The organism is Methylomonas sp. Uni0011, from assembly GCF_056850255.1.
Genome location: NZ_JBVVNO010000002.1, coordinates 1 through 461,373, shown reverse-complemented (window position 1 = coordinate 461,373; position 461,373 = coordinate 1). Strand labels below are relative to the sequence as shown.

Sequence of the window (461,373 nt, the reverse complement as noted above, 5' to 3'; positions counted from 1 at the left end):
TTGCCTGCGCGATCAGGTTGATTTTGGTGTCGATAATCTTCAGATATTCGAACATTTCCGGGTCGCGCCGTTCCAGGCGCGGCCCGAGCATCCGAGCTTCTTGAGCCAATACGTCCAGGGCTGAGGACAAAGTGCAATTGCTCAATACGTCGTTGGAAACATGGCTGGCGGCGTCGAAATTCTTTTTATCGATCACCTTGTGCAACAGGTTGATAGTATCGTTGACCCGGAAATAGCGCCGTTTTTCTTCAATTTCTTCCGCCATGGCGTGCTCTATCCTCGTAAAATAATTTGGAATGTTTAAACGGCAATTCTAGCCGATGCAGCGTCGGCCGGGTAAAGCCGGGGACATCAATCGGGAATGATCGTTGTGAAACCGCCGATCAAATCATGGACGTCGCCCCGGCCGACCAAACGTACCGGCAAGATCAATTCGTCCGCCGTGAGCCCTCTTGCCTGCAAGGATTCGCGCTCCAGATACAGTTCCGTCACTTCGTAAAGCTCCAAAGCCTTAAAAATAGCCGAGGTATCCTTCAGCGCCAAACTTTCCGGCTGTTGCCGCGCCAACAGCTGAAACACGCCATCGTCCAGCCACAACACCGCCACCCGCTGATCGAACGCTGCGGCTGTTAATAAGGCGTCTAAGGTTTCCGCCAGGCGAACCCCAGTGTACGGTGGCCGGCGCATTACGAACAAAAACGACTTCATGGCCGCCTCAAGCGAATATCAAGCTGCGGTCGGCCAACAACTCGGCCTCCAGCCACTGCCCCAAGCCGGCGATCCGAAACCCGGGCGCGACATCGTCGTCGAGCTTGCCTTGCCGGCGCGCTTCGTCGGCACACAATAAGCCGCGACGCTGGGCAGCGGAAATACAAACGGCTAGATCGACTCCTCGGTCGAGCGCCAATTCCGACCATTTTCGCCCCAGTTGCAGTTCGTCCTCCGGCGGACTGGCGTAGCGAAAAGCATGGTAAACCCCGTCCTTGTAAAAAAATACGCGAACCACCTCGTGACCGGCATCGAGCGCGGCCGAAATAAATCGGTAAGCACATAGTCCGGAGTTGCCGGAGCAAGGCCCGGCATTAACTTGAACGGCATATTTCATCGCACTGTAGAATATTGTCTTTGCAAAAACATCGTTGCATTTTAATACGCGCCCACCAATCTTGCCTGTTTTGCCGCCGAGCATTCGCGATGGAACCAAATTCGATACCTCAGGTCCGATCCGCCATGAGACTAATACCCGTTACGCTCGCCCTTGGTTTGAGCCTGTTTTGCCCCCCGCCGCATGCGCTAGAAATTGACAAAATCCAGTTGCCGGACATGGGCGACTCCGCCGGCGCGATCATCTCGCCGATTCAGGAAAAGGAATTCGGCGAAGCCTTCTTCCGCAATCTGCATCGGCAAGCCGAAATCAGTCAAGACGTCGAAATCCAGCAATACATCGAGAACATAGGCCGACAACTGGCATCTCACAGTGATACGCCGTCCAACCCGTTTCATTTCTTTGTCGTGATGGACCAGAACATCAACGCTTTCGCCGGCCCCGGCGGCTATATCGGCGTCAACTCGGGGCTGATTTTGCTGACGGAAGCCGAAAGCGAACTGGCTTCGGTCATGGCGCACGAGATCGCCCACGTCACCCAACGCCATCTGTATCGCTCGATCGAAAAAGCCAGCAAACTGTCGATTCCGACCGTTGCCGCGACGCTGGCGGCGATCCTGATCGGGACCCAGTCGCCGAACATGGGACAAGCGGCGCTGATGGCAATCCAGGCCGGCAACATTCAGTTTCAAATCGACTTTACCCGCGACCACGAGAAGGAAGCCGACCGGGTCGGTATGCAGACGCTGGCGGAATCTAACTTTGACCCGCGTGCGATGCCGGCGTTTTTTGAGAAACTTCAGCAGTCTAGCCGCTACTACGGGAAAGGCGTTCCGGAATTTTTGAGAACTCACCCGGTGTCGGAAAACCGGGTTGCCGACACCCGCGGCCGCGCCGAAATTTATCCTTACCGGCAGTATCCCGACTCGCTGGCCTACCAGCTTGTCAAAGCCAAGTTAGCGGTGGTTACCGCGAGGGATACCAAAGCGGCAATGCAGCATTTCACTACACTGGAAATGCAAGGCACTAGCGAGCAACGCGCGGTCGCCCGTTACGGCATGGGTCTGGTGCAATTGCAGAATCTGCAATTTGCGGCCGCCAACCAAATATTCCAGCAGTTGGCGGAACAATACCCCAATCAACCTCAATATATCGCTGCCTTGGCGCGCACCGCCAGCGAAAGCCACGATTACGATAAGGCCGGCAAACTCTACGAAGCCGCCCTCGCCCGCTTTCCGAACAACGTTGCAGTGAAGATCGAATATACCCGCAGCCTGTTGAAAGGCGGACGCGCCGAACGTGCCAAACAAATCCTACAAAGCCTGCCCGAAGACCAAAAAGACCAACCTTACTACTACGAACTGCTCGCGCAAATCTTCGCCGACCTGAAACAACCGGGCGAATCCCACCGCTATACGGCCGAATATTATTACGCCAGCGGCGATACCGAATCGGCCATCACTCAGATCCGGCTGGCCAAACAACAAAACGACCTCAGTTTTCAATTGCAAGCGATCCTTAACGAACGCTTAAATTTTTTCCTGAGCGAAGAAGAATCCCGCCGAATGGAGCGCTGAAGCAAACATTAGAAAACCCTAACACTCTCTAAGCTTCTGTTTAAAAAAATCAATTTCGAGGCGAAACCATTTCTTCGCAAAAAAGGCATTTTTTTGTTGGACACTCCGATTTTTTTAAAATACACTTCGGCCACCTTTTACGGAGTGCATTCAACCCGACAGGGTTGTATCTTTGAGGGGGAGGGAAGCGGCCTGTAACAAAGGCTGACAATAATAATAATAAATAGTAACTGCTTGACTAAACTGCCTTAAGGCAGGCGTCCAACACAATAACAATAATAATTACAACAAACAGGACGGGCCCGCGCTGAGCGGGCTTTTTATTGTCCGTCACCCTGCCTTGCCCCGCCGCCGTTCCGTATCTGGCTTAAGACTTGCTTTTGTCTTATAATTCAGCCCTCTCCGCTTGAAACCTTTGCGGTTTTACAAGCTTCCAATCCCATAAACTCAACCAAGGTTTAATCATGGCCCGCGTGACTGTCGAAGATTGCTTAGAAAATGTAGAAAACCGCTTCAAACTGGTACTGCTGGCCAGCAAAAGAGCGCGCCAGCTGGAAAAAGGTGCCGACGAATTCGTGCCGCGCGGCAAGGATAAAGACACTGTAGTGGCACTGCGCGAAATCGCCGCCGGTTTCGTCACCGAGGAAAATGTCGACCGCCTGCACCGCTCCAGTTACGTCTCCGAAACCCACCTGGAACTTTAAGCGGTATGCCCGAGATAGCAGCCAAGCCGACTCCAGCACTTCCGGCCATAGAACACCCGGAAGAAAAACTGTTGCACCAGCTGTGCGACGTTCTGCGCAGCTATCTCGACCAAGACCAAATCAACGATATTGTACGCGCCTACCATTTCGGCGCGGCAGCCCACTCCGGCCAATTCCGCCGTAGCGGCGAAGCCTATATCTGCCACCCGGTTGCGGTTGCGATCACGTTGGCCGGCATGCATATGGATGCCCACGGCATCATGGCGGCCATTCTGCACGATGTAATCGAAGACACCCCCATCACCAAGGAACAACTCGGCGAACAATTCGGCGCCGAGGTTGCCGATCTGGTCGACGGCGTCACCAAACTGTCCAAGATCGACAGCCGCTCCCGCGCCGAAGCGCAAGCGGAAAACGTCCGCAAAATGTTTTTAGCCATGGCGCAAGATCTACGCGTCATCGTCGTCAAGCTGGCGGACCGGCTACACAACATGCAAACCATGGGCAATATGCCCCTGGACAAAAAGCGCCGGATCGCCAAGGAAACGCTGGAAATCTACGCGCCGATCGCCAACCGCCTCGGCATGAACGATGTCCGCCACCAGCTAGAATCGCTGGGTTTCAAGGCCCTGTACCCGAACCGTTATGCGGCGATCAACAATGCGGTAAAAAAATCGCGCGGCAACCGCAAGGAAATCATCGACACCATCCAGAACGCGATTCAAAACCGGCTGAAAGAATCCGGGCTGGACGGCACGGTAGCTGGACGGGAAAAAAACATCGCCAGCATTTACCAAAAAATGCTGAACAAGCGGATTTCGTTCACTGACGTGTTCGACGTATACGCGTTCAGGATTTATTGCTCCCAAGTGGACGATTGCTACCGCGCGCTCGGTTGTGTGCACAATCTTTATAAACCGGTACCCGGCCGGTTCAAGGACTATATCGCCCTGCCCAAAGCCAACGGCTACCAGTCGCTGCACACGATTCTGATCGGCCCTTACGGGGTACCGATCGAGATCCAGATCCGCACCCACGAAATGCACCGCCTGTCAGAATCCGGCATCGCCGCACATTGGCTGTACAAGTCCGACAACGATAAAAGCGAGACGATACAGGCCCGTGCCAACGAATGGCTGCGCGACCTATTGGAAATTCAGAAATCGGCCGGCGACTCGCTCGAGTTCATCGATAATCTCAAAGTCGACCTGTTTCCGCAGGAAGTATTCGTGTTTACGCCGAAAGGCAAGATCATCAAGCTGCCGCGCGGCGCTACCGTGGTCGACTTTGCTTACATGGTGCATACCGACGTCGGCAACGCCTGCATCTCGGCCCGGATCGACAAAAAACTGGTGCCGTTGCAAACCAAGCTGGAAAACGGCATGACGGTCGAAGTAATCACCGCTACCTGGGCCCGACCCAATCCGCTGTGGCTAAACTACGTGATCACCGCCAAGGCGCGCAGTTGCATCCGCGCCTATTTGAAGAATTTCAACCAGCAGGAAGCCATCAACCTCGGCCGCCGCCTGTTGGAAAAAGAACTGCACAGCCTGGGCATCCAACTAGAAAGCGTCGACAACACCCGGATTCTGCAGGTGCTGCAAGTCTTGAAAAAGCACTCGTTGAACGAATTGCTGGAAGACATCGGCCTCGGCAACCGGATGCCGTTCCTGGTCGCCAAACGCATCAGCCAAACCGACGTCAACGCCGCAGTCAAACTGGACGATAACGAACCGCACCATAAAACACCTTTGATTATCAAGGGCACCGAGGGCATCGTCGTCAGTCTGGCCAAGTGCTGCCGGCCGATTCCGGGCGATCCTATCATCGGTTTTTTCAACCCGGGCAAAGGCATCGTGGTTCACCACCACGAATGCCGCAACAGCAACGAAGTCCGCAAAAAACAAACCACCTGGCTGGATGTGGAGTGGAGCCCGGAAGCCAGCGGCGAATTCCCGGCCGAAATCCGGATCGAGTTGCTGAACCAGCGCGGCTCGCTGGCCACGATTGCTTCGACCATCTCCAGCATGGACTCTAACATAGAGAACATCAACGTGGTCAGCCAGGACGACCGGGTCTCGGTGGACTTGCTGGTTCTAGCCGTGCGCGATCGGGTACACCTGGCCAACATCATCCGCAAATTGAAAAAGCTGTCCATCGTTTTAAAAATCACCCGCATCAAGGCATAACATGAGCAAGGAAACCATCTCCACGCCGCTGGCGCCGCAAGCCATCGGCACTTACTCGCAAGCCGTCAAAGTCGACAATACCGTATACCTGTCCGGGCAAATTCCTCTGGATCCGCAAACCATGCAAATGGTCGACGGCGACATCGACCTGCAAATCCGCCGGGTATTCGAGAATCTGAAGGCCGTGGCCGAAGCCGCCGGCGGCAGCTTGAACGACATCGTCAAACTGAACGTGTTTCTGACCGACCTGAGCCATTTTCCGATCGTCAACGAAATCATGGCCGAATATTTCCACCAACCCTACCCGGCCCGCGCCGCGATCGGCGTTGCCGCACTGCCCAAATCGGCCGGCGTCGAAATGGACGGCATTTTGGTTTTACCCAACGAATATTACTGAGCTCGGCGCCGTGGCGGCGGACACAGTCGCCTTAGCCCTGTCCCAACCGTAGCGACGATGCGCACCGAACCGCAACAGCATCCGGACCCGCGGCTGTTGCCGGTCACCGCCTTGAACGGCATCGGCGCCCAATCGGCCGCCCGCCTGGAAAAACTCGGTATCCGCCATGTGCAAGACCTGTTGTTCCACCTGCCGTTACGTTACCAGGACCGCAGCCGGATCACGCCCCTCAACCAATTGCTGCCCGGTATGACCGCCTTGGTCTGTGGCCGCGTCGAATTCACCGACCAGATTCAACGCGGCAGAAATAGCGTGATTTGTCGCATCGCCGACGGCAGCGGCGAATTGTCGCTCCGCTTTTTTCATTTCTCGGTGCAGCAAAGCCAACAATTGAAACCCGGCGTACAAATCGGCTGTTTCGGCGAAATCCGCTACGGCTTTGCCGGGCTGGAAATGGTTCATCCGGAATACCGGCTGGTCGACGATCCGGCGCAACTGATCGAGCAGACGCTGACACCGGTGTATCCGTTAACCGAAGGCGTCTCCCAATCCGCATTGCGCAAAGCCGCCCGCCAGGCTCTGAGCCTATGCCTGCACAGCCGCGATGCGATAAAGGACTGGTTACCTGCCGAACTGCTGCAAAGCCGAGACTACCCCAGCCTGCAAGACGCTTTGCGCACGCTGCATACCCCGCCGCCGCAGCTTTCCGCGCAGATATTGAGCGGAACGCCGTTACCGGCGTTGCGGCGTCTGGCGTTCGAGGAATTTCTGGCCCACCATCTGGCACTGTTGCAAGGCAAACTGGCCTACAAACAATGGCCGGCGCCGACTCTGAGCCTGGATGCGCAGACCAAACAGGCCTTTCTGGCCGCTTTGCCGTTTCGGCTGACCGCCGCCCAGCAGCGGGTGGCCGCCGAAATCGAGGCCGATTGCCGGCAAAACCGGCCGATGCTACGCCTGGTGCAAGGCGATGTCGGCTCCGGCAAGACCGTGGTCGCCGCGCTGGCCGCACTGGCTGCACTCGCTTCCGGCTACCAGACTGCGATCATGGCGCCGACCGAATTACTCGCCGAGCAGCATTTTCGCAATTTCAGCCATTGGTTCGCCGACCTGCCGACCCGAGTGCTGTTTCTGAGCGGCCAACTCAAGGGCAAAACCCGGCAGCAAACGTTACAATCGCTGGCCGACGGCAGCGCCGGGATTGTGATCGGCACCCATGCCTTGTTCCAGGACAGTGTGCATTTCCACAAACTGGGGTTGATCGTCATCGACGAGCAGCACCGTTTCGGCGTCCATCAGCGTTTGGCCTTGCGCGAAAAAGGCCAAACCGGCGGTTTGCGGCCGCACCAGCTGATCATGACCGCAACGCCGATTCCGCGAACCTTGGCGATGCTGCAATATTCCGATTTGGACATCTCGGTGATCGACGAACTGCCGCCGGGCCGCAAACCGGTCGCAACCAGCGCAATATCGTCGGAACGTCGAGCTGACGTGATCGGCAGGATCGAACATTGGGTCGCTCAACAACGCCAAGCCTATTGGGTTTGTACCTTGATCGAAGAGTCGGAAGCGCTGCAATGCGAGGCGGCGGAAAAGACCGCCGCCGCATTGCGTGAGGCCTTGCCCAAGGTACGCATCGGCTTGGTCCATGGCCGACTGAAAGCTGCCGAGAAGGACGCGGTGATGCAGGCGTTCAAAAACCGGGAGTGCGACCTATTGGTGGCAACTACGGTGATTGAAGTCGGCGTCGACGTTCCCAACGCCGGCCTGATGGTAATCGAAAATCCGGAACGGCTGGGACTATCGCAATTGCATCAGTTGCGCGGCCGGGTCGGGCGTGGCAATCAGGACAGTTATTGCCTGCTGCTCTACCAAGCGCCGTTGTCGCAAACCGGCAAACAACGCCTGGCAATTTTGAAACAAAGCAACGACGGCTTCGTCATCGCCGAAAAAGACCTGGAATTGCGCGGCCCCGGCGAAGTGATGGGCACCCGCCAGACCGGACAGATTCAATTTAAAATCGCCGACCTGGAACGCGACCGCGAACTGCTGGAATCGATTCCGGCCGCGGCGCAGACCATCGTTCAACATCATCCCGAAATCATCCAACCCCTCATCGACCGCTGGATCGGCCGCAGCCGCCATTACGCCGAGGTTTAGACATTGCCCGACAAGAGTTTCCTATTTAAACGCCCGCCGCTGTGGTCCGCCCACGAGACCGCAGCACAACGACAATTAACGCCGGAGTTGCAATCCTGGCTAAACGAGACTGGTTCGTTAACCAAGCGCTTGCGCGGGATTTACGGCAACCGCTTCGGCGTCGAGTTACTGTTCCACCGTTGGAAACCGGCATTCAACGACGAGTGCCGGCTGCTGGCATTGCCGCCGGCGCGTTACCAGTTGATCCGCGAGGTTTTGCTGCATGCCGATGGCCGGCCGCTGGTATTGGCCCGGACCGTGTTGCCGGACCCGACCATCAAAATTGCCCACCGCAATCTGTCTCACCTCGGCAATCGGCCGCTGGGGGAAGTCATTTTTGCTTATCCCGACCTGGAGCGCCGCCGGCGCCAGTTCAGCCGCGCCGAGCCGAACCAATGGTCGACTGCTGTGCAAACCAGGCTCTCGATGGCAGGGCCGACTTGGGGCCGGCGTACGGAATATGCGATTCACGGCCACCCGTTGTTGGTCGCCGAGTTTTTTCTGCCCGCGCTGCTGCAAAAGGTTTAGGCGAATCCATTACTCGAACAATTTGAACACGACCTCTGCAATCGTCTCTAGCACCTCGAACTCACCGCCGGCCTGGTTGGTAGGTGCCGCATAGTTGCTGCGAAATTCAGTTTTCGCGGTTTCGGTCCGGCCTCTGGCTTGGCGTTCCACTGCCTTTTTCCGATCGAGCAACTGGCCGCCGGCCTTTTTCCATTCCAACAAATGAGTGATCTGGCCGTTATCCAGCCACACCCCGTGGCCCTTGCAACGGTTGACGACCACACCGCTCTGGTAGCCGTAAAGCATCCGGTTCATTAACACCTGACAGACCGGACATTTCAAATATTTGACCGGACGATCGGCTTGGTAACGTTCGCGGTTGATGTTTTGCAGCAGAGGCAGATTGAAGTCGGCCACCGGCGCAACCGAGTCTTCCAGCAGCACCTCCAGTTCGCCCGGATCGAAAAACAAGCCGAAACACTCGGAGCAACGCTCGATATGCAGCGTACCTTCACGGCTCAACGCAACGGTTTGCAGTCCGATTTCGCAGTTAGGGCATTGGCGCTTAACACCGGCGTCGGCGACGCGAACAGCTTGTCGCCCGAGTAAGTCCATGTCGTTACGCACGCCGCAGTACCGGCATACCTGACTATTGGCCGGCAGCGGCGCGGCACAATTTGCGCAGCTCGCCATCAGCATCTACCCCTGCGGCGACCAACCGCATTGGAATCCCACGTCCGTTCAGCCCGCCAAGACCCCGAAAGGCCGGCATTTAACGGGCACCGGCGCCACACTTTTAACTGATCTGCCATCAATCCTCGCCACACTGGAGAACACTCCGATAATTGCGTAATATCGCCGCTCAATTATGGCAAAAATACGGAGTTGCAGTGGCAATCAGAACTTATAAAGGCAAATCCCCCCTGATCGGCGCGCGCGCGTTCGTCGACGATACCGCAGTCGTGATCGGCGATGTAGAACTGGGCGAAGACGTCTCGATCTGGCCTACCAGCGTCGTGCGCGGCGACGTCGAACGCATCAAGATCGGTAACGGTACCAACGTCCAGGACGGCGCGGTATTGCACGTCTCCCACGCCGGCGACTTTTCGCCGAAAGGCCATCCGCTCAATATCGGCCGGGGCGTCACGATTGGGCATAGGGCCGTGGTCCACGCCTGCACGATAGGCAATTACTGCCTGATCGGTATCGGCGCCATCGTCATGGACGACGCCGAATTGGGCGATTACGTGATGCTGGGCGCCGGCGCACTGGTGACGCCGGGCAAGAAATTGGAAAGCGGTTTTTTGTATGTCGGCGCCCCGGCCAAGCAAATCCGAGCCCTGACCGATGCCGAAAAAGAATTTTTGGAATATTCCGCCAAACATTACGTCCGTCTGAAGGACGATTATCTCGACTAATCGCGCCGTTGAGCAAAATCAGCCGACAAGCTAACTAAGAATACCCATTCTGTCGCATCCAAGCGTTGCTAAGATCGCCGGTCCGTTCGCCCAAGCACGAACGGACCGGCGACTCCGATTTGTAAAAGGCTTGCCGAAAACCGGCTCAAGCCATAATATTGATACGATATTTGTTTGACAAGCCCCTGCACTTGCTTTATTGTTTCGATTCGACACTAATTGACGAATCGAAACAGCCACAAGCCGTTTCGTTGCCAGACCACTCCCGATCCGGATAGCTCCAAGGCAACCGTCCGTTACAACCGACCCGTCGGTAAATCCAGGCCGCGATCATACACACCCAATGCGGCGAGTGTCAGACTGCAGAGGTCCGCGCCGGATGCGGGCCGGTTTTAACAATAAGTTTTCGGCGGTTTACCGGCCGAAGCGACAGCTAGCGAGGCGCAACACCATGTCACAAGTTACAGAAGAAAAACCGGAAAAAGATAATTTCGTCCTCTACGTCGTGTTGGTCACAGCCGTGGTCGTCGGCGCGATTTTGGCGGTCAAGATGAGCGAGAATGAAAAATTCGCCCCCATCAAAGACCAAATCGCCGAAGAGCACCGGCTGATGAACATCCGCGTCATCGCCAATCGCGAGGATTAAGTTATGATCAAAACGACTTTCATCGGCAGCTTATTCGCCACCTTACTATTGGCTTTTCCGGCCCACGCCACTGAGTATATTTATCGCGACATCATGGCGAATACGCTGGCGCCCGAGCACTGCCAAGCTGAATCCAAAGCCAAAGAAAACGCGACGAAAAACTACAATATCGACCGTTTCAGCAAGAAGTTTTGCCAATCGCAAGGTTACGGCTGGCACGTAGACGAAGTAAAAAGCGTCGGCAATACCGTCTGCGACAGTTGCGGCAACACTCAGGAAGCCAGATGCCACCAGGAGGATGTGGTTGTAGCCTGCAAACGCATCAAACCAGGCACGGTAGGTATGCTGCCGGGTAAAGGCTAACGCCCCCTGCGGGACACACTCTGCAACGTCCCGGTTTTTTCCAGCCTGAATGCCGCCGAAAACACCGTTTTCGGCGGCACGTTTTCAACCGGCTAAGGTTGCAACCAGTCGATGATATGGTCTTCCAGGTCCGTGACCTGAGATTCTTTGATAGCGTAACTGCTAATCGATACCCCGGCATCTCTGACCGAGTCGGCCGAACCGGAAACCAAGGGGTGCCAATCAGGCAAGGGTTTGCCGTCAGCCAGTAGCCGATAAGCACAAGTTTTCGGCATCCAACGGTACTCGGCAAAATCATGCTGCTTCAAGTCGAGGCAATCCGGCACCAGCGTGCAGCGTTCGCTGTAACGGGTACAGCTACAAGTATCCAGATCGATCAAGTCGCAGACGACATTGGTAAACGCAATTTCACCGGTGTCTTCGTCCTCGAGTTTATGCAAACAACACTGGCCGCAATGGTCGCATAAGGACTCCCACTCGGTAGTGGTCATTTGCGCTAGGGTTTTGGCTTCCCAAAATTTCATCGTTTACTGAGGTTTTAGTTGGCGTAGTTGATAGTGCAACACCGCCCAAGAACCCAGCACCGCCAGCGCGGCCGAAATCATCAGTAACAGCAGGAACTCGGAAAAACTCAAAAACAGCAATTCGAACGAACTGTTGTAGAGGGTAGACAATTTCTCCACCGGCGATTCCAGGATCAGCAGCATGACCGTGACGATCAGCCAACCCAAGAAGCCGGAGATGAAGCCGAGCCAGAATCCGGTGTATAGAAACGGACGCTGGATAAAAGCATGGGTGGCACCGACCAGCTTGGAAATGAACACCTCGTCCTGACGGTTTTGCAATTCCAGGCGAATCGTGTTGCCGGTGATGAACGTCACGGCAAACCCGAGCAGCAAGCTGACCAATAGCACGCCCCGGCTGGCGATCAGCATAATGGTTTGCAGCCGCGCTACCCATTGCATATCGACCTGGACGAATTCGACTTGCGGCAATTGTTTGAAATCGGCCATCAATTTCTCGATATCCTCGCTGTGTTCCAGCGCGTTCTTCGGCAACACCTGAATCACACTGGGCAAGGGATTGCGCTCCAGCGCGTTTAACGCATCGCTGAAACCGCTATTGGCTTTGAACTCCTCCAACGCCTGCTTTTTGCTGATGTACTTGACTTCGGCAACGCTAGCATTTTGCTGCAACTGCTCCATCAGCTTCTGCCCGGCCGCATCGGTAATGCCCTCGTGCAGAAACAGCGACATTTGGTTGCTCGACTCCAGATTACCGGTTAGCTGCTCGACGTTTGCGACGACGATATAGAAACTGCTGGCCAGCGAAACCGCAATCGCCAATACCAACACAGTCATCGCCGAGGTAAACGGTGTGCGGGTCAAGCGACCCAGGCTGGAAAACAGGCCGTGGGCATGGTTCAGCAGATAGGCCTGAAATAATTCCACGATGCGGTTGCCGGCATGTTTACGGCGGATTTGTTTCATCATCAGCTTGCTACCAAGTGGCCTTTGTCGAGCGTCAGTACCCGATGTTCCAGATGATTGATCAATTCTATGTCGTGAGTCGCGACCAATACCGTTACCCCGACTTGTTTGAATTGCTCGAACATATGCATGACTTCGGCCGACAAATCCGGGTCCAAGTTACCGGTGGGTTCATCGGCCAATATGAGTTTCGGTTTGTTGACAATGGCTCTGGCGATGCCAACCCGCTGTTGCTCGCCGCCGGATAAGGCCAGCGGATGTTTACGCTCCTTGCCCAGCAAGCCGACCTTATCCAACGAGGCCCGCACCCGGCGCGCGACTTCCTGATGGTTATAACCGGAAACCACCAGCGGCAATGCCACGTTATCGAACACGGTCCGGTCGTTCAGTAACTTGTAATCCTGAAAGATCAAACCCAGGTTACGCCGCATATAGGGTATTTTCCGGTCGCTGATGCGGCTGATATTCTGGCCGTCCAGAAAAATATTGCCGCGCGTGCACTGCTCCATCATGGCAATCAGCTTCAACAAAGTACTTTTGCCGGCGCCGGAACGCCCGGTCAAAAACGCCATCTCGCCACGTTGCAAATGAAAACTGACGTCGGTCAACGCCTCGCCGGCATCCGGATAGCGTTTGCTGACGTGTTCGAATTTCAGCATAGGTTTAGTCTTTCACAAACAGCGCATCGACGAAGTTTTTCGCGTCGAAGTCCTGCAAATCGTCAATTTGTTCGCCGACGCCGATAAAACGGATCGGCACCCTCAGTTGGTCGGCCAACGCGAAAATGATACCGCCTTTGGCGGTGCCATCCAATTTGGTCAAAGCAATACCGGTCAGCGCGACCGCTTCATTGAATAACTTGGCTTGCGACAGGGCATTCTGGCCGGTGCCGGCATCCAGAATTAGCAATACTTCGTGCGGCGCGGACTCGTCCAATTTGCCCATGATGCGTTTGATCTTCTTTAGCTCGTCCATCAAATTGGATTTGGTGTGCAAACGACCGGCGGTGTCGGCGATCAGGACATCGATGTTCTTGGCTTTGGCCGATTGCAAGGCATCGAAAATCACCGAGGCCGAGTCGGCGCCGGTATGCTGAGCCACAACCTGAACATTGTTGCGCTCGCCCCAGGTCTGTAATTGTTCGACCGCCGCCGCGCGGAAGGTATCGCCGGCCGCCAACATTACGCTGTGCCCTTGCTGTTGCAGGCGTTTGGCCAGTTTGCCGATGGATGTGGTCTTACCCACACCATTGACGCCGACCACCAGAATCACGAACGGCCCGTCCTGTTGCGGAATCCGCAACGGCTGGCTGCAAGGCTGCAGCATGTTTTGCAAGTTCTGCTTCAAGGTAGCGGTCAATACCTCCCCATCGCTGAGCTGGTCGCGTTCCAGGGTATCGGTCAGTTGTTTGATGATTTGCGTCGTGGTCTCGATACCCATGTCGGCCATCAATAAATTGGCCTCCAGTTCGTCGAGCAACTCCTTGGTGACGGCTTTCTGACCGAACGCCAGGCTACCCAATACGCCGCTGAGGCCGCTACGGGTTTTTCGCAATTGGCTGGACAGCCGCAGGTATAACGATTCCTGGCTGACCGGCGCTTCCGCAGGGACTTCGGCGGCCGGTGCCGCAGGCACAGCCAATTCGATTTCCGCTCCGGTTTCGTCGGCTTCTTCGCCCAGCCGGTAACGGCTGAACAGTAAAATCGCCAACAACGGCAACATCAACAAGGCCGCAAACGCATTGTGCGCAACCGCCAGCGGCAAGGGCAGCGTGTATTTGACGGCGAAGACACCGAGAGCGATTTGAATCAGTAACAATAGACTCAGAGCATTACTGGCCATGCGCACCGGTTTTGGGTAACGCTCGGACGTGGCGACCAGCATCAATCCGCTCAACACCAAGAAGGTAAACCCGGCAAATAGCCGGTGCACCGCCTGAATCGCCATTTTCGCATCGGCCGACAAGGCATCGGCATTGCCGAATAGATCGAATGCGTGTTGGTAATCGGTTTCCGGCAACCATTGGCCATTACAACGCGGAAAATCGGTGCAGGCCAGACCGGCGTAATTGCTGCTGACCCATCCACCCAAACCGATTTGGGCCAGTAATACCAAAATCGCAATCCAGGCAAACCAGGTCGGCCCGGACTTCACCGATCTCGGCGTCAACTGCGGATGCAAACGCAAATAGCTCCAGGCGATAGCCCAGAACGTGGCAAAACCCAGCAGTAGATGGCCGGTGACTACCAGCGGCATGGTGCCCGAGGCAACGGTCCACATGCCCAGCGCCGCCTGCGCGGCAATCAGTAACAGTACCAACCCGCTCCAAGCCAAAGCGGCAGCCCGCTCGCGCTGGCGCCAGGCGAATCCGAACCAGACCAGCGCCAAAACGGCCAAACCGCCCGCCAAATAACGATGCGCCATTTCTTTCCAGGCCTTGGCGGTATCAAGCGTGTGCTGCGGAAAATCGGCTGCGGCGTCGGCTTTGAATCGCGGGCTGTCGCTGACGAAGGCTTTACCGTAGCAACCCGGCCAATCCGGACAGCCAAGGCCGGCATGGGTCAGGCGGACATAGGCGCCGACGACGATGACAAGCAGCGCCAGCAGCGCGCAACACAGGGTTAGTTTTCTGAACATGTGATCAACCGATTTGTGAAATTCTGAGTAACTTGCCTAAGTCGTCTCTGACCTGATACGGATCGTAACCGGGCGCGTATTTCATCATTACGTTGCCCAACGGGTCCATGATCAGCAGGCTACCATCCGGTAGCGGACTTGGATTTATTGTTGTGATTTTTTGTTGCAAGCTTGGCGCAGGCGCAGCCTTCAGCAGACGCCCGTCTTCGCGCCACTCGGCCGGTAGCGGCAGTTTGTTATCGAATAGCAATGCCAGGCGCCGGATTCTGGCAATGTCCTTACCCATCATCAAGCCGATTTGGTTGGTTTTATGGAGTGCCACCCGGCAGGTTTCGCCACATTCGCCGGCCACCGGATTAACCAAGATCCAGTGTCCTTTCAACTCGCCGATATGCTCTGCGGAAAAAGGATCGGCCCCGGAAAACTCCCCCACGTCCGTGACCAACGGCGGACTGATCAACTCGCCGTGGTTGGTACCCAGACGCACGGCGTCAGGATGTTTCGCCAGATACCAGGCAATGCCGAACGGAATTACCGACATGGCGAAAATCACCAAAATAGTGATGCGGTTTTTACGATGTTGTTTATCCACGATGTGTATTACGGCTGCTGTGCCAAACCAATAGCACGGTTAAGGTCAACGCTAAACCGAACCATTGTACTGCATAGGCCCGGTGTTTTTCAGGCGGGATCGTCACCGCTGTCTTCCATTCGCGGCGATAACCGGCGGGTTGATCCGGACTTAATTCGATTTGGTAATCGGCCAGGGCGTACCCCATTTTCTCGGCCAATAGCCGGGTATCGATCACTTGTACCCTCACCGGCCAACTATCGCCGGGTACTTCGGCGCCCTGCAAGCGGATACCGGGCTCCGGAAAACGGTTGATCCTTCCCGTAACTGCCCCGATTTGGCCGACTACGCTCAGATCGGGCGCTGTGTCGCGCGAAACGCCCATTCCAATCCAACCCCGGTTGATCAAAACGGCGGCCTGACCGTTGCCGGGCAAAAACGGCGTTAACACCAGATAGCCCGCTTTACCGTCCAAGACCTGATTGTCGAGCAAAATCTGATGCGCGTGATCGTAATGTCCGTTCAGAGTCGCCGGACGGTAACGGTACTCCGCTACGTCGATTAACACGTCGCCGTTCAAATCCAAGGCCGGAGCAGACAACGCCGACTGCTGCGCATCCAACAGATTTTGCTTTTCAGCACCGCGCCGCAATTGCCAAAAGCCCAAATTGCACAACAACCCGACCAGCAGCAGATAGCCGGCCAACATCGGCCAGGCGAACTGAAACTCGACCCCGAAAAATTTGAATCTGACCATATTGTTTTCCAACCGTTATCCGCTATTGGCAAGCGCAGTTTATTCGCCGAAAATGTTTATTTTTATCCGGTTTCGCCGACATGCCCATCAAAATCCTCATCATTGCCGCATTCATCGCCATTGTCGTCAGCCTCGGCTCCGCCTTGTTCCACATTGTCAAACACAAGGACGACGAAGATTCGAAAAAAACGGCAAAGGCCTTAACCGTCAGGATCGGCGTATCGTTGGGCGTCTTCATTTTACTTTTTCTCGCCTTGGCCACCGGCCTGATCCAGCCTCACGGCATCGGCACACGCATACACAACGCTCCTCCAGCCTCGACCAACCCGTCCAACCCTTGATTTCGAACAAAAAAAAAGCGCGATCCGCAAAGACCGCGCTTTTTATTGGGTGGTGCTTGGATTTACAGCAGGTAAACGAACACGAACAAGCCTAACCAGACCACGTCGACGAAGTGCCAGTACCAGGCGGCGGCTTCGAAGGCAAAATGGTTTTCCGGCGTGAAGTGGCCTTTCCAACTTCTGAACAAGACTACCGACAAGATGATCGCGCCGACGCAGACGTGGAAACCGTGGAAACCGGTCAGCATGAAGAAGGTCGAACCGTAGATGCCGGAGCCCAAAGTCAACCCCATTTCGGCATACGCTTCATGGTACTCGCTGGCTTGGAAAACCACGAACAAAAAGCCCAAACCGACAGTTGCCGCCAAGCCTTTGATCAATTGGCTACGATTTTTCGCCAACAAGCCGTGGTGAGCCCAAGTGCAAGTAACGCCACTGGTCAACAGAATCAGGGTATTCAAGAACGGCAACCCGAAGGCGCCCATCGGTTCGAAATCGCCGCCGACTTTGCCCGGGCCATTGGTGGGCCATACCGCTTGGAAAGCAGGCCACAATATCTCGTGAGTGGAGCGACCCGGACCGCTGACGGGGCCGGTTTCGCCCAACCAGGGCACCGACAGGTTGCGGGTATACCACAACGCGCCGAAGAATACGGCAAAGAACATGACTTCCGAAAAAATGAACCACATCATGCCCATCCGATAGGAAATACCGACGCCGTGGTTGTACATGCCGGACTCGCTCTCGGTAGCTTGCAACGCAAACCAGGCTCCCAGCATTGCAATGAAAACCAGCAAGCCGGTAAGCATCATGCCAGAACCGGCCGAGTTACCGTTCAAATAGTTGGCAAAGCCCGCCAGCGTCAGCATCAAGCCGGCGGTCGCCATCACCGGCCACGTGGCTTTATGCGGGATGTAATAAGCTGTGTTTGTCGACATAACCTTCCCCTTCGTTAATTTTCAGAATTTTCAGTAATTTCAAAAAAAGTGTAAGACAGCGTAATGGTTTTATAGCGTTCCGGGAGCTTGGGATCCACCACCAGACGTACGGTCATATTCTTTTCTTCGTTCGGCTCGAAGATTTGCTCCAATTCGCAGAAACAAATCACTTTGGTCACGTAATCCTTGACCTGGCCCGGCGAATAAGTCGCTACCGCCCTCACCTTCAACCGGCGCTCGCTCAGATTCTTGGCATAAAAGCCCACCGAGTAATACTGCCCTGGATGCACTTTCAAGCTCGGCGTCTCGACCTTGAACGCCATCGGCACCGACCGGTTCAACGACGTCAGAAACTCCATCGTCACCTCGCGGTTTTGCTCAGGTTGGAACGCCGTTTCCTGTTTTGCCACGGTCTCGACTTTGGCATTCTGCCCTACCAAATCGCATAACACGTTGTAGAGCGGAACCAGGGCATAACCGAATCCGAACATCATTGCGGCGAACAAAACCAGCCTCACCGCCAAACGAGTATTTTTTTTATCTAAACCGTCGTCGCTCATTGCGACATGGCCTTGATGACCGCCAACACGTAGATGGTTATCGCAATTGCTGCCAACACCACCGCCGTCAAAATATTTTTCTTTTTAATGTCCATGTTGCTCCTCGAGACGCTCCATCGGGAACATCCCGATGGAGCGGTCAACCAGCATCGCTAAAACCGAATCAGAAATGCTCGGTCGGAATTTTTTCCGGTGGAGTAGTAAAGGTGTGGTAAGGCGCAGGCGAAGGCACGGTCCATTCCAGACTGTGTTTGCTGGCATCTTCCCAAACCTCGTCGCTGACTTTCTCGCCGGTACCGCCGCGAATCGTGTCGATCACGATATAGACGAACAACAACTGACTGAAACCGTAAATGAAGGCGCCGATACTGGACACCATGTTCCAATCAGCAAACTGGACCGCGTAATCCGGAATCCGACGCGGCATGCCGGCCAGGCCCAGGAAGTGTTGCGGGAAGAACAGGATGTTGACCGAAATCGCCGACAACCAGAAATGCAGTTTGCCGATTTTCTCGTTGTACATATTTCCGGTCCACTTAGGCAGCCAGAAATAGCCGGCGGCCATCAGGATGAAGACCGACGCCGGTACCAGCGTGTAGTGGAAGTGAGCAACGATAAAATAAGTATCGTGGTATTGGAAATCCACCGGCGCCACCGACATCATCAAGCCGGTGAAACCACCCATCGTGAACAGCACCACGAACGCAATCGAAAACAACATCGGTGTTTCGAAAGTCATCGAGCCTTTCCACATGGTTGCCGTCCAGTTGAAGACTTTTACCCCGGTCGGAATGGCGATCAGCATCGTCGCATACATGAAGTACAACTCACCGGCAATCGGCAGACCGACGGTAAACATGTGGTGAGACCAAACGATGAACGACAGGAATGCAATCGCACCGGTCGCATACACCATGGAGGCGTAACCGAATAGCGGTTTACGGGCGAATACCGGAATGATGGTAGACGCCACGCCGAAGGTCGGCAGAATCATCACGTACACTTCAGGATGGCCGAAGAACCAGAAAATGTGTTGGTACAACACCGGGTCGCCGCCGCCAGCCGCGTCGAAGAAGCTGGTTGCGAAAAATTTATCGGTCAACAACATGGTTACCGCGCCAGCGAATACCGGCATGATCGCGATCAGCAGGAATGCGGTGATCAGCCAGGTCCAGACGAACAACGGCATTTTCATCAGGGTCATGCCGGGAGCGCGCATGTTGAAGATGGTGGCGATTACATTGATCGCACCCATGATCGAAGAAATACCCAACATGTGTACCGAGAAAATCGCAAACGGAAACGCTTTTCCGGTTTGCAATACCAACGGCGGATACAAAGTCCAACCGGCGGCAGGCGCACCGCCTTCCATGAACAGTGTGCTCGCCAGCAATAAAACGCCGGCGACCAGCATCCAGAAGCTCATGTTGTTCATCCGCGGCAACGCCATATCCGGCGCGCCGATCATCATCGGAATCATCCAGTTCGCCAGACCGACGAATGCCGGCATGACCGCGCCGAACACCATCACCAGCGCGTGCATGGTGGTCATCGAGTTAAAGAAGTTCGGATCGACGAATTGCAATCCGGGCTCGAACAACTCCGAGCGAATGATCAGCGCCATGGTCCCGCCAACGAAGAACATCGCCAGTGCAAATACCAAGTACAGGGTACCAATGTCCTTATGGTTAGTGGTAATTATCCACCTTAGAATGCCCTTCTCCGGGCCGTGATCGTGGTGATCGTGATGATCATCATGTTCAGCTACGACAGCAGTCATGTTTTATACCTCAGCAAAAATTAGAAAATGAGTTCAATGCGTACATCAACGAATTACTCATCATCGTCCCATTTGGGTGTGATTTTGTTGGGCTGAATTTCATCACCCACGTTGTTACCCAGCGCCGGAGCGTTTCTGATATAGGTAATCAGCTCGGCCAACTCGTTGTCGGGCAGCTTGCGGAAGGCCGGCATTTTGCTGGTACCGGCTTGGATAAAGCCGATCAACTGATCCATGTTGCCGGTGACTTTGGCACTGCCGCTCAAAGCCGGAAACCAGCCCGGAATACCTTTGCCGTCGATCTGGTGGCAGGCCACGCAGTTTCTCAGGTAAACCGATTCGCCATGGGCCATCAGCGAATTGCGGGTTTGGTCGCTCAGATCGGGGGCTTGGTTTTGCTTTTCCAGAGTCGCCTTCACCCAGGCGTCATATTGGTCCTGCTCCATCGCAATCACCACCACTGGCATGAAGCCGTGGTCCCGGCCGCACAATTCGGTACATTGACCACGGTAGGTACCGGGCTTGTCGACGTAAGTCCAGGCCTCATTGACAAAACCGGGGTTGGCGTCTTTTTTCCAGCCCAGTTCAGGAACCCACCAGGAATGGATCACGTCGGCCGCGGTAAACAGGAAACGGATTTTCTTTTTAACCGGAACCACCAACGGTTTGTCGACATTCAGCAGATAGTTAGGTACCGAACGCGGGTCCATAGAGCTGACGCGGTGGACGCGTTCGCTGGCTTCGTCCAAGTGGCTTTCGAAATGAATGCCGTTGTCCAGATATTCGTAGTCCCAATACCACTGCTTGCCGGTCACCTTGATCGACATTTCCGATTCTTGAGTCCGGTCCAGATCGACCACGGCTTTGGTTGCCGGAATCGCCATACCGACCAGAATCAGCGTGGGGATGATAGTCCAGATGATCTCGACCGTGGTGTTTTCATGGAACTGCTCGGCTTTATGACCTTTCGATTTACGGTGATGGAAAATCGAATAGAACATCGTGCCAAATACCGCGATGCCGATAAACACGCAGATCCACATGATCAACATGTGCAGGTCGTACAACTCGTTACTGAGCTGGGTCACGCCTTTCGTCAGATTGAGTGTGTAGTCCGCATGCGCCGATCCGAGCCCTAAAGCCATCAGAACCGAACATGCGAGCAGTTGCTTAGTTTTCTTCACGGAGCAGCCCCCATTGGTAGTTATAAACTTGTATGCGTTATATCGTTGTAATCTTGCCGCCCGACACCAAACAGACAACAAACTCCCTTTACAGATAATTGTCATAAATAAACTGGGCAATTTTAACCCATGACTCCCCGGCAGACCAGAAGAGCTTTTCCCGTTTGTACACTATGCACATAAAAAAGGCTCACGGACATTGCTGCCCGCAAGCCTTCATGGCTGTTCTGCCGCAAACAGCGATTGACTTAGCTTAAAACTTCTGCGTAAGCCTTATCGTAAGTCGGAATGTGGCTATCCAGCCAGCCTTTCACCATTTGCCCCACCTCGTCGGTGACGTCGGCTTCACCGGCATGGAATTTCTTTTGCAAATCGGCGCAAATACCCACCAACGCATCGTGTTCGGCCTTATGCCGCTCGTAACCGCCGAAACCCTTGGCTTGCATTTCCTTTTCCTCGTGGGCGAAATGGTCGACCACATAGGCGATCAACGCATCCAACGAAGCGCCGACGCTTGCCCGCGCCGCGCCGCCGGTTGCTTCGTCGTACAACTTGTTCAACAACCCGAACAGAGTTTGGTGTTCTTGATCGGCAAAGCCAACGTTGGTGCCGTATTGTGCTGCGGTCCAAGTGATTAAAGCCATAAAACGTCTCCTGGTTATAGTTGTAATGGAGCCGTCATTCTCAACATCCGCTGCTTAATTTTCTTGATGCAGATCAATATTTTGCCAGGTTGGCAACTGCAGGCCGCTTGACAAAAACTCAAAATCGCCAGTCTCCGAATAGGGCAAGACACCCAGAAACGGCGCCGGCAGCGCCTCCTGCAAATACGCCACATTTTCTGCAAAGTACGGCATATTTTCGAGGATTTGCACGCCAATCCAGCCGGCACAGCGCAAGCCGGAATCAACGACGGCCTGCACCGTCAACCGCGCGTGATTCAGGCAACCGAGCCTGATACCGACCACAACCAGCACTGGCAGCCCCAATATCCCAGCCAAACCGGCATTATCCAAAGTTAGGCTCAGCGGTGAATACCAGCCCCCCGCACCCTCGACCAAAACGACTTGAGCGCGCTGCTGCAAAGCGCCGAAAGCGGTCAAGATCTGTGCCGGCTCAACGGTTTCGCCGCCGCAGGCCAAATGCGGCGACACCGGCTGTTCGAAGGCATACGGATTGACCAACTCGTATTCCGCGTCGACCGATGCATTTTGCATCAACAGCAACGCATCTTGGTTTTGCCACTTGCCGCCATGGCGTTCGCAACCGGCCGCTACCGGCTTCATCCCCGCAGCCGTATAACCCTCGCGTCGGAAACGGTGTAACAATGCGGCAGTGGCCCAGGTTTTACCGATATCAGTATCGGTACCGGTAACAAAGTATCCGATCTTCATCGCATCGCTCGTAGATAAATAATTTCATAACTGGCAACAATCTCGCCGCCGGCCATCGCCGATTCGTAATGGGCAATCATGCTTTGCAACGCCGCCCGACTGGTCGGCCGCGGATTACGGTAAGTACTGACGTTGTGCGCGCCGATTCCTTTCAGCTCGCGCATCAGCGCCATCACCGACGGATATGACTGGGTGATTAACTCGGTTTCCAGTTCGAACCGGCGCCAACCGGCCGCAGCCAGGAATTGGCCTATCTGGTCGGTACTGTAAAACTCGTTGACGTGAGCAAACTCGTCGACTTGGCTCCACGCCGCTTTCAATTCCGCCAAGGTCCGCGGACCGAAAGTCGACAATACCAAACGACCGTCGGCGCACAATACCCGCCGGCAATCGCCCAGCAGCGCGCTCAAATCCTCGCACCACTGCACCGCCAAGTTGGAATAGATTTGGCCGATACTGTCATTCCGGAACGGCAAGCGCTCGGCATCGGCACAGACGTAAGCAAGCGGCAAGCCGGCACAGTTTCGCTGCGCGGCTTGCAACATCGGCACAGCGATATCCAGCGCCACGGCGGCCGGCGCCCGGCTAGCCAAATGCCGGGTCAGAAAGCCGGTACCGCAACCGATATCCAACACTGGTTGAGCCAGACCGGCGCAGGGAAATTTTGCCAACAAGGTCTCGCCGACCCGGCGCTGCAAACCGGCCAACGCATCGTAACCATCGGCCGCAGCGGCAAACGACTGCCGGACTTTAGCCTTGTCCAACAGCGCCGTATCAGTCATCGCTCAGCACAGCATCAGCTAAAACTTGCGGATGGGTGAGAAACGGCACATGCCCGGCGCCTGGCAATATCTCTATCTGCAACGCCGGCTGCAAATCCTGTAACGCGGTCGCGGTCGCCACCGGCACCAACGTATCTTTATCGCCCTGAATCACCCGTATCGGCAGTTTCAACGCCGCCAAGCTATCGCGCGCGTCGTGCTGCTTCAAAATCTGCAACCCGCCTTGCAGCGTGCCGAAATCCGGAGCCTCGCATTCCGAGACAGTCAGTTTCAGTTGTTGCAACACGGTTTTGGCATGCGGCAATCCCTGCACTTGCAAGCCCAAAAAGCGTTGCAGCGTCTGTTTCGAGTCGCTAATTAGCAATTCGGCAAAACTGTCGAGCACCTCGGGCTTGACTCCCGGCCAGCCGGGTTCACGGACGAAACGCGGGTTGCCCGCCAACAATGTTAAAGACCGAACCCGACCGGGACATGAGCAAGCCAAATTGATCGCGACCGTCGCGCCCAAAGACCAGCCCAGCAAATCGAAACGCGGCACCGGAATCGCCGCCAACAAGGCCTCGACGATGGCCGGCATTTCAAAATTGATTAACGGCGCACTACGTCCATGCCCCGGCAAATCCAGACAAATTACCTGCCGCTGCTCCGCCAACTGCCGGGCGAACTGACGCCAAATACCGCTGTGCATGGCCCAACCGTGCAGCATCAGCAACGGCCGGCCGTGGCCGTATATTTCGCAATGGATGCTACTCACCGCAACACCTGACCCAACGCCGTCAGTAAGGCATCGACCTGCTGCAGACTGTGGTGCGCCGTAAACGTGACCCGCAAACGGGCGCTACCGGCCGGTACGGTCGGCGGCCGAATCGCACCGACCCAAAATCCCAACTCCGCCAATTCCCGGCTCGCTGCCAGCGCGCGCCCGCTGTCGCCGACCAGCAGCGGCTGGATCGCCGTAGCCGAGTCCATCAGCCGCAGACCCTGTTGTTCGGCGCCGCGGCGAAAATGGCCGATCAAGGCCTGCAACTGTTCCCGCCGCCAGGACTCGGTTTGCAGCAACCGCAAGCCGACGCGAGTGGCTTCGGCCACCGCTGGCGGCAAGGCCGTGGTGTAAACGTAAGTTCTGGCTTTTTGAATCAGATACTCGATCAATTCTGCGGAACCGGCAACGAAGGCGCCGAAAGTGCCGAACGCTTTACCGAGGGTGCCGACCAAGATCGGCACTTGCTCGGCGGAAAGGCCGAAATGTTCGACCACGCCGCCGCCGTTGCGGCCCAACACGCCGAAACCGTGGGCGTCGTCGACCAGCAATCCGGCTTGATAGGCGTCCGCCAGCCGCGCCAAGTCCGGCAAGGGCGCCAGATCGCCGTCCATACTGAATACGCCGTCGCTGACGATCATTGCCCTGCCCTGAGCCCGATCAAGCTTGGCCCGCAGCTCGTCGGTGTCTGCGTGGCGGTAGCGCTGAAATCGAGCGCCGGCCAGTAAGCCGCCGTCCAATAACGAAGCGTGGTTGAGCCGATCTTCAAACACAGAGTCGCCGCGTCCGACCAATGCCGAGATCGCTCCCAGATTGGCCATATAACCGGTCGAAAACAGCAAGGCCCGTTCCCGTCCGGTGAACGCGGCCAATTCCTCTTCCAAGGCGTGATGCGCCGAACTGTGGCCGCAAATCAAATGCGCCGCGCCGCTGCCGCAACCGTAGCGGTCGGCACCGGCCTTGAACGCCTCGACCACGTCCGGATGATTGGCCAACCCGAGATAATCGTTGCTGCAAAAATTCAGCAAGCGGCGACCCGCAACCTGTAATTCGACCGCCTGCGGCCCGTCGATGATGCGCCGGCGCCGATACAGATTTTGCTGGTCTAACTGCTGCAGGCTCGCGGAAAAATCGTAAAACCGATTCGGCATCAGGCGTAGCTGGAGCCGCCCATCCGCACGCCCAAGCGAGCGAATAATTGCTTATCCTGGTTGGTCATCGGATTGTCGGTGGTCAGCAGCTTCTCGCCGTAGAAAATCGAATTCGCACCGGCCAGAAAACATAAGGCCTGCATTTCGTCGCTCATTTGGGTGCGTCCGGCCGACAAGCGCACCCGCGAATGCGGCATCATGATCCGGGCCACTGCCACAGTGCGCACAAACACGATCGGGTCGAGCTTTTCGGTACCGTGCAAAGGTGTGCCCTGCACCTGTACCAACATGTTGATCGGCACGCTTTCCGGGTGCTTGGGTAAATTGGCCAACTGCAGCAGTAATTTGGCGCGGTCTGTTTCCGACTCGCCCATGCCGACGATACCGCCGCAGCAGACGTTAATGCCGGCATCGCGCACCCGCTCCAGCGTATCAAGCCGGTCCTGATAGGTCCGGGTGGTGATGATTTCCGAGTAATAATCTTCCGAGGTGTCCAGATTGTGGTTGTAGTAATCCAAACCGCCTTCTTTCAACGCCTGGGTTTGCTTGTCGGTCAACATGCCCAGCGTGACGCAGGTTTCCATGCCCAGCGCTTTGACGCCCTTGACCATTTCCACCACCCGTTCGATATCCCGATCTTTCGGACTGCGCCAGGCCGCGCCCATGCAGAAGCGCGAAGCGCCTTCCGCTTTTGCCCGCTCAGCAGCCTGCAATACCGCGTCGACCGGCATCAAGGCTTCCGGCGCCAAGTCCGAATCGTAGCGTGCACTTTGCGGACAATAACCGCAGTCCTCCGCGCAGGAGCCGGTTTTGATACTCAGCAAGCTGCTGACCTGGACTTCGTTCGGATCGAAACAGGAGCGGTGTACGGTTTGGGCCTGAAATATCAAATCGTTGAACGGCAGGCCGAATAAAGCTTCGACTTCGTGCAATTGCCAATCGTGGCGCACTGCGACCGGTTCCAAGGGTTTGTGACTGGCGGACATTCTGTTACTCTCCGAAAAATTGTCAGGCGGGGCCGCGATAGCCACTTATCAACCCAACAGCAAAAAAATGGTAAACAACTGGCTGAAGATTATACAACGAAAGCTGTTGCCGCCGCGTTGCGTATTGTGCGGCGATACCGGCTTGGCCGATTTCGACTTGTGCGCTGGCTGTTTGGACGATTTGCCGCGCAATCTAAGCTGCTGTTATCGCTGCGGCGAACCGTTCGAGAGCGAGATTGCGCTGCCCAGCTTGTGCGGGCGCTGCCTGAAACGCTCGCCGCAGTTCGACGAGACCTATGCGCCGTATCTGTACCGTTATCAAATGCCCTACCTGATCGGTCAGTTGAAATTCGGCCGCGATTATAAAAATGCCCGCCTGTTGGCCATGCTGCTCGCCGAGCATATCGCCGCCGGCGCCGAACTGCCGGAACTGCTGCTGCCGATGCCGCTGCATCCGCACCGATACCGGGAACGCGGTTTCAACCAGTCGATCGAGATTGCCCGCCATTTGGCCCGGCGCTTCGAGCTGCCGCTGGATTTGTATAGTGTGGCGCGCAGCCGGGATACCGTGCATCAAACCGGCTTGCCGGCCAAACAACGGCACAAGAACATGCGCGGCGCATTTCGCCTGATTAAATCGTTAAAAGCAGAGCATGTAGCGATCGTCGACGACGTGATGACCACCGGCGCCACCGCTTCGGCTCTGGCCGGTGTTTTAAAGCAGGCCGGTGTCGGCCGGGTGGACGTTTGGGTCTGCGCCCGGGCCTGAACCCAGACCCGAATAGCGGTCTGCTCAACAGCCTAGCCCAGGGTGCCGCCGCCGACGCCATGCACATCCACCCACAGGTGGGGCAAATTCAACTGCCGCAACCACTCCACACCGTCCGCCTCTTTTAACATCGCAATCGTCGATGCACTGCCCGCCACCACGCAAAAATCGGCGACTGCGGTAACGGCCGCAAGATGCCTGACCGGCCAGCCGGTTTTCGGGTTAAGAATATGGCCGTAACGCACGCCGTCGATCAGCAAGCAACGTTCGTAATCGCCGCTGCTAGCCACCGCACCTTCATAAACGGGCAACGTCTTTAGAATCTCGCCGCGTTGGCGCGGATCGCGAATGCCGACCCGCCAGGGCGTCCCGTCGCCGCGCGGCCCGATCACCCGAATATCGCCGCCCAAATTAACCACGCCGTGTTTGACGCCACGATTGCGGCAAACCGTCGCCGCGCAATCCGCGGCGTATTCTTTAACCACGCCGCCGAAGTCGATTTCCATGCCCGCGACGCCGAAACCCAATAAAGGCTTTTGCCAAACCACCTTATCCCAACCGACTTTGGCCAACAGCGCCGTCAGTGCAGCCGGCTCGGGCAAACGGCCGGAATCGAATTTCCAGGCCTGCCGCAACAGTCCTGAAGTAATGTCGAACAAGCCCTCGCTTTGCTGGTGGCAGGTCGTGGCGTAATCCAACAAACTTGCAGTTTCGGCGTCCACTTCGATGGCGGTTCCGGCCGCAGCGGCCCGGTTGATTTCCGACAGAAAACTGTCGGGGCGGTAGCGGGAATATCGCGCCTCCAAACGTTGGACTTCGGCCACGGCTGCATCCGCCGCCGCACTGGCGGCGGCGGTGCTGACGGCAAACAATTGAATTTCGCACGGGGTACCCATTGCGTTGAATTCGCGGCGGTAATAGGTTAACGGCCGATTCGTCGCGAGTTTGTTGGCGTTCATGGTCAGGAAATCGCTAAGGCAAGGCCGCGATTTAACCAAAATCCGCGGTTGCGATAAAGCCCGAGCCAAAAGCTCCCGCTGACCGGCCGCAGGGGTCGCTGTCAGCACCTGTTATCGTCTGGCGGAGAGCGGTCCGGATTTGCCTAGGAACTCGGATCTTTTGCGAATGGAGTAAAAGGGGGCAATAACGCCTGGCAGCTAGTGCAAGGTCCTGACCAGGCCACAGTAATCTGCCTTGAGCAATTCCCTGGGCTCGGCGACGGGATAAGCGCTGGTGCGATTCGGCTGCGACTGCCCTGCCGATGTTAAAACCGCTTGCCTTATCCCAAATTCAACGCGATCGGCCATCGCCTGCCATCGGCGGCGCCACGCCACCAAGCCCAGGATTTAACAAAGTTTTGATGGCGATCGAGAGTTTTTCGCGCCGAGACGCTAACAACTGGAATCCGTGCATCAACATCGCGATTTCGTCCTGCAGGTTTTGTTGGTCAACCGCCATCGTATCCAAAGCCTCCAGCGTCGAATTGAGCAATAATTCGGGTTGGCTTTGGTAAGGACGATTGAAGCGGGCGTGAAAGGCGTCGCGCAATTTTTGCAGCAATTCTTCAAACCGCTGTTCGGTGAATTCGTCGCTGCCGACGCTGGCCAATACCGCCTGTTCGGCATCGAACGCGTCGCGATGGTAAGCCTGCCGGAACGCGACGCGCAGTTGTTCGATCGCATCCTGGTGCTGTTCCGGCTGTCCCTGCACCTGGGCCACCAAGCGCGCCACTGCTTCAGACAGTTTGTACATTGGCGTTTGATGGCGCATCGCATACAACGCCTCCAGAGTCGACGCCAGTTCCAGCAGGCGCGGCGCAGCATAGTTTTCGGTTTCCAGCCAACGATAAAACAGTGCCTTGAACGCGGCCGGAAAGGTGCCGAACTGCTCGCAATACGCTTCGACGAAATCGCCGGTAAACCGCTCCAGTGCCGGCTGGTCCAAAACTTGGCGTCTTATGTCCGCAAGCAAGCGCTGCGGCGTATCACTGGCGACAGCCGGTGTTTGTGTCCGGACCGCACTGCGAATGTCCGGCCCCGGTTCCGCGTATCCCGCCGTTACTGCGGGCTCGGCCGGCGGCGCGGCATCGGCGGCGGTCAGCATCCGCAGCCAATAGTCGGTCAAACCGGGAGCATTCGGATCGCTGCCGATATGTTTGACGATGTTATCGGCTAACGAGAACAAACAGCGGCTGGCCGGCGAACCGGCCGCCAAATCGATCACCGTCATCTGCAAAGCCACCGCTTTGGAGACATTGTCGTCGCGAACCACGAAACCGCCGTATTCGACCTTCTGTTTCAGACACTTTTCGGCGACCGCGGCAAACCGGCGGTAAGTTTCGGTCGCCGCCGGATAGTCCAGCGCCTGATTGACCACCACGCGCAAACTGCCGCGGTAGTTTCTGGCATTCAAGGCTTTCAGCAGGGAAAAGCCGTCGGTTAACGCGGCCGGATCGGCACTGACTAACAAAAATGCGTATCTGGCCGCCTCGATTAATTGCAATACCTTGTCGGTCAGTGCCGCCGGGACGTCAATCAAAAAATAATCGTATTGGCCTTCCAGTTCCCGCACTACCCGTTCCAGCTGCGAGTGCTGCTCCGCTGCCAACGGCTTGCTCATCAGCGCTTGCGCGCCGGGTAACACCGCCACACCGTCGCTGGTTTTGATCACCGCCTCGGCCAGACTACGCTCGCCGCGGGCCAGTTGCTCCAGGTTGAACGCCGGTCGCAAGCCCAGCACGGAATTGATATTGGAAAGCCCGGTATCGGCGTCGATGATGCAGACACCGAGGCCGCGGGCGGCCATTGCCGCGGCCAGATTAGCCACCAAACTGGACTTGCCGACCCCGCTCGTGCCACTGGCGAATACCAGGACGTGCGGCGTTTTTCGAAGAACGTTTGTATCCTGCAATTGAGTAATCTGACTATCCATAATGAAACGGCAAACGAAACGATAGCGGCTGGGAGAAATATCCTGACAATTCGGCTCGGCATTGTACGCCTTATCCTACAAATCCCAAGCAACTAAAAGGCGCGGCGAAAATAGCGGCGGCGGCCGGTCGGAACCCACTCGGCCTCGGCGGCATTTGCCGCGAGTCTTCACGTATAATGCCGCGACCTGAAAACTAACCGAAACGCCATGACCACGCCACGCCTTGCCTGGGCTATCACCGGCTCCGGACATTACATCGAAGAATGTCTCGACTTCATGCTGACGTTGGATAACGTCGATCTTTACCTGAGCCAGGCCGGCGAGGAAGTACTGAAAATGTACGGCATCAAACTGGACGATATCCGCGCCAAGATGCCGATTTATCGGGACAAAGCGGCTTCGGCGCCGCCGGTAGGGCTGTTTTACAAAGGCTATTACCACACCTTCGTCATGGCGCCGACCACCTCAAACACCATCGCCAAATGCGTGCTGGGCATCGCCGATTCGCTGGTGACCAATTTGTACTCGCAAGCCGGAAAATGCCGGGTCCCCAGCATCGTCTACCCCTGCGATACCGCGCCGGAGATCGAGACCACCGCACCGGGCAAGAAAAAATTCATGGTCTATCCGCGCCCGGTCGACCTCGAGGCCACCGACAAAATTCGCAGCTTTCCCTACACCCAAGTCGTGGACGACGTCGAACAACTGATCCTGGCGGTAAACACCCGCCTGGCCGGACTATGAGCGAAAAAATCCTGTTCATCACCGGCCGCCTGGCCGAAAAACAGGTCCGCCAGGTGCTGGAAAAAATGCAGCCCGATTTTTATTACAAGGTGCATGTGATGGGCGTGACGGTGGCGGCACTGATCACCGCGGAAATGATCGCCCGCCGGCTGACCGACACCGGCGGCGCCGACCGCATCGTGATACCGGGCCGTTGCCGCGGCGATCTGGACATGCTGTCCCGGCATTACGGCATTCCGGTCGAACGCGGCCCGGAAGAGATCAAGGACTTGCCGCAACACTTCGGCATGGCCGCGCACCATTACGACCTGAGCCAATACCAAACCAAAATCTTCGCCGAGATCACCGATGCGCCGAATATCGGCGTCGACGCGGTGGTCGAACGCGCGCATTACTACAAAGCCAACGGTGCCGACGTGATCGATATTGGCTGTCTACCCGGCACGCCGTTTCCGCATCTGGCCGATTGCATCAAAACGTTGAAGCAGGAAGGCTTTAGCGTCAGCATCGACTCGCTGGAAGACGCCGACCTGCTGGCCGGCGGCAAGGCCGGTGCCGATTACCTGCTAAGCCTAACTAATAAGAGTCTGTGGATTGCCGACGAAGTGGCGGCAACGCCGATTCTGATTCCGGAAGTCCACGGCGACTTGGATACATTGGATCAAGCCATCGAGACCTTGAGCGCCAAAAACCGCGCCTTCATCGTCGACCCGATCCTGGACCCGATCCATTTCGGCTTTACCGAGTCCATCGTCCGCAATTACCGGTTCCGCCAACGTTACCCGGACATCGAAATGATGATGGGCGTCGGCAACCTGACCGAACTGACTCACGCCGATACCTCCGGTATTAATGCGGTGCTGCTGGGCATTTGCTCGGAACTGAACATCAACCACATCCTGGCAACGGAAGTCAGCAAACACGCACGGCGGGCGATCAAGGAGGCCGACGTGGCCCGGCGCATGATGTATGCCGCCAAACAGCACAACACGCTGCCCAAGCACATCAGCCCGGACTTGATGACGGTGCACGAGACTGCGCCGTTTCTGAACAGCCGCGAAGAAGTCGAAAGTCTGGCGGCGCAAATCAAAGACCCCAGCTACCGAATTCAGGTCAGCAGCGACGGCATCCACATTTTCAACCGCGACGGCCTGCACAGCGCCACCGACCCGTTCGATCTATATCCGAAACTGCAGGTCGAAACCGACGGCGGCCACGCTTTCTACCTGGGCGTCGAATTGGCCCGTGCCGAAATCGCCTGGCAACTGGGCAAGCGTTTCACCCAGGACCAAGCCTTAAGCTGGGGCTGCGCCGCGCAAGGCACCGAGCCGACCGTAGACTTGCACACCTTCAAACCGGCCGGCAACACGCTGAAAAAACATGATGACTAAAGAGGCTCTATGGCCAGCCAAACTGCGCTACTGATCCTGGTAGCCATACTCAGCGCGGTGCTGCTCTGGTTATGGCAGCACTGGCGCCGCGCTGCCCGCGCTGACTTCATCCGCCGCTACGCCTTCCCTGCCGGGCTATTCGAAAAATTGCAAAAGCGCCGGCCGCAATTGACACGCAAGGACTGTGAATTGACCGCACGCGCCTTGCGCCAGTTTTTTCTGGCCTATCTGCATGGCGGCGGTAACTTCGTGTCGATGCCGTCGCAACTGGCCGACGACTTGTGGCACGAGTTCATTTTGTATACCCTGCATTACCAGCAATTCTGCCGCCAAGCCTTCGGCGGCTTTCTGCACCATACGCCGGCCGTGGTATTGAGCCGAAACCGCCGCAGCAATGCCGGCCTGCGCCGGGTCTGGTGGCAATGCTGCCGCGAGGAAAACATCAACCCCAGAAAACCCAGCCGGCTACCGCTCCTGTTTGCCCTGGACAGCAAATTGCAGATCGCCGACGGTTTCAGTTACGTCGCCGATTGCCGCGGCCAGATCGCCCGCGTCGGCGACGACGGCCGTAGCGGCACGCCCTATTGCGGCGCCGACTTCGCCGACAGCAGTTTCGACGGCGACACCGACGGCTTCGGCGACCATAGCGGCAGCGGCGACATTGGCGGGGATGGCGATTCCGGCGGCTGCGGCGGCGGTTGCGGAGGCGGCGGCGACTAACTGCCGGCAGCATACCCATGTGCGCCAGTCGCAACGTAGCGCCGATTTGTCGGTTTAGACCTGTCGCAAACCCGACAACCCAATCTCCCGCTACAGCCGCAGCCCGCTGCCAACCGGGGTTGTACGTCTGGTATCGGACTTGCTAGTCAAGTCCTGACAGCCACCACTTTTGCCACGATGAAACCGAAATTCGCTGCTTTCCATTCGGCCATAGCCGGACGACCAATTCCGGAGTCAGGACTATGCTGGAACCGACCCTGAAACTCGCGGTTGCCAGCAAAGACGGCATCTCGATCAACGAACATTTCGGCCACGCCAAAAAATTCGGCATCTATAGCGTCGGCAAAGACGGCTGCCGGCTCCTGGAAACCCGCGACGTCGATAATTATTGCCTGGGCCAGCAGGCCGACCAATCGGCGATGGCCGGCATCCTGGCCACGATCAAGGATTGCCACGCCGTTTTCGTGGCTCGCATCGGCGACGGCCCGACCGCGAAAGTCAACGCGATCGGTGTCCGCGCCGTGTCCGCATACGCCTATGCGGCGGTCGAAGAATCCTTGCTGGATTACGCCCGGCGTACCGCAGCCGGCGAGGAAATCAGATGACGCCGAAGCATGTCGCCGCGTGGGCGGCAACGCATGCGCTATCGCCGCTTCAGATCGATTGCGCCGTGACGGTGATGCTGAAAATCCTGGACGGCAAATGCAAGATGCCGGCGCAGGAAAAAGTGGTGATGGAGTTGCTGTACGACCGGATCAAACATCTGCCCGGCCAATTGCTGGACCATAGCGTACACGAACTGATCGAATCTGCTCGCAATGCCGATGACGAAGCACTGAAAAATCTGATCTACGAAAAACGCCTGCTAGCCGAAACCGCGATCTCGCGGCCGGTGATGAAAAGTTTTAAAGCGATGATCCGCGCTGAAGGCTTGCTGCCGGCGAAAACCGCAACCGACAGCGAGGATTAAATGCCGCCCGCGCTGAGTGCCGGATAGCTGAACAGCAAAAAGTGCAGACAATTCAGGCCAAAATGGCTCAGGATCGCGGCTTCCACGCGGCCAGTGGCCTGATATGCTGTGCCGTAACCGATACCGGCCAGCGTCGCCAATCCGGCGTAAGTCCAGCCGCCCGGCAGATGCTTCATGCCGAACAGAGCAGCCGCCAATACAATCGCCCACTTTTCGCCATGGCGCCAACGCGTCAACCAGCGCATCAAGCCGCGCTGTAACAAACCCCGGAAAAAGGCTTCTTCGACCAGACAGGTCGACAATAAATTGCCCCAGGCCCACAGCCAAAACAGCTCGCTCCATTTCGGTTGCCAACGCACAAACGCAAGAGCCAGAGACGCGCCCAACACTACGACCGTCGTCAGCAACAGAATCGGCAACATCCGTTTCCCGAGTTGTCGCCATTCCCCGACCTTACGCAGGCGGTGCCGTGTGCAACCCAACACGCAAAGGCCGAGCAAAATACCATCGAAGTTCAAATACTTGCTATACGGCAACGAATCCGGACCGAAGCGCCAATCGGCGATGACTTTGGGATTGGCGAAGCCCGGCAACCAATGAAATATCAACCCGGTAGCAACGATGAGGGCGACCAGCCAGGCCAGAGTCCGCCAAAACTTAGCCAGCGCGGCACGTTCGGCCAGCAGCAATCCGGTCGCCAACAGTACAGGCCACAGCAAGGCCAGCGGCTGCAGGATACGGCCGTAGAGCCCGGCCGCAATCGCCGCGGCCAATGCCAATGGCGTCAGCCAGCACTTGCCGGGCAGCCATAAGCCCAGCACGGCCAGACTCAGCAACCCGTATGTCCACAGAATGATCGGCGTCAAATACACCACGCAGCCGGCTCAATCGAAAAAGTCGAAACTCATCTGCCCGCTCGGGTCGGGTTTGCGGAACACATCGCTACGCAATGCCGGCAAAGCGCGGTCCATGCCCAGTTTCTTGCGGATCAAGCCAAAGCGCTGGGCAATCAGATCGGCGTAAGAGCCGCTGCCGCGCAAGCGCTGATGGAACCCGGCATCGTAGGCTTTGCCACCGCGGCTGTCGCGGACCCGGTTCATGACATGCTCCGCTTTCAGCGGAAAGTGGTGTCGCAGCCATTCTTCAAACAGCTCAGCGGTCTCCAGCGGCAGGCGCAGCAGAATGTATTCGGCACTGCGCGCACCGGCCGCGTGCGCGGCGGAGACGATTCGCTCCAATTCGTAGTCGGTCAATACCGGAATCAACGGCGCCACCATCACCCCGACCGGCACGCCGGCCTCGCGTAAGCGCGCCACGGCGTCCAGCCGGCGTTGCGGTGCCGAGGCGCGCGGCTCCAGGGTTCTGGCCAGATTCCGGTCCAAGGTCGTGACCGACAGGCATACCGAGGCCAAGCCCTGTTGCGCCATCTCGGCCAAAATATCGATGTCGCGTTCGATCAAGGCCGACTTGGTGACGATGCTGACCGGATGCCGGGTCTCGGCCAGCACTTCCAATATGCCGCGCATGATGCGCTGCTGGCGTTCCAGCGGCTGGTAGGGATCGGTGTTGGTACCCAAGGCCAACGGCGCACACTGGTAATTGCGCTTGCCCAGCTCTGCCCGCAACAATGCGGCGGCATTGGGTTTTACCAGGATTTTGGTTTCGAAATCCAAGCCCGGCGAATAGCCCAGGTAAGCGTGGGTCGGCCGGGCGAAACAATAAATACAGCCGTGCTCGCAGCCGCGATAGGGATTGATGGAACGGTCGAACGGAATATCCGGCGAATCGTTATAGTTGATCAGCGATTTGCTGTTATCGACGACGATTTCGGTCGGCAGCGGCGGCAGATCGTCATCCAGGCCGCCCCAGCCGTCGTCCTCGGCATGGCCGCTTTGCTTCTCGAACCGGCCGGCGGCATTGCTGATGCTGGCGCGGCCTTTGTAAATCAGGGGTTTGGACATGGATTGCTCCGCAAAACCGCGTACGGCGCTAAGGTTATCGGTCGATACCGGCATTATACCCGGCGCGGTAGCCGCCGAAACCGGATGCGAGTTGGCGCGGCCCACCAGGCAAAAATTGCACCGGTGGCCGGTGAAATAATCGATAGTTCGGCGCCGGCCGTTTGCCTTAACGTCAGAACGGTGCCACAGCTTGGTCAAGACCAACACTCGCGACCGCCGCCGTCAACGCTCATTGTTAGCCTCCAATCCTGGCCGCATCGGCTGCCACACTCCGCCATAAAGCGCGATATTTCGTAAATCGCGCGACATCTCGTGCCCATCCTCTGTCGCCCGCGCTAGCCCGCTGCCACAAAACACCGCATAACCAATGACTTGAGCTGCTCAAACCGCCTTGGCACACGAATTGACTATCGATTATGGAAACCCGTTCGGGCCCGGCCCGAGACCCGATTCATAACTACTTCGCCAAAAATCAAGAGGAAAAACCGATGAAAACCGTCACCATGCCAAATCCGGCCAATCCCAACCCGACCGCCACGCCAGACCGACCGTTCCGCAATTTCAAAAGTTTGGCCTTGGCCATCGGATTGGCGTTAGGCCAACAAATCGGGGCGGCGCATGCCGCCAGCTTCGATCCGAACATCGTTATCAAAGGTTCCGCCGAATTCGACAGCACCGGCTCGCCTTCCGACCCGGTCAATGCCACACAAGCCGGGGAATTGACCAGAATTATGGCCGGTGTCACGACCACGACAACCTTGAACGGTGCGGCGATCAACGGCATCGATCCACTATCCGGGACGTTAACCAGCATCGGCGACGGCTTCGGCATCAAATTCAACGCCAATGGCAGATCAAACAGCGAACCGTCTATCGTCAATCCGTTGTTCGGCGACTATGCGCTGTCGTTGCAGAACAATTCGGCCACCGATGCCTTCCTGGTTAATTTAAGGTTCCAATTCAGCTACCAGATCAGCGCGACCGACTCAGTTCGCTCCATAACCGACAATGGCGAATTCGCCCACGCCCAGGTCACCCTGCATAAACAGGACGGTAGCGAATTGTTGTTCGCCAGCGGATTGTCCGACGCCAAGCAGGGCAACCAACAATTTCTGTTCACGGACAACTTGGTTAATGCCGCTAGCGGACTCGGCGGCACCTTAAGCGACAGCGGCTTTATGATCCTGTCTTTCCTATTGAATCCGGGCCAATTGCTGAATTTAGGCGACGGCAATGCCGAAGTACTGTTGCAAGGCGGGGCCGACTCAGGCTTATTCGGCGGCGACGTGAGCACGTTAATTACCATCGATTCGGTCGTCAATCAAAACGTCCAGACCGTACCGGAACCGGAAAGCTTGATGCTGACGGCAATCGGTTTGCTTTCATTGTTTGCCGCCAAACGCCGTAGCAACCCGCTCGCTGGTTAAGACCCGACAACTTAAATTTAAGAGGAAACCGACATGTCAAAACCCTTCAAAAAACCGCTAGTGAAATTGGCGCTGATCGCCGCTGCCGGTTTACCGATGTCCACCTCAGCCTGTGGCAACGAGCCTTTCATAGGTGAAGTGTGCACCTTTGCCTTCAACTTTTGCCCGCGCAACTACCTGCCGGCCGACGGCTCGCTGCTACCCATCGCCAGTAACACCGCCTTGTTCTCGTTACTCGGCACTACCTATGGCGGCGACGGCCGTAGCACCTTCGCTCTACCCGATCTGCGCGGGCGAAATCCGGTCGGCGCCGGTCAGGGTCCGGGACTGTTGAATGTATTCCTCGGCGAAGAAGCCGGTTCGGACCAAGTGGTTTTGAACATTACCCAGTTACCGCAGCACACCCATGCCGCCAGCACCAACGTCCAAGTCACCGGCACCATTAACGCCGTAAATGCGGCCGGCAATAGCAGCAGCCCGGCCGGTAAAGTGCTGGCAGCCTCATCCGCTCGGGACAACATTTATTCAGGCAACGTCGCGGGAGCCAGCTCGCCGCTGGCCCCGGAAGCCCTGACCGCATCGGCCACCGCGACTACATCGATCGGAATCACCGGCGGGAATCAGCCAGTACCTATACGCAATCCTTACGTCGGCATGACGTATTGCATCGCGACCGCAGGCATATTCCCTTCGCGAAATTAAGCTAAATGCGATCAACACCCGGCGATTGAAAGCCGTGACGGTTAAAGCTTGCTCTGCACGGTTTGATAAACGTGCAGCGCGGCTTGTTCTGCCGCCGCCAGCAATCCGTCAAGCTCGGCCAGTTGGGCATTGGCGAAATCGCGATCTTTCAAACCGGCGGCATTGATCTGCACATTCAAAGCTGCACTCTTCAAACCGGCGTAGGCGGCCATCACCGCTACGCCGGCATCGCTGATCACGCCCAAATTGCCTTTGTCGGCGGCGATTTTGCTCAACTCGATAGCCTTTGCACACGCCTTGGCACAGGCCAAGGGCACCAGCGTCGCTTCCTTCAACACGATTTGGATGCGCTCGCTCCGCTGGCTTTTTTCCTGATCGTTGGATTTCGGCAAGCCGTAACTGGCCATCAGTTTATCGAATACGTCGACGTCTGCCTTGATCATATCGATCAGCGTCTGGCGCAGAGCTTCGGCTTCGATCAACAAATTCTTCAACTCGGCTTCCACCTCGACGTATTTCGGCTTTCCTATCGTCAGATTGCAAACCATGCCGATCAACGCCGCAGCCTGCGCCCCCATTACCGCCGCCGCACTACCGCCACCCGGGGTGGCTTGTTTGCTGGCCAGTTCATCGAGAAATGTTGCGATCGATTTGTCTTTAATTTCGCTCATGTGTTTCCTTAAGCTTCCCGGCGCCAAGTGGTGTTGCCGCCGGCCACGTCTTCCAGCAAGATGCCCTGAGATTTCAATTGGTCGCGAATGGCATCCGCCTGCCCCCAATCTTTTTGCGCTTTTGCGGCTTTGCGCGCCTCTATCAGGCGTTCGATCTCCGCTTCGTCCAAACCGCCCTGCCCGGCCCCACCTTTCAGAAATTGTTCCGGATCGTCTTGCAACAGGCCCAAAATTGCCGCCAACTGTTTTAACGTGGCGGCCAATAGCGTTTTATCCGCGGCTTTGTTCAATTCCCGCGCCAATTCGAACAGCACTGCCAGTGCGACCGGCGTATTGAAATCGTCGTCCATCGCCTGCTCGAAGCGTTGTCTGAACTCGGCGTCTGCCGGGATATCGGCAATATCCACCCCTCTCAGCGCGGTATAAAGCCGGGTCAAGGCGATACCGGCCTCATCCAAATGTTCGTCGGAATAATTCAACGGACTGCGATAGTGACTGGACAGAATGAAAAAGCGGATGACTTCCGGACGGTACTGTTTCAGCACTTCCCTCACCGTGAAAAAATTGCCCAACGATTTGGACATTTTCTCTTCGTTAACCCGGACAAAGCCGTTGTGCATCCAGTAATTGACGAAGGGCTCGCCGGTAGCGCCCTCGGATTGGGCGATTTCGTTTTCGTGATGCGGAAACTGCAGATCCATGCCGCCGCCGTGAATGTCGAAATGGTTGCCCAGGCAGCAGGTTGACATCGCCGAGCATTCGATATGCCAGCCGGGTCGACCGGAGCCCCAGGGCGAATCCCACGCCGGCTCGCCGGGCTTGGCTGTCTTCCAGAGGACGAAATCCAACGGATCGCGTTTGGCGCCGTCGACATCGACCCGCTCGCCGGCATTCAAGTCTTCGATATTTTTACCGGACAATTTGCCGTACCCCGGAAACCGGTTGACGGCATAAAACACGTCGCCGTTACTCCCGAGGTAGGCAAATTGCTTGTCGATTAATGCCGATATCATGTTGATGATTTCGGAAATCGACTGGGTTGCTCTGGGTTCGCGGTCAGGCGGCAGCACGGCCAAAGCCCGTTCATCTTCGTGCATCGCATCGATAAAGCGGGCGGTCAGTGCCGTAAAATCCTCGCCGTTCTGGTTAGCGCGCTGAATAATCTTGTCGTCGATATCCGTAATATTGCGCACATAGATCAGTTCATAACCCGAATGCCGTAGGTAACGCGCCACCGTATCGAACACGACCATCACCCGGGCATGGCCGATGTGGCAGTAGTCGTAGACGGTCATGCCGCAGACGTACATACCGACTTTTCCGGGATGTTTCGGGACGAATTCTTGCTTGCTGCGGGTCAGAGTGTTGTAGATTTTTAACATGTATAGGAGGCTTGAAGACGGCAAAACATCCGGCAATCTACCAAGATTCGAACTTCTCTTTCAAGATAAAAACACATAGAATTCAAGGCTTGCAGCTATATTTGGGAGCGGTCATGCGCGCAACTCTGGTTTACTTGATGCTGTTTTCAATCTCAACTCTTTCATTTGCAACAGAAAATAAAATGTCCAATACACACACCAAAGTTAAATTAACCACCTCTCTTGGCACTATTGCCATCCAGTTGGAAGACGAAAAGGCTCCGGCCTCCGCGGCAAACTTCGCCGCTTACGTCAAACAAGGTTTCTACGACGGAACGATTTTTCACCGGGTCATTCCCGGCTTTATGGCGCAAGGCGGCGGTTTCGATACCTCGTTTAACCAAAAAACGACAAACGCACCCATCAAAAACGAAGCCGACAACGGCCTGAAAAATAAACGCGGCACCCTGGCAATGGCTCGCACCAGCGATCCGCATTCCGCCACCGCGCAATTTTTTATCAACTACAAAGATAATTCTTTTCTAGACCACACCAGCCCGACCCCCAGCGGCTGGGGCTATGCCGTGTTCGGCGAAGTCACCGAAGGCATGGACATAGTCGACGCGATGGCAAAACAACCGACCGGCAACCGCGGCATGCATCAGGACGTACCTAAGACCGACATCGTCATCGAGAAAGCTGAAATCGTGGAATAAGGACCCTGCCGTTACGGCATCGCCGTCACGGCCCCGCCTGTGAAAGACATCCTATTCATCTCCGACTTGCATTTGGCGCTGGAGAAACCCGAAATTCTCCGGCGCTTTTTCGCGTTCCTGCAACAACGCGCCACCCAGGCAGAAGCTCTTTATATACTTGGCGATCTATTCGACGCCTGGATCGGCGACGACGATAACACCCGGCCTGCCAGAGCGATCAAACAAGCGTTTAAGGAACTAGCCGCTTCCGGCGTAAAAGTATTCGTGCAACAAGGCAACCGGGATTTTCTGTTGGGCGACGCATTTTGTGCCGAAACCGGAGTCAGGCTAATCGGAGATTTCGAAGTTATCGTACTCGACGGCCACCGGATACTGCTTACCCACGGCGATTTACTTTGCAGCGACGATGTGGCATATCAAGCGTTCCGCATCAAATCGCGCAGTCGCGAATGGCAGGACTCAGTGTTAAACAAACCGCTTTGGCTAAGGCTGATCGCCGCCCGCTGGTACCGTTTGCGCAGTTACTTTCATAAGCGAGGAAAATCCGACGAAATCATGGATGTCAACCAAGCCACCGTGATGGAAACGATGCGCCAGCACGATTGCCGCATCTTGGTCCACGGCCATACTCATCGGCCGAACCGTCACGAGTTCATGTTGGACGGTGAACCGGCGCTACGTTACGTGCTCGCGGATTGGCGGCCGGAGTCGGCTGGGGTGTTGTGTTGGAAAAACGGCAGTTTTGCCGAAGAAGAAATCGGACTAAAAGATCCGGCGGTCCGTCGTTAATTGCTGTATCGAAACCGATTCCAGAATTTACCGTCTCGCCGCCGGAAACGGATTACTATCTCCGCTTGCATGGACCGTCCCAATAGCGACAAGTTCACTGCGCCAAACACCGATCTGTGCCGAACTAGTGCCAGCCAAATAGGTCTTCCTAATTACTGGCTACTATTCTGCTAACGTTTATCGAAGTCCGATATGGCGTGCGCTCCGAGCGGTTTTCGCCGAAATATAACCCGGAACCCGCCGGCGAAATCCATTCATCCACGAGCATCAAACCTAAACTGACACCATTACAGCGCGATGCCAATTCGACTAAGTTGCGCTACACTCTAAACCAAACAAAGCCTCAGGGCTCTCCGGCACTTATAGACCATGAAATTCGGCATACAGCGTCCCCTCGTCACTCTACTGGTATTGCTACTGCTCCCTCACGGCAGCCGCTCCAGCGAATTGAACCTACCTGACATACTAAACCGGGTCAAACCCGGAATTGTGGCAATCGGAACGTATATGCCAAGCCGCAATCCGCGCGGCGTCCTACTTGGAACTGGATTTGCCGTGGCAGACGGCAAAAAGGTGATCACAAATGCTCACGTTACCGCCAAGAAACTTGACGCAGGTCATTTGGAGCGGTTTGCCGTGTTTTACCGCGAAGAACAAAAAGAACAGATGCAAATAGCCGATCTCCGTGCGACCGACGAAGACCACGACCTAGCGCTATTGACGGTTGAAGGCCGCGCCCTGCCGGCACTGGAAATTGGCGACTCGCAACGCGTCCGCGAGGGCGAGCAATACGCCTTCACCGGTTATCCGATTGGCATGGTTTTGGGTCTGTATCCGGTGACGCACCGTAGCATTATTGCGGCTATATCGCCCAATGCCATTCCGGCTGTTGCCAGCAATCAATTGAACGTCAACATGCTGAAACGCCTGCAGACCCCCTTCGACATTTTCCAACTGGATGCAACTGCCTATCCGGGCAATAGCGGCAGCCCGCTCTACGATCTAAAGTCCGGTAAAGTCGTCGGCATAATCAATAAAGTGTTTGTCCAGGGCAGTAAGGAAAATGCGATTTCAAACCCCAGCGGCATCACGTATGCGATTCCGTCCGAACACATTAAAACATTGTTAGAACAGGGCCCTGCCCGATAACTGTCCGGACCCGGCGAAAGCTCAAACCATGATCAGAATATTTCGGCATTACATATCGACGGCTTACCTGTGGCTCCTGCTGGCCGAAGCCATAGTGTTCTACTCGGCCATGTATATCGGAGCTGCAGTCCGGTTTCTTTACACGGCCTCTTGGTACTCTCAACCGGAATTGGCGTCATCTGCGGCAGTATTTTCAATCATCATGACGACCAGTTGTTCCGCATTGGGGCTGTACCGTAAAACGCTGGATAAAGAGGAATACAACATCCTGCAACGGATCAGCGTCAGTTTCGCCGTCGCGGTATTTATTCTGGCCTTCACCTACTACATCATCCCCGAGCTCATGCTGGCGCGCAGCGTGTTGATTTCGGCGATCTTATTCTCTTTTTCCGGCCTGCTGCTTACCCGTTACCTGTTCTACCGCTTCGTAAACTTGGAAAATTTAAAACGCCGAGTGCTGGTAATCGGCTGCGGAGACAGAGCCGGAGAACTGAGCGTGGTGAATTCCAGCTACGTATACAAAGGCTTCGAAATCGTAGGCTACATAACGTTAGAGGACGAGCCGGTCGCGGTGCCCCATGCCATTGCATTGAACGACAAAATCAGGCTGACCGATATTGTTGACGCGGCAAATGTCGACGAAATCGTCATCGCCGTGGATGACAGGCGTAAAAAATTACCCGTCGAGGAATTGCTGGACATCAAAATGTCCGGCGTACAGGTCATGGACTTGCAGACTTTCTACGAACGGGAACAACGTCTGGTGTTTCTCGCCGCCCTCAGCCCAAGTTGGCTAATGTTCTCCGACGGCTTCGTCAACAGCGGCATGAGGCCGATCGTCAAACGCAGTTTCGACATTATCGCCAGCTTGTTGCTGCTGGCCGTGAGCTGGTGGTTGATGCTGTTGACGACAGTAGCCATCTATATGGAAAGCGGGCTTGGTGCCCCGGTATTTTATCGGCAAAAACGCGTCGGCTACCGAGACGTTCCGTTCGACGTCATCAAGTTTCGCAGCATGCGGGTGGACGCCGAAAAAAACGGGGCGCAATGGGCCAGCCAGAGCGACGACCGTGTAACCAAAGTGGGCAAGTTCATCCGAAAATACCGGATAGACGAATTACCGCAATTGTTGAACGTCCTTAAAGGGGATATGAGCTTTGTCGGCCCCCGACCGGAACGGCCTGAATTTGTCAAAGGCTTTGAGGAAACCATCCCTTATTACAAGGAACGACACCGAGTTAAGCCAGGCATCACCGGCTGGGCTCAACTTTGTTACCCCTACGGCGCCAGCGAATACGACACCCGGCAAAAACTGCAATATGATTTGTACTACGTCAAGAACTACAGTCTGTTTTTGGACTTAACCATCATGTTGAGTACGGTTGAAGTGATTTTGTGGGGTAAGGGAGCCAGATAACGCTAAAGACATCATCGATAGCCGTTCCAGCTCACATCTCTAATTGGCCATTTTCCCTTCGATCAAGTCAATAATTTTGTCGAGATGCAAATGACATTCCCCGGCCAGATTTTCCGGCATATTTGTCAGGGCTTGCTCGACGGCTCGTCTAATAGTTATAGGATCTGCCTGACCAGAACGGATTAAGTACCCTCTACCGCTTTGCCGCAGGGTTGACATCATCAGGTATTGATCAAGATTGCTCGGAAGGCCAAGCACAGGTTTGTTAGATGCCAAACTCTGATAAACCATCGGACTGCCGCCGTTGCAAACTACTAAATCACACCTACTCACAGCGTGTTCCGCTGGCAGATAATCGGCAATAAACACGTTCGGATAGCAGACTTCTATATTGCTTCTTTGCGCTGTCGCGCAAACCACGGTCAACGGCATTTTAGATAGCGTTTCAAGTATCATCGGCAGTAATGTGGCGTTGCCGGAGCTACCTAAAGTCACAAAAACGATCGGTTTGTCTTCCGGCAGATTCCACCACCAGTCAGGCAAATCAACATCCGCCGACCACAAAATCGGACCTATAAAAAAATGATTTTTCGGCAAATCCCGCATCGAAAACAAAGATTCGATGTCAGCATATAGGGTGAAATCGGCATGGGTATAGACTTCCCGCATATCGTATGCTAAGGGAGGCAAGCCGAATTTTTTACAAGCCCGATTAAAAGCTAGGGAATGCAATGCAAACACAGCCGGCCGGACAAGATCGAACATCTTTTGTGCGACCGCTTCACCGAAAATCTTTGTTATCGGTAACTCAGGAATCGGATAAGAAGTCTCAATGTAAGGACTCCAATAAGCGTTGGTTACCGTCGCATAAGGTATTTCTGCAAGCCTGCAGCTAATCGCTAGTGACAACCGGAAATCGCCGATAACGAAATCGGGGCTAAACTCGCTGAAAATTTTAAGCTCTTCCTGTACGTATTTTTCAAGAGTTTTAACGCTATACAGCGGAGAACCCTTATTTAGTTTTTTCAGGAATTCGTCGGTTGAAACGGATTCAATCCCTATATGCCGATATTTTGCATGCCTGGAAACCGCTTGAAAACGTTGGTCTACAGCCAAGATCACCTCATATTTACCTGACGCGGACAACTCTTCGGCAATGGTGGTGCAACGGGCCACATGCGCCAAGGTCACAGCTTCGGCAAAAATCAATACGCGTTTGGCATCAGATTTCATTGCTAGAAATATTGATCCGTTCCAGAAAACTCAAGGCATAAAAAAGCGGCGTCTCCCAGAGGAAGACACCGCCTCAATGTTAAATCAGCTAAGCTAAAACTTAAACAGCCAATTTAGCTTTTTTGCCGCGAGAGTAGCCAGCAGCCAGTAAACCGATACCCATCAAACCCAATACAGAAGGTTCTGGAACGGTAGTTACTTGATCCAAAGTCAAATCCAAAGAGGTTTTCAGACCCAATTGATCGATATCGACAACCAACGCGCCCAATTTAGTTAAATCACCACCTGCTCCGACTTGGTTAACTACAACAGTACCGCCCAGGTAGCTACCGGAACCCAACAGAAACGCAGAAAAAGGAATCGAAGTCGTAGCTGGAACATCATGCGCATTGGAAGTAATCGTCACTTCCGTATAGTTAGTTGCATCGGTATATGCTGTGATCTTGAAATTGAAGCCAGCATCAGAAAAAACCACGCCGATAGAAAATGCGTTTTGAGTACCGCCAAAGGTCAAGTCCAGACCACCCAAACCAGTATGATCGATCGCGTTGGTAGCTTCTGCGCCGTCCCATTGAATTTGAGCGCGGCCGGTAGTACCGGTAGAAGTACTAAAGTCAAACACGCCACCGGATACAGAAGCAGTAGCTGTACGGGTAGCTTGATCTCCGTTGTTATCTGAGATTTTACTAACGTACAAATCCCGGTTGCCGCCCAAGATGGTAGGATCAGCAGCACCAACAGAGCCGCCAGGACCGGAATTAATAATAGTGCCGGTATCGGTACCGTCTTTGGTGTTATCTACATATGCGCCTTGATTAGTCGAAAACAAATCAACAGGTGCCGCGTTAGCGCCAAAGCTTAGAGCCAACAAAGAGGCTCCGCCGATAACTTTCATTTTGTTAAACATGACATTGCTCCAAATTTTTAGGTTAAACAGGTATCACTCGGTGATGCCATAACAAAGCAATATGAATGCCAAAATAATTTATATAACATTTTCAAATAGTTGAAAAACACAGAACCGATAAAAACGAACAACTGTAAAATTTCGCGACACCCAACTACAACGATTTGATTTTTTTTACCGGAATACCGCCCCAGAGTTCGTTTGCAGGAATGCTGGTATCCGGCGGCACCACGGAACCAGCCGCTACAATCGCCCCCTCTCCCACATTTACGCCAGACATTAACACCGCGTGGACGCCAATCGTCGCTCTGGCACCGATAATCACAGGTTTGAGCACGATGGTGCCGCTGTTTATCGTGTGTGCCGTAATAACTGAATCGTGACCAATAACGGCTTCATCCCCAATCTGAATCAGCTGCGGATCGACCAGATGCCCGCCCAGGGCGATATCCCGCCCTATTGTTGCGCCGAATAACTTGGCCACAAGCGGTTTTGCGAACACCGTTGTGAAAGGCAACAAAGCCCCTTTGCCAAACTCGTAAATCACCGTAAATAATTTCCAGTAAGTGAACAAGCGATCATCCATAGCGTATTCTCCAGGCGAAAACGGCTTGAACACCATCATTAACCTGAGAATCGCTGCCGACCACAACCCATAAAGCAAAAGAAGCAATAGCGAATCGATCACGACATGATAATCACCAAAAGCTGGTACGGTAAGAATCCCACTCAAAACCGACACCGGAAACAAACTCAGGCTGAAAATCAAGACTGTAAAAAACCCTGACAAGATAAAATCGACGGGATGGGTCTTCATAACTGGTCACCTAGAATCAATTTGCCGCGAGCGTCTTCAATAACGCTTCAGCTTGCGGGCGTTCGTCAAAATCACCTTTTTGAGCCAGCAATTCGGTCAGGAGTTTTTTGGCTTGATCGCGCTTGTTCAACCGTAAGTAAGCTTCCGACAGATGCAAACGAACGCTATTGCTGTTCGGTAATGCTTCGTAAGCTTTAAGCAAAATCGGTTCTGCTTGGACAAATGCGCCTTTTTTTAACAATAGCTCAGCGTATGTGTCGGCAATGTTAGGATCTTTAGGTGCCTTTTCGTAGGCGAGCTTAGCGTGACGCAGGCCCGAATCGATATCACCTTTTTGACCTAACATCCACGCCATATTGTTATGCACGGCAATGTTATCGGGATTTTGTCTAATAATTTCCTCATATTGCAGCAAGGCCTCGTCAAAGGCTTTATTTCTGCGCAATTGTTCTGCGTAAAGAGCCCGCAAACTTATATTGGTCGGCTCGCTATTGATGCGGCTTCGAAACACCTCTAGCGCTGCATCAGTCTTACCAGCCCGCATCAGAGCAACAGCCAATTCAATTGCGAGTGGCGTATTGTCGTTTAGCTTTAATGCCTCTTGAAACAAAGCCACGGCTTCATCCGGCTTATTTTGCTCCAAAGCTATACGCGCGTCTAATTGACGGGAGTTCGCAGACTTGGGGTACTTAGCAGACAACGTGCTCAAAATGTCTCGCGCCGCATCAAACTGTCGGTCGGAAGCCAATAGTCGCGCTTTAGCAAACAGCGTATAGCCGTCATCCGGTTGAATTTTAAGCGCTTTGTCAAGCTCGCCAATCCCTTGCGGATAGTTTCGAAGAACTTCGTAAATTTGAGCGAACTGATTATGAGTTTGAAGATCATCGGCCGCCTTGCTCAGGGCATCGGCAACCAAAGCCTCGACCTCCTTGGTATCCCCGGAATTTTTATCCAACCCCGCGAGCAAAAATAAAGTTCGAATATGTCCGGGATTATATTTCAAAACATCCAAATACAGCGACCGAGCACGCTGCGAATCCTTCCCACGCAACGCATATTCAGCTAACGCCGCAGATGCTGACGGCTCACCCTTAGTTAAGCCCAGAGCTTTTTCAAAAGCGGCTATAGCCTTTTTATCGTCCCCCAAAGTTTGGTAAGAAAAACCCTCGATAATAAAACCGTGAGGAACGTCCGGCTGGGCTTGCTGAAGCTTTTTAGCAATATCGAGCGAACTTTCTACTTTTTTATCCTTAAGATAAATATTGGATAAAGCAACGGCCGTTGGTATTTGATTTGGCGCCAGTCTCCAGGCCTTTTCTAAATCCTTTACACCTTCCTCTTTGCGCCCTTCTTGCAAATGCTTTAAACCGCTATGGTAGAATTGCTTGACTAGTTCACTCTTATCTGGAAGGAAAACTCCGGGAGTATTACGGTAATAATCCTGCTCCGGCACTTGACCAAAGCCTAATCCATCCAACCCCAAGCCTTGCTCGATAACGGGGTCGTTCTTTTGCTCGGGATAAACAGACAAAGCCCACGCCTGAGAAATAGAAAAACCATATGTCAATAACGCTACTGCAAACCCATTAGAACAATAATCACTATTTTTTTTTCGTAACACGACACCCTCCTGGGCAGGATTTATAGATAGAAAGAGAATTCATATACTCCCATCGCGAGTGGGAACTAAGACAAGTCTGAGAATACCAAGTTTTGCACAGATACTATTGCAATCGACAACTTGAATTTTAACGATAAAACTCGATTAACCGGCTTGCGCCACCCGCCATAATGCCGATCTGATCAGTGACCAATCACTAGCAACTCAGCTCTGAAACATGGCTCACAATCCGAGTTCTAAGGCACGACCGGCCGACTCTCGAATTGGATTTGCCCCGAACAGCAACTCTTTATGCATTGTCGGGTTCACATAACCACGCACCAGATGCGACTGCTCAGGGTTCTTTCCCGAACACAGAGACGTCAATAAGTCAATTAAGATTGAATGGAAACGGACTTTCTCAGGGTTGCCCCCCCTGCCCGCAAAGTTTTACCGATTCTAAAACCGATTACTAATTCTTCAGAGGCACCTACGTTGAGCAATTCCCTTAGTCTTGCCTCAGCCTGAAAAAGCTGCTTCTGACGTTTTTCAGGAAAAGCTGACAGATCCGCAACCTTCCCACGATAAAAAAGCAAAGGCAAGCCGACAAGTGGCTGAAAATCCAATCCCTGTCTAGTGGCCTCCAGCCAAACTCGCTGCATGGCTCGGCCTGCTTGAATAAATCCAACTCTATCAGTTCTTTCCACGCACAACATACCAACGATGGGTACATTACGAAAGTTGTACCAACACTTAAGACCAACCACTCGTGACAATCCGAAATAATTGGCCAATTTCACAAACTGCCAAAAGCGCAACATTGGAAATAATAGTTTCTCGGGCCAACTCAAACCTAAAACATCCAATGTCATACCATCTCCGGAATTGATGCTTTGCTCTCGATTCCAGCGTATTTGTCTAAATAGAAAGCCATGTATAGCTTGACTCTCGAAAACCAAACTATCATTTATCATAAACGCTTTCGCCAATTTATTTATAATATTCGGCTCCGTTACAAAATGACTAACAACACCTGGAATTGCATTCACTGACTCTACCAATAACTTTAAGTCATAAATAGTCGATTTAGCCGATTGATATCTAAATCGGTTAGTCGACCGCTTGAAGATGGATTCATAAAGCGGCTCTAGAACGGGAAAATTTTCTTCATCCCTAAAATTAATAACTGCAACCTGATGAATGTTGCTCGAGTTTGGAAACAACTCGACGTTAATAGAAAAGCCTAAATGTCGCGCCGCTACACTAATGTTTTCTATTACTGCGCCATGCGCAATATAAGACGCGACCTGTTGATAATTATAATAAGAGTCATCCTTTTCAGGAAGATTATAAAGAAGTATGCTCGAGCAATCGTCCGTAACATCAAAACGCCACGGCTGCGAGTTGTCTCCCGATGGCGCCCGAATGGCGGCATCCAATATTTTTTCTATTGTTGTCTTTTCCATTTTAGTTTTGGCCAATCAATGACGAGGAAGAAATCCTATTCCTGAATCATCTTAATAAACTGCTGCTTTGCCAGCAGAATACCTAACTTCTGGATCGGATTGTTGTTTCCGCCCGGCCGCCAAGTCTTAACCAACTTGTTACGGTAAGCGTCGAAATGCAACCCTGTCGGCGCGGCAATAACCTTACCTCGATCTAATAAAATTTTCAGAGCTTGAGTCGCTACCACTCCGGCACACAACTCGCACGCCATTGGAGTGGAAGGCCCACGATTATTTAGTAAATCGACTGCACCTCTCTCTATCAAATATCCTCTCTGCAACATAGCGGGCGACAATCCCAATAAGAAATGCAAAATTTTCTCCGTTCGCGACTTACCTCTAAGTTGAAAATACTGTTCAAAAGTCATTTTGCTCGGCATAAAGTTCAGTAGCGCAACCCCCATTCCTAAAGGAGCCGCCGTGACTGCAGGAATACCATGCTCTGCACAGTAAGCAAACACCATCTCTCTGGCTTCGAAAGCGAAAAAGTCGAGCGAATCAACATATAAATCCACCCCACTAAAAAAATTGGCGAGATTGCTTGCAGTAACACCGTCCGAGTACTTTTCGATGGTCAACTCAGGATTGATATCGCGCGCCATGTCTGCCATCACGTCAACTTTGGGCTGATTTAGATGCGACATTGTCGCCCCTGCCTGACGATTAAAATTGGCCAGTTCAAATTTATCAAAGTCCGCTATGTGGAAGCTGCCGATACCTAAGCGGGTCAGTGTAAGCAAATGACTGCCTCCGACGCCGCCCAAACCCGCAATCGCTATTTTTTTGCCACGAAGTTTTGCCTGTTCATCTTGCGTGATCCAACCGATATTGCGGGAAAACGCCTGTTCGAAATTGAATGCGGTCATGGGGCTGCTCCAGATAGAGGTCGGTGGTTGTACTAAGTATTTTGCTATACTGTCAACAGGCTTTTTTGCCTGCTGTTTGCGCCAGCTACTATTATGAATGTATCTATAGTCATCCTCCCAACACCGATGCCCTGGACCTAAACCTCAAGCCGAAGACTGGCCACCCTAAACTACTAGCCTCTTCCTTTGCGATACCCAGCTAAAAGACGGCAGAAGTCCAATCTCACATCGGTAAAAATCATTCAATTCCACGATGAATTCGGTAGTTTTCCCAGTTTCCACCCAAATGTTACTTCACAAACGCCTACGCTTTGCGATGACGGTGGTCGGCATAGCACTGGCATTCTTCTTGGCGGCCGCTCAAATCGGCCTGCTGGTCGGTTGGGTAAATACTAACAGTGCCATAATAGAACATGCTGGGGCTGATGTATGGGTAATGGCAGAAAACACACGCACTTTCGACTTCGGCACTACCATACCTCGGCATCGAATCCAGCAAGTCAGTAGCGTTGATGGCGTTAAGTGGGCTGAAGGTATGCTAGTGATTTGGATAAACTGGCAACATCCGGATGGTAAACGTATCACAGTTGAAGTTATTGGCCTTGATTCCAGCAACGTCGGCGGCCCCTGGAATATCGCCTCTGGAGATATCGAATCCGTGCACTTGCCCGATACCGTTTTAATAGACGAGCTGTCAAAAAACGCGCTGGGTGTGAATAACATCGGAGACGAAGCGGAGATGGAAGGAAAGCGGGCAATCGTTGGCGGTTTCTCCAGAGGAGTGCGCACCTTTACTGCCGCTCCGTTTGTGTTTACATCAATCGATAACGCCCTCGGCTACGTCCCCGCCCATCAAGAAGACGATATTACATACGTCCTCGCGCGCATAGCACCAGGAGAAGACCCGTCCGTCATCCGCGACCGAATTGCGAGTGAACTATCTAACGTTGAGGTGTTGACCACAAAACAATTCGCGGCTCGCTCGGTTAAATATTGGATGTTGGAAACAGGAGTAGGGATCACCGTCATCATAACGGCAGCACTTGGGTTGTTGGTTGGCGTCATCATTATGAGCCAAACTTTGTTTTCAATCACGCAAGACCACATCGGCAATTACGCAACCCTACTTGCTCTAGGCTTCCACCAAAAAACATTAAGACAAATCATACTCGCGCAAAGCATAACCCTAGGCGGACTGGGCATAGTTTTAGGCTCGTTACTGTTCTTAGTCGCCTGCAAACTCACAGCGCTGAGCCCAATTCCATTGGAAACCACGCCGGCGGTCTCCGCGTGCCTGACCCTATTTTCACTACTATGTTGCATAGCCGGCTCCTGGTTCTCGATCCGTGCAGTCTTTAAATTGGACCCAGTATCGGTGTTTCACTGATGAAAAACGTTTTAGCTTGCCAGGGCATAACCAAAAGTTACGGCAGCGGAGATCTTGTCGAACAAGTATTGAAGCGTGTCGATCTCGAATTCACCCAAGGAGAAGCATCGGTACTGATAGGCCCGTCCGGCTCAGGCAAAACAACATTGCTATCGATACTGGGATGCCTGCTCGAACCGAGCGCCGGCCAATTGTTGGTCGATAATAACCCCGTCAATTTTTCCGACAAAAGTAGCCTGACCGAAGTTCGCCGACAAAAACTCGGGTTTATTTTTCAACAAGCTCAACTGTTACCGTTTTTAACGATCGGAGATAACCTCTCCGTCGTCGGCCGCAATGCCGGCATGGAACCCTCCGATATCGACCAGCGCGTGAACAAACTACTGGATAGGCTGCAACTTCAACCCCTTCGGCACAAATATCCGACGCAACTGAGCGGCGGACAACGCCAACGCGTAGCCATCGCGCGGGCGTTACTGCACCGACCATCCATTGTACTGGCTGACGAACCTACAGCCGCGCTTGACTGGAATACCGGTAAAACCGTAGTTGAACTATTGCTGGAACAAGCCCGAATCGAAAACGCAGTCCTAGTGGTTGTGACCCACGACACCAGAATGCTGCCTCTTTTCGATCGAATCCTGTCGATTGCAGACGGACTTCTAGTGGAACGAAAGCAAACTGCGGCAACGGAAAATACTTTCTATACTGAAACTAATTTGGACCATCCTCCCGGACTTTAAATATGCGACGCCCAGCCTCATTTTTTGTAGCTCTACTGGTGACTATTGGCAGTCCGCAACTTTTAGCCGAGCAATCCGGATCAGAACCGAGAAGGATACAAGGCATAGGCTACGTTGAACCTGCCAACGAAATTCGCCGAGTAGCATTCAAACACCCTGGAATCCTCGGCGAATATAAAGTCGAACTGGGTCAACGGGTCAAGGCCGGCGATACCCTCGCCGCTCAAAAAAACGCCGAAGAGCAGATCGCCGTGACCGTAGCGGAAGCCCAATTAGCCGCTGCCAAAGCCGATTTGGAAAAAGTGATGGCAGGCATCAATCCCTACGAAATAGAAGCCAAAAAAAGCGCGCAGAAGGTATCTGCCCTGGACGCTGAATATGCACGCCGTAAACTCGAGCGCATCGACCGGCTGCAAAATAGCAAATTCGCTTCGGAAGACGAACGCGATCTGGCGGAAACCAGTGCCAAGCTTAAGCAAGCAGATAGTCTTCGCCTAATATCGGAAACCCGCTATCTGACAAACTACGTCCGCGACGTCGACAAACAAGCCGCCCTGGCTCAAGTGGCAGTTGCCGAAGCCCGATTAAAAGCCGCTCAGCAAAGTCTCGCCGAAACCTTACTGATTGCCCCGATCGACGGCACCGTGCTGGAAAATATCTTACGCGTCGGCGAGTCGACATTTTCGACTAGCAGCCCGGAGCCGGTATTATTATTGGGCGACCTAAACAAGTTACGCGTGCGGGCTGAAGTGGACGAGAATTATGCATTAATGCTTCGCGCAGGCCAAAAGGCGACTTTGTTTGGCAGAGGATTAGGCGATAAAGAAATTCCCGCTCGCGTGTCCTTGGTGAAGCAAATTATGGGTAAAAAAACCGTGTTCGCAAAAACAGCAACCGAGCGCAAAGACATCGACGTTATTCAAGTTTTTATCGACCCAGAATCGCCACTTCAAGCACCAGTCGGACTTGAAGTCAATGTGAAAATCGAATTAAATTAATAGAACTTAAATTCCGGATTTGTTGAGGAAACAGATTGGGCGACTTCTATTATCGGTTTCCTACGATTTAACTTAAATCCTGCTTGATAAAAAACCTGACAACTCTTAAAAGCAAACCGCCTAGAAAAGTAGCCAACATCGCGTAAATCAGGTTTTTTACTGTGAGAAAGCGCAGAATCAACGCAAAATAACTATTTTCAAGAACATCGCTTTGCACATTTTCCAGGCTTTGCTCCGGAATATTCAACACCGCTTTACCTCCAGCACTTGAGGGAGTTTTATTAAACTCACCCTGGAACATAGAACTTTCATTCGGCGCCCCAAGCCTATTGCTGACCATGATGCTTGCGCCAAATTGCTGGTTCAGTCCGTTTATAGACCGAAATCCTTCCGAAAAAATACTATGACTAAAATCGTATTGAGCCATCTTTGTGTAAATTAAATTATCAATTTCTTTGATATCGTAGTAAGTCCATAGCAATTTACTATATGCAGAATCACCTATCGTGTCCCTGACTGAGTCGAGCATTCCACTGTATGAAATTTTGGGAGTGGATTCAAAATTAACGAAACCTTTCAAATCCCCAGTGTCCTCAATGCTTCGAGGATAAACAGAGGGCTTTCCAGCATTTCTAGCCAGCAGTTCCCCAAACGTTAAGTAAGGCTCTACTTGCGATGCGTCTTTTTTAGTTAATGCATTTAAATTCTGATTTTCCGCTCCACTTAAAGAATTTTGTTTTTCTTTATTAGAGCGTTGAGCATTATCCGTCTCAACCGCGATATTTAGCTGCTTATTGGTTTTGCTTTCTTCATGAGTCTGTTTTGAGGCTTGCGCAGAAGACTGAGTTGACGCTTCTAAGCTGCAAGAAATCCAAATAAAAAATAAAAAATAAAATTTTTTGTCGTCAAAAATCTTAGAAAAGTTTTTAAATAATCGACAAAAAAAACCTTCACTCCGTCTTACAGAGCGAATAAAAGAGAACACGTTACGCATTATTCGCTCTACTGAGAATCGAAAACCAACATATCAATAAAAACATAAAAGTTAGCCGCGGTTCGTCGAAAGGACTATCGACTACGCCAACCACCAAAAAACCGACTAAACCAGTCATTGCGGCTAAGGCAAACCTATCACCCAAAACTGTACCTTTGAAACTTTGAATCAAAACATACGTTACAAAACAACTGAAAACAATGAGTCCGAACCATCCTAGATCGAAGAACATCTGGACCCAGACGTTTTTGATGTGCCAAGGCAAGTGATTATCGGTAGAAAAAAACCAATAATCGAATCCGTGTGAAAAACCCCCATTTTTAACTAAATCGTTTCCTTCCGCATCGACCAGACTGACATTTCTTACATCCAATACTGTTTGACTTATGCCGTTATAAAGACCTAACTTCGTCGCGCGCTTCGACAAAGTTCCAGTTAATTTTCCTTTCGGAGCACCAATACTCGTAACCTTGATAATTTTTTCGAATTTTTGCCACTTGCCTGTACCCGCTAAGTTAAAAGAGTCCCAAATACAATCAAACGAGTATAAAAGCGCTTTCTCGCAAATCGGAATTGTTAGCATTGCATCAGAGGACTCACTTCGTGCCTCGAAACTGAGTTTGTATTCAGTATCGGGCGCAACCGGTACTCTTTGCTCTACATATAGCGAGTCACCACCCCCCAGCTTTAAATAATGCCCGTCACCCTCTGTGGCGAGAGAATACGTTGCCGGAATAGTATTCTCGGAATTTCGCCAAAAGTAGGTTCTAGGATAACTACCTAATCCCATTCCGAAAAGACTAGTCGCAATTCCAGAATCCATCATGTTTATCGCGTCCGACCAATGGGACGTCCTGATATAGTAATCTTGTTCGACTTGACTAAAACGTTTCTGGATGAAATCCCCCTTCAAAACCGGCACAGATAGCGCTAATAAGACCGCAAGCGTCACAGCAATAGCCAAAATAAAACCCAATCGATAGCGGACATTGCTTCTTACCGAAGTATAAAACAATACACACAGTAAAACGGCCTCAACTATAAAGGCAATATACGGCCCCCGGGAGAATGTAACCAATATAGTGTATGTACTTAACACCAATAATACCAAGGCGAAAACCGCTCGAAACGCTTTCTGCTTACCAAAAAACTGCGTTGCAATGAACGGAACCACTAGTACCAAATACTCATCAATATGCCCGCCGCCGGTATGCATACTGGCAAAACTCGCTGTAATCCTAAAGTCGGTATCGTAGTTAAATAAACCTGAATACAAAAATCTTTCCCAAATTGCCACCAAACAGACAACTAACAGACCCAACAGAATACCCGAACACAAATATTCTCGCGCTTTATTAATACGCTTTAAACTAAAAACCAAAATTGGAAAAAGAATCAATGCCCAAAAAAAACCTCTGAAAACACGTAGGGCGTTATAGCGGCTATAGTAGTTAATAAACGAATTATCATCGATCATATCAAACGGGTATAGTCCGACCAACAAGCTTATTGATAACGAAGATACTAGCAAAATCGTCAAAACCCACAGTCCTACAGGTACGTCACTATCCTGCAATACCCAACGATTTCTCAGCAGACTGACCGCAAAAGTCGTCAGCACTATTAAATCGACTTCCGCGAAGAAGAAACGGCCACTGAAAGGCGACAAATCGACCAAAGGCACAATCGTCGGTAATAAAATTAACCACGCTTGAGGCATAAGCCATACCGCTGTTGCGTAAGCCACTAAAAACGCAACAATCTGCAAGGTAAATGCCGGCAGACTTCCCGCTTTCCAAAACACCAAAAAAAGAACTGCCAAGGCGATCGACTTTCCTAAGGTATTAGGTTGCCCATAACTATAATCCGTATTCGAACGGGGAGCCGATAGAACGACTTGATTTTCTGCACCATCTGTAGCGTCTAAACTGCCAAAGCTTTGATACGCTATTTGAGCCTGAGTATTTCTCATATTCCCATTTTTTACCGATCCGGAAAAATTACCATATTCAGCATACTTAAAGACATTTACAATGTAGAATCCAAAATAGGCAGAAAATCCGGCAATTAGTAAATTTGAAGGATCGGGATGTTTAACTGAAAAAAACAACTTCCCAAATTCAACTAAAAAAGCCAAAAATACGGAAGCAACTACGATATAACTGACGTTTAAACGCTTCTCTATAAATGCGTATCCCACTCCTAGCGGCAGATAAGTTACCACAACGTACATAACGCTGGTTAAGGCAACCGCTTCGGTAACATAATAATGATAGTAAAACGGCAACCAGTTAATTTGAGCTATTTCAGCTAAGCCATTCTGATAGCCGGTAAAACTAGCGAGTGACCAGCCGTTCACCGATAACACAACAACCAAATAGATAAAAAAGACAATTGGCGAAAACCGTAAAAACTCAATTCGTAGCGATTTTAGATTCAAATTCAATTTGCCGTTTGCTGCGTATGCACCGAAGCAAACTCCCGCGCCTCTGGCTATTATCGATACCCCCTGAAAAGTGCCAGTAATCAGCAATAACTGCAATACTTCCAACAAAGCCGAAACCGAGAATGCCAATAAAAAAACATTTCCGAGCCTACGGCAAAAAAACTTACTGGCTATAAAGAAACCGAGCGGTACAGCGGCAAAAACCTCTAAACATGGCTTTAGAACAAAGACGATACCATCCCCATCCACAATTCCGGAAATAAATCCTAGGGATTTTGCCGAAATAATTTTATGAAGCTCATCCGCAGAGGTAACAAAGTCGAACGGAAAAAAACTCAAGAACAGGTAAAAAACCGTGTAGAGCGTAATAAATGCCGACTGCGATTGGCGGCTATTATTCACAATCGATTTAAACAACTCGTCGACTTTACCACCGACAATTCGCCATAAACCGGACCCGATAAACAAGCCCATGGTTTCGGCTAACAAGTCGTTTAGCGACACCGTCCGCGGCGGAAAAAATACCTGACAAAACTCGATAGCTAATGCAAGGACGAACCCAAGCAACACCGCAATCACAACAGCCAACAGTCGATAAGAAGCCGAACTGCTCTTACCAGCCAACGCATTTGCCAGCAAATAAGAGAACGGGATATAGAGCAAGATATTGGCTATCCAGTCAGCCCTGGAATACATCCCCAAGGCCAGCCAAGGTATATTGGCAAATACTCTGCAAGCTTGCTCAAAAGTGTAGCCATTAAAATCAAACGGTATCAGACTGCCGTAAACTATAAAAAAAGCATAATATAACAACAAAGTCATAGAAATTGATTTACCATCACGTCGACAAATCGTTTCAATTCATTTTCTGGCAAATGATCGATACCCGCAGCGGCTTTACGCCCTCCCCCGCCAAATTGAGCACACACTAGGTCTGCTCCCCATTTGTTTACCAAAGGGGCCCGCAAACTAACCTGGTACCCCCCCACACCATTGAGTGTCAACACAGCATGCGCCCTATCCGGATATTGATTAGCCAAAGCATTTGCCCACACGCCACTTACCCTACGAGCCCATTTTTCGCTAGGCAACACATAAACGGCAACTTTACTGGTTACATATTCCACATCGGCGCTATTGGCTAAGTTTAAATCGCTAAAATAACCATCGCATAGTTGCCGGTACAATTCGAATTTTTCAGAAATAAAAGTCAGCGGCGAGCAGTAGTTTTTCAGCTCTTGGTATAACAAATCTGGCGCCATGTGCAGATCGGAAATATCGTTGCCGTAGCCGTTGTAATTGACACAGACCCCCAACTGCTCCAGATCATGCAATTCCCGCGCCGATATGTTCAACTGCTTGGCCAATTCGCAAGCGGCGCCGCGCAAATTGTCGCCAAATGCCCCGGCAATCGCCCATGCTGTATAACGCGAGCCCAAATAGCGATCCATCAATAAACTGGTGCAAACGTTAGCGTCGGTATCGATCCAAGCTGTCAAATACGGATTGCCGGGTATTTCTCCGGAATAATGGTGATCCATGTAAAAAATCCTGACGCCCTCGGCCAGCAGTTCCAACAGCGGAGCGCGATTCCGGTCCAGGGATACATCCAACACAACCACGTCGTCGCCCCGGGTGGCCACAACTCGGTTTAAAAGTCCAATGTCGCGCTTGACACCGGCCACTAGCCTCGACTCGAGCGGATATGCCAAACGCAACTGAATCAGGCTACAGATACCATCCGCATCGCCGTTAAACACATCGATGTTCATAGCTCACCGCCTTCCGGCAACGGATGGATCACCCCCTTTGCCGCCAAAAAATCCATGACCTTGTCCACACATTCTTCTAAGGCATCTCTGCCGGTTTCCACGATTAAATCCGGATTTTGCGGAACTTCGTAAGGCGACGATATTCCGGTGAACCATTTAATCTCTCCCTGCCTGGCTTTTTGGTAAAAGCCCTTGGTGTCGCGCCGCTCGCAGACAGCCAGATCACATCGGCAATATATTTCGATAAAATCAGCCGCGGCGACCAAATTACGTGCCTGCAAGCGTTCCGCCCGAAACGGCGATATAAACGCCGTCAACGTTATGACTCCGGACTCCAGCATCAATTTGGCAACTTCGGCGATGCGCCGAATATTTTCCCTACGATCTTGATCGCTGAATCCAAGGTCCGCGCAGAGACCCTGTCGGACGTTGTCGCCATCCAAAACAAAAGTACGACACCCCATCAAGTACAAACGCTCCTCAACGGCGTGCGCCAGCGTCGACTTACCAGCTCCGGACAAGCCGGTAAACCACAAAATTGCCGACCGATGCCCATTCAGCGCCTCCCTGTTCTGCCGGCTAATCGCTGCCCGATGCCAGACCACTTGTTTGTTCTCATATTCCATATCTATTTGCGTCCTCCTGCGACGCGTAGACTAATCCGTTCCAGTCGATCTGAAGCTGCGAACGCCCGGGAGCATCCTAAGAAAATTCGAATTCCCCAGACTACCGTCCGGAGGCAGACTCGGGCAGCCCCACGCAATTAGCGCCCCGGCAATCCCGGCTTCTCCATCCTACCGATTTTAGGGTATCATTTTCTGCCTTTTCGGCTAGCCCGGCACTCCATGAAGATCGGCCCTTATCAACTCCCCAACAATGTCCTGTTAGCCCCGATGGCGGGCATAACCGATAAGCCTTTCCGGCAACTGTGCAGCGAGTTCGGTGCCGGTCTGGTCGTATCGGAGATGTTGATTTCGAACAACACCCTGCAAAATCATCCCCGGACCTTAAAAAAAGCCGACCGTGCTGGGGAAGCCGGCTTACGCTCTGTGCAGATTTTAGGCGCCGATCCTGCGCAGATGGCCACCGCCGCGAGGCTTAACCAGCAACGCGGTGCGCAAATCATCGATATCAACATGGGCTGCCCCGCCAAAAAAGTCTGCTCGACAGCCGCCGGTTCGGCGTTACTCAGAGACGAAGATCTGGTGGCCCGAATTCTGGACGCCGTGGTCGCGGCAGTTGAGATTCCGGTCACTTTGAAAATTCGAACCGGCTGGGATCCTCAGAATCGCAATGCATTGCGGATCGCCCGAATCGCCGAGCAAAGCGGCATTCAAGCTATAACCATACACGGCCGCAGCAGAGCCTGTAAATTCGAAGGCCATGCCGAATACGACACTATCAAAAGCGTAAAACAAGTAAGCAAAATTCCAATCATCGCCAACGGCGACATTGATAGCGCGGCGAAAGCCAAACAAGTCCTGGATTACACCGGAGCCGACGCCATCATGATCGGCCGCGCTGCCCAAGGCCGCCCCTGGATTTTCCATGAAATCACGGCAAGCCTACAGGGTACATCCGCGATACCGCCTAATTTGACCGAAATCAAAACCCTCATAGCCCGACACTTGGAGAATTTATACAGTTTCTACGGCGAAGACAGTGGTGTTAGAATCGCTCGCAAACACATTGGCTGGTATTTCGATCGTCTCGGCACTTTGCCGGCCGCTCAAAAAGCGGCGATCAACCAGGCTCAGGACACCAAGCTGCAACTTAAACTGGTCGACGCATCTTTTAATTTAATTTCATCAAGAGCGGCCTAGATGGTAACACCACCCCCTTCCAAAGATAACGGCTGCGACCGCACCCTTTCAGACCATGTCCGCGATTGCGTTGAAGAGTACTTCAAACACCTTAACGGTCACGACTCCTCCGGCCTCTACAATCTGGTTTTGGCGGAAGTCGAGAAACCGCTGTTGGAAACCACTCTAAAATACTGCGATTTCAACCAAAGCAAAGCCGCGGTCATCTTAGGCCTTAGCCGCAGCACCCTACGAAAAAAGCTGGAACATTACGGCATTAGTTAACATTTTCTTCCCCCCTTTTTGAGGTTTGCATGAACAAAAAAGTGACCCGTGCGTTGGTCAGCGTCTCCGACAAAACCGGCATCTTGGAATTTTGCCGCGGCCTGAACGGCCTGGGAGTCGAATTACTATCCACCGGCGGCACTGCGAAATTGTTGGCCGAGCACAACATTGCCGTCCGGGAAGTCTCGGACTACACAGGCTTTCCGGAGATGATGGACGGCCGTGTCAAAACGCTTCACCCCAAAGTACACGGTGGCATATTGGGCCGACGTGGAATTGACGACACCGTTATGACAGAAAGCGGCATCCAGCCGATCGACATGGTGATCGTGAATCTTTATCCGTTCGAACAAACCGTTGCCAAACCCGATTGCGATCTGAATACTGCAATTGAAAATATCGACATTGGCGGCCCGACCATGATCCGCGCCGCGGCCAAGAATCACGAGGATGTCGCAGTTGTGGTTGACCCGGCCGATTACTCGACCATTCTCGAAGAACTGCAAACCGGTAACGTCACCTTAAGTCACGAGCGCCGCTTCAAACTGGCACTGAAAAGCTTTGAACATACTGCACGCTACGACACGGCGATCTCGGTTTATTTAGGAAAAGTAATCGACAGCGGCTTTCCGGATACGCTCAACCTGCAATTTCAGCGCTTGCAAACCATGCGCTACGGTGAAAACCCGCATCAAAACGCCGCTTTTTACCGGGAAAAAACACCTTCTGCCGGCAGCATCGCCGCCGCCAGACAGTTACAAGGTAAGGAACTGTCCTACAACAACATTGCCGACGCCGATGCGGCGTTAGAATGCGTTAAAGCCTTTTCCGACCAGCCGGCCTGCGTGATTGTTAAACACGCCAATCCCTGTGGCGTTGCGATTGGTAAAGATATTTTCGAGGCTTATAACCTAGCCTATGCAACCGACCCCACCTCCGCGTTCGGCGGCATCATCGCCTTCAATCGCGAACTGGACCCATCCACCGCTTCGGAACTAATCGGCCGCCAGTTCGTGGAAGTGATTATCGCCCCGGCAATTGCTGCCGACGCCAGGGCGGCTCTGGCCAAGAAGCCCAATATCCGCGTTTTGGAGTGCGGATATTGGAGTGAAACTGATGATGGCCAATTCGATTTCAAACGGGTCGGCGGCGGCCTGCTGGTTCAAGACAGAGATACCGGCAACATCACTGCCGCGGACTTAAAAATCGTCAGTAAGCGCGCGCCGACCGAACAAGAGTTGGCCGACTTGTTGTTCGTCTGGAAAGTAGCCAAATTCGTCAAATCCAATGCCATCGTTTACGGCAAACACGGCCGAACCATCGGCGTAGGCGCCGGCCAAATGAGCCGGGTCTATTCCGCCAAGATCGCCGGCATCAAAGCCGCAGACGAAGGACTGGAAGTCGCCGGTTCGGTGATGGCTTCCGACGCGTTTTTTCCGTTCCGAGACGGGATTGACGCCGCGGCGGCGGCCGGGATTACAGCTGTGATACACCCCGGTGGCTCGATGCGCGACGCCGAAGTAATCGCCGCGGCGGACGAGCACAATATTGCGATGGTATTGACCGGCATGCGCCATTTTCGGCATTGATAAGCTGCAGCCTCTCTGATTCATACCAATTTGGGCCGGCGACTCCGGCCCTGTTTTCCCAACTCATTTCCGGTAAGTCCTATGAAAATCCTGATCGTCGGTAGCGGCGGGCGCGAACACGCCCTGGCCTGGAAAGCCAAACAATCTCCCAAAGCCCCCCATGTGTTCGTAGCTCCCGGCAATGCCGGCACCGCGCTGGAACCCGGTATCGACAACGTCGACATTCAAGCCGACGACATTCCGGGATTGCTGAATTTCGCCCAGGCTCGCGGCATAGACTTGACAATCGTCGGCCCAGAGGTCCCATTGGTACTCGGTATCGTCGACCGATTCCAGGCGGCGGGCCTTGCCTGTTTCGGCCCTTCCGCCCAAGCGGCGCAGCTGGAAGGGTCGAAATCGTTTTGCAAGGATTTTATGGCCCGCCACGGTATACCGACTGCAGCCTACCAAACCTTTACCGACACCGAACAGGCCATCGCCTACATCCGCAGCCAGGGCGCCCCTATCGTCGTCAAAGCCGACGGCTTGGCGGCCGGAAAAGGCGTCATCGTTGCTCAAACCGAGGAACAAGCTATCGAGGCCGTGCAGGACATGCTATCCGGTAACAGTTTCGGCGAAGCCGGGCATCGGGTAGTGATCGAGGAGTTCTTAGCAGGCGAGGAGGCCAGCTTCATTGTCATCGCGGACGGCGAGCACGCACTAGCAATGGCGACGTCGCAAGACCATAAAGCGCGCGACAATGGCGACCTCGGACCCAATACCGGCGGCATGGGCGCTTATTCCCCGGCTCCGGTGGTGACTCCCGAAATCCATCAGCGGGTCATGAATGACATCATCATGCCTACATTACGCGGCATGCGCGCAGACGGGAATGAATATACCGGCTTCTTGTACGCGGGCTTGATGATCGGCAAAAACGGCACGGTAAAAGTTCTGGAATACAACTGCCGGTTTGGCGATCCGGAAACACAACCGATCATGATGCGATTGAAAAGCGATCTTGTGGAGTTGTGCCAGGCAGCATTGCAGAAAACGCTGGACAGAATCGATACCGAGTGGGACCAACGAGCGGCTTTAGGCGTCGTATTGGCTGCCGGCGGGTATCCAGACACCTATACAAAAGGGGATCCGATCAACGGCTTACCGACCGATAGCACCGAAGATACAAAAGTGTTTCATGCTGGAACCAAGTTAATGGACGACAGACAGGTGGTTACGGCCGGGGGCAGAGTGTTATGTGCCTGCGCTTTGGGGGCCGACATTGCCGAGGCTCAACGCAAAGCTTATATCTTGACCCGCCAAATCGATTGGAAAAACGTATATTACCGGGACGATATCGGCTTTAAAGCCATTCCAACTTCAAATCCCTGATCGGTAACAAAAAATCGACCGACTATCCGGCACGACAACATAGGACGGATAGTCGGCGATTCAAGCCTTAGGCGTCGCCGAAACGTACCACCTCAAGCTTCACTTTGGCCAAGCCGGCCTCTACAAAACCGAGCTCTCTTGCCGCTTGCTTAGACACATCTAACAATCGCTTGTTACTGCGACTAGCGCGGCTGTTGATACGTAGCTGAACACTACGGTTATTGGATAAGTTTACAACTCGCACCACCGAGCCGAAAGGCAAGGAGGCATGAGCCGCAGTCATTGCATTTTTATCGTAAACCTCACCGTTCGCTGTCCGCTGACCATGCAATTTGTCGCTGTAGTACGACGCAATGCCACTTTGTTCAATGGAAAGCAAACCGTGTTTCTCTGTTTTCGCATAACTAACAGAGCTAACAGACGCCAGGCCAGTTGATAGCGTTAAAAAAGCTATCCATCTCGCTTTTCGCATCCTACCCTCCTTTCGTTAAGAATTGACAGGAGGTTCAGAGACTAACCCAAGAGCCCCAGCATGACAAGCCTTTTTCGTTAGTTAACAATATTTTTAGCTTGTCAAGCCATATTTTCTCCATCAAATAAAGACCATCAAGCCATTGATATCAAATAACTTTATAAAATGAAAAAGGCATCTTTACCGATCGCCACCCCGCCGATGTACAAGAACACCAGAATTGCACCGAAAAACGCCAACCACCGCTGCTGACCTTCCCGACGAATCGCAAGCATGCCCAAGCCGATAAAAATCGGCAATGCCAACAACTTGGCCACAATCCAACCAAAATTGCCGTGCAACCAGCCACCTTGAAACACCAAAACAATACCGCTAAGCAACAACAAGCTCGCTAATGCGTGCGGCGCGATCTTCAACACCGGGCGCTGCAATAACTCAGGCTTGAGTTGCGCTGCCAGCACCCTTGCGACAAAGCTGACCGCAACCAGAACTACGAACAGCAAATGTACGTGTTTAACCATTGTTGTATCCTCATGATAAAAAGTGAAGGCGAAGCCCGATGCGGTTTCGCTGTCTCATCTTACGAATGCTAACACGCGTTTCCGTTTAAGAGATACCGAAACAACCGTGTTGACGGCTCTGCGGCCAGTTCGACGTCCGAACTTCGAATCGACCAATCGCCGGCGCCTCCGCCAGCATCACGTGAACGCCCCCGATCAAAACCGTCGGAACAGTCCGCTATAGCACTGATACAGCAAAAAATTTCGCAACGAAAAAATATTGTTTTGACACAAAACAAATTTAAGTGTAAAAAATGCCCCGTCGACTAACAATAATACTAAATTCGACATACAACTCGAGTTGCCCCTGTATAGGGCTAATTATTACAACAACAAGATGAGGATTAGAAAATGGCTGAACAAGAAAAAGACAATACCTTTACCGTAGTTGCTGTTGTTACTGCGATTGCTATTGCTGGCGTCGTTATGTTGAAACAAGACGAAACCAAACACTTGAAATACAGCGGCGACACCAGTTCTGCTGCCGAAGCTCAAGTGCTGTCTAAGCACAAAGATTTCAACAATGACGTCCTGAGCCAAGCAAAATAATTAGTTTGCTTTAGTCTTCAAAACGCCAGTTGCTCTGCAGCTGGCGTTTTTTTGTGCCTGCTGTTTTTCCATCCTTCCCTGCTTTTTCATCCGCTACCGGTACGATAAAATCGGCGGTTTTACTTACTCCGAGCAAAACACTGATGGATGTCATCCAACAAATCGCGACAGAACTTTCCGTAAGACCCCAACAAGTTGCCGCCGCCGCTGCCTTATTGGACGAGGGAGCCACCGTACCCTTCATCGCCCGCTACCGTAAAGAATTGACCGGCGGCTTGGACGATACTCAATTGCGGAACTTGGAAGATCGCTTGGGATATCTGCGTGAACTCAACGATCGCCGCGACTCGATTCTCGACAGCATCCGATCCCAAGGCAAACTGACGCCGGAACTGGAACAGTCGATCCGCGATGCCGACACCAAAACGCTGCTGGAAGACTTGTACCTGCCTTACAAACCCAAACGCCGCACTAAAGCACAAATTGCCCGCGAGGCAGGCCTGGAACCATTGGCTGACGCCCTGCTGCAAAACCGCGATTTGATTCCGGAGCAAGCCGCCGCCGCCTACCTTGATCCGGAAAAAGGCGTCGCGGACGTTGCAGCGGCCTTGGACGGTGCACGGCAAATCATCATGGAACGCATCTCCGAAGATGCGGAATTGCTAACCGAACTACGCGAACGCATCTGGAATAAAGGCATCTTGCAGGCAAGCGTGGTATCGGGAAAAGAAACTGAGGCAGCCAAGTTTAAAGATTATTTCGACTACAGTGAAGCGATCAACAAAATCCCATCCCACAGAGCCTTGGCTTTGTTCCGCGGCAGAAACGAAGATCTATTGACGCTGACGCTGAAACCAGCCGAACAAGATCAAGACGAGCACCAGCTTTGCACCCAGTTCGTTTGCCGCCACCTACAAGTCAATGACACCCAAAAACCTGCCGATGCGTGGCTGGCCGAAACCGCCCGCTTCGCATGGAAAGTCAAACTATTTACCCGCATCGACATGGATTTGAAAATGCGCCTGCGGGAAGCGGCTGAGTTTGAGGCCATAAAAGTCTTTGCCGCCAACCTACGCGATTTGTTGCTGGCGGCGCCGGCCGGCCCAAAAACAACCATGGGGTTAGACCCGGGTATTCGCACCGGAGTAAAAGTTGCCGTCGTCGACCCGACAGGTAAATTGCTGACCACGGACACCGTTTACCCCCATCAACCCAAAAACCAGTGGGATCAATCAATAGCAACGCTAGCTAGGCACATAACGCAATATAAGGTACAACTGGTTAGCATCGGCAACGGGACCGCTTCGCGAGAAACCGATCAACTGGTCGCCGACTTAATGAAACGCCACCCGGAATTGCATTTCCAGAAAATTGTCGTCTCCGAAGCCGGCGCGTCGGTATATTCCGCATCGGAACTGGCAGCCAAGGAGTTTCCTGACCTCGACGTCTCGCTACGCGGCGCAGTATCAATTGCGCGCCGGTTACAAGATCCGTTGGCGGAACTGGTTAAAATCGACCCCAAATCCATCGGCGTCGGTCAATATCAGCACGATGTCAACCAATCGCAACTGGCCCGCATGCTTGATACCGTGGTTGAAGACTGCGTAAACGCCGTCGGCGTTGACGTAAATACTGCGTCCGCCGCACTGTTAAAACAAGTCTCCGGATTAAACAGCGGCATTAGCGAGAACATTGTTGCGTTTCGCGACGCTAACGGTCCGTTCGCGAATCGTGGCCAATTAAAAAAGGTGCCGCGCCTGGGTGACAAAGCTTTCGAGCAGGCGGCCGGTTTTTTACGCATCATGACCGGCGACAATCCATTAGACGCGTCGGCGGTGCATCCGGAAGCCTACCCTGTAGTCAATGCAATTTTAGACGACACGGGTAAATCGATCCGCGACTTGATCGGCCAGAGCCACTTTCTGCGCAGCCTGAATCCGGCAAACTACACTAGCGCCGAATTCGGCCTACCGACAGTCAGCGACATTTTGCAGGAGCTGGAAAAACCCGGCCGCGACCCGCGCCCGGAATTCAAAAGCGCCCAATTCAAAGACGGTGTGGAAAAAATCACCGACCTCTTACCCGGCATGAGCCTGGAGGGCGTGGTCACCAATGTCGCGGCTTTCGGCGCGTTTGTCGATATTGGCGTCCATCAGGACGGGCTGGTACACATTTCCCATTTGGCTGACGAGTTCGTCAAGGATCCGCGCAGTGTCGTCAAAGCCGGCGATACGGTAAAGGTACGGGTACTGGAGGTGGACGTCGCCCGCCAGCGTATCTCGTTGAGCATGAAAAAAGACGTCGACGGCAGCGACTTCGTGCGTAGCGAAAAGACAACCCCAAACAACCACAAGCCTAAGCCGCAACCCGCACTACAGAATTCAATGAGTTCGGCGTTTGCAAAAGCCTTGAAAAAGTAATCCAATCAAGCTCTGCTATACTTTCGGCCGAGACGCGGCAGGCCTATAAGCCGAAACGCCGGCCGCGGTGCAAAATGGGATTTTTACAGGACACGCTATGAATCAAGTAACCCGCAACGCAGCAGTATTGCTGTTATCAGCCACCGCGTGCTTTAGCTTAACGGTACAAGCCGACGAATCGGAAAGTTACGGCCAGACCGTCGGCCGCAAACTGAGTACCGGTCTCGCCAACATCGCGACTTCGTCCTTGGAAATCCCCAAAAACATCATCATTATCAATAATCAAAGCAACGTGATTTACGGCTTTGTCGGCGGCACATTAAAAGGTCTGCTGAATATGGGCGGTCGTATCGGAGTCGGCGTGCTGGATCTGGTCTCGGCGCCAGTACCAACCCAACCGATAGTCTATCCGCTTTACGTCTGGGACAATTTCGACGCCGAAACCACCTACGGCAAAGCCTTTCGTCCCAGCCGATAGTTCGATTCGGCATAGCGGCCTTTGGAACAAGCCCAAGGCCGCCGCTTCTGCTAGGCAACCATCTTCAATTCACTCAAGCCGTTGGCTTTTTTCACCAACTCTATTTGAGTCTTAATGCGTTTTTTAACGGCATCGACATGGGAAATCACGCCGACGGTCTTACCTTGATTCGTTAACCCTTCCAGCGCACTCATCGCCAGATACAGAGCCTCGGCATCCAGATTGCCGAAACCCTCGTCTAAAAATAACGAGTCGATCGCCCGACCATTATTGGCAATTTCCGCTAACGCCAAAGCCAAAGCCAAACTCACCACAAAACTTTCACCCCCGGATAAGGTTTTCGGCAATCGGCGCAGATTCCTCTGTTTGGTATCCTCGATCTCCAGGGCCAAACCGTGATCGTTTACGGCGCTGCGCACGTAATAACGACCACTGAGTTTCTCTAAAATTTGATTGGCCTTGGACATCAACTTATCGACCAACAGCTGCTGAATCCGCTTGCGCAGCCCCCCCTGTTCATCGGAGATCAGTTTCAGATCCGCTTCCGCTTGACTGTACAACGCCAATTGATCGCTTAGCCGCCCCTGCAACCCTTGAAGCTTCTCCCGGTAGCCCTGTTGTTTGTCTAGCTTGTTTTCCAAACTATGGACTTCCTGCTCGGCGATTTCGAGTTGCCGAGTCAACTGCTTCAACGAATACAATATGCTTTCTTCGTCAGTATTCGCCATCATCGTCAATACCGCAGCTTCCCGTTGCAACTCTTCGCCCGTTTTAGTCAAGGCTTCCACAATTGACACTCTTAGGCCGGCTTGATCCGCCAGCGCCGCTTCGATTTGCTGGCGGCTATCGATAAGCATCAATGCCGCCCGCAAATCGTCGATATCGGCGAAGTCACTACCCGCCAACTTACCAGCAACCAAACGGGACATGGCTTCGAATTCGATTTGCTGAGCCGACAATGCGCTTTCGCAGTCGACGATCAGCTTTTGCTTTTCGACTAAGGCCAAATGCAAGCCCACGGATTCCTCGTTTAGTAATCGGCTCGCATAATCCGAGAGTGTGTTTTGGTAGTCGATGATGTTCGCCTGAGTTCCCCGCAATTTTTCCTGTAGCGCGGACACCTCCTCTATCAAGCCTTTTTGCCGCATTTCTCTAATCTGGTAATCCTGGCGACGGGCATTTAACTTGTCGAACAACAGGTTTTCCTTACCTTTACCGGGCAATTTCTCGCCCAATTTTTCGAGTTGCTGTTCCAACTGCTCAGTTAACGCTTTCTCTTCGGCTTTAAGGCTGGCAAAACGCTGCTCCACCTCCACAAACTCGGACGGCCGATTATTCCAGGCTTCATCCAACTGACTGACAGATGCGGCAAGTTTTTCCAGGGCAGACTTTTTGTTATCGATTTCCGCCAACCATTTCGCCACATTCCGCTGCAATTGGGCATGTTCGTTAACCAAATTTTTGATTTTCTCCAGCTCTTCCGTCTCGTTGGCAAGCAAGCGCTTCTGCAAGGAAACATTATCGATCGTCAAATCCTGGCTAACCACATTCAATCGATTAACCAGCAGTTGCCAATCCGAACGCATTTGCTGCAACCGCTGGTCGCGGGCGGATATTTGCACGCCCCGCTTTTCCGCTGCTGCGAGTTGCGCCGCCAACGTGTCGATCGTGGTTTTTAGCGCTTGCATCTTTCCGCGCTGGTCGACCAAGGCCTTTTTGGCATTACTCTGTAGCGGTGGCTTCGTCAGGTAAGGATGATGCAACGAACCGCACAAATAACAAGGCTGCCCCTCTACCAGCTTGCTACGTTCCGCGGCAAATCGTTTCAATAAGGCTTCGTTGGCTACCGCCTGCTCTAAAGCCTTGCCGATATTGTCCTCCCGGCTTAGTTCATCCCGTAATTCTTCCAGCCGTGCCTGCAGCCCAGCGGCATCAGGTAAATCGGCAGGTTTGCTACCAGCCGAAAACCAATGAAAAAACCCCTTCTTGTTGAATTTGGCGTTGACTTCGGCAATAGATAGCAATTCTCGAAAATCATTAACTCTGCCCTGCTGCTCCACCGCTAGGTCTTTCAGCTCATCGAAACTTTTACCTTGCGCCAACTCCGCCATCACGTCACGGGCGTCGCTAATCTTGGCTTCTAATTCAGAGATATCGGCTTTAGTGGCGTTTAGCGCCGACTTGTTCTTTTGCAAAGCCGCTGTGGTCGTCTTGGTCCAGTTCGATTGGCTTTTCTGTTTACCGGACAATTCCGCCAGTTCCACCCGCAGGTTTCGTAACCGAGGAATGTCCGGAAAATCGCTCAGCAATGCTGCATCGCGGCTTTGCTCTTGCAGCCAGGTATCGACTTCGGCCAACGCAGCTCTCTTTTCAGCCAGTTGCAGCTCTATCGCCCGGACAAGCTCGGACTCGCTGGGCAACAGCAATTTCAGTTCGCTGATTTTCAATTTCAACGTGTCGATCGCTTGTTTTTGCGTCTCCAAGGATTTACCGGCTAACTCCTCAGGCGTGCTGCTTTCAGCCTCTGCCCCCAGCTGCCTCCGCAACATCTCAAGTTCCTGCCGATATGCTGCGAGACTGGCTTGACTTTGCTCAAGCTGAACTTGTTTTGCATCCAATGCAATAAGTTCTTCGCGATACTGGGCGGCATCCTGCAACCCACCAATTTCCTGCAGCGCAGTTTGCAATTGCTGTATTTGATCTTCGATCTGACGTAGTTGGCTTTCCAGTTGTATCTGCCGATTTTGCAGAACCCGAACGTTTTTCGCGTCGCGCATCTGTTGTTCAAGCAGCGCTTGTTGCGCTTTCAATTCATCTGCCTGCTGCTTGAAATCCTGCAAATCCTGCTCGGCGGCTTCCAAAGCCTCGGGGGCCAATAGCGGGATCAATTCGATATCCTGCTGCAGTTGAGCCAAACCGGCACGAGCGGCTTGGTAATTGGATTCGGCTTGCTCCCGGTAATCCCGGTAAATATCGGAGCCGCTGATTTTTTCCAAAATATCCATACGCTCGCTATCGAGCGCGTTCAAAAACGCGGCGAAATCGCCTTGCGGCAACACCATGGACTTGCTGAACTTATGAAAATCCATACCGGTTAACTCGGCAATCCGAGTTCGGACCGAGTTCGGCGTGTCGGCCAAGAGCTCTTGCTGTTCGCCGTCTAACCGGGCTAAGGCCATGTGAGGCTGTAACACGCTATCGCCTGTACGTTCCACGCGCCAGCTGGAACGAAATTTAACATCGCCGAGAGCAAATTCGACTTGCGCCACACTGTCGTTGGTCTGCTTGGTCATCACGTGCTCCGCCGGCTTATCCAAGCGAAAAGTCTCGCCGTACAAGCCAAGCGTGATCACGTCGAGAATACTGGTTTTGCCCGAGCCGTTCGGCCCGGTGATCGCAAACACGCCGCTGTCGGCGATAGGACCTTGGTCGAAATCGATACGACCCTCGCCTTCCAGGGAATTGATGTTTTTGAAGTTGATGTTGAGTATCCGCATAATCCCAGGCCACGGGGCAAATTGTGGTAATTCGCTAAAACCGATTTGTAACGCCACAAATCGGGAAAACACTAAAGGCTTATTTTAGTGAATTCGGCCGGGGACCGCAGAAGAATAATTCACGAGCACTAATTGTGTACCATCGCTTTTTTGTAAGCGATCGCCTCCCTCAGCTTTTGGAATTCTTTGGCGTCAAAACCGTTTGCCACTCCCAAAGATTCGGCGTGCCGAATCACCTGTTCGGCTGTATCGTATTGTTCCAAGGCAATGAACAGGTAGGCTTTTTCCGCATGTAAATACATCCGATTCGGCTCTAATTCGATCGCTTTATCCATTTCGGCATGAGTTTGTTCAAATAAGCCCTGCGTTAAAAACACCTTGGCTTTAATCAGATGCATCATGGCTTTGTCGGTGAAGTTAGGCTGTACTAAAGCCGCATCGGCCCACTCCAAGACATTGCCGGCAATGGTTTTGCATTCGGAATCGCCGTTGACCACACAGGTAGCCGCGGAGCGCACTGAATCCATGGTTCGTAACGGATGGGAACGGTAAGCCACTCGACGTAAAATCTCCCGGTGCACCAAGGCCTTGAGTGCTTCCATGTATCCGCGGTCGAGTATCAACGGATCGTCATAATGGACCGGCAACTCGACATCAGTATCTGCTTTATCGGCAGCATGAAGATAAACCAACCTATTCAACTCCCTGAACATCTCTATCAGAGTCGAAACCTCGAACTCGTTCAATTTCGAAGCATTCAAGTAATACTGGTAGGTTTCCGGATTTGGGCCACGCTTCAGCTCCAGATTGTTTGCGTAGGCGCTATTGGCCCTGACCGAGCCGGGATGGTTGCGTACTTCAAAATAACTGAAACTATCCAAACTCGACCAAATCGCAGCGCGGGTATAGGTCGCCAGCGCCAAACTGCCGATGATGCCGGCGTAGAGTAAATTCAATAGGCCTTTGCCGACACGGCTGGCTAAAAAATGATAGGAGAGAACGACCATCGAAATCACTACGCCAATGCTAGGCAAATAGTTTCGATGTTCGTAAATCAATTCCAGCGGGAATACGGTGGACTCCATACCATGTCCGACAAAAAACCACAGAATGGCAAAAGTCAAAAACCGAAAATTACCTCGCCAAGAATGATAAATTGCAAATCCGATTAGCCCGAAAACACCGAGAATGGCTGGCAGAGTTGCGATTGGCCGAAATAAGCCCTTACTTATCAGAAAATCATCATGCGCCAAACTGAGTTCGGTGTTGTCCGGATAAAACAGTAGCCCCAAGTAATAAAACAATACTCTGGCTTGAGTCATTAATCTTTCTGTCAGCGTAAAATTCCGGGCTAAATATCCGCCGAGCAGGTAGTCGGGATGAGTCAGCAAATACAACACCGCAAGCAGCATGGGCAAAATTGCAGTGGTGCAATAGAAAATACCAACTTTGAAACGGGAAGCGGCGGGAATGCTAGACAACAAAGTGACTTCGGTGACAAAAATCAACAGCGGCAACAACAATGCATTTTCCTTGGATAAACAGCCCAAGCCGGTACCTAGCGCGCAGCCAAGCACCATCAGGAAAATCCCGGACGGCTTTTCGACTTGCAATCTACCTTTCAAAAACACTAATAGCCCGGCCAACATAAACAGAGTCGCCATGCTATTCATACGCTGCACGATATACAGCACTGAAGTAAGTTGCAGTGGATGTAAGGCCCAGATTAAGGCAGAAATAAATGCCAGTTTCCGGACGGGATAAGATGGCGCTGCCGCGCCAAGCAGCCGGCAACTCAGTAAAAACACCAAAAAGCTATTGACTGCGTGGATAGCAATATTGGTTAATTTAAATGGGACAGGGTCAAACTTCTGTCCGGCAAAATAATAATTTAATGCAAAACTGACACTGGCTATTGGCCTTTTAAACGGTCCGCTGGTACTTCCACTCCAGGCCGCGGAAACTTCTGATATTTTTAGAGCATGAATAGCAACGCCTTGGTTGTCAAGAATATTAGGATAATCGTCCGCCAAAAATGGACCCGACTTTCCAGCAAGATATACAGCCAATATCAACAAAATCGAACATAGTAAAAGTACTACGGTGGCGACAACATTTGATCTAAATAGACCACTTAGCAAAACCATATCTCTATTATATTGACAGAAAAACAAAAGGGGCTTTACAGCCCCTTCCATATCGTTAAAGCTTGATTTGATTAGGTTTTAGGCTGGTACTTAGGAGTGACTGGATTCGTAGAACCACTGTTAATCGTCCACTTCATTCCTGCACCGCTGGTACATGCGCCATCGTATTCCAATATGTTGTTAGTCCCCGGAGTTACGGCTTGACCAATCGTTCTGTAGGTAATAGTCACTGTCGCGGAGCCGGTCGACGAAGAAGTCAACTCGACCGAACTAACATATTTTCCATTAATAGCAGACTTATCCGGCAAATTAAAATTACTACTTGTGTTCGTTCCTGATCCCAGGGTTTGTTCACTACAAGCCACACCAGCCGCTGTGAATGCGGGTGAAGCCAAGCTTGGACCTTCTGAGATTTTGGATTTAACCGTATAGTCTTGATACGCCGGAATCGCGATTGCAGCCAAAATACCGATGATCGCGACCACGATCATTAATTCGATCAAGGTAAAACCTTGTTGTGCTTTTTGTAATTGTTTATTCATAAGAACGTCCTTCAAAGTTAACGGGGTTAAAACTCGGATTAAACAATACAAGTTGCGTGCCAAGTGACTGATGGCGCAATCTGCAGCCGCGATTCAAGCTTTTGAACCACCCCGCCGCCTATCTCTAAATTTGTCAGCTTCCACGGACAAGCCGTTTTTGGCCGAAACTGACATTTTTTGTCAACCACTCCGGTTTAAACTGGATTAATAGCCTTTACCGACAAACCAAAGTTCCAACATCATCAGCACCCAAATCAATTCGCCGTAGTACGCGGCGTGAACACTTTGATGCATCTTGATCGCATGCTCCAGAAATTCCGGCCGAAAAAAATCCCTGCGCCCCAAATCGCGAACGGTTTGGTAAGCCATTTGTTTCAATGGCTCGTGGTCGTTCAACCAAATTCCGAACGGCAAGCCGAAGCCGTGTTTCGATTTATTGATGATGGCTTCCGGCAGAAAATCGGCCATCGCTTGTTTATAAAACCAACGCAGTTTTTGACCGCGCAACTTATCAGTCGACGGAATGCGGCAGGATAAATCGACGATGCGTGGATCGAGCAGCGGATAACAGACTTCGACACCGGCCATTTCGCACATCCGGTTGACCTTAACCAGATCGTTGTCGTGCAAAGTGGATTTCCAATCCATGTACAACATTCGATTCAGAGTGCTGGCATTTGCCGGCCGCCAATAGTTTTCGCGCAAGGATTGCATCGGCGCGGAGATATCAACCTCGGTTAGGAAATCCGCTTGAAAAATATCCGCCGCCGCATGGCGATGTAAAAAATTGTAATCCTGCAAACGATCAGGCATCGCGGCCTTGGCTTGTTCGATATATCTTTTGGCTTTAAATGGAATCTTTTGCCTGGCGATCGCGTCCGGCAAACCATCCAGCACATACTCCATTCCGCTGGTTAAGAATTGCGGCAGGCGATGATAGCCTTCGAACAACATCTGCTTGGCATAGCGTTCATTGCCGGCGAAGATTTCGTCGCCGCCATCGCCGGCCAATAGCCGGTTAACGCCGTTGTCTTTTGCCAGTTTTGCGCAGTAGTAGGCCGCAAGCGCCGACGAGTTACCGAACGGCTCGTCGTAGTAGGCAGCAATTGCCGGAACCGCAGCAACCGTATCTTCCGGCGTAACATAATAAGTATGGGAACGTGTTTTAAACGCAGCAACCGCAATATTGGCGTATTCGATTTCGTCATACCCGGCGACTTGAAATCCCATGGAAAAAGTCTTGGCCTTGCCGGGAAATACTCGCGCTAGTGCACCGGCGACGCTGGAGCTGTCCAGCCCGCCACTCAGGAATGCGCCGGTATTTTCGTCGTCTGCCACTCTATCGCGGACAGCTTCGACCAGATATTGTTGCAACTCACGGCCGGACTGGCGTAAATCGCAGTCGTTTTCGAAAAAGTCGGGCTGCCAATACCGATCAATGGCGACTTTACCGCCATGAAAACTGAGGCATTGCCCGCCTTCCAGTTTCATGACCTGTCGATAAATGGTGTTTGGGCTGGGACAATAGTTGAAATAGAGGTAGTCGAAAACCGACTGGGGCGAAATGGCATTGCTCACCTGCGGGTGACGCACCACAAAATCCGCGCTGGAACCAAACACCAATGCGTCGTTGGTCCTCGCGTAATAAATGTGGCTAATCCCAATCGGATCGGTCATTAAAAACGTCGTTTGTTGCCGCTCATCAATCAGCAATAAGTTGACGATGCCGGGCTGACGCCTTAGCGCCTCGATTCCGCGCTGTAGATATGCCTCCAATAAACTCGACAACGCATCGGTGGGATATGCCGATTGCAGCGCCACCAACAACACGCCGCCCACTTGCTTGTAATTGGCCGAGTCAGTCGCTACCGCATAACCGCGGCCGGCGCACTGAACAATCGGCAATTCACCCGCTGTTTGTGTCAGGGTTGCAACCGCCGATTCCGTGTCCGAAACCGGCCCCATCCATCCCGCAAATTTTGTCATAGCTGCCGTTGAAAATTATGGTTTTACATGACTGATCACATACCGAAATTTGCCGGAACGCTCTTTGGGAATGTAATCGGTGTATTTAATGTTGACGGTAACCGCTTGGCCGAGACGCTTTTTAAATTCCGCGACGATTTTTTGCTCGGCTGCATCCCGATAACTGGCGGATTTCACAATTTGTACCGTGGTTTTTTCCAAACTTTCTTGGGTAATCTTAAAAGCCTCGACACCTTCCAGATCACGAAGTACATAAATCAGGGCCAAACCGTGTAGCACAGTCCCGTCGAGCGCAACTACAAAGTCGGTGGTGCGTCCCTGGAGCTCTTCCAGCAACGGCAAACCGCGTCCACATCCGCACATCTTCTCGGACAATATGCCCATGTCGCCAGTGCGATAACGAATGAAAGGAAAGTCGCGGGTTGCCAGATGGGTAACGACAATTTCCCCCAATTCTCCATTGGGCAGTGGCTTTCCGTCTTTGTCCACGATCTCGACGATGATATCTTCCGCCGTAATGTGCATGCCGCCGTGCGGACATTGGTGGGCGATGAAGCCGGCATCGCGGCCGCCGTATCCGTTTGCCACCGGGCAGCCGAATACGCTTTCGATTTTTTCCCGCTGATGATCGTACAGGCGCTCCGAAGTAACAAAGGCCACTTTGACGCCCAAATTATCCAACCTCACCCCGGTTTGTTCGGCGCGACCGGCGATATGCGCCAACGCCGAGGGGTAACCGAATAGCATTTTGGGCCTGATCTGCTGCAACTGACGGATAAAACCATCGACTTTTTCCGCGGACATTTCGAATGCTGGGATTAAATGCGTCCGCAACAACTTGTCCCGTAACAGACGAATCTTATCTTGGGCGCCTAACTCGATTGGCGAACCCCAGATCACAGCCTCAGGATCGCCAATATCCACACCCCACCAGCGCGTTGCGCGCCATTTGGCGGCGACATCGTGGCTGACACGGCGCCTGCCGATATAGAAAATCAACGGCTCTCCACTGGAGCCGCCAGTATTAAATCGCGCCAATCCCACTGCGTCATCCGCGGACATTTCAGGCAAATGCTGCCGTATTTCCGCTTTAGTCAACAGCGGCAACCGGGATAACTCGGATAACTCTATCTGAGTGACATCGAGACCCAACTCGGCAAACAATTGTCGGTAATACGGGACATGGGCCTGCACATCGCTCAAGAATAAACGCAGCGTTTTCAGCTGAGCCTGCCTAATTTGCTGCGGAGACCACCATTGGCTGCGTTCCATATCGCGCCGAACCCTGACCGTCGAGTGTTTTTTCAGGACCTCGTGAAGCGGAAATATCAGCGAAGAGCACAACGAGGTATAAAAACTCATACGTTCACCAAATTATTGAATTCAGACAATAATATTTCGACGCGACCGTCCCAGCTATTTTGTCGCGCATATTCGATAATCGCCTCCCGATTCCAATTCGCAGCTAATGCCACATCGACCGCATCCTGCAACGCTTGCCGGTCTCCAAACCGGACAACGATTCCGAGGTCACTGCTGCAGACCACTTCCCTGTTACCGCCGACATCCGTCGTGACAACCGGCAGACCGCAAGCCATGGCCTCAAGAAAGACGTTGGCCCAGCCCTCGTTCGCGGTCGCCAACACAAATACATCGGCAGCGGACAATACCTGATACAAACGATCGGACGCCATGGCGCCCAGAAAACGCACATCGGCCGTCAAACCCAAGGCTTCGACTTGGGCGACCAAGCGGGCGCTGATATCGCCTTCCGGACTTGCTCCGCCAACAATGAGGTACAACAAACGGGAGTGATTGTTTTTTAAGTCGGGCAATATCTCCAGGACGCGATGAAAGCCTTTTCTATCCACCAAACCGCCGACCGAAATCAAGACCTGGGCGTCGGCGGCAATATTTAATGCTTTTCTGGCTTGGGCTTTATCGATCGGAAAAAATTTTGTGGTATCCACGCCGTTGCCGATCACCCGAATTTTGTTGGTATCGGCACCCAATCCGACCAAATGGGTTTTCAAAGACTCCGATACAGAAAACACTCTGGCCGCGCGAGCTAGGGCGCTTAACATACGCCTCCTCCGGGCAGGAATTTTAGACAACGGTAACTCGGTACCTCGCAAAGTAATAGTCACCGGCAATTTCAACCATAGTCCGAGCCAGGAGGCTGCATGGCCGTCTGGATAGGCGAAGTGGGCGTCAATCAAATTGACCGCCGACTTGTTTTTGAGCTTTAGAAGTACCGGCAAGCTGCAAATTGCCATGAAAAAACCGTCCAGAGCCCGCCCTATTCCCGGCAACGCCAGAAAACGCGGAAAATATACGGTGATGCCGTTTTGTTCTTCTACTAGATCGGGTTGGGGCCTGTATCCTGGATGGAGTTTCCGAATCAACCCTTGCAAAGGGAACCAAGGCACCGGCGAAACCACTACCAACGCGCAATGCCCGGCTACTTTGGACATGCGTTCCCGAATAAATACGCCGGCGTTCGGCCGCACTCGACTGGGATATAACGAACTAAAAACAACGATCCGAGGCTGTCGTTCACACATTGCGTTGGCTTAGCAATCCATTGTAAACGGCTTGGTAATGACTGACGCTTCGCTGCCAGTTACGTTCTCGTTCCACGTAAGCTCGGCCCGCTCTCCGAATTGCATCCCAGTGTCCCTGATCCTGCAACGCAGACAATATGGTATTAGCCAAGGCATCGGCATTGCCCGCCTCAAATAAGTAGCCGGTTTCGCGATCTTTGATCAACTCATGGTGTCCGCCGACATCCGATGCCACCAATATCCGACCTTGCGCCATAGCCTCCAATGGCTTTAGCGGCGTAACCAGATCGGTCAATCGCATCGACATTCTCGGGTAAACCAACAAGTCTACTAAGTTGTAATACTGTTGCACCTGATCGTGCGGTACCCGCCCCGGCATGACGACCCATTCCTGCAAGCCGAGATTTGCAATTTTTTCGACAATTTGCGGCTGTTGCGGCCCACCTCCGACCAACAGCAAGCGGACATTCGGTCGTTGCCGGGCGATTGCAGGCAAGGCGTCCAGCAATAACAACAGGCCCTCGTAGGCGTAAAACGAGCCGATAAAGCCCAAAATGGTTTTTCCGGTCAAACCCAATTGCTTTAATAACTCAGAGTCGGCTTGTTCGCCGTAATTAAACTTTTCTATATCGACCGCATTCGGGATGACGGTGATTTTATCTGCCGCTATCCCGCGTTGAACGATATCGCCACGCAGGCCTTCGCATATCGTGGTCACAGCATCCGCCCGTTTGAACACAAAGGTTTCCAAGTACTTGGTCAACCGATAACGCAAACTACCTTCCAGAGTCGTACCGTGGTCCACCGCTGCATCTTCCCAAAATGCTCTGCACTCATAGACTAACGGTAATCGGAACTTATGTGCGGCTCGGAGTGCGGCCAGACCGTTTAAGGCTGGCGAATGCGCATGCAGAACATCCGGTTTTATTTGCGGAATTATTTCGGTAAGACGCCGATACAGAGTTTCGACTATCGCCCACTGGTTTAAGACCGGCAACCCAGCCAGCCAGCCTGTTGGCTGATCCGAGCGATAAAATTGCAAACCGTCTATCTCTTCGAACGCTGCGGTGTTTCCCAGATGCTTGGCCGATGTGACGTGATAAGTGTCCCAGCCCAATTTACGTTGCTGCCCCAAAATGGCCCGGGTGCGGAAGGTATATCCGCTGTGCAATGGGATGGAATGGTCCAATATATGCAGAATTTTCATGTCAATTATTATTGTTTTGCAATTAGCTGCGACCCCCAGAGAGCATCACAAACTAATGTTTTTCTTTACCCATCAGCCTAAACCAAGCTTTTCTAGACAAATGCGGAAACAGCAAATACCAGGGCATTTTCAGCCAATGGGACCTTACATATAACAGCCATCGGGCTAACCCAGTCCATTGATCGCCGCAACTCGGGTGGGCCGGCATGAGCGCCCTGAGAAACAAGAAATCCATCATCTGTAATCCGAAGCGTCCCGGCGCCGCCTGTTGGCTTCGTTGCTGCACTTCCACAGAAATGGGTGTTTGCAGAATGATATTCAGATACCGGAAAGCATAAAAAATACTCCGCTGTAGCCCCAACTCAAAAGCCCGCTCGACCACAAGCATAGCAATATCCTCAGAACTGTTTCTAAGCAAACTGTCCAGGTCCACCAAATCGCGCAATCCGTGATCCAATTCGCCATCGTAAAACAAATGTACCGCGCTGTGGACTACCATGTCCGGCATTTGCAACACACGAATTTGCGGATTGTCGCCTACATTGACTGCTGCTTCGATAAGCAAACTGGCATTAGGACAGGCTTTGGATGTGAGCGGCAGAATATTATGATGCAAATCGATAACGCTGCCGCGAAATACATGCCGCAACGGCGGTATTTCGTGCATCCATTTCCGGTAGTAATACTGATCGTACGTATTATGCAAACTACTGACCCAGCCATGGGCCATTAACTTTTTCTCGGCATCGGCGATGACCGGTTTCGGTACCAACAAGTCGATATCCGAAAAAAAACGGCCTCTAGCAGCCGGACAGGCAGAAGCGGCATAGGCGGCACCCTTAAGCAAGATTAAAGGCAAGCCCAACTCAGCAGCCACTTTCTTTAGGTGATGAATTTCCCACAACAAATCGTTGACTTGCTTATCGGTATGAACCCGCGCCGATTGCAAATGACGAAACGCTCTACTCGGAATCGAGTCAGGATCGAACCGATAACATAAGACGCCCGCGAGCATTGACGCTTGAGCTTGGCGAATCAATAGCTCCCATTGTTTCAACGTCAGTTCTGGCGCCGACATCTCGCCGTTAAGAACTTTTACGATAAGAGGAAACTCGATCATTTTTTCGAGTAGGCCAAGTTCTCGAATGCCGCTATTGCATCGTCAAGCCGACTGTATCGAAAACGGTAACAATCGGCTCGGTCAACGATATCAGTAAGCACATTAAACCCGGTTGCGGCCAATATGCTGTAGTTGAACGAATTATCCGCCAGTTCCATAACGGTCTCGGCTTTACCAATGTTTAGAAGCTCGGCCTCAACTCCTTGCTGGTATTTAGGGAACACCACCCAACCAATGGGACTCGATTGGTGTTGCATTTCGACGCTGGCAGTAGGCGGTTGCACATGGCAAACGCTACCTTTGACCGTGTCAGAGCTTAATGGGCCGAATACCGCTTTGGGGTAGCGGCACCGGATTAGATCGATAGACGCATTCTTTAAACTAATGGGACGTGGGAAAGGAGTCGCGGAACCGGTCTGAAGATCCACCAAGGTTAATTCGTCGGACAGCAAGCGCCACCCTTCTTGTACCAAACTAGCCGTCAACGTACTTTTTCCCGAACCAGGCGGCGCCGGCATTACCACTGCGTAACCGTGTTTCTCGACCACAGCGGCGTGAATGATCAAAAATGTATTGATTTGGCTGGAAACACACCAGTTCATACCCCACTCTATTAAAGCGGGGGCATGCTGATATGGCAACGGGTCAAACGGTGCGAAGCCGTCCGATAGAAAAACAGCCTTCTTGCGAAAAAAAAGTCTGCTTAAATCGTTTACGACATTTAAGTCGACATGAAAGTCAATGAAGGAGTCATCCGCTAATTCGTAATCTCCATAGAGAGAAGATATAGCTTCCGCCAGACACTTAATTCTTGACTTAATTGAAAATACGAAACAACCGATTTGAAGTATCAATCCGCTCCCGGATATCGCCTCGCGAACAGCAGGTAAACTTAACTCACGTACTCGCAACGAATTGTTTCGATAAGGTTAATTTTGGAAATTTCTGCGAGAGTCGATAGCATCAAATCGCGCGACTGACACACGTCGGTTTTATCGCCATTTGTTTGACCAGCCCACTCCAGCAAATCGTCTAGACTAAATATAGCCCCCGAACAGCAATATTCAAGGAAAGATTTTGAAACACCTGCCATAAGGTGGGTTTCGCCAGAGGGCTCATGGAAAACAAGCAATGCGTCATCATACTCATGGCATATCACATTTCCAACACTACGCCACAGCACGGTAGCACCATTTAGCATAGGCGGGATTACTTCCCCCAAATACTAACAATTACCGATAAGGTGTTTGCAAAAACCGATAACCGTCGCCTCATCATAATCTGTGTAACATCTTCTGACATCGGCCGGGGTAGTGCCTATAAAGTTTTTGCCATGGCAGGCATTTACAAACAACCAAGCGAAACAGTTGTCCAGAGTGTAACTTCCGGCACTCAAATCTCGAATGCAATCGTGCAACGATCTGTCGTCAGGCACTCCATTGCTTCGCGCGTATTCCAAGGTGATATAAGTTGAAGCATTTTCTAAGGACTTAACATCAGCATGCTTGAACTGGCCTACAGTGTTGTACTGAGACACGGTGCTGTTTCCAACGGTTGAGTCCCAGGTGTCTCTCGCTCTCCACTTACCTTTCGTGGAGTCTGTGGAGGTAGATGGCGCACCGTCACTCAACAATCTATCACGCAAACAATAGCCGCCTTCCAAAGCTGCCCCACTTTCGTGAGTCTTGGAGAATGGCCTGCACTTGATGGTGGTGTTTGTCGGCCAATTTGTTGCCGTGCCTGCTCCACAGTAATAACTGGGCGGATTTGGAGTCGGCGGCACATAGGTTCCTGTGCCTGAGGGATCGACATTCCCAGCGCTGGCGTAAGATTGAAAACCGGAAATCGTGCCACAACTCCGTTTCCCTCCGCCCCATGCCGAACGGTTGGCTAAAGTCATGACGATCGGAACAGCGACACCGGCCTTTGCGAACGTCCGCCGCGTTTTGTCTACGGCCGCACCGCCGGTTGATTGTTCGCCATGTTCGGGCAACGTATTATTTGCATCGCTCATTTCTGCTCACCCTGGATTTAACTTTGAATTACGTCACACTTTAGCAAAACACTTTTCCGGTGTCTATTGCACAGTTGTACAAGGGGTATTTCTTAACTATCAGGTCAGATTATTCCGCGCAAAGGCCTCGAACATCAATAGAGACCAAATTGCGGCACTGTAGTCGCGCAAACCTGATTGGTGCTGACTAACGATATGCTGCAAATAACTATGATCGAACCAACCTGTGTTCGCCAGCGTACTACCCAACAAAGCGTCTTGCACCCGCTGTTTCAAAGGACCTCTAAACCAACTGCATAGCGGCACCGAAAAACCCATTTTAGGTCGATAGAGAATATCGTACGGCAAATATGACTCCAAAGCTTTCTTGAAAACATATTTACCTTCCCGACCTTTTAACTTTAATTCAGGCGGCAAAATTGCCATCCACTCCACCAGTTTATGATCTAGCAACGGCACACGTACTTCCAACGCGTGAGCCATACTGGCCCGATCGACTTTGGTCAAAATATCACCAGCCAAATAAGTCTTCAGATCTAAATACTGGACCATCGACAACGAATCCTGCGGAGCCCGATCCCGGTAACGATGGAACACCTCAACCGCCTGATAGCCTTGCAAATCACGCCGCAAACTTTCGCTGAACAATTCGGTACGCATAGCATTCGACAACACCGAAACGCTATGGAAATAACCGGCCATAGAATCTCGACCGATCGCCTCCAAAGTCGTTTTTGCGCGAAGTATTTTCGGCGCCCAATCCAACTTCGGATAGGCCCTACCGAGAGCGGAAAACAACGGCATGCGCAATGCGTCCGGCAATACGCATCGGACCCGTTCTTCATAGGTGTGCCAGCGGTAGCGGCGATATCCAGCCAGATTCTCGTCGCCGCCATCACCGGAAAGCGCCACGGTAACCTGCTTCTTGGCCAATTCGCACACCCGATACGTGGGCAACGCGGAACTGTCGGCGTAAGGTTCATCGTACAAGCCGGAAAGCTGATCGATCAGACTGAAATCATCTGGATCGACCTGCTCTACGCGGTGGGCGGTGTGGTAACGCTCGGCAACTCTAGCGGCAAATTCAGACTCGTTAAACTTAGGGTCACCGAAAGAAATCGAACAGGTGTTCACCGGATCAGCGGACAAACCTGCCATCAGCGCCACCACACCGCTGGAATCAACGCCGCCGGATAAAAATGCGCCTAAAGGCACATCGGCAACCATCCTAATTTTAACCGCTTCCCGCAAACGAGCAATTAGCTCCTCGCCGGCTTGGACGGGGTCAATCGAACCCACAGGCTGGAACGTTACATCCCAATATTGCTTCGGCCGAAAACCCGCATCGCCCCGCTTGATGGTCAAGCAATAACCGGGCTCCAACTTGTACACACCCCGGTAGATGGTCTTCGGATCGGGAATGTAACCAAATCCGAAGTAGTCCTCTATGGCCGTGACATCGACGTCCTTAGGCAACAACGGATGCTGCGTCAATGCCTTGAGTTCAGAACCAAAAATAAAATGTCCGTTTGGCAGCTCCGCATAGAACAAGGGCTTAACCCCAAGACGGTCACGAGCCAGGAATAAGGTTTGCTTCAGCCTATCCCAAATCGCAAATGCAAACATGCCGCGCAAGCGTTCGACACAAGCCTCGCCCCACGCCTGCCAAGCGTACAAAATCACCTCGGTGTCGCAGTGAGTTCTAAAGCCGTAGCCTAAAGCTTCGAGTTCCAAACGTAGTTCAGGAAAATTATAAACTTCGCCGTTGTACGTCAACACGACGTTTCCGTCCTGGCTGTGCATCGGTTGCTGCCCACTGGACAAATCAATAATCGATAAGCGGCGATGACCAAATCCTAATCCAGGTTCAGTATGTAACCCACCCTCATCCGGGCCGCGATGGAACTGGGACTCGTTCATGCGCGACAGCAGACTGCGGTCTATTTCGCTCAATCCCCGAATATCGAAAATACCCACTATCCCGCACATATAAAATCTCTCCGACGCAAATTATTGCCCGTCATACACTTGCTGGTAACGAGCCACCATACTATCGATTGAAAACTCAGCATGAATTCGCTTCAGGGAACCGTCTCCAAAGCGGCGGCGGCATTCGCCATCTAACGCCAATTCAGTCAAAGCCATCGACAGACTTATGACATCCTGAGCCGGAACCAATCGGCCTGTCTCCCCATCGATCACGAGCTCCGGATTGCCGCCGACACGGGTTGCGATAACCGGCAAACCGCTAGCCATTGCTTCCAAAATCGTATTTGAGATCCCTTCTGCAATCGAGGGCAACACAAAAATGTCCATTGCACGCAATATCACCGGAATATCGGCTCTCTCTCCAGGCAACCAGACGCAATCCGCTAAATTCGAGGCACTCAACAAATCGATAGCTTCTGCTTTCAACGGGCCATCGCCAATTAAAAATAATCGGCAACGTTCGGCAAATTCGGCCGATTGCTGACAGCTTAGGATAAAAGCGCGGACTAGGGTAATTTGGTCCTTAACCCCATGCATACGGCCGACGGTACCAATCACAACTTTATCGCGCAATGCCAAACCGCAACCATCCGGAACGATAGCGTCATTCTCGGCAGGATAAAACACCGTTGTGTCGACTCCGTTACAAATACGAGTAATCTTGCTTCCCGATATTGCCACCCTATCCCGCAGGTAGCTTTCCAGATGGCTGGACAATGGAATAAATCGATGAATAATCGACCCCAGCATTCTGCGTAACAACTGATACTTGACGTTGCTCCCGTCGGGATCGAACACATCCCAGCCATGCTCGCCATGTATGCGGTAACCCACACCCGCCAACAAAGCGCAAACTTGGTATTCGATGGCCGCTAAATTCCGCGTGTGGACGATTGCCGGCCGCAATTGCTTCAATAACCGATAAACGCTACGAAAGGAGCGCCAATCCTGACCGGGCCGTTTGTGCAATTCAAAAATTTCGACGTCGGGCCGGCAGATACGCTGACTGAAATCGGTGCTTTCAGTCAAACAAATGATCGCGTGACGATAACGAGTTGTCGGCAATTTATTGACAATATTAACCAGACCATTTTCGAGCCCACCAACTCCCAGTCGGTAAATGATATGTACAATCAACGGCGGCTTCGCTTCCGACACAGCCTCACTCCCCAGCTAGCATTTGGCGCAGCCGCCGGCCATTCTCAGCCCACCCGAAACGGTCTTGCACAAAACGGCGGTTTGAATCACCAGGCTCCGGCTGGTTTTCTAAAAACGCCAAAACCCGGTCGGCGTAATTTTCCGCGGTGTCGGCCACCGCCAACTGCAAATCCTGCGTGATCGGTATGCCTTCCATTCCGGCAGAAGAGACAACCACTGGCTTATTCATCGCCAAGGCTTCCAAAACCTTATTTTGAATACCGCGAGCAATCCGCAACGGCGCCACGATCAAATCGGCGTAGGCTATATATGGTCTGACATCGTCGACGCGACCGGTGACAATCACCGCAGCACTATTCTCGGCCAACTGCAGAACCTCTCGCGCCGGTTTGGAGCCGACGATGTAAAAGCGCAATGCTGGACTTCTTGCCAAAATCAACGGCAACACTTGTTCCGCAAACCATTTAACCGCATCAACGTTGGCCCAATAATCCATGGCTCCGGTAAAGACAATCGATTTCATATCGGCAGAGAACGGCCGTTGATAACTAAGCGCAGGATCAAAGCGCTCTATATCGACACCATTATTCACGTAAGTAATTTTGTCCGCGGCCTCGGGCGCCAACGATCTGAATAGACGGGCTTCTTGTTCCGACACGAACAAAGTGGCGGCGGTGCGCGCCGCCATGACGCGCTCGAACTCCAACAACTTTTGGGCCTCGCGCCGATAAACCCAGCGAGCAGGCCACGCCTTGCTCTGGGCGTATTGCCGCCATTTGTCGGAATCGACATCAACAAAATCGGCAACAACCGTTAACGCAGCATGCTTACGCACGAACTGAGCCATAGGCGAAGAAAATATCAACGCCCGATCGATAGAATGCTCACGGATAGTCTGGTCTACCCAAGCTTGCAATTCGGCATTGCGATAATACGGTAAACTTAAGGCTTCATTCGTCAACAAGCCGGACACGCTCTTGAGTTTTGCGAGTCGAGGATCGAGATCGACGCAACAGACTTGTTTACACACATCAGCCAAGGCACCGACGTACTGGCGATCATCAGGGTCGTCTACAAACGTACCTAGAAAAATGTCGTAGTCTGCCAACAACGCCTGTAAAAAGTGAAAGGAGCGGATCTTATCGCCCTTGTTCGGCGGATAAGGTATCCGATGAACCAGATAGAGCAAATTGGGCTTCATGCTCAACCCAAGTCTTTAGCTAACCAAGGACCGATCCACTGACTAACCGGGAGCGGCAGTTTTTTCCAAGCAGCTATAAACAGTTGGTATTTCGGATTCAGCGGATTGATTTCCGGAATTTGTTTTGCCGTTACTAAATCTACTTCATAAAACAAGGGCTCGGGCTCGAAACCCCAGTGTTTCTTGAAACGGAAGGATCCGGTACCGATTTTACTGCGGCCGTAATCGAAAATCTTGTACCCTCGCTCTACAGCACGACGCATCACTTCCCAATACATGAAATCGTTACCTTTCAGATCCCTAGCTGCTTCAACACCGCCGCCGTAGTAGGGTAAAACCTCATCCTTGAAATAGAAATTCATGACGCTGGCAATTAAGCGCCCTTCATGCTCTACAGTCAGCACTTCGCAACGGTTGCCGAAAACTTCCTTTAGGATGCGAAAATAGTTTTTCGAAAAAACAGGCGTGCCTAAATTTCTGACACTTTCCGAATAGGCGGCATAGAAGCGATCTACATTGTCGTCGATAATGCTAACCAAACCGGCCTTGATACCGGCACGTACCATCGCCCTTTGTTTTCTGGGTATCGCGTTTAGATTTTTTTCGACGTCCGGATCCAGTTCTTTTCTGAAGGTCACGTAAAGTTCTTTATGAGGCCACTCTGGATGTGCCTGCACCCGATTTCGCATTTCCAGACAATCGACCCTCAAATCCCTCGCTAATTGCTGCGCCTGCGTTTTTAAGGCCGTGAATGACTGATCGTCACTCGCCAGGATACCGCCGTATACGCAGAACGCATTCGAAACCAAAGTATTTCCGAACAACGGACTTTTAATGTGGGTTAAGGGCAATATCCCGGTGATTTGACCGTCTCGCTCGCAATAATAGTAATAAGTAGGATGCCCGAAAGCCTGTTTGATTACTTGCTGCCACCCCGCCAAATGAAAAAAACTGCCTCCGGAAGTTGCCAAAACAAACTTATCCCAACGCTCTGTTTGGGAGGGCTCAAGCAATTTAATCATGGTTGGTGGGGACGGTCTGATTGGGTTAGGAATACATTACGCATGGTGTCCCAGGCAAAATCGCTAAGCAGGTTATCCAGTCTATGGTGCATCTTGCCGAGATTTAGGTAATGCCTAAAGCGGGTTTTAAACGATAATCCCTCTCGCCGGGGCTGCTCCGGATCGATTTCCCACGGGTGAAAATAAAATATACCGGGCTGCTTCTCGTAATTATTAATATAGCGGTAAGCCCACTTAGAGAAAGAATAGGGATATAAGCGGAAAAATCCGCCGCCACCGCACGGAATATTACGCTGGAGCAGATTCAACGTGGTTATCGGAATTTCCAATAAGCCTGGGGCGTTGGCTGGCCGATAAGCGAAACGCGGCGCATTTGGCATGCCGTATAAATCGTGCTTTACTGGATAAATGCTGGAACTATAAACAAACCCTTCTTCTTGCAAAATTTCCAAAGCCCAAAGGTTTTTTGCGCCTATCGAATAGCTAGCAGCTCGGTAGCCGATAACCGCCTGCCCCGAAGTATCTTCCAAAATAGTTCTACTCAGGCGCAGGTCTTCTCGAAATTGGTCCGGCGTCTGTTCAGTAACGCGAGTATGCTGGTAGCCGTGGGACGCTAACTCGTGGCCATCGGCAACGATTCTCCGTATCAGTTCAGGATAACGCTCGGCGACCCAACCCAACGTGAAAAACGTCGCTTTAACCTGCCTCTGCTCAAACAAATCAAGAATTCGGCTGGTATTTTGCTCTACCCGGTGCGGAAGATTATCCCACTGGTCGCGCGCTATATGCCGCTCGAATGCCGACACCTGAAAGTAATCTTCGACATCCACTGTCATCGCGTTAACAGGCTTAATTGCTGCGTTCATCAGTTTGTTAGCCCGCTAATTGATAATGCCGCAAAATCTCCTCCACGATTCTAACGGCCGCCCGACCATCCCAATATTCAGGCACCCGACCTGATTTACCGCCGGTTGCCATAATATCGTCGACACACATCATGATTTTGCTAGGGTCACTACCCACAATAGTATTGGTACCTTCAGTTACGGTAATAGGCCGCTCGGTATTTTCGCGCAGGGTGATACAGGGCACACCCAATGCAGTGGTTTCTTCCTGTAGCCCGCCCGAATCAGTCAACACTAACTGGGCTGACTGCATCAATCCCAAAATCTCCAGATAGCCCACTGGTGGGAGCAATACGATATTCTGCTCCGCCAACTCCGATAACAAACCAGCCTCGCGCAGTTTTTGCTGGGTCCGAGGATGTACAGGGAAAACCACAGGCAATTTTTTACTGATATCCACAATTACCGAAACCAAGCGCGATAGTGTTTCAACATCATCGACGTTAGACGGCCTGTGCATAGTTAACAATGCATACTTTTTTTCGGAGACAAGGCAATCGACGCCATATTTTTGCAAAATCTGAGACAAGGAATCGGCCTGTCTGCAATTCGCCAGCAGGGTATCTATCATGACATTGCCGCTGAATTTGATCCGCTCGAGCGCAATTCCCTCTTTAACCAGATTGGTTTCCGCGGCTCGTTCGGTCGTAAATAGCAAGTCCGAAATCTGATCGGTAAGAATACGGTTTATCTCTTCCGGCATCTCCCGATCAAAACTCCGCAATCCTGCTTCCACATGAATCAGCGGAATATTTTTTTTAACCGCTACCAATCCGCATGCAATCGTAGAATTAACGTCACCAACAACCAGAACGGCAATGGGTTTGACCTCGTCCAGAACCGGCTCGAAACGCAACATGACATTTGCGGTTTGGACCGCATGCGTCCCCGATCCAACCCCCAAATCGCAATCCGGCTCCGGAATACCCAATTGTTGGAAAAACGTATCCTTCATCGTTTGATCGTAATGTTGGCCGGTATGCACAAGATAAGGGACGATCCGATCTTTTACCTGTTGCATTTGCCGAATAATAGGCGCCATTTTCATAAAATTCGGCCGTGCGCCGACGACACAGACTATAGTTTTAGGCATTATTAACCCTATTCGGAATCCGTTGTTTCACCGTAAACGCTATCCATATCCAACTGTAGCAAGATCGCCTTTCTCAGCAGGGCTTTCTCCTTATTGGCGCTAACCCTTAAGCCGTCCACGATACTTTCCAAGCGATCCAATCTTTGCTCCAAGCTCGCATCGAGACCACCAACACGACTGGAAACCAGGGGCGGCATATGAAAGTCTTCATCTCCCGATTCGAGCAACATCTCCTCTTTGACTTCGACAATCACCTTTTGCACAGCTTCTTCGTTCAATAGTGCCAGTTCCTCCAGATAACCGAACAACAATAAACGATCGCACAACGAGTTAATACGCCGAGGTATACCGCCGGTAAATTCGTGAATCACATCGAAAACACCCGGAGCAAATTCCGGCGTTCCGCGCCAACCGGCAGTTTGCAGGCGAAACAAAATATATTCCTTTGTTTCTTCCAAATCCAAAGGATCGAGTTGGAATGTGGAAACTATGCGTTGTTTTAACTGTTCCATGTCAGCCGCATAAATAGTGCGCTTCAATTCCGTCTGTCCAACCAAAAACACCTGGAATACTGGGTTGCCGTTCACATCCAGATTCGTCAACATTCGCAACTCTTCCAGCGACTGTTTAGGCAAATTTTGCGCTTCGTCCACAATCAGCAATAACCGCCTTCCTTCTCTGGCTTTTTCGACGATGAATTTTTCAAAGCCCGATAGCAAACTAGCCTTGTCAGTCAAGGAAAATGTGAAACCGAACGTTGATGCAGCCATTCTCAGAGTATCTTCCGGCCCGACCTGAGACGTCATCATTACGCCGATCAACAATTTGTCTTTATTCAAATTTTTGATCAAACTTTTTACCAACATGGTCTTGCCGGTACCGGGCGAACCGATGACCAACACAAAGCCTTCACCCTGGGTCAGGCCATAATGCATATAAGCCAACGCCCGTTTATGGACTGAGCTTTGGAAAAAGAAATCAGGATCCGCGCTGAGCTGAAAAGGCTTTTGGGTGAGATTATAAAAACCGTCGTACATTCTTAAGATAATTCAGAAACGAACATTGAAGTTGGCTGTTGCACGGTTTTCAGTATAGTCGAAACGTGAAGTGTCAGAACTTTGGTTGATGTGGCGAAACTCTAATCTGGTATTCATCAGTAACGGTCTTCCGAGATTTATAGGTATTGCTCGCGTAAGGCCCAATGCGACATCGTACCGGGTGTTATCCGTAATTTGGCCCTCGTTATGCTGCCAAGATGGCCTTAGGTAAAAGTCCAACCTTGGCTCGATTTGCCACTGCCACCCGCCGGAAATGCCATAAGACATGTCCTCGCCAGCTCGAAGTTCGTACGAACGCCTCTCGTTATAAACCGAAGCGTTATAACTGCTTTTGCCGGATTGATAACTGACCGACAATGCTCCGCGTTTGCGAATAATGACATCATTGACCAAATCGAATGGATTTGCCACGAGCCGAGAGTTATTAAAATTGGGGCCGGGAATTAACCGAGTTCCGGTTGGGTCTGACGGATCCACCATCAAAAAACCCTGAGTAATTAAATCTTGAGTGTTAATCACTTGACTCAGATTCCCAGATGCATCCCTGAGGAAATAGCCCTGCTCGGTCAATAACTGCTGAGTTGTGGTAGTCTCTTGACTATAGTTGAAGCCGATATTAGCTCGCTGAAGCTGATACCTCAGACTCGCATCCCAAGAGTCTCCAGTGTTCAGCCCTACATCCTTGTTACGATAGGTAATGGTAGAACTAAAATTGTTCGACGGATTAAATTGTAGCGTGGCATGCTTGTTATTACCCAAACCTACTTCTAACCAATACCAGCGGCTGGGGCTCCAGCGTCCGCCAAGAGTATAGAAGAAGCCGTTTCGTATACTATTTTGCGTAGTCTGATAATCATTATTTTCGAACCCTGCCTGACCGAAAACGCTGAACTTTCGATTAAAAAAATAACGCATATCTCCTTGATACTGTTCAAAACGGACGTCCTGACCTGTTCCTCTAGTTTGTTCCGTCGACGAATAATTTAGAGCCCAATTCACGCTGCTAAAAAAAGATCCGCTCGATAAACGGGCTTGGCGCGTAAAAGTATCGGAATCAGTTACAAAATTATCCGGGACCACACCTGTTGTCCCTTCCGAAGTAGCGTTGTCAAAAGTAGACCGGCTATATCCAACCTTGACCAAACCACTCCCAAACGAACCGAACCGTGGCGTCCAATAAGGAGAGATACTAAAGTTCTTATTCTCGGTTCGCCCACCGGAACCAGAAATATTATCGGTGGTAACAAAGGCATTACTAATATTTTGTTGACTAATTGAACTTGTAGTCTGTATGTATAAAGTATTCCTGATCGCCTGATACAAAGACGACATATTCAGTTGGTGGTTAAAATCCAGATCATCACGCCCACCGGCATTGTGCAAACTCTGCAGCCGATAATTCAGATTAAAATTACTCCAAGGGGATGCACCGTTTAATGATAGCCCTGGGGTAACTTCGGTCACGAAGCCGCTTTTTTTATCAACGTTAGCGAGATTTATATTGTCAGTGAACGTTTCGGAAGCAGATAAACTAGGAGTCACGCGCCAATCAAATCCGTAACAGACTTCTGAAAAACCAAAATAAGCAAAAAGCCCTGCGGCAAGCAGACGCCGGCTGGCTTTATCAAACGAAACCCCACGACAATCAAAAATGGCCATATTTCCCGTAACTGTAGTTATGACCGTATATATCTATTTCTTTTCTCGTTTTATTTAGCAACGTCATTACCACGTCACAATTGCTCAGTTTCGAAACCGATTCATTTACAACACTCTGCGGAGTAACTTCAGCAGCAATAACAAGTACGACCTGCCCAACAAGCTCGGCAAGAATCTGAGCCTGGGTAGCAACCAAGAGCGGCGGGGAGTCAAAGATAACGATACGATCCTTATAGCGGCGACTAACTTCCTCGGCAAACAAATACATTCGCTGACTAGACAACAATTCGGTTGAATACTTATGCCGCTTACCCGCAGTAATAATGCTCAAATTCGGCAAATCGGTTTTTAATAAAATATCTGAAAAAGTGACTCTGTCGTCCTCCAAGTATTCAATCAATCCGCGAGAGTTATCAATTCCAAGCTGTTTTGCTACGCCCGGTTTTTCTACATCGGCATCAATAAGCAGAACGCTTTTATCTCTTTCATTAGCGATGCTAAGTGCCAAATTAATCGAAACGAATGTTTTCCCTTCTCCAGGTAAACTGCTACATATTAAAATCAGGTTAGACCGGTTAATCCCGTTATTCTCAGCACCTTGGATATTGTTAACCAAAGGACGCTTTATCACCCGAAACTCTTCAGCAAGTTGAGACTTAGCATTGTTACTATCAATGAAACCATTTTCAGATAGTGCTTGCCAATCGATAACGACCTGCCTGTCCGCAACGACTTTGGTCCCAATACCTAAATTTGTGTTGTCGGACTCTACTAAATCGATATCCTGCAAACCCGGCTTTTTACCGACACCCAAACTGGCTGACTCGACAGCTTCGCTATTGGCAACCAAGCCTTGTTTAGCCGCTTTCTTTAGCGCATTTTCAATAATACTCATCATTAACGCCTTATTTAAGTATTTCTAGCGCCATAATTCCAAAATATCCAGCCACCAACAACAGCAACGTCGATACTAACACCCAGTCGACGTTACTAGATTTGGTTATGCCCTGGGAGGTTAAGGACACACTGCCCAAAGAAGGGAGCCCAGTTACGACGCGAACTTGGCGCGTAGACATAAAAACCGGACGAATAAAATAAATTAAAAAAGCGACGCAAAACCCTATTACAATACTTACGAGTAAAACCAACGAATAAAATAGCTTTCTGTTCGGAAAGCTCGGCTTATCAGGTTTACTCGGAGGATCAGCTATTTTAAACTTTAATCTTGAAGTTTGATCATCCACACGCTCGGTGATATGTGCCTGCTCTCTTCTTTCCAATAACTCAGAATATTTACGACTGATCGTTTCGTAATCGCGATTTAGATTTTTCATCTCCGTCTCGATAGTTAAACGCTCATTCAAACCCTCCTCCAGTTTGGCTATTCGTTTTCGAATCGAATCTACTAAAGCCTCATTGGAAGCCACCTCTGCTTGGGCATTATCAAAACCCATTTTCAGGGCTTGCACGTATGGGTTTGTCATTTTAGCGGGCGCGATCGAAGTCTGTTCATCGCTCTTAGCTTCTTTTTCCACTGAAACCTGTTTACCTGCCGCCTGCTGTTCTTCCTGAGTTTTCAGGGTATTTATCAACTTATCTATTTCGATTATAGACGGATGCTTTTCGGTGTATTTCAATAAAAGCTCAGTTCGCTTGTCTTTTAGCGACTCGATTCTGGCGTTATCGGCGGACGGCACATCTTGGGAGGTCGTAGGAATTCCCCAATCTTCATCTGAATCTCGGACTTCGGCTACCTGTTCCGCGAGAACGTCTCTTCTTGATATGGCTTGCTGAAGTGCAGTATTGGCGTCCTGGAACTGCTCCTTCATTTTCTGCAATGCTTGAAATTGATCGGTATCGTTCAATAAATCCAAATTGGTTCGTTTAAACTCTTCTTTGGCCTTCTCTGCATCCTGCAATCTAATTTCATAATCCCGTATCTGCTGCTCTATGAAACGCTGAGCATCACTGGCATCAGCCAGCGCTTTACCTTCGGTTTGTTCCGAAAACACTGTTAACACCGCTTGCACCACACTCCTTGCCACTTCGGGATCCTTAGAAGCAAAGGCGATGTCGAATATATCCCCCCTTCCGCCAGTGATGGTAATGTCTTTCTTGAGACGTTCGATTAAATCCGATTTGCCGCCGAAATCGTCCTGAACTCGGCTCAACTGAGACAATTCGATAATTTTTTCCAAATTAGGCCGGGTGAACATTAACTGCTGTATTATTCTTATCAAAGCAGATATATCTGGCTCAATAACCATCCCTCTCATGAGCGGTCTAATCACTGTGGCCGAATCTATATGCACCTTCGCCTTAGATTCAAACCTATCAGGCATTAAAAACACATAAGCCCAAGCACCAATACATACCACCAACGCGAATATAACGGCTACTCGTTTGTACTTAAGCGTACCTTTTAAATAAAAATACACTTCTGAAAGATCTTGCTGCATAATTAAAAGACCTTAAATTCATTCACCATTATTAAAAAAACACCCCGAAACAGTTTTAAAAATACGCATCAGGAATAATTAAAATATCCCCTGGCATCATTAAAACATTGGCCGTTAAATCCGCATTATCAATCAAATCATCGATTCGCACAGCATACGGCTTTAACTCTCCGTTAACGTTTCGTATAACGCTTGCCCTGTTTCCATCGGCAAATTGATCAAGCCCAATTTGGATAATAACATCCAGCAATGTCATGCCTCTCTCGTAAGGGATGGATTTCCCTTGATATCGACCGATCCCTCCGCCGCCGCCACTGGCACCTCCGCCACCGCCGGCCCCACCGCCACCAATTCTTCCGATAATTCGAATTTGCTGATCTCGCACACCTTTAAAGCCTCCAACCATAACCACGACCTGAGGGCTTTTAACGTAAGTAGACAGCACCTTCTCGATATCTCTCGCCAACTCGAAGGGTGTCTTACCGCTTGCCAAAAGCTCTTCAACCAACGGCACAGTTATTTTTCCATCCGGCCTTACAGCTGCTGACGTCGACAATTCCGGATTACCCCATACGAATATGTTTACGCTATCTCCGGGGCCGATACGATAAGTGTAATCGGATGCCTGCTCTACGTCTTCAAGTAAAGGCTGAGCGCATCCAGAAAAAAATACGTAAGAAAATACCGCAAACCAAGCTGCGCAGAATATTTTATTGTTTATCAACATAGCCTACTAGGAAAGTCTCATTTATTTGGTTACAGAATGTTCGATCTCGAACAGCATCTTCTTCGCTATATCCACGCCAGCAAACCCCTTCTTCTGCTTATCAGAGAGAGCAATTGCCTGCTTTAATTCCGATACTGCAGTAGCTTTGTTGCCACTGCGGTAGTGCGCCACACCCAAATGGTACCTAAATTCAGGCAGTTTTGGCTCCTTGATGACGATTTCCTCCAATAATTTCATCCCATCGGGGATCTTACCGGATCTCACAAGCCCCCAAGCGTACGTATCTTGAAAATAAGGGTTTTCCGAATTTTTAAACTTCTCCGCCAACAGCACGCCTTTAGCCACATCATCGTCGCTATCAGATTCCACAAGCAAGGAAGATAAATTATTGATTGCCACGTCAACATCAGGATCTTTGGCAAGCAATTCCTGATAAATTTTTCTTGCCATTTGTTTTTCGTTAGCCTGTTCATACAGCCCTGCCAACGCCAGACTCAATTGTATGTCTCCAGGATTGGCCTGTAGACCCTTCGAATAGACTTGCTTTACGGTGTCGACATTTCCGCCAGATAACGCTTCCACTTTGGCCAAAGCCAAATAGGCAGAAGGGACTTTAGGAAACTGTTCGACCTGCACGGCAAGCAACTTTTTAGCTTTGCTGTAATCTTTACTGGTCAAATAAACGTCCGACAAAACCCCAACAATCACCTCATCGGCAGGATGTCGCTCATGGTGTTTTTCGAGATATGCCAGTGCCTTTTCTTTCTGGCCTAAAGCATCATAGCTACGAACCAGATTTATCATCGAATTGAGATGACCGGGAAACTCCTGAAGAATCTTTTCATACAACGCTACCGCGTCGGCGTACTTGCCTCTACCTTGCAACACGTTAGCCTGCAGATAAATAGGAACCGCTTTTTCTTTGGAAAACAAAGCTATTTTATGCACAACATCTTGAGCTTGATCCCAACGTTTTTCTAAGATATCAAGTTCCGCCTCGCCAATAAGAAAATTAATTTGATTTGGTTTTAATTTAAGCGCCTTTTCCACAATCTGTCTGGCCGCATCTCTCTGACCAGTCTGAAGATAAGCTCCAAAGCTATTTGTAAAGGCCACCATGTTAACCGGATTCACTTCCAAAGCCTGTTTAAAATATCTATCTGCTGTTTTGCGATCTTTCTTGACTTGATGGGCCTGCCCTAATAAAGAGTATACTTCGTCTAAATTCGACTTATCCCAGACTAGTTTATTAAGCAGAGCCACAGCTTCGTCAGGATTGCTATTTATCAGAAAAAGCCTAGCCTTTAATAACTTAGCCTGAACAAAATCCGAATTTGACGAAAGCACTTTATCAACGATTTGTGCTGCAGAATCGTATTTCTTGGCACCAACAGCGATATCCGCAATAAGTACTTGTGCAGTTAAGCCCAACTCGCTACTTCCTTCCGAGGCAACGACTTTCTTCAAACCAGTTTCAGCATTGCTTGTAAAGCCATTTGCCATCATCCATTTCGATAGTTCCACAATCGAAGCCGCCTGTTGCTGATGGCGATTCACCATAGCTTCATATTCCGTAGGCACTCGATCTTTGGATCTAGCATTGAAAAATTCGAGCAATGTAATTTCCGAATCGGGTTTATAACCTTCTTTTTCTACAACATCCCGAAGCAGGGATTCAGCCGAATCCAGCTTATTTGTCATGGAATAAATCGAAGCCAAACTCAATTTAAAATTGTTATTCTCCGGATATAGCTCGACAAGCTGCTTGTAGTCTTCTATTACCTTATCGACCGCATTATTCGCTGCGTTGATTTTTACCCTGAATAAACGCAATGCAATATTCTTACCATCAATACTCAAGCCCTTGTCAATTAGATTCAAAGACTCTGCCGTTTGGTTAGCTTTATAAGCCAGAGCGGCCGCCAATGAAAGCACATCGGCATTACTCTGGTTGTCTTTCAATAATTGTTGTACGATAGTATTAGCTTGATCGTTCTTTTCTTGCTTCACATAGACAGAGGCTTCGATAATCTGAGCTTCTAAGTTGGCCGGATCTACATTCAATACGGCTTTAGCCTGCTCCGATGCTTTATCTAACTCACCAAATAACACATGCAACTTACCCAACTTTAATCTAGCCTGAAGTAAATTAGCATCTAGCTCTAACGCCCTGATCAAGTTTTGTTTCATCGATTTATAATTATTGGATTTTTCATCCAACAACGCCAAATAGTAGTAAACCTCTCCTCTTTTATCATCACTCTGATTGGCGCTTTTTAGCTCAAGGAAAGCCTTATCAAACTCTCCTTTCTCGATAAAGTCTTTTCCTTTTTGCAGATGGCTATCGGCAGTTTCAACCGGAGAGTTACACCCAATCAACAGAAGAAAACAAAGTAATGCCAGGCCGTTATCGACATTATCTTTAATTATTTTTATAGCCACTTACTAGCACTCCCAAAAATACAGCTACAATTTAGCAAATGTTATTCAGCAATAGTTTGTTTGATCCAAGCGTATAGTTCCCGCAATTCGGAATGCATATTTTCCAATACAGACTGTGTAGTAATAAAGTAGGGCGCTCGAATACCGTGATAGTCAATGTCCCTACCGACACGCTGAAAATCTATACCTGACCGATGCATCATCCTCGGCAAAAACGGCTCCATCATCGCGAAGACATTAGTTCGATTATCGAGCTCGGTTAAAACAGTTGCCGCAAAAAAGCAGGCAACCGCAATGGATGAAAAAGTCCTTTGCTCCTGCTGCGAGAAATGCAAACCGTTTATCTCGCCGAACCGGGTCAAAGTTTCCCCAGTTCTTCTGCGAAAAGCGCCGTCGACCGCCAATCTTGATATCTCGCATACCGTATGCCGCTCAAGCTGAAGACTACCGATCACATCTCGATCCAGACTATTGCTGCAGTATTTCTCCAAAGGCAGTGGCGATTCGGATTCTGGACCCAACGCCGGAACCATCCTGACGCAACCAGCGGGCAAACCAGTTTGAATGTGGGTGATCAAGCAATGCCGAGAATGCGGATCGTACTCGTCGATCTCAAGTTGATCTATGAAATGCTCTTGCGATTCGTACTTAAACTCTTCGCAATACACTCGATATCTTATTCGAAATACTTGCTGTTTTTGCGCAACGGTCTCCGCCAAGGACACCCTAAAATAGCGACTAAAGCTTTCGACTAATGACAGCTTTTGTGCGACTTCCATTTTATGCGCTCTCTAAAATATTGGTTATCGACTATAAATACTTATCGATATCATGAGCTTTGATACCCCATGCCAGTAAATGCTCGATACGATCATTTGCCAACCCCAATCGCCTCGACATTGTTTGAAACAACTCTTTCAGAAACAAATACCCCTGAACCGGATGGTCATCCATGTAAACGCTTAACATGTCACTACGAATCTCCAGTAACTGGACATCTGTCAACGATATGACTGAGGCCGTGCGCTCCCTAGCCTCGTACAAACATACGTCGCCAAAAACGGCTCCGGCTTCGAGATCACATAGACCTGGACTGACCCGCTTATTGCCATCCAGTTCAGCCCCTCCTAAAACCCTGACCGAGCCTGCTTCCAAGTAAAACAAACTTTTTCCTTGATCACCCTTTTTGACGATAGTGGCACCTGCGTTCAGCTTATACCTCCGCCACGCACTACCCTCTTTAAACAACGGGTTTTTCAGAACGTCACTAAGTATCTCAATCATCAGGCGAAACCATATCAATAACACTGACTCGCTGGTTATAATGCCGCGGGAAGCATGCAGCCCCAACACCCATACATGGAAAACTATATTTACTACAGCTACTTCACTGCCAGCGTCGCGTACGGGCTTTTATTGATTTTCGTTGTAACCATTAAAACCCGATATTACCCTTTCATAATAGCAGTTCTCTGCTCCGTCGTATGGTCGACGAGCGTGACGCTCGCAACAAAAAATAGCCACTATTTCTTCGCCGACACCCTCGCCCACGAAACGATACGCAACGGAGCATGGTTTTTCCTACTGGGATCGTTACTTTCGAAACAGCGTTACAATAGCTACAAGCAATTGTTTAAAGGGCACACGAGCATCGTTATTTCAGCGTTTGCATTGCTAATTTTTTGCCTGGAGGCGTTTCCGCAAGCGTTGAGATGGACAACCAGCGTTCTCGACACCGATCCCAGATTTGCCGGTCATGTTGTATTTGCAGTTCTCGGTCTGATTCTGGTCGAGCAACTTTATCGCAGCACCCCCTTGAAACAGCGCTGGAATTTAAAATTCCTCTGTGTCAGCCTGGGCGCCATTTTTGCCGTAGATTTACTGGTTTACAGCAAATCTCTGTTGTTCAACCATCTGGACTTCGCACTCTGGCAATCGCGCGGCATCACCAATGCGATGGTAACCCCATTTTTGGCAATCACTTCTACCCGACTCAAGCTTAACAGTGAAAACCAGGAACTGACAACACCCCGCAAGACTATTTTTTACACCACAATCTTATTTGGCTGCGGTGCATATCTCATTTTAATGTCTTTCGCCGGGTTCTATATCAAACGCGCAAACACCGAGTGGGGTGAAACCGCTCAAACAGTATTCATATTTCTGGCACTACTGCTACTGATCATACCTTTCACGTCGGGCAAGATTAGAGCCCTAGCCAAGGTTTACTTTAGCAAACATTTTTTTCACTACAGTTACGACTACCGCGAGGAGTGGCTCAAAATCAGTAAGGCTCTAGCCAAACTTGAATCCTTGGAAGAACTGAAAGGCTTTATTATCAACACCCTGACCGATTTGGTGGAAAGCACTGGCGGCGGTTTATGGCTAAAAAATGACCAAGGCAAATTTTTTCTGGCCGCGGAGCAAAATTTGCGACTAACACCTCAGGAAATTGATTACCTACATAACGTAGGCGACCTGCCCCTTTATTTGGCAAACAAACAGTGGGTTATAGACTTCTTTGAATTATCCCATGCTCCCGAAGTATACGACGACATCGATTTGTCCCCCTGGTGCTACGAAGACAGTCAAGTCTGGTTGATAGTCCCGCTATTTCACTTAAACAAACTGGAAGCTTTCGTCGTCTTAACTCAGGCCAGAGTGCCGAGAAAACTCAACTGGGAAGACCATGACCTACTGAAAACGGTCGGCATGCAACTAGCGAACGCGTTAGCGCTGAATCGAGCCAGCGAAGAGTTGGCTAACAATCGCCAATTCGAAACCTACCATAGGCTCTCCGCTTTTTTAGTGCACGATTTAAAAAACTTAGTCGCACAAATCTCATTGATTGTCAGAAACGCCGAAAAACACAAACATAACCCCGATTTTTTCGACGACACTATCGACACGTTGAATAATGTTGTCAAAAAAATGCACCATATTGTCGAACAGCTAAAACAAGGAGAACCTCAAGCCACCGCAAACAGCATCGTCAATCTAGCGACCATCGTCCGCTCAATAGCCCAACAACACCTCGGATCGCCGCCGATAGAGTTAAAAACCGACCTAGACGAGTGCCCGGTCTCCGCAGACAAAATAAAATTAACCAATATATTGACCAACTTGGTACAAAATGCCCAGGACGCCACGCGGGGCGACGGTGGCTGGGTTAAGCTTGAATTAACAAAAAACCAAGACTATGCTCAGGTCAAGATCGTGGATAACGGCACAGGCATGAATCAACAATTCATAGCCGAACGCTTATTCAAACCATTCGACACCACCAAAGGTAACGCCGGTATGGGAATAGGTGCTTACGAAGCCCGTGATTACATCACTAAGAACTCAGGCCAGATTCACGTCGACAGTGAACCTGGCTTCGGCACGACATTCACGATACAACTGCCGTTAGCAAAACGCCTTTCCGAAAACCCAAGAAATTAATGACCCAATCAAGACTACTGCTCGTTGTTGAAGACGACCCAGGTTTGCAAAAACAGTTGAAATGGAGCTTCGAACAATACGAAGTCGTTGTTGCCGGCAACCGGAGTGAAGCCATTGCCGCTTTTAGAAGACATACGCCCAGTGTTGTCACGTTGGATCTGGGCCTGCCTCCGGACCCGAGCAATGCCAGTGAAGGCTTAGCCACACTGCGAGAAATTCTGGCTCTTGCCCCCGCAACAAAAATCATCGTCGTCACCGGCAACGATGACCGTGCCAATGCAATTCACGCCGTAGCATTGGGAGCTTACGATTTTTACCAAAAGCCTGTCGACCCGGATATTCTCGGCCTGATTATCGAACGCGCCTTTCAGTTGGATACCTTAGAGCGCGACTATCAGAATCTGCAGCAGCAAAAGCCGCTGCACGGCGTAATAGCCACCAGTCCGCAGATGCAGTCGGTTATGCGCATGGTCGAGAAAATTGCGCCAACCCAGGCCACCGTTCTCTTACTCGGCGAAAGCGGCACCGGTAAAGAATTATTAGCCAAAGCCTTGCACAAGCTAAGTTCGCGCGCCGACCAGCCATTTGTCGCGGTGAACTGCGCAGCAATACCCGAAACGCTGCTGGAAAGCGAACTGTTTGGCTACGAAAAAGGCGCATTTACCGGGGCGGTCGCCCAAACCAAAGGCAAGATCGAATATGCCCAAGGCGGTACTTTTTTCTTGGACGAGATCGGCGATTTGCCGTTCGCGTTACAGGCCAAATTACTCCGTTTTATTCAGGAACGCGTGATAGAGCGCTTGGGGGGCCGCAAGGAGATAGCTGTCGATGTCAGAATCATCTGCGCCACCCACCGCAAATTACCGGACCTGATCGAGCAAGGCGCTTTCCGCGGTGACCTGTATTATCGGTTGAGTGAAATCGTGGTCGATATTCCGCCATTGCGTGAACGGGAGGGCGACATAATTACTATCGCTAACGCCCTGCTACAGCGCTACTGCCGGGAAAACCATATGAAGGAAAAACATTTCTCCCACGACGCCGCCCAGGCTATGGAGACCTACTACTGGCCAGGCAACATCCGGGAGATGGAGAATAAAATCAAACGGGCAACGATATTGTCGGACGGCAACGTCGTCACCGCAACCGATCTGGAGATCGGCCACTCGGCAGAGCATACGATGCCGCTCAATCTGAAATCGGTACGGGAGGCCGCAGAAACGGTAGCCATCAAACGCGCCTTGAATTATGCGGACAACAACGTTTCCGAAGCGGCTAAGTTACTGGGAGTAACTCGCCCTACACTTTACGGGCTGTTCGAAAAGTACGGCTTACAGGGCTTAATCAGAAACCATTCTGACGACCAGCCACCACCGTAGTCACCGTCACGCACGGTTTACGTAGGAAACTACCCCGATTTGATGCAAATCCCTACCGCCGTAACGGACCGCACGCGTCTCGGCTAATTCCGAATACAAACGGTAATCCTGTTGGTAGTCCTGTAACCACAGCGGATTTTGCAAGATGTGTTTAACGTTCAAACGATAAGGGGTTCTTTGCCCGCGATGATCGCACGCATCGCCGATTCGGCGCATCGAGAAGCCTTCCTTGCTAACAAAGTACGCTAGTGCCGGCGTAACCAAAATAAACCAGTCGTCGATACCGCTCCGGGCCGAATAAACCGTTGCCGCCCGATAAAGCCCCCACATGATGCTTCGATTCAGATTACGGTAATCGTGCAAAAAGCTGATATTCGTCGATTTAGCATCGAAATGGACATTGCTTTTGCGCAGCGCAAAACGCCTAGCCTCTTTGACCACGCAGAGCCTGGAAATCTCTACAGCACGGCTGTAACAAGCCTTTGGGAGGCTTCGATACGGGGTACAATGTTCTTCGAATGGAAAGCCTTGCTTGCCGGGCCTGACCAATCTGAGCGCACCCAGCCACTCGCCGCTAAATTTATGCCGGACCAGAAAATGCACAGCGCGACTATCCCACTCGTCGCTCTCGATCCCGTCCGGATACAACTGCTTGTCCTCGAAGCCCAACTCGTCACAATAAACACGGTAGCGAATACGGTAATGGATATCTTTTGCTTCAGGCGTATCGGCTAAAAACACCTCGAAACAACTATCGAATGAATGCGGACTTTGGATCACGCGGCACCACACTTAATAAATTTGTTTAATAAGTTCAACTAACTATGAAAACTTTTTCACGCGCCATTTCAAAATGGTATCTCAATTCTGTTAATTTTGAAACCGCGTGACAAAAAAGTACAACCTCCACCGAGGCAACAAGTTACCTAGTGGCATTCCAGCGTAAATCCAGAGTCAACGGATAATCCCTATTCAATTGCTCGACAGGCACTTCCGCCGATCCGGCACTCGGCGTGTAACCGTGCCGCAAAAACCGACTAACCCGCCGGCCTTCGGCTTCGTAGGCATTCACCGGCAAAGTGTCGTAATTCCGCCCGCCGGGATGACTGACATGGTAGGTGCAACCACCCACCGAACGGCCGTTCCAGGTATCGATCAAATCGAATACCAACGGCGCCTGTACGCCGATGGTGGGATGCAAGGCAGAAGGCGGATTCCAGGCCCGGTAGCGAATCCCGGCTACCATCTCGCCTTGCTTTGCCGTCGGCCGCAACGGCACCCGCCGGCCATTACAACTCAACAGGTAACGCTCGCCCATCGCACCGTTCAGCGATACTTGCAGCCGTTCGACTGAAGAATCCACATACCGTGCAGTACCGCCGCTGGTGATTTCCTCGCCCAGCACATGCCATGGTTCAATCGCCTGATGTAAATCCAACTGCAAATTACCCACGCGCATGCTACCGATGTGCGGAAACCGGAATTCCAAAAACGGCGCAAACCACTCGCTCTTGAAATCGTAGCCGGCGGTCTGCAGATCCAGCACCACATCCTGGATATCGCTGGCGATAAAGTGCGGCAGCATGTATTTATCGTGCAATTGCGTCCCCCAGCGCACCAGCGGCTTCCGGTAGGGCTCGCGCCAAAACCAAGCCACCAAGGTTCTGAGCAGCAACATTTGCATCAGACTCATCCGCGCATGCGGCGGCATCTCGAACGCGCGCAACTCCAGCAGCCCCAGTCGACCGGAGTCGCTACCCGGCGCGTAGAGCTTGTCGATGCAAAACTCAGCGCGGTGGGTATTGCCGGTCATATCGACCAACAAATTTCGCAACAACCGGTCCACCAGCCAGGGCGCCGGCACTTCGCCGTCCGGCATTTGCTGAAACGCAATTTCCAGTTCGTACAAACTATCGTTACGGGCCTCGTCGACCCGCGGCGCCTGGCTGGTTGGGCCGATAAACAAACCGGAAAACAAATAGGACAAGGCCGGATGGTGCTGCCAATAGGTGACCAAACTGCGCAGCAAGTCGGGACGGCGCAGAATCGGGCTGTCTACCGGTGTGATTCCGCCCAGAGTGACATGGTTGCCACCGCCGGTGCCGGTATGACGGCCGTCGAGCATGAACTTTTCGGTACTCAACCGGGTCAGCCGCGCATCTTCGTATAGCGTGGCCGTATTCTCGACCAGCTCGCGCCAACTGGCGGCGGGATGGATGTTGACCTCGATCACCCCCGGGTCCGGCGTCACCGGCAAGCGGTTCAGACGCAAATCGTGCGGCGGCTGGTAGCCTTCGATCACAACCGGAAGTTTCAATGCCGCAGCGGTGGCCTCCACCGAGGCGATCAGATCCAGATAGTGCTCCAGTTCATTAGTCGGCGGCAAAAACACATACAAGCGCCCCTCCCGGCTTTCTACCACCATTGCGGTATGCGGTATCCACAGCGGGTCTTTCGAGTCGCGCTCGTCCACGGCCTCCATTTCGGGGGGATGCCATTCCTGTTTCGCGGTTTGGCTATAGCGCCGGCTGACTTCCGAGTCGATATCGCCCAGCGGTTCAACCGTATCGTACAAACTACGCTCCACCGGCTGTTCCCGTTGTTCGAACGGCACCCACGGCAGGCTGTTCAACGGCAACCGCAAGCCCATCGCCGAATCGCCGGGCAACAAATACATCTCGCCGCGACGAAATGACCACACAGCGCTATTCCAGGAGCGAGCCCTATAACTCCAGTGTAACGGCAAGGCGTAGCCGGCCGCTTCACCCAAATTGCCGCTCAATATTCTGACCAGCCGCTGCCGTTCCAGATCGTCGGTTAAGTCGGCCTGCTGCGGATCGAAATTAGCTGGCAATAGGCTTTCCTGGTGTAAATAATGCACGGGATCTTCATAACCCGGCACGATGCAGGCCGCCTTCAAGCCCAGCCGCTTGGCCAGATCCCGCACAAATCCCTCTGCCTGCTCCCTACCGAATCCGTAATCCCGACTTTCGTCGGCCAGCAATCCCGGATTTTTCCAGACCGGCAAGCCGTCCTTGCGCCAGAAGCAAGCCAGCTGCCAGCGCGGTAAAGCCTCACCCGGATACCATTTGCCTTGGCCGAAGTACAACAAACCGCCCGGTGCAAAACTCTCGCGCAAGCGCCGAATCAATTTGCCGGCCAGCTTACGTTTTTCCAGGCCATCGGCCTCCGTGTTCCATTCCGGCGCATCCATGTTATCGATCGAAACAAACGTCGGCTCCCCGCCCATCGTCAGCCTGACGTCGCCGGCCACCAATTCGGCGTCGACTTTCTCGCCCAAGGCATCGATCTCGGCCCATTGCCGCTCGGTGTAAGGTTTGGTGACACGCGGATCTTCATGAATCCGGGTGACGCGGTTGGCAAATTCGAAACGGGTCTGAGCCTCTCCGGTAAAGCCGCCGCTGACCGGCGCCGCGCTGACGTAATCCGCGGTACAGGCCAACGGTATATGGCCCTCCCCGGCAAACAAACCCGAGGTCGGATCCATCCCGATCCAACCCGCGCCCGGAATGTAGACTTCGGCCCAGGCATGCAGGTCGGTGAAATCGTGATCGGTACCGGACGGCCCGTCCAACGCTTTGACGTCGGCCACCAGTTGCACCAAATAGCCGGAGACGAAGCGCGCCGCCAAGCCCATGTGTCGCAGCACTTGCACCAACAGCCAACCGGAGTCGCGGCAGGAACCCAGTTTCTTTTGCAAAGTCTCCTCGCAACTTTGCACACCCGGCTCCATCCGGATCGAGTAAGCCACCGCCTGATTAACCGCCCGGTTCGCCGCCACCAGAAAATCGACCACAGCTTGTTCGTTACGCGGCAGGGATTTCAGAAAATCGGTCAGCAACGGCCCTTTCTCGCGAATTTCCAGATACGGGATCAATTCCTTGGCCAGCTGCTCCGGATACTCGAACGGATATTTCTCGGCGTATTCCTCCAGGAAAAAATCGAACGGATTGATCACGGTCATTTCCGCGATCAAATCCACCTCAATCGACAGCTCCCGGGTTTTTTCCGGAAACACCAGCCGGGCCAAATAGTTGCCGAACGGGTCCTGCTGCCAATTAATAAAGTGCTTTTCCGGTTTGACCCGCAGCGAATAGGCCGAAATCGGCGTCCGCGAATGTACGGCCGGCCGCAAGCGCAACACGTGCGGCGCCAGTTGCACCGGCTTATCGTAGAAATAGCTGGTCTTGTGGTTTATCGCGACCCGGATACTCATGCATTCACCAATGGATTGGCGGCTTCGCTTTCAGCCTGTAATAGCCGCAAGTTTTCCTCCACGCCGGCGGCATGGGTCAACTCGGCAACGTTTTGCTTGGTAAAAAAGCCGTCGAAATCGCCAAAGCGCTGCACGTATTCGATAATCAACGACGAGTGCTCGGAGGCGCTGGAAAAAATCTGCTTCAAACCCTCTTCCCGCGAGCCGATCACATCCAGCAGGAAATCCTTACCCCTGGCCCGGATCGCATCGACCACATAATCGATATTGGCCTGGTTGCCGGTCTCGCCGTCCGCGACCGCCAGCGCCAAATGATGCAGACGCGGCCCGTAATTGCGGACAAAATTTTCGGTCGGCGACGGCAATCCGACCAAATGGTTGACGAAATACGGCTGGTTGGCCGCCGTGAATACTTTGGCCGGACTAATCCGTTCGTCGGCGTAATGGATGCTCTTGGTGACGTTGGTCGACGAATTCTGATTGGCGATATCGTAGGACCCCCAGTAGTAATAGCTGGACAGGGTCAAATACTCCAGAATCGCCACTTCCCGGTTCTGGCTGTAAACCCGCGTCGCCAAATGGTCGATCGGCCTGATCAGTTTATCCAGCCCCAGTTCTTCCTGAATCGCCTTGGCGGCATGGTAACCGCGATTGACTTCGTCCAGGATCACGCTATTGCCCAATGCGTACACCCGGATGTCTTCCGGCGGCCGTTCCCAATAAGCGACGATGTTGTGGGTGTAAGGCGACGGCTTGACGATGGCCATATTGCCGGGCAATTCCAGTTTTCGGATCTGGTCCTGGTTGAAAAAGCGGATTTCCCGGCTTTTTTGCTGCTCCACCACTTCGTGCAGATTGCTGACCCGGAAAATCTCGCCCATATAGCGCGAGTTGGGTTTATGCGCTCCGATCGGATAGACCTCGTTCAAACTGCGGAAGATATCGCCGCGCCCCGGATCGCGCACTTCCCGCACCAGCAAGTCCGGCGACTCCATATCGATGCGCAGGATATGGGTCCAATGCGACTCCGACTCCAATGTCACCAAGTAATGATAGGGCGTCATCAGGGCCAATTCGCTGACATAAGCCGCCGAGCAGCCCGGCTCTACCGTGATCATCAACGCATCGATCTCGCGAATCATTTCGGTCAATCCGGTACGGTCGCGGTTTTCCAGCAACCGGACCAGAAACTCGTCGAACCAGGCCGAATTGGCCTTATCGCCCTGTTTGGGGTGTATCAATGAATTAACCATCCTGCTTCCTTTAACACTTGTTGTCCGTTCCGCATCTGTAGCGGACATTGTCCGCGGCCAGCCGCAATTCCCCGGCGGTTCAATCCGGGCTATTCAAAAACGCGCGCTGAATCTCGATGCCGAGCGCATTGTTACGGGCGATAAAATCCTGCAAAAACTCGTGCAGTCCGCTATTAAAGATGTGGGTAATCCGGCCGAAATGCAGCCGGGCATGGTTCTCGCCGGCCAAACGCAAGCACTCGCAGCCGGGCTGGCGGCAAAGCTGTTCCAGAATCGGCGCCAACTCGTCGTAGCAGGCATGCAGCGACCGCGGCATATCGTCGCGCAACACCAACAGCTCGGCGACTTTGGTCGGTTCTATCGTATCGCGGTAAACTTTCTGATAGGCCTCGAACGCGGATACCGAACGCAACAACGAGCTCCATTCGTAATAATCCACTTCGGCGGCCGGATCTTCGTTAGGCAGCAGCAACTGAAACTTGGCATCCAGCAACCGCGCGGTATTGTCGGCGCGTTCGACGAAACTGCCCAGCCGCACGAATTTATAGCCGTCGTCGCGCAACATGGTACCGAAGGTCACGCCGCGGAACAGGTGCGAGCGCGACTTGACCCAATCGCAAAATTCGCCGATATCGGCCTCGCGCAGGCCCAGCCGGATCCGTTGCCGCAATTCCAGCCACAGCGCGTTGACCGTTTCCCACATCTCCGACGACATCGCCACTCGCACCGCCCTGGCATTCTCCCGTGCCGCCCCCAGCGCGCTGACGATGCTGGACGGATTGCGCTCGTCCAAGGCCATATAACGCATCACGTTCGCCGCCGTGTAACTGCCGTAATCGCGCTCGAACGCGGCAAGGTCGTCGGCGATCAATACCGGCGGCTTCCAGCGCGCCGCCTCGTCATAGGCGCTGTTGGCGACCAGCGACATGCGGTCGGTCACATCCAGCACCCGAGCCATGTTTTCGGCACGCTCGATATAGCGGGCCATCCAATATAAATGATCGGCGGTACGGCTCAGCATGGTTTATCTCCGTTCAACACCCAGGTGTCCTTGGTACCGCCCCCTTGCGAGGAATTGACCACCAACGACCCCTCCCGCATCGCCACCCGGCACAATCCGCCCGGCACCAGCGTTACGGTCTTGCCGGACAACACGAACGGTCGCAGATCGACGTGGCGCGGCGCCACGCCCTGCTCAACCAAAGTCGGACACGTCGACAGCGCCAAGGTGGGCTGGGCGATGTAATTGTCCGGTTCGGCCAGTATCCGGGCCCGGAAATCTTCGATTTGCTGCCTCGATGCAGTCGGTCCTACCAACATGCCGTAACCGCCGGAGCCCTGTACCTCTTTCACCACCAGTTCGGCCAGATGCTCTAGCACATATTTCAAGTCGTCCGGGTTTTCCAGCTTGTAAGTCGGCACATTGGACAATATCGGCTCCTCGCCCAGGTAGAAACGCACCATGTCCGGTACAAAGGTGTAAGTCGATTTATCGTCGGCGACGCCGGCACCGATTGCGTTGGCCAAAGTCACGCCGCCGTTGCGGTAGACCGAAACCAGCCCCGGCACGCCGAGCATGGAATCTTCGCGGAACGCCAAAGGATCGAGGAAGTCGTCGTCGATCCGGCGGTAAATCACGTCGATCCGTTTCGGCCCTTCGGTGGTGCGCATGAACACAGCATTCTCCCTACAGAACAGGTCCTGGCCTTCCACCAATTCGATACCCATTTGTTGCGCTAAAAATGCGTGCTCGAAATAAGCGCTGTTGTAGGCGCCCGGCGTCAGCAGCACCACCACCGGATCATACACGCCAGGCTGCGCTACGGCGCGCAAGTTGTTCAACAACACCTGCGGATAGTGCTCGACCGGCGCCACTGCATAACGGCGGAACAGTTCCGGAAACAGCCGCATCATCATTTTGCGGTTTTCCAGCATGTAGGACACGCCGGAAGGCGTGCGCAGATTGTCTTCCAACACGTAGAACTGGTTTTCCGCGGTGCGGACGATATCGATACCGGCGATGTGGGCGTAGATGCCGCCCGGCACGTCTACACCCTGCATTTCCGGCCGGTACATTTCGTTTTCCAGGATGGTCGCCGGCACAATACCGGCCTTGATAATTTCCTGGTCGTGGTACAAGTCGTTCAGGAAGGCGTTCAAGGCCGCGACGCGTTGGATCACGCCGGCCGAAAGCTGGCGCCACTCGTTGGCCGCCAGTATCCGCGGAATCACGTCGAACGGAATCAAGCGTTCGGCACCGGCTTCCTCGCCGTAAACGTTGAACGTGATGCCAACCCGGCGGAACAGCATTTCCGCTTCACGGGATTTCTGCATCAGTTGAGCATGATCGACACCTTTCAGCCACTCCGAAAACGGTTGATACAGGCGTCGCACCTGGCCGTCTCCGGCCCGCATTTCATCGAAAATATTTTGTGTATTCATGACTTAACCCAGAGCAAACCACATGCCAAACAAATTAATGCTGATTTATCAGCCGGTTAAATAGGCGTCGACAGACAACCCGAAACCAGCGCACCAATCCGGTGCATAAGACGTCAGCTGCCGCCCTTAAAACGACCGTCGGCCCGTTTGCCAACCGCAACGGATTGCCATTTTCCGGCCGATTGGCTAAGGTTGCCGCCCCACTCCCTTTTGCAAGAGGCTGACACCATGCCGGCAGATTCGATCACCATTTTCGGCGAAGCGCTGTTCGATTGTTTTGCGGACGGCAGCCGGATTCTCGGCGGCGCACCGTTCAACGTTGCCTGGCATTTGCAAGGCTTGGGCGCCGAACCCTTATTCGTCAGCCGCATCGGCCGGGATTCGGCCGGGGCGGAATTGTTGGCGGCCATGCAAACCCAAGGCATGCGCCAAAATGGGGTGGAGATAGACGCCGCCCGTCCGACCGGTAGCGTGACAGTCAGTATCGACAACGGCCAGCCGAGTTACCATATTCTGGCGGAGCAAGCTTACGACTACATTGCCACCCCGGAATTGCCCATCGGCCACGAGTCAGGTTTGCTCTACCACGGCAGTCTGGCGCTGCGGCATGACGTATCCCGCGCGACTTTCGAACAGATCAAACCCCAATGGCGCGGCCCGGTGTTTTTCGACGTCAATCTGCGCGCGCCCTGGTGGAATGCGGACGACATTCACACATGGATAGCCGATGCCGATTGGTTGAAGTTGAACGACGAAGAGCTGGCATTCTTGCTGCCGGAGAGCCAAGCCATCGACAGCAAACTGCTGCTATTGCAACAACGTTACGATTTGCGGGGCGTGGTGGTGACTCGCGGCGAGCATGGCGCACTAGCGCTGACCGCGGGCGGCGAATTTGTCGAAGTGAGACCGGCCGGCAGCGTGACGCTGGTCGACACGGTAGGCGCCGGCGACGCCTTTGCCGCAGTGTTGCTGTTGGGGATAGCCCGCGGCTGGCCGCTGGCGCCGACGCTGGAACGCGCCCAAGATTTCGCCTCGGCCATCGTCGGACAACGCGGGGCCACGGTCAGCGACCCCGAATTTTACCGGCGGTTCAGAGAAGCCTGGCATTGACCGGCTAAGACTCCTGCCGCGCCGGCATACCGTCGGCCGAATTAGCGGCCCTGCCGATGAAAATCTGTTTGAATTGCGGCATGAAACTGGCTGTGATCGGAATCGAGTAAAAGCAATACATCGCCGCCGCTTCGCCGGTCGAAACGCCAAACAGCCACTGCGGCACGAACAAGGTCATCAACGCCCCGAAGCAATGGTAAGTGCCGATCCGCCAATTGTTTTTCCAGACAAAGCCGCTCAAAGCCAGCGCAAACAACGAGCCGTGAGTGACCAGCAGGCCGAAGGCGCTGGAGATCGCATAGCCGATATGGTAAATCCCCATGAACAGGCAGGACTGCATGCGGCCGATGAAGTTGGGATCGATACCGAACAACTGCCAATCGTTGGGCAAGCGGGTCAGAATCAAGAACAAGCCACTCAGACTGGAACCGACGAAAAAGGCTTTGCGTAAGGCATTGGGGTCGGTCGAATACGTCGCCAAAGCCGGCATGATCGCAAAAGCCTGCAAGCTGATATGCACCGACGACAATTCGCTGAGCAATAAATTAGTGCCGTAGCCGCACTGGTCGGCGACCGGATAGGCGAAATACTGAATGAATTCCATCAGCGAAAAATGGAAAATCGCATAGGCCCGGGCCAGTCTGACCCAAAAGGTTTCGTCCTTATCCAGAAACGTGACGCTGGACGCGACCAAGCCGGCCACCCCCAATCCCAAAGACATATTGGCGCTAAAACACATGGTTGATCCGTGAGTTAAACAGTCGAGAAAGCCGCCCCTGTCGGGCTGGCGGTTAAACTTTTCGTTATGGTCATGTTAACCAATCCACAAAGATACACGGACAGGCCGTGAATTGCAGCAATTTTTACGGTTATTCCGACCGGCGCAACGGCTCGGTCAGGACCGGTTGGCGGCGATAATCTGGCCGATTTTGTCCTCGACCCCATCCAGTTCGTGGTCGTAAATATCGGTGCGGTAGGCGGCTCCGGCCAAAGTCACCTCCGATGCCAAAGCCGACGCACCACCACCGGCAATATGCACCCGGGTCAAAGTCGATAATCCCGGCTGTAACGGCGCGGCGCGCAATTCGTCCGGCGCCAGCGCAATCCGTACCTGCACCCGCTCGGCAATGTGAATGAAATTGCCGGTGGCGTTATCGGTCGGCAACAGCGCGAAACTGCTGCCGGAACCGGGATTCAAGCCCTGTACCCGGCCGTGGTACAACCGTTCGCCGCCGAAAGCATCGACCCGAATCTCGGCGGCCTGGCCCGGTCGAATATCGGCAATCTGGGTTTCCAGAAAATTGGCTTCGACCCAGAGCTCTTCCAGCGGCACCACCACCATCAACGCCGCGCCGGCATGCAAATTGTCGCCGACCTGCACCTTGCGCTTGGCGACATAGCCCGCCACCGGCGCCCGCACCTCGCGCCGCCGGTAATCCAGATAAGCCCGGCGCAAGCGGCTCTTGGCCTGTGCCACCGCCGGATAGTCCTCGACGCCGGAGTCGCGCAACTGGGCGGCCACGCCGTCCTGCTCGGCGCGGGTCTCGCGTATCGCCGCCGCCAATTCGCGCAATTTGTCTTCGGCATTCTGTACTTGCTGGTCGGACACCGCACCGTCGCCGGCCGCGGCTTTAAAGCGTTGCAAATCATGTTCGACTTGAGCCACGGCAGCTTGCTTGGCCGCCAGGCGCTGTCCCAAACTCGCCAACCGGGCTTTCAAGGCATAAAACTCGCGCACGGTTTTCGCCAACTCGGCTTCGGCCTGTTGCATCGCCACCCGCGCGTAGCTGCCGTCCAGCCGCACCAGCACATCGCCTTTGTTAACCGCTTGGGTATTCTCGGCCAGGATCTCGACCACCGTGCCGTCGACCTGAGCCTTGACCCCAATCAAATGCCCGGCGATGAAGGCGTCGTCGGTCTTTACCCAATCGCGTTGCGTGAGCCACCAATAGAGTCCGCAAGCAAGCGCGGCCAGCAACAACATCATGGTGACAAAGCGCAGCCGGCGGCGACGCTGCTGGAGAATCTCGCGCGGGCGAATCGTTTTCTGCATAGGGGTTCAGGGTTGGTTTGCGGATTCGGCGGCTGCTTGGTAACCGCCGCCCAAGGCTTTGATCAGGCTGACCGCGTTTTTATGTTGTTCGGCCGCCAAGCCGGCCAGCAGCAGGCGCTCGCGATTGGCTTCGAGCCGCGCCAGCACAGGCTTGCCGCGATCGTGCAAACCGTTGCGCATCAGGCTTTCGCTGAGCCGGCTTTGCGCTTCGGCGGCCGCCACGGCTTGCTGCTGTGCGGCGGCTTTGGTATCCAGTTCGCGCCAACGGCTCAAGGCGTCGGCGACATCCTGCACGGCATGCAGCAAGCCGGCGTTATAGCGCTGCACCGCCAGGTCGTAGGCCGCCTTCCGATAACCAAGCTGGGCGCGCAAGCGGCCGCCTTCGAATATCGGCAACTCGACGGACGGGCCGACGGCATAGGCCAGACTCGAGCCTTGCAAGGCAATATCGATCAGGCTGACGCTGTGAAAGCCGGTGAAAGCCAGCAAATTGACATCCGGATAAAACGCGGTTTTGGCGACATGAATATCCTCGGCGGCGGCCTCGGCCTGCAAGCGCGCGGCATGCAGATCCGGCCGCCGCGCCAGCAACCGCAACGGCAGATCGGCCGGCAAGGCCAGCGCTTGCGGAACGACCTTGGCGTCGATACCGATCCGCGTTCCCCAATCGGCACCCTGCCCGGCCAACGCGGCCAATTGGTTACGGCACAATTCCTGTTCGGCGCGCAAACCGGCCGCCGCCTGTTGGGCCGCGCGCAGATTGCGTTCGGCTTGCCACAGCGGCGTTTCGCCAATCAAACCGGCGGCGCGGCGGCTCTGTTCCAACCGGTAAAGCGTCTCCCGGTCGGCGACGATATGTTCGGCCACTTCTGACTCTTCGGCGGCCGCCAGTAAATCGAAATAGGCTCCTGCCACGGCCACGGCCAGCAACAGCCGGGCGTCGGCCAGTTCGGCACTGGCGGCCAGCGAGCGATCGACCGCGCTTTGCAGACTGGCCTGGTCGCGCCCCCAAAAATCCAGGTGGTAGCGCAACACCAGCGGGTTGACCAACAAGTGGCGGAAGTGCTGGCCGGCGAATTTAGCCTGCACGCTGTCGGCGGAAAAGCGTTGCGCGGCAAAGCTGACGTTGGCGTCTACGGTCGGATACAGGTCGGCAGCTTCAAAGTCGGCCAAGGTTTCGGCCTGCTGCAGACGCGCCTCGGCGACTTTCAGATTGGGATTGCCGGCCAGCGCGGTTTCGATCAAGCCGTTCAAGGTCGGGTTGCCGAACGCCGTCCACCAGCGCTGCTCCGGCCAAGAGCCTTGCACGGCCATCTCGGTGCTGGTACGCGCCAAGGTTTGCTCGATGGACGGCATCAGCGCCAGTTGGGCGCGAGGGCTGTCCTCGCCGAACAACGCGCAGCCGCCTGTAGCGATCGCCAACAATACCAAGCTGAACCGTTGCGCCACGGCCATCATGCATCCTCCTCCACTAATGCTTCTTCCAGCGCGCGCTGCATGGCCGGCGCGGCACGAACCGGGGCGCGGGTCGGCTCGGCCAACCAAACCAAGGCCGCCAGAACGACGAAAATACAGCCGGCCAACCAGAAGGCGTCGTTCAAGCCGCGAATGGCTTGGGCCTTGCCCGCCAGTTTGGCGAATTTGGCCAGCGCGGCATCGGCCTCGAAGCCGCCGGCCAGTAAATTTTGCAGCGCATCCGCGCCGGCATCCGACCAAGCGTCGCGGCTTTCGGCGAAACGGGTCATATGCAACGGCGTACGCCGGTAGAAAATCACGCCTTGCAAGGCAATACCGATCGCGCCGGCGGCGATACGCAACAGATTGGCCAATTCCAGCGCCCGCCAATGCCGCTCGGCCGGAATGCCGTGCAACATCAACGCGGTTAACGGTACGAAAAAACTGCCCAGACAGGCGCCCTCCAGCAGTTTCGGCCAGCACAACTGGGCAAAACTGTCCGGGTCGTCGAATCGGCTCAACCAAAAATAAGTGGCGGCAAAACCCAACAGATTGGCGCTGGCCAGCAGGCGGGCATCGACCCGCTTGACTACCTCATGAAAAATACCGGCTATCGGTTTGGCGAAAATCGCCATCGGCAAAAACACCAGGCCGGCCAGAAACGACGAGTAACCCAGCGCCAGTTGCAATTGCACGATCAGCAACGACAACAAACCCTGAAAACACAGAAAACCGACGCACAAGCCGATCACGCCGATCGTAAAATTGCGTCGGGCGAACAAGCGAATATCCAGAAACGGCCGGCGGCAACCCCATTCCCAAATCAGCCAATACAGCAGCAACACGACCACGCCGACACCCAGCGCCAGGAGGTAACCGGAATTGGCCCAATCCCAGTCATTGCCTTGGTTCAGCAGGGCTTGCACGCCAAATAAAATCGCTATCGCCATCAGGCAACCCGGAACATCCAAGCGTTGCCGCAAGCGCGGCCCGCCGCGGCCGTACAGCAAGGCGCCCAACAAGCCGGCAATCGCCAACGCCAGCGGGATATTGCCCCAAAACAGCCAGCGCCAACCCAGCGAATCGGCCACCCAGCCGCCCAGCGGCGGACCGAAGGTAAACGGCGTCAGGGTAAACAAACTCCAGACACCGATAGCGAGCGACTTGCGCTGGTCCGGATATTCCTTGAGCAACAAGGCCTGGCCCAACGGCAGGGTCAGGCCGCCGCAGAAGCCCAGCACCACTCGCGCCGCCAGATACAGATGAAAGTCTTCGGCGAGCGCGCACAGCCACGAGGCCAACGCAAAACCGGCGAACGCCCAGATCAGCGGCCGGTATTCGCCGAATCGGCGGCCCAGCCAGCCCCCGATCGGCAAGCCCAGGGCCAGCGCGATCATGTAGTCGGTCTGGGTCCAGGTGCCGAAGCTGGGCGGCACGCCCAAACCGGCCGCGACCCTGGGCAGCATCGCGATATAGGCGCCGGCGTTGAAAATCACCAAGGCATGACCGCCGCCGAGCAGCAGGTTGAATAAACTGAAGCGCCAACCGCGCAGCCGTTTCGGGTAATCGGCGCTCATCCTTCAATCTGCTTGCCCGTTCTCAGCTCTGATTGGCGTTCGACACATTGCGCAGCCCCAAATCGCCGAGACTTTGCCGCAACAGCGGTACCGCCATCTCGGCAATCAGTTGCCGAAATGCCTTACCATCGTGTTGAAGCGACGCCAGAGCGCCATCGTCGACCCGAAAGCTCTCGGAATGGGCGCGGGCCAACACGCGGCCCGAAGCTGGATCAATCAATTTCAGCATCAGTTGCAACGAGGTTTGGCCTTCGAAGATTCGGTAACGGCCCACGCCCAATTCGATTACGGCATCGTATTGACCACGGCTCGCATAGTTGGTCTGGCTGAGATCCTGCGCATACCAAGCTTGAATGGCTCGGCGCCATTGTGGCAGGCTGGCATCATCCGTCGCGGCCAATCGGTAGCCGTCGCGACTCAATTCGGCACCGCGGTTAGATTGGGCCAACAAGCCCTGCAAGGCTTCGGCCGCAGACTTTTCCGGCGTCCACGGGGTTTGAGCCGCGCGGCCACCGGCGGCGGTCGGCGGCAAAGCGTCGATCATTGCATCGACGTCGTCCGCCGCATTGCTCAGCATGCCGGCGACGACGATGCCGCCCGCAGTCTGATAATTTTGCCTATCCAGCGCCACGCCCATCGCCATATTCTGGGTGTGGCGATACGCTGCGTCGCGTTGCTCCAGCAGGTCGGGTATGACTTCCAGAGGCGGTGCCGCGACCGGCACAATCAACAAGGACTGGATTTGGCTGGTTTGAAAGGCGACCGGTTTTGTCGGCGACGCGGCACAAGCCGCCAATAGCAACGGCAGCGCCAAGCCCAGCAGCCATCTTGAATTGACACGAATGTATTTATCGGTGTGTGTTGTCGTTTTCATACTGTACTCCTAGATCGGATATACGATCGAATCGATATATTTATTCACTATAAAAACCCAGCACGGATAAGACAAACGATATTTATTGGAGTTTAATATCGAGGAGACCGATACTAAACCGCATGGACATCGACCAAATCAGAACCTTTTTGAGCGTCGCCGCCAACGGCAGTTTTCTGGAAGCCGCCAACCGCCTGTACGTGACCCAATCGACGGTCAGTACCCGGATTCAGCGTCTGGAAGCCTATTTGGGCGTTACCTTGTTCCTACGCAACCGGGCTGGCGCCAGCCTGACCCAGCCCGGCCAGCGCTTTCTGCGCCACGCCAAGGCCTTATTGCTGACCCTGGAACAGGCCCGCCACGACATCGGCTTGCCCAGCCGCTTCCGCGACAGCGTCAGCATCGGCGCCCGCATTGCCTTGTGCGAAGGCTTGTTGCCGGAATGGATCGGTGCGATTCGGCGGCAAATGCCGGATGTTTCGATCCGCACCGATATCGGCTTCGAGGAAGATTTGATGCGCAGCCTGATTTCCGGCGCGCTGGACATCGGCATGATGTATACGCCGCAACACAGCCCGGGCCTGCTGGTGGAGCACATCTTCGACGAAACCCTGCTACTACTCAGCACCGATCCGGACCGGCCCTGGCCCAACGACGACTACATCTACGTCAATTGGGCGCCGGGTTTTTATGCCCAGCACAACAATGCCTTTCCGAACCTGGAACGCTCCGCGCAAGTGGTTAACATCGGCTGGATGGCGCTGCAATTGATCCTGGCGCAAAACAGCGGTTCCTGTTTTCTGCCTATCCGCCTGGCGGCACCGCTTCTGCAATCCGGCCGCTTGCATCTGGTGGCGGATAGCCCGCGGTTCACACTGCCGGCTTACATGGTGTCCGGTCGCGACAACGACTCGCCGGTGCTGCAACAAGTGCTGGCCCAACTGCGCGACCTGGCCGCCGCCGAACGACAGCGGGATTATTTGGCGCTCGGCGCTTAGTCCAAGGTGACCGACGCCACATGAAACGCGTCGGCATAAATATCGTCGAATTTCGCGCCGTTCAGAAAAGCCTGGCGTTTGCTCTGCTGCACCATGTCCGGATGGCCGCACAAGTAGACCCGCCACCCTTTCAAATCCGGCAATTGCTTCATCGCCACATCATTAGCTCGTCCGCTGGCGACGCCATCCGGTGCATCGCCGCGCGATACGCAGGGCGTGTAATGGAAATTGGCGTGTTGCGCCGCCAGGCCGCGCATCTCCTCCACCCAATACAAACCGTCCATTTCCCGGCTACCGTGGTAGAGATGAATCTGGCCGGCGTGGTCGTGGTGCAAGGCCTCGCTGACGATACCCGCCAACGGCGCCAGGCCGCTGCCGGTGCCAATCAACAACAAATTGCCCGGCTGCCCGCTGGGCAAGTAGTAGCACAGGCCCTGCGGATCGGATACTTCCAGTAGATCGCCGAGTTTCAGTTCGTCGTGAGCCCATGCGCTGAAGCGGCCGCCGGCCAACCGGCGGATATGAAAGGTCAAGTCGCGGGCGTGGACCCGGTTGTTGGCGATCGAATAACTGCGCTGCAAACCGTCGCCGCGCTTCAAATTGACGAACTGGCCGGCGTAGTAGTCCAGAGATTGATCGGTATGCAGCGTCAGCAGTAAAGTCTCGGCGTTGAGCAACTGCTTGCCGGCCACGGTGGCGTGGCAGAAGCGTTGTTCCGGCGAACCGATGCCGATCGCCATATCGCGTTCCGGATAGCACAGGCAGGCCAGAAAGTGGTTCTGATGGCGCAGCACGTCCTTCAAGCCGGCCTGGGCCGCGGCCGGCGGCGCTCCGTCCAGGCTGCGGGCGATACAGCTCTGGCAAGCGCCCTGCCGGCAACCGTAAGCAATCTCGACCTGTTCCCGCAGCAAAGCGTCCAATACCGACTCGCCCGGCCGGCAACCCAATTCGCGCCGGCCGACGCTAATCTTACGTGTCTGCATGACCTGCATCTCCCCTTAGCGGCCCAGCACGTCGTTGCGTGTGGTTTCGGCAATCGCCGCGACTTGCTGAATCAAGGCCTGCGGCACATTCAATTCCTGCAAGGTCATCGCCAGATTTTCGACCACGGCGTCAAAATGGGAGTCGTCCAGACCCAGTTTTTTCACCAGATGAGCATGGGCCTGACGCATGTCGGCGCCGGAATAATTGTTGGGACCACCGAAGGCCATCGTCAAAAAGGCTTTTTGCTTGGCGGCCTGTTTGTCCATGTCGGTGTGGTCGAAGAAGCGGTTGATGCGATGGTCGCTCAGCACTTTGCGATAGAAGATATCGACCGCAGCATTGACTGCGGCTTCGCCGCCCAGTTGTTCGTACAGAGTTGCAGTGGTTTCGCTCATATTGTTCTGCCTATATGGAATGGATGAATCGGTACGGCTTGTGGAAGCCGGGAGCAGAATAAGCCAACCCGACGACTTTTACAATATTTATATTATAAAACTTATTTATATTAGCTATCGGCTTTTCCGATACTTTGCCGAGCACCGATTCCGGCATAGAATTGCGCCATCTCCAGCCTTTGACTTGCAGCATTGCCATGACCCAACCCAGCGGCTCCCGCCAAGAACAAATCCTGAATTTACTGCTCGCTGCATCGAACGGGCTAAGCATCGACGAACTGGCCGTCGAAATGCAGATTTCGCGCAATGCCGTGAAACAGCATTTAGTCGGATTGGAAAAAGAACAACTGGTCGCCGAAGCGGCCTTGAACAGCACCGGCGGCCGACCGGCGCGCAGTTACAAATTGACGGAGCTGGGACGTAACCGCTTGCCGAAGCAATACGGCTGGTTCTGCACCTTGTTATTGGCGGAACTGAAATCAGAACTCGGCGAAGCCGCCCTGCGGCAAATGCTGGCGCGGATGGGCGTCAATCTGGCGCAGTCGTTGGCACCGCAGTTCAATGGCAAAGATCCGGCAGCGAAACGCCAGACTTTGGTCGAATTGATGCAGACGCTGGGCTACCGCGCCGAATTGGAAACCGAAAACGGCCAACTCAGCCTGAAAGCCGTGAACTGCGTCTACCACGACTTGGCTCAGCAATTCCCGGAATTGTGTGAATTCGACCGGGCGCTGATCGGCACCTTATTGGAGAGCCCGATCGAACAAACGGCGTGTATGGCGCAGCAGGATTGCGCCTGCCGATTCAGGATTTGCGCCGGCGAACGCTAGCCGTCGAACGCCGACCGGAATTCACACCGCTTGCGTATTGCGGCCCCGGCGTTCGGGTTTTTCTAAGCGGGAGCCGGGGGTGATACAATAGCGGCTTCCCGAACGACATACGAATATCGCAATCATGAGACACCCTCTTCGCATGACATTCAGCCTGTTTGGCGGGCTGCTGTTACTGTTCACCAGCCTGTCTTTGTCAGCCGCCGGCCCGATTTTCACCCCGGCCGCCCCCAGCGTCGCCGCCTCCAGTTACTTTTTGTTGGATTTCGACAGCAGTCGGATTCTGGCCGAGAAAGATGCCGACAAGCGCGTAGCACCGGCCAGCTTGACCAAAATCATGACAGCCTACGTCGTGTTCCGCGAATTGAAAGCCGGACATTTAACCTTGGACGAGAAAGTCACGATCAGCCAGAACGCTTGGGAAACCGGCGGCTCGAAAATGTTTGTCGAAGTCAATAAACAAGTCCGGGTCGAAGACTTGCTGCAAGGCATGATCATTCAATCCGGTAACGACGCCAGCGTGGCCTTGGCCGAACACGTCGCCGGCAGCGAGCAAACGTTCGCAACGATGATGAACGAACAAGCCAGCCGCCTGGGCATGGCCAACAGCCATTTCGAAAACGCCACCGGCCTGCCCAGCCCCAACCATTACAGCTCGGCGCGGGATTTGGCGCTGCTGGCGCAGGCGGTGATCCGCGAATTTCCGGAATACTACCGCTGGGATTCGCAAAAGGAATTCACCTACAACGGCATCACCCAACAAAACCGCAATCTGCTGCTGTGGCGCGATCCGTCGGTCGACGGCCTGAAAACCGGCTTTACCGACGACGCCGGCTACTGCATGGTGGCTTCAGCCAAACGCGAAGACATGCGCCTGATCTCGGTGGTGATGGGTACCGCCAGCGCCAATGCCCGCTCCAACGAAAGCCAGTCGCTGCTGAATTACGGGTTCCGTTTCTTCGAAACCCACCGCTTGTACGAGGGCGGCAAGGCCTTGGCCGAAACTCGGATTCGCAAAGGCGTGACATCGAAATTGGCCGTCGGCTTGGCGGAAGACCTGTACGTTACGGCGCCGCGTAAGCACTTCAACGAACTGAAAGCCGAAACCCAGATCGACAAAGGCGTATTCGCCCCGCTCAACAAAGGCGATACGGTCGGCAGTCTGAACATTACCCTGGCCGGCGATCCGGTTGCCAGCAAGCCTCTGGTGACGTTGGATAGCGCGGCCGAGGGTGGCCTGTTCCGTCGCCTGTACGATGCCGCGATCGGTTTGCTGGAGAAGGAATGACGCAACAAGTCTATTTAAACGGCGAATACCTGCCGCTGGCGGACGCCAAGGTCTCGGTGCTGGACCGCGGCTTTTTGTTCGGTGACGGCGTCTACGAAGTAATTCCGGCCTACAAAGGCCGCCTGTTCCGGCTGGAAGACCACATCGCCCGCCTGAACAACAGCCTGGCCGGTATCCGTTTGCCGCTGTCGCATAGCGTGGCCGAATGGGAAGCGATATTCCGGCCGCTACTGGCCGACGACGGCCGCGACCAATACATTTACCTGCAAGTCACCCGCGGCTGGGCGCCGAAACGGGATCACGCGTTCCCGGCCCAGACCACGCCGACCGTGTTCGCGATGTCTGCCGACATCCTGCCCTTCCCCGGCCGTAGCGAGGGCATCAAAGCGATTACGTTGGACGACACCCGCTGGCAATTGTGCGACATCAAAGCCATCACGCTACTGGCCAACATCCTGCTACGCCAGGAAGCCGTCGACCGCGGCTGCACCGAAGCGATTCTGGTCAAAAACGGTTACGTCATCGAGGGCGCTGCCAGCAATCTGTTTGCCGTTATCGACGGCGAGTTGATCACGCCGCCGAAAGGCCACGAAATCCTGCCGGGCATCACCCGCGACGTGATTCTGGAATTGGCGGCAGCGCACCAAATCCCTTACCGGGAAGACATCATCGCCCTGGAAGCGCTGCAACAAGCCAACGAAGTCTGGGTGGTCAGTTCCACCCGCGAAATCGTACCGGTGGTAAACCTGGACGGTGCCGCGATCGGCGACGGTAAACCCGGCCCGCTCTGGAAACGCATGGACGAATTGTTGCAAGCTTATAAGAACGCTTTGTCATGACCGAATCCGAATCCTTACTCGAATTTCCCTGCCAATTTCCGATCAAGGCCATGGGCAGAAGCCGCGACGACTTCGACGCGATCGTGGTCGAAATCATTCGCCGCCACGTACCGGACATCCGTGAGGGCGCCGTCACCAGCCGCCCCAGCAAAGGCGGCAATTACACGGCGGTCACCGTCGTCATCGAAGCCACCAGCCGCGAACAATTGGATGCAATCTATCTGGGCCTGACCGCCTGCCCGGACGTCTTGATGGCGCTGTAAGTTCGCCCGTGAACGGCAACACCGAACTGCGCCAGTTGGGCCTGCGCGACTACGTCGAAGTCTGGCGCGCCATGCAACAGTACACAGCCGACCGGCTGCCGGACAGTCCGGATCAAATCTGGATCGTCGAACATCCGCCAGTCTACACGCTGGGCCTGAACGGCAAACGCGAACATCTGCTGGCTAACACCGACATCCCCGTCGTCGAATCCGACCGCGGCGGCCAAGTCACTTACCACGGCCCCGGCCAACTGGTAGTGTATCTGTTGGCCGATTTACGCCGCTTGAACCAAGGGCCGCGGCAAATGGTCAGCCTGCTGGAAAACGCCGCCATCGCCACGCTGAGCCAATACGGTATATCGGCAGCAGCCAGACCCGATGCGCCGGGGGTGTACGTCGCGGGCAGCAAGATCGCTTCGCTGGGCTTGCGCGTCAAACGCGGCTGCTGTTATCACGGCATCAGTATCAACAACGCGATGGATCTCGGCCCGTTTCGAGACATCAACCCCTGCGGCTACCCCGGACTGCAAGTGACCCAACTCGCGGATTTGGGGGTTAAGATATCGACTCAAGAACTGGCGGTGCCGCTGGTCCACCAATTGCTGAAGGCTATCGAACCATGACATTCAACGCCCCGTCCCGCACTACCCCGCAAACCCACCAACGCAAAGCCGACAAGCTGTCGCGGATACCGGTCAAAGTTGAACAGACCGGCGAACCGCCGTTGCGCAAGCCGGATTGGATTCGGGTCAAACTGCCGAGCGGCGACCAAGTCAACAAGATCAAGCAATCGCTGCGCGAACACCGTTTGCATAGCGTCTGCGAAGAAGCCGCCTGCCCCAATCTGGGCGAATGTTTCAGCCACGGTACCGCAACCTTCATGATCATGGGCGATTTATGCACCCGGCGCTGCCCGTTCTGCGACGTCGCCCACGGCAAACCGCAGCCGCTGGACCCGGAAGAACCGGCCAATCTGGCCGAGACCATCGCCGCGATGGGCTTGAAATACGTCGTCATCACCTCGGTCAACCGCGACGATTTGCGCGACGGCGGTGCCGGCCATTTTGCCGCCTGCATAGCCCAAGTCCGGGCCAAATCGCCGCAAACCAGGATCGAAGTATTGGTACCGGATTTCCGCGGCCGGATGGGCACAGCACTCGACATTTTGCAAAACCAACCTTGCGACGTATTCAACCACAACCTGGAAACGGTGCCGCGCCTGTACCTGCAAGCCCGTCCCGGCGCCGATTATTCAACCTCGCTGCAATTACTGGAACAGCACAAACAACGCTTGCCGCAGGTGCCGACCAAATCCGGCCTGATGCTGGGTATAGGCGAAACCGAAGCCGAAGTGGTGCAAGTCATGCGGGATTTGCTGGCCCACGGTTGCAGCATGCTGACACTGGGCCAGTATCTGCAGCCTAGCAAAGACCACCTGCCGGTACGGGAATACATCCATCCGGACCAATTCGCCCGTTACGCCGAGATCGCCCGCGAATTGGGCTTCCGCCAGGTTGCCAGCGCGCCTTTGGTCAGATCGTCTTACCATGCCGATATGCAGGCTGCCGGCTTGACGGAATAGGCGCATTACGGCCTCGCGCGCCGGCAAGCGCCGACACCGGCGCGTAGCCCAAAATCCGCCCTTATCCAATGCCTGGCCGGCGACGGAACCCAAAATTCCTGAGCTGCTCGGCAAAATAAACATGTCAAGTGCAAGCGCAACGTTTTCCTGCCCAGAACCGGTTTTTTTTATAGTACACTCCCGCCATTGTTCGTTTACCCACCACGCTCACTTCGAATCGGAGGAACTCAATGCTGACTCATGATGAAAAACGCGATTACATCCGCATGGACGTCGACTGCGACATTACTTACCGGTTGGCCGACTCCGACCAAGTCAGTACCGGCAGATGCACCACGCTGAGCGGCGCCGGCGTCTCGTTTATCGCCGCCCGCCCGTTCGATATCGGCTTGGCTCTGGAAGTGAGCATTCTGCCGAAAACACCGATCACACCGCCGATGACCGCGTTCATCGAAGTCGTGCGCAGCGTCAAACAAAACGACGGCAATTACGAAATCGCCGCGTCGATCAAAAGCATCAAAGGCAATTAAGGACCCGATCCGCCGCTCCACAAGGAAGTCGCACGCTATGTATATCATCACCAAAGAAGTTTATTTTTGTTACGGTCACCGCCTGATGAACCATCCGGGCAAGTGCCGCAACCTGCACGGCCACAGCGTCAAGGCCAGCATTTCGATTCGGCAGGAACAACTCAACCAGCAAGGCATGGTCTGCGATTTTTCCGACGTCAAAGCCTGCGTCGAAAGCTTTATCGACGACATCTTGGACCATAATTTTCTGTTGCACAAAGACGACCCGATCATTCCGGCACTGATCGCCAATAACGAACAATATCTGGCCATAGACGAACATCCCACGGCCGAAGTGCTCAGCAAAATGATTTACCAGTACGTCAAGCAGCAGGGCTTCAACGTCGACCAAGTGGTGCTGTGGGAAACCGCCAGCGCCAACGCCTGCTATCGGGAAGATTGACGATGAGCCTGGTGCAGCCGGTCAACACCTCGTTTTGCCTGGAACAGCTGTGCGAATCCAACTACCAGAAATTGTTCAAGTTAATTCCTAATTTACGTTCCTTCGATAAATCCGCAATTGGGTTGACCCAGAACAGACCGGCTCTTTATCTGGACGTGCTGGAACGCAATCCGTACACCTTGACCATCGAACTAACCCACTGCTTCAATCAGCAACGCTCGGAACTGGTGGTACCGGCGGTCAAAATCCGAATCTATCTCGATGCCCAACTGGCAGAAGTCATCCGCGACAACGACCGACCGACGGTGGATAAGGTCTACCAGGATCCCGGCGACCTGATTGAAATTCGCGATTACAAGTGGCGTTTGAACTATTTTCTACAGAAATGGCTGGACCATTGCCTGAAAACCGACTACTGCTTCCAACTGGCAGAGGTCGCTCAAGTCTAGGCCGTCTGCCGCTGTAGCGCGGCCCGGACGCAGCGCAGTATGCCGTAACTGTAAGCCCCACCCAGCTGTTCGTATACCGGTTTCAATGCATTGCGTTGCTCGTCCGGCCGCACCAGTAACGCGGCTTCGATTTCGCCGAGCTCTGCCGGCGACAGGGTCAGGACATCGCCCAACTCCACCAAACCCGACTCCAACGCTTTCGCCATGTGGTTGTAAACGGTATCTTCGCTCAAGCCCCGCTGCCGGGCCACCTGCTCCACGCTATAACCCAAGCGAAACAAATCCAGACTCTCGACGACGGTATCGGAGCTGGAACTCGGCTCTGCCGCGTTATCAAATTCGGCCAAGACGGCCAAAAACTCGTCGCCGTACAATTCCAGCTTGCGCTGGCCGATGCCGGAAATCAGCCCCAACTGCTGGTGGTTGTGCGGCCGGGCCTCCACCATCGCCATTAACGTCGCATCGTGAAAAATCACATAGGGCGGCACGTCCTGCTCGTCGGCCAACTGCTTGCGCTTGGCCCTTAACGCGTCCCACAAGGCCGTATCCGCCGCCCCGCCCGGCTGACGTTTTTCGTATTTCTCCCGCCGGGTCTTGGCGGTTTGCACGTCCTTGCGCAGCATCAAGGTTTGCTCGCCGCGCAGTACCGGCCGGCAGGCGTCGGCCAGACGCAAACTGCCGTGGCCGTCGAAGTCGATCTCCACCAACGATTTGGCCACCAATTGCCGGAACACCGAGCGCCAGCGCTTTTCGTCGAGCGCTTTGCCGATGCCGAAAGTCGACTGCGAATCATGGCCGAATTGCTTGATGCGTTCGTCGTCCTTGCCGAGCAACACGTCGATCAGGTAGGTCACGCCGAAACGCTGGCCGGTGCGGTAGATACAGGACAAGGCCTGCTGCGCCGCCAGACTGCCGTCCCAGGTCGCGACCGGCTCCAGGCAGGTATCGCAATTGCCGCAGGCCTGCTCCAGGACGTCACCGAAATAGCCGAGCAAAGCCTGGCGCCGGCAACTGACCGTTTCGCATAAGGCCAGCATCGCGTCCAGCTTGTGCAGTTCCACCCGTTTATGGGCCGGATCGGCGTTGGAGGCTCCCAGCATTTGGCGTAAGGTCAACACGTCCTGCAAACCGTAAGCCATCCAGGCGTTGGCCGGCAAACCGTCGCGGCCGGCACGGCCGGTTTCCTGGTAGTAAGCCTCAATGCTCTTCGGCAAATCCAGATGGGCGACGAAGCGCACGTTCGGCTTGTCGATCCCCATACCGAAGGCGATGGTGGCGACGATGATCAGGCCGTCCTCCATCAAAAATTGGTGCTGGTTCTTCTGCCGCAGTTGGTGGTCCAGACCGGCGTGGTAAGGCAACGCCCGCAGGCCTTTTTGGTTGAGCCACTCCGCGGTTTCCTCGACTTTTTTACGGGACAGGCAATAGACGATGCCGGTATCGCCGGGATGCTCACTGCGGATAAAACTCAGCAATTGCTGACGGGCATTGTCCTTCTGCACGATCCGGTAGCGAATGTTGGGCCGGTCGAAGCCGCTGACGAAAATTTGGGCTTGTTCCAGCGCCAAGCGGCTAATGATTTCCTGGCGGGTACGTTCGTCGGCGGTTGCAGTCAGCGCAATCCGCGGCACCGTCGGAAATTGCTGGTGCAATACCGACAATTGCAGGTAATCGGCGCGGAAATCGTGGCCCCATTGCGAGACACAATGCGCCTCGTCGATCGCGAACAAGGCAATCTTGCAACGATTGAACAAGGCCTGGGTGCGCGGATTGGATAAGCGCTCCGGCGCGATATACAACAAATCCAACTCGCCGCTTTGCAAGCGCTGCTCGATGTCGCGCACCTGCTCCAGAGACAAGGTGGAATTCAAGTACGCCGCTCTGACGCCGAGCTGATGCAAGGCGCTGACTTGGTCTTGCATCAAGGCAATCAACGGCGAAATGACGATGCCGACGCCGTCCATCACCAAGGCCGGAATCTGGTAACACAACGATTTGCCGCCGCCGGTCGGCATCAACACCAATACGTCGCGGCCGGCAATCAGCTGTTCGATGATAGCGTGCTGCTGGCCGCGAAAACTGTCGTAGCCAAATACGCTACGTAGTTTGTCCAGCGCGGGGTTATGGGTCATCGGCAAAATATCGGGGTTTCGAAGCGGCAATCGCCGGATGTGGTATCAAGCGCGTATTACAACACAGATGACCTCTCGAGACAGCGACGCGGAACCCGACAAACGCAGTTGCGCGGGCGAACCTTGAAATGGCCGGGGCGCCGCCTCATCTCTCCATTCGATGTCAGCCTAATTTCTATAAACCGGACACCAGCCTTTATAATGGCCCGCTAACTCCAGACGCCACAGGCGCCGACCTTTTCTTCTATGATAATTACCTATTGCTGCTTTCCCGACCGTCTCAAATACCTGATCGACCGCGATCAACAATACCTGCTAAAACAAGGTCTGAAAGGCATCGAGAAAGAAAGCCTCCGTATCACCGAACACGGCCTGATCGCGCAAACCCCTCACCCGCGTGCCCTAGGCTCGGCTTTGACTCACCCCCACATCACCACCGACTATTCGGAAGCGCTGCTGGAGTTCATCACGCCGCCGTTTGCCGATATCAAGCAAACGCTGCATTTCATGCATCAGATTCATCAGTTCGTTTACCCGCACCTGGGCGACGAAATGCTGCTGGCCACCAGCATGCCGTGCGGCATCGACGGCGATCTGAGCATTCCGATCGCCGAATACGGCAGCTCGAATATCGGCAAGATGAAACACATCTACCGCAAGGGCTTGTGGCATCGTTACGGCCGTACCATGCAGGCGATCGCCGGCATTCATTTCAACTATTCGGTACCGGAAGCGTTGTGGCCGGCACTGCACGGTTACGACGGCGGCAACTTGTCGCTGGAAGACTTTATTTCCAAGTCGTATTTCGGCTTGATTCGAAACTTCCACCGCCAAGGTTGGCTGATTTTGTACCTGTTCGGCGCATCACCGGCCATCTGCAAGACTTTTTTCAAAAGCCGGCCGCAGCTGATGGAACAGTTCAAGGAATTCGACGACCATACTTTGTTCCACCCTTACGCCACATCGCTGCGGATGAGCGACATCGGCTACAAAAGTAAAAACCAAGCCAGCCTGAAAATCGACTACAACTCGTTGGAAGGTTACGTGCAAAGCCTGAGTGCCGCGATCAACACACCGTACCCTGAATACCAGGCGATTGGCGTCAAGATCGACGGCGACTACCAGCAACTGAATGCCAATATCCTGCAAATCGAGAACGAGTTTTACAGCACCATGCGGCCGAAACAAATCGCCAAATCCGGCGAGAAGCCGACTTTGGCCCTGAAGCGCCGCGGCGTGTTGTATGTGGAAATGCGCTCTTTGGACCTGAACCTGTTGAATCCGATCGGGATCGACGAGAGCACCGCCCGTTTCGTCGAGGCGTTCTTGCTGTACTGCTTGTTGCACGATAGCCCGCCACAGGGGCCGGACGAGTTTCAAGTCAACAACAGTAACCAGTTGCTGGTCGCCAACCAGGGCCGCCGGCCCGGATTGGAGCTAAACCGGAACGGCACTCCGGTTACCCTGCAAAATTGGGCGCACGACATCCTCTGCGCGATGCAACCGATCTGTGCGGTACTCGACCGCGGCAGCTTGGATCGACCTTACCAACTCGCCTTGCAGCAGCAGCTCGCCGTCGTCGACAACCCGGCGTTGACACCCTCGGCACGGATTCTGGCCTGCATGCGCGAAAACGGCCAGGAATTCGGCTGCTTTGCCAGCAACACCTCGGCCTTGCACAAACATTATTTCAACGCCGAACCGCTGGATGCCGACAGCCAGCGCCAATTCGAAGAACTGGCCGCCAGCTCGCTGCAGAAACAAGCCGAAATCGAAGCCGGCGACGAGCTCGATTTCGACGAATTTTTATCTCGTTACTTTGCCCAGAGTTAATTTATGACCGCATTCGATCTGAACACTGCCCAAACCGAACTGCAAGGCAAAAATCCGCGCACCATTCTGAAAGCGGCGCTGGCCAATTTCGACAACATCGCCATTTCTTTCAGCGGCGCCGAGGATGTGGTGTTGATCGATATGGCATTGAACATCCGGAAAGACATTCAGGTGTTTTCTTTAGATACCGGCCGCCTGCATCCGGAAACTTACCGTTTCATCGAAAAAGTGCGTAAGCATTACGGCATAGCCATCGATATTTTGAGCCCCAACCGCGAACAGTTGGATGTCTTCGTCAAGGAAAAAGGCCTGTACAGTTTTTACGAAGACGGCCACCAACAATGTTGCGGCATCCGCAAGGTCGAACCTTTAAAACGAAAATTGGCGACCTTGGACGCCTGGATCACGGGCCAACGCAAAGACCAGAGCCTGGACACTCGTGGCGATATTCCGGAAGTGCAGCTCGACGCCGGCTTCTCCGGTCCGGGCAAACAGCTGGTCAAGTTCAATCCGTTGCTGAATTGGTCGTCCGCTCAGGTGTGGGATTACATCGAGGCATATCAGGTGCCGTACAACGACCTGCACCAACACGGTTATATCAGTATCGGCTGCGAGCCTTGCACCCGGCCGGTGTTACCGAACCAACACGAACGCGCCGGACGCTGGTGGTGGGAGGACAGCGCGAAAAAAGAATGCGGCCTGCATGGCGGAAACATCGGCAAATAAACCGGCGAAGCGGCGGCCGGATCGATTTATGAACTTGCAAACACTGGTTCCCGGCCAAATCTGGTATGCGCAACAGCCGCTTAAGCTCGGTCCGTTCCACTTGACCACCCGGTCGACTTTTGTCAGGCTCGCCAATGGCGAAGTCTGGGTGCATTCCCCGATATTGCCTGCGCCGGAATTGATCGGCGCGATCGCCGAAATCGGCCCGGTTAAACACGTGATCGCACCGAACAAAAGCCATCACCTATTCTTCTTACCTTTTCTGCAGGCCTGCCGCGACGCTCAAGGTTATATTGCACCGGGGCTAGCAGAAAAACGGCCAGATTTAGCCGGTTTTCCGATCATTCCTTCAGCGGAAGGAGCGCCATGGGCCGCAGAATTGGACAGCCTGTTTATCGAAGGGCTGCCGGTTATCAATGAAACCGTGTGGTTACATAAACAAAGCGGCACGCTGATTTTGACGGACCTGCTGTTCTGTTTCGGTAAAGACCATGCTTTATTGGCGCGACTCGCCGCCCGCTTACTCGGCGTCTACGGCCAGCTGGGAATGTCGCGCAGCATGAAGTTATTGATAAAGGATCGAACCGGCTTATCTCGTTGTGCGCAGCGGATTCTCGATTGGGATGTGCGGAGCATTGTCGTTGCTCACGGCGAAATCATTGAACTGAACGCCAAACAGCGACTGATAGAGGCTTTCAAGGATTTAAATTAGAGACGTTCGGGGCGGCACAAGCCGATGCAAAGCAGCGGCAGCTAAATCACGGAAAGGAATCACGAGAATTGGCGTCCCCACGGGGGTTCGAACCCCGGTTACCGCCGTGAAAGGGCGGTGTCCTAGGCCACTAGACGATGGGGACTCAGGACTATTAGCAGAAGCGTCTGCTGATTTTTTGATTTGCGGTTACCGGCCTTGACCGGTTTTAGCCAGATTGGCGTCCCCACGGGGGTTCGAACCCCGGTTACCGCCGTGAAAGGGCGGTGTCCTAGGCCACTAGACGATGGGGACTTAGGACTAAATCAACTAATTTGGTGGAGCCAAGGAGGATCGAACTCCTGACCTCTTGCATGCCATGCAAGCGCTCTCCCAGCTGAGCTATGGCCCCGTAGTTGAGTTCTCGTATTATACGGATATTTAGAGCCTTGTCCAGAGAATTTATAATTTTTTTATAAACTCGATCGCCCGATCCAAGCGATTCAAGGTTTTTTCGCGGCCCAGCAGTTTCAAGGTCAGGTCTATAGCCGGCGACACGCTGCCGCCGCACACCGCTACCCGCAACGGCTGCGCGACTTTACCCAAGTTTAGTTCCAACCGCTCGGCACTATCCAGCACGACCTGATGCAGCGCCTCGGCCTCCCAGCCTTCCAGCGCACTGAATTGATCGCGCAAGTGCTGCAAAACGGCATCGACACCGGCCTTGAAATTCTTCTTCACGGCCTTGTCGTCGTACTCGTCAAACTCGCGGTAGAAATAGACGCTGTCGTTGGCCATATCCACCAAAGTCTTGCAGCGTTCGCGCTGAGCTTTGACGACCTCGCTCAACGCCGGGCCGCAGGCCGGATCGATGCCGCGCTCGCCCATGTGCCATGCCAAATGCCGGGCCACGTGCGCCGGATCGGAGTTCATCATGTATTGGTGATTTAACCAAACCAGCTTGTCGGTGTTGAAGGTAGAGGCCGACACGTTTACCTTTTCTAACTCGAACAACTCGATCATTTCCTCGATCGAAAACAATTCCTGATCGCCGTGCGACCAGCCCAATCGCACCAGATAATTCAACAATGCTTCCGGCAGATATCCGTCGTTGCGGTATTGCATAACACTGACCGCACCATGGCGTTTGGACAGGCGCGCGCCATCGGAGCCAAGAATCATCGGCACATGGGCATAAATCGGCAATTGCGCGCCCAACGCTTGCAAGATATTGATCTGCCGGGGCGTATTGTTGACGTGATCGTCGCCGCGAATGACGTGCGTCACCCCCATATCCATATCGTCGACGACGACGGTCAAATTGTAGGTCGGGGTACCGTCGGAACGGGCGATGATCAAATCGTCCAATTCCTTATTGGCAACGACGATACGACCTTTCACCAAATCGTCAATTACCACCTCGCCGCTTTCCGGATTTTTGAAGCGCACCACCGGCTCCCCCCGCGAGTCGGACACACCATGGCGGCATTTACCGTTGTAACGCGGCTTTTCCTTATTGGCCATTTGCTGCTCGCGCAACGCATCGAGCTCTTCACGACTGCAGTAGCAGTGGTAGGCATCGCCTTGGTCGAGCAGTTGCTGAATCACTGCTTTATAACGATCGAAGCGCTGGGTTTGGTAAAACGGACCTTCGTCGTATTCCAAGCCCAACCAAGTCATGCCCTCCAGAATCGCGTTGACCGATTCCTGGCTCGAACGCTCCAGATCGGTATCCTCGATCCGCAATATAAAGCGGCCGCCGTGCTTTCTAGCATAAAGCCATGAAAACAATGCAGTTCTTGCACCACCAACATGAAGATAGCCAGTGGGACTCGGAGCAAATCGGGTTCTTATACTCATTATCGAATTATTTCGTGATTAAAAATTTCTTTGCGTATTCGCCGGGAATCGAGCGCGACGCATTCAGCCGCATCGCCTGATAATTGAATTGCACGCTGCCCTTGGCAGCATCGTTCTTACCGAGGATGGCCAGAGACGTCCCATGACCTTGGGCAGCGGCCTTTTCATACCAATAGGTGGCTTTATCGCGGTCGGCGGTAAGCCCCAAACCGCGATCGTACATCGCTGCCAGCGCCACTTGGGCATCCACCAAGCCTTGGTTGGCCGCCTTTTCCATCCAATATGCCGCTCGTTCCTCGTCTTTCTGCTCCCCATCGCGGCCCAACAACAAACGCGATGCCAGCTTAGCTTGGGCCAGAGCATTGCCTTGCTCGGCAGCATGCTTAATATCGTCGGCAAGGGCCGAATTGAACTGCACCAACAACAAACTGAGTAAAAGCCAATTTCGCATCACGCGTCTCCGGGTAAAAAATCAACGGCAAGGCCAAACCGCTATTATTTCACGGCACGCAGCCCAATTGAATGAACTATAAAAAAATAAGGGATTGATGTTAGACTTTATCCACCAAGGCAAACACTCCAGCCTTGCCCGCCCAAGAATAACAACCAGGAGACTTGATATATGAAAAAAAACCTAATGATCACGGCCGCTCTGGCTGGAGCAGTACTATCCGGCTGCGCCACTCAGTCGAGCAATAACTTCCCGCCGTTCCAGGCTGAAGATCTGAATGCGCTGGTCAAATCGGGCAAACTGGTACAAAAAGCCAACAGTTTCCTGGTTGTGAACGACTCTTCGTCGTCCATGAGCCGTATCTACCTCAATTCTCAGGATTATAGTGGCACCAAGCTGGATGTCGAAAAAGCGCTGCTGAACAAGTTCAACAAAACCATCCCCTCCATTCCGTTAATGTCCGGCTTGCGCAGCTTCGGCTACGGGCCTTGCCTGGATTGGAGCGCTACCAAGCTGAACCAGCCGGTGCAAAACTACACCCAAGCCGGCTTCGACAGCGCGCTCACCTCTTTGCAATGCTCTAGCGGCGGCACCCCTTTAGCCGACGCGCTGCAGGAAACCAGCCACGATTTGGCTAACGCCTCCGGCAACATCGCGATGATCGTATTGAGCGACGGTATCGAGGAAAGCTCTCCGGCTCCCACAGCCGAATCGCTGAAAGCGCAATACGGCGACCGCTTGTGCATCTATACCGTGTGGGTAGGCAACGAGCAAGACGAAGCAGGTCAAGCCGTACTGCAAAGCATTGCCGACGCCTCCGGTTGCGGGTTCTCAACCACCGCAGAGGCGATCAGCACTCCGCACGGTATGAGCGAATTCGTCAAAAACGTCTTCTTCAAAGCCGGCACCCCAGTCGCCGACTGCTCGAAACTGGATGACGATAAAGACGGTGTCAACAACTGCGCCGATAAATGCGCCGACACACCTAAAGGTGCCATTGTCGATAAAAACGGCTGCTGGGCATTCCGCGGTCTGCTGTTCGATTTCGACAAAGCCGACATCAAATCCAAATACAGCCCGTTGATCCAGAATGCGGTGGAAGTGATGAAATTGAATCCCGGTCTGACCGTTGAAATTCAAGGCCATACCGACAGCTACGGTACCGACGCTTACAATGAGAAATTGTCCGAGCGCCGCGCCAATGCCGTCAGAAATGAGCTGATTAAACAGGGCGTGGACGGCAAACGCTTAACTGCAGTCGGCTTCGGCGAATCAAAACCGGTCGAAAGTAACGATACCGACGAAGGCCGCGCCTACAACCGCCGCGTCGAATACAAGCGTACCGACCGCTAAGCGTTAAAACCGAGGAGTTAATTCCGGAAGGGAGGCTGAGGCCTCCCTTTTTTATGCGCGTCAGCCCTGCTTACGAGCACGGCAAGTAAATCAATCCCAATCGGAAACCGAATTTTACCGATAGAATCGCCAACGAGATTCAACCCGCAATTCAATGCCGCGCCGTCAATCGGCCTCACCGGAGCAGCGTATGAAATACATTATCAAACAGATCGGCGACGACTTCATTTTCGACGAGCTGGAAGCCGCGCGCCTGCAATTTATCGAGTCGCTAAACTACTCGATGGAAAGTGCGAAGCTTATTTTCGACAAAAATCCCAAGGACCCTTTGGATTTTTACATTGCCTACGATTTTCAACAAAAAAACGGCGAACCGGTGGTGTACGGCTTTAATCTACGCGATGAGTTGCTCAAATATTTCAAGCTAGACACCAATAAATACCACAACTCGAAATGGCTGCTGACCATCGGCCAAAACCTGAAAGCGTTAGCGGACGAACTGGCCGAGCGTTACGACCCTGAGCCGCCCAAAACCATCGCAAAAGAAAGAGACGAACAAGAAGCCGAATACGCCAAGAGCGTTAACCGCTCCTACCGCGACGTGTTGAGGGAAGCCAAAGCCAAAGACGAAGCGGACCGCCAAGCCGGCGGAAACGCCAACTTCGAGCGCAAGGATCGCCACCTTTGGCAAACGCTGATGCTAAAAGGCCGATTTAAATAGCTTAGAAGGATTAATTGCCGAACCTGGTGACGCAATGGTTGCGTGAATCGCACTCCACCGATTTAGTAATCGGGTTGGGCGACACGTAATAGTCGATTCGGGGCTGGCCTTCACTATGCGGACGCGGTTCTTCCAGCGCTGTCACCCGATCCTCCAGATGGTTCTGTTTGATCAATTGTTTATTCAACTGCAAGGTCAGCATATCGCCGGATTGGGTCATTTTGAAAAACCTCAGGGTATTCATACCCAATAAAATCTCGGTCAGGTGCTGATTCAGGACCGCTTCGACATGTTTCAACTCGGTGTCACCGATCACCAGACTGTCGATAACCGTCTGTTTGTCAATTGTTCTGCCGCCGGCGGTAGCCATGTCCACTTGGCTGCCGAACGGTAAGCGCGCTTCCAGCGCAAACTTCATCGGAATCGCGATGACGGTGGCCCCAGTGTCGATTAAAAACGGCAGCTCTTTACCGTTAACCCATAACTTTCCGCGAAAGTGGCCGCTGCCGTCGGCACGAAGCACAATCCCAGCGTTCTGTGCCGTCATGCCGGCTTGGACCTGCCGATTTTCCGTTGCCGCCCCGTCCTCGGCCCGAACTGCGCACGCAAACGCCAGCCACAAATAAGCGGCAACAGACCTGTAGGAGATAAAACCAAGCGATCCGCGCATTCTTCCCCCCATAAAAATCAGCCAGGTGTCGGACTAGCCATTCACATACAAGCAGCCTAGCACCATCCACGCAGAATCCAAAGCCTGGGCAACGGTTAGCATTACCAAATCAACACTGCTTAATATCTGACTTTAACGCTGCCTTCGTTTAATAGCCTGCGCAAACGGATCAACAATTCGTCCGCCGGGCGCACCCGCCATTCGTCGCCTAATTTCAGCGCCGCCTTGTCGCTGGCCGTGCGATATTCCAATTCCAGCGGACATTGCCCGCCGCGGAACGGTAACAGCGTATCCCGCAAACGCGCCAGCCAGTCGCTTGGCAGATCGGCGCTCGCGATATCGATTTCCAGCGTTATGCTGCGCGCAAATATTTCGCGCGCCTCTTCCATGCCGTACAGTTTCTCGGCGGTCATGCGTAGACTGTTGGTAAAGTCGTCCATGGCCAGCGAGCCTTCCGCAATCAAAATCGTATCTTTGCTCAACAGATTCCGATATTTATCGAAAATACCGCTAAACGCGGCGACTTCCAGGCGACCGGTACGGTCGTCCAATGTGGCAAAACCCATCATCTTGCCCTGCTTGGTCTGACGGGTGCGCATTTCCACGATCAGGCCGGCGACGCGGGCTTCCATCTTGCCGCGCGCCCGGCCGGCATCGACTTCCAGGCTACCTAGCGTACCGTGAGTGATGTGCTTCAGCTCCGGCAGGTACTCGGCTATTGGATGACCGGACAGGAACAAACCCAAGGTCTGCTTCTCGGCTTCCAGCTTTTCTTTTTCGGTCCAGGGCTCGACCATAGTCGAATAGGCGTCAGCCTCGTTGTCGCTTGCCTCGACTTCGACACCCAAGCCAAACAAGTCGTTCTGGCCGGCCAACGCCATTTTGCCGTGTTGCTCGGCGACGCGAAGCGCGGTGGTCAGCTCGGCCATGTGCGCGGCGCGGTTCGGGTCGATCGAATCCAGCGCGCCGGCCTTGATCAAAGCTTCCAACACCCGGCGATTGACTTTGCGCAGATCGACGCGCTTGCACAGGTCGTATAAGCCGGAATATGGGCCGTTGGCGTTACGTTCTTTTAGCAAATCGTCGATCGCGTTTTCGCCGACGCCCTTGATCGCGCCAATGCCATACACGATCTGGCCCTTATCGTTGACCGTGAAACGGAAGTCGGACAGATTAATATCGGGCGGGCAGATTTGTAGTTTCATCTCCCGACATTCCTCGATCAACACCACCACCTTATCGGTGTTGTCCATGTCAGACGACATCACTGCCGCCATGAACGCGGCCGGGTAATGCGCTTTCAGCCAGGCGGTCTGATAGGCCACCAGCGCGTAGGCCGCCGAGTGCGACTTGTTGAAACCGTAGCCGGCGAACTTCTCCATCAAGTCGAAGATGTAGGTCGCGATGCTCTCGTCGATGTTGTTGGCGATCGCACCCTCGGTAAATTTGGCGCGCTCCTTGGCCATTTCTTCCGGCTTTTTCTTACCCATCGCCCGCCGCAGCATGTCGGCGCCACCCAGGGTATAGCTGGCCATTTCGCGGGCGATTTGCATCACCTGCTCCTGGTACAAAATAACGCCGTTGGTGGGCTTCAGAATCGGTTCCAGCAACGGATGGGCGTACTCGGCCTTGGCGCCGTGCTTGACGTTGATGTAGTCGTCGACCATGCCCGATTCCAGCGGACCGGGGCGGAACAAGGCCACCAGCGCGATGATGTCGTCGAAGCAGTCGGGCTTCAATTTTTTAATCAGCGCCTTCATGCCGCTCGATTCGAGTTGGAACACCGCCGTGGTCTGGGCGTTTTTCAGCAACTCGTAACTGGGCAAATCGTCGCGCGGAATTTGGGCAATGTCGATTGGCGGCTCGCCTTTCTCGGCGCGCTGGCGGTTAATAGTCTGTAGCGCCCAATCGATAATGGTCAGCGTGCGCAGGCCCAAGAAGTCGAATTTAACCAACCCGACCGCTTCGACGTCGTCCTTATCGAACTGTGTCACCAGGTTGCCGCCGCCCTGCTCGCAATACAGCGGCGAAAAATCGGTGAGTTTGGTCGGCGCGATCACTACGCCCCCAGCATGCTTGCCGGCGTTGCGGGAAATACCTTCCAGCGAGCGGGCCATGTCGACCAGTTGTTTGACCTCTTCTTCGGCTTCGTACAGGTCTTTCAGCTCCTGACTTTCCTGTAAGGCCTTGTCCAGCGTCATGCCGATTTCGAACGGAATCAGTTTCGCCAGCCGGTCGACGAAACCGTAGGCATGCCCCATCACCCTACCCACGTCGCGGATTACCGCCTTGGCCGCCATCGAACCGTAGGTAATGATCTGCGAGACGTGGTCGCGACCATAATGGCGGGCGACGTAATCGATCACCTCGTCGCGGCGTTCCATGCAGAAGTCGATGTCAAAGTCGGGCATCGATACCCGTTCCGGATTCAGAAAGCGTTCGAACAGTAGATCGAATTCGATCGGATCGAGGTCGGTGATCTTCAACGCATACGCCACCAGGGAGCCGGCGCCGGACCCCCGGCCCGGCCCGACCGGAATGTCGTTGTTCTTGGCCCATTGGATGAAATCGGCAACGATCATGAAGTAGCCGGGGAAACCCATCTGCACGATCACGTTCAGCTCGATTTCCAGCCGTTGGTCGTAGACCTTGCGGTTTTCCTCGAAGCTGCCGTTACCAACAGGCGCATGCTGTTGCAAGCGCTCCTCCAGACCTTCGCGCGAGGCTTGCTTGAAATAATCGCCCAGAGTCATGCCATCCGGCACTTCGAAATCCGGCAGAAAGTTTTCGCCCAGGCGTAATTCGACGGTGCAACGCCTGGCGATTTCGACGCTGTTTTGCAAAGCTTCCGGAATATCGGCGAACAACTCGGCCATTTCCTCGGCGCTACGCAGATACTGCTGATTGGTATAGTCTTTCGGCCGCCGGCTATCGTCAAGCACCCGGCCTTGGTGAATGCACACCCGCACTTCGTGGGCTTCGAAGTCGCTGGGGTTCAAAAACCGCACATCGTTGGTGGCAACGACAGGCAGGTCCATTTCGGCGGCCAACTCCACCGCCAGAGCGATATAGCGTTCTTCGTCCGACTTGCCGACGCGTTGCAATTCCAGATAAAAACAATCGGGGAACAAACCGCTCCAAAATTCGGCGCAAGCGCGGGCCTGAGCCCGATTTTCCGCCAGCAGTGCGGCACCGATGTCGCCCTGCATCGCCGCGGACAACGCGATCAAGCCATTGTGGTTTTCGGCAATCCAATCTTTCTGCAGCATCGGAATGCCCTGGTGTTGGCCCTCCTGATAACCGCGGGAAACCAACTCGGTCAGCGTCACGTAACCCGGCTGGTTGCGGGCCAGCAAGGTCAAGCGATGCGGCGCCGTCGGTTCTTCGGGGTTATAAATCCAGACATCGGCGCCGGCTATCGGTTTGATACCGGCGCCTTGCGCGGCCTTGTAGAATTTGACCAGCGAGAACAGATTGCTCTGTTCGGTGATAGCTGCGGCCGGCATTTGAAATTCACTGAGTTTTTTTACCAGCGGCTTGATCCGGACGATGCCGTCAACCAGCGAAAACTCGGTATGAATACGCAGATGAACGAAGCTCGGACTCATCGGCTTAGAGGAATTTTTTCACGGGCGCGTAAGAACGGCGGTGCTGCGGCGTAACGCCCAGTTGCGCCAACGCTGTCAGGTGGACTTGAGTGGGATACCCTTTGTGGCCGGCAAAATGGTAACCGGGATACAGCCGATCCAACACCGCCATTTCGCTGTCGCGGGCCACTTTAGCCAGGATTGAGGCAGCGGAGATTTCGGCGATCAGCGCGTCGCCGCCGACGACCGCTTCGCCGGGACACGTTATGCCGGGTAGGCGATTGCCGTCGACCTTGATATAATCGGGCTTGATCGGTAATTGCGTATAGGCGCGCCGCATCGCGACAAAGGTGGCTTGCAGGATATTGATGGCCTCGATTTCGCTGGCTTCGGCCCGACCGACCGCCCAGGCCAAGGCTTTGGCCTTGATTTCCTCGGCCAGCGCAGTGCGACGTTTTTCGCTGAGTTTTTTCGAGTCGGCCAGCCCGGCGATGGGCCGGGCCGGATCGAGAATCACCGCCGCAGCGACCACCGGGCCGACGATGCAGCCGCGCCCGACTTCGTCGATGCCGGCGATGAGTAGCGGGGAATTAGCGGAGAATGCCGCGTGTGACATTACGCAAGAAACTGACCATATTGGAGAGTTCGTTGCTTTCGCCGGCCATGCCTTCCATTTCTTCGATCGCGTCTTCCAGGCGCAGATTATTTTTGTACAGAATTTTGTAAGCTTGGCGAATCTGGCGGATCACTTCCGGCGACTTGCCGTTGCGCTCCATACCGACCGAGTTGATGCCGTGCGGACGGGTCGGCCTACCGCCGACCATCACGTAAGGCGGAATATCCTGGGTAATTGCGCTGCCCATTGCTGAAAAGCTGTACTCGCCGATCTGGGTAAACTGGTGCACCAGGGTAAATCCGCCGAGAATCGCATGGTCGCCGAGGTGAACGTGACCGGCAATCGATGCGCCGTTGGCCATGATGACATGGTCGCCGATCACACAATCGTGGGCCACGTGGGTGTAAGCCATAAACAAGTTATCGCTGCCGATCAAGGTCAAGCCTTGATCCTGCTGAGTGCCGCGGTGCATGGTGCAGAATTCGCGGACCACGTTGCGGTCGCCGATTTCCAGCCGAGTAATTTCGTCGGCGTATTTTTTATCCTGCGGGTCTTCGCCGATCGACGAGAATTGGTAAATTTTGTTATCTCGGCCAATCGCGGTCGGCCCCTTGATCACCACGTGCGGCCCGATCTCGGTACCGGCATCGATTTGCACGTCCGGCCCGATTACCGTGAACGGGCCGACGCTAACGTCTTCCGCCAAATCGGCGTGTGGATGGACAATCGCTCTGGGATCGATCATTTAAGCCACCGACACGGCGCACATGATTTGCGCGCTGGCTGCCAGTTCGCCGTCGACTTCGGCCCGGCAATCGAACGACCACAAATGGCGCTTGTGTTTCAGGTAAGTCACATGCAGGCACAGCTGGTCGCCCGGCACCACTTGCCGCTTGAAGCGGGCGTTGTCGATTCCGGCCAGATAATAGACGGCACCCTCGCCCAGCTTGTCGTCGCTTTGCGACGTCAACAAAGCCGTGGCTTGCGCGAGTGCTTCCATAATCAATACGCCAGGCATGATCGGCTGGCTTGGGAAATGCCCCTGAAAGAAAGGCTCGTTGAAAGTGACGTTTTTCAAAGCCTTCAAGCTGATGCCGGGCTCGCAATCAACCACTTTATCCACCAACAAAAACGGGTAACGATGCGGGAGTAGTTTCTGAATCTGCAGAATATCGAGTGTTCCGGCCATAGCGCTTAGATGAAGACGGGTGGACTGGAAGGCGCGACAAACTCAAGCCTTCCGTAAACTGAGCGGCGGCTTTCCGATATTTGGATCAGGAAAGCCGCGAAGAATTTACTGCGACAGGGTTTCCAGCTTTTGTTGGACGCGACTGGTGACATCAATTTGGTCGTTGGCGTAAATCACGCCGTCGGTCAACAACAAATCGAAAGATTCTTCTTTCGCCAAGGCTCTGACAGCTTCTACGATGCGTTTTTGCAAAGTACCCAACTCTTCATTGCGGCGCATCTGGAAATCTTCACTGAATTCCTGTTGCGCTCTAGTGAATTCGCGTTTTTTATCCAATACGTCTTTTTCCAGTCTGCGGCGCTCGTCGTCACTCATCACGGCACTATCACGACCCAATTTCTCTTCCAGCGTTTTGATTTCTTTTTGTTGGGCAGCCAACGCTTTGTCCCGGGGTGAGAATTCGGTTTCCAGGCGGGTTTTTGCTTTTGCCGCTTGCGGCGCTTTCTCCAATACTTTGGCCACGTTAACAAAGCCGATTTTCAGCTCCGCGTGGCTTATGCCGGCAAAAATCATCAGCATTAAAAACAAAGAAATTCTATTTTTCATGGTTAAAACCATCTCCGGTCAATTATGAGTTAAGACAAAACGCAGCGGCGATTATAGGGCAAAACCGGCCTGAACTGAACTAAAATCCGGAACCGAAGGTAAACTGGAAAGCCTGGGTCCGGTCGGTATCTTCGGTATTCATCGGCTGGGCGACACTAACGGCCAAGGCCCCGAACGGCGACAACCATTCGCCGCTCAAACCAACCGAATAACGGAAGTATTTTTTCAGGTCGCCGGTATTGAGTCCCGGCGCCAACGTTCCGGCGTCGATAAACGAACCGATCCGGACCGACTTGACGTCGCTCAAAAACGGCACCGGGAAAAACAACTCGGCCTTGCCGATCATTTTGGTGGAACCACCGACCGGGCGCCGGAAAGTATTGGTCGGATTCAAGTCGTTGGTATCGATGATGCCGAGCGTATTCTGCATGAAACCGCGCACGTCGTTGGTACCGCCGGCGAAATAGTTTTCGAAGAACGGCAAACCGGAATCGCCGCCATAACTGTCTCCGTGAGCGACTTCGCCCAGCAAGCGGAAGGTAAAGTCGTTGGACAACGGAAAATAATGCTGATGCTTGTAACCGATCTTGAAATATTCCAAATCACTGCCCGGCACCGTGATCAAACCCGATACCCGCTGCTGACCGCCGCTGTGAGCGAAGGTGGCCCGGTCCAGCGTATCGTGGGTCCAGCCCATCGAGGTGGATAAGGTGTTGAAACTTTTGGACTTGGTTACCAACGGATCGCCCTTGCTAAACCCCAAAAACCTCAAAATCGTATCCGACGACAAGGTCGTGTTTTCGATTTCGGTGCGCTTCAATTCGACGTCGAAACCGATCCGGTCGAATTCGTTCAACGGAATCCCGAAATTGACGCCGGCATTGGTAATGTTGGTGTTGTAACTGGCCAGGTTGGCGGCGTAGGCGTTACGCGAGGTATAGCCCAGGTTATAACCGAGCGCCACGCCATCCAAGGTGTAGTAAGGGTCGGTAAAGCCCAGGTTGTAGCGGGTCAAGATACTGCTGTTATTGAAGGCGAAATCGACGCGTTTGCCGGTACCGAAAATATTGTCCTGCGACACGTTGGCATTGAAGATGATGCCTTGCACCTGGGAATAACCGATACCGGCCTGCAAGTTACCGGAAGCCTTTTCCTTGATCGAATAATTCACGTCGATTTGATCCGCCGCGCCAACCACCGGCGGAGTCTCGACGCCGACTTCTTCGAAATAACCCAAGCGGTCGAGACGGGTTTTGGTGCGCTCGATCTTGCTGCTGGCAGCCCAGCTGGACTCCATCTGCCGGGCTTCGCGGCGGATAACTTCGTCGCGGGTCTTGGTGTTGCCCTTGATATTGATGCGCCGCACGTAAACCCGCTTGCCCGGGTCGACGAAGAACGTCATCGCCACGGTTTTGTTTGGTTCGTTGATCTCAGGCACCATGTTGACGTTGGCAAAGGTATAGCCTTCATCGCCCAGCCGATCGGAAATCGCTTTGGAGGTTTCGGTTGCGTTCTTGCGCGAGAAAATTTCGCCGGGACCGACCTTGACCAGTTTGATTAGCTCTTCCGGCGGCACGATCAAATCGCCCGACAATTTGACCTTGTCCAGCATGTACACGTCGCCTTCCTTGACGTTGATCGTTATGTAAATTTCCTTTTTATCGGCCGTGATGTCGACCTGGGTCGATTCGATCGAAAAATTGATATAACCGCGGTCCAGGTAATACGAGCGCAGCTTTTCCAAGTCGGCGGACAGCTTCTGTTTCGAATATTGGTCGTCTTTCGAGTAAAACGACAGGAAGTTGGTAGTGCTTAATTCGAATTCCTTGCGCAATACATCGTTGGAAAACGACTTGCTGCCGACGATATTGATCTGTTTGATCTTGGCAACCCGGCCTTCGGAAATATCGATGTGAATGCCGACCCGGTTACGGGTGAGTTCGGTGACTTCGGTCTTGATTTTGAGACCGTATTTACCGTGACTGAAATACTGGCGGCGCAGCTCTTGTTCGACCTTATCCAAAACCTGCTTGTTGTAGACCTTGCCCTCGGCCAAACCGATTTTCTTCAAAGCTTCGGTCAGATCTTCCTTCTTAATGTCTTTATTGCCCTCGATCACGACTTTGGCAACGGAGGGCCGCTCCACGACATTAACGATCAAAGTACCGCCGTCGCGTTCCAGCGCAATATCCTTGAAAAAACCGGTATTGAACAACGCCCGAATCGCCTGGGCTTGCTTGTCTTCGGTAAAAGTTTCGCCGACGTTGACCGGCAAATAGTTATAGACGGTACCAGCCGAAATCCGTTGCAAACCCTTAACTTTGATGTCCTCGACTACGAAACTGCTGGCCTGAACAGCTTTGCCGGTTAGCATGCTCAACAACAGGATTTGCAAAAGCGGGTTTTTCTTCACGCAGTCAACCAGGATCGATAAATGCGGCGATTGTAACATGCTGTTTTGTCATTCCCGCGCCTTCCAAGGTAAATACTGGTTAATTTTGGCCGAAAAATTGCTTTCTTATTTTGTTTCAAAAGCAAAGCAAAACAATAGAAACAAACCTCCAAAAAATAACGCACAACCTTTTGAAATTTATAATATTAATGGACAAACCAAATCAACCGAAACTATCCGCCACCAAATTGCGGTAAACAATTTGCGCATATTCGGCTTCGGCCCGCTCGGCTTCGCCATCTTTTCGGACGCTGACACCGCCCGCCCCGCTGACCGGACTGACCGTATTGCCGGTATCGGGCTGGTAAACTCCGGCCACCGAAATCCCGTGCTCCGGCGTGATCAGGCTGTAACAGGTATTCAGCCAATGCGCCTCAGCCAACGGCCGCTCCCGCAGCAGCGAAACAACCGCCAGCGCACAAGCTTTCGCTTCGGAATTGGCAGCAAAGGCCGACTTCGGAATCGGCGCATAGTTGGCCGCATCGCCAATCACATGCACAAACTCGTCGAATCTCGATTGTGCGCTGGCCGGCCGGACCGGACACCAGCCGCCGGCCTCGGCCAAGCCGCTTTGCCGCGCAATCGAGCCGGCCGTTTGCGGCGGAATGATGTTCAGCACGTCGCCGGTAAAACGGTCGCCGAACTCGCTGACAAGGGTCTTTGAGTCGGTGTGCAATTCCAGCAACGGATTGTCGGCCAGACTGTGCCATTCGATCAGGCTGTTCGGCGTCCCGTAGCCGTAATGCTTGGCCCAGCCGTCCTCGAACAACGCCTGTTTGGAGAAACTGCGCTTGGCGTCGAGAATCAGAATCTTGGCCCGCGGTTTGTGTTGCTTCAGCCAGAATGCCATCATGCTGGCCCGCTCGTAAGGCCCCGGCGGACAGCGGTACGGGTCCGCCGGCACTGCGATCAACACTACGCCACCGTCTGGCATGGCCTGCACTTGCCGCAACAGGACCAAGGTCTGCGGCCCGGCCTTCCAGGCGTGCGGGAAGCGTTCGGCGGCTGCCGCATCGTAACCGGCTATCGCACCCCAGCGAAAATCGATCCCGGGCGCCAGGATCAGGCGGTCGTAGGCCAGAACGCCAGCACGTTGCAACTGCAAGCGTTTGCGCGTCATATCCAGGCTGATCGCGGTATCGGCCACCACCTCAACGCCATAACGGCTGTGCAACGCCTGATAATCCACGTTGAGGCGCGCCATATCGCCCAGCCCGGCAAACAGCCAATTGCTGGCCGGACAGGTGGTATAACGGGATTGCGCTTCGACCAGCGTAACGCGAATCCCTTCGTCCAATATTTTCAGATATTTGGCGACGGTAGCGCCGGCGAAACCGCCGCCGACCACGACCACCCGCGGTTCGGCAGGATCCGACACAGGCCACCGGCCGCAGCCGACCAGCAAGCCTGCACCCAAACCGACACAGCCGCTCAGAAACCGACGCCGCGACAATACGGTTCTCATCACTGCCGCCCCAGGTAGGCCGCCACGGCGACAAGCTCCGCATCGCTATAGGCCTTAACCAGTCGCGGCATCAACGTTGCCGCCCGCCTGTCGTACTTAAACGCCAATAAGGTCTGCTCCAATTCGGCGGCGCTGAGACGGCCAAGCTCGGGCAAACGACTCGCCGCCGCCTGACCGCTAGCGTGGCAATTCAGACAGTTCATGGCAATGGCCTGGGCGGACAAATCGGCTCGTGCCGCCTGTAATGAAAAAAGCGCCAGAACGCAAACGATGCTGCGCAGCCGCCGCATGCCGCTAGACCAGATGTTTTTGCCGAAAGATTTCGTACATCAGCACTCCGGCCGCAACCGAAACGTTCAAGCTTTCTACCTGGCCCAGCATCGGAATCTTGACTAGAAAGTCGCAGTGTTGCCGGGTCAGATGGCGCATACCGCTACCCTCAGCGCCCATCACCAAAGCCAATGCCATATCCAGTTTCATGTCGTAGACGGTCTGCTCGGCTTCGCCGGCCGCGCCCATGATCCAGATATGTTGTTCCTTCAACCAGCGCAAAGTCCGCGCCAGATTGGTGACTTGGTACACCGGCACGGTTTCGGCGGCCCCGCTGGCGACCTTGCACACGGTGGGCGTAATGCCGGCCGCATTGTCCTTGGTAACGATCACACCGTGGGCGCCGACCGCGTCGGCCGTGCGCAGGCAGGCGCCGAGATTATGCGGATCCTGGACTTGGTCCAAAATCAGGTAAAACGCCGGCTCGGTTAACGCCTCGACATCGCTCTTCAAACGGTCCTCGCTGCGCATGGCTGGCAATTCGACGGCGACGACGATACCCTGGTGGTTCTTGCCGTCGGCCAGTTTATCCAACTTCTTGCGCTCGGTTTTTTCCAGACCGATGCCCAGTGCGGCCAGCTCGTCGAGCAGCGGTTTGAGGCGGGCATCCTGCCGCTGGCTATCGACCCAGGCGCGGCGGATTTTTTGCGGCGAATATTCCAAAGCGGCTTGAGCCGCGTGGATGCCGAACAGATGAGTCAAATTCATGAGCGGCGGCGCTTCCTGGATTTAGATTTGGCACTGGTCTTTGCCGGCTCGGCTTTGGACTTCTTAGCCTTTTTCTTGCCGTTATCCTTGGCCGGCGCAGCCTTGGCCTTGTTCTTTTTACCGGCCTGCACCAGTTCGAAATCGATTTTCTTGTCGTCCAGACTGACCCGTACCACCCGAATCCGTACGCTGTCGCCCAAGCGGTAGCGAATACCGCTACGTTCGCCGTACAACTGGTGCTTGCTGGCATCGAAATTGAAATAATCGTCCTGCAACGAGGCGATATGCACCAAGCCCTCGACATAGATAGCCTGCAATTCTACGAAAAAGCCGAAGCCGGTCACGGCGGAAATTACGCCGGCAAACTCCTCACCGATCTTGTCCATCATATATTCGCATTTCAGCCAGCTGACCACGTCGCGAGTGGCCTCGTCGGCCCGCCGTTCGTTGGCCGAACAATGTTCGCCCAGCAGCACCATGTCGTCATGGCTGTAATGGAAGGTGTCCGGTTTATGGCCGGCCAGACAGTGCCGGATCGCCCGATGCACCAACAGATCGGGATAGCGCCGGATCGGCGAGGTAAAGTGGGCGTAAGCGTCCAGTGCCAAGCCGAAATGGCCTTTGGTCTCCGGGCTGTAGACCGCCTGCGACATCGAGCGCAGCAACAAGGTCTGGATCAAATGCGCGTCCGGGCGCTGCTGTACCGATTCCAGCAAATGCATATAATCCAACGGCGTCGGTTCGGCCTTGCCGCCCAGATGCAAGCCCAATTCGTTCAGAAAGGTCTTCAACGCCAGCAGTTTTTCCGCGCCGGGACCGTCGTGGACCCGCAGCAGGCGCGGCATTTTCTTGCGATTCAGGAAGCGCGCCGCCGCGGTGTTGGCGGTGATCATGAATTCTTCGATCAATTTATGCGCATCGTTGCGCACTAGCGGCACAATCTCGGCGATCTTGCGCTCCGGCCCGAATACGATTTTGGTTTCCTGGGTATCGAAATCCATCGCTCCGCGCAGTTCGCGCTGCTGGCGCATGACTTTGTACAAATCGTATAAAGTCTGCAGATGCGGCATCAGTTCTTGATGCTTTTTAATCAGCTTTTGATCGCCGTCCACCAACATCTTGGCCACAGCACTGTAAGTCAAGCGAGCGTGGGAGCGCATCACCGCTTCGAAGAAGCGCGAGCGCAACACCAGGCCTTCGCTGCTGATCAACAACTCGCAGACCATGCACAAGCGGTCCACGGCCGGGTTCAACGAACACAGGCCGTTGGACAGGATTTCCGGCAGCATCGGAATCACTTTTTCCGGAAAATACACCGAAGTGCTGCGGTTCTTCGCTTCATCGTCCAACGCGGTGCCGACTTTGACGTAATGCGACACATCGGCGATCGCCACCAGCAATTTCCAGCCTTTCGGCGTTTTTTGGGCGTAAACCGCATCGTCGAAATCGCGAGCATCCTCGCCGTCTATCGTCACCAACGGCAACTGGCGGATGTCTTCCCGACCCTGTTTGGCCTGTTCCGGCACTTCCGGCGTCAACGGCTTGATTTCCTTGAGCAGCGCATCCGGCCATTGGTTCGGCAAATCGTAGGAACGAATCGCCATTTCGATTTCCATGCCCGGCGCCATGTGCAGACCCAGCACTTCGCTGATGCGACCAATCGGCTGGCAGTGGGCGCTGGGTTGCTGCAGGATTTCGGCGACGACGATCTGGCCGTTCTTGGCGCCGCCGGTATCCTCCTTGGCGATCAACACTTCGTGGTTGACCTTCTTATTGTCCGGCACCACGTAGGCAACGCGGCCCTCGGTGAAAAAGCGGCCGACGATCTGATGGGTGTTACGTTCGGTAACCTCGATCACGGTAGCCTCGCGCCGGCCGCGACGGTCGACGCCGCTGACGCGGGCGATTACCCGGTCATTCGGCATCAGCGGTTTCATTTCCCGCGGCGACAGGAACAAGTCTTCGCTGCCGTCGTCCGGCTTCAGGAAACCGAAGCCTTCCGGATGACCAAGGACTCGTCCGGCGATGGTGTTGTGGCCGGAACCGATGCAATACTTTTGCCGGCTGTTAAAGCTCAATTGACCGTCGCGTTCCATGGCTCTGAGCCGACGCCGCAGCGCTTCCTGGGCATCGGCCGATTCCAGCCCGAATTGCTGGGCGATTTGTTGGCGTCTTAACGGTTTGCCGGCTTGCTGGATCAGCTCCAGGATCAGCTCGCGGCTGGGGATGGGGTTCTCGTATTTTTCCGCTTCGCGTTCGGCGTGCGGATCGACGAAAGTCGAAAAATCAGCGGGTTGATCGCTATTGGTGGTCATTGAGTCCGTCGCTTGGCAGCCACGCTCCCGCAATACGATGTATCGGGCGCTTGTGGCATGGGTTATATAAAGTCATAGCCTTTCTTCTTGGGTTGTTGCGGTATGGTGGATTCGTCCAGAATCCGCCGGCACTCGAATTGCCAATACCCCAGGCCGATATTGCGCCGGCCGTTGAGGATGATCGGAAAGTTCTCGTTCCCCATATACATCCTGAGCAGGTCGCCGTCTTTCAATCGAAAAGAATCCATAATGATATAACTCTTCTCGCCTTCGTGGTCTTTCGCGCCGTAAATCAAGGCCTTTTTGCGCTCGTCGCCGGGTGCTGCATCCAGTGCCTGATAGGTCACCGCGTAGGTCTGGGCGGCGATCACCATCAACTCGAAAATCAGCTTGCTGTCCTGTTTGGGCACCAGTATTTTGCAGACCACGCCCAACGCTCGTTGCTGAGGCAAGGCGTCGATCTTTCTGAAGCTGACCAAACTGCCGATCGACAACACGCCTTCCTGGTCGAAATTGCAGGACAACGCGCGCTCCGAGTCGGTCTCGGCGCGTTTTTCCAAACCGGAACCGGCACCGGCGCGCGAGGTGTCGAGCAAGTCGAACGTGGCCTCCAGGCCGATCGCGACGTAGCGGTCGAGCCGGTCGCTGAAATAAACCGAACCCTGTGGCTCCTTGCCCTGCCAGCGCTGCAGTAAATAATCGAACAACTCGGCCGGCAGACGTTGCTGCTGGCTTTTTTCCATTTCCAGCGAGCTGAAGCGGGCTTCGTCCTTACTGGAAAATTTGTCGGGATGCTTGAAAACCTTGGCCAGCTTGCTCAGATTCAGATACAGCATCGCCGAATCCGAGCGGCGGTCGCTTTGCCCGCTGCTGGCCAGAAAGGCCGGCGGCAAATCCTCGTCCATCAGAATCGAACATTGCACGGCTTGGCCGGCGACCGGTTTAGTCTCGATCTCCAGCAGATCGGCGATTTTTTCGATGAACTCGTAAACCAGCTGGAATTCTTTCTGCATCAAACCCGACGGATAGGCCAGGCTGAGCAATAAAATTTGTTTGTAACTGTCCTCGATCGACGACTGCTTACTGAAAATGCCGCCCTGTTCGGCCGCTTTGACATCGGCTTTATCCAACTTCACGGCCAGCTTGTACAAGGAATGCAGGTCGATCCAGATCCAATCCGGAATCGGATAACTCATCATGTAATGGGTAATGATGATACGGCTCAAACCCTTGATCGTGCGCTGAATCGACAACACGGTCGGCTTGGCCTGCATCCAGCCAATCTCGCGCCGCGTCAGCTCGCGCGCCACGCTCCAGTAACCGATCGTAAACTGGCGTTCGATGCTACAGGTCAAGGCGAAAATTTTTTTTTCGCTATCGCCCTTGGGAAAACCCGACCGGGTCAGGCGGGAACGCAGGTAGTCATCGATCAGAAAAAAACTGTCCCTCAGCATTTCCAGCGCGTGCAGCCGTTTGGCGGCCGGCATGTCTACCGATATCAACTCGCCCAGCAATTCGTAGAACAAGCGCGCAGCCAGACCTGGATTCGCCGTGGGAAGCTCGGTAATCCATTGTTTGAGCGCGTCGTCGCTGAACGAAGCCAGCAGCTGGGGATCGTTTCTTTGCTCGGGAATGACTAAAAAGAACGAGTTTTTCACAAACAGCTCAAATAATGTACGCGCTTAGCGCGCTTTCGTAACGCCGCGGCCAACGCTGCCGGGTGACGCGAACAACTATAGCCCCCATTTTCTAGAAAAGCGCCTCGTCATCGACCATCGGACTTTGCAATGCGTTGATATCGTTTCTGAGCTGTTTTCTGGCCAGCAATTTGGATTGCACCCGCTCGGGCAACTCGGTAAAGATCAATACCTGCTTGGCCACCAGCAAATCGACCAAATCGTCTATCACCCGCACCATCTCGCTGTCGGTATCCGACAAAGCCTGACGGGCATCCTGCTCGTAGCGGGCTTTGGCGTAGGCCAACCACTCGGGGTGGTCTGCCGCCAACCATTCTCCGTTACCGTTGTCGCTTACCGTGACAATGGCGCCATCGGCGCCGCGTTGTACGAAAGGCATGCGCTTAGCTCCCTGTGGCGGCCTAACGACGAACACCGAACCCCAAGATGCGCGCTTGCATCAACGCGGCGAAATGGTCAGGGCACCCAAGGTTACGCCGATGTCTATCCCACGCCCTTTACCCGACAATGCCAAGGATATTTCGCCGCGGGTCAACACTTGGCCGTCCACCGATTTGGTCGCGCCGGCATGGCCTTCCAAGGCGACGAAATTACCGTAAATCTCGTTTAAATTCTTCACATCGGAAAACACCCCGGTACCTTCGATCTCGGACTTGCCGATGGTAAAGCCGATGCTTTTCGACGCCAAAGCTACCTGGGCGCGCTGACCGTTGCTGCAACTGATATTGCCGATACCGTCGTATTGCTTGTAAACCAAAGACCAGCCGCTCATTTTGTAAGTCATCGTGCACGAAGTAAACGCTTCGGCGAGCGCCGGGGCCGACGAAAACGCACCGGCCGCAGTCAAGGCCAGCGTCAACATCGAACGAACAAGCTTATTTTTCATAGCTACTCCAATGGGTTAGTAACACTAAATGAATTTCGCCGCGACCCGGCTCAGCCTAAGCAGTGGGCCTATCTTACACCGCAACGCAGCAAAGTTGGGTGCCGGCAGTATCTCCAACCGCACCCTCCGCCGATTAGCCCAATCTTATTTATCACGGGTTTACGGGCTGAGCGAGTCGCAGCCTGGCAGACCCTAAGGCCCTGCACTCAATGTTAACACCGACTTGATGCCGTCGGCTGCGTCAGCCTGGTTCAGCTCGGTCGCCAGGATGTAGACTCTGTCCCGACTGATTCCGCCCGGCTGGTCGGCGACATATTGGGCGATATGGTTAGCCCTGGCTACCGCCAAATCGTTGAGTTTTAGCGGATCGGGTTGAAAAATGCTTTCCAGCCGCTCGCGCGCCAAAGCGTAAAAATCCGCGTCGGGTTTGCTTTTAATACGGGGCGTACCAAGCAGACTGCGTTCGAAATCTTCCGGAAACACTTCCGCGAAAAACTTGGCCAACAAGCGCTTGTAATCGTCATCGGCAAGCTGAATATATTCGTGACGAATCTTCTGACCCTGATCGCGCAGTTCGCCGGATTTCATTTTTTTCAGTACATCCTGTAAGGCCTCGAACCGCATCGCCGGCCAATCCTGATTCTGATAGGCAATGCCTTTGATTTCCAAGGTCAGTTCCGGCTTGCTCAACAAGGCCTTGCTTAATTCGCCCAGCTTGACCGTCTCATCCTTAGCCAATTCGGCACTACCCGGATTAAATTGCACGACACTGAAGTCCTTGTCGTCACCCAATAGCGACGCAATGGCCTTGAACGGAGACATTGCCACCTTGGCGACCAAGTTCACCAACACGTCGCGCACGAGGGCGCCGACGCTAAATTGCGGATCCTCCAGGCTGCCGGAAATCGGAAAATCCAGATTGATTTTGCCGTCGGCGTCTTTCAACAAGGCAATTGCCAAATGCAACGGCACGGACACTGCATTCGGATTTTCGACTTTATCACCCAAAGTCAATTGATCGATTAACAGTTTGTTTTGCACTTCAAGCTGGCCGCTCTTTATTTTGTAGTGCAAATCCAGAGCCATCTGGCCTTTCTCTATCCGGTAACCGGCAAATTCCGCCATATAAGGGGTGATCAACGGTAACGGCATATGGGTAAAATTCAAGGCAATATCGGAGTCACCGCTCTGGAACTGGTACTTGCCCTTGATGCCCACCAAGGCCATATCGTAAACCTTGCCTTTCAAAGCCATCGTCGCGACGGCATCCTTGGCAGAAGAAAAACCGCTCACTTCGCCGTTCAAACCGTTCATTTCGGCTACGAACGGCAAAATCAACGAATAGTCGGCGAAATTCGAGTTGCCGTTACGCATCTCGATCTTGCCTATGCTCAGACGGGGCTCATCCGCCTGGGCTGTCGCGGTTTCGGACTTGCCGCGAGTTTGAACCGGCTTTGTCGTCGGTACCGGTTCGGCTGTTTGTTCGACCAGGATATCGTCGATATTGGTACTACCGTCCTTTTTGATATTGAACCGCACATAAGGACGTTCCAATACCACGTTCTCCAGCTTGTAGTCTTGCGCGGCCAAATCGATATCGATGCCGTTCAGCGCCAGATTCGACCACTTCACGAAATCCTTGTTTTTCAGTTGGTCGCGAGTCAAAAGATTGTCGATGTCGGCATCGCCAGTGAATTTGAGTTGAAACGGCTCGGCGGCAGCCAGATGCAGTTTGCCGGCCGCATTGACGTCGCCGTCCACCACTTCCAGCTTTATGAACGGTTCCAAGTAGGGTTGGAAGGGTTTTAACTGCAGGTCCTTGAGATGCAAATCCCAATCGGCGACGAAGGGTTCCAGCGTCATATCGCCTTTCAGCGCCAAGCTACCCGCTTGATTCAAACGGGTATCGAACTGCAACGGTAGTTTGCCGGCCAGATCGGAACTGAAATTCTGTAATGAGCAATTCAACTCGGTCAGTTTGAATTCGAACGGTTTGGCTTGGCTAAAATCCGTAAAATGGATTTGGTAATCGTGCAACGCCAACTCGCCCAACCGAATCGACCAGGGTTTGCCGGCATCGGCAACCGGAGCGGCGCTACCGCTTGTTTGAGTGGCGCCGGCTGCCGAGCCGCCAGCGTCGTCGGCGAACAAGGCCTGATAATTGACCACTCCGTCAGCTTGCAGCCAAGCCTTTATCGCCGCATTGTTGCTGACAACCGAGGTAATAGTGACGGCTTGACTGCCTAAATCGGCGCCGATGCCGCTGACGACTAATTCAGGTAAATCGATCAAAGGCTTCCCGGTGGCTTTTTCGACGACTGCCAACTCTCGCAAGGCCAGCGCGCCGTTGTTCAGCACCGTGACGGCACCGGTATCGCCAACCGTTACTTGATATTCGATTTGCAGACCAGCCTGACCGGCCTCGATCCGCACCGGCAACTCCTGCAAAAACAACTGCCAAATTTTGTCCAACCGGATACCGTCGAGCGTTACTCGTCCCTTCGAGGCTAACGGCTGCAGACTTAAATCGCCGCTCCACTCGATGCTACCGCCTGACTCGAGGCCCAAAGTCAACTTGCCGTTACCGGTTTGATCAGCCAGAGTACTGATTTCCTGCAAGCTCAAATTGACCGGCAATAAAGTTTCCGCCAGCGTTTGACCGGAAGAGGCATCCGACCAGGCGACTTTGCCTTCGGCGATTGCCAAACGATGAATCGCCAGTTTGAACGGGCTGGCCGCGGCGTCCGGCTCCGGCGTGTCTTCAGCTTTGGTTTGCTGCGGCTGCAGATCGGCAAAATTAAAGCTGCCGTCGGCCCGGCGGCTAATATTGAATTGCGGTTTGGTCAACTCGATGCTGTCGACCACGGCACCGCCCATTCCGACCGAACGCCAAAACGCCAGATCGATGCGCAGGCTTTCGAAACCGCCCAGCAGCTGCCCATCCCCGGCCGGCAACGAGAAATCCCGCAGCTCGATCACCAAGCTGAACGGGTTCAGACTGATCTGTTTCAACTGTGGCGTTTGCCCGGTTTGTTGCTTGATGATTTCCGGCAGCTTGCTCAAGGCAATTTTCGGCAGCAGGTAAAACCCGGCCAACGCATAGCTTGCCACGCCGGCGGAGACTGCCGCGGCGGCAATCAAGGCTTTTCTCCGGTTGATCGCGATCGGCATCGGCTTCAGATCAGTGCAATCGGTTGATGAATTCGGCATCTATCCGGCAACCGCCCAAATCGGGATAGTCCGCCAAATTTTGTTCGAAATCGCGAAACGACGGGTGTTGAAACGCCAAACGGCTGATTTTGCCCTGCACCAATTCGAATTCCAGCGCACCGCCTTTCTCGCGCGGACTGCCAGGTTTGGTCGCGAACAACATGATGCCGATATTCGCCAGCGGCTGGCCTTGTTCCTGCGCCGGCCGCGCGCAACTGAAACTCTCGACGTTGAGCGCGCCAAACACGCTGGCCAACTGCGCCGCATTGATCACCACACCGTCATCGGCAATATTCGGCAGTTGCAACAAGGCTTCCAAGCCGAAGTTGCTCAAATGATTCTGCAGCAATACCGAACCGTTGCCGGATTTTTCGGTATTCAACAACGGATACAGCTGCCGGGCCGCTTCATCCTGATTCGGATTTTGCAATGCTGACAAAAATTGGCGCGCCGCCGATTGAATCGGACTGATCACACCCTCTTTCTTCTGCCGGGAACTGGTCAGATTATCCCAGTCCTGTAGCGTGTTGACCGGTAAGCGCATGTTTTTCATGGCCGTATAGTCCTCGGCCGCCAAGCAGCCGGAAAAGTCCTTGGCCCGATACTGCTCCAACAATTTCGGCCGAATTTCGTCGGTCATAGCCTTCTGCGCAGAGATATTGAAATTTTTCCAGTCAGGCGCTTTGGCCAGGAAGTAATACAACACGGCGTTACGGTCGAATTTATTGAAGCCCAAGTCCTTCATGACCAATTTCAAGCGCCGGCATTGGCTTTCCACCTCTTCGTAGTTGCGCCAGTCCGGTTGCAAATTGGGCTTGGCGGCGGGATCGACCTGATTAATCAATTGTTGCAGGCTGATCTCGCCGTTAGCGGTTTGTACCGGCGCACGCCACAATTCCTCCAACGATGAATCGTGAGCGTCCGGTACGGTGTCGCCGCTGGTTTTTAACAACAACGACGTGGCGATCTCCGGATAAATCCGCAATTCGCCCAGCATTTTGGACTCCGAACTCCAGGCTTTCCAGCCGCCTTCAACCACTTCGTAGACCGCCAAACGGCTCTGGTTAAAATTGCCGCTATCGCCGGCCAAAACCACGCTAGCTGGCAAGGAATGAGTCTCGGAACTGTATTTTCCAGTCGCGGCAGGGGTTTTCGCCACCAGATTCGGATTGTTATCCACAAAATCTATGGGATTCAGAATTCTGCCAGCTACCCCCCCTAACACGGTTACTCCAAACAAACCACTGGCTGCATTGATATCGCTGAACAGCTGAGACAGATTAGCTTCGTGGCTGTTGCTGGTTAAAAAGTTGTAATCGACCAGCGTATCCTTTCCGATATCCAATCTCACCCACGGCGTCAGGTTGGCATTATTAGTCTCCAATTTGAAATTGCATTTGCCGGTGGTCGCTTGATATAGAAAACCGCTGACTTCGCGTTTCAGCTTCAAGGTTTCGTTGTGCACGCTGAATATCAAAGCCGCCGACAAATCGCCGTTCTCGTAATGACCGCCCATTTCGTTACAACCGCCTTTCAGCGCGCTGTCGCCTTTGAACTCGAAATCCGACACCAATTGCACGTAATAATCGTCGCCGCCGACCGTCGCATGACCGCGTAAGGGTTTGATCGGTAAGGTTTCGGTTTTGGGGTAATCCACCGCGATCTGCCGGGTCGTGGCGCAACCGGCGATCAGGCTACCGGCAATTAGCGTGACGGGTAGGAAAAATAATCGGCTGATCGGCATTAATGGTCCTAAACAAATTTGGCAAGGTTCGACGGCCGCTGTTTTCAAGCTAGCGGGGGCGGCTTAGGCTTTGCTTAACGGAATCGAACTGCGAGTGTATTACAAAATCGCCAAGCTCAATTCACTACATTCAGCGCGGAATAATAAATTGAAGCTTGCGAAGTGGCTACCGTTTTATCCGCTCGCCGTAAGACTTTACAACGAGTCCTGCTTGAAACGGTGGATTTGCCGGCGTTGTTTCTTGTTAGGTTTGTGTTCGCGTTCGTATGGGTGTTGTAACGCTTGTTGCTGCTTGCGCAATTCGATTTGCTGATGGCGTCTTTCCGAGCTGGTCTCGTCTTCGTGGTAAAGCCGGGCGGCTTCCTGAGCCGGACGCCGCTGCTGATTTAGATCGGTTACCCGCACTTCCCAGGTGTACTGGTCTTTGGTCACCGTGACCAGATCGCCGATTTTGATGTCCTTACCCGGCTTGCAACGTTGACCGTTGACATGGACCTTACCGCCGCTGACGGCATCGGCCGCCAGACCGCGGGTTTTGAAAAAGCGCGCGGCCCACAGCCATTTGTCGATCCGGATCTGGCTTAACTCATTCAACCTTGAGTCCACTCTCCGCCCAAGCCTTGAAGCCGCCGGCCATGCTAACCGCGCCGGAATATCCCAACTGGTTCAGGACCTGGGTTGCCAACGCGGAGCGACCGCCGCTCTGGCAGTAGACCACGATACCGGCATCCTGCTTACCCTGAAACGCCGGGTGCCCGCCGATTTGAAACTCCAAGACGCCGCGCGGAATGTTGACCGCTCCCGGCAAATGGCCGGCGGCAAATTCGGCCGGCTCCCGCACATCGAGCAGCAACGCGCCGGACAACCGGGCGTTGGCGGCGGCGACGTCGATTTCGGTGATCTGCTGCTTGGCGGCAGCAACCAATTCCTGAGCTGTGATCGACATAAACGACTCCTAAAAATCAGGCTTCCATGGCTTTTTTCAATTCTTTCGGAATCGAAAACACCACTTTTTCTTCGATACCTTTGTTCTCACGCACAGCAGTGTCTTCACCGCCCCACTCCTTCAATTGGTTGATCACTTCCTGCACCAGCACTTCCGGGGCCGAGGCACCGGCGGTGACGCCGACCACTTCGATACCGTCCAACCATTCTTGTTTCAAATCCTTATAGGTGTCGATCAGGTAGGCCGGTTTGCCCAGTTGTTCGGCAATCTCCCGCAAACGATTGGAATTGGAACTGTTAGGCGAACCGACCACCAGGATCAGATCGGAGATTTTCGCCAAGTCGTGTACGGCATCTTGCCGGTTTTGGGTGGCGTAGCAAATGTCGTCTTTCTTTTGTTCCTTGATCGACGGAAAGTGTTCGCGCAACGCGTCGACCATGACTTTAGTATCCGTCATCGACAGTGTGGTTTGCGTCACGTAAGCCAGATTGTCCGGATTGTTGACCTTCAGGTTTTTGACGTCTTCCGGCGTTTCGACCAGATAAATATCGCCGTGCTCGGTGCATTTATCGTACTGGCCCATGGTACCCTCAACTTCGGGATGACCGGCGTGGCCGATCAAAATCACTTCCCGGTCTTGCTTGGCATGTTTGGCCACCTGCATATGCACCTTGGTCACCAGCGGACAAGTCGCATCGAACACCGTCAACTGGCGCTCCTCCGCTTCTTGCTGCACCGCCTTGGACACGCCATGCGCACTGAATATCAGATAAGAGCCGACCGGCACGTCACTGAGTTCTTCTATAAAAACGGCACCCTTTTCCTTTAAGCCATCGACTACGGTGCGGTTATGCACCACTTCGTGTCGTACGTAAATCGGCGCACCAAACGTATCGATCGCTTGATCGACGATTTCAATGGCCCGATCGACGCCGGCACAGAATCCACGGGGGTTAGCGAGTACTATTTGCATATTCTTGAGTGTTTTACTGGGTTAAGACGGAAGAATTCTAATCCAATTTCGCATCCGAGACGATAATTCCGTCGCCATCGGCATATAAACAGTGGTCTTTTTTGAAATTGACGCCGGCAAACGTGATCATCACGTCGCGGTCGCCGTGGCCGTGCTTGTTGCTGCGTAACGGATTCGTGTTCAACGCCATCACGCCGATCGGCATCTGCCGGATCAGTTCGGAGCCGCGGATACTGCCGTAGACCACGATGCCCTGCCAACCGTTCTCCAGCGCCAAGCCGGCCAGGGTATCGCCGATCAACGCGCAACGCTTGGAACCGCCGCCGTCGACCACCAATACGCGGCCGTCGACTTTTTCCGCCAACACGGCGCGGACCAGCGAATTGTCCTCGAACACTTTTAGCGTCGTGATTTGACCGCAGAACCGGCGGTTACCGCCGAAATGGCGCAGCACCGGTTCTGCCACCTGAAAACTGTCGGTTTGGGCAAAACGGTCGCATAAATCCGCCGTATCGAAGCTCATACTCGCCTCCGCCAATCAGTAATAACGGGCCAACAAACCGTAATCGCACTCGGCGGTCGGCAACGGAATCTTCACTTCGTAGCCGCCGCCGGCGGCTTCCTGCATCGGCTGGCCGTATTTATCGACCATGTGTTCCACGACGATATCCCGGTTGCCGCTCGGCAGAATCAGTTCCAATTTGTCGCCCAGCGCAAACTTGTTTTTGACGCTGACATCGGCCATGCCGGTCGCGGCATCGAAACCGGTAATTTCGCCGCAAAACTGCTGCTGGTGACTTTTCGAATAGCCGGACAGATAATTTTGGTGTTCGTGGGTGTGGTGGCGCTGGTAAAAGCCGTCGGTGTAGCCGCGGTTGGCCAGATTATCCAGAATACCGAGCAACTCCGGTTGGAACGGCCGTCCGGCTAGAGCATCGTCGATGGCCTGACGGTAAGTCTGAGCGGTGCGCGCCACATAAAAATGAGATTTGGTGCGGCCCTCGATTTTCAAACTATCGATGCCGATTTCCACCAAGCGCTGCACGTGCTCAATCGCGCGCAGATCCTTGGAATTCATGATGTAGGTGCCGTTCTCGTCTTCCATCACCGGCAACAGCTCGCCCGGCCGCCCTTCTTCTTCCAGGAAATAAATATTGTCGGCGAGAGGATGCCGATCGGCGCCGCCGCAACTTGCGGTGTTTAACCCCTGGTTCAAATCGTTCATGGAAATAACCGCGCTATCGGCCAACAAATAGTCGCCTTCGGCGTTTTCCACAGCCGGCTTGGTGTCGTATTTCCAGCGGCAAGAATTGGTGCAGGTACCCTGGTTCGGATCGCGGTGGTTGAAATAGCCGGACAGCAAACAACGGCCGGAATAAGCGATGCACAGCGCCCCATGCACAAACACTTCCAACTCCATATCCGGGCACTGCTGGCGAATCTCGGCGATCTCGTCCAGCGACAGTTCGCGCGACAAAATCACCCGTTCCACGCCCATGCTCTTCCAGAACCTAACACTGGCATAGTTGACCGTATTGGCTTGCACCGACAAATGAATCGGCATCTCCGGCCATTGCTCCCGGGTCATCATGATCAACCCCGGATCGGCCATGATCAGCGCGTCGGGCTGCATCGCGATGATCGGCGCCATGTCCTTCAAAAAGGTTTTGACTTTGGCGTTATGCGGAATCACATTAGCCGCCAGAAAGAATTTTTTCCCCAACTGATGGGCTTCGGCAATGCCTTTAGCCAGATTCTCGGATAGGAAATCGTTATTGCGCACCCTGAGACTGTAGCGCGGCTGTCCGGCATAAACCGCATCGGCACCGAATGCAAACGCGTAACGCATATTGCGCAAGGTACCGGCCGGAGAAAGAAGTTCGATGTGTTTCATGTCAGCTCGAGAAAAGGAAATGGCGGCCATTTTAGCAAAATTTCGGGCAAAATCAGGCCACTACGAAAATCACCGTCGTCCGGTCGTTCAGTGCGGGATTTAAAGCGGCACCGAATAATCAAACGTCGGCAGTTTCAGAGATTAATTCGCGGTAAATCGCCAGATGAGCGTCGACGATGGCTGCAACGGCATAGCGTCGTTCGGCCAGTTGCCGGCCCCGCCGCCCCATCTCCCGTCGCAAACCGCCATCGGCCAATAGACGCCGAATCGCATCTGCCAGCGCAGCGGCCTCTCTCACCGGTACCAACAAACCGCTGATACCGGCTTCGATCGCATCCCGACAACCCGGCACGTCGGTAGTAATGACCACCCGCCCGCAGGCGGCCGCCTCTTCCAAGACTCTGGGCAAGCCCTCGCGGTAGGAGGGCAATACCACGATATTGGCAGCGGCCAATAATTGCGGCATATTTTTTTGAAAGCCGAGAAATTCGATATTCGGATCGGCACGCAACGCTTCGACTTCCTGACGGCTTAGACTGGAAGGATTGCCGTCATCGCGGTCGCCGACCAGCACAAAGCGCGCGTCGACACCCTGTTCACACAACAAGCGGACGGCCTCGACGTATTCCCTGACGCCTTTATCGTACAGCAAGCGTGCCGCCATCAACACGACCGGCCGACCTTCCGGCTCCGGGATAACGGCGAAGCGCTGCAAGTCGACCCCGGAACCGCGCACCAATACGGTGTTTTCCGGCAGGACGACGCCTAGCACGACCATTAGATCGCGATCGGTCGGATTCTGAAAGATCACACGGATATGCCGGTGCCCCAGCGCCAAACGGTATAGCCGGGAAACCAAAGTTCGGAGGATTCGGGTTTTAAGCCGGGTATCGGTAAACAGATAGCCCATACCGAATACTGCGGCAACCACGGCCTTGACCCCGGCCAAGCGCGCGGCGATGCCACCGTACAAAATCGGCTTGACCGTCATCAGGTAAACCAGATCGGGTTGCACTCGCTTGAACAGCACATACATCGCCCGGAGCGCAGCCAATTCCGCCAACGGGTTTTGGCCGCTCCGGGTCAACACCAACTCGTGATAAATAAAACCGAGCTCGCGAATTTCCGCCACCCGCGCCCCAGGCGGGGTCGCAACGTGGACTTCGTAACCCTGTTTCAGCGCCCCGCTGGTTTCCGGCAGCCGGTGCAGCAGAAAAAAATCAAGGTCGTTGCAGACCACCAATAGTTTGTTACTCATTGCTGATCGAGCCAGGCATTGAACATCAAAACATCCCACAACAAAAATCGCCAATTCCGCCGACCGGACAAATGCTCGGCCCATTTGCGCCTGATCGGCTCCGGATCGAAATAACCGTCGCGGCTGAGCCGGGAACGGTCGAGCAAGGCCTCGGCCCAGTCGCGCAACGGCCCGCGCAGCCACTCTTCGAGCGGTACCGCGAAACCCATTTTCGGCCGTTCGATCAATTCGCTCGGCACATGCCGGTACAACACCCGGCGCAATAGCCATTTGGCTTCGCCGTCACCGACTTTCATCTGCCGCGGCAATTTCCAGACGAACTCGAACAAACGATGGTCCAGCAGCGGCACCCGGGTTTCCAGGCCGACATTCATTGCCGCCCGGTCGACCTTGACTAGAATGTCGTCCGGCAGATAACTGCAACTATCGAACAACATCATTTGTTCGAGCAACTCCGGCAATTCCGGCCAACTTTTCAGCAACGCAGTTCCAGAGTCGCCGTCGAGCACCACATCGGCCGGTTGCCAATGGCTGATCAGGTTCAAGTACAACTCGGCCGGATTGGCGCTATGTAACAAGCCAGCCCCTTTATGAATCTTGTCCCCCGGGAAACCGCTACGCGTGCCGGCCGGCAACAAGGGCTGGACAACAGCGTACAGAGCGTCCCAGCCTTTGACCGGTACGCCGCGTAAAACCCCGGCTAGCGCGTTCCGCAGCGGCAAAGGCACCGCTGCCAGCTTGGCCCATAGCCGCTGCGCCATCCGGTAGCGGCCGTAGCCGCCGAACAATTCGTCGCCGCCGTCGCCGGACAAGGCCACCGTAACCTGCTGTCGGGCCATGCGCGAAACCAGGCAGGTCGGCAATTGCGACGAATCGGCAAACGGTTCGTCGTAAATCGCCGGCAATTCCGGAATGATGGCCAACGCGTCATTGGAGCTGACGTAAAGTTCGCTATGCTCGGTACCCAAATGCCGGGCCACCGCCTTTGCGTAGCGGGCCTCGTCGAATGCATCCTCGCCAAAGCCGATGGTAAAAGTCTTGACCGGCGGTGCACCTGCAGCCCGCGCCTCGGCCTGCATTAGCGCGACAATCGTCGACGAATCGACGCCCCCCGACAAAAACGCGCCTAATGGCACATCGGCCATCATTTGGCCACGCAATGTGTCGCGCAACCGGTTCTCCAACGCGTCGACCGCGTCGTCTGCGGAATTAAATGCAAACGGCTCGGCCAAGCCGTCTCCAGCCGCAGCGGCGGCGGACCAGAACAGATCGGGCTCCGGCAACTTGCCCGATGCAATCTGGCTGCGGTCGAAGGTTAATAGACTGCCCGGAACCAACTTGTTGATCCCGCTATAAATACTGAACGAGCCGGGAACGTAATTATGCCGCATGTATAACGCCAGGGCTTGGCGATCAATGTCGCCGACGAAGCCCGGAATTGCCCGCAAGGCCTTCAGTTCCGAAACAAAAGCCAAACCGCCGGCTATCCGACCGTAATACAACGGCTTTTCACCCAAGCGGTCGCGCGCCAACGACAGCTCGCGCCTTTCCCGATCCCATAACGCCAGCGCAAACATACCCACCGCCGACTCCAGCGCTTTGCGCAAACCCCAGGCGGCGATGACCGCCAATAAGGTTTCGGTGTCGGAATGCCCGCGCCAAACCGGCGCCTGTCCGGCCCGCTCCAGTTGCTCGCGCAACGCCGGATGGTTGTAAATTTCGCCGTTGAAAACGATGACATAGCGCCGACAGGACGACAGCATCGGTTGATGCCCGGCCGGCGACAGGTCGACGATGGACAATCGGCGGTGCACCAAGCCGATCCCGTCCTCAGCACTCCAGAATATTCCGCCATCGTCGGGGCCGCGACTACGAATCGCATCGCCCATCGCTTGCAGCACCTCTTCCGGGTCGGACAGGCCAATGCCGAAAAAACCCGCTATGCCGCACATCGCTTAAGCATCCTCGGCCGCAGCCAAACTGCGGTATAGATCTTGATAACGCTGAGCCACCGCTTGAATCGAAAACTGCTCCAGCACCCGCTGCCGGGCCTGCATACCAATCGCCTGTCGCCGTTCCGGCGCCAAATCGAGCAGTTCGCCAATTGCGGCCGCCAACGCCTGCGAATCTTCGGCGGCAACGACTCTGCCGCCGTCGCCCAAAACCGCCGCGGAATCGCCGACATCGGTCACCACGCACGGGACCGCGCAACTCATTGCTTCGCCGATCGCGTTGGCAAAGCCTTCCGAAACCGAGGGCGTGACGGCGATATCCAGCGCGGCAGTAATGCTTGCAATATCCTGGCGCTCACCCAATAGATGCAAACGCCCCTGTAAAGCGGAACTGCGTTCGGCGTCGACAAACAAGCGGTTTTGCGAGTCGACCCCACGCCCGGCCAACACGAAATGCACATCGTTGCGCCGCTCGGCCAACAGCTCGGCGGCCTTTAGAAAATTGGCATGGCCTTTCATCGGATCGTAGCGGGCGACCATACCGACCAGCGCCGCATACGGCTGCAAGCCGAGTTCTTCCCGCAATGCAATCCGCGCCGCCGGGTCCGGCCGGAATACGTCGGTGTCGAAACCGTTTGGCAGCCAATCGCCGCGCTCCGGCGCATAACCTATGTTTTCGTGGTGCTGTCTGGCGGTTTGCGAGTTGTACAGGATTTTGGTCGCCGCTCCGGACAACCAGGCACACAAGCGGATGATTTTCGCGGTGCCCGGCTTTTCTTTATTGATGTCGTAAAGGCTTTGCCGCACACCCCAGATCAACGGTACCCGCCGGCCGATCAGCCAGCGGCCTACCCAGGCCGCAAAATTGCCGTGGTACATCCAGCCTTGCACAATATCCGGCCGTGCCGCGAGCAAATATTTGCGCAAACGGCCGACGGCTTTCAAGCCGCTCACCGGCGACCGAGCCCCCAAACACAATACCGGTATGCCCAAGGCGCGGATATCGTCGGCGACCGGCCCGTCGCCAATCAGGCACACCACCCGCATGTCGAACCGCTCCCGGTCGACATGGGCCAGCAATTTCCACAGCATACGCTCGGCACCGCCGACGTTCAGGCCGGTGATGACGTGGACGACGACGATGCGATTGACGTTAGCGGTTGGCAAGGCGGAACACAAATTCGTTACAGCCCATGCGGCCGCCGCAAGTCGTCATTTCGGTCAAAGTAAAACCGCGATCGCGGAAATAAGCGAAGACTTGTTCCGGCTTGGCCACTTCGAACGGATAACCGCCCAACCAATCGATCATGTCGTACCAGATCGTCATGCCGCGCTCGATCGACAGCCGTCCGCTGGCGGCGCGCACCAGCCAGCGCAGGCCCAGCAAGTAAGGGGCATGGCATGCGATCAATACCGGTTTGGCAATCCTGCTGCGGTTGTACAATCGTTTGACCCAGGCCCAATAGCGGCTAATCCAGCCCTGGTCGTTGTAGATCGCGATAAACAGCAAACCGCCCGGTTTGACGCAAGCGGAGATATTGGCAAATGCCGCAGCCATATCGCCGGTATGGTGTAACACGCCCCAGGAATAGACCACATCGAAATCACCTAATGCCGAGACATAGGCTCGATCCAGTACCGATCCGCTCTCGATCCGCCAGCGTTCGCAGTCCGGGAATTTAAGCTGCTTGATCCGTTCGGTACATTTAACCGAACTCGGGTCGAAATCGAAGGAATGCACCGTTGCCCCCAGGCGCGCCGCCGCCAGCGAAAACAAGCCGCTGCCGGAGCCCGCATCGAGAAAGGTCTTACCTTGCAAAGACTCGACGCCCAGCATCCGTTTCAGCGACGCCTCCGCCGCGGCGATTTTTTCATCCGACAGCTCGGCCAAGAAACGCGCCCAATTTTCGCCGAATTCAAAACGTTCTCCGGACTCGACCTCAGCCGCGTGCCCCATGCCAGTTCTCCCCTATTCTCAAAACGGTGCGGACAAGCCGCACCCCAAATTTGCCGTTTCCGGCCTCTGGCCGGATGCCTGAAGTGCCGTTACGCATAAGCAATCCAAACTATTTCCGCAACAGTTTTTTTAAACCGTTTACCAGGCAGCGGTAAGGCCGGCCCAACAATTTAAAGCGCCAGGCCTGGCTCATGTGCAACCAGTAGTCGCGGCGCGGAAACGCCCGCGACGCAACGGTTTGGCCGGGTTTTGCCAAAATCATGATCGAGCCTTTCAATCGGCGGCGGGCAATCACGACGAAACCTTCCTGCTCCAGCAGATAGACCAGCGCATCGGCGCTCGGATACCAGGTGTGCGCATAACCCGGACAACTGTCGCTCAACGACGACAACAAATCGCTGACGATAACGACGAACAGGCCGTCGGGTTTCAGCATCGCCGCGACCTGCTTTACGAACTGCCGCGGCCGGCTGACGAAATAAATCGCATGCGCGATCGAAACCACATCGAAAGCAGCTCCCGGCTGCAAATTCTCCACCTGCCCTATCGTCACCGACACTCCGGCTTTTTCGTGGAATTGCCGCGTGTTCGGGTCGGCATCGACCCCTTGCGCCTGCCAGCCCTTATCGCGGAACAGGGCGACGGTTGCGCCCAGCCCGCAAGCGACATCGAGAAAATGTTGCATATCCGGCCGTATAAACGGCGCGACAAAGTCGTAAGTCCGCTGCGCCCAAATTTGGCTGGCCTGCCAACGGCCTTGCCAGACAGCCTCGGCATCTGCGTCAGGCGTATCGTCGATTACCCGGTTGCGATCCCAATATTGCTGTAGTTCCGCCAACGACACCGTCTGCGTCGGGAAAGCATTGCCGCAAGTGCCGCATAAACGCCAATGGTAACCGGCGGTTTTCAACACCCGCAGCCCGGAGTCGGGGTCGCGGAACGATATCGGCCTGGACTGCTCGGCAGCGCAAATCGGGCAGACATGGGCTTGTTGCGGCACCGTATTCATTTGCCCACTCCGTCGATGGTCCGGCAATGTTGGATGAAGCCCTCGGCAAACGCAGTTACATTGCCCTCGCGCAACACCGGTTCGCCGGCCATGCCCGGCGAACCGAACACGATGTCCTTGCGTACCGAAAACACGCGGGCCAGAAAATCGATAATCTCGGCTTCATCGACTTTGCCATCCAATTTCTCGGCAATTTTGGTGCGTAAATCGCGGAGATTGCAGACACCGCCCAAAGCCTCGGAAAAAAAGGCGTTGCCCAAGGTAATCGACGGCCGGCCCAGCAGATAGGCTTCGAAGGTGGCGGTGCCGGTCACTGAGATCGTGATCCGCGCCCGTTTTACGATTTCCGCCGACGGCATCGCGTAATGGGCCACCACGACACCGGATTTATGCAGCAACTCGCGGACGAAACTGCCGCTTCGCAGCAGTATGCAGGCCGGGTGTTCTTTGATCACTAAAACCACGTCGCTGGGCAGCGCATGTCGAATCGCATCGATTGCCCGCATCTGATCGACGAAATACGGTGCCGGGGTATTGATCGAAGACTCGGGCGAATACTGCAACGGATAAAACACGAATTTGTCCGGGAGCTGTTCCAAACCGGTAATGTCGCATAGCCGTTGGTTTTTCCAGCGCCGCAAATTCCAAATAGCGTCCCGCAGCCAAGGCAGGTTATTCAAAAACGCCGCACGCAGGTAATCCCATTCGAAGCTTTCCCTGGCGTCGAACCGGCGTTGTAACGCCAAGCCCACACGCTGCAACAATGGCTTTTGGAACGTTGGCAGAATGTTGTCTTCCGCTACAGCCTGGCCGACCGCCGGCGCTTTTGGCGCTTCCCGGAACTCTCGGAGAAACCGTTCGCCGGACTGCCTGGCAGTCGAATCGCCCGCATTCGCATGCGACGGCAAGGACTCACTATCGTCCGGCGAAAAAAATATTCCGCCCAAATTGCGGCAATGGGTCGGCACGACGACCGGTATGCCCATCTGTTTGGCGCACGCCAGAAACACCTTGCCGTCCAGACCTTCCACCTGAGACACCAAAGCATGGCTCGGCGCGAAGCGCGCCATGAACCGTCTGGCACCGCGGTACAGGTTCATCGCCCGTTGCAATTGGAGCTGCGAGCGGGCGAATTTGAAATTGCGTTTTTCGCTGTCGATATCGCGGTGCAGGCTGCCCGGATACAGCCAATTTTTTTCCTCCGCAGTGCAGGTAGCATCGTTGGCGTTCAACACGAACACGTTGTCCCGGCCGAGCAGAGACACCATCAAGGCCTCGTGGTGCGGCGACGACAAGATCATCGCCCATTCCAGTTCCGGATAGCGGCGTCTGGCATATTCGACCACGTGGTAAAACAGTATCGGGAACGAGCCGAACCCGTGCAAAATCACCCTCATTTCAGATATTCCTCGATTGGGCTGAAATTTTTCGCAGACAAGGCTTGCCAGCAGGCAAGATTGGCGCCATCGACCATTCTGCCCGCTGCTCCCTCTATCGTTTCGGCGATCACCCCTGTCCGCGCCTCGGAAAGCGAAAGGAACGGCATACCGGCATCCTGACAAAAATCGGACAGCTTGCTGTCGCGGCCAATCCCGACAAACGGCAGGCCCAGCAAAGCCGCCATGACCAGACCGTGAAACCGCATCCCGACAACGATATCGAGTTCGGCGAATTGCCGGCACAATGCATCCGGGTCCGACGAAACCCGGAGCAGTTCGACGCGCTCGCCGGCGATACCGACGGCCTGCAGCAATTTGGTATCGGACACGCCGGCCTGCGGATCGTCCAGCTCTTGAAACGACAACAGCCGGACCGACCAACCCTTGTCGCGTAATTCCGCCAAATCCGCGGCAAGAGCGCTAAAAAACTGCGGATACGCGTCTGTCGCGGCGCCGATATCGCTGGCCGCCAACGTGACGCCGACCGTTTTGCCGGCCGAGGTTGTCGGCACCGTCGGCAACTGCAATGAGAACACCAGATCCGCCGTACGCCTGACGCGATTGCCGCCGATCACCTGCCGGCAATGGCGCCACGACGAGGCGTCGCGCACGGCAAAATCATCGCTCAGCGCCAGGATCGCCGCCATTAACAATCTGGCCGAAATGCCGGGCATTTCGGCGACGCCGGCCCCCAGCACAAACACTCGGGCGCCTCTGAGCCGGGCTTGAACGACGGCCAGGAAAATCAACACCAGATTGGTCAACGCGCCGCCGCGGGCGTGAAACAGCGTACCGCCACCGAAAACCATGGCCCGGCAACCGGCCAGCGACCGCCAATTGACCGCCAGATAGTCGAGCAGGCGCCGCCACTTCGGCAGATTCGGCTGCAACAGAATCCGCTCCTGGCAGCTGAATTCGACGTTTTCGCTTTGCAAGTCGGCTACCGGATGCAGGCTGCGCACGACAAAACTCGAATCCGGCGCCGCCGAGCGCAAGCGCCGCAAAATCGCCGCCAACAGCAAATCGTCGCCGACGTTGCCGAAGCCGTAATAGCCGTAGAGAAAAACCTTACCCATCCGCAGCGCTGCCGGCCAGTTCGCCGAGAATAGAACGGAACCGTTCCGCCACCGCATCGGCGCTGTAAGCCGCGCGCACTTCCGGATCACCCCAGGCCGCCGTAATTCCCGCCGCTCTGCGCTCGCGAATAGTGTGCAAAACCTGCCGCAGAGACTCGGCGATTTCGGCCGGTCGGCGCGGATTGGCGACGGCACCGCCGATTTTGGAAATTAACTGCGCCGATGCGCCGGGCGGTACGATGCCGAAAATCGGCACGCCGGCTCCCAAATAATCGACCAGCTTCCCCGGCAGAAATACGCTTAGGTCGTCCGGGGCATCGATCACCAATAACAAATCGGCTTGCTTCATCAATGCCAGCGAGGCCGAATAATCGACGGTAGGCACCACGGTTACCAATCCGTCCGGCAAGGATCGATAGGCCGCCGATTTCAGCATCCTGGGCGGCACTCCGCCGACCAATTCGATGCGGACGCCGCACAGTTCGTCCGGCCCCTCGCGCAGAATGGCCGCCAAAGCCTCGAACAACGGCTGCGGCGACCGGTGGCCGTAGAAATTCCCCAAATAACGGATCAACAGCGGCGCATCCGGATCGCGTGGCGAGTCGCCGTAAGCGCCGGGCTCGAAACCGTGCGGCAGGACCCGGGTCTTCTCTCGCCACGCCGCGGGATATTTGGCCATCACCAAATCCACGGTTTCCTGAGAGGTAAAAATGATGCGATCGGCGGCGGCAACCACTTCGCGTTCCAATTGGCGGTTACGGATGTTCGCCAGGAAAAATCGGCGCCGGAACGGGTTATCCGCCCAGGGATCGCTGAAATGCGCCACCCACGGCAAACCGTAGCGGCGTTTCAAACGCAGGCCGAGCAGATGGTCCGACATCGGCTCGCCGAAGGTTAGCAAAACGTCCGCCGCGAAATCGCCCTGCGCTAAACGCTCGACCACGGCGCGCTCGGCCAGCGGCACCCAGCCCAGGAATTCGTCGGGGGCCCGCGCATACAAGGGCAGCAGATTCGCCGCAATTCGATGCCACAGGCCGGATAAGGGCGCACGGTACGCCACCGGCAATCTAAACAGTAAGCGGCTGTCGAAATCGGGATACGCATCCAGCCCGTTCGCCAAGGCCTCCACCTGCCCCGTGACGGCGGCTATCGGCAGCCGGGCGTGGTAAAGCAGACGGCCGATTTGGATGGCCTGCGAATAGAGATTGGGCGGCAGCACGTAGGATACGGCAAGTAGTTTCATGGTAAGGCGCGGTCAAACCGGGGAATGGGCGGCGATGGTATCGATAATCCGTTCCGACGCCAGTCCGTCGCCGTAAACATCGGCGCTATCCGCCAGCGGCCAACGGCCTTCCAAGGCGTCTATCGTAGAAGCGGTTATTTTATCGGGATCGGTTCCGGCCAAGCGAATCAGACCGGTGTCGAGGCCCTCGGTCCGCTCGGTCTCGTCTCGCAAAACCACGACGCGTTTACCCAGACTCGGCGCCTCTTCCTGCACGCCGCCGGAATCGGTCAAAATCAGTTCGGCGTCCGCCATCAGGCTGACGAACGGCAAATATTCCAAAGGCTCGATCAATTGAACGTTGGCGATACCGCTTCCCAGCAGCCTGTTTACCGTTTCCCTGACCCGTGGGTTCGGGTGCACCGGGTAAATAAAATCGTAACCGGGAAAATGGCCGGCAAGCTGCAATATCGCCGAGCAGATCGCCTCCAGGCCGGCGCCGAAACTCTCCCGCCGGTGGCAGGTGACCAGTACGTAAGGCCGGCGCTCAGACAAGCTCACGGCTTTCAAACCGGCCGCGTTCAATGATTTCGCCGCCCTGTCCTGCAACATCGCGTCGTCCGTCAAGCGCTTGACCAGGCCCTTCAAAGCGTCGATGCCGGTATTTCCGGTCACCAACATTCTGTCCGGCGGAATCCCTTCGGCCAGCAGGTTTTCCGCGGCGGACCGGGTCGGCGGGAAATGCAGCGTCGCCAATTCGGATACCAACCGTCGATTCATCTCCTCCGGCCACGGCGCATAGATATTGCCGGTGCGTAAGCCGGCTTCGACATGGGCTACCGGTACCTTCCGGTAAAAAGCCGCGAGTGCCGCGGCAAAACTGGTCGTCGTATCGCCCTGCACCACGACCCAATCCGGCCGGCAGCGGTCCAGACAATCCTGCATCCGCGTCAGAATATCGACGGTGATACCGGTCAGGGTTTGTTCGGCACGCATGATGTCCAAATCGAAATCGGCATGCAAGCCGAACAACTCCAATACTTGATCCGACATCTGCCGATGCTGGCCGGTGTTGCAAACCAGAAAATCGAATTGGTTCCGATTTTTACCGGCCAAGACCAAAGGCGATAACTTGATCGCCTCCGGCCGGGTACCCAAAACCACCAAAACCGTTTTTCCCGCTGCCATTACCGTGTCCAAACCCTGGAGAGCCGCCACAGAAACCGTAGCTCATGGGTTTTGCAAAACCGTACCGCCGGCAACTCGACCAATATGTAGCTCAGATAAGCCACCCAGGTCGACAGCACTGCCGCGCCCATAATAGCTATCAGATTGCCGGCGAAGGTCTGCTGGTGGCCGATCCAATCGAGCAACGAGTATCCGACCAGGGTGTGGTACAAGTAATTGCTATAGGAAACCTTGCCGAAAAACGCCAGCAAAGCCATCGAGAATCCGGATTGCAACAGTCCGGCCATCGCCACAGCGCCGCCGAGAATATAGGCCATCGACCAAAGCGGATAGATGCCGTCGAACAAGGCAACGTTAAGTCCAGCCAACAAGGCGATCAAAGCCAACCTTAACAGGCTTCCCCCTGTCCAATCCGATTTCTCCGCCAAAAACACCTGAATACCGACAAAGAAAACCGGAAAATACGTCAACAACTGGCTGGCCTGGCCCCTAAACACAAACATCACGGCATTAGCCAGAGTAAACAATACCGGTACCGCCATAACGAAACGATTCTTTAAGAAATGGGAATACAAAGCGATAAACAGGTAAAACTTCACTTCGATCAACAGGGTCCAATATACGTTGCTGACATTGGGTAACCTGAACAGGTCGGACAGCATCGTAAAATTGGCCAGGTAGATTGCATAGGAGTGACTTGCCAAACCGAAACCCAGTTGGCCGGCAACGAAAAACACCAGCAGGTTCAACCAATACGCCGGAAAAATTTTGAAAAACCTCCGGCATAGAAAGGGGCCGATATTGCAGCTCTGTAAACTCTTGAATATCAAGTATCCGCTGAGCAAAAAAAACACAATCACGCCGCCCCTGCCCATCGTGGCAAACGATGCAGCTAAATCTCCGAAGACCAAGCGCTGCGGCAGAAAATGGCCGCAAATCACCATCAAAATGGCAATGCCGCGAAAAAAATCCAGAGTTGCGATACGTTCGCCGCGTTGCGCCACGGCAGCCGGACCGCCGGCAAAACCGGCATTGGCGACAACAGCGTGGGCAATCGGCACAGAAAGACCAGGAAAACGGAGCATCGGCAAGGCCGGCGCTTAGCGTAGGCGTTTCAAAAAGCCGTCAGGGGCCACCGAAATCTGCAGTTTATGGTCCAGGCTTTTGTCGATCTCAAATTCGGGATGCGACTGCAAATATTGTCTGACCGCGGTTTTCGGATTGTCGCCCGGCCCCCAAGGACGATCCGGGAACAGATCGGCCGGCATGTCTTCGACCATGGTATCGAACACCACGCAGTAACTGCCTACCGTCGTCAGCGGCGCGTAGGCTTCCAGCTCGGCCAGCACGTGCTCGTGGGTGTGGTTGGAATCGAGGCACACCAGAATCCGCTGCGAACCCTCCGCGCGAGCCTTGACCTCGGCCACGGTTTCCGGCGCGATGCTGGAGCCCTGGATCATTTCGATCCGCGAGCTCATCGGGTGGGCTTCGATCGCCGCCCGGTTATGGGCGCGAATATCGATATCGATGCCGATCACTTTGCGGCGGAAATCGCGCAGATTCAGCGTCTGCTCGCCGGCTTCGATCGCTTCGGCCATGTCCAGCAACGCCAGCATCGACGCGCTGAAAATCAAGGATCCGCCGTGAGCGATACCGGTCTCGACGATCAGGTCGGGCTTCACCGACCAAATCAGCTCCTGCATCGCCACGATGTCCTGCGGGTATTGAATGATCGGCCGCCCCATCCAATCGAACTGGTAAGAGTATTTGCCGGCTTGAGCGAAATTCATCCAGGCGCGAGTCAGCTGTTCGCCCGCATTGTTTGCCGCGAAAGCCTGGCGGATAGACTCTCTTTCAAGTGCAAACTGTGTTACCGGATCCATCATTCACTCCCCTTCAATTCGTTAATTTTAATTCGGTAATCGGCAAGGCCTTCGCGGATCGATATCCGTGCGGCCCAACCGGTTGCGGCCAATTTGTCCGCGCAGCCGACCAGCAGCAGCGGATCGTATTCGGCCACCGGCACGGCGCCGAATTCGACAGCCGGCACGGCTTCGAACAAACCGGCGCAGATCGCCACGATGTCCGCCAGCCGCATCGGTTCGCCCGAGGCGATGTTAAACGCGCCGGTCGCCGACGTGTTTGCCGCCAAATGGGCGAAAGCCGATGCGACATCGCTGGCGTGCAGAAAATCGCGAAACTGCCGGCCGTGGCTGCACTTTAAAACTTCGCCCCGGGCCATGGCCGAGAGCACCGACGGCACGAATCGCGCCGTCGGTTCGCCCGGCCCGTACGGCGTAAAAATCCGCCCCCACACCCAGTCAATGCCGTTGTCGCGGCAAAAACCTTCGGTAAATTGCCGGGTGGCATCCTTACACTTGCCGTACAGCGTTACCGGCGCAGTTGGCGTTTTGCCTTCGACGCAATAGCCGTAATTCCAGTCGTACTCGGCGCAGGTCCCGGCAATCACCGCCCGCTTACCGCCAAATTCTTTAAATGCCGCCAGCAAATTCGCCGTGGCATCGCACCAGGCAAAATTTTCGGCTGCGGTCCAGAACCGGCCGTGCTCGACGAACCAGGCCAAATGAATCAAGCACTCGGCTTCGGCTTGAGCCATCGCCTGCCTGGCTTGGCCGACATCCAACAAATCGGCCGGTAACCAGGTCAGGCCGGGCTGCGGCGCATGATCGGAACGCCTGGAAACGGCAGCCACCTGATGGCCCTGCGCCAGCAAGATCGGCAACAGATAACGGCCGATGAAGCCGTCGGCCCCGGTAACCGCGATTCGCATTAGAGGACCGTTAACTCCGGCACGGCAATAGCGAAGCGGCCGCCCCAATCCCGCAGGTAATCGAGTTGTGCAACCACTTCGCGCTGCAAATTCCACGGCAATATCAGCACATAATCGGGCTTGTCGCGTTGCAAATGCTGCTCGTCCACAACCGGAATCCGGCTGCCGGGCAGCCATTTGCCTTGCTTAGCCGGATTTCGGTCGACGACATAGGCGATCAGATCCGGCCGCACTCCGGCGTAATTGAGCAGGGTATTGCCTTTGGCCGCGGCACCATATGCCGCAACTTTCTTGCCGTTGCGGGCCGCGTCCAGCAAAAAGCTTAGCAGATCGTTCTTCAACGCATCGGCCCGCTTCTGGAATCCGGCGTAAAAAGCCACTCCAGCCATGCCGGCCTGGACTTCGCGCCGCAACAGTTCGGCAACGGTAGGCTCGACCGGCTGCGCGCCATCTGCAGTGCGCTGGGCAAACACCCGCAAACTGCCGCCATGGGTCGGTAATTCCTCGACATCGAATACCGTCAAACCGTTTTCCGCGAATATGCGCTGCACGGCGGTCAGCGACAGGTAGGAAAAATGCTCATGGTAAATCGTATCGAACTGGTTGCTTTCGATCAGATTTAGCAAGTGCGGAAACTCGAAGGTCGCAACCCCGGCCGGCTTCAGCAACACCGCGAAGCCGTGGACGAAATCGTTAATGTCGGGGACATGCGCCAGCACATTGTTCGCGGCCATCAAATCGGCCCGGACGCCTTCCGCAACCAACCGCTCGGCCAATTGCGCGCCGAAAAACTCCTCTACTATTCGCAAGCCCTTATCGCGGGCAGCTTGGGCGGTGCTCGCAGTCGGCTCGATACCCAGGGCGCCAATGCCGCGTGCCTGCACATATTGCAACAAATAACCATCGTTCGATGCCACTTCCACCACCAACGACCCGGCATCCAGACCGAAACGCCGGACCATCGCCGCGACGTAATTTTCGGCGTGTTGCAGCCAGGTCGACGAGAACGAGCTGAAATAGGCGTAATCGGCCGAAAAAAATTCGGCGCAATGGGCATAGTCCTCGGTCTGTACCAACCAGCACTGCTGGCAGACCAGTACCCGCAACGGGTACCAGCGTTCCGGGGCATGCAAGGTTTCGGCGGTCAGATAGGAATTCGAAGGCGGCGCACTGCCCAGATCGATCAGCGGCAGAGAGAGTTCGGAACCGCAATGACGGCATTTCATAGCTCGATACCTTGAAAATCGGATGGTAGGTTTGAGTGTTGCCGGTCGCGCTCGGACATTTCGGTAATCGCCAACGGCCAGTCGATAGCCACTCTCGGCTCCAACGCATGCAACGCGCCTTCCGCACTCGGCGCATAGGCGGCGTTATGCAAATACAACAATTCGCAGTCCTCCTCCAAAGTCTGGAAACCGTGGGCGAAACCTTGCGGAATCAGCAGCGACTCGCGGTTATTAGCTGACAATTCCACGCCGTACCAGTGTAGAAAGGTCGGCGAACCGCTGCGCAAATCGACCGCAACATCGAATATCCGCCCGCGCAGGCAACTGACCAGTTTGGTCTCGGCGTGGGGCGAATACTGGAAATGCAGGCCCCTGACCGTACCGCGGCGGCGAGTCAGCGTCTGGTTGATCTGAGCGATCGGTTCGGAAAAGCCGGCAGCGTTTAATTCGTCCGCGCAGAAAAACCGGGAAAAATAACCTCGGCTATCTTCCGAACAGCGTCGCCGAATCAATTTCAATCCGGCCAAAGGCGTCGCGACGACTTCAAATTGCGCCAAGACCGTCTCCATGCGGCGCTTGCCGGTAGTCCCAAATTTGTCCGGCGCTGAACTCGGCCATGTCCTCGCCGTTGCGCCAAGCTTGGTGCCAGGCGGCAGTTTTTTCGATGGCAATCTGCAAACACCAGCGCGGTTGCCAAGCCAAACGCTGCCGGGCTTTGCTGCTGTCCAGGCTCAGAAAATGCGCTTCGTGCAGATCGCTGGGCTCGGTCCGCCAATTCAGTGCCGGAAAGGACTTCGCCAATTCGCTGAGCAACCAGGCCACCGGCTTGGCGTCCTGTTCTCGCGGCCCGAAATTCCAGCCCTCGGCGAATGACTCGCCATGCCCGAACAACTGCTCGGCCAACGCCAAATAACCGGACAGCGGTTCCAGTACGTGCTGCCAGGGCCGCGTCGCATTCGGCGCCCGAATCACCAATTCTTCGCCGCGGTCCAAAGCACGCAGAGCGTCCGGAAGCAAACGGTCTTCCGCCCAATCGCCGCCGCCGATCACGTTGCCGGCACGGGCCGATGCCAAATGCACACCGGCCTGCGCCAGAAACGACGCTCGGTAAGCGGCCGTCACCAATTCCGCGCAGCCTTTGCTGGCCGAGTAAGGATCGCGGCCGCCCATGGCTTCGTTCTCGCGGTAGGGCCACAGCCACTCGCGATTTTCGTAACACTTGTCGGTGGTAACGTTGACGACCGTACGGACTGTGCTGTGCCGGCGCACCGCCTCCAGTAAATTTACCGTCCCCAGCACGTTGACCTGAAAAGTTTCGACCGGCTCGCGGTAGGAGTGCCTTACCAGCGGTTGGGCCGCCAGATGCAGGACGATATCGGGCCGGGCTTGGTCCAGCGCCGCGGCCAACCGAGGCAGATCGCGGATATCCGCCAACTCATGCGCGGCGAGCAGCGATTCCACGCCGGCCTCGACAAACAGCGCCGGTGCAGTGGCCGGAGGCAAGGCATAGCCGTAAACCGTCGCCCCCAACGAATGCAACAGCATCGTCAACCAGGAACCTTTGAAACCGGTATGGCCGGTGACGAACACCCGTTTGCCTTGCCAGAATTCAGGATTCATGCCAAACCTTCCACGGTGCGGCCCCGGATTGCCACAACTCCTCAAGCTGATTCTTGTCGCGTAGCGTATCCATCGGTTGCCAAAAGCCGGCGTGTTCGAACGCCATCAGTTGGCTTTGCTGCGCCAAACGGGTCAATGGCTCGGCTTCCCAATGGGTTGCATCGCCGTCGATGTACGTCACGCACTCGGGAGATAACACGAAGAAACCGCCGTTGATCCAGCCGCCGTCGCCTTTCGGTTTTTCCATGAAGCCTTTGACCCGGGTTCCGGCCAAATCCAAGGCGCCGTAGCGCCCGGCAGGCTGGACCGCGGTGACGGTGGCCAACTTGCCGTGGTCTTGATGAAAACGAATCGCAGCGGAAATATCGACATCGGCCACGCCGTCGCCGTAGGTGAAACAAAATGCCGTTTCGTTTTGCAGATAGGCGGCGACCCGTTTCAAGCGGCCGCCGGTCATGGTGTCGTCGCCGGTGTCGACCAGCGTCACCCGCCAAGGTTCGGCGTAGCGATGGTGGACTTCCATTTGGTTTTTTTGCATGTCGAAGGTGACATCCGACATATGCAGAAAATAATTGGCGAAATACTCCTTGATGACATATCCCTTGTAACCGCAGCACACGATAAACTCGTTAATGCCATGCGCGGAGTATATCTTCATGATGTGCCACAGAATCGGCTTGCCGCCGATTTCGATCATCGGTTTGGGGCGGGAAACGGTTTCTTCGCTGATGCGGGTACCGAGCCCGCCGGCCAGAATGACTGCTTTCATGAATCAACTTTAAAAAGGTCGGCAGCCAATCGGCGGGGCTGTAACGGACGCACCATTTTATTTTTCAACGCGAGCGAGCTAAAGAAAAAACGGTGGATGATACACGATAGGCCGCCGGCTTTCACCTGCGAAATTTGTGGATTCCCAGGTCGGTCAACCTTCGGCCGGCTCGCGCTTGCGCAGTTCCTCGACCAGCGGCGCCACCTCGGCAAAGCTGCCGATCGCGGCCAAGCGGCCGGCGTCCATCAAGACAATCTTGTCGAACCCAGGCAGAACGTCCCAGTTATGAGTCACCGCGACCACTGTTTTCTGAAAATCGGTCGCGCACAATTTTTCGAACAGGCGAGCCGACAATACCGGGTCCAAGGCGCTGGACGGCTCGTCGAGCACAACGATTTGAGGGTCGTGGTACAACGCACGGGCGATCGATATACGCTGGGCTTCGCCGCCGGAAAGCGCCACGCCGTCTCCGCCCAGGACCGTAGCCATACCGCGCGGCAAATTGCCGACCACGTCGCCGGCCAATGCAAAATCGGCGACCTCGCGGCAGCGCCGTTGATCGATGGCATCGGCCGGAATGCCGAACGCGATATTCTCGGCAACCGAGGCACCCAGGATCAGCGGCGCTTGCGGCGCGTAGCCGACCAATTCGGTCGCCCATGACAATCGTTGATCGGCAAGTTCGATCCCGTCGATCGCAATCGTTCCGCTTGCAGCCGGCACCAAACCCAGGATCAAATCGAGCATGGTGGTTTTGCCGCTCCCGGAAACACCGACAATCGCCACTTTCTCGCCGGCAGCGATCTGCAACGACACACCGGCAAGCGCCGGGCTATCGCTGCCCGGATAGGTATAGGCCACATTTTCGAAGACGATGCTCCGGCCGAAGCGCTCTATCCTGGTAACTCCCGCCGTCCGCGCCCTGGCTTCCGCCAGACATTGGCCGAGATATTCGACCGCAGCGGCATTGAATTTCAGAATACTCAGACTGGCGTAAACCTGCTGCAAATTCGGCAGCAGGCGGTAGCCGGCGTAAGCGAACAAGGCGATGAACGGTACCAGCGAACGATATTCGCCGCCGCTCCAGGAACGGTAGATCGGCAAGGACAGCAACATCGAAAACGCCAGCAGTTCTATCAGGTATTTGGGGACCATCGGATACACCCTGGAAACCTGATCGGCATGATGGTACTCATCCAACCAGCCGCACACGCCGTCAACAAAGTAGTTCAGATTGCCGCGCACCAACACCTCCTTGGCGGAAGCGAACAGATCGGTGGCCGCGCGGGTGGCATTTCCGGTAGCGTGCAAAATCGCCTCGCCGGCTCCAGCCATTTTCTTTCGCAACACGCGAAAGAACAACGAGTACATGATGATCGCCGCCAACCCGAAAACCGCGGAAAACAACGGCGAGACCAAAGCCAGCAGCACAACGACCAAGGCAACCTGAAAGGTTTTACTGACGATCAGGCACAATTGCAGGATGCCGCCCGACACCGCTCTATCGATTTCTCTGACCACGTAATTGGCATGAATCGTAGGGTTCTGCGACCGCAAAAACGGCAAGCCCCTGGCGAAAAAGCTCAGCGATAATTCGCCGGCCAATCTGACACCCAACTGCGCCGAAAACCGGATCGACAACCACATCGACGCCAGGCCGAGCAGATTGCCGAACACGAACAAAAACAGTACGACCAGACCCACCACGTGTACCGGTATCTGCTCCAACGGTACGGGACTGACCAGCGCGAACAACTGGCCGGTCGAGGACTTGGTCAGTGCCGCAGGATCGGACAACAAGGCGACGAACGGCATGATCGAGGCTACGCCAAGCATCTCGAACACGCCCAACAACAGATACAACGCGACTAGGCCAAAAAACCGCCGATGCCAATCTTCCGGAATGATTCTGAAAACCAGCATCAAAAAGCGCATTTTTGCTCCTTAAAACGACAGCCCATCGGCTCGCTTCCGCGATTAGCGTTTAAAGATCAACGCTTGCCCGGTAGGCAACGGCAGCAGCGTGCCTTCCTTGCCTTTCAACCATTGCAGGATTAAATTGCGGGTATCTTCGTAACCGGCCCAGGCATAATCGTCGAACAACACCACCCCGCCCGAAACCATGCGCGGCCAAAAAAAGTCGAGCGCGGCAATGGTCGGCGTCGCGGAATTCAAATCGATATGTATCCACACAATCGCCTCGGGATTTTCCGATTGGGCAAACGATTCGGGGATATAACCCTTGTTGAAGCGAACCCTATCGCCAAACTTGGCCAGATTGGCCCGAGTCACATCGACATTCAGGTAGCCGTATTCCCCCTGATTGGCTTTCTCGCTATCCAACAGCAAATCCCCGCGCATCGCCTCCCAAGCATCGTACAAATAAGCGCCCCAATCGTTACCGCAGCCGGATGCGGCACTCAATGCAAAAAATGAAGTCAGACCGTCGCAAACTCCGCATTCGACAAAATTATGCGTCCCGCGCGGCGCGTATTTGGCGGCAAAAGTGGCGCTCCAGAAGACGATGTAATGCCGCCACATCAACGAATTCAACATGCTCAACCGTTCGGCCGGCTTGAATTGGGTCAGTTTGAATCCGTCGTTTTTAACCAGTTCGGTTAACTGGCCGCAGGTTTCGTTGAAAGCCTGTTCTATGTCGCCCAGATCGGTCGCACTGCCCCACGGCGTATGGGTAAAGGTCGACATACCCCAACCCTGAAAAGTCGGGGTAAAGCCGACGCGCAACAATCTCCGCAAGAGTGGTGCATCGGCAAAAAAGTTTTCCACTTTTTGCTTCGACCCCGGATAGTTTGTATACAGCCAATCCTTGAATTTGGTTTTTACGCTCATTTCAGACCTTTCTCAGTGTGTTTAATCTTTGACTCAAAATCATGCCGAGCCGGCGGCAAAACAAATAACCCACCGCAACCGGCGAGAACATCACACCCGGCCAACTGGCGGCCGCATACGCGGCATAGGCAAACCGGCTCTCCATTTGCAGGTGAACCGAGACGTACATTAGAAACAGCAGCAGATGGCGCCAACCCAAACTTGGCGAATGCGGAAAAGGCGATCGGCCGCCGACGAAATGTACGGTATTTTCGCTACTGGCGTTGCAAAAGCCGCCCGAGCTCAACAGGCCGAAAATAAAGGCGTAACTGACGAAATTATATTCAAGAAACGGCCAAGCCGCGGCTAGCTTCGGCGGTATCCGCCAAAAGCGCAACAACCCGGCCAATTTCCGGCCCAATGCGGTAGGAAACAGGCCGTAAAACACGGCGTCGGTGTCGAGACGAACGAAATTGGTCATCGCGGCCAGTCTGCCCAATGCCGTTTTCATTTCCTTCACCACTCGGTCATCGCCAGCTAAGTCGACATCGACTATCTCGCAACGGCCATAGGTCAAAGCCGCCCCGCTTTGTTCGGCTGTGGCCACTATATGTTCCAAATACTCCGCGCACCAATAATCGTCGTCGGCCAGCCAGATGAAATAACGGCCGGTGGCGGCATTCAAGGCCGCCCGGAAATTAAAAAACGCCCCTTGGTTGACCGGATGAAACAGGCATTTGATGCGCGGGTCGTTAGCGGCAAATTCTTCGATAATTTGCCTTACCAACGGATCGGTACTGCCGTTGTCGCTAATGACAATTTCCACGTCGCGGTAGGTTTGCGAGGTCGCCGATTCGATGGCCCGTTTCAGCAACTCCGGCCGGTTATAAGAGACGATGCCAATCGAAACATTTGCCATCAACAAGCTCCTTGCCGGCTCGAAAATCTGCGGCCGCTGTTTTTGTCAGGGAATGGGCTGAATGTTATTGAGTGCATACGGAAAGACGATAGACGGCTGTTTGTTCGCAGGACAGGTTCCAGGACTCAGAAATCAATGGCATAGGCTGGCGGTCAAGCGATAGCACGGGAAAATATGGGAGGCAAACCCCTGTTTGAATTCGGCGATCCGCAGTTCCTTTTCGCTGGGCGGCGGCTGATCGCCGGGATAGGGTCGGGCGCCGATTTTGTACCAACGGACGCCGCGGCTTTTCATTTCTTCTATGGCCCGGTATTGCACGGCATGCCCCAAAGGTTTGTCGAATAGCGCCCTATCGTAGGCAGCCACCGCGTATACGGCTTCGTCGCGGGTCACCTGAAAAAAACCGCCGCCGACCATGCGTTGCGCGCCGTCGCGCAGGTACACCAGAAACGCATCGCCGGACGCGACGGCTGCGTGCTGCAAGCGCCAACTGTCGTCGCTACGCGTCACCCTGCCGGCGACCTCGCGATGCAGATTTTTGAATTCGTCCCAGACCCGATCGTCGCGGCCGTCAAGAACCGCAATCTGCCACAGTTTGGCACCCAACGACACCAGCGGCCGGTAGCTCTTGCGAAAGCCGGACTTAATCTCGGCAACGGAACGATGTAAATCGATAAACAATTCGTAGCTGCAGGCAACGGTGGCACCGCGGCACAAAGCCAAGTGCTGCCATTCGCTGACACTGGACTGATTTTCGAATGCAGCCAGCGACTGCCATTGGCCGATATCAAATTTCCTCGCCAGCGTATCGACGAAATCCAGGCAACTTTGCAACAGCTTTTTTCTGACGTTTGGCGTCAGCCCGGCAACGAACAGCGGCGGCAACAGCGCATCGCCGTTGCTACCGAGACGCACGCCATCGGCGACGGCAAAGCTCAACGGCCAGATACCGCAGGGATGCTTGTCCTGGTAAAGCACGAGGGATAGGTCGAATAGCGGTTGTCCGCTGCCGCGCCAATATGCCAACTGGTAGTCGATCATGGCCCTGCTATAGGCCACCGGCTGATATTCGGCACGCACGGCCGCGTTACACCAATTGCCTGGATTTTCTGAATACGGCCGGGCCGGCAAATTCGCCGTCGCCAAAACTTCATCGAGATCGAAAGGTAAACGATCCAACCAAGGTTGTTCAATTTCCGCCATTATTCAGCCGAGCAAATCCCAGGACATCGGCGTCCCCATTTTCACATCGCGGTTGACCTTGCGCCCCAGCAAGGTTTCGTAGTACTTGGGCGGCAATCCCAGACCAGGCCTGACGCAGCGCAAATTCTCGCTGGTCAAAACTTCGCCGGCAACGACGTCGCGGGCGATGTAAATCGAACGCCGAAATTGCAGCGATTTTTTTTCGGCGTCGGTTACGCCGTAGCTGATTTCGCCCAAGGCCTGCCAGGCGCGCTCGGTTTCGACCACCAATGCCGCCATTTCCGCGGGCTCCAGCGAAAATGCACTATCGACGCCGCCGTCGGCGCGACACAGCGTAAAGTGTTTTTCGATGACACTGGCGCCCAACGCCACGCTGGCCACCGCGACGCCGGTACCCATGGTATGGTCGGACAAACCCACTTCGCAGCCGAACAGTTCGCGCAGGTGCGGAATGGTGCGGATGTTGGTGTTCTTGGGCGTGGCGGGATAGGAACTGGTGCATTTCAACAACACGATGTCGTTGCAGCCGGCTGCGCGCGCGGCGCGCACCGTATCGTCCAGTTCGGCTACGCTGGCCATGCCGGTGGAAACGATCATCGGCTTGCCGGTTGCGGCCACTTTGCGTATCAACGGCAGATCGATATTTTCGAACGAGGCGATTTTGTAGCAAGGGACATCCAACGTCTCCAAAAAATCGACCGAGGTCGAATCGAATGGTGTCGAAAAACCGATCATCCCCAATTCACGGCAACGGTCGAAGATGGGCTTATGCCATTCCCAAGGCGTGTGAGCTTGCTGATAAAGTTTATAGAGTGACGTACCCTGCCATAACGACTTGTCGTCCGAAATAAAAAACTCGCCCTGATCCAAATCCAACGTCATGGTATCGGCTGTATAGGTTTGGATCTTCAGCGCGTGCGCACCGGAACGCGCCGCCGCTTCGACGATCTGCAATGCGCGCTCGAGCGACTGGTTATGGTTGCCGGACATTTCGGCAATCACGAAAGGTTGGTGGGAAGGCCCGATAGGCCTGTTTCCGATATGCATGGATCAATTCCTGATTTTCTTTTCGTAAGCGTACGATTTGCTTCGAAAACCGGCTTTGGAAAAGGCGGATACGGAAGGCAAATTATTCGCCATTATAATGGCCTCGACCGTTTGCACCCCAGGCCAATTATTCTCGACCCAAATACAGCCGGCTTCGATAAGGTGCACGCCTATGCCTTTGCCGTAATGACCAGGCACAAGGTATACGGATATCACCGAGCGTTCGCTGTCGCGATCGAAACGCAACACGCCCACCGCCTCGCCGTCGATCTCGCCGATCAGTACTCGGCGATCAGGATCCAATAGAACTTGGCTAAACCAATTTCGATGCCGCTCGAAGTCGATAGCCTGCGCATCCTGAGAATATTTTCGGGTCGATTCGGCATTGCGCCATTGATAAATCGGCTCGCAATCGCCAATTTCCGCCGGCCGTAATGCTAACCGGGCCTGAAGCAAATGCGACACCACCCGATTCGTCCCGAGACCATCGGCCACCTCCAAGCTACGTTGCGCAATACTCTCTATTAAGCCGACTGCGTTAACCGCAACCGATAATGCCGAAGCGACTAACTCTGTCGTTACCCGCTCGGATTGCCCCAGATACAGGATCGCACCCTGCCTGGCCATGGCTTCGCATCCCGGTTGCTGGTTAGCGGCCACGCTGACAACGATAGTCGGCAAGCCCAGACAACTACGTTCCCACATCGCGCCGCCGCCGGCTCCGACCGCCAGATCGGCATTTGCCATCAACTCCGCCATATTGCTGACTTGGCGATATAGGGTACACGCGGGCAATTGCTCGGATAATCCCAACAATTGCGGGTAATGCGAATTGGCGCTACCGACGACGACATCGACGACCAATTCCTCGCGAGCCAGACTCTTTAACGCCAGTAACACTTTCGCGGTTTCGTTGCCGGGATCGCCGCCGCCGAAAAAAACCAAAACGCGCTTGACCGCGCCGGACCTGATCCGCGCAGCATCCCTTAGTGCTTTAAATTCGGGACGCAGCAACGCATATTTAGGCCCGATCAGCGTGCCTGCAGTGGACGGCAGCAAACCGTCGTAGCGGGTTTTCCCGGTTAGGTTCTGCAGATTTTGGTCCAACAACAAGTCGCAATCGTGCCGCCGGTCCGCCAAATCGTCAATCACCATGATGCGCCCGACCATCGGCCGCAATATTGCCTCCCATTCCGCGTCGATCGCGTAATGGTCGACGATCAGCCAATCGGGATCGCCAAACTGCCGTAAAGCCGCAGCGGTTTGTTGGGCATCCTCGGTTTGCGTTGTTCCCAACCACGCGGCATGGGCAAGCCGGTTATCGGGAGCGGACGTCGGTTCCGGCAACCGCAATAACAGATGGCCTGAAGCCTGGATCAGCGAAAACAGATTGCCCGGATGTTCGCGGCTGATGAATGCCACCTCGGCACCGCGCTCGCGCAATGCATCGGCCAGAGTCAGGCAACGCATCACATGGCCGCTGCCCATCGGCACCGAGGCGTCGGCGCGAATCGCGACTTTCAAACTCATCTGACCTTGAACAACGGTTCCAGCGCCTGGCAACGCAGCATTTTCTCTAACGAACGCTCCTTGACCGCCGCAACCAATAGTGGAATCACCTCATCGTAGGCTGCAAACAATTGATCCAGATCGCTGTCGTGATGGCTATAGCTCATGTTGTGGGAGCCGAAGGCCAGAATGCCTCGATCCAGCATCTCTTGCATGAACAGAGTTTTCAATTGCCAGGACGTGTACGGCTCGGCATCCTTGATCAACAAAAAGCTCCAGGCTGGATGGCCGGAGACGCTGATGAAATGCTCGGCACCGTTTGCGGCTATCACTGCATGCAGACGCTGGATGATTTTTTCGCCTTGCCGGCGCATCGTCGCCACGACCGGTTCGCGCTGCAATTTCTGCATCGTCGCCAATGCCGCCGCCAACGACAAGGTTTCGCCGCCGAAGGTAAACGAGAAGAACACTTCTTCCATCAATTGCATCAAGTCCGCCCGCCCGGCGACGGCGGATACCGGATAACCGTTGGCCAAGCCTTTGCCGAAGGTCGCTAAATCCGGCGTCACCCCGAAATATTCCTGGGCGCCGCCGTTGGCATAGCGAAAGCCGGTGATGGTTTCGTCGAAAACCAACACCGCACCGTGTTTGTGGGTTAATTCTTTGACATTCTGCAGAAACCCGTCCTGCGGCTCGACTACATTCATCGGTTCCAGAATCACCGCAGCGATCCGGTCCGGCCACTGCTTGAACACACTGTCCAGCGAGGCGATGTCGTTATACATGAAGGTATGCGTCAAATCGCGGGTGGCTTGTGGCACGCCGCGGTTACGCAAGGTCGAACCGATATACCAATCCTGCCAGCCATGGTAGCCGCAAACCGCGACATGGTCGCGGCCGGTATGGGCTCGCGCCAGGCGAATGGCGCCGGCCGTGGCGTCGGAACCGTTTTTGCCAAATCTGACTCGTTCCGCACACGGCACCAATTCGCAGATTTTTTCCGCGACCTGCATTTCGATCGGATGGGACAAGCTGAATATCACGCCGTCTTCCAACTGCGCCTTGACGGCTTCGGTGACGTCCGGATCGTTGTAGCCCAACGTGACGGCCGCCAAGCTGTTGATGAAATCGACGTACTCGTTGCCGTCGACATCCCATACGTGGCTGCCGCGCCCGCGCTGGATGAAATACGGCGACACCCCGTACGGGTATTGGGTTTTACTCTTGCTGAAAGTTTGGGAACCGAGCGGAATGGTTTTCAGCGCGCGTTCCAGTAGCGTTTCGGAGTTGCGGTAACGTTCTGACATAAGGGTTATTCACTCGCGGGATTTGACGGATGCGGCGCTTCGGCGGCAAGGGATTTGAGATAACCCTCGTTGCGTTGATGCTGCGTATTCCAGTTGGCCAGCTCCGGGCGCTCGGCCAAAAAACGCAAAATGTCCGGCGTCGAGAAATCCGGATTGGCCGGGTACAAAGCGGCATATATCTGCGACACCAATTCGAAATCTCGGGGCTCGTCGACAGTCCAGCGCAGATGCGACAAGTCTTCCCGATTGAAAAAATGGCCAAGATTGAAGCGTTCCGGCTGCTGGTGAATGAACGGCGTGACGTGTTCGCGTTGCGACGGCAGCACGGCCTCGCGCCAAGCCTGCTCCAGGCAGGCAAAGCGGCAGATTTCGACATCCAAGCCGTCCGGGAAGGTCGGCTGTATCGCGTTACTGGCATAGTCGTAACCGCCGGCCAGATAAAATTCGATGACTTGGTCGATCAACCCCGGATCGGCCAACGGGCAATCCGCGGTCAGCCTCACAACATGATCCGGGTGGTAACTCGCTGCCGCTTGATAGAAGCGGTCCAGCACGTCTTGCAGATTGCCGCGAAAGCAGTCGACTGCATGTTGTTCGCACAAACTTGCTATCGCATCGTCCGCCGTCTCGCTGCTGGTAGCGACCAGTAGCCGGTCGATATGACGGACTTTTTGCAGCCGTTCGATTTGCCTGAGCAACATCGGCTCTCCCAACAACGGCATCAACACCTTACCGGGCAAGCGGGACGACGACAGCCGAGCCTGTAATATCGCTAATATCATGATTTTCCTGGTTGCAGCCGCCACAAAGCCGGATTGACTATCGCTTCTGCGCCGATGGCAAACCCGGCAAACTCGCCGCAATCGAGCTCAACGTTGGCGGCGTCGCAGATATCGCGTAGTTGCTGCGCATTGTTCACGCCACAAATGATTTGGTCGATTTCGGTCAAGCCGGAGACGAACCCCACTGCGGCTTGTAGCGGCGTCAATCCGCGGGCGCGAACAAATGCGTGATAGGCTTCGAGAACATGCCGCACCGGAGCGAAATACGCCGGAATTTCCGACACATCCATCAGCAACAGGCCCTGCAAAAATACCGAGCGGGCATGCACCTCGACTCCGGCCGATTTTAGTTTTTGCAAATGGCCGCTAACCAGCAAGCGCTGATCCAAAACACTGATCGGCAGTTGCACCAAATCGAACTCAAACCGCTGCAGAATTTGGTCTATCTGCGCCGAGTCGTACACCGAAACCCCGATCTTGGCAACCAAGCCTTGCTGCTTCAAGCCGGTTAACGCCGCCATCAAACGTTCGCCGCCGGGCACGAACAGATCGTCCGCCCGATGAATCAATAAGCCGTATACCGAATCGCAGTTCAGCTTTGTTAACGACTCCTGGAAGACTCGTTGCAATCGTTCGGCATCATCGGCATCCAAAACCGGTTTGGCAAATTGCGGGGTTTTGGTCACGATATCGAACCCGGCCGCCGCCGGCAAACAATTGCCCAACACCTGTTCGCTATCGCCGTAAAGGCTCGCAGTATCCAGCACCCGAACCTTCAGCTCATCCGCCGCCGCCAGAATAGCGGCGACTTCGGCAGCTGGCGTTTTGCCGTCTTTATTCGAAACGCCGTAATCGACGCCGAATTGCACGGTACCCAAACCGATCTTCATTGCAATTGTCCGCGCAACGCTTCGATGACGCGGTCTTGGTTAGCTTCGGTCAAGGTCGCATACAGCGGCAGACTGATCGCGGCACGGTAATAACGTTCAGCTTCCGGAAAGTCTCCGGGCTGGAAACCCAGCTGTCGGTAATAGGGCTGCAAGTGCACCGGAATGTAATGCACGTTGACGCCGATATCGGCTGCGCGCAGGCCTTCGAACACTCTCAGCCTGCTGTAGGCAGAGACACCTTCCGCAATTCTGATCGGGTACAAATGCAACGCGGAATAATTGTCCGGGTGCTGCCAAGGAATCTCAACCGGCAACGCCGACAACAAACTGTCGTAACGCGCTGCCAAGCGCTGCCGGTTTGCCACGAATTCGTCCAACCGCGATAGCTGGCTCAAACCCAGAGCGGCCTGGATATCCGTCATGCGGTAGTTGTAACCGAGCGCAATCTGTTGGTAATACCAAGGGCCGTCGGCCTGGTGCGTCATTTGCGCCGGATCGCGGGTAATGCCGTGGCTGCGCAGCAGGGCCAGCTTATCGGCCAATTCGGTATCGTTGGTCAGCGCCATACCGCCCTCGGCGGTCGTGATGATTTTGACCGGATGGAAACTGAATACGGTGATATCGGCGTAGCGGCAATTGCCGATCGGCTGGTTCCGGTATTTTCCGCCGATCGCGTGCGAGGCATCTTCGATGATTTTGAAGCCGTATTTTTCGCTCAAAGCATGGATCGCCGCCATCTCGCAGGATTGCCCGCACAGATGCACCGGGATCACCACTTTGGGTAGCTTCCCGTCCCGTTCGGCCCCCTGCAGTTTCTGTTCCAATGCCGCGACGCTGAGGTTGTATGTACGCGGATCGATATCGACGAAATCGACTTTGGCACCGCAGTACAAGGCGCAATTGGCGCTGGCGACGAAGGTGATCGGGCTGGTCCAGACCACGTCGCCGGGCCCGACCCCCAACGCCAGGCAAGCGATATGCAGCGCCGAGGTCGCACTATTCACGGCAATGGCATGGCGCGCGCCACAATATTCCGAAACCGCGGTTTCGAAAGCCGGAACTGCCGGCCCTTGCGTCAGAAAATCAGACTTTAAGACATCGATGACCGCCTGGATGTCGGCTTCGCTGATATCCTGGCGGCCGTAAGGAATGAATGCGGTCATATTTTGCCGACTTTATCGCGGTTCTGTTCCAGCCAGGCCTGCAACTCGGCCACGCTCATCCATTCCGTGTTGTTATCCGAACAATAGATAAAATCCGGCGCAACCCGCACCCCCTGGTTGATGCGCTCGGGATCGGAACTCCAGTTGTGAATCGCCGGCAGAATTTTGTAGTAGTCGTCGTACTCGTAGGTATAAGGCGCGTCTTCCAGCCCTATCATTTGCTCGTGCAATTTTTCGCCAGGGCGAATGCCGACGATTTCGTGCTGCGCATCGGGAGCCACCGCACGGGCGATATCGACGATATTCATCGACGGGATTTTCTTGACATAAATTTCGCCGCCGACCATGTCGTCGAAGGCGCGCCAGACCAGATCGACACCTTGTTCCAACGTAATCATGAAGCGCGTCATCCGGGCATCGGTAATCGGTAACACGCCTTTATGAGCGATGGATTGGAAAAACGGAATCACCGAACCACGCGAGCCCATCACATTGCCGTAACGCACCACGGCAAACCGGGTTTCGTTTTTGCCGGAGTACGAGTTGCCGGCGACGAACAATTTATCGGAGGCCAGTTTGGTCGCTCCGTACAGATTGGCCGGGCTGCTGGCCTTATCGGTAGACAACGCCACTACGCGCTTCACGCCCTGGTCGATACAGGCGTCGATCAGGTTCATCGCGCCGATGATATTGGTCTTGACGCATTCGAACGGGTTGTATTCCGCAGTCGGCACGATTTTGGTCGCCGCGGCGTGTACGACGTATTCGATACCGTTCAACGCGCGGGCCAGACGGTCTTTATCGCGCACGTCGCCGATGAAAAAGCGGACGCGCGGATCGTCGCCGTACAGCTTCGCCATTTCCCACTGCTTCATCTCGTCGCGGGAGAAAATCACCAGGCGGCGCGGATTGTATTTGGCCAAGGTCAACGGCACGAAGGTGTGGCCGAAGGAACCGGTACCACCGGTAATCAGTATGGTTTTGTCGTGAAGCATATTAATCAATAAAGAATTTTATAGCGCCGGCCGTCGAGCGGGTTCAAGCAAACAGTTCAGCCTCGGCTAACGACACGCCGGCTTGGTCTTTTCCGGAGAGAACCGGTTCGCCGGCATAAGGCCAATTGACTTGCAGACTCTCGTCGTTCCAGGCAATACAGCGCTCGTGGTGCGGCGCATAGTAATTCGTGGTTTTGTACAGAAATTCCGCAGTATCGGACAGCGTCACGAAACCGTGGGCGAAGCCTTCTGGTATCCACATTTGCCGCTTATTATCGGCCGACAATATTTCGCCGACCCATTGGCCGAAGGTTGGCGAGCTTTTGCGAATGTCCACCGCGACGTCGAATACTTCGCCCTGTACAACCCGGACCAGCTTGCCTTGGGCCATCGGCGGCATTTGGTAATGCAAGCCGCGTAACACGCCTTTTTGCGATTTCGAGTGGTTATCCTGCACGAAGTTGACGTCGACGCCGGTCAATTCCCTGAACAATTTTTCGTTGAAACTTTCGAAAAAAAAGCCGCGCTCGTCGCCGAACACTTTAGGGGTGAATAATACGACATCGGGAATAGAAAGACGGCTGGCTTGCATGGCTTACCTAAAATCTAAACGAAAGTGACTGCGGCTGAGCGATAGCAATTTAACGCAAGTCGCAAAACGGCTAGCCTCTATGCCACAGGATATATGAACACCAAATTTATTCGGATTTGATGTCAGTTTTGTGGGCGACCAAAAATCGCATGCGACCAGTTCGGCCAATCAAAATACTTGCTTATTCAACAATGTTAACAAATATTGACCGTAACCGTTCTTTGCCAGCGGTTTGGCCAGTTTTTCGATCTGCTCGTCGCCAATCCAGCCGCTACGCCAGGCAATTTCCTCCGGGCACGATATTTTCAGGCCCTGGCGAGACTCGATGGTTTCGATGAAGTTGCTGGCTTCGATCAGACTGGCGTGGGTACCGGTATCCAACCAAGCATAGCCACGGCCCATGATCTCAACGCTAAGTTGTTGACGCTCAAGATAGATCCGGTTGACGTCGGTAATTTCCAACTCGCCGCGCGGCGAAGGTTGCAAATTGGCGGCGATATCGACCACTTGGTTATCGTAAAAATACAAGCCAGTCACGGCGTAATGGCTCTTCGGCTGCGCCGGCTTTTCCTCCAGCGACAAGGCCCTGCCCTCCGCGTCGAAGCTGACCACGCCGTAACGCTCCGGGTCCTGTACGTGGTAGGCGAAAACCGTCGCGCCCGAGCTGCGGTCGTTTGCTGTCCGTAATTGCTGGTACAAATCGTGGCCGTAGAAAATATTGTCGCCCAACACCAAGGCGCTGGGATCGGCTCCGACAAAATCGCGACCGATGATGAAGGCCTGCGCCAAGCCGTCCGGGCTGGGTTGCACCGCATACTGCAAATTCAAGCCCCAATCGCTGCCGTCGCCGAGCAACTGTTGAAACAAGGGCGTATCCTGCGGCGTGGAAATAATCAGAATGTCGCGAATGCCGGCCAGCATCAAGGTGCTGAGCGGGTAATAAATCATCGGCTTGTCGTAAATCGGCAGCAATTGCTTGGAAACCGCTTTGGTGACCGGGTACAAGCGGGTACCGGAACCGCCTGCCAGAATAATGCCTTTACGTTGACTCATGGTTACCTTCCATACAACTCGGACAACATGCGCTCGACCCCTGCCTGCCATGGCGGCAAGCGCAAATCGAATGCGGCCTGCAATTTCTCGGTATTCAAGCGCGAATTCAACGGCCTTTTAGCCGGTGTCTGATAGGCACTGGTCGGGATCGCGGTGACCGCCTGCTTCGGCGTATTCAACGCGACGCCGGCCTGACGGGCGAAATCCAGCGCAAAGTGGGCGTATTCGTACCAAGAGGTCTCGCCGGCCGCCGTCAGATGATAGATCCCGGCAACATCCGGCGTGCGCAATGCGGCGCGGATGGCGTGAGCCGCGACGTCGGCCAACAACTCGGCCCCGGTCGGCGCGCCGATCTGGTCGTCGATCACCGACAACTGCTGCCGCTCCTGCGCCAGCCGCAACATGGTCTTGGCAAAATTGTTCCCGCGCGCGGCGTACACCCAACTGGTGCGAAAGATCAAATGCCGGCAGCCGCTGGCTTGAATCGCAAATTCGCCGGCCAATTTAGTCTGGCCGTAGACATTTAGCGGCCCGGTCGCATCATCTTCCCGCCAAGCTTGATTGCCGCTGCCATTAAAAACGTAGTCGGTGGAATAATGCAGCAGCCAAGCGCCGCATTCAGCCGCTGTGTCCGCCATCGCCCGCGGCGCCGCGCAATTGATGGTATTGGCCAGCTCGATTTCGGTTTCGGCCTTATCGACCGCCGTGTAAGCGGCGGCGTTGACGATCACGTCGGGCCGCACGGCCCGAACCGTGGCCGCGATGCCGTCCGGATTACTCAAGTCGCCGCAGTAGTGCCGATCCTGGCGATCCAAGGCCAACAGCTCGCCCAACGGCGCCAGACTGCGCTGCAGCTCCCAGCCGACCTGGCCGTTCTTGCCGAACAATAAAATCTTCACCCGGCCCGCCCGGCGTAGTTTTTATCCAGCCAAGCCTGGTAATCGCCAGATAATACATTGTTGACCCAGGCTTGGTTGTCCAGGTACCACTGCACGGTCTTGCGTATCCCGGTCTCGAAGGTTTCCGCCGGTTTCCAGCCCAATTCCCGTTCCAGTTTGGTCGCATCGATCGCATAGCGGCGGTCATGGCCGGGCCGGTCTTTGACATAGGTAATTTGCTCGGCATACGACTTGCGGTCGGCCCGCGGCTGCAGTTCGTCGAGTATCGCGCACAGCGTATTTACCACATCCAGATTAGCCTTTTCGTTCCAGCCGCCGACGTTGTAGACCTCGCCCAGCTTGCCGGCAGCCAATACCCGTCGAATAGCGCTGCAATGGTCTTTGACGTACAACCAGTCGCGGATTTGCTGGCCGTCGCCGTAAATCGGCAGCGGCTTGCCGGACAACGCGTTTTGGATGCAGAGCGGGATCAACTTTTCCGGGAAATGGTAGGGGCCGTAATTATTCGAACAGTTGGTGGTCAACACCGGCAAGCCATAGGTATGGTGGTAAGCGCGGACCAGATGGTCGCTGGCGGCCTTGCTGGCCGAATACGGGCTGTTGGGCTGGTACTGGTTGGTTTCGGCGAACGGTGGATCGGTTTTTTCCAGCGACCCGTAAACTTCGTCGGTGGAGACATGCAGAAAGCGGAACGCCTGTTGCTCGGCGGATTGCAGATTGTTCCAATATTCCCTGGCCGCTTCCAGCAAACGAAAACTGCCGACGATATTGGTCTGGATAAAATCTTCCGGGCCATGTATCGAACGATCGACATGGGACTCGGCGGCGAAATTGACCACGGCGCGCACTTGGTGCTGCTTCAGCAAGCCCAGCACCAACTCGTAATCGCCGATATCGCCGTGCACGAACACGTGGCGGGCATCGGCTTGCAGCGCGGCCAGATTTTGCGGGTTGCCGGCATAGGTCAGCTTATCCAGATTGACGACGGTTTCGTCGCTCTGCGCCAGCCAATCCAGAACGAAATTGCTGCCGATAAAGCCGGCGCCGCCGGTAACTAAAATGCTCATATGCAACCGATATTATTGTTGTGTGTTCCTGGCGGTCTTCATCCCTCTACGCCGCCTCGGCGTTTATTGTAACTTAGTAACGGCCAAATCAAGGCAAAAACAGCCGAAACCGGGCTCCGCCCAGTCGACTCGAATTATCGATCGTCACGTAACCGCAGCGGCCGGCGTTTTTGTGCAACCCGGCGATCACCGACACGAAATACAGGCCCAGACCGGTATTGCCGTTGACCCAATCCAGCTCGGCGGCGTTGGTCAAATCGGCCTGCAGAAAATGCGGCGGATAACCGGCGCCGTCGTCCTCGATCGCGATCTGCAAATAGTCGCCGTCCTGCTCGGCCGACACCAACACCGTCTGCCGAGTATAGCGTAAGGCGTTATTCAACACCGCCGCCAAGGCATTGGCGATATTGTCGAAATCGCAATAGGCTTGCAACTCGTCGGTGCAATCCAGCCGCAGCTCGACCTCGTGCAAGGTAGACAGCCGCGCTTGCTGATCCACCGCTTCCTGCAGCACGTCGAGCACCGCACATTGGTCGATGGCCAAACTGAATTTCTGAGCCCCAACCTTATATAACACGAGCAGTTGCATCAGACTATGGTTAATCCGCACCGCCTCGAATTCCAGCAGCCCCAAATCGCCGGTTTCGGTTTGGCGTTTGGCGGAGAACTGGCGGATCAACTCCAACAAGGTGCCCAACGAATTTTTGATGTCGTGCACCGTAAATGCCAACAGCGTCGGAAACAGCGCATCGCGCTCCAAGCGGCCGGACACAGCTAGACCTTGGCAACGGCGGCGCGCTGCAATTTGCCGAATTCCAGTTGCAACACACCCAGTTTGTGCTGCTCCACGCCCAGTAACTTGGCTTTCTTGAGCAGCGTTTTGGCGCGACGCTCCTTATCTTCGTCGAACGGATTTACTTTCAAGTCGTGAATAATAATTTTCAGCATGTTTAAGATGATAGTCTTGTTTTCCGGCATCGCCGAAAATGCCTGCTCGAACAAATCCAGCGCTTCATTGAATTTACCCTGCTTGTATAGCGCCACACCTTTATTGTTGGTGGCAACCAAAACTTGTTTGGTTTTTTGAATCAGGACTTCCGAGTGGTTATGCATGCCGATCCCGCTTTGCATAGCGCGCAGATTGTTCAGAAACGGCTCGTCGTCGATATGGTTATGAATCAATCCGTGCAGGATGGCCTCGGCTTTGCCGATCTGCTCGTTCAAAAAGCACGAACGCGCCACCTCCAACTGCAACTCGCGCGGCGCTTTGCTACCCAAGCGAGCGCAAAGCTCCAAAGCTTTATCCAAAGCCTGCTGCGCTGCGTCCTCGTCGCCCTGCGCCCGGAACAGATCGGCCTCCAAGGTCGCCGCCCGTAGTTCGGCCTCCGGCAGGTTGCCGTATTCCTGGCGCATTTCATTCAGTGTCTTTAAAGCCTCCTCGCCGGCATTGGTCTTGGCGTATAACTTAGCCAGACCGGCGTAGTCGCTACAGGAGCCGTGAACCGAATGCTTGCCCAGTTTGACTGCCGCCTTATAAGCTTTTTCGGCCGCTTCCAGATTGCCGTTTTTATCGGCCGTCTCGGCAAACTTCTTCTGCCGCAGGATCGATTGGGGCGACAATTCCAACGCCTGCGCCAACACCTGTTCAACCTCCTGATGCCGTTCCAGCGCTTCGTAGGCTCGGGTCAGCCAGTCGTACCCCTCCATCAGCATCGGGTTGTCCGCCACCAGGCTCTGCAGGCCGGCGATGGCTTGCTCGATATCGTTGGTTTGAAAGTCGATCACGGCCAGGCCCAGACGCGCCCAAGGCAAATCCCGATGCTGCAATACTTCACCGTAAATCTGCCGCGCGGTTTCGAAATCGCCGGCAGAGGTTGCCAACTCGGCGCGCATTTTCAGCAGATGCAGGCGCATCGTCCCGTCGCCACTTTCCAGTAAGGTGTCGCAGTGCCGGATCGCCTGCGCCAAATCGCCTTTCGCCATCGCCTTTTCGATCGCAGCCAAATACTCGCGGCGCGCAAAGTGCCGATGCAAGCGGCTGATCAATTGCTGGGCATTGAACGGCTTGGTCAGGTACTCGTCCGGTTTGCTGTCCATTGCGCCCAGCACGGCGCCGGTGGATTGTTCGGAACTGATTAAAATGAAAATGCTGCGGTAATCGATCAATTTGCGATGCCGCGCTTCCTCCAACACTTGCTGACCGTTCTTGCCCGGCCCCAGGTTGTAGTCGCACAACACGATCTCGAACGTGGTTTTCGCCATGGCATTGACGGCGGCCACACCGCTGTCGGCCTCGACAATCGCATCGGCATTCAAGCCGTACAACATATCGCGTATCGACTTACGAATCACCGGATTGTCTTCGACAATCAGAATCGGCTTAGCGGCTAAACTCAATTTCATACGCGAGAATCAACTAACGAGACCATAAAACCCGCTTGCCCCGAATGCCGCGACCGCGGCCTTGAAAAATTTAACAGTCATCCCCAACTTGCCCAAGTCCACTTTACAACCAAAAGAGTATAGACATGACTGTTGAGGCAAACAAACAAACCCTAGGTTTTCAAACCGAAGTCAAACATTTGCTGCACTTGATGATTCACTCCTTGTACAGCAACAAGGAAATCTTTTTGCGCGAGCTGATCTCCAACGGTTCCGATGCCGCCGACAAACTGCGCTTCGAAGCCCTGGCCAACGACAGCTTGTACGAGGGCGACAGCGAGCTGAAAATCCGCGTTGATTTCGACGAAGCCAAAAAGACCATCACCATCACCGATAACGGCATCGGCATGAGCCGCGAGGAAGTGCAGGACCACATCGGTACCATCGCCAAATCCGGCACCAAACAATTCTTCGAACGTCTGACCGGCGACCAAGCGAAGGACAGCGAATTGATCGGTCAGTTTGGCGTCGGCTTTTACTCGGCCTTCATCGTCGCCGATAAAGTGACATTGACCACCCGCAAGGCCGGCGCGCCGGTTAGCGAAGGCGTGCGCTGGGAATCCGACGGCCTGGGCGAATACAGCATCGAATCGGTCGATAAAGCTAGCCGCGGCACCGAAATCGTACTGCATCTGAAAGAAGGCGAAGATGAGTTCTTGAGCGCCTGGAAACTGCGTTCCATCATCAAAAAATACTCGGACCACATCTCCCTGCCGATCATCATGAGCCAGGAAATCCCGGCCGAGAAAGACGATGACGGCAACGAAACCGCACCGGCCCGCATCGAAGACGAAACCGTCAACAGCGCGTCGGCCTTGTGGACCAAATCCAAGGACGACATCACCGAAGAACAGTACAACGAGTTCTACAAACATGTCGGCCACGACTTCCAGGACCCGCTGGCCCACGTCCACAGCAAGGTGGAAGGCACCAACGAATACACCTTGTTACTGTACGTGCCAGGCCGCGCCCCCTTCGATTTGTGGGATCGCGACGCCAAACACGGCGTAAAGTTGTACATCAAAAAAGTCTTTATCACCGACGACGCCGAACAACTGATGCCGCGCTACCTGCGCTTCATCCGCGGCGTGATCGATACCGATAGCCTGCCTTTGAACGTATCGCGCGAGATCCTGCAACAAAGCAAACAGATCAGCACCATCAAGGGCGGCGCCGTGAAAAAGGTATTGGGCCTGCTGGAAGATCTGGCCGAGAACGACGCCGAGAAATACCAAAAATTCTGGGAGCAATTCGGTAACGTCATTAAGGAAGGCCCGATCGAAGACCACAAAAACAAGGACCGCGTCGCCGGCCTGTTGCGTTTTTCTTCGACCCACACCGACGACAAGACCCAGAACGTGTCGCTGGCCGACTACGTCAGCCGGATGAAGGAAGGCCAGGAAAAAATCTACTTCATCACCGCCGACAGCTTCGCCGCAGCCAAAAGCAGCCCGCATTTGGAAGTATTCCGCAAGAAAGGTATCGAAGTATTACTGCTGACCGACCGCATCGACGAATGGCTGGTATCCAGCCTGACCGAATTCGACGGCAAGCACATGCAATCGATTGCCAAGGGCGAGCTGGATCTCGACAAATTCGACACCGAAGAAGAGAAAAAACATCAGGAAGAAGTCAGCAAGGACTTCGAATCGGTGGTCAAGCAACTCAAGGACGTGCTCAGCGACAAAGTCAGCGAAGTCAAAATCAGCCACCGTCTGACCGACTCCCCGGCTTGTTTGGTGACCGGCGCTTACGACATGAGCCTGCACATGGAACGGCTCATGAAGGAAGCCGGCCACGCCGGCGGCATGTTCGGCATGGGCGGCAACAGCAAGCCGATCTTCGAAATCAACCCGGACCACGCCATCGTGCAAGCCCTGAAAAACGAGCAAGACGACGCGCGGTTTGCCGATATCAGCCATATTTTGTTCGACCAGGCCATCCTCAGCGAGGGCGGCCAGTTGGACGATCCGGCGGCGTTTGTGCATAAGTTGAATGGGTTGTTGCAGGGGTTGTTGAAATAAGCTGTTTGATTTGAGAAAGGCCGGGAAACCGGCCTTTTTTGTTATAAAAATCTCCCAAGTGCAATGAAAAACGAGGCTAATGCTTTAATTTAGCTAACTCATCACCTCGCCTACAATAGCCACTTAATACTTTTTTAGAAAACTTTTGTTTGGCGTAGACCGGCCAAACTAGCCAAACCAAAGCCAAACAGCCAAACTGCACCTGGAATCGGCACGGTTGTAGGGCTATATTCGATAATGTATCCGTTTGCTTGAGAAGAGTTGCTTCCCGGACCGCCATGGTCGTTCCAGATCCCAAGGCCGTTCCAGTTAGTATGGACGTAGTTTTCACCACCACAACAATTATTTGGTTCCATGAAGCCCCAATTGGTATACGTGAACGGGAGCCCCGCTTCTGGGCCATTACGCCATGTCCATAGGTTAATATCCGCATTGTCGTCGGACCCTCCCAACCATGACAATGCTCCGTTTGCAACATTTGATGAAACAAATTGATTTTCTTCAGAAGAAGTTACAGTAGCGAGATAACCTTGCATGCCTAAATAGGTAGATTGCTGTGCCTGAATAAAGGCTTGAGGCGCAGTAACTGCTGTATCAATATATTCGTACCAATGACCATTGCCCGACCACTGAATGGGAGAAGCAAACGTTTCAGCTGATGCCATTAGCATTACGACAAAATAACAAGTTCTATATTTCATTCACCCTCCAAAGCTTTAAGCAACTAAACGAATTGAAAACAATTTAAATGCAAAAAGCAAACCATATATTATAAGCCCATGAATTTAAAATAATTCCCAATTTAAATATTAAGATTTCATTTCTACATATGTAAAAAAAATTGACAATGGCCATATAGCAAGTAGTCTCCATACAATCGAGGATTCGAAGGCCAATTTTGCCAATTGCCGAGGTGAGCTTGATGACCGGATAGCTAACGCCCTCTATTCCGCTGACGCTCCATCGAGGCTTGCAATATCAAACCGTGCTTTTCCAAGCCCGCGTAGCTCCGATTAGCGAAGCGTAATCGGAGGAATGCAAATCCCCAGACAAATTCGAATATCACGTATTGTTTCCGCTATCGCGATAGCCTATATGAATGTCGGTTCTCGCCATTCCGTCCGGTGCCGAGCGCGGCAGCAGGGAAGAAAATCCGCACCAGTCCTCCCCCAAGACCACAATCGCTCTGTGGAACGGGGGCAATGCAAAAATATTTTGGTATCGAATCGATGTTTTATTACAATCTTGCCGAATCCGTTGCGACATTTCTCCCCCCAAGGGAATGTCGGCGGATTTTCCGCTGATGGCGGGCTTTGCGCCTGCCATCACGGTCGAGTAAACTGCGGCGGCTGGCGGAGCTGCCGGCAATGGAAACGATGCTGTATCACTGTTTAAAGAGGCACTGGCATGATTAGGCAACATCTGGATTTAATAGCCGTGGCCGGCGTCGGAGCCGGTTTGGCAATGTACGACATGACGATAGACCTGGTTTTCAGCGTCGCCCACTTCCTGTTCGAAATGCTGCACCTGGCATTCGAATGGTTCGAGCTTGGCATCGAACATGCCGTGGAGCATACTTTTCACACCACCCGCCACGGCAGCCAGATCATCACCTTTTACATCTTGTTGGCACTTGGCGGTTCGGCGCTTTACGCGCTGTGGAAAGCATTGCCACGAATACAGCGCCGGCTAAAGCAGGCACTGATGAATGCCTGGGTGCGGCGAAAAACCGAGTGCGAGCTTTATTGGCAATCGCTGACTTTGCAAAACAAACTCGGCTTGCTGTCCACGTTGCTGGGTGCGGTTTACCTGAGTACGTTTTTCGTGATGTGACGGCTTCCGGGCGGCCGCTTCAGGTCAATTAAGCTGCGTCGGCATCGGCGACGACGCAATTGCGACCGTTGCGCTTGGCGCGATACAAGGCCTGATCGACCCGCTCGAAGAACGCCTGCTCGGTTTCCGTCATCGTAAACTCGCCGGCGCCGATACTGACGGTCGTCCGAATTTGGCGCGGGAAAACCAGATTGGCGATCGTCTGGCGGACTCGTTCCGCAAATTCGACGGCATTATCGACCGGCGTATGCGGCAACAAAATCGCAAATTCTTCGCCGCCCCAGCGCGTTACGTCGTCAACGGCCCGGACCAGGCCGCGCAGAGCGGATGCCAGCACTTTCAAGACTTCGTCGCCCACCATGTGGCCGTGGCTGTCGTTGACGTTTTTGAAATGGTCGATGTCGATCAGCAATAACGAAAACGGCGTCGACCGGTAACGCCGCATGCGCTGAATTTCTTCTTCCAGCCGTTTCTGCAGCATGCGCCGGTTACCGATACCGGTCAACGGATCGCTAAGCGCCGTTTTTTCCAATCCCGTTGCTTTCGATTCCAGAAAACTGACCAATTCCTTCAGTTCGCTGGCATGGTGTTTGACCAAATCGATCCAGGTGCCGTAGGCAAATCCGACCAGCTCGCTTTGAGTGACGACGCCGACCAAACGCCGGTTTTCGTCCACGACGACCGAGCGTTTGATCTTTAAGGTCTTCAATTGCATCAAGGCGTCGTGTATCGTCGCGCCGGTATCGGTGGTTGCGACCGGGCTGGTCATGTATTCCGTCAACGGCAAATCGGTAGCGCTGCCGGACGACAAAATCCGGAAAATGTCTTTGGTGGTGATGATGCCGACCGGGATCCCGGCGTCGATCACGATAATCGAATCTTCCAGTTTCCGCAGGTGACTCAGTACGTCTTCCAGGATCCAGTCCGGCGAAAACGTGACCGGCTCGGTGCGGGAAATCAGTTCGCCTATGGTTTTCTTTTGCACCAATACCGTCGGATCGACCGCCGAGAGGATATCGGTATAGGTCAAGATGCCTACCAGCTCGCCGCCGGCCCCTACCGCCCCCAGATAACGGTCGCCGCTATTTTCCAGCACCTCCAGCCCCACCAATATATGTTCGCTCTCGTCCAGACAGGCGATTTTGCGAATCGGCAACTCGCCGAGGGTCGCGCCGCTCCGGCCGCCTGAATGGACGTGTTGCAACAGATTTTCGACCGAAAACACGTAGTGGCCGTCCGCCTGCTCGATGACGACGCTGCTGACATTGTTCCGGCTCAGCAACTCGGAGACCTCGCGCACACTCATATCGAGCGAGGCTCGCAAGATTTGACGCTGGGCAATAGCGCCGATAGTAGGAAACAGAGTCAATTCCATCAAAGGGTAATTCGGTTAGCAGTTGAAGTTAAACCGGTATCGCAAAAAGGATTGGCCGGACGTTTATCGGCCGAGACTCAGGCCGCCCAGTCCACGGCCGCCGCTCCGGGATAACGAGGCTTCACGCCCCCACGGAGAATTTTTTCACAAGACTCGGTACGCCGTTGATCTTGACCATAAATTCGTCGTAACCGCGCAGCAATTCGGTCACGGATTTAGCCCGCACTTTGCGCATCAAATTGGCCCGGTGAACTTTGACCGTTTTGATGGAAATATCCAGCTGTTCCGCTATTTCCCGGTTCGTCAGGCCGCTGACCACCATTTGGCAGGTCTGCAATTCTCGGCGGGTTAAACTTTTGAAGTCGCTGAGCCGGCGCCTATCGCGCTCGTGCGATGCCAACGAATTTTCCAACACCTGCTGCATCTGCTCCAGCCGAAACGGTTTCTCGATAAAATCGAACAGGCCGGAATTGATCGCCTGCATCGCCCTGGACAAACGCCCGCTACGGCTGATACAAATCCGCGGGCATTGGCCGAACAATTCGTCGAACGGGCCGTTGTCGAAGATGTCCAGAAACTCGGGATCGAACACCACGCTGGAAGCCAACTTGCCCGGATCGAAACTGTCACGGTTCTCGACAGTCCACCGACTCAATTCGTGACGACAGGCAAAATGCACCACCTCGGCCGCCAGCGGTTCGGCCATCCGCAAAATGCCCTTGTAGGAAGAGATGTCTTCGTCGACAACCAGGATTACTCGGTCGAATTTCATGGGTTGGGATCAAGCAAAATAAACTGGGGCAAATCAAATATGCCTTTAAAAATTTCCGGATTCTAGCCACATCCATTGTTTTGTCTATAGGCCCAAATAACTAGACAAGAAGCTGCTGCGCGTGACCCCGGCGCAACTTGCGCCAAGACTTTCCGCCGGCCTGTTTGTATAATCCGGGCAACATTCTCAACCAACCCTATGCCATGCCAAGCCCATTCCAGCGTATCGGCCTCGTCGGCAAGTTCGGCGACCCCGGAATCGCGCCGACGCTGAACCAACTCTACCGCTATCTGCTGCGCCGGGGTTTTCAAGTGGCGGTGGAAAGCCAAAGCGCCGAATTGATCGAGAACGCCGACGTCACCGGCGTCTACATCGAGCGTTTGCCGGAGCATTGCGATCTGATGATGGCCTTGGGTGGCGACGGCACTTTCCTGGCCGCGGCGCGGGCGGTGGCCGATTTCGACGTGCCGTTGCTGGGCGTCAATCTGGGCCGGCTCGGATTTCTGGCGGATATCTCGCCGGAACAACTCTCCGGCAGCCTGGAACAGATTCTGGCGGGCAACTACAAAACCGAGCAACGCCACTTATTGAATGCAGCTATCATCCGCGACGGCACGTTGATCCACCAGCAAACCGCGGTCAACGAAGTGGTGGTGCACCGCTGGGTCACGCCGAGCATGATCGAGATCGTCACCAGCATCGACGGCGTCTATCTCAACACACAACGCTCGGACGGCTTGATCGTCGCCACGCCGACCGGTTCCACCGCCTATTCGCTGTCAGCCGGCGGCCCCATCCTGCATCCTGCGTTGCACGCCCTGGTCTTGGTGCCGCTGAATCCGCATACCTTGTCCAACCGGCCGATCGTGATCGACGACAACGTCACCATCGAAGTCCGCTTCAGTCGCGCCAAACAAATCAATGCGCTGGTGACCTGCGACCATCTGGAAATTCCGGACGTCCGCATCAACGACAAGATCGTCATCAAGAAGGCCGAGAAACCGATTACAATTCTGCACCCGGCAGATCACGATTTTTTCCATATCCTGAGAAGCAAACTCAACTGGAGCGGCTACCCCGCCTGAACCCATGCTGCTGAACCTGAACATTCTCGACCTGGCCGTGGTCGACGCCCTGGATCTGGACCTCGACCCCGGCATGTCGGTATTGACCGGCGAAACCGGCGCCGGCAAATCCATCCTGTTGACCGCGCTGGGCCTGGCGCTCGGCGACCGCGCCGATTCCGGCTACGTCCGTCCCGGCAGCAAACGGGCCGAGATCAATATCGAATTCGATTTGAGCAAGGCGCCGCTGGTCAAACAATGGCTGGCCGACCAAGAGTTGGACGACGACAGCCAGTGCCTGATCCGGCGCACGGTCAGCGAGGACGGCCGCTCCAAAGCTTACATCAACAACCGTCCGGTCAATCTGCAGACCCTGCAGGCCTTGAGCCGGCAATTGGTGGAAATCCACGGCCAACACGCCCATTTGACCTTGCTGGACGGCGAAGAGCAGCGCCGGCTGCTGGACGGCTTCGCCAACAATCAGGCCTTGTTGGAACAACTCAACGCGTGTTACCAAAACTGGCGTCAGGCGCACAAGGAATTGCAGCAACTGCTAAAGGCCGGCAGCGACCAGGCCGAACGCGAGGAATTGCTGCGCTACCAACTGGAAGAACTGCAGCAACTGGACCTGGAAAACTTCGATTACCAGGCCCTGGCCGACGAACACCACAAACTGGCCAACCTCGGTAAAATTCTCGGCGTCGGCCAACAACAACTCGAGATTTTGTACGACAACGACCAGCAGTCGGTCGCCGACATGCTGGGCCACGTGATCCACGCGCTACAAGAGCTGGGCCAATACGCAGCCGAATTGAACGGCGTGGCGGAACTGCTCGGCGACGCCGAAATCCAGATCGGCGAGGCCACCCAGCAATTGCGCCGCTTCCTGGAAAACCAGGAGGCCGATCCGCAGCAACTGGCCTGGCTGGAAAACCAGATCGGCGTGATCCAGTCGCTCAGCCGCAAACACAAAGTCCAGCCGGAAGAACTGCCGGCCCTGGCCGCAGGCCTGAGCGAAGAATTGCATAATCTCAGCCACAGCAGCGAACGCATCGAAGCGCTGCACGCCGATTGCGAACGTTTGCTGAACCAGTACCGCAAACTGGCCGCCGAATTGTCAGCCAACCGGCGTCAATCCGGCGCCGAGCTGCAGCAACGGATTTCCGACGCGATCAAGGAACTGGGCATGCCGCACGGCGAATTCATCGTCAAACTGCAGACGCCGGAACAGGCCGAACCGCAGCGCAACGGCCTGGACCAGATCGAATTCCTGGTCAGCACCAATCCCGGCCTGCCGGCCAAACCTTTGGCTAAAGTAGCCTCCGGCGGCGAATTGTCGCGCATCAGTCTGGCGATCCAGGTCACGACCAGCACCGACAAAACCACGCCGACCATGATCTTCGACGAGGTCGATTCCGGTATCGGCGGCGGCATCGCCGAAATCGTCGGCCAGAAACTGCGCCGGCTCAGCCGCAACCGCCAGGTGCTGTGCGTGACTCACCTGCCGCAGGTCGCCGCCCAAGCTCACCAGCACCTGTTCGTCGCCAAAAACCAGAAGGCCGCCGTCACCTCGTCCAGCGTCCGCCGGCTCAGCGAGGAGGAACGGGTGCACGAAGTGGCGCGGATGCTGGGCGGCGTCACCATCACCGAAAACACGCTGGCCCATGCCAGGGAAATGCTGGCCTCGGGCGGATCGGCCGACGACCGGCACTAAGGCCTGCGCCGCGGTTCATTTTCGCGACAGGCTCAACACCCCGGCCAACACCAGCGCCGCGCCGGCCATTTGCAAGGTGCTCAGTTGTTCACCGAGAAACACATTCGCTAAAAACAGCGTCGCCACCGGCCCCAACGCGCCGATCAGCGAGGCATGGCTGGAGCCAATGATCCGGATCGCCGCCGACAGCATGAATACCGGCAACACGGTCGACACAATCGCCATCCACAAACTCAATTGATAGACCCGAGCCGAGACCAGCAACGCCTGCGGCGGATGGGTCAACAGGAATTGGATCAGCGTTGCCGCACAGGCCACCAGCATCGCGTAGGCGGTAAAGCGCGACGCGCCTATCCTGGCCACCGTCTCGCCGGTGCCGATCAGATACGCCGCGTAAGTCAACGTGCTGGCAAACACAAAACCGGCGCCCAACCACAAATGTTCGGCCTGCAACGTCACCTGATCGCTGAACACCACGCCGATCCCGGCGTAACTGAGCAACAAGGCGACGATCTCTTTGCGGCCGAACGGTTTGTGCAACAACAGCGCCGACAACACCACGACCAAGGTCGGGTACAAAAACAGAATCAAGCGCTCCAGACCGGCAGAGATATATTGCAGGCCGATGAAGTCGAACAAGCTGGACAGGTAATAACCCAGCAGGCCCAATAACAACAATGCCGCGCAATCTCGCCGACTCAAGGCCTGCGCCGGTTTTTGCCAGGCATGGCGCAAGGCCACGATCAGGAAAAACGGCGCCGAGAACAGCATCCGCAACGCCAACAAAGTCACGGCATCGACCGCTTCGCCATAAGCCAGTTTGACGAAAATGGCTTTGCCGGAAAAACCGATCGCGGCCAAAGTCGCCAAACCGAAGCCGAGCAAACGGCGGTGTTGAAATGAATGGGTGGAAACGGTTGTAGCCATTGGGCCTCCTGAATCGATGCGGGCCTTTGGCAAATGACGAAGCAACTGCGGCAAGCCCGCGGTTGCTTGAAAGTTTTTAGAAAAACGCAAACACCACGGCAATAGGTAAGCCCCATAGCCAGCGGCGTTTATTGACGAGAAAAAGCAGATTGGAAAATATCATGGGCAGGATAGTAGCCGGATTTGGTCCGTTAGTACAACAAAAAATGGCCATGTGCCTTCTAAGGTTAGAATGAAAGCCGCTAGGTTTTATGTTGTGCCACGTTATTTGGGCTGGATTCGGTTCTCAGGAAATTCGCCGACTGGTGGTCAAGGCGTGATTGTCTTGTAGGCCCCACAGCGGGTGTCCTGTTAACAACCTGATGACCCTAAAGTATCGCCGAGCTGTCATTCAGCATGGATACCATTACTTTAAGTAGAACTGGTGATTTTCATCTAAAAAAACCACGTAGAATGTATTTATATCGTATTGCTTGCCTGAAGTGTCATTTAAGCCAGATAACCTATCCGGAATCACAAATCCAGCTAACCGGGTTTTGTTATCAAGTCTAATACGAGCCCACGAAACATCTTCGGGAACATGAGCGGGATGTGCAAACGCTGAGTTTTTTGGAAAATCACCGTAAATTTCTAGACAACTTTGACGCTTGCCTTTTCCACCTCTCTTCCCTGTACCTATTTCCTTGTTTTTCCAGTAGCTTAAAGATTCTCGAGTGTATTCTTTAAGTTTATCCATTAGTTTAACAAGCTTACTATCACCGGCTGTGTCATTCCAATTTATGAAGTCTTGTCCACCTTGGCTGGTATCAAGATATGAAAAGTTAAATTTACATCTGGTAGCTATATTAGATGTTTCAATAGTATCCTGTGGAATTTTTTTAAGAAACGCGTCTTTTTTGGGGCTAGATGAAAAATTTTTCGCCATTAATTATCTCCATTTCTCAGCCAAATTTTTGGTTAAGTTATGGATGTTTTTAGGAGTTCCACCAATTTTTCCTTTGATATAAACAGGAGAAATCAGGCGGTCGTTTCTTAGCATGTTGATATCATCTAACCGGTAGCAGTAACTTTCATTGTTTTCTTTATTAACAAGCACTACTCTGTATCTACCTAATGCATCAATGATCTCAGTATTATGTGCTGTAATTACTAACTGCGCACCATTTGTGTTGATCTCAGGGTTGATAAAAAGCTGAATAATTTGAGGTAAGATCATAGCGTGCAGGTGGGTATCAAATTCGTCTAATACAAGTAAACTACCAGCACGTAAAGCTAACCAGTAGTTGTATAAGTTCAAGAATAAGCTTTTAGTGCCCATGGATTCATAGGCTAATCCGACCGAAAACTCGTGCTCGTTATTGTTATGGATGAACACTGGGAAATACTTGGTTTCTCCAGTTGTTTTGTCAACGGCTTCTTCAATTTCAATATTTATTACACCATCATCGACACCGGATATGATGTGTTTGGTAAATTCTAGTGCTTTGGGTTCTTCACGATAGAATTTACTAACTTCAAAATAATCGTACACTTCATAACTTCTATAGCCTGTTTCTCCTACGTTGAACTGAATAATTAAAAAACTTTTATATAGTTTTTTAAGGTCGTCCATTTGCTCATGGAATTCATAATCTGAAACAACGCTTATAATGGATTGATCTGGCTTAAGCTTTAAGGATTTTAATTCATAAAACTCTTTAATACATTTTGTGATCTTATTTTTTTCTCGAATCAAGCACGTAATTTCTTTTTTGTTTTTTCGGCGTAATTCCTCCCGCTGTATGCCTTTTCTTGTTAAATCAATCTCGTAATAATAAGTGGTGTCATCAATTAGGAGCTCTATATAAAATTCGGTAATATCATCATTGTAAAAAAAAGTTTGTAAAGGAATTTCTATTTCAGCGTCAACTGTGTTCGGATTAGGTCTTGTGAACATTCGCTTAGCACAAAAGCAGTGAAGAAAAACAAGAGCTTTTAGAATATTTGTTTTACCAGAACCATTAGCTCCTTTAATTCCTAATACAGCCCCAATCTCTTGTCCGTTGGACGTTTCATCCGGCGTACCTTTGCTGTATGTGAAATTGATTTCAGCTCCATCTTTAAAGCTACTAAAATTTCGAAAGCCAAATCGTTTTATCATTTCGTCTTGTTAAAAGTTAAGTCCGTATCAATGAGGTAGCGTGTAGCTTTTATGGTAGCAAACCCCCCCCTGAAAAAAAAGACTTTTGTCAGTTCTGTCAAAAGTCGGGGATTAGACAACTTATTACACAACCATAAGAGGAATTGAACAGCTCGAAGCGCGTAGTTAGCTAAAGGGGTAAATTCACTAAACGCTACAGCTGCTTTTGGATGAACATTTGCCATTTGCGCCTATGTAACGTTTGTCTGCTTATGGCCGGTATCGACCATTGCCCCCAACCAAGTTTTACTTAAAACGGTCCAGGTTAAAAACAGGAACCGATCTGCGTTCCAACCCTAGAATGCAAAAACCGCAAAAAATCGGACGCTCGGCAGCCGACGGCGATCATCGGACGTTTTCAGCCCGAATTGCCTTACGCCGGCAACACCGCGCCCAAAGCGCGCACCAGCGCGACGTAACTCAACAAATTCAACGACGTCAATTTCCGGCTTTCCGCCTGAATTTTGCGGTAGCGGTTCAAGCCGGCCCGCAATTGTTTCTGTTCGATATATTCGGCGCAGGAACTGCAACCGTGGGCCAGCATTTGCTTGACCCATTCGCCGGCGTAGCGGCGTAAATCCGCCTGCAATGCGGCGCAAACGCTCCTGACCCAAAAATCGCGTTGCGGAATCTGCGCCAACTGCTGAGCCAGTGGGCGAATAGCCAAGGTCTGGTCTACGGATTGCAGCAAGCGGTCGACGCTGGCGAAATCGCGGCCGGTCTCGCTGACCAGCGCCGCCAGCCACAAAAAGTCGGGCAGGCTTTCGATAAAACCCATCTCGGCCGCCAAATCGTCCGCCATTCCGGCTTGCGCATACTCGCTGGCATCCGGAACGGGATAGTCGGCAAGGCGGTAGCGGCGGTAGTCTGCCAGCAACGTTTGAAACACGGCGACCGTGTCGGCGTCGGCTACGACCGCGGTCTGCCGGGCCGCAGCCCAGACGCACAAGCAGGATAAAGTCTGTTCCAGTTTCAGCAAGGCACCATAGCGGCTAGCGTTTGCCAGCTCCGGCCCGGCTGCCGCAATCCGCGTCCGCAACGCTTCGCCGGCCAACGCCTGATCGAAAGCCAGATAGGCGTCGACTACCGCCAATATGCTGCCGTTCTCACCGTCGTCGAGCGCGAGAAAGCTGCTGCCGGCCTGATTGACGATCCGGTTGGCGATCACGGTGGCCTTGATCTCGGCCGCCAACGGATGCTCGGCCAGCTGGGCGCCGAAGCGCTCGCGCAGCGGCGCGGGAAAATAGGCCGCCAGGTAAGGCTGGTAGCAAGGCGCATCCAGGTGGGCGCGCGCTTTCTCCAATTGCCGCGCCAGAAACATTTTCGCGGCGGCCATCAACACGGCCAATTCCGGGCGCGTCAGGATCTGCCCCGGCCGACTCAGAATATCCTTGGTTTCCGGAAACGATTCGACGCCACGATCCAGAAAACCGGCCGCCTCCAGCCGCTCAGCGACCTGGATGAACAAGCCCGGATCGGCCTGGCAACGAATTTGGTCCAGCGACAGGCACTGGCTTTGGGCGATGTTGTCCTGCAATACCGCGGCACATACTGCGTCGGTCAGGCTTTCGAACAAGCTTTGGCAATCGTCGACCAGGCGTTGCTTGTGCAGGCCGGCGAGCAATATTTTCAGATTGACCTCGTGGTCGGAGGTATCGACCCCGGCGGAATTGTCCACCGCGTCGGTGTTGATCCGGCCGCCGCGCAAGGCGTACTCGATTCTGGCGGCCTGGGTAAAACCCAGGTTGGCGCCCTCGCCGACCACCAGCGCCCGCAATTCGCCGGCGTCGATGCGGACGTTGTCGTTGCCGCGATCGCCGACATCGGCGTGCCGTTCCGCACCGGCTTTGACGTAGGTGCCGATCCCGCCCAGCCACAGCAATTCCACCGGGGCCTTCAGCAGGTACTGGATCAAGGCTTCGCCGTCTATGCTGCGGTAGCGGATGCCGAGCCAGTTCTTCAGTTCCGGCGACACCGGAATGTCCTTGTCGCTACGGCTATAGACTCCGCCGCCGGCCGAGATCAAATTTCGGTCGTAATCCTGCCAACTGGAACCGGGCAATTCGAACAAGCGTTTGCGCTCGTTGAACGCGGCAGCGCCGGCCGGCGGGTTCGGATCGATAAAGATATGCTGGCCGCTGAACGCGGCTTGCAAGCGAATGCAGGGCGACAGCAGCATGCCGTTGCCGAACACGTCGCCGTCCATACTACCGATGCCGACCACGCTGAAAGCCTCGGTTTGAATGTCCTTGCCCATTTCCCGGAAATGGCGCTTGACGCATTCCCAGGCGCCGCGGGCAGTGATACCCAAGGCCTTGTGGTCGTAACCGTGCGAGCCGCCGCTGGCAAAGGCGTCGCCCAGCCAGAACCGGTACTCGGCCGCAACGGCATTGGCGATGTCGGAAAATTTGGCGGTGCCTTTGTCGGCCGCCACCACCAGATAAGGGTCGGGGTCGTCGTGCACCACCAACTGCGGCGGCGTGACTACGACGCCGTCTTGCAGGTTGTCGGTCAAATCCAGCATGCCGCGGATCAGGCGGCGGTAGGCCTGCTGGCCGGCCTGCCTGAAGTCCTGGTTCGAGCCGCCCGGTTTGACGACGAAACCGCCTTTGGCGCCGGTCGGGATGATCAAGGCATTCTTGCTGATTTGAGTCTGCATCAGATCCAGGATTTCGGTACGGAAATCGTCGATCCGGTCCGACCAGCGAATGCCGCCGCGCGATACCCGGCCGCCGCGTAAATGGATGCCTTCCATGTCCGCGGCGTGGACGTAAATCTCGTATTGCGGTCGCGGCGCCGGCATCTCGATCACGCCCAGGCTGTTGAGTTTGATCGCAATAAAATGCTCGGCAGCCTCACGCCGCAGGTGGAAATTGCTGCGTACCGTGGCGTCGATCAAATTGAACAGGCCGCGCAAAATCCGATCGTGCTGGATATTCGCCACCGCCGCCATGGTTTGCAACAGTTGCATGCGCAATGGAAACAACACCTGCTCGTCCCTGACGGCGTAATCCTGCCATTCCGGATCGGGGCGAAACCGGGCTTCGAAATAATCGAACAGCCCGCGCGCGGCGGCGGGATTGGCAGCCAGCGCTTGCTGGATGGTGGCTTTGCTGGTCCAGTTGTGCAACTGCAGAAAATAATTGCGGTAAGTCCGCAACACGTCGCAATCGCGCCAATCCATCCCGGTCAAGGCCACCAGCCGGTTCAAGCCGTCGTTTTCGACCCACCCTGCCATCACCGCCTGGATCGTGGCCAGCAGCTGCGGTTTGATCCGGTCCAAAGGCGGGCAATCGGCCGCGGCCGGTTCGACGCTGAAACTTTTCAGATAAACCGTTTGCCGCTCCAGACTCAACCCGAACTGGACTTGGTCCAACACCCGCAAATTCAGGTTCTCCAGCACCGGAATGAACTCGTCCAGATAGCGTTGCCGGGTGCCGTAAAAATGCAGGCGGTAGGCGTCGGTAGCGCCGGCCGGTTCCAACAATTCGGCCGATGGCACCGTTGGCCCGGACATTCGCTCCAGGTTGAGCAGATCTTTAACGGCTTGCGGCGGCGTAATTAGCGCCTGATAGTCGAAAGGCAAGGCAGAAGCGAGGTTTCGCCATAGTGCCGCGGCGTGCTCGGCGTCGAGCGCCTGCTGCAAGGCGACGAGAAGTTGTTCGTTCCAAGAAGGGTCCTGATGCTGCATGATCGATGCCCTATATTTTGAGGTGGCAGCCGGTTACCCGATTTCGCAGACTACGGCGCAGGCAAAAGCGGGTCGGCTTGATGGCTCCAGGATGCCACGGCGCCGGCTCATTTCAAATATTTGACCAGCTCCAGCACGTTGCAATCGGCTTGGCGGGTATAACTGACCTTATCCATCATCGACCGGATCAGAAACAAGCCCATGCCGCTTTCCGGCGCGGCGGCGAAATCGGGGCTGGGCACGGTCTCCAAGTCAAAACCCTGGCCGTGGTCGTAGACTTTGATGGTCAACGTCTCGTCCAAAAGCTGGATCGTGACCCGCACCGTATCCTTGCTGGCGGCGTCGTGGGCGTGCTTGATCACGTTCGCCGCCGCTTCGGTCAGCACCAAGTTCAATTGGTAGGCCAGGGCTTCCCGGTCGCCGGCAAAGCCGTCCAACTCCCTGACGACCCGCTCGCCGATGCTGCCAACCAGATCCAGATATTTGGTGTGGGTCGGGATGATGACATCGACTTGGATGGCGGTGGGAGACATGGGCAAACTCGTCGGCTAACTCGGGAGCATATCCGCGGCATCGGCATAAATCTCGAACACGCGGTTCAGCCGGGTGATCTCGAACATGGACAACACCTGCGGCTGGACGTTGCTCAGCGCAAACTGGCCGGCGTCGGCGGCGGTTCTTTTATAGGCCGACAACAGCGCGCCCAGCCCGGAACTGTCGATGAAGCGGACGTCGGCCAATCGCACCAGAATCCGGTTTTCGCCGCTCTCGATCAATTGCGCCAGATAGTCCTTCAATTCGGCGGAATTGTGGGCATCGACCCGCGGTTCCCGAATAGTGACTACGCTTAAGCCGTGATTTTTTTCGAGTTCGAGTTTCATAGAAGCAAGTTGGGCAGAAACATTGGCGGCGGTTGTTCGGCCGCAGTCTAGCAGCAATCGGACAAAACCGGGGTGCTGCGGAAACTTCGATACCCAATCCAGTCTTACGTTCAACCTTCGCGCTGGTTTTTTCGTGCCGGCGCGGAACACTAACAGCCGTAGCTTTCCGGGAGGTGACGATGAACACGCAAAATGCCGAAAGTATCGGCCAATACTTGCTCGACCGGCTCTACGCCTTGGGCGTCAGCGAGATCTTCGGCGTACCGGGCGATTACATCCTCGGCTTCTACGACCAGATGGTGCATAGCCCGATCCGCCATATCGGCACCACCCGCGAGGACACCGCGGCCTTTGCCGCCGACGGTTACGCCCGTTGTTCCGGCCTGGGCGCCGTCGCGGTGACTTACGGAGTCGGCGCGTTGAACACGGTCAATGCCGTCGCCGGTGCCTACGCCGAATCGTCGCCGGTGGTGGTAATCAGCGGCGCGCCGGGCGTCGACGAGCAGCGCAACGATCCCTTGCTGCATCACCGTTTCGGACCGTTTACCTTTCAACGCGAAATCTTCGAGCGCATCACCTGCGCCAGTGTGGTCCTGAACGATCCGGTAATCGCCTGTCGCCAGATCGACCAGGCACTGGCCGCCGCGCGCCACTACTCCAAACCGGTTTACATCGAAATCCCGCGCGACCGGGTCAGAGTGCCGGGTTACTCCATGCCGGGCCCGGCTCCGGAAGTTTGCGGCAGCGACGAAACCGCGTTGGCCGAAGCGGTGGCGGAAACCATGGAACTGGGCGAAAAATCGCGCTCGCCGATCATCGTTGCCGGAGTGGAGATCCATCGCCGCGGCTTGCAAGGGGTGCTGGTCGACTTGGTGAATCGCTCCGGCCTGCCGGTCGCCGCCACGCTGACCGGCAAGTCGGTGATCGCCGAACGGCACCCGGCCTATCTCGGCATTTACGAAGGTACCATGAGCGCCGAATACACCCGCTACCTGGTCGAGCAAGCCGATTTATTGCTAATGCTGGGCGTGACGCTGAACGACGTCGACACCGGCATTTATACCGCCAAACTCGACCCGCAACGCATGGTCAGGGCGGCGCAGGACGAAGTGGTGATCAGCTCGCACCGTTACCCGCGAGTATTGTTGAAGGACTTCCTGCAGGCCTTGGCCAAATCGGTACCGGTGCGCCCGGAAAAATTCGTTGCCGCGCCGGGCACTGTGACCGCAGCGGATTTTCCGTTGCCGGATCGCGCCATCACCACCGCGCGCCTGGTCGGCCGCCTGAATCAAGCCCTGGGCCCCGAGTTCATCGTGGTCTGCGACGTCGGCGACTGCCTGTTTGCGACGATCGATCTGCAAGTGCACGAACAGTCGGAATTTTTGTCGTCGGCGTTTTACACCAGCATGGGCTTTGCCGTGCCGGCGGCGTTGGGCGCCCAAATCGCCCGCCGCGACCGGCGGGCGCTGATTCTGGTCGGCGACGGCGCCTTCCAGATGACAGGCACCGAACTGGCGACCTTTGCCCGCCTGGGCCTGGACCCGATTGTGGTCGTCTTCAACAACCGCGGTTACAGTACCGAGCGCTTTATTCTCGAGGGGCCGTTTAACGACATCGGCGATTGGCGCTTCGACCGGCTCGGCGAAGTCTTCGGCCCGCTGCAAGGATACGCCGCCGGCACGGAGGCAGCGTTCGAAGCGGCGCTCACGGCGGCACTGGCCAACCGCAGCTCGCCCAGCATCATCGACGTCCGCCTGGACCCGGCCGACGCCTCGGCCGCAATGCAGCGGCTGGCGGCGCATCTGCATAGCCGGGTCTAAGGCCGACCGGCCCGAGCCGAACCGTGCGCCAACTGATCGATAGTCTGGCCTTCAATCTGTTACTGGTCGGCTACGCGACCGGCAGCGGCGAAACGACAAGTCCGCTTATCGAAGGCGCCAATCGGGCCGCCGCCGCGCTGCTCGGTTACGGCGCGCACGAATTGTCCGGATTGGCGTTGGAGCGGATCCTGGCGCCGGCGAGTGTGGCGCGGTGCCGGGCGGCGCTGGCGCGGGCTGGCGATCGAGAGGTTGCCGAATGTTTCGAAGCGGAACTTCTGGCCAGAAACCATAGTTTTCAGGCGCTGGTCACGGTCAGTACGCTACCGAGCCCCCGGCCGGACTCTGGCAAAGCCTTGTTATTGATCCAAGCCATCGATCCGGCCAACGATTTTTTGGTCATGCGCCGAGTCATCGAACAGAGCGCCAGTGCAATGATGGTGACCGACGCCAGCGGCCGCATCGTCTACGTCAATCCCCGCTTCTCGCTGCTGAGCGGTTATGCCGAAGCCGAATTGTTAGGGCAAAACCCCAGTTTGCTGCAATCCGGAAAAATGTCGGCCCAGGATTATCAAGACCTGTGGCGGCAATTGACGGTCAGCGGCGAATGGCAGGGCGAAATTTGCAACCGGCACCAGACCGGCCGCGAATACTGGGTCGCGGAAAGCATCAGCGCGATCAAGGACAGCCTCGGCAACACCACCCACTATCTGGCGGTTGCCGAGGACATTACCGGCCGTAAAACCGTGGAATCGGCACTGGCCGAAAGCGAACAGCGCTTCCGGCAAATGGCCGATTTGTCCGGGGAATGGCTGTGGGAACAGGACCCCAAGGGTTACTACCTGTACAGCAGCATCGCGGTGGAACAAATCCTGGGGCTGACGCCGGCACAAATCATCGGTAAACATTACACCGAACTGCTGACCGCGCAAGACCAGCAAGCCCATGTCGACCTGTCGTCCAGCCAGCAGTCGTTTCATGCCCTGGTCAACCATTACCGGCATCGGGACGGCCATCCGGTGATCACCGAATCGACCGGACTGCCGTTACTCGATGCCGACGGCAAGCTGGTGAAATGGCGCGGGGTGGATAGGGATATTACGGCCCGGATGCAATATCAGCATGCCTTGATTGAGTCGGAAAAGCGTACGCGGCTGATCATCGAAAGCTCGATCAATGCCATCGTCATCATGGACGCCGACGGCATCGTCACCGATTGGAACCGGCGCGCCGAGCAGATGTTCAGCTGGTCGGCGGAATCGGCCATCGGCCGCCGCCTGGAAGATTTGATCATCCCGCCCCGGTTTCGCGCCGCACATCGCAACGGCATGCGCCGGTTTCTGGAAACCGGTAACGGCACGATCTTGAACCGGCAAACCGAGCAAATCGCGCTCAGGCGCGACGGCAGCGAGTTTCCGGTCGAAATCAGCGTGGCACCATTGAAACTGGGCGACAGCTACATTTTCAGCGGCTTCATCCACGACATCTCCGGCCGCAAGGCGGCGGAACGGCAAATTCGCCAGGCCCAGGTCGAATTGGCGGTGGCGCAAAACGAGCTGAAGATCGCCCAGCAAATCCAGGCCGGTTTGTCGCCGGCTGCGCCGTTGAAAACCGGCGAGTTCGAGATCACCGGAGTTTGCCTGCCGGCGGACAAGGTTGGCGGCGACTATTTCGATTATTTTTACCGCGACGGCGGGCGGCTGGACATCGTCATCGCCGACGTCTCCGGCCATTCGATCGGTCCGGCCCTGTTCATGGTCGAAACCCGCAGCGCGATCCGGATGAAAAGCAGTACCGAGGCCGGGCCGGAAGCAGTGCTGTCGGCGCTGAACCGGTTTTTATTCAACGACCTGAATCGGGCCGACTACTTCCTGACCTTGTTCTATTTGCAGGTCGATCCGGAACGCCGGCAATTGCATTTCGCCAACGCCGGCCACCCGCCGCCGTTGCTGTTCAACCGCCATAGCCGGCAGTTCGCCGAACTGGATGCCGACGGCCTGATCGTCGGTTTGCGTCAGGATGTTTGCTTCGAACGAAAAAGCGTCGAGTTGACCGAGGGCGATTTGATAGTGCTCTACACCGACGGCCTGATCGAAGCGGAGAACACCGAATTAGGTTTTTTCGGCCTGGATCGGGTCAAATCCGAAATTGCCGCCAACGCCGACTTGCCGCCGCAAGCAATAATCGATGGGTTATTCGGGTGTTTGCGCCGATTCTGCGGCAGCGAAAAATTCGCCGACGATATCACCGTATTGGTGTTTAAATGGCATTAACCCCTTGGCTCAACGGAGAAAGCTTCAACCGATAATGCCGATTTGCGAGGAGATCATGATGAGTACAGCCCCCTTCTTCCCGAAATTACTGGCGTGCTGCGCAGTGTTGCTGGTATTGATCGTGTTGCACATCATCCCGCTGCCGATTCTGGAACTGACGATTTTGTACGTGATGCTGTTGCGGCCGGCGTGGTTTAAAGACTTGGTCGACCAACTTTACAGCCGCTAGCCCAATGCTTGAGAGTTGGCAGCTTCATAACAGTGCGCGCAACCAGCGTTCCAACACGGACCGGATGTAGCTAAGTTCCTCAAGACTGAGCTCCCTGCCCTGCGCAATCGAGTGCCATTTTTCCAGGCAACCGCGGCAGCAGCAGGCGTTAGCGTGTTGGGCGACGAACACCGGATGGCCGCGATACGGAGTTTGCTTGCCGTCGTTGAGCGGCAGGGCTGGGGCCAGACGTTTGCCGATAAAATCGTCGGCGTGGCTTAAGATGGTTGCGATGCCCTTGGTTTGCAGATACTGCAAATCCTTGGCATTCAAGCGAAACTGGCTGCGAAACCGGGATTTGGCCAAACCGGCGAACAACTCGTCCAAATCCCGCATCGTTTATCTAACGCAATACGCCCGGCGCCGGCGTATAGCTGTCCAGCACGTGAATGTAATTGGCGCGTTCGTAGGCACTGGGGTCGATCGCATGTTGCCGGCTGACGCTACCTTTCATTTGAGCTACCGATTCGTATTCGTGTTCGATCAGCCAATCCGCCAGTTCGCTGCGAATCTCGCCCAGCTTGCGGACGCCCTGCGCCAGCAACACGCTGCATAAATGCACGACATCGGCGCCGGCCAGCAAGGCCTTGATCACGTCGTCGGCCTGGTGAAAGCCGCCGGTCACGGCCAGCGACAATCGCACCCGGCCATACATCAGCGCGGTCCAGCGCACCCGCAACAGCGCTTCGGCGGGCGTCGACAATTGCAGTTTCGGCACCACTTCCAAAGTGTCCAGATCGATGTCCGGCTGGTAAAAGCGGTTGAACAAAGCCACGCCGTCGGCGCCGGCCTGTTGCAAGCGCTCCACGAAATGCAGCGGCGAGCTGAATTGCGGCGACAGTTTCACTGCCAGCGGGATATTGATCTGCCGCTTCAATTCGCGAACGATGTCCAGATAGCGGTTTTCGACCGTCTCGCTGCTTTCGGCAATATCTGCCGCCAGATGGTAAATATTCAACTCCAGCGCATCGGCGCCGGCGTCCTGCAAGGCTTTGCCGTATTCGATCCAGCCACCGACCGAAGTGCCGTTCAGGCTGGCGATCACCGGAATTTGCAACGCGCTTTTCAAGCGTTGCAGATGATCCAGATACTGATCCATGTAGGTGACGATCTGCGACGGCAATGGATGAAACGAATCCGCCTCGCCGTAGCCGATGCCCTGACCGAACAGGAAACGCTCCATCTGCTGCTGCTCGGCTTCGATTTTTTCCTCGAACAACGACGACAACACGATGGCTGCGGCGCCGGCATCTTCCAAACGCCGGGCGCTATCCAAATCCTTGCTTAACGGCGAAGCCGACGGCACCAGCGGATGCGCCAGTTTCAGACCCAAATATTCGGTGGCTAAATCAACCATTGTTCTGCTCCTGGGCCAGATCGGCTTTGACTTGGGCTTTGGCGGCGGCCACGCTGGTCGCGTCGCTCCATTCCAAAGCCGCCAGTTGTTGGTAATAGCGGTAGCGGTTTTTGACGTCGTGCTGGGCCTGTTTCAAGAAAGCCTCGGCGTGGTCGGGATGGCTTTGCCACAACATGCTGAAGCGGGTTTCGGTCATGACGAAGTCGCGGTAAGGGATCGACGGTTCCGCCGAATCCAGTTGCATCGGATTCTTGCCTTGCTGAATCTTGGCCGGGTTGAACCTGAACAACGGCCAGTGCCCGCTCTTCACGGCCAGATTTTGCTGGCGATGGTTATTGGACAAATCCACGCCATGGGCAATACACGGCGAGTAAGCGATGATGATGGATGGGCCGTTGTGGGCTTCGGCTTCCAGGAAGGCGCTCAGCGTCTGGGTATCCTTGCCGGCATAGGCGACGTGGGCGACGTAAACGTTGCCGTAATCCATCGCCAGCAAGGCCAGGTCTTTCTTCGCGGTCGGTTTGCCGCCGGCCGAGAATTTAGCCACCGCGCCCATCGGCGTCGATTTGGAAGTCTGGCCGCCGGTGTTGGAATACACCTCGGTGTCCAGCACCAGGATATTGACATTGCGGCCGCTGGCCAGCACGTGGTCCAGGCCGCCGTAGCCGATGTCGTAGGCCCAGCCGTCGCCACCGATGATCCAGACGCTTTTCTTGCATAAATAATCGGCCAACGGCAGCAAGGCTTGCGCAGCGGGTTGGCTCAACGACGGCAAATGCTGTTTCAATTCGGCGACGCGCTGGCGTTGCTCGTAAAGGCCGGCTTCGTCGGATTGGTCGGCCTGCAGGATCGCATCGACCAATTCGCCGCCCAGAGTTTCGCGTAGCGATGCCAGTAATTCGGCGGCATGCTCGGCTTGCTTATCGATCGCCACCCGCATGCCCAGGCCAAACTCCGCGTTATCTTCGAACAGGGAATTGCTCCAGGCCGGCCCTTTACCCTCGGCGTTTTTGGTCCACGGCGTGGTCGGCAGGTTGCCGCCGTAAATCGACGAGCAACCGGTGGCGTTGGCGACCACCATCCGGTCGCCGAACAATTGCGAGACCAGTTTGACGTAAGGCGTTTCGCCGCAGCCAACGCAGGCGCCGGAAAATTCGAACAACGGTTGCAACACCATCGAGCCTTTGATGGTATTGGTTTTTAGCAGCCGGCGATCGTATTCCGGCAAAGATAGAAAGTAATCCCAATTTTGGCTCTCCGGCTCGCGCAGCGGCGCTTGCGGCGCCATGTTCAAGGCTTTGCGGCTGGCGTTGGATTTATCACGAATCGGGCAAATATCGACGCACAAACCGCAACCGGTGCAATCTTCCGGCGCCACCTGGTAACTGATCGATAACCCTGGCGGGAAGTCCTTACCGAGCATCGGGGCATGTTTGAAGGTGGCTGGCGCATTGCTCAAGGCTTCGTTCGGCACGATTTTGCTGCGAATCGCCGCGTGCGGACACACCATCGGACATTTGCCGCATTGGGTACATAAATCGGTTTCCCAGACCGGAATTTCCAACGCCAGATTGCGTTTTTCGAACGCCGCGCTACCGGTCGGGAAGGTGCCGTCGGCCGGCATCGCGCTGACCGGCAAGGTGTCACCGCGGCCGGCGATTATCTCGGCGGTGACGCGGCGGATGAAGTCCGGCGCGCTGTCGCTAATCCGCGACACGATGTCGAAGGCGCTGCTGGCCTGCTGCGGCAACGGCACTTGGTGCAGCCCGGCCAGGGTTTCGTCGATGGCTTTGAAGTTCAAGTCGACGATGCGCTGGCCTTTTTTGCCGTAGGTTTTTTCAACCGCATGTTTGATAGCGGCAATCGCTTGTTCTTGCGGCAACACCCCGGAAATCGCGAAAAAACAGGTCTGCATGATGGTGTTGATGCGCTTGCCCATGCCGGATTTCTCGGCCACCGCATTGCCGTCGATCAAGTAAAAACGGATGTTTTTGTCCAGCATCTGTTGCTGCATCTTGCGCGGCAGGGTATCCCAAACCTTGTCGGCCGGCGCCGGGCTGTTCAACAGAAACACGGCATTGGCGGCAGCGTTGGCCAGCATGTCGTAACGTTCCAGAAACACCGCCTGGTGGCAGCCGATGAATTGGGCGTCGTTTTCGCCGATCAAATAGCTGGAACGAATCGGCTGCGGGCCGAAGCGCAGATGAGACACCGTCACCGCGCCGGACTTTTTCGAGTCGTAGACGAAATAACCCTGAGCGTACAACTCGGTTTCTTCGCCGATGATCTTGATCGTATTCTTGTTGGCGCCGACCGTGCCGTCGCTGCCCAGACCGTAGAACATCGCTTGAAAAGTCTGGTCGTGGGCGTCGGTGCGGTAAGCGGCGTCCCAGTCCAGACTGGTATGGCTGACGTCGTCATGGATGCCGATCGTAAACTGGTTCTTCGGCCGTTCGTTTTTCAACTCGTCGTAGACTGCCTTGACCATGCCCGGCGTGAATTCCTTGGACGACAAGCCGTAACGGCCACCGACAACGCGCGGCATCTGGCTAAACTTTTCGCCCTGGCTGAAGGCTTGGGCCACAGCAGCCAGCACATCTTTATATAGCGGTTCGCCGTCGGCGCCCGGCTCCTTGGTGCGATCCAACACGGCAATTTTCCGGCAACTCGCCGGCAGAGCCGCGATCAAATGTTGCGGCGAGAACGGGCGGAACAGCCGGACTTTGAGCAAGCCGACCGCCTCGCCCTGCCGATTCAGATAATCCAGGGTTTCTTCGACCGCCTCGGCGCCGGAACCCATCAACACGATGATCCGCTCGGCATCGGCGGCGCCGACGTATTCGAATAAACGGTATTGGCGCCCGGTCAGCCCGGCGAACCGATCCATCGCCTGCTGCGCCATGTCCGGCAACGCCGCATAAAACGGATTGACCGATTCCCGGCCCTGGAAATAGACATCGGGATTTTGCGCCGTGCCGCGCAGTACCGGCTTGTCCGGCGTCAAGGCTCGGCCGCGATGCTCGGCCACCCAGGCATCGTCGATCATGCCACGTATCACCGCGTCGTCGACCTCGACGATTTTGGCGACTTCGTGCGAGGTGCGGAAACCGTCGAAAAAATGCATGAAAGGCACCCGGCTTTGCAACGACACCGCATGGGTAACCAAGGCCAGATCCTGCACTTCCTGCGGCGAATTGGAGCACAACATGGCAAAGCCGGTCATCCGCGCCGCCATTACGTCGCTATGGTCGCCGAAGATCGACAAGCCTTGTGCCGCCAGCGAACGGGCGGCGATGTGGAACACGGCCGGACTGAGTTCGCCGGCGATTTTGTACATATTCGGCAGCATCAACAGCAGGCCTTGCGACGCGGTGAAGGTGGTCGCCAAGGTGCCGGCCTGCAACGCGCCGTGAATGGTACCGGCGGCGCCGGCCTCGCTTTGCAATTCGACGACCTGCGGCACGGTACCCCACAAATTGGCTTGGCCGCGCGAGGCCCATTCGTCGGCCCATTCGCCCATCGGCGACGACGGCGTGATCGGATAAATGGCGATGACTTCGTTGAGTTTGTAGGCGATGCTGGCGGCGGCCTGGTTGCCGTCGATGGTCAGAGTTTGCTTGGGCATGGCGCGACCTTGTGAGTGTGTTACGGACGGCCGTTCGGTGCGAGCCGACGGCTCTAATACTCTACTGGAGATAAGGATAGCCAAAAATCCGCTGGCTAATTTTTAGCCAATTTAAAAACACTTCAAAGCGGACGGGCTTTTTGACGGTTTGCCCACGATTTGACCACAAGTTTATCCACAGCTTCTGTGTATAACTGTACTTTCGTACAATAGGCACCCTGTGGATATATCGTTGCGCCTCAAGGGCAAATCGGCTTAAATTTACAGTGATTCAAAATATAAGACATTGATAAAATAGCGATAATCTAAATCCCGCCTATTCATCGCGCAGGACGATCGGCATGATTTTTTGCTCGACGTTGATCACGGCTTTATTCAGCACGAAAAAATGCTTGTCTTCGACAAACTGCACGCCCAGCATATAGAAAATCGGCCCCCAGAACGGGTTGATCATCAGCCCGCCCAGAATACTTTTCCAGGTGCGTTTCAGATTTTTCAACGGATTGAAGGCCACGGCCAGGGTTTGCTGCGGATGTTCTTCGAACACCTGCGCAATCGGTTTCAGCGCGGCCTGTTCCGAGTTGTCCAACACGGCCAGCGAATTGTTCAACTTGCGCGCCATCTTATAGAAATGCCAACGCGCCGCGCTCGCCGAAACGGCAAAGGTAATCGCCATCAACGGCAACAGAATGCTGGGCGGCAGTAACGGCGCAAAAGCCGGCGCCAATAATACGAGTCCGTAACCCAACATGATCGTGTCCTCGCCGCGTTCGACGTCGCGGTCCAGATTTTGGACTATCGCCACGACCCGATCGCCGGAAGGTTCCAAATAACCTGATTCTTCAGCCATCTCCGCCTCCTGAAGTTTGGTTTGGTATTCGGGATTAAATGCCTGGCTCGCGCAAATGTCAATCGCGCGCGTCAGTCCGGTTTGCTTGCTGCGCCGCCCCAACGTTGCAACAGATAATCGCGCCGGGTATCGAAAATTTGCCGCAATTTGCCGCCTATCAAAATTCGGTGCATAAATCGGCCGAACCAGCCCCACGGCATCGCATAAAACACAATATCCTCGACCTCCACGCCGTCGCCGGTTTCGGTAATCGCCACTTCATGACTCCAGAATGCGAATGGTCCGACGCGTTGCTGGTAAACAAACCGGCGGGGCTGGTCGCAGTGCGTGATTTCCGACAACCAGACCATCGGCCAAGCCAAGACCGCCTTCATCCGGTAGCAAATCAGCAAGCCGCCGTAAATCTGCTCCGGCACCGGCGACGCGATATCGACGTGAAAAAAATCCGGCGTAATCCGGTTCAAGTAGTGCGGAGACGAAAAAAACGCCCAAGCCTGCTTGGCGGACAAGGTTAAGGACTGGCTACGGTAAAGATAATAGACTTTCATGACGGCCCGAAGACAATGAGCGCAACGCTCTGCGTCTTGGAATTTACCGTAAAAATTTGCGGGCGCGAGCTTTGGTAGCACTCGAATTCGCAGTGAACCGCTTAAGGGTGACAGGGTTTCGGCCCCTGGGAAGACAGGGGCGCGCGCTGATGAACCCGGCCCCGTCAATGACTGGTATGCCGAGCAGACTGGCCTGGTCGAAAAGCCTATCGACAAGACTCACGCCGACCGGTCTTTAGGGGCCGGATTGATAACGGCCAACTAACTACCTGCGGTAGCGTTGCCTTTGCTGGTCAATTGCGAGCCGGTTTCGGGAACCGATTTGTTGAGCGCATTGCGCAACGCGGCGTCGTAGCCGTAGATATCCGGATAAAAGCGCGGCTTGCCGTCGCGATCGACAAATGCGGTCGCGTAGAAAAACAAGACCGGCACCGATTTTTTCAAGCTGACACGCTGAGTCTTGGGCCCGGCCATCGCCTGCCGGATGGTATCCGGATTCCACCCTTCCTGGTCGCTCAACACGAACTCGGCCAGTTTATCGGCCTCGGCGACCCGGACGCAGCCGTGGCTCAAATCGCGCCGGTCGCGGTTGAACGCGGCCTTACCCGGCGTATCGTGTAAATAGACCTCGGCCTTGTTCGGAAACACGAACTTCACCCGGCCCAAGGGATTGTTCGCGCCAGGACGCTGGCGGGCGCGAAGCCGGCCTTGCTTGAGATCGGCGACGACATCTTCTTCCTGTTCGTCGTCGCTGTATCGCTCGACCAGTTCGATGTCCTGATCGTCCAGGAAGGCTTCGTCTCCTTCCAATTTCGGCAGAATTTCCTTGTCCATGATGCTTTTCGGAATATTCCAGTACGGCATGAATTCCAGATACTTCATGTCCTCGGCCAGCATCGGCGTCAAATTTTCCGGGGCTTTACCGACGATCACCTTCATTCGCAAAGGTTGCGGGTCTTGCGAATCCTTGAAAGCCCAGAGCTGAAAAGCCGGGATATTGACGACGATATGCGGCCCGGCCGGGGGTTCCGGCAACCAGCGTATGCGTTCCATGGCCAATTCGATAGCGGCAATTTTTTCCGGCACCGATTGGTTCAGCAAGGCCAGGGTTTGTCGGCCGATCACACCGTCGGCCTTCAAGCCCTGGCGTTCCTGAATCCGCTTGACTGCGGCGACGCTGGCTTCGTCGTAAATATCGGCGGCCTTGTCGGCATCGGCCGCCGCCGGAAGGTCAGCTTCGCCCAATTCGCGCAGTCGTCGGCGCAGTTCCGGCATCTGGGCGTCGCCCTCGCCGGGGTGCAGCGATTTGGCGAATACCAAGCCGGCGCCGGATTGGGTCTCCGGCAATCGGCGGCGGAAGTCGGCCAGCGCACGCTTCAGCAACCGGTATTGCTCGTTATTCGGCGCGAGTTCGGCAGGCAATTGCGCCAGACTCTGCATTTGCCAATGCCGTTGCAGGACTGCCGCCAAATCCGGCTGCGGCCGCAATCCGCCGAGTTGCGCCGGATAATCCAGTTTCCGCGGATCGACCCGGCCCGAATGCAGATCGCCGGCATAACGCAGCAGCGCCGCAGACAAGGCCAAATCGTAACCGGCCAGCGCATCCGGCGCCGCAGTCTCGGCCAGCCGGGCGTATGCGGCCAGACGTTCCGCGTCGTAATGGCGAGGATTCAAGCCTTCATCGGCCGCATTCCGTAATACGGCCAAAGCCTGTTCCCGATTCTGCGCCGGGTTGGCGCCGCCAAACCACAACAAGCGATTGGCATTGGCCCGGTATAACTGAATCAGGGCTGGACGCTGCTCAGACAGTTCGGCTCCGGACAATAACGCTGAGCCGCCGCCGTTCAGAAAGGCCTCGATGGCTTTGCCGACATCGGTTTCAGCCGCTCCGGCGGCGACACCCCAATGACACATCAGCAAAACCGTGAAAAAACGCGGCAGAATACGGAGCAAACTTAGCGAACAGAACATAGTTATGGCTTGAATCGGGTTGATCGGATTAAATCGGGCCGGCAACGAGTCCGGCATTGCCAAGTGCGTATCACACCGTCCGGCAATTTTCATAACTTTACATTCTCTCACACAAGCTTTGTCCCCAGCCAAACTCGCCACACCGAAACTATTCCGGGCCACGACGTCCGGCGAGTTAAAATAACGCCAGAAGAAACCGCGCTTGCCGGATAGCCAATGACTCTCGCCCCCTTGCCTAAACTGGCGCTAAACGCCGAACAACTCAACCGAAGCTGCCGCTGTGCCTCGCTGAGCCGGGAGCTGTTGCGCCGGGAATTGGCCGACTGGGACGCCGCGCACGACATATACCGAATGATTGGAGAGGATCGGCCTCATTTGTTTGCCGAAGCGCCGGTGTTTCTGGACCGGGCCGGCCTGCAGGCGCAGTTGGCCGTCATCGCCGCGGCCGAAACAGTCATCGCCCTGCCCGCCTACCAAAAACGGGTGCTAGGCTATGCGCCGGAATCGGCACACTTTCCGGCCAAGGCCCACGGCGTATTCGTCGGCTACGATTTCCATTTGAGCCCGGACGGACCCAAGCTGATCGAAATCAACTCCAATGCCGGCGGCGGTTTGCTGAACGCGTTGGCGATCCGGGCGCAGATGCGCTGCTGCGAAGAAGCCGGCAGCCAGCGCCCCGGCGACGGGCCGGCGTTGGCGGCAACCGGAAGCGCGCCGGAAGCGCAATTCATGCAGATGTTCGCCGACGAATGGCGCTACGAACGCGGCGGACAAGCCTTGCAAACCATAGCCATCGTCGACGAAGACCCGCAAAACCAATACCTGTGGCCGGAATTTCTGCTGTTTCAAGCGCTGTTCGAACGCCACGGCATCCGAACTGTGATTTGCGATCCGGCCGAGCTGAGCCATCGTAACGCGGGTTTATGGCACGGCGATATCAAGATCGATCTGGTTTATAACCGGTTGACCGACTTCGGTTTGGAACACGCCAAACACCAGCCCTTGTTGCAAGCTTATCTGGCCGGCGACGTGGTGTTGACGCCGCATCCGCGCAACCATGCACTGTATGCGGACAAAAGAAATCTGGCCTTGCTCGGCGACGCCGAATTCCTGGCCGAAATCGGCATCGACGCCGCCAGCCGCGACATTCTCTGCCGCGGTATCGCCGAAACCCGCATCGTTGCAGCGCAAGATGCCGAGTGGTTATGGCAACAGCGCAAGCAGTTATTCTTCAAACCGGCCAAAGGCTACGGCAGCAAAGCGGCCTACCGCGGCGACAAGCTGACCTTGCGGGTGTTCGACGAGATTCTGCGCCACGATTATGTGGCGCAGACGCTGATCAAGCCCAGCGAACGGCAACTGGATGTCGGCGATTTGAAACTGGATTTGCGCCACTTCGTCTATCGCGGCCAAACCCAACTGGTTTGCGCCCGGCTGTACCAGGGCCAAACCACCAATTTCCGCACGCCGGGCGGCGGCTTCGCTCAGGTGGTGGTTACGCCTTAAACCGCCTTGTTCAGCAAGGCGCGGTAGATATCCAAATCCGCATCCGAGAAGCAGCAAAAGGTCACGGCCAGCCGATACGCCGGGTCACCTAAAAAGCCCACAACGGTATCGACTGCAATTTCGGCAGCCTCGCGCGGCGGATAACCGTAAATACCGGTACTGATGCAGGGAAAGGCCAGACTCTCCAGCCGCTGCGCCGCCGCCAGCCGTAGCGAGTTTTGATAACAGGCCGCTAACAGCGTGGCCTCGTTTTCCCGGCCGCCGCGCCAGATCGGCCCCACGGTATGGATGACGTACTTGGCCGGCAAGCGGTAAGCTCTGGTCAACTTGGCCTCTCCGGTCGCACAACCGCCCAAGCTGCGGCACTCAGCCAATAATTCCGGTCCCGCCTTACGATGAATCGCCCCATCCACCCCACCGCCGCCGAGCAACGAAGAGTTTGCGGCATTGACGATGGCATCGACGGCCAATTCGGTAATGTCTGAGTGAATGGCGGAGATTGTGGGGTGCATGAGGTTTGGGTTTTGTTGGATTCGGGCCGCATTGAGACGTTGAGCTTTTTAGTTTATGGCGGCAGTTAAGCCAAAAACTAAAAAGCTCAACGAGCAAGAAGGCACGGAGTATAGAACTCCTGGTTATGAATCTAATGACCCTAAATCGAAGCCATTGGTAGCCGGAATAACCTTGAAACCTAAAGCCAAAGCACAGTGAAAGCGGTGGCTGCCCTCAACCAATTTGAATTTGAAAGCTGGGTCTGTAGAAGGCAACACCTTAACTGGCTCAATTGGATGATTTTCACGTAGCCAGCTAAGGATTCGCAATACGCGGGTCTTGGCCGTTTCGCCAGTTTCAAGGTTGTCGCAGAAAACACCTCGCTTGATAGAGCGCTGAACTAGCGGAGCTACTTCATTGAGGCTCACGAAAATGATTTTTTCGGGGCCAATGTCCATGGGTACATAGCTTTCTTGTCTTGGGGAGAAGTTCGCTACGCCAGCTTCAACAAGCCAGTCGTCTGGAATTTCGAAGGACAGCTCATGATGTTGATAGATCATCGTTTTGGTACATAACGTAAAGCTAACCGGACGAGGCCCGGAGAGCTGAAAAACAAAACTGGATCATAACTTCGCTCCGGTTGAGCGCCATGTTAGGGCCGTAGGCTGGGTGGAGCGGCAGCGATACCCAGCTTTAACGGCTTTTAGCTGGGTTTCATTATCATTCAACCCAGCCTACTTCCAGATACACAGCTTCAGTTTATTATCTATCAGCGGTCATTGGAAAGTTCAACCGACTGTCGCTTTCGGGTCGGCTTTAGCCAATCGAACTAGCATCCAAGATTATCCTCAACTAATTCGCCCACCAAGAACGCGTTTCGCTAAACTGGCTATTTTCGCCATTTCTTAAACGACTCAACCCGAGCCTGGCGCTGCACAACGAACCCGTACGGCATAGAATAGCCCGATGCGTTTTAAAAAGAGGAGCTAGCATGGAATCCGGCAAAGCCTTGATAAGTATTGGCGCCCTGCTTCTGGCCCTGGGTTTGGTCATCAACTACGCGCCCTGGCTGGTCAGTTGGTTCGGTAAATTGCCCGGCGACATTCGTATTCAAAATAAGAACAGCTTTGTATTCATTCCGATCACGTCGATGATCGTGCTCAGTGTGCTGATCACTGTGCTGGCTAATCTGTTTTTTCGAAAATGAGGGGAAAGAGATGAATAACCTGGTGGTATACAACCACGGCAAGGACAGTATTCCGTGGGGCGAAAAAGCCCTGGCGCTGGCCGAGGTGGCCAGGAGCCGCGGTTTCGAGTTTATTAGCCCGGACTATCAGGCCAGCAACGATCCGGAATGGCGAGTCGATCGACTGTTGGCGATGGATTTGCACGGTTACGAGCGGATCGTGCTGGCCGGCTCCAGCATGGGCGCTTACGTGGCGACCGTCGTCGCCGAAACGATCAAACCGCATGGCCTGTTTTTAATTGCCCCGGCGTTTTACCTGCCCGGTTATGCCCGCGACCGTTTCGCCCCCGGTACAGACAACATTGAGGTATTTCACGGCTGGCAAGACGACGTCGTGCCGCCTGAAAACGCTTGGCGCTTTTGCCGGGAGCACCGCGCCCGCTTGCACATGCTGGACTCGGACCACCGCCTGCTCAGCATTTTGCCGCTGATGACGGCAGCCTTCGACCGCTTCTTGGCCGAACTAACGCCTTAACCGGGAGAGAAGCGTATGGCCGCATACAAAAAATACCATTGCCGCGAATGCGAACACATTTACGACGAAGCCAAAGGCGATCCGGACAGCGGCATCGCTCCCGGCACCCGCTGGGAAGACATCCCGGACGACTGGCAATGTCCGATTTGCGGCGCGCCGAAAAGCTTTTTCCAACTGCTTAATTATTAAGTCGCGGTCGCTGACGGCCGACCGGACTTGGCAATCAGATCAGTACATGCCGTTACCTAATAGTGCGCCGGCCGCGGCGCCGATGCCGGCGGCCAACGGGTCGCCGCCGCCGAAGTGGTAGCCCATCGCACTGCCGACCATGCCGCCCAGCAAACCTTGCGGGTTACGTTGGTCGTACTGGTCATAACGCGGCTGCGGCGGCGGTGCATAGTACGAAGGCTCCGGAACGTATTCCACCACCGGCGGCGGCGCTGGTTGGTAGTAAATCACCCGCTCCCGGTATTCCGGGTAATAATCGTGGTGATGATGGTGGTGATGGCCCCAACGGTGGCCCCAACCTTCGTGGTCGGCCAATGCTGCCGACGAAAACGCCAAACTGAAAACGGCAATTATGGTTTTCTTACACATATCAAAGCTCCTTTTCGCAAAATGATCGTGTTGGGATGCATCATGCGAGCGGCAACTTAATTCCGACTTAACCGCGCGCGGCCGCCGGTAAAGCCGTCAACGCCCTTTGGCGTCGGCGCGTTTCAACAGACCGAATAAGTCGCTGTTGGTGGACAGCACCAGACTGGCTTCGCCGCCGATCACGGCCCGATAAGTCTCCATACTTTTCAGGAATTTATAGAACTCCGCCGCTTCCGGCTTTTGTGCGTAGGCTTTGGCGTAAATCTCGGCGGCCTTGGCGTCGGCCGCGCCTTGAATTTCCTGGACCTGTTTGTAAGCCGCGGATTCGATCTCGTTGATATCGCGTTCCTTGTTGCCGTGGATACGGGCGGCTTCGCCCTCGCCTTCCGAGCGGAAACGTTGCGCAATTTGCAGGCGCTCGCTGATCATGCGCTGGTGTATCCGCTCCAACACCTGCCGGTTGTAATTGATCCGTTTGAAGCGTACGTCCAGTAATTCGATGCCGAACTCGGCCAATTTCGGCGCTGCCGCGTTGAATACATCGCGCTCGATCGCTACCCGACCGACCCGGATCGGCCGCAACACGCCGATTCCGGCTTCGCTGGCGAGGCCCGCCAGACTCTCGTCCTGCATCGGCTTGCGATCCTTGTCAGTGCGGACCACCTCGATCAGTTCATGACGGGCGATTGCGGTACGGGTTTCGCTGCCCAGGATGTCTTCCAGCCGGGATTGGGCGCTACGCTCGTCACGCAGCCGCAGGTAGTAGCGCATCGGATCGGTGATGCGCCAGCGGGCAAAAGTATCGACCTGAACGTAGGTTTTGTCCTTGGTCGACATTTCCACCATCGGCCCGTCCCAAGCCAGATAGCGCTTGTCGAAGCTGTTGATTTGTTGCACGAGCGGCAATTTAAGTTGCAAACCCGGCTCGGTGATGGGCGGCCCGACCGGCTTGCCGAATTGGGTAACGATCACCTGCTCGGTTTGGTTGACGGTGTAGGCGCAGGTCAGCAAAAAAATCAGCGCGATCGCGATTAAGCCTAACGATTTTCCGGCGCCGCTCATTTCGCCACCTCGCCACCTGACGGACCAGGCACCGCCAACAGCGGCAGAATCTGTTGCACCGAATCGTCAACGATGATTTGTTGTTTGGCCTGCGGCAGCACCTCGGCCATGGTTTCCAGATATATCCGGGCGCGGGTCACTTCCGGCGCTTTCAAATACTGTTCCAGGACCTGGTTAAAAGCGGTGACGTCGCCTTCGGCTTCGTTGATCCGTTTGAAGCGGTAACCCTCGGCGGCACGTATCCTCTGGTCGGCCTCGCCGCGCGCCTTCGGCACCGCCTTGTTGTATTCGCCGTTGGCCAGATTGATCACGTTCTCCCGGTCCTGCTGCGCCCGGTTGACTTCGTTAAACGACGGTTGCACCGGTTCCGGCGGATTGACGTTTTTTAATTGCACCTGATTGATCGTGACGCCCAAACGATAGCGCTCGGCCAGTTCGCGCACCCGTGCCAGCACGGTTTCTTCGATCTCCTGCCGGCCAATCGTGATGATTTCATCGACGGTACGATCGCCGACCACTTCCCGCATCGCTGCTTCGGAAATGTCGCGCAAGGTGAGGCCGGGATCACGCACATCGAACAAATACTTTTCCGGGTCGGTGATCCGGTACTGCACGATCCATTCCACCAGCGCCGAGTTCAAATCCCCGGTCACCATTGCCCGCTCCAGCTCCGGCTCTTCGCCGGCCTGGTCCGGATTGGTGAAACCGGGCGTGGCAAAGCCGAATTCCAGCTTTTGCTGGCGTTGGGTCGGCACGGTTATCACTTCATCGACTCCGAACGGTAACTTGGCATGCAGGCCGGACGGCACTTGCTCGATGAATTCGCCGAAGCGTAAAACGATGCCTTCCGACTCGGCCGGAATCGTGTAAAAACACATGCTGACGGCAATCAGGCCGCCGATGCCGAGCAGCACGGCTGCCGGTGGCAGCGGCAGCGACTGCGGCCAACGGTCGAAAAGGGGTCGAGGATTGTTCATCGGCAAGCTCCAAATCGAAGCGGCCGCAACAGGCGGCCTGACGCCACAAGCTTAGCGCAAAAAATCAATCAATTCGGCTACGGTCAACGGCCGGCTGAACAGATAGCCCTGCATTTCGTCGCAGCCTTGTTGTTGCAAGAAGGCTTTCTGCTCCGGCGTTTCGACGCCCTCGGCAATGGTCGCCAAACCCAGACTGTCGGCCAGACTGATCACTGCGCTGACGATCGCTTTGTCTTCGGCGTCGGTGGTGATATCACGCACGAACGACTGGTCGATTTTCAGTTTGTAGACTTTGAACTTCTTCAGGTAGCTTAATGACGAATAACCGGTGCCGAAGTCGTCGATGGCGACCCGGATACCGCGCCGGTGCAGATTGTCCATCGCCGCAATCGCCGCCTGCGGATGGTTCATCGCGACGCCTTCGGTCAACTCCAATTCCAGATATTCCGGCGGCAACCCTTCGTCGGCCAGGATGCCGCCAACCAAATCCGGCAGAGTCGGCTGGCTAAATTGCACCGCGGACAAATTCACCGCCATGACCAAAGGCCCCAGCCCTTCGGCCATGATTTGCCTGGCTTGGCGAACCGCGGTTCTGATCACCCATTCCCCGATCGGCAGGATCAGACCGCTATCCTCAGCGACCGGAATGAATTCTGCCGGCGATACCAGGCCCAGTTCGGGATGACGCCAGCGCAGCAAGGCTTCGGCGCCGGTTATCTGGTCGGTTTTCAGCGACAACTGCGGCTGGTAGTGCAACTCCAGTTCACCTCGCTCCAGCGCGTGGCGCAGGCCGTTGACCAATTGCAGATTACGCGCCGAGTTGGCGTGCATTTCCGGCGTAAAGAAGCGGCAACCGTGGCGGCCCTCCAATTTCACCCGGTACATCGCGGTATCGGCGCTTTTCGATAAGGTCTCGAGATCTTCGCCGTCGTCAGGATACAACGCGACACCGATGGACGCGCTCATAATCAAATCGTGATGCTCGATACGAAACGGTTCGGAAATCGCGTCCAACAACTTTTGGGCGATCACCGTAGCGCTACTGGCATTGGCTCCCGGCAGCAACACGATGAACTCGTCTCCGCCCAGTCGGGTAACGATATCCTCCATCCGTAGCGCGGCACGCAAGCGCGAAGCCAATTCGACCAGCAACGCATCGCCAACGCTGTGTCCCAAGGTATCGTTGACGTCTTTGAAGTGGTCGATGTCCAAAAACATCAGCGCCAGTTGGCCGTTAGCCCGCTGGGCCAGACCCAACGCGCATTTCAAGTGGTTGTTTAGCTGGCTGCGATTGGGCAAGCCGGTCAACGGGTCGTAGTTGGCCAAATGGTAAATGTGTTCCTCGGTTTGTTTGCGCTCGATGGCCAAAGCCACAAAATGCGCCACCATATCCAGCAGACGCAAAGCAAAATGATCCGGAGACGCCGGATAGCGCTGGTAAATCGCAAAGGTACCCAGCACTTTTTTTCCGGAACCCAAAATCGGCTCCGACCAGCAAGCACCCAGGCCGGCTTGCGCCGCCAACTCTTTAAAGTTTTTCCAATACGGATGTTGAGCGATGTCGGCAACAACAGTACGTTGACCGGTAAATGCAGTGTTGCCGCAAGAACCGACTCCGGGACCTATTTCGCATCCGTCGATCGCCCGGTTGTAGAAATCCGGCAAACCGGGCGCCGCGGCAACCCGCACCTGCCGCCCGCTTTCGTCCAACAGCAATACCGAACAAATACAATCCGGCATTGCGCTTTCCAATTTACGCACCACTTCGTCCAACAACTCCCGCAAGGAACCGCCGCTGTTCAGCCGTTCCAACATGAAAGTGCGCAAAGTTTCCATTTGCAGGGCGTGCTGGCGCTCGGCATCGCGTTCGAAGCCGGTCAAGGCGTGGTCGATGTCCATCGCCATTTCCAACAACAAATTGCGGGCCGAAAAATCGAACGCATTGACGCTATCGGCATACAGATTCAAAGTCCCGACCGGCGTGCCATTCCGGTGTAAGGGCAAAGCCGCCGATGCCAGCCAGCCGCAACGGGCGCCGCGGTCGTGCCACACCGATGTCGCCGGATCGTTCAGATAGTCCTGACACCAGTAAACCCGGTCTTCACGCAACGCGGTTCCGCTTGGTCCACAACCGGAGTCTTGTCTGGGATCGATACTAATCTCGATGTCGGCCAGATATTCCACGCCGCTACCGTAACTCGCCACCGGCAGCAGGTACTGCCCGCTTGGATCCAACATGCCGATCCAGGCCATTTTCATGCCGCCGAACATGACCGCATCGCGACAAATTTGCGGAAACAATTCGGCTTCGGAACTGCAGCGGACGATGGCCTGATTACACTGGCTCAATGCCGCGTACAGCTGAGTCAGACGTTGGGTTTTGGCTTCCGCTTCCCGCCGCTCCGCATCGACTTGCGCCAACTGGCGTTGGGTTTCCGATAACCAGCCCATCACGCTATCGCTCAAATCATCCGGTACTGGCGGCTGTTGCGCGAAATCGCCGCGACCCAAGCGGGCAATTTGAGTACGCACTTCTTCCGGCTCTGCGCCCAAAATGCCGAACACACTGCGATGGACCCGCCATAACGCCAACGCCAGCATCAGGCCCGCCGCTGCCACGGCCAAGCCAAGCGCTGCTGCAATATCGCGGTTGTGTTTTACCAGCAATGCCGTTCTGCTCCGCGCCATATCTCCGGCCTCGGTGAGCGTCTGCAGAAATTCGGCCTCGGTTTGGCGATAGGCTTGGCTTTCGAGCATCGCCGCCGCCTTTAGTCGTTCCAGTTCGTCGTCTACGCCGTTTTCGACCAATTGCACCGCCGCCAATTCGATATCCGCCAACTGATCCGCTTTGGCCTGCGCCTGTGTCAGTTTCGCCAATTCCGCAGAGGTAAAGTCAGCCTCGCGCATTGAATCCGACCGCACCGCACCGCCGGCGTTACGGCTATCCCGGATTTCTCGGTGACGCTGCCGGTCGCTTAGCTCGCCGCGAATGACATAAGCAAGCGCCAGCCGCCGCGATTCGACGGCAGTTTGCCGCAACGCGTCGGCCGTACGCTGCAGCGCCAGGCCAGACTGTTCGGCAGCGTCAATTCGGCTTTCGAGATGGAGATAGAGGAAAATCGAAGCGACAAGCAGCGCCAGGCTCAGCGCACTGAGCAAAACACTGTTGGTAAAACTGGAATAACGGCGCGGCCGGTTCATGGGATTCCCCCTTGGCGATAAGCCACTGGACGCTGCTGCTTCGAACGCTGTGCTGACGAAACACTTGCTGCAAACGGCCCGATTATTCCACACTGCCGCCTGCGCCGCCGCCTGTTCGCGTCGGGAACTTAGCGCCGCGGCACAACTTTTTTGCTACCGCTCAACAAATGCTACCTAAAGCGCCGACCTTGGCCGACAATAGCCGGCATGCTCCCACCGTCACTCTGCCGAGGAAAATATCCATGAATCGATTCAGCGCCTTATTGATCCCGCTCGTACTGTTTTTCGGCGGCCTGCCGCCTGCCTTTGCCGAGCAATTGCAAATCGGCAATACCGCACCCACGTTTCAGGCCAAGACCCACGACGGCGGCGAGTTCGACCTGAACTCGCGCCGCGGCAATGGCTGGACCGTACTGTATTTTTATCCGAAAGCCGGCACGCCGGGCTGTACCGCCCAAGCCTGCGCCTTCCGCGACGCGATTCAGACCATACGCCAGCAAGGTGCCGAGGTTTACGGCCTCAGTACCGATTCGGTCGCCGAATTGGCCAAATTCCACCGCGAGCACAAACTCGGCTTCACGCTGCTCTCCGATCCGGACGCCAGCGTCACCCAAGCTTACGGCGCGAAAATGCCGGTGTTGACCATGGCCAAACGCTGGACTTTCATCATCGACCCCGAATTGAAGGTGCGCCGTATCGACAACGATGTGGACCCGGCCCTGGACGCCCAAAAAGTCGCGGCGGCACTAAAACAACTGCAAGGCAAACCCTGATCGGGCACAGCCGCCCCGGAAGCGCGACCGGGGCTCAAATTACTGGATCCGGACCAAATAGCCGTCGGTTTTTTCGCAGCTCGGCTTGCTGTGCGCCGTGACGCTGATTCTGACGAAACCGTGCTCGATCGGCCGGTCTATCTTGCCGCGCACCTCGTAACGCCCACTTTTGTGTTGGCTGATGTAGAGTTCCTTGGCGGTATATTCGTATTTGATATCGCCGGCACTGACATGGACCACGATAGACGTCGGCGTCGTGTTGGCAGACGCCGACAGCGAGAACTCCTGAAACGTCTGCAAATATTTGTTGGCCGCCGGTTGAAACTCGGAAAACGCCGGCTTATCGCAATGGCTGGAACTCTGGCCGCTGCCGTAAGCGTAAACGCTATCGGCGCCCAGGCTTAACAACAAGGCGGCGGTAAGGCGAAAAATCGTGGTCATCTATATCTCCATTGGCAGGCATTGGTTGAATTGGCTGCATAGCTTACCAAGAAAAAACGCTTTGGCCGGAGAGGGATAAAACCATTCGGCCCGGAGCCTCGCAAACCGCGAGGGCAATGGCATTAAATTAACTTCGGAAGGGTGTGTTGGCGGGCGCGGGGTCTGGCTGAGTTGGCTTTCGGCCAGTTGCGGACCGACGGAGCATATTTCTCAATGGCCGGTTTACGCCCGAATTTGCTCATTTGATGTTTGATTTAGCCCGTTGATCGTCTCAGGGAGCTAGTTATCATACAGCTGCACGGTGCTGAAGCAGCCTCATTGATAAAATTCGGTTGGAGAAAGCTTTTTTGTTACAGGTCTGTCACTACCGGATTTTATGACGATCTCAGATGTTATCGGCCCATCATCAAAGCATGGTGGATCGAACTGGTAAGGTGGCAAGACAATTTCCTCACCCCGTCGAACCTCCGCCCATACTGACATATAGGAACCGCAACGACTCTCAAGGTTGGGATTACCTGGTACTGGGCCAATAGTTATTTCGTAAAGCCCATCTTTTAGCTTGCATTGGCCTTTGGCCGTTTTGGCCTCGATGACAAGCATATGAGTATCTCGCTCCTCTGTAACAATAAGTGACCAAGGGTCCCATTGAAATAGGCTTTTGTTCTTGGTCATTTCTTCGCCGATTTCGTTATAGGCCGCCGCGTAAGAGAGAACAAGTGCATTCTGATGGGCATCACATTTGTAACCGATGAGTTTGTGCAGTTCATCGGCATGTGCTGCCATAATTGGTGAAAATAACAACAGGATTCGGAAGAATCTCGGCATGTAAGTATCGGTTTAACAAGGAATTATGTAGTCAATTGTATATCATCGGTGCTAAACAACATGGCGGGAAAAATACCAGATGCAGTCATCCAATCAATTGAGCCGATCGTCCGCTTGGGGTCGACATTCGCCGCTCAGGACCGTTGGCTGGGTAGAGCAACGCAAAACCCAGCAGATGTCTTGAAACAACCAGGATTCTTTGCATTCAAACTACTCTTTTTATAACGAAACTTATCGGCTTCGAAGCTGGGTTTCATTGTCATTCAACCCAGCCTACGTCCACAAACTCAGATTCAACCAATCACCCATTAGCAGTCATTGGAAATATCAACCAACTCGCTTATGGCTCGACTTTCGCCGCCCAACACTCCGTCATCACCCCTCACCCCCCAACATATTCCTGGCCAATTGATTACCCGCTTCAACCAGCGGATGAATCACGAAGTCGGCGCCGGCGCGGTTTAGTTCGGGTTCTTCGTCCTGGTGGTGGCACAGCGTGCCGATTCGGCCTTTGAAGCCGCGTTTGCGCAGTTGGCTGATGGCGAGCAGACGGGTTTCGACCTCCGGTACGGTAACCACAACGCCCTTCATTCGCTCCAGGCGCAATCCGCTCCACAGCTCGCTGTCTTCGGCATCGCCGTAGACCACGCGCCGGCCCTCGGCCAACAGGTTTTCCAATACGGTGGGGTCGGCGTCCAGGCCCACTACCCGCTGCTCCTGCGCCGACAAAGCTTGGTAGGCCGAGACGCCGGTGCGGCCCATGCCGATCACCAACCATTCGGCGACGCCGAAGGATTCCGGCAATCGGTCCGGATTGCCGGTTTTCTTTTCGAAGCGCACCAGAAACGGTTCGAACCAGGAAAACAGGGCATGCGAATAGCGGTTCAGCGGCGCCGCAAACGCCAGCGAGCCGGCCACCGCCAGACTGATGACGGCATTCCATTCGCCGGGCAGCAAGTTGGCGTCCACCACGGCACGGGTCGTAATCAGCGCGAATTCGCTGTAGGTGGTTAACGCCAGCGTCGAGACGAAAGCGGTACGCGCCCGCAGACCGGCAAACAGGAACAAACCGAAAAACAATATGCCTTGCACCGGCAACAACGCCAACAATTGCAGCGCCATGAACACTTGTTCCCGGCTGGGGAGATCGCTGATACCGATCTGCAGAAAAAACGCCACCAGGAACAGTTCTTTCAAGCTCCACAAGCGGTCGGTCAACTCGTGGATTTTGGCATGGTTGGCCAGCATGATGCCGGTCAGTAACGCGCCGATGTCGGCCGATATCCCCGATTTTTCGGCGGCAACGCCACCGGCCAAGGCCAGGGTGACCCCCAGGAGCAGCAATAGTTCGGACGAACGGCTGGCAGCGAGCATCCGATGGGCCAGCGGCCGCAGCAGCGGCAACAAAAACAAGGCCAAGGCCCAATGCGTCGGCTGTTTTCCCTCCGCCACCGCCAGCAGCCCGATCGCGACGATATCCTGCAAAATCAGAATACTCATCACGTCGCGGCCGTGCAGGGACGACAATTCGCCGTTGTCTTCCAGCACCTTGATCGCCAGCACGGTACTGGAAAAAGCCAGACTGACGCCCAGCACCAGGCCGCCGGTGACATGCCGCTCCAACCAGAAAAATACCAGCGCCGAAAAAAACGTGGTCATCAACAGGTGGGCGCCGCCGACGCTGATCACCTCGCGCCGGATTAACGAAGCCGGCTTCAACTTCAACCCGACCGAAAACAACAGCAGTTCGATGCCGATCTCGGCGATGTGGTTCAGATCGGCCAACGGCGCGACGCCGAGCGCATTCAGGGCATAGCCGGCCGCCAGATAGCCGACTAACGGCGGAAACGACAACCTGCTGGCGACCAGGCCAGTCAGATAGGCTGCGCTAATCCAAATCAATTCCATCATGTTCGATAACTTTTAAAATCTGAATGTTTAGTCTCGGCAACGGTTCGCGGCCGCCAACAGCGTTTTATATCACGGCTTGGCCGACACCGAGCTTTGCCGGTAGCCGGTAAATGCCGACAATCGATTGAAATTGCGCCGCCACCCCCGTTATGATTGGTCTCGAGCCAGTCACCCGTGCCCCGCGCGGCATTCCTACCAGCCGGAGCCCCGATTATGAAACATCCCGAATTTCCGCTCAGCGACGAATTGATCTACTTGAACCATGCCGCCGTGGCGCCGTGGCCGAAACGCACCAGTGCCGCCGTCATCGCCTTTGCCGAACAAAACCGCGACTGGGGTTCGCATTACTACCCGGATTGGCTGAAAAAAGAATTGCTGATTCGGCGCCAGTTCAAGGAATTGCTCAACGCGGCGTCGGCCGACGATATCGCCCTGGTCAAAAACACCTCGGAGGCGTTGTCCTTCGTGGCCTGCGGCCTGACCTGGCAAGCCGGCGACAACATCGTTTCCAGCAACGAAGAGTTCCCCTCCAACCGCCTGCCCTGGCAAGCCCTGGCGGCTCGGGGCGTGGAATTCCGCGAGGCCGACCTGCGCAGCGCGGCGACGCCGGAAGACGCGCTGTTTGCGCTGGTGGACCAAAACACCCGGCTGCTGACCGTCAGTTCGATCCAGTTCGGCTCCGGTCTCAGAATGGATTTGGAGCGGATCGGCGAATTCTGCAAGCGGCGCGGCATCCTGCTTTGCGTCGACGCGATTCAAAGCCTGGGTGCGGTGCAATTCGACGTACAGGCCTGCCAGGCCGATTTTGCGATGGCCGACGGCCACAAATGGCTGTTCGGCCCGGAGGGCTTGGGCGTGTTTTACACGACACCTGAGGCGAGGGAGCGGCTGAGTTTGAGCCAGTACGGCTGGCACATGATGAAGGACACCCACAACTACGAGAACCGGCCCTGGGAGATTCACCCCAGCGCCCGCCGCTTCGAATGCGGCAGCCCGAACATGCTGGGGATTCAGGCCCTGTCGGCCAGCCTGTCGTTGTTATTGGAGACCGGGATGGCAACGGTGGAAACGCTGGTGCTGGAACGCAGCGACTTTTTGCGTCACGCCATCCGCAATCAGCCGAATCTGTTGTTGCTGTCCGAAGCGGCGCCCAGACTGAAGTCCGGCATCGTCGTGTTCAAACACCGCGAAGCCGGTAACGAGACGCTGTACCGGCATCTGCAACAGCACGGCGTGGTCTGCGCCTTGCGCGGCGGCGGCGTGCGTTTCTCGCCGCATTTTTACAACTCGCTGGACGAGATCGACCGCGCCTTGGCGATTGCCGCCGACTGCCCGCCGGCTGACTAAGCCTTAGTTGCGCCAGTACAGCGCCGCCAGCGCCAACCCGGCCAACCCGGCAAATTGCCAGGCGATGTCGGTTTCGGTCTGCCCCGGTTCGGCAAAGCCGCTCTGTGCCAGCGCCAAACCCAAGCTTTCCGCATCCAGCAGGCGCTGATAGCGCAAGCCGCTGTCGCCGGCCAGTTTACGCAGATAGTCTTCGTGCAAGCGGCTCAAATGCTCGTCGCCGCTCACCGCCCGACTGCCGAACGGCGCGTTGCGGGCGTCGTAGCCTTCGATTTTTTCCGGATTCAAATCAGACTCGCCGAAGGTGGAGCGGTGCGGTACATCTTCCGGCCGGTAAAACCCCAAACGCTTGCCGTTGGCATCGAATTTCGGAATCGGCGCCGCCTGGTCGCCGCCGACGCCGACGATCAAGCCCTTGACCTGACCTTTGAATACGGTCAAATCCGGCTGGTAGCGCGGATTCGGCGGCGGCGCTTCCTGGCCGTCACTGAAAAATACCAAACTATCCCGGCTGTTTTTGAAGGCTTCCAGCGTCGATGCCAGGCCGGAGGCAATGCGGCTATCCGCCGCCCAGGCCATGCGCCAATCCAAGGCCGCTATGGCCGCATCGATTTCGGCAAAGCCGGCACAGACTTCGATCGGTTCGAACAACACCACCGAACGCCGTTCGGTAAACACGCCCAAACCGACTTGCGATTGACAGGGCAAGGCCAGCAGTTGTTGGCGCAGGGTCTGCTTGACGAACTCCAGCCGGCTGACGGACAGGCCGTCGCTCTGGTAGTCCTCGGTGTTCATGCTGCGGGTGATGTCGACGACGAACACCAGCCGGTACAAGGGCTGGCGGGCAACGCGGGTCGGCCCGGCCGCCGCGACCAGGGCCAACACCAGCGCCGCGGCCAACAGCCAGAAACGAAAATCCTTGACTAGCGTCATTGGCAATAGCTCCGGCAGTGACAGCTTGCGACTGGATTAGCGAATGCCATGTTCCAACCTGAAGCCAGGCATTACGGCAAGCCACGCGGAAAGCCCGGCAACGAAGTCCACAGTTCGGACTTTTGCGAACCGTCGTCTTCCTGATTGCCGCTGTTGATCCGGTCCATTTCCGGCAGTAAACGCATCGCCACTTCCAGATTGTATTTGGCATCCCAAAAGCCGGGGTCGGCGGCCAGCGCCTCGCGGTAGGCCTGTTTGGCCAGGCCGACCAACGGCGTCGCACTATCGACACCGCCTGCCTTCAACTTCTCCTGGGCCTGGGTCAGATACAGATTGCCCAGATTGTAGCGGGCCTGAGCGCGCAAAGCCGGCGGCGCCTGCTGCAACAACAGATTCAAGGTCGCCAACGCATCGTCGTAACGCCCGGCTTTGCGCAAATACACCGCCCGCGCCAGTCGCAACGCCGGATCGGCATTGGCGAAATCCTCGACCGCGACATCGCGTCCGGCCAGCAACTGCCCGATCAGCCGGTTTTGCCCGGCAATCCCGGCCCAGAGCCAAGCCTGGCTCAGCGCCACCGCCAGTGCCGCGGCCAGCGCGGTCCACCAAAAACCGTGTTTGATGCGTCGGATTAACATTTGGCCTCGCAAGCTTTAACAGCGATCAGGAGTAACAGCAGCAACGCCGCGCTGCGGTAGCACAGCGGCGCCAAATCCTGCTTTGGAATCCGTTCGAAATAATGCAGCGGTTGCTGTTCCAGCCGGTTGATATCCTCTATCGCCTGCCGCATCGCGCCGGGGTCTTCCGCTTGATAGGCCTGATAGGGAATATGCAGGCTGGAAAAGAACAAGTGCAAATAGCGCTCCGGCATGGCCTGGGCGTTGTCGTCGCGCGGATCGCTCGGCTGGTCGAACAGGCCGGGACTATTGGCGGTGCGCAAAAACACCCAGTACAAGCGTACCTGCTGGCGCTGAAACAATTCTCTGAGCTTGGCTTCGCTGTCCGGATCTATCACCGCGGCGCCGTCCGACACCAACAAAACGATACGGGCGCCGGTCGCCGGGCGTTGGTCGAAGTAGGACAAGGCCAGCGCCAAGCCCTTGCTGACGTTGGTATAGGCCAGCGCCGGCCGCGCGGTTGCGGCGATGGCGGCCGCAACGGCCTGCTTGTTCTCGGTCAGCGGCGTGACGAATAGCGGCGAGGTACTGTAAGCGGCGACGCCGATCAAATCGTGTTCGCGGCGTTCGACGAATTGGCTCAGCAAACGCCGGGCGGCGGCGGCCTTGCTCTCGGCCCCGCCGGTTTCGGCGGCGGTACCGGCAAAGGTCTGATCCATGCTGTTACTGCGGTCCAGCAGCAACACGATATGCGCGCCGTGGCCGATGCGCTCGACCTGCTGTTCGGTGCGGTAAATCCCGGCCATCCCCAGTACCAGCCCCGCCAAGGCCAACGCGCCCAGCAGCCGGATGGCGGCGTCGACCGCCAGCGACAGCCCGTCCGCCGGTATCAGGTCCAACGCCGGATGGCCGGTTACGCGCTGGCCGTAGCGCAGCAAGGGCAACGCACAGAGCAGCAGGCCGGCCAACAGCCAGGGTTGTTCGACGGCCAGATTCACCGGCTGCCCCGTTCTATCGCCCGGCACCAGCCGCACAGTTTTTGCAGGCGATCGAAATCGGCGCCGACCAAGTCCGGCTGTCCGGCAAAGAAAAACCGGTTGGAGTAATCGAAAAACCAGACCAGTTCGGATTGGATTTGGCCGAATTCTGGATGCGCCCGCAAAAACTCCGGCAGACGATGGCCGAATACCGGTGCACCGTAAGTCGCATTAAGCGCGCTGTGCAAAGCAGCCAGTCCGGCTCCCAATTCGGCCGGCGCCAAGCGGCGCAAATGCTTTTCGGCGGTTTTGAACGGACTGCGCCGGGCAAACCAGGGCAGATAACCGTACTGCCGCGCCAGCTTCAAGCCCAACGCCGCCGCGGCCATCAGCGCCAATACCAGATTGGTGCGCACGGCTGCGGTCGACAACAAGGCCGGCGGTTGATCCGGCCGTAAATATTCGCCGTCGACATCCTGCCGGGCGATCAATTCCCGCAATGGCGCCAGCGTGAACTGCCACGGCGGCACGCTTTCCTCGACGGTTTGGCCGTATTGGCTGAAGCGCAAGGCAAAGCCGGGGATGGTCAAGGCTTTCACTTCCAGCGGCGCATAAAACACCTGGTATTCCAGGTCGATCCGGTATGTGCCGTCGCCGGCCTCGGCCAGCTCGATCCGGCGCAGATTCAACCAGCGGTTCAGCGGGCCGGGCTTGGGCAGGCTGGCCGGCTGCAGTTGCACGCCGGGCCGGGTCTGCACCAGAATCCGCATCGGCACGGTATCGCCGATCTGATAACCGAACGGCCGCGGCGTTTCCAGATTGAAGGCCTCGACCGGCCGGCTCGGGCCGCCGGCACACGCTGCTGCCAACGCTGCCGCAATCGCCAACGCCACCAGACGCGAGAATGCTGCTAGGTATCGGCACGACTTCACGCTGCCCGCTCCAGGAAATAACGATTGAATTGTTCGACCCGGTAACCCTGTTCGATGAACAGCGGTTCGCTGCCGGCGGCGCGAAACAAGCGCTGCAACAGGGACCGGCGCCGGCTGTAGGCTAGCTCGATGCGCCGTTTCAAAGACGGCCGCAACCACAATCGCCGGCGGCGACCGCTTTCCGGATCTTGCAGTGCCAGCAACCCCCAATCCGGCAAGGCGCGGTATTCGGCGGCGTCCCAGATCAACAACGGCACCAGTTCGTGGCGGCCTACGCTCGCCAATAAAGCAGGCAATTGCGCGGTCGGCCAATGGCCGTCGCCGAGCAAAAACAACAAGGCCCGCCGCCGCGGCAAGTAAGCGCCGGCCTGCCACAAACCTTGGCAGCCGCGTTGCTGCGGCAGTTGTTCGAGGATGCCGCTCAAGGACGATAACCAACTCAGATCGCCGCCGGGCGGCGCATACAACAAGGGCTTCTCGTCGGGGCCGAAACCGGCAAAACCGATCCGATCGCCGCAAGCCAAAGCCGATTCGGCGATAGCGCGAATCAGGTCGAGCATGACTTGGCGTTTATCGAAAACGCCGCGGTAAGCCAGCGACGCCGACAGATCCGCCAGCACCATGACCTCGACCCGGTCGTGTTCCTGGTAGGCCTTGACCCGGTATTGGCCGAACGGATCGAGCAGGCTGGCGCGCAAATCCAGCCGGCGCGGATCGGGCCGGGCCAGTAGCGCCTCATGGCGTTTGAATAATTGGCCGTTGCCGACCAGCTGGCCGGGGTGGGCGCCGGGGTAAACCTCGACGGCCGGTCTGGGCAAGCGATAGCAGAAAGGTTCGATACGAGAGGCCATGGCATGGTGAGCTGGAGACATGCTGACGGAATGAGGTCTGGCTATTGGGTGACGACGACCTGCACCACCAGCCCGGTCACCAGCAAATAACCCGGCAAGGCATATTTCAGCGGCGCATTCACCAGCAGCTCCACCACGCCGGAATAACCGCGCTGATTGCGGCTGTAAATCGCCTCGCCCAGCAGCCAAAGCAGCGAGTCCAATATCAACAGCGCAACAATGGTGAAGAAGCCGACGTCGCTGAACAGGAACGACTTATTGGCCAACAGCGAAATGCGTTCGTTGGTATCGAAAAAGTTGGCGGTCAAAATGCCGATCATCAACGCCCCTTCGTCGAACGCGACCAGGAAGAAGGTGTAGGTAAAGCGGCGCAAACGCGCCGAAAATCCGGCCAGTTGCGGCAAGCGCAAGGACAAATACAGCACCGGCACGCTGACGCAAAACAGCAAAATGCCGATCACCGACAACAAAATCCAGAACTTGAAGCCGACCGCGTCGTTCAGCGCGCTGGTGTAGTAAGCGGCGTACGGAATGTCGGAATAGGCGTCCAGCATGCTGGCAATCAAGGAACTGATGATGCCGACACCGGACCAGGTCAAATAGGTTTCCAGCAAATGGCCGAGCCCGGCGTGCGGGACCAGTGCGGGTAAAAATCGTTTCCAATCCATAAGTTTAGGGTGCGGCGATGCGCTGCAAGATTTGGTTGACCAGTTCCGGAAGCAAGACCTCCCGGCGATAGGCGTAAATGGGGTTTAAAAACAGGCGATGGCTCATGGTCGGCGCATACACGGCCTGCAAGTCCTCCGGCCACAAGCTGTCGCGGCCTTCCAGCCAGGCCCTGACCTTGGCCGCACGAATCAGATAGCTCATGCCGCGCGGGCTGGCGCCGGATTGCAGCAATTGGCCGATGTCGACGTCGCTGACGCTAATGCCGTAAGCCTGCGGCTTGGCAGTCGCCTGCCACAGCTCCAGCGCATATTTGTGCAGGGCCGGCGCGGCCTGCACCCGCTGTTGAATCGCTTCGCCCAGCGCGTTCAGGTTTTGGTAACCGATCGCCGACGCCGGCATCGCCTCGATCAAGGCATCGACATCGTGGAAACGCGGGTCGAACATCAACTGATCCAGTACCGCGTCGTCATCGGGCGCGGCGATGTTGATTTCCATCAGAAAACGGTCGCGGGCGGCGGCCGGCAATTCGAAGGTCTCCTCGCGTTCGACCCCGTTGCGGTCGGCGAATACCAGCATGTGCGGCATCCGGTATTCGTGGTTGAAGGCACCGACGGCGCGCTCGGCCATCACCCGCAGCAGCAGCGAATGCACTTGCGGCCGGGCGCGATTGATTTCGTTGAAGAAAAATACCGCCAGTTCCTCGCCCTGTTTCAGCAGCGGCCCCGGATCGACCCGCGGCCGGCCGTCCTGGTCCAGGTAGGTGTAATACACCAAATCCGACGGCATCAGATCGATCGTGCCTTCGATGCGTTGGTAACGGCCGCCCAAGCCCTGAGCGACGGTACGCAGCAAGGTGGTCTTGCCGACGCCGACCTGGCCTTCCAATAACACGTGGCCGCGGGCGAACACCGCGATGGTCAGGTTGCGCACCGCGGCCTGCTGGCCGATCACGATACGGTTGATTTGGCGCTCGAAATTCAGGGCCTGTTCGCACCCGTCGCTGAGTTGATGTTCTGAATTCATAGTCATAAAAAAGCCCCGGCGCATTACTTTGCCGGAGCAGAGTGGTTTTATCCTGTTGGGATGCGTTTACCGCACAGTCCGTTGCCGAGAACGCTTGGGGAGATAGACCGGAATCAGCTGAAAACGCCGGAAACGCCTATCGGCTTATTCCGGCCTACGCCTCATCGACACGCTCATCCCGGACCGAATAACAGGTTTATGATCGGCAATCGCGGAAATTAGGCCCCGCCTTCCCTGGCGGCTTCCTAAGGGTTCGATAAAGCCTGGTCCGGGTTATTTGTCTTCCACGTCGTAAACGAACTTGCCGGTTTTCGCCAGAACTTCGGTGCGTTTGGCGTTACGCGCTTCCATTTCCTTGATCGACTGGGCTTGTTTGTTCAACTCGTTCGGATCGTGTTTCGGGTCGTATTTACTGCCGGCTACTTGCGCCGGATAGCCAGGCTTTGGTTCCCAGCAGTTGCCGGCTTCTTTGCATTTGGTGCCGTCGTAGGCTTTCGCCGTGCCGGACAGCCCCAGGGCCAGCAATACCACACCTAACAGTACTAATTTGTTCATGTTGATCTCCTGATAAATCAATTAATATCCCTCACCCCAACCCCTCTCCCAATGGGAGAGAGGGCTTTTTTTGGCCTGTTGCGATTTAAGCGGTTAGGGGTTATCTCCCCTCTCCCTCTGGGAGAGGGGCCGGGGGTGAGGGTGTTTATTTCAACCACTCCGCCTTCTTCGGATCGCCCTTATAAATGCTGCGCAAGAACGCCATGATGTGCAGCATGTCGTCGGTGCTGAAGTTGACGTATTGCGGGCCCATCATGCCGTTGGCGCCGCCGAACAGGATTTCGAACAAGCCCTGGTCGGTCAGACCGCGTGGATAGGTCCAGTAGTCGTCGGCCAGACCGGGACCCAGTTTGCCTTCGGCTTCGTGGCCGTGGCAGCCGGAGCAACCGGTCATGTACAGACTCTCGCCCTTCTTGGCGGCTTCGGCGTCGCCGTTGTACGGGTTTTTGCCGGTCTGCATGAATTGCTTGAATTTGTCGGTATTGCCGCCTTTCTTGGCGAAACTCAAATCCAGCGCTTCGCCGGTCAAGGCATGGCGCAAGGTGATGTCGGCCTGAACGGCGGACACCGTTACAAGCGACAGAGTCAGCGCTACGCCGTTGAAAAATGTCTTCAATTTCATTAAATGATTCCTGTTAGTTCATGGACAAGGCGCTAGCGGGTTCCTCCAGCAGCGGAATACCTTCCGCTTCCAGCAGTTCCTCGATATCGTCCTGTTTCTCGCGCACGATTTTGTTCAATTGCTCCAGCAATGCGGTATCGCCTTTGCGCACCCCGATCGCGGTGCTGTAGTGCAGACCGACTTTTTCGCCGTCGGCACGCTTGGCGTTATCCGGAATCAGCGTCATCGTCAGTGGTGTCGCCGCAGCCTTCACGTAACGCGCCGCCGCCGGTCCCCACAAAATCGCGATTTCGGCTTTGCCGGATGCGACTTCGTTGACCAGCTTGTCGTTGTCGTATTTGACGTACTGGTTACGCTTGGACTTGAAGCCGGCCAATTCTTGTTGGTAATTGAACATGTCGTTGTAACGGCCGATGGTCCGCAACATGGTCTCGGCTGGGGTACCCGGCGCGAAAGCGATGCGTTTGGCTTGTTTCAAGGCCGGACTGTCCCAGTTCTGCAAATCCAGCGCATCCTGCTCGCGGCTGATAAAGACGTAACCGGAGCGGTAATACGGCGCCGTGGTCAGTAGGCGCGGATCGCCGGCATCGACACCCATCACCACGTCGCACAAACCCTTGTCCAGGTAGTCGCGGATGAAGTAACGCGGGTCGGTCCAGGTCACCGTTTCCAGCTTGCGGCCCATTTGTTCGGCTACGTAGTGCGCCAGCTTGTTCTCGAAGCCCTCGCCGGCTTGGTTGGCATAAGGCATTTCGTTTTCGGCGGTGCAGACTTTCAACGCCGGTTGCTCGGCTTGGGCCGTGGCAAAACCCAGGCCCAGAGCCAATGCGGTAAAAATGCGGATAGTGTTTTTCATGTTTTCCAATCTGACGTAGGGTGGGCACAACGTGCCCACCGAATTCGGCAACCAGGTGGGCATTGCATGCCCACCCTACGATTTACAGCGAGAACACCATCACGCCGCCGCCCATTTGGGTGTAGTGCGCCAATTCCCTGAACGCACCCACCGCGCCCAGACCGGCGGTCGGGTCGGCCAGGTCGAATACCAAGCCAACGCCCGGCCAGCCGCCGACACCGTAATAAATCGCAACATATTGTTTGTTGTTGTGTTTATAGGTAATCGGGTGACCGATGACGCCGGAAGGCAGCTTGAACTTCCACAGCTCTTCGCCGGTTTTGGAATGGCGGGCTTTGATGTAGCCGTCCAGAGTGCCGTAGAACACCAAGTCGCCGGCGGTGGCCATGGTGCCGCCCCAGACCGCGAATTTCTCCTGAACTTCCCATTCCATTTTGCCGGTGACCGAGTTCATGGCTTTGACTTGACCCAAGGTGCCTTTAGGACCCGGATACATGTTCAAAGTCGCGCCGACGAAGAATTGGCCGGCCCGGTAAGGCAGCATGAACGGTTCCCAATCCATACAGATGTGGTTCACGCCCATGAAGAACAGTTGCTTGTTCGGGTCGTAAGACTCGATGCCCTGGTTGTGGTAGCCCATCGCCGACGGGCAGATGCCGGTGGCTTGGTGATCCATGTGGGTCGAATATTCCGGATCGCGCACCGGCAGACCGGTTTTCAGATCGACTTTTTTCACCCAGTTAACAGTGTCGTCGATCTTGAAGGCATTGATCAGATCGCCGTTTTCCCGGTCCAGGGTGTAAACGATACCGTTACGGTCCGGGTGAGTCAGCAGCTTGCGTTTCTTGCCGTCGACCACTTGCTCGGACAAGCCCATGTAGTTAACGCCGGCATAGTCCCACTCGTCGTGCGGGGTTTTTTGGTAGCCGAATTTAGCTTCGCCGCTGTTGATGTCGCGGCCCCAGATGGTCATGGTCCATTTGTTGTCGCCGGGACGCATGGTTTCGTTCCACGGTGCCGGGTTGCCGGAGCCGTAGTACAACATTTCTAACTCAGTGTCGTAAGCGTACCAACCCCAGTTGGTGCCGCCACCGATTTTCCAGGCGTCGCCTTCCCAGGTTTTCAGACCCAGACCGAACTGGCCGTAATGCGGGTTAGCTTTATTGAAGTCTTTCGACAATTTGATGTCTTCGTCCGGACCGGTGGCGTAAACCCGCCACTCTTGCTTGCCGTCCTTGATGTTAAAGGCGGTAGCGTAGCCGCGCACACCCAGCTCGGCGCCGGAGGAGCCGACGATGACTTTATCCTTGGCGACAAACGGCGCCACGGTCAAGGTCGAGCCCATGGCGATGTCGGAGTTTTCCATTTTCCAGCGCAGCTCGCCGGTCTTGGCGTTCAAAGCCACGACGTGACCGTCCAACTGATTCAAAAAGATGGTGGCCGGATAATCCTTGCCGGCCGGGGCATAGGCCAGACCGCGGTTGACCACGTCGCAGCAGGCAACCGCGCGGGCTGCCGGGTTTTGTTTGGGTTTGAACTGCCACAGGATCTTGTCCGGCTCGTTCAAATCGATCGCGAACACGTTGTTCGGATACGGGGTGTGTACGTACATAATGCCGTCGACCACCAGCGGACCGCCTTCGTGGCCGTTCAGTACGCCGGTCGAGAAAGACCATGCCACTTTCAGGTTCTTAACGTTGTTGGCGTTGATGTCGATCATCTCGCTGAAATGGGTGGAGCCGTAATCCTTGGTCTGCATCACCCAATTGGTGTTTTGTTTGGAAAGTTGCTCCAGCTCTTTATTCGCTTGCGCCGATTGCGGCACGCTCAACGCTGCTCCGGTCAAAACGGCCGATGTCGCCACGTTCTTGGCAAACCGTGAAATTTGCATGAATCCTCCTATGTTGTTTATTAGAGTGCATGGCCCGGCAAATCGGTTGGTTAGGGGAGCCTTCCGTTAAAAGCGGATACGCGACGGGCGTATCCGGGCAAAATCAATAGCAAGATGTGCTTTGATTTTGGCGTTTATCCGTTAACGCGAGACGCCGCAGTACGGCAATCTCCTGACTTTTTCAGATCAGCAGTCTCGATCAATTCGCACACATCATTGACTTAGACCTACCGGGCCATGCTGACGGGAAATGGTAAAGAAACCGCCCGGCCCGGCGTTACGGAATAATCCACGAAAAGCACGGGAAAATCGCGTGAAAAGCAGCGGAATCTTTCCCATCGCCAACCAACTGCAAACAGGAAAAGCTCCCATGGTTTCGCACATCAAAAAACGGCATGATGGCCGCGGCCGCGAGCATAGAAACGGCCGGAAACGATTCAGCAATCCGCGAAAGAGGAAGTATTGCCTGTGGCAAACAAAATCAGCGTGTTATTGGTGGACGACCACGCCGTGGTCCGAGCCGGTTACAAGACCTACCTGTCACTGTCCGAGCGCATCGGCGAAATCTACGAAGCCGACCGCGGCGAAACCGCCTGCCAAATTTATTCCAGGCACACCCCGGACGTCGTCGTGATGGATTTATCGATGCCCGGCCTGGGCGGTCTGGAATCGGTGCGGCGCCTGCTGAGCCGGCACCCGGCTTGCCGGATACTGGTCTTCAGCATTCATAACGAACTGGTCTACGTCACCCGTGCGATCAAAGCCGGCGCCAGGGGCTACATCACCAAAAACAACGAACCGGACACCTTGGTCACCGCCGTCTGCGCCATCGCCGAAGGCAACACCTACATCGATCCCGATCTGGCCCAGCAATTGGCGGTCAACATGGCGGTAGGCCAGGACGAGTCGTACAAAATCAAATCGCTGTCGCCGCGCGAATTCGACATCTTCTGCCTGCTGGCCAACGGCCTCAGCACCCGCGAAGCGGCGGAGAAACTGTGTTTGAGTTACAAGACGGTCTGCAACCACAGCACCGCGATCAAGGAAAAGTTGGGCGTGAAAACGATGTCGGAAATGACGTTGCTCGCCAGCCGGCAGGGGATTGTTAAGAGTTCGGCGGCTTGAGGGGATTGGTTATCAAGACAGAGGTCAACGGTTCCGCTGTCCGGGGGCGCTTAGCAAACCCTAACCATCAAGTGCATCCAGCTTGGCTTGCACCCATTTCAAATCGTCTGCAAATTGCGGCACCTCCGGCAATACGGCGGTCAAACGCTGACAAATCGCCAAACTCTCGGCATAGGCGGCGCGAGCCGCTTGCAGCCGGCCCAGGGCTTGCTCGACGTCGCCGAGCTTGATCAACGACACGCTCAAGTCGCGCAGGGTTTGCGGGGCGTCGCCAAGCGCGCTGCGCAGTTGCCGCCGCAGTTCCAGGCTTTCGCCATAGGCGGTGCCGGCCGCTTCCAGCCGGCCCAGGGCGTGATCGACGTCGCCGACCTTCTCCAACGACACACTCAAGTCGCGCAGGGTTTGCGGGGCGTCACCCAGCGCAGTGCGCAGTTGCCGGCTGAATGCCAGGCTTTCCGCATAGGCGGCGCGGGCCGCTTCCAGCCGGCCCAGGGCGTGATCGACGTCGCCGACCTTCTCCAACGACACACTCAAGTCGCGCAGGGTTTGCGGGGCGTCACCCAGCGCAGTGCGCAGTTGCCGGCTGAATGCCAGGCTTTCCGCATAGGCGGCGCGGGCCGCTTCCAGCCGGCCCAGGGCGTGATCGACGTCTCCGACCTTCTCCAACGACACACTCAAGTCGCGCAGGGCTTGCGGGGCGTCGCCCAGCGCGATGCGCAGTTGCCGGCGCAATGCCAGGCTTTCCGCATAGGCGGCGCGGGCCGCTTCCAGCCGGCCCAGGGCGTGATCGACGTCGCCGACCTTCTCCAACGACACACTCAAGTCGCGCAGGGCTTGCGGGGCGTCGCCCAGCACAGTGAGCAGTTGCCGACACAATGCCAGGCTTTCCGCATAGGCGGCGGCCGCCGCTTGTAGCCGGCCCAGGGCTTGCTCGACGTCGCCGAGCTTGTTCAACGACACGCTCAAGTCGCGCAGGGTTTGCGGAGCGTCGCCCAGCGCGCTGCGCAGTTGCCGGCGCAGTTCCAGGCTTTCCGCATAGGCGGCGCCGGCCGCTTCCAGCCGCCCCAGGGCTTGCTCGACGTCGCCGAGCTTGTTCAACGACACGCTCAAATCGCGCAGGGTTTGCGGGGCGTCGCCCAGCACAGTGCGCAGTTGCCGGCACAATTCCAGGCTTTCGCCATAGGCGGCGCCGGCCGCTTCCAGCCGGCCCAGGGCTTGCTCGACGTCGCCGAGCTTGATCAACACCACGCACAAGTCGCGCAGGGTTTGCGGGGCGTCGCCCAGCGCGCTGCGCAGTTGCCGGCACAATGCCAGACTTTCCGCATAAGAGGCGCCGGCCGCTTCCAGCCGGCCCAGGGCTCGGTCGACGCCGCCGAGCTTGTTCAACGACACGCTCAAGTCGCGCAGGGTTTGCGGGGCCCCGCCCAGCACGTTGCGCAGTTGTCGGCACAATTCCAGGCTTTCCGCATAAGCGGCGCCGGCCGCGTCCAGCCGGCCCAGGGTTTGCTCGACGTCGCCAAGCTTCATCAACGCCACGCTGAAATCGCGCAGGGTTTGCGGGGCGTCGCCCAGCGCAGTGCGCAGGTGCCGGCACAATTCCAGGCTTTCCGCATAGGCGGCGGCGGCCGCTTCCAGCCGGCCCAAGGCTTGCTCGACGTCGCCGGCGTAATCTAAAGCGACGCTGTAATTGCGCAATTGGTCCGACGGCGTATTTTGCGGTTCGGTTAACGGCTTCAGCAGCGGCAGCAGTTGCCCGACGATTTGGCCGGCGGCGGCGTAATCCATGCGCTCCACAGCCGCCTCGGCGGCGGCGAACCCGGCCTCCGCCGCCAAGCGGGATTTATCGGTAGTGGTTTGCCAGAGCCGCTGCCATTCGCGTTCCGCCGCCGAGACTTGGCCGCCAGCCGCCGCAACGGCCGGGGTCGCGGATTCGGGTTCGCGGGCGGACGGTTGTTGGAGCGTCGGCAGCGGCAAGTCGGCGGTAAAGCAGCGGATACTCCACAAGTCCGGCAGCATGACGGGCACTTCGGGGCGCAGTTCGGCGGGCAATACCAGCACCAACGGGCAGGCCATGTCCCGTTCCAGCAAAAAACGCCGTTCGTTGAGGCGGGACAACAATTGCCAGACCGCCTGGCGCTGGGCGGCACCGTCCAGCCGCGCCTCCAGCCACAGCGGCGGCCGGGCGGCGGCTAACGGCCGATACCCAAACACCGCTGCCAAGGTGTCGTTCAATTGTTCGGGATGCTGTAAAACCAAGTGCCGCGCCGGCAAGGTATTGAAAGCCAGCAAATCCGACAGACGTTGGCGTAGCGCCTCGGCCGGGGCAGGATGGCGGCTGAACAATATCGCCAGTTTGAAGCCGTCGGCCCACTCCAGATGCGGGCGCAGCCGGCGCCAGATAGCGTCCAGCTCCGCCCGATAGGCTGAATCAGCCGCCACGGGCCACGCTGTCGCGCAGCAGCGGGTGTACGTCGTACCAATCCACGCCGTTACGGTAATTGAGCAGATATTTGCCTTCGATCAGGCGAGCGAAGTCGGGCAGTTTGTCCAGGCTTTCCAAAGGCCGTTCGTGGGTATTGAGTACCCGCGACAATTTTTGCCTGTCGTCGTCGGCCAACGGCATGTCGTTGCGCAAGGCGCTTTCGGCGGCATTTAATACGCTATCGGGTAGCGGCAGACTGGTTTGGTACAAAGCCTCGGTAATGCTCAAACCGACCATGCGGAAAAAGTCGCGCAGGTCGCCGCCGGAGTTGGCGGCCAGCCGCAGCAATTGTTCCCCGGTAAAAAATTGGCTCCATTCCGGAAAACGGCGGCCAACCACTTCCACCATGGCATTCAGCCCGGTCGGTGAAGGCACTGGGGCTTTGCCGTCCTCCGGGCGGTTTTCGTAAACGTGGACGCTGGGTAGCATGTAAATCCGCCCACCGGAGTACAGCGCCGCCAAACTGCCGGCCAGTGCGGTCAAATACGGCGGCACGGTGCAAACCAAATATAACGGCGACAAGCGCAGCTTGTCGGCGTGGCCGGAAAATATGGTTTCCACGCTTTTAAACACTTTACCCACGTCTTCGCTATCGCCAACCCCACGCAAACGTTCCACCGAATCCAGCAACAGCACCACTTTTTTGGCCGGATCGCCGCTTTGTTGGCGGATGTACTCGACGGTGCTTTCCACGAATTGGCGGGATTCCTGCATCAACTTGGCAACGTGGCCGCGGGTACTTTCCTGGAGCTTTTGCTTGAAGGTCGGGTTTTCGCGCAAGGACATTTTCAGGCTGGCTTTAATGTCATCTCCGCCTTCCAAACCGAGTTCATCTATCTTGACTTCGCTTTGCAAGAAATTCCAAACCCGTTCGAAAAAGCCGGTCCGCGCCGGGTCGTCGCCGAAACGTTGTTCGACTTTTTCCGACAAACCGCCCAGCATGCTGATCAGAAAGTCGGTGATTTCCACCGCCATGGTCAGGTTGAGATATTCGGCCATGTCCACATAAAACACTTCGCAACCGAAGCCGCGCAACATTTCGGCCAGCCGCATCAATTCGGTGGTTTTGCCGGTGCCACGATTGCCGGAAAACAGATAGGTACCGCCGCCTTCGTCGAAATCGATACGGTCGGCCAGCACTTGCACCAACGCACGGTCCGGGCCGTGCAAACCTTCAACGTAAAGTTCGTGGCTAACGCCTCGTTCGATCAACGGATGGTCGCCGAAAACCACCGGCTTGGTCGCATCCAGCGCGTTAAGGCATTTTTTGATTTTTGGGCGTAACGCCGTGGGATCGATCATGAGTTACCGGTCATTTCCGTCATTACCATTAGGTGCTTAATAGTAGCACGGGCATTGGATTTCCAGGTCTCCCTCGTTCTACCTGGGAACCGTTTGACGGGACGCTGCGCCTCTTCAACAGCATAGCGATTGAATCGGCGTTTCGGACGCCAAATCGCCGGAAAAATGATTTTTTTGGTTCTCCTCACCCTGCCCTCTCCATCAGGAGAGGGTTATTGCGGCTTCGCCACCTTCTGCATGGATGCAGGAGGTAGAGCAACGCATGGAGCAATTGCCGAGGCCAAGCAAAAGAAAGTATCTCGGCTGTCGGGCCGAGACCCGACTTTAAAACCCGTCGCGACAGCGACACAACTGACGCCTACAGGCGGACAAAACAGCCGCCGCTACTTCTCCAACTTCGCCTTCAACCCATTCAAGCCATCTTTAAAAAACCGGGTCATAGCCTCGACCGCGGCGGCGTCGCTGAGGTTTTCCGGCGGGGTGTTGCCGGTGTCGCCGCGGTAGAATCGGCTTTTCAGCGTGACGACAGTGGAATCGGCGCTGTCGCCGTGCGCGACTTTCAGATCGACGGTGTGCGAGCTGGTCGGCAAGGCTTTGACGTTTTCGGTTTTCAGCCGGTAGCTGTATTCGTGTTCGGCGTCGTTGTAGTAATCGAGTTCTTCGACGATGCTTTCGCCGTTTTGGAAGGTCAGTTTGCGGGTGCCGCCGGACTGGTTTTTACCGTCGCCCTCGGCCGCCTTCAAATCCGGATGCCAATGGCCGATATCGTCGAAGTTTTTCACCGCTTCCCAGACCTTGGCGACCGGCGCCTGAATCGTCACGCTTTCTTTGGCCTTTTGCGGGGTCGGGCCGTGGGCCTGAGCTTGGCTGCAGAGCAGAGAGAATCCGAGGGCGTAAATGATCTGGCGCATACTAAATACCGGTAAAAGTTAAAACCGGCATTATCGGCAAGCGCGCACATTCTGCCTTGGGAAGAATGCCCGTTATGCGCTAGGCAGTTTTCATTTATTAAACCAGCCCTGTGGCGCCTGACCTTGGATTCGGGGCTGTTTGAACCCGTTGTGATGCCGCCCTCCCACACCCTCGGGACCAACGGTTTTAGGGCCGGCAAGCGCCGGCCGGCTCAGGCCGGCTTGCTGATACCCAAACGCTCCATCCGCGAACGCAACGTGGTTGACGGCACACCGAGGATTTTGGCGGCGCCCTGGTTGCCGGCGATGCGCCAGGAGGTGGCTTCCAGCGCTTTCAGAATGTGCTGGCGTTCGGCTTCGTCCAGCGTCACGATCGGCGCTGAGCTCGTCGCCCCGACCGGCGCGGTGGCGTGCACGCATTCGACGTTGGCCAGTTGCGAGCCGTTGGTCAGGATCACCGCGCGTTCGATGATGTGCTGCAATTCGCGGATATTGCCGGGCCAGATGTAGCTTTGCATGTCGGACATCAGCCGATCCGGAATCGCGGTGATCTTCTTGCCGAATTTGGCGGCGTATTTGTTGATGAAATGCCGCACCAGATGCGGGATGTCTTCCTTGCGTTCGCGTAGCGGCGGCAAATGAATCGGAAACACGTTCATCCGGTAATACAAGTCGGCGCGGAACCGGCCTTCTTGAGAGAACTGGGCCAGATCGCGGTGGGTCGCGGCGATGACCCGCACGTCGCATTTCAGGGTTTGAGTGCCGCCGACCCGTTCGTATTCGCCCTCCTGCAATACCCGCAGCAGTTTGGCCTGCATTTCCAGCGGCAGTTCGCCGATTTCGTCGAGAAACAGCGTACCGCCGTTGGCCAGCTCGAACCGGCCCAGTTTGCGGTTGATCGCGCCGGTGAAGGCGCCCTTTTCGTGACCGAACAATTCGCTTTCCGCCAGGTTTTCCGGAATCGTGGCGCAGTTCAATTTGACCAGCGTCTTGTCCTTGCGCCCACTCAGATTATGGATTGCCCGGGCAATCAACTCCTTGCCGGTACCGGTTTCGCCGGTGATCAAAACCGTCGCGTCGGTCGCCGCCACCTGCTTGACCAGGGCCATGGCCTGACGCAGGCCGGCCGAGTTGCCGATCAATTCCTCGCCGTCGCGGCTGGCCAGGACTTCCTCCTGCAGGTAGGAGTTGATGCCGCGCAGGGTATGGCACTCGGCTTCCGCCTGCTCCCGCGCCTTGCGTTCGTTGATGTCGCGCAGAATCAGGATGTAGAGCTGCTGCCCGGAGGCTTCGACCCGCGATATCGTGGCTTCGATCGGGAATTCGCTATCGTCGCCGCGGCGGGCGGTCATGCCCTCGGAAATCCAGATCGCCTGTTTGGCCGGCACGCCAGCCCGAAAGTTGGTCACGGTCTTGTACAACTCCGGCGACAGGAAGCGATCCACCGAACGGCCGATGTTGTCGCCGGCCTTGCAGCGGAACATCTGCTCGGCGGCGGCATTGAACATGGTAATCCGCCCTTCCTGGTCCAAGGCCAGAATCGCGTCCATCGCGTTTTCGAAGATACGCGACAGGCGTTGCTCCTTTTCCTGCAGCTCGGATTTGAGCTTTTGCAAGGTCAGATGGGTTTGTACCCGGGCGATGACTTCCTCGTACTGAAACGGCTTGGTGATGTAATCGACCGCGCCGACGTGAAAGCCCTGCACCTTATTCGCGGTATCGGCCAGCGCCGTCATGAACAGTACCGGAATCTCGCGCGTGGCCGGATGGCTTTTCAATGTGGCGCAAGTGGTGAAACCGTCTACACCCGGCATCAGCACGTCCAGCAACACCAAATCCGGCTGCCGGCTTTTCGCCAATTCCAGCGCGGTTTCGCCGGTTTCGGCGCGCAGCACGTCGAAACCGGCATCGTTCAATAAAAACGCCAGCTCTTCCAGGTTCACCGGGTTGTCGTCCACCATCAAGATGGTGGGTTTGGCGTCGGACCGGGCGGGGTTTGTCATACGCTGTGCTCAGCCAGGAAGGTTTGAATTTCAGGCTCCAGACGCCGCATCGCCACGTGCAGCAACGGCAAATCGGTTTCGGCATCGTCGAATGCGGCTTCCAGGCCGCTGCTTTCCAGGCGCTGGGCGATCTGACCGAATTCGAAAGCACCGATGCTGTTGGCCGAACCTTTCAGAGTATGCGCCGACAGGCGCAAGGCTTCGCCATCGCGGCGTTTGATCGCCTGGGCGGCGTCTTCCAACAATCCCGACGACTGTTCCAGAAACAGCGACATCATTCTGCCCAGCAATTGGCCGCGGCCCCGTACCCGGTTCAACGCCTCCTGCCATTCCAGCGCCGGCGGTTCGGCCGCCGCCCCGCCATCCTGCGTACCAAGCTGTTCCGCTGCCATGTTCCAACACTCCACAGTTGCCAATAATTCCTGTTCCTGCACCGGCTTGGCGATGTAATCGTCCATCCCGGCGGCCAGACAACGTTCCCGGTCGCCCTTCAGGGCATGAGCGGTCATCGCCACGATGCGCTGGCGTTTGCCGGTTTGCGCTTCGGCGGCCCGGATCGCCTGGGTGGCCTGAAAACCGTCCATCACCGGCATTTGCACGTCCATCAGGATCAAATCGAATTGGTCCTGCTGCAAAATATCCAGCACTTCCTGGCCGTTATTGGCAACCTGGACGCTGTGGCCACGTTCTTCCAACAAGGCCACGGCCATGAATTGGTTCACCGGATTGTCTTCCGCCAACAAAATTTTCAGCAAGCGCGGCGGCTGGGCCAACATTACAGGCTGGTTGCCGGTTTGCCGTGAATCCGCCTTGCCCAGCGCGGATTGGATCGCATGCCACAATTCGGAGTGTTTGACCGGCTTGCGCACGTACAAATTGATACCCAAATCGCGGCAGCGTTCGGAATCGTCGGGACGGTCGGCCGAGGACAGCATCATGATCGTCACCGGCTCCAGCCGCGGGTCTTCCCGGATCGTTTTCGCGACCATGAAGCCGTCCATGATCGGCATCATCGCATCGAGCAGGATCAGGGAATAGGTGCCGCCGGTTTCGGCCATGCGCTGCAAGGCCTCGATCGCTGCTTCGCCGCTGTCGACCGTGGTCGGCGCCATGCCCCAATGGTGCAGGATTTCCTCGAACACCCGCAAATTGATGTTATTGTCGTCGACGATCAACACCGGCAGGCCTTTGACGTCGATCAGGGCCGGCGCCGCGGCGTCGGCTTCGCTGCCGGTATAACGCTCGAACCAGGCGCTGAAATAAAAGGTGCTGCCTTTGTGTTCCTCGCTTTCCAGCCATAACTGGCCGCCCATCAATTCGACCAGCCGCGACGAGATCGATAGCCCGAGTCCGGTACCGCCGAATTTGCGGGTCGAGGAGGCGTCGATTTGAGCGAAGGCCTCGAAGATTAATTGTTGTTTGTCCTGCGGAATGCCGATGCCGGTGTCCTGCACCGCAAAATGCAGCCGCACCCGATCGTCGTTGACCGCCTCGGGTTTCACCTGCAATACGATCTCGCCGTGCTGGGTGAATTTGATCGCATTACCGACCAGATTGATGATGACCTGATTCAAACGGCCGATATCGCCCATCAGATCGTCCGGGGTTTCCGGGTCGATACGCAGCATCAGTTCCAGGCCTTTTTCGTGGGAATGGCCGCCCAGCAGCTTCAAGGTGTCGCCCAGACTCTCGCGTAATTTGAACGGTGCGTGGTCCAGTTCCAGCTTGCGGGCGTCGATCTTGGAAAAATCCAGAATGTCGTTGACGATGCGCAACAAGGCGTCGGCCGAACTATTGGCCATCCCTAAAAACTCGCGCTGTTGCGGCGTCAATTCGGTACGCAAGGCCAAACCGATCATGCCCATGATGCCGTTCATTGGCGTGCGAATCTCGTGGCTCATGTTCGCCAAAAACTCGGTCTTGGCCCCGGCCGCCTGCAACGCCGCATCGCGGGCCGATACCAAGGCCAGCCGCATTTTTTCCAGATGCTCGGTCAAGGCCAGCACTTCGCTGATCTTGGTGCCGGAGCTGAATTGGCGGGCGTGGTTGCCGGCGGCGATCTGTTCGGCTTCGTCGCGCAATCGCTCCAACGGGCTGACCAAACGGCGGCCGAACAAACCGACCACCAGCAGCGACAGGCCCAAATAAATCGCGACAAAATAGGCGCTACGCTGGTAGATGACAACGACGTCCTGGCGTACCTGGCGTTCGTCGTAACCCAGCCGCAGCATCACCAGCGATCCGTCGCTAGGATTGGCGACCGGCACGGCCAGAAAATAAATATCGTCGCCGTGTTCGCCGAAAAAAAAGTCTTCCTGGAATTGTTGTTTGGCGTTGAGTTCGACATCGGCGTGCAATTCACCGTTTTCGCTGACGATGTCGGCATAGGCCAGGCGGCCGTTCAGCAAAAACTCGCCCAACAATTCCTGCAGCTCCCGGCTTTTGGCGCCGCCCAGGCGCGGGGCAATCAAATTCCCGAACAACAGCGCGTCCGACCGGACGAAATTAACGAATTGCTCTTCGACGCTGGGTTTGATCACCCGATAAATGCCGAACAACAATACCGGCACCAGCAACAGGTGAATGCCGACCACCGCCAAAATCATCCGCCCGTTGAAACTGTGAAAAAACCGCATCATTCCGCTGCTCCTTGCCATAACACGTTTACCGCTTTGATACCTTGATTGGCCCGCACCTGGTCTTCCCACAAATAGGTCACGGTGCCGGGATGCTGTTGCAATGCCGCCAGCAAATCTTTCAGATCGCTATAGCTCTCCGGCCGCTTGCCGCCCAAGCGAAACACGACCGAGATCGTCTGGTTTTCATAGGCGTTGGCCGACATGAATGCGACTTTTTGCAGAAATACTTCGTAAATCAGCGGATCGCTGGTATTGAGCAGCGGCACCGGCCGTTCGCCGTCTTTTTCCAGCGGCACCCCGAGAAACAGTTTCCTGGCTTCCTGCACAGTCAGCACCGGAATCGTCGAGGCCGACCCGGTCACCAGCACCAAGGATTGTCGGGTAACCGCCTTCAGGCTTTGCACACCGAGCAGAATGACCAGTCCGAACAGGTACAATCCCCGACACAGTTTCATGGGAATACCGCGCTCCACTGAAACATCACCACGCCGAAATGGTCGTCGCGCAAATGGTCGCGCGAGGCCTCGACCTTCAACGCCATGTTGTTATTGACTTTGTAGCGTACGGCGCCCATGAAACGGTCGTCGACGAATTTGGGGAACATCGCCAGATAGGGATCGCGGTTGGCGCCGAACGTCCCTTCGACCCGGCCGACCAGGGTCCAGCTCGGTAAAACGTCCCATTCGACCTGACCGTAGGCGCTGAGAAAGTCGTCGTTCTTGGCGCCGCCGTGCGGGTTTTCCAGCCGGTTATTGACATAGACCAGTTCGCTGAGCAGTTTGACCGACTCGATCTGATGATTGGCGTAGGCGGTGGCGACGTATTGGGTGACGTTGTTGACCGCCAATTCGTCGGAATGGATCTGGTTGTAAGCGCCGGAGATGCCGTACTCGTCGACGCCGAAACTGACCGGTTGATAACCGAGCCGGAACGAAGCGGCCGGCCGGTGCGAGCCGGCCGGCTCGACCAGATTGAAGGCTTCCAGGCCACGGTTGATTTGCGGGCCGGCGCCGGCGCCGATCGTGTAATAAACCCCGCCTTCGCCGAGCTGGTGCACGCCTTCCCACAGAAAACCGGTCAGATGGTAGGGAATCACGCCGCCGGCGGTTTCGAAGGCCATGATGCCGGGCCGGCTGATCGTGGTCTGCAAAAACGCGCCGTGGTGAAATTGCATGTTCCAATAACCGATCGGGTTATGAAACCGCCCCAGCCACAGGCTGGATTCGTCTCCGAGGTGCAGGCCGAGTTGAAATCGTTCCAGGTTGTGGGTTTTGCTGCTGATCAGCCATTCGCCCAGAAAACGGAAACGCTGGTAATCGGCGGTGTAAAACACGTTGATCGCGGGGATCACGTCGCCGGTACTGAGCTTCTTTTGCGGCTCCTGGTCGTAGCGGACGATGCCGGTCAGATCCGGAAACAGCAGCAGATCGCCCGGCAACAGGCTGGAATCGGAACTCGAGGGATGGCCGGCGTGACCGGCGTGGCCGAGGCCGGCCGCTTGCAACGAACCGCCAGCGGCGGCCAAGCCGCAAATAGCCGCAGCCAGCATTCGCAGGTTACGGGAAAAGTTCACTAAACGGTTCGGTCGCCGCATGTTGGGGAGTCTCTGCCGAAAGCAGCCTGGCTCGATTGCTATTGGTTGAAAGTACAAGTCCGGGTAAAAATTTAGCGGAATGTATCACATTTCCAAACATTGTTAACGCGATTTCGTAATCGCCGCCGCCAGATACTGCCATCCCGCGGCTAAGCGAGAATATTTACGAAATGTCGTATCCGCTACGAATATTAGTAACGACTTTCGCCATTCCCACTCGGCGCCGACCCCGAAACATCCCCATCAAAAATCAATAAAACTTATTAAGTTCAAATACTTAAAAAAACACAGCCCGCGACTGGGTTATTTGGCCCGAGATTTGCGCCAAGTGAAATAGTTCTCTTATCCGACAGCGATAAAAGTTGTTAAATCCTATTCAACCGAACCGGAGCCGATTGCCATGACCAGATCACGCCATCCTCATTTTTGCGACAGATGCGGTGACCCGCTATCCCAACACGAACAAAGACTGTTCAACGGCGACGAAGCTTTGTGCGGATTCTGCGAGCAAATGCGCTGCGAGGCTTTGGAAATCTACCAGCAAAATTTGGCGCGAAAAGCCGAGACGCCGCGCCTGCGGCCTGTCCGAAACGCTTACTTGTAAGCCACCGGCAAACCACCCGCACCACCAGGAGCCTGCAAATGAATCATTCCAAACTATTGGCAACTTGCCTGCACGAATTGAAACGCTGCGCCATCAGCCTGCTGTTCATAATCGTCGGTTTGTTTCTGGCTACGGCCAATGCGCCGGCGGCGGAACCCACCGAGTCAATCTATGCAGCACCATCAACAACCTTAAAGCCCCCATCGAATTTTGTTTAGTCAGCGGTAACAGCAACCTCCAGTCGGACGAACGCTAACCAGCGTCCGTCCGGTTTTTTTTGCAAGCTCCCGGTTTGACTGCGTCGATGCACGCGGTAAGCTGAAAGCCACGGGGTTGGCGTCCGGTCAAGAATGTATCCCTCGTTGCGCATCCGAAGGCGATCGCCGCCATCCCCACCCGAAAACACGCCGCGACTTGACTACGCCAAGTTGCAAGGTAACTTTCCTTCGGTGGTGCTCGTGCTGATTCGGTTTAGGTTGGAGATAGCTAAAACGGACACATTAGCGCCACTGATTTTGCAAAAACAAGCCCGCGCCGGGCAACGCCGCGTTTACAACGGAATGAAAACGAAAGCCAACACATCGTTGCGGTAAGCGTCCGCGGTTTTGAATTCCCGATACCCCTTTCCGGCCGCAACTCCCAATACATAATTCGCCCCCTCGTGGCGCAACAGCGACGAGCTGGTCTGGCCGTTTTTCAGTGCAAAGTGGACGTCGTCCAGCAGCAAGCGCTCGCCGATGCGGTAGTGGTTGTGGTTGGCAAGCCCCAGAATTCGCCCTTGGCGATCGGTAAAAACCGCAAAACTGTTTTTCAGCGGCGCGCCGCCGGCTTCCTGCGGCAGGATTTCCCGCAGCATCGCGCTGAATTGCGGCTCGCTGTCGAATACGATGCCGATTCCGCCGACCACCCGGCCGTTATCGGTCGGATCGGTCACCGCGGCGTTGTATATATAAGTGTGGCGACCTTGATAGAAGCGGGTCGGCCCGAAACCGGAGACCCCGTAATGCTGACTGTCCACGCGGCCCATGACGCTCCGGTAGCCGGTGGCCTCTTCGACCTTGCTACCGATCAGCGATGTTTGCGTGGCGTCCGATACCGCGACGATCTCGCCGTGGGCGTCGTACAGATACAGATTGGTATAGACCGTGTAGAGCGCATTGATATAAGCCAGAATTTCGCACATTTGCCGCTTCTCGGCGGCACTAATTTCGGCTTTCGCCAGATTGCGGCGGAAAGCCGAAGTCAAGGCCCACCAACGGCAATCGTTGGCCCGCTCATACAGATTGCGGTCCATGATGTTGACCGCCAGCGACGCCAGGAAACCGGCGTTGTTCAGGTGCGACGACATCACCGTCACTTCCTGCAAGCTATTCACCGACGCCGCGAAAATCCCGGCGATGTCGGTACCGACTTGCTTGATCGCTTCCAGCACCGGCATGAATTCGGCCGCGTTCTGTCGGGCGGAAGCGATTTTCCCGTTCAACACCAGCAACCCCAAATCGGCGTTGATATCGACCGAAGCCTGACGGATTTCCTTTAACTCCTGCGGAAAGCTGTCCGATTGACCAATAATCTCGCTATAGTCGGCACCGCCGCACCCGCCCGTCTCGCGGCCGAAGGCAACATCCAGCCGCGTCATCATTTGCCCGCGCCAGCCCAAACCGCAATAACCCTGATAACCGTTACCGGGCAGGCTATTGACGATGTAGTCGTGACCCTGGAAATTGATCAGGCCGATCGCGTCGTCGCTATGGAAGCGGGTATCCACCGGCAACAACTGTTCGTTACTGCTGGCAATCACCCGCCGCTCGGTGTCGAGGATGGCGATGATGCCCCGGTCGCCCGCCGCCAACAGATCGGCGAAGATACCGCGCATCTCGTCCTCGAACCGAAAACACAGACACAGTACGCCCAGTACCCGCGAATTTTTTTGGTCGGTTTCGGTGATCTTGCAGGAATAGATCAGCGAGCGGCGGCGGTCGGCTTGCAGCGCACTGTAACGGAAGGTTTCCAGATAAGGGCTATCACTGCGTAACGTCTCCGCCACCAGCGGATCAGTATCCTCGATCCGGTTATCGGCGTCCAAATGCGCTCTGAGCCGACCTTGCGCATCGAATATGGCGATTTCGTCGTAGACGCTGTATTTTTTTACGTATTCGCGCAGCCGGTTTTCGATGAAACCGACCTGTTCCGGCTCCGGCTCGGCCTGAGCCAAAAACACCCGAATGTCGTCGTCGGTGGCCAGAAAGCCGACATCGGCGGTGCGCTCGAACAGGTTGCGCACCAGCAGATCGATCGCCACCTGGGCTTTCGAGGCATTGTCCAACACCAGTTTCTGCAAGTTTTCCACCAGCAGATTACGCGTCAGCTTGCGCTGCAATTCGCCGAATTTGTTCTGGGTGCGCGCCATGTCGTCCAGAATAGTCGGCGCGACATTGTGGCTGTTGATTTTGCCGATCAGTGTAATTTTTCCCCACCAATTGTTCAGTTGCGCCAGACGGGTTTCGAAATTTCTGACGTCGACCATTGCATTCAACAGTTTGGGCGTGTGTTTCTCGATCAGTGCATTCATTGTGGTTCAATCCCTGCAAGGTTACCGGTTACGGAACGGCAGCCGCGAATTTGCCGCGTCCTCGGCGGAGTTTGGGAGCAGGATTTGTACCACTACCAATGTCAGCGGCTTTTGTGAAATGCATCTCACCCCCACCCAACAATGCACCAGACCGACGCATCACGCACCAACAATGACGCCGCTGCTTTGCCCAAAATTAGGCCCAAAGCACTATAACCGAGCAGAAAAGCGGGGATCGGATGTGATTTGGCGGCGCCAATGCCCGACTTTTGGGGCAGGTACGAAATGTGCTTGTCACCTAGCTGGTTTAATCACCGAACACCTGCATGGCAGCCGACTCCGAACCCGCTTCCGCTGTGGTCGAATTTTCGCCGCACCTCAGCCCGAAATTGCGCGCACTGATCCAAGACCGCGAGCGTATGCTCGGCATGTTGATGAGCAATTTGCAGGGCATCGTCTATTGCTGCCTGCTGGACGCCGACTGGACCATGGTCTTCGTCAGCGAAGGCTGCCGGGCGCTGACCGGCTACGCGCCGAGTGATTTGCTGTTCAACAAACGCATTTCCTATGAGGAATTGACGCTGGCGGAAGACCGGCGCTGGGTGCGCCAGCTGATCGAAACCTCCGCCCGGACCCGGAAAAAGTTCGACCTGGAATACCGTATCGTCCATGCCAACGGCAGCATCCGCTGGGTTCAGGAAAGCGGATTTCCGCTGTTCAACGAGCACGGCGAGCTGGTCGCTTTGGAAGGCTTCATTCAGGACGTGACGGCGCGCAAACACAGCGAGCAAGCGGCCCGCGACGCCGAAGCCCGTTACCGTTCGATTTTCGAAAACGCCATCGAAGGGATTTACCAGACCACGCCGAGCGGCCAGTACCTGGATTTCAACCCGGCCCTGGCCCGCATCTACGGTTACGACTCGATCCAGGATTTACGCAACAGCATTTCCGACATTCAACGCCAGCTCTATGTGGACCCGGAAAAACGCGCCGAGTATATCGACATCATGCAGGCCCACGGCGAAGTGCGTCACTTCGAAGCCCAGGTCTACCGCAAAAACGGCGACATCATCTGGATTACCGAGAACGCCCGCGAAGTGCGCGACCGCGACGGCCGCCTGCTGTTTTACGAAGGCACGGTGGAAGACATCTCGGAACGCAAATATTACGAGCAGCAAATCGAATACCAAGCCACCCACGACACGCTGACCGGGCTGCCCAACCGCACGGTGTTATCCGACCGGCTGCAGCAAGCCATCAATTTCGCCGCCCGCTACGGCAATATTCTGGCGGTGGCCTTCGTCGACCTGGACCAGTTCAAATTCATCAACGACAGCATGGGCCACCATGTCGGCGATTCGCTGCTGGTGGTGATGGCGGAACGGCTGTCGCAGTGCGTGCGCGACTCGGACACGGTGGTCAGGCTGGGCGGCGACGAATTCGTACTGCTGCTGTGCAGCCTGCAAAAGATCGAAGACATCAGTCACAGCATGCAGCGAATCCTGGCTGCGGTGGCGGCGCCCTGCACCATCGACGGCCTGGAGTTTGTGGTCTCCTGCAGCATCGGTATCGGCGTCTATCCCGGCGACGGCCACGACGCGGCCACGCTGCTGAAACATGCCGACTCGGCGATGTACAAAGCCAAACAACTCGGCCGCAATAATTTCCAGTTTTACACCCGCGAGTTGAACCAGGTTTTGACCGAACGGATGGCGATAGAGTACCGGCTGCGCCATGCCATCGAAAATGCCGAGTTTTTGCTCTACTACCAACCCAAAATCGAATTGGCCAGCGGCCGGATTTGCGGGGCGGAAGCCTTAATCCGCTGGCAACCGCCCGACGCGCCGCTGGTGTCGCCGTTGAGTTTTATCACGATCGCCGAGGAAACCGGCCAAATCGAACAAATCGGCCGTTGGGTGCTGCATCAAGCCTGTCTGGCCGCCAACCGCTTCCAGCACATCCTGGGCGGGCCGTTGCCGGTCGCGGTCAACGTCTCGCCGCGCCAATTCCGCCAGCGCGATTTGATCGGCACCATCGCCGAGACCCTGGCAGCCACCCAAGTTGCCGCCCACACCCTGGAACTGGAAATCACCGAATCCTGCCTAGTCCACGACACCCCGCAATTCATCAAAACCCTGCACGGTTTGAAAGCGCTGGGTTTGACTTTGGCCATCGACGATTTCGGCACCGGCTACTCCAGCATGGCCTACCTGAAGGACTTTCCGGTAGACCGCTTGAAAATCGACAAGGCTTTCGTCGGCAATCTGGAACAGGAATCCACCGACGCCGCGATTCTGAAAGCCATCATCGCGCTAGGGCACAGCCTGGGCCTCAAAGTAGTGGCCGAAGGCGTCGAAACCGCCCAGCAATCGGCATACCTACTGGAAAACGCCTGCGACGAAGCCCAGGGTTATTGGTTCGGCCAACCGCTGCCGGAAGCCGAATTTTGCGCCTTGCTGGCCGGCCGGATTGAAGCCGGCTCATGTTCGCAACGCCGGACCTAAAATCCTATCGGCGCCGCCTGCCGGGTTTAACGCCGAACCATTGCCCTGATATTTAGCCGGCTCTGCGGTTGCGCTGCCAATCGCAATAGTTTCACTCACGACCAGCGACGTTGCTGCCTCGCGTCCAGCATTGATCAAATTGTCACCGAGCGCTTTGCAAATTGCTGATCGCCAATTTGCGATGCCGCCAACTTAGGCTATTGCAAAACAATTCTAGATTGCTGGATGATCGGCCGTAGCCGTGCGAACATGCTCGCACTGGGCGAAAGCCTTTTGCGGCACGCGCCCGGCAATGGCCTGATGACGGTCAAACCGGAAGGCTGCTATTGCTATTTGGAGCTTGATAAAAGCTGAAACCTTTGTTTGGCGAGTGTGCCGTAAATAGCGGGTTACCAAGCCCATGACGACCCGAGTCAACAGACATTTTTACTCTAACATTGGAGAGGTGGTATTTATGAAATCGATCGTTATGATGCTAGGCCTGAGTTTCTTGGCCACGGCAAACCATGCTCAGGCCACCGTTCAATCCTGGACGCCGTTCAGCGTTGTGGAGACCACCACCGATGAATGGATAGTCCGATCCGGGCTTGATGATGTGGTGGTTCATCCATTTGACCGTCAGGTTGATGATCATTTCGCCCAAGCCGGAGCATATCCGGGTCTATACGCCAAAGGCCGCGCCGATTTCGGCCAAACCGGCGCCTATGCCATCGCTACTGCTCAGCCGGGCAACCACGGCGCCTATGCCGAAACATCCTGGAGCGATGCATTCACCGTGTCGGGAGGCACCGGTAGCGGCCTTCTCGATGTAAAAGTCAAAGTCGACGGCCATTTTTCCGGCGCCGAGACCAATGTTGTCTATTACCTGTTCGTCAGCGATACGCCGATCACGCGCGGAGAGGAAGCTGGCTCCGGATTATTAGGATTCCGAGATGATGGCGCTGGCAGCAATCCGGACGGCAGCACCGATGTATTACGCGGCTTCGGGGCGGGAGCGGTTTCCTTGGCTCGACTGACGCCGGAAGAATTGGCCTGGGTCGAGGCCAATCCGTTGGTCAACGGCAGTAATATTTATTCCGCAAAAATCCCGTTCACCTATGACGTGCCACTCTACATCGCCAGTTATCTCGGTGTGGAAGCGCTGGGCGATGGTGTCGCCGATTTTTACGGCACCGCCTATTTCGGTATCAGCGCGCCGGATGGCCGCACGCTCGCCAGCGCGTCGGGAACCGCATATCAATCGGCTGCCGCCGTCGTGCCCGTTCCTGGCGCCGTTTGGTTGTTTGGCTCGGCCATTCTTGGCATGGTTACAATCCGCAGCCGCATCGAATCAAGAGGGATTTAAGCTGCATGATGGAACTCGTCCCATCGTAATAAAGGTGGGGCTTTTGTCGGCGTCCGGAGCGTCGGCTGAACTGAGCTGAAACTCTCCCGCTCCGCGGTGTCTGCAGCGTAAGCCCCGCCCCTCTGGGCTTACATCCTGCCCACTACGATTTTGATTGGGATGATGCTGTGCCGGTTTCATCGACACAATTTTGTAACGGGCGGCAGTTACTTGTTCGCCCATTTTTCTCGACCGGCAACTCCCACCCGACTTGATCGCTGTGATGCAGAGCGCCTCTGAAACGCTGGATATTCCAATTTTTGAAAATACTTCATCACATAGGGAAAGCGATAACTCCACTAACAATGGACAAAACTCGACACTACATTTGCCGGGTTCGTCCAGAAAATAACTGCCTGTTTTCACCAACCGGACCTGTAACAGGCCGTTTGGAATGTGGCCGGCGGCGATTAATCACTAACCGCCGCGACCAAGCAGAGTAGCCGCTAAGCCCTCTGGCGAACGGCAAACTCGCCTTGCTCCAGTTCGGAATAAAGTCGGTAGCCGATTTGGTAATCCTCGTCCCACAGCGGATTTTGCAGAATGTGGTCGACATCCAGCATATACGGTGTGCGCAAACCGCGGTGTTCGCAAGGTTCTGCCACTTGGCGCATGTCAAAACCCTGTTTTTTCACGGCATAAGCCAAGGCCGGCGCCACCAGTATGAACCAATGTTTAATGCCATTTTCCGCCGAGTAGTCGACCGCAGCGCGGTACAGGCCCCACATGATGCTGCGGCTTTGCTGGCGTAAGGTGTTGAGGTACTTGACGTTGCTGGCCGGATCGGCGTCGACGGCGGTTTGGGAGCGGGGAGCGAAGCGTCGGGCTTCGCGCAGTACGCAAAGGCGGGAAATTTCGATAGAGTCGCGATGATGGGCATCGGCCAGCGGCTGGTCCTGTTCGTATTTTTCCGCGAACGGAAAGGTTTGCCCCTGCGGACTGACTACGCGCAATGCACCCAGCCATTGGCCGGTGAAACGGTGGCGGACGATGAAATGCACCGCATGCTGGTCCCAATCGTCGAATTCCAATTGCTGCGGAAACAGTTCCTTATCCTCGTATCCGAGTTCGTCACAGTAAACTTGATACCTGAGGTGGTAGTGGATTCGCTTGCTTTCCGGCGTATCAGCTAAAAAAACCTCAAAACAGTTGTCGAAAGAATGCTTTTCAGAAATCAAGGTGAAACTCCATAACAAAATTAATCAAATCCCTTATGTTCAGGCGCTGGTACCACGCGTCTCTGTCTTGACCGCAAAGCGGCTTTCGCATGCGCCGTGTCGGGGAATAATGTTTTCCATTCAGCTATTTGCGTGTAGTTCTGCCGATAAATCGCGATAGCGGTTTGTAAACTACAGGCCTAAGATTAAAGAAATCCTGCAATTTTGATTAAGGAAAGATTAAGAAACGGTATTCTCCAAGCAAAAAAGCCCGTCAGGAGCAGGAGATTTACTAGAGCCGCAGGCCTTGTCCGACCTGGGTTTGCGGCGAATTGCCGGAATCAGTCCGCTTCCGGCGGTATGGATGAGGCAAACGGACTCGACCAGTAAGCCCGGTGCAAACTGAAATAGCGGTTGAGGCCGGCCGGCAGGCGCCGGTGGCAGGAACGGCCGATTTTATAGCCCGACCATTTCAACAAGGTTCTGACAAACGCAGACGGCAGCATTGCCGGAGCGTGTCGCAGTAAATAGCGGATTTCCGACACGACGAAACGCCTGCCCTCGCCGGCAGCGCCGCCGAAAGTCCGCTGCAACCAAGGCACCAGGTTATGGAACACGCCGATATCGAAATAGCGGCGGAATTCGTCGGCAAAGCCGTAATCATGGGAATGAAACACCCTGGCGTCGGCGCAATATTTTATTTTCCAGCCGCACAGCAACATCTTCCCGGCCGCGAAGGTATCTTCGTTCATCACCGTATGCCTTGGAAAACCGCCGGCTTGCACCAGCGCGCTACGGCGGTAGCCGGCAAAAGAATTGGAGATAAATACGGTCTTGATGCCGAAGCGGTCGCGGTCGGCCAGACCGCGCAACTGACTGTGCTCGGGATAATTGAACAGCCGGGCGTGAGCGCCGATCGGGCCGGCGCCGACGTGCGGCAATTGCCGGCCGTAGGCGGCACCTACTTCCGGATTCTCGAACGCCGCCAGCAAATTGGCCAGAGCCTCCGGATCGGCCAGCAAGGCATCCTGGGTCAGAAACAGCAAAATCTCGGCATCCGCCAGATAGTCAACCCCAAATTGGCGGGTACCACCGTGATTGAAGTCCTGGCGGGCAATGATTTTCACTTCAAATCCGGCCGCCCGCGCCAGTTCGACGGTCGCGTCGCCGGACGAAGAATCGATCAGCAACAGATAGTCCGGCTTGCGGCTTTGCCCGGCCAGCGCCCGCAACCATTCCGGCCACATCTTGCCGGCATTCAGCGTCGGCACGATCAGTCCCACTTTGCTCATTTGCGCTGCTCCGCCAAACCGGCAACCGGACCGAGTTCGGCCGGTTCGGTCAACGCCCGCCAGACCCGGTCGCCCAGCGACACGGCATCCAGCGCTTGTTCGGCATGGCGCCGCGCGGATTGCGACATTTGCCGCCAGCCGTCGGCGTCGGTCTCTTGCGCCGCCCGCAATACCTGGCAAACGGCAGTGTGGTCGCGTGCGAACACCCAGCCGGCGCCGATCTGCGGCAGATGATCCCAGGCCAAACCCTTGGCAACCAGCGCCGGCCGGCCGCAGGCCAGGGCTTCGGCGACGACATTGCCGAAATTCTCGCGCATGCCGCCGGCCTGCTCCAATCCGGACGGCAACACCAGAAAATGACTTTGCGCCAGCAATGCCTTGACTTGGTCGGCCGACAGATAGCCTCTGTACTCGATCGCACCGTCGGCTGCGGCGACCAGTTGCAAAAACTCGTCGAAATAGGCACCGTCGACGCTACGGCCGGCTACGACTAAGCGGTCATCGCTACGCCGGGTTTGCAACCAGGCGCGAATGAAGCCATTGATGCCTTTCTCCTGTTGCACATGGCCCAGAAAGCATAACTGCATGCCGGGCCGGGCCGGATAATCCGCAACCTGGAACGCCCGGCTGTCGATGCCGTTCGGCACCAACAGTATCCGCCCCTGCCCGGCCAAGGCCGCGCTAACGCCGGCAGCTTCGGTATCGCTGGTGCAATGCACGGCCAGGGCCCGGCGTAAGCTCGGGAAGGTCAGCCAGCGGTAAAACAGCCATTTGTGCGGCTTGCGGCTTTTGATCAACTCGACGTGTTCCGGCATCAGACCGCCGTGCACCGCAACGATGAACGGCTTGCGCAGCAGGCGGCAAAACACCCCGGCCAAGGTCGACGGCCAGGTGGCGATGCCATGAATGTAAACCCGCGGCGCTTGCCGGCATAGATTCCAAATTGCCGGAATCGCCCCCAAACCGAAGCCCCAGCGCCGCCAGCCGTAACAGCGATAGAGCCGGACCGCGACCGTATCGCCCAATTGCACCTCTTCGGCGTGCAAGCGACCGGAAATCGACTCGTCGGACGCGACCAGCGCCATGCGGTGGCCGCCCTCGGCCCAGGCCTTAGTCAACACGCCGCAAGTCACGGCTACCCCGCCGTAGCCCTTGGCCGGCGGCACGTGCGTCGCGATTATTCCCACATCCATCCTCTTCTCCTCAAACTAAAGGCAACCGCTGTTGCGGTAAGCAAAAAATCCGCGCCAGACGCCGACCAAGCTGTAATACCAGTAAGCCAGCTTGGCGCGGTTGCCAGACAACACCGCCAGCAGCATTTTCAAAACCGGCGCCAGCAACATTTTTCTGGCGATGTAATAAGCGATGAACCAATCCCGTTGATTGGCGAATTTGCGGATATAGGCACCGATACCGGTCGAGTACATCAACATCCGGGCGTTGCCCAGACGGTAATGATCCTTGTCCGGATGGTAGATGCGGATCTCCGGCGTATAAAACGCTTTGCCACCGGCGCGCAGCAGCCGGTACAGCATTTCAAAGCCCTCGCCGCCGGCATATTTGGCGCCGATCCCGAAATCGTGGTCCAGATAAAACTGGCTGCGATCGAGCCGAGCGAGCGCGAAGAACTGGGTAAACTCCACTCCCATCATGCCCAGGCGCGAAAAATAACCGGCTTTGCGGCTGTTGACGCCGATGCTGAAGCCGCGAGTGTCGGCGTCGTAAGACGCCCCGACCAGAATCGCCAACTGCGGCCGCCGTTCGAATTCGGCGACCACCCGCTGCAACACATCGGCGGCATAGCAGCAATCGTCGTCCGGAAAGGCCACGATAGTCCCTTGCGCCAGGCCAATGCCGTAATCGCGGGCGCGGGCGTTGCCGGTGAAATCGACTTTGACGTGGACGATGCGCAGCGCCGGCCGAAACGATTCGACGATCGCGTCGATCTTGCCGTCCCGGTTCTGGTCGATGACGATCAGTTCGAAGTCTTGCAAGGTTTGCGCTTGCAACCCAGCCAAAAACTCGGCGACCTGCCAGTCCCGTCCCAAGGTCGCCAGAATCAAGGATACGGTCACGGCCGCGGCTCCGCCCATTTACCGGCTTTGGCTTGCAGATAAATCGTCGCCTCGTACCAGGTAAACATCAACGCAAACTCCAGACCGGCCGCACCGTCCAGAAAACCGCCGCGCAGCAAATAGTGGTAAGCAAACCGCGCCACGATCCGCAGCCAGGAACGCCCCAACCAGACGCTAATCCGGCCACGCGCGGTCATCAAGGCGCCGGCAGTCGGTTGCAACTCGATTTCCTGTGCGGCCTTGCCGACGTGTTTGTGCATCCAGGCCACGATCTCGCCGTGGTAAAAATAATGCTGGTAGGGAATATCGGTCACCGCCACCCGGCAGGTGTCCAGCACCGCCTCGCCATGGCCGGTGTGGTTGCGGACGAACCCTACCGTCTCCCGCCGCACCAGCCGCGGATGGTAAATCGGATAGCCCGGCGCGTGTTTCAGGCATTTGCCGCGCAAATACAGCAGCGACGGCACCATCAACACATCCATCTCGCGCGAGGTGGCCCATTCCGCGTCGAATTGCTGGTAAAACAGCGGCGGATAGATTTCGTCGGCATCGACGAACAACACCCACGGCGTCTCGATGCCGCACTGCTGCAACGCAAAATTGCGCTGCTCGGCAAAGCCCGGCCAGGGATTATGCAACACCCGACAACCGCGGCGTTCGGCGATCGCAACGGTATCGTCGCTGCTGCCGGAATCGACCAGCACGATCGGGTAGCGCTCCGGAATCGCCGCCAGACAGCGCGGCAGGTTCGCCGCTTCGTTACAGGCCAGAATCACCACGGTCAGCATAAACGCCTCACTCGCCGACCGCGGTCTTGACCGCATAGACGTTCAGGTAAATACCCATTCCCAGCAGATTCATCAGGCCGTTGAACGGCATTTGCGCATATTTGACCAAACCGTTCAGCACCGCCGCCAGCCGGCCTTTGGCGCCCAAGCGTCGGGACAGCGCATCGAATGGGATCCGGGTAATCTGCTCGGTCTTCACCACCTGCAAACCGTTGCGTTCGAACAATGTGCGCAAGCCCTGCTCGGTAAAGAAATTGACGTGCTCCGGCACCCACAGGCAGGCATTTTCGTTGGCGCCCAGCAGCTTGACCAGAAACGAGGCGTAATTCGGCACTGCGCAGGCCAATACCCCGCCGGTCTCCAACAAGGCCGCCACCTTGCGCAGCGCTTGCTCCGGCTCCAGCAAATGCTCCAACACCTGCGACATCACCACCACGCCGAACAGCTCGTCGCTGCGGTAGTCTTCGAACATCACCGGCAACGGCAAATCGCCGTTCATTTGTTCGAATACATTGTTTTCGTAGGCGCCGGGGTTGATGCTGACCGTGCGGTAACCCAGCAGGCGCAAGGCCCGGGTGTAAAACCCGAATCCGGAGCCGATATCCAGCGCGCGGTAATTCAAGGTATTGTTGTAGCGGTCGGCATAGTGGGCGATGCGCTTCGCGTCCAGTTTGCAATTCGGATAAAGCTGCTCGCGCCGCAGCACTTCGTCCAAGCCGATCTCAGCGGTCAGAGCCTGACCGGAATGTCGATAAATCTGCTGCAACCACTCCCGGTGCGGCGGCTGATTCAGAAAGCCGGTGCCACACACCTGGCAGCGGTAAATCCGAAATTCTTCGGCATCGGCGTCGGCCGTGTACTGGTAGTGTTTGTGTCGCCAAAAGCGGATGCGTTCTCCGCCGCAGGCGACGCAATGGTGCAACAGTTCGCCGTAAGTTCGGTTAGCCATGCTGGCATAAGTCATCGTTTTCACAAGCATCCGCCATAAGTCGAAAAGATTTAATGTAAAAAAAAACCATCAGGCCGGCACCCGTAGCGCCGCGTCGGCGGCAGCCGAATCAGCCGGCTGCGGACCGGCGTCGCGCAGCCGCCAAGGTTTGGCCAACCAGGCCAATACCAAGGCTTCGATGCCGAAATACACCGGGTTGGCCCAAGCCGCGCCGGCCAAACCGTATTGCAGAATCAGCAACGGTAAGGCAGTGATAGCCGCCAGAGCCCCGCACAAACGCCCTTTCAGCAAAATCCGCGTGCGTTTTTCCGCCAGCAGCGGTTGCGCCCAAACCGTACCCAACGCATGCAGCAAACAGCCGCAGCCGATGGCCGGCAACAGGGCCGCGACCGGACGGTAGGCCTCGGCCAACAGCAGCCTCACCAGCCAATCGCCCAGCCAGGGCAAGGCCAGCAGGCCCAAGCCGCCGCCGGCCAGCAAACTGCGGGTCCATAACCGCAACACCGCGTGGGCGGGGCGGTACTCGCCGCCGGAAAACGCTTGAAAATAAGCCGGCTGGAAAGTCCTCAGCAACACCATCGCGCCGCGGTTGAAGGCTTCGTTGACCAGGGTGTAGCCGGCCGCATACAAACCGACATCGGCGGCGCCGAGGAAGTAGGCGATCGCATAACGGTCCCCCACGCCATTCAGCCAGAACACCAGCTCCATCGGAATCAAAGGCCAGGCATAATGCCAAATCTTGCCGGTAAACCGGCGCACACAGTCCCGAGTTGCCGCCCCGCCTGCGCCGGCACCACCAGGCCGCCACCAGAGCAGATTGGACAACAGGGTCGCCGCGGCATAGCCGGCCAGAATCCATTCCACTCGTGCTCCCAGGTAACTAACCGCGGCTACGGCCAGCGCCGGCCTTAAAATTGAGTCGCCGGTTTGCCACAACGCAGCCCGGCGTTGGCGGCGGCCGCCGATCGCCAGTTGCACGCCGAATTCGCGCCAGACCGTTACCGCCAGCAACGCGCCGGCCAGCAAGAACGGCATCATCTGCGTTTGGTTCAGGTGAGCGTAGTAGCCGCCACCGATCAGCAACAAACCAAGTGCCAACAAAGTCGCCTGCAAAGTCAAGCCGGCGACTGCCCGGTGAAGTTGGGCACTTTGGGCCGGGCCGGCGCACTCCGGCAGCCAGCGCATGCCGCCGCAGATAAACGGGTAGGAAAACGCGGCAACACCCAGCGCGACACAGCCGTTCAACAGTGCGACCTGGCCGAACACGTCCGGGGCCACCCGCTCGGTCAAAAGCCGCGTCCCCGCCAACAGCGCGATCGCCGAGGCCAATTGGCCGAACAAGGCCCAGAATGCGTCGCCGCATAAGCGCGATTGCCGCAACCGGATTAGCCTGCGCTTAACCATAAACCCTCGCCGGTTGCAGCCCGGGGTTCGCCGGCACCGTCGATTCGGGCTGACGGTGGTGTCCCAGCATCGCCCCCCATAAAAACATCAGCACCGCGTTCTGCGGAAAGTACTCCCATAAATTGAAGGTCAAACCGGCGACGAAAATGAACATCGCGACCAAGCCTTTGGCAGGGTGGACTGACATCCTTGTCGTTGCCCATAAAAAACCCAGATAGGCCAGCAAACCGATCAGGCCGTAGCCGTTCAATAAAAACAGATACAAACTGTCGGAATCGAACTGGCCGGGAAAATGCTCGGCGCCGAACAGCAAGTTAACGGTATTGGAACTCAAACCCAGGCCCCAACCGAACAGCAAATCGGCGGCATCGTGCACGTGGTTGGCGAATACCCGTTGCCACAGGGCGATGCGGCCGTCCTCGGTCGGATCGGCATCGTCGCGGCCGCTCAACAGCGGACTGGACGCCAGGATCAAGGCGCCGACCGCCAACATCGGCGCCGGCATCCACAAGGCCCAGCGGTCTCGCGGTCGCAACGCGGCATAAATTTGGAAAAATACCACCAGCAAGCCGCTGAGAAATGCGGTGCGCGAGCCGCTCAACAACGCCAGCAACACGCTCAGCGCCAGCCAGCGGCGCATGTCCGGCACTACGGCGAATACCAGCGCGCAAGTCGCCATCGCCGCGCCGAACAGATTCGGGCTGACGAAGCTACCGAACGGCCGGCCGCCGCCCAGCATCGACACGCCGAACAAGGGCGGCGCCCACAATGCCTGGGCCAGGGCCAGCCCGGCCTGTAATACCAGGTAGTAACGCAAACAGCGGGCGAACCGGCCGATCACCCAATCGGCCGCGCCGCGCCGACCGCAGACGAAGCCGATCAGCGCCAACGGCAAATATTCGAACACTCTGAGTCCGGTCATCGGCACCACCAGTGGCAAGTCCAGATACAGGGCGTAGCCGATTTCGAACAGTACGTATGCCGCCACCACGCTCAAAAACGCCAGCACCGGACCGCTGACGATGCCGTTGCGCAAGCGCGGCTCGGCCCAGGCGTAGCAAACCAGCAGCGTCAGCATCGCTTCGCGCAGCAAGCGCAGGCCCATGTCCTGTTCTCCGTAGACTTCCTTGATGCCGGCCCAGGCCGACTGCACCTGCGGCAACGCGGCGACGGTCGAAGTACAGACTAAGCCGAACAGCAACAGCGGCAGATCTTTTTCCAGCTTCAGTCGCATGGGAGCCTTAACCCCGCTCGTCGGTTTCGGCGGCGGCCGGTACCCAGTCCCGCTCCAGTTGCTTGGTCAGCCAATCGCCGACGGCATGGTATTTGTCGGTCCATCCGGCAGCGGCGGCCGGCTCCTGGTCGGCGCGTTGGTAGGCGTAGCCGTAGTACGGGTAGTAGGACGAGCCTTCCTTCATGTCGTTGATGATGAAGCCGTTCGGTTTGATGCCGACTTGCTGGAAACGGCGGGCGCTGACTTCCAGCTCCTGCGCGGTATAACGGCCTTCCTTGACCACCAGGAATGTGGCGTCGGCATGCTTGCCCAGAATCGCGGCGTCGGTGGCGCCCAGAATCGGCGGCGAATCAATGACGATGTGGTTGTAAAAGCTTTTCAGTTGCGCCAGGGTCTCCGCCAGTTCGCCCAGCACCAGCAATTCGGCCGGATTCAATACCATGTTGCCGCGCGGAATCAGATCGATACCGACTTCCGGCAGGCTGACGATGACTTCGCCCAGGCTGGCGCGGCCGGCCAACAGATCGGACAAACCGGGCTGTTTACCGATGCCGAAGGTTTCGTGCAGGCGGCCGTTACGCATGTCGGCGTCGATCACCAGCACCCGTTTCTTGATGCTGGCCAGCAGTGCCGCCAGGTTGGAGCTGACAAACGACTTGCCCATCGCCGGCGCCGGACTGCTGACCATGATGACCTTGCTTTCATGGTTGGCCAGCGTTGCCTCCAGCGTAGTGCGCAGGCCGCGCAGCGATTCGACCGAGATATCCAACGGATCTTCGTTGACCAAGATGCCGCCGTCTTTGTCGCGGCCGAGCAGACCGGCCAATTTGCGTTGTTTCTTGCTATGCGGAATCGCAGCGAACATCGGCAGCCCGACCTGGTATTCCAGCAAGGCCGGATAATTGTCGTGGCGTTGCAGCGAGTGGCGCAGGAACACCCATGCCGACCCCAGGCTCAGCCCCAACAGGCTGGCGATCGCCAGCAGCAGGCCCGGTTTCGGCCAATACGGCTTTTCCGGCGTCACCGCGAAATCGACGATCCGCGAGTTGCCCAAAGACCCGGCGGCGGCGATGCGCTGCTCCTGGGCGCTGTTCAGTAACGAGGTATACAGTTCGGTATTGACCTGCACATCGCGCGACAGGCTCACCATGTTTTGCTGAGTCTTTGGTAAATCCTTGATGCGTTTTTCCAGGGCCGCCAACTTGCCATTCACCCGCTTGATCTGGGCATTGGTAGCCATCATGTCGGGATGTTCGGACTCCAGCCGCTGGCTTTGCTCGTCGTATTTTTGCTTGAGCTGGATGCTCAGGGTTTCCATGTCCGAAGCCTGCTTCAACAGAATCTCGGCCTCGGCGGAAATGTCCACCGCGCCGTGCTGTTGCCGGTAGGCACTCAGGCCCTGCTCGGCTTTTTCCAGCCGCTCTTTGACGATCGGCAGTTGGCTTTCCAGAAAGGCCAATTTTTGCGAGGCTTCGGCCGATTCCCAATTCACCGTGGCGTTTACATAAATCGCGGCGATGTCGTTGACCGATTTGGCCAATTGCTCGGGATCGCGGCCTTTCAGTTCCACACTCAAAATGTCGGTATCCTTCGACACTTCCTTGACGGCAAAGGCTTTTTGCAAAGTTTCGATCGCCGATAACGCCGTACGCCGCACCAGCTCGAAATGGGTGCCGGGATGGGCGTCCAGGGCTTCGATTTTAATCGTCACCGGGGTTTTCTCGCCGATTTCGGCCGTGACGACCTGGCCGACTTCGCCGCTTAACAACTCGGCGCCGTTCGGTGCCAGGAGCTGGTAGCGGCCGTGTTCCAGTGCGATCAGGGTAAACTCCTTTTCCAAATAACGATCCGGAACCTCGAACGCCGCCACCTTGGCCTTCTCGCCGCCCCACGCCCAACGGCCGAAGCCCCACCAAGCACCGGCGACGCCGTCGTGGCGATCATGTTTACGGGCCAGGGTTTCGCCGATCAGCGGAAAATAACTGGGCTCGATTTCAATCGCCAGATTCAGATTGTCGACCACCTTACCCAGCACCGAACGCGAACGCAGAATCTCGACTTCGCGCTGCGCCCGCGGACTCTCGGCTTCAGCCGGAGTCTGATTGTTGTCGCCATGCAGATTGGCGGCCAACAAGGCTTTGTTCTTGTCTATGCGCAGCAAGGCATCGGCTTTGTAGGTCCGCGGCGCCAAAACCAGGTACACCAGCGTCACGGTCAACACCGCGGCGAGAGCGGTCAATAGGGTTTTACGGCCTTCGATCAGCAAATCCACATAGTCGCGAATGCTGACGCTCTGCTCTTGCAGGCGATTTGGATTCGGCAACGGTAACACCGGAACGGCTTCATTGGGTGGATACATACTTTTCACAACCTTTTCGCTTGAAAACATTCGATTCCCCTCTGCGCACATCAGCAGCCGGGGGCGATTTTTTAACTACATGCCCATCAGTGCCGCTTGCGACATGATCGCGGTAAACGATCCGGGCAGAATCTGGTTCAGCACCCGCGACCACTGGGTAACGCCGGCAGTACCGACAAACAAGGTGTCGTGGGCTTGCAGCGGAAATTGCTCGGCCAGGATCATCGCGTCGGGCGATTCGGCGTTGAGCTGGAAGATTTCCGGTTTCATATCACCGGCGCGCACCACATAAATGTCGCCCGGACGCGAGGTATTGAAGTCGACGCCGTAGGCCTCGGCCAATGCTTGCGCCAGACTCATCCGGCCTTTGTTGATCTGCACCGCCTGTTGCCGGCCGACCTCACCCATCACGTAGACTTTGCTGTCCTTCTGGTCGCCAACATTGAGCACATCGCCGTCTTTCAATAGCACGTTCTGCGTGGTCAACCCCTTTTCATACAGGGCTTGCACATCCAGTTTGTACAGTTTGCCGTCGCGGGCCAGCGCTACGTTGTTCATGTCCGAATCCTTGGTGGCGCCGCCGGCGCGGCTGATGGCCTCGGCCACGGTCAGCGGGGTTTCGTTCATGGCCAACACCCCCGGTTGCTTGACCTCGCCGACCACCGCCACCCGGTGAGCCTGAAACGACAACACCCGAATGTCGAGTTTGACCTTCTTGAAAAAACGCGACAATTCGCGGGTCAGCTCTTCGCGCACTTCCGGAATGGTCTTGCCGCCGACATGAAGATTGCCGACATAGGGGTAATACAGATCGCCGTTGTCGTCGACCACCTTACCTGCCATCTCCGGCAGAATTTTTTCACCGCCGGGATCGTTCAATTCCGGGTGCTCCCACACCGTAATCTGCAACCGGTCCTGCGGTCCGATCCGGTAACTGGTCTTGGTATTGTCCACCGGCAGCAATTGGCCGACCGCCTGTTGCCGGGCCACTTCCTTCTCGATGATCAGGTCGGCGGTGATCGGCATGACACGGACTTTCTCCTTTACCAACTGGCCGTCCTTTCGGGCCGGCAACTCGATTTCGGTCAAGCCGTTACTGTCGGTGTTCATGTCCATGCCGGGCGCCAGAAAACAACCCGGTAGCGCTAACGTCAACAGGATGGGAAGCAGTCTGTACATGCTCAGGTTTCCTTAATAGGCGTTTTTGTTGATAAAACCGGTCAGTACGGTGCGGAAGGCGATCTCGATATCGAACCACAACGACCAGTTCTGGATGTAATACAAATCGTGCTCGATGCGCCGGTTCAAGTCGGTGTCGCCGCGCCAGCCGTTGACTTGGGCCCAGCCGGTGATACCGGCCTTGACCATGTGTTTTTTCATGTAGTTGGGCACTTGTTCCTTGAACACTTCGACGAAGTCCGGCCGTTCCGGGCGCGGGCCGACCAAGGACATGTCGCCGCGCAAAACGTTGATCAATTGCGGCAATTCGTCCAGGCTGGTTTTGCGCAGGAAGCTGCCGAACGGAGTAGCCCGATTTTCGCCGGGCTTGGCCCAGACCGCGCCGGTTTTGGACTCGACATCCACCGGCATCGAGCGGAATTTCAGCATGGTAAATTTGCGGTTGTTCCAGCCCACCCTGACCTGACGGTAAAACACCGGGCCGGGCGAACTCAGCTTGACGCCGACAGCGATCAACAGCATCAGCGGGCTGATCAGCACCAGTAAAATCAACGCCAGCAAACGGTCTTCGACTTCTTTGATGTAGCGGTTGACGCCGTGCAGCGGCGACACCGAAAAATCCAGAGTCGGAATGCCGGCCACGGTGTTCAGGCTGAGAAACTTGCTTTGTTTAAAGGCAAAGCAATCGATTACCAGCCGGATGCTGACCGGCAAATGCCGCAATTGGTATTGGGCCCGCTCGGTCAGGGATTCGCCTTGATAAGCCACCCAGACCTCGTCGATAGCGTGCCGGTCGATCAGGGCCGGCAAGTCAGCCAATCTGCCCAGGCACGGCAGGTCATGGTCGTTCAGCGGCTGCCGACCGGCGCCGCGGTCGTCAACATAACCCACCGCCTGCAAACCGGCCCAGGGCGAATGGTTCAACTGCCGCGCCACCGCCACCGCCATTTGATTCAGGCCGACCATGATGATTTTGCCCTGCGACCAACCCCGTGCCCGCAGCCAACGCAAAACCTGCGACATCACCGAGCGCGCAGCCAGTACGCAAACCAAACCCAGCACACCCCAGGAGGCAATCCAGCGGTAACTGGAACCGAACCAGACATGCAAGCGCACCAGAAACACGATGGAAACCACCGCCAGCAGCGCGAGCACCCAGGCTCTAACGATGCGGGCGATCTCGCCGCGCATCGCATCGTTGCGCCAGGGCCGATAGACCTGGCCGATTTCGAAGAAAATGATGGCGCCCAACACGCCCAATGCGATCACGATCCGGTAATGCTGGTCGATCGCGTAATCGCGCAACCAGAAAAAATGCGCCGCCCAGGCAGCGGCTAACAGCATCGCCACGTCGATGATCCGCAAAAGCAGAATCACGGTATGGCCGTATTGGCGAAAGAGCCCGTTGAAGATATTTCCGAAGCCGAGTGGCATAGCGGCGTTCCCCCTGTTGCGTCTAGTTCCGAAGACTTAAGGACGCCATCCTTGGCATCCTCAACCTGTTGCCGGGTTTGCGATTCAGCAGTGCCGGCTTGGGTACAAAGCTTACCGGCGCAAAATGAGAGAAAACCTGGGGGTTTAATTAAGAGCAGATGAGAGAGAAATTAGAGTTGGATAAGCGAGCTGAACCGTTCAGCGTCATCGAGCTCAACCCAATCGCAGGCCCGGAAATGAACCGCTCCCGCTCAGTGAACGGATAGCCAAACAGCCCAGGATCATGCATTGAAATGGGCAGCTGCGGGAGCGCCCCTCGAATTCGGCGTTATTTTGTGCAGAGTCACATTGCCGAATCTCGGTTTTGCGGCATACCCAAAAGCCGGACACAACTCTCAATAAATTGAGACTCAATTTTCTTAAATATCTCCCGAACAGCAACTTCGCCAAAGCTGCAGGCCGATTCTGGTGCAGCAATTTTCAGGGGGATACATCAATGAACAACCAAACCTTCATCGCTTCCGCGCTACTCAGCTCGTTGTTGGGCTGCGCCGCAACATCTGAACAGACGGCATCGATAGACGCCGACCCCAGCCAAAGCTTACCGGCCACCGCAGCCGGCATTCCCACGGAGACTATCTACTTTGCATCACGCGAAGACGCGGAAAAGGCATTGGTCGGCTACAACTACGGCCTCACCATGCTCGCTGACGGCCGGGTACAGGCCTTTGTCTCCGGGTTGAACGGTTCCGGTCAGTCCAATCCGTTGTCGGTAATCAACGACAATGCCCAAAAATCCTTGTCCAATGCCACCCAAGCTAGCCAAACTGCGGAATCCGAAACCCCGTTTCCGACGATTACCCTGCCCGGCAATGTGAACGGCCAAGCCGCCATCGACGCATTGGGCAGTAACTTGCCGCTGGTGGCTCAGGCTTACGACATGTCCGCCGAACGCCTGGAAAACATTCTGCAAACCGACCAAACCGCGTGGATAGACCAAGGCGGCCGCTTGCTTTACGTCGAATCCGATACCAAGCCGGTACCCGAACCGCAGGGCGGGAACAGCGCCGCTAACGAAGCCTACGCAACCACGGCCGAATCTTCGACCTTTTCATCGTTGGCAACCTCGACGGCAGATCCGTTTGCATTGCACAGTAAACCCGGCTCGAACCGGGTCATTTATCTGGATTTCAACGGCCACGTCGCCAGCAACACGGCCTGGAACAGCGGCACGTTGACTGCTCAGGCCTACGATACCGACGGCAATCCGGGCGCATTCAGTAGCGCGGAGTTGAGTAATATCCGCGAAATTTGGCAACGCGTCGCTGAAGATTATGCGCCGTTCGATGTGGACGTCACTACCCAAGAGCCGACGGCGGGTGCGCTGCAACGCACCAGCAGCAGCGATGCTCAGTACGGTACCCGAGCGGTGATCACCCGCTCCATGCCGGAACTTTGCAGCCAGTCCTGCGGTGGCGTGGCTTATGTCAATGTTTTCTCATACTATTCCTCCACCACGCCGGACCGTTACCAACCCGCCTGGGCGTTCTTCGATAAATTGGGCAACGGTTTTCCGAAATATGTTGCCGAAGCGGTATCGCACGAAGTCGGGCATAACCTGAACCTGAATCACGATGGCACATCGACCGTCGGCTATTACTCCGGCCATGGCAGCGGTGCCACCGGTTGGGCGTCGATTATGGGAGTCGGCTATTACAAACCGGTGTCGCAGTGGAGCAAAGGCGAGTATCCCGACGCCAATAATCTACAGGACGATATCGCGGTCATCAGCGCGGCCGGCATTCCGATCCGCGCAGACGACTATCCGAGCACAACCGCAAGCGCCGCGCCGCTGTCAGGCGATGCCGCTGCCGTATCGCAAACCGGCGTGATCGAGCGCAATACCGATGTCGACGTGTTTACCTTCTTTACCGACGGCGGCAACGTGCAGTTCAACGTCGGTTCCGGTTCTGTGGCTCCGAATCTGGATATTTCGCTGAAACTGGTCGACAGTGCCGGCAATACCGTGAGCGCGGCAAATCCGGCGGATAGCCTGTCCGCGGCAGTAACCGCGACCTTGCCTGCCGGCCAATATTTTCTGCAAGTGGAAGGCGTCGGATTCGGCGACTTGACGACCGGCTACTCCGACTACGGCAGCGTTGGGCAATATCAAATCACCGGCAACTACCCGAAAAGCTCGACCACGCTGGTTTCACCCACCGCGGTAATTTCCGCATTGCCGACCAGCGGCGATGCACCGCTGACCACCACCTTCAACGGCTCTGGCTCCAGCGACCAGGACGGCAGCATCGTCAGCTACGACTGGAACTACGGCGACGGCAGCAGCAACGGCAGTAGCAGCAGTGCAAGCCACGTCTACAACACACCGGGCAGCTATACGGCAACTTTGATCGTAACCGACAATAGCGGCTTGAAAAACAGCACCACGCAAACGGTTAACGTGACGCAAACACCGGTCGCGGCGAACATGAAGGTAGGCAGTACAAAGATCTCGCGTAAATTATTGAGCCGGGGCAAGTCACAGTGCGTGGCCAGTGTCACGGTCAACTACGGCACGTCCGGCGTCGCCAGCGCGACGGTATATGGAAACTGGAGCGGTTCGGTCGCCACAACATCGGGCTCCACTACGGTGACGGGCAAAACGTCCGGAACCACGGCAACCAACGGCAACGTCAGCATCAGCAGTTCGACTTTGCCGAGCAGCACCTCCGGTACCTGCGCATTCACGGTCACCAACGTCGTCAAATCCGGCTTCAGTTACGACGGTAGCGGTCAAGTTGCGGGCAGCTTTTCCTGGTAAGGCACCAGCAGTATGCAACGGGCGCGGTTAACGCCGCGCCTAGTTTGCGATTCCACTCGCCGCCAACGGGTATCCAAAACAGATACCCGTTGGGCTCCAACATTCCGGCCACAACGGCACATCCCCTTAGCCCGCAGTCAAAAGACGGTAAATGGCCTCGGGTAAAACATACACCGGGCTAGCCGAAATCGGCACGCCGGCGATACCTGACGCATCGGTCGCCAATTTCCGCATCTGCCCGACCACATCCACCAAAACCCATTGCCGCTCAGAGTCGAGTTGTACCGGCCACACACCCTCGCCTTGCTCGCGCCAAAGCATCAGGATTTCGCCGAAATAACCGGCCTGGACGTTGGCGTCGTAGGTAGCGACCGGCCGATACGGCAGGCCGTCGATCAGCGCGCTGGCGGTGTACAGCGCCGCTTCGCCGGGTTTGTGACCGAGCGAATAATCCCAGATTCGGCCGTAAGCCAGGTCGTATTCATGGGCGATGCAAAACGCCACGCCCAGATAATCAGGGCGGCTATTCACCCAAGCCACGATTTTGGCCACCTGCTCCGCCTGCCAGCGCCGACCGCTGAAACCGTGCATGGCCTTAGCGCCGGTTTCGCCCAGCCAGAACGGCAATTTATTGGTTTTACCCAGGCTGGCATGAGCCGCCAACACGCCGCGCTCGTCTTCCAACTCGCCGTTGCCGATCGGCCCGCCGAAGCGCGGCGGCCGTTGCGGGTAGGCGTGCACGTCCCAGGCATCCTGGACATTATCCAAACCCAGTTGCAACACCTGCTTGAACCAGTCGCCCTCACCCGGCCGCACCAGGCTGCCGCCCAGGTAATGGGCATCGTTGCGGGCTTGATGGACCATTTGGTATTCCGACTTCGCCCGTTCCAGCCAATGCGTAGGTTCGCGCAGTTTTTGCCATTCCGGCTCGTGGCGAATGTCGATCTCGTTGCTAGCTTTGAAGAAGCGGGTAAAACCGGCGGCAGCATCAACAAAACGGCGGCCGTCTTCAGGTTTGTCGTTCAGCCAATGGCTGTCGCCGGATGAATCGGCAAACAGGTCCAGACCGCGCTGTTTGGCTTGCTCCCACAATAGCCGGTATTGCGGATCGAAGCCCGGATAACTAGCCAGGCTTCTGAAAATGCCCATCCGCTCCAGCCAATCGAAGTAAGCGCCGGTTTGGCGGAAACTTTTGTCGCCGTCAGCCAAGGCATAGTAATCGTTGTTCCAGACTTTCTTTTGCACCAGCCGTTGCTTTTGGGCGTTGTTGCCGGCGACGACGCTAAAACCGTCGGCCGGATAGTGCATGATCGGCCGGCCGTCTTCGGTGTACAAAGACGGATATATGGCGTAATAGCCGGGCTGGTCGAGTTTGCCGAAATCGGCTTCGACCTGGCCGGGGAAGCGGCTGCGAATCTCCCGCTCGGCGATTTGCCGACCGCTGTAATCGACCAACCGCAGACGCAATTTGGCCGGGAAGCGCGGCAGCGGCGTCTCCAGTTTGGCTTCCTCCAAAATCGGCTGCCAGCGCAGATCGATACTCAGCTTGATCGGCTCACCGGGATGCGGAAGATTGGCCGGGGCAGTATTGAAAATCACCGGCCTGAGTTTGGCGGCGATCTGGTTCAGGGCCAGATCGGCATCAGGATCGGCGGTTTGCGTCCGCAGGCCTTCGAGAGGCTTGCCGCCGGCGTCGCTGAACAGCCCGGCAAAGTAAAAGCGCTGGCCCTGATCGTGTTGCATCACCAGTTTCACCAGCAAGCTATGCCAACCCGGCGTCAAATTTAACGCGGCCACTTGCGGCGCTTGCGGCCGCTCGGCGCTGGCGGTGGCCAGCAAGCCTTCTGTGGTCAAGCCGTGCAGCAGGGCTTGAGCTTGAGCGCCCAGCGAGGCCTTGAAGCCCGCTGGCGGTAGTCCGTCATCCGTCAGAGGCAATGCCTGCCCGTCCAGCCAGGCTGCCGCTTTAATGCCGGACTGGTGCAGATGCAATTGTGCTTGCAGAGGACGGTCGGCGTGCAGATAAAGTTGTGCGTAGCCGGTGCCGCGCGACCAGCCGTAGGCGTGTTCGGTGCTGTCCACAATCGTGGTTTCACCGTTGGCATCGGTCGCCGCCACCTGCCAGTTGCGTAGTTTACCCCCCATCATTGCCAGACTCAGATAGGACTGATCGGGATTGGGCCTGGCTATAGTTTCCGTGTCCAAACCAAATACCGACAGACCGGCTTGACCGTCCTGCAAACCGCCGACCAGCCAGGCGGCCGGGATGCCGTTTTTTAACAGCACTGGCGTTGGCGCCGGGATTGCAACAGGTTGCGGCATCCAGCCGATTTGGTCCGGCTCGGCTAGAAATTTTGCCACGCTTGCTGCGTCGTCCGGCTGAGTCAAAACGCCCAGCACGGTGTGATGATCGTCGGTGACGATGGCCGCCGGCAATGTCGGCAGATTCAGATCGCGCGCCATGGTTTCGGCGGCTTGGCCGATCAAATAAGTCACCGGCATGTTTTGATAATGTGCTCTTGCCGCATCGGCGGCCAAACCGCGCAACAAACGCTCGCCGTGTGCGCCGCTACCGTCCAGTACCAACAAACGCCGCGGGCCTTTGGCATCAGGTCTGGTCAAAGCCAAAAACCGGTTGCGCAGTTGCGCCTGCTCGCCGGTCATCGCCGCGGCCAGCGGCTGTTGCAATTGCAGTAAAAAGGCGTCGAACACCTTGGCGCCGTCGGCCTTGCCGCTGTTTTCAATGTTCAGCCAGCGGTCGCCGGGCAACAAAGTCAAAGTCTCGGCGGCGGGCAGCCATTGATATTGCCACGGCGTGGTGTTGGTCAGGGCAAATTCGCCGCGGCTCGCCAACTCCTCCGGCTTGGCACCGGCCTTGACGCTAAAGCGCTGCTCGACTTGCGAGACCTCGCCGCCGCTTTTGTAGCGGGCCCACAACCGGTATTGGCCGGGCTTGCTGTCCGGAGGCAACGCAAAACGGAAGCTGCCGCTCCAGTCACCGAAGCCGGAATGGAACAACAAGGCTTCGTCCTGCTCGATCGCCAACGCACCGGTATTGGTGCCGGCCTCGGCCGTGCCCTGCACCGCCGTCAGATGGTCCGGTTTCGGCAAATCCAGCAAAGCCGGGGCCTTGCCCAGTTCCAGCAGTAGCGCCGGTTGATTGGCGGTCGCGGTCACCGGCAATTCCGCCCACGGCGATGCCAGTAAAAACGCATCGAACACCTTGGCATCGTGGCCGGCGCCAATGTTGCGCACTTCGATGACCCGGTCACCAGACTTGAGTTGAATCGGTTCCGGACCGCTCAACCAGGCGTAATCCCAGCCTTTCGGCGTCAGTTGTAAGCTGCCGCGCTGTTGCAGATGGTTAACATCCGGCCCGGCCCATATAGCAAAGGTCTGCCGGCACACCGCCGGATCGCCACCCTGACGCCAGCGCGCCCAAAACCGAAAATCGCCGGAGACGGCCTGAGTCAAATGGAAGCGAAACGCCGCCCGCCATTGACCAAAGCCCGGATGCAATACGTTGACCGCCTCCGGCTCGACTTGCCAAGCAACCCCGTGCTGAAAATCTGGCAACAGTTGGCCAGAAACAGCTAGTACATTCGCTATTAAGCGGGATGGAGCGCTTGCCGCGCTGCCAAGTTCGAGTAACACGACCGGCTGACCGGTTAGCGCCGAAACCGGTATCCCTGCCACCTCGCCGCCATCGGCAATCGCCGGTCGCGCACCGGCGATTGCCAACCATGCGACAACCGGTATGGCCAAGCGACACCCCCGAATTCGGGGGGATGGGAATGTTCGCCAAGACACCAGATAATGCGAAATCTCGGCGGCGAATTGCCGTAGAACGGCCAATGAAAAAATAAGCATGCAAGTCCTTGTCGATTAGCAACACTCCGGGCAGCCCCGGAATCGTAAACATCCCTGTAAACTGCATCATATGACAATCCGCATCGTTTTCCGACAACCGGGAAACGCCAAGGCCGACGCAATACCACTGACAACGCAAATACGATTTTTTGCAGGCCCCGTCACGAATTTCATCAGCCAAGCTATACTATTGCGGATTTACAGACGCTGTCGCCAAGGATGAAATTCAAAAACCTGCTGTCTCTGAAATCCCTGATTGTGCTGGGATTTGTCATTGCCGTGATCCCGCTGTTCCTGGCCGTGATGTACGCTGCATTCGGCATGCGCCAGACTTCGGCTTTGGGCCGAACCGTCAATTCGCAAGTATTCGAACAAACCAAAACCATCCGCTTGGTATTGCAACGAGCCTCCGATATCGAGCGCAAAGCCAAGTTGTTCGTGCTGCTATCCGACCCCGAATTGCGCCAACCTTACGAACGCCAGTCCTACGAAACCGTCCGCGCTTCGTTCAAACAGGCATTGAGCGATCTGTTGAAACTGCAGGTCGACAACCGCATCGCGTTGCTGGTCAACGAATTGTCGGAAAAGGAAAACCTGATCTACCAGCAAATCATCGGTTCAGAGGGCGACAACAACCTGAAACTGCCGCTGGACGAGGCCTTTCAAGGGCTGCGCGAATCGTCATACACGCTGTCGCGCGAGTTCGAAAGCCACGTCGATCATGAATTCAACGAGCTCCGGCAAATGTCGGAATCGCTGGAGCAAGGCTTGTTAATCAGAGGCGCCGCGCTGTTGGCCTTGTCGTCAGCCGCAATTGCGCTGCTGTTGCTGGTGATTTCGCGCTCGATGCGACAATTGGATTCCTCGATCCGACGTTTGGGTGCCGGGGAACTGAAGGAGCCGGTAGCCGTCAGCGGTCCGTCCGATTTGGCGTTTCTCGGCAACCGCCTGGAATGGTTGCGCACCCGGCTGATGGAGCTGGAATCGTCGAAGCAGCAATTCATCCACAACGTCGCCCACGAAATCGAGGCGCCGCTGGCCGGCATCCGCTATGGCGCCGAACAAATGGCCGACGAGGCCGAACTGGACGGCAATCTGCGCCAACAGGACATCGTCCGCAAGCTGGGCGCCAACATCGACAAACTGCAAGCCGTTTCGGACGACTTGCTGCGTTACAGCAAATTGAGCGCGCAAAGCGAAGCCAAACGCAAACAAACTTTGAATATGAAGGAGTTGCTGGAAACGGTGGTCGCCGAGTTTCAACCGGCGCTGGCAACCAAATCGATCGAAATGCGCATGTTGTTGCGGCCGGTGCATATTTCCGGCAACGCCCCGCAACTGCGCGGCATCATTGAGCAACTGCTGGACAATGCGGTGAAATTTTCGCCGCCGAAAGGCGAAATCCGCATCATGCTGCGAGACACCGGCACTCAGATGGAACTGGAAGTCGAAGACGAAGGCCCGGGAATTCCACTGGACGAACGGGCGCACGCCTTCGAACCGTTCTACCGCGGCAAGGCGGCGCAGGCCGAGGACATTCCGGAAGGTCCGGGCCTGGGGCTGGCCATCGTCAAGGAATACGTCGCCAACCACCAGGGCAATGTCGAAATCATCGACGCCCGACAAGACCAACACGGCGCCCGTATCCGGGTGCAATTGCCGCTAAACGGGGAGTTCTAAACCAACCATGACGTTTTTCAACCCGCGCCTGTTACTACCGGCGCCGCTGATTCTATTATTCGCCGGCTGCGCCGAAGTCGATTCCAACGTGCGGCAGGGGCCGCCGGTGGCCGCCGCCGCACCGACCGTCCATTCCGACTTCGAGGATTTGCTGGATTTCGGCGCCAACCTGGCGGCGATGAACAGCCAAGGCCGAAGCGAAACCTGCCGCGGCCTGGCGAAACGGCATAAGGAAAACCCGGACAAGACCATAACCCTGCAATTGATGACCGGCCGCCTGTTGTCGGACGCCTGCGGCGACATCCCGAAAATCCTGGACGAATTGGCCGACATCCCGCCGGAAAGCTACGCCGATGACCGCACCCGCCGACTGGTGGCGATCCATACCGAAGCCTTGAAGCGGATCAACAGCACCAACAAGAAAGTCGGATCATTGGAACGCAAGCAAAAATCGGTGCAGAACGTGCTGGATGCCAAGGAAACCGCCGGTTCGAAAAAAACCGAATCGCACCTGCTGCGGGAAAAGCTGGAAGCCATCCGTTCCATGGAAAAACAGTTGGACGAAACCGGCGACGCCAAATAGCAGCCATGTTTCGGTTTCGGCTGGCCATCGTCATGTTCATTTCGTTCGGCTTCGTCCTCAGCCTGGGCGTGGCCCTGTATCTGGGCGCCGACGAAATGGCCCTGCACTTCCAGCACAGCCAGACTGCTTACGAAACCTTCGACGATTACGAACAGTTGTCGCAGGAAGCCTACCGCCATTTCAAACAGCGGATGGACCGGCTGATTACCGCGAATCCGAATTCGGAAACCGGCGTCGAATCGTCCAAGCGGCGGCTGCAAGCAGCGATCCAGGCGCTGAGGGACACCGCGGTCAAGGAACCGGTGATCGGCGGCGAGACTTGGGTCGACAAGCCGGCCGAGCTGGAACGCGTCGCCCATTTGACGGCGTTTTTGGAAGCCAGCGAATACCGCTTCGAAGAGGTGGAGCGCTTGCGCCTGCAAGGCAAACTGGCGAACGCCGTGCAGGCCTTGACCAAATTTACCGAAGAGGAAATCGACGGCAAATTTCAGCCCTTGATCGATGCCGCGATCGACGCCGAACGCGAAAAGGCCAAGCAAGCCAAGCGCGAATTGGAAAGCCTGGTCCGCCAGTCGCGGCTGACCGCTATCCTGGCGTCCGTGACGGCCGCGCTGTTCAGCCTGATGTCCGGCATCCTGTTGATGCGTCGCTTCCGCCGGCCGATCCAGGCTCTGATGAAAGGTACCGACGAAATCGCCAGCGGCAATCTGGAATACCGGATCAAACTCTATACCCGCGACGAATTCGCTTATCTGGCCAGCCACTTTAATCAAATGGCGCAAGAGCTTGAAGTTCAACAAAACAAGTTGCGCGAAAGCCGGGCGGTACTGGAGCAACGGGTAGCGGAACGGACCTTGGAATTGAATCTGCTGAACGAGGAATTGAAGCGGATGGACAAGGCCCGCCGCGAGTTTTTGGCCGACATCAGCCACGAATTGCGGACGCCGATTACGGTAATCCGCGGCGAGGCCGAAGTCACCTTACGCGGCGAAGATCGCCATACCGAAGAATACAAGGATGCATTACAACGCATCGTCGAGCTGGCGATGCAGCTTGGCAAATACGTCAACGATTTGCTGTTTCTGGCCCGTGCCGAAACCGCCCATCTCCAATTCGAGTGGGGCAAGGTCGATCTGGCCGAGCTGGTCGGCAATGCGGTCGAGGACTTTCAGGTCATGGCCGAGGAGCGTTCGCTCAGCGTATCGTTCTCGGGTCCGGAGCACCCGGTCTGGGTACGCGGCGATAAGCAGCGCTTAAGACAGGTGCTATTTATTTTGGGAGAAAATGCGTGCCGCTACTCAAATCCCGGGGGGCATATTTCGGTAGCCTTATGGGTGCAGGGTAAGGAAGCGAGTTTCAGCCTTACCGACCAGGGGATCGGTATTCCCAGCGGAGATTTGGAACGCATTTTCGAGCGACACTTCCGTAGCGATAACGCGCAAAGTTCGCGCGACGAAGGCTCCGGCCTGGGCCTGCCGATGGCAAAATCGATTACAAAAGCGCACGGCGGGCGCGTTGCGGTGGACAGCCGGGAGAACCTCGGCTCGACCTTTACCGTAACTTTGCCGTTGCTACCCAGTACATAGGAATAAGCACACATGAGCGATAAATACACATCATCCGGTAATTTGAGCGGCATGGGCTACATGCGCGTGCTGCTGGTGGAAGACGACGAACGCATCGTCGATTTCGTCCAGCGCGGCCTGAAGGCGGAAGGCTATTCCGTGGAAGTGGCTCGTACCGGCCAAGAGGCGATTGCCCTCGGCGGCGAAGGTTCGTTCCAGGTGATCGTGCTGGACCTGGGGCTGCCGGACATGAACGGTCGCCAGATTTGCGAACGCCTGCGTGGTAACGGCGTCGATACGCCGGTATTGATGCTGACTGCGCGCGACACCGTGCAGGATAAAGTTTCGGGTCTGCGCGCCGGCGCCGACGATTACATGACCAAGCCGTTTGCTTTCGAGGAATTGCTGGCGCGGATCGAAGTACTGCTACGCCGCCGCGGCGGCGACATCAAATCGGAAGCCAAAGAACTGCGCATCGCCGATCTGGTATTGAATGGCGAAACCCACGAAGTACGCCGCGGCAATACCGCGATCGAGCTGACGCCGAAGGAATTCGCGCTATTGGAATGCTTCATGCGCATGCCCGGCAAGGTCTTGAGCCGTACCCGGATACTGGAGCAGGTTTGGGGCTACAGCGCCGACCCGCTGACCAATGTGGTCGACGTTTACATCCGCCAGTTGCGCCGCAAAATCGACGACGATTACGAACAAAAACTGCTGAAAACAGTGCGCGGTTTCGGCTACAAACTCGAAGCGCCCTAAGTCCTGCCTCAAGCCGGCCGGGCGCAGACCGGCCGGGCCGAATTGTCTATAATCCGCGTACCTGACAGCCGCGGCTTATCGAATGCAACTCACCTTACTCGACTCCGACCAACCCGAACAGGCTTTTCCGCCTTTACATAAGGCACTGAAAGAACCCAACGGCCTGCTCGCCTTCGGCGGCTGCCTGTCGCCGAAACGGATCGTCAATGCCTACCGCCACGGCGCGTTTCCCTGGTTCAACCCCGGCGAGCCCATCCTGTGGTGGTCGCCGGACCCGCGCCTGGTGCTGTTTCCGGAGCATTTGCAAGTCTCGCGCAGCCTGACCAAGACCCTGCGCAAAGGCCGGTTCGAGATCCGCTACGATACGGCATTCAAAGAAGTAATTGCTGCCTGCGCCGCGCCGCGTAGCGACAGCGGCGGCACCTGGATCACCGACGACATGCGCCGGGCTTATCAGACCTTGCACCATCTCGGTATTGCCCACAGCTGCGAAGCCTGGCTGGACGGTAAGCTGGCCGGCGGCCTCTACGGTTTGGCCATCGGCCAGGTCTTCTTCGGCGAATCGATGTTCCACCGCGAAACCGACGCCTCGAAAGTGGCGTTCGTCAATCTGGTCGAACGTCTGAGCGGCTGGGGTTACCGTTTGATCGATTGCCAAGTACGCAGCGAACATCTGCTCAGCCTGGGTGCCGAGGAAATTCCGCGCCAACGCTTCGCCGAATTGCTGGAACAGCTTTGCCGGCAAGCCCCCGCGGCCGAGGCCTGGCACTGATGGGCAACTTGCCGATTTGGCTGGACGACGAACGCGCGTGCGGCTACCTGTCCGACCGGCAGGCCCGCTCCGGCTTCGTGCATCCGTCGGTAACAATGACGCCGCAACTATACTGGCAACTGATCGCGCTCGGCTTCCGCCGCAGCGGCGACTACGTTTACAAACCTTACTGCCGGTCCTGTAAAGCTTGCGTGCCGACCCGGCTGCCGGTCGCCTCGTTCGCGCCCGACCGCCGGCAGAAACGTTGCCGCAAGCGTAACGCCGATACCCGTAGCGTCATCAAGCCGGCCGAGTTCGACCCCCGCCATTTCGACTTATACCGGCGTTACCTGGCGGCCCGCCACGACGATCCGCACAAAGAACCGATCGAACCGGATGATTATCTGAATTTTCTCGGCAGCCGCTGGTGCGATACCCGCTTCGTCGAATTTCTGATCGGCGGCCGACTGGCGGCAGTTGCGGTGGTGGATATCGTCGACGACGGCTTATCGGCGGTCTATACCTTCTTCGATCCCGAGTTTGCCGACTACAGCCCAGGCGTCTATGCCGTGTTATGGCAAATCGAAACCGCCGCGCAATGGGGCTTACCTTACGTTTATCTGGGCTTTTGGATCGAAGACTGTCGTAAAATGCGCTACAAAATCGAATATCAGCCGCTGCAGGGCTTGATCCGCGACCGGTGGCAACCCCTTTCAAATCATACAATCAACGAGGAATAAGCAGTGCCGAAAGCCAACGAACTGAAACTGGGAACCGCGATCGAAATCAACGGCGAACCGTATGTGGTCAAGCACATCGACGTGCGCAATCCGACCTCGCGCGGCGCGACGACGCTGTATAAAGTCCGCTTCAACCACATGAAAACCAAGCAGAAGCTGGACGAAACCTTTAAAAGCGACGACATGCTGAAAGCGGCCGATTGTTCGCGCTGCAACGTGCAGTTTTCCTACCAGGACGGCGACACCTACTACTTCATGAACAGCGAGACCTACGACCAATACGCGCTGTCGGCCGAGGATTTGGAAGGTCAAACCTTATACCTGACCGACGGTCTGGACGGCATCATCATGTTGCTGATGGACGACGCGCCGCTGGGCATCCAGTTGCCGACCACGGTAACGCTGCAAATCGTCGAAACCCCGCCGGCCATGAAAGGCTCCAGCGCCACCAAGCGGACCAAGACCGCCAAACTTACCACCGGCCTGGAAGTGCAGATTCCGGAGTACATCGAGTCCGGCGAACTGATCAAGATCAACAGCGAAACCGGCGAGTTCTCCTCGCGCGCCTAAGTGCTTGATGCTAATCAGGCCACCACGTTACGGACGCATTGCCGGGCGTAGGCATTGATGGGCACGTTACTGTCCAGATAGTGATTAAACAATTCATTGATCGTAACCGGATTCAAAAAGGCATAAATGCCGCAGCCGGTTATGGCAATGAATTGCCGGCTCAAGGTTTCGATGAACACAATCCGCAAATTGTTGATTTCGTTAGTTTGATGCATAGTTTCCATGACACTCTCCCGAGGCTGTTGATCGAATTCGATCAAGTAAATGCATTAGTTGCGCCAGCAGAAAAACCCCTATAAAAATCAGAATCATAAATCCTGGTCGGCATTATCGGCGGCCCATTCCGTGACGGCCTGCCGTCACGGCTTACGGCATCTCGTACCGGCGCAATTTTCGCATCACTCCGGCGCCATCCGCCGCCCTTGTTCACACCGAAAATCCAGGTATCGATCCGGGTCGGTTTAGCAGGCCTGGCATGAGCCGGGAATTGAGGCTTGGATCAAGGGTAATGGTGGCAGTGGTGTTTGTCGGTGACGCGCACCACTGTCCGGCGGTGACTTTTTTAACAGTGACCGGGCCAAAACGGCGGACGCCAGCGCCCGTAGTCCGGCGATAGCCAAGGCCGAGGATATTTAGATACCGCCGCAGTTGAGCGCCATCGGGCAATGCAGTATAGTGCCGCGGCATGAAGATTCGGCCGATGTTTACCGCACCCACAGCAAGCCGCGCGCCGGCTGCCACCCGCTTGCCGTCCGGGCTGCCTCTAAGACTGCTGCCCTGAGGGGCGTGCAATCTTTCTTTATCAAGTAAAATCACCCTTTTCCATATTCTCGGCTCGAGGCCGAACGTTTCATGAACGGAGCCCTCATGAAAGACCAATTGATTATTTTCGATACCACCTTGCGCGACGGCGAACAAAGCCCCGGCGCGTCGATGACCCGCGACGAAAAAGTCCGCATCGCGCGGGCGCTGGAGCGGATGAAGGTCGACGTCATAGAGGCCGGCTTCCCGGCCGCCAGCCAGGGCGATTTCGAGGCGGTCCAAGCCGTCGCCGATGCGATTAAAGACAGCACCGTCTGCGGCTTGGCGCGGGCGCTGGACAAGGACATCGACCGCGCCGGCGAAGCATTGAAAGGCGCGAAAAGTTCGCGCATCCACACCTTCATCGCCACGTCGCCGATCCACATGGCGAAGAAACTCAACATGCAGCCCGACCAAGTCATCGAGTACGCGGTCCGCGCGGTCAAACGCGCCCGCCAGTACACCGACAACGTCGAGTTTTCGCCGGAAGACGCCGGCCGCTCGGAAGAGGATTTCCTGTGCCGGATCTTGGAGGCGGTGATCGACGCCGGCGCCACTACCCTGAACATCCCGGACACCGTCGGTTACAGCATGCCGCAACAGTTCGGCGCCACCATCGCCAATTTGATTCAGCGGATACCGAACTCCGACAAAGCCATCTTCTCGGTGCATTGCCATAACGACTTGGGTTTGGCCGTGGCCAACTCGCTGGCGGCGGTGATGAACGGCGCGCGCCAGGTCGAATGCACCATCAACGGTTTGGGCGAGCGCGCCGGCAACGCCTCGCTGGAAGAAGTGGTGATGGCGATCCGCACCCGCCAGGATTTCTTTCAATGCGATACCCGCCTGGATACCCGCGAAATCGTCACCTGCTCGAAACTGGTGTCGTCGATCACCGGCTTTCCGGTGCAGCCGAACAAGGCTATCGTCGGCGCCAACGCTTTCGCCCACGAGTCCGGCATTCATCAGGACGGCGTGCTGAAAAACCGCGAGACTTACGAAATCATGCGCGCCGAGGACGTAGGTTGGACCACCAACCGCATGGTGCTCGGCAAGCATTCCGGCCGCAACGCCTTCAAAACTCGGATGGCGGAATTGGGCGTGGAGTTCGCCGGCGAAACCGATTTGAACGACGCTTTTTACCGTTTCAAACAACTGGCCGACAAGAAACACGAGATTTTCGACGAAGACTTACAGGCTCTGATTTCCGAACAAAGCTTCGAAGCCGAAGACGAGCACATCAAACTGGTGGCCTTAAAGGTCTGCTCGGAAACCGGCGAAGTACCGAACGCCACCGTGACCATTTTGGTGGACGGCAAGGAAATGACCGGCAGCGCCAGCGGCGGCGGCGCAGTCGACGCCAGCCTGAAGGCCATCGAAAGCCTGGTGCAAACCGGCGCCACCCTTGCCTTATATTCGGTGAACAACATCACCACCGGCACCGATTCGCAGGGCGAAGTGACCATCCGGTTGGAAAACGCCGGCCGCATCGTCAACGGCTCCGGCGCCGATACCGACATCGTCATCGCCTCGGCCAAGGCCTACATCAACGCGGTCAACAAGCTGCAAAGTCCCGAGCAGCGCCAGCATCCGCAGAAAGGCGATGTCTAGCCGCTGACGATGGAAGAATCGGTCCGCTTGCAATATTTGGAGGCGATGGGCATCGATGTCTGGGTTCCCCGACATCCGCCCGTCGTCGCCGAGCAAGCGGTTGCCCCCCCTGTAGGGAGGGCATCGCCAAGCGAAGCCGACCGCGTCGGCTCCCCCGCCAACAAAGCTGCGCCAACAGCGGAACATCCGGCCAAAAACGAAACTACCGTCAATCACCAGAACGTAGGCTGGATTGAGCATCGCGATACCCAGCATCCGGCCGCTGACGCATCCAGCCAACCGGGTTCGCCCGCGATCTCTACAGCAACCACCGTATCTGCAACGGCCGGCGGCGAGACCATTCCCACTCCGCCGCCAACTCGTATAAGCTTGGAGTTGACGACCGGACCCGCTCTAGTTTCATCGCCACCGCACCACCCAAAACCCCATACCGACGACCACGCCTGGAAAGACCTGCAACACCAGGTCTCGATCTGCCGTGCTTGTTCGTTGTGCGAAACCCGCACCCAGACCGTGTTCGGCGTCGGCAACAAACATGCGGATTGGCTGCTGATCGGCGAAGCGCCCGGCCGCGACGAAGACCTGCAAGGCGAACCCTTCGTCGGTCGCGCCGGCCAGTTGTTGAACGAAATGATCCGCGCCATCGGCCTGCGCCGCGAGCAAGTCTATATCGCCAATATGCTGAAATGCCGGCCGCCCAACAACCGCGACCCGCAGGCCGATGAGGTCGCTGCCTGCCACGGCTTTTTGAAACGCCAGATCGAACTGATCCAGCCCAAGTTGATTCTGGCCGTCGGCCGCATCGCCGCACAAAACCTGCTGCATACCCAGCAACCGCTGTCGCGGCTGCGCGGCATGCGCCATGAACTGGAAGGCATTCCGCTGACGGTGGTGCACCACCCGGCTTATCTGTTACGCTCGCTGCCCGAAAAAGCCAAAGCTTGGGAAGACCTGCAATTCGCGCTCTCCGTTTACCAATCACTAGAACAATAACAACGATGTGGAAACTGTTACATAAACTGAAATCAGCCGTGGTCTACGACGCCGACCGCGAGTTTTACGCCAAAGTGTTTCCAGACTCGGTGGAGGCGCGCGACCTGCTGCGCTTGCGCAAAATGGACCACGCCGACCTGCCCGGCGTGATGGCGATCGAAACCGTCAATTACGAATTTCCCTGGTCGGAAGGCGTGTTCAAGGATTGCTTCCGGGCCATGAATTACACCAACTGGATTTGCGAAGCGCCGGACGAGACCATCGCCGGCTACGCCATCATTTCGGTCGCCGCCGGCGAAGCCCACATCATGAACATCAGCGTCAACCCGGCGTTTCAACGCCAGGGTGTCGGTCGCAAGATGCTGGAGCATTTGATCGAATACGCCCGCCCCCGCGCCGAAACCCTCTATCTGGAAGTCCGTCCCAGCAACCCCGGCGCGATCCATCTGTACCGCAGCAGCGGCTTCCGCGAAATCGGCATCCGCAAAAATTACTATCCGGCCAAGAACGGCAAGGAAGACGCCATCATGTTTGCGTTGGATCTGGTGCCGATGCTTTGAGCGCGCGAGCGTCGCTAACATAAAACGATAACCACAGGAGACCCGCTATGGCATTTCCCAAACGTTTGGAATACGGCGGCCACGCATTGGTCTGGTCCGGCGACTGGTCCGAGGCCGGCGCCCGCAAAGCCATCGCCGGCGCCGCCCGCGCCGGTTACGACTACATCGAAATCGCCCTGCTCGACCCGTGGCAAATAGACGTCGCCCTGACCAAAGATTTGTTGCAGGAATACAATCTGCGCGCCCACGCCTCGTTGGGCTTGTCGGCTACCACCGACGTCACCAGCACCGACCCGGCCATCGTCGCCAAAGGCGACGAACTGTTGCGCAAGGCCACCGATGCGCTGTACGCATTGGGCGGCAGCGAATTGTGCGGCGTGATCTATTGCGCGCTGGGCAAATATCCCGGCCCGGCATCCCGGGAAAACCGCGCCAATTCGGTGGCGGCGATGCAGCGTCTGGCCGACTATGCCGCCGACAAAGGCATCAATATCGATCTGGAAGTGGTGAACCGCTACGAAACCAACATCATGAACACCGGCCTGGAAGGCCTGGCGTTTCTGGACGAAGTCGACCGGCCGAACGCCTTCCTGCATCTTGACACCTACCATATGAACATCGAGGAAGACGGCATGGCCAAGTCGGTATTGGCCGCCGGCGACCGGCTGGGTTATGTGCATATCGGCGAAAGCCACCGCGGCTACCTGGGCACCGGCAATGTCGATTTCGCCAGTTTCTTCGCCGCGTTGAAACAAATCGATTACCGCGGCCCGATCACCTTCGAATCGTTTTCGTCGGAAATCGTCGATCCCAAACTGTCCAACACCCTCTGCGTCTGGCGCAACCTATGGCACGACTCCGACGACCTGGCCGGTAAAGCCTTGGACTTCATCAAGCAGCGCTATTAGCCATGAAACGGGCCATCGTCTACCTGCACGGTTTCAACTCGGCGTCGCTGGATTTGCACGGCAATCTCTTAACCGCCAAAGAAAAGCTGGCCGTGCTGCAAGCCTTCTGTAACGAACGCGACGTAATGCTGTACGCGCCGAACCTGGATTACCGCGACTTCCAAGGCCTGATCGAAGACCTGTTGTTCGAATGGAACCAACTGCTGGACCAAGGTTACGACGTGGTGTTCATGGGCTCGTCGATGGGCGGTTTCAGCAGCGAATACCTGGCCTATAAGACCGGCGCCAGAGCGATCATGATCAACCCCGCCGTCAGCCCCAGCACATTGCTGCCGCAGTTCATCGGCGTCACCGCCAATTTCGAAACCGGCGAACCTTACGACTGGCAGCAAAGCCACTGCGACCAATACCCGAAATTCGAACAAGAACTGGCGGCGAACCGGCAAAAACTGGACTTGACGCTACTGCTGGACTTGGGCGACGAACTGCTGGATTCGGCCGCCACCCGCGATCTATACCAAGCCAAGGCCCGCGTGGTTTGCTTCGAGGGCGGCTCCCACGGCTTCGAACACATGCGCGAAGCCTTGCCGCTGGTCGAGGGCGTGTTGTTTGGCGAAGACGAAAATCCTGTGTCCCGATTGAATTGAACCGGCAACGCCTGCTTCCACCCACTAGGTACTCATAAAACACGGCCACTGCAGTCATACGACAGGTGCGAGGAATTTTGAAACATCAGTTGTCGTCTATATCGAGCTTTAGCGCATGAGAACGAAGGTCATCTACAAGATTACCTACCCAAACGGGAAGATATACATCGGGAAGGACCTAACCGGCACCTTCACTTACTTTGGTAGCGCCAATGGCGCTTTGGTTGAAAAGGATTTCACGCCCGAGCAACGCCGGATACTAACGGTCACAAAAGAGATTCTATGGGAATCAGCAACGGCAAAAGATAGCGAAGTCAATAAGAAAGAAGTCGAGTTCATCCTCTCGCATCGCTCAAATGATCCTGCCATCGGCTACAACCAGTGGCCGAAGTTCAAGGGGACAGGCACATGACGTGGCACTACGTGTTCCAACCGAAGGTTCTGACCACGCCTTACTACGCCCCCGCCACCAACACCAAAGAATCTCCGTTCTGCTCGATCCGGAAATATTTCAACGTATTCATGCCGACCAGCACTTCGTCCAGATAGCGGTTGATATGGGCGTCCAGGTTGCGCAATTCGAGGTTACCGAGTTTCAGGCTGGCGATGCGAGTCCGGTAGTCGGTTACCCGGCCGCCGGCGGTTTCAGCTTGCACCGCGCCGCCGACGGGCAAACCGGCAGCACGCGCGTATTTTTCCGGAATCGAGGTTTTGGTGGCGCCGGTATCGATCATGAACGGCATCGGCACGTTATTGATCAACAAGGTGCCGCGAAAATGGCCTTGGCTGTCGGCCTTGATGCGAACTGCGCCTGTACCGCCGACCTCGCCGTCCGCCGTAGCCGGCAGCACAATTTCCGGTAACGGGTGGCGGGCCGCGGCCTGCTTTGTCAACAGCACATCCGCGCCGTACCAAAGTCCGGCCAGGGCCGCCAGCGGCATCAGCAGATACCGCAACGTACCGGCCGAACTGCGCCGGCCGGATGCGACAGTCTGCTGGCGCGGTTCGCCATCGCGCGGCCGGCTCGCCCGTTTGCGCAGTTGCTCCCGGTAATAATCCCGATCTTCGAATCCCATCGTGTTTACCCTCCGCAGACACAAAAAAGCCCCCGCCGGTTGGCGGAGGCTTTTGCCGATTATGCCAGGCTATGCCGCCTGGGCAGGTCCGGTGCTAGCGCATCAATCGTCGCCGCCGAATACGCCCAACAATTGCAGCAAGCTGACGAACAGGTTGTAGATCGATACGTACAACGATACCGTCGCCAAAATGTAGTTGGTTTCGCCGCCGTGGATGATTTCACTGGTTTGGAACAAAATCATGCCTGACATCAACAGGATGAACATCGCCGAAACCGCCAACGACAAGGCCGGTACCGAGAACAGGACCGCGGCCAAACCGGCGAAAAACGCGACCAGCACGCCAACCATCAGGAATCCGGCCATGAAGCTGAAATCCTTACGGGTGGTCAATGCGTAGCCGGACAAGCCCAAAAAGATCACGCCGGTACCGCCCAACGCGGTCATGATCAATTGGTGGCCGTTGCTGAAAGCGTTGACGTACATGTTCAAAATCGGACCCAGGGTCATGCCCATAAAGCCGGTCAGGGCGAATACCCACACCAAGCCCCAGGCGCTGTTGCTGAACCGGGTGGTCAAAAACAGCAAACCGAAATAGCCCACCATGCTGACGATCATGCCCGGATGCGGCAGATTCAATGCCATGGACAAGCCGGCCGTCGCCGCGCTGAACAACAGCGTCATCGCCAACAACATGTAAGTGTTTCTCAAGACCTTGTTGGTCGCCAGTACACTGGCTTCCGATCGGGTGGTTGCAGTTGATAATCTCATGGTCAATTGTCCTTTGAAAGTTACGAACGAAACTGTGACCGCGCAAATGGGCCGGAGTTTCCCGCCATTGTCGGCGCCGTCTGCTAGTATACCTAAACAAAATGCAGCTACGAGGTTAATTCAAGCATGAGCACGACGCCTTACGACTTGATCGGCGGCGAAACCGGCATCAGACGGCTGGTGGACAAATTTTACTTTTATATGGATATCCTGCCGCAAGCCAAGGGCATCCGGGCGATGCACGCGCCCAATCTGGCTTCCGCGAAAGACAAGCTATTCAAATTCATGTCGGGCTGGCTGGGCGGTCCCAATCTGTTTATCGAGGAATTCGGCCATCCGATGCTGCGCGCCCGCCATTTTCCATTTGCGATCGGCGAAGCCGAACGCGACCAATGGATGCTGTGCATGAACAAGGCCTTAGACGAAATCACGATGGACTCCCGGCTGCGCGAAAACATCCGCACCGCCTTGCAGCAACTGGCCACGCACATGATCAACCAAGAAACCACGGAAAACTGAACGCCATGTCGTTATCCAAACAACTGTTAATTCTGATTTCGGCGCTGTTCCTGATGATTTTCAGCGTCAATTTCGCGCTCAGCGTCAATAACATCAAGGATTATCTGGAAGGCGAAGCCAAGAACCACGCCCAGGATACCGCTACCTCGCTGGGCCTTTCGTTGAGCCCCTACATGGCCAACGACAAGGACCCGGTCATCGAGACCATGATGAAGGCGATTTTCGACATGGGCTATTACAAGGAAATCCGTTTGGTCGACGCCGAGAATAAGGAATTGGTGGCGCTGGTCAGCGACAAGGCGGTGGCAGGCGTGCCGGACTGGTTCATGGATCTGCTGCCGATGACTTCCGCGACCGCCGAAAGCGAGATCAGCTCCGGCTGGAATCTGAGCGGCGTGATCTACGTCACCGTCAATTCCGGCTACGGCTATTTAAAACTGTACGAACAAGCCAAATCCGGCTTTTATTATTCGCTGGCGGCGTTCATCGTTTCGATCGGCCTGCTGGCGCTGACCTTGCGCTTTACGTTAGCGTCGCTGTCGCGGATCGATCAACTGGCCCGGCAGATCAGCGACGGCCAGTTCGAGAGCATTGCCGAACTGCCCTGGACCCGCGAGGTGCGTAACGTGGCGATGTCGATGAACACGATGTCGCAAAAAATCAAAACCACCATCGCCGGCCTACACAACAAGCTGGACAGCATGGGCGCCAGCCTGTTGCGCGACGACCTGACCGGCCTCTACAAAAAGTCGGTGTTCGAGACCGACATCAAGCACCTGGCCTTGGAACAAGCCGAAGCGTTTATCGTGCTGGTTAAAATCGACGGTTTGCTGGAATTGGTCAAAGAACTCGATAGCGATGCCGTCGACCGCTTCATCAAAGCCGTCGCCGCCACCCTGGAACACGTCGCCGCGACAGCTGGTAGCGACGCCGGCAAGGCCTACCGTTTCTACGGCGCCGAATTCGCTCTATTGGTCAAAACCGCAGACCGGCCGCAAATCGAATTGCTGGCTAAAACGCTGAGCAACCGCCTGGGCGAACTGGGCGAGCAATACCAAAAGGCCGATCTGGCCCATATCGGCGTCGTGCCGTTCAATCCGCTGACTACCAGCGAAAGCATGTTGGAAGCCGCCCACGAAGCCTACGAACAAGCCCATTTGATCGGCGCCAACAGTTATTTCATCCGCAGCAGCGACAATTTCGCCCGCGACATCGCCACCTGGAAGGAACTGGTGTTCGATTGCGTGGACAACACCGCTTATTCGATCTGGTACATCGGCCCGATCCACGGTATGAAACACGGCGAGCTGATGATGGAGGAAGCCTTCATTCAGGTCCACGACCGACAAGGCGAACTGGTGGCGATCGGCCCGTTCATTTCGATTGCCGAAAAGTTCGCCAAAATCGTCGATCTGGACAAAGGCGTGATCGGTATGGTGATCGACCATATTCTGCATAACCACGTCGAGCATGCGATTGCCGTCAACGTTTCGACCCGCACCATCAAGAACGGCGACTTCCGGGTCTGGTTGGAAAAACTGATTCAGCGCAATGCCGGGGCGGCCAAATATCTGGTGTTCAGCTTGTCGGCCTATGCGGTGGTCAAGGACATCGAGGCTTACAAGGCCTTTATCGAGGTGGTGCACCAATGCGGCGCCAGAGTCATGATCAAACGCTTCGAAACCCAATCGATGTCGGCCGAGTTGATCAAACAACTGAAACCGGACTACATCCGGCTGGCGCGCGACATCGGCAACGGCATCGCCGACTCGCAGCAAACCCACGCTTTCGTGCAAACCATTGCCGAAATGGCGGCTTTGCTGGATATTTCGGTGCTGGCCGAAAACGTACAAGCCGATTCCGACTTTGCCGCCCTGCGCGGCATAGGCATCGCCGGTGCCAGCCGTTAACACCGGCCGCTCTAACCTCGCCGCTCTCGCCGTTTTTGCCGTCAGCCTATGCTGCGGCATCGCCCTGGCCGGCAGCCTGTTTTTCGATGAAGAATTGCTGGACAAAGTCGGCAATAAATACGGCGCTGCAGCCCGGCAGCGCTTCGTCGATTGGCAAAACCTGATCGAAACCGGCAAAGATTGGTCGGATACCGAGAAATTGCGCCGGGTCAACGATTTCTTCAATCGCAATATCGAGTTTGTCGACGACATTATGCTGTGGAACAAAATCGATTATTGGGCAACGCCGACCGAGTTTCTGGCCAAGGGCGCCGGCGATTGCGAGGATTACTCGATCGCCAAATATTTCACGCTGGTGGAAATGGGCGTCGACGAGAGCAAACTGCGCATCACTTACGTCAAGGCCTTGGAACTGAACCAAGCCCACATGGTGCTGACCTATTTCGAATCGATGCGCTCGCCGCCGCTGGTGCTGGACAATCTGAAACCGGCGATTCTGCCGGCGACGCAACGTAGCGATCTGCAGCCGGTCTACAGCTTCAACGGTACCGGTTTATGGCTTGCCAAGAGCCGGGGTTCCGGGCAACATGTCGGCGGTTCGGACCGGTTAAGCCTGTGGACAGAACTCAAGTCTAGAATGTTGGAATCGCCTTTTTGAACGCCCCAAGTTATACCCTGCGCCGCAGTAGCCGCGCCAAACATACCCGTATCGTCGTCAAAGCCGGCCAAATCGAAGTGGTGGCCCCGCCCAAGGTTTCGGAACGCAACATCCATAGCTTCGTGCTGGCGCAACGGGACTGGATCGAGTCGGCGTTGCGCCGGGTCGCGGCCAAAACCCGCGAGGTGCCGACATTGGCGCCGGCCAGTTACCGCGACGGCGTCGCCATTCCCTATTTCGGCCGGCAGCTACCGCTGCGCATCGAAACCAGCCGCAACAAAACCCCGCGTTTGGAGTTGCGCGACGACGCCTGGTTTTGCGCCAAATTGCCGGCCGCCATCGCACCCGATCAGCATTCCGAACTGGTCCGCCAGACCTTGATCCGCTGGATGAAAAGCCAGGCCCGCCAGCAGGCACAACACTTCGTAGACATACACGCACCGCGCCATGGCCTTTACCCACGCAGCATCCGCATCAAAACGCAGAAAAGCCGCTGGGGCAGTTGCGGCCCGGACAACGACATCAACCTGAATTGGCTGTTGCTGCTGGCGCCGCCGACGGCTTTGGAGTACGTGGTGGTTCACGAGTTATGCCATATCCGCCACAGAAACCACTCCGCCGCGTTTTGGGAGTTGGTGGCCGAACATGTGCCGGATTACCGCCAGCGCCGCTTGTGGTTGAAGCAGCACGGCGCCAGCTTGATGCGGGGTTTGTGATGCCGAAAAAGGAATGGGCGTTTTACCTGTTCGCCGCACTGTTTATTTTCGGCGGCCAATTTCTGGCGCATCGGGATTTAATCACCGGCGCGCCGCCGCCGATTACACAAACCGCGTTGAACGGCGAAGCCGCCTTGCAGGCACTCGGCAAGCGGCCGGCCTTGATCTATTTCTGGGCGGAATGGTGCGGCGTCTGCCGCAGCATGCAACACTCTGTGACCCAAGTCGGCACAGCCCACCCGCTGGCGACCGTCGCCATACGGTCCGGCGACGACGCCAAACTACAAAGCTATCTGCAGGACAAGAATTTGAATTGGCCGGTCGTCAACGACAACGGCGGCGAAATTGGCCAGCGTTACGGCGTCAAAGCCGTGCCGGCCCTGTTTTTCACCGACCGGAACGGCAGCATAGTATTCGCCACGGCCGGTTATACCTCGGAATGGGGCATCAAAGCCCGTTTGTGGTTGGCGGGACTGTTCTAAGCCGTAACCGCAGACCTTAGGAAAAATTACCCAGCGCCGACAGCTCGCGTTCCAGCAGTTCGCTGTCGCCCAGATTCAACTCCACCAGACGCCGCAATAAGGAAATGCTGTCGATATCGATATGCGCACAGCGGAATCCGGCCAGATTGCCTTCCGTATGCGTTGCGACGATTTCCATCCGAATCACGGCTTCCGGCGACAATTCGAATGTCAGTTCATAAGACTGGTCGCTGATCTCGGCCAGCGGCGCAGACAGTTCCAATAAACAGCCGCGCAACGACAAATCGACAATCTTGCAGCTCTGAGACTGGCCGCCGGTCGCTGCCACTTGGGCGTCGGCATGATAGAAAATTCGGTGAAAGCGGCGTTTTTCTTCGGTTTTTTCGCTCATGCGCTTAATCCAGGAAAAATTGCATGGAAGTATGGTCGACCACGACCACGTCGTTGTTTTGCAAATGCACGGTACGATCGCCCAAAGGCTCATTGTTCACCGCAAGCCCGTCGTGACCCTGCAAGGCCGACAAATAGTAGCCGTCCTTGCGCCGGGCGATGACGACAATGCCAGCCCCCTCATGACCGAGCCGGGTCATGGCTTTTTTTAAAGGCAAGATACGGCCGATATGGACTCCGTTCAGAACTTGCAGGCTGGCGTCGGGCGTTTTTACCGTTTCCTCGAGTTTTTCGTTCAAGGCCTGGAGATCGGCATCGGTCGAATTCCCCAACGAACTGACCAGCACTGTTTCGGGAAACGCGTCGATCGTGTGGTACACGATGTAATGTTTGCCGATGTTGATGATGTCGTTGTTTTGCAAATGACATTCCTTGGTCGGCTGATTGTTCACCACCAGCGGAAACTTCTCGTTCATTTGCTTCATCACGCAACTGCCGTTTTTGATCACGACCACGGCATGCGCCGGCGCCACCGCCAAGCTATCCACCACCAAATCGTTGGTTTCGTCACGGCCGATACGGACGATGCCGGAATCAAAAACGCCTGTGTGGATTGCTTTATCTTTGAAGTAAACGGTAAATTTCGCCATCGCTGTTGGTTGGTAATTCCCTGCGCCCGGCTAGTAGTATAGCTACTAAAGCCAAGCTTGCAGATTAATCGAGATTAATTTCAAGTATCGACCAAACCGCACGCGCTAGCGGAAATTACTACAATGCCTGCAATCGAGTAAGCGGGTAAAGTTTCTGACGCCATCGCCGTACTGGTTTAGACTTTAGCGTAAACAGCCATCCGCAACGACCATGAATTCCACGACCGACGCCGCCTGTTTTGCCCAAGACATTTACATCGCCAGCCTCGACGAAGGTAACGGCAAAGCGCTGGTGATGCTGGCGATGATGGAAATGCTGTCCGGCCTGGCCGACAATATCGGCTTCTTCCGGCCGATTATCCACAGCACGCCGGATAAAGACGATTTAATCCAGTTCATCAGCCACCGCTACCCGGTCAACGTACCGCACACCGCGATGTACGGCTGTACCAGCGCCGAAGCCCGCGAATTGCTGGCCAGCGAACAATACGACGAACTGGTCAAAACCATTCTCGGCAAATTCCGGGCCTTGAAGCGGCAATGCCTGCACGTACTGTGCGTCGGCTCCGATTACAGCCACGGTAACGCGGTATTCGAATTCGACTTCAACGCCGACGTCGCCAATAACCTGGGCTGCTTGATCATGCCGGTGATTCAAGGCCAAAACCGCAGTAACGAACAACTGCTGAGCAGCATCGCCAGTTTGAAACACTCCTTGCACGAGAACGATTGCGAGCTGCTAGCCAGCGTCGTGATGGGCGTAGCCGGTAACCAATTGGCCGGCCTGCGCCACGACCTGAACTCCGCCAAGGATTTCCCGATTTACCTGGTCCCGGCCGAAGCCTCGCTGGAAAAACCCAGCGTCGGCAACATCGCCAAAGCCCTGGGTGCTAGAGTACTGTGCGGCGAGGCCGCGACGATGAGTCGCGAAGTCTACCACTACAAGGTTGCGGCGATGCTGATTCCGGATTTTCTGGATTACGTCGAAACCGGCGATCTGATCATCACCCCGGGCGATCGTTCCGACATCCTGCTCGCCAGCATCATGGCCTACAGTTCGGCCAGCTATCCGCAGATCGCCGGCTTGATTCTGACCGGCCACCAGCAACCGCCGCCGCAAGTGCAAAAACTGATCGACGGCCTGGGCGGCATCCCGTTCGCAGTGCTGGCGGTCGATTCCGATACCTTTACCACCGCGATGCAAGTCAGCCAGGTACCGGCCAGCTTGCATTCGCAGGATGAGCGCAAGATCGCCGCGGCCTTGGGCCTGATCGAAAGCAACATCAACATGGTCGAGCTGCGGCTGCGGTTGTGCAGCAAAGTCGGCCACAAAACCACGCCGCTGATGTTCGAATACGACATGCTGCAACGGGCCAAAGCCCGCAAGCAACACATCGTGCTGCCGGAAGGCAACGAGGAGCGGATTCTATTAGCCGCCGAAATTCTGCTGTTACGTGACGTGGCTAAAATCACGCTGCTGGGCAACGAGAGCGAGATTCGGCAAAAAATCCAGAGCATGGCGTTAAAGCTGGATGCGGTCAACATCATCGACCCGGTCAGCTCCGAACTGCGGCCGTTGTTTGCCGAAACCTATTACCAGGCGCGCAAACACAAATGCATCTTGTACGACACCGCTTACGACTTGATGGCCGACCCCAGCTATTTCGGCACCTTGATGATTCATCTGGGTTACGCCGACGGCATGGTCTCCGGCGCGGTGCATTCGACCCAACACACGATCCGGCCGGCCTTCGAGATTATTAAAACCAAACCCGGTGCGTCCATCGTCTCCAGCATCTTTTTCATGTGTCTGGAGGACCGGGTACTGGTCTACGGCGACTGCGCGGTGATTCCCAATCCGGACGCCGCCCAACTGGCGGACATCGCGATCAACGCCGCCGAAACCGCGCGCATATTCAATATCGAACCGCGCATCGCGATGCTGTCCTATTCAACCGGCGAATCCGGTAAGGGCGAAGCGGTGGACAAGGTGCGCGAAGCGGTGAAAATCGCCAAGGCGCTACGTCCGGATCTGCTGCTGGAAGGCCCGATGCAATATGACGCCGCCGTGGACGCCAGCGTCGCCAAAACCAAATTGCCGGACAGCCAGGTCGCCGGCCGCGCCACGGTATTCATCTTCCCGGACTTGAATACCGGCAACAATACCTACAAAGCGGTGCAGCGCTCGTCCGGCGCGATTGCGGTCGGCCCGATTCTGCAAGGCCTGAACAAGCCGGTCAATGACCTGAGCCGGGGCTGCACCGTCACCGACATCGTCAACACCGTGATTATCACGGCAATTCAGGCTCAGGAGGGCGGTAAATCATGTCCATAATTCGCAGCTGTTTTGCCCTGTTGCTGGCGTTGGCCGCCCCCCTGGCCGAAGCGGAAACCCGAGTCGCCGTGCTCGATTTCGAGTTAAAAGACCTGACGTTGGCGCCCGGCATCCCGGCCGAAATCGCCCGCACCGCCTCGATCAAGCCGTTACTGGCCAAGGAGTTACAATCGGCCGGTTACCAAATCGTCGAGATTCCGGCCGAATCGAGGAAAGCGGCGGACAGCGGCGTCGGTTACTTGTTCGACCACGCCGACGCCGCGGCGACCCTGGGCAAGGGCTTCGATGCCGATTACATTGTGGTCGGTCGCCTGCATAAGCCCAGCTTTCTGTTCGCCTACCTGATGGCGCATCTGATACGGGTAAGCGATGGCCGTTTGATCGGCGATTACATCACCGAATCCAAAGGCCCGAATGTCGGTCTGACCGGCAAAGCGGTAGAGAGCTTGACCTTGAAAATCGACCGGGATTTGGATAAGCGCTACTCGCCGCCTCCGCCGCAAAAACGGGTGATCGACTCCAAATGAAAATTCTGGTTCTAAACGCCGGCAGTTCGTCGCTGAAATACAGCCTGTTCGACATGGCCGGGCAAACCGCATTGCTAAGCGGCTTGATCGAGCGCATCGGCGAAGCCGGCGCCAGCCACCGCTTCCGGATCGGCGCATCCGATCCGCAGCAACAGTCATTGAACTGCGAGCATCACCGTGACGCGTTGCAGACTTTGTTCGGCCTGTTAACCGAAACGGTACTGCCGGACTTGAGGCAACTGGCCGCCGTCGGCCACCGCGTCGTCCACGGCGGCGAATTTTTCCGCGAACCGGCATTGATCGACCGTCAGGTCATCGCCCACATCACAGCGGCCAGTCCGTTGGCACCGCTGCACAATCCCGCCAACCTGCTGGGAATCGAAGCAACCTTGCAGCTATTGGACACGGTGCCGCAAGTTGCGGTGTTCGATACCGCCTTTCACCAGACGCTGCCGGACTACGCCTACCGCTACCCCTTACCCGGCCGTTTGTACACCGAGTACGGCGTGCGCCGCTACGGCTTCCACGGCACCTCGCACGCCTACGTTGCCAAGCAGGCGGCCCATTTCCTGGGCAAACCATTGGCCGACACTCACCTGATTACCTTGCACCTGGGCAACGGCGCCAGCGTCGCCGCAATTGCCGGCGGCATCAGCGTCGATACCTCAATGGGCATGACGCCGTTGGAAGGCTTGATGATGGGCAGCCGCTGCGGCGACATCGACCCGGCCATCGCCTTTTATCTGGCACGCACGCTGGGCATGGAACTGGATGCGATCGACCAGCTTTACAACAAAGCCAGCGGTTGCCTCGGCGTTTGCGGCGAAAACGACATGCGGGCGATCCATGCCAACGCCGAAGCGGGCGACGACTCGGCCAAGCTGGCATTGGCGATGTACGCCTACCGCATCAAGAAATACATTGGCGCCTATTGCGCAGTGCTGGGCCGGGTCGATGCGCTGGTATTCACCGGCGGCATCGGCGAGAACGACGTCTGGCTGCGCCAGACCTGCTGCGCCGGCCTGGCGGCCCTAGGCATCGCCGTCGACCCGGCGCTCAACGCCGCGCCGGCCAAACCCGCCGCAATCGTCAGTCCGCCGGACTCCGAGATTGCGGTCATGGTGATCGCGACCAACGAAGAGCTGGAAATCGCCTTGCAAACGGCGGAGTGTGTGGCGAAATCAGCCAATACCCCGGCCGTGGCCGTTCAATCGCCAGCCTCCGCGGCGCCGATAACGGAATGAAATTGCATAGCCGGACTGCGTAGACAGCGCCGACCTGATCTGCCTGAAGCGCCGGCAGCATACAGACTCAAGCTTCGCAGCAAGTGGCTTTGTTATAGTGTTGCAAAATCAATGGCAACAATATAACATTTTTGACCCGCTTTCCTGGTCCAACTCTGGTTATGAATAAATTGTCGCCCTTTCTGTTGCTGCTACCCGCCAGCCTGCTGCACGCGGAAACCCAAACGGACAACAAGCTGGACGAAATCATCGTCACGGCACCGCTGCCGGTCAGCAAAGCCGATGCCGGTTCTCCGGTCACCGTGTTGAGCGACGACGAATTGCGTCTGAAAACCGGTCACAGCATCGGCGATACATTGAAAAACGAGTTGGGCATTTCCAGCCAATCCTTCGGCCCCGGCGTCGGCACACCGGTCATCCGCGGCCAGGCCGGCCCGCGGGTGCGGGTATTGAATAACGGCATCGGCGCCAACGACGTCTCGGCCATCAGCCCGGACCACGCCACCAGCGTCGAACCTCTGCTGGCCGAACGCATTGAAGTCTTGCGCGGCCCGGCGACCTTGCTTTACGGCAGCGGCGCGATCGGCGGCGTGGTCAACGTCATCGACAACCGGATTCCGGGCAGGGCGTTCGATAAAGCTTTGAACGCGGCACTTGAACAACGCTTCGACTCGACCAGCGACGAAACCAGCACCACGATGAAGGTCGAAGGCAGCAAGGATCACATCGCCTACCACGTGGACGGCTTTTATCGCCACCGCAACAACATGGACATTGGCGGCCAAGCCATCGATACCGCCAAAATCGCCCTCAACGATGCGGAGCTGGCCGAGGAAATCGTCGACAACCCGCGCGGCTATTTAAACAACACCGGCGCCGAAGCCATCAGCGGTTCGGCCGGCTTGTCCTGGATCGACGACTTCGGCTTCGCCGGGGTATCGATCAACAATCTGAACAACAACTACGGTGTCGCCCCGGACGGTACCGGCGAGGAAATCGTGCGGATTGCGATGCGGCAGAATAAGTACGACTTCAAAAGCGAGATTGTTAAGCCGTTCGCCTTTGCCAAAGCCTTGCGTACCCGGCTGGGTTATACCGACTACGAACACTATGAAATCGCCAACGGCGAGGTCGGCGCCCATTTCAGCAACCAAAGCTACGAAGGCCGACTGGAACTGGCCCACGAAGATATTGGCCCGTTGCGCGGCGTGGTCGGTTTTCAAGCCCAGTCCAGCGACTTTCTCGGCCTGCACATGCACGGCCACGAACACGCCGGCGGCGAGCCGGAAATCGAAGCCATCGTCCCCCGCTCGAACATCCAGAGTTACGGCGTATTTGCCGTGGAATCCTTCGATGCCGGCCCGGTCACTTACCAGTTGGGCACACGGGTCGAACAAACCGACATTCGCCCGGACAGCATGGACGGCTTCAGCTACACGCCAGTCAGTGCCTCGGCGTCGGCACTCTGGAAATTGGACCCGCACAACAGCTTCAATCTGGCCGTGACCCGATCCTCCCGGGCACCGCAAGTGCAGGAATTGCTTTCCGACGGCTTCCACCACGCCACCCGAAGCTGGGAGCGCGGCAGCACCGCCTTGAAAGAGGAAACTTCGTATAACCTGGACTTGGGCTATCGCTTCAAGGCAGACTGGATGCGAGCGGAGTTGGATTTGTTCCACAACTGGGCCAGCGATTACATCTACCAGCGCCGCACCGGCGAATTCCTCGACGAAGAGGGCGACAGCGACCACTGTGGTACCGAACACTGCGTACCGGTCCTGCAAAGCAGCCAACAGGACGCCATTTTCAAAGGCTACGAAGCCAAGCTGATTTTCCCGATGCTGGAAAACCATTTCGGCCTGCTGGAACTGACTTTGTTCAGCGATTACACCCGCGGCCAATTCGTGAATGGCGGCGACGTGCCGCGCATGCCGCCGCTGCGTTACGGCCTGCAGCTGGACTACAACCGGGACAAACTCTCCAGCTACCTGCGCCTGACTCGGGCCGACGACCAAGCCCATGTCGGCGAGTTCGAGACCTCGACTGCCGGTTACTATCTGCTCAATGTCGGCGTCAATTACCAGATCAAAGCCGCCAGCGACGCCAAACTGATGGTGTTCGCCAAAGGCAACAACCTGCTGGACCAAAACATCCGCAACGCCACTTCGTACCTGCGCAATTTCGCGCCGGAAGCGGGACGCGGCGCCGAAGTTGGGTTTCGGTTGAGCTATTAAACCCAAGCCCGTTAACAAAGGCGCGCCGGAAAACGCGCCTTTTTTTGAAATTCCAATTGTTATAATATAACATCTACACCCATGACACCGAATCCATCCGCCGCATCCAAATTACCTGTCACCGTGTTGTCCGGCTTTCTCGGCGCCGGCAAAACCACGCTGCTGAATCATATTCTCAATAACCGCGAAAACCGGCGGGTGGCGGTGATCGTCAACGACATGAGCGAAGTCAACATCGACGCCGCGCTGGTCAAAAACGAGGTGCAACTGAATCGTGGCCAGGAAAAACTGGTCGAAATGAGCAACGGGTGTATTTGCTGCACCCTGCGAGAGGACTTGCTGATCGAGGTCGGCAATCTGGCTAGGGACGGCCACTTTGATTATCTGGTGATCGAATCCACCGGCATCGCCGAGCCGCTGCCGATCGCCGAAACCTTCACCTTTCGCGACGAAACCGGCGCCAGCCTGGCCGACATCGCCCGACTGGATACCATGGTAACCGTGGTAGACGCGGTCAACTTCATGCGCAACTACCAGGAAGCCCTGAGTCTGAAGGAAGCCGGCGAGGCTTTAGGCGAAGACGACGAGCGCAATGTCGCCGACCTGCTGGTCGATCAAATCGAATTCGCCAACGTGATCCTGATTTCCAAGATCGATCTGATCAGCAGTGACGAAATCGTCAACCTCAAGGCCATCTTGCACAGCCTGAATCCCGACGCCGAAATCGTGCCGATAGTCATGGGTCAAGTCGACCTCGGCAAAGTATTGAATACCGGGCTATTCGATTTTGAAAAAGCCGAACAGGCACCCGGCTGGCTCAAGGAATTGCGCGGCGAGCATGTTCCCGAGACGGAAGAATACGGCATCAGCAGCTTTGTCTACGCTGCCCGCCGCCCTTTCCACCCAACACGCTTCTACCGGCATTTGCACGAAGGCGAGTGGGAAAACGGCACCCTACTGCGCTCCAAAGGCTTTTTTTGGCTGGCTTCCAGACCAGAGCACGCCGGCAACTGGTCGCAAGCCGGCGGCATCATGCGCCACGGTCTGGCCGGACGCTGGTGGGCGTCGGTGCCGGAGGATCAATGGCCGGAAGAGTACCTGGAAGACATTCGCGAACATTGGCAAGAACCCTATGGCGATTGCCGCCAGGAGCTGGTGTTCATCGGCCAAAACGTCGATGCCGAACAAGTCTGTCGCGAACTCGATGCCTGCCTGCTAAACGACGCGGAATTGGCGGCAGGACCGACGGCTTGGCGCCAATACTCAGACCCGTTTCCGCTTTGGTTCGCGGAATGACGCGCAACCTAACGGTTCCACCCGCCGGCGATGCAATTCGTTTTGCCGGCCTACTTTTTGGACTTTTGCCTTGGAGGGCAATACCATGAAAAAAAACCAGCTGTTATCGGTCGCCCTGATTGGCATGGGGTTGACTGTATCCGCTCAGTCTCAAGCTCACGAAAGCGGTCTGGCCGGCTATTACATCGGCATCGACGGCAGAGCTGGCATCACCTCGGGTACTTACAACGGTCTTGCCAATCCCAATTACGGCAATCTGACCTTGCTGTTAAACCACGGCGACCACTACCACGGCATCGGCGCCTACGCATACAGTGGCCCGGCAGGATCGCCAACGACCAACGACACCAATACCAACAACCGCGTTCCGGAAATTTCCTCGCTGGATGCGCCATTGGCGCTGAATTGGGGCAGCGGCAGCCTGTATAGCGGCAAACTTACGTCCCAAAACAATTCGTCGGAAGACTACGGTAACCTGACCTTCGCCAAGGTAGACAGTTTGGCCGGACACGAAACCGGCAGCGAAGAACAAATCCTGTTCAGCAGCAGCGGCAACCGCTGGTCGACCTTGTTGGGCAATACTGCTATCGGCTTGCAACTGATTTCCGCCACCGCCGGTTTGTTCGTCGGCGACCACCAAACCGCCAATCTGTTTGCCAACGGCGACACCATCAGCCTGGATAGCTTTCTCGACGATGGCTTCGCGCCGATCTTCTGGACTGCCGCCAACATTCCGGCCGGCACTTATACGGCGGAATTTCGTCTGGTCGGCCTGAATGACGCCAGCATCAATTCCGGCCGTTTCTATTTCGACTTCGCCCCGGTAGCAGTGCCGGTGCCGACGGCAGCCTGGCTGTTCGGCTCCGGCCTGATCGGATTGCTGGGATTGAAACGCAAAGCTAAGCCGCTGTCGGCATAATCCCGATGCAACGCCGTGTTAGCTTGCCCAAGGGTGAGATTGCGGCGTCGGCCAGTAGCGGCAGCCGATTCTCCTGTTCGCTTGCTGGCACCGACTTGCCGCCGTCGCATCGCGACGGCGGCATTCTCGGCTGATTATCTCGACACGCGATGGATTAGAACATGGTCGATACCGACACTTACCTGCATCTAATTGGGCTGGAAGTGCTGGCCATCCTGGGGATAACCATGGCTTTGCAGAGTGAAAAAACGGCGAAACGGGCACTGTCCGGCGCATTTTTGCTCGTGCTCGGCATCCTGTTAGCCCATTTTGTTTCACATATCCTGCCCGACCGTTTCGCTCATTTCGTCTACGGCACGCATCGCGAATACCGATCCTTACCGCGCCAGGAGTAACGCCGCCATGACTATTTATCTCGCCACCATCGCCGCCAGTCTCGCCGTCAGCTTGTGCTCGTTGTCCAGCGCCTTCGCGCTATGGCTGCCCGCGGAAACCTTGAAACGCATCGTACCGTTTCTGGTGGCGCTGGCGGTCGGCGTGTTGCTCGGCGACGCCTTCATTCATCTGATTCCGGATGCGGTCGCCCGCCACGGCTCGGTCAGCGACGTGTGTTTGACCGTGCTGGTCGGCGTGTTCGGCTTTTTCGTGCTGGAAAAACTGGTGCGCTGGCGCCACGACCACAACGTCGATACCCGGCCCGGCGCCGAGATTTTACCGCTGGCGAAAATGAACCTGATCGGCGACGCCATCCACAATTTCGTGGACGGCATTTTGATCGCCGGCAGTTTTCTGGCCGACCCGATATTGGGATGGACCACCACGCTGGCCATCGTCGCCCACGAAGTGCCGCAGGAACTCGGCGATGTCGGCGCCTTGCTGCGCGGCGGCTACCGGCCCCGGCAAGCGGTGCTGTACAACTTCTACTGCTCGCTTAGCGTACTGCCGGGTGCCTTGTTCACACTGCTGCTCAGCCAAGTCGCCGAATCGTCCTTGCTGGTGTTGCTGCCGGTGGCCGCCGGCGGCTTTATCTACATCGCCGCTTCGGATCTGATCCCGGTGTTGCACGAGCGTTCCAGCTTCCGCCATCTCGGCGGCCAAAGCGCCTCGTTCGCGCTCGGCATTGCCTTCATGCAAGGCATCGTCCTGTTCGAACAATCCCTGTTAACCCCTTAAGGAGCTCCCATGTTTTCTCGCGTGCCTCTTGCCCAGCCTGCCGCCGCGCCGGCGCTATTTTCCGGCCCATTCCGGTCGCTGGCGATACGTCCCGCCACCAAAACCGTGATTTCCAACCGCTTCGCCGATTTGGCGCGGATTTACGAGGACGACGTCAACCTGTGTCTGATCGAGCGGCCGCTGCCGCGCGACATCGAGACCTTCGTATATGCCGCGCTGACCGGTAAGGTCGGCGTGGAACTCAGTGCCCTGGTCGATCCCGAACGTTACGACTTCGACCGGCTCTGGCCGCAAGCGGCGCAATTGTCCGGTTACCGAGCCTGGCTGGACGACCTGCGACTGCTGACCGCCGCCTTCTGCGAACTGTTCGGCCAGCGCGAGGCCGGCCTGCGCCTGCGCACCCTGGACAAGGCCATGTGTCCGCGGTTTCACGTCGATAGAGTGCCGGCCCGGCTGATTTGTAGCTACGGCGGCATCGGCACCGAATGGCTGCCCGAATACGCCGTTGACCGCACCAAGCTGGGCATGGGCGCTTGCGGCCAGCCCGACGACTGCTCCGGCCTGATTGCCGATCCGACCGCGATTCAGCAAATGCCGGCCTATGCGGTGGGACTGATGAAGGGCGAACATTGGGAAGGCAACGAGGGCCACGGCTTGGTGCACCGCTCGCCGGCCCCGACCGCGGTGCAGCCGCGCCGGCTGTTGTTGACCTTGGATATGTTGTAAAGCGTAGGGCATGCGTCCGTAGCCTTTGAGCATCAATTCATCCGTAACCTTGAACATGTTACGCGATGCGTATCCCCCAATGTCGCCAGGCTTAACCGGTCATCCCGAGTTTGTCGAAGGACGAATGGTTAAGCCTTAACTTAATGCCACTGGTGCGTACCCCCACATGCTGATCAAACTCCACAACGGATCGATTTACGATCCCAGCCAAAACCTGCACGGCCAAGCCGGCGACCTGTTCATCCGCGACGGCGTGATCGTCGCCGATCCCGGCCCGGATGCCCGTCTCGACGCAGTTTACGACGCGACAGACAAGATTGTGATGGCCGGAGCCATCGACATCCACAGCCACATCGCCGGCGGTAACGTCAACACTGCCCGGCTGTTGCTGCCTGAGCAGCACCGCAACCATATGGCACGGCGGCTGAATCACCCTTTTTCCACCGCCAAATGGTCCAGCACCGACACCGGCTACCGCTACGCCCGCATGGGCTACACCACCGTGGTCGAGCCGGCGATGCTGCCGGTCGGCGCCTTGGACGTACACCTGCAAATGGCCGATATTCCGATTCTGGATACCGCCGCGTTGGCGATACTCGGTAATGACGATTTACTGCTGCGCTTGATGCGGGCCAAGGCCGGCCAGAACCAGATCAACGATTACGTGGCCTGGACTTTGAACGCCACCCGCGCCCTGGGTCTGAAAATCATCAACGCCGGCGGCGCCAACGCCTTTAAAAGCAACGTCCGCCAGTTCGGTTTGGACGATATCGTGCCGGATTACGGCGTCAGCTCACGGCAGATTTTGCAAACCCTGCAAACGGCCGTGCATCAGCTCGGCGTGCCGCATCCACCGCACGTTCACTGCAACAACCTGGGCATTCCCGGCAACGTCGATACCATCGTCGCGACCATGGAAGCCGCGCAAGGCCTGCCGATGCATCTGGCCCACGTCCAGTTTTACGCTTACGGCACGGAAGGCGCCAAAGGCTTTTCCTCGGCGGCAGCCAAGCTGCTGGAGGCCTTCAACCGCCACCCCAACATCACCATGGACGTCGGCCAAGTGTTGTTCGGCCAAACGGTGACCATCTCCGGCGACGTTATCGCTCAATATAGCCGCCACGCCGACGCCAGCCCGAGCAAATATGTCATGTGGGACGCCGAAACCGAAGGCTCCGGCGGCGTGGTGCCTTACCGCTACCGCGAAGCCAGCTTCGTCAACACCCTGCAATGGGCGATTGGTTTGGAACTGTTTTTACTGGCCGAGGCGCCGGAGCGCCTGTTCTTCACCACCGACCATCCCAACGGCGCGCCCTTCACCGCTTACCCGGAACTGCTGCGTTTGCTGATGGACGCCGATTATCGACAACAATGTATGGCGCGCTTGAACCAGGAGGCCTTGGCGTTAACCTTGTTGCCGGGCCTGAAACGCGAATTGAGCCTGAGCGAAGTTGCAACCATGACCCGCTCCGCCGCCGCCAAATTGTTGGGTCTCAACGATCGCGGCCATCTCGCCCCCGGCGCCGTGGCCGACGTTGCCGTGTACGATCCGGGCCAGCACGCTGGCGCTCGCCCCGACTACCGGGCCGTCTTCGCCGACGCGGCCTTGCTGTTCAAAAACGGCCAGCTGGTGGTGAAGGACGGCCAAATTCTCGACCGCCCGGCCGGCTTGGCGCAAACCGTCGCCCCGGTCTACGACGCCGGCATCGCCCGCACCGTCAAACACCACTTCGATCGCTTCTACAGCCTGAAACTCGGCCAATACGCGGTCAACGACGCCGACTTCGGCGAGCGGCCCAGGTTTAAGGTGCATGACTGACAATATCGAATGCAGGCTGGAGAGAGTGAAACGAAACCCAGCATTGAAAGCCTATCCGCTGGGTTTCGTTTCGCTCTACCCAGCCTGCAAAACACCACAAAACCGTAACAGCCATTAAAACCCATGATCCCCATCGAAGACATCCAAGCCCGTGCCGACAGTCGCCGCATCGCCATCGACAAAGTCGGCATCAAAGACATCCTGCATCCGGTGCGGGTCAAAGACCGGAGCTGCGGCGAACAACATACCGTGGCTCGTTTTGATATGTACGTGAATCTGCCGCACGACTTCAAGGGCACCCACATGTCGCGCTTCGTGGAAATTTTGAATAGCCACGACCGGGAGATCAGCATTGCCTCGTTTCCGGTCATGCTGCAGGAAATGCTACAGCGACTGGAAGCCCAATCCGGCTATATCGACATGCGCTTTCCCTACTTTGTCGAAAAAGCCGCGCCGGTCAGCGGCGTACGCAGTCTGTTGGATTATCAGGTCAGCTTCATCGGCGAAATCGACAGCAACGGCTGCCGGATCAAAGTCAAAATCGTAGTGCCGGTCACCAGCCTGTGCCCCTGTTCCAAGGAAATTTCCGAGCGCGGCGCCCACAACCAGCGGTCGCATGTGACGATTACCGTGGCAGCCAGCGAATTTATCTGGCTTGAAGAGCTGATTGCGCTGGTCGAAGCCGAAGCCTCGTCGCCAATCTACGGCTTGCTGAAACGACCGGACGAAAAATACGTCACCGAATACGCCTACGACCACCCCAAATTCGTCGAGGACATGGTGCGCGACGTCGCCGCCCGGCTGGACGCCGACCCGCGCATCGGCGCCTACACAGTGGAATCGGAAAACTTCGAGTCGATACACAACCATTCCGCGTATGCCCGCATCGAACGACTAACCCATCCTTAGCGCTAAGGACCACGGCTATGGCCGCTGCCGAGACATATCGGTTTATGGTTTGCTAATACTGAACTCGGCAGAGCACAAGATGAATTGAGGCAAATTCCCGATTGCATCGCATATCAGTAATGTTATATTGTTGCATCGTGAGACACCTCACACTTCCTCGTATTTTTTGTCAGGTTTTTATTTTTGTTTTAAGGAGATCGTTCATGCGTAATCAATGGATAGCACCAATTTTGGCACTGGGTTTGAGCTTGAATTTAACCGCGGCGTCGGCCGCCGACCAACACGACGGCGACATTCAGCCCTGGAAAGCCAATGGTCAAATCTTCGTCAACGGCGATTGGTTCGAAGCCGATTTCGGCGATTTGTCGGGCGGACTTTACCGCACCGACGATCCGGGCTACGACGCCAACACCGCATTGGGCGCCTTCGGTGCCGGCAACTGGTTATGGTTTAGCGGCCTGGGCAATTTGAAAGTCTGGGACGGCAGTATCTGGTCGAACTCGGCACCTAACGGCGAGCATATCGAAGTCTCCGATGCCTTGGGTAACGTCACCACGTTCACCACATCCGGCGTGCAAAACGGCCCCGGCGTGATCGGCCAATTCGGCAATACCGGCGACATCCACGAACACCTGGACATGGCCATCCGCAACGCTTCCAATGCCCTGGGAGGCAGCGTCGGCGCCTACTGGATCACCCTGCAATTGTTCGAAACCTTACCGAACAGCACCACACCGGTCTCAACCGCATCCACACCGTTCCACATAGTATTCAACCGCGGACTGACCCACGACGCCTTCGAAACGGCCGTATCGGCTGCCGCAGCAGTACCTCTGCCCGGCGCGGCTTGGCTGTTCGCTCCGGCAATCGCCGGCCTGGTGGGTTTCGGCCGCCGCAAATCGGCCGCGTGAACCAAGCAAACACGCAGCAGCGTTGTCGGGCTATGCAAGCCCGGCAACGCGTTTGCGACATGGAACAATGCAACATTCTCGATGAAAGCACACGCTTTAGGACTACTGTGGCTGGCGGCATCCGCTGCATTGCCGGCCGCGGCAACGGACAAACCGGATCCGGTCTCGGCCGCTGCGGCAGAACCGGAAACGGAATTGGAGGCAGTAGAAGTCACTGCCGACGCCCCCAAACAACGCATCACGCCCAGCTTCAGCTCGATTAAAGGCGACGCGCTCAAATTGCAGCAAGCCGACAATCTGGGCCAAACCCTGCAAAACCAGATGGGCGTGGCCAATGCCTCGTTCGGCCCCGGCGTGGGCCTGCCGGTGATTCGCGGCCTGACCGGTTCGCGGGTCAGAATCATGCAGGACGGCATCGGCAGCCACGACGCGTCGTTTCTCAGCCCCGACCACGCCAGCGCCATCGAGCCGCTGTTCGCCGAACAAATCGAGGTCGCGCGCGGTGCCGACACCATCCGCTACGGCGGCAACGCCATCGGCGGCATGGTCAACGTCAAGGACAACCGCATCCCCGAGCGGGTGCCGGAACGCTTGCTGCAAGGCGCGCTGGAACAGCGCTTCGATACCAACGCCGACGGCACCAACGCCGGCTTCAAACTGGATTTGGGCCGGGACCAGCTCGCGTTCAAAATCGGCGGTTTTCACCGCAACCGCAACGACACCGAAATTCCCGGCGAAGCCATCGCCGCCGACGCGGTCCGCGAACAATTCGGCCTGAGCAAGATTCTGAACGCCCGCGGCACCATCCCCAATACCGACAGCGAGAGCGTCGGCGGTTTTCTGGGTGCCTCCTGGCTGGGCGATCACGGCATGGCCGGCATGTCGGTCGGCCACTTCACCAACCGCTACGGCATCCCGAAAGGCAGCCACGGCGTCGACGCAAGCAGCCTGGACGGTCTGGAACTGATCCTGCCGGACATCGACCCGGCCTTGCTGGAGCAGTTCGCCGACATTCTCAGCATGGAAGCCCTGAACCCCGACATTCGGATCGACATGCGCCAGACCCGCTACGACTTCAAAAGCGAATGGTACGCGCCGGTACGCGGTATCGACAAAGCCGCGTTCCGCTACGGTCTGGTCGACTACATTCACACCGAATGGGAAGGCCGACTGCCTTTTACCACCTTCAACAATCAGGTCGGCGAGGGCCGCTTCGAGATCGAACACCATTTTCTGGAACCCTGGTCCGGCACCCTGGGCGCCCAATGGCAGGATCGCTATTTTTCGGCGCTGGGCGTAGAAACCTTCGTCCCACCCACCAACGGCGACACGCTGGGCCTGTTCAGCCTGCAAAAGCTGAAATTCGGCGAGTGGCAATTCGAACTGGGTTTGCGTACCGAACGCAGCCGTATCAATCCAACGGCGACGCAACTGGCCTTTCCGGCTCCACCGGGACAAGTGCCGATCTACTCGGCCGTGGCCTTGCCGGACTCGCTGAATTTCCGCGCCGACTCGGTCTCGCTGACCACTAGTTGGCAAGCCACGACAGAAGCCACACTGAGCCTGTCCTTGAGCCGCTCCAAGCGCTCGCCCGATATCCAGGAATTGCTGGCGCTGGGCCCGCACTTGTCGACCCGCAACTTCGAGATCGGCAATGTGCGTCTCGGCAACGAGACCTCTAATCTGGCCGACCTGGGCCTGGATTGGCATAGCCAAAGGCTGGCGGCGAAATTCAACGCCTACGCCAACTGGACCGAAAATTATATTTACCAGAAGCGCCAGCCCGAGGTTTTTTACAATTACCACGAAGCCCAGTTCTACCCGGCCTGCGTCAACCTGATCGAGTGTCTGCCGGTCTACGCCTACAACCAGCGCGACGCCTTATTCCTGGGGTACGAAGCCGAAGCCCAGACCACCCTGGCCGATACCCGCTTCGGCCAATTGAAGCTGACCCTGTTCTCCGATTTCGTCCGCGGCCGATTTGTCGATGATGACGTGCCGCGCCTGCCGCCGCTGCGGCTGGGCGCGGAAATCGGCTTCGGCGACCAGCGCTGGAACGCCGCGCTACGTTACACCAGGGGCCAAATGCAAAACCGGCCGGGCAACGACGAGACCGCCACCCCAGGCTACCACTTGCTCAACGCCTCCGCCGATTACCACTGGCGCGGCCTGGAGCCGCTGGATCTGTGGCTGTTCGCCAAAGCCAACAACCTGCTCAACGAAGAAATCCGCAGCTCGGTCTCGTTTTTACGCAACTTCGCGCCGGAGCCGGGCCGCAGCGTCGTGCTCGGCTTCCGCGCCACGTTCTAGCGACAACACCCTTGTTTCAGTCAACCCTACCGCCATCCAGGAGTTAAACCCATGCCAGCTTCGATACAGCGATCATTCTTAACCACCCGCCCATGGCTCCCCGCTCTGCCCTTGCTGCTCGCTTTGTCCGCGCCGGCACAAGCGGTGCATCTGGACGTGGAAATCTGGGGCGACGGCAATGCGATGCAAGCCGGCTTCTGCCGCACGCCGGGCGCGGTCGGCTGCGATCTGGCGCAACTGGTCGCCGGCCTCAACTTGCCGCCGAACACCCTACCGATCGAAGGCGCCACCGGCCAAATGGTGTTTTTGAGCGATTTCCGCGACTTTTCCGGCGGCCCGAACAAAACCCCCAATCCCGGCTTCCAAGCCGTGCAAAACATGTTGAATCCGGCCGAACTGGTGCGCTACCGGGCCATCGGCAAATTGCGCTACTGGAGCACTGCCGCCGGCGCCTGGGCCGACGCGCCCGGCAACGTCCGCATCAAATTGGCCGGCGGTATCGATCCGGCCACGGTCATCACCGATTACAACCAATGCGGCGGCCAACTGTTCTGTTTCACACCCGGCAGCGGCCAGGAAAGCTTCACCTTCTTTTCCGGTAACGGCATCGGCGGCAAAGCCGAAATGATCGTCGACGCCGCCAATAACCAGGGCAGCCTGCACACTCATTTAAACTTCTTTCTGGAAAGCGCGATCGGCGTGGCCGGCGGCCCGGTCGGCGCCTATTTGGTGGAGCTACAAGTCACCTCCAACCAGCGCAGCCAAGCCTCCGAACCGTTTTACGTGCTGTTCAACGCCGGCCTGAGCGCCGCCGATTATTCCGCCGCCCTGCTCGATCTGGTCGACACCCTGCCCCCGCCCCCGCCGCCGCAATTGCTGCCAAAAGCCAATGCCGGCGCCGATCGGGTGATCCGCCTGAACAGCAGCGTCGGCCTGAACGGCAGCGCCAGCAGCGATCCGCAACCCGGCCCGAGTCCACTCAGCTACGCCTGGCAGCAAACTCAAGGCCCGGCCGTGACCCTGGTCGGTTCCGCGACCGCGACGCCGAGCTTCCTGCCGCTTAAAACCGGCAATTACACCTTCAAACTGACGGTAAGCGACGGCGCCAATCCCGGCTATGACGAAGTCACCTTCAGCGTGCCGGCCTTGGGCGACATCGATCTGGACGGCGATATCGACCGGATCGACATCGCGCTGATTCTGGCCGCAGCCAGTAAAAGCCCGCAGGCGACCGCCAACGACGTCCGCGACCTGGACGGCAACGGCACCATCAACGTCCAGGACGGCAAGCTGGCCCAAGCCCGCTGCACCCTGCGCCTGTGCTTCCCGACCCGCCGTTAACCACGCCCCTTGAACGGAGACTACCGATGTCCGCTACAGCCAAATTGAACTACCCGGTGCCGGTCACCATCCTCACCGGCTTTCTCGGCGCCGGCAAAACCACGCTGCTGAACCGCATACTCACCGAACACCACGGCCGCCGTATCGCCGTGATCGAAAACGAATTCGGCGAAACCGGTATCGACAACGAACTGCTGGTACAAGCCGACGAACAAATCGTGACCATGAACAACGGCTGCATCTGCTGCACCGTGCGCGGTGACTTGGTGCGCATCCTCGGCGAATTGTCGGAGCGACGTGAAACCGGCGACATTCACTTCGAGCGGGTCATCATCGAAACCACCGGCCTGGCCGATCCGGCCCCGGTGGCGCAAACCTTCTTCATCGAAGCGGACATCGCCGAAAACTATAAATTGGATGCCATCGTCACCGTGGTCGATGCGGTGCATGCTCATCAACAATTGCAGGAACACCACGAAGCCCAGGAGCAAGTCGGCTTTGCCGACCGCATCCTGTTGTCGAAAACCGATTTGCAGGAAGCCGAAGTGGTTGCCGATCTGGAAACCCGCTTGCGGGCGATGAACCCCAGGGCACCGATCAAGCGCGTGCATTTCGGCGCCACCGAGCTGCACGACATCCTCGACATCGACGGCTTCAACCTGGACGACATTTTGAAAATCGAACCGGATTTTCTGGAAGACGTCAGCCACGAACACGAAGACGACATCAGTTCGTTCGTGTTCCGCACCGCGCGCGAACTGGACGCCGCGCGCATCCTGGCCTTTCTGGACATCATGGTGCGCGACTACGGCAACGACCTGCTACGCTACAAAGGCATTTTGAATATTGCCGGCTGCGACAAAAAAGTCATCTACCAAGGCGTGCACATGCTGATGACCGAAAGCTTCGGCAACCCTTGGCAGCCCGACGAAAACAAAGAATCGAATCTGGTTTTCATCGGCCGCAATTTGCCGCGGGAAGACATGTTGGCCGCGTTGGAATCTTGCCAAGTACCGGCTTGACGGAACCGCCACCGGAGCGCACGAAGGCTTGAATCCAAAGCCCTTAGCTTAGTCAGCCCGGCTGGAAAAATACCGCCATGGATGGCGTAACAGATTCCATATCCCTGTGAACGGGTGACCGCGAGCGCCGGCCCGGCGCCATGCTAAACTCGCATCCCGAGCGTCATTAACTCGTCAGGATCGAACATGACCACCGTGCGCACCAGCCATAGCCACCCATTGCAAATCGCCGAAGTCCGGGCCAGCCCGGCCCACGGCCGGATCGGCATTACCTTTTGTCCCGGCAAACACGACCGTTTCGCCCATACCGGCGCCTGGGAGCGCGACCTGGGCATCGATCTGGACGCCATCGCCGCCTGGGGCGCCAAGCTGGTGCTGACCCTGGTCGAACCGGCGGAATTGATCGCCCTGAAGGTGCCGCAACTGGGCCACGAAATCAAACGCCGCGGCATCGACTGGCGGCATCTGCCGATCGCCGACTTTTCGGTACCTGGCCACGATTTCGAGCAGCAATGGGCAAGCCACGGCCGGGACATCCGCCAACTATTGCGCAGCGGCGGCGACGTGTTGGTGCACTGCAAAGGCGGCCTGGGCCGGGCCGGCATGATCGCCGCCCGGCTGCTGGCGGAACTGGGCATGCCGCCGGACGCTGCCATTCAAACCGTGCGCGGCGCGCGTAAAGGCGCGATCGAAACCCCGGCGCAACTGGCCGTGGTCCGCCGCACCCTGCCCATTCCCTAAGCCGGTACATGGCGATCAGCACGGATTTGCCGGCCATCGACACCGCCGCGCTGCAACGGGTGGGCGGACCACTGGGCAGCAACCCGGCCGGCATCTTTCAAGACCCATCCGGCAAGCGCTACTACGTCAAGACGCTGGAATCGGCAGCCCACGCCCGCAACGAATGGCTAGCCGCCCAGCTCTATCAACTGGCCGGCGCGCCGACCTTGACTTACGTCGCCACACGGGCGCCGGACCAGATTGCCACCGAGTGGCTCGCACTCGACAAGAAATGCGTCGCCCATCTCGATGCCGACGAACGCCGACAGGCGCAACGCTGGTTCGGCGTCCACGCCTGGACCGCCAACTGGGACGCCGCCGGCTACCACGGCGACAACCAGGGCGTGGCCGCCGGCCGAGTGCTGACGCTGGACCTGGGCGGTGCACTGGCCTTCCGCGCCCAAGGCGACCCAAAAGGCAAAGCCTTCGCCGACCGGGTCGCCGAACTCGATCAATTACGACAGGACACCGACAACCCGCACGCCGTCGCGCTGTTCGGCGGCATGACGCCGGCTGATATCGCCGCCGCGATTCGGGTGGTTACGCAGATTGCCGACGAATCTATACGCCAAACCGTCCTCGAACACGGCGGCACGCTCAACCTGGCGGAAAAACTGATCGCCCGCAAAGCGGATATGGCCGGACGTTTGCCTGACTGGAATTGACGCGGCTAATTAAACGGGTCGTTAGCGAAATTCGGCGGCAACACTACAAGCTCGGATCGCCATCCGTATCGGATTCAGGAGCGTCGTCCCCAACCAACACCGTCCGGCCGTCCTGCCAAATCACCGCATAATGGCCCAAGCGACGTTTGCGTTCCAAGGTTTGCTCGGCGGTTTGGCGGAGGCATTCCAGGATAGCGAAGGCGTCAGGTATTGCGGTTGGCTTGTCGGGTCTGTTCATTGGTTAGACTGATTCAAAAAATCGGGTTAGTATCGCTGAAACCGGTTCGCCGGATGAATCTAACCGACAGAGTTTTCAGACCTGCTTAGTTTATTTCAAACCCCGATTTTACCGATGCAAAAACGATATCCAGAAAGAAAACATGATGTTCATCAATGCGTCGCCTTATCGCCGCGCATATTCCAGAAGATATACCGTTAACTATCTAATTCCTAGTTAGGCTGCATGACGAACCACGACGCACTACTTCCTTTTGATGGAATCGAGCTGGACGGACTCCAGTTCGCGGCCAAAGCCTACGAACTGTTCGAACGAGTCCGGCAAGCACCTGACGGAACAACACGCCTGCGGCTTCGCCCATCGCTCGTTGAGAAGCGATTGCTTGAAGAACTGCTCCCAATCGCAGCCTACGTTCAGCGTCACTATCGTGCCGGCCGATACATCCACGTTCGGTGGCACAGCGGGAGCCAGCCCTTTGATGCTGAACTACGTCAATACGGCTCCTACGTAGACCACGGCTATTTCCCGTCGATCGCATTCCTGGAAGTTACGAATGTCGTACACCCCAAAGAGCATATGCAGCGCGAGCATCTGGAGAAAAAGGGTGGCACGTTCGGGCTTGAAGGAATTCGCCGACTTCCAGGCGGTGAGCTCATATCTGAACCTGTCGTGTACAACGGCCAAGACTTCGTTGAGTACTTCGGAACGCTCATAGTCAAGGAAATTGAGAAGAAGACAGCAAAGCGTTATCCCGATAACACCAGTCTCGTTGTCCAGTGCATCCTCAATAACCTTTACACACCAAACGACTGGGACCTACTAATGACGCGAGTCATGGATTCGGTCTCTAGAAGCGTGTTCCGTGAGGTGTTCTTTCACGATCCGACGCAAAACTACATGTTCACCGGCCACGCCAGAAAATGATGCCTAACCCCTCCGTCAAGGCGACGTCCACAAGTGACGTAGGCCTGAATAAGCGCCATCGTTTCCGGCAAGGTCTAACTCACCGGCAAAGTTAAGCATCGCGTGGTAGCCACCACCGTAAGTTGGGTACCATTCCGGCAGAGATATGGAAAATCTCGCCATCCTTGGCAACTAGCCCCCGCCATTCCCCCAATGTCGTTAAGTTAAGGAAGAGACCGGCTGTTTCAAATCCTGTAGGAGCAGGCCATGCCTGCGACCGAAGGCGTTTGATCGCGGGCATGGCCCGCTCCTACCATCCTTAACTTAAAGACATTGACCATTCCCCGCCGCGGTAACTTGCGTTTGTTAAATCAACAACAATGCCCCATCACCTCACCAAGGTCGCCCGCTGTTCGTCGGTCATCAGGCGGGCGGCTTGTTGGCGGGCTTGGGCGGCGGCGGGGTCGTGCAGGGCCTCCAGCGTCACCGCGTAATTCAGCCACAGGTTGCCGTGGGATGGAAATTTGCGGGTTCCTTGCTCCAGCACGGTTTGCGACTCCAAATCGCGGCCGACCCGATGCAGGAAAAAGCCGTAGCTCGATACCGCATCCGGATTATCCGGCGCCAGCTCCACCCATTCTTTAAATGCCGGTTCGGCGCGCAGGTTGTCGTTGGCCATCGCCGCGGCCGTCGCCAACGCGGCGGCGGCCATCGGCTGTTTCGGGAATTTTTCGTTAACGCCGATCGCCACAGCCAAAGCCTCGTCGTAACGCCGGCTTTCGATCAGCGCCCTGACATGCTTGTAGGCCAAATACGGGTCGCCCGGCTCGCGCTCGACGGCGCGGCGGGCCGGGTCGATGGCGCGTTCGGGCCGGCCAGTTACTGAAAAATAGCGCGCCAAGGCGCTCTCCAGCGCCGCGCTGGACACGGGTTGCGCGGCAATCACGCCGGTAATCAGGCTATCCGCGCGCTCCCGCTCGCCGGCCAGCCACATCAGCCGCGCCAGACTATACAAAGCCTCGGGCTCCGCCGGATGCCGCGCCAACACCGTTTCCCAGGCAGTCCGCGCGCCGCCGAATTCACCCATCCGCTCCGAGATACGCGCCAAATCGGCGTATACCCGTTCCGGCGCGCCGGCCTGGATTGCCAACCGTTTCAGCAATTCCAGCGCTTGCGGCAATTGGCCACGCGCCTCGAATAACGCCGCCTGCAATTGCTCCGGCAGGATGTCGCCAACCCGCAGGCTGCGCGCCTGTTCCAGCGCCTGCTCCGCTTCGGCGAAATGGCCGGTACGGAGTGCGGCTTCAGTAAACATGATCTGAAAATCGAAATTGTTGCGGTAATTGGACTGAACGGCAGCGGCCAACTGGTAACCCTGGGTGAATTCGCTGCGTTTGGCATGTTCGAAAGCTTTTGAGCCGGCCGCTTCGATACCGCCGGCTTCGCGGACGATGCGGTTATTCCCGGCATTACCGAGCCAGCCGGCCGCCAAGCCGCCGACCACGGCGAGAACCGGAAAAAAGCTCAGCCCGGCAGTCAGCGGTTTGAAAGCCGGGGTATGCACCAAAGCGCCGGCCCGTTCCAGCGCGACGGCGCGTTGCTGACAATAAGCCGGCCATTGTTCGGCGCCGATTTCCGTAGCAGTGCTTTCCCACAGGTAATCGAAACGGACTTCGCGCCGGCGCGACTGGATATCGACCCGATAACGGAAGCCCGGCCCTTCGTGGCGGAACGCGCCGGCTTTCTGCTTCTTCACCGTTTTACCGCGGACGACGACGCTGTGGCAGACCGTTAGCGGATGGCGCAATTGGAAGGGCTGCGCGCGTTGCTGGTGCGGATCGATGGTTTCCACGGCTAAAAACAGGCCGTGGGCGCCGTAACTGAAAAAGTCGGGCGGTTTGCGTCCGGTCTGGCCCCAGGTCGGCAAGCCGTGGCGGCTGCGTAATGCGATGCGGTTGCCGTCGCTGTCGTCGTCGATCTGCAGGCTGTCCGGATTGGGTTGCAGTGCCGGGAAATTTTGCTGTAAGGCGTCGGCCCGATGTTTGGCAAATTGGCGTTGGCCTTGGTTGAGGATTGCCGCGCGGATGTCGTCGGCCAGCCAGCCGCCGGCCTCCAGCACTTGCTCGACGGCACCGTTAACCCCGCGCCGATCCAGTATGAAGGTTTCGGTCAAGGTCAATTCGGCGAGCGCCGCTGGCGGCAAGTCGAGTAAACCCGCCGTTGCCTGATCGATTTCCAGGCCGGCCGCGAACGGCGGCACGCTCAGGTGTGCCAGATCGCCGCCCTGGCCAACCACGGTCGGATCGGCGAAATAACGTTGGCCGTCCAGATCGAACATGACGATAACGTGGTTGAAACAGGCCGTGGACGGCATCAAGCGTTTGATGCCGTCGCGCCAAGTGCTGGCGACCAATACCGGCCGCGCCGCGACACCCAGCTCGCGCAGCAAGGCCACCAACAAGATCGATTTATCCTTGCAGTCGCCGAATCTCCGCCTCAACACCATGCCGGCGCCGTTCGGCAACATGCCGGCGCCGTGGCCGAAATCGACGCTCAAATAGCGGATCTCGTTTTGGACGAAGCGCAACGCGGCCAGCGCGGCGTCGGCAGCGGTTTTTCCGGCGGCTAATCGCTCGGCTTCCGCAGCGATACTCGCCGAATCCTCGGTTGCAGCGTCAGCCCAAAGTTCGGCGAAAAAGGCCGAAACTTGGCCCCACGTCTGCCAGGCGGTGGCTTCCAATACCGGAAACGGCCAATGCCCACCCGGCACGTTGCCTTCGGCCTGAAACAGCGGCGGCCGCTCGAACTGCCAGGTGACGCGATCCGCTGCTACCGTCTCGGCCGGGGCCGCAACCGCGTCCGGCACCAGCAAGCGCCAGCGCAGGTCCTGGCCGAAATACACCGTCAAGGCCAGATAATAAGTCGCCACCGGCACGCTCCAGGCCAGGAAATGCAGGGCCGTGAAACGCAGGCCCGGCAGCGGTTCGCGCGGCGACAGGGTCCAGGACAAGTCGATCACGTCGCCGATCCGCACGTCTTCCAGCAACGCCACCAGCGAGACATAGCCTTTCAGCATTTGCTGCTCGAACTGTTGCTCGCGCTGTCTGAGCAGAAACGCCTCTTTGGCTACCGGCTCGCGCTTTTGCCAGGCGCCGTCGGCGGCCATGCGCCAGATCGCCAGCTCATGCAGTTGCAAGCGCTGGGCGGCCGGATCGAACTCGACCACCACCTGGCTTTGGGTCTGCACCGCAGACAGCGCAGCCAGCATCTTGACGGTGCGCGCATAGAGCGCCTGGCTAGCGACATGGTGTTGCTCGTCGATCAGTAAATAACCGAAGCCATGGCCCTCGCCGGGCCGCCAGGCCCAATCCACGGATCGTTGCTGCACCCAGTCGGCTGGCGGCTGTACCGACCATTCGGCGTGTTCGATCGGCACGTGTTTACGTATCGACATGAAAGTCCTCTTCTCGTTATTTTATCCAATGGGCTGTTTGCTCGGTCCGCCGGGTTGTTCCGAGAACGCCAACCATAACGGCCCACCGCAGCGGCGCACAGCATGCGGTGAAAGCAGTCTAGTGTCAATCGTCGGTGCAGCCGCTGTTTAGGAACTTCGGCATGCACCGACGGGCTCGTTTTCAGCGGCGAAAGGTTGGATACCCGGCCACGCGTAACCGCTGGGTGGATGGCTAGTCGATGATACCCTTGGCTGCCAGAGCCGCGCGGGCCAGCTTTGGCCGGAGCGCCAAATCGTCCTTGCCGCGCAAATCGATGTTAAGCGCAAACAGCCAGACCTCGCCCCGGCTCTCGACGTAACCGACGTACCATCCGACTTGCGGATCGACGCGCGCCGCCCAGCCGGTTTTGGCCCACAGCGCATAATCCGGAGTTTGCTCGGCCAGCATGATCTCGCGCAAGGTGTCGTAAGCGAATCCATCGAACGGCAGCGAGCGCCGGACCAGCTTGCGCAGAAATTCCACCTGTTCCGCTGCGCTGATCCGTAACGAGCCGTCCAGCCAGAACTCGCTCAACCCGAACGGCTCGCGCAATTCGCCATATTCGGTTTCCCGCAAATATCGGCGATAGGTATCGGCACCGACCCGCCGCGCCAAGTCCTGGTAACACCAAACGCAGGACACCTTGAACGCCGAGGCCAAAGTCTGGTCGCGGTTCCAGTCCGGAACATCGCGGATTTGTCCATCCCAGTGCAAAGTGTCGTCCTTGCCGGCAATCGCCCGTTCCTGCAGCGCAATCAGCGTGTTCAGGATTTTAAAGGTCGATGCGACCGGCAAGCGCCGGTTGGCGCGGGCGTCGTTATGAACAAAAGTCCGGCCGGTCCGCACCGAGGAAATCACGACGCATCCCTCCAGGCCTTGCTCGGCAAACAGCTTGGCCAAGGCTTGGTCTTCGGAATGCGCCGGGTCGGCCGCGGAAACGGCGAGCAGCAGAACGGCAAGGCAGGTTTTGAGTGTTTGGACTGGCATAATTTCAGTGGGTTTTGGTCGACGGGAACCGGTAGTGCGAAGCCGGTATCAGGTTATTCGCGGTCGAAATCCGCGCTAGCGGGGATACCGCCGTCGCCCCAATTTAGCGGATACCAACCGCGGGCGACGAAATGAAGGAAGGAACTGTGCGGCCAACTCGCCGGCGCATCTGCCAATCCGTGCTTGACCGGATTGTAGTGAATGTAATCCAGGTGGCGATGAAAATCGGCTTCGTCGCGGATGCAATGTTCGAAAAAACGCGGCTGCCAGACCGATTTGGTGCCATCGCTTCTGACCGGAACCGAGAGCTGGCGAGAGAAGGCGGTTTTAACCATTTGCCAGCGTGTCGAATAATCGGCATCGCCGTCCGGTAATTGCCAAATACTGTGTAAGTGGTCCGGCAATACGACCGCAGCAGTTAACTCGAACGGCCTCTTGGCCTTCACAATTTTAAACGCTTGCCGAAGCCATGCCACATTTCGCTCGTCAGCAAAAATGGGTTGCCGCCGGTAAGTCACCACCGTGAAAAAATAGCAGCCACCGGGTATGTAAACGCGTCGATAATCGCTCATCGGCCTTTCCGAGCTTCCGGAGGGGGTAAATCATTCCAAACATTGTAGGCCGGAATAAGCGCAGCGTTTCCGGCGAAATCCACGAGCACGGCGTTTCTGGCAAATTTAAAAACTTGCCGGAAACGCTTCGCTTATTCCGGCCTACAGGGCTAGCGAGAGAAGGCGGTTTTAACCATTTGCCAGCGTGTCGAATAATCGGCATCGCCGTCCGGTAATTGCCAAATACTGTGTAAGTGGTCCGGCAAGACGACCGCAGCAGTTAACTCGAACGGCCGCTTGGCCTTCACAATTTTAAACGATTGCCGAAGCCATGCCACATTTCGCTCGTCAGCAAAAATCGGTTGCCGCCGGTAAGTTACCACCGTGAAAAAATAGCAGCCGCCGGGTATGTAAACGCGTCGATAATCGCTCATCGGCCTTTCCGAGCTTCCGGAGGGGGTAAATCATTCCAAACATTGTAGGCCGGAATAAGCGAAGCGTTTCCGGCGAAATCCACGAGCACGGCGTTTCTGGCAAATTTAAAAACTTGCCGGAAACGCTTCGCTTATTCCGGCCTACAGGGCTGGAAGTTCACCGGCCAAGACGGTTCCATCGAGAATCGAGTAAACGGCTACTTGCCCTTGATATTCAGCATGAATATGCGGCATGTTGTGCTTATCCGTGTCATAGAAAAACATTCGAATAAGGATGCCGTAGAACATTGAAATTGTAGGCATTACAACGATTTCTCCTAGTGTACCCAACGCGGAAGTGAGCGGCCTGTCCGGCTCTTCGCGCTTTGGTTTCTTTCTTTTGGCCAAGCAAAAAAAGAAACTCGGCTTTCGGGCCGAAACCCGACATTTAAACTAGCCTTCGCTGACGTGAAACCATTAAAACAAAAAGCGTTTAAACGAGCTGGCGCCTTTCTACTCTATCGATGCGCTTCACGTTGTTCAGCACATCCTGTGGTCTATATAGAGAATGGAACTCGGTCAAGAAGGACGCAAACATAGTTGTACACTAGTAGCGCTATGGCGGTAACGGCTGTTGATACGGTGATACCGAGTACAGCCACCCAAACTCGAACGGAACGTAGTGAGGCTTTTCGCTGCACCATTTCACATGCATTTACCTTCGCCTGAAACAATTCAGGGTCTTTGCGCACATTTTCGTCTGCAACAATGTTTTGAAGCTGCATCAATGCCCTGGCACCCTGAACCATTTTAAATAGTTCGAATAGCACAAATACTGTGGCCGATGAAACCATCAAAAGGGCCGATGAAATGGAAATCCAGTGAGTCAAAGCAGGTTTGGTCGCTCCCCATATGGCAAAGAATGCGGCATAGCCGGCAGCAATAACAACGTTGTTATATGCGGTCGCTTTTTCGTAAGAGCTCGATAGAATCTTCACCAACGTATCGACCATCTTGTCCGCGGCAGCTTGTTGACGACGCTGTTGTTCCTCTTGGATCATTCGCTGCTGTTGATCCGCAATCTTCTTAAAAGCTTCTTGCATGCTAGCAATTTGGTATTGAGTCTGTTGATCCATAATGCCCACTACAGGGAGGCCAAATACAAAAAAATAGTTGGGGGTACCATCCGTTGTAAACAGATAACTGTTTGCCTAGCATTCTAACAAACCTGTCAACTACCCTCATCAATCAACGTCTCGCAAGCCCCCTTCTACAGCCCATCCATCTCCAAACCGCCTTATAATCCCAAAACGCAAAAACCCACCGGACACCCCATGCTCAAACACGCCAACGCCTGGAAAGACCAGTTCCCGGAATTCGCCGGTTGCGGGGATGCGGTGGTGGCGCAGTTGATGGCGGCGGCGACGCTGGTGACGGTGCCGGCCGGGCAGCAGGTGTTTTATCCGGGCCAGGCTTGCGAGAATTATTTATTGCTGCTGTCCGGCAGCGTCAAGGCGCAGATTTTGTCGGCCGACGGCCGCGAGGTATTGCTGTACCGGGTGTTACCGGGCGACTCCTGCGTACTGACCACCTCCTGCCTGCTCGGCGACAGTGCCTATCCGGCGGAGGGTTATACCGAATCAGACATCAGCGCGTTCGCGATTCCGGCCCACGTATTCCACCGTTGTTTGCAGCAATCGGCGTTTTTCCGCGAGTTCGTATTTCGCAATTTTTCGGGGCGGCTGGCCGACGTGATCAAACGGATGGCGGCCTTGAGTTTCGCCAGTATCGACCAGCGGCTGGCGCAAACGCTGTTGGCGGAGAAGACAAATCCGATCCGGAAAACCCACCAGGAACTGGCGCTGGAATTGGGCTCGGTGCGGGAAGTAGTATCCAGGCATTTGAAGCGTTTCGAAAGCCTGGGCTGGCTGAATTTAAGCCGCGGCAGCATCGAAATCGTCGACGCCGCCGCGTTACGCGACATGCTGTCCGCCGGCGATTAGTCGTCGCGCTGTTGGCGCTGCTCGTTACCGACCAACTGGATAAAAATGAAGCCGAGGATAAAACCCAAGCCCGCCGCCAGCATCAGCGGCAATGCAAACGGGATGTCGTGCGGATCGCGCAGATTCATCTGCAGGATGTTCGAAGCAAAACCGAAAATGAGTTCTTTCATAACCGATACCTACCATCTTGTTGTTAGAGTTGTCCTATTCGACCGGCTCAGCCGGCCGCAAGGCGGTTACAATGTAGCGCCGGCCGGCCGCTGCCTCAGTGACTAAGTCACCAACCTCGGAACCTAAACGATTTGCTTAAACCTGCAACCAACGCTCCTCTTCCCAAAATCCCGGTCGTGTTGATCACCGGCTTCCTCGGCAGCGGCAAGACGACCTTGCTGAACCGCTTGCTGGCAGACGGTATCAACACCGCGGTGGTGATCAACGAATTCGGTGCGGAGCCGGTCGACCAGGATTTGCTGCAACGCCAGGACACGCCGCTGACGGTGCTGTCCGGCGGCTGTTTGTGCTGCCAGGTAAAAGGCGCGCTGGCGCCAACCTTGAAAAATTTACGGATGGCCTGGGACGCCGCGCCAGACAAACCGTTCGCCCGCGTCGTGATCGAAACCAGCGGCGTCGCCAGCCCGGAGCCGATTCTGGATACCCTGTTGCGCGAGCGCTGGCTGGCCGGCCGTTACCGGCTGCAGGCCGTGCTGGCGACGCTGGCGATCCCGTCGGCGATCCAACAAATCGAACGTTTCCCGGAAGCCGCGGCCCAGGTCGCATGGGCGGACCGATTGCTGCTGACGCATGCCGATCTGGCCGCTGCCGGGCAACGAGATGCGTTGGCGCAACGCCTGCGTACATTGGCCCCGGCGACGCCGACTCTGACCTTGCAACCGGGTACGGACCTTCCGGCGGAGATACTCGGCCTGGACACGCCGCAATTGCGGCGTTTACCGGGCGCCGCGCCGATTGGGCACGGCTTCAACAGCCTGTCCGTGGCCTTGGCAGCTGCGCCGGCCTGGTCAAGGTTGGCATCCATCCTCAGTTCACTGCTCGCCGGCCACCCCGAATTGCTGCGTATCAAAGGCGTGGTTTATCTCGCCGACCGTACGGAGCCGGTTGCGGTGCAGGCAGCCGGGGAGCGCTTGTATCCGCCCCAGGTGTTGCCAGCGCGCGATGACGGCGACCGCTACGGGCGCCTGGTATTCATCGCCGACGGGAATACCGACGCGTTGGCCGAAGATCTGAGCAAGGCTTTCGGCACGGAAACCGGCACGCGGATCTAGCGCTGATCCCGCCCAAGCCGGCGCTGCGGGCGGGTTTTACGACGAAAACCGGATACGGGGCTAGGTTATTTGTATTACCATAGCAGGCAGCGTAATTGCAGACATTCAGCGGGAGGCAGACCATGCAAGGCGACAAACAAGTCATTAGCTACTTGAACGAATTACTGGCCGGCGAATTGACGGCCATCGACCAATATTTCATCCATTCGCGGATGTACCAAAACTGGGGTCTGGACAAGCTGTACGAACGCATCAACCACGAAGTCCAGGACGAAACCAACCACGCCGACGCGCTGATCAAGCGGATTCTGTTTCTGGAAGGCACGCCGGATTTATCGAAACGCGAACCGCTGGCGGTGGGCGCCACAGTGCCGGACATGTTGAAAAACGATCTGGCGGTGGAGTTAAAAGTGGTGGCCGATTTACGTAAGGTCATGGCCTATTGCGAAAGCGTCCGCGACTACCAAACCCGGGAAATTTTGAAAGTGATGCTGGACGATACCGAAATCGACCACGCCCACTGGCTGGAAAAACAACTGGGTTTGATCGAAATGGTCGGTTTGGAAAACTATCTGCAATCGCAGATTTAACCGCACTCGCAACGCACTCAGCCGGCTTGCGGTTCGACCAGCCCGCCATCAAGGGCGGTCGACCGTTTCAGCTCCCGACCGACGCGTGTTAAAACACGCGTGATGGCTCACCCGGCCGCCGCATTACCGCAGTTACAGCGGGCCGGATTCCCCGCCCAGGCCGGAATTTCCGGTCGCCTTATTCAGCAACGCCAACGCTGCCACGAAATTGAAGCCGTCGATTTGCCGGCTAAATTCGGCGTAATCCTGCCCCAACACCGCGGCCAAGGTTGCGGCGTACTTTTTGGCCAGACGGCAGGCCAACGCGTTGTCCTCGGCCAGCAGATTCTGCAATTCGGCAATCGCGGCGTCGGCGCGAACGCCGGTAGCGGCATCTGCGTCGGCAATCTCCTCGGCTTCGCCCATGGCCTCGATTCCCGCCAACAACGGATTCAGTTCCTCTTCGCATAGTCGCACCAAATCCAGGCAGCCGGCCAGCTCGGTTTCCTCATGCAAGGCCTGATCCAGCCTGGCAGCCGCGGCGGCTACGCCAAAGGCCCCCAGTGTAGCGGCGACGCCTTTCAAAGCATGGGCCAAGGCCCGGGCTTCGGCCCGGCGTTGCTCCAGCAGCGCATCGACTATCCGTTTCGTATCGTCGCGATGAGCGTCTCGGAACATCCGCAACAACCGACGGTACTTTGCCCCGTCTCCTCTGACGACGGCCAGACCTTGCAGACTGTTCAAACCGGCAATCGCAATCGGCGCTTCCGATCGCTTGGCGTCGGCTGAGCATCCGGCAGACGGCAGCTCGGCGGACGGCGCCGGGGTAACACCTCGCCCGAGCCAGTCCAACAACGCCCGATACAAATCGTCGGGAACCACTGGCTTGACCACGAATCCGTTCATACCCGCGGCCAGACATTCCTGCCGGTCTTCATCGAACACGTTTGCCGTCATCGCCAAGATCGGCAACTTGGCAAATTCCGCCCGCTCCCGGATCAGTCGGGTCGCTTCCAAGCCGTCCATTGTCGGCATTTGCACGTCCATCAACACCAAATCGAACCGGTCGGCAAAGACTTTATCGACCGCAACCCGGCCGTTCTCGGCCGTAGTCACGGCCAGGCCCATCCCGTTCAGCAACTCCAGTGCGACTTCGCGATTGATAGGATTGTCTTCCACCAACAGAATACGGGCCCCCGGATGCTGGAGCTTCAAGGCGTCTTCCGCGCCACTGGGTTTGGCGACGCTACATTCGCCCTCCCCGTGTCCGCGCTGCAAGCGAGCCGTAAACCAAAACCGGCTGCCCTGTCCGGCGCAGCTGTCGGCACCGGCTTCTCCGCCCATCATCCACGCCAGACGCCGGGTAATGGCCAGCCCGAGGCCGGTACCGCCGAATTTGCGGGTGGTCGTGACGTCGGCCTGGGCAAAGGTTTCGAATAACATCGGCATTTTGTCCGCCGCGATCCCGATGCCGGAATCCTCGACCGCGAAACGCAAAGTCAAACCGTCCGCGTCTTCCGCCAACAACTCGGCCAGCAGCCGGATCTCGCCGCGCTCGGTAAATTTCACGGCATTGCTGGCGTAATTCAACATGGCCTGCCGCAACCGGGTCGGGTCGCCGCGCAACCACTGCGGCACACCATCCTGATCGATCACAAGCTTCACACCTTTGAGCCGGGCCTGATCGGCGATGAGCGAGCGAACATGGTCCAGCAGCGCCGGCAGCGAAAAATCGGTGTGTTCCAATTCCAAGCGGCCGGCTTCGATTTTGGACAAATCCAGGATGTCGTTGATTACCGCCAACAGATGCTGGGCCGCATTATCGATTTTATCCAAACGGTCGATCTGCTCGGCGTCGACGCGGCTTTGCCGCAATAGGTAAGTCAGACCGATGATCGCATTCATCGGCGTGCGGATCTCGTGACTCATGTTGGCCAAAAACGCCGTCTTGGCCTGGTTGGCCGCGTCTGCCTGCGCTCTGGCCGCCGCCAACTCGGCAGTGCGGCTGGCCACCAATTCTTCCAGGTGATGGCGATGCCGGTCCAATTCCGCGCCGATCCGTTTTTTTTCGGTGATGTCTTCCTGCACCGAGACAAAATGGCTGACGCGGCCGTCGGGTTGGCGGATCGGTATCACGCTGACAAACTCGGTGTATTCCCGGCCGCGTCTGTCGCGGTTGATGAATTCGCCTTTCCAAACCCGGCCTTCTTGCAGCGTTCGCCACATTTCCCGAAATACCACCCGCGGGGTTTTCCCGGATTGTAAAAACCGCGGGTTGGCGCCCAAGACGTCTTCGCGCTTGTAACCGGTTTGAGCCAGAAAAGCTTGATTGACGTATTCGATTTTGCCGTCGGCGTTGGTGACGATGATGCCGGACGGATTCTGTTCGACGACCTGAGCCAGTTTCATCAAGTCTTGCTCCGCCGTTTTACGTTCGGTAATGTCGAGATTGACGCCGAACAAGCGGATCGGCTTGCCGTCGGCGTCGTACTGAGCCTGGCCGCGGCTGACCATCCAGCGGATTTCGCCGGAACGGTGCAAAAACCGGAACTCGATGTCGATCGGCAGATGTTGCATCACCCGCTCCCGCCATTGCGCCTCGATCAACGGCTGATCCTCCGGATGCACCCGCAACAGCCAATCGGCATTGCTGCGTAAGTCGCCCGGTTCCAGCCCGTAAAGCCGGGTGCATTCCGGCGACCAATGGCACACGTCGTTGACCACGTCCCAATCCCAGATACCGACGTGTGCGCCCTCTTGCGCCATCCGCAGCCGTTGCTCGCTCTCGCGCAGAGCAGTGCTGGCCAGCTCCGCCCGCTGCTGTGCCATCAAGGCTTCGTCCACCAAATTGGCCGCCTCGGCTCTGGCTTTTTGCAGTTCCCGGTTGCGGCGCCGTTGCAGCAGCAAGCCTGCCCAGCAAACCAACACCGCATTCGCCAGAAAAAGCCAGAAGGAAAGGCCGGCTTCGCCCGCCGCCGCCCCCGTTACCATAACGGCTGCGGCCGCCAGTGTTGCAGCCACACCCGGCCCCGGCCCGCAAAACAGCGCGCAGGAAATGATCGGCAACATCAGCCACAGCAAACTGGCCGGCGTCTGCCCGGCGGCGGGTAAACCCTGGCTCACTGCAAACACCGCCGCAACTGCAGCCACGGCGAAGAGATAAGGGATGATCGTCCGGCTACGTTTGAGGCTGGACATGGGAATTCGCGCGGTAACCGAAGGGAAGAGAGCAGCGGACCGGCCCGAAAAATTGCGCGGTGCCGGCCGCCTCCGCGCGCGAAGCAAACCGTACAACAAGGCAACGGGAACGGGGCAGCATTGGTTTTAACCGGTCGAAACGTACCGATGCATCCTCATAACTTGAAACGGGCGATGGCGGTATTACCGTTTCCGACATATTCCAGACTGTCGAAACTCAAATGCCGCGCCATCGCGATGCCGCGGCCGTGGATATCGAAAGCCCGTTCCGGAGAAAAGTCCAGGTATCCCGAGCAATCGAAGCCACTGCCTTGATCGGTGATGGTGAAGCGCAATTCGTCGTCGCCGCGCAGGAAGCAGACCTCGGCGAAAAGTTGCCGATACTCGGGCAATTGCAGCCTGCGGTCGATTTCTTCGGTCCAGGTTCCCGCCAATACGAAACGGCCTTTTTCGGCGTAGGAAATTCCGAGGTTGCCGTGTTCGACGGCATTGATCAGCAGCTCTTGCAAGCCCTGCACCGCCCGCTCCGGCTCAGGGCAGATTCTGGCCAGATGAGTCGCCAACACCCGGGCGTCTTCCAAGGTCTGGAAGCTGAACCGGCCTTCGCGCATCAATACCAACGGCCGTTCCGCGCTGCGCAGGTTTTCCACCATTTCGCGCAACTCGCTACGCTGCTCCAACGCGGCATCGACAACGGCCAGCAACACCTCGGGCTGAAAGGGCTTGGTCAGATAGTAATAAGCGCCCTGGCTCAAGCCCTGCTGAATACTGTTTTTATCGCTACGGGCGGTTTCGATGATCACCGGGATGTCAGCCAACACCCGGTCGCTTTTAATCAAATTCAACAACTCGATGCCGTTCAGGCTAGGCAAGCCCCAATCCAGCAATACCAGATCGTAGGCAGCCGGATCGGCTTGCAACTTTTCCCAGGCGTGCATGCCGTTACTGCAAAGGTCTATCCGATAACCTCGAGTCTGCAATATGCTTTCGATCACTATGGATATGATCTCTTCGTCTTCGACTAACAATACGCTCGGTGCCGTGTTCATACCGCTACCTCTCCGGACCGTCAGGGTTGCGGCGGGCGATTTCGCAATAGAAATCGAAGTCCTCCAGGAATACCTCGGCCATGTCCGGGTCGAAATGGCGGCCACTGCCTTCGGCAATGATGATTTTGGCATCCGCCGGCGGCAACGGCGGCTTGTAGACTCGGCGGGAGATCAGGGAATCGAACACGTCGGCGATCGCCATGATGCGGGCCGAGACCGGAATATCGTCCCCCGCCAGACCGTCGGGATAACCGCTGCCGTCCCATTGTTCATGGTGCCAGTGGGCGATTTCCTTGGCCAGCACCAGGAATTCCACATTGGGGGTGGCGTCGCGTTCCGCCATTTCGATCGCATCGCTGCCTAATTTGGCGTGAGTTTTCATGATTTTCCACTCGTCGACTGTCAAAGGCCCCGGTTTATGTAGGATCACGTCCGGAATGCCGACTTTGCCGATGTCGTGTAGCGGGGCCGACCGGGCCAGCAAATCGACGTAGTGGTCGCTCAGGATTCCGGCAAAGCGCGGGTGGCTTTGCAAGGATTCGGCCAGATGCTGGACATAGGCCTGGGTGCGGAGGATGTGGTTTCCGGTTTCCGGATCGCGGATTTCCGCCAAATGGGCCAACGCCCGGATGGCGGTCTTTTGTATCAATTCGTTTTCCCGCATCCGTCTGGTCACCTCGGCTTCCAGATAGACGTTCTGATCGCTGAGCCAGTCGCGGGCCTGTTTCAATTCCAACTGGGTACGCACCCGCGCCAAGACGATTTGCGGTAATATCGGCTTGGTGATGTAATCCACCGCGCCGGCATCCAAGCCGCGCAGTTCCGATTCCATACTGTCCATCGCCGTGACGAAAATCACCGGGATCTGACTCGTCGCCGGCTCGGCGCGCAGGTTCTCGAACACTTGGTAGCCGTCCATCTCCGGCATCATCACGTCCAATAGGATCAGATCCGGATGCGGTGTGGTAGCGACCACTTGCAACGCGCGCAGCCCCGAAGTCGCCACTCTGACCCGGTATTGCGGCTGCAACAATTCGCTAAGCACGATGACGTTTTCCGGGGAATCGTCGACCACTAATATGGTCTGTATTTTTTTACTATGCATAGATCGCTCTTCACGAAGTAACGGATCGGCAACGCTGCCGAAAATCAAACCTGTTACGAGACAATACTCGGGAAGACTGTCGAAATTTCTCTCTGATTCGAAGAGGTTCATTCCCGGAGTCGGCGCGGCGAAAAACGCGAACCCTTCGCAAACTTTACCGCCTCCATCCAGGGCGGCTTTGTCAGCAGTGAACGCCACCTAATTACTTTAGCTTATTTTCCGCAAGCCGTTAGACAGTTTCGTCTGGCCTGACAACCGAAAAGGCCGGATAATTGCCGCCTTTTTGCCGATACGCGATTACGACATGCAATTTACCTTGAAATCCGCCGACGGTTTTGCCCGTCGCGGCCAATTGGCGTTTGCCCGGGGCGTGGTGGAAACGCCGATTTTTATGCCGGTAGGCACTTACGGCGCGGTCAAGTCGCTGACGCCGGAAGATCTCGAGACGCTGGGGGCACAAATCATTCTGGGCAATACCTTTCATTTGCTGCTGCGTCCGGGCATGGACGTGATGAAAGCCCACGGCGATCTGCACGATTTCATGCGCTGGCAAAAACCGATTCTGACCGATTCCGGCGGTTTTCAGGTGTTCAGCCTGGGCGCGTTGCGCAAGATCAGCGAGCAAGGCGTGACCTTCAAATCGCCGGTCAACGGCAGCAAAATTTTCATGGGGCCGGAAGAGTCGATGCAGGTGCAGCGCGATCTGGGCTCGGACATCGTCATGATTTTCGACGAGTGCACGCCCTACCCGGCCACGTTTCAGGAAGCGGCCGACTCGATGCGGCTGTCGCTACGCTGGGCCGAACGCAGCAAACGCGCCCACGAGGGCAACGATTCGGCCCTGTTCGGCATCGTCCAGGGCGGCATGTATCCGCAATTGCGGGAAGAGTCGATCGCCGGACTGACCGGCATCGGTTTCGACGGCTACGCGATCGGCGGCTTGTCGGTCGGCGAACCCAAACACGAAATGCTGGCGACGCTGGATGCGATTCATCAGAAAATGCCGGCCGACAAACCGCGCTACCTGATGGGCGTCGGCACGCCGGAGGATTTGGTCGAGTCGGTGCGGCGCGGCATCGACATGTTCGATTGCGTAATGCCGACCCGCAACGCCCGCAACGGCCATCTGTTCACCCGCCACGGCGTAATCAAAATCCGCAATCAGCAGTACCAGTTCGACACCCGGCCGCTAGACGAAAACTGCAGCTGCTACACCTGCCGCAATTATTCGCGCTCGTATTTGAAGCATTTGGACAAATGCAAGGAAATGCTCGGTTCGCGGCTGAATACGATCCACAACCTGCATTATTACCTGGAGTTGATGGCCGGCATCCGCGCCGCAATCGAAGCCGGCCGCTTCGCTGAATTCGCCGACGAGTTTTATGCGCTGCGCGGCATGCGGCCGCCGGCTGCTGCCGAATAGAACGCCGAATTAGCGGCCACGCAGCATTTCCAAGGCCAGCTCGGCCATGTTGCGCGAACCGCCGCCGCAGCCGAGTTGGCGTTTGACCTCGCCCAATTCGGCAATGCAGCCCTCGCGGTAAGCGGTATCGTCCAATAGCCGCCCAATTTCTGCAGCCAGGTTGTCGGCGCTCAATTGTTCCTGAATCAATTCGCGGACAATACCCTTGCCGGCGATGATGTTGGGCAGGCCGATGAATGGGATTTTCACCAGCCGTTTGCCCAGCCAATAGCTAAACGCCGCCAGCCGGTAGACGATTACCATCGGTACTTGCAGCAATGCGATTTCCAGCGAGGCGGTGCCGGAGGTGGTCATTACCGCGTCGCAGCATTGAATGGCGTCGTAAGGCTGGCTCTTGACGACGTGCACCGACAAGGTGGTCCGCTGCAAGTGCTCGGCCAGCACGCTATCTTCGATCGAATCCGCCTGCGGCAAAATAAATTGCAGCTGCGGCCGAACTGCAGCCAGTTTTTCGGCGGCTTCAAGCATCACCGGCAACATGCGTTTGATCTCGTTGCCTCGGCTGCCTGGCAAGATGCCGACCACCGGCCGGGCCGGATCCAGGCCGAACAGCTCGAAGTCCTCGGCTTTACTGCGTTGCGGATGCACTTTATCGACGGAAGGATGGCCGACGTAGCGGACCGGCACGTTTTCCGCTTCGTAATATCGAGTTTCGAACGGGAAAATTACCGCCATCATATCGATGGCCTTACCGTAGGTTTTGACCCGCCCCTGCCGCCAGGCCCAGACCTGCGGACTGACGTAAAACAGGACTTTGATGCCCTGCCGCTTGGCGAACCGCGCCAATTTCAGATTGAATTCCTTGTAATCGACGCAAACCAGCAAATCCGGTTTTTCCCGGGCCACGATCTGTTGCATCAGCCGCAAGGCACGCCGTATTTCGCCGTAGTGTTTCAAAACCTCGACCAAGCCGATCACGCCGATACCGGCCGAATCGTAGCGCACATCGATCCCGGCCTCGCGCATTTTGGTGCCACCCATGCCGATGCCGACGAGCGCCGGGTAACGTTGTTTCATTTCCAAAAACATATTGGCGGCGTGGCGGTCGCCGGACGCTTCGCCGGCGCTGAACAACAGCGTATAGGGTGGCTGCGGACTATTCATCGAACGGATAGGACAGCAGGCCCGTTTGAAACCAAGCCTGCCTGGATAAGATTGATTTAGGCGGAGAGTACGCCGCGGATGACACCGGCGATTTTATGCACGTTGTCGTCGCTCAGGTTGGCGCAGATCGGCAACGACATGCAGCGCGCCGCGACCGATTCGGTCACCGGCAACGACACGCCGGCGCATTCGGCCTTGAACACGTTTTGTTGATGCAGCGGCACCGGATAGTAAATCGCGCTGGCAATCTGTTGCTCCTGCAAGGCTTTCATGACTTCGTCGCGGCGATCGCACAGCAAAGTGTATTGATGGTAAACGTGCACGCCGATACCGTCCTCATAAGGGGGGGTCAGCGGCAAACCGGCCAGCAGTTCGGAGTACAAATGCGCGGCGTGGCGGCGGGCGGCGTTGTATTGGTCGATGCGCTTCAATTTGGCGCGCAACACCACGGCCTGCAACTCGTCCAGCCGGCTGTTGTAGCCGATCACATCATGGTAATAACGCACTTCCGAGCCGTGGTTGCGGTATTGTTTGACCTTGGCCGCGGTCGCGTCGGAATCGGTGGTGACCAGGCCGCCGTCGCCGAAGCAGCCCAGATTCTTGCTCGGAAAAAAGCTGAAACCGGCAGCATTGCCGAAACTGCCGGTCTGCTTGTTGTAAACCGTGGCACCGAAAGACTGGGCGCAGTCTTCGATCAATTTCAAACCATGCTTGTCGCAAATGGCTTTGATCGCCGGCAAGTCGGCCGGCTGGCCGAACAGGTGTACCGGCATAACCGCCCTGGTTTTGGCGGTGATGGCTTTTTCGATGTTTTCCGGTGTGATGTTGAAGCTGCCCGGATCGATATCGACGAACACCGGCGTCGCGCCGACATATTTGATCGCTTCGGCCGTGGCGATGAAGGTAAAGGCGCTGGTGATGACTTCGTCGCCGGCGCCTATGCCTTCCGCCAACAAGGCCAGATGCAAGGCGTCGGTGCCGGAGGCGCAACCGATGGCGTGTTTGACGCCCAAATACTCGGCCGCCTCTTTCTCGAACGCCTGTACGTTCGGCCCCAGAATGAATGCGCAATTGTTCAGGGTTTCGCTGAAACCGCCGACGATTTCATCTTGAATTTCCGCGTACTGCGCTTGCAAATTGACCATCGGGATCATAGTGGCCGTCCTTTAGCGATGGGTTAAAAACTTGGTGATTTCAATCGCGGTCGCCAGCGCCTTGCGGCCGGCTTCGCCGGGAACCAGCGGATTTTCGCCGGTTTGGATGCAATTGACAAAATGTTTGATTTCTTCCAGAAGCGCGTCGCCGCTCTCGAAAGTCAGTTCCTCGGTGACGATTTCCGGGATGCCGGGAAACATCTCCTTGTCGCCGGTTTTATGCTTGACCAGCACCCTATTCTGAAAATCGACCGAGACGTAGGAACTGGGGCGGAACATGCGCATCTTGCGTTCCATTTTCATGCTGATCCGGCTGGCGGTAACGTTGGCGACGCAGCCGTTTTTAAAGGTGATGCGGGCGTTGGCGATGTCGGTGCCCTGAGTCAGTACCGCAGTACCGCTGGCGTCGATTTTTTCGATCTCGGAATTGACCAGGGCCAGGATGATGTCGATATCGTGAATCATCAGGTCAAGCACCACGCTGACGTCGTTGGCGCGCGGGTTGAACGGCGACAAACGGTGCGATTCGATGAACAGCGGTTTTTCGTCCAAGGTCTCCAATCCCCGCACCGCCGGGTTGAAGCGCTCCAGATGGCCGACCTGCAAAATGACGTTTTTTTCCTGGGCGATGGCGATCAATTCGTCAGCTTCTTCAACGGTCACCGTTATCGGCTTTTCCACCAGCACGTGACTACCGGCGAGCAGAAAATCCTTGGAGACGCTGTGGTGGTAACTGGTGGGAACCACGATGCTGACGGCATCGATCTGGCCGAGCAGGGATTGGTAATCGGTCAAGGCCTGGGTGCCGTGTTTTTCGGCGACCTGCCGCGCAGCGTCTTCGTTGATGTCGACCACCGCCACCAGTTCGCAATTTTTTAGCGACGCATATTTTTCCGCATGAAACTTCCCCAAATATCCGGCGCCGATCACGGCACATTTCAATTTACTCATAGACGACCTAAGCACGATTCGCGGTTTCCCGGCCAATTACCACACTCCGCCGGGCATAAAAAGCCGGCCATTGTATCACCAGAATTGGGCGCGAATAAGCCGCTTGCCAAACTGCACCCATATGCTTGTATTCCCGGCAAATATGTCTAACTTTGGCCTTAGCAATTGCAGAAGTAGTCTTTATCTTACATTTCGAAAACCGATGCCCCCAAGACGATATCTATCTATATTGACCGCACTGGCTTTGGGAGCACAACCCGATTGCCATGCCGCAACGGCAGACGACGAGCATATTCGCAAGATCGTGCAAACCATGTTGCAGGACAAGGACCGGAAGATCGAACAACTCGAAGCTCGCATCCGGCAACTGGAGCAAGAACGGCCTCCGGCCCTTGCCGCTTTGCCGCCAGCCGCGCCGGCAGCGGTTCCGGAAAAAGCCGCAGCCAATGCCAAGCCGGAGCCGACGGTAGACAGCAAACTGAAAGCGCTGGACAAAAAGGTGGCCGAGCTGAAAGAAGCCGCCGAAGCCAACGGTCTGGTCATGAGCGGCTTCTTCGACATCAACGCCAAAACCGGCAACTCCACCGACCAGACTTTCAGCGTCGGCTCAGTGGAACTGGATCTGGACTACGTTCACGACGACCATTTCGGTGCCAGCTCGGCCTTGGTACTGTGCGGCAACTCGTCCAATGCCGACTACGGCGCACCGGGAGCGGTGTTTTGCGGCAACAGCGGTCCAGGTGCATTGAGCGGCGGCAGTACCACGGCCGGCATTGCCGTCGCCTTGGTCGACTACCATCTGTTCAACGACCGCATTCCGCCGCGGGGCCGGATTTTCAACAACAAAGGCCTGCATATCCAGGCCGGCCGTTTCGACTTGCCGTTCGGCAGCGATTACCAATACTTCGCCAACAAGGACCGGGTCACGGTCACGGCGCCGTTGACCACGTCACGCATGCAACTGGGCGGCTACAACGCCGACGGCTTGCGTTCCTACGGCAATTTCGACTGGTTCAATTACTCGGTATTTTGGACCGATGCCTTGTACGCCAACGACGGTCATACCATCGGCGGCCGCCTCGGTATGACTCTGGGCCAAAACGCCTACAAAATCCACGACGCCCACCCGGAAGGCATCGAATTCGGCATCTCGCATTTGAGCGAACTGGACGGCGAAAACCGGATCCGCAACACCGTGTACGGCGCCGATTTGGCGATCGGCTACGGCATCTGGCGCTTGCAGAACGAGTTCATGCTGTTGAATGCGCACCAACAAGTGTTTCTGGATCAGGACGGCGACGGCAATCCGATAATCGTCGTCGGCCCGAACAATAATCCCTTCGGCAAGGGCCACCAATTGGGTTATCACTCCACCTTCACCGTGGATTTGGCAAGTCTGACCAAGATGCCGGTCATTGTCTTCGCCCGCTACAGCCGTTGGCAGCCTTCGCAGAATCTGGGCCTGGACTTCGACGGCAGTACCGTCGCCATCAACGATATTTCGATGCTCAGCCTGGGCTTCAATTACAAATTCAGCGACCACTTGCAGGTCAAGTTCGAATACGACGATTCGCTTGGCACCGAAACGGCGGAACGCTACTTCGACCGGAAACTCGGTATTGCTCAAATCGTGATGTCGTTCTAACTATGAAAAAACGAATAACTTCACTGCTATTGGCACTGGCCAGTTGCTCCGGCTTGCTGCTTTATACTCACGCCGCACACACGGCTGGCGAAAACCCTCATGTCATCGCCAAACAAAACATGCAATCCGATTGCGCCAGCTGTCACTTGTCGGCTCCGGAGCTGAAAGACGACAACATATTGCACAGCAAAAACATCACTATCGATCAAAGCGCCTTCAAACTCGACGGCGTGGCGATGTGCGCGTCCTGCCATAACCCCAACCAGGGCCACAAAGTGGGTCTGAACATCGATTTTCCGGTGCCAGCGGATTTGCCGTTAAACGAGGAAAACGACATCACCTGCCTGACCTGCCATTACACCCATGGCAAGTTAGATAGCGACCGGCCGCAGGCAAGCCACAGTTTCATGGACAAATTGATGAATTCCGAGCGCTTGCGCAAAAGTTTCTTACTGCGCCGTAACAACAGCGACGGCGAGCTCTGTTTAACCTGTCACAACGTCAACTAAGGCTCAACCATGAACAACACCGTACCCCGTCGGCAAATTTTCATTAAAAAAGAGTTCCAGGGCCGCTTCATTCTCGGCGCCTTCGCCCTGATTCTTTTGTCCGGCCTGTGCTCGGCGCTGCTGATTTACTGGATGACCGGCGGCGATCTGCAAGCCCAGGCACAGTCCGCTCACGCCAATATCGTCAATGCGACGGAGCGTTTGGGAATCTCGATCATGATCGGCAATGTCGTCTCCATCGTCACGGCCGGAGCAATTGCCATCGCCGGCGTGCTGTACGGCACGCATAAGATCGCCGGTCCGCTGTACCGCTTCGAAACCCTGTGCCGGGAGGTCGGCGACGGTAACCTGGATACCGTCACCCATCTGCGCGAACACGACCAGCTGCAGGAACTGGCCGCGTCGTTTGCGGCGATGGTCGGCAAATTGCGCGACCGCCGCGACCAGCGCCAGCGTCTGATCACCGAACTGAACCGGCAGATCGGCTTGTGCGCGTTGAACAACGGCAACGACTTGTCCACGACCCAACACGAAACGATTGCCGCGCTGGCCAATCTGGCGGCGGCATTGGAAAAACTCGATAAATAACCCACCCAACTTTATGAGCAAAGACCTGACAATCAAAAGCGCGCTGATTTATATCGCATCCTCCTTATTTGCCGCCAACCTGTTGTTCGCAGCATCGCTCTGGCACGCCTTCTCCAGCATCGACGCCAGCCTCGCCGACGCCACCCAAAAACAAGACACCTCCGATGCGCTGGCCCATGTCCGTTTTCACGTGGTACAAATTCAACAATTTTTGACCGACGTCGGCGCCACGCATACCGAAGACGGTTTCGCCGAAGCCGAACAGAATCTGGCCGATGCGCTCAAAAATCTGGATGCCGCGGCCAAACTGCAACCGAACCTGCAATCGAAACTGGACGAACTGAAAACCAAAATCAGGACCATGCACGCCGCCGGCGTAAAAATGGGTTGGGACTACATCAAACTCGGTAACGAAGCCGGCACGGTGACCATGAAAGCGCCCGGCACCGGCCTGGACGATACGGCGGCCAGCCTGACGTCGGAGCTCTCGATCTTGACCGAGCAACTGGACCGCGAATTGGCTCAGGCCAAACAAGTATTGAGTTCGTCGTTGCATGACTACAGTGTTTCGCGCATCGCCTTTTCGATCGCGCTGTTATTGTTCGTGGTCATCTGTTTGGCGCTGCTGTATTTCAAAATCGAACCGCCGCTGAATGCGCTGCAAAAATCCTTGCGGGACATGAAACAAGGCGGCGGCGACTTGACCCGGCGGATTCCGCACGAAGGCGGCGACGAAATCGGCAGTATCGTCAGACTGTTCAACGAATTTCTCAGCATGCTGCAAGGCTTGATGCAGCAAGTAGCGACCGAATCAGAGCAGTTGACCGTCTCGTCGAGCCGGCTCAGCCAAATGTCGGAACGGGTACAACAAGATATTTTCAAATCGCAAATGGGAGCCAACCAAGTCGCAACCACAGTGACCGAATTGTCTGCGACAGTCACCGGCGTTTCGAACAATACGGCCGATGCGGCGCAAACCGCACGCCAAAGCAGTCAGGCCGCAAACGACGGTAAAGCAGTCGTAACCAGTACCGTACGCTCGATTCACGAACTTTCGCAAAACATCGATCGCGCCAGCCAGGTGATCGGTAGCGTCGAAAACGATTGCGTCAACGTCAGCTCGGTCCTGGACGTGATCCAAAGCATTGCCGACCAGACCAATCTACTCGCCCTGAACGCCGCCATCGAAGCGGCGCGCGCCGGCGAGCAAGGTCGCGGCTTTGCCGTGGTGGCTGACGAAGTCCGCACGCTGGCCAGCCGCACCCAGGAGTCGACCCACGAAATCCAGGCCATGATCGAGAAGCTGCAACAAGGCTCGCGGCAAGCAGTCAAAGCCATGACGGAAAGCCAAACCCAAACCAAGGAAACCGTGGCGGTGATCGAAAGCACCGGGGCAGTGTTGGACGAAATCTCGGCGATGGTAGAACGCATCTCGGAAATGAACACGCATATTTCCGATGCGGTAAAGGAACAAAAAATTGTGGTCGAGCACATCAACCAGAATGTGGTCGCTATCAACGAAGCCACCGTCAACAATACGGCAGACGCCGAACAAACCGCCCGCGAAGCTCATCATTTGCAGGCTATCGCCGGTAACCTGCAAAAAACCATTTCCCAATTCAGATTGTAAGAGCTCCCGCGGCCGCAACGCTGCGGGAACAAGGTTTTATCGGCGCTTAGCGGCGCTATCCAATTTGATCCAGCGCAACCGGTTGGCGTTGCTGACCACGGTCACCGAAGACATCGCCATCGCCGCGCCGGCGATCATCGGATTCAGCAAGATGCCGAACAGCGGATACAACAAGCCGGCCGCAACCGGAATGCCGATGGTGTTATAGATAAAGGCGCCGAACAGATTCTGTTTGATGTTGGCGACAGTCAATTGCGACAACGCGATCGCCTCCGGAATTTTCAGCAAGGAACCTTGCAGCAAGACGATGTCGGCACTTTCGATCGCCACGTCGGTACCGGCGCCCATCGCAAAGCCGACATTGGCCTGGGCCAAGGCCGGCGCATCGTTGATACCGTCGCCGACCATGCCAACCAACTCGCCCTGCTGCTGCAAGGCTTTGACCGTCGCGGCTTTGTCGGTCGGCAACACCTGGGCGCGGAATTCGGTAATACCGGCCTGGGCGGCGATGGCCTTGGCCGTGATTTCGTTGTCGCCCGTCACCATCAAGACCCGGACGCCACGGCCTTGCAATTCGCGCACGGCTTCAGCCGAGTCGGGCTTGATCGGGTCGGCTACCGAAACCACGCCGACTATGGCCTGTTCGACCGCCAACATCATCGGCGTCTGGCCTTTTCCGGCCAATTCCGCCAGCTTATCCCGACACACAGCGGTATCGACCCCATGTTCGGCCATCAATGCGGCGTTGCCGAACAGGCATTGCCGCTCACCGATCCGGCCGATTACGCCGTGGCCGGCCACGGCCTGAAAGCGTCTGACTTTGTCCAAAGCCAACGAACGCTGTTCGGCCGCAGCCAAAATCGCCGCCGCCAGCGGGTGCTCGGAACCGGATTCCAGACTGGCCGCGAGTTGCAAAACCTGAGTTTCGTCGTAATCACCGAATCCCAGCACTTCGGCCAAGGCCGGCTTGCCGGCGGTTACCGTGCCGGTTTTGTCCAGTATCAGGCAAGTCAGTTTGCCGGCCGTCTGTAGCGCCTCACCCTTACGGATTAAAATCCCAGTTTGCGCCGCCCGACCGACCGCGACCATGACCGAGATCGGCGTTGCCAAACCCAACGCGCAAGGACAGGCGATTACCAAAACCGTCATGGAAGTAACAAAGGCATAACCGAAGGCAGGATCGGGGCCGATCGCCAGCCAGATAAGAAAGGTCAGAACAGAAATTGCAACCACCGTCGGCACGAACACGGCCGAAATTCTGTCGGCCAGTTTGGCGATGGCGGGCTTGCTGTTTTGCGCCTGGCGCACGCTTTGAATGATATGCGCCAGCGCTGTGTCGCGGCCGATATGGGTGGCCGTGAACAAAAAACTGCCCTGGCCGTTGATCGACCCGGCGGCGACGCTGTCGCCGACATTTTTCTCGACCGGCATCGATTCGCCGGTGAGCATGGATTCGTCGACGCTGGAATGGCCTTCCGCCACCGTGCCGTCGACCGCGATCTTTTCCCCCGGCCGCACCCGCAAGGTCTCGCCAAGACCGACTTCCTCAATCGGTACGTCGAGCTCGCGACCGTCGCGCACGACTCTGGCGGTGCGCGGCTGCAGGCCGATCAAGGCTCTGATCGCCGCCGAAGTCTTGCCGCGGGCCCGGGTTTCCAGGGCGCTGCCGAGATTGATGAAGGCCAGAATCACGGCCGAGGCTTCGAAATAAGCGTGCGCCGACAGCGACGGCAATTGCGCGGAATAGTCGATGACGACGCAGGAATAAAACCAGGCGGAGCCGGTACCCAATGCAATCAAGGTATCCATGTTGGCCTGCTTCACGGCCAGCAATTTGAGCGCACTGTGAAAAAAATGGCCGCCGGAGTAATACAACACCGCCAAGGTCAATAGCGCAACTTCGGACCAGAACAGCGTGCCGGAAGGCGTGCCCATCGCCGGGAACAGATCGATATGGGCGCCCAACATCAACGGCAAACCCAACGCGCCGGCGACAGCCGCCTTGCGCATCAAATCGCGGTAACGCAGCTCTTCCTGGGCTTCCTCTTCCGCCGGATCTTCCAGACCTTCCATCACCGCGGCGTCGTAACCGGCGTCCTTCAAAGCCTGTTTCATTATCTGCCGGTCGGGATCGCCAAGCACGGTTGCCGAATGGTCGGCGAAGTTAACTGCGACCGATGCGACTCCGGGCACCGACTGCAAAGCGGTTTCGACCGCACTGACGCAACCGGCGCAACGCATGCCGAGAATCGACAGCCGAATCTCTTGGACGTCGCCGCTTTCTACCTGTTGGGCATCTGTCATCCTGCCTCCTCGAATGTCGGCAGCACCGCCGGCTGCCGGCGAAAAATTATTCTACTTTGAAGCCGGCGTCGACGATGGTGTCTTCGATCTCGTCGAGACTGATCTGAGCCGGGTCGAATTCGACGCCGACCTGCTTATCCAAGTGCGATGCCTTGACCGATTTGACTCCGGCCAGCGCCGACACTTTGCTGACGATACTATTTTCGCAACCGCCGCATTTCATGCCGGTAACCGTTAGCGTTGCTGATTCGGACATTGTTCCTCCTAGGGTTGTTAGAGATGCGCCGCGCCTGAACTCGACTAAATCTCGGCTTACATGTTATAAGGCGGGGCGTAGCAGCATCATAGTGCAATGATCGGGAGCCCGTAAATAAATGACAGATTTTCTAATTGGCCGGCAGCAAATACTGGACCGGCAATTGAATACCTTCGCTTACGAAATTCTGTTCCGCGGCACCGATTTCGACCTTAACCTAAAAGATGGGGCCGCCAACGCCACCAAACAAGTCATCAGCGATACTTTGCTGGAGATCGGCCTGAACCAACTGGTCGGGCCGCATAAAGCCTTCATCAACTTCACGACCCAGAACATTCTGGATAAAGTGCCGCTGCATCTGCCGAAAGACCGCATCGTGGTCGAGGTACTGGAAAGCGTGACCGTCGACGCCGAAATCGTCGCCAATTTAAAGGAACTGTCCCAACTCGGTTACACGCTGGCGCTGGACGATTTCGTACTGGCGCCGGAGTGGTTGCCGCTGCTGGAATTCGCCGACATCGTCAAGATCGACGTCATGGCAGGCACGCTGGACGCCACCCGCGAACTGATAAAACAACTCGCCCCTTATAATTTAAGATTGCTGGCGGAAAAGGTCGAAACCCATCAGCAGTTCGAAACCCTGCGCGATTGGGGCTGCGAGTTATTTCAGGGTTTTTTCTTCAGCAAGCCCAACATCGTTGAAGGCAAACGCATCGGCGCCAGCCAAACCACGGCACTGCAGTTACTAGCCACAGTCAACAAACCCGAGGCCAGTTTTGTCGAGATCAGCGGGATCGTCTCGCAAGACGTCAGCATGAGCTTCAAGCTACTGCACTACCTGAATTCGGCGTTTTTTGCGTTGCCGTACAAAATAGAATCAATACAACATGCGGTAGTCTGTTTGGGCTTGGTCGAAATCAAGCGTTGGCTCAATATCCTGACCCTATCTGCCCTGTCGGACAAACCTTCCTCGGTACTGCAAAACGTACTGATCCGGGCCAAAATGTGCGAACTGCTCGCGCGGGAAGTTAAGGATGACGGCGAGCATTACTTCCTGATCGGCATGCTGTCGGGCCTGGACAGCCTGATGGATTCGCCCTTGCCGAAATTGCTGGAACACTTGCCGCTGGCGCAGGACATAAACGACGCCGTGCTCCACCATCGCGGCCCTGCCGGCGAAACCTTAAAATTCTGTATCGCCTACGAGCGCTGGGAAACGGGGCTAAATAACTACCGTAACATCGCGCCGGAGCGCATCGCCAATATCTATTTGGAAAGCATCGACTGGTGGGCGACCCACATCTCGCCGTTACTGGCCGCATAACACTTCATTGACTGGTATGGATAGACTATGAAACGAAAATTACCCTTTTTCTTGCTGGCCGGATTATTGTCCGCCAGCTTGCAAGCCGCAGAACTCGGCGAACTCGACACCGAACAACTCGGTACGATGCAACAAAACCAAAACGCGCTGGTGGTGGATATCCGCACGCCGCAGGAATGGCAGGCTACCGGCCTGATTCCGGGCAGCCACAAGCTGCAATCGTTCGATGCCGACGGCAAATTCGACCAGCAAAAATGGCTGGCTGATCTGGAGAAATTGAAAACCTCGCCCGACCAACCGGTGATTCTGGTGTGCCGTTCCGGCAACCGTAGCGCCAAAGTCGGCAAAATGCTCAGCGAACAGCCCGGCATGCCCAAGGTTTATCATTTGAATAACGGCATCCAGTCCTGGATCCGCTCCGGCCGGCCGGTTGCACCGGATTGTCTGGCCAGCGCCTGCAATTGATATGTCGCTGTCCACGATCACCAACCAGACCATCGCGCTGGCCGGCATCGCCCAAGCCTGTTCGCTGGTACAGCAACTGGCAACGGCCGGTGCCTGCCAAAGCGGGGCCTTGGAAGCCAGCATCGGCAGTCTGTTGAAAATCGACTCGGATAGCGTCGCCGACGTCTACGGCGGCCTGGCCGGCATCCGCCACGGCCTGGAGCAATTGCAGACCCAGTTGGGTAGCCGGGCTTCAGCCAATCCGGAACAAGCCCGTTACGCCGCGCAACTGGTCTACCTGCAAAAGCGGCTGGCCGGCAAGCCGGACATGTTGGATAGCATCCGGACCGGCATCGGTCGAGCTCAGGCCCAGGCCGAACATTTCGGCGTATTGCATGAAAACGTACTGGCAAATCTGGCCGACGTCTACCACAGCACCATCAGCACGCTGCAACCGCGGATCATGGTCCAGGGCGATCCGCAGCATCTGGGCGACCAAGGCACGGTCAATAAAATTCGCGCGGTACTGCTGTCCGGTATCCGCTCAGCCCACCTGTGGCGCCAATGCGGCGGTAGCCGCTGGAAGCTGCTATTGGCGCGGCAGAAAATTCGCCACGAAGCCGAGTTCCTGTTAACGCAAATCTAACGCAGCACCATGCCGGAATTACCCGAGGTCGAAACCAGTCGGCGCGGTATCGCGCCGCACATTCTGGGCAAAACGTTTAAAACGGTAGCGGTACGAGAATCGCGCTTGCGCTGGCCGGTTCCTGTCGACCTGCCGGCGGTTCTGGCCGGCCAGCGCCTGAATGCGGTCGAGCGCCGCGGCAAATACTTGCTACTGGGCGCCGAGACCGGAACGCTGATTCTGCATCTGGGCATGTCCGGCAATTTGCGAATCACCAATCCGCAGCAGATTCCGGGCAAACACGACCATCTCGATTTCGTGTTTGCCGACGATACCGTGCTGCGCTTCAACGACCAGCGCAAATTCGGCGCGGCACTGTGGACTTCCGCCGATCCGCTGCAGCATCCGCTGCTGGCAGAGCTCGGGCCGGAGCCATTGTCGGCCGACTTCGATGCGGAATACCTGCAACGCCGCGCCGGCCAACGGACGGCGTGCATCAAAAGCCTAATCATGGACAGCCATATCGTGGTCGGAGTCGGCAATATCTACGCCAGCGAGTCGTTGTTTCTGGCCGGCGTGTTGCCCACCCGCGCCGCCGGAAGTTTGCAACGGGCCGAATTCGAACGTCTGGCCGCGGCGATCAAGACCGTGCTGGGCCAGGCCATCGAACAGGGCGGCACCACCTTGCGCGACTTTACCAATGCCGAGGGCAAACCCGGCTACTTCAAACAGGCATTGGCCGTCTACGACCGCGACGGCGCACCTTGCCGGACCTGCGCCGAACCCATACAGCATTCGAAAATCAGCCAGCGCGCCAGCTACTACTGTAGCCGCTGCCAAAGCTGACAGGCCTTAGTCAGGCCTGCCAATCGAACGCAACTGTGACCCGGTTGCCGCGTCCGTGGTAGGTCACGCTGCTGCAAAGTTTTTCCAGAAGTGCAATACCGCGTCCGCTATAGCCGGCATTGTGTTGTAAATCGGTGCGGTGGCGGCGCCAGTCGAATCCGCTGCCGCTGTCGGCGACCTTGACGATCAACCGCCCGCCGGTCTCGGTGGGATGATGGGAGAAAAACAAACGGATTTTGCCGTCGCTTAGCATTTGTAGGCGCTGTTGTTTCAATTCGTAAAACCGCAGGAAGCCTTCCGGGGTAGTTTTCTCGGCGGAATCCAACTTCAGCACGCCATGATCCAAGGCATTGGCGAACAATTCGGTCACGATCAGAAATATCGCTTGGCGATGGCGCTGCAGGCCTTGCAATTCAGTCAAGGTGTTTACGATCACCGGCACCGGGTTGGTACAACGCAGGCTGTCGATGTCGAATTCCATCATCTGTTTCCAGGTCATCGCCGCTAATTTATGCCCGGCGGCCTGGACCTGACTGCCGGCCCACGGCACGCTATCGACCGCGCAACGCAACACCACCATCGTGTTGTCGTCTTTGCGCTCGGCTCCGCCGGTATGTTCCGCCAGCCGGCGTTGTAATATGTCGAAGTCGCTGTCCCGGCTTTCCAGAATCGCCTGCAACACACGCTCGGCGCCGAACAACTCGTTGCTTGCATTCTCCGCCTCGAACACACCGTCGGTCAGCAAATACAAACTTTCATGCTCGCCGACGCGATGCAGTTGGACATCGGGCTCGATAACGGCCTGAATCCCCAGCGGAATATTGGAGGAGCGGATGGCCCGATAGCTTTTATCGACTCGATGGACCAGGTAGTGGTCCGGCAAACCGCAAGTAATGGTTTTTAACATCGAATCTTCGGGGTATAACGCCACCAGAGTCGCCGCCAAGAACCGGTTAGCCGGCAGCATCCGGTGAAGCTTGGTGTTGACCTCCACCACGATCTCGCTGATGTCGAAGCCTTTGCGGGTCATCCCGTAAAAGATGTCCGCCAGCGGCGTCGCCGCTATCGACGCCGCCAAGCCGTGGCCGGTGAAATCGCCCAGCAACAGGTGCAAATGGTTTTCCGGCGTTTTCGCCACCAATACCAAATCGCCGTTGAACAAGGCCATAGGCGACATCGACACACTAACCGCGTCGGTTTCCAGAAAATCGGCTTTCAGTACACTGTTGAACAATTTGGCTGCAACCTCTTGCTCGAGATCGGACATCTGCCAATAGTCCAATAACCGGTTTTTCTGCTCCCGTTCGCGCCGGTACAATTCGCTCAAACGTAACGATGACCGAATCTTGAACAATAACAAACCGAAGTTTACCGGCCGACACAATACCGTATCGATATCAACCGTGGCACAACGCTCCAACAAGGTATCGCTAATCGACTCGCTGATTAACACGATAGGCAAATAGTTGTCTGCAGCCTCGCGCACCTCCGCCAATGCCTGCCAATGCCAATGGCGGCAAGCCACGATCAACAAATCGATCGGTTGCGATTCGACCAAGGCCAACACTTCCGCATCGCTGGTAGCCGGCTGACAAATGTAGCCTTGGCCGATGATCTGGCGCTCCAAGTGATCGACTTCGGCGTCGGGGCCGGCATCCCTGAAAAAGACAATTACTGTTTGCATGATTAGTGGCTATCGAACGGATGATTTGCGCTTACGCCAAGTGGCCGCGGCTATTGAGCGGCCGAGCGGCTAACGTGGGCTGCTGGCTTATAATAGTCCCTCCCAACTTAAACTCTGCGGCTATGGCGATATTATTTTTTTCGTTACGCGGCGTTCCGGCCGATGAAATCGAGGACGTCCGACAATTGCTGATCGATAACGACATCGACTTTTACGAGACCTCGGCCGGCACCTGGGGCACCTCGTTGCCGGCGATCTGGCTATACCGCGACCAGGATCGGCAACTGGCTGATGAATTGTTCGAACACTATCAAACCCAACGTGCGCTGAACCAACGTGCACATTACCAGGCCCTGAAAAACAGCGGCGAAGCCGCCGGGTTCTGGCGTCACAATCTGGCCCGGCCGCTACGTTTCATCGCCTTGAGCGTATTGGTAGCGCTGGTCGGCTTCGTCTCGCTGATATGGCTGTTCGAATTGGGCCTTTAAGGCGCTGTTGCCAATACGGCCAAGGCCCGCTGGACATGTTCGGCAGCTTCTATTCCCAAGTCGGTCAAATAGCCGCCGTCGGCCTGCGAAATCAAGCCTTTATCGAATAAGCGCCGGGCCGCTTCGATCAATGCCGGATCGGCATTGCCGTGCACCTTGACCCCTTCCTGTGCGCTGGCCAAATTGAACAGCGATAGAAACCGGATTTCCGCAACCAGTTCATCGTTAAATAGCATCGGTTTTCCCCCTGTGGTGGTTATGATTATTTTTCGTTGGCGGTCAGTGTCAGCCACGCGTAAACCCGCTTTATCAGCAGATTGTCGTCGTATTGGTATGCGCGCCCTTCGCCTTCCATCCTGATTTGCCGGTACACCGGATTATCCTTTGCGGCCATGCGCCGTTGCCAGGCGCTATCGACCACCGCCGCGACGTCGAATTCGGCGTAGACATCCAGAAACGGCAGGCCAATGTTTTTGATTTGCTCCAGGCTTTGCGCCTGCGGTAAACGATTATCGCCGATCGGCAGACTAATAGCCGCGAACGCCATGATACCGTCCGGTTTGGCACTGAGCCGATACAGCGCCATTGCCGCGCCGACGCCGTAACCGACGACGGCGATGCGTTTGGCACCGCCTTGCTGCAAATAGGCCACCGCGGCATCGATGCGTGCCGCCGCGTCGTCGAACAGTACAATGTAATCGTCGAGGTTCGCGCCGATCTCCTGCACCGGCATTTGTAACGATAAGGTCGCCCAACCGTGTTTCGGCAAGGCGGCGCGCAATCCCCGAATCACCGGGCGCTGATCCGGATGGCCGCCCATGTCGTGCAACACGATTACCGCGCTACGGTTGTCGGTTTTTTCGGCATCGGTATAGAGCCCAAGAACAGGCCGGTTCGAACTCTGCAGCCAAACCACGCGTCCCACGGCCAATTGGCGTTGAATTTGTTCGGCATAATCCTGCTCGCGGCGCTGGTCGCCGGCAGCGGCCGGCAACGCTGCCGCCAAGCAGAATATCGCGAACGCCGGCCGGAAGCGCAAAGCGGCTAACCGTTGCTGTAGAAACCGCTGAAGGTATAACGCTCGTGGATGTGGCGTAACAGCACCATCACCACCGATGCCACCGGCAAAGCCAGCAACACCCCCAAAAACCCAAACAAACGGCCGCCGGCCATCACCGCAAACATCACCGCGACCGGGTGCAGGCCGATCTTGTTACCGACCAGCCACGGCGTCAGCAACATGCCTTCGATGCTTTGGCCGACGGCGAACACGATCAGGACCGGAAGCAAATGCATTGCATCCTGAAATTGCAGCAAAGCCGAAATGCAGGCAAACACGATGCCGGTGATCGCTCCCATATAGGGTACGAAACTGACCAACCCGGCCATCATGCCGATGACCAGGGCTAATTCCAGATCGACCAGCCACAACCCAAAGCTATAGATGCCGCCCAACGCCAGCATCACGTAAAACTGGCCGCGCATGAACGCTCCCAGCACGTCGTCGGCTTCCGCGGCCAGTTTCGCCACGGTCCCGGCCGCTCGGCGCGGAAACAAATCGTGGATTCTTCTGACCAGTTCGTCCCAGTCGCGCAGCAAATAAAAGGTGATGACCGGAATCAACACCAGGTTCATGACCCAACCGATCAGCACCGCGCCGGAATGCGACACCGATTCGAGCAGGTTTTCGCCGACGCCACCGTTTTGCCAGTGATTCCGGATCATATTCAGCAATTGCTCTTCGCGCAGCGGGCGGATACTGCGGCCGAAGTACTTCTGCAGATCAGGAATTACGGCTTTGTTGATCCAATTCAAATAGGACGGCAGTTTATCGATGAACTCGCCGATCTGGTATTCGAGCGCCGGAATAATCACGACCAGCAAGGCGGCGATGGTAAAAATGATGCCGGAAAACACCACGATCACCGCCAGGGTGCGATTGAGGCGCCAGCCGCGCAATTCCAGGGTTTCCAAACGATCGACCAAAGGGTCGCCCAGATAAGCCAGAATCGCGGCGACCGCAAACGGCATCAATACCGGAGCCAGCAAATAGAGCAAACCGCCGAATCCGGCAACGAAGGCCAATAACAACCACTTCTGCGAATCGCTCATCTCCATACCGTTTCTCCGCTGAATTCAGTTTTAGGACTGCTTACGCGCTTTCAAAAGTTCGACGGCGATAGGTGTGATCGACAACAGCACGATAGCCAGGATCGCCAGTTCGAAATTTTGTTTGATGAGCGGAATGTTGCCGAAAAAATAGCCGGCAAACACGCAAATCAAGACCCAGGCCAAGCCGCCCACGACGTTATAAAGGAAGAAATATCCATACGGCATGCGGCCGATGCCGGCGACGAACGGGGCAAAGGTGCGGACGATCGGCACGAAACGCGCCAATACGATGGTCTTAGCGCCGTAGGTTTCGTAAAAGGTTTGCGCCCGCTCCAGATGTTGCCGATTGACCCAGCTCAACGAGTAGGCACGTTTACCGACGCTACGCCCGATCCAATAATTGACCGTGTCACCCAGGACCGCGGCAACGCTCATGATGCCGAGCAGCATCGGCAGATTCAGCGCATCGACCGCGACAAAGGCTCCGGCGGCAAACAGCAGCGAATCGCCCGGCAGAAACGGCATCACCACGAAACCGGTTTCGACAAAGATCACGGCAAACAAGATCGCGTAGGTAACTGCACCGTATTCGCCGATCAATTCGGCCAGATGTTTATCAATGTGTAACAAAACGTCGAGCAGATAATGTAGCCAATCCATCTGTAATCCCTGGAATCCTGTAAATAGTGCGGTAATGCGCCGGCAGGCCGGGTTACCGGTAGAAATAGGCGGCGGCCGCGGCGCTGATCAACCCCAGCAACAACGCAACCAGCCAACGCCAGAATTTAACGGGCTTGGAAGGTGCGGCCTGATAGGCAACGCCTTCGATGCTGGCGTCAACCGCCTTCAATTTACCGTCGGCTTCGCGAGCTACGCGGTAAACGATCACATCGCCGCGTTGCGGCCGCCGCGCCATGCCTTTCAGCGAAGAAATATGAATAAAAATATCCTTATCGCCGCCATCCGGCTGAATAAAGCCAAAACCTCTATCGTCTTTCCAGGTTTTTAAAATACCTTTGTGGACGGTGTTATCCGCCATATCGATTCACCTCTTAAATTACGAACGGGACTACGTAAGAACTCGGCTGCAGCAGCAAGGATCAGGCTAACGTCGCCCGTATTTTGGACGAAATGCGCGACAATTCGGTTAATCCGGATCGCTCCGGCCGAACCCGCGGTACTGGAAAAGGGGCGAAAGGCTAGCAAATTAGCAGCTTGCAAGTTGTAAGACGGCCCCGCTTCGGCAAAAACCACGCGGAACCGGCCGATACGGAAACGGCGTTTACGCATAACCGCATAAACGCCGTCCGCACTTAAATTTTCTTGTCGATCAGGACTTTATCGTCGATGATCAACTTCGATACGCCGCCCAGCGACAAATGCAGCGTGCAGGATGCGGTTTTAAAGTTGGAGCCCGGCTCGCCGACCCATTCCATCGTCACGTAAGTTGCTTTATCCGTGTCGGTTTTGGACGGGAAATACACTTGGGTACCGGTCTTGTTTTGAATCAATTTCGGGCATTTTTGGTTGGCCATTTCCTGCATGGCTACCAAGGATCGGATCTGCGACGCGGCTTCCTTCTCTTCGTTGCTTTGCTCCTTGCTGGCGCCCACCAGAATGAAACCGACCACGAACACACCCACCACAGCGATCATCGCTTTTTGTATTTCGCCCATTGTTGCTCTCCTCTGTTTCTAGTTATTTTCAAAGCAAATCCGAAACCTTAAGTTCCGGATTCTAAGCTAAATGGCCGGTAGCGGCAATGCGCCGGTTACAGGGCGTTTAGGCCTGCGGATCGACTTGAGCAATCCAGTCGCCCAGATTGTAGTAATTGGTGATGCGGGCGACTTTACCGTCACGGATTTCGAAGAAGGCGCCGGCCGGCAGGCGGTAAGTCTGACCGTTGGCTTCCGGCAGGCCTTCGTCGGTATTCAGATACTCACCCAACACGACGAACTCGGCGGCGCCGCGGCTGCCGTCTTCGTTGGCCATCACCACCATGTCCACCAATTGCTCTTTGTAGTGGTGGTTCATTTTTTTCATGAATTCGCCGAACGCGGCCTTACCTTGTTCACGGCCGCCTTGATTGATATCGTGCACCACATCGTCGGTCAACAAGCTGAGGAAGGTCTCCATGTCGCCGTCGTTGAATGCTTGATAATACTTTTTGATCAATTCGATTGCTTGTTGCATAGTGGTCATAGCCTGGATTAAAAAAGGCGGCAATTTTGCCAGAAGCCCGGTTTTTTTTCAGCTTAAAATTCAACGCCCTGCTCGGCTTTGATTCCGGCCTGGAAAGCATGTTTGACACGGGTCATTTCGGTGACGGTGTCGGCGACTTCGATCACTTCCGCCGCCGCATTGCGCCCGGTCAGCACCAGATGCAGCCAACCGGGTTTATGCTGGCGAATGAAATCGGCGATTTCCTGGCCGCTGATCCAGCCGTAGCCGCAGCAGTAGTTGATTTCGTCCAACACGACCAGATCGAATTGTTCCGACTGGATCTTTTGTTTGGCAAACTCCCAGATCTCGCGGCTGGTCTTGATATCCTGCTCCGGATTTTTGGTATCCCAGGTAAAACCGTCGCCCAGGGCATGCCACTCGATCTCGTCGAAGCGGGTCGCCGCCTTCTGTTCGCCGGTCTGCCACTGGCCCTTGATGAACTGGATCACGCAGACCTTCATGCCCCAACCTGCGGCACGAAACACCATGCCGAACGCACTGGAGGATTTGCCCTTGCCTTCGCCGGTATGTACCAATACCAGACCGTGTCGTTTTTCTCTTACTTTCATTGGCTGTAGCCTTTACCATCCGGACCGTTAAAGGGCCCGCATTGTAGCAAGTTATTGGCATAGCCACTGCTTTAAGCCGACTGTGGCAGCGGCAAAATCCGGGGCTATTTACGCCACGAGTTATGGAGCTTAACCGCCAGAATTGCCGCGGCCAGTAAAAAGGTTACGGCGTTGGCGACGATAATCGCCCAGTTCGACAGAAACACGCCGTAAATCAGCCACAACAGTACCCCCAAGGTAAACAGGCTGTACATGCCCAAAGACAGCGACGAGGTATCGCGGGTTTTGACTGTCATCACCGCCTGCGGTAAAAACGAAGCCGTCGTCAACGCTGCGGCCAGATAGCCTATCCAATCGGAATTCATAGTCATTAGATTGCGTAACGCTGCCAGCCCAGGTAGGCCAACACCGCTAATATCAATAAAGAAAAAGCCAAGCCCCAAAAGTAACCGACGAACAACATGGCTTTAACCGGCTTTTCGACCGGCTTGTTACGGCACAGCAACCAGCCGCCCAAGGCCGATACGGCAAGGATGGCCAGCAATGCGCCGATGGCAGGATTCATCGGCTTCAGCGCGGCGGCGGCGCCAGCACTTCGCGGGAGCCGTTGGTTTCCGGCGGACTGACCACGCCGGCGTTTTCCATGTCTTCGATAATCCGCGCCGCGCGGTTGTAACCGATTTTAAAGCGGCGCTGCACGCTGGAAATGGAAGCCTTGCGCGACTCGGTGACAAAGGCCACCGCTTCGTCGTACAACGGATCGGACTCGCTGTCTTCCCCGTCCAAGCCCGCCACTTCGCCGCTGTCGGTGCGCTCCTGGGTAATTTCGTCCAGGTAGTCGGTCGGTCCGGTTTTTTTCATGAACTCGACCACCCGATGCACTTCGTGATCGTCGACGAAGGCGCCGTGCGCCCGCAATGGAATGCTGGTACCGGACGGCAGGAACAACATGTCGCCGTTGCCCAACAGAGCTTCGGCACCACCCTGATCGATAATGGTCCGCGAGTCGATGCGCGAAGAGACCTGGAACGAAATCCGGGTCGGCACGTTGGCCTTGATCAACCCGGTCAAGACGTCCACCGACGGCCGCTGCGTCGCCAACACCAAATGGATGCCGGCAGCGCGGGCTTTTTGCGCCAAACGCGCAATCAGCTCCTCGACCTTCTTGCCCACCACCATCATCATGTCGGCCAACTCGTCGATAACGATGACGATGCTGGGCAACGTGGTCAGATAGGGATAATCATCCAGCGGAATCGGGGTTTGCGGATTGAACAACGGATCGCGGATCGGCTGGCCGGCGGCTTCGGCTTCCTTGATGGCATGGTTGTAACCGGCCAGATTGCGCACCCCGACTTTCGACATCAACTTGTAGCGCCGTTCCATTTCCGCCACCGCCCAACGCAAGGCGTTCTGGGCGTCCTTCATGTCGGTGACGACCGGCGTCAACAAATGTGGAATACCTTCGTACACCGACAACTCCAACATTTTTGGGTCGATCATGATCATCCGCACGTCTTCCGGCTTGGCTTTGTAAAGCAAGCTCAGAATCATAGTGTTGATCGCGACCGACTTACCGGAGCCGGTGGTACCGGCCACCAGCGCATGCGGCATTTTCGCCAGATCGGCCACCACCGGAGTACCGGCGATGTCCTTGCCCATCGCGATGCTGAGTTTGGATTTGGCCCGCTCGAATTCGTCCGATACCAGCAGATCGCGCAACGAGACCATTTCCCGCTCCTGGTTCGGAATTTCCAAACCAATGACGGATTTGCCTTCGATGATTTCGACGATGCGCACGCTGGTTACCGACAAGCCGCGCGCCAAGTCCTTGGCCAGACTGCTGATCCGGCTGACCTTGACGCCGGCCGCGAGCCGCAATTCGAAACGGGTGATGACCGGACCCGGCAACACCGCTTCCACTTCGGCGGCGATACCATAATCTTGCAGCACGTCTTCGACCTGGCGCGAAATTTCTTCCAGCTCGGTTTTGGAATAGCGTTTGACCTTGATATCGCGTTTGTCCAGCAAGGACAACGGCGGCAAGGCGTTCAGGAACGCGCTGTCGTCCATATTCTCCAAAACTTTGCTGTCTTTGCGCCGCAGCGGCCTAACCGATTCGGCAGGTTTGGCGGACACGGCTTCCACGACTTGAATTTGCGGTTTGGCGCGCGGCGCTTCGTCGGATCTGGATTCGGCTTTGGTTTCCGGTTTGCTCCGCACTTTTTTGGCTTCGGCCCGCACCGGCTTCTCGCTGCTGCGATAACGTTCGGCGCCGGTCACGGCCTGACGGCCGACCACGGAACACGCGCTCATCGCACACTTGCCGATCAAACTCATCACCATCAGCCAGGATAAACCGGTAAACATGGTTACGCCGGTCATGAATATCGCCAGCAACAGCAAGGTCGAGCCGGAATTGCCCAACAGATGCACCAGCGCGTCGCCGATTTCCCGGCCCAAAATGCCGCCCGGACTCTCCGGCAGATCGACTTTGGTGCGCAGAAAATGCAGATGTAGGAACAAGATCGCCGAACCGGACACCACGGTCGCCAAAAAGCCGACCGAGCGCGCCGCGACCAGCCACTGGCTGGCCTGTTGTTGGTTCGGCCCCTGATAGACCATGTAACCGTACCAGAACAGCATGACCGGGATCAGGTAGGCCATCAAACCGAGAAAGCTCAGCACGAAATCGGCCAGCCAGGCGCCGAACACGCCGCAGGCGTTGCTGATCGATTGGTAGGACGTGCTGTGGCTCCAACCCGGATCGTTGGAGTTAAAGGTCAATAAGGCAATCAAAAAGAACAGTGCAAAACAGGAACAGCCCAGCAATGCGATTTCGCGATATCCTCGCGTGTCTCTCTCTTCCACAACAGCAACCATGGGTGACGGCTCACGTTAAAAGCTTAACTAAAACCTGATTATAGATGATAAAAATCGATTTCACATTAGCTTGGCCGGCGCAGCCCGCAAAATCCCGGCATTCTGCCGGTTTAAACCGCGGGGGATTGCCCATATAATCGTTTCATACTAACCCCGCATGGAGATCGAGAAAATGGCTGCAGCCAAGCATTGCAAACTTTTAATCCTAGGTTCCGGCCCGGCCGGCTACACCGCAGCCGTTTACGCCGCGCGCGCCAACCTGAATCCGGTCATGATCACCGGCATGCAACAAGGCGGACAATTGACCACCACCACCGAAGTCGACAACTGGCCCGGCGACGTCGACGGCGTGCAAGGCCCGGAATTGATGGACCGGATGCTGCGCCATGCCGAGCGCTTCAACACCGAAGTGATCTTCGACCACATCCACACCACCGATTTGTCGCAAAAGCCGTTTACGTTGACCGGCGATGCCGGCGTTTACACCTGCGATGCGTTAATTATCGCCACCGGCGCCTCGGCCAAGTATCTGGGCCTGGAATCCGAAGAAGCCTTCAAAGGCAAAGGCGTATCGGCTTGCGCCACCTGCGACGGTTTTTTCTACCGCAACAAGCCTGTCGCAGTAATTGGTGGCGGCAATACCGCGGTCGAAGAAGCCTTGTACCTTGCCAATATCGCCTCGGAAGTCATCGTCGTCCATCGCCGCGATAAATTCCGTTCCGAGAAAATCCTGTCCGACAAATTGATCGAGAAATCAAAATCCGGCAACGTCCGCATCGAATGGAACCACGAGTTGGACGAAGTGTTGGGCGACGACATGGGCGTCACCGGCCTGCGCATCAAAAGTACCCAGGACGGCGCGACCAAAGAACTGGACGTGCACGGCGTCTTTATCGCCATCGGCCATACGCCGAACACCGACATTTTTGCCGGCCAACTGGAAATGGACCACGGCTACATCGTGGTTAAAAGCGGCATCCACGGTAACGCCACCGCCACCAGCGTACCGGGCGTGTTCGCCGCCGGCGACGTGATGGACTCGCATTACAAACAAGCCATCACCTCCGCCGGTGCCGGCTGCATGGCGGCATTGGACGCCGAAAAATATCTGGACGATTTGTTCGGTTAACTCGCCTTAGCGTTGCGGCTAATGCCGCAACGCTGACTGTTCAGAGTCTACCTACTGCGAGTTCCGGCACTCGCCAAACAACCCGTCACGCCCCCATTCCGCAAATCCCGGCCATCTTTTGGCCGCTCCCTATCTTCCATCTGCCACTCATGGCGTCAAGCTTGACTTGCTCGTGACGCCGAAAATTAAAGTCTGATTAAGTTTCCAACTGGGTTGAACCTCAGTCCTGTCGCTGGGAATAGACACCGCGTGTGAACAAATTATTACCGTTTTGTTACGCCAAAAACCGGACGTCTGCCTTCCTCGGAAGACAATGTTTAGACGGCCCACGACAACAACAAGGAAATGGACCCATGCCCTTTGAAAACCAGCCAAAACGTATCATCGTGTACTCCCACGATACCTTCGGTCTCGGCAATATCCGCCGGATGTTGGCCATTGCCCAGTCCCTCGTGGATGCCGATCCGAACGTCTCGGTGTTGATATTGTCGGGTTCGCCGATGCTGCACGCTTTCCGAATTCCGGACCGGATCGACTACATCAAATTACCTTGTCTGTCACGCACCGTCAAAGGCGACTATTCGGTGAAATTCCTGGATATGGAATACGAGCAATTGCTCAAGCTGCGCAGCAACATCATTCTCAGCGCAGTGCTGGATTTCGACCCCGACTTGATCCTGGTCGACAAAAAACCCTACGGCGTCAGCGAAGAATTGGGCGCGGCACTTAATTTGATACAACGCCGGGGCCACCGCGCCAAGCTGGTGTTATTGCTGCGCGACATTCTGGATGCGCCGGAAAGTACGATACCGGTCTGGAAGAAAAACGGTTACCACGATGCTATCCAATCCCATTACGACAAGGTGTTGGTGGTCGGCTCGCCGGAGATTTACGACATGCGCAAGGAATACGAATTTCCGATAGCCAGCCACGACAAGGTCAGCTTTTGCGGCTATATCGCTCGCGAACGCAGCGACAAGCGCGCCGGCGAAATTCGCGACCAACTGAACTGCGGCGACGCTAACCTGGTTTTGGTCACCGCTGGCGGCGGCGAGGACGGCTACCAATTGCTGCATAGCTACCTGGAAGGACTTAGCCGGCAGGATTTGGGCCACAATGCCAAAACCTTGATGATTTGCGGCCCGGAGATGGCGGAAAGCCGCCGCCATCAACTGGAAGTGCTGGCCCGCTGCTGCCGTAACGTCGTGCTTCAGGAATTCACCACCGACATGATGGCCTGCATGGAAGCCGCCGATTTGGTTGTCAGCATGGGTGGCTACAACACCACCTGCGAACTACTGACCTTGCGTAAACGGGCCATCCTGGTGCCGCGCGTCAAACCGGGGCAGGAACAATGGATCCGCGCCGAACGCTTGGCCAAGCAGGGCCTGGTGCGAGCCATTCACCCCAACCATCTGACGCCTAAATTACTGATGGATACGGTTCGTGAAGAATTGGGACGCACCAATGTTCACCACAGCCGTCTCTATCAAATCGACATGGGTGGATTGTCACGCATCAGCCAGTCAATTAGCGACCTGCTGTACGACTGCGCGGCAAACATGCTGGAACCGGCCAAGACCTCGACGCGCAGCGCCCGCGCCGACTAACCCCGTACTTTGAATACATCGATCGGCCTGAACCACGCTGACCGGACTACTTTGGACTTTAACATGCAAATTGATGACAACCCGGCGCAAGTCGCCTACATCCTTAAAGGCTTTCCGCGCACCTCGGAAACCTTTATCAGCAACGAAATCCATTTACTGGAAACCCTGGGACTCGCGCTGTCGATCTTTTCGATCAAACAGCTCGAAGGCCAAAAGCATCACGCCGTCGTCGACGCCATCCACGCGCCGGTGAATTATCTTCCGCAAGCTAGCGACTTGACCGGCCACAGTTTTTGGGCCTGGTTGAGCGAAAACCTGCCGAAATTCACGCAAAGCCACGGCCGGCTATTCCTGAAGAAGCCCATCAACTATTTAGGCGTGTTGCTGGAATGTTTTAGCATGAGCATCAAATACCGTAGCGGCTGGCGGGAGTGGCCGCGCACAGTCTTCATCAAGGAGTTTCTGCAAGCCGGTTATATCGCTGAATCGGTGTTACAGAACCCGGCCATTCGGCATCTCCACGCCCATTTCTGCCACGGCGCAACGACGATTGCGATGTTCGCCAGCCGCATCAGCGGCCTGCCGTTCAGCTTTACCGCCCATGCCAAGGATATTTATCTGCGCGAACTGAATCCAGGCGACTTGCTGCAAATCAAAATGCGCCGCGCAAAATTCGCCGTGACTTGCACCGGCGCCAATCAGGAACATCTTGACGCCTGCAAAGGCAGCGATATTGCCGTGCACCGGATTTATCATGGTCTGGATACCGATCTGTTTGTGCCGGAACCGCGCGAGCAATACGGGATTGAGCATATTCCAACCATTCTGTCGGTCGGCCGCTTAGTCGAGAAAAAAGGCTTCGATTATCTGGTCAAAGCCTGCGCGATTCTGCGCGATCGCGGCGTCAAATTTAATTGCCGCATCGTCGGCGGCGCGGATAAATACGCGCAAGTCATCAAACAACTCATCGCCGATCTTGATTTACAAGACATCGTTAGCCTGCCCGGCGCGGTGACCCAGGAGGAACTGCGCGGTATTTATCAGCAAGGCGATGTGTTCGCCTTGCCCTGTCTGGTGGTCGATAACGGCGACCGCGACGGCATTCCCAATGTCTTGGTCGAAGCGATGGCGATGGAAATGCCGGTGATCTCGACCGACATTTCCGGGATTCCGGAGTTGATTCAGGACCACATCAACGGTTTGTTGGTGCCGGAAAAAAATGCTCAAGCCATGGCGGACGCTATCCAAAGCTTATTAGACGATGAAGCCTTGCGTTTGCGTTTGGGTCAAGCCGCGCGGCAAACCGTCTGCCGGGATTTCAATTCCCGCCACACGACCATCGCCCTGAAGAAACTGTTCGACGCCTGCCTGGAAGGTCAAGCGGTGGAAGCCCATGTCTGCTGTGCTGAACACTCTTAAGTCCGATCCGCGCCTGCTGGCGCTGGCTGCTCCATACTGCAATATGACGCCGGTGGATTTGTTGGCGTATTTTCATGGTCGCAGGCAGATCCGCTATTTTTCGGTGATCGACGAAGAGCAAAACACCCCGGACAAACTGGACGGCATTTTGCGGAACCGCTTTGAATTCAATCACGAGCTTTATCAGCTTGATGATGACTTCGATTGGCTGCACAACCCTAGTTCCGATATCGAATGGCTGATTCTACTGCACAAGTTTTATTACGCGGTCGGTTTGGGCAGACGATTCCAGCAAACCGGCGACCGCCGCTACCGCGATAAATGGCAATCACTGACTCACAGTTGGATCGATAGTGTGCCGGTCGATGTTCTGTCCAGCGATGTCACCGGCCGCCGCGTGCAAAACTGGATTTTTGCCTACCGCTATTTTGTCTCGGCGGCCGCCGAATCCTTGATTGATGCGGAGTTTCACCTGGACTTTCTGGTCTCGCTGCAACAGCAGGTCGCCTATTTGTGCAACAACCTGACGCCAGCGCGCAATCATCGCACCCTGGAGCTATACGCGATTTTCCTGGCCGCAGTCGTGTTTCCTGAATTGCGCGGAGCTGATGAATGGCTGGTTTTTTCAATTGGCGAATTGCAACGCAATCTGCAAACCGATTTGCTGCCCGACGGCGTGCATTGCGAGTTATCGACCGATTATCACCATATCGTGTTGCGCAATTTCCTGGGCATTCGCCGTTTGGCGATGCTGAACAACATCGAGTTGCCGGCCGACATGGACGAGGCCATCAAAAAAGCCCTGAACTTTTGCCTGCATGCGCATAAACCCGACGGCTTTATCCCGGCGATCAGCGACGGCGACAGCGCCAATTTCCTGGAATTGCTGCGGCAAGGCCATGAGCTATATGACGATCCGGCGCTGCTTTACGTCGCCACTGCCGGTCAACAGGGCCAAGCGCCAGCGAAGTGTTCGAAAACCTTTGCAGACAGCTGCTACAGCATCTTGCGTAGTGGCTGGGGCGAGCAAGCCGACGCGTATGAAGACGAACGCTATCTGTTTTTCGATTGCGCGCCTTTAGGTGCCGGTAATCATGGTCATCTGGATTTACTCAATATCGAAGTGGCGGCTTACGGCCGCTCATTGATCGTCGATCCAGGCCGTTATACCTACGACGAATCCGGCGACACCAATTGGCGGGTGCTGTTTCGCGGTACCGGCTATCACAACACGGTGCAGGTGGACGGCAAAAACCAGACCTTTTATGCGCCGCACATTCGTAAATACAAGATTCAAGGCCCGGAACCGACGCGTGAATTTAAATGCGCGCTGCACCGGCCGGGTTTTGACTATCTGCACGGCATCGCCGCCAGCCATGAATATCCGGTGATTCACGAGCGCAAAATCATGTTCATTGCGGGCGAATACTGGCTGATCTGCGATATGCTGCGCGCCGAGCAAAACCACGATTACGAACTGCGCTTCCATCTGGATGCACTGGCAGAACAACACACGACGACACAGGTCGATGCGACCGGGTTAAGGGTCGATTCGCCGAATCTGATCATCCTGCAAGCGCCGCAACCGGCTACCCAATTGACGCTGGAGCCAGGCTTTGTTTCACCCAGCTACGGTTGCAAATACCCAGCGCCGGTCGTCAATTTTTCCGCGCATGCTGCCAATTATTGTTTTTTGACCGTGCTGTTTCCGTATCAATCGACGCCGCCGCAGCTTGCACTGGAACCATTACCGGTGAGCCAAAACGGTCAAGTGGTCGGCAGCTCCATCGCCAGCGCCGTGCGGATTCACAGCCGACTAGCCCAAAGAGAGACCTACGACGAGCTATTCCTGGCGCATCAGGCCGGTCTGACTTACCAGTTTGCGGACCTGCAAACCGATAGCGCGTTTTTATTCCGTCGCCAGGATAGTCGGGGGCAAGTCTTGGCCTGGCAAACCGAGTCGGCGGCGGCACAGCGTGGGTAAGCCATGAAACCTAGCTACCCCAGCACCGCTACATTGGCGTTTCTCGGCACGCAAAACCCGTTGGCAAGTTCATTGCCCGTGTTTTTGGTGCCCCCCTTCGCGGCAATGATGCCCGCCGAGCTGTTGACGCATTTTCGCCAGCGTGCTGTTACCAACTATTTCCCGCTAAAGCCTGGCAAAGCCAAACACGTTGCTAGTGCGCAGCCGATTCTGAACAACGAATTTACCCTGAATAACGAAACCCATCGCTTGGGTGACGCGTTGAATTGGCTGCATAACCCCAGTCCCGATCTGGAATGGCTGATACTGCTGCACAAGTTTTATTATTCCCGCGATCTGGCATTAGCTTACGACTACAGTGGCGACGAGGGTTATGCCAATAAATGGGTAGCCTTGGTTGGCTCGTGGATTGAGCAGGTGCCGGAAGGTTTTTTGAACAGCCAGGTGACCGGTCGCCGCTTGCAGCAATGGTTATTGGCTTACCATTACTTCGTGCCGGGTCGGCACTGCTCGGCGATTACCGCCGAGTTCTTGCTGGCTTTGTTGGGTTCGATTCAGTCGCAGGCTGTGTTTCTCAGCCACAATTTAACGCCGCAAGGCAATCACCGCACTATCGAGCTGTATGCGATTTTCGCGGTTGCCTTGGTGTTTCCGGAGTTAAGCCAATCCGCCGAGTTATTGGCCTTTGCCCAACACGAATTACTGGCCAATCTTCGCGAAGATTTTCTGGCCGACGGCGTACAAAAAGAGCTGTCCACCGACTATCACCATACGGTATTGAAGAACTTCCTGCGGATCCGCGAGCTGGCCGATTTGAATGGATTGGCGTTACCCGAGGCGTTCGGTGACGTGATCCGCAAAGCCCTGGAGTTTTCCATTCACGCCCACAAACCCGACGGCTGGCTACCGGCCATCAACGATGGCGATATCAATAGTTACCTGTCCTTGCTGCGCAAAGCCGAGCGCTACTATCCCAGCGACGCCTTGAATTACGTGCTTAGCCAAGGCCAACAAGGCAAGCCACCGGCGCAACGCTCGCGCCTGTTTGCCGACAGCGGCTACAGCATTCTGCGTAGCGACTGGACAGAGCTGCCTTATGCCAATGGTCGTTATCTGATTTTTGACTGCGGCCAGCTGGGCTTTGGCAGCCACGGCCATTATGATTTGTTGAGTTTCGAAATGGCCGCCTTCGGCCGTTCGTTGATCGTCGATCCGGGCCGTTATACCTACCACGAACATGACAGCGACGGCGTCAACTGGCGGCACGCCTTCAAAGGCACTGCCGCGCACAACACTGTCATGATCGATGGCATGGATCAAATGGCCTACCAGTGTCATGAACCGGTCGGCCCGCAACCGCGGGCTGCGGTATTAAGCTTTGAATCGAACCAAGGCTTTGATTTCGTGCATGGCCGCGCCTTGAGTCCACGTTATGAAGTGGAGCATCAGCGCGGCATTTTCTTTGCTGAAGCCGAATATTGGATTATCAGCGATCTGTTGCTTGCCACCGAAGCGCATCGTTACGAGCAATTTTTCCATTTGGCACCGGAAGCGCAGGGCCAAACCGAATGGCTGGAAGCCGAGCAAGGCCAAGGCATTCGGGCACCCAATCTGTTGATCGCGCAAGCGAGGCGTGCCGAGATTGAAACAAGTTTAAAAGCCGGCTGGGTGTCGCCGGAGTACGGCATCAAGCAACCCGCGCCTGTGGTGAGTTTTAGCCAGGAATGCATGGGTAGCGGCTGGTTTCAAACCGTTCTATATCCTTATAAAGAAAGCGCTCCGGCTTTGCGAGTGGAGGCTCTTTCAGTAACGAGTCTTGGTCAATCCGCGCCCGCTACGCAGGCTTTGGCGCTAAGCATCAATATTCAATCCAAAACCACGCGTTACCAGGATTATTTTTTCGTCGCCCATCAACCTGGCCCATCGCAGCACCGCTTTGCCGATGTCATCTGCCAGGCACAAGTTTTGTTCATTCGCCGCGATGCCGCAGGCGGCATCCTCAGCGTTCGAGCTTATGCGGCGGAATGGCTGGAAATTGGCGGACGCAAACTGCTGGACAGCATCGGCAAGCCGGTTTGCCTGAATTACGCCAAGGGCCAGCTACAAATCGATGCTATCGACGGAAGTGTGCCGGCATGAACCACGACCCACGTTTCCCGCAAATGGCCGACGCGCTGAATCCCGCCGTGATGGGGCCGTTGCTGAGCTGGATGCTGGACATGCCCGGCATTACACCCGGCCATGTTGAATGTTGCATCGGCGAAAAACGCCATAAACCCGGTAAAAGTCTGGTGATCGGTTACCGGCTTAAATCCCAATCGAACAAAGTTCTCCAATCGCGCTACGTGACCGGCCGCCTATGCCCACCTGGCTCAGAGAGTCGGGAGTTTGAATTGGCACGTAGCAAACGGCCGGATCTGGCGGCAGGCGCTCTGACGTTTTTGCATGAGCCGGCGATGCTGATTTGGGCGTTTCCATATGATCGCAAACTGGTTCATTTGCCGGGCCTGTTGGATGCGGAATCCATCAAAACCCGGATTGGCGCGCCGGATTTAACGGGGCAGGATCGGGTCCAGACTGTCGAATCCGACGTGCTGCATTATCTGGCTGAACGCTCCTGCATGATCCGCTACCGCGTGTCGCTGAGCGGATCTGATGAAACCCGCTTGTTGTATGCCAAAAATTACACCGACGATAGCGGCGGCGAGGTGTTCGCGGTGATGCGGCAACTAAGCAGCCAATTTAGTTGGGGCGCCAAGGCCCTGGCCTACGACGCACAAACCCGCACGCTCTGGCAATCGCACGTTCCCGGCACGACATTGTGCTGGGCAGATTTGCAAACAGCCGAGGGCCTGATCTTGGCCGAACGCATCGGCCAGTGCGCGGCGGCATTGCATGCCTGCAAAATCGATACCGCGCAGCGTTTCAGTCAAAGCGATGTCACCGAAGGCCTGCTGGCCACCGTTAGGCTTGCCGAACAAACCCGGCCGGAGCTGGCGGAACGCATCGAAAGTACGGTTGCAGGGTTGTTGGCGGAAGAACTTAATCTGCCAAAGCCAGCCCTGGCGACGCTACACCACGACCTAAAACTGAACAACTTTTTAGTCGATGGCGACAAGCTGGGCTTGATCGACCTGGATTGCGTCTGCCTGGGCGACCCGTTGACCGATTTGGCCAGTCTGATCGCCAACTTTTATCTGCACGGCCTGCGGGAAGGCGATGCGGTCGAGCAGGTACACCCGCTGGTGAATCGATTGCTTAGCGCTTACCGGACGCATAGCGTCCATGCCGTTTCATTGCCCGCCTTGCGTTGGCAGGTGGCCGCCGCGTTGATTCACGAAGTTACCCGCCGCAGCCTGCGGCAAATGGATGAGTTGCGTATCGCTCATATCCAAAGTTATCTGGCGCTCAGCGAAAGTTACTTGGCGCGCAGTAGACAGCCAACTGGAGCCGGCGATGCGCTCATTTGATCGCCCGTTACGCATTTATTTAGCCAGACACGGCCAAAGCGAGCTGAATCTTCAGCAACGCATCTCCGGTCAAGCCGACGCCCGGCTGTCGGCTAAAGGCCTGGAACAGGCCCAGGCCTTGGCTGATGTATTGAAACAGGAAAACTTGAGCGCGATTTATAGCAGCAGCCTGACGCGGGCCATACAGACGGCCAGCCCCGCCGCCGCAATTCACGGCCTGCCGATTCAAACACTGGATGATTTGCGGGAAATAGGCTTGGGTATTTTGGAAGGCCGCCATGTCGATGAGCGCGACCCGCAAGCCTGCCGGTTATGGGCCGCGCGAGCGCATGATAAAAACGGTTTCATGGTGCCCGGCGCCGAAGCTTATTCGGCTTTCACGAACCGAGTGCTGGGCAGTGTGGAGCAAATCTTGGCCAATAGCGGCGGTGCGATTCTGCTTGTCGGCCATCGCAATACCAACGAAGTGATATTGGCCCGGCTGCTGGGTAACGACTTTAGCGTTGAAGCCGAGATTAACGTCAAAAACAAATACCTATACGCCATCGATTGGCATGGCAAGCCGCAAGTGATGACGATTCGGCTGGGCGGCGAACACCACGGCCGACAATATCCAGGGCTGCGCACATGAGCAATCCACTGGCTCAATTTGCGCCCTTACTCGATGCCGAGCGGATGGCCGCAACCCTGCAACGGCATTTGCCCGAATGTCTGGCCGGCGACTGGCAGGTGACTGGCTGCGAGATTCAACATCCGCGCTATAAAACCTATCGTCTCGCCGAAAACCGCGAGCGCTCGTTTTTATCGCTGGTTTACCACTTGCAAGGCCGGCGTTTGCCATCCGCGATTGCCGAACAGCGCATACTCTACGCCCGCGCCTATTTGGGCCAACGCAGCCATCAGGCCTTTGTTGAAGCCCAAGCCAGCGGTGAAAAAGCCATTCATCTAGCCGAGCTGGGCATGGTTGGCTGGCGCTTTCCGAACGATCCGGCCATGCCCTGGCTGGCGCAACTGATGGATAACCGGCAGATTCCCGAGTTGGGCCAGCAGCCAGTGTTCGCTATCGAGATCGTCAATTACCGGCCGGAAATTCGCTGCACGGCGCGTTATCGATTCGCGGCCAGCAAAGCTGAGCCGGCGCGAATGGCTTACGGTAAAACTTACGCCGATGAGCGTGGGCGGACGGTTTACGACAATTTGCATGGGCTACAAAAGCAGTCCCAGTCAGACGCAGCCTTTATCATGCCTGAGGCCTTGGCGTATATCGCCGACCAGCATACTTTATGGTTGGAAGGCTTGCATGGCGAAGCTTTGGCGGAGCTGGATTTCGAAGTCAGTGTCGCAGATAAAATCCCGGCAATAACCAATGCACTTGTCGCATTTCACCAACTCACGCCACCGCCTCTGCCGGTCGTTACCTCGCAGCAACAGCTGCAAGAATGGCACAAGAAAGCGGATAAATTGAGCCACGCCTATCCCGCCATCCAGTCGGCGCTGACTTCCTTACTGGCCGAATTGAGCCAAAATCGCCCGGTGTTTGAAATACTGGGTTTGATTCACGGTGACTTTCATATCGATCAATTGCTGGTTTTGCCAGACGGCAGTTTAGCGCTCTTCGATTATGACGAATTAAGCATTGGCGACCCGTTGCAGGATTTAGCTAACTTCGCGGCGGATTTATACAATTATCCCTATCCCATTACTGCGATAGACCGATTGGTCCAGCAGCTGTTTGCCGACTATGCGTCTTTCGACCGAAATCAATCCGACCCACAGCGTTTTGCCTGGCACCTGCGCGGTCAATTACTGACCCGCGCTTACCGTACCTTCATCCAGCAAAAATCGGCCGCGCCGCAACGGGCTGCCGATTTTATTGCCCTGGCTTTGCGTCCCTGGCCGCTGGCCAACTGAATTCATCTGGAAAACCGCGTATGAACAACCAAATTCAAGCAACAAGCCGCTTCAAGCAGATCGTGTTTGCACATCTGCGCCGGGTGCGAGGCAGTATTTTTGCCGCTATTGTCTGTATTCTCGGTTCCACGCTGACCAGCCTGATCGTGCCTTGGCCGCTGAAGCTGATCTTCGATCATGTGCTTTTGAATCACCCGTTGCCGGCTCAGTTGGCAGCGGCGCAACCGCTGCTGTATGGCGGTAGCGAACAAGCGTTGTGGATTCTCTGTGGCAGCATGGTGGTGATTGCGTTGTTCAAGGGTGTGTTTTCCTATTACCAACTATTTCTGACCTCGCGCATCGGTTACTTGCTGGTCTACACCTTGCGTAGCGAATTGTTCGACCATCTGCAACGCCTGTCGCTGGCGTTTCACAGCAGTACGCCGTCCGGCGAGTTATTGAACAAACTCACCAGCGATACCAACACCTTAAAGGACGTTTACGCCGACTCGGCCTTGACCTTTACCACCCATGTGCTGACCGTTCTGGGCATGTTCGCGATCATGTTCAGCCTGAGCGTGAAACTGAGCCTGATCGTGCTGGCCAGTTTTCCGGTGTTGTGTTTTGCGATCGTGATGATATATCGCCGGGTGAAACGCTCGGCGCGCAAGCAACGCCGTAACGAAGGCCGCTTGGCATCGCGGGTCAGCGAACTCTTGAACGCGGTGCCGCTGGTGCAAACCTACGGCATGGAAGATTACGAGCGCGAGCGCTTTGATGCCGAAAGCAGCCAATCGATGACCGAAAGCGTGCGTACCGCGCGCATCGAAGCCGGGGCGACGCGGATGATCGAAATCATCAGCGCCATCGGTACCGGCATCGTGGTGCTGTTCGGCTGCCTGCAAGTGTTTGCCGGGGTACTGACGCCGGGCGACGTGCTGGTATTTAGCTCGTATATCGCCCAAATGTATCAGCCGATTCGGCAAATCACCCGCCTGTCCACCCGTTTTTCCAAGGCCAGTGTCAGTATCGAACGCATCAGCGAAATTCTCGATACCGAGCCGGATATTCAAGATCCGCCCGATGCATTGCTGCCGAAGGGTTTGCGCGGCGAGATCGAATTCAGCCATGTGTATTTTGGTTATCCGACCGGCAAACCTATCCTGCGGGATATTTCCTTTCACATTCAACCGGGTGAGCGGGTGGCTTTGGTCGGCGCTTCCGGGGCCGGTAAATCGACCATCGCCCGCTTGCTGATCCGCCTTTACGATCCGCAACAGGGTGCGGTGCGTATCGATGGCATCGAGGTGGGACGCTACCAACGCGCCGGCTTACGCCGGGAAATCGGCGTTGTGTTGCAGGATTCGATTCTGTTCGGCACCAGCATTCGCGAAAATATCGGCTACGGCAGCCCGGATGCCACGCTGGAAGACATCGAAGCCGCCGCGCGCCTGGTGCATGCTGACGATTTTATCCGCAATTTGCCAGATGGATACGACACGGTCTTGGGCGAAAGCGGCGGCAATCTATCCGGCGGTCAAAAGCAACGCCTGTGCCTGGCGCGGGCCTTATTGCGCAAATCCTCGATTCTGATTCTGGACGAACCGACCTCGGCGGTGGATGCCCAGTCGCAAGCACTGATCCGCGACGCCATCGACAATCTGCACGGCGGCAAAACCGTGCTGGTGATCGCCCATCAGTTTCACACCATTCGCAATTTCGACCGGATCTTAGTGTTGAAGCAAGGCGTGATTGTCGAGCAAGGCAGCCACGAGGCCTTGATGCAGATCGGCGGGCATTATCACGAACTGTATAAACTCCAACACGGGTTGCGTGCCGCATGAACCAACACAAACCGCGATTACTTTTGTATTGTCAGCACTCTCTGGGTATGGGCCACTGGGTTAGAGCCATGACCTTGGCGAATGCCTTGAGCCGTGAATTTCGGGTAACCTTCTTGAACGGTGGCCGTGCCCCCGACCATCAGGCCGACACAGCCGATCTCGATATGCTGAATCTGCCGCCGCTGGGTATGGGCGAAGACCATCGGTTATACAGCCAGGACGACCGTTACAGCGTCAAAGAATCATTGGCGATGCGCCGGCAGTTAATACTGGATACCTATGCGTTGCTCAGGCCGGAAGTGGTGTTAATCGAACTGTTCCCATTCGGCCGCAAGAAACTGGCTGGGGAGTTGTTGCCTTTGTTAAAAGCTGCGCGCCGCGATACCCAAGCCAAGCCGCTAGTGCTGTGCAGTTTGCGCGACATCATGGTCAACGCCCGCAAGGATCAAAGCCGGCATGATGAACGCGCCCGCTGGATTACCGACCGTTATTTCGACGGACTGTTGGTACACGCCGATCCGCGTTTCGCTCGCCTGGAAGACAGCTTCCGCCCGCGCCATCCACTGAAGACCCCGTTACTGTACACCGGCTTTGTAGCCCCAGGCCGCATCCCCGCCGCGGTAAAGCCGCCTCGGCGCGGCGTGTTGGTATCGGCCGGCGGCGGCATGGTTGGCGCGGCCTTGTTTCAAGCGGCGGTTCAGGCTCATGCTATCAATTGGGCAAAAGAAAAGTTACCGATGACCATCGTCGCCGGCCCTTTTTTACCGGAAGCGGATTGGCAGGCATTATCGGCGCAAGTCAAAGGCATGGACGGTCTGACCTTGCTGCGCTCGGTGCCGGCGATGCAACCTCTGTTGGCGGCGCACAGCCTGTCGGTCAGCCAATGCGGCTACAACACGGTGATGGATATTCTCGAATCTCGCACACCGGCTCTGGTTGTGCCGTTTGTGCGCGGCCAGGAAGACGAGCAAAGCCAGCGGGCGCAAAAATTAGCGCAATTGGGTCTGGTGAAAGACCTGAATCCGGCGGAACTGACGGGCCCGCGTTTGGCTGAGCAGATCTTGCAATTAAGGGATTTTTCGCCCAATCCCGCCGGCTTGGATTTGGCCGGCGCGGACCATACCGTGCGCCTGATTCAGGAATTACTGACAAGCAAACACGATGCAAACGCAGAATCTCAGCCAGAGGAGTATGCCCATGCCTGCTGATTGGCTCAGACCTGTCCGTATGGCATTGGATGCCCGAGAGCATGCCGTTGAGATTTTCTTTCGTGACGACGATGCCGGTTGGGATGATGGGCGACTGTTCGACCTACTCGACTGCTTTCACGCCTTCGAGCTACCGCTCGATCTAGCCGTGATTCCGCAGGCCACCACTCAGAAGCTCGCCGAAACACTTCTGGCGCGATGGGAAACAGCACCTGCGATGTTGGGTTTGCATCAACATGGCTTTAGCCACGTTAACCATGAAACCCAAGGACGTAAATGCGAGTTTGGTGAGAGCCGCAGCGACCACCGGCAATACCGAGATTTAAAAACCGGCAAACTACAGCTAGCGCAATTGCTGGCTCCGGCGCTGGACCGGATTTTCACGCCGCCCTGGAACCGTTGCAGCCAAGCCACGGCCGACAGCTTGGTTAGACTGGGCTTTCAAGCCCTGTCGCGCAACCGCGGCGCGGCGCCACTCCATACCGGGACATTGCGGGAAATTCCGGTAGCTATCGACTGGTGCGGGATAAGAATCAAATCCGTTCAGCCCTGGGTTGCGCTTGGCCAAGCCATAGCAGATGTTTTGCATCTGGAGCATCCGGAACCACTGGGGATTATGCTGCACCACGCAGTGATGGACGTAGACGACCTTGAGCATCTGCAAGCCTTATTAAAACTGTTGCGTGAACATCCCCATACACATTGCCGCTTGATGCGCGAATTTTTATGCGACCCAAATGCGGTTGATGCTCCGGCGTCTGCGTTCCCGCTCGAGTCCCAGGCTTTGCTGACCGCTATGCGGTCATACCCCAATTAACCATACCGCTGTTTCGCCTTTCGTTCATGAGCTTTAATTCATTCATACTAAAAACCGGAAAAACGGCAATACTGGCAGGCAGCGCCTTGCTGAGTTTATCCGTACTTGCAGAGACCACTAACGGGCCGGTCGTGAGCAAACCCAAACCCAATGACAATGCCTTTCGCCAGGACAATGGCGACGGTGTCAGAAAAGAGCCTTTGCGTATCAACCCAGGCGACAAACGGCCGGCCGACCAGTTTAAGGTCGATGTATTCGGCCACCCGTTGACCATCGGCGGTGCCTACGAGCTGGAGCCACGCTACGTCGAAGACCGGCGGCTGGACCCGCGCCGCGACGATGATGTGGCCAATGTCTATCAAGACCTGAAGCTGGAGCTGTTTTATCAGTGGTCTAGGTCTTTGTCTTTTTTTGTGCAGTCCGATGTTTACTACGACCCGGAGGTCTATACCGAAAGTGGGCTGGATCAATACGAAGCCGGCATTAAACTGACCCAGGCCTGGCTGTTCATCCATCAAATCTTCGATTCTGAATATAGTCTGCAAGTCGGCCGGCAGCGCATCGCCGATAAGCGCCAGTGGTGGTGGAACGACGAACTGGATGCGGCGCGGATTTATTATGGCGAGGATACGCTGTTCGCCGAATTGGCGATTGCCAAGGAATTGGGTTCGAAACAGTCGGATCAGGATTTCATCGATCCAGTCAGCGACCGGGTAGTACGTTTGATGGGCGACGTGGTTTGGCAATGGGACCCGAAGCAAAACTTGTCCTTGTTTTTTCTGAGCCAATTCGACAATTCGGACAATCAAAATCCCGGTGACTTGATAAGACCCAATCGCAAAGATGCCAGTGACGGCGATTTAAATTGGTTCGGCGGCAGGGCGATGGGTAAATTCAAAATAGAGCATGTCGGCAAAATCGGCTATTGGTTGGATTCGGCATTTGTATTCGGTGAAGAGACCACCCAGACCTTTACCGACATCAATAGCAACGTCTCCCGGGTCAGATCGCAAACGCCGCGGCACGTCGCAGCCTGGGGCATGGACGCCGGCATCACCTGGTACAGCAATCTGTTCCTGGAACCTTACCTGACCTTGGGTTATGCCTATGGCTCCGGCGATGCCAATCCTAACGACGGCACCGACAGCAGTTATCGGCAATCAGGGATACACAACAATAAAATCAAATTGTCCGGCAGCCAGCGCTTTCGTTATTACGGCGAGCTGTTTCGGCCGGAATTGGCGAATCTGAACATCATGACCGCCGCGTTGGGCTTTCCAATCTCCGAGCAAAGCTCCATCGACTTGCTCTACCACCACTATGAACAGGCCACGCCGTCGTCGGTGATTCGCGATTCGCGGATTCGTGCAACGCCCAACGGCAGAAGCGGCACGCTGGGAGACGAGTTCGATTTGGTATTGTCCCTGGACGAATGGAAGCATTTGCAGGTGCAATTTGCCGGTTCGGTATTTATGGCAGGCCCGGCTTTTGGTGCGTTGGAAGGTAATAATTCCTTTCAACTTGACCTGACATTCAAATACAGCTTTTAAGGGCTTGCTTGTCATGCATTCTAAGCGCCGTAAAATCCTGTTTTATTGCCAGAGTCTGGTCGGTTTGGGGCATCTGACCAGCAGCCTGTTGGTCATCCGCGAGTTGTCGACTTATGCCGATGTCGATTTGATCCACGGCGGACAAGGCCTGCAACAAATGCCGGAATTGCCGGGATTTCGGCATTTACGTTTGCCTACGATTCTAATCGACAGTGCAACCGATGAACTTTATGCGCCTGATAGCGACAAGCCCATCGAAGTCGTCTGGGCCGAGCGCGCCGCGGCTATCGAGCAATTTGTAAACTGGCCTTACGATGCGGTGATGGTCGAGTTTTTCCCGTTCGGCCGGCGGCGCTTGAAAAAAGAGATTCTTGGCTTGTTTGCCAGCGTCAGACAGCGTTGCGGCGTGATACCGATTTTTTGCTTTGTTCGGGAGATACTGGTGCCGGCGCCACCGGAAGCTGAAAAACGCATAGTGAAATTGGTACAGGATCATATTCACACCATTTTCGTACGCGGCGATCAGGACATTGTGCGCTTTGAGGAAACCTTTAGCTTGACGGCCGAAATTGCTGATCGCTTGGTATATGTAGGCTACGTTAGTCCGCCACCTCCGGCAAGTCGGCTAGAACGAAGAAACCGAATCGTCGTTAGTCAGGGCGGCGGTGAAATTGGCAAGACCCTGCTGCGTGCGGCGATCCGGACCGCGCCACTATTGCCGGATTACCACTTTCTCGTCGTTACCAGCGCCAGAGCCTCCTCAGCGGAAGTTGCCGAATTGCAAGCGCAGGTCAGTAGTGCGAATGTCGAGGTCGTCTCTTTTTTGCATAACTTTCAGGAAAATTTACAAACTGCGGCTTTGTCGATCAGCCTGGGTGGCGACAACACGCTGATGGATGTGATCAGCACCCGCACACCGGCACTGGCATATCCTTACGCTGGCAATAGCGAACAAGGCTTACGCATCGAGAAGCTGGCCAGCAAAGGCTTTGTGTTGCCCTTAACCGAAAACGATCTGGCGCCGGAACGGTTGAGTCAGAAAATCGGGGAAGCGCTAAACCAGACTTATCCGCAACAGGCGATTGCGATTGACGGCGCGGCCGAGCTTAGCCGGCGCGTGAGAACTATTCTGGCCGAATCAGCGTGACGCTTCAGCGGCCGAAGCAGTTTTGGCATCGAGCAGATTCGCGGTCGAGATATTGCTGCCCAGACGGCGTTTGATATCGGCGGCCTTCCAGTTGGGGTGGAGCTGCAGCAACAACGCGGCCATCCCGGCAACGTGGGGGGTCGAAAACGAACTGCCAGTCATGAAGTCGTAAGCCTGATGCGGAACTGTCGTCAATATATCCTGGCCGGGCGCGATCACTTGCGACGGTTGTTCGGTTTCGGTTTGACTGACTGCGATCACGCCTGGCGCATTCGCCGGAAAACCACCGACCTGGCCCTTACCCGGCACTGCCGCTACGATAACGATGCCTTTTGCGAGGGCTTTTTCGATCAGCTGACGCAGTAGATAATCCTCGGGACCGCTCAAGCTCAAGTTGATGATATGGCTATCCATCCGCATCGCCTGATTCAAGGCCAGCGCCAGTGTAAAGGTATTGCAATGCGCCGCGAGCGCGTTGGGTTTTTCCGGCCAGCACGCCCGAAACGCCAAAATGTCCGCTTCCGGCGCGATACCGGCAATACCGATGCCATTGTCGGGATGAGCCGCCAGCACACCGGCCACCGCCGTGCCGTGCACATCGGCGAGATTATGATCGATCGGCTCCGGCGCGGTGTTCTCCGAATATTGGATCTGGCCTTTCAAATCGGGATGGTCGCTATCGACGCCGGTATCGATCACTGCAATGCGTATCCCCTGCCCTGTAGTCACCTGGTGCAAATCGGCAATCCCTAGCGAATTAAAACCGGTTTGCAAGTGCAAATAGGGGTCGCTATAGGACGGTGCGGCCCGCGACTGTTTACCCAACACCTGAAAGCTCTGCATCCGTTGCACTGAAGACACATCCTGATCCTGCTGCAATTCGGTGATCGCCTGCTGCACCGGCAAATTGTCGGGCACTTCGTAGACCACGCAACTGACGCCCAGGGTCGTCACCGGCCATTGCGCGACAAACTGCAAATGGTGACGGTCGGCCAAGGCATGGGCAACATCTTCGCTCCAGCTTGAATTGCCATACTGGCCGCGCAAGCGGTAACCGTCCAGGGCATTGGCGGGCAGCGTCCGCTCAATCGTTCGGTCGGCAAAAGTCACCAATAACCGGCGTTCCTCGGGCGTGTTGCTGTCCCCAAGCCGGGACAAATCAGCGGTTGCTGCGCAACCGCCCAGCATCCAAAGTACAGCAAACAAAAGAGTCAAACGCGGGAGCTTCATCTGGATTACGGCTGATGTATGAGTTCCGCCAGTATTACATCCTGTCGGCCACGCAGCAATGCCAAAGCCTGTTCGGGGTTGTGCTCGCTAGAACGAAGCTTGACTGTGTAGGCACCGACGCTATTGGGCTCGCCGACACGAACCGCATTGACGCTGTCCAGCAGGCCGTCAATTTCTTGCAGCTGAAGTTGATTCGTGAAAACCACTCGCAACTGGCCAACCGACTCGGTTCCAGGCGTGGTCGCGGCCAGCGTGAAATACTCTCCGGTCGTAGCAGGTAGCCGGTATTGCAAAGCCACCGGGGCGATGACCAGTAACAAGGAAGCAGCTATGGCCAAGCCTTTGCCGGTGCTGCCGACGCTGGCCCAGAGTCGGCGCTGCGCATCGGGTAAGCCGCTGGCAACGTGTTCAGGCTTCCCCCATCGGCTAGCTAATTTTGGGAACAAGCGTGACGACATAGGCCGCGAATGGTCGGCTCGCTGCATCTTCATGCGCAAACCAGCCAACGAAGCATCGGCCGCCACTTCGAGATCGGCGCTGCCTTGCACCGCCGCCGATAATTTGCGCAGGTTTAACAGTTCGCGCCGGCAAATCAGGCAGGTTTTTAAATGATTTTCAACTTGTTGACGTTCGTTAATTGACAGGCTTTGGTTGACGTACCAAGGCAACAGCAACACAAGGTCTGCATGGCTATTGACGGAAGCTGAAATTGGCGAATTCATAGACTCAGTTCTCCTACGCACCGGCTAAAATCTGCATTTTCCTGCGGGCATGAAACATACGGGTTTTTACGGTATTTTCCGGACAATCAAGCACTTTGGCGACTTCCTGATACGACAGGCCGTGGTAGAAGGTCAATTCAATGACGGCCCGCTGTTCCGGCGATAAGCTGGTCAGCGCGAAATTGAGCCAATCCTGATTTTCCCAATTATCGGCCGGATTGGCGATCGGATCGCCCGCCAGGTCAGCGACTTGATCGATATCGATGTCGCGTTCCCGTCGGGCAGTTTTGGCCAACGCTTTCAGCGTTTTCTTGTAGGCAATCCCAAACACCCAGGTCGAAATTTTGCTCTCGTTGTTAAAACCGTGCGGCCGTTCCCAGACCACCAGCAAGGTTTCCTGGATCAATTCCTCCACCCCCTCGGTATGTCGGGTCATTCGCAACACAAAGCGAAACAATCGGGGATAGTATATTTTGTAGAAGGCTTCGAACGCGGCGGTATCGCCTGTGCCTATACGCTGCAACAACAGGTATTCATCGGCACCTCTATCGGGCTGATCGGGCATCGGTGTTTGATTGGGGTTAAGAACCAGACGCAACATGGCTGAAAACGATTTCCTCAAGTTTTGGCTCGGTCTCTCTCTATTCCGCTAGCCAACGCAAAGGTTCAAGGGCTCAAAAATATTTCAAAACCCCAGGGTTATTGAAAATAAAAATTTGTTTTCCAGCAAGCGCGGATAAAACTCGTGGTGGTGGTAACCGGATTCTTCGTGGCGATCCAGATTGACGTCGACATAGCGTATGTCCAACGCCATATTGGGGGTCAGAAACCATGAAGCGCCGGCATTCCAATAAAAATAGTCTTCCTCCAGCAAAGCGCCGGCCTGAAAATAACCCAATCCCAGCGAAAATTGCAGGTTGTCCAAAATATCCCGCCGGTATTTCAGTTCGTAGTTCATGACTGTGGCGTCGCGTTGATACGCATCCGGAGCAACCGAGACGGTACCGGTCAGCCAATCTTGATAATGCAGCGAGGTGTAAACTTCGGCGTAATCGGCAGTGCTACCGAATATCTTGCCGTCGAAAATATAACCGGCGACCATCCATTCGGCACGCCAATCAGCGCTTAGAGGCAAACTCCAACCCGCGTAAGGTTTGATTTCGACGTCGGCGTAGTTTTTAAGGTGCCGATCGTCGAAACTGACTTGAGACAGGTTTAGGCCGGCAAACCAGCCGCTGGTATCCTGAAAATCCAACCGGCCTTGGGCCAACGGATTGCTCCGGTTTTTGGAATAGCCCCGGTAAAGATAATCGCTCAAAAACACCAATTCGCCATGCCATTCCGCTCGGGCGACAGAGCCATGAAGAACTCCGACAATTGCAATCGCCAGAATCACCAACCCAGGTAAAAACCAGCCCTCGCGGCAGTGTTTGTGTCGATCCATAGCGAGTAGATTGCGAGTGAAAACGGCAGTATCTGCGAACAACAATTGTCAGCGTAATGCCCATGAGTGCATTCAAAGCATTATTGACTACTTCCATTGAACCCACAACTGACTTAAGGAATAAATGCAACTGGCCTTTATATCGCAACATCTTCCTACTTGAACCTGCACAAGCCGTCGTCCAGAATGGAGAAATCTCAGTCCGTTGGCTCTTCAGTAAAACCATGGCAGCAAGCGCCAACGACGGTTCCGATAGTCGCGGTAACAGTCGCCGAATTGTTGTTCCAGCATGCGTTCCTCAATCTCTATCCGGTGCGCCAGAGCCCAGCCCGAACACAGCATAAGACTGAGCAGCGCCAGGCCATCGCCCATTGCCAATCCGGCGGCAGCTAACGCCATTAACAAGCCGGTATAGGCCGGATGCCGCAACAAACGATAGGGTCCGTCCTCGATCAAGCGATGCCCGTTCAAAATCGCCACATGGGTCGTAAAAAACCGGCCCAAACCGATCACCGCCGTATAACGCAGATACAAGCCACCGGCAAAAATTGCCAGAGCCAATATCTGCCGTGGCAGATAGGCCAGCGGAATCGGCAGCAACGCCAATTGTTTGCACAGCAGCGCCAATACCAGCCCGAGCGTGATGAACAACCATAGCCGGCCTTGCGAATGGCGCTCGTCGCAGGCGATTTCGCCATCCGCCGCCCGCCGCCGTCGAGCCAGACCGATCTCGGCGCCGACCCAAACCAGGCAAACCAAAAACCAAAAAATCCTCACCCATGTCATCGCTTGCCCTCCTCCGGCTAACGGCATAATCCTTTGCCTCGCGTCTCGTTACCTCGTGTAACATACCCCAATTTGGCGAGCGCCATGCAGCCCATTATCGAACTGAATCAGGTCTACAAGGATTACCCGCAAGCCGGCGGCCGGCAAACGGTATTGCACGGCATCGATTTGCGCATTGCCACCGGCGAATTCGTCGCGATTGTCGGGCCGTCCGGCAACGGTAAATCCACCCTATTGAACCTGATCGCCGGCATCGACCACCCCAGCCGTGGCGAAATCGTCGTCGCCGGCCACGCCCTGCAAAACCTCGGCAACGAACGACTGGCACGCTGGCGCGGCGAGCATGTCGGCATCGTGTTTCAGTTCTTCCAACTGCTACCGGCGCTAAGCCTGCTGCAAAACGTGATTCTGCCGATGGACTTCCTCGGCCGATTGAGCAAAACGCAACGCCGCGAGCGGGCGCTGCAATTACTGGACAGCGTGGGCTTGAGCGGCGCAGCCGACCGCCTGCCGAGCCAGGTATCCGGCGGCCAACAGCAACGGGCCGCCATCGCCCGCGCCCTGGCCAACGATCCGCCGTTGATCGTCGCCGACGAACCGACCGGCAATCTGGACAGCGCCAGCGCCGATGCCGTGTTCGATTTGTTCAGCCATCTGCGCGACCGCGGCAAAACCCTGCTGATGGTCACCCACAACGAGGCGCTGGCCGATGCCGCCAGCCGCAAACTGGAAATCCGCGACGGTCGGCTGCACGCCGATAGCCATTGGGAGCCGCGTTGAGCGCGCTGGCTTATAAATTCCGCGCCGATTTGTGGCGTCACAAAGGCCGCAGCCTGTTGGCGGTCGCCAGCATCGCCATCGGCTTGTTCGGCGTCGGCACCATATTCGGCATGATCGATTTGTTGCTGGTAAAAATGGATGCCGCCCACCGCTTATCGCAGCCTTCGCACCTGAATCTGATATTACGTAGCGATGCCGATCCCGGCGTGTTACAGCAAATCGCGGCACTACCCGATGTTGCCGGGATCGAAGCGCTGAACCAATTGAATTTGCGGTTCCGGCCAACGCCGGAAAGCGCCTGGCAGAACGGCAGTCTGATCATCCGCGGCGATTACACCCGCCAGCTTTACGACAAGTCCGCTTTGGTCGCCGGCAACTGGCCCGTATCGGGCAAGCTCGCTATCGAAAACCTGTCGGCACAAAACAGCGGCCTCGGCCTTGGCGGCAACGTACAATTACAAACCGAACGTGGGGTGCTCAGCTTCCCGCTGGACGGCATCGTCCGCCATCCCTTCGTCAAACCGCCCAAATTCGGCGGCCAGGCCGTATTCTTCGGCTCGGTCGCGGATGCAAAACTATTCGGACTCGCCCCTCACGGTTTTCGCCAACTACTGATACGGGTTCGGCAACCTTACAGCGAGGACAAGGCCCGTGCCGCCGCCGTCCAGGTCCGCACCCTGCTCGCCGAACACGGCGTCGCCGCCAACGCGACGTTACTGCAAGACCCGGACCGGCATTGGGGCCGGCCATTTCTGGCCGGTATCAACGGTGTTTTGGAAATCATGGCCTTGGCCGCGTTGGCACTGTCCGCCAGCCTGATCGTCAACACCGTCTCGGCCCATATCGCCCAACAAACCAGCCAGATCGGCGTGATGAAGGCGATCGGCGGCAGCCATCTCGCCGTCGCCGGTTTGTACCTGAGCGAAACCCTGTTGCTGGCGTTTGTGTCCATCCTGGTCGCCGCGCCGCCGGCGGCACTGGCCGCTGATCTGGGCTCGTGCCGGCTGCTGGCCATTTTCAATATCGACTGCGGCGGATTCGAACTCCCCTATCGCGCGCTGGCGTATCTGGTGGCCGGCGGCTTGCTGGTGCCGCTGCTGGCCGCAGCCGGGCCGGTATGGCGCGGAGCGACAATGACCGTACGCGATGCGATTGCCAGCTACGGCCTGGGCGCGGATTTCGGCAACGCCCGAATCGACCGCTGGCTACAAGGTTTGGCGGGCCGCTGGTTGCCTACCGTTTACGCCGCCGCGCTCGGCAATCTGTTCCGCCGCAAAACCCGACTGTTGTTGACCCAAATCGTCTTGGTCGTGGCCGGCGCGGCGTTTTTGAGCCTGACCAGTCTGATCGCCTCGGTCAACCTGACCTTAGACAACGAAATGGCCCGCAGCCGCTATTCCTTGAAATTGGGCTTCGTCAACGACCAACCCAAGCCAATGCTGCAAGATGCGATCAAAGCCGCCGATCCGGACTGCACGATCGAAACTTGGCGCCGCCTGCCACTGGAACTCGGCCACGACCGCGGCATGTTCCGCCAAAAAGGCAGTATGGGCCTGCAATTGCTTGCACTTCCGGCCGCTAGCGAAAACTACCGGCCCCGGATCGAGAGCGGCCGCTGGCTGCAAGCCGACGACGCCGGCCGGGCCGTACTGGTGCTGAATGCCGAAACGGCGGCCTTGAACGGCATCCAACCGGGCGACACCGTCGAAGCGATGATCGGCAGACATCGCCAAACTTGGCAAGTCGTGGGTTTGTATCGCTGGCTGGCCGGCAGCCAATATGCCGTGGAGCCGGTCTACGCGCCGCTGGAGACCGTCGAAAAATCGGTTGGCGGCGATTCCGCATCGTTGGCGCTGGTGTCGGCACCGGTGGGGACACGGGAGGAGGAATCCGGCCGCTTGCGCCGGCTCAGCGAAATGTTGCAACAGCGCGGCGTCGTACTGGATATTTACAACACTCACGGCCGGCAGGAACAACGCGAATTCACCCGCCACCAATTTCAACCGGTAATCGGTGCCTTATCCGGCTTGGCGGCGATGCTGGCCGCGGTCGGCGGTATCGGGCTTTCCGGCGCGTTGGCCATCGGCGTGTTGCAACGCAGCCGGGAAATCGGCGTGCTGAGAGCGATCGGCGCGCCGTCGCCGACCCTGTTCCGGCTGTTCATGCTGGAAGGTCTGTTCCACGGCATTCTGGCTTGGCTGATCAGCTTGCCGCTCGGCTACTGGGCTGGCGAACCACTTGCCAAACAACTTGGCGAAACCATGCTCGGGGTCAGCCTGGACTATCAATTCGCTGCGCCGGCGGCTTGGTCATGGCTGGGCTTGATCCTGCTATTGGCTGCGGTGGCCTCGTATTTCCCGGCTCGGAAAGCAGCCACAATGGCAATCCACGACTGTTTGTCGCATTGAACGCCGCCTTGGCGCCGAATCAGCTCGCATTTAACCGCATATTAGAATAAATTAAATCACTTGACCGAAGTCACTAAGCCGAATCGATTTACACCGGCCAGCGCAAGCGAAAAATCAAGCTAAACCGTAATCTGCTAACCTTTAACCGATAGCTGGTGCAGAAAACGGCAGAGCGGACCATACTGGTTCCGGCACCCTGCCCGATCCGTAGGATTGAATAGAACCCGTTTTTAAAAACATCACCTCGTTACCACCCACTTCCGAACTATGTTTTCCATATTTACCCGCAAACGCGAAATCGAAGAGTTGCAGCAACACCTGGCCAAAGCCAATCAACGTGTCGAGCGACAGGATAACGAGCTCGAACAACTGCGTCGGCGTTTACAAGCGGCCGACAATACCAACGCCGAACTGGAACAGCAGTTGCGCAGCCAGGCCGGTACGGTGCGGCATCTGCAAAACTTCGGCCAATCTTTAATCACGATGCAAGGCAGTTTGCTGACGCTGGCAAACCGCCTGCGCGACGAGAAAGACAATGCCGTCGAAGCGCAAGGCATCTCCCTGAACAGCAGCAACGCCATCGAGCGCATTTCCAAAAACCTGGCCAATCTGGCCGACGCCTCCAGCACTGCCGCAAAGCAAGCCGGGTCGCTGGATCAGAGCTCGCGGGAAATCATCGGCGTCGTCAAGTTGATCCACGATATCGCCGATCAAACCAATTTGCTGGCGTTAAACGCGTCGATCGAATCGGCCCGTGCCGGCGAACAGGGGCGCGGTTTTGCCGTCGTCGCCGACGAGGTGCGGACCCTGGCGCAAAGAACCGCCGAGGCCACCAATAAAATCGCCAAACTCGCCGAATCGATCCGGATTGCCAGCGGCGGCACCCGCGACCAGATGAACTCGCTGGCGGAACAGTCGCTCAGCTTCAGCGAAGACGGCCAGCGCGCCACCGGCACGATGCGCGAGCTGCTCGATTTTTCGGTAACGATGGAACAAGTGGTGGCCGCGTCGTCGTTACGCAGTTTTTGCGAGCTGGCAAAACTGGACCATCTGATTTACAAGTTCGAGCTGTACAAAGTGCTGTTCCATTTATCGCAAAAATCGGTGCACGATTTTGCGCAACACACCGAATGCCGCTTGGGCAAATGGTATTACCAGGGCGAGGGCAAGGCCTGTTTTTCGCAATTGCCCGGTTACCACGACATCGAGCAACCGCATATCGCGGTGCACGCCAGTGCCATCAGCGCGCTAAAAGCGCATGCTGCCGGCGATAACGAAACCATGCTGCGCGAGGTCGGGAATATGGAAGACGCCAGCCTGCAAGTGCTGGCAAATTTGGAAAAGATGGCACATAGCGCGGAGCTGAACAGCAATTTGCTGTGTCAGGCCAAACACGCCTGATCGTGCCGGTCCCGCCCCGCTACGGAGCTTGAGCCAGCCGTTATACCACTGGCTCGGGAGCGAAAAAAATATTCGATAAATCGATAAAAATTTCGATGCGGTCGCCGCGCCGACGTTCCTGCCGTCTTTGCTCGCTTGCTACCTGAGCGTTGGCGCTGCGTCGGCGATCGTTCAAATAGTCCCGGAAGTTATAGGGTCTTACCTGGATTTCGCTACCGTTGAAAGGCTTACCGTTCAGTCGTTCGATGACCTTGAAGCCGAACTGTTCCGAGTTGATCATGGTCAAGCCATGGTATTCCAGCGCGTTGGTCCGTTTGTCCCGAATCACCATGACTTCGGCTTTCAACACCTCGCCGCTGTCCGCTTCACCGCCAACGGCCGAGGCTATCAGGCTGTACAATTCGTTGGGTCGGGAGTTAACCGGAATATCCTTGAAAAATAAGATCATAAAATTGCTCGAAACATTAACGGCAGACTCTAATGCGCTCCGGCTCGGCGTCGAACCCGGCCCAACCGGAAATCATTTTAGTCCGTAGCCGGGCTAACGCAACAATCCCATATCCGCCAAGATTTTGTCCCGCACCAATTGCCCGGACAACGTCACCATCGGCATGCCGCCGCCCGGATTGACGCTGCCGCCGACGAAATACAAATTCGGCAACTGGCTGCTGCGTTGCGGCGCTTTGAAGCCCAGATTTTTGTTGCGGTCGGCCACGACGCCGTAGATCGAGCCCAGGTTCGAGTAATAGCGGGCCTCAATATCCAGCGGCGTCCAGTATTCTTCGGTGACGATGTGCCGGCGCAGATCGGTCAGTCCCATCCGTTCCAACTTCAGCAACACCCGTTCGCGTAGAGCCAAGTAATCCTCGGCGCTTAACGGTTTCTCCGGGTCCAAATGCGGAATGTGCGGCAGAATCTTGATGATTTCGCAACCGGCCGGGGCCTGCGCCGGGTCGGTTTTGCAGGGTGCGACCAAGTAGATGGTGGGGTCGTCGGATAATCGGTGGCTGTGAAACACCGCGTCGAAATGCGCCCGCGAGTCGGCGGAATAAAAGAAATTGTGGTGAGCCAGTTGCGGATAAATCCGGTCCACGCCCAGGTGCAATACCAGTCCGGAGCAGCTCGGTTCGAAGCGCTGCATCGGTTTCAGCTCGGCCGGGGTGCTGTTTAGCAACTTCTGCATCGCCGGGATCACTTCCATGTTCGAAACCACGATCTCGGCCGGCAACCGTTCGCCATCGGCCAGACGCACGCCGGTCGCCCGGCCGTTTTGGCGTTCGATTTCGGTGACTTCGACATTAACGCGTATCGTCACGCCCAGTTCCAACGCCAGTCGTTCCATGGCCTGGGCCAGACCGTACATACCGCCTTTGACGTACCACAACCCGTAGCCGTACTGGATATAAGGCATCAGATTCATCAGGGCCGGCGCGTCGTAGGGCGAGGAACCGACGTACTTGATGAAATAATTCAGAATGTCGACCAGTTTCGGATCCGAGACGAAACGGCGGACGCCTTGGTTCATGGTGCGGAATACGTCGAATTTCAGACTGCGTAGCGGGCCGTAGAATTTCAGCAGCTCCCAAAATCCGTCCAGGCCTTTGGCGAAATACCCGGCTTCGGTTTCTTGGGTGAGTTCTTGCGAATACGCCATGAAACGCTGAAATTCTTGGTAGACCTGCGGACCGAGCTTGTCCAGTTCCCGGCGCTGGTGGTCCGGGTCTTCGCACAAGTCGACGACGGTGCCGTCTTCGAAGAAATTGCGCCAGTGCGGTTCGACTTTTTCGATAGCGACATAATCGGCCATGCGCTTGCCCGCGCGCTCGAACAAGGCTTCGAACACGTGCGGCATGGTCAGGATCGATGGCCCCAAATCGAAGGTGAATCCGGCCTGGGTCATGATATTGAGTTTGCCGCCGACCTTGTCGTTCTTTTCCAGCAACTCGACCTGAAAGCCTTCGCTGGCTAACGAGATTGCCGCAGACAAACCGCCGAGGCCGGCGCCGATCACAACGACTTTTTGATTCCCAAGGTTTTGCTTCATCACTATTTCCTATGCCAAGACAGCAGTAATTTCAGGTTGTGCCAGCGCTGGACCAGATCGAACGCCGAATACTCGCGAAACGCCTGCAAGGCCGGCCAATTGCGTTTTATGCGTTGCCGCAGCGAACCGCCGCCGTAGACGAAATCGAGGTAGCCTTGCAACGCCCGGTAATGTTGCGCCGAATACGGAAACCAGTTGGGTTCCTTCGGCAAATGGCTGCGGCTGGTCAACCCGGACACCGGGTAGCTGAACGCCAGCAGGCCTTCCGCACCGTGATAACGGCCGAAACCGCTGCGTTTGACGCCGCCGAACGGCAAGCCGGCATGGCCGATATTCTTGATCACGTCGTTGACCGCCCAGTTGCCGACTTGCAGTTGCTGAGCCACCCGTTCGGCTTTAGCGATATCGCGGCTCCAGACCGAGGCATTCAAACCGAACTCGCTGTCGTTGGCCAGCGCTACCGCATCGGCTTCGCTGTCGAATGCCATCACCGGCAGCAAGGGGCCGAAACTCTCTTCCCGCATCACGCGCATGCCGTGGTGCACATTCCACAACACCAGCGGCCGGACGAAGTTGCCGTCGCAAACCAACGGCCCGGAAGCTACAGCGCCTTGCGCCAGTGCGTCGTCGTAGTGCGCCTTGATCAGTTCGATTTGCCGGCCGGAAACCATCGCCCCCAACTCGACATCGGCACCGGTACCGACCCGCAGTTGCTTGCTGGCGTCGAGCAAGCGCTGCAGAAATTGGTCGTGGCACTGGCGTTGCAGGTACAGGCGTTCCACCGAGACGCAAACCTGACCGCTGTTGCTGAACGCGCCGTAAACCGCGGCAGCGGCGGCCCGATCCAAATCGGCGTCAGCGAACACCAACATCGCGTCCTTGCCGCCCAATTCCAGCAAGACCGGAATCGGATGCTGCGCCGCCTGGCGCATCACCGCCTGCCCACCCGCCAAACTGCCGGTGAAAAACACCAGATCCGGGCCGGCGTCGATCAATTGCGCGCCGACCGAACCATCACCAGGCAACCATTGCACCAAATCCGGCGGCAAATCCAGGCGCTGGAACAAATCGACAATCAGTTGGCCGACCGGCAGGCTGAGTTCCGAAGGTTTCAAAATCACGGCATTGCCGGCGAACAAGGCAGTCAACAGCGGCGCCACCGACAATTGAAACGGGTAATTCCACGGCGAAATCACCGCGGCGACGCCGACAGGCCGGTAACAGACCTTGGCAGTGGCGCCGGGAAAAGCGAATGGCGACGTCGTCACGCCGCGTTCGGCCAAAATATCCGGCGCGTGTTTACGGTAATACGCCAGCAAATCCAGCAGCGGATAGATCTCGCCGAGCAAGGCTTCGCAAGCCACCTTGCCGGAGGTCAGCCGCAGGCAATCGACGATGGCGTCGAGTTCGGCCAGGAGCAGTTCGCCGAATTTCGCCAGAATCCGGCAGCGTTGCTTGACCGGCGTTTCGCTCCAAATACTGGCCGCGGCACGGGCGCGCTGCAGGGTCCGGCGGATGTCGTCCTCGGTGGCGACCGGGTATTCGCCGAGCAAGCGGCCATCCAAGGGCGAAAAAGCCTGTAACGTCGCCACGGCTAGCAAAACCGGTCAGTAAACAAACCTGGCACCCTGCTGTTACGACTTCAGCCAGCGGCTGTGCTGGATCTCGGCAAACGCGGCACCGTGCTTGCGGGAAATCATGTTCGCGGAGATGCGCGCCGATTCGTAAATGGTCGGCAAGCCGCTGCCGGGATGGGTACCGCCGCCGACCAGGTAGCAGTTGTCCAGTTCTTCAAAGCGGTTATGCGGCCGCCAATACAGCATCTGGCTGAATTTATGCGCCAGGCTGAAAGTAGCACCTTTGTGAACGTATTCGTCCCGCTCCCAATCGCTTGGCGTGATGATTTTTTCGCATTCGATATGGTCGCGAATGTCGGCCAGACCCAAGCGCGCGCCCAGGCTATCCAGTACTTGTTCGCGCACCGTCTGGCAATGGGCCTCCCAATCCAGCCCGCTGTCGTTGTTCGGCATCGGCGCCAACACGTACAGCGCCGATTTTCCGGGCGGGGCCAGACTCGGATCATTGACGGAGGCGTTTTGCACGTAGAACGACAAATCCGCACTCAAGGTCTTATTGGCGAAAATATTGTCGATGTTGGTCCGGTAATCCTTGGCGAAGACGATGGTGTGATGCGGCAAGTCGTAACGTTTGTCCAGCCCCAGGTAAAGCATGAAGGTGGAGCAGGAGTAATCGAGCTTTTGCAATTTCTCCGGCGCGTATTTTTTCAGGCTGCCGGCCGGCGCCAGCCGGCTCATGGCGTGGGCGAAATCGGCATTCACCACCGTTTCGTCGCCGCGCACCTGGCTGCCGTCGTCGAGGATCACGCCCTTAACGGCGCCGTCTTCGACCCATAACGACTTGACGCCGGTCGAGGTATGAATTTCGCCGCCGTTTTCGGTGACGACTTGCGCCATCGCCGCGGCGATGCGGTTCAAGCCGCCGGCCACGTGGTAGATACCGTATTCGTGTTCCAGATAAGGCAACATGGTGAACAGTGCCGGACATTCCCACGGCGACATGCCCAGATATTTGGACTGGAAACAAAAAGCCAGCCGCATCTTTTCCTGCGTGAAATAGCGGCCCAGATTGGCGAACACGCTTTTCGGGAACGCCAGCCACGGCAATGCCTTGATCAAATCCGCCGATAAAAACGAACTCAGGTTCGAATAGTCGCGGGTGATACAAGGGTAAAGCGCGTTGAAGCGTTTGCGCTCGAGTTGCAAGAACGCTTCGTAACCGGCCGTACCTTCGTCGAACACCCGGTTCAACTCGGCCCGCATGTTTTCCCGGTCGGAATACACTTCGATCTGACGGTCGTCGTACACCAGTCGGTACATCGGCGACAGCGGTAGAAACTCCAGGTAATCCTCACTCCGCCGTCCGCACAATTCGAACATTTCGTCCAACACGCCTTTCATCAACAAAAAGGTGGGACCGGTATCGAAGGTAAAACCGTCGAGGCGAATCGGCCGATTGCGGCCGCCCACTTCCGGATGCTTGTCGTAAATCGAGACTTTGAAACCGCGCTGGCTCAGGATCATGCCTGCGCACAAGCCTCCCGGACCGGCGCCGACGATGATGATGTGTTTGGATTGGCTCATGTTCAGACTGGGGATTGCTATCGATTTCCTTGAAATATGCCGGTAATGTATCAGCAAAAATCGAAAAAGCGATTTTTGATCGGCCTGGCGCAGTCAAAACAAGCTTGCGGTTCGCTCCGGGAACACGGGAATAGCGGGGATTTTTCGGGGGCGGCGGACACGAATCAACCTGTCGCGCCTGGCAGATCCGTTGCCGATGTTACGGGCATAAAAAAGCCCACCTAAGTGGGCTTCGTCCGGTTCTATTTTTTATGTGTTGGACGCCTGCCGGGTAATCCGACAGTTTAATGGCTCGCGCTTGTTATTGTTTTTCTACCAGCAAGCTGGTCGCTTTCCTCCCTCCCCCATATGGCAGGCTCCGGCTCTTGCGAAGCGGGTTACCTACTCAAGGTGGGCGCATTGTAGGGGATAAAAAAACCGTTGTCCAGAAAAACTGCGACGTTTTGTCGCACGCGGCGCCAGCCCTTGTCTGGCGTGGCCTCCCGCCGCTCGGAACCGACGAATTTACCGACGCCAACGCAAAAAAAAGCCCCGAAACAACGGGGCCGAAGTTAAAGAGGGGGAACTGTGCTTCCAACTGGGCCAGGTATTCGCTCCGGAACCCTATCGCCCAGCCAATGCTCATAGTTCGGGGTTAGTTATAGAAGCAGCCGGGACCAAAAACCTTGACCGCAATCACAGATGCCATAATGTTTGGCCGCACAAACCGAAAAATTAACGACAGAAAGCGGTAAGCGTCACAAAAACAGCCAAGCTTTCCGTGCATGGCCGGCATTTAGCGGACAAACCTCGACCAAACCGCCATGGGCCGGCTTTCGACTAACCATCGGATTTCCATGATCTCAGAGTTCATTCACTATTTGGGTACCCGCGCGGCCAGCCCAGGCGCCCGCCGACTAGGTTATGCCGGCGAGACCGCGGCGCTGGAAACCCGCCACCGCCGCTGCCGCAAAGCTTGGCAAGCGCATTTGGCCGCCACCCGTGCCGCCTTGCTGAACGCCGCCGAACGCGCCGGGCCGAATCGTGCCTGCGCACTGATCGTCGGCGGCGGTAGCGTCCACGACCTGCCGGTGGCCGAGTTGCTCGACCGCTTCGATCGCCTCGTGTTATTGGACATTTGCTTCGGCCCCGGCGCTCGGCGACTCAGCAGACGCTGGCCGCAACGCGTGCATTGCTGTCCTCACGACGTTACCGGTATCGTCGACTGGTTGGCGAACCACCGCCGCCTGCCGCCCGCCGAATTGTTATCGCACCCGGTGTTGCCACAGCTCGACACACCGCCGGATTGGGTGGCATCGGTGAATTGCCTGACGCAACTGCCGGTATTACCGATCGCTTACTTGGCCTCGCGAGTAACCGACGAAAATCTGCTCGAGGCCTTCGGCCGGGAACTGGTGCAAGCCCATCTACGCTGGTTGCAGGCATGGCAAGTGCCGATCTGCCTGATCACCGAAGTTGAAGACCGCCACTTCGACCGCCACGACGCCTTAATCGACCGGATGGACTACCGTAGCCTGCTGTGCGGGTTTCAAACCGACGCCGCATGTATCGGCCAATGGCCCTGGCAGATTCATCCGCCGGGAGAGCTAGCCGGCGGCCGGCACGAAACCCGAATCGTCGAGGCCTGGTGTACTTGACCCGTAATCCGCCAGACCTGCATGCCACCCTGCAACCCCCGTAAGCAAAACGGACACAGACAATCGGCGTAAATCTGCCGAATTTTGTTGCGCGCGTCGGGCGACAATTCGACACTGGCGCACTCGCAACGACCGATGTTGTCGGCGTTACAGCCGAATTGCCGGCCGCAGCGCGGGCAATGTTTGGGTTCGTGCTCGCTATCGGTAGTTGTGCTGCTCAACCTATGTCCTCTTTAAAACGTCTGCCGCTAACAAACAGATTTTCCCATAATTCAAATGCCCTCACCCGCTCACTCCCACGCCAACGCCCCGCCGGTCTGGTATTCGGTGACGCGGGTTTCGAAGAAGTTTTTTTCCTTGCGCAGATTGGCTTGTTCGTCCAGCCACGGCAAGACATTGCCGGCGCCGGGGAATGGTTCCTCCAAGCCGACTTGCCGCGCGCGGCGATTGGCGACGTAGCGGAATTGCTCGATGTGCAAACCGGCGTTGTAGCCCAGGATAGGCTGGCGCAGGATGTAACCGGCGTAGGCCGCTTCGGCGGCTTCGGCTTCGTCCCACATTTGCCGCAGCGCTTGCGGGTCCAATGCCAGATTTTCTTCCTCCAGCAACTGCCGTACTACGCGGATGCCGAAGGCACAATGCAGCACTTCGTCGCGCATGATGTACTGAAGCTGCTCGGCGGCGCCCTTCATCAAACCGCGCCGCTGCAACGCGAACACCGGGCTGAAGCCGTTGTAAAACCAGCAACCCTCGAACACGGCGGCGAAGAACAGATAGGCCATGGCAAATTCGTGCAGCGCGTCGCGGTCGGTCAATGGCCGCCCGGATTGCAGCACGCCGTGCAGGCGGCGGTTGGCCAGCGCGATCTTGCCGTGGATTTCCGGCACCACCCGGTAGCGGTTGTAGATTTCGCGCTGGTCCAGCCCCAGGGTTTCGATGCAGTGCTGGTAGGTCCAGGTGTGCAACGCTTCCTCGTAGACTTGCCGGGCCTGGTAGATTTGCAGTTCCGGCGCGCTCATCTTTTCCATCACCGCCAGGCCGATGTTGCGCATCGCCAGAATGTCGGAGGTGGTCAGATAGGCCAGCACGTTCTCGAACACGTGGCGCTCGGCCGGCGTCAGCGCATGCTGGTAATCGTGCAGGTCTTGCGCCATCGAGATTTCCAGCGGCGTCCAGTGGTTGCGGTTGGCGTTCAGGAAAAACGACCAAGCCCACGGGTATTTGAAAGGCGCCAACTGATTGATGTCGCCCTGGCCGTTGACCACCCGCTTTTGCCCGGCCTCGACCGGCGGCAAGGTCGAATCGGTCCGACGCGCGCCGTTGCCGTCTCCCGTGTCCTCGGCGAACCGTTCCGCGTCGGCAGCCGGCGCGGCCGGCAAATTCCAATCGTCAAACGCTAATCCGGTCTTCATTGGCAGGCCTCGCAATCAGGATCGGTAATCGAGCAGGCTTTCATCTCATTCCCACGCTCGGCGTGGGAATGCAGCTCGAACCGCTCCGCGGTTTCGGACGCCGGGGCATTCTCCACTGGGTTCCGGCACGAAGCCTGGGAACCGTAATCGCTGGCGCCGCCGGTTTTCTCCATCGCCGTCGCCCCCAAGCTGCGCAGATAATACGTGGTCTTCAAGCCGCGTTGCCAAGCCAGCCGATACAGGTGGTCCAGCTTGCTGCCGGTGGGCGCGGCGACGTACAGGTTCAGCGACTGCGACTGGTCTATCCACTTCTGGCGGCGGGCGGCGGCCTCGACCAGACATTCCGGGTCGATTTCGAACGCCGTGGCGTAACGCGCCTTGACCTCCGCCGGCACCCGCTCGATGGCCGCCAGCGAGCCGTCGAAATATTTCAAATCGGCCACCATCACTTCGTCCCACAAGCCCAACGCCTTCAACTCGCGCACCAGCGCGGCGTTGACCACGGTAAATTCGCCGGACAGATTGGATTTGACATACAGGTTTTGATACACCGGTTCGATGGACGCCGACACGCCGACGATGTTGGCGATGGTCGCGGTCGGTGCAATCGCCACGCAATTGGAATTGCGCATGCCGACTTTGCCGATGCGCTGGCGCAAGGCCTGCCAATCCAGTTGCCCGCCGGCGGGCACACCCAAATCGCCGCGGGTTTCGCTCAAGCGTTCCAGAGTGTCCGGCGGCAGCAAACCTTGCTGCCACAAGCTACCGGCAAAGCTGCTGTAGCGGCCGCGCTGCTCGGCCAAATCCGCCGAAGCCCGGTAGGCGTGGTAGCACAGCATTTCCGTCGAACGGTCGGCGAATTCCAGCGCTTCCGCACTGGCGTAGCCGACGCCCAAACGCTGCAGGCAGTCGGCAAACCCCATCATCCCCAGGCCGACCGGACGGTGGCGCAGGTTGGCGTTGCGGGCCTTGGGCGTGGCGTAGTAGTTGATGTCGATGACGTTGTCCAGCATGCGCATCGCGGTGGCGACGGTGCGTTGCAGCTTGCCGGCATCCAGTTGCCAGACGCCGTCGCGCTCGACCAGATGCGCCGGCAGATTCACCGAACCCAGGTTGCAGACCGCGGTTTCGTCGGCGGACGTATTCAGCGTGATTTCGGTGCACAGGTTGGAGCTGTGAATCACGCCGGCGTGTTGCTGCGGCGAACGCAGGTTGCAGGCGTCCTTGAAGGTAAGCCACGGGTGGCCGGTCTCGAACAGCATGGTCAGCATCTTGCGCCACAATTGCACCGCGCCGATGCGTTTGTACAATTGGATTTCGCCGCGCTCGGCCTTGGCTTCGTAGGCTTGATAAGCCTCGGCGAAGGCGGCGCCGTACAAATTGTGCAAGTCCGGCGCGTCCACTGGCGAAAACAAGGTCCAGTCGCCGTTGTCCCGCACCCGCTGCATGAACAAATCCGACACCCAGGCGGCGGTGTTCATGTCGTGGCAGCGGCGGCGTTCGTCGCCGGTGTTTTTGCGCAATTCCAGAAATTCCTCGAAATCCAGATGCCAGTTTTCCAGATAGGCGCAGACCGCGCCCTTGCGCTTGCCGCCCTGATTGACCGCGACGGCAGTATCGTTGACCACCTTCAAGAATGGAATCACGCCCTGGCTGTGGCCATTGGTGCCCTTGATGCGGCTGCCCAGCGCCCGCACCGGCGTCCAGTCGTTGCCCAGGCCGCCGGCGTATTTTTGCAGCAGCGCGTTTTCCTTGATGCCTTGGTAAATGCCGTCCAAGTCGTCGGAGACCGTGGTCAGGTAGCACGACGACAATTGCGGATGACGGGTGCCGCTGTTGAACAAGGTCGGCGTCGAGCACATGAAATCGAAGCTGGACAGCAAGCGGTAAAACTCGATGGCGCGGGCCTCGCGGTCGATCTCGTTCAAGGCCAGCCCCATCGCCACCCGCATGAAAAAGCATTGCGGCAGCTCGATGCGGCGACCGTCGATGTGCAGGAAATAGCGGTCGTACAGGGTTTGCAGACCCAGGTAATCGAATTGCAGATCGCGCTCGGCCTGCAAGGCCGCGCCCAATGCGGCCAAATCGAATTCGGCCAGACGCGGGTCCAGCAACTCGGCGGCCACGCCGGCGGCGACGAATTCGGTAAAGCAGCCGGCGTAATGTTCGTGCATGTCCGCTTGGGTCCAGGCCGTACCGGTCGCTTCCAGGCGCAGATTGCTGAGCAGCAAGCGCGCGGCGACTCTGGCGTAGTCCGGGTCGGTTTCGATCAAAGTGCGCGCCGCCAGCACCAGCGCCTGGCGCACCGCCGCCAGCGGCATGCCGTCATACAGATTGGGCAGGGTTTGCGCCCACACCCGTTCGGCATCGGCGCCGGTCAAACCGGCACAGGCCTCGCGGCATAAGGCGATGAAGGCGGCGTGATCCAACGGTCGGCGTTGACCGTTGTCGTCTACTTGCAGGGCTGGCGTTTCATCTGCGTGGACTTGTTGTGCGGCGCGTTGCTCGGCGTGTTTTTCCCGGTACAGCACGTAGGCGCGGGCCACGTCGTGGGCGCCGGAGCGCATCAACGCCAGTTCCACCTGGTCTTGAATGTCCTCGATATGCACGCTGCCGCCGCCGGGCAGGCGCCGGCTCAAGGCTTCGACCACAGTGGCGGTGAGTTGCGCCACCTGATCCCGGATGCGCGCCGAGTTGACGCCGTGCTGGCCCTCCACCGCCAGAAAGGCCTTGGTAATGGCGATGGCAATTTTTTCCGGCTGAAAGCCGACCACCGCGCGATTGCGGCGGATCACTTCCAGGCCGGCGTACGGCGGTAACGACGGGGGTAACGAGGCGGCTTCGCCGGCAGGGGCATAATGGGCGGACGCGCGGACGGTGGCGGTTTGCATGCGATTCTCCTTGCTCTGGGGCGGGAAGCGGGAAGCCGCAACGGCTGGCGCGCGGCGCGAACCCGAAATCGCCCGACCCGCAACGCTTGCCATCGTCCTCGGAGACACCCCGCTCCCGGTTGATTGAAGTTTCGAGGGCAGGTCTCCTGGCTCTCGGGTCACCGCCTCGGTTCAGCCTTCCCGGACTCGCGTCCAGTGGCATCGTTGAACAAAGACTCGCCGATTACAGTTGCGGGGGCAGCTCCGGCTTTCCGGCGATCATGCGAAAAACGCACAAGCGCCGACCGGATTCCCTTTTAATCCCCTTCGGGGGGAACCGTCTCGGGGCGGGAGTTTAGGTGGGGCAAAGTGATCTGTCAAGCCAATAAATACTATATATTGCGTAAATTTATTTAATTCAACCCCGTATATAGTGAACAACAATCGACACGGGCAAGTCTATCGACAGGAATTCGTCGATTCGGGCGGGCATGGCTTGTGTCGTTACAGCAACCGCATAATAATACACACACATCGTACACACAGGAGGCAGCAGCATGACCACCTTGACCACCCGCATCTTCAAAAACGGCAATAGCCAAGCGGTGAGGATTCCGCAGGAATTTCGTCTGGACGTTAGCCAAGTGGAAATCAGCCGCTGCCCTAACGGCGATTTGCTGATTCACCCGGTGCCGGCCGACCGCGGCGGCGCCTTGTTGGCGGTTCTGCAAGATTTCGACGACGACTTTGCCGAACGTTTGCTCGAAGACGCCCGCGAACAAGCGCCGATGCAGGAGCGCGAGTCTTTATGATCTACATGCTGGATACCAACATGCTGATCTATCTGATCAAAAATAAACCGCCGGCAGTAGCCGAACGCATCAATAGTTTGCCCGCCGATAGTAGGCTGTGCATGTCGTTCGTCACCTATGCCGAGTTGTTGAAAGCCGCCGAGGGCAGCCAGCGCAAGGAAAAGGTGCTGACGCAGTTGGAACAATTGCTGCGGATCGTCCCGGTCGAATACGCCGTTGGCGGTGCGTTATGCCGGCACTACGCAAGCCAATTTACTCGGCTGAAATCGGCCGGAACGCCGATAGGCGCCAACGGTTTGTGGATTGCCTGCCATGCGCTGGCGATTGGCGCTCGCTTGGTCACGCATAACGTGCGGGAATTCGAGCGGATTGAGGGTTTGGCGGTCGAGGATTGGGCAAGTGAGCGGTAACTTTTCGGCGCAATTGTTCTGTAAATGCCGCTTCGCACTAAACGCAGGATGCGCTGAGCGCTAGCGAAGCGCATCAATCGCGCATGATGCGATGTACGTTGTTTACCGTTGCCGCCGTGACTGTTTCTAAGCAAGCAGTTGCAAAACGATGGCTGGCTATTACGAGGCGTGAAAGGTTCGCATCACGTTTTTACCCATCCATCCCAAGCCTGGGCATATTAGCGTGCCGCATCCGCGCAAGGACTTGGGCCACGGACTGGTCAACAAACTACTGAAGCAGGCAGGTTTGAAATGAGATACCCGATAGCGATAGAAAGCGGCGACGAAATCCAAGCCTACGGCGTCGTGGTGCCCGATTTGCCCGGTTGTTTTTCCGCCGGCGACAGTTTGGATGAAGCGATAGCCAATGCCAAGGAAGCCATCGAATTATGGCTGGAGACGGTCATAGAAGACGGCCTAGCCATCCCGGAAGCCGCGCCGATTGCCAAGCATCAAGCCGACCCGGAATTTGCCGGCTGGATTTGGGCGGTCGTCGAAGTGGATTTATCCAAATTGTCGGGCAAAGCCAAGCGGGTCAACATCACGCTGCCGGAACGGGTACTGGCAGCGATCGACCAAGTCGCCGCGCGATTCGGCGATACCCGCTCCGGATTGCTGGCCAAAGCGGCATTGGAATATGTCGAGAGGCATTCGGCGGCTTGATTAGGTTGGTGTCGCTGGCGCGACAGCTTGATTGAATGCCGGTTCCCGCACCGGCGGGCGGGTTTCTTTTCTTTGCTTGTCCAAAGAAAAGAAACCAAAAGAAAAGACACCCGGATGCCGCTTTTTCCCTGCGCTCCGAAGGATTTGGCGAGGGTTTTCGGAAGGGCTGTCCTAGCCCTCCGAAAACGAGCGGCATCCCTGCCGCTCCCCTATCGGGCTAATCCCGCCAAATCCTCCGGTGCTCGGCGCGGCATAACGGGAGAAAACCCCGTCGTGAAATTCGAAACCGACTAGTATTTGCGAGGTTTTGTAGGGCGCATTAGCGATAGCGTCATGCGCCGAATGCTTGAAGGCCAACATACGGCGCAATACGGCTACGCCTATTGACGCCCTACAATTGCGACTTACGGCCTTTGCGGGAATTCGAGCGCGTGCCAGGTTTGTTGATAGAGAATTGGTTGGGGTGAGAGGGGAAGATGTCGCTGGCGCGACGGCTTGATTTTAATGTCGGTTCGCGGACCGACAGCCGCGATACTTTCTTTTGCGTCGCCAAAAGAAAAGACCGTAAGACGCAATAAACAGCGGGCATTGCGCCATATTGCTGTTCGCTGCGTATTATTCAAATTCATATTAATCTCCGTCATAATCTATCCAATCCAAGAGATTCGTTTTTCCGTAACATTTTTATCGATAATTTCATGCTGCTATTTTCCAATTTTTATTATTTGCCGCCATACCGGTCGGCCTGCCGTTAAAGATACGGCCATTGAAGTGTTCCAGGATGGTCAACTTGTCGGCCCTAGCAGGTTGGTGAAAAACCATATTTGAGGCGCTAATTTTGCTCAATCGAATCAGCATTTAGTAGGAAAATAGCCTCATCGCCACTAAATATAGAGTCATTCAAAGCCAAAAAAGAGTTTTTCACCAACCTGCTAGCGTTGTAGGCCACTCTGCCGGTGGCGATGTTTTGGATGTTGACGGTCAGGCTGTAGCCGCTGTAAGCATCGCCAAAGATGGCGGCCGGTGCTGGTGTCGCTCCAAACTTTGAGGAATTGGTCCTGCAAGCCTTGTTGCTTTCGGAAAGATCCGGCGCCAGCGCGTAGGTCCGATTAGCGAAGCGTAATCGGACGAATGTTGTATTTTACAAAATTAGCCTCGTAAAATTTTTCATAGAAAATAAATTGAAGGTTTTTTTTATTAAAACTGATTCATTATGAACAACATGAATGCCGAGCTCTCTATTCACGAAACTAAATTGTCTTCAGATATTTATTATTGAAAACAGCCCGACAACATGCGTCCGATTACGCTTCGCTAATCGGACCTACCAATCCAGAGTTTATGGCCTTGAGTTTTGGGATGGTTTTCTCCCCTGATGCCGCGCCGAGCACCGGAGGGTTTGGGCGGATTTGCCCGACAGGGGCGATGCAGGGATGCATCGCGTTTTCGGAGGGCTATGGATAGCCCTTCCGGAAACCCCGTCCAAACCCTTCGGAGCGCAGGACAAATCGGCAGGATAGCCGATTTGCATGCATCGCACCCGAAGGGCGAGGCACATGGATGTGCCGAGTGAGCTAAGCGGCATGGGGTGTCGTTTCTTTTGGATACTTTTCTTTGGACAAGCAAAGAAAAGTATCGCGGTCGCCGGTCCGCGAACCGGCAATAAAAATCACCGTCGCGATAGCGACACATTATTCATAACGACTCCACAACCGCAAAACCTTAAGTTGTTCCTCGCCGCTTAATACTTGGTAAATCAAACGATGCTGAATATTGATGCGCCGGGAATAAGCCCCGGCTAAATCGCCGACCAGTTTTTCGTAAGGCGGCGTTTTGAAACGGATCATTTTTTAGAACGGCTAAGAGTGGTAAGGCCTTGTCCTTCAATCCCGTCACCGCGAGTTTATGGGCGTCTTTCAGATCCCCGAAATCAACAAATCCACGGCCGCCAATATCTCGCTCCGCAATGCCTCCAACTCCGTCACCTTGGCACCCAGATTCGTCGCGGGAATGGCCGCCATTTACTGCACCACTAGCAGGTATTGCTGTTGTTGGTATTCAAACACCGGATTCAAATGGGTGATGGGCTTCTGCCCGGATAGGTTGATGGCAGGAACCACCAACCGGGTTTTCAGCGCATCGAGAAAATCGTTCTGTACGTCGAGTAAAAAAGGATAGCGGCCCTGGGTTTGCTGGTTGGTATTGCGGTACAGGGTGAACTGCGCCATCAAAAACTCCGCAAGCTATCGCTGAAACAGCCCTCGGTTTCGATACGTTGGTTATAGTCTTCGATAGTTTGGCGGCTTTGCTGCAGCCATTGCTGCCGTTGCTTGTCGCGTATGGCTTCGGTCAGCGCGCGCTCCAGCGTGGCGGATAAATTGATCTGCAATGCCTTGGCCTGATTTAATAACTCGCTGTTGATACTGAGATTGGCGGCTTTTTTGGGGGCAGTCGGGTTAACGGCGGGTTGCATGGCTATTCCTCGCGTATTTTTAATGCGCACAGTGTATGCGCAATCGAATGGCTTTGGCTATTCAATTTCCGAGACCAGGCCATAAGGTGCGCGGAATATAGGGTGCTGCCGTTCGCGACAGATGCGCCGCCTTGCGTCGGCACATGCTACATTTTTTAGAACCGTGCCGTTGATATTGGATATTCGCAATAGTTCGGGATGTTCAATCTATTTCAGATGACATCCCAGGACTCCGCGAGCCTTCACTCCACTTACATCCGCTGGAAACTCCCATCTAATATCTAAAACGTCTCAACCCACCGCCCCACCCGCATGCGCCACCAGCCACCTTAAATATTCCAACTCGGCATCCTCGTGCCGGCAAGCCAGGTACATGGTTTTGCGTAGCGGCAGGCCGGCGAAGCGCAGGCCGGTCAGGTCCAGCTTGGCGGATTTGTCTGCCAGCAGCCATTCCGGCAGCAGGCAGACGCCGCGGCCGGCGGCGGCCAGTTGCAGCATGATGTCGGTCTCCTCGACCTGAATGTGGGCGGCGGGTTCGATGCCGGCCGGCTGCAACACCTTGCGGAACATGTCCAGCCGCTCGCGCGCCACCGGGTAGGTCAGCACGGTTTCGCCGCGTAGATCGCCGGGCTGGATTTGCCCGCGACCGGCCAGTGGATGGCTGTCAGCGACGATCAACACCAGCTCGAAATCGAACAGCGGCTGGTAGCTGAGCAGGCCGTTATCCACCGGGTCGGAGGTCAGCACCGCGTCCAGCTTGTATTGGCGGATGGCCTCGAACGACTCGAAGCGGTAGCGCGAGGTGACTTCCACTGTCAAATCCGGCCAGGCGCGCAGATAGGGTTGCAGGATGTTGCGGAACCATTCGTAACAGGCGTGGCATTCGATGCCGATGGTGAGTTTGCCGGTTTTGCCGGCGGCCAGCTGGCTCAGGTGGTTCTCGGCGGAATCGACGGTGGCGATCACCGACTCGGCCACTTCCGACAAGTACCGCCCGGCCTGGCTCAGCACCAGCGAACGGCCTTGCTTGTACCACAGCGTCACGCCCAGGCGCTGTTCCAGGTTTTTGATCTGGTGCGACAGCGCCGATTGGGTCAGATGCAGGGTTTCGGCGGCGGCGCTGAGGGTGCCTTGGCGCTTCAACGCCAGCAGAATGCGCAGATGTATCAACTCCATATCGATGAGTTAGCCTCATAAATTGATGAATAATCATCGATTATCTTCATTAGAAAGCCTCTTTACAATGCCACGCCTGTTAAAACTTCAACAATAGGCGTTTATTCATGACAAAAATTCACAACTTGGGATTTCCGCGCATCGGCAAAAGCCGCGAATTGAAATTTGCGCTGGAGCGTTACTGGCGCGGCGAAATCAACGCCGGCGAACTGCTGGCGCTGAGCGCGGAACTGCGCGCGCGGCATTGGCATTTGCAGGCCGGTTGCGGCCTGGATTACTTGCCGGTCGGCGATTTTTCGTTGTACGACCACGTACTGGACACCAGCGCCATGCTCGGCGCCGTGCCGGAACGCTTTAACTGGGCCGGCGGCGAGGTCGATCTGGAGACGTATTTCCGCATGGCGCGCGGCCGCGGCGCGGACGGCGAGGCCTGCCGCGCCTTGGAAATGACCAAGTGGTTCGACACCAATTACCACTATCTGGTGCCGGAGCTGGCATCGGATCAGAGCTTTACGCTGTCCAGCAACCGGCTGTTCGACGAAACCCGCGAGTTGCTGGCCTTGGGCTACCGGCCCAAGCCGGTATTGCTGGGGCCGTTGAGCTGGTTGTGGCTGGCGAAAACCGCCGCGCCATTCGACAAACTTGAACTGCTGCCGCGCCTGTTGCCGGTGTATGCGCAAATCCTGCAACGCTTGGCGGAGCTGGGCGCGGAATGGGTGCAGATCGACGAACCGATCCTGGTTTTGGACCTGCCGGAAGACTGGCGCCAAGCCTTTGCCGCGGCTTACGCCACCTTGCAACGGCCGGCGCCTTACATCCTGCTGACAACCTACTTCGGCGGTCTGGGCGACAACTCAGCGCTGGCTTGCAGTTTGCCGGTGGCCGGCTTGCACGTCGATCTGACGCGTGGCGCCGAGCAACTGCCCGAGGTGCTGGCGAACATCGGCGACGCCAAGCTGCTGTCGCTGGGCCTGATCGACGGCCGCAATGTCTGGCGCGCCGATCTGGCGGCGGCGTTGGCGACGGTGCAGCGCGCGCGGCAGGCGTTTCGCGGCCGGCTGTGGCTGGCGCCGTCCTGCTCACTGCTGCACGTGCCCATCGACCTGGAGCGGGAAACCGCGCTGGACCCGGCGGTAAAACCGTGGCTGGCGTTTGCCAAGCAAAAACTGACCGAGCTGGAACTGTTGCGGCTGGCGCTTGAAGAAGGCGTGGACGCCGCCCAACCGGAATGGGGCACGGCGCAAGCCGCGCTGGCCGACCGCCGCGCCGCCAGCCAAACGGGCAATGCCGAAGTGCGCGGCCGGCTGGCGAATGCCGCGCCGAATCTGGACCGGCGCGCCAGCCCGTTCCCGGTGCGCAAAGCCTTGCAGCAACACCGGCTTAACCTGCCGGCATTCCCGACCACCAGCATCGGCTCGTTTCCGCAAACCCCGGAAATCCGCAAGGCCCGGCAGGAATACAAACGCGGCGACCTGAGCGAAGCGGACTACCGCGCCTTTATCGAGCGCCAGATCAAGCAATGCATCCGCGAACAGGAAACCCTGGGCCTGGACATGCTGGTACACGGCGAGCCGGAGCGCAACGACATGGTCGAATACTTCGGCGAACAATTGGACGGCTTTTTGTTTACCGGCCATGGCTGGGTGCAATCCTACGGCTCGCGCTGCGTCAAACCGCCGATTATCCACGCCGACGTGGCCCGGCCCCGACCGATGACGGTGGCCTGGAGCCGCTACGCTCAGTACCTGACCGACCGGCCTGTGAAGGGTATGCTGACCGGGCCGGTGACGCTACTGAACTGGTCGTTCGTGCGCGACGACCAACCCAGGGAACACACCGCCTACCAACTGGCGCTGGCGGTGCGCGATGAGGCCGCGGACCTGGATAAGGCCGGCATCCGCGCCATCCAGATCGACGAACCGGCCTTCCGTGAAGGCTTGCCGCTACGCCGCGCCGACTGGCCGGCCTATCTGGCGTGGGCAGCGCGGGCGTTTCGCATAGCCGCCTCCGGCGTGGACGACGCCACCCAGATTCACACCCACATGTGCTATTCGGAGTTTAACGACATCATCGCCGCCATCGCCGATCTGGACGCCGACGTGATTACCATCGAAACCTCGCGCTCCAACATGGAACTGCTGGAAGCTTTCGCCGATTTCCGCTACCCGAACGACATCGGCCCCGGCGTGTACGATATCCACAGTCCCAACGTCCCGGCGGCCGAGGAAATGGAACAACGCCTGCGCACCGCCGCCGAACGTGTCACGCCCGCGCAACTATGGGTCAACCCGGATTGCGGCCTGAAAACCCGGCAATGGCACGAAGTAAGGCCGGCGCTGGCCGCCATGGTCGCGGCCGCCAAGACTTTACGCGCTAGGGTGGGCTGAGTGGTCAATCGCTAAGTTTGAAATCGCCTCCCAGAAGCTTAAACGGCTTTGAAAAACAGTAATGGGTTTTTGTAGCGCTGGGGGAGGAATCAATATCGCCAGCGTACCGGATGTCCGAGGTCCGATATTCGCCGCTGGAAACTGGCTCCGCGGGTTACCCGGCTAAAGTGCGGTTTCGCGCCGGGTTTTCGCGTTATCAGGCGAGATGAGGCGGAGCTGATTAACGGCGATCCGCCCCAGGGTTTGAAACGCCGCTATAGCAATACCGATATGGCGGCTTGATATAAGCGCGACGCCGAATTAGTCTCGGCCAGGACTTGTATTAGAAATTCTGCGTTGCGGCGGCGGCATAAAGTCATTTGCCGGTGCCGGACATAGGTTTGCCCCAAAACTATCGGAGGTCTCTAGCGCATTCATCCGATTACTGTCCGGCACAAAATGGCGGCAAATCCCAATATCGCCCCGGCAAATGCGGAGTTGAAAAAACCATGGGGTTTTAGCTATCAACGATAACGGAAATTTGTAAACAATTGCCTTACCGGGCCCCAAACAAAAAAAGGGCTTGCATCGCTGCAAGCCCTTCATGTATTTGGCTCCCCCGGACGGGCTCGAACCGCCGACCTAGTGATTAACAGTCCTTTGAAATCAATATTTTACAAAAATCCACAGCAAACAATAACAATTAAATCAATTTGTTAACCTGTTTTGTTTCTTGCCGTTTGTTGTCACATTTCGCCTTGATTTATCCGCAAGTGTCCCACCAGTGCCCCATGGGACACGCCAAAAGCACTTGGTTACATCGCCGCCGCCAATAAGTGTCACTTGACTGACGCAAATGACAGCTTTTTGGTGTCAGATTCGATTAAGGCATGATTCGAGCGCGCTATCTGTACACGCAATCAATGGTTAGCGGGATTGGCACACTCTATGCGTTGGAGTTATTGCCCTACCCGGTTAAAAAATTGCCGGTTGGCGCCATTTATACGGAATAGACGGGGTATCAATATGTTTAGCGAAAACATTAAACCAACCGCATTCAAGACAACCCGCGGGCCTTACAGATTAAGTTCAAACTATCTCTTTGAAATAGATTTAATCAGCAAACCAAGCTGGTTGAGTCGGACAGTTAACCCAAAGGGTATAACACCGAGCAATAAACACACTCAAAACGAGTTAAAGGCATTCGGCCCAGCCCAATAAAACCTAGCTTGCATTATTGCCGGACTTGTCTATGATTTGACAGGTAATTATTTTTTCATATTGGCTTAGCATCGGCTGAACTCGCAAGGGTTCGGCCGTTTTTTTGCCTAGTGCAGACTTACATTCGCTTATAACGACAAGGGCTTTACCTTAAGAACCCTAAACTAGCCGTGTGGGCAGTTAATGACGGGGACGTTGCCAACGCCATCAATTTGGCTCTTTGGCACCACAATTTTAAGTTTATTACGACTTCACAAGCGAGGGCTTAGCAAACCAACGACGCAAACATTTCGGCATATTGTTTGACCAGCTCGGCATCCGCTTTTTCCAGCTCTTCCGGCCTAACTTCCTCGTCAGGACAGCCGGCCATGCTCTTGATGGCCTTTATATCGACCTTCGCCAGCTTGCAGACTTCGACTATCGCCGCTTCCAGCGCCACGCATTTCGCCAGGAACCGCAAGGCCGGGGCTTCGGCTTGCTGATTGCCTTGCTCTGCATGGTCGCAAGCTATCAGCATCAGCGCTCGATTTTTCCAATACTCGATTCCATATTGCCCGATAAGCGCCGTTAGTGCGTGTATGCGCTGCGTATAATCCGCATGGGTGGCGATGTAATGCTTTCGCTCGACTTGCTCCATAATCGCATCAGCTTCGCTTTCGTCCAGCCTTGCAACGGCTTCCATGACTAGCGCTGCCTGTTCTCGCGGGTTCAGCTTGGCATAAAGTTTATTCACTTGGGCGGGCTTCATGGTCTGGCCTCCAATAGTTTTTCAAGCCGCTGCAAACGGTCGGCCATTTCCTGCAATTCGATTAGCTTGCCTTGCTCGGCCAAGGCTCGAATCAGCATAGCACCGACATCCGGCGCAACATTGCCGCTTAATGTGGCTGTAACGACATTGCCGCCGGTTTCCGGCAGGGTGGCACCGGTTTCGATAGTGACCGGCAAGGCTTGCGGCCTAAGTGGTGGGCATATTCGGTCTAATAGCACTTTAGCGGCCTGCACATCGCCTTCCTTCGCTAATTCGACCAGCTTTCTAACAACGTCCGGCATATCGTCGGCAATCGCTTTTCTAAGCAATGTCGCCGGGGTCTTGTCCTTCGGTCGGCCTGCCGGGTTTCCGCTCTGGCCGGGTTTGAATTTTGGCGTGGGCATAGTGTTCTATCTCTGCATGTTTCAGTGAGGTTTTAACCAGTCTGAACGGTGGACAGGTTACCGGACAACCGGACACTTCTATAGAAGTGTGTCCGTGTCCGTCCGGCTATTAACCCCGGACAACTTTTAATTTTGTCCGGTCCTGTCCGTTGTCCGTCCGCTATCATTCGAAAATCCGCCAAGCGTACGCATCGTATTCAACGGTAAAGCCCTGATTTAGCAGCTTGTCGCGGCATCGCTTGAACGCTTTACGCTTGGCATCCTCGGCATGGGTATCAACCACGATGGCCTTGTAGGCCAGTTCCCGCCAATGCTCGATATTGACAATGTTTTGTTGCTTGCCGCGCAAGGAATCAAAACCACCAAACTTGGCTTTAATCTCGGCGGTCGGCTCCACACCGTGCGCCGCAATGGCTTCGCTTAGACTGGTTAAAATGGCATCGTCCCGCGCCGATAATTTCCGCTTTTTGACGGTGGACTTGGCTTCGCCGTCATGCACTAGATAAACGCTGGTCAGCGGTTCGCCGTCATCGTCGCACCATTCCAAATCAATCGGTTTTAGGCTAAATTGCAGCGGCTTGAAGGCTTCGAAGTCTTTGGCCTTGTGGCAAGCCAGGACAATCGCGCCGCCGTCCTTGGTGGCGGAAAATTCGCCGTCCATGGCCGCGCGTATGCTGGAACTGCCCCGGCTCCGCTGTTTATCACCATGCCCGCTATGGTGAACGACCAAGACCGCCGCGCCCAAAGGCTTAAAAAAGCCGTCCAGGTTGGCGATAAACCGGCCTATGTCTTGACTGCTGTTCTCGTCGCCGTCCATGTTGCGGTGCAAGGTGTCGACAATCACCAAGCCAGGATTGGAACAACTGGCCTTGATGCTGTCGGCTATCCATTGCGCGTTTGTCCCGTCAATCAGGTTGGCCGGTCGTTGGCTGATAAATAACCGTTCCGGCGCTTGCCGTTGATATTTTGACTCTAACGCCTTGAGCCGCCGCGCCATACCTGCATGCCCTTCGCCGGCCACGACAACGACATCAACCGGTTTGGTGCGGCAGCCATGCCAGGCTATACCCGCCGCCATGCAAAACGCCCAATCCAAGGCGAATAACGACTTGCCCGCGCCCGGCTCGCCAAACAGCAAATTCAGGCTGCCGCGCTCGATGATGTTTTCCAGTAGCCAATCAATCGCGACCGGTTCCGCGGTCAAGCGATGCGCCGGAATGAGTGGGAATGGCTGCCAGGCTGCCGCTTGCCTTGCCTCGGCTTGTCCAGGCCGCTCGCCGCCGCTCTGTGGTAATTCTGGCGCGATTCTGGGCTGTTCCTGCCTGTTTAGCCGCTGATTGTGTTGCGTGATTTCAGGGTTCCAGTTAAGCGCCGCGGCAAAGTCGCCGCCACATTCCAGCAAGCGGAAGCAATCGAAGGCGTCGTGCGCGAAGCCGTCGTTCAACAGGTCGCCGCCATGCGAATAAATCCGCTCGATACCGTCGGCACAATGCCGCATGATGGCAACGCCCGGCGCTTTGGATGCGCTGCCCGGTCGGATGAATCTATCCCGGCCTTTCTGCTGGTAGCCGTTCCGGGTCAAAACATCGGCCAGCGTAAAAGACTGGTTAAACGCTTGGATAGGGTCACGTCTGCCGGCTAACTGTTCGGCTGGCTGTGGCTGTCGTGGTGCGATGTCCGGCGGTTTTGGCTCGATACCCAAGGCAGAATCAAAACAAGGCTTCCAGGCGTCCCAGTGTTGCAGCATATCCAGCAAGACCGGCGGCGCTTCCGGTATCGCTGCCGGATTACCGACAAACTGATACCGCTGGCCGGGGTAATCTGGATGCTCACCGACAATGACATCTTGCGCCCCGTCGCCGCATCGAAGCTCGAAAATCACATCGTATTCTTTCGGCTTGCCGGCTTTGGGTTTCTTGCACTGCTTAACGCCAGGGGCTTGGAACCCTGCCGGCAGTTTGAACAGCAACTTCGCCCGGTTCGGCTTCGGGCTTTTGACTTCGGCCCGCTGTTCGCTTTCTAGCCAGTCAAAAAGCTGGAAGTCGGTCAGCTCTTCGAACACCTTTCGCGCCCGTTCCACATCATCCAGGTCGAGCGCCAGCGTATTCGATGCACCATGGTACAGACCGAAGTTAAAGCCGCTGGTGTTGCCGAAGTCGTCAAGGTTTGCGCTGTAGCCGTTGGGATTTTCCGCGCTTTTCGGCATATTCCAGCCTTTGACGCGTGGCGCTTTGGTGGGCCTGCCGTTTATTGGTGGGATTGGCACTAAAGCCAACCCCGCGCCAGTGAATGACGCAAGGTTGCTACCGTTCATAGTAAAACACCCCACACTATCCGCCACCACACCGGCAAGCGGATAAATTCCAGCTTTATGCGTTTGATGGTTCCGGTAAAATTGCGCTGCAATATTCTGAAGAAGGCCGCTTCCCGGTTGCGTCCGGTGGCGGCTTGTCTTTGTCGGGTCATTTCTCCGCCTTGGCTTCAAACCGTTTAACTGCCTCGATAAAGTTATCGAACCTCTCCCCCATTTCAGCCCTGGCGCTTTGTAAAAACGCTGGGTCTAAGCTGTAACGGGCATAGGTGGCCTTTCTGCCGGTTGGGTCTTTGGTCGGTGCGGTTTCCTCGGCGGATTCAATCGGCCACCCGTGGCGGTTGCGTAACTGTTCGATATAGCCTGAAAGCCGATAGCTTGCCGTTTCGTTTTGAAAATCGCGGTGGGTGAATTTGCGACCAGCCATTAAACGCATCAGGGCGCGGCCTGTCAGGGTATCGGTTCTGGGTAGATTGGGGGCTTTCATTATTTACCCCCTTGGTTTTGACGTTCGACGCAAGCGAAAAACTCCGCTTCATCGATTAACACCCGGCGGCCAACCCGTTTAAACGCACTGGCAAAGCCGTTAGTTTTTTCGTTGAAGATTAAATGCCGCAATCCGCCTTGTGGCGGCCAGGAATGGTGTTTATTCCAGTCTGGAACGGGAATTAAACGGTTTGCGGTTTGGGCGGTTTGTGTTGCTGCATTGGTCATAAATTACCTCTTAGATTCAGATTTAGTGAATCGCCGCTAACTGTTGTCGCTTGCGGCTGAGGCAATTTTTCTGCTTATAGGGTCGATTAAACGGTGGTTTGGCTTAAAATGTACTAAATTGATTTATTCTGTTTTATTCCGAAGTCGGGGCTGTGTATTTTTTCCATCTTTCATCAAAACTTCGTTTACCCAATGACTTAACACCCGGCATCATCAAGCAATCTTCACCACCTTTGTCTTTTCCGGTTGTTATGGAATATCCCGCCGGCGGAGTTGTACATAACCACCCCCATGCTTGAATGGCGTTTGGAACTTGACCAAATTTAAGATAAAAGTCTTTAGTCATATCATTGATTACTTCAAACCAATCATCCTGGCGAGTTGGCGCATTTAAAAGGTTTGATATTGCAATATCATTCCCCCGTTTTGTCTGGCTAACACTGCTAATCGTTTCGGTGTCCGCCTCTGACTTTGTGGCATTAGTTTCCGTCTCCAGACTTACAGATTCGATTTCCAATAAACCATCTATTTCAGCGATTTTACTAAGTAATTGCTGATTTCGAATAATCTGAAACTCTTCCGCGGTAGAGTCAAACTCGTTAGCCTTCAAAACGTGCCGCCAAACAAAAAGTTTGGTCCTTTCGTCCATACAGGTTGGTTTTTTCAATTCGGTTCTAAGTATCGTGTCTACACCCTCAAAGTACTTCTCCGCCCTGGATGTTAGCGCCGCTAAGTTAGCGCAGGCGTTCACTTGCTCCGCATGCAATCCGCGCGAATCAGCGAATTTGCACGCTTTCTCAATTTCTTTTACTTTTTCTTCATCAAGTTTAAGCTTCTCCAGCCATTTCACCCTTGGCACTATTGCCGCCGCCTGCTCGGTCCAGTATTCAACATTAATTTCATTCAGAGCATTTTCGTTAAGCGGTTCATCTCTATAGTCGATTTCAATATCTTCAAAGACTTCCGGTTGCTCTATTGGCTTAGCTTGGTTAACGGAATCCCAAAACACGCGCCAATTCGCTGGGGAATCAATAAAAGTCTTTTCTCCTGCCTGAATTATTTCCTTACCAATCTTTCCTAGCTGTATTGATTGCGTAAAAAACGTTACTAGGCTCGGAAAGTGAGCCCTAACCTGTTCCGTATCTAATTGAAAGACAGGCCTATAACCTTGCAAAATATAAATCGCATCAATCCAAGACCAAGCTGCTTGCTTGTAGTAGTTCTGCGTCGCTTCATCAGAGAGTAAATCTAACGGCTGAGCAATAGAAGAGCGCTTTTTAGCTTCATCAAGCCGATGCTGTTTTACTACCTGTATCATCCCAAAAGGTGCGTTCTCAAAGCCTAAAACTGAAAGCAAATCACTTAAAGACCAAGCATTGGAGCGACCTTTTAAGAATTGGGTTAGCTGCTCAATTTTGATTCGCCATTCATCCGGCAAAACACCTAGAGCATAATTACTATCAGGCCATCTAAGTGGGTCAATGCACCAATAAAGCTTTGCCGCCTGTATCGGAGTGATATTCGGAAGGCTCCCCCAAAATCCCCAATCAATAGACTCACCATTCCAAGCATTTTCTACTACTAGGTAATGCATTTCTTCACTCCAAGAATGAGTAAAGCCCGTACGCTCTAAAAATCTCGCATCCATTACACACCCCCGAAAATCTTGGCGTTCATACTGGCAACCACATTGCTAACATGGCCGTCTGATAGATGCGCGTAGCGTTTGACCATCGCCAAGGTTTTGTGCCCCAAGACTTCAGCGATTTCGGCCAAGCTGGCGCCGTTCATGGCGAGATAAGAAGCAGTGCAATGCCTCAAGTCGTGCCAGTGGAAGTCGCAAATTTCCGCCGCTTTTAGGGCATTTTCGAAAGGTTTTCTAAGGTCAATCGGCTTATCTTTGTGGATGTTGCCGGGGAAAAGTAAATCCGTGTCAAGCCGCCTTACCTTGGCATGTTCCCGTAACATTTCCAAACCGTGACCGGCTAAAGGAACCCGCCGCCGTTCGCCGTTCTTGGTTTCGTGCAGGATAATGAAGCCGTCTTTAAGGTTCACATCCTGCCATTTCAGGCCCATCAGTTCACCTTGTCGCATTCCAGTTGATAGCGCCAAAATGACGCATAGATAAAGCCAATCATTGCTTGATTGCTGGCAGGCATCTAAAAACCGCTGCCGCTCGGCATCGTCCAGAAAGCGAACCCGGCCGCGTGACTCTTTCGGTTTTTTAACTTTCCGCATAGGCGAATCTTCAAGCCATTGCCATTCGTTCACGGCAATAGTGAAGGCGTGGGATAAGGCGGCCATATAACGAACAACTGTGGCCGGGCTACGTTGTCCACCTCGATATGTTTCGCCGCTTGCGAGTTCATCCCGATATTGCACAATCATGGCAGGGGTTACATCGGCCAAGGCGTATGCGCCTATTTTGACTTTCCACCACTCAAGCTGTTGCTGTTGCTTTTTGGCTTGTTTGGGCTTGGTGGGCAATACATCTTTAATGTATCTGTCCACCATTTCGGCCATGGTGTGCTTTTTGGCTTCGGCTGTTTTGAAATGGCGGCCTTCACGAATTGCCGATTCTGTAGCGGATGCCCATTTCTTGGCATCGGTCAGTCGGTCAAAGGTGGCGGATTGTGCCGGGTAGCCTTTCAGCCGAACCTTAACCCGATAGGACTTTTCGCCGTTGTCGCTGGTGCGTGTTTCGATGGTCGCCATGTAAACCCCTTGGGGCAATGGCCGGTATAATTGAACATAGCCACTGCTTAACCCGTCTTGTTAAGTGGATGGTCAGGGCTTGGCTGTGTTGGTAGCACTTCCAGGCCCGTTTTTTTGCTGCATCAAAATACTACAACAAAGCCTGAGAATTGACAACGGATGATAAGTAATCACTCGTCCATACATCGTTACATCATGAAATATAACACTAAAAATTAATTACAATGCAAAATAGGCCACAGATGGGACACTAAAATATAAAAAACACCCAAATTGGCTTATCATTTGGGCGCCCTGTAGATGGAAATCAATTCGTGACAGTTATGCGGATAGTTAAGAGGCTAACCATCGGAAACCAGAAATGCCCCTACCCAAAAATAAGGACAAGCTAATTTATTTTTTGCTGGATAGATTTGGGTTAGTCAAACCCAGATAAGAGGACGGTCCTTTCCGGCTTTATCTTTCAGCGTCTATGGATTCGTTTATGGCAAGCATAGGCATTATAGATACAGGAAGAGACATGCGAGAGCATGTTGAATGGCAATATTCTCGCCAATAAGGCCAAACTTGGTGAGGTACATTTAGCCTACCGAATTCCAGAACAGCATCATCCGGCAAGTCTTTATCGTTTTTTATTGCGTATTCTGCGGCAAATACAGCCACTATCTCTGCAGCAATTAACTCATCTAACAATTGTTCGTTTTCTGCAAGCTCGTCTTTGACATCGTCGGAAATTGGTCCTTTTAGGTAACGCATGCGAGCCTCCGCATGATAAACCAAAGTTTTATGCGTTGAACCCGCATCATCTTGCAGTTCTTTAGCAAAGCAAGATTTGGTTTTTATATTGTATTGCCCTACAAGCTCCTGATTTGGAATCATAGGGTCGAATTCGTTACGCATTTCGACTTCTGAAGAATACAGATAGACCATCAGTATTGACAGATTATCTATCGCTTCCTTTAATGCCGTTCTGTTCATGCTACTTTTTGAACGTATTCAATTTTATTCATGTTGGCATCGTTTACTGGCACTAAAGATATAAGTTTTTGCCTAGATGCTGTTGTTACCGGCTTGCCCCAAATCGTTTTTTTATGCCCGAATCCAGTACCAGAAAATTCTTTCAAATCTTCTGTACGTGAAGCACGTTTTAGCGATTCGGAGCTTATTTTGGAAACGTCTAAAATACTGCTACTAAATTTTTCAAAAGAAACCTTTACGGTCAAATCAAAAGCCTTTGCAAGCCTCCGCAACACTTTGATAGTCCAGGCATCATAATCCACATCTTCAAGCGCACAAATACGCTCTTGTTTCATCCCAGCCAATTCAGCAAGCTGTTTTTGCGTCCACCCGCGTTGCTCTCTTAAAGCTTTAATTTGCGCCGCAATAGCCATGTTGGAAAATTCTTCCATATAAGCGTGTGCGTACTCTTTATCGTCAAATTCTCTGACCAGTGTTTTAACCAACTCTTTCATGACGACATCTCCGGTTAGTATCCTCAATGATTAATTTTTTTCTCTCGTTAGCTATTTCATTAGCCTTATTGGGGACAAGACGAGAACCCCGTTCTATTGCGCCGATGAGTAACGTAAATTCATTTTCATTGTTAATGGGACCTTTGCATAGCATTGGCCTAAGCTGGACATTACCCTTTATCCTAAGCTTTTGAATGCCAGGTGTTGGCGTATCAGTAAGCACATGCGGGAATAACTCAGGACCATGTTGCATAAGCATATCAAGTCTTGCATTGAGCTTTGCACGCTGAACTTTTTCTAGCTCTAATGCCCATGCTTTGATGTCATTGACGCCAGCATTGTTAACGAAATCAAACAAGGCGAACTTTTCATCTTTCGTGTCGGCAGGAATCATATAATAAATTTATTATAACTTCTATGAGTTATTTCACTTGTTTCCACTACACACTGTTACGACTTGTGCAGACAATTACCCGCTTTTCCTCAGAAAAGGCAACCACTAGTACTATTCGACTATTTATATAAGATAGCTGCCTAGGTTTAACCAAATGTTCAGTAAATTTACCACATTGACGACAACGCACACTTTCGATGCTTCACAATTGCGATGAGTGGGAAAAGGCATCGCACCACCAATTACGTGTAGTCTTTGGAGGGGCGACGAATTACAGCACGTTTTGCTGTTATTTGTTGTCACTTTTTATTTTAAAACGTCCCGCCAGTGCCCCATGAAGCCATTCTTTAGGCAAAAAAAAGGACCTACATCGCTGTAAGTCCTTAATTTATTTGGCTCCCCCGGACGGGCTCGAACCGCCGACCTAGTGATTAACAGTCACCCGCTCTACCGACTGAGCTACAGGGGATTAATATCTTTCAACTTCTCAATAATGGCGCGCCCGGAGAGATTCGAACTCCCGACCGCTCGGTTCGTAGCCGAGTACTCTATCCAGCTGAGCTACGGGCGCTTAATTGAGCCGCCTATTATTATTTTTTTTAAACTCCGTGTCAAACTTTATTTTCTTGTTACTACTTAATAATGGCGGAGAGAGAGGGATTCGAACCCTCGATGCGCTTTTGGCACATACTCCCTTAGCAGGGGAGCGCCTTCGGCCTCTCGGCCATCTCTCCTAAAACTGCATCAACCTTCAACGCTTCCCGCTTCGGATTGTTCTTTTTTAATTCTTTCGTAAATTTCTTCTCTGTGAACCGAGATGTCTTTGGGCGCATTAACCCCAATTCTTACTTGGTTACCTTTTACCCCGAGAACCGTAACAGTCACATCGTCACCAATCATCAAGGTCTCTCCCACTCTACGAGTCAAGATAAGCATACTATCTCCCTACATTGTTAATGCGCTTGTTACTGCCACATACTCGAATCGACAATTATATTCTTTTTCCCAGAAAAGGGAAGAAAAAATACATTAGCGCTTTTATATTATCCTTGCGTTCAAACCGGAAAATTACCGCTAGTTAACCAAAGCTATCATTGCCCGGACTGACCGACACGGCACACACTCAGACTACTGTACTATCTTAATCCAAACCGAACACTTTGTCCGATACCTTTGCAACACGGAGCGAACACATGCACGCACCCCGAAACACGATAAAGCGATTACCGCACTTGTTAGCCGCGACCCTCCTGCTAACCACACCCTGCGTGATTGCTAAAAACGCAAAGCACGATCCCGAGCACGCCCCCAAAACCATACAACACCAACCCGACGAGGACCTGTTAAACGATAGCGAACGCAAAGCCAAACCATATCAACACTACCGATTTAGCGATGCCGATCGCCAAAGCATCCGAGAATACTACGAACAACAATACCGTAGCGCCGATTGCCCTCCCGGCCTAAAGAAAAAGCGCAATGGCTGCCTGCCTCCAGGACAGGCGAAAAAGTGGGCAATCGGCCGCCCTTTACCTAGAGACGTAGTCTATTACGAAGTACCGCCAAACCTGATGGACCCTTCGGCGGCGGGTTACAGATTGGTTCGCGTGGCGTCCGATATTCTGATGATTGCAATCGGCAGCGGCATCGTGGTGGATGCCATAACCGATTTAAACCGAATGCGTTAAGACGCGCTTACCGGCCAGTTCGAGCGGCTAATAACCGTACCCCAAATCGCGAATCTTCTTTAATTCGCCGTCTTCGAACTCCAGCAGCTTTTGGAATTTTCGCCGGCCGAAATTATAAGTCCATTCTTCGATCAACACTTCTTCGAATTGGTCGATCTCGAGCGCACCGTAGGGATGGCGCAAGCGGCTACCGCGTATCGCCCGACGCTGCTCCACTGCATCGGGCTCGCCGCACTTGTCCAATACTTCCGACTTGTAATCGCCGACTTGAACCAAGCGGTGTCCGCAACGCATCGCCCAGACATCGCCGGCAGCCAGCAGAGCCAGCACGGCGAAAAAAATCGGCTTGATATGCACGCGACGCCCTACTGTTAAGGATTGACGGCGTAACTTTGCGAATAACCGCTACCTTTGCTGCAGACATTGCGGCTGGTCGGAGATTCGCAGGAAATATCGGTAAATTCGGCCTTCAATTCTCCCGCCTTGTCCGGGACGAAATAAAACCGGAAATTGGGGTCCGCGCTGATGGCGATGTCTATCTTGGCGTTTAGTACCGGTTTATTGTTGAACGTGACTTTCAATTGGTCGATGAAATGCGACTTCCGGATAAAACGCGTCATCTGGTCCATCTGCATCCCGGTCAAATTGGGATGGCTGATCATCAACTGGGTCTGCGCCGGCTGGCCGGCTTGGAAGCCGTCGTCGATTCTGAACTTGACCTTACCTAAGCGCTTCATCGCCTCGTCGAGGTCGGCGCCTATCGGCGCGGAGCAACCGCCGCTGGCTTTGACGAATTTTTTGGTCATGGTCAATTTGCCGTCGTTGGTTTCGGCGATGGCCCGGATATTACTGTAAGTGTTCACCCGTATCCGCATCGCCAAGTCGGCCTTGCCGCTTTCCGGAAAAAACTCGAATTCGCCGACGAACGGAAACGGGTTCTTATCGACAAACAACCAGACTTTGCGGATGTATTTGTCTTTGCTCTGCGGGAACTTGCTGACCACCTTGACCGGCACGATCGCGGGATCCTCCGCCCGGTAAGGCGCATCCAATTCGATCACGGCGTTGTTCTCCTCGATCGTTTTGCCGGAGAAAAACTGGCTTTTCAAAACCGTACTCCAGGTTTCATCGTCGCCTTCTGCACGAGCGCCGGGGGCGGTCAGCACCATCGCCAAACTCAAACACACTATCTGTACAAACTTATGCATGTATCAATCTCCCGATAGATTTAATCTTCCCATTCCAACTCGGCGAACGCCGTCGTCACGTTCTTGCGATGGAATTGCTCGAATAACTGCCAGCGGTTTTTAGCGGTCAGGCCGACCTGCTCCACCGCCTGCTCCAAGGTCTTACCCTGCTTGACCATGGCGCGAATCTCGGTAGCCAGCTCCGACAAATAGGCTTTCTCCGGCAATATTGCCGCCGGCCAGTCTTTAACCAGACGCCCATGCCCCGGAATCACCAGCTTATAGCTATTTTTCTGCAGTTTCTCCAATTCGGCGAGCCAACCCTTGATGCTGCCGTCGATGACCGGGATGTGTTCCAGAAACAATAAATCCGCCAACCAAAGCGTATCGGTCGTTTTATCGTAAACGCTCAAATCGTTATCGGTGTGGGCACTGGGATGAGCCGTCAACAGCAATTCTCGATTCCCCAAATTCAACGTCATGGTCTGCTTGACTTGCAAATCCGGCGGCACGATATTGTCCTGGTTGACGTGAATGTCCAACAGTTCGGCGGCCCGGCTCAAATAATGGTCGCCGCGGGCGGCCATGGCCCGGGCCAGTTTATGGTGGCCGACGAATTGCACCCCCGCCTCTTTAAAAGCCCGATTACCGTAAATATGATCGGGATGCACGTGGGTATTGATGACATAACACACCGGCTTTGCCGTGGCTTGCTTGATCGCATTGCGCAAGGCGATGCCCTGCTGCGGGCTACCGCCGCTGTCGATCACCGCGACGCAACGATCGCCGACAATAAAACCGATGTTGGCGATTTCGCCATGGTTTTCGCGGTCCGGCCAGTGATGTTCCGATAGATGCAGATAAATGCCGGGAGCTACTTGCTCCACTTTCAACAAAGGCCCAGCGTGAGTCGCAAAACTCAACGCCATCCCGCAAATAAGCTCAAACCACCTCATACCGCGAGCTCCTGACCGGCCAGCCGTTTGAAAAACTCGGTTTCGGAAATAATATCGCGGTTGGTTTCCACTCGATCCAAGTAAACCAAGCCTTGCAAATGGTCGAACTCGTGTTGGAACACCCGTGCCGGAAAATCGGCCAACGTCAACCGGCGAGGCAATCCTGATTCGTCGCAGAACTCCACGGCAACCGCGCGGTAACGCGGCACCAAGGCCCTGACGCCGGGCACACTCAAACAGCCCTCCCAATCTTTGACCATCGTGGTGTCCACCACGTCGAAACTCGGATTAACCATTATCACCGGCGCCATTTCCGGCGCCAGCGGATAGCGGGCAGTCGGTCGCGAGGCCACGATGACAACTCGCTTGGACTCGCCCAATTGCGGCGCGGCAATGCCGACACCGTTGGCGGCCAGCATGGCACTTCGCATATTTTCGATAAGTTCGTGGAACTCGCGGGTGTTAAAGTCGTCAACTGGCGCGGCCTGTTGACGCAACACTTCGGCCCCCAACTGTTGTATTGGTCTGTTTTCAGTCATAACTGCGACGAATATGGTCTCGGCATCCGATGGATCAGCAATTTTACCGGCCCAAGTATACTGCTGTTAACGGCAATCCACTCGTCTTTACTTTGCAGGGCTTTTTTGTGATATTACCGAAGAGCCCGAGCCGTAAGGTCGAGTTTCCGGCTAACAGCCATCCAATAAAGACAAGCTTTACCACTGGAGATACTATGAAAAAATTAAGCAAAACCCCGTTAGCCGTAGCGATGGGCGCCAGTTTACTGCCCACTCTGGCCGGCGGCATTGCGCAAGCCGACAGCAACCCGTTTGCGTTGTCAGAATTGAGTTCCGGTTATATGGTGACTGCCGAAGCCAAACCTGAAGCCGGCGCCGACAAGATGAAAGACGGCGCCTGCGGCGAAGGCAAATGCGGCGCGGCGATGATGAAAAAAAGCACTGACACTAAAGCCGCGACCGAAGGCAAATGCGCCGGTAACAAACCTGCACCTGCCACCGACAAAGCGGCGGAAGGCAAAAAAATGGAAGGAAACTGCGGCGCCAACATGAAATAAGCGCCCGCGGCGCCGGTCTGTTCTCGCCGGCGCCTTAATCGTTCAAACCGAAAAACTTTCCCCGCAGCCGCAGGTCGCTTTGACGTTGGGATTGCTGAATTTGAAGGCTTCATTGAAACCTTCCTTAGCATAATCCAACTGAATACCGGCCAATTTATCCAAATCCGCCTGCTTCACCAGCACTTTTACCTCGTGTTGGTCGAACACCACGTCATCGGCCTCGGCCTGGTCGGCGTAATCCAGTACATAAGCGTAACCGGAACAACCCGACGCTTTGACTCCCAAGCGTAAGCCCACACCCGAACCGCGCTTTTGCAATTGTTTCTGAATCTGCCTTGCGGCGCTCTCTGTCACGATAATGCTCATTGAATTAAATCTCCTGATGTCTTTCCAGCGAGGCGTTCAACACCTCGACAAAGCGATCGATCTCGGTTTCGGTATTATCCTTGCCCAAACTGACCCGTATCGCCGATTTGGCCAAATCGGACGCTATGCCCATGGCCGCCAAAACCGGGCTGATTTCGCCGGATGCCGCCGAACACGCCGAGCCGCTGGATACGGCAATATTGTGCTGATCCAATTGCATCAACAGCATTTCGCCATTTAGCCCGGCCACCCCGAATTGCACGGTGTTCGGCAATCGCTCCGCCGCTTCGGCGAAAATCACCAACCCCCGTATCGACTTTAAACGCTGTTCCAGTCGCTGCCGCAACTGCGCCAGCTTGGCCGAACGCGCCACCATCTCCGCTTTCGCCAACTCAGCCGCCTTGCCAAAACCGACGATGGCCGCGACATTTTCGGTACCAGCCCGCCAACCGTATTCCTGGTCGCCGCCTCGCTGCAACGGACTGAGATTGAAATCTTCGGCGACGACCAGAGCCCCGCAACCTTTGGGCCCATAGATTTTGTGGCTGGACACCGATAACAGGGCAACGCCAAGCTGCCTGAACGATAACGGCACTTTACCCAACACCTGAACTGCATCGGTATGGACGTTGACGCCGAAACCGCTCAGCCGCTGCACCGCCTCGGCAACCGGCTGCACGGCTCCGGTTTCGTTATTGGCCAGCATCAATGACAGAAAATCACCCGGCTGCCAATCCAAACCCAACAAACTCTCGACTGAGACCTGACCATTGCTAGCGACAGTCACGCGGCGTAAGTCGCAGTACGCCGACCTGTTGGCTGCGGCATTCTCGAATACCGACGGATGCTCTATCGCCGAAATCGTCAATCGCCTGCCGCGGGCACTGGTCAAAGCCAGGGCATTGGCTTCGGTACCGCCACTGGTAAACACAATGCTCTCTGCGGGTGCATCGAGCAGTGCAGCCAATTGCTCTCTGGCGGTATCGACCGCAGTGCGGGCGAAACGCCCGAGCTTATAAAGACTGGAAGGATTGCCGTACATGGCACCCAAATAAGGCGCCATGGCCTCCACCACGCGCTCGTCACACCGCGTAGTGGCGTTGTGATCGAAATAGATCATTAAGCGCTGCGTTTTTCCTGGCGTGCCTGCAGTTCGATGACGTGTTCGATTTGCCGGCCCTGGCGTTTGGCAACGTCGTTGACAAATTCTCGTTCCAACAATTGCCCCAGACTGATTTCTTTCAAATAGGCCCGAATCTGTTCGCTCAACCCCATCCACAAGTCGTGGGTCAAACACGGCTGGTCGTTATGGCAATTGGCTTTACCGCCGCATTTGGTCGAATCGACCGGCTCGTCGACGGCTTCGATGATATCGGCAATATTGATGTCGCGGGCACCGCGGCTCAGCGTGTAACCGCCACCCGGCCCTCTAACACCTTTGACCATACCGGCTTTGCGCAAGCGGGCGAACAACTGCTCCAAATATGACAGCGAAATGGTTTGCCGAGTCGCAATGTCGGTCAACGTGACTGGATTGGACTGGCTGTGGTAAGCCAAATCCAACATCGCAGTAACCGCGTAACGCCCTTTTGTCGTGAGCCGCATGCCAAACCCCTTAATAAACTAATGAAAATAAAGGCGACTATAAATAAACCCACTAAATTGGTCAAGTATTTGTCTGCAAGACGGTTTGTAGCTTTGCTTAAGCCCCGACCGCACTGTCGGGCAAGGTGGTTGGGACTAGGGTTGATCCTTGATTTCGCAATCGTCCAGCTTCGGCACTTGATGGCGGCGGCAATCGATACCGGCGTCGCTCAAGACTTTCTGCATTTCATCCAACTGCTGGTCCAGATGGTGGATATGATCCAACATCAAATTGATGGCATTGGCAATCGGGTCCGGCATGTCGGCGGTCGCGCCGTAAGCATCGAAACCGATTTTTTGCGCCATCGCATCGCGCCGCGCCTTATCCTGCCTGGTCTTGGCATCGACGATATGCGCCGGAATACCGACCACCGTGACGCCGGGCGGCACCGGTTTCACCACCACCGAGTTAGACCCGACCCTGGCGCCGTCGCCGATTTCGATCGGCCCCAACACCTTGGCGCCAGCCCCGATCACAACGCCGTTGCCCAAGGTCGGGTGGCGCTTGCCTTTATCCCAACTGGTGCCGCCCAGCGTGACGCTGTGGTACAACGTGCAATCGTCGCCGATGACCGCGGTTTCGCCGATGACGACGCCCATGCCGTGGTCGATGAAAAAGCGGCGGCCGATCTCCGCACCGGGGTGAATTTCGATTCCGGTCAACCAGCGGCCAAGGAAGGAAACGTAGCGCGCCGCCCAGCGAAAACCGCGCAACCACAAAGCATGACTGAGACGGTGAATCAATACCGCATGAAAACCGGGATAGGTAGTGACGACTTCGAACACCGATTGAGCGGCGGGATCGCGCGCGAACACGCATTGGATATCTTCTTTTAGTCGAGAGAACATATGCCTACTTGGTGTTATGGTTTTGCGAGAACCGCAGAATACCCCGCAGAATATCCAGCTCCTTGGTATCCAGCTGAGTCCGGTTGAAAATCCGACGCAGTCGCCGCATGATCGACCGAGAACGCTCGGGATGCAAGAAACCAATATCAGCCATGGTCTGCTCCAGATGTTCGTAGAACGCTTCCATTTGCGCCGCCGTTGCCAGAGGCACTTCGCCGCGGTCGCCGATCGTACTGGCGGATGACTGCCCCGAGGCCAAAAACAGCTCGTAACATACTACTTGCACCGCCGCCGCCAGATTCAACGAACTGTATTCCGGATTGCATGGAATTCGCAAAAGGTAATGGCATAAATCCAGTTCGTGGTTTTTCAAGCCGGAATTTTCCCGGCCGAATACCAAAGCGATATTCGGCCGCGCAACGTCGCCGGCTACCGCCCAGGTTTCGGCGGCCTCGCGCGCGCTCACGCTAGGCCAACTTATGGTTCTGTCCCTGGCACTGGCACCCAGGACAATCTGGCAATCGGCCAAAGCATCCGCCAGCGAGCTGAAACAACCGGCATGGCGCAACACATCGTCGGCTCCGGAAGCCCTGGCGGTGGCGTCGGCATGGGGAAAGTATTTGGGCGAGACCAATCGCAACTGGTCCATACCCATATTTTTCATGGCGCGCGCTACGGCGCCGATGTTGCCGGGGTGGGAAGTCTCCACCAAAACCACTTTGAAATTAGACAGCAATGCCCACCTGCCGCGGTTAAAAAGCCGCGATTCTAACAAAATTTGCTATTCTATCGAGGTTTTCCAACTGCTCATTTTCAATTCGACTATGCATCCAATGCTCAACATAGCCGTCCGCGCAGCGCGGAACGCCGGCGATCTGATCCAACGCTCCTCACTCAATATCGAAAAGCTCACCGTAGACCAAAAAAGCCGCAACGACTACGCCTCCGAAGTCGACCGGGCAGCCGAGCAGGAAATCATCAAAGTCATTCGCACCGCGTTCCCCGACCACGGCATCCTGGCGGAAGAAAGCGGCGAGGCCAAAGGCAACGATTACACTTGGATTATCGACCCGTTAGACGGCACCACCAATTTCCTACACGGTTTTCCGCACTATGCCGTTTCGATCGCCTTGAAAAACAAGAATAAATTAGAGATCGGCGTTATTTACGACCCGACCCGCGACGAACTGTTCACGGCCGAACGCGGCGGCGGCGCGATGCTGAACAATCGGCGCATTCGGGTTACCAAACAGAACACGATGCGCGGCGCGTTGATCGGTACCGGCTTCCCGTTCAAGACCATGGACAACATCGAACCTTACCTCGGCATGTTCAAGGCAGTATGCGCCGACGCCGCCGGCATTCGCCGCGCCGGAGCCGCCGCGCTGGACATGGCTTATGTGGCCTGCGGCCGGCTGGACGCTTACTGGGAGATCGGCGTCAAAGAATGGGACATTGCCGCCGGCGTGTTGCTGGTGCAGGAAGCCGGCGGAGTCGCAACCGACTTTTCTTTTAACGACAAATATTTACAGTCCGGCAACATCATCACCGGCAACCCGAAGATGCACCAATTGATGTATCAAATCATCGAGCCGCACGTCCCAGCCCGCTTGAAATAAGGCGCAATTCTGCAATTAGCCTAAAATTGTTATCGTTTCGCCTTTTCTTTTATACTTACCGGCTAATCAAAAATTAAGAGGCCACCATGGAAAAACCCTTTATCCTACACATGCTGACTACAGCCAAAAACCTGAGCCCGTTCGACGTCAATATGGCGATGGATGCTGGCTGGATTTCAGCGGTGCCGTATATCAACGTCGAACCGAGCGAAGTCCGGGGTTTGGTTCAAGACGCTATTTTCTCGCGTAGTCCGAAAGGCTTGTTACGCACCGCCATTTTCATCGGCGGCCGCGAAACCAAACAAGCCATGGACATGCTGAAAATGGCGAAAAATTCCATGGTTCCGCCATTTGAAGTTTCGGTTTTCGCCGACCCCAGCGGGGCATTCACCACTGCTGCCGGCATGGTAGCCGCGGTCGAAAAAGAATTGGCCGAAAAATTCGGCACAACGCTGGAAGGCAAGAACGTTCTGGCATTGGGTGGCACCGGCCCGGTCGGCCAAGCTGCAGCGGTGATCGCCGCCCAGGCCGGCGCCAACGTTCGCATTATCGGCCGCCAACTGGATAGAGCCGAGCGCACCGCAGAGTTGTGCAGCGAAGAATTCGGTGACGGCAAAATCTCGATTGCCGCCGGTGCTGATTCCGACAAAGCCGAGTACATCAAAACCGCCGACGTCGTCTTTGCTACCGGTGCCGCCGGCATCGAACTGCTCAGTGCCGAAATGATCGCGAGCGCTCCGCAACTGAAAGTCGCGGCCGACGTCAACGCGGTCCCGCCGTCCGGTATTGCCGGCGTCGACGCCTTCGACAATGGCAAACCGATTGCCGGTTCGGTCAGCGGCGCAGTCGGCATTGGCGCATTGGCGATCGGCAACATCAAGTACCAGGCGCAAAGCCGCTTGCTGAAACGTATGCTGGAAAGCGATCAGGCGCTGTTTTTGCACTTCGAGCATGCTTTCGAAGTCGCGCGCGAGTTTATCAAATCCAGCAAGTAACCGACTCCAATCCAGTCCGCCACTATTACAGGGTAAGGTACCAATGCCAAAACGTAGCATACTCCACATGTTCGACCCGATGCCAAACAATAGTCCGTTTGACATCAACATGGCGTTAGACGCCGGTTTCGATGTGCTCATTCCTTACGCCAACGTCAAACTGGAGAACATACCCAACCTGACCCAGGATGCGGTGTTCTCACGGAGTCCGGCCGGCAACAAAAGTACCGCCCTGTTCATCGGCGGCCGCGATATGGGATTGGCTATCGATATGCTGCAAGCCACCAAACCTGCCATGGTCCCACCGTTTCAAGTATCGGTATTTGCCGATCCCAGCGGCGCTTGCACCACCGCCGCCGCACTGGTGGCGTGCGTGGAAAAGGCGTTGAGAGATCACCACGGACTGGAGTTGAAAGGTTTGAAAACACTGGTGTTCGGCGGGACCGGTCCGGTAGGGATCGCAACCGGAGTGATCGCGTCGTTGCAAGGCGCGGAAACCTTGCTGGTAGACCATTTGTCAGTCGAGACCGCCAAGGATGCCGCCAAACAATACAACCGGCGTTTTGGCTCCAGCATGGGAGCAGCTGTGGCACGCAACGACGAAGAGAAATCCGAATTGATCGCCGACGCAGACATCGTGTTCTGTACTGCAAAAGCCGGGATTCGGGTTATCAGCTCGGCCGTACTGGCGCACGCCAAACAACTCAAAGTTGCCGGCGACGTCAATGCGGTGCCGCCGCTGGGCATCGAAGGGATCGAACTGAACGATTTTGCCGCCCCGCTTACGCTAGCGACCTTGTCGCCGAAAGCGGTAGGTGTTGGCGCTCTGGCCGTGGGCAATATCAAGTATCAATTGCAACACGAGCTGTTGAAACTGATGCTGGAGACCGAAAAACCGGTCTTTCTGGATTTCCGCGAAGCTTTCGTCAAAGCGCGCACGCTGGTTTAGCACCGGACCTGACAAGGGCTGGACTGATAGTCCGGCCCGCGCACGCCATCACACCGCATCCAAATAATTGAATTTAACCGCCAATCTGGTCAACTCCACGTCATTTTTAATCTGGAGCTTGCGGTAAACCCGGTAACGGTAGGTGTTGATCGTCTTGTCGCTCAAAGCCAGCGCTTCCGACATTTCCTGAATGCTTTTCCCGTTCAGAATCATCCGTACCACTTCGGCCTCGCGCTGGGACAGCTGCAAAAACGGTGAAACGTCGGCGCCCGGCAAAAATTGAAACGCCAAATTGCTGGCCACGTCCTGGCACAAATAACGTTTTCCGGACATCACGGTTTTAATTGCTGCGACCATTTCGTTAACCGGCGAAGCTTTCGAAACGAAACCGACCACCCCCAATTTCAATAACTGTTGCGGAATCGGCCCGTCATTATGGACCGATAACGCAATAATCTTGGCATTGGGCTGAGTTTGCAAAATCCGCCGGCACGCCTCGAACCCGCCCATCCCCGGCATATTGATATCCATCAAAACCACGTCCGGCGGATTCTGAGCGACGATTGGCAACGCCTGTTCACCGCTATTGCATACGCCAACCACGGAGATATCCTTCTCCGCCGCCAGCAGCGCCTCGATACCGCTCCTGACCAATTCATGGTCGTCCACGAGTAATACTTTAATCATAACTTCCTTTGCAACGATCTTTATCCGCTCAAGTTTCCCAAATTTCCTGTCCAACGGCAACGTCAAGCGGCACCTTTGTGGCGTTAAACGCTCCCTGCGTCGTCGTTTGCGCGATTTATCGGTAAAATACCGCTCTTTTGATAAACCAACCCAAAGGTCGCCATGCGCACTTCCCAATTTCCTCTAAGCACCGTCAAAGAAACGCCCGCCGACGCCGAAATCGCCAGCCACAAACTGATGATTCGCGCCGGCCTGATCCGCAAACTCGCCGCCGGCATTTACACTTGGCTGCCGCTGGGTTTGCGGGTGTTGCGCAAGGTCGAGCAAATCACCCGCGAGGAAATGAACAAGGCCGGCTCCCTGGAAGTGTTGATGCCGGCCCTGCAACCGGCCGAACTGTGGCAGGAAACCGGACGCTGGGAAAAATACGGCCCCGAGCTGGCGCGCATGAAAGACCGCCACGACCGCGATTTCTGCCTGGGCCCGACCCACGAGGAAATCATCACCGACCTGGCCCGCCACGAACTGAGAAGCTACAAACAGTTGCCGGTCACCTACTACCAAATTCAGACCAAATTCCGCGACGAAATTCGCCCGCGCTTCGGCGTGATGCGCTCGCGCGAATTTATCATGAAGGACGCCTACTCCTTCCATCTGGACCAGGAATCGCTGCAGCAAACCTATGACGTGATGTATCAAACCTATACCAACATCTTCAACCGCTTCGGCTTGAAGTTCCGCGCGGTAATGGCCGATTCCGGCGCAATCGGCGGCGCGGTGTCGCACGAGTTTCACGTACTGGCCGACTCCGGCGAAGACGCCATCGCGTTTTCCGACGCCAGCGATTACGCGGCCAACGTCGAAAAAGCCGAAGTCCGCCGCCCACCGTTAAATCGGCCCGAGCCCGGCCGAAATCTGGAAAAGACCAAAACTCCGGGTAAAAAAACCATCGCCGAAGTCTGCGAATTTTTAGGCACCACCGCCGACAAAGTGCTGAAAACCCTGATTCTGGTACAGCGCCCGGCCGATCCGCAAGACCGCAACGTTTATTACATGATTCTACTGCGCGGCGACCATGAACTGAACGAAATCAAATTGAGTAAAATTATCGGTAACTTCGACTTTGCCAAAGACGAAGAGATTGAAAGCCTCATGCATTGCCGCCCTGGCTACATAGGCCCAATTGCCAACGAGACAACTCCCTGCCATATCATTGCCGATTACGCCGTCGAAAATATGAGCGACTTCGTCTGCGGCGCCAACGAAGAAGGCATCCACTACACCGGCGTCAACTGGAGTAGGGATCGGAAATTGATGAACGAGTGGCTGCACGACATCCGCCAAGTCGTGGACGGCGACCCCAGCCCGGACGGCCACGGCAGCTTGACTATCGCCCGCGGCATCGAAGTCGGCCACATTTTCCAACTGGGCACCAAATACAGCGAATCCATGAACGCCGCCATCGTCAACGAAGCCGGCAAAAACCAAACCATGATCATGGGCTGCTACGGCATCGGCATTTCCCGCGTGGTCGCGGCCGCCATCGAGCAAGGCCACGACGAGCGCGGCATCATCTGGCCCAACGAACTGGCGCCATTCCAGGTCGCCATCTGCCCGATGAACATGTACAAATCCGACCGCCTGGTCGATACCGTGGAAAAGATCTACCAGGAACTGCAGGACGCCGGCATCGCAGTCTTGCTCGACGACCGCAAGGTCCGCGCCGGCTTCATGTTCTCCGACATGGAACTGATCGGCATCCCGCACCGCATCGTCATCGGCGACCGCGGCCTGGACAGCGGCACCGTCGAATACCAGGGCCGTACCGACCCGGAAAGTCAGGAAGTTCCTTTCTCCGAGCTGGTCGGGTTTATCAAAGCCAAACTGGCATAAAACCGACCCTATCGCACAAAAAAAGGGCGCCAAATGGCGCCCTTTTTCTTACCCGACCGAACCGCTTCAGCGCATCAAAGTAAACATCGCCTTGACCGCACCGCACTTCGGGCAACCCCAGTCTTCCGGCACATCTTCCCAACGCGTGCCCGGCGCTACGCCGTTACGCGGATCGCCCAGCTCCTCGTCGTAAATGTGGCCACAGGTTTTGCATTTGTACTTTCTGAACTCTGCCATTGCTTAATCCTCGGTTGTAACAACGTTTAATAAACGGGCGAAATTGTAGCTTATGCTCGCCTGCCAAAAAACCACGAATATTGGAAGGAATCGACCACTTGGCTTTCCGTTCGAGCCCCTAACAAATCGGCTCTGACGCGCCATTTTCGCGGGAGCCCTGACCTGAGTGCTAGGTAATTGAATTGTAATTTGAATTCTTGACCGGAAACGGGTATAAACGCCCACCGAGGGGGATCGATATTTTTCACTTTTTTGAGGGATTAACATGAAACACTACGCTTTCTCGCATCATCTTAAGCAGAGCCTACTACTGCTGGGCTTGGCAATCACTACGCCTATCGCTTCGGCAGCGGCATGGAGCGGCACAGCCAACTACACCGCAGCTCCCGGAGCCACCGGCGACGAAGCCGTTGTCGGCCCGTTCGACACCTACGACTTCGGCTTGGGCGTTGGCTTGGTTAAAGTCAATAACGACGGCACGCTGAGCGGCTATTTCCAGACCTATGTCAACGACCACATTCTGACCAATGCCGGCGGCATCAACGTGCCGCAACTTAACGTCAGCGGTGCATCTGGTAGCGGCAACGGCTTCGAATTAACCGTAGTCGCCAATTTTACCGGCACCTATTCCGTATTGCCGGGCGGAGTGCAAAGCTTCTCGCTGACCGGGGGTAATGTAGGCTTGTATTTCGACACCACGCCTGACTTCAGCTTCGGCGCCGATAGCGGCTTTAATGATGGCACTGCGATTTTATCCGGCACGCTGACCGGCGGTAGCGGATTTATCTCACTATCTTCCGGCAAAGGCATCGAACAGCTGGATCTGAGTTTTTCCGGGATTTTCGGCAGTTCCAATTCCAGCGTTTATAGCGCGCCGATCGGCGGCGGCAGTGCTTTGTTTTCAATCGATTTGAAAAACTCGACCTTGCTTCCCGGCATCACCAGCGTGCAAGGCCACAACAAAAGCGAAGGCTCGTTGGCTGCCGTCGACGGCTCCATCAACCTGACTGCAGTGCCGCTGCCGGCGGCGGCGTGGATGTTCGGCGCAGGCTTGGTCGGCCTGTTGGGCGCGGGACAACGAAAAAAAACCGTCGCCTAAACCACTCCGGTTAGGACTTCGCTGCTTTGCTGCCCCGGCGCTTCAATCGGGGCAGCAGATTCCGGCCGACTCGCAACATCAAAAATCAGGCATTCCCGCGAATCGCAAACACAAACCGAACAACCCTTCCCATTCGTTGCCAACGGCCTGCCCCTTGATGCAACGGTCCACCTCTGCACCGGCCCGTAAAATCCCCTGTAACTGTTCGTCCCGCAAGCGCCGAGACGCCTCTTGCACCAAAGATTTGCGTTTATCCCAAATCTGAAACTTCTTAAACACCACTTCCGAATTAACACCACGCCGCAACTCGGCTTTGACCAGCAACAACATCCGGGTTTCCCGGCAAATCGCCCATAACACGATAGAAGCGGCTGTGCCTTCAGTCCTCAAGCCATTCAGGATTTTCAAAGACCGGTTCAATTTTCCCTCCAGCAAGGCATCGGTCAATTTGAACACGTCGAAACGGGCGCTGTCGGCAACGTCGTCCTCAATCATGGCTTTGCTGACCAAAGCCGCACCATGCAAGATGTAAAGCTTTTCGATCTCCTGCGCGGCCGCCAATAGATTGCCCTCGACACGAGCGGCCAGGCTTTTCAACGCCTCGTTATCCAACCGCATGCCCCTGCGTTCGGCGCGGCGCTGCAACCAGTGTAACAACTCCTGCCCCTGCAGCGGCCAAACTTGGACGATGACGCCAACGGCATCCAACGCTTGAAACCATTGCGACTTTTGCGCCGCCGACTCCAGTTTGCCGGCCGTCACCAACAGCACGGTATCTTCCGGCAGGTGTTGGCAATAGGCGATCAGAGCCTTGCTGCCTTCCGTTCCAGGCTTCGCCGAAGGCAGGCGCAGATCAATTAATTTTTTGTCGGAAAATATGGATAGCGAATCGGCTTCCAGGCTCAGTTGCGGCCACTCGTGGCCGGACTCAACCGAAATCACTTCGCGGGTGGTGTAACCGGCCGCGCGGGCAGCCTGGCGAATGTCGTCGGCGGCCTCGCCCAGTTGTAAAGGTTCGTCGCCGCTGACCAGATAGACCGGCGCCACGGATTTTTGCAACGCCGCAGCCAACTGCTCGACTTTCAAGCGCACGTTTTTTACTTCTGGTTGTCGATCGCCACCCGGGCGCGGGCCAGGATCATCCGGGCCGCCTGCTTGTAAATCTCGCCGCGGATCAACTGTTCCTCGTTGGTTTTCGCCAACACCGCGGTCTGGTCGTTGAAAAATTCGCGGGATAATTCGATGACTTGTTCGTCCATCATCGCAGTCTCCTTATCGTCGAAGAACTGGAAGCGCAGATAATATTCCAGCTCGGATTCACTGGATTTACCGGTGGAGCCGATAGACAGCACCCGGCTGCGCATGTCTTCTCTCAACACTTTGATGACGACACCGGCCTCGTTGGGCGTCGGCGCCAATTTGCCTTTCGAAGCCCGCATGATTTGCTGCATTTCGTTTTGCAACGGTCCGGAAGCGCCGAAAATGTAAAGACTCTTCAGCGCGGCCGGCATCTCGATCGAGCCGCGCAAATGGTAGCCGCAACCGGCTTGCGCCAACAATGCCGCCAGGACCAGGAATCGAAACAAGCGCTTCATCGGCTTTTTACCAACGCAATTAAACAACGATATTCACCAGTTTTTGCGGCACGACGATCAGCTTTTTGACCGGCTTACCCTCGAGGAAGCGCTGCACGTTGGCATCGGCCAAGGCCAAGGTTTCGATCTGTTCCTTGGAGGCGCTGACCGCAACCGCCAATTTGCCGCGCAATTTGCCGTTGACCTGCACCACCATCTCAATGCTGTCCTGCACCAACGCCGACTCGTCCAGTTCCGGCCAAGCCGCGGTAACAATGTCGCTGTCGCGGCCCAGGTCGCTCCACAGTTGCTGCGCCGCGTGCGGAATGATCGGCGCCAACATCAGCACGATGGCTTCCAGCACTTCCTGGCGTACCGCCCGGCCGTTGGCGCTGTCGTCCTCAAATTTGTTCAAGGCATTGACCAGTTCCATGTTGGCAGCAATCGCGGTGTTGAAGGTGTGGCGGCGGGCCATGTCGTCGGTCACCTTTTGCAAGGCCTGGTGCAACTGGCGGCGCAGGGCTTTTTGATCGTCGCTCAGCGCAGCCTTGTCCAGCGCCGCTTGCGGCAGCCCGGCTTCGACATGCAAATACACTTGCCGCCACAAGCGCTTCAGGAAGCGAAACGCCCCTTCAACGCCGGCGTCGTTCCATTCCAGCGATTGGTCCGGCGGCGAGGTGAACATCGTATACAAACGCACGGTATCGGCGCCGTATTTGTCGATCAGCACCTGCGGATCGACGCCGTTGTTTTTTGACTTCGACATTTTTTCGATCGCGCCGACCGTGACCGGCGAACCGTCTTCCAATAACTTGGCGCCGACGATCTTGCCCTTGGCGTCGCGCTCGACTTCGATCTGGGTCAGGTTGAAATACTTTTTATGGCCGTGTTCGTCAAATTGGTAAAAAGTCTCGGCGACCACCATGCCCTGGGTCAGCAGGTTTTTGAACGGCTCATCGCAAACCAGCAAGCCTTCGTCGCGCAGCAATTTGTTGTAAAAGCGCGAGTAGAGCAAATGCAGAATCGCGTGCTCGATACCGCCGATGTAATGGTCAACCGGCAGCCAGTAGTTGGCGCGCTGGTCCAGCATCGCCGTGTGGCAGTCGCTGCTGGCGTAGCGGGCAAAGTACCAGGACGATTCCATGAAGGTATCGAAGGTGTCGGTCTCGCGCCGGGCCGGCTTGCCGCATTTCGGGCAGGTCGTGTGCGGGAAGGTCGGATGCGCGGCCAATGGCGACTGCGAACCGTCCAGCACCACGTCGCGCGGCAGGGTCACCGGCAATTGCTCGTCGGGGACCGGGACGGTACCGCAGTCGTCGCAATACACCACCGGAATCGGCGCGCCCCAGTAACGTTGGCGGGATACGCCCCAGTCGCGCAATCTAAAGTTGGTTTTGCGCTCGCCCTTGCCGAGACCGGCCAATTTGGCGGCGATGGCGTCGAAGGCTTGTTTGAAATCCAGACCGTCGAATTCGCCGGAGTTAAGCAACACACCTTTGTCGGTGAAGGCTTTTTCCGCGACGCTATCATCGCTGCCGTCAACAGACGCAATCACTTCTTTAATCGCGATGCCGTAGCGTTTGGCAAATTCGTAATCGCGCTGGTCGTGAGCCGGGACCGACATCACGGCACCGGTGCCGTAACTCATCAACACGAAGTTGGCGATCCAGACCGGCACCGACTCGCCGGTCAAAGGATGAATCGCGCTGTAACCGGAGGCGATGCCGCGTTTTTCCATGGTTTCCATCGCCGCTTCCGAGGTTTCCATCTGCTTGCAGGATTCGATAAATTCGGCAATCTCGGCATTGGTTTCGGCGGCTTTTTTGGCGACCGGGTGTTCGGCGGCGACCGCAACATAAGTCACGCCCATCACCGTATCGGGACGGGTGGTGTAGATGCGGATCGGCGACTCGAAACCGTCGACGGCAAAATCCATTTCCACACCTTCGGAACGGCCGATCCAGTTGGCCTGCATGGTTCTGACCTGTTCCGGCCAGCCCGGCAGTTTTTGCAGATCGTCGAGCAACTCCTGGGCATAAGCAGTAATTTTCAAAAACCACTGCGAAATTTCCTTTTTCTCGACCTGGGTGTCGCAACGCCAGCAGCAACCATCGATAACCTGCTCGTTGGCCAACACAGTCTGGTCGTGTGGGCACCAGTTGACCGGCGCCGTTTTTTTATAGACCAAGCCTTTTTCCAGCAGGCGGATGAAGAACCATTGTTCCCAGCGGTAGTATTCCGGATCGCAAGTCGCCAGCTCGCGGCTCCAGTCGTAGCCGAAACCCAGACGTTTGAGCTGGTCGCGCATGTAATCGATATTGGAATAGGTCCAGTCGGCCGGATGCACCTTGTTTTGCATTGCGGCGTTTTCCGCCGGCAGGCCGAAAGCGTCCCAGCCCATCGGTTGCAACACGTGTTTGCCTTGCATGCGTTGGAAGCGGCTGATCACGTCACCGATCGTATAGTTGCGGACGTGGCCCATATGTAGCTTGCCGCTCGGATAGGGGAACATCGACAAGCAGTAGTATTTTTCCTTGCCGGTATCCTCGGTTGCGGTAAACACGCCTGATTTTTCCCAATCGGCTTGGACTTTTTCTTCGATCGCCGCGGGGTTGTAATGCTCTTCCATCCTGTTCGTCTTTTGCTGTAAAAAGGCGCTAGAATACCTTACAGGCGCTTAAATCTAAAGCGCGAATACTATAATAAAAGCGGGAGTAAGCATGGGCGAAAACAAACTGATCGACGCATACGACGACTTGATGGGCCATCTGTACGAAGCGATGGACGACACGCTGCATTCGGTAGCCGACGCGCTGGAAATCGCCAAGAAAAAAACCGCCGCGCTGGGCGGCCATACCCAGGAAGAAATCAACAAAATCGCCGACTATGTGATGCGCGACGTCGAACACGTCGCCACGTCGCCAAGCCTGAAAGAAGAAAACGACTCGCTGTCCGAGTGGCTGAAATTCGACATCGAACTGATCGAGAACTTCGCGCTGGAAGCCTTTCTCGACATTGCCGACAAGACCCGGGTCAAGCTGGCGGCGCTGGAAATGGAAGCCAAACTGTACCACCCCTACCAGAGCGGCGAAGTGGCCGGCCCCGGCACCTTCACCTGCGACGTTTGCGGCAAGCAAATCGCCTTCAAATCCACCAGCATCATCCCGGCCTGCCCCGAATGCAAAGGCAGCAGTTTCAGCCGTTGTTGATATTGCGGGCTCAAACCTTATAATGCGGGCTTTATTTTTCCTTGATCGAGGGCGATTATGCGCAGGGTGATTTTCAATCAGAAAGGCGGCGTCGGTAAATCCACCATTACCTGTAATTTGGCGGCGATCAGTGCCGTTGAAGGCAAAAAAACCCTGGTAATCGACCTCGACGTCCAAGGCAACTCGACGCAATACCTGCTGGGCAGCAAGGTCGCGGATTCCGATAAAACCATTGCCCACTTTTTCAAGGACAGCCTCGGTTTGGGCCTGTTCGGCGGCGGCAAGGAAGGCCTGGACGGCCTGATCCACGAAACGCCCTTCCCCAACCTGTACGTGCTGCCGTCGCATTCCGACCTGGAAGGCCTGCAAAGCCGGCTGGAGTCGCGGCATAAAATCTACAAACTGCGCGAAGCGTTGGAACGACTGGAAGGCTTCGAGCACATCTATATCGACACGCCGCCGATTCTGAACTTCTACAGCCTGTCTGCGCTGATCGCAGCCGAAAGATGTCTGATCCCGTTCGACTGCGACACCTTCGCCCGCGAAGCACTTTACACGCTGATGCGCGCGATCACCGAAGTCAAAGCCGACCACAACCCGCATCTGGAGGTGGAGGGCGTCGTCGTCAACCAATACCAAAAACAAGCCAACCTGCCGCGGCAACTGGTCGAAGACCTGATCGCGGAAGGCCTGCCGGTACTGGAAACCAAAATCTCCACCTCGGTTAAAGTCCGCGAATCGCACAGCGATGCCCAACCGCTGGTCCACTACGCCCCGTCACACAAACTGACCGAAGAATACCGCGCCTTGCATTTGGAAATTCACCAATAGCCCATCCCGCGCGCTATAAAACCTACAAGGCCAGGCCCAGCCTGGCTTTTTTACGCGCTGTTGTCCGTTACGCCCAAAGCAATTGAGCCATCCCTCCGATCCGTTTCGATACGGCCAGCGCCCGTCGACCAAACAAGCTTCACGATTCTGATAAACTGAATATCACCTGATCGACGCACCGATTTGGCGCCGATCGATTAATCGTCAAATCGGACTTGGCTTACACTCACATCGGTCATCCCGTCCTATGAGGCAACGCACCGCAGATAAGCGTAATGTGTTAACTATCGAGTCCCACAGAGTGTTATACGCTGTGGCATTCGGTATTGTGATTATTTTTCTGGCCTCTATCGGTTTCAATCTCCACCTCCGCCAACAGCAAAGCCTGGATAAGGCTCTGCGCGAGGATTCCCAGCGCATTTCCACAAAAATCAACGAGCGTTTGAACGCCTATGCCCAGCTATTGAAAGCCGGCGCCGGCCTGTTTGCGGCATCCAACACCGTCGAAAGAGCCGAATGGAAAAATTTCGTCGAAAAGCTCGACCTCGATCAAACTTACCGGGGCATTCAAGGGGTCGGATTTTCCGAATTGATTTCCCGAGCAGACTTGCCAGCCCATATTGCCCAGATCCGCAACCAGGGCTTTCCCGAATATGTGGTCAATCCGCCCGGCGATAGAGAGCAGTATTCCAGCATTATTTTTCTGGAACCTTTTTCCGGCAGAAATCTAAGGGCGTTCGGCTACGACATGCTATCCGAGCCCACCAGAAACGAGGCGATGCTGCGGGCGCGAGATATTGGGGACATTGCATTCTCCGGCAAGGTAAAACTGGTGCAGGAAACCAAAACCGACGTTCAAGCGGGAGTATTGGCTTATTTGCCGGTTTTCAAGAATGGTGCTATCACCCAAACTTTAGACCAGAGACGCGCGTCGCTGATCGGCTGGGTGTATAGCCCTTACCGCATGAACGATCTCATCAAACCCATCGTCGAGGGCGAACTGTCCGCGCTGGATTTACAAATTTTCGATGGCGAAAAAACCACTGCAAATTCCTTGTTCAATAGTGCGCCCGACATGACAGCGGACGGGTATACCGCAGCCAATCCGCTATTGACGCATGACGTCAATCTCGAAGTCGGCGGACACACTTGGATCTTGCATTTTACGGCCCTGCCCGGTTACGCAACCATCAACCACGTCGCTAAGCCGTGGCCCGAGTATTTCGGCCTGGTGTCCATCGCTTTTTTGACATTGGGACTGTTTTGGCTGTCTGCAAATACGCGGATTCGCGCCCACAAGATCGCTCGCAACCTCACCGACGATTTACGGGAGCAAACCGAACGCTTGAAAGCCAACCAGCTGTTACTCAAAGAATCCGAAAGCCGCTTTCAGTCGGTTTCCAATGCCGCACCGGTACTGATTTGGGTTGCCGGTGCCGACGGGCGCTGCAATTGGTTCAACAAGGTATGGCTGGATTTTACCGGGCGGACCATGGAACAGGAATTGGGCCACGGTTGGACGGCCGGGGTGCATCCGGACGACATCGATCGCTGTCTCGAAATTTATACCGGCCACTTCGACCGGAGAACCTCCTTCCACATGGAATACCGCTTGCGGCGTCATGACGGCGAGTACCGCTGGCTCCAGGATAACGGCGTTCCCCGTTTCGACGCCCTGGGAAATTTTCTGGGCTATATCGGCAGTTGCTTCGATATGACCGAAAACATCCTGGCCTTGGACAAAGCCAGAGAAAGCGAGGAACGCTGGCAGTTTGCGCTCGAGGGCGCCGGCGACGGCGTCTGGGACTGGAATATCGGCGCCGGCCTGATCGTCTATTCAAAACGCTGGTACGAAATTCAGGGCTTTGAAGAAGGGTCGATGAAGCCCGATATCGACACCTGGCGGCAACTTGTCCACCCAAACGACCTGGCGATAGCCGAGGCGGCGTTGCAAACCCACTTTAGAGGCGAGTCGCCCAATTTCAGCTGCGAGCACCGGGTTATCTGCGGCGACGGCCATTACAAATGGATTCTGGGACGCGGCATGGTAGTCAGCCGAGATGCCCAAGGCAACCCGTTGCGGGTGATCGGCACCCATACCGACATCACCGAAAGAAAGCAGCAGGAACAGGAGTTAAAGCAGCTGCTTCGCATCATCAACGAAAGCCCTGACTATATCGGTACCGCGGACATGTCGGGGAATTTGCTGTTCCATAACCTCATGGCGCGGCGAATGGTGGGGCTGGACGACAACGCCGACCTTTCCAACCGCAAGATCCAGGACATGCACCCGGAATGGGCTGCGCAGAAAATTCTGGAAGAAGGCGTTCCGGCCGTTCTGAAACACGGTTACTGGAAAAATGAAACCGCTATTCTGAACCAGGACGGCCGAGAAATTCCCGTCTCCCAAATCCTGCTTCTGCACCGCGACGAAGCTGGCAATCCGCAAATGCTGTCTACCATCATGCGCGACATTACCGAACAGAAGCAATATCTGGTTTCGCTCGAAGACGCCAAACAAGTTGCCGAAGGCCTGGCCAAAACCAAATCCGAATTCCTCGCCAACATGTCGCACGAGATCCGCACGCCGATGAACGGCATCATCGGCTTATCCAAACTGGCGCTGGACAAAGAGCTGCCTGTCGAAGTCAGAGACTACCTGGAAAAGATCAATGCGTCTTCAGAGAGCCTGTTGGGCATCCTGAACGACATTCTCGATTTCTCCAAACTCGAGGCCGGAAAGCTCACAATCGACCAACAACACTTTAACCTCAAAACCTTGCTCGATAACTTATACAGCCTGTTCTCGCACCGTGCCGCCGAAAAGGCGCTGGCCTTGACCATCGATATCGCTGAAGACACACCCGCCGACCTGATCGGCGATGCGTTGCGCCTGCAGCAAATCCTCGCCAACCTGATCGGCAACGCTATCAAGTTCACCGAGCGCGGACGGATCGGCATCCACATCAAACCTTTAGCGCAAGAAGGCTCGTCGGCCCGGCTAAGTTTCGCAGTGGCCGACAGCGGCATCGGCATCACCGTGGAAGACCAACGCCGGCTGTTTCAGCCCTTCAGTCAAGTGGACGGTTCCGCCACTCGCCGCTTCGGCGGTACCGGCCTCGGTCTGGCCATCACCAAACAACTGCTGGAACTGATGGGCAGCCAGCTGAAAATCGATAGCACGCCGGGACAAGGCTCCACCTTCCACTTCGTGCTGCCCACCGTTTTGGCTTCAGCGCCCTCGCCTCACGTCATCGACCGCCGTTCCGAACGGCGCAGTGCCGGCGCATTGAGTCAAGATCTGCGGCAAAAAGGTCTAGCACTGGCCGGCGCCCGGGTTTTGGTCGCTGAGGACAACAAGATCAATCAGAAAGTGGTGACGGAATTCCTCAAACTCGCAAACGTTGAGGTCGTCATTGCCAACAACGGCGCCGAGGCGCTGGAATGGCTGGAGCGCCAAGAGTTCGACGCCATCCTGATGGACGTCCACATGCCCGGCATGGGCGGTGCCGAGGCTACCGGCAGGATCAGGGCAAATTCCAAGTACGTCGAACTGCCGATCATCGCGCTGACGGCCGGCGTTACCGAAACCGAACGCGAAAACTGTCTGCAGATCGGCATGACCGACTTCCTGCCCAAACCGCTGGATCCCGAGCAGATGATCGCCGTACTCAGCCGTTGGATTCGGCGGCCGAATCCGCCGCAGCGGCCATCGACTGTCGGCCAAATTCCGGAAAATGCGGGTGCCGAAGCAGCGAAACCGTTGTCGCCGGATACCACAACCGCGTTCTCCATCCCGACGCCAGAGGCCGAATGGCCGAGCATTCCCGGCATAGACTCCGCTCGTTCTCAACTCAATTTATTCGGCGACCGGGAGCTTTTTATCGAGTTACTGGCGCTCTACGCCGGCGAAAATAACGAAGTGATCGCCGGTTTGAAAAGACATTTCGCCAACCGGGATTGGACTGAGGCCAGACAGGTTGCGCACCGACTCAAAGGCCAAATAGCCAACCTCGGCGCCAGCGATGCCGTCGCCAAGGCCGCGGCACTGGAAGCGGCTTTAAAAGCAAACTCGCCCGGCACCGAGGAAGCCTATGCGCAATTGATAGCGGAAAACGACCGTCTATTGGCCGCCATCACCGGCTGGCTAAAAACCAACGCCCGGATTCAAGCAGGCAACCATGCGAACTAAGCCGATAGTCCTGGTCATCGACGACGATCCCCTGACCCACAGGATCATGGAGCGGATACTCGCTTCGATTTGCACCGTGCGCGGCACCAAAAGCGGGAAAGACGGCGTGGCCATGGCCATTGCCCAACAACCGGATTTGATTTTGCTGGACATGGTCATGCCCGATTTCTCCGGCCAAGAGGTGATCAAGGCCCTGAAATCGCACAAGGACACGCAAGACATCCCGACCATTTTCGTGACGGCGGAAACCAATTTTCAAGTGGAAGCCAATGCGCTGGAAATGGGCGCGGTGGATTTCATTACCAAACCGGTGAATCCCTTAGTGCTGATTGCCCGGGTCAAGACACACTTGCGCTTACGTCGCCGGGAATTGGAGCTGACAGCGCTTTACGCCGAACTCGATCGAAAGAATCAGCAACTCAAAGAACTGTCGACTCACGACCCACTGACGGGGCTCTACAATCGGGTGATGCTGTTCGATTTCATCGAGAAACAGTTCGCCTACCTCATCCGCTACCAGTCGCCCTGCAGCTTGGTCATGCTCGATCTCGACCATTTCAAAGCGATTAACGACGAGTACGGGCATTCGATGGGCGACACCGTGTTGACCGCAATCGCCCAGCGATTGTGCAACCGCCTTAGAAACTCGGACTTGGCCTTTCGCTACGGCGGCGAAGAGTTCCTGGTGATCCTGCCGCAGGCCGGAATCTCGCAGGCCAAAGAACTGTTCGAACAAATCCGCCAAGACATCCATGACGATGCGATGGGCGGCTTACCCCAAGGCAAGGTCACTGTAAGCGTAGGCATTACCGAATTGAGCTCCGACGGCGATAGCGTCGAAGATGCGACTAACCGCGCCGATCATGCCCTTTACGAATCCAAACACCGGGGCAGAAACCGCGTCACCGTGTTTTGATTCGCGGCGACCGTCGCCGACTTTGCCGCAGATGCGGCAAAGCCCCTCAACCCGCCATATCCAACACCGAATTGTCCAGCTTCGCATTCAAGCGGCTGAACGCTTTGTGCAGAACTTCCCAGCCGGTAAACGACACCACCAGCCAGCCGCCGGTACGCCGCTCCCATTCGGTATCCAAGAGCACCCCGGCCTGGACCAGGCTGACGAACGCCGCATCGCTGGGCGCTTCGATATAGGCCAGCGCCGCCGGCAAATGCGCGGCGGGCACCAGTCTGGCGCACGGCTGGTCGTTGTTGGCATGACGGTCCGTGTACATCACATAGCCGGGATCGATACCCAAGGCTCTGAGCTCGTTGCAATAATCGGCAAACCCGTAAAACGGAAACGGCAATGTCAGACTCATGGTTAAACTCCGGATAGTACTGATCCAACCGCCGGTCAAGCGTCGCCTTGACTAGGCGCTTGCTGGCGCAGCAGGCCGCCATGGCGGATATCGACGCCGTCCAGCATAAACACGGCATGTTCGGCAATGACGCGGCAATGCTCGGCGCACCGCTCCAAAATTTTCATCATTTGCATGATGTCCAGCGCCCGGCGGATCATGCGGGCGTCGTGCAGCACATAGGCCAATTGGTGTTTGATCCCTTCCTGCAACTCGTTTTCGCAGAGCTGGTCGCATTGCAACAGCGCATAGGCTTGCTTGGAGTCGCGGTTTTCGAACACCACCATCAACTTGTCCAGAATCAACTTGACCAAGCCGCCCATCTTGACGATGTCGGCCAGCAATTTTTCGTTCGGATCGCTGGTATTCGGATCGAACAACACCGTAATCAGTCTGGCAAATTCGCCGATTTCGTCGCCGATTTTGGAAAACTCCGCCGAGATCTTCGATACCGACAACACCAGACGCAAATCGTTGGCCACCGGGCAATGCCGGGCAATAACGCTCAATACGCCATCGTCGATCTTGCTTTCGAAATGTTTCAGCTTTTTTTGGCGGGAAATGACTTTTTGCGCCAGTTCGGCATCGCCGTAATCCATGGCCTGCATCGCTTGCTCCAACTGGTAAATCAGCAAGTCGGTCACTTCGAGCAACAGACCGTACAAATGATTCAGGTCGTTGTCGTATTCGTGCAAGGTATGCGGATTGCCGCTGGTGTCGGTCGGAGTGGTCATGGCCAAGCCTCTATCGGGTTAACGCGATTTTTTACACCCGGAGTTTAACCAGCCAAAATGACAGGAATGTGACGGGCGCCGGCTGGCGGGACCTCGTCTGATACAGGCCTGCCGCGGATGACGGAATTGTGACAAGCGGGCGCCACCGACAAAATCGGCGACCAGCAACCCTGGCCCGGCAAGTCGTCATACTGCTGTCATAAACAGCCAGAAAAATACGCCCATCCGCTATCCATACCCGGCGTATTTATGACTGCCTCTACATACCGAACCATCTGGATTTCCGATTTGCACATCGGCTCCACCCAATGCCACGCCGAAGCGCTGCTGGATTTTCTGAAACACAACGACAGCGAAAAACTGTATCTGGTCGGCGACATCATCGACTTTTGGGCCTTGTCGAAAAAGATGTACTGGCCGCGCGAGCACAACACCATCATCCAGAAAATTCTGCGCAAAGCCCGCCACGGCACCCAGATTATCTACGTCCCGGGCAACCACGACGAAAACGTGCGCGAATACGACGATTACGTATTCGGCGACATCGTGGTCAAGCGCTCCGACATCCACACCACCGCCGCCGGCAAACGCTTCCTGATCGTGCACGGCGACGAATACGACACCATCGCCAGACACCACCGCTGGCTGGCCAAGATCGGCAGCGTCGGTTACGACTGGCTGATCGAAATCAACCGCTTCCTGCGCATCTGCCAGAAACTGATCGGCTACCGATCGCATTTTTCGTTGGCCGCCTTCGTCAAATTCAAAGTCAAAAACGCGGTGCAATTCATCTCCGATTACGAGGAAAGCATTGTCCGCACCCTTAAAAACCAGGGCTTGGACGGCGTGATCTGCGGCCACATCCACCACGCCGAAATCAAGGAAATCGAAGGTTTCACCTACGTCAACACCGGCGACTTCGTCGAAAGCTGCACCGCCATCGTCGAACACGCCGACGGCCGCCTGGAGCTGGTGAACTGGTTGAAACAGGAAAAACCGAACCCGGAAGCGCACGCGGAACCTGGCCTGCCCCACGCCGGCTAGGCATCGCCCCACCCGCCCCGGTGTAATACGTTTCACCAAAACTTCCGCAAACCGTCACCGTATCTTAACCTGCGGCCCCGGCTTATCCCGCAAAATGCGACCGGGCTTGCAGAATCGGTTGTTACAACCGGTCCCGCCTCGGCGCTACCCCCTTGAGCCAGCGGCGGGATTTTCTGCGAGTCGGCCAGGCGCCAAGCCTGTTCGCTGTTATTGCCATACAGAGACTATCCGACCATGATCGCAAACCCACTTAGCCGCTTGCCGCTGCTGGCGGCGCTAGGCGCACTCGCCACTTCGGTTACTGCCGAAGCCGCCACCCCGGTATTTATCAACGAAATCCATTACGACAACGCCGGAACCGACACCGGCGAGGCCATCGAAATCGCCGGCCCGGCCGGCACCAACCTCAGCGGCTGGTCGCTGGTACTGTACAACGGCAACGGCGGCGCCAGTTACAACACCAAAGCGCTGAGCGGCGTCATTGCCGATCAGACCGGCACCGGCTTCGGCACGCTGAGCTTCAGTTACCCGACCGACGGTATCCAGAACGGGTCGCCGGACGGCATTGCGCTGGTCAACGGCAGCACGGTCGTGCAATTTTTAACTTATGAAGGCAGCTTTACCGCAGTCGGCGGCCCAGCCGCCGGCAAAGTCGGCGTGGATATCGGCGTCAGCGAGTCGAGCGTCGCCATAGGCCAGTCCCTGCAATTAAAGGGCGCCGGCAGCAGCTATGAAGATTTTGCCTGGACGACGGCAGCGGCCAATAGCTTTGGCAGTCCCAACGCCGGCCAAACCTTCGGCGGCATTACGCCGCCACCGCCCACGTCACAGTGCGGCCAGCCGGCAACCTTGATCAGCGCGATTCAGGGCAGCGGCGGCGTTAGCCCTCTGAATGGCACGGCGCAACACGTTGAAGCCGTGGTCAGCGCCGACTTTCAAGGCAGCGGCAATTTGAATGGTTTCTTCGTCCAACAAGGCAGCGATGCCGACGCCAATCCGGCCACTTCCGAAGGCCTGTTCGTGCTGGCCAATACGCCGGTCAACGCCGGCGACCGGGTCCACATCGTCGGCAGCGTCGCCGAAACCTTCGGCATGACCCGGCTGGAAAACGTCGCTGCTGTTGAAGTGTGTTCCAGCGGCAACGCCCTGCCCGCGCCGGTGACCATCAACCTGCCGTTCGACAACGCCAATAACGACCCGGAACGTTGGGAAGGCATGCTGGTAAAACTGCCGCAAACCCTGACCGTGACCGAGAATTACAATCTGGCCCGTTACGGCGAATTCCTGTTGTCGTCCGGCGGCCGTTTGTGGACGCCGACCCAAGTCGCTGCGCCCGGCCAAGCCGCCAACGATGTTGCGGCACAAAATGAATTGAACCAATTGTTGGTCGACGACGGCAGCAACCAGCAAAATCCCGATCCGGTGATCTATCCGCAACCGGCCGGCTTGAGCGCGGCCAACAGCCTGCGCTCCGGCGATACGGTAACCGGCGCCACCGGCGTGTTGGCTTACGATTTCGGCGTCTACCGTTTGCAGCCGACCCAACCGTTGGCGTTTAGCGCCAGCAACGAGCGTCCGGCCAACCCGGCGCCAACCGGTTTGGGTTCATTGAAAGTCGCCAGCTTCAATGTCTTGAATTACTTCAACGGCAACGGCTTGGGCGGCGGCTTCCCGACGGCGCGCGGCGCCAATACCTTGGCCGAATTCAACCGCCAACGGGGCAAAATCATTCCGGCCATCCACGCCTTGAATGCCGATGTAGTCGGTTTGATGGAAATCGAAAACGACGGCTACGGCAGCACCAGCGCCATCGCCGACCTGGTCAACGGCTTGAACCAACTGGCTGGCGCCGGCACTTACGCCTTCGTCAATCCGGGCCTGAGCAAAGTCGGCACGGACGAAATCGCGGTCGGCATCATTTATAAGCCGGCGAAAGTCACAACTGTCGGTAAGGTGGCGATTCTGGATTCGTCTGTTAACCCGCAATTCATCGACAGCAAAAACCGCCCTACCCTGGCGCAAACCTTTTTGGACAAAGCCTCCAACAAACTGCTGACGGTCGCGGTCAACCATTTGAAATCCAAAGGTTCAGCCTGCGACGACGTCAACGACCCGGATACCGGCGACGGCCAGGGCAACTGCAACCAAACCCGCACCGATGCCGCGCAAGCCCTGGCTAGCTGGCTGGCCGGCGACCCGACCCAGCAAGGCGCGGCCAACAACTTGATCGTCGGCGACCTGAACAGCTATGCCCAGGAAGACCCGATTACCGCACTGAAGAACGCCGGCTACCGCAACCTGCTGGAAACGATGATCGGCAATCGGGCAGCCTACAGCTACGTGTTCGACGGCGCGGCCGGTTATCTGGACCATGCGCTGGCCAATAGCCCGCTAGCGCCGCAAGTCAAAAGTGCTGGCGAATGGCACATCAACGCCGACGAACCGCGCGCGCTGGATTACAACACCGAGTTCAAATCGGCCAATCAAGTCACCAGCTTTTACGCGGCAGATGCCTACCGTTCCTCCGACCACGATCCATTGCTGGTCAAGCTTTTCGTCCCCGGCGATCTGGATAACGACGGCGATGTGGACGGCAACGACGCCGGTCTGATCAAGGCTCAAGTCGGTAAATGCGTGGGTAAGACAGGGTTTAACGCCGAAGCGGATTACGACATGAGCGGTTGCGTGACGTACGCCGATTATCGAATCTGGTACGGCCATTTCAACAGCTATACCGCCTCCATTCGCGCTCAATAACTCCGGCTGGCCGCCGGCAAACCGTTTGCCGGCGGCCTTGATTAATTTTTAGGATCACAATATGCAAAACTTGCTTCGTATTCTGGCGCTATGCGGCGCCAGCCTGTTGCTGACCACGGCCCATTGCCAGGCAGCCACCCTCTCCTTCAGCCTGGAAACCGCTGCCGATTCAATCCGGATCGGCGATGTATTCGCTATCGATGTGGTCGTGCACGATCTGTTCGCGGCCGATAGCAGCGACGAGCTGTTGGCTTTCGGCTTGAACACCGCCAGCTCGATCTCGGGCCTGGTGGAATTTCAAGGCAGCACGATCAATCCGCTGTTCTCCGACGACAGCTTGCTGGTCAATCTGCACGCCGCCGGCTCGGCGTTTCCCGGCATCGGCAGTAACCCCTCGACCGCATCGACGTTCAATCTGGCGACTTTGCATTTCAAAGCGCTGGCGGCCGGCCAAGTGACGTTGGCGATCGCATCCGATTTATCCGACTTCAATCAAGGCCTGATCTTTTTGAACCAAGGCCCGGTGGCGATCAATGCCAGCCGTGGCTTTGAGATTACGGCCGTGCCGTTGCCGGGGGCTTTGGTTATGTTTATTAGTGGGGTGGTGGTGGGTTTGGGTGGGTTTCGGCGGAAACGATGCTAAAACTTGATGCAATCCGATTTGGTTTTGTGTCGCTGACGCGACGACTGTTTTAATGTCGGTTCGCGGACCGACAACCGCGATACTTTCTTTTGCTTGGCCAAAAGAAAGTATCCAAAGAAAAGGCCACCCGACATTCCGCCTTAATCCTGCGCTTTTGCGAAAACCATCCATGGTTTTCGCCCTGCGGGCCAGCCTATCGGCTGTTCAAATTTGCTCCAGGCAAATTTGTCGCTTTTGCCGAGGGTTTTCGGAAGGGCCATCCTTGGCCCTCCGAAAACGCACGGCATCCCTGCCGCGCCCCTGCGGGCTATTCTCGCCAAAAGCTCCGATGCTCGGGGCGGAATAACGGGAGAAAACCACTCCCAAAGTCTAACGAAAATTCAAAAAACGTAGGGTGGGCAACGCTTTTTTGCCCACCGTCAACGGTATATATTCTATTCCGCGTGGGCACAAAAACCGTGCCCACCCTTATATCTCGATTCTGACCGAAAAAAGAAGCAGAATCCCCGACTGATCATCGGGAGGGCGATGGAGAAGACGTGCCCACCCTGAGGCTTTAAAACCTGCCTTGTAGATAGTTCTCTCCATCGCCCGCACTCACTTTAAAGTTCGAACGGTATTCTAAGGGCTTGGTTAACCTTGACCCTGTATGCATAAGGCTGAACTTTGCGAGTGTCCATTCTGATCCA

At 55.9% G+C, this 461,373-nt stretch carries 420 protein-coding genes, 6 tRNA genes and 1 riboswitch (1 of these 427 only partly in view); of the genes, 156 read left to right on the top strand and 270 right to left on the bottom strand.

Annotated features, from left to right (window positions below; genetic code table 11):
- The 3 genes from AC0IM9_RS04850 to tusD all read right to left on the bottom strand — a co-directional run.
- Positions 1–265: the start of a PilZ domain-containing protein gene (locus AC0IM9_RS04850; protein WP_278211442.1), read on the bottom strand. Its footprint begins 320 nt before the window's first position; the window shows 265 of its 585 coding nt (coding positions 1–265); its start codon is at positions 263–265; the stop codon falls past the left edge of the window.
- A gap of 86 nt (positions 266–351) precedes the next feature.
- Positions 352–708 carry a sulfurtransferase complex subunit TusC gene (tusC, locus tag AC0IM9_RS04845; protein WP_140910684.1) on the bottom strand — a complete coding sequence of 119 codons (357 nt, stop codon included), beginning with the start codon at positions 706–708 and terminating at the stop codon, positions 352–354.
- 7 nt (positions 709–715) lie between these two features.
- The gene (gene tusD / locus AC0IM9_RS04840; RefSeq protein WP_278211441.1) at positions 716–1,105 is read right to left on the bottom strand and encodes a sulfurtransferase complex subunit TusD; all 390 of its coding nucleotides are present in this window, start codon (positions 1,103–1,105) and stop codon (positions 716–718) included.
- Between the two features lie 125 nt (positions 1,106–1,230).
- On the opposite strand from tusD, the gene AC0IM9_RS04835 reads away from it, so the two are divergent.
- The 6 genes from AC0IM9_RS04835 to AC0IM9_RS04810 all read left to right on the top strand — a co-directional run bounded on the left by AC0IM9_RS04835 (position 1,231) and on the right by AC0IM9_RS04810 (position 8,699).
- Entirely contained in the window at positions 1,231–2,682 is a 1,452-nt protein-coding gene (locus tag AC0IM9_RS04835) for a M48 family metalloprotease (protein ID WP_482803253.1), read from the top strand.
- A 464-nt stretch (positions 2,683–3,146) separates the two neighbouring features.
- Positions 3,147–3,386: a DNA-directed RNA polymerase subunit omega gene (gene rpoZ, locus AC0IM9_RS04830; protein ID WP_064021268.1), complete on the top strand. Its 240-nt coding sequence runs from the start codon at positions 3,147–3,149 to the stop codon at positions 3,384–3,386.
- Positions 3,387–3,391: 5 nt separating this feature from the next.
- A complete protein-coding gene (locus AC0IM9_RS04825; RefSeq protein WP_140910681.1) occupies positions 3,392–5,575 on the top strand; it encodes a RelA/SpoT family protein in 2,184 nt (727 codons plus the stop codon).
- A gap of 1 nt (position 5,576) precedes the next feature.
- On the top strand, positions 5,577–5,972 hold the full coding sequence (gene ridA / locus AC0IM9_RS04820) for a deaminase RidA (RefSeq protein ID WP_482803252.1): 396 nt from the start codon (positions 5,577–5,579) through the stop codon (positions 5,970–5,972).
- Between the two features lie 57 nt (positions 5,973–6,029).
- The gene (gene recG, locus AC0IM9_RS04815) at positions 6,030–8,132 is read left to right on the top strand and encodes an ATP-dependent DNA helicase RecG (RefSeq protein WP_482803251.1); all 2,103 of its coding nucleotides are present in this window, start codon (positions 6,030–6,032) and stop codon (positions 8,130–8,132) included.
- A 3-nt stretch (positions 8,133–8,135) separates the two neighbouring features.
- Positions 8,136–8,699, top strand: coding sequence for a chorismate--pyruvate lyase family protein (locus AC0IM9_RS04810; protein ID WP_482803250.1), 564 nt, complete (start codon positions 8,136–8,138; stop codon positions 8,697–8,699).
- 9 nt (positions 8,700–8,708) lie between these two features.
- On the opposite strand, the gene AC0IM9_RS04805 is transcribed toward AC0IM9_RS04810, so the two are convergent.
- Positions 8,709–9,371 carry a zf-TFIIB domain-containing protein gene (locus tag AC0IM9_RS04805; protein WP_482803249.1) on the bottom strand — a complete coding sequence of 221 codons (663 nt, stop codon included), beginning with the start codon at positions 9,369–9,371 and terminating at the stop codon, positions 8,709–8,711.
- 197 nt (positions 9,372–9,568) lie between these two features.
- Here AC0IM9_RS04805 and AC0IM9_RS04800 point away from each other — a divergent pair, with 197 nt between their 5' ends.
- From AC0IM9_RS04800 to AC0IM9_RS04790, 3 genes are all read left to right on the top strand, one after another.
- Positions 9,569–10,096 carry a gamma carbonic anhydrase family protein gene (locus AC0IM9_RS04800; protein WP_482803248.1) on the top strand — a complete coding sequence of 176 codons (528 nt, stop codon included), beginning with the start codon at positions 9,569–9,571 and terminating at the stop codon, positions 10,094–10,096.
- Between the two features lie 451 nt (positions 10,097–10,547).
- The gene (locus AC0IM9_RS04795; protein ID WP_140910675.1) at positions 10,548–10,742 is read left to right on the top strand and encodes a hypothetical protein; all 195 of its coding nucleotides are present in this window, start codon (positions 10,548–10,550) and stop codon (positions 10,740–10,742) included.
- A gap of 3 nt (positions 10,743–10,745) precedes the next feature.
- A complete protein-coding gene (locus tag AC0IM9_RS04790; protein ID WP_140910674.1) occupies positions 10,746–11,105 on the top strand; it encodes a hypothetical protein in 360 nt (119 codons plus the stop codon).
- Between the two features lie 92 nt (positions 11,106–11,197).
- Here the strand turns inward: AC0IM9_RS04790 and AC0IM9_RS04785 are convergent, their stop codons facing one another.
- From AC0IM9_RS04785 to AC0IM9_RS04760, 6 genes are read right to left on the bottom strand one after another with little or no spacing between them, the layout of a single operon-like run.
- Positions 11,198–11,629 (bottom strand): YcgN family cysteine cluster protein, encoded by a 432-nt coding sequence (locus AC0IM9_RS04785; RefSeq protein WP_482803247.1) that lies wholly within the window; start codon positions 11,627–11,629, stop codon positions 11,198–11,200.
- Positions 11,630–11,632: 3 nt separating this feature from the next.
- Complete coding sequence (gene ftsX, locus AC0IM9_RS04780) at positions 11,633–12,598, bottom strand: permease-like cell division protein FtsX (protein WP_278211430.1); 966 nt, start codon at positions 12,596–12,598, stop codon at positions 11,633–11,635.
- Positions 12,598–13,254 (bottom strand): cell division ATP-binding protein FtsE, encoded by a 657-nt coding sequence (gene ftsE / locus AC0IM9_RS04775; RefSeq protein ID WP_140910672.1) that lies wholly within the window; start codon positions 13,252–13,254, stop codon positions 12,598–12,600. The genes ftsX and ftsE overlap by 1 nt, the downstream gene beginning before the upstream one ends.
- Positions 13,255–13,258: 4 nt before the next feature.
- Positions 13,259–15,232, bottom strand: a complete 1,974-nt coding sequence (gene ftsY, locus AC0IM9_RS04770; protein WP_482803246.1) for a signal recognition particle-docking protein FtsY — start codon at positions 15,230–15,232, stop codon at positions 13,259–13,261.
- A 4-nt stretch (positions 15,233–15,236) separates the two neighbouring features.
- Positions 15,237–15,824, bottom strand: a complete 588-nt coding sequence (locus tag AC0IM9_RS04765; RefSeq protein ID WP_482803245.1) for a redox-active disulfide-containing membrane protein — start codon at positions 15,822–15,824, stop codon at positions 15,237–15,239.
- Positions 15,817–16,560, bottom strand: a complete 744-nt coding sequence (locus AC0IM9_RS04760) for an SURF1 family protein (RefSeq protein WP_482803244.1) — start codon at positions 16,558–16,560, stop codon at positions 15,817–15,819. Before AC0IM9_RS04760 ends, AC0IM9_RS04765 begins: the two co-directional genes overlap by 8 nt.
- Before the next feature lie 80 nt (positions 16,561–16,640).
- Here AC0IM9_RS04760 and AC0IM9_RS04755 point away from each other — a divergent pair, with 80 nt between their 5' ends.
- Positions 16,641–16,901: a twin transmembrane helix small protein gene (locus tag AC0IM9_RS04755; protein WP_278211425.1), complete on the top strand. Its 261-nt coding sequence runs from the start codon at positions 16,641–16,643 to the stop codon at positions 16,899–16,901.
- Between the two features lie 62 nt (positions 16,902–16,963).
- On the opposite strand, the gene AC0IM9_RS04750 is transcribed toward AC0IM9_RS04755, so the two are convergent.
- From AC0IM9_RS04750 to bioB, 10 genes are all read right to left on the bottom strand, one after another.
- Positions 16,964–17,839 carry a cytochrome c oxidase subunit 3 gene (locus AC0IM9_RS04750; protein ID WP_482803243.1) on the bottom strand — a complete coding sequence of 292 codons (876 nt, stop codon included), beginning with the start codon at positions 17,837–17,839 and terminating at the stop codon, positions 16,964–16,966.
- A gap of 14 nt (positions 17,840–17,853) precedes the next feature.
- Positions 17,854–18,399: a cytochrome c oxidase assembly protein gene (locus tag AC0IM9_RS04745; protein WP_445371011.1), complete on the bottom strand. Its 546-nt coding sequence runs from the start codon at positions 18,397–18,399 to the stop codon at positions 17,854–17,856.
- A gap of 163 nt (positions 18,400–18,562) precedes the next feature.
- The gene (ctaD, locus tag AC0IM9_RS04740) at positions 18,563–20,179 is read right to left on the bottom strand and encodes a cytochrome c oxidase subunit I (protein ID WP_140910665.1); all 1,617 of its coding nucleotides are present in this window, start codon (positions 20,177–20,179) and stop codon (positions 18,563–18,565) included.
- A 53-nt stretch (positions 20,180–20,232) separates the two neighbouring features.
- Positions 20,233–21,363, bottom strand: coding sequence for a cytochrome c oxidase subunit II (gene coxB / locus AC0IM9_RS04735; RefSeq protein ID WP_140910664.1), 1,131 nt, complete (start codon positions 21,361–21,363; stop codon positions 20,233–20,235).
- 248 nt (positions 21,364–21,611) lie between these two features.
- Positions 21,612–22,007, bottom strand: a complete 396-nt coding sequence (locus tag AC0IM9_RS04730) for a bacteriohemerythrin (RefSeq protein ID WP_482803242.1) — start codon at positions 22,005–22,007, stop codon at positions 21,612–21,614.
- A gap of 54 nt (positions 22,008–22,061) precedes the next feature.
- Positions 22,062–22,757 carry a dethiobiotin synthase gene (gene bioD, locus AC0IM9_RS04725; RefSeq protein WP_482803241.1) on the bottom strand — a complete coding sequence of 232 codons (696 nt, stop codon included), beginning with the start codon at positions 22,755–22,757 and terminating at the stop codon, positions 22,062–22,064.
- The gene (gene bioC / locus AC0IM9_RS04720) at positions 22,754–23,539 is read right to left on the bottom strand and encodes a malonyl-ACP O-methyltransferase BioC (RefSeq protein ID WP_482803240.1); all 786 of its coding nucleotides are present in this window, start codon (positions 23,537–23,539) and stop codon (positions 22,754–22,756) included. The genes bioD and bioC overlap by 4 nt, the downstream gene beginning before the upstream one ends.
- Positions 23,532–24,293: a pimeloyl-ACP methyl ester esterase BioH gene (gene bioH, locus AC0IM9_RS04715; RefSeq protein ID WP_482803239.1), complete on the bottom strand. Its 762-nt coding sequence runs from the start codon at positions 24,291–24,293 to the stop codon at positions 23,532–23,534. Before bioH ends, bioC begins: the two co-directional genes overlap by 8 nt.
- Positions 24,290–25,450, bottom strand: coding sequence for an 8-amino-7-oxononanoate synthase (gene bioF, locus AC0IM9_RS04710; RefSeq protein WP_482803238.1), 1,161 nt, complete (start codon positions 25,448–25,450; stop codon positions 24,290–24,292). The genes bioH and bioF overlap by 4 nt, the downstream gene beginning before the upstream one ends.
- The gene (gene bioB, locus AC0IM9_RS04705) at positions 25,450–26,436 is read right to left on the bottom strand and encodes a biotin synthase BioB (protein ID WP_482803237.1); all 987 of its coding nucleotides are present in this window, start codon (positions 26,434–26,436) and stop codon (positions 25,450–25,452) included. Before bioB ends, bioF begins: the two co-directional genes overlap by 1 nt.
- Positions 26,437–26,542: 106 nt before the next feature.
- On the opposite strand from bioB, the gene AC0IM9_RS04700 reads away from it, so the two are divergent.
- A complete protein-coding gene (locus tag AC0IM9_RS04700; RefSeq protein ID WP_313901394.1) occupies positions 26,543–27,205 on the top strand; it encodes a double zinc ribbon domain-containing protein in 663 nt (220 codons plus the stop codon).
- 32 nt (positions 27,206–27,237) lie between these two features.
- Here AC0IM9_RS04700 and AC0IM9_RS04695 read toward each other — a convergent pair whose 3' ends face one another.
- Together AC0IM9_RS04695 and AC0IM9_RS04690 are read right to left on the bottom strand one after the other, a co-directional pair.
- On the bottom strand, positions 27,238–28,164 hold the full coding sequence (locus tag AC0IM9_RS04695; RefSeq protein ID WP_482803236.1) for an FAD:protein FMN transferase: 927 nt from the start codon (positions 28,162–28,164) through the stop codon (positions 27,238–27,240).
- A 331-nt stretch (positions 28,165–28,495) separates the two neighbouring features.
- The gene (locus tag AC0IM9_RS04690) at positions 28,496–30,136 is read right to left on the bottom strand and encodes a MinD/ParA family ATP-binding protein (RefSeq protein WP_482803235.1); all 1,641 of its coding nucleotides are present in this window, start codon (positions 30,134–30,136) and stop codon (positions 28,496–28,498) included.
- A gap of 207 nt (positions 30,137–30,343) precedes the next feature.
- Here AC0IM9_RS04690 and AC0IM9_RS04685 point away from each other — a divergent pair, with 207 nt between their 5' ends.
- The 5 genes from AC0IM9_RS04685 (at position 30,344) to AC0IM9_RS04665 (ending at position 33,961) form a co-directional block, all read left to right on the top strand.
- On the top strand, positions 30,344–30,880 hold the full coding sequence (locus AC0IM9_RS04685; RefSeq protein WP_140910649.1) for a flavoprotein: 537 nt from the start codon (positions 30,344–30,346) through the stop codon (positions 30,878–30,880).
- Positions 30,877–32,271 (top strand): DUF6513 domain-containing protein, encoded by a 1,395-nt coding sequence (locus AC0IM9_RS04680; protein ID WP_482803234.1) that lies wholly within the window; start codon positions 30,877–30,879, stop codon positions 32,269–32,271. Before AC0IM9_RS04685 ends, AC0IM9_RS04680 begins: the two co-directional genes overlap by 4 nt.
- Positions 32,272–32,280: 9 nt before the next feature.
- Positions 32,281–32,991: a glycine-rich domain-containing protein gene (locus tag AC0IM9_RS04675; RefSeq protein WP_482803233.1), complete on the top strand. Its 711-nt coding sequence runs from the start codon at positions 32,281–32,283 to the stop codon at positions 32,989–32,991.
- 242 nt (positions 32,992–33,233) lie between these two features.
- The gene (locus AC0IM9_RS04670) at positions 33,234–33,596 is read left to right on the top strand and encodes a NifB/NifX family molybdenum-iron cluster-binding protein (RefSeq protein WP_140910646.1); all 363 of its coding nucleotides are present in this window, start codon (positions 33,234–33,236) and stop codon (positions 33,594–33,596) included.
- Positions 33,593–33,961 carry a hypothetical protein gene (locus AC0IM9_RS04665; protein WP_140910645.1) on the top strand — a complete coding sequence of 123 codons (369 nt, stop codon included), beginning with the start codon at positions 33,593–33,595 and terminating at the stop codon, positions 33,959–33,961. The genes AC0IM9_RS04670 and AC0IM9_RS04665 overlap by 4 nt, the downstream gene beginning before the upstream one ends.
- Here AC0IM9_RS04665 and AC0IM9_RS04660 read toward each other — a convergent pair.
- Both AC0IM9_RS04660 and AC0IM9_RS04655 read right to left on the bottom strand, forming a co-directional pair.
- Positions 33,958–34,827 (bottom strand): CPBP family intramembrane glutamic endopeptidase, encoded by an 870-nt coding sequence (locus AC0IM9_RS04660; RefSeq protein WP_482803232.1) that lies wholly within the window; start codon positions 34,825–34,827, stop codon positions 33,958–33,960. The two genes, AC0IM9_RS04665 and AC0IM9_RS04660, sit on opposite strands and share 4 nt — an antisense overlap.
- A gap of 18 nt (positions 34,828–34,845) precedes the next feature.
- Positions 34,846–35,922 (bottom strand): PA0069 family radical SAM protein, encoded by a 1,077-nt coding sequence (locus AC0IM9_RS04655; RefSeq protein WP_482803231.1) that lies wholly within the window; start codon positions 35,920–35,922, stop codon positions 34,846–34,848.
- 488 nt (positions 35,923–36,410) lie between these two features.
- Here AC0IM9_RS04655 and AC0IM9_RS04650 point away from each other — a divergent pair, with 488 nt between their 5' ends.
- Positions 36,411–37,349: a PEP-CTERM sorting domain-containing protein gene (locus tag AC0IM9_RS04650; protein WP_482803230.1), complete on the top strand. Its 939-nt coding sequence runs from the start codon at positions 36,411–36,413 to the stop codon at positions 37,347–37,349.
- Between the two features lie 33 nt (positions 37,350–37,382).
- Positions 37,383–38,051 (top strand): phage tail protein, encoded by a 669-nt coding sequence (locus AC0IM9_RS04645; protein WP_482803229.1) that lies wholly within the window; start codon positions 37,383–37,385, stop codon positions 38,049–38,051.
- Between the two features lie 41 nt (positions 38,052–38,092).
- On the opposite strand, the gene fchA is transcribed toward AC0IM9_RS04645, so the two are convergent.
- A complete protein-coding gene (gene fchA, locus AC0IM9_RS04640) occupies positions 38,093–38,722 on the bottom strand; it encodes a methenyltetrahydrofolate cyclohydrolase (protein WP_482803228.1) in 630 nt (209 codons plus the stop codon).
- An 8-nt stretch (positions 38,723–38,730) separates the two neighbouring features.
- Entirely contained in the window at positions 38,731–40,104 is a 1,374-nt protein-coding gene (cysS, locus tag AC0IM9_RS04635) for a cysteine--tRNA ligase (RefSeq protein ID WP_482803227.1), read from the bottom strand.
- 113 nt (positions 40,105–40,217) lie between these two features.
- Here cysS and AC0IM9_RS04630 point away from each other — a divergent pair, with 113 nt between their 5' ends.
- The 4 genes from AC0IM9_RS04630 (at position 40,218) to AC0IM9_RS04615 (ending at position 44,154) form a co-directional block, all read left to right on the top strand.
- Positions 40,218–40,799 carry a peptidylprolyl isomerase gene (locus AC0IM9_RS04630; protein WP_140910708.1) on the top strand — a complete coding sequence of 194 codons (582 nt, stop codon included), beginning with the start codon at positions 40,218–40,220 and terminating at the stop codon, positions 40,797–40,799.
- Between the two features lie 39 nt (positions 40,800–40,838).
- A complete protein-coding gene (locus tag AC0IM9_RS04625) occupies positions 40,839–41,588 on the top strand; it encodes a UDP-2,3-diacylglucosamine diphosphatase (protein ID WP_482803226.1) in 750 nt (249 codons plus the stop codon).
- Between the two features lie 369 nt (positions 41,589–41,957).
- Positions 41,958–42,737, top strand: coding sequence for a S1 family peptidase (locus AC0IM9_RS04620; RefSeq protein ID WP_482803225.1), 780 nt, complete (start codon positions 41,958–41,960; stop codon positions 42,735–42,737).
- A 28-nt stretch (positions 42,738–42,765) separates the two neighbouring features.
- On the top strand, positions 42,766–44,154 hold the full coding sequence (locus AC0IM9_RS04615) for a TIGR03013 family XrtA/PEP-CTERM system glycosyltransferase (protein WP_140910637.1): 1,389 nt from the start codon (positions 42,766–42,768) through the stop codon (positions 44,152–44,154).
- A gap of 39 nt (positions 44,155–44,193) precedes the next feature.
- On the opposite strand, the gene AC0IM9_RS04610 is transcribed toward AC0IM9_RS04615, so the two are convergent.
- The 6 genes from AC0IM9_RS04610 to AC0IM9_RS04585 all read right to left on the bottom strand — a co-directional run bounded on the left by AC0IM9_RS04610 (position 44,194) and on the right by AC0IM9_RS04585 (position 51,082).
- Positions 44,194–45,387 (bottom strand): glycosyltransferase, encoded by a 1,194-nt coding sequence (locus AC0IM9_RS04610; protein WP_482803224.1) that lies wholly within the window; start codon positions 45,385–45,387, stop codon positions 44,194–44,196.
- A gap of 100 nt (positions 45,388–45,487) precedes the next feature.
- Positions 45,488–46,294, bottom strand: coding sequence for a PEP-CTERM sorting domain-containing protein (locus AC0IM9_RS04605; RefSeq protein WP_140910635.1), 807 nt, complete (start codon positions 46,292–46,294; stop codon positions 45,488–45,490).
- A gap of 154 nt (positions 46,295–46,448) precedes the next feature.
- The gene (locus AC0IM9_RS04600) at positions 46,449–47,111 is read right to left on the bottom strand and encodes an acyltransferase (RefSeq protein WP_482803223.1); all 663 of its coding nucleotides are present in this window, start codon (positions 47,109–47,111) and stop codon (positions 46,449–46,451) included.
- Positions 47,112–47,127: 16 nt separating this feature from the next.
- The gene (locus tag AC0IM9_RS04595) at positions 47,128–48,732 is read right to left on the bottom strand and encodes a tetratricopeptide repeat protein (protein WP_482803222.1); all 1,605 of its coding nucleotides are present in this window, start codon (positions 48,730–48,732) and stop codon (positions 47,128–47,130) included.
- 374 nt (positions 48,733–49,106) lie between these two features.
- Positions 49,107–50,177, bottom strand: coding sequence for a hypothetical protein (locus AC0IM9_RS04590; protein ID WP_482803221.1), 1,071 nt, complete (start codon positions 50,175–50,177; stop codon positions 49,107–49,109).
- Between the two features lie 35 nt (positions 50,178–50,212).
- The gene (locus tag AC0IM9_RS04585; protein WP_278211387.1) at positions 50,213–51,082 is read right to left on the bottom strand and encodes a ThiF family adenylyltransferase; all 870 of its coding nucleotides are present in this window, start codon (positions 51,080–51,082) and stop codon (positions 50,213–50,215) included.
- Positions 51,083–51,368: 286 nt separating this feature from the next.
- Between AC0IM9_RS04585 and AC0IM9_RS04580 the strand changes: the two genes are divergently transcribed.
- The 3 genes from AC0IM9_RS04580 to AC0IM9_RS04570 are packed head-to-tail and all read left to right on the top strand — an operon-like array spanning position 51,369 to position 54,210.
- The gene (locus tag AC0IM9_RS04580; protein WP_482803220.1) at positions 51,369–52,469 is read left to right on the top strand and encodes an ABC transporter permease; all 1,101 of its coding nucleotides are present in this window, start codon (positions 51,369–51,371) and stop codon (positions 52,467–52,469) included.
- The gene (locus AC0IM9_RS04575) at positions 52,469–53,212 is read left to right on the top strand and encodes an ABC transporter ATP-binding protein (protein WP_140910629.1); all 744 of its coding nucleotides are present in this window, start codon (positions 52,469–52,471) and stop codon (positions 53,210–53,212) included. The genes AC0IM9_RS04580 and AC0IM9_RS04575 overlap by 1 nt, the downstream gene beginning before the upstream one ends.
- Positions 53,213–53,214: 2 nt before the next feature.
- Positions 53,215–54,210 (top strand): HlyD family secretion protein, encoded by a 996-nt coding sequence (locus tag AC0IM9_RS04570; protein WP_482803219.1) that lies wholly within the window; start codon positions 53,215–53,217, stop codon positions 54,208–54,210.
- Between the two features lie 67 nt (positions 54,211–54,277).
- On the opposite strand, the gene AC0IM9_RS04565 is transcribed toward AC0IM9_RS04570, so the two are convergent.
- Genes AC0IM9_RS04565 through cysC form a run of 4 tightly spaced genes read right to left on the bottom strand, consistent with a single transcriptional unit; the run spans position 54,278 to position 60,048 of the window.
- Positions 54,278–55,204: a hypothetical protein gene (locus AC0IM9_RS04565; RefSeq protein WP_482803218.1), complete on the bottom strand. Its 927-nt coding sequence runs from the start codon at positions 55,202–55,204 to the stop codon at positions 54,278–54,280.
- Complete coding sequence (locus tag AC0IM9_RS04560; RefSeq protein WP_482803217.1) at positions 55,197–58,472, bottom strand: VanZ family protein; 3,276 nt, start codon at positions 58,470–58,472, stop codon at positions 55,197–55,199. Before AC0IM9_RS04560 ends, AC0IM9_RS04565 begins: the two co-directional genes overlap by 8 nt.
- The gene (locus tag AC0IM9_RS04555; RefSeq protein WP_482803216.1) at positions 58,469–59,422 is read right to left on the bottom strand and encodes a DHH family phosphoesterase; all 954 of its coding nucleotides are present in this window, start codon (positions 59,420–59,422) and stop codon (positions 58,469–58,471) included. Before AC0IM9_RS04555 ends, AC0IM9_RS04560 begins: the two co-directional genes overlap by 4 nt.
- A complete protein-coding gene (gene cysC, locus AC0IM9_RS04550; protein WP_482803215.1) occupies positions 59,419–60,048 on the bottom strand; it encodes an adenylyl-sulfate kinase in 630 nt (209 codons plus the stop codon). The genes AC0IM9_RS04555 and cysC overlap by 4 nt, the downstream gene beginning before the upstream one ends.
- 219 nt (positions 60,049–60,267) lie before the next feature.
- On the opposite strand from cysC, the gene dusB reads away from it, so the two are divergent.
- The 4 genes from dusB to purD all read left to right on the top strand — a co-directional run bounded on the left by dusB (position 60,268) and on the right by purD (position 64,469).
- On the top strand, positions 60,268–61,245 hold the full coding sequence (dusB, locus tag AC0IM9_RS04545; protein ID WP_482803214.1) for a tRNA dihydrouridine synthase DusB: 978 nt from the start codon (positions 60,268–60,270) through the stop codon (positions 61,243–61,245).
- Positions 61,246–61,509, top strand: coding sequence for a helix-turn-helix domain-containing protein (locus tag AC0IM9_RS04540; RefSeq protein ID WP_140910622.1), 264 nt, complete (start codon positions 61,246–61,248; stop codon positions 61,507–61,509).
- 29 nt (positions 61,510–61,538) lie between these two features.
- Complete coding sequence (purH, locus tag AC0IM9_RS04535; RefSeq protein ID WP_482803213.1) at positions 61,539–63,098, top strand: bifunctional phosphoribosylaminoimidazolecarboxamide formyltransferase/IMP cyclohydrolase; 1,560 nt, start codon at positions 61,539–61,541, stop codon at positions 63,096–63,098.
- 81 nt (positions 63,099–63,179) lie between these two features.
- Positions 63,180–64,469 carry a phosphoribosylamine--glycine ligase gene (purD, locus tag AC0IM9_RS04530; RefSeq protein ID WP_482803212.1) on the top strand — a complete coding sequence of 430 codons (1,290 nt, stop codon included), beginning with the start codon at positions 63,180–63,182 and terminating at the stop codon, positions 64,467–64,469.
- Positions 64,470–64,536: 67 nt separating this feature from the next.
- On the opposite strand, the gene AC0IM9_RS04525 is transcribed toward purD, so the two are convergent.
- A complete protein-coding gene (locus AC0IM9_RS04525; RefSeq protein ID WP_140910619.1) occupies positions 64,537–64,941 on the bottom strand; it encodes a septal ring lytic transglycosylase RlpA family protein in 405 nt (134 codons plus the stop codon).
- A gap of 158 nt (positions 64,942–65,099) precedes the next feature.
- Positions 65,100–65,462, bottom strand: a complete 363-nt coding sequence (locus AC0IM9_RS04520) for a SirB2 family protein (RefSeq protein ID WP_445371064.1) — start codon at positions 65,460–65,462, stop codon at positions 65,100–65,102.
- Between the two features lie 390 nt (positions 65,463–65,852).
- Here AC0IM9_RS04520 and AC0IM9_RS04515 point away from each other — a divergent pair, with 390 nt between their 5' ends.
- On the top strand, positions 65,853–66,050 hold the full coding sequence (locus AC0IM9_RS04515) for a hypothetical protein (protein WP_140910617.1): 198 nt from the start codon (positions 65,853–65,855) through the stop codon (positions 66,048–66,050).
- 10 nt (positions 66,051–66,060) lie between these two features.
- Here AC0IM9_RS04515 and AC0IM9_RS04510 read toward each other — a convergent pair whose 3' ends face one another.
- Positions 66,061–66,204 carry a hypothetical protein gene (locus tag AC0IM9_RS04510; protein WP_278211373.1) on the bottom strand — a complete coding sequence of 48 codons (144 nt, stop codon included), beginning with the start codon at positions 66,202–66,204 and terminating at the stop codon, positions 66,061–66,063.
- Here AC0IM9_RS04510 and AC0IM9_RS04505 point away from each other — a divergent pair.
- Together AC0IM9_RS04505 and AC0IM9_RS04500 are read left to right on the top strand one after the other, a co-directional pair.
- Positions 66,194–68,470, top strand: a complete 2,277-nt coding sequence (locus AC0IM9_RS04505; protein WP_482803211.1) for a Tex family protein — start codon at positions 66,194–66,196, stop codon at positions 68,468–68,470. The genes AC0IM9_RS04510 and AC0IM9_RS04505 overlap by 11 nt on opposite strands.
- A gap of 97 nt (positions 68,471–68,567) precedes the next feature.
- Positions 68,568–68,948 (top strand): exosortase system-associated protein, TIGR04073 family, encoded by a 381-nt coding sequence (locus AC0IM9_RS04500; protein WP_140910615.1) that lies wholly within the window; start codon positions 68,568–68,570, stop codon positions 68,946–68,948.
- A gap of 50 nt (positions 68,949–68,998) precedes the next feature.
- Here the strand turns inward: AC0IM9_RS04500 and AC0IM9_RS04495 are convergent, their stop codons facing one another.
- The 24 genes from AC0IM9_RS04495 to AC0IM9_RS04380 all read right to left on the bottom strand — a co-directional run bounded on the left by AC0IM9_RS04495 (position 68,999) and on the right by AC0IM9_RS04380 (position 101,022).
- Complete coding sequence (locus tag AC0IM9_RS04495) at positions 68,999–72,445, bottom strand: AAA family ATPase (protein WP_482803210.1); 3,447 nt, start codon at positions 72,443–72,445, stop codon at positions 68,999–69,001.
- 128 nt (positions 72,446–72,573) lie between these two features.
- Complete coding sequence (locus AC0IM9_RS04490; RefSeq protein WP_482803209.1) at positions 72,574–74,478, bottom strand: tetratricopeptide repeat protein; 1,905 nt, start codon at positions 74,476–74,478, stop codon at positions 72,574–72,576.
- Between the two features lie 185 nt (positions 74,479–74,663).
- On the bottom strand, positions 74,664–75,134 hold the full coding sequence (locus AC0IM9_RS04485; RefSeq protein ID WP_482803208.1) for a pilin: 471 nt from the start codon (positions 75,132–75,134) through the stop codon (positions 74,664–74,666).
- Between the two features lie 204 nt (positions 75,135–75,338).
- Positions 75,339–77,039: an asparagine synthetase B family protein gene (locus AC0IM9_RS04480; RefSeq protein WP_482803207.1), complete on the bottom strand. Its 1,701-nt coding sequence runs from the start codon at positions 77,037–77,039 to the stop codon at positions 75,339–75,341.
- Positions 77,040–77,135: 96 nt separating this feature from the next.
- The gene (locus tag AC0IM9_RS04475; RefSeq protein ID WP_482803206.1) at positions 77,136–78,482 is read right to left on the bottom strand and encodes a phenylacetate--CoA ligase family protein; all 1,347 of its coding nucleotides are present in this window, start codon (positions 78,480–78,482) and stop codon (positions 77,136–77,138) included.
- Positions 78,479–79,594: a glycosyltransferase gene (locus AC0IM9_RS04470; protein ID WP_482803205.1), complete on the bottom strand. Its 1,116-nt coding sequence runs from the start codon at positions 79,592–79,594 to the stop codon at positions 78,479–78,481. Before AC0IM9_RS04470 ends, AC0IM9_RS04475 begins: the two co-directional genes overlap by 4 nt.
- An 82-nt stretch (positions 79,595–79,676) precedes the next feature.
- Complete coding sequence (locus AC0IM9_RS04465) at positions 79,677–80,891, bottom strand: TIGR04063 family PEP-CTERM/XrtA system glycosyltransferase (RefSeq protein ID WP_482803204.1); 1,215 nt, start codon at positions 80,889–80,891, stop codon at positions 79,677–79,679.
- A 52-nt stretch (positions 80,892–80,943) separates the two neighbouring features.
- Positions 80,944–81,969 (bottom strand): nucleotidyltransferase domain-containing protein, encoded by a 1,026-nt coding sequence (locus AC0IM9_RS04460; RefSeq protein ID WP_482803203.1) that lies wholly within the window; start codon positions 81,967–81,969, stop codon positions 80,944–80,946.
- Between the two features lie 38 nt (positions 81,970–82,007).
- Entirely contained in the window at positions 82,008–82,865 is an 858-nt protein-coding gene (locus tag AC0IM9_RS04455) for an HprK-related kinase A (RefSeq protein ID WP_482803202.1), read from the bottom strand.
- A 371-nt stretch (positions 82,866–83,236) separates the two neighbouring features.
- On the bottom strand, positions 83,237–84,025 hold the full coding sequence (locus tag AC0IM9_RS04450) for a hypothetical protein (RefSeq protein WP_482803201.1): 789 nt from the start codon (positions 84,023–84,025) through the stop codon (positions 83,237–83,239).
- 99 nt (positions 84,026–84,124) lie between these two features.
- Positions 84,125–86,014, bottom strand: a complete 1,890-nt coding sequence (locus tag AC0IM9_RS04445) for an XrtA/PEP-CTERM system amidotransferase (protein ID WP_482803200.1) — start codon at positions 86,012–86,014, stop codon at positions 84,125–84,127.
- Between the two features lie 21 nt (positions 86,015–86,035).
- Positions 86,036–87,172, bottom strand: coding sequence for a TIGR03088 family PEP-CTERM/XrtA system glycosyltransferase (locus AC0IM9_RS04440; protein ID WP_482803199.1), 1,137 nt, complete (start codon positions 87,170–87,172; stop codon positions 86,036–86,038).
- Positions 87,173–87,176: 4 nt separating this feature from the next.
- Positions 87,177–88,373 carry a TIGR03087 family PEP-CTERM/XrtA system glycosyltransferase gene (locus AC0IM9_RS04435; RefSeq protein ID WP_482803198.1) on the bottom strand — a complete coding sequence of 399 codons (1,197 nt, stop codon included), beginning with the start codon at positions 88,371–88,373 and terminating at the stop codon, positions 87,177–87,179.
- 2 nt (positions 88,374–88,375) lie between these two features.
- Entirely contained in the window at positions 88,376–89,395 is a 1,020-nt protein-coding gene (locus AC0IM9_RS04430; protein ID WP_482803197.1) for a FemAB family XrtA/PEP-CTERM system-associated protein, read from the bottom strand.
- On the bottom strand, positions 89,392–90,261 hold the full coding sequence (locus tag AC0IM9_RS04425; protein ID WP_482803196.1) for an XrtA system polysaccharide deacetylase: 870 nt from the start codon (positions 90,259–90,261) through the stop codon (positions 89,392–89,394). The genes AC0IM9_RS04430 and AC0IM9_RS04425 overlap by 4 nt, the downstream gene beginning before the upstream one ends.
- A 7-nt stretch (positions 90,262–90,268) precedes the next feature.
- Entirely contained in the window at positions 90,269–91,393 is a 1,125-nt protein-coding gene (wecB, locus tag AC0IM9_RS04420; protein ID WP_445371081.1) for a non-hydrolyzing UDP-N-acetylglucosamine 2-epimerase, read from the bottom strand.
- Between the two features lie 8 nt (positions 91,394–91,401).
- Positions 91,402–92,430: an XrtA/PEP-CTERM system-associated ATPase gene (locus tag AC0IM9_RS04415; protein WP_278211354.1), complete on the bottom strand. Its 1,029-nt coding sequence runs from the start codon at positions 92,428–92,430 to the stop codon at positions 91,402–91,404.
- A 12-nt stretch (positions 92,431–92,442) separates the two neighbouring features.
- Entirely contained in the window at positions 92,443–94,110 is a 1,668-nt protein-coding gene (locus tag AC0IM9_RS04410; protein ID WP_278211353.1) for a TIGR03016 family PEP-CTERM system-associated outer membrane protein, read from the bottom strand.
- Entirely contained in the window at positions 94,097–95,008 is a 912-nt protein-coding gene (locus AC0IM9_RS04405; protein ID WP_278211352.1) for an XrtA-associated tyrosine autokinase, read from the bottom strand. The genes AC0IM9_RS04410 and AC0IM9_RS04405 overlap by 14 nt, the downstream gene beginning before the upstream one ends.
- 7 nt (positions 95,009–95,015) lie before the next feature.
- Positions 95,016–96,569, bottom strand: a complete 1,554-nt coding sequence (locus tag AC0IM9_RS04400) for an XrtA system polysaccharide chain length determinant (protein WP_140910598.1) — start codon at positions 96,567–96,569, stop codon at positions 95,016–95,018.
- A 55-nt stretch (positions 96,570–96,624) separates the two neighbouring features.
- Positions 96,625–97,296 (bottom strand): polysaccharide biosynthesis/export family protein, encoded by a 672-nt coding sequence (locus AC0IM9_RS04395; RefSeq protein ID WP_482803195.1) that lies wholly within the window; start codon positions 97,294–97,296, stop codon positions 96,625–96,627.
- Between the two features lie 21 nt (positions 97,297–97,317).
- On the bottom strand, positions 97,318–99,738 hold the full coding sequence (locus AC0IM9_RS04390) for a tetratricopeptide repeat protein (protein ID WP_278211351.1): 2,421 nt from the start codon (positions 99,736–99,738) through the stop codon (positions 97,318–97,320).
- Between the two features lie 41 nt (positions 99,739–99,779).
- Entirely contained in the window at positions 99,780–100,517 is a 738-nt protein-coding gene (locus tag AC0IM9_RS04385) for a PEP-CTERM/exosortase system-associated acyltransferase (RefSeq protein WP_278211350.1), read from the bottom strand.
- 31 nt (positions 100,518–100,548) lie between these two features.
- Positions 100,549–101,022, bottom strand: a complete 474-nt coding sequence (locus AC0IM9_RS04380; RefSeq protein ID WP_278211349.1) for a Crp/Fnr family transcriptional regulator — start codon at positions 101,020–101,022, stop codon at positions 100,549–100,551.
- A 75-nt stretch (positions 101,023–101,097) separates the two neighbouring features.
- On the opposite strand from AC0IM9_RS04380, the gene prsK reads away from it, so the two are divergent.
- Together prsK and prsR are read left to right on the top strand one after the other, a co-directional pair.
- Positions 101,098–103,182, top strand: a complete 2,085-nt coding sequence (gene prsK / locus AC0IM9_RS04375) for an XrtA/PEP-CTERM system histidine kinase PrsK (protein WP_482803194.1) — start codon at positions 101,098–101,100, stop codon at positions 103,180–103,182.
- Entirely contained in the window at positions 103,182–104,561 is a 1,380-nt protein-coding gene (prsR, locus tag AC0IM9_RS04370) for a PEP-CTERM-box response regulator transcription factor (RefSeq protein ID WP_482803193.1), read from the top strand. Before prsK ends, prsR begins: the two co-directional genes overlap by 1 nt.
- 6 nt (positions 104,562–104,567) lie before the next feature.
- On the opposite strand, the gene AC0IM9_RS04365 is transcribed toward prsR, so the two are convergent.
- From AC0IM9_RS04365 to AC0IM9_RS04345, 5 genes are all read right to left on the bottom strand, one after another.
- Complete coding sequence (locus AC0IM9_RS04365; RefSeq protein ID WP_482803192.1) at positions 104,568–105,341, bottom strand: PEP-CTERM/exosortase system-associated acyltransferase; 774 nt, start codon at positions 105,339–105,341, stop codon at positions 104,568–104,570.
- Positions 105,342–105,483: 142 nt separating this feature from the next.
- Entirely contained in the window at positions 105,484–108,798 is a 3,315-nt protein-coding gene (locus AC0IM9_RS04360; RefSeq protein ID WP_482803191.1) for a transglutaminase family protein, read from the bottom strand.
- The gene (locus AC0IM9_RS04355) at positions 108,795–110,051 is read right to left on the bottom strand and encodes a hypothetical protein (protein WP_278211345.1); all 1,257 of its coding nucleotides are present in this window, start codon (positions 110,049–110,051) and stop codon (positions 108,795–108,797) included. Before AC0IM9_RS04355 ends, AC0IM9_RS04360 begins: the two co-directional genes overlap by 4 nt.
- 79 nt (positions 110,052–110,130) lie before the next feature.
- A complete protein-coding gene (locus tag AC0IM9_RS04350; protein WP_482803190.1) occupies positions 110,131–111,072 on the bottom strand; it encodes an alpha-E domain-containing protein in 942 nt (313 codons plus the stop codon).
- Positions 111,066–112,493: a circularly permuted type 2 ATP-grasp protein gene (locus AC0IM9_RS04345; RefSeq protein ID WP_482803189.1), complete on the bottom strand. Its 1,428-nt coding sequence runs from the start codon at positions 112,491–112,493 to the stop codon at positions 111,066–111,068. Before AC0IM9_RS04345 ends, AC0IM9_RS04350 begins: the two co-directional genes overlap by 7 nt.
- A gap of 228 nt (positions 112,494–112,721) precedes the next feature.
- Between AC0IM9_RS04345 and AC0IM9_RS04340 the strand changes: the two genes are divergently transcribed.
- Positions 112,722–113,603, top strand: a complete 882-nt coding sequence (locus tag AC0IM9_RS04340) for a carbohydrate kinase family protein (RefSeq protein WP_482803188.1) — start codon at positions 112,722–112,724, stop codon at positions 113,601–113,603.
- A 4-nt stretch (positions 113,604–113,607) separates the two neighbouring features.
- On the opposite strand, the gene AC0IM9_RS04335 is transcribed toward AC0IM9_RS04340, so the two are convergent.
- The 5 genes from AC0IM9_RS04335 to AC0IM9_RS04315 form a co-directional block, all read right to left on the bottom strand.
- Positions 113,608–114,342, bottom strand: coding sequence for a DUF5765 domain-containing protein (locus tag AC0IM9_RS04335; RefSeq protein WP_140910585.1), 735 nt, complete (start codon positions 114,340–114,342; stop codon positions 113,608–113,610).
- A 156-nt stretch (positions 114,343–114,498) separates the two neighbouring features.
- Positions 114,499–115,656, bottom strand: coding sequence for an HlyD family secretion protein (locus AC0IM9_RS04330; RefSeq protein WP_445371092.1), 1,158 nt, complete (start codon positions 115,654–115,656; stop codon positions 114,499–114,501).
- 6 nt (positions 115,657–115,662) lie between these two features.
- On the bottom strand, positions 115,663–117,114 hold the full coding sequence (locus tag AC0IM9_RS04325) for an efflux transporter outer membrane subunit (protein ID WP_445371093.1): 1,452 nt from the start codon (positions 117,112–117,114) through the stop codon (positions 115,663–115,665).
- Positions 117,111–118,688: a DHA2 family efflux MFS transporter permease subunit gene (locus tag AC0IM9_RS04320; RefSeq protein WP_445371094.1), complete on the bottom strand. Its 1,578-nt coding sequence runs from the start codon at positions 118,686–118,688 to the stop codon at positions 117,111–117,113. The genes AC0IM9_RS04325 and AC0IM9_RS04320 overlap by 4 nt, the downstream gene beginning before the upstream one ends.
- 22 nt (positions 118,689–118,710) lie before the next feature.
- Positions 118,711–119,562, bottom strand: a complete 852-nt coding sequence (locus AC0IM9_RS04315) for a hypothetical protein (RefSeq protein WP_445371095.1) — start codon at positions 119,560–119,562, stop codon at positions 118,711–118,713.
- A 122-nt stretch (positions 119,563–119,684) separates the two neighbouring features.
- On the opposite strand from AC0IM9_RS04315, the gene AC0IM9_RS04310 reads away from it, so the two are divergent.
- A complete protein-coding gene (locus AC0IM9_RS04310) occupies positions 119,685–120,560 on the top strand; it encodes a LysR family transcriptional regulator (RefSeq protein WP_482803187.1) in 876 nt (291 codons plus the stop codon).
- Here AC0IM9_RS04310 and AC0IM9_RS04305 read toward each other — a convergent pair.
- Both AC0IM9_RS04305 and AC0IM9_RS04300 read right to left on the bottom strand, forming a co-directional pair.
- On the bottom strand, positions 120,557–121,543 hold the full coding sequence (locus tag AC0IM9_RS04305; RefSeq protein WP_482803186.1) for a 2Fe-2S iron-sulfur cluster-binding protein: 987 nt from the start codon (positions 121,541–121,543) through the stop codon (positions 120,557–120,559). The genes AC0IM9_RS04310 and AC0IM9_RS04305 overlap by 4 nt on opposite strands.
- A gap of 15 nt (positions 121,544–121,558) precedes the next feature.
- Positions 121,559–121,939, bottom strand: coding sequence for a group I truncated hemoglobin (locus AC0IM9_RS04300; protein WP_140910579.1), 381 nt, complete (start codon positions 121,937–121,939; stop codon positions 121,559–121,561).
- Positions 121,940–122,136: 197 nt separating this feature from the next.
- On the opposite strand from AC0IM9_RS04300, the gene AC0IM9_RS04295 reads away from it, so the two are divergent.
- The 9 genes from AC0IM9_RS04295 (at position 122,137) to AC0IM9_RS04255 (ending at position 128,162) form a co-directional block, all read left to right on the top strand.
- Positions 122,137–122,769: a helix-turn-helix transcriptional regulator gene (locus AC0IM9_RS04295; protein ID WP_140910578.1), complete on the top strand. Its 633-nt coding sequence runs from the start codon at positions 122,137–122,139 to the stop codon at positions 122,767–122,769.
- Positions 122,770–122,893: 124 nt separating this feature from the next.
- Positions 122,894–124,057, top strand: a complete 1,164-nt coding sequence (locus AC0IM9_RS04290; RefSeq protein ID WP_482803185.1) for a D-alanyl-D-alanine carboxypeptidase family protein — start codon at positions 122,894–122,896, stop codon at positions 124,055–124,057.
- Positions 124,054–124,896, top strand: a complete 843-nt coding sequence (locus tag AC0IM9_RS04285; protein WP_482803184.1) for a D-amino acid aminotransferase — start codon at positions 124,054–124,056, stop codon at positions 124,894–124,896. Before AC0IM9_RS04290 ends, AC0IM9_RS04285 begins: the two co-directional genes overlap by 4 nt.
- Positions 124,893–125,159, top strand: a complete 267-nt coding sequence (locus tag AC0IM9_RS04280) for a YbeD family protein (RefSeq protein WP_140910575.1) — start codon at positions 124,893–124,895, stop codon at positions 125,157–125,159. Before AC0IM9_RS04285 ends, AC0IM9_RS04280 begins: the two co-directional genes overlap by 4 nt.
- Positions 125,160–125,167: 8 nt before the next feature.
- The gene (gene lipB, locus AC0IM9_RS04275; protein ID WP_140910574.1) at positions 125,168–125,782 is read left to right on the top strand and encodes a lipoyl(octanoyl) transferase LipB; all 615 of its coding nucleotides are present in this window, start codon (positions 125,168–125,170) and stop codon (positions 125,780–125,782) included.
- Entirely contained in the window at positions 125,779–126,741 is a 963-nt protein-coding gene (lipA, locus tag AC0IM9_RS04270; protein ID WP_482803183.1) for a lipoyl synthase, read from the top strand. Before lipB ends, lipA begins: the two co-directional genes overlap by 4 nt.
- A gap of 230 nt (positions 126,742–126,971) precedes the next feature.
- Positions 126,972–127,271 carry a PilZ domain-containing protein gene (locus AC0IM9_RS04265; protein WP_140910572.1) on the top strand — a complete coding sequence of 100 codons (300 nt, stop codon included), beginning with the start codon at positions 126,972–126,974 and terminating at the stop codon, positions 127,269–127,271.
- A gap of 37 nt (positions 127,272–127,308) precedes the next feature.
- Positions 127,309–127,713, top strand: a complete 405-nt coding sequence (locus tag AC0IM9_RS04260) for a 6-pyruvoyl trahydropterin synthase family protein (protein WP_140910571.1) — start codon at positions 127,309–127,311, stop codon at positions 127,711–127,713.
- Positions 127,714–127,715: 2 nt separating this feature from the next.
- Complete coding sequence (locus AC0IM9_RS04255; protein WP_140910570.1) at positions 127,716–128,162, top strand: DUF1249 domain-containing protein; 447 nt, start codon at positions 127,716–127,718, stop codon at positions 128,160–128,162.
- Here AC0IM9_RS04255 and recQ read toward each other — a convergent pair.
- Positions 128,159–130,294, bottom strand: coding sequence for a DNA helicase RecQ (gene recQ / locus AC0IM9_RS04250; protein WP_482803182.1), 2,136 nt, complete (start codon positions 130,292–130,294; stop codon positions 128,159–128,161). The genes AC0IM9_RS04255 and recQ overlap by 4 nt on opposite strands.
- Before the next feature lie 246 nt (positions 130,295–130,540).
- Here recQ and gshA point away from each other — a divergent pair, with 246 nt between their 5' ends.
- The 3 genes from gshA to AC0IM9_RS04235 are packed head-to-tail and all read left to right on the top strand — an operon-like array spanning position 130,541 to position 133,565.
- Positions 130,541–132,127 carry a glutamate--cysteine ligase gene (gene gshA / locus AC0IM9_RS04245; RefSeq protein WP_482803181.1) on the top strand — a complete coding sequence of 529 codons (1,587 nt, stop codon included), beginning with the start codon at positions 130,541–130,543 and terminating at the stop codon, positions 132,125–132,127.
- A gap of 3 nt (positions 132,128–132,130) precedes the next feature.
- Positions 132,131–132,853: a phosphoadenylyl-sulfate reductase gene (locus AC0IM9_RS04240; protein ID WP_482803180.1), complete on the top strand. Its 723-nt coding sequence runs from the start codon at positions 132,131–132,133 to the stop codon at positions 132,851–132,853.
- Complete coding sequence (locus AC0IM9_RS04235; RefSeq protein ID WP_482803179.1) at positions 132,831–133,565, top strand: DUF4336 domain-containing protein; 735 nt, start codon at positions 132,831–132,833, stop codon at positions 133,563–133,565. The genes AC0IM9_RS04240 and AC0IM9_RS04235 overlap by 23 nt, the downstream gene beginning before the upstream one ends.
- Before the next feature lie 69 nt (positions 133,566–133,634).
- On the opposite strand, the gene AC0IM9_RS04230 is transcribed toward AC0IM9_RS04235, so the two are convergent.
- From AC0IM9_RS04230 to AC0IM9_RS04210, 5 genes are all read right to left on the bottom strand, one after another.
- Positions 133,635–133,710: transfer RNA gene (locus tag AC0IM9_RS04230), tRNA-Glu, on the bottom strand.
- Between the two features lie 73 nt (positions 133,711–133,783).
- Positions 133,784–133,859, bottom strand: a tRNA-Glu gene (locus AC0IM9_RS04225).
- 21 nt (positions 133,860–133,880) lie between these two features.
- Positions 133,881–133,956 (bottom strand) — tRNA-Ala (locus AC0IM9_RS04220).
- Between the two features lie 50 nt (positions 133,957–134,006).
- Positions 134,007–135,404 (bottom strand): glutamate--tRNA ligase, encoded by a 1,398-nt coding sequence (gene gltX / locus AC0IM9_RS04215; RefSeq protein WP_482803178.1) that lies wholly within the window; start codon positions 135,402–135,404, stop codon positions 134,007–134,009.
- Positions 135,405–135,411: 7 nt separating this feature from the next.
- A complete protein-coding gene (locus AC0IM9_RS04210) occupies positions 135,412–135,855 on the bottom strand; it encodes a tetratricopeptide repeat protein (RefSeq protein WP_445371108.1) in 444 nt (147 codons plus the stop codon).
- A 171-nt stretch (positions 135,856–136,026) separates the two neighbouring features.
- On the opposite strand from AC0IM9_RS04210, the gene AC0IM9_RS04205 reads away from it, so the two are divergent.
- Together AC0IM9_RS04205 and AC0IM9_RS04200 are read left to right on the top strand one after the other, a co-directional pair.
- Positions 136,027–137,208 (top strand): OmpA family protein, encoded by a 1,182-nt coding sequence (locus tag AC0IM9_RS04205; RefSeq protein WP_140911326.1) that lies wholly within the window; start codon positions 136,027–136,029, stop codon positions 137,206–137,208.
- Positions 137,209–137,398: 190 nt separating this feature from the next.
- Positions 137,399–137,929: a hypothetical protein gene (locus AC0IM9_RS04200; protein WP_482803177.1), complete on the top strand. Its 531-nt coding sequence runs from the start codon at positions 137,399–137,401 to the stop codon at positions 137,927–137,929.
- A 10-nt stretch (positions 137,930–137,939) separates the two neighbouring features.
- Here the strand turns inward: AC0IM9_RS04200 and AC0IM9_RS04195 are convergent, their stop codons facing one another.
- The 54 genes from AC0IM9_RS04195 to AC0IM9_RS03930 all read right to left on the bottom strand — a co-directional run bounded on the left by AC0IM9_RS04195 (position 137,940) and on the right by AC0IM9_RS03930 (position 199,382).
- The gene (locus AC0IM9_RS04195) at positions 137,940–138,476 is read right to left on the bottom strand and encodes a retropepsin-like aspartic protease family protein (RefSeq protein WP_482803176.1); all 537 of its coding nucleotides are present in this window, start codon (positions 138,474–138,476) and stop codon (positions 137,940–137,942) included.
- 242 nt (positions 138,477–138,718) lie between these two features.
- Entirely contained in the window at positions 138,719–142,207 is a 3,489-nt protein-coding gene (gene dnaE, locus AC0IM9_RS04190; protein ID WP_482803175.1) for a DNA polymerase III subunit alpha, read from the bottom strand.
- 4 nt (positions 142,208–142,211) lie between these two features.
- Complete coding sequence (gene rnhB / locus AC0IM9_RS04185) at positions 142,212–142,802, bottom strand: ribonuclease HII (RefSeq protein ID WP_482803174.1); 591 nt, start codon at positions 142,800–142,802, stop codon at positions 142,212–142,214.
- Entirely contained in the window at positions 142,777–143,547 is a 771-nt protein-coding gene (gene lpxA, locus AC0IM9_RS04180) for an acyl-ACP--UDP-N-acetylglucosamine O-acyltransferase (protein WP_445371114.1), read from the bottom strand. The genes rnhB and lpxA overlap by 26 nt, the downstream gene beginning before the upstream one ends.
- The gene (gene fabZ, locus AC0IM9_RS04175; protein WP_140911332.1) at positions 143,548–143,991 is read right to left on the bottom strand and encodes a 3-hydroxyacyl-ACP dehydratase FabZ; all 444 of its coding nucleotides are present in this window, start codon (positions 143,989–143,991) and stop codon (positions 143,548–143,550) included.
- A 105-nt stretch (positions 143,992–144,096) separates the two neighbouring features.
- A complete protein-coding gene (locus AC0IM9_RS04170; RefSeq protein ID WP_140911333.1) occupies positions 144,097–144,597 on the bottom strand; it encodes an OmpH/Skp family outer membrane protein in 501 nt (166 codons plus the stop codon).
- A 79-nt stretch (positions 144,598–144,676) separates the two neighbouring features.
- Positions 144,677–147,010, bottom strand: a complete 2,334-nt coding sequence (bamA, locus tag AC0IM9_RS04165; protein ID WP_482803316.1) for an outer membrane protein assembly factor BamA — start codon at positions 147,008–147,010, stop codon at positions 144,677–144,679.
- A gap of 202 nt (positions 147,011–147,212) precedes the next feature.
- Positions 147,213–148,514, bottom strand: coding sequence for an FAD-dependent oxidoreductase (locus AC0IM9_RS04160; RefSeq protein WP_482803173.1), 1,302 nt, complete (start codon positions 148,512–148,514; stop codon positions 147,213–147,215).
- Complete coding sequence (locus tag AC0IM9_RS04155) at positions 148,514–148,804, bottom strand: c-type cytochrome (protein WP_482803172.1); 291 nt, start codon at positions 148,802–148,804, stop codon at positions 148,514–148,516. Before AC0IM9_RS04155 ends, AC0IM9_RS04160 begins: the two co-directional genes overlap by 1 nt.
- A 4-nt stretch (positions 148,805–148,808) precedes the next feature.
- On the bottom strand, positions 148,809–149,552 hold the full coding sequence (gene rlmB, locus AC0IM9_RS04150; RefSeq protein ID WP_482803171.1) for a 23S rRNA (guanosine(2251)-2'-O)-methyltransferase RlmB: 744 nt from the start codon (positions 149,550–149,552) through the stop codon (positions 148,809–148,811).
- Positions 149,549–151,867 (bottom strand): ribonuclease R, encoded by a 2,319-nt coding sequence (gene rnr, locus AC0IM9_RS04145; protein ID WP_482803170.1) that lies wholly within the window; start codon positions 151,865–151,867, stop codon positions 149,549–149,551. The genes rlmB and rnr overlap by 4 nt, the downstream gene beginning before the upstream one ends.
- A 62-nt stretch (positions 151,868–151,929) precedes the next feature.
- Entirely contained in the window at positions 151,930–153,525 is a 1,596-nt protein-coding gene (locus AC0IM9_RS04140; RefSeq protein ID WP_445371120.1) for a cyclic-di-GMP receptor FimW-related protein, read from the bottom strand.
- 91 nt (positions 153,526–153,616) lie between these two features.
- Positions 153,617–153,943, bottom strand: a complete 327-nt coding sequence (locus tag AC0IM9_RS04135; RefSeq protein WP_140911340.1) for a hypothetical protein — start codon at positions 153,941–153,943, stop codon at positions 153,617–153,619.
- Positions 153,944–154,003: 60 nt separating this feature from the next.
- Positions 154,004–154,450, bottom strand: coding sequence for a hypothetical protein (locus AC0IM9_RS04130; RefSeq protein ID WP_140911341.1), 447 nt, complete (start codon positions 154,448–154,450; stop codon positions 154,004–154,006).
- 192 nt (positions 154,451–154,642) lie between these two features.
- Positions 154,643–157,660 carry a DUF748 domain-containing protein gene (locus AC0IM9_RS04125; protein WP_482803169.1) on the bottom strand — a complete coding sequence of 1,006 codons (3,018 nt, stop codon included), beginning with the start codon at positions 157,658–157,660 and terminating at the stop codon, positions 154,643–154,645.
- Entirely contained in the window at positions 157,632–159,404 is a 1,773-nt protein-coding gene (locus AC0IM9_RS04120; protein ID WP_482803168.1) for a hypothetical protein, read from the bottom strand. The genes AC0IM9_RS04125 and AC0IM9_RS04120 overlap by 29 nt, the downstream gene beginning before the upstream one ends.
- A gap of 195 nt (positions 159,405–159,599) precedes the next feature.
- Complete coding sequence (locus AC0IM9_RS04115) at positions 159,600–159,998, bottom strand: Hsp15 family ribosome-associated heat shock protein (RefSeq protein ID WP_482803167.1); 399 nt, start codon at positions 159,996–159,998, stop codon at positions 159,600–159,602.
- A complete protein-coding gene (locus AC0IM9_RS04110) occupies positions 159,991–160,350 on the bottom strand; it encodes a rhodanese-like domain-containing protein (protein WP_140911344.1) in 360 nt (119 codons plus the stop codon). The genes AC0IM9_RS04115 and AC0IM9_RS04110 overlap by 8 nt, the downstream gene beginning before the upstream one ends.
- A gap of 16 nt (positions 160,351–160,366) precedes the next feature.
- A complete protein-coding gene (gene ispH / locus AC0IM9_RS04105; protein WP_140911345.1) occupies positions 160,367–161,323 on the bottom strand; it encodes a 4-hydroxy-3-methylbut-2-enyl diphosphate reductase in 957 nt (318 codons plus the stop codon).
- A 37-nt stretch (positions 161,324–161,360) separates the two neighbouring features.
- A complete protein-coding gene (gene rraA / locus AC0IM9_RS04100; protein ID WP_482803166.1) occupies positions 161,361–161,846 on the bottom strand; it encodes a ribonuclease E activity regulator RraA in 486 nt (161 codons plus the stop codon).
- Positions 161,847–161,861: 15 nt separating this feature from the next.
- Positions 161,862–163,217, bottom strand: a complete 1,356-nt coding sequence (gene trhP / locus AC0IM9_RS04095; RefSeq protein ID WP_445371124.1) for a prephenate-dependent tRNA uridine(34) hydroxylase TrhP — start codon at positions 163,215–163,217, stop codon at positions 161,862–161,864.
- A 118-nt stretch (positions 163,218–163,335) separates the two neighbouring features.
- Positions 163,336–164,475, bottom strand: a complete 1,140-nt coding sequence (locus tag AC0IM9_RS04090) for a glycosyltransferase family 4 protein (RefSeq protein WP_482803165.1) — start codon at positions 164,473–164,475, stop codon at positions 163,336–163,338.
- The gene (gene asnB / locus AC0IM9_RS04085) at positions 164,472–166,427 is read right to left on the bottom strand and encodes an asparagine synthase (glutamine-hydrolyzing) (RefSeq protein WP_482803164.1); all 1,956 of its coding nucleotides are present in this window, start codon (positions 166,425–166,427) and stop codon (positions 164,472–164,474) included. The genes AC0IM9_RS04090 and asnB overlap by 4 nt, the downstream gene beginning before the upstream one ends.
- A 3-nt stretch (positions 166,428–166,430) precedes the next feature.
- The gene (locus tag AC0IM9_RS04080) at positions 166,431–167,594 is read right to left on the bottom strand and encodes a glycosyltransferase family 4 protein (RefSeq protein ID WP_482803163.1); all 1,164 of its coding nucleotides are present in this window, start codon (positions 167,592–167,594) and stop codon (positions 166,431–166,433) included.
- On the bottom strand, positions 167,581–168,384 hold the full coding sequence (locus tag AC0IM9_RS04075; RefSeq protein WP_482803162.1) for a class I SAM-dependent methyltransferase: 804 nt from the start codon (positions 168,382–168,384) through the stop codon (positions 167,581–167,583). The genes AC0IM9_RS04080 and AC0IM9_RS04075 overlap by 14 nt, the downstream gene beginning before the upstream one ends.
- A gap of 109 nt (positions 168,385–168,493) precedes the next feature.
- Positions 168,494–169,393, bottom strand: coding sequence for a class I SAM-dependent methyltransferase (locus tag AC0IM9_RS04070; protein WP_482803161.1), 900 nt, complete (start codon positions 169,391–169,393; stop codon positions 168,494–168,496).
- Entirely contained in the window at positions 169,390–170,790 is a 1,401-nt protein-coding gene (locus AC0IM9_RS04065; RefSeq protein ID WP_482803160.1) for a capsular polysaccharide export protein, LipB/KpsS family, read from the bottom strand. The genes AC0IM9_RS04070 and AC0IM9_RS04065 overlap by 4 nt, the downstream gene beginning before the upstream one ends.
- A complete protein-coding gene (locus AC0IM9_RS04060; RefSeq protein ID WP_482803159.1) occupies positions 170,787–171,908 on the bottom strand; it encodes a polysaccharide pyruvyl transferase family protein in 1,122 nt (373 codons plus the stop codon). Before AC0IM9_RS04060 ends, AC0IM9_RS04065 begins: the two co-directional genes overlap by 4 nt.
- Complete coding sequence (locus tag AC0IM9_RS04055; RefSeq protein ID WP_482803158.1) at positions 171,901–173,151, bottom strand: glycosyltransferase; 1,251 nt, start codon at positions 173,149–173,151, stop codon at positions 171,901–171,903. Before AC0IM9_RS04055 ends, AC0IM9_RS04060 begins: the two co-directional genes overlap by 8 nt.
- A 12-nt stretch (positions 173,152–173,163) precedes the next feature.
- A complete protein-coding gene (gene wecB, locus AC0IM9_RS04050; RefSeq protein WP_482803157.1) occupies positions 173,164–174,318 on the bottom strand; it encodes a non-hydrolyzing UDP-N-acetylglucosamine 2-epimerase in 1,155 nt (384 codons plus the stop codon).
- Entirely contained in the window at positions 174,318–175,403 is a 1,086-nt protein-coding gene (locus AC0IM9_RS04045) for an acyltransferase family protein (protein WP_482803156.1), read from the bottom strand. The genes wecB (AC0IM9_RS04050) and AC0IM9_RS04045 overlap by 1 nt, the downstream gene beginning before the upstream one ends.
- 15 nt (positions 175,404–175,418) lie before the next feature.
- On the bottom strand, positions 175,419–176,204 hold the full coding sequence (locus tag AC0IM9_RS04040; protein WP_482803155.1) for a cephalosporin hydroxylase family protein: 786 nt from the start codon (positions 176,202–176,204) through the stop codon (positions 175,419–175,421).
- Positions 176,201–177,109 carry an NAD-dependent epimerase/dehydratase family protein gene (locus AC0IM9_RS04035; protein ID WP_482803154.1) on the bottom strand — a complete coding sequence of 303 codons (909 nt, stop codon included), beginning with the start codon at positions 177,107–177,109 and terminating at the stop codon, positions 176,201–176,203. The genes AC0IM9_RS04040 and AC0IM9_RS04035 overlap by 4 nt, the downstream gene beginning before the upstream one ends.
- On the bottom strand, positions 177,109–178,335 hold the full coding sequence (locus AC0IM9_RS04030; RefSeq protein WP_482803153.1) for a methyltransferase domain-containing protein: 1,227 nt from the start codon (positions 178,333–178,335) through the stop codon (positions 177,109–177,111). The genes AC0IM9_RS04035 and AC0IM9_RS04030 overlap by 1 nt, the downstream gene beginning before the upstream one ends.
- Positions 178,332–178,892: a dTDP-4-dehydrorhamnose 3,5-epimerase gene (gene rfbC, locus AC0IM9_RS04025; RefSeq protein ID WP_482803152.1), complete on the bottom strand. Its 561-nt coding sequence runs from the start codon at positions 178,890–178,892 to the stop codon at positions 178,332–178,334. Before rfbC (AC0IM9_RS04025) ends, AC0IM9_RS04030 begins: the two co-directional genes overlap by 4 nt.
- Positions 178,879–179,955 (bottom strand): CDP-glucose 4,6-dehydratase, encoded by a 1,077-nt coding sequence (rfbG, locus tag AC0IM9_RS04020; protein ID WP_482803151.1) that lies wholly within the window; start codon positions 179,953–179,955, stop codon positions 178,879–178,881. The genes rfbC (AC0IM9_RS04025) and rfbG overlap by 14 nt, the downstream gene beginning before the upstream one ends.
- Entirely contained in the window at positions 179,945–180,724 is a 780-nt protein-coding gene (gene rfbF / locus AC0IM9_RS04015; RefSeq protein ID WP_445371137.1) for a glucose-1-phosphate cytidylyltransferase, read from the bottom strand. Before rfbF ends, rfbG begins: the two co-directional genes overlap by 11 nt.
- A gap of 153 nt (positions 180,725–180,877) precedes the next feature.
- Positions 180,878–182,659 carry an ATP-binding cassette domain-containing protein gene (locus AC0IM9_RS04010; RefSeq protein ID WP_482803150.1) on the bottom strand — a complete coding sequence of 594 codons (1,782 nt, stop codon included), beginning with the start codon at positions 182,657–182,659 and terminating at the stop codon, positions 180,878–180,880.
- A 42-nt stretch (positions 182,660–182,701) separates the two neighbouring features.
- Positions 182,702–183,574, bottom strand: coding sequence for a class I SAM-dependent methyltransferase (locus AC0IM9_RS04005; RefSeq protein ID WP_140911364.1), 873 nt, complete (start codon positions 183,572–183,574; stop codon positions 182,702–182,704).
- 1 nt (position 183,575) lies between these two features.
- Positions 183,576–184,472 (bottom strand): glycosyltransferase family 2 protein, encoded by an 897-nt coding sequence (locus AC0IM9_RS04000; RefSeq protein ID WP_445371139.1) that lies wholly within the window; start codon positions 184,470–184,472, stop codon positions 183,576–183,578.
- Between the two features lie 132 nt (positions 184,473–184,604).
- A complete protein-coding gene (locus AC0IM9_RS03995; RefSeq protein WP_482803149.1) occupies positions 184,605–185,675 on the bottom strand; it encodes a FemAB family protein in 1,071 nt (356 codons plus the stop codon).
- Between the two features lie 3 nt (positions 185,676–185,678).
- The gene (gene pseI / locus AC0IM9_RS03990) at positions 185,679–186,722 is read right to left on the bottom strand and encodes a pseudaminic acid synthase (RefSeq protein ID WP_445371141.1); all 1,044 of its coding nucleotides are present in this window, start codon (positions 186,720–186,722) and stop codon (positions 185,679–185,681) included.
- Between the two features lie 3 nt (positions 186,723–186,725).
- Complete coding sequence (gene pseG, locus AC0IM9_RS03985; protein WP_482803148.1) at positions 186,726–188,252, bottom strand: UDP-2,4-diacetamido-2,4,6-trideoxy-beta-L-altropyranose hydrolase; 1,527 nt, start codon at positions 188,250–188,252, stop codon at positions 186,726–186,728.
- Entirely contained in the window at positions 188,249–189,538 is a 1,290-nt protein-coding gene (locus AC0IM9_RS03980; protein WP_482803147.1) for an aminotransferase class III-fold pyridoxal phosphate-dependent enzyme, read from the bottom strand. The genes pseG and AC0IM9_RS03980 overlap by 4 nt, the downstream gene beginning before the upstream one ends.
- Before the next feature lie 5 nt (positions 189,539–189,543).
- Positions 189,544–190,320, bottom strand: coding sequence for a cytidylyltransferase domain-containing protein (locus AC0IM9_RS03975; RefSeq protein ID WP_482803146.1), 777 nt, complete (start codon positions 190,318–190,320; stop codon positions 189,544–189,546).
- Positions 190,317–191,210 carry an aldo/keto reductase gene (locus AC0IM9_RS03970; protein ID WP_482803145.1) on the bottom strand — a complete coding sequence of 298 codons (894 nt, stop codon included), beginning with the start codon at positions 191,208–191,210 and terminating at the stop codon, positions 190,317–190,319. The genes AC0IM9_RS03975 and AC0IM9_RS03970 overlap by 4 nt, the downstream gene beginning before the upstream one ends.
- Entirely contained in the window at positions 191,207–192,373 is a 1,167-nt protein-coding gene (pseC, locus tag AC0IM9_RS03965; protein ID WP_482803144.1) for a UDP-4-amino-4,6-dideoxy-N-acetyl-beta-L-altrosamine transaminase, read from the bottom strand. Before pseC ends, AC0IM9_RS03970 begins: the two co-directional genes overlap by 4 nt.
- Positions 192,370–193,368 (bottom strand): UDP-N-acetylglucosamine 4,6-dehydratase (inverting), encoded by a 999-nt coding sequence (gene pseB, locus AC0IM9_RS03960; protein WP_140911373.1) that lies wholly within the window; start codon positions 193,366–193,368, stop codon positions 192,370–192,372. Before pseB ends, pseC begins: the two co-directional genes overlap by 4 nt.
- A gap of 43 nt (positions 193,369–193,411) precedes the next feature.
- Positions 193,412–193,960 carry a dTDP-4-dehydrorhamnose 3,5-epimerase gene (gene rfbC, locus AC0IM9_RS03955; RefSeq protein ID WP_482803143.1) on the bottom strand — a complete coding sequence of 183 codons (549 nt, stop codon included), beginning with the start codon at positions 193,958–193,960 and terminating at the stop codon, positions 193,412–193,414.
- A 168-nt stretch (positions 193,961–194,128) separates the two neighbouring features.
- Positions 194,129–195,013, bottom strand: a complete 885-nt coding sequence (gene rfbA, locus AC0IM9_RS03950; protein WP_140911375.1) for a glucose-1-phosphate thymidylyltransferase RfbA — start codon at positions 195,011–195,013, stop codon at positions 194,129–194,131.
- A 2-nt stretch (positions 195,014–195,015) separates the two neighbouring features.
- Positions 195,016–195,912 (bottom strand): dTDP-4-dehydrorhamnose reductase, encoded by an 897-nt coding sequence (gene rfbD / locus AC0IM9_RS03945; protein WP_482803142.1) that lies wholly within the window; start codon positions 195,910–195,912, stop codon positions 195,016–195,018.
- The gene (rfbB, locus tag AC0IM9_RS03940) at positions 195,909–196,979 is read right to left on the bottom strand and encodes a dTDP-glucose 4,6-dehydratase (protein WP_482803141.1); all 1,071 of its coding nucleotides are present in this window, start codon (positions 196,977–196,979) and stop codon (positions 195,909–195,911) included. Before rfbB ends, rfbD begins: the two co-directional genes overlap by 4 nt.
- A gap of 88 nt (positions 196,980–197,067) precedes the next feature.
- Entirely contained in the window at positions 197,068–197,751 is a 684-nt protein-coding gene (locus AC0IM9_RS03935) for a sensor histidine kinase (protein WP_482803140.1), read from the bottom strand.
- Positions 197,752–197,753: 2 nt separating this feature from the next.
- On the bottom strand, positions 197,754–199,382 hold the full coding sequence (locus AC0IM9_RS03930; protein WP_482803139.1) for a tetratricopeptide repeat protein: 1,629 nt from the start codon (positions 199,380–199,382) through the stop codon (positions 197,754–197,756).
- A 125-nt stretch (positions 199,383–199,507) separates the two neighbouring features.
- On the opposite strand from AC0IM9_RS03930, the gene htpG reads away from it, so the two are divergent.
- Positions 199,508–201,445: a molecular chaperone HtpG gene (htpG, locus tag AC0IM9_RS03925; protein WP_482803138.1), complete on the top strand. Its 1,938-nt coding sequence runs from the start codon at positions 199,508–199,510 to the stop codon at positions 201,443–201,445.
- A 134-nt stretch (positions 201,446–201,579) separates the two neighbouring features.
- On the opposite strand, the gene AC0IM9_RS03920 is transcribed toward htpG, so the two are convergent.
- Positions 201,580–202,146 carry a lectin-like protein gene (locus tag AC0IM9_RS03920; RefSeq protein WP_482803137.1) on the bottom strand — a complete coding sequence of 189 codons (567 nt, stop codon included), beginning with the start codon at positions 202,144–202,146 and terminating at the stop codon, positions 201,580–201,582.
- Positions 202,147–202,544: 398 nt separating this feature from the next.
- Between AC0IM9_RS03920 and AC0IM9_RS03915 the strand changes: the two genes are divergently transcribed.
- Positions 202,545–202,784 carry a hypothetical protein gene (locus AC0IM9_RS03915; protein ID WP_482803136.1) on the top strand — a complete coding sequence of 80 codons (240 nt, stop codon included), beginning with the start codon at positions 202,545–202,547 and terminating at the stop codon, positions 202,782–202,784.
- Between the two features lie 68 nt (positions 202,785–202,852).
- Positions 202,853–203,278, top strand: a complete 426-nt coding sequence (locus AC0IM9_RS03910; RefSeq protein ID WP_445371155.1) for a hypothetical protein — start codon at positions 202,853–202,855, stop codon at positions 203,276–203,278.
- A 28-nt stretch (positions 203,279–203,306) separates the two neighbouring features.
- On the opposite strand, the gene AC0IM9_RS03905 is transcribed toward AC0IM9_RS03910, so the two are convergent.
- Together AC0IM9_RS03905 and AC0IM9_RS03900 are read right to left on the bottom strand one after the other, a co-directional pair.
- Positions 203,307–204,653 (bottom strand): diguanylate cyclase, encoded by a 1,347-nt coding sequence (locus AC0IM9_RS03905; RefSeq protein ID WP_482803315.1) that lies wholly within the window; start codon positions 204,651–204,653, stop codon positions 203,307–203,309.
- A 121-nt stretch (positions 204,654–204,774) separates the two neighbouring features.
- Positions 204,775–205,425 carry a response regulator transcription factor gene (locus tag AC0IM9_RS03900; protein ID WP_482803135.1) on the bottom strand — a complete coding sequence of 217 codons (651 nt, stop codon included), beginning with the start codon at positions 205,423–205,425 and terminating at the stop codon, positions 204,775–204,777.
- Between the two features lie 203 nt (positions 205,426–205,628).
- Here AC0IM9_RS03900 and AC0IM9_RS03895 point away from each other — a divergent pair, with 203 nt between their 5' ends.
- Entirely contained in the window at positions 205,629–206,510 is an 882-nt protein-coding gene (locus tag AC0IM9_RS03895; protein ID WP_278211268.1) for an NAD(+) kinase, read from the top strand.
- Positions 206,511–206,514: 4 nt separating this feature from the next.
- A complete protein-coding gene (recN, locus tag AC0IM9_RS03890) occupies positions 206,515–208,203 on the top strand; it encodes a DNA repair protein RecN (RefSeq protein WP_482803134.1) in 1,689 nt (562 codons plus the stop codon).
- Positions 208,204–208,218: 15 nt separating this feature from the next.
- Here the strand turns inward: recN and AC0IM9_RS03885 are convergent, their stop codons facing one another.
- From AC0IM9_RS03885 to AC0IM9_RS03860, 6 genes are all read right to left on the bottom strand, one after another.
- Entirely contained in the window at positions 208,219–209,130 is a 912-nt protein-coding gene (locus AC0IM9_RS03885; RefSeq protein WP_482803133.1) for a DMT family transporter, read from the bottom strand.
- A 406-nt stretch (positions 209,131–209,536) separates the two neighbouring features.
- Positions 209,537–210,055, bottom strand: a complete 519-nt coding sequence (locus tag AC0IM9_RS03880) for a DOMON domain-containing protein (protein WP_482803131.1) — start codon at positions 210,053–210,055, stop codon at positions 209,537–209,539.
- A gap of 3 nt (positions 210,056–210,058) precedes the next feature.
- Entirely contained in the window at positions 210,059–211,270 is a 1,212-nt protein-coding gene (locus AC0IM9_RS03875; protein ID WP_482803130.1) for an AAA family ATPase, read from the bottom strand.
- Between the two features lie 412 nt (positions 211,271–211,682).
- Positions 211,683–215,000 carry an NAD-glutamate dehydrogenase domain-containing protein gene (locus tag AC0IM9_RS03870; RefSeq protein WP_482803129.1) on the bottom strand — a complete coding sequence of 1,106 codons (3,318 nt, stop codon included), beginning with the start codon at positions 214,998–215,000 and terminating at the stop codon, positions 211,683–211,685.
- A gap of 107 nt (positions 215,001–215,107) precedes the next feature.
- The gene (locus AC0IM9_RS03865) at positions 215,108–215,533 is read right to left on the bottom strand and encodes an ATP-binding protein (protein ID WP_278211263.1); all 426 of its coding nucleotides are present in this window, start codon (positions 215,531–215,533) and stop codon (positions 215,108–215,110) included.
- 15 nt (positions 215,534–215,548) lie between these two features.
- Positions 215,549–215,881, bottom strand: coding sequence for an STAS domain-containing protein (locus tag AC0IM9_RS03860; RefSeq protein WP_140911161.1), 333 nt, complete (start codon positions 215,879–215,881; stop codon positions 215,549–215,551).
- Positions 215,882–216,060: 179 nt separating this feature from the next.
- Between AC0IM9_RS03860 and AC0IM9_RS03855 the strand changes: the two genes are divergently transcribed.
- From AC0IM9_RS03855 to AC0IM9_RS03845, 3 genes are read left to right on the top strand one after another with little or no spacing between them, the layout of a single operon-like run.
- Positions 216,061–217,701: an alpha-keto acid decarboxylase family protein gene (locus tag AC0IM9_RS03855; protein ID WP_482803128.1), complete on the top strand. Its 1,641-nt coding sequence runs from the start codon at positions 216,061–216,063 to the stop codon at positions 217,699–217,701.
- Between the two features lie 23 nt (positions 217,702–217,724).
- Positions 217,725–219,971, top strand: coding sequence for a SpoIIE family protein phosphatase (locus tag AC0IM9_RS03850; RefSeq protein WP_482803127.1), 2,247 nt, complete (start codon positions 217,725–217,727; stop codon positions 219,969–219,971).
- 55 nt (positions 219,972–220,026) lie between these two features.
- The gene (locus tag AC0IM9_RS03845) at positions 220,027–220,200 is read left to right on the top strand and encodes a hypothetical protein (protein ID WP_482803126.1); all 174 of its coding nucleotides are present in this window, start codon (positions 220,027–220,029) and stop codon (positions 220,198–220,200) included.
- 24 nt (positions 220,201–220,224) lie between these two features.
- Here AC0IM9_RS03845 and AC0IM9_RS03840 read toward each other — a convergent pair whose 3' ends face one another.
- The 6 genes from AC0IM9_RS03840 to AC0IM9_RS03815 form a co-directional block, all read right to left on the bottom strand.
- Entirely contained in the window at positions 220,225–220,575 is a 351-nt protein-coding gene (locus AC0IM9_RS03840; protein WP_482803125.1) for a DUF4186 domain-containing protein, read from the bottom strand.
- A 7-nt stretch (positions 220,576–220,582) separates the two neighbouring features.
- Complete coding sequence (locus AC0IM9_RS03835; RefSeq protein WP_482803124.1) at positions 220,583–221,596, bottom strand: dihydroorotate dehydrogenase-like protein; 1,014 nt, start codon at positions 221,594–221,596, stop codon at positions 220,583–220,585.
- Positions 221,589–225,221, bottom strand: coding sequence for a pyruvate:ferredoxin (flavodoxin) oxidoreductase (nifJ, locus tag AC0IM9_RS03830; protein WP_482803123.1), 3,633 nt, complete (start codon positions 225,219–225,221; stop codon positions 221,589–221,591). The genes AC0IM9_RS03835 and nifJ overlap by 8 nt, the downstream gene beginning before the upstream one ends.
- A 316-nt stretch (positions 225,222–225,537) precedes the next feature.
- On the bottom strand, positions 225,538–226,071 hold the full coding sequence (locus AC0IM9_RS03825; protein ID WP_278211256.1) for a hypothetical protein: 534 nt from the start codon (positions 226,069–226,071) through the stop codon (positions 225,538–225,540).
- A gap of 71 nt (positions 226,072–226,142) precedes the next feature.
- The gene (locus AC0IM9_RS03820; RefSeq protein ID WP_140911154.1) at positions 226,143–226,619 is read right to left on the bottom strand and encodes an SRPBCC family protein; all 477 of its coding nucleotides are present in this window, start codon (positions 226,617–226,619) and stop codon (positions 226,143–226,145) included.
- Between the two features lie 261 nt (positions 226,620–226,880).
- Positions 226,881–228,647, bottom strand: coding sequence for a L,D-transpeptidase family protein (locus AC0IM9_RS03815; RefSeq protein WP_482803122.1), 1,767 nt, complete (start codon positions 228,645–228,647; stop codon positions 226,881–226,883).
- Positions 228,648–228,806: 159 nt separating this feature from the next.
- On the opposite strand from AC0IM9_RS03815, the gene AC0IM9_RS03810 reads away from it, so the two are divergent.
- Complete coding sequence (locus AC0IM9_RS03810) at positions 228,807–230,096, top strand: hypothetical protein (RefSeq protein WP_482803121.1); 1,290 nt, start codon at positions 228,807–228,809, stop codon at positions 230,094–230,096.
- Here the strand turns inward: AC0IM9_RS03810 and AC0IM9_RS03805 are convergent.
- Positions 230,093–230,608: an O-acetyl-ADP-ribose deacetylase gene (locus tag AC0IM9_RS03805; protein WP_482803120.1), complete on the bottom strand. Its 516-nt coding sequence runs from the start codon at positions 230,606–230,608 to the stop codon at positions 230,093–230,095. The two genes, AC0IM9_RS03810 and AC0IM9_RS03805, sit on opposite strands and share 4 nt — an antisense overlap.
- Before the next feature lie 123 nt (positions 230,609–230,731).
- Positions 230,732–231,148 carry a hypothetical protein gene (locus AC0IM9_RS03800; protein ID WP_482803118.1) on the bottom strand — a complete coding sequence of 139 codons (417 nt, stop codon included), beginning with the start codon at positions 231,146–231,148 and terminating at the stop codon, positions 230,732–230,734.
- A 431-nt stretch (positions 231,149–231,579) separates the two neighbouring features.
- On the opposite strand from AC0IM9_RS03800, the gene AC0IM9_RS03795 reads away from it, so the two are divergent.
- From AC0IM9_RS03795 to AC0IM9_RS03785, 3 genes are read left to right on the top strand one after another with little or no spacing between them, the layout of a single operon-like run.
- Positions 231,580–231,795, top strand: a complete 216-nt coding sequence (locus AC0IM9_RS03795) for a DUF2905 domain-containing protein (RefSeq protein WP_482803117.1) — start codon at positions 231,580–231,582, stop codon at positions 231,793–231,795.
- Between the two features lie 10 nt (positions 231,796–231,805).
- Positions 231,806–232,309 carry a YqiA/YcfP family alpha/beta fold hydrolase gene (locus tag AC0IM9_RS03790; protein ID WP_482803116.1) on the top strand — a complete coding sequence of 168 codons (504 nt, stop codon included), beginning with the start codon at positions 231,806–231,808 and terminating at the stop codon, positions 232,307–232,309.
- A gap of 15 nt (positions 232,310–232,324) precedes the next feature.
- Entirely contained in the window at positions 232,325–232,498 is a 174-nt protein-coding gene (locus AC0IM9_RS03785; RefSeq protein WP_140911148.1) for a rubredoxin, read from the top strand.
- Between the two features lie 39 nt (positions 232,499–232,537).
- Here AC0IM9_RS03785 and AC0IM9_RS03780 read toward each other — a convergent pair whose 3' ends face one another.
- From AC0IM9_RS03780 to AC0IM9_RS03765, 4 genes are all read right to left on the bottom strand, one after another.
- Positions 232,538–232,906: a hypothetical protein gene (locus tag AC0IM9_RS03780; protein ID WP_482803115.1), complete on the bottom strand. Its 369-nt coding sequence runs from the start codon at positions 232,904–232,906 to the stop codon at positions 232,538–232,540.
- Between the two features lie 96 nt (positions 232,907–233,002).
- Positions 233,003–233,968, bottom strand: coding sequence for a protease modulator HflC (hflC, locus tag AC0IM9_RS03775; RefSeq protein ID WP_482803114.1), 966 nt, complete (start codon positions 233,966–233,968; stop codon positions 233,003–233,005).
- Entirely contained in the window at positions 233,965–234,945 is a 981-nt protein-coding gene (gene hflK, locus AC0IM9_RS03770; RefSeq protein WP_482803113.1) for an FtsH protease activity modulator HflK, read from the bottom strand. The genes hflC and hflK overlap by 4 nt, the downstream gene beginning before the upstream one ends.
- A gap of 51 nt (positions 234,946–234,996) precedes the next feature.
- The gene (locus tag AC0IM9_RS03765) at positions 234,997–238,146 is read right to left on the bottom strand and encodes a bifunctional diguanylate cyclase/phosphodiesterase (RefSeq protein ID WP_482803112.1); all 3,150 of its coding nucleotides are present in this window, start codon (positions 238,144–238,146) and stop codon (positions 234,997–234,999) included.
- Between the two features lie 242 nt (positions 238,147–238,388).
- Here AC0IM9_RS03765 and AC0IM9_RS03760 point away from each other — a divergent pair, with 242 nt between their 5' ends.
- Positions 238,389–238,919, top strand: a complete 531-nt coding sequence (locus tag AC0IM9_RS03760; RefSeq protein ID WP_482803111.1) for a peroxiredoxin — start codon at positions 238,389–238,391, stop codon at positions 238,917–238,919.
- Between the two features lie 39 nt (positions 238,920–238,958).
- Here the strand turns inward: AC0IM9_RS03760 and AC0IM9_RS03755 are convergent, their stop codons facing one another.
- The 3 genes from AC0IM9_RS03755 to AC0IM9_RS03745 form a co-directional block, all read right to left on the bottom strand.
- A complete protein-coding gene (locus AC0IM9_RS03755) occupies positions 238,959–239,360 on the bottom strand; it encodes a hypothetical protein (RefSeq protein WP_482803110.1) in 402 nt (133 codons plus the stop codon).
- A gap of 315 nt (positions 239,361–239,675) precedes the next feature.
- Positions 239,676–240,188: a hypothetical protein gene (locus tag AC0IM9_RS03750; protein ID WP_482803109.1), complete on the bottom strand. Its 513-nt coding sequence runs from the start codon at positions 240,186–240,188 to the stop codon at positions 239,676–239,678.
- 375 nt (positions 240,189–240,563) lie between these two features.
- Positions 240,564–242,099, bottom strand: coding sequence for a cation:proton antiporter domain-containing protein (locus AC0IM9_RS03745; protein ID WP_482803108.1), 1,536 nt, complete (start codon positions 242,097–242,099; stop codon positions 240,564–240,566).
- 213 nt (positions 242,100–242,312) lie between these two features.
- On the opposite strand from AC0IM9_RS03745, the gene AC0IM9_RS03740 reads away from it, so the two are divergent.
- Entirely contained in the window at positions 242,313–243,446 is a 1,134-nt protein-coding gene (locus AC0IM9_RS03740; RefSeq protein WP_482803107.1) for an aminotransferase class V-fold PLP-dependent enzyme, read from the top strand.
- Between the two features lie 3 nt (positions 243,447–243,449).
- Here AC0IM9_RS03740 and AC0IM9_RS03735 read toward each other — a convergent pair whose 3' ends face one another.
- The 11 genes from AC0IM9_RS03735 to AC0IM9_RS03685 all read right to left on the bottom strand — a co-directional run bounded on the left by AC0IM9_RS03735 (position 243,450) and on the right by AC0IM9_RS03685 (position 253,369).
- The gene (locus tag AC0IM9_RS03735; protein WP_482803106.1) at positions 243,450–244,376 is read right to left on the bottom strand and encodes a vWA domain-containing protein; all 927 of its coding nucleotides are present in this window, start codon (positions 244,374–244,376) and stop codon (positions 243,450–243,452) included.
- A 71-nt stretch (positions 244,377–244,447) separates the two neighbouring features.
- Positions 244,448–245,014, bottom strand: coding sequence for an MxaK protein (locus AC0IM9_RS03730; protein WP_140911129.1), 567 nt, complete (start codon positions 245,012–245,014; stop codon positions 244,448–244,450).
- Positions 245,008–245,991 carry a vWA domain-containing protein gene (locus tag AC0IM9_RS03725; protein ID WP_482803105.1) on the bottom strand — a complete coding sequence of 328 codons (984 nt, stop codon included), beginning with the start codon at positions 245,989–245,991 and terminating at the stop codon, positions 245,008–245,010. The genes AC0IM9_RS03730 and AC0IM9_RS03725 overlap by 7 nt, the downstream gene beginning before the upstream one ends.
- Positions 245,988–246,902 carry a nonribosomal peptide synthetase MxaA gene (locus AC0IM9_RS03720; RefSeq protein ID WP_482803104.1) on the bottom strand — a complete coding sequence of 305 codons (915 nt, stop codon included), beginning with the start codon at positions 246,900–246,902 and terminating at the stop codon, positions 245,988–245,990. The genes AC0IM9_RS03725 and AC0IM9_RS03720 overlap by 4 nt, the downstream gene beginning before the upstream one ends.
- Positions 246,899–247,753, bottom strand: coding sequence for a DUF58 domain-containing protein (locus AC0IM9_RS03715; protein WP_482803103.1), 855 nt, complete (start codon positions 247,751–247,753; stop codon positions 246,899–246,901). The genes AC0IM9_RS03720 and AC0IM9_RS03715 overlap by 4 nt, the downstream gene beginning before the upstream one ends.
- A 41-nt stretch (positions 247,754–247,794) precedes the next feature.
- The gene (locus AC0IM9_RS03710; protein WP_140911125.1) at positions 247,795–248,421 is read right to left on the bottom strand and encodes an MxaP protein; all 627 of its coding nucleotides are present in this window, start codon (positions 248,419–248,421) and stop codon (positions 247,795–247,797) included.
- A gap of 4 nt (positions 248,422–248,425) precedes the next feature.
- Positions 248,426–249,445 (bottom strand): AAA family ATPase, encoded by a 1,020-nt coding sequence (locus tag AC0IM9_RS03705; RefSeq protein ID WP_482803314.1) that lies wholly within the window; start codon positions 249,443–249,445, stop codon positions 248,426–248,428.
- A 273-nt stretch (positions 249,446–249,718) separates the two neighbouring features.
- Positions 249,719–250,000, bottom strand: a complete 282-nt coding sequence (locus AC0IM9_RS03700; RefSeq protein ID WP_140911124.1) for a methanol dehydrogenase — start codon at positions 249,998–250,000, stop codon at positions 249,719–249,721.
- Positions 250,001–250,145: 145 nt separating this feature from the next.
- A complete protein-coding gene (moxG, locus tag AC0IM9_RS03695) occupies positions 250,146–250,622 on the bottom strand; it encodes a cytochrome c(L), periplasmic (protein ID WP_482803102.1) in 477 nt (158 codons plus the stop codon).
- A 13-nt stretch (positions 250,623–250,635) separates the two neighbouring features.
- Positions 250,636–251,478 carry a methanol oxidation system protein MoxJ gene (gene moxJ, locus AC0IM9_RS03690; protein WP_482803101.1) on the bottom strand — a complete coding sequence of 281 codons (843 nt, stop codon included), beginning with the start codon at positions 251,476–251,478 and terminating at the stop codon, positions 250,636–250,638.
- Between the two features lie 82 nt (positions 251,479–251,560).
- Positions 251,561–253,369, bottom strand: coding sequence for a methanol/ethanol family PQQ-dependent dehydrogenase (locus tag AC0IM9_RS03685; protein WP_482803100.1), 1,809 nt, complete (start codon positions 253,367–253,369; stop codon positions 251,561–251,563).
- A gap of 468 nt (positions 253,370–253,837) precedes the next feature.
- Here AC0IM9_RS03685 and AC0IM9_RS03680 point away from each other — a divergent pair, with 468 nt between their 5' ends.
- Positions 253,838–254,494, top strand: coding sequence for a response regulator (locus AC0IM9_RS03680; protein WP_445371191.1), 657 nt, complete (start codon positions 253,838–253,840; stop codon positions 254,492–254,494).
- 60 nt (positions 254,495–254,554) lie between these two features.
- Here AC0IM9_RS03680 and AC0IM9_RS03675 read toward each other — a convergent pair whose 3' ends face one another.
- The 7 genes from AC0IM9_RS03675 to AC0IM9_RS03645 form a co-directional block, all read right to left on the bottom strand.
- Positions 254,555–256,933, bottom strand: a complete 2,379-nt coding sequence (locus AC0IM9_RS03675; protein ID WP_482803099.1) for a tetratricopeptide repeat protein — start codon at positions 256,931–256,933, stop codon at positions 254,555–254,557.
- Entirely contained in the window at positions 256,923–258,278 is a 1,356-nt protein-coding gene (locus AC0IM9_RS03670; RefSeq protein WP_482803098.1) for a P-loop NTPase family protein, read from the bottom strand. Before AC0IM9_RS03670 ends, AC0IM9_RS03675 begins: the two co-directional genes overlap by 11 nt.
- A 383-nt stretch (positions 258,279–258,661) precedes the next feature.
- A complete protein-coding gene (locus AC0IM9_RS03665; protein WP_482803097.1) occupies positions 258,662–259,189 on the bottom strand; it encodes an SRPBCC family protein in 528 nt (175 codons plus the stop codon).
- Between the two features lie 212 nt (positions 259,190–259,401).
- Positions 259,402–261,192 (bottom strand): sigma-54-dependent Fis family transcriptional regulator, encoded by a 1,791-nt coding sequence (locus AC0IM9_RS03660; protein WP_140911117.1) that lies wholly within the window; start codon positions 261,190–261,192, stop codon positions 259,402–259,404.
- Positions 261,189–263,831, bottom strand: coding sequence for a response regulator (locus AC0IM9_RS03655; protein ID WP_482803096.1), 2,643 nt, complete (start codon positions 263,829–263,831; stop codon positions 261,189–261,191). The genes AC0IM9_RS03660 and AC0IM9_RS03655 overlap by 4 nt, the downstream gene beginning before the upstream one ends.
- Positions 263,828–264,286, bottom strand: a complete 459-nt coding sequence (locus AC0IM9_RS03650; protein ID WP_482803095.1) for a hypothetical protein — start codon at positions 264,284–264,286, stop codon at positions 263,828–263,830. The genes AC0IM9_RS03655 and AC0IM9_RS03650 overlap by 4 nt, the downstream gene beginning before the upstream one ends.
- Positions 264,283–265,404, bottom strand: coding sequence for a hypothetical protein (locus AC0IM9_RS03645; protein WP_482803094.1), 1,122 nt, complete (start codon positions 265,402–265,404; stop codon positions 264,283–264,285). Before AC0IM9_RS03645 ends, AC0IM9_RS03650 begins: the two co-directional genes overlap by 4 nt.
- 421 nt (positions 265,405–265,825) lie before the next feature.
- Here AC0IM9_RS03645 and AC0IM9_RS03640 point away from each other — a divergent pair, with 421 nt between their 5' ends.
- A complete protein-coding gene (locus AC0IM9_RS03640) occupies positions 265,826–266,029 on the top strand; it encodes a hypothetical protein (RefSeq protein WP_482803093.1) in 204 nt (67 codons plus the stop codon).
- Between the two features lie 38 nt (positions 266,030–266,067).
- Complete coding sequence (locus AC0IM9_RS03635; protein WP_482803092.1) at positions 266,068–266,247, top strand: hypothetical protein; 180 nt, start codon at positions 266,068–266,070, stop codon at positions 266,245–266,247.
- 332 nt (positions 266,248–266,579) lie between these two features.
- On the opposite strand, the gene AC0IM9_RS03630 is transcribed toward AC0IM9_RS03635, so the two are convergent.
- Complete coding sequence (locus AC0IM9_RS03630) at positions 266,580–268,601, bottom strand: cache domain-containing protein (protein ID WP_482803091.1); 2,022 nt, start codon at positions 268,599–268,601, stop codon at positions 266,580–266,582.
- A 326-nt stretch (positions 268,602–268,927) separates the two neighbouring features.
- Between AC0IM9_RS03630 and AC0IM9_RS03625 the strand changes: the two genes are divergently transcribed.
- Positions 268,928–271,105 (top strand): putative bifunctional diguanylate cyclase/phosphodiesterase, encoded by a 2,178-nt coding sequence (locus AC0IM9_RS03625; RefSeq protein WP_482803090.1) that lies wholly within the window; start codon positions 268,928–268,930, stop codon positions 271,103–271,105.
- A 400-nt stretch (positions 271,106–271,505) separates the two neighbouring features.
- The gene (locus tag AC0IM9_RS03620; protein ID WP_482803089.1) at positions 271,506–272,450 is read left to right on the top strand and encodes a hypothetical protein; all 945 of its coding nucleotides are present in this window, start codon (positions 271,506–271,508) and stop codon (positions 272,448–272,450) included.
- A gap of 485 nt (positions 272,451–272,935) precedes the next feature.
- Here AC0IM9_RS03620 and AC0IM9_RS03615 read toward each other — a convergent pair whose 3' ends face one another.
- The 11 genes from AC0IM9_RS03615 to AC0IM9_RS03565 form a co-directional block, all read right to left on the bottom strand.
- The gene (locus AC0IM9_RS03615; protein ID WP_482803088.1) at positions 272,936–273,667 is read right to left on the bottom strand and encodes a PEP-CTERM/exosortase system-associated acyltransferase; all 732 of its coding nucleotides are present in this window, start codon (positions 273,665–273,667) and stop codon (positions 272,936–272,938) included.
- A 320-nt stretch (positions 273,668–273,987) separates the two neighbouring features.
- Positions 273,988–274,938: a glycosyltransferase family 2 protein gene (locus AC0IM9_RS03610; RefSeq protein WP_482803087.1), complete on the bottom strand. Its 951-nt coding sequence runs from the start codon at positions 274,936–274,938 to the stop codon at positions 273,988–273,990.
- Positions 274,935–276,131, bottom strand: coding sequence for a glycosyltransferase family 4 protein (locus AC0IM9_RS03605; RefSeq protein ID WP_482803086.1), 1,197 nt, complete (start codon positions 276,129–276,131; stop codon positions 274,935–274,937). The genes AC0IM9_RS03610 and AC0IM9_RS03605 overlap by 4 nt, the downstream gene beginning before the upstream one ends.
- 15 nt (positions 276,132–276,146) lie before the next feature.
- On the bottom strand, positions 276,147–277,013 hold the full coding sequence (locus AC0IM9_RS03600) for a glycosyltransferase family 2 protein (RefSeq protein ID WP_482803085.1): 867 nt from the start codon (positions 277,011–277,013) through the stop codon (positions 276,147–276,149).
- Positions 277,010–277,801, bottom strand: a complete 792-nt coding sequence (locus AC0IM9_RS03595) for a glycosyltransferase family 2 protein (RefSeq protein ID WP_140911095.1) — start codon at positions 277,799–277,801, stop codon at positions 277,010–277,012. The genes AC0IM9_RS03600 and AC0IM9_RS03595 overlap by 4 nt, the downstream gene beginning before the upstream one ends.
- 7 nt (positions 277,802–277,808) lie before the next feature.
- Positions 277,809–278,765, bottom strand: coding sequence for a class I SAM-dependent methyltransferase (locus tag AC0IM9_RS03590; RefSeq protein WP_482803313.1), 957 nt, complete (start codon positions 278,763–278,765; stop codon positions 277,809–277,811).
- Between the two features lie 54 nt (positions 278,766–278,819).
- Positions 278,820–280,154: a lipopolysaccharide biosynthesis protein gene (locus AC0IM9_RS03585; protein ID WP_482803084.1), complete on the bottom strand. Its 1,335-nt coding sequence runs from the start codon at positions 280,152–280,154 to the stop codon at positions 278,820–278,822.
- Positions 280,147–281,388, bottom strand: a complete 1,242-nt coding sequence (locus tag AC0IM9_RS03580; protein WP_482803083.1) for an O-antigen ligase family protein — start codon at positions 281,386–281,388, stop codon at positions 280,147–280,149. The genes AC0IM9_RS03585 and AC0IM9_RS03580 overlap by 8 nt, the downstream gene beginning before the upstream one ends.
- Positions 281,389–281,395: 7 nt before the next feature.
- Entirely contained in the window at positions 281,396–283,747 is a 2,352-nt protein-coding gene (locus AC0IM9_RS03575; RefSeq protein ID WP_482803082.1) for a polysaccharide biosynthesis tyrosine autokinase, read from the bottom strand.
- A gap of 75 nt (positions 283,748–283,822) precedes the next feature.
- A complete protein-coding gene (locus tag AC0IM9_RS03570; RefSeq protein WP_445371219.1) occupies positions 283,823–284,926 on the bottom strand; it encodes a polysaccharide biosynthesis/export family protein in 1,104 nt (367 codons plus the stop codon).
- 12 nt (positions 284,927–284,938) lie between these two features.
- On the bottom strand, positions 284,939–286,360 hold the full coding sequence (locus AC0IM9_RS03565) for an undecaprenyl-phosphate glucose phosphotransferase (RefSeq protein WP_482803081.1): 1,422 nt from the start codon (positions 286,358–286,360) through the stop codon (positions 284,939–284,941).
- A 496-nt stretch (positions 286,361–286,856) separates the two neighbouring features.
- On the opposite strand from AC0IM9_RS03565, the gene AC0IM9_RS03560 reads away from it, so the two are divergent.
- A complete protein-coding gene (locus tag AC0IM9_RS03560) occupies positions 286,857–289,181 on the top strand; it encodes a PKD domain-containing protein (RefSeq protein ID WP_482803080.1) in 2,325 nt (774 codons plus the stop codon).
- A gap of 126 nt (positions 289,182–289,307) precedes the next feature.
- Here the strand turns inward: AC0IM9_RS03560 and AC0IM9_RS03555 are convergent, their stop codons facing one another.
- Positions 289,308–292,754 carry a hypothetical protein gene (locus tag AC0IM9_RS03555; protein WP_482803079.1) on the bottom strand — a complete coding sequence of 1,149 codons (3,447 nt, stop codon included), beginning with the start codon at positions 292,752–292,754 and terminating at the stop codon, positions 289,308–289,310.
- A gap of 513 nt (positions 292,755–293,267) precedes the next feature.
- On the opposite strand from AC0IM9_RS03555, the gene AC0IM9_RS03550 reads away from it, so the two are divergent.
- The 7 genes from AC0IM9_RS03550 (at position 293,268) to efpL (ending at position 299,699) form a co-directional block, all read left to right on the top strand.
- Entirely contained in the window at positions 293,268–294,728 is a 1,461-nt protein-coding gene (locus AC0IM9_RS03550; RefSeq protein ID WP_278211196.1) for a sensor histidine kinase, read from the top strand.
- A gap of 7 nt (positions 294,729–294,735) precedes the next feature.
- Positions 294,736–295,311 (top strand): hypothetical protein, encoded by a 576-nt coding sequence (locus AC0IM9_RS03545; protein WP_278211195.1) that lies wholly within the window; start codon positions 294,736–294,738, stop codon positions 295,309–295,311.
- A 32-nt stretch (positions 295,312–295,343) separates the two neighbouring features.
- The gene (locus AC0IM9_RS03540; protein WP_278211194.1) at positions 295,344–296,897 is read left to right on the top strand and encodes a sensor histidine kinase; all 1,554 of its coding nucleotides are present in this window, start codon (positions 295,344–295,346) and stop codon (positions 296,895–296,897) included.
- 12 nt (positions 296,898–296,909) lie between these two features.
- A complete protein-coding gene (locus AC0IM9_RS03535; RefSeq protein ID WP_278211193.1) occupies positions 296,910–297,638 on the top strand; it encodes a response regulator transcription factor in 729 nt (242 codons plus the stop codon).
- An 82-nt stretch (positions 297,639–297,720) separates the two neighbouring features.
- Positions 297,721–298,410 (top strand): leucyl/phenylalanyl-tRNA--protein transferase, encoded by a 690-nt coding sequence (aat, locus tag AC0IM9_RS03530; protein ID WP_482803078.1) that lies wholly within the window; start codon positions 297,721–297,723, stop codon positions 298,408–298,410.
- Positions 298,410–299,129: an arginyltransferase gene (locus tag AC0IM9_RS03525; protein WP_482803077.1), complete on the top strand. Its 720-nt coding sequence runs from the start codon at positions 298,410–298,412 to the stop codon at positions 299,127–299,129. Before aat ends, AC0IM9_RS03525 begins: the two co-directional genes overlap by 1 nt.
- 3 nt (positions 299,130–299,132) lie before the next feature.
- Positions 299,133–299,699: an elongation factor P-like protein EfpL gene (efpL, locus tag AC0IM9_RS03520; protein ID WP_140911084.1), complete on the top strand. Its 567-nt coding sequence runs from the start codon at positions 299,133–299,135 to the stop codon at positions 299,697–299,699.
- A 14-nt stretch (positions 299,700–299,713) separates the two neighbouring features.
- On the opposite strand, the gene AC0IM9_RS03515 is transcribed toward efpL, so the two are convergent.
- Entirely contained in the window at positions 299,714–299,923 is a 210-nt protein-coding gene (locus AC0IM9_RS03515; protein WP_140911083.1) for a hypothetical protein, read from the bottom strand.
- Between the two features lie 643 nt (positions 299,924–300,566).
- On the opposite strand from AC0IM9_RS03515, the gene AC0IM9_RS03510 reads away from it, so the two are divergent.
- The 6 genes from AC0IM9_RS03510 (at position 300,567) to AC0IM9_RS03485 (ending at position 305,631) form a co-directional block, all read left to right on the top strand.
- Positions 300,567–302,111, top strand: coding sequence for a 2-isopropylmalate synthase (locus AC0IM9_RS03510; RefSeq protein WP_482803312.1), 1,545 nt, complete (start codon positions 300,567–300,569; stop codon positions 302,109–302,111).
- A gap of 9 nt (positions 302,112–302,120) precedes the next feature.
- Entirely contained in the window at positions 302,121–303,104 is a 984-nt protein-coding gene (locus AC0IM9_RS03505; protein WP_482803076.1) for a uracil-DNA glycosylase, read from the top strand.
- 5 nt (positions 303,105–303,109) lie between these two features.
- Positions 303,110–303,664, top strand: a complete 555-nt coding sequence (gene rimI, locus AC0IM9_RS03500; RefSeq protein WP_140911081.1) for a ribosomal protein S18-alanine N-acetyltransferase — start codon at positions 303,110–303,112, stop codon at positions 303,662–303,664.
- A 47-nt stretch (positions 303,665–303,711) separates the two neighbouring features.
- Positions 303,712–304,572 carry an L-ribulose 3-epimerase gene (locus AC0IM9_RS03495; protein ID WP_482803075.1) on the top strand — a complete coding sequence of 287 codons (861 nt, stop codon included), beginning with the start codon at positions 303,712–303,714 and terminating at the stop codon, positions 304,570–304,572.
- 2 nt (positions 304,573–304,574) lie between these two features.
- Positions 304,575–305,219, top strand: coding sequence for a YqiA/YcfP family alpha/beta fold hydrolase (locus AC0IM9_RS03490; protein ID WP_482803074.1), 645 nt, complete (start codon positions 304,575–304,577; stop codon positions 305,217–305,219).
- Between the two features lie 115 nt (positions 305,220–305,334).
- Positions 305,335–305,631: a GIY-YIG nuclease family protein gene (locus AC0IM9_RS03485; protein WP_482803073.1), complete on the top strand. Its 297-nt coding sequence runs from the start codon at positions 305,335–305,337 to the stop codon at positions 305,629–305,631.
- A gap of 43 nt (positions 305,632–305,674) precedes the next feature.
- Here the strand turns inward: AC0IM9_RS03485 and AC0IM9_RS03480 are convergent, their stop codons facing one another.
- The gene (locus AC0IM9_RS03480; protein ID WP_482803072.1) at positions 305,675–306,295 is read right to left on the bottom strand and encodes a retropepsin-like aspartic protease family protein; all 621 of its coding nucleotides are present in this window, start codon (positions 306,293–306,295) and stop codon (positions 305,675–305,677) included.
- Between the two features lie 102 nt (positions 306,296–306,397).
- Positions 306,398–307,066: a Bax inhibitor-1/YccA family protein gene (locus tag AC0IM9_RS03475; RefSeq protein WP_278211184.1), complete on the bottom strand. Its 669-nt coding sequence runs from the start codon at positions 307,064–307,066 to the stop codon at positions 306,398–306,400.
- A gap of 126 nt (positions 307,067–307,192) precedes the next feature.
- Here AC0IM9_RS03475 and AC0IM9_RS03470 point away from each other — a divergent pair, with 126 nt between their 5' ends.
- Genes AC0IM9_RS03470 through AC0IM9_RS03450 form a run of 5 tightly spaced genes read left to right on the top strand, consistent with a single transcriptional unit; the run spans position 307,193 to position 311,351 of the window.
- Positions 307,193–307,585 carry a group II truncated hemoglobin gene (locus AC0IM9_RS03470; protein WP_445371231.1) on the top strand — a complete coding sequence of 131 codons (393 nt, stop codon included), beginning with the start codon at positions 307,193–307,195 and terminating at the stop codon, positions 307,583–307,585.
- A gap of 5 nt (positions 307,586–307,590) precedes the next feature.
- Positions 307,591–309,495, top strand: coding sequence for a bifunctional diguanylate cyclase/phosphodiesterase (locus tag AC0IM9_RS03465; RefSeq protein WP_482803071.1), 1,905 nt, complete (start codon positions 307,591–307,593; stop codon positions 309,493–309,495).
- Positions 309,482–310,153 (top strand): transglutaminase-like cysteine peptidase, encoded by a 672-nt coding sequence (locus AC0IM9_RS03460; RefSeq protein ID WP_482803070.1) that lies wholly within the window; start codon positions 309,482–309,484, stop codon positions 310,151–310,153. The genes AC0IM9_RS03465 and AC0IM9_RS03460 overlap by 14 nt, the downstream gene beginning before the upstream one ends.
- Positions 310,150–310,869, top strand: coding sequence for a M48 family metallopeptidase (locus tag AC0IM9_RS03455; protein WP_482803069.1), 720 nt, complete (start codon positions 310,150–310,152; stop codon positions 310,867–310,869). The genes AC0IM9_RS03460 and AC0IM9_RS03455 overlap by 4 nt, the downstream gene beginning before the upstream one ends.
- The gene (locus AC0IM9_RS03450) at positions 310,869–311,351 is read left to right on the top strand and encodes a protein disulfide oxidoreductase (RefSeq protein WP_482803068.1); all 483 of its coding nucleotides are present in this window, start codon (positions 310,869–310,871) and stop codon (positions 311,349–311,351) included. Before AC0IM9_RS03455 ends, AC0IM9_RS03450 begins: the two co-directional genes overlap by 1 nt.
- Positions 311,352–311,367: 16 nt before the next feature.
- Here the strand turns inward: AC0IM9_RS03450 and AC0IM9_RS03445 are convergent, their stop codons facing one another.
- Positions 311,368–311,742 carry a PilZ domain-containing protein gene (locus AC0IM9_RS03445; RefSeq protein WP_278211176.1) on the bottom strand — a complete coding sequence of 125 codons (375 nt, stop codon included), beginning with the start codon at positions 311,740–311,742 and terminating at the stop codon, positions 311,368–311,370.
- A 4-nt stretch (positions 311,743–311,746) separates the two neighbouring features.
- Entirely contained in the window at positions 311,747–312,391 is a 645-nt protein-coding gene (locus tag AC0IM9_RS03440) for an FHA domain-containing protein (protein WP_482803067.1), read from the bottom strand.
- Positions 312,392–312,602: 211 nt separating this feature from the next.
- Between AC0IM9_RS03440 and pta the strand changes: the two genes are divergently transcribed.
- The 18 genes from pta (at position 312,603) to AC0IM9_RS03350 (ending at position 332,602) form a co-directional block, all read left to right on the top strand.
- Positions 312,603–314,726, top strand: a complete 2,124-nt coding sequence (gene pta, locus AC0IM9_RS03435; RefSeq protein WP_482803066.1) for a phosphate acetyltransferase — start codon at positions 312,603–312,605, stop codon at positions 314,724–314,726.
- Complete coding sequence (locus AC0IM9_RS03430) at positions 314,717–315,253, top strand: DUF2380 domain-containing protein (protein WP_278211174.1); 537 nt, start codon at positions 314,717–314,719, stop codon at positions 315,251–315,253. The genes pta and AC0IM9_RS03430 overlap by 10 nt, the downstream gene beginning before the upstream one ends.
- A complete protein-coding gene (locus AC0IM9_RS03425) occupies positions 315,250–316,497 on the top strand; it encodes an acetate/propionate family kinase (protein ID WP_482803065.1) in 1,248 nt (415 codons plus the stop codon). Before AC0IM9_RS03430 ends, AC0IM9_RS03425 begins: the two co-directional genes overlap by 4 nt.
- Before the next feature lie 161 nt (positions 316,498–316,658).
- Positions 316,659–318,731, top strand: a complete 2,073-nt coding sequence (locus tag AC0IM9_RS03420) for a TonB-dependent receptor (RefSeq protein ID WP_482803064.1) — start codon at positions 316,659–316,661, stop codon at positions 318,729–318,731.
- Between the two features lie 81 nt (positions 318,732–318,812).
- Positions 318,813–320,027 (top strand): zinc metallochaperone GTPase ZigA, encoded by a 1,215-nt coding sequence (gene zigA / locus AC0IM9_RS03415; protein WP_482803063.1) that lies wholly within the window; start codon positions 318,813–318,815, stop codon positions 320,025–320,027.
- An 85-nt stretch (positions 320,028–320,112) separates the two neighbouring features.
- Entirely contained in the window at positions 320,113–320,946 is an 834-nt protein-coding gene (locus tag AC0IM9_RS03410) for an all3515 family Zur-repressed PEP-CTERM protein (RefSeq protein ID WP_482803062.1), read from the top strand.
- Between the two features lie 5 nt (positions 320,947–320,951).
- Positions 320,952–321,080 carry a hypothetical protein gene (locus AC0IM9_RS03405; protein ID WP_482803061.1) on the top strand — a complete coding sequence of 43 codons (129 nt, stop codon included), beginning with the start codon at positions 320,952–320,954 and terminating at the stop codon, positions 321,078–321,080.
- A 27-nt stretch (positions 321,081–321,107) separates the two neighbouring features.
- Complete coding sequence (locus AC0IM9_RS03400; protein ID WP_278211167.1) at positions 321,108–321,341, top strand: hypothetical protein; 234 nt, start codon at positions 321,108–321,110, stop codon at positions 321,339–321,341.
- Positions 321,342–321,348: 7 nt separating this feature from the next.
- On the top strand, positions 321,349–322,119 hold the full coding sequence (locus AC0IM9_RS03395; protein ID WP_278211166.1) for a ZIP family metal transporter: 771 nt from the start codon (positions 321,349–321,351) through the stop codon (positions 322,117–322,119).
- A 9-nt stretch (positions 322,120–322,128) separates the two neighbouring features.
- Entirely contained in the window at positions 322,129–322,845 is a 717-nt protein-coding gene (locus AC0IM9_RS03390; RefSeq protein ID WP_140911062.1) for a DUF1826 domain-containing protein, read from the top strand.
- Between the two features lie 166 nt (positions 322,846–323,011).
- Positions 323,012–324,664, top strand: a complete 1,653-nt coding sequence (locus AC0IM9_RS03385) for a formylmethanofuran dehydrogenase subunit A (protein ID WP_482803060.1) — start codon at positions 323,012–323,014, stop codon at positions 324,662–324,664.
- Positions 324,665–324,787: 123 nt separating this feature from the next.
- Entirely contained in the window at positions 324,788–325,573 is a 786-nt protein-coding gene (folE2, locus tag AC0IM9_RS03380) for a GTP cyclohydrolase FolE2 (protein WP_482803059.1), read from the top strand.
- 203 nt (positions 325,574–325,776) lie between these two features.
- Positions 325,777–326,484 (top strand): hypothetical protein, encoded by a 708-nt coding sequence (locus tag AC0IM9_RS03375; RefSeq protein ID WP_482803058.1) that lies wholly within the window; start codon positions 325,777–325,779, stop codon positions 326,482–326,484.
- Between the two features lie 81 nt (positions 326,485–326,565).
- The gene (locus AC0IM9_RS03370) at positions 326,566–328,794 is read left to right on the top strand and encodes a TonB-dependent receptor (protein WP_482803057.1); all 2,229 of its coding nucleotides are present in this window, start codon (positions 326,566–326,568) and stop codon (positions 328,792–328,794) included.
- A gap of 51 nt (positions 328,795–328,845) precedes the next feature.
- Positions 328,846–330,135: a PKD domain-containing protein gene (locus AC0IM9_RS03365; protein ID WP_482803056.1), complete on the top strand. Its 1,290-nt coding sequence runs from the start codon at positions 328,846–328,848 to the stop codon at positions 330,133–330,135.
- A 26-nt stretch (positions 330,136–330,161) separates the two neighbouring features.
- Positions 330,162–331,157 carry a CobW family GTP-binding protein gene (locus AC0IM9_RS03360; protein WP_482803055.1) on the top strand — a complete coding sequence of 332 codons (996 nt, stop codon included), beginning with the start codon at positions 330,162–330,164 and terminating at the stop codon, positions 331,155–331,157.
- 186 nt (positions 331,158–331,343) lie between these two features.
- Positions 331,344–331,898, top strand: coding sequence for a cyclin-dependent kinase inhibitor 3 family protein (locus AC0IM9_RS03355; protein WP_482803054.1), 555 nt, complete (start codon positions 331,344–331,346; stop codon positions 331,896–331,898).
- Positions 331,899–331,906: 8 nt separating this feature from the next.
- Positions 331,907–332,602 (top strand): hypothetical protein, encoded by a 696-nt coding sequence (locus tag AC0IM9_RS03350; RefSeq protein WP_482803053.1) that lies wholly within the window; start codon positions 331,907–331,909, stop codon positions 332,600–332,602.
- 43 nt (positions 332,603–332,645) lie between these two features.
- Here AC0IM9_RS03350 and AC0IM9_RS03345 read toward each other — a convergent pair whose 3' ends face one another.
- Entirely contained in the window at positions 332,646–332,840 is a 195-nt protein-coding gene (locus AC0IM9_RS03345; RefSeq protein WP_140911009.1) for a hypothetical protein, read from the bottom strand.
- Positions 332,841–333,065: 225 nt separating this feature from the next.
- On the opposite strand from AC0IM9_RS03345, the gene AC0IM9_RS03340 reads away from it, so the two are divergent.
- Positions 333,066–333,764 carry a hypothetical protein gene (locus AC0IM9_RS03340; RefSeq protein ID WP_445371250.1) on the top strand — a complete coding sequence of 233 codons (699 nt, stop codon included), beginning with the start codon at positions 333,066–333,068 and terminating at the stop codon, positions 333,762–333,764.
- Positions 333,765–334,131: 367 nt separating this feature from the next.
- On the opposite strand, the gene AC0IM9_RS03335 is transcribed toward AC0IM9_RS03340, so the two are convergent.
- From AC0IM9_RS03335 to AC0IM9_RS03310, 6 genes are all read right to left on the bottom strand, one after another.
- Positions 334,132–337,197, bottom strand: coding sequence for a DUF3857 domain-containing protein (locus AC0IM9_RS03335; protein WP_482803052.1), 3,066 nt, complete (start codon positions 337,195–337,197; stop codon positions 334,132–334,134).
- 232 nt (positions 337,198–337,429) lie between these two features.
- The gene (gene blaOXA, locus AC0IM9_RS03330; RefSeq protein WP_482803051.1) at positions 337,430–338,224 is read right to left on the bottom strand and encodes a class D beta-lactamase; all 795 of its coding nucleotides are present in this window, start codon (positions 338,222–338,224) and stop codon (positions 337,430–337,432) included.
- A gap of 53 nt (positions 338,225–338,277) precedes the next feature.
- Positions 338,278–338,796, bottom strand: a complete 519-nt coding sequence (locus AC0IM9_RS03325) for an REP-associated tyrosine transposase (protein WP_482803050.1) — start codon at positions 338,794–338,796, stop codon at positions 338,278–338,280.
- A gap of 149 nt (positions 338,797–338,945) precedes the next feature.
- Positions 338,946–339,209 (bottom strand): REP-associated tyrosine transposase, encoded by a 264-nt coding sequence (locus tag AC0IM9_RS03320; RefSeq protein ID WP_482803049.1) that lies wholly within the window; start codon positions 339,207–339,209, stop codon positions 338,946–338,948.
- A 141-nt stretch (positions 339,210–339,350) separates the two neighbouring features.
- Positions 339,351–339,497, bottom strand: coding sequence for a DUF4160 domain-containing protein (locus AC0IM9_RS03315; protein WP_482803311.1), 147 nt, complete (start codon positions 339,495–339,497; stop codon positions 339,351–339,353).
- Positions 339,498–339,745: 248 nt separating this feature from the next.
- On the bottom strand, positions 339,746–340,324 hold the full coding sequence (locus AC0IM9_RS03310; protein ID WP_482803048.1) for a hypothetical protein: 579 nt from the start codon (positions 340,322–340,324) through the stop codon (positions 339,746–339,748).
- A 198-nt stretch (positions 340,325–340,522) separates the two neighbouring features.
- Between AC0IM9_RS03310 and AC0IM9_RS03305 the strand changes: the two genes are divergently transcribed.
- Positions 340,523–341,191, top strand: coding sequence for a Crp/Fnr family transcriptional regulator (locus AC0IM9_RS03305; protein WP_482803047.1), 669 nt, complete (start codon positions 340,523–340,525; stop codon positions 341,189–341,191).
- On the opposite strand, the gene AC0IM9_RS03300 is transcribed toward AC0IM9_RS03305, so the two are convergent.
- On the bottom strand, positions 341,188–341,361 hold the full coding sequence (locus AC0IM9_RS03300; protein WP_186289476.1) for a hypothetical protein: 174 nt from the start codon (positions 341,359–341,361) through the stop codon (positions 341,188–341,190). The genes AC0IM9_RS03305 and AC0IM9_RS03300 overlap by 4 nt on opposite strands.
- Before the next feature lie 132 nt (positions 341,362–341,493).
- Between AC0IM9_RS03300 and AC0IM9_RS03295 the strand changes: the two genes are divergently transcribed.
- Positions 341,494–342,474: a CobW family GTP-binding protein gene (locus AC0IM9_RS03295; RefSeq protein WP_482803046.1), complete on the top strand. Its 981-nt coding sequence runs from the start codon at positions 341,494–341,496 to the stop codon at positions 342,472–342,474.
- Positions 342,475–342,596: 122 nt separating this feature from the next.
- Entirely contained in the window at positions 342,597–343,064 is a 468-nt protein-coding gene (bfr, locus tag AC0IM9_RS03290; protein WP_482803045.1) for a bacterioferritin, read from the top strand.
- 132 nt (positions 343,065–343,196) lie between these two features.
- Here bfr and AC0IM9_RS03285 read toward each other — a convergent pair whose 3' ends face one another.
- The 3 genes from AC0IM9_RS03285 to AC0IM9_RS03275 form a co-directional block, all read right to left on the bottom strand.
- Positions 343,197–346,241: a PAS domain-containing hybrid sensor histidine kinase/response regulator gene (locus AC0IM9_RS03285; RefSeq protein WP_482803044.1), complete on the bottom strand. Its 3,045-nt coding sequence runs from the start codon at positions 346,239–346,241 to the stop codon at positions 343,197–343,199.
- Positions 346,242–346,396: 155 nt separating this feature from the next.
- Positions 346,397–347,290, bottom strand: a complete 894-nt coding sequence (locus AC0IM9_RS03280; protein WP_140910998.1) for a response regulator — start codon at positions 347,288–347,290, stop codon at positions 346,397–346,399.
- A gap of 4 nt (positions 347,291–347,294) precedes the next feature.
- Positions 347,295–348,395, bottom strand: coding sequence for an HD-GYP domain-containing protein (locus tag AC0IM9_RS03275; protein WP_482803043.1), 1,101 nt, complete (start codon positions 348,393–348,395; stop codon positions 347,295–347,297).
- 304 nt (positions 348,396–348,699) lie between these two features.
- Here AC0IM9_RS03275 and tgt point away from each other — a divergent pair, with 304 nt between their 5' ends.
- Entirely contained in the window at positions 348,700–349,818 is a 1,119-nt protein-coding gene (gene tgt / locus AC0IM9_RS03270; protein ID WP_140910996.1) for a tRNA guanosine(34) transglycosylase Tgt, read from the top strand.
- A gap of 9 nt (positions 349,819–349,827) precedes the next feature.
- Here the strand turns inward: tgt and lpxB are convergent, their stop codons facing one another.
- Genes lpxB through AC0IM9_RS03255 form a run of 3 tightly spaced genes read right to left on the bottom strand, consistent with a single transcriptional unit; the run spans position 349,828 to position 353,087 of the window.
- Entirely contained in the window at positions 349,828–350,982 is a 1,155-nt protein-coding gene (gene lpxB, locus AC0IM9_RS03265) for a lipid-A-disaccharide synthase (RefSeq protein ID WP_482803042.1), read from the bottom strand.
- A gap of 56 nt (positions 350,983–351,038) precedes the next feature.
- The gene (locus AC0IM9_RS03260) at positions 351,039–352,136 is read right to left on the bottom strand and encodes a DegT/DnrJ/EryC1/StrS family aminotransferase (protein ID WP_140910994.1); all 1,098 of its coding nucleotides are present in this window, start codon (positions 352,134–352,136) and stop codon (positions 351,039–351,041) included.
- Positions 352,137–352,148: 12 nt separating this feature from the next.
- Positions 352,149–353,087 carry a Gfo/Idh/MocA family oxidoreductase gene (locus tag AC0IM9_RS03255; protein WP_482803041.1) on the bottom strand — a complete coding sequence of 313 codons (939 nt, stop codon included), beginning with the start codon at positions 353,085–353,087 and terminating at the stop codon, positions 352,149–352,151.
- Between the two features lie 202 nt (positions 353,088–353,289).
- Here AC0IM9_RS03255 and AC0IM9_RS03250 point away from each other — a divergent pair, with 202 nt between their 5' ends.
- The 4 genes from AC0IM9_RS03250 to AC0IM9_RS03235 are packed head-to-tail and all read left to right on the top strand — an operon-like array spanning position 353,290 to position 357,459.
- Positions 353,290–354,732 carry a hypothetical protein gene (locus tag AC0IM9_RS03250; RefSeq protein WP_482803040.1) on the top strand — a complete coding sequence of 481 codons (1,443 nt, stop codon included), beginning with the start codon at positions 353,290–353,292 and terminating at the stop codon, positions 354,730–354,732.
- Between the two features lie 2 nt (positions 354,733–354,734).
- On the top strand, positions 354,735–355,241 hold the full coding sequence (locus tag AC0IM9_RS03245) for a hypothetical protein (RefSeq protein WP_482803039.1): 507 nt from the start codon (positions 354,735–354,737) through the stop codon (positions 355,239–355,241).
- A gap of 9 nt (positions 355,242–355,250) precedes the next feature.
- Positions 355,251–355,829, top strand: a complete 579-nt coding sequence (locus AC0IM9_RS03240) for a hypothetical protein (RefSeq protein ID WP_482803038.1) — start codon at positions 355,251–355,253, stop codon at positions 355,827–355,829.
- Between the two features lie 13 nt (positions 355,830–355,842).
- Entirely contained in the window at positions 355,843–357,459 is a 1,617-nt protein-coding gene (locus tag AC0IM9_RS03235; protein WP_278211134.1) for a methyl-accepting chemotaxis protein, read from the top strand.
- A 36-nt stretch (positions 357,460–357,495) separates the two neighbouring features.
- Here the strand turns inward: AC0IM9_RS03235 and AC0IM9_RS03230 are convergent, their stop codons facing one another.
- On the bottom strand, positions 357,496–359,763 hold the full coding sequence (locus tag AC0IM9_RS03230; protein WP_482803037.1) for a heavy metal translocating P-type ATPase: 2,268 nt from the start codon (positions 359,761–359,763) through the stop codon (positions 357,496–357,498).
- A gap of 46 nt (positions 359,764–359,809) precedes the next feature.
- Positions 359,810–360,019, bottom strand: a complete 210-nt coding sequence (locus tag AC0IM9_RS03225) for a heavy-metal-associated domain-containing protein (protein WP_140910989.1) — start codon at positions 360,017–360,019, stop codon at positions 359,810–359,812.
- A gap of 118 nt (positions 360,020–360,137) precedes the next feature.
- Between AC0IM9_RS03225 and AC0IM9_RS03220 the strand changes: the two genes are divergently transcribed.
- From AC0IM9_RS03220 to mutM, 4 genes are read left to right on the top strand one after another with little or no spacing between them, the layout of a single operon-like run.
- Positions 360,138–361,343: an EAL and HDOD domain-containing protein gene (locus AC0IM9_RS03220; RefSeq protein ID WP_482803036.1), complete on the top strand. Its 1,206-nt coding sequence runs from the start codon at positions 360,138–360,140 to the stop codon at positions 361,341–361,343.
- A 27-nt stretch (positions 361,344–361,370) separates the two neighbouring features.
- Positions 361,371–361,808: a rhodanese-like domain-containing protein gene (locus tag AC0IM9_RS03215; protein WP_140910987.1), complete on the top strand. Its 438-nt coding sequence runs from the start codon at positions 361,371–361,373 to the stop codon at positions 361,806–361,808.
- A 1-nt stretch (position 361,809) separates the two neighbouring features.
- The gene (gene hflD / locus AC0IM9_RS03210) at positions 361,810–362,433 is read left to right on the top strand and encodes a high frequency lysogenization protein HflD (protein WP_482803035.1); all 624 of its coding nucleotides are present in this window, start codon (positions 361,810–361,812) and stop codon (positions 362,431–362,433) included.
- Between the two features lie 9 nt (positions 362,434–362,442).
- Positions 362,443–363,258: a bifunctional DNA-formamidopyrimidine glycosylase/DNA-(apurinic or apyrimidinic site) lyase gene (gene mutM, locus AC0IM9_RS03205; RefSeq protein WP_482803034.1), complete on the top strand. Its 816-nt coding sequence runs from the start codon at positions 362,443–362,445 to the stop codon at positions 363,256–363,258.
- Between the two features lie 10 nt (positions 363,259–363,268).
- On the opposite strand, the gene AC0IM9_RS03200 is transcribed toward mutM, so the two are convergent.
- Positions 363,269–364,942: a SpoIIE family protein phosphatase gene (locus AC0IM9_RS03200; RefSeq protein WP_482803033.1), complete on the bottom strand. Its 1,674-nt coding sequence runs from the start codon at positions 364,940–364,942 to the stop codon at positions 363,269–363,271.
- Positions 364,943–365,064: 122 nt separating this feature from the next.
- On the opposite strand from AC0IM9_RS03200, the gene AC0IM9_RS03195 reads away from it, so the two are divergent.
- Positions 365,065–365,430, top strand: a complete 366-nt coding sequence (locus AC0IM9_RS03195; RefSeq protein WP_482803032.1) for a DUF6164 family protein — start codon at positions 365,065–365,067, stop codon at positions 365,428–365,430.
- On the opposite strand, the gene AC0IM9_RS03190 is transcribed toward AC0IM9_RS03195, so the two are convergent.
- From AC0IM9_RS03190 to AC0IM9_RS03140, 11 genes are all read right to left on the bottom strand, one after another.
- Positions 365,427–365,666, bottom strand: coding sequence for a TIGR02647 family protein (locus AC0IM9_RS03190; RefSeq protein WP_140910982.1), 240 nt, complete (start codon positions 365,664–365,666; stop codon positions 365,427–365,429). The two genes, AC0IM9_RS03195 and AC0IM9_RS03190, sit on opposite strands and share 4 nt — an antisense overlap.
- A gap of 26 nt (positions 365,667–365,692) precedes the next feature.
- Positions 365,693–366,436 (bottom strand): DUF3530 family protein, encoded by a 744-nt coding sequence (locus AC0IM9_RS03185; protein WP_482803031.1) that lies wholly within the window; start codon positions 366,434–366,436, stop codon positions 365,693–365,695.
- A gap of 38 nt (positions 366,437–366,474) precedes the next feature.
- Positions 366,475–367,548 carry an AI-2E family transporter gene (locus AC0IM9_RS03180; RefSeq protein WP_482803030.1) on the bottom strand — a complete coding sequence of 358 codons (1,074 nt, stop codon included), beginning with the start codon at positions 367,546–367,548 and terminating at the stop codon, positions 366,475–366,477.
- Between the two features lie 24 nt (positions 367,549–367,572).
- A complete protein-coding gene (locus AC0IM9_RS03175; RefSeq protein ID WP_482803029.1) occupies positions 367,573–368,202 on the bottom strand; it encodes a DedA family protein in 630 nt (209 codons plus the stop codon).
- A gap of 52 nt (positions 368,203–368,254) precedes the next feature.
- Complete coding sequence (locus AC0IM9_RS03170; protein ID WP_140910979.1) at positions 368,255–368,581, bottom strand: cold shock domain-containing protein; 327 nt, start codon at positions 368,579–368,581, stop codon at positions 368,255–368,257.
- Between the two features lie 274 nt (positions 368,582–368,855).
- Complete coding sequence (locus AC0IM9_RS03165) at positions 368,856–369,218, bottom strand: hypothetical protein (protein ID WP_140910978.1); 363 nt, start codon at positions 369,216–369,218, stop codon at positions 368,856–368,858.
- A 106-nt stretch (positions 369,219–369,324) separates the two neighbouring features.
- Positions 369,325–369,735 carry a ketosteroid isomerase-related protein gene (locus tag AC0IM9_RS03160; protein ID WP_482803028.1) on the bottom strand — a complete coding sequence of 137 codons (411 nt, stop codon included), beginning with the start codon at positions 369,733–369,735 and terminating at the stop codon, positions 369,325–369,327.
- Positions 369,736–369,797: 62 nt separating this feature from the next.
- Complete coding sequence (cobO, locus tag AC0IM9_RS03155) at positions 369,798–370,334, bottom strand: cob(I)yrinic acid a,c-diamide adenosyltransferase (protein ID WP_482803027.1); 537 nt, start codon at positions 370,332–370,334, stop codon at positions 369,798–369,800.
- A 104-nt stretch (positions 370,335–370,438) separates the two neighbouring features.
- Positions 370,439–370,705 carry an SWEET family sugar transporter gene (locus AC0IM9_RS03150; RefSeq protein WP_482803026.1) on the bottom strand — a complete coding sequence of 89 codons (267 nt, stop codon included), beginning with the start codon at positions 370,703–370,705 and terminating at the stop codon, positions 370,439–370,441.
- Entirely contained in the window at positions 370,705–370,899 is a 195-nt protein-coding gene (locus AC0IM9_RS03145) for a hypothetical protein (protein ID WP_278211119.1), read from the bottom strand. Before AC0IM9_RS03145 ends, AC0IM9_RS03150 begins: the two co-directional genes overlap by 1 nt.
- A gap of 5 nt (positions 370,900–370,904) precedes the next feature.
- Complete coding sequence (locus AC0IM9_RS03140; RefSeq protein WP_482803025.1) at positions 370,905–373,217, bottom strand: DNA translocase FtsK; 2,313 nt, start codon at positions 373,215–373,217, stop codon at positions 370,905–370,907.
- A gap of 172 nt (positions 373,218–373,389) precedes the next feature.
- On the opposite strand from AC0IM9_RS03140, the gene trxB reads away from it, so the two are divergent.
- The 13 genes from trxB (at position 373,390) to AC0IM9_RS03075 (ending at position 391,285) form a co-directional block, all read left to right on the top strand.
- Positions 373,390–374,346, top strand: a complete 957-nt coding sequence (trxB, locus tag AC0IM9_RS03135) for a thioredoxin-disulfide reductase (protein WP_278211117.1) — start codon at positions 373,390–373,392, stop codon at positions 374,344–374,346.
- A gap of 353 nt (positions 374,347–374,699) precedes the next feature.
- Entirely contained in the window at positions 374,700–375,956 is a 1,257-nt protein-coding gene (locus tag AC0IM9_RS03130; protein ID WP_482803024.1) for a glycosyltransferase family protein, read from the top strand.
- A gap of 63 nt (positions 375,957–376,019) precedes the next feature.
- Positions 376,020–377,375 carry a glycosyltransferase family 4 protein gene (locus AC0IM9_RS03125; protein WP_482803023.1) on the top strand — a complete coding sequence of 452 codons (1,356 nt, stop codon included), beginning with the start codon at positions 376,020–376,022 and terminating at the stop codon, positions 377,373–377,375.
- Positions 377,350–379,359, top strand: a complete 2,010-nt coding sequence (locus AC0IM9_RS03120; RefSeq protein ID WP_482803022.1) for an alginate lyase family protein — start codon at positions 377,350–377,352, stop codon at positions 379,357–379,359. The genes AC0IM9_RS03125 and AC0IM9_RS03120 overlap by 26 nt, the downstream gene beginning before the upstream one ends.
- Before the next feature lie 3 nt (positions 379,360–379,362).
- The gene (locus tag AC0IM9_RS03115; RefSeq protein ID WP_482803021.1) at positions 379,363–381,498 is read left to right on the top strand and encodes an alginate lyase family protein; all 2,136 of its coding nucleotides are present in this window, start codon (positions 379,363–379,365) and stop codon (positions 381,496–381,498) included.
- Positions 381,495–382,829: an aminoglycoside phosphotransferase family protein gene (locus AC0IM9_RS03110; protein WP_482803020.1), complete on the top strand. Its 1,335-nt coding sequence runs from the start codon at positions 381,495–381,497 to the stop codon at positions 382,827–382,829. The genes AC0IM9_RS03115 and AC0IM9_RS03110 overlap by 4 nt, the downstream gene beginning before the upstream one ends.
- Positions 382,816–383,460 (top strand): histidine phosphatase family protein, encoded by a 645-nt coding sequence (locus AC0IM9_RS03105; RefSeq protein WP_482803019.1) that lies wholly within the window; start codon positions 382,816–382,818, stop codon positions 383,458–383,460. Before AC0IM9_RS03110 ends, AC0IM9_RS03105 begins: the two co-directional genes overlap by 14 nt.
- Entirely contained in the window at positions 383,457–384,740 is a 1,284-nt protein-coding gene (locus AC0IM9_RS03100) for an aminoglycoside phosphotransferase family protein (RefSeq protein WP_482803018.1), read from the top strand. The genes AC0IM9_RS03105 and AC0IM9_RS03100 overlap by 4 nt, the downstream gene beginning before the upstream one ends.
- A gap of 20 nt (positions 384,741–384,760) precedes the next feature.
- Positions 384,761–386,563 (top strand): ABC transporter ATP-binding protein, encoded by a 1,803-nt coding sequence (locus AC0IM9_RS03095; RefSeq protein ID WP_482803017.1) that lies wholly within the window; start codon positions 384,761–384,763, stop codon positions 386,561–386,563.
- A gap of 68 nt (positions 386,564–386,631) precedes the next feature.
- A complete protein-coding gene (locus AC0IM9_RS03090; protein WP_482803016.1) occupies positions 386,632–387,771 on the top strand; it encodes a glycosyltransferase family protein in 1,140 nt (379 codons plus the stop codon).
- The gene (locus AC0IM9_RS03085; protein WP_482803015.1) at positions 387,725–388,588 is read left to right on the top strand and encodes a polysaccharide deacetylase family protein; all 864 of its coding nucleotides are present in this window, start codon (positions 387,725–387,727) and stop codon (positions 388,586–388,588) included. The genes AC0IM9_RS03090 and AC0IM9_RS03085 overlap by 47 nt, the downstream gene beginning before the upstream one ends.
- Positions 388,589–388,719: 131 nt before the next feature.
- Positions 388,720–390,138, top strand: a complete 1,419-nt coding sequence (locus AC0IM9_RS03080; protein WP_482803014.1) for an alginate export family protein — start codon at positions 388,720–388,722, stop codon at positions 390,136–390,138.
- Between the two features lie 13 nt (positions 390,139–390,151).
- The gene (locus AC0IM9_RS03075; RefSeq protein WP_482803013.1) at positions 390,152–391,285 is read left to right on the top strand and encodes a glycosyltransferase family protein; all 1,134 of its coding nucleotides are present in this window, start codon (positions 390,152–390,154) and stop codon (positions 391,283–391,285) included.
- On the opposite strand, the gene AC0IM9_RS03070 is transcribed toward AC0IM9_RS03075, so the two are convergent.
- The 5 genes from AC0IM9_RS03070 to AC0IM9_RS03050 form a co-directional block, all read right to left on the bottom strand.
- A complete protein-coding gene (locus tag AC0IM9_RS03070) occupies positions 391,277–392,515 on the bottom strand; it encodes a S8 family peptidase (RefSeq protein WP_482803012.1) in 1,239 nt (412 codons plus the stop codon). The two genes, AC0IM9_RS03075 and AC0IM9_RS03070, sit on opposite strands and share 9 nt — an antisense overlap.
- A 5-nt stretch (positions 392,516–392,520) precedes the next feature.
- Positions 392,521–393,237, bottom strand: coding sequence for an anti-sigma factor family protein (locus AC0IM9_RS03065; protein ID WP_445371295.1), 717 nt, complete (start codon positions 393,235–393,237; stop codon positions 392,521–392,523).
- Between the two features lie 13 nt (positions 393,238–393,250).
- Complete coding sequence (locus AC0IM9_RS03060) at positions 393,251–393,802, bottom strand: RNA polymerase sigma factor (RefSeq protein ID WP_482803011.1); 552 nt, start codon at positions 393,800–393,802, stop codon at positions 393,251–393,253.
- A gap of 120 nt (positions 393,803–393,922) precedes the next feature.
- On the bottom strand, positions 393,923–394,681 hold the full coding sequence (locus AC0IM9_RS03055) for a TorF family putative porin (RefSeq protein ID WP_482803010.1): 759 nt from the start codon (positions 394,679–394,681) through the stop codon (positions 393,923–393,925).
- A 213-nt stretch (positions 394,682–394,894) separates the two neighbouring features.
- Positions 394,895–395,467 (bottom strand): methyltransferase family protein, encoded by a 573-nt coding sequence (locus tag AC0IM9_RS03050; protein ID WP_482803009.1) that lies wholly within the window; start codon positions 395,465–395,467, stop codon positions 394,895–394,897.
- Positions 395,468–395,551: 84 nt separating this feature from the next.
- Between AC0IM9_RS03050 and AC0IM9_RS03045 the strand changes: the two genes are divergently transcribed.
- The 3 genes from AC0IM9_RS03045 (at position 395,552) to AC0IM9_RS03035 (ending at position 400,056) form a co-directional block, all read left to right on the top strand.
- A complete protein-coding gene (locus AC0IM9_RS03045) occupies positions 395,552–396,247 on the top strand; it encodes an ABC transporter ATP-binding protein (protein ID WP_445371299.1) in 696 nt (231 codons plus the stop codon).
- A complete protein-coding gene (locus AC0IM9_RS03040) occupies positions 396,244–398,655 on the top strand; it encodes an FtsX-like permease family protein (protein ID WP_482803008.1) in 2,412 nt (803 codons plus the stop codon). The genes AC0IM9_RS03045 and AC0IM9_RS03040 overlap by 4 nt, the downstream gene beginning before the upstream one ends.
- Positions 398,656–398,922: 267 nt before the next feature.
- Positions 398,923–400,056 carry a methyl-accepting chemotaxis protein gene (locus AC0IM9_RS03035; protein WP_482803007.1) on the top strand — a complete coding sequence of 378 codons (1,134 nt, stop codon included), beginning with the start codon at positions 398,923–398,925 and terminating at the stop codon, positions 400,054–400,056.
- 40 nt (positions 400,057–400,096) lie between these two features.
- Here AC0IM9_RS03035 and AC0IM9_RS03030 read toward each other — a convergent pair whose 3' ends face one another.
- From AC0IM9_RS03030 to AC0IM9_RS03015, 4 genes are all read right to left on the bottom strand, one after another.
- A complete protein-coding gene (locus AC0IM9_RS03030) occupies positions 400,097–400,504 on the bottom strand; it encodes a hypothetical protein (RefSeq protein WP_445371302.1) in 408 nt (135 codons plus the stop codon).
- Between the two features lie 93 nt (positions 400,505–400,597).
- Positions 400,598–402,100 carry a phytoene desaturase family protein gene (locus AC0IM9_RS03025; protein WP_482803006.1) on the bottom strand — a complete coding sequence of 501 codons (1,503 nt, stop codon included), beginning with the start codon at positions 402,098–402,100 and terminating at the stop codon, positions 400,598–400,600.
- Between the two features lie 2 nt (positions 402,101–402,102).
- On the bottom strand, positions 402,103–403,692 hold the full coding sequence (locus AC0IM9_RS03020) for an aldehyde dehydrogenase family protein (RefSeq protein WP_482803005.1): 1,590 nt from the start codon (positions 403,690–403,692) through the stop codon (positions 402,103–402,105).
- A 42-nt stretch (positions 403,693–403,734) separates the two neighbouring features.
- Positions 403,735–405,261, bottom strand: coding sequence for a phytoene desaturase family protein (locus AC0IM9_RS03015; RefSeq protein WP_482803004.1), 1,527 nt, complete (start codon positions 405,259–405,261; stop codon positions 403,735–403,737).
- A gap of 836 nt (positions 405,262–406,097) precedes the next feature.
- Between AC0IM9_RS03015 and AC0IM9_RS03010 the strand changes: the two genes are divergently transcribed.
- Positions 406,098–406,898: a hypothetical protein gene (locus tag AC0IM9_RS03010; protein WP_482803003.1), complete on the top strand. Its 801-nt coding sequence runs from the start codon at positions 406,098–406,100 to the stop codon at positions 406,896–406,898.
- Here AC0IM9_RS03010 and AC0IM9_RS03005 read toward each other — a convergent pair.
- The 3 genes from AC0IM9_RS03005 to AC0IM9_RS02995 all read right to left on the bottom strand — a co-directional run bounded on the left by AC0IM9_RS03005 (position 406,832) and on the right by AC0IM9_RS02995 (position 411,201).
- A complete protein-coding gene (locus AC0IM9_RS03005; protein WP_482803002.1) occupies positions 406,832–407,119 on the bottom strand; it encodes a cysteine-rich CWC family protein in 288 nt (95 codons plus the stop codon). The genes AC0IM9_RS03010 and AC0IM9_RS03005 overlap by 67 nt on opposite strands.
- A 69-nt stretch (positions 407,120–407,188) precedes the next feature.
- Positions 407,189–408,310, bottom strand: coding sequence for a ribonucleotide-diphosphate reductase subunit beta (locus AC0IM9_RS03000; protein WP_482803001.1), 1,122 nt, complete (start codon positions 408,308–408,310; stop codon positions 407,189–407,191).
- A complete protein-coding gene (locus tag AC0IM9_RS02995; RefSeq protein WP_482803000.1) occupies positions 408,307–411,201 on the bottom strand; it encodes a ribonucleoside-diphosphate reductase subunit alpha in 2,895 nt (964 codons plus the stop codon). Before AC0IM9_RS02995 ends, AC0IM9_RS03000 begins: the two co-directional genes overlap by 4 nt.
- Positions 411,202–411,320: 119 nt before the next feature.
- Positions 411,321–411,537, bottom strand: a riboswitch (cobalamin riboswitch).
- A 200-nt stretch (positions 411,538–411,737) separates the two neighbouring features.
- Between AC0IM9_RS02995 and AC0IM9_RS02990 the strand changes: the two genes are divergently transcribed.
- The 4 genes from AC0IM9_RS02990 to AC0IM9_RS02975 all read left to right on the top strand — a co-directional run bounded on the left by AC0IM9_RS02990 (position 411,738) and on the right by AC0IM9_RS02975 (position 413,104).
- On the top strand, positions 411,738–411,992 hold the full coding sequence (locus AC0IM9_RS02990; RefSeq protein ID WP_278211102.1) for an antitoxin: 255 nt from the start codon (positions 411,738–411,740) through the stop codon (positions 411,990–411,992).
- The gene (locus AC0IM9_RS02985) at positions 411,989–412,402 is read left to right on the top strand and encodes a type II toxin-antitoxin system VapC family toxin (protein ID WP_482802999.1); all 414 of its coding nucleotides are present in this window, start codon (positions 411,989–411,991) and stop codon (positions 412,400–412,402) included. The genes AC0IM9_RS02990 and AC0IM9_RS02985 overlap by 4 nt, the downstream gene beginning before the upstream one ends.
- Positions 412,403–412,583: 181 nt before the next feature.
- Complete coding sequence (locus tag AC0IM9_RS02980) at positions 412,584–412,697, top strand: type II toxin-antitoxin system HicA family toxin (protein ID WP_482803310.1); 114 nt, start codon at positions 412,584–412,586, stop codon at positions 412,695–412,697.
- A complete protein-coding gene (locus tag AC0IM9_RS02975) occupies positions 412,694–413,104 on the top strand; it encodes a type II toxin-antitoxin system HicB family antitoxin (RefSeq protein WP_482802998.1) in 411 nt (136 codons plus the stop codon). Before AC0IM9_RS02980 ends, AC0IM9_RS02975 begins: the two co-directional genes overlap by 4 nt.
- A 404-nt stretch (positions 413,105–413,508) precedes the next feature.
- Here the strand turns inward: AC0IM9_RS02975 and AC0IM9_RS02970 are convergent, their stop codons facing one another.
- The 5 genes from AC0IM9_RS02970 to AC0IM9_RS02950 all read right to left on the bottom strand — a co-directional run bounded on the left by AC0IM9_RS02970 (position 413,509) and on the right by AC0IM9_RS02950 (position 416,753).
- Positions 413,509–413,733, bottom strand: a complete 225-nt coding sequence (locus AC0IM9_RS02970) for a hypothetical protein (RefSeq protein ID WP_482802997.1) — start codon at positions 413,731–413,733, stop codon at positions 413,509–413,511.
- A 1,062-nt stretch (positions 413,734–414,795) separates the two neighbouring features.
- Positions 414,796–414,951 carry a Txe/YoeB family addiction module toxin gene (locus tag AC0IM9_RS02965; protein ID WP_482802996.1) on the bottom strand — a complete coding sequence of 52 codons (156 nt, stop codon included), beginning with the start codon at positions 414,949–414,951 and terminating at the stop codon, positions 414,796–414,798.
- A 174-nt stretch (positions 414,952–415,125) separates the two neighbouring features.
- Entirely contained in the window at positions 415,126–415,332 is a 207-nt protein-coding gene (locus AC0IM9_RS02960) for a CcdB family protein (protein WP_482802995.1), read from the bottom strand.
- Positions 415,332–415,577 (bottom strand): type II toxin-antitoxin system CcdA family antitoxin, encoded by a 246-nt coding sequence (locus AC0IM9_RS02955; protein WP_482802994.1) that lies wholly within the window; start codon positions 415,575–415,577, stop codon positions 415,332–415,334. The genes AC0IM9_RS02960 and AC0IM9_RS02955 overlap by 1 nt, the downstream gene beginning before the upstream one ends.
- Before the next feature lie 291 nt (positions 415,578–415,868).
- Positions 415,869–416,753: a LysR family transcriptional regulator gene (locus AC0IM9_RS02950; protein ID WP_482802993.1), complete on the bottom strand. Its 885-nt coding sequence runs from the start codon at positions 416,751–416,753 to the stop codon at positions 415,869–415,871.
- A 107-nt stretch (positions 416,754–416,860) separates the two neighbouring features.
- On the opposite strand from AC0IM9_RS02950, the gene metE reads away from it, so the two are divergent.
- A complete protein-coding gene (gene metE, locus AC0IM9_RS02945; protein WP_482802992.1) occupies positions 416,861–419,140 on the top strand; it encodes a 5-methyltetrahydropteroyltriglutamate--homocysteine S-methyltransferase in 2,280 nt (759 codons plus the stop codon).
- Between the two features lie 1,465 nt (positions 419,141–420,605).
- On the opposite strand, the gene AC0IM9_RS02940 is transcribed toward metE, so the two are convergent.
- From AC0IM9_RS02940 to csrA, 14 genes are all read right to left on the bottom strand, one after another.
- Positions 420,606–421,088, bottom strand: coding sequence for a hypothetical protein (locus tag AC0IM9_RS02940; protein ID WP_482802991.1), 483 nt, complete (start codon positions 421,086–421,088; stop codon positions 420,606–420,608).
- Positions 421,085–421,492 (bottom strand): DUF5681 domain-containing protein, encoded by a 408-nt coding sequence (locus AC0IM9_RS02935; RefSeq protein WP_482802990.1) that lies wholly within the window; start codon positions 421,490–421,492, stop codon positions 421,085–421,087. Before AC0IM9_RS02935 ends, AC0IM9_RS02940 begins: the two co-directional genes overlap by 4 nt.
- Before the next feature lie 163 nt (positions 421,493–421,655).
- Positions 421,656–423,806 (bottom strand): AAA family ATPase, encoded by a 2,151-nt coding sequence (locus tag AC0IM9_RS02930; RefSeq protein WP_482802989.1) that lies wholly within the window; start codon positions 423,804–423,806, stop codon positions 421,656–421,658.
- On the bottom strand, positions 423,803–423,958 hold the full coding sequence (locus tag AC0IM9_RS02925) for a hypothetical protein (protein WP_482802988.1): 156 nt from the start codon (positions 423,956–423,958) through the stop codon (positions 423,803–423,805). Before AC0IM9_RS02925 ends, AC0IM9_RS02930 begins: the two co-directional genes overlap by 4 nt.
- Entirely contained in the window at positions 423,955–424,290 is a 336-nt protein-coding gene (locus AC0IM9_RS02920) for a hypothetical protein (protein ID WP_256609880.1), read from the bottom strand. Before AC0IM9_RS02920 ends, AC0IM9_RS02925 begins: the two co-directional genes overlap by 4 nt.
- Positions 424,291–424,650: 360 nt before the next feature.
- Positions 424,651–426,165, bottom strand: a complete 1,515-nt coding sequence (locus AC0IM9_RS02915; protein ID WP_482802987.1) for a hypothetical protein — start codon at positions 426,163–426,165, stop codon at positions 424,651–424,653.
- A complete protein-coding gene (locus tag AC0IM9_RS02910) occupies positions 426,165–427,232 on the bottom strand; it encodes a tyrosine-type recombinase/integrase (protein ID WP_482802986.1) in 1,068 nt (355 codons plus the stop codon). The genes AC0IM9_RS02915 and AC0IM9_RS02910 overlap by 1 nt, the downstream gene beginning before the upstream one ends.
- Before the next feature lie 456 nt (positions 427,233–427,688).
- A complete protein-coding gene (locus AC0IM9_RS02905) occupies positions 427,689–428,210 on the bottom strand; it encodes a hypothetical protein (protein WP_482802985.1) in 522 nt (173 codons plus the stop codon).
- Positions 428,207–428,704: a helix-turn-helix transcriptional regulator gene (locus AC0IM9_RS02900; RefSeq protein ID WP_482802984.1), complete on the bottom strand. Its 498-nt coding sequence runs from the start codon at positions 428,702–428,704 to the stop codon at positions 428,207–428,209. Before AC0IM9_RS02900 ends, AC0IM9_RS02905 begins: the two co-directional genes overlap by 4 nt.
- A complete protein-coding gene (locus AC0IM9_RS02895) occupies positions 428,688–429,098 on the bottom strand; it encodes a hypothetical protein (RefSeq protein WP_482802983.1) in 411 nt (136 codons plus the stop codon). The genes AC0IM9_RS02900 and AC0IM9_RS02895 overlap by 17 nt, the downstream gene beginning before the upstream one ends.
- Before the next feature lie 393 nt (positions 429,099–429,491).
- Positions 429,492–429,567: transfer RNA gene (locus tag AC0IM9_RS02890), tRNA-Asn, on the bottom strand.
- A 25-nt stretch (positions 429,568–429,592) separates the two neighbouring features.
- Positions 429,593–429,669 (bottom strand) — tRNA-Arg (locus tag AC0IM9_RS02885).
- Between the two features lie 72 nt (positions 429,670–429,741).
- Positions 429,742–429,832 (bottom strand) — tRNA-Ser (locus tag AC0IM9_RS02880).
- Positions 429,833–429,842: 10 nt separating this feature from the next.
- Positions 429,843–430,034: a carbon storage regulator CsrA gene (gene csrA / locus AC0IM9_RS02875; protein ID WP_054758195.1), complete on the bottom strand. Its 192-nt coding sequence runs from the start codon at positions 430,032–430,034 to the stop codon at positions 429,843–429,845.
- A 257-nt stretch (positions 430,035–430,291) separates the two neighbouring features.
- Here csrA and AC0IM9_RS02870 point away from each other — a divergent pair, with 257 nt between their 5' ends.
- Positions 430,292–430,786, top strand: a complete 495-nt coding sequence (locus AC0IM9_RS02870) for a hypothetical protein (protein ID WP_482802982.1) — start codon at positions 430,292–430,294, stop codon at positions 430,784–430,786.
- 27 nt (positions 430,787–430,813) lie between these two features.
- Here the strand turns inward: AC0IM9_RS02870 and AC0IM9_RS02865 are convergent, their stop codons facing one another.
- Genes AC0IM9_RS02865 through def form a run of 4 tightly spaced genes read right to left on the bottom strand, consistent with a single transcriptional unit; the run spans position 430,814 to position 433,468 of the window.
- Complete coding sequence (locus tag AC0IM9_RS02865; RefSeq protein WP_482802981.1) at positions 430,814–431,143, bottom strand: DUF2845 domain-containing protein; 330 nt, start codon at positions 431,141–431,143, stop codon at positions 430,814–430,816.
- Between the two features lie 14 nt (positions 431,144–431,157).
- Positions 431,158–431,994, bottom strand: coding sequence for a quinoprotein dehydrogenase-associated SoxYZ-like carrier (locus AC0IM9_RS02860; RefSeq protein WP_482802980.1), 837 nt, complete (start codon positions 431,992–431,994; stop codon positions 431,158–431,160).
- 20 nt (positions 431,995–432,014) lie between these two features.
- Positions 432,015–432,929, bottom strand: a complete 915-nt coding sequence (locus AC0IM9_RS02855; RefSeq protein ID WP_482802979.1) for a quinoprotein relay system zinc metallohydrolase 2 — start codon at positions 432,927–432,929, stop codon at positions 432,015–432,017.
- Positions 432,926–433,468: a peptide deformylase gene (def, locus tag AC0IM9_RS02850; protein WP_140910951.1), complete on the bottom strand. Its 543-nt coding sequence runs from the start codon at positions 433,466–433,468 to the stop codon at positions 432,926–432,928. Before def ends, AC0IM9_RS02855 begins: the two co-directional genes overlap by 4 nt.
- A gap of 194 nt (positions 433,469–433,662) precedes the next feature.
- On the opposite strand from def, the gene AC0IM9_RS02845 reads away from it, so the two are divergent.
- Positions 433,663–434,004, top strand: coding sequence for a hypothetical protein (locus tag AC0IM9_RS02845; protein ID WP_482802978.1), 342 nt, complete (start codon positions 433,663–433,665; stop codon positions 434,002–434,004).
- A 42-nt stretch (positions 434,005–434,046) separates the two neighbouring features.
- Here AC0IM9_RS02845 and AC0IM9_RS02840 read toward each other — a convergent pair whose 3' ends face one another.
- The 5 genes from AC0IM9_RS02840 to AC0IM9_RS02820 form a co-directional block, all read right to left on the bottom strand.
- Entirely contained in the window at positions 434,047–434,370 is a 324-nt protein-coding gene (locus AC0IM9_RS02840) for a HesB/IscA family protein (RefSeq protein WP_278211001.1), read from the bottom strand.
- Between the two features lie 4 nt (positions 434,371–434,374).
- The gene (locus AC0IM9_RS02835; protein WP_482802977.1) at positions 434,375–435,490 is read right to left on the bottom strand and encodes a cysteine desulfurase family protein; all 1,116 of its coding nucleotides are present in this window, start codon (positions 435,488–435,490) and stop codon (positions 434,375–434,377) included.
- Positions 435,490–435,975, bottom strand: coding sequence for a Fe-S cluster assembly transcriptional regulator IscR (gene iscR / locus AC0IM9_RS02830; protein ID WP_482802976.1), 486 nt, complete (start codon positions 435,973–435,975; stop codon positions 435,490–435,492). The genes AC0IM9_RS02835 and iscR overlap by 1 nt, the downstream gene beginning before the upstream one ends.
- Positions 435,976–436,110: 135 nt before the next feature.
- Complete coding sequence (cysE, locus tag AC0IM9_RS02825) at positions 436,111–436,863, bottom strand: serine O-acetyltransferase (RefSeq protein WP_140910946.1); 753 nt, start codon at positions 436,861–436,863, stop codon at positions 436,111–436,113.
- Positions 436,864–436,867: 4 nt separating this feature from the next.
- Positions 436,868–437,599, bottom strand: coding sequence for an RNA methyltransferase (locus AC0IM9_RS02820; RefSeq protein WP_482802975.1), 732 nt, complete (start codon positions 437,597–437,599; stop codon positions 436,868–436,870).
- An 88-nt stretch (positions 437,600–437,687) separates the two neighbouring features.
- On the opposite strand from AC0IM9_RS02820, the gene AC0IM9_RS02815 reads away from it, so the two are divergent.
- The 3 genes from AC0IM9_RS02815 (at position 437,688) to AC0IM9_RS02805 (ending at position 440,426) form a co-directional block, all read left to right on the top strand.
- Positions 437,688–438,482 carry an inositol monophosphatase family protein gene (locus tag AC0IM9_RS02815; protein ID WP_140910944.1) on the top strand — a complete coding sequence of 265 codons (795 nt, stop codon included), beginning with the start codon at positions 437,688–437,690 and terminating at the stop codon, positions 438,480–438,482.
- An 86-nt stretch (positions 438,483–438,568) separates the two neighbouring features.
- Entirely contained in the window at positions 438,569–439,477 is a 909-nt protein-coding gene (locus AC0IM9_RS02810; RefSeq protein ID WP_140910943.1) for an NAD(P)-dependent methylenetetrahydromethanopterin dehydrogenase, read from the top strand.
- Between the two features lie 43 nt (positions 439,478–439,520).
- Positions 439,521–440,426 carry an NAD(P)-dependent methylenetetrahydromethanopterin dehydrogenase gene (locus AC0IM9_RS02805; protein WP_278210998.1) on the top strand — a complete coding sequence of 302 codons (906 nt, stop codon included), beginning with the start codon at positions 439,521–439,523 and terminating at the stop codon, positions 440,424–440,426.
- 48 nt (positions 440,427–440,474) lie between these two features.
- On the opposite strand, the gene AC0IM9_RS02800 is transcribed toward AC0IM9_RS02805, so the two are convergent.
- On the bottom strand, positions 440,475–441,113 hold the full coding sequence (locus AC0IM9_RS02800) for a response regulator (RefSeq protein ID WP_140910941.1): 639 nt from the start codon (positions 441,111–441,113) through the stop codon (positions 440,475–440,477).
- Positions 441,114–441,275: 162 nt separating this feature from the next.
- Here AC0IM9_RS02800 and AC0IM9_RS02795 point away from each other — a divergent pair, with 162 nt between their 5' ends.
- Positions 441,276–443,006 (top strand): proline--tRNA ligase, encoded by a 1,731-nt coding sequence (locus AC0IM9_RS02795; protein WP_482802974.1) that lies wholly within the window; start codon positions 441,276–441,278, stop codon positions 443,004–443,006.
- 66 nt (positions 443,007–443,072) lie between these two features.
- On the opposite strand, the gene AC0IM9_RS02790 is transcribed toward AC0IM9_RS02795, so the two are convergent.
- Positions 443,073–443,243 carry a rubredoxin gene (locus AC0IM9_RS02790; RefSeq protein ID WP_140910939.1) on the bottom strand — a complete coding sequence of 57 codons (171 nt, stop codon included), beginning with the start codon at positions 443,241–443,243 and terminating at the stop codon, positions 443,073–443,075.
- A 265-nt stretch (positions 443,244–443,508) separates the two neighbouring features.
- Here AC0IM9_RS02790 and pepA point away from each other — a divergent pair, with 265 nt between their 5' ends.
- On the top strand, positions 443,509–444,342 hold the full coding sequence (pepA, locus tag AC0IM9_RS02785) for a flocculation-associated PEP-CTERM protein PepA (RefSeq protein ID WP_482802973.1): 834 nt from the start codon (positions 443,509–443,511) through the stop codon (positions 444,340–444,342).
- 78 nt (positions 444,343–444,420) lie between these two features.
- Here the strand turns inward: pepA and holA are convergent, their stop codons facing one another.
- From holA to leuS, 3 genes are read right to left on the bottom strand one after another with little or no spacing between them, the layout of a single operon-like run.
- On the bottom strand, positions 444,421–445,434 hold the full coding sequence (gene holA, locus AC0IM9_RS02780; protein ID WP_482802972.1) for a DNA polymerase III subunit delta: 1,014 nt from the start codon (positions 445,432–445,434) through the stop codon (positions 444,421–444,423).
- A gap of 5 nt (positions 445,435–445,439) precedes the next feature.
- Positions 445,440–445,937 carry an LPS-assembly lipoprotein LptE gene (locus AC0IM9_RS02775; RefSeq protein ID WP_482802971.1) on the bottom strand — a complete coding sequence of 166 codons (498 nt, stop codon included), beginning with the start codon at positions 445,935–445,937 and terminating at the stop codon, positions 445,440–445,442.
- A gap of 19 nt (positions 445,938–445,956) precedes the next feature.
- Positions 445,957–448,545: a leucine--tRNA ligase gene (gene leuS, locus AC0IM9_RS02770; protein ID WP_482802970.1), complete on the bottom strand. Its 2,589-nt coding sequence runs from the start codon at positions 448,543–448,545 to the stop codon at positions 445,957–445,959.
- A gap of 91 nt (positions 448,546–448,636) precedes the next feature.
- Here leuS and AC0IM9_RS02765 point away from each other — a divergent pair, with 91 nt between their 5' ends.
- From AC0IM9_RS02765 to AC0IM9_RS02750, 4 genes are all read left to right on the top strand, one after another.
- Positions 448,637–449,125: a zinc ribbon-containing protein gene (locus AC0IM9_RS02765; protein WP_140910934.1), complete on the top strand. Its 489-nt coding sequence runs from the start codon at positions 448,637–448,639 to the stop codon at positions 449,123–449,125.
- Between the two features lie 57 nt (positions 449,126–449,182).
- A complete protein-coding gene (locus AC0IM9_RS02760) occupies positions 449,183–449,956 on the top strand; it encodes a ParA family protein (protein ID WP_140910933.1) in 774 nt (257 codons plus the stop codon).
- A 313-nt stretch (positions 449,957–450,269) separates the two neighbouring features.
- Complete coding sequence (locus tag AC0IM9_RS02755; RefSeq protein ID WP_482802969.1) at positions 450,270–454,148, top strand: CHASE domain-containing protein; 3,879 nt, start codon at positions 450,270–450,272, stop codon at positions 454,146–454,148.
- The gene (locus AC0IM9_RS02750) at positions 454,138–455,064 is read left to right on the top strand and encodes a GGDEF domain-containing response regulator (RefSeq protein ID WP_482802968.1); all 927 of its coding nucleotides are present in this window, start codon (positions 454,138–454,140) and stop codon (positions 455,062–455,064) included. The genes AC0IM9_RS02755 and AC0IM9_RS02750 overlap by 11 nt, the downstream gene beginning before the upstream one ends.
- Positions 455,065–455,110: 46 nt before the next feature.
- Here the strand turns inward: AC0IM9_RS02750 and AC0IM9_RS02745 are convergent, their stop codons facing one another.
- Complete coding sequence (locus AC0IM9_RS02745; RefSeq protein ID WP_278210990.1) at positions 455,111–455,467, bottom strand: hypothetical protein; 357 nt, start codon at positions 455,465–455,467, stop codon at positions 455,111–455,113.
- Positions 455,468–455,502: 35 nt separating this feature from the next.
- Positions 455,503–456,240 carry a phosphate signaling complex protein PhoU gene (phoU, locus tag AC0IM9_RS02740; protein ID WP_140910929.1) on the bottom strand — a complete coding sequence of 246 codons (738 nt, stop codon included), beginning with the start codon at positions 456,238–456,240 and terminating at the stop codon, positions 455,503–455,505.
- A gap of 249 nt (positions 456,241–456,489) precedes the next feature.
- On the opposite strand from phoU, the gene AC0IM9_RS02735 reads away from it, so the two are divergent.
- The 3 genes from AC0IM9_RS02735 to AC0IM9_RS02725 all read left to right on the top strand — a co-directional run bounded on the left by AC0IM9_RS02735 (position 456,490) and on the right by AC0IM9_RS02725 (position 460,684).
- Positions 456,490–457,284 carry a UDP-2,3-diacylglucosamine diphosphatase gene (locus AC0IM9_RS02735; protein WP_278210989.1) on the top strand — a complete coding sequence of 265 codons (795 nt, stop codon included), beginning with the start codon at positions 456,490–456,492 and terminating at the stop codon, positions 457,282–457,284.
- A gap of 234 nt (positions 457,285–457,518) precedes the next feature.
- Positions 457,519–460,041: an ExeM/NucH family extracellular endonuclease gene (locus tag AC0IM9_RS02730; protein WP_482802967.1), complete on the top strand. Its 2,523-nt coding sequence runs from the start codon at positions 457,519–457,521 to the stop codon at positions 460,039–460,041.
- A gap of 61 nt (positions 460,042–460,102) precedes the next feature.
- Entirely contained in the window at positions 460,103–460,684 is a 582-nt protein-coding gene (locus AC0IM9_RS02725; protein WP_482802966.1) for a hypothetical protein, read from the top strand.
- The last annotated feature ends 689 nt before the right edge of the window (positions 460,685–461,373 follow it).

Coding starts and splice junctions, on each gene's coding strand:
- tusC (WP_140910684.1), bottom strand. CDS start 708: ATGAAGTCGTTTTTGTTCGTAATGCGCCGGCCACCGTACACTGGGGTT.
- tusD (WP_278211441.1), bottom strand. CDS start 1,105: ATGAAATATGCCGTTCAAGTTAATGCCGGGCCTTGCTCCGGCAACTCC.
- AC0IM9_RS04835 (WP_482803253.1), top strand. CDS start 1,231: ATGAGACTAATACCCGTTACGCTCGCCCTTGGTTTGAGCCTGTTTTGC.
- rpoZ (WP_064021268.1), top strand. CDS start 3,147: ATGGCCCGCGTGACTGTCGAAGATTGCTTAGAAAATGTAGAAAACCGC.
- AC0IM9_RS04825 (WP_140910681.1), top strand. CDS start 3,392: ATGCCCGAGATAGCAGCCAAGCCGACTCCAGCACTTCCGGCCATAGAA.
- ridA (WP_482803252.1), top strand. CDS start 5,577: ATGAGCAAGGAAACCATCTCCACGCCGCTGGCGCCGCAAGCCATCGGC.
- recG (WP_482803251.1), top strand. CDS start 6,030: ATGCGCACCGAACCGCAACAGCATCCGGACCCGCGGCTGTTGCCGGTC.
- AC0IM9_RS04805 (WP_482803249.1), bottom strand. CDS start 9,371: ATGGCGAGCTGCGCAAATTGTGCCGCGCCGCTGCCGGCCAATAGTCAG.
- AC0IM9_RS04795 (WP_140910675.1), top strand. CDS start 10,548: ATGTCACAAGTTACAGAAGAAAAACCGGAAAAAGATAATTTCGTCCTC.
- AC0IM9_RS04790 (WP_140910674.1), top strand. CDS start 10,746: ATGATCAAAACGACTTTCATCGGCAGCTTATTCGCCACCTTACTATTG.
- AC0IM9_RS04785 (WP_482803247.1), bottom strand. CDS start 11,629: ATGAAATTTTGGGAAGCCAAAACCCTAGCGCAAATGACCACTACCGAG.
- ftsX (WP_278211430.1), bottom strand. CDS start 12,598: ATGATGAAACAAATCCGCCGTAAACATGCCGGCAACCGCATCGTGGAA.
- ftsE (WP_140910672.1), bottom strand. CDS start 13,254: ATGCTGAAATTCGAACACGTCAGCAAACGCTATCCGGATGCCGGCGAG.
- ftsY (WP_482803246.1), bottom strand. CDS start 15,232: ATGTTCAGAAAACTAACCCTGTGTTGCGCGCTGCTGGCGCTGCTTGTC.
- AC0IM9_RS04760 (WP_482803244.1), bottom strand. CDS start 16,560: ATGGTCAGATTCAAATTTTTCGGGGTCGAGTTTCAGTTCGCCTGGCCG.
- AC0IM9_RS04755 (WP_278211425.1), top strand. CDS start 16,641: ATGCCCATCAAAATCCTCATCATTGCCGCATTCATCGCCATTGTCGTC.
- AC0IM9_RS04750 (WP_482803243.1), bottom strand. CDS start 17,839: ATGTCGACAAACACAGCTTATTACATCCCGCATAAAGCCACGTGGCCG.
- AC0IM9_RS04745 (WP_445371011.1), bottom strand. CDS start 18,399: ATGAGCGACGACGGTTTAGATAAAAAAAATACTCGTTTGGCGGTGAGG.
- ctaD (WP_140910665.1), bottom strand. CDS start 20,179: ATGACTGCTGTCGTAGCTGAACATGATGATCATCACGATCACCACGAT.
- AC0IM9_RS04730 (WP_482803242.1), bottom strand. CDS start 22,007: ATGGCTTTAATCACTTGGACCGCAGCACAATACGGCACCAACGTTGGC.
- bioD (WP_482803241.1), bottom strand. CDS start 22,757: ATGAAGATCGGATACTTTGTTACCGGTACCGATACTGATATCGGTAAA.
- bioC (WP_482803240.1), bottom strand. CDS start 23,539: ATGACTGATACGGCGCTGTTGGACAAGGCTAAAGTCCGGCAGTCGTTT.
- bioF (WP_482803238.1), bottom strand. CDS start 25,450: ATGCCGAATCGGTTTTACGATTTTTCCGCGAGCCTGCAGCAGTTAGAC.
- bioB (WP_482803237.1), bottom strand. CDS start 26,436: ATGTCCGCCAGTCACAAACCCTTGGAACCGGTCGCAGTGCGCCACGAT.
- AC0IM9_RS04695 (WP_482803236.1), bottom strand. CDS start 28,164: ATGAACGCCAACAAACTCGCGACGAATCGGCCGTTAACCTATTACCGC.
- AC0IM9_RS04690 (WP_482803235.1), bottom strand. CDS start 30,136: ATGGATAGTCAGATTACTCAATTGCAGGATACAAACGTTCTTCGAAAA.
- AC0IM9_RS04685 (WP_140910649.1), top strand. CDS start 30,344: ATGACCACGCCACGCCTTGCCTGGGCTATCACCGGCTCCGGACATTAC.
- AC0IM9_RS04680 (WP_482803234.1), top strand. CDS start 30,877: ATGAGCGAAAAAATCCTGTTCATCACCGGCCGCCTGGCCGAAAAACAG.
- AC0IM9_RS04675 (WP_482803233.1), top strand. CDS start 32,281: ATGGCCAGCCAAACTGCGCTACTGATCCTGGTAGCCATACTCAGCGCG.
- AC0IM9_RS04670 (WP_140910646.1), top strand. CDS start 33,234: ATGCTGGAACCGACCCTGAAACTCGCGGTTGCCAGCAAAGACGGCATC.
- AC0IM9_RS04665 (WP_140910645.1), top strand. CDS start 33,593: ATGACGCCGAAGCATGTCGCCGCGTGGGCGGCAACGCATGCGCTATCG.
- AC0IM9_RS04655 (WP_482803231.1), bottom strand. CDS start 35,922: ATGTCCAAACCCCTGATTTACAAAGGCCGCGCCAGCATCAGCAATGCC.
- AC0IM9_RS04650 (WP_482803230.1), top strand. CDS start 36,411: ATGAAAACCGTCACCATGCCAAATCCGGCCAATCCCAACCCGACCGCC.
- AC0IM9_RS04645 (WP_482803229.1), top strand. CDS start 37,383: ATGTCAAAACCCTTCAAAAAACCGCTAGTGAAATTGGCGCTGATCGCC.
- fchA (WP_482803228.1), bottom strand. CDS start 38,722: ATGAGCGAAATTAAAGACAAATCGATCGCAACATTTCTCGATGAACTG.
- cysS (WP_482803227.1), bottom strand. CDS start 40,104: ATGTTAAAAATCTACAACACTCTGACCCGCAGCAAGCAAGAATTCGTC.
- AC0IM9_RS04630 (WP_140910708.1), top strand. CDS start 40,218: ATGCGCGCAACTCTGGTTTACTTGATGCTGTTTTCAATCTCAACTCTT.
- AC0IM9_RS04620 (WP_482803225.1), top strand. CDS start 41,958: ATGAAATTCGGCATACAGCGTCCCCTCGTCACTCTACTGGTATTGCTA.
- AC0IM9_RS04615 (WP_140910637.1), top strand. CDS start 42,766: ATGATCAGAATATTTCGGCATTACATATCGACGGCTTACCTGTGGCTC.
- AC0IM9_RS04610 (WP_482803224.1), bottom strand. CDS start 45,387: ATGAAATCTGATGCCAAACGCGTATTGATTTTTGCCGAAGCTGTGACC.
- AC0IM9_RS04605 (WP_140910635.1), bottom strand. CDS start 46,294: ATGTTTAACAAAATGAAAGTTATCGGCGGAGCCTCTTTGTTGGCTCTA.
- AC0IM9_RS04600 (WP_482803223.1), bottom strand. CDS start 47,111: ATGAAGACCCATCCCGTCGATTTTATCTTGTCAGGGTTTTTTACAGTC.
- AC0IM9_RS04590 (WP_482803221.1), bottom strand. CDS start 50,177: ATGGAAAAGACAACAATAGAAAAAATATTGGATGCCGCCATTCGGGCG.
- AC0IM9_RS04585 (WP_278211387.1), bottom strand. CDS start 51,082: ATGACCGCATTCAATTTCGAACAGGCGTTTTCCCGCAATATCGGTTGG.
- AC0IM9_RS04580 (WP_482803220.1), top strand. CDS start 51,369: ATGTTACTTCACAAACGCCTACGCTTTGCGATGACGGTGGTCGGCATA.
- AC0IM9_RS04575 (WP_140910629.1), top strand. CDS start 52,469: ATGAAAAACGTTTTAGCTTGCCAGGGCATAACCAAAAGTTACGGCAGC.
- AC0IM9_RS04570 (WP_482803219.1), top strand. CDS start 53,215: ATGCGACGCCCAGCCTCATTTTTTGTAGCTCTACTGGTGACTATTGGC.
- AC0IM9_RS04565 (WP_482803218.1), bottom strand. CDS start 55,204: ATGCGTAACGTGTTCTCTTTTATTCGCTCTGTAAGACGGAGTGAAGGT.
- AC0IM9_RS04560 (WP_482803217.1), bottom strand. CDS start 58,472: ATGACTTTGTTGTTATATTATGCTTTTTTTATAGTTTACGGCAGTCTG.
- AC0IM9_RS04555 (WP_482803216.1), bottom strand. CDS start 59,422: ATGAACATCGATGTGTTTAACGGCGATGCGGATGGTATCTGTAGCCTG.
- cysC (WP_482803215.1), bottom strand. CDS start 60,048: ATGGAATATGAGAACAAACAAGTGGTCTGGCATCGGGCAGCGATTAGC.
- dusB (WP_482803214.1), top strand. CDS start 60,268: ATGAAGATCGGCCCTTATCAACTCCCCAACAATGTCCTGTTAGCCCCG.
- AC0IM9_RS04540 (WP_140910622.1), top strand. CDS start 61,246: ATGGTAACACCACCCCCTTCCAAAGATAACGGCTGCGACCGCACCCTT.
- purH (WP_482803213.1), top strand. CDS start 61,539: ATGAACAAAAAAGTGACCCGTGCGTTGGTCAGCGTCTCCGACAAAACC.
- purD (WP_482803212.1), top strand. CDS start 63,180: ATGAAAATCCTGATCGTCGGTAGCGGCGGGCGCGAACACGCCCTGGCC.
- AC0IM9_RS04525 (WP_140910619.1), bottom strand. CDS start 64,941: ATGCGAAAAGCGAGATGGATAGCTTTTTTAACGCTATCAACTGGCCTG.
- AC0IM9_RS04520 (WP_445371064.1), bottom strand. CDS start 65,462: ATGGTTAAACACGTACATTTGCTGTTCGTAGTTCTGGTTGCGGTCAGC.
- AC0IM9_RS04515 (WP_140910617.1), top strand. CDS start 65,853: ATGGCTGAACAAGAAAAAGACAATACCTTTACCGTAGTTGCTGTTGTT.
- AC0IM9_RS04505 (WP_482803211.1), top strand. CDS start 66,194: ATGGATGTCATCCAACAAATCGCGACAGAACTTTCCGTAAGACCCCAA.
- AC0IM9_RS04510 (WP_278211373.1), bottom strand. CDS start 66,204: ATGACATCCATCAGTGTTTTGCTCGGAGTAAGTAAAACCGCCGATTTT.
- AC0IM9_RS04500 (WP_140910615.1), top strand. CDS start 68,568: ATGAATCAAGTAACCCGCAACGCAGCAGTATTGCTGTTATCAGCCACC.
- AC0IM9_RS04495 (WP_482803210.1), bottom strand. CDS start 72,445: ATGCGGATACTCAACATCAACTTCAAAAACATCAATTCCCTGGAAGGC.
- AC0IM9_RS04485 (WP_482803208.1), bottom strand. CDS start 75,134: ATGAATAAACAATTACAAAAAGCACAACAAGGTTTTACCTTGATCGAA.
- AC0IM9_RS04475 (WP_482803206.1), bottom strand. CDS start 78,482: ATGAGTTTTTATACCTCGTTGTGCTCTTCGCTGATATTTCCGCTTCAC.
- AC0IM9_RS04470 (WP_482803205.1), bottom strand. CDS start 79,594: ATGTCCAAAGTAGCCGGGCATTGCGCGTTGGTAGTGGTTTCGCCGGTG.
- AC0IM9_RS04465 (WP_482803204.1), bottom strand. CDS start 80,891: ATGAAAATTCTGCATATATTGGACCATTCCATCCCATTGCACAGCGGA.
- AC0IM9_RS04460 (WP_482803203.1), bottom strand. CDS start 81,969: ATGTCGGCGCCAGAACTGACGTTGAAACAATGGGAGCTATTGATTCGC.
- AC0IM9_RS04450 (WP_482803201.1), bottom strand. CDS start 84,025: ATGAGCGATGCAAATAATACGTTGCCCGAACATGGCGAACAATCAACC.
- AC0IM9_RS04445 (WP_482803200.1), bottom strand. CDS start 86,014: ATGTGCGGGATAGTGGGTATTTTCGATATTCGGGGATTGAGCGAAATA.
- AC0IM9_RS04435 (WP_482803198.1), bottom strand. CDS start 88,373: ATGAAGCCCAATTTGCTCTATCTGGTTCATCGGATACCTTATCCGCCG.
- AC0IM9_RS04430 (WP_482803197.1), bottom strand. CDS start 89,395: ATGATTAAATTGCTTGAGCCCTCCCAAACAGAGCGTTGGGATAAGTTT.
- AC0IM9_RS04425 (WP_482803196.1), bottom strand. CDS start 90,261: ATGAACGCAGCAATTAAGCCTGTTAACGCGATGACAGTGGATGTCGAA.
- wecB (WP_445371081.1), bottom strand. CDS start 91,393: ATGCCTAAAACTATAGTCTGTGTCGTCGGCGCACGGCCGAATTTTATG.
- AC0IM9_RS04415 (WP_278211354.1), bottom strand. CDS start 92,430: ATGTACGACGGTTTTTATAATCTCACCCAAAAGCCTTTTCAGCTCAGC.
- AC0IM9_RS04410 (WP_278211353.1), bottom strand. CDS start 94,110: ATGGCCATTTTTGATTGTCGTGGGGTTTCGTTTGATAAAGCCAGCCGG.
- AC0IM9_RS04405 (WP_278211352.1), bottom strand. CDS start 95,008: ATGATGAGTATTATTGAAAATGCGCTAAAGAAAGCGGCTAAACAAGGC.
- AC0IM9_RS04400 (WP_140910598.1), bottom strand. CDS start 96,569: ATGCAGCAAGATCTTTCAGAAGTGTATTTTTATTTAAAAGGTACGCTT.
- AC0IM9_RS04395 (WP_482803195.1), bottom strand. CDS start 97,296: ATGTTGATAAACAATAAAATATTCTGCGCAGCTTGGTTTGCGGTATTT.
- AC0IM9_RS04385 (WP_278211350.1), bottom strand. CDS start 100,517: ATGGAAGTCGCACAAAAGCTGTCATTAGTCGAAAGCTTTAGTCGCTAT.
- AC0IM9_RS04380 (WP_278211349.1), bottom strand. CDS start 101,022: ATGATTGAGATACTTAGTGACGTTCTGAAAAACCCGTTGTTTAAAGAG.
- prsK (WP_482803194.1), top strand. CDS start 101,098: ATGGAAAACTATATTTACTACAGCTACTTCACTGCCAGCGTCGCGTAC.
- prsR (WP_482803193.1), top strand. CDS start 103,182: ATGACCCAATCAAGACTACTGCTCGTTGTTGAAGACGACCCAGGTTTG.
- AC0IM9_RS04360 (WP_482803191.1), bottom strand. CDS start 108,798: ATGAGTATCCGGGTCGCGATAAACCACAAGACCAGCTATTTCTACGAT.
- AC0IM9_RS04355 (WP_278211345.1), bottom strand. CDS start 110,051: ATGGTTAATTCATTGATACACCCCAAACAGGGCGATAAGGCCAATTCG.
- AC0IM9_RS04350 (WP_482803190.1), bottom strand. CDS start 111,072: ATGCTGAGCCGTACCGCCGATCATTTATATTGGATGGCCCGCTATATC.
- AC0IM9_RS04345 (WP_482803189.1), bottom strand. CDS start 112,493: ATGAATACACAAAATATTTTCGATGAAATGCGGGCCGGAGACGGCCAG.
- AC0IM9_RS04340 (WP_482803188.1), top strand. CDS start 112,722: ATGCCGGCAGATTCGATCACCATTTTCGGCGAAGCGCTGTTCGATTGT.
- AC0IM9_RS04335 (WP_140910585.1), bottom strand. CDS start 114,342: ATGTGTTTTAGCGCCAATATGTCTTTGGGATTGGGGGTGGCCGGCTTG.
- AC0IM9_RS04330 (WP_445371092.1), bottom strand. CDS start 115,656: ATGCAGAAAACGATTCGCCCGCGCGAGATTCTCCAGCAGCGTCGCCGC.
- AC0IM9_RS04325 (WP_445371093.1), bottom strand. CDS start 117,114: ATGATGGCCGTGGCGCAACGGTTCAGCTTGGTATTGTTGGCGATCGCT.
- AC0IM9_RS04320 (WP_445371094.1), bottom strand. CDS start 118,688: ATGAGCGCCGATTACCCGAAACGGCTGCGCGGTTGGCGCTTCAGTTTA.
- AC0IM9_RS04315 (WP_445371095.1), bottom strand. CDS start 119,562: ATGAAAACGACAACACACACCGATAAATACATTCGTGTCAATTCAAGA.
- AC0IM9_RS04310 (WP_482803187.1), top strand. CDS start 119,685: ATGGACATCGACCAAATCAGAACCTTTTTGAGCGTCGCCGCCAACGGC.
- AC0IM9_RS04305 (WP_482803186.1), bottom strand. CDS start 121,543: ATGCAGACACGTAAGATTAGCGTCGGCCGGCGCGAATTGGGTTGCCGG.
- AC0IM9_RS04300 (WP_140910579.1), bottom strand. CDS start 121,939: ATGAGCGAAACCACTGCAACTCTGTACGAACAACTGGGCGGCGAAGCC.
- AC0IM9_RS04295 (WP_140910578.1), top strand. CDS start 122,137: ATGACCCAACCCAGCGGCTCCCGCCAAGAACAAATCCTGAATTTACTG.
- AC0IM9_RS04290 (WP_482803185.1), top strand. CDS start 122,894: ATGAGACACCCTCTTCGCATGACATTCAGCCTGTTTGGCGGGCTGCTG.
- AC0IM9_RS04285 (WP_482803184.1), top strand. CDS start 124,054: ATGACGCAACAAGTCTATTTAAACGGCGAATACCTGCCGCTGGCGGAC.
- AC0IM9_RS04280 (WP_140910575.1), top strand. CDS start 124,893: ATGACCGAATCCGAATCCTTACTCGAATTTCCCTGCCAATTTCCGATC.
- lipA (WP_482803183.1), top strand. CDS start 125,779: ATGACATTCAACGCCCCGTCCCGCACTACCCCGCAAACCCACCAACGC.
- AC0IM9_RS04265 (WP_140910572.1), top strand. CDS start 126,972: ATGCTGACTCATGATGAAAAACGCGATTACATCCGCATGGACGTCGAC.
- AC0IM9_RS04260 (WP_140910571.1), top strand. CDS start 127,309: ATGTATATCATCACCAAAGAAGTTTATTTTTGTTACGGTCACCGCCTG.
- AC0IM9_RS04255 (WP_140910570.1), top strand. CDS start 127,716: ATGAGCCTGGTGCAGCCGGTCAACACCTCGTTTTGCCTGGAACAGCTG.
- recQ (WP_482803182.1), bottom strand. CDS start 130,294: ATGACCCATAACCCCGCGCTGGACAAACTACGTAGCGTATTTGGCTAC.
- gshA (WP_482803181.1), top strand. CDS start 130,541: ATGATAATTACCTATTGCTGCTTTCCCGACCGTCTCAAATACCTGATC.
- AC0IM9_RS04240 (WP_482803180.1), top strand. CDS start 132,131: ATGACCGCATTCGATCTGAACACTGCCCAAACCGAACTGCAAGGCAAA.
- AC0IM9_RS04235 (WP_482803179.1), top strand. CDS start 132,831: ATGGCGGAAACATCGGCAAATAAACCGGCGAAGCGGCGGCCGGATCGA.
- gltX (WP_482803178.1), bottom strand. CDS start 135,404: ATGAGTATAAGAACCCGATTTGCTCCGAGTCCCACTGGCTATCTTCAT.
- AC0IM9_RS04210 (WP_445371108.1), bottom strand. CDS start 135,855: ATGCGAAATTGGCTTTTACTCAGTTTGTTGTTGGTGCAGTTCAATTCG.
- AC0IM9_RS04205 (WP_140911326.1), top strand. CDS start 136,027: ATGAAAAAAAACCTAATGATCACGGCCGCTCTGGCTGGAGCAGTACTA.
- AC0IM9_RS04200 (WP_482803177.1), top strand. CDS start 137,399: ATGAAATACATTATCAAACAGATCGGCGACGACTTCATTTTCGACGAG.
- AC0IM9_RS04195 (WP_482803176.1), bottom strand. CDS start 138,476: ATGACGGCACAGAACGCTGGGATTGTGCTTCGTGCCGACGGCAGCGGC.
- dnaE (WP_482803175.1), bottom strand. CDS start 142,207: ATGAGTCCGAGCTTCGTTCATCTGCGTATTCATACCGAGTTTTCGCTG.
- rnhB (WP_482803174.1), bottom strand. CDS start 142,802: ATGTCACACGCGGCATTCTCCGCTAATTCCCCGCTACTCATCGCCGGC.
- lpxA (WP_445371114.1), bottom strand. CDS start 143,547: ATGATCGATCCCAGAGCGATTGTCCATCCACACGCCGATTTGGCGGAA.
- fabZ (WP_140911332.1), bottom strand. CDS start 143,991: ATGGCCGGAACACTCGATATTCTGCAGATTCAGAAACTACTCCCGCAT.
- AC0IM9_RS04170 (WP_140911333.1), bottom strand. CDS start 144,597: ATGAAAAATAGAATTTCTTTGTTTTTAATGCTGATGATTTTTGCCGGC.
- AC0IM9_RS04160 (WP_482803173.1), bottom strand. CDS start 148,514: ATGAGAACCGTATTGTCGCGGCGTCGGTTTCTGAGCGGCTGTGTCGGT.
- AC0IM9_RS04155 (WP_482803172.1), bottom strand. CDS start 148,804: ATGCGGCGGCTGCGCAGCATCGTTTGCGTTCTGGCGCTTTTTTCATTA.
- rlmB (WP_482803171.1), bottom strand. CDS start 149,552: ATGAATTTGACTCATCTGTTCGGCATCCACGCGGCTCAAGCCGCTTTG.
- rnr (WP_482803170.1), bottom strand. CDS start 151,867: ATGACCACCAATAGCGATCAACCCGCTGATTTTTCGACTTTCGTCGAT.
- AC0IM9_RS04135 (WP_140911340.1), bottom strand. CDS start 153,943: ATGCCTTTCGTACAACGCGGCGCCGATGGCGCCATTGTCACGGTAAGC.
- AC0IM9_RS04130 (WP_140911341.1), bottom strand. CDS start 154,450: ATGAAAAATAAGCTTGTTCGTTCGATGTTGACGCTGGCCTTGACTGCG.
- AC0IM9_RS04125 (WP_482803169.1), bottom strand. CDS start 157,660: ATGCCGAATTCATCAACCGATTGCACTGATCTGAAGCCGATGCCGATC.
- AC0IM9_RS04120 (WP_482803168.1), bottom strand. CDS start 159,404: ATGCCGATCAGCCGATTATTTTTCCTACCCGTCACGCTAATTGCCGGT.
- AC0IM9_RS04110 (WP_140911344.1), bottom strand. CDS start 160,350: ATGTCGATCACAGCTCAGGAATTGGTTGCTGCCGCCAAGCAGCAGATC.
- ispH (WP_140911345.1), bottom strand. CDS start 161,323: ATGCAAATAGTACTCGCTAACCCCCGTGGATTCTGTGCCGGCGTCGAT.
- rraA (WP_482803166.1), bottom strand. CDS start 161,846: ATGAGCTTCGATACGGCGGATTTATGCGACCGTTTTGCCCAAACCGAC.
- trhP (WP_445371124.1), bottom strand. CDS start 163,217: ATGAAACACATCGAACTTCTTTCTCCGGCCGGTACCTTGCGCAATATG.
- AC0IM9_RS04090 (WP_482803165.1), bottom strand. CDS start 164,475: ATGAGTAACAAACTATTGGTGGTCTGCAACGACCTTGATTTTTTTCTG.
- asnB (WP_482803164.1), bottom strand. CDS start 166,427: ATGTGCGGCATAGCGGGTTTTTTCGGCATTGGCCTGTCCGACCCGGAA.
- AC0IM9_RS04075 (WP_482803162.1), bottom strand. CDS start 168,384: ATGGGGCACGCGGCTGAGGTCGAGTCCGGAGAACGTTTTGAATTCGGC.
- AC0IM9_RS04070 (WP_482803161.1), bottom strand. CDS start 169,393: ATGAATACGGTGCCGCAACAAGCCCATGTCTGCCCGATTTGCGCTGCC.
- AC0IM9_RS04065 (WP_482803160.1), bottom strand. CDS start 170,790: ATGAGGGTGATTTTGCACGGGTTCGGCTCGTTCCCGATACTGTTTTAC.
- AC0IM9_RS04060 (WP_482803159.1), bottom strand. CDS start 171,908: ATGGGTAAGGTTTTTCTCTACGGCTATTACGGCTTCGGCAACGTCGGC.
- AC0IM9_RS04055 (WP_482803158.1), bottom strand. CDS start 173,151: ATGAAACTACTTGCCGTATCCTACGTGCTGCCGCCCAATCTCTATTCG.
- wecB (WP_482803157.1), bottom strand. CDS start 174,318: ATGGCAGCGGGAAAAACGGTTTTGGTGGTTTTGGGTACCCGGCCGGAG.
- AC0IM9_RS04045 (WP_482803156.1), bottom strand. CDS start 175,403: ATGCTCCGTTTTCCTGGTCTTTCTGTGCCGATTGCCCACGCTGTTGTC.
- AC0IM9_RS04040 (WP_482803155.1), bottom strand. CDS start 176,204: ATGATGGATCCGGTAACACAGTTTGCACTTGAAAGAGAGTCTATCCGC.
- AC0IM9_RS04035 (WP_482803154.1), bottom strand. CDS start 177,109: ATGCGAATCGCGGTTACCGGGGCCGACGGCTTCATCGGCCGTTATCTG.
- AC0IM9_RS04030 (WP_482803153.1), bottom strand. CDS start 178,335: ATGAAATGCCGTCATTGCGGTTCCGAACTCTCTCTGCCGCTGATCGAT.
- rfbG (WP_482803151.1), bottom strand. CDS start 179,955: ATGAATCCTGAATTCTGGCAAGGCAAACGGGTGTTCGTCACCGGCCAT.
- rfbF (WP_445371137.1), bottom strand. CDS start 180,724: ATGAAAGCAGTCATTCTGGCCGGCGGGCTCGGTACCCGCATCAGCGAA.
- AC0IM9_RS04010 (WP_482803150.1), bottom strand. CDS start 182,659: ATGCGCTTTTTGATGCTGGTTTTCAGAATCATTCCGGAAGATTGGCAT.
- AC0IM9_RS04005 (WP_140911364.1), bottom strand. CDS start 183,574: ATGAGCGTAAAAACCAAATTCAAGGATTGGCTGTATACAAACTATCCG.
- AC0IM9_RS04000 (WP_445371139.1), bottom strand. CDS start 184,472: ATGGCAAATGTTTCGATTGGCATCGTCTCTTATAACCGGCCGGAGTTG.
- AC0IM9_RS03995 (WP_482803149.1), bottom strand. CDS start 185,675: ATGGCGGAAATTGAACAACCTTGGTTGGATCGTTTACCTTTCGATCTC.
- pseI (WP_445371141.1), bottom strand. CDS start 186,722: ATGCATATCGGAAACAGGCCTATCGGGCCTTCCCACCAACCTTTCGTG.
- pseG (WP_482803148.1), bottom strand. CDS start 188,252: ATGAGTTTGAAAGTCGCGATTCGCGCCGACGCCTCGGTGCCGATGGGC.
- AC0IM9_RS03980 (WP_482803147.1), bottom strand. CDS start 189,538: ATGTCAGAACGTTACCGCAACTCCGAAACGCTACTGGAACGCGCGCTG.
- AC0IM9_RS03975 (WP_482803146.1), bottom strand. CDS start 190,320: ATGATATTAGCGATATTACAGGCTCGGCTGTCGTCGTCCCGCTTGCCC.
- AC0IM9_RS03970 (WP_482803145.1), bottom strand. CDS start 191,210: ATGAAGATCGGTTTGGGTACCGTGCAATTCGGCGTCGATTACGGCGTT.
- pseC (WP_482803144.1), bottom strand. CDS start 192,373: ATGACCGCATTCATTCCTTACGGCCGCCAGGATATCAGCGAAGCCGAC.
- pseB (WP_140911373.1), bottom strand. CDS start 193,368: ATGCTTCACGACAAAACCATACTGATTACCGGTGGTACCGGTTCCTTC.
- rfbC (WP_482803143.1), bottom strand. CDS start 193,960: ATGCAAGCCAGCCGTCTTTCTATTCCCGATGTCGTATTATTCACCCCT.
- rfbA (WP_140911375.1), bottom strand. CDS start 195,013: ATGAGTCAACGTAAAGGCATTATTCTGGCAGGCGGTTCCGGTACCCGC.
- rfbB (WP_482803141.1), bottom strand. CDS start 196,979: ATGAGCATTTTAGTTACCGGCGGCGCCGGCTTTATCGGCAGCAATTTC.
- AC0IM9_RS03930 (WP_482803139.1), bottom strand. CDS start 199,382: ATGAAATTGAGTTTAGCCGCTAAGCCGATTCTGATTGTCGAAGACAAT.
- htpG (WP_482803138.1), top strand. CDS start 199,508: ATGACTGTTGAGGCAAACAAACAAACCCTAGGTTTTCAAACCGAAGTC.
- AC0IM9_RS03920 (WP_482803137.1), bottom strand. CDS start 202,146: ATGAAATATAGAACTTGTTATTTTGTCGTAATGCTAATGGCATCAGCT.
- AC0IM9_RS03915 (WP_482803136.1), top strand. CDS start 202,545: ATGTCGGTTCTCGCCATTCCGTCCGGTGCCGAGCGCGGCAGCAGGGAA.
- AC0IM9_RS03910 (WP_445371155.1), top strand. CDS start 202,853: ATGATTAGGCAACATCTGGATTTAATAGCCGTGGCCGGCGTCGGAGCC.
- AC0IM9_RS03905 (WP_482803315.1), bottom strand. CDS start 204,653: ATGGAATTGACTCTGTTTCCTACTATCGGCGCTATTGCCCAGCGTCAA.
- AC0IM9_RS03900 (WP_482803135.1), bottom strand. CDS start 205,425: ATGAAATTCGACCGAGTAATCCTGGTTGTCGACGAAGACATCTCTTCC.
- AC0IM9_RS03895 (WP_278211268.1), top strand. CDS start 205,629: ATGCCAAGCCCATTCCAGCGTATCGGCCTCGTCGGCAAGTTCGGCGAC.
- recN (WP_482803134.1), top strand. CDS start 206,515: ATGCTGCTGAACCTGAACATTCTCGACCTGGCCGTGGTCGACGCCCTG.
- AC0IM9_RS03885 (WP_482803133.1), bottom strand. CDS start 209,130: ATGGCTACAACCGTTTCCACCCATTCATTTCAACACCGCCGTTTGCTC.
- AC0IM9_RS03880 (WP_482803131.1), bottom strand. CDS start 210,055: ATGGCGAAAAATTTTTCATCTAGCCCCAAAAAAGACGCGTTTCTTAAA.
- AC0IM9_RS03875 (WP_482803130.1), bottom strand. CDS start 211,270: ATGATAAAACGATTTGGCTTTCGAAATTTTAGTAGCTTTAAAGATGGA.
- AC0IM9_RS03870 (WP_482803129.1), bottom strand. CDS start 215,000: ATGCAGCATCAGGACCCTTCTTGGAACGAACAACTTCTCGTCGCCTTG.
- AC0IM9_RS03865 (WP_278211263.1), bottom strand. CDS start 215,533: ATGTCTCCCACCGCCATCCAAGTCGATGTCATCATCCCGACCCACACC.
- AC0IM9_RS03860 (WP_140911161.1), bottom strand. CDS start 215,881: ATGAAACTCGAACTCGAAAAAAATCACGGCTTAAGCGTAGTCACTATT.
- AC0IM9_RS03855 (WP_482803128.1), top strand. CDS start 216,061: ATGAACACGCAAAATGCCGAAAGTATCGGCCAATACTTGCTCGACCGG.
- AC0IM9_RS03845 (WP_482803126.1), top strand. CDS start 220,027: ATGATGAGTACAGCCCCCTTCTTCCCGAAATTACTGGCGTGCTGCGCA.
- AC0IM9_RS03840 (WP_482803125.1), bottom strand. CDS start 220,575: ATGCGGGATTTGGACGAGTTGTTCGCCGGTTTGGCCAAATCCCGGTTT.
- AC0IM9_RS03835 (WP_482803124.1), bottom strand. CDS start 221,596: ATGGTTGATTTAGCCACCGAATATTTGGGTCTGAAACTGGCGCATCCG.
- nifJ (WP_482803123.1), bottom strand. CDS start 225,221: ATGCCCAAGCAAACTCTGACCATCGACGGCAACCAGGCCGCCGCCAGC.
- AC0IM9_RS03825 (WP_278211256.1), bottom strand. CDS start 226,071: ATGGCTGAAGAATCAGGTTATTTGGAACCTTCCGGCGATCGGGTCGTG.
- AC0IM9_RS03820 (WP_140911154.1), bottom strand. CDS start 226,619: ATGAAAGTCTATTATCTTTACCGTAGCCAGTCCTTAACCTTGTCCGCC.
- AC0IM9_RS03815 (WP_482803122.1), bottom strand. CDS start 228,647: ATGCCGGACTCGTTGCCGGCCCGATTTAATCCGATCAACCCGATTCAA.
- AC0IM9_RS03810 (WP_482803121.1), top strand. CDS start 228,807: ATGACTCTCGCCCCCTTGCCTAAACTGGCGCTAAACGCCGAACAACTC.
- AC0IM9_RS03805 (WP_482803120.1), bottom strand. CDS start 230,608: ATGCACCCCACAATCTCCGCCATTCACTCAGACATTACCGAATTGGCC.
- AC0IM9_RS03800 (WP_482803118.1), bottom strand. CDS start 231,148: ATGATCTATCAACATCATGAGCTGTCCTTCGAAATTCCAGACGACTGG.
- AC0IM9_RS03795 (WP_482803117.1), top strand. CDS start 231,580: ATGGAATCCGGCAAAGCCTTGATAAGTATTGGCGCCCTGCTTCTGGCC.
- AC0IM9_RS03790 (WP_482803116.1), top strand. CDS start 231,806: ATGAATAACCTGGTGGTATACAACCACGGCAAGGACAGTATTCCGTGG.
- AC0IM9_RS03785 (WP_140911148.1), top strand. CDS start 232,325: ATGGCCGCATACAAAAAATACCATTGCCGCGAATGCGAACACATTTAC.
- AC0IM9_RS03780 (WP_482803115.1), bottom strand. CDS start 232,906: ATGTGTAAGAAAACCATAATTGCCGTTTTCAGTTTGGCGTTTTCGTCG.
- hflC (WP_482803114.1), bottom strand. CDS start 233,968: ATGAGCGGCGCCGGAAAATCGTTAGGCTTAATCGCGATCGCGCTGATT.
- hflK (WP_482803113.1), bottom strand. CDS start 234,945: ATGAACAATCCTCGACCCCTTTTCGACCGTTGGCCGCAGTCGCTGCCG.
- AC0IM9_RS03765 (WP_482803112.1), bottom strand. CDS start 238,146: ATGAACCGGCCGCGCCGTTATTCCAGTTTTACCAACAGTGTTTTGCTC.
- AC0IM9_RS03760 (WP_482803111.1), top strand. CDS start 238,389: ATGAATCGATTCAGCGCCTTATTGATCCCGCTCGTACTGTTTTTCGGC.
- AC0IM9_RS03755 (WP_482803110.1), bottom strand. CDS start 239,360: ATGACCACGATTTTTCGCCTTACCGCCGCCTTGTTGTTAAGCCTGGGC.
- AC0IM9_RS03750 (WP_482803109.1), bottom strand. CDS start 240,188: ATGCCGAGATTCTTCCGAATCCTGTTGTTATTTTCACCAATTATGGCA.
- AC0IM9_RS03745 (WP_482803108.1), bottom strand. CDS start 242,099: ATGATGGAATTGATTTGGATTAGCGCAGCCTATCTGACTGGCCTGGTC.
- AC0IM9_RS03740 (WP_482803107.1), top strand. CDS start 242,313: ATGAAACATCCCGAATTTCCGCTCAGCGACGAATTGATCTACTTGAAC.
- AC0IM9_RS03735 (WP_482803106.1), bottom strand. CDS start 244,376: ATGACGCTAGTCAAGGATTTTCGTTTCTGGCTGTTGGCCGCGGCGCTG.
- AC0IM9_RS03730 (WP_140911129.1), bottom strand. CDS start 245,014: ATGTTAATCCGACGCATCAAACACGGTTTTTGGTGGACCGCGCTGGCC.
- AC0IM9_RS03715 (WP_482803103.1), bottom strand. CDS start 247,753: ATGGCCTCTCGTATCGAACCTTTCTGCTATCGCTTGCCCAGACCGGCC.
- AC0IM9_RS03710 (WP_140911125.1), bottom strand. CDS start 248,421: ATGGATTGGAAACGATTTTTACCCGCACTGGTCCCGCACGCCGGGCTC.
- AC0IM9_RS03705 (WP_482803314.1), bottom strand. CDS start 249,445: ATGAATTCAGAACATCAACTCAGCGACGGGTGCGAACAGGCCCTGAAT.
- AC0IM9_RS03700 (WP_140911124.1), bottom strand. CDS start 250,000: ATGAACAAATTAGTACTGTTAGGTGTGGTATTGCTGGCCCTGGGGCTG.
- moxG (WP_482803102.1), bottom strand. CDS start 250,622: ATGAAATTGAAGACATTTTTCAACGGCGTAGCGCTGACTCTGTCGCTT.
- moxJ (WP_482803101.1), bottom strand. CDS start 251,478: ATGAAAAACACTATCCGCATTTTTACCGCATTGGCTCTGGGCCTGGGT.
- AC0IM9_RS03685 (WP_482803100.1), bottom strand. CDS start 253,369: ATGCAAATTTCACGGTTTGCCAAGAACGTGGCGACATCGGCCGTTTTG.
- AC0IM9_RS03670 (WP_482803098.1), bottom strand. CDS start 258,278: ATGATCGATCCCACGGCGTTACGCCCAAAAATCAAAAAATGCCTTAAC.
- AC0IM9_RS03665 (WP_482803097.1), bottom strand. CDS start 259,189: ATGCGCCAGATCATTTACGCCCTCGGATTCTCTCTGCTCTGCAGCCAA.
- AC0IM9_RS03660 (WP_140911117.1), bottom strand. CDS start 261,192: ATGACAAACCCCGCCCGGTCCGACGCCAAACCCACCATCTTGATGGTG.
- AC0IM9_RS03655 (WP_482803096.1), bottom strand. CDS start 263,831: ATGATGCGGTTTTTTCACAGTTTCAACGGGCGGATGATTTTGGCGGTG.
- AC0IM9_RS03650 (WP_482803095.1), bottom strand. CDS start 264,286: ATGAAACTGTGTCGGGGATTGTACCTGTTCGGACTGGTCATTCTGCTC.
- AC0IM9_RS03640 (WP_482803093.1), top strand. CDS start 265,826: ATGACCAGATCACGCCATCCTCATTTTTGCGACAGATGCGGTGACCCG.
- AC0IM9_RS03635 (WP_482803092.1), top strand. CDS start 266,068: ATGAATCATTCCAAACTATTGGCAACTTGCCTGCACGAATTGAAACGC.
- AC0IM9_RS03630 (WP_482803091.1), bottom strand. CDS start 268,601: ATGAATGCACTGATCGAGAAACACACGCCCAAACTGTTGAATGCAATG.
- AC0IM9_RS03625 (WP_482803090.1), top strand. CDS start 268,928: ATGGCAGCCGACTCCGAACCCGCTTCCGCTGTGGTCGAATTTTCGCCG.
- AC0IM9_RS03620 (WP_482803089.1), top strand. CDS start 271,506: ATGACGACCCGAGTCAACAGACATTTTTACTCTAACATTGGAGAGGTG.
- AC0IM9_RS03610 (WP_482803087.1), bottom strand. CDS start 274,938: ATGAGCAAAGTGGGACTGATCGTGCCGACGCTGAATGCCGGCAAGATG.
- AC0IM9_RS03605 (WP_482803086.1), bottom strand. CDS start 276,131: ATGGATGTGGGAATAATCGCGACGCACGTGCCGCCGGCCAAGGGCTAC.
- AC0IM9_RS03595 (WP_140911095.1), bottom strand. CDS start 277,801: ATGCTGACCGTGGTGATTCTGGCCTGTAACGAAGCGGCGAACCTGCCG.
- AC0IM9_RS03590 (WP_482803313.1), bottom strand. CDS start 278,765: ATGACTTATGCCAGCATGGCTAACCGAACTTACGGCGAACTGTTGCAC.
- AC0IM9_RS03585 (WP_482803084.1), bottom strand. CDS start 280,154: ATGGTTAAGCGCAGGCTAATCCGGTTGCGGCAATCGCGCTTATGCGGC.
- AC0IM9_RS03580 (WP_482803083.1), bottom strand. CDS start 281,388: ATGCGACTGAAGCTGGAAAAAGATCTGCCGCTGTTGCTGTTCGGCTTA.
- AC0IM9_RS03575 (WP_482803082.1), bottom strand. CDS start 283,747: ATGTATCCACCCAATGAAGCCGTTCCGGTGTTACCGTTGCCGAATCCA.
- AC0IM9_RS03570 (WP_445371219.1), bottom strand. CDS start 284,926: ATGTACAGACTGCTTCCCATCCTGTTGACGTTAGCGCTACCGGGTTGT.
- AC0IM9_RS03565 (WP_482803081.1), bottom strand. CDS start 286,360: ATGCCACTCGGCTTCGGAAATATCTTCAACGGGCTCTTTCGCCAATAC.
- AC0IM9_RS03560 (WP_482803080.1), top strand. CDS start 286,857: ATGAACAACCAAACCTTCATCGCTTCCGCGCTACTCAGCTCGTTGTTG.
- AC0IM9_RS03550 (WP_278211196.1), top strand. CDS start 293,268: ATGAAATTCAAAAACCTGCTGTCTCTGAAATCCCTGATTGTGCTGGGA.
- AC0IM9_RS03545 (WP_278211195.1), top strand. CDS start 294,736: ATGACGTTTTTCAACCCGCGCCTGTTACTACCGGCGCCGCTGATTCTA.
- AC0IM9_RS03540 (WP_278211194.1), top strand. CDS start 295,344: ATGTTCATTTCGTTCGGCTTCGTCCTCAGCCTGGGCGTGGCCCTGTAT.
- AC0IM9_RS03535 (WP_278211193.1), top strand. CDS start 296,910: ATGAGCGATAAATACACATCATCCGGTAATTTGAGCGGCATGGGCTAC.
- aat (WP_482803078.1), top strand. CDS start 297,721: ATGCAACTCACCTTACTCGACTCCGACCAACCCGAACAGGCTTTTCCG.
- AC0IM9_RS03525 (WP_482803077.1), top strand. CDS start 298,410: ATGGGCAACTTGCCGATTTGGCTGGACGACGAACGCGCGTGCGGCTAC.
- AC0IM9_RS03515 (WP_140911083.1), bottom strand. CDS start 299,923: ATGGAAACTATGCATCAAACTAACGAAATCAACAATTTGCGGATTGTG.
- AC0IM9_RS03510 (WP_482803312.1), top strand. CDS start 300,567: ATGAAAGACCAATTGATTATTTTCGATACCACCTTGCGCGACGGCGAA.
- AC0IM9_RS03505 (WP_482803076.1), top strand. CDS start 302,121: ATGGAAGAATCGGTCCGCTTGCAATATTTGGAGGCGATGGGCATCGAT.
- rimI (WP_140911081.1), top strand. CDS start 303,110: ATGTGGAAACTGTTACATAAACTGAAATCAGCCGTGGTCTACGACGCC.
- AC0IM9_RS03495 (WP_482803075.1), top strand. CDS start 303,712: ATGGCATTTCCCAAACGTTTGGAATACGGCGGCCACGCATTGGTCTGG.
- AC0IM9_RS03490 (WP_482803074.1), top strand. CDS start 304,575: ATGAAACGGGCCATCGTCTACCTGCACGGTTTCAACTCGGCGTCGCTG.
- AC0IM9_RS03485 (WP_482803073.1), top strand. CDS start 305,335: ATGAGAACGAAGGTCATCTACAAGATTACCTACCCAAACGGGAAGATA.
- AC0IM9_RS03480 (WP_482803072.1), bottom strand. CDS start 306,295: ATGGGATTCGAAGATCGGGATTATTACCGGGAGCAACTGCGCAAACGG.
- AC0IM9_RS03475 (WP_278211184.1), bottom strand. CDS start 307,066: ATGAGATTATCAACTGCAACCACCCGATCGGAAGCCAGTGTACTGGCG.
- AC0IM9_RS03470 (WP_445371231.1), top strand. CDS start 307,193: ATGAGCACGACGCCTTACGACTTGATCGGCGGCGAAACCGGCATCAGA.
- AC0IM9_RS03465 (WP_482803071.1), top strand. CDS start 307,591: ATGTCGTTATCCAAACAACTGTTAATTCTGATTTCGGCGCTGTTCCTG.
- AC0IM9_RS03450 (WP_482803068.1), top strand. CDS start 310,869: ATGCCGAAAAAGGAATGGGCGTTTTACCTGTTCGCCGCACTGTTTATT.
- AC0IM9_RS03445 (WP_278211176.1), bottom strand. CDS start 311,742: ATGAGCGAAAAAACCGAAGAAAAACGCCGCTTTCACCGAATTTTCTAT.
- AC0IM9_RS03440 (WP_482803067.1), bottom strand. CDS start 312,391: ATGGCGAAATTTACCGTTTACTTCAAAGATAAAGCAATCCACACAGGC.
- pta (WP_482803066.1), top strand. CDS start 312,603: ATGAATTCCACGACCGACGCCGCCTGTTTTGCCCAAGACATTTACATC.
- AC0IM9_RS03430 (WP_278211174.1), top strand. CDS start 314,717: ATGTCCATAATTCGCAGCTGTTTTGCCCTGTTGCTGGCGTTGGCCGCC.
- AC0IM9_RS03425 (WP_482803065.1), top strand. CDS start 315,250: ATGAAAATTCTGGTTCTAAACGCCGGCAGTTCGTCGCTGAAATACAGC.
- AC0IM9_RS03420 (WP_482803064.1), top strand. CDS start 316,659: ATGAATAAATTGTCGCCCTTTCTGTTGCTGCTACCCGCCAGCCTGCTG.
- zigA (WP_482803063.1), top strand. CDS start 318,813: ATGACACCGAATCCATCCGCCGCATCCAAATTACCTGTCACCGTGTTG.
- AC0IM9_RS03410 (WP_482803062.1), top strand. CDS start 320,113: ATGAAAAAAAACCAGCTGTTATCGGTCGCCCTGATTGGCATGGGGTTG.
- AC0IM9_RS03405 (WP_482803061.1), top strand. CDS start 320,952: ATGCAACGCCGTGTTAGCTTGCCCAAGGGTGAGATTGCGGCGTCGGCC.
- AC0IM9_RS03400 (WP_278211167.1), top strand. CDS start 321,108: ATGGTCGATACCGACACTTACCTGCATCTAATTGGGCTGGAAGTGCTG.
- AC0IM9_RS03395 (WP_278211166.1), top strand. CDS start 321,349: ATGACTATTTATCTCGCCACCATCGCCGCCAGTCTCGCCGTCAGCTTG.
- AC0IM9_RS03390 (WP_140911062.1), top strand. CDS start 322,129: ATGTTTTCTCGCGTGCCTCTTGCCCAGCCTGCCGCCGCGCCGGCGCTA.
- AC0IM9_RS03385 (WP_482803060.1), top strand. CDS start 323,012: ATGCTGATCAAACTCCACAACGGATCGATTTACGATCCCAGCCAAAAC.
- folE2 (WP_482803059.1), top strand. CDS start 324,788: ATGATCCCCATCGAAGACATCCAAGCCCGTGCCGACAGTCGCCGCATC.
- AC0IM9_RS03375 (WP_482803058.1), top strand. CDS start 325,777: ATGCGTAATCAATGGATAGCACCAATTTTGGCACTGGGTTTGAGCTTG.
- AC0IM9_RS03370 (WP_482803057.1), top strand. CDS start 326,566: ATGAAAGCACACGCTTTAGGACTACTGTGGCTGGCGGCATCCGCTGCA.
- AC0IM9_RS03365 (WP_482803056.1), top strand. CDS start 328,846: ATGCCAGCTTCGATACAGCGATCATTCTTAACCACCCGCCCATGGCTC.
- AC0IM9_RS03360 (WP_482803055.1), top strand. CDS start 330,162: ATGTCCGCTACAGCCAAATTGAACTACCCGGTGCCGGTCACCATCCTC.
- AC0IM9_RS03355 (WP_482803054.1), top strand. CDS start 331,344: ATGACCACCGTGCGCACCAGCCATAGCCACCCATTGCAAATCGCCGAA.
- AC0IM9_RS03350 (WP_482803053.1), top strand. CDS start 331,907: ATGGCGATCAGCACGGATTTGCCGGCCATCGACACCGCCGCGCTGCAA.
- AC0IM9_RS03345 (WP_140911009.1), bottom strand. CDS start 332,840: ATGAACAGACCCGACAAGCCAACCGCAATACCTGACGCCTTCGCTATC.
- AC0IM9_RS03340 (WP_445371250.1), top strand. CDS start 333,066: ATGACGAACCACGACGCACTACTTCCTTTTGATGGAATCGAGCTGGAC.
- AC0IM9_RS03335 (WP_482803052.1), bottom strand. CDS start 337,197: ATGTCGATACGTAAACACGTGCCGATCGAACACGCCGAATGGTCGGTA.
- blaOXA (WP_482803051.1), bottom strand. CDS start 338,224: ATGCCAGTCCAAACACTCAAAACCTGCCTTGCCGTTCTGCTGCTCGCC.
- AC0IM9_RS03325 (WP_482803050.1), bottom strand. CDS start 338,796: ATGAGCGATTATCGACGCGTTTACATACCCGGTGGCTGCTATTTTTTC.
- AC0IM9_RS03320 (WP_482803049.1), bottom strand. CDS start 339,209: ATGAGCGATTATCGACGCGTTTACATACCCGGCGGCTGCTATTTTTTC.
- AC0IM9_RS03315 (WP_482803311.1), bottom strand. CDS start 339,497: ATGTTCTACGGCATCCTTATTCGAATGTTTTTCTATGACACGGATAAG.
- AC0IM9_RS03310 (WP_482803048.1), bottom strand. CDS start 340,324: ATGGATCAACAGACTCAATACCAAATTGCTAGCATGCAAGAAGCTTTT.
- AC0IM9_RS03305 (WP_482803047.1), top strand. CDS start 340,523: ATGCTCAAACACGCCAACGCCTGGAAAGACCAGTTCCCGGAATTCGCC.
- AC0IM9_RS03300 (WP_186289476.1), bottom strand. CDS start 341,361: ATGAAAGAACTCATTTTCGGTTTTGCTTCGAACATCCTGCAGATGAAT.
- bfr (WP_482803045.1), top strand. CDS start 342,597: ATGCAAGGCGACAAACAAGTCATTAGCTACTTGAACGAATTACTGGCC.
- AC0IM9_RS03285 (WP_482803044.1), bottom strand. CDS start 346,241: ATGTCCAGCCTCAAACGTAGCCGGACGATCATCCCTTATCTCTTCGCC.
- AC0IM9_RS03280 (WP_140910998.1), bottom strand. CDS start 347,290: ATGAACACGGCACCGAGCGTATTGTTAGTCGAAGACGAAGAGATCATA.
- AC0IM9_RS03275 (WP_482803043.1), bottom strand. CDS start 348,395: ATGCATAGTAAAAAAATACAGACCATATTAGTGGTCGACGATTCCCCG.
- tgt (WP_140910996.1), top strand. CDS start 348,700: ATGCAATTTACCTTGAAATCCGCCGACGGTTTTGCCCGTCGCGGCCAA.
- lpxB (WP_482803042.1), bottom strand. CDS start 350,982: ATGAATAGTCCGCAGCCACCCTATACGCTGTTGTTCAGCGCCGGCGAA.
- AC0IM9_RS03260 (WP_140910994.1), bottom strand. CDS start 352,136: ATGATCCCGATGGTCAATTTGCAAGCGCAGTACGCGGAAATTCAAGAT.
- AC0IM9_RS03255 (WP_482803041.1), bottom strand. CDS start 353,087: ATGAGTAAATTGAAATGTGCCGTGATCGGCGCCGGATATTTGGGGAAG.
- AC0IM9_RS03250 (WP_482803040.1), top strand. CDS start 353,290: ATGCCCCCAAGACGATATCTATCTATATTGACCGCACTGGCTTTGGGA.
- AC0IM9_RS03245 (WP_482803039.1), top strand. CDS start 354,735: ATGAAAAAACGAATAACTTCACTGCTATTGGCACTGGCCAGTTGCTCC.
- AC0IM9_RS03240 (WP_482803038.1), top strand. CDS start 355,251: ATGAACAACACCGTACCCCGTCGGCAAATTTTCATTAAAAAAGAGTTC.
- AC0IM9_RS03235 (WP_278211134.1), top strand. CDS start 355,843: ATGAGCAAAGACCTGACAATCAAAAGCGCGCTGATTTATATCGCATCC.
- AC0IM9_RS03230 (WP_482803037.1), bottom strand. CDS start 359,763: ATGACAGATGCCCAACAGGTAGAAAGCGGCGACGTCCAAGAGATTCGG.
- AC0IM9_RS03225 (WP_140910989.1), bottom strand. CDS start 360,019: ATGTCCGAATCAGCAACGCTAACGGTTACCGGCATGAAATGCGGCGGT.
- AC0IM9_RS03220 (WP_482803036.1), top strand. CDS start 360,138: ATGACAGATTTTCTAATTGGCCGGCAGCAAATACTGGACCGGCAATTG.
- AC0IM9_RS03215 (WP_140910987.1), top strand. CDS start 361,371: ATGAAACGAAAATTACCCTTTTTCTTGCTGGCCGGATTATTGTCCGCC.
- hflD (WP_482803035.1), top strand. CDS start 361,810: ATGTCGCTGTCCACGATCACCAACCAGACCATCGCGCTGGCCGGCATC.
- mutM (WP_482803034.1), top strand. CDS start 362,443: ATGCCGGAATTACCCGAGGTCGAAACCAGTCGGCGCGGTATCGCGCCG.
- AC0IM9_RS03200 (WP_482803033.1), bottom strand. CDS start 364,942: ATGCAAACAGTAATTGTCTTTTTCAGGGATGCCGGCCCCGACGCCGAA.
- AC0IM9_RS03195 (WP_482803032.1), top strand. CDS start 365,065: ATGGCGATATTATTTTTTTCGTTACGCGGCGTTCCGGCCGATGAAATC.
- AC0IM9_RS03190 (WP_140910982.1), bottom strand. CDS start 365,666: ATGCTATTTAACGATGAACTGGTTGCGGAAATCCGGTTTCTATCGCTG.
- AC0IM9_RS03180 (WP_482803030.1), bottom strand. CDS start 367,548: ATGGAGATGAGCGATTCGCAGAAGTGGTTGTTATTGGCCTTCGTTGCC.
- AC0IM9_RS03175 (WP_482803029.1), bottom strand. CDS start 368,202: ATGGATTGGCTACATTATCTGCTCGACGTTTTGTTACACATTGATAAA.
- AC0IM9_RS03170 (WP_140910979.1), bottom strand. CDS start 368,581: ATGGCGGATAACACCGTCCACAAAGGTATTTTAAAAACCTGGAAAGAC.
- AC0IM9_RS03165 (WP_140910978.1), bottom strand. CDS start 369,218: ATGGGCGAAATACAAAAAGCGATGATCGCTGTGGTGGGTGTGTTCGTG.
- AC0IM9_RS03160 (WP_482803028.1), bottom strand. CDS start 369,735: ATGCAACAAGCAATCGAATTGATCAAAAAGTATTATCAAGCATTCAAC.
- cobO (WP_482803027.1), bottom strand. CDS start 370,334: ATGAAAGTAAGAGAAAAACGACACGGTCTGGTATTGGTACATACCGGC.
- AC0IM9_RS03150 (WP_482803026.1), bottom strand. CDS start 370,705: ATGACTATGAATTCCGATTGGATAGGCTATCTGGCCGCAGCGTTGACG.
- AC0IM9_RS03145 (WP_278211119.1), bottom strand. CDS start 370,899: ATGAATCCTGCCATCGGCGCATTGCTGGCCATCCTTGCCGTATCGGCC.
- AC0IM9_RS03140 (WP_482803025.1), bottom strand. CDS start 373,217: ATGGTTGCTGTTGTGGAAGAGAGAGACACGCGAGGATATCGCGAAATC.
- trxB (WP_278211117.1), top strand. CDS start 373,390: ATGGCTGCAGCCAAGCATTGCAAACTTTTAATCCTAGGTTCCGGCCCG.
- AC0IM9_RS03130 (WP_482803024.1), top strand. CDS start 374,700: ATGCCCTTTGAAAACCAGCCAAAACGTATCATCGTGTACTCCCACGAT.
- AC0IM9_RS03125 (WP_482803023.1), top strand. CDS start 376,020: ATGCAAATTGATGACAACCCGGCGCAAGTCGCCTACATCCTTAAAGGC.
- AC0IM9_RS03120 (WP_482803022.1), top strand. CDS start 377,350: ATGTCTGCTGTGCTGAACACTCTTAAGTCCGATCCGCGCCTGCTGGCG.
- AC0IM9_RS03115 (WP_482803021.1), top strand. CDS start 379,363: ATGAAACCTAGCTACCCCAGCACCGCTACATTGGCGTTTCTCGGCACG.
- AC0IM9_RS03110 (WP_482803020.1), top strand. CDS start 381,495: ATGAACCACGACCCACGTTTCCCGCAAATGGCCGACGCGCTGAATCCC.
- AC0IM9_RS03105 (WP_482803019.1), top strand. CDS start 382,816: ATGCGCTCATTTGATCGCCCGTTACGCATTTATTTAGCCAGACACGGC.
- AC0IM9_RS03100 (WP_482803018.1), top strand. CDS start 383,457: ATGAGCAATCCACTGGCTCAATTTGCGCCCTTACTCGATGCCGAGCGG.
- AC0IM9_RS03095 (WP_482803017.1), top strand. CDS start 384,761: ATGAACAACCAAATTCAAGCAACAAGCCGCTTCAAGCAGATCGTGTTT.
- AC0IM9_RS03090 (WP_482803016.1), top strand. CDS start 386,632: ATGACCTTGGCGAATGCCTTGAGCCGTGAATTTCGGGTAACCTTCTTG.
- AC0IM9_RS03085 (WP_482803015.1), top strand. CDS start 387,725: ATGCAAACGCAGAATCTCAGCCAGAGGAGTATGCCCATGCCTGCTGAT.
- AC0IM9_RS03075 (WP_482803013.1), top strand. CDS start 390,152: ATGCATTCTAAGCGCCGTAAAATCCTGTTTTATTGCCAGAGTCTGGTC.
- AC0IM9_RS03070 (WP_482803012.1), bottom strand. CDS start 392,515: ATGAAGCTCCCGCGTTTGACTCTTTTGTTTGCTGTACTTTGGATGCTG.
- AC0IM9_RS03065 (WP_445371295.1), bottom strand. CDS start 393,237: ATGAATTCGCCAATTTCAGCTTCCGTCAATAGCCATGCAGACCTTGTG.
- AC0IM9_RS03060 (WP_482803011.1), bottom strand. CDS start 393,802: ATGCCCGATCAGCCCGATAGAGGTGCCGATGAATACCTGTTGTTGCAG.
- AC0IM9_RS03055 (WP_482803010.1), bottom strand. CDS start 394,681: ATGGATCGACACAAACACTGCCGCGAGGGCTGGTTTTTACCTGGGTTG.
- AC0IM9_RS03050 (WP_482803009.1), bottom strand. CDS start 395,467: ATGACATGGGTGAGGATTTTTTGGTTTTTGGTTTGCCTGGTTTGGGTC.
- AC0IM9_RS03045 (WP_445371299.1), top strand. CDS start 395,552: ATGCAGCCCATTATCGAACTGAATCAGGTCTACAAGGATTACCCGCAA.
- AC0IM9_RS03035 (WP_482803007.1), top strand. CDS start 398,923: ATGTTTTCCATATTTACCCGCAAACGCGAAATCGAAGAGTTGCAGCAA.
- AC0IM9_RS03030 (WP_445371302.1), bottom strand. CDS start 400,504: ATGATCTTATTTTTCAAGGATATTCCGGTTAACTCCCGACCCAACGAA.
- AC0IM9_RS03025 (WP_482803006.1), bottom strand. CDS start 402,100: ATGAAGCAAAACCTTGGGAATCAAAAAGTCGTTGTGATCGGCGCCGGC.
- AC0IM9_RS03015 (WP_482803004.1), bottom strand. CDS start 405,261: ATGAGCCAATCCAAACACATCATCATCGTCGGCGCCGGTCCGGGAGGC.
- AC0IM9_RS03010 (WP_482803003.1), top strand. CDS start 406,098: ATGATCTCAGAGTTCATTCACTATTTGGGTACCCGCGCGGCCAGCCCA.
- AC0IM9_RS03000 (WP_482803001.1), bottom strand. CDS start 408,310: ATGAAGACCGGATTAGCGTTTGACGATTGGAATTTGCCGGCCGCGCCG.
- AC0IM9_RS02995 (WP_482803000.1), bottom strand. CDS start 411,201: ATGCAAACCGCCACCGTCCGCGCGTCCGCCCATTATGCCCCTGCCGGC.
- AC0IM9_RS02990 (WP_278211102.1), top strand. CDS start 411,738: ATGACCACCTTGACCACCCGCATCTTCAAAAACGGCAATAGCCAAGCG.
- AC0IM9_RS02985 (WP_482802999.1), top strand. CDS start 411,989: ATGATCTACATGCTGGATACCAACATGCTGATCTATCTGATCAAAAAT.
- AC0IM9_RS02975 (WP_482802998.1), top strand. CDS start 412,694: ATGAGATACCCGATAGCGATAGAAAGCGGCGACGAAATCCAAGCCTAC.
- AC0IM9_RS02970 (WP_482802997.1), bottom strand. CDS start 413,733: ATGAATTTGAATAATACGCAGCGAACAGCAATATGGCGCAATGCCCGC.
- AC0IM9_RS02965 (WP_482802996.1), bottom strand. CDS start 414,951: ATGATCCGTTTCAAAACGCCGCCTTACGAAAAACTGGTCGGCGATTTA.
- AC0IM9_RS02960 (WP_482802995.1), bottom strand. CDS start 415,332: ATGGCGCAGTTCACCCTGTACCGCAATACCAACCAGCAAACCCAGGGC.
- AC0IM9_RS02955 (WP_482802994.1), bottom strand. CDS start 415,577: ATGCAACCCGCCGTTAACCCGACTGCCCCCAAAAAAGCCGCCAATCTC.
- AC0IM9_RS02950 (WP_482802993.1), bottom strand. CDS start 416,753: ATGGAGTTGATACATCTGCGCATTCTGCTGGCGTTGAAGCGCCAAGGC.
- metE (WP_482802992.1), top strand. CDS start 416,861: ATGACAAAAATTCACAACTTGGGATTTCCGCGCATCGGCAAAAGCCGC.
- AC0IM9_RS02940 (WP_482802991.1), bottom strand. CDS start 421,088: ATGAAGCCCGCCCAAGTGAATAAACTTTATGCCAAGCTGAACCCGCGA.
- AC0IM9_RS02935 (WP_482802990.1), bottom strand. CDS start 421,492: ATGCCCACGCCAAAATTCAAACCCGGCCAGAGCGGAAACCCGGCAGGC.
- AC0IM9_RS02930 (WP_482802989.1), bottom strand. CDS start 423,806: ATGAACGGTAGCAACCTTGCGTCATTCACTGGCGCGGGGTTGGCTTTA.
- AC0IM9_RS02925 (WP_482802988.1), bottom strand. CDS start 423,958: ATGACCCGACAAAGACAAGCCGCCACCGGACGCAACCGGGAAGCGGCC.
- AC0IM9_RS02920 (WP_256609880.1), bottom strand. CDS start 424,290: ATGAAAGCCCCCAATCTACCCAGAACCGATACCCTGACAGGCCGCGCC.
- AC0IM9_RS02915 (WP_482802987.1), bottom strand. CDS start 426,165: ATGGATGCGAGATTTTTAGAGCGTACGGGCTTTACTCATTCTTGGAGT.
- AC0IM9_RS02910 (WP_482802986.1), bottom strand. CDS start 427,232: ATGGCGACCATCGAAACACGCACCAGCGACAACGGCGAAAAGTCCTAT.
- AC0IM9_RS02905 (WP_482802985.1), bottom strand. CDS start 428,210: ATGAACAGAACGGCATTAAAGGAAGCGATAGATAATCTGTCAATACTG.
- AC0IM9_RS02900 (WP_482802984.1), bottom strand. CDS start 428,704: ATGAAAGAGTTGGTTAAAACACTGGTCAGAGAATTTGACGATAAAGAG.
- AC0IM9_RS02895 (WP_482802983.1), bottom strand. CDS start 429,098: ATGATTCCTGCCGACACGAAAGATGAAAAGTTCGCCTTGTTTGATTTC.
- csrA (WP_054758195.1), bottom strand. CDS start 430,034: ATGCTTATCTTGACTCGTAGAGTGGGAGAGACCTTGATGATTGGTGAC.
- AC0IM9_RS02870 (WP_482802982.1), top strand. CDS start 430,292: ATGCACGCACCCCGAAACACGATAAAGCGATTACCGCACTTGTTAGCC.
- AC0IM9_RS02860 (WP_482802980.1), bottom strand. CDS start 431,994: ATGCATAAGTTTGTACAGATAGTGTGTTTGAGTTTGGCGATGGTGCTG.
- AC0IM9_RS02855 (WP_482802979.1), bottom strand. CDS start 432,929: ATGAGGTGGTTTGAGCTTATTTGCGGGATGGCGTTGAGTTTTGCGACT.
- def (WP_140910951.1), bottom strand. CDS start 433,468: ATGACTGAAAACAGACCAATACAACAGTTGGGGGCCGAAGTGTTGCGT.
- AC0IM9_RS02845 (WP_482802978.1), top strand. CDS start 433,663: ATGAAAAAATTAAGCAAAACCCCGTTAGCCGTAGCGATGGGCGCCAGT.
- AC0IM9_RS02840 (WP_278211001.1), bottom strand. CDS start 434,370: ATGAGCATTATCGTGACAGAGAGCGCCGCAAGGCAGATTCAGAAACAA.
- AC0IM9_RS02835 (WP_482802977.1), bottom strand. CDS start 435,490: ATGATCTATTTCGATCACAACGCCACTACGCGGTGTGACGAGCGCGTG.
- iscR (WP_482802976.1), bottom strand. CDS start 435,975: ATGCGGCTCACGACAAAAGGGCGTTACGCGGTTACTGCGATGTTGGAT.
- cysE (WP_140910946.1), bottom strand. CDS start 436,863: ATGTTCTCTCGACTAAAAGAAGATATCCAATGCGTGTTCGCGCGCGAT.
- AC0IM9_RS02815 (WP_140910944.1), top strand. CDS start 437,688: ATGCATCCAATGCTCAACATAGCCGTCCGCGCAGCGCGGAACGCCGGC.
- AC0IM9_RS02810 (WP_140910943.1), top strand. CDS start 438,569: ATGGAAAAACCCTTTATCCTACACATGCTGACTACAGCCAAAAACCTG.
- AC0IM9_RS02805 (WP_278210998.1), top strand. CDS start 439,521: ATGCCAAAACGTAGCATACTCCACATGTTCGACCCGATGCCAAACAAT.
- AC0IM9_RS02800 (WP_140910941.1), bottom strand. CDS start 441,113: ATGATTAAAGTATTACTCGTGGACGACCATGAATTGGTCAGGAGCGGT.
- AC0IM9_RS02795 (WP_482802974.1), top strand. CDS start 441,276: ATGCGCACTTCCCAATTTCCTCTAAGCACCGTCAAAGAAACGCCCGCC.
- AC0IM9_RS02790 (WP_140910939.1), bottom strand. CDS start 443,243: ATGGCAGAGTTCAGAAAGTACAAATGCAAAACCTGTGGCCACATTTAC.
- pepA (WP_482802973.1), top strand. CDS start 443,509: ATGAAACACTACGCTTTCTCGCATCATCTTAAGCAGAGCCTACTACTG.
- AC0IM9_RS02775 (WP_482802971.1), bottom strand. CDS start 445,937: ATGAAGCGCTTGTTTCGATTCCTGGTCCTGGCGGCATTGTTGGCGCAA.
- leuS (WP_482802970.1), bottom strand. CDS start 448,545: ATGGAAGAGCATTACAACCCCGCGGCGATCGAAGAAAAAGTCCAAGCC.
- AC0IM9_RS02765 (WP_140910934.1), top strand. CDS start 448,637: ATGGGCGAAAACAAACTGATCGACGCATACGACGACTTGATGGGCCAT.
- AC0IM9_RS02760 (WP_140910933.1), top strand. CDS start 449,183: ATGCGCAGGGTGATTTTCAATCAGAAAGGCGGCGTCGGTAAATCCACC.
- AC0IM9_RS02750 (WP_482802968.1), top strand. CDS start 454,138: ATGCGAACTAAGCCGATAGTCCTGGTCATCGACGACGATCCCCTGACC.
- AC0IM9_RS02745 (WP_278210990.1), bottom strand. CDS start 455,467: ATGAGTCTGACATTGCCGTTTCCGTTTTACGGGTTTGCCGATTATTGC.
- phoU (WP_140910929.1), bottom strand. CDS start 456,240: ATGACCACTCCGACCGACACCAGCGGCAATCCGCATACCTTGCACGAA.
- AC0IM9_RS02735 (WP_278210989.1), top strand. CDS start 456,490: ATGACTGCCTCTACATACCGAACCATCTGGATTTCCGATTTGCACATC.
- AC0IM9_RS02730 (WP_482802967.1), top strand. CDS start 457,519: ATGATCGCAAACCCACTTAGCCGCTTGCCGCTGCTGGCGGCGCTAGGC.
- AC0IM9_RS02725 (WP_482802966.1), top strand. CDS start 460,103: ATGCAAAACTTGCTTCGTATTCTGGCGCTATGCGGCGCCAGCCTGTTG.